The sequence below is a fragment of the Salinigranum salinum genome, assembly GCF_009176545.1.
In the GTDB taxonomy this organism is placed as follows: Archaea; Halobacteriota; Halobacteria; order Halobacteriales; family Haloferacaceae; genus Salinigranum; species Salinigranum salinum.
In genome coordinates, this window is record NZ_VTOJ01000002.1 from 792664 (window position 1) to 1254036 (window position 461373).

The following is a 461373-nucleotide window of genomic DNA, read 5'->3' on the forward strand; positions in this document are numbered from 1 at the left end:
GTCGAGACCGGAGGCTGCCGTCGTCGCGGCCGAAGCCGCGTTCCCGCTCGTGGGGGGTTTCCGTCGCCATGGCCTACTGGCCGAGCACCGTGTCCGTGAAGGACTGTGCCGCGTCGAGAGCCGCCTGAGGCTCCTTCTGACCGGCGATAGCCGCCTGAAGCTCCTGGCTGACCCGTTCTTTGAGCGCGCGAGCCTGTGGGAACAGTTCGACCTTGTTGAGCGACATCGCCCGGCCACGGATCGCCGAGTACGCCGCAGCGTCGGTCTGCGCTGCGTCCTCGTACACCTGCTGGACGTAGCTCTGATTCCCCTCGAACGTGTACTCGTACCACGCGTTCGTGTAACTGAGCCGGGCGTCGAGGTACAGCGTCGCGGCGAGTTTCTTCTCCGGCGGGGCGTTCACGTTGATGCCGACGCCGTTCGGGCTCGCGATGCCGGCGCGGGTCGGGTTCGGTGCGTCGCTCCACCCCTCGGGCGAGACGGTCGGCACGTACTGGGTATCCCGCTCGAACTGGTCGAGCGCCCGCGGGACCAGGTCGCCGAAGACGGGAACCATCGCGAACTGCCCGGAGAGGAAGCCGTCGGCCAGGTCGCCCTGGCCGAAATTGACGACCGACTCGGGCACCCACCCGTTGTCGAGATACTCGATCATCTTCTCCAGCGCGAACAGCGCCGCATCGGAGTTGAACCGCACCGTCCCGTCGTCCTCGACGATCGATCCCCCGGCCTGGTAGAACATCTTCTTCCAGTCGCGGTAGGTGTACACGCGGGAAGCACCGCGGTACGCCCAGCCGTAGACGTCGGTGCCCTCGAACGCCTCCATCACCGTCTCGATGTCGTCCCACGTGTAGCTCCCGTCCGCGATGGCGGAGATGACGGAGTCGTCGATCCCCTGTTCACGCATGAGGTCGGGTCGGGCGTGGACCAGGCTCCCTTCAAGCGTGTTCGGGCCCACGTAGGTCTCGTCGTTGAAACCGAACGACTGCCGCATCAACGGCTGGTAGGGCTCCCACATCGAGTCGTCCGGCCACATGCCGCTCAGCGGCTCGAGGTAGTCGTCGGCCACGAAGGTCGTGAGCGTGTCGCTGAGGACGATCCCGAACCCGACGGGTTCGGGCGACCCCGACGAGAGGAACGCCGCCTCCCGCGGGATGGCCTGATCGACCGGGATCGCGAGCGGATCGACCTCGATCCCGTACCGGTCCTCGAACAACGCGTACGTGGCGAGCGTCGCCGGGTCGAACTCCAGCGAGCCGAAGTTGAGGATCTGGATTGAGTCGACCTCGGAGGCGATACTGTCCTCCCACCCGGGGACCGGTTCGTACGGGGAATCGGCGATCGCGCCGGAGTTCAGCCAGGGCTCGACACCCTCCGTGGGGTTGTCGGGGATCTGCTGGCGCGCCTCGATCGGCCACTCGTCGAGCGTCGTCATCCGACGGTCCGGGTTGTCCCCCCAGCCGAGTCCCGAGAGCGCCGACTGGAAGTCGCTCATGCCGCTGCCGCCGTCACCGCTGCCGCCGTCGCCGCTGCCGCCATCGCCGTTGCCGCTGCCGCCACCGCCGTCGCCGCTGCCACCATCGCCGTTGCCGCCACCACCGTTGCCGCCACCGCCGTCGCTGTCCGTTCCCGAACAGCCGGCCAGCGCAGCGGCACCGCCGACGCCGAGGTACTTGAGAAGCTCGCGTCTATCGATCCGCGTTGCCATGTCTTCGAATGACATGGGCCACGATTTGGGTTTCTATTATGTAAAAGTACTGTTGTTCTCTGTCTTCAATCATGTAAAACTACCGCTGATCCGATCGAGCCCCGGCTGCAGAACCCGTGTCTCGTTCGGGCTGCTACCCCGTGCCCCACCACGCACACGGCGGGAGGAGGGCGAGCCTTCCGGTCGCGGGTGAGGTCCGTCGCCACGAGTCACGACTCGGCGTGGATGACTCCGCGGACACGGTGCAACCCTTAAGTCCCGATCGGCAGATCAGTCGGTATGGAGATCACGGAAGTCGAAAGCTACACGCTTCGGGTCCCGATCGGACGATCCGTCGGCGACTCCCGACTGTCGATCACCGACGTCTACTGGGTCGTCGTCGAACTCACGACCGGGACGGGCCTCACGGGGACGGGGTGGATGGGATCGCTCGGGTTCGGACCGGACCTGCTCTCGGGCTTCGTCGACTCGCAGTTCCGCGACCACCTCGTAGGTCGGGACCCGTTCGAGACGACCGCGATCCACCGGGACCTCCGCCGACAGACGATCTACTACGGGGAGACGGGAATGGCGGCCTGGCCGCGCGGCGCGATCGACGTGGCGCTCTGGGATCTCAAGGCCAAGGCCGCCGAGGAGCCCCTCTACCGGTTCCTCGGCGGGGCGGACCGGCGGGTCCCGGCGTACGTCTCGCTGATGGACGCGACCGAGGACGACGCCGAGGTGGTGGCGAGCCGACACGGCCAGTACGCGGAGGAGGGGTTCACGGCGTTCAAGACGAAAGTGGGGAACCGCCCCACCACCGAGGAGCGCCGCCGGATCGCGGCGATCCGCGAGCGGATCGGGGGGGACGCAGACCTGTTCGTCGACGCGAACCAGGCGTGGACCGTGACCGAGGCGATCCGACACGTCGACGCACTGACCGACTACGATCTCGGCTGGGTGGAAGAGCCGATCTCGGAGTGGGACCTCCGGGGCCACGACCGTGTCGCGACGGCGATCGAACCGCCACTGGCGACCGGTGAGATGTTCTACCGGCCCGAACGGTTCGAGTTCCTCTTCGACATCGGTCGCGTCGGCGTGGTCCAGCCGGACCTGATCAGGCTCGGTGGCGTGTCGGCGCTGTGGGAGGCGGCGACGATGGCCAACCGACACGCCGTGCCACTGGCCCCCCACTTTTACTACGCGGTCAGCGCACACGTCGTGAGCGCGGCACCGACCGGCATGATCGCGGAGTACATCCCGGCGTACGATATCGCGACGGTTCTCGCCGACCCCCCGGCGATCGAGGACGGACACGTCGTCCTCCCGGACCGACCGGGCCACGGCTACGAGATCTCGAACACGGCGCGGGCCGAGTACGAAGTCGAGTTCCCCGAGTAGTCGGGAGTCGCGGTCCATTCGGGAGTCGTGGTCCACCGTGAAACAGGGCGGTCGGACGGTCGGGTGTTGGGCGGGCGGTCAGTCGCCCCGACTGCCCCACGCGTAGGGGGTCCAGCCGCCGTCGGCGGTGAGCACCTCGCCCGTCACGAAGTTGTCGCGCGCGGCGAGGAAGAGCACGCAGTTCGCCATCTCCTCGGTCGTGCCGTACCGGCCGAGCGGTGTGCGCTTTTCGATGTCCTCGTCGGTGTAGCCGGCGGACTCCTGGGACTGGTCTGTGATCGCGGTCTTGATGTAGCCGGGGGCGAGCGCGTTGACGTGGATGTCGTGTTCGGCCCACTCGACGGCCAGCGTCCGGGTCAGGTTGTCGACGCCGCCCTTGGCCGCGCAGTACGGCGACCGTCGACCCAGTCCCATCGAGCCCATCATGCTCGAGACGTTGACGATGGCGCCGCCGTCGCCCTGGTCGATGAGCTGTCGACCCGCGGCCTGCGAGCCGTAGAACACGCCCGAGAGATCGACGTCGATCACCTGCTGCCAGTCGGCGGGATCCATCTCCTCCGCCGGCCCGATGATCGTCACGCCCGCGTTGTTCACCATCACGTCGAGGCGGCCGAACTCCTCGACGGTGGCGTCCACCAGCGCCGCCACGGAGTCGGGGTCGCTCACGTCGGTCTCGACGGGCAGGGCTGTCCCCCCGGCCGCCTCGATGTCGGCGGCCGCCTCGGCGGCGCGGTCGTACGACCGCGAGTTGGTGACGACGTTCGCCCCCTCCGCCGCGAACGCCTCGGCGACTGCCTTCCCGATACCCTTGCTCGACCCCGTCACGATCGCTGTCTGACCGTCGAATCGTCCGCTCATGTCCGTCTCGTGCCTCTCTCCGGTGGGTAATAGACCCTCGCTTCTGTCCGGGTGCGGACAGTTCGGGACTGGTCCGCGCTCCGGTTTCGACGGTCGTGATTCGACGGCCGTGAGGCGCGGGCTTCGTCACCTGACCACGTCGGCCGAGACGGAGCCCACGCCGTCCACCTCGGCCCGGACGGTGTCACCGGGTTCGATCCGGTGGGCACCGGGCGTGCCCGTCGAGATGACGTCGCCGGGTTCGAGCGTCATCACGCGCGAGTGGAACGCGACCAGCTCGCGCGGCGAGAAGTGCATGTTCGCCACCGTGTTCGCTGCTTTGACCTCGTCGTCGACGACCGTCCGCACCGCCACGTCGTCCAGATCGACGCCGGGGTCGGGGACGACGATCTCGGAGCCCATCACCAGGAACGTGTCGAAGCTCTTCGAGCGCGTGAGAAAGCGGGGGTTGCGCCGGAGGACGTCTTCGGCGGTCATGTCGATCACCGGGACGAACCCGCCGATCACGGAGTCGACCGCGTCGACCGGGACGTCGCTACAGGTGCGGCCGATCACGACGGCGAGTTCGGCCTCGGCGGTCACGTGGTTCGTGATCTCGGTCGGGGGCAGGCGGATCGGCCCGCCAGGGCCGGTCAGCGCCGTCGCGGGCTTGAAGAAGCTCGCGGGCTCGTCCGGGTGGTCCTCGTCGAGGTCAGCGGCGTGGTCGGCGTAGTTCAGCCCGATGCCGAACAGTTTCCCGGGGCGATCGAGCGGTGGGGCGAACGAGAGGTGCGCCGGTGAGAGACGTCTGGCCGCAACCGCACCCGGATCGGGGAGGTCGGCCGGGTGACGAGAGAGCGCCGACTCGACACTGGTCAGCGACGGGTCGGCGGCCGTGAGCAGGATGAACCCCTCGTCGTTGCCGAGGAGCGGGTCGCCGGTTGCCGTGCGGGCGAGCCTGCGCTCGGTCGACGCGACGGTCATTCGCGATCGGTCCAGAAGTCGAACGATCGGCCGGGCGCGAACACGTCGATCCCGACGGCGACGTCGTCACCGGAGTTCTCGACGCGGTGGGCCTCCCAGGAGTCGAGCCACACGGAGTCGAACCGGCCGAGCGTCACCTCGTCGTCCTCGGTGTAGACGGTCAGTTCCCCCCCGACGACGAGACAGACCTGTTCGTTCTCGTGGTCGTGCGTGGGCGAGGAGTGGCCCGGCGGTTTCTCGAACCACTCGAAGCTGAACTGGTCGGAGCCGGCCATCGCGACGCGCCGCCAGCCGGCCTCCGGTTCGTACGTCTCGGCCTCGTCGAACGGGACTGGGTGCATCTTCGGACGGAACACCGTCGCAGGTGAGTATGAATCTTGGCATGGGGGTGCGTGTCGGAACGGGTCGGGCACGCACGGTCGCGTCGGTCGGCACCGAAACCGCGGAGACGAGTGTCGAGACACGCCCGAGAAGCGGTGTGAGACGTGTCGAACGCCGGGTGCCGACGGGCGGAGGGGCTGGAGCGGTCGCTACAGGTTCGAGTTACCGCCGCCGCCGTCGATGACGATGGCCTGCCCGTTGATGTAGCCCGACCGCGGCGAACAGAGGAACGCGACGGTGTCGCCGAGCTCCATCGGGTCACCGATGCGCCCGAGCGGGTTGGCCTTGCCGCGCTCTTCGAGCCCCTGTTCGTAGCTGTCGTAGTCGCCGCGCTCGACGCCCTGTTCGATGAGTTCCTCGATACGGGCGGTCTCGTGGGCACCGGGGAGGACGGCGTTCGTGCGGACGTCGGGGGCGAGCTCCGACGAGAGCGTCTTCTCCAGCCCGATGACGCTCATCCGGACCGAGTTCGAGAGCACCAGCGAGTCGATCGCCTCCTTGACGCTCCGGGAGGTGATGTTGACGATGGTTCCCCCGCCGTCTTCGAGGTGCGGGACGGCAGCCTGGACGAGTCGAACCACGCTCATCACCAGGAGGTCGTACGCCTGGTACCAGTCCTCGTCGTCCATCTCCACGAACGGGCCGCTCGGCGGGCCGCCGGCGCTGGTGACGAGGTGGTCGATGCCGCCGAACGCCTCGACCGTGCGGTCGACGAGGTGGTCGACGTCGCCGGAGTCGGTCAGGTCGCCCGCGACGCCGACGACGTCACCCGCCGCGACAGCCTCGACCTCCGCGACCGCCTCGGCGAGTCGATCCTCGTCCCGCCCGTTCAGGACGACGTTCGCGCCCTCGCGTGCGAGCGCTGTCGCCGACGCCTTGCCGAGGCCACTGCTCGAGGCCGTCACGAGTGCGGCGTTTCCGTCGAGTTTTAGATCCATAGTACGACTGGTGTCGTTCGGTGCGTGTAAAACCCTTCGTGCAGGGGCAAAGCGACGGGAGCGGCCACCTTCCCGTGCGGACTGGTGCACCACACCGCCGTGTCGGGAGTCGGCGGTCGCACCCGTTCTCCCCTAGTCGGCCCGCGAAACGGACCGTCGGAACACCTCACTCGATCGGCTCGAAGCGCACGTCCGCGTCTCCGAACACGAGCCGTCTCGCCTCGCCGACGGTGACGTGTTCGACCGTCTCGCGGGCGAGCGCCGGCGAGACGTGAAAGGTGGAGAGGTGGCCGGTGTCACGGACCCACGCGATGCGGACGGTGTCGGGGTCGTACGGGCCGATGGCGGAGACCGCTGCGACCAGCGCGTGGCGGTCGGTCGGGAGCACGACCGGCAGGTGGGACTTCGAGTGCGAGCCGCTGGTGAGCGCGTTCGCGTACATCTGCTCGAGGTCCAGTTCGTCCGCGACAGCCCGCGTCGTGAGGTCGGCGAGGCCGATGCCGTGGCCGTTGCCGTGCGTCGTCTCCGTGAGGCCGCGGACGACGATCCGCTCGATGTCGGGCGTCTCGGGGTCCGCGACGCCGTGGAGGTCGTAGCGGCCGATGACGTTGGTGTCCATGCCGGTGCCCGAGACGTCCTTGCCGATGCGGTCGACGACGAGGACGTCGAGGTCGTCGTACGGCAGGGTCGGCATGTGGTCGTACGCGCGTTCGAGGAGGCCGAATTCGCCGTCCGGCAGATCCGTCGCCGACACGCCTTCGACGGCGGCCGTCTCGTCGAGGAAGTTCTCGACGATCGCGATGCCGCCGAGGAACGGCGTCTCGGCGCGGACGACGTCAAGGGCGGCCTCGATCGTGGTCACGAAGCCGTCGACGGTCGCCCGCTCGTGGATGGCCGACGCGCCGACCTGCTTGCCGAGGCCGACCGTCGCCATCTTGCAGAGCCCGCTCTCGAACGGCCCGTCGAAGTTGGTGTGGGCCTTGACACGGTTGACGACGACCACCCCGTCGGCGTCGAGCGCCGCCCGCGAGAAGTACACCGGGCTCCCGAGCACCGACTCGCCGATCCGTTCGGCGTCCATGCGGGCGTCGACGGGACAGCCGATCGCCTCCTCGGTGAGGCCGAGGCTCGCGAGCGTCCTGCGCTGGCCCTCCGCCGTCGCCCCGCCGTGGCTCCCCATCGCGGGCACGACGACCGGGTCGAACCCGCGGTCGCGCACCTCGTCGACGACGGCGCGGGCGACGGGAACGACGTCCGTGATCCCGCGGCTGCCGAGCCCCACGGCGACGGTCGCGCCACTCGGGAGGTCCGACAGCGAGAGCGCGTCGACCGCCGTGCGTGTCGCCTCGGTGACGTCGTCGAGCGTCGGTGCCGGCGGGTCGTAGTGGACCTCGTGGAACGTCGGGAGCGTCACGTCCGGGAGGACCGTGTCGACGGTGGCCGCGTCGGGAAACTCCATATCGGTGGGGAGCAGGCGCGCCGGGCGTATAGTTCCACGTGTGTCCCGATCGACGTGGGAACGTATCGGCTCTCCGGGGCGAGCGTGGCGGCAGGAAGACCGTACGACGGCCGGACACGGCGGGGCCACGCACTCTCGTTCACGGCGGTGCGGCCACGGCGGAGCGACATCGTGCGCCCCCTCGAGGGTGCGGTCGGCGCGCGGGAGCGACCGACGCGAGCGACTCGCGCGAGGTGCCGCTCGCGCCTCCGTGCGCGAGCCACCGACCGAGGAGTCCGTCGAGCCGTCTGTCCGGCCCCATCGCTGAGACACCGGCCGTGGAGGAACGAGGGAGGCTCGCCACGCCCCGGGTACCGTGCGGTCTCCGTCCCGTCGCTCACGCTCTCACTCTCCGGAGACCGCGTGTCCCGTGTCGGTCACGTGGGCGGTCCGAGAGACGTGCCGGCACCCGCGGTTCGTCACGAACGACGACACTGCTCCGACGGACGTGTGCAACGTCGGCTACGAGGTGCGTCAGAGAGAGAGAGCGGAGCTCTCTCAGCTGAACAGCGTCCCGACCCACCCAAAGTGATTTACTCTCGTGCGGAGGCCACTCCGTATGGAGATCACGGAGATAGAGAGCGTCGCCGTCTCGATCCCGCTCGCCGAACCCGTCGCGTTCGCGACCCGCATCGTCGAGGAGCGCGACCACGCTATCGTCTACGTCCGGACCGACGAGGGAGACGAGGGGCTCGGATACACCCTGGGGTACGGTGGGGCAGGGCTCATCGCCGACGCCGTCACGGAGTTGCTGGAGCCGATGCTGGTGGGCGAGGATCCGCGCGACACCGAACGACTGTGGCGCGAGATGTTCGACAGCACCGTCCAGATCGGGCGCAAGGGGGTCGTCCTCCGGGCCATCTCGATCGTCGACATCGCGCTGTGGGACCTCAAGGCCACGGCCGCGGGAATGCCGCTCTACAAGCTCCTCGGGGGGAGCAAGGAGGAGATCCCCGCGTACGCCAGCGGCGGCTACTACCGCGACACCAAGGGACTCGAGGGACTCCGCGAGGAGATGGAGCGGTACGTCGACCGCGGGCACGACGTGGTGAAGATGAAGGTGGGACGCGAGTCGCTCGCGACGGAAGTCGACCGGGTCCGGACCGTCCGTGAGGCCATCGGCCCCCACAGGACGCTCCTCATGGACGCCAACGGGAAGTGGTCGAACAAGCAGGAGGCCGTCCGTGCCTGTCGTGCCTTCGGCGAGTACGACCCGTACTTCATCGAAGAGCCGGTGATGCCCGACAGCATCGACCTGATGAGCGAGGTGAACGCGGCGCTCTCGTATCCGGTGGCGGCGGGCGAACTCGAGTTCAACCGCTACGGCTTCCAGCATCTGCTCGACGCGGGGGCGGTCGAGATCGTCCAGCCGGACGCGACCGTGGTCGGCGGGATCACCGAGTGGATGCGGGTGGCGCATATGGCGGCGGCCCGCGACGTCCCCGTCGCGCCCCACTACAACTGGGACCTCCACGTCCACCTGCTCGGCGCGATCGAGAACGGGCTCTGGGCGGAGTACTTCTACCGCGACTCCGACGTGAAGGCGTTCGACGACGTCCTCGTCCACCCGATGGAGCCAACCGACGGGACTCTGGAGATTCCCGACCGACCCGGTCACGGCATCGAACTCGACCGCGACGCCCTCGACTCGTTCCGGATCGAGTGAGCTCCCGTCGGGGCAACGCGGGCCGATCCTCGCTACACCCGCCCGCAAAGGGTTTCACCGCCCGCAAACGTTTACCCCTCGTCGCGTGAAGTCGCGTCATGGCACTCACCGTCCAGCCGTCGGCGATCGTCGAGGCGTACGAACCCGACGAGGGGATCGAACTGCGGCCGCTCGTGAGCAGTGACGAGCTGATGGTCGTCCGGGTCGACATCGCGCCGGGCGCGACGCTCCGCGTCCACGACCACCCACACGAGCAGGCGGGCTACGTCGCCGAGGGATCGTTCACGTTCACCGGCGACGAGGAGCGCACGGTCGAACGGGGGGACGGCTACTACGTCCCGCCGGGCCACGAACACGGCGTGATCGGCGGCGACGAGCCGGCGGTGGCGATCGACGTGTTCACGCCGGCCCGCGAGGAGTACCGCGAACGGTTCGACCACCTCTGAGTCGACCGTCGCTGTCGGCGGAGACGGGCCGTGTAGGTCGGCGCGTCAGGGAGTGGAGCCGCCGCGTCGGCAGAGAGAGAGACCGCGGCGTCAGCGCCCTGCGTGCGGGTCGAGGAGTTCGACGGGGTGGCGGCTCTCGTCGTCGAACAGCGCGTCCAGCTGTTCGAGACAGGAGGTGCCGCTGGCGACCGTCTCGCGGTCGGGGTGGTCGGCGAACTCGTCGGCGAGGTCCGACCCGACGTCCATGCTGAGTTCGTAGTACTCGGTCTTGTAGCCGAACGAGCCGGCCATCCCGCAACACTCCACCTCGGAGCTGACGACGTCGAAGCCGCGGTCGCGGAGTACTGCCTCGGTGTGGTCGTCCAGCCCCAGCGTACGCTGCTGACAGTGGCTGTGGTACGCGAGCTTTCGACCGTCCCCGTCGGCGAGCGCGTCGGCGTCGGCCCCGTTCTCCAGCAGACCGTAGACGTACTCCAGCACCTCGTAGCTCGACGCCGAGAGCCGCTCGAACGACGCCTCGGGGAGCAGTTTCTCGTACTCGCGGCGGAACATCGCCAGGTCGGAGGGTTCGATCACGACGACGTCGTGCCCGGCGTCGACGTGCTCGGCGAGCGCGGCGTACACCGCGCTGGCGCGGGCGTCGGCCGTCGACACCATCCCCTGCGAGAGCGGCGCCCGGCCGCTCTCGGGGACTTCGGGGACCAGGACCTCGACGCCGAGCGCCTCCAGGGTTCGAACCGCCGCCTTCCCCCGGTCGACCATCGCGTAGTTCGTGTAGGGGTCGGCGTAGAGGACGGCCGTCCGCTCGGCGCTTGCGACCTGTGAGCCGCCGCGGGCGGCGAACCACTGCCGGAAGGTCTGACGCTCGAACGTCGGCAGGTCGCGCCGGCGGTCGATCCCGACGGTCCGCTCCATGAGCCGTCGAACAGGGCCGAGGCTCGCCAGCCGGTTCGACAGGGGCGCGGTCGCGCTCCCGAGCTTCGCGAGCGTCTCGAAGTTGCCGAAGACGCGCTTCTGGAGGCTGAGTCCCTCGCTCTCCGCGTCGGGCGTCAGCCCGTCGACGAGCCAGTCGAGTTCGGTGTCCTCGCCGCGGTTGATGCGGTCGCGGACCACGGTGTTGATCCACGGGATGTCGATCTTGACGGGACAGGCGTTGACACAGCTGGAACAGCCCGTGCAGAGGTCGTTGAACTCCGCGGCGACGTCGAGCCCCTCGATGCCGGCCTCCCAGCCGGTGGCGATCCCGCCCGAGTAGGTCTCGCCGCCGAAGGCGTGGCCGCCGACGTGCTGGAAGTTCGCGCAGGTGTTGGCACACGCCCCACACCGAATGCAGTAGAGCGTCTCCTTCAGTTCGGGGTCGTCGCGCATGTCGAACCGACCGTTGTCGACGAGGACGAGGTGGAAGTCGCGATCGCCGTCGGTCTCCGAGAGCGGCGTCTCCCGGTCGAAGTCGAGCGTCGGGGAGTCGACCGGCGGCGTGAAGACCGAGAGGTACTGCGGGAAGTCCTGGCCGGTCGCGGCGCGGGCGATGAGCTCGGTGAACGGTTCGAGCTGGTCGATCGAGGGGAGGAGCTTCTCGACGCCCGCGACCGCGATGTGGGTGTCGGGCGTGACCGCACACTTGCGGGCGTTGCCCTCGTTGGTGACGAGGACGATGCTCCCGCTCTCGGCGAGGACGAAGTTCGCGCCGGTCATACCAACGTCGGCCTCGACGATGCGCTCGAGGAGGTAGTCACGGGCGAAGGCCGTGAGCTGTTCGGCGGTTTCGAGCTCCTCGTCGAGGTCGAAGTGGGCGTTGAACAGTTCCGCGATCTCGCCGGTCGACTTGTGCAGCGACGGTCCCACGAGATGCGAGGGGGCCTCGTCGGCGACCTGCACCACGAACTCGCCGAGGTCGGTCTCGTACACGTCGTACCCCGCGCCCTCGAGGTGGTGGTTGAGCTCGAGCTCCTCCGTGGTCATCGACTTGCTCTTGACGAGCGTCTCCGCGTCGGCGTCGGCCATGAGGCCCTCGATGTGGCGGTTCGCGTCGGCGGCGTCGTCGGCGACGTAGACGGTCCCGCCGTTCGCCTCGACGCTCTCGCGCGCCTGTTCGATGAGCTCGGGCAGGTTCGCGATCGCCGCCTCCTTGGTGGCCCGGGCCTCGGTTCGGGCGTCCTCGTACGTCTCGTACCGCTCGATGGCCGCGTACCGCTCGCGGTTCATGTGCGTCGTGTTCTCGCGGACGGTGTCGCGCTCGGTCTCGAGGAGGTGGCGGATCTTCGCCGCCTTCTGCTTCGCGTCGCTCATCGGTCGGTCACGAGGACGACGTGGATCTCCGTCGGTCCGTGGACGCCGTAGACGAGCGCGCCCATGTCGCCGGTGGCGCTCGGTCCGGTGGCGAGGACGAGGCTGTCGTCGCCCACATCGAAGTCGTCGCCGACGCGGTCTAGCGCCGTCGCGACGTCCGGCACGACGACGCTCTCGGGGACGACGGCGACGTGGCGCTCGGGGTAGAGGCTCACCGGTTCGGTTCCTCGTGCGTCGGAAGGGAGCGCGAGCGTTCCGTAGGAGGCGATGGCGTGGCGGACGTCGGTGACGCCAGTGTGTGCGGCGAGTAGCTCTTTCGGCGTCGGGTCGACCGTCACGGGCGCGTCACCGTACGAGAGTCCCAGCGCCGAGAGATCGGTCCCGACGGCGGGTTCGACGACGGCGTCCGCCAGCGTCGTCGCGAACTCGTTGCCCGTCGTCCGTGTCAACTCTGTTCCCTGTCGCTGTAACGACGCTTCGAGCGCGTCCATCGATTCGGCGGCCATACACGTGGGTCACGACCGGAGCGAGTTAACGTTTGCCTCCGGAGACGGGCGGTTACGGCCGGATTCGCCCAGTTCGGTCTCGACGGCCGACCGACGCGCGTCGCCGGTCGCCAGGGCTCGTGCCCCGGCCCGTCGAGCGTCGGAGCCACAGCCCAAGGGTATTAGACGCTCCCACGAGGAGGGTACTGGTATGACAGACGGCGTCGAGTCGATCGCCGAGACGTACCACATTCAGTCACCGAACACCGTCTCGTACGGGATGGGCGCGACCGACGAACTCGCGTCGTTCGTCTCCGAGCGCTCAATCGACCGCGCGCTCGTCGTGACGGACGCGGACATCGTCGCCGCCGGTGCGACCGAGCCGGTCCTCGCGGCGCTCGAACGGGGCGGTGCCGACGTGACCGTCTTCGACGGCGTGAAGCCGGAGCCGAAGCTCTCGATGGCCGAAGACGCCGCAGCGGTCGCCGGAGACGGGGCGTTCGACCTGGTCGTCGGCGTCGGCGGGGGGAGCAGCATGGACACGGCGAAGCTCGCGTCGGTGCTCGCCGTACACGACGTCCCGATCCGAGAGATGGTCGGCATGGGGAACGTCCCGGGCGGCGGCCTGCCGCTGGCCCTGTTGCCGACGACGGCGGGGACCGGGAGCGAGGTCACGCACATCGGCGTCTTCGCCGACGAGGCCGACGGCGGGAACAAGGTCGTCGTCTACTCCGAGCACCTGTTCGCCGACCTCGCCATCGTCGACCCCGCGCTCACCGAGTCACTCCCGCCGGGGGTCGCCGCCGCGACCGGCATGGACGCGCTCACCCACGCGATCGAGGCGTACGTCACGGTGCTCCGCACGCCCTACACGGACGGCCTCGCCCGGCAGGCGATCGAACTCCTCGGCGAGAACCTCCGCGCGGCGGTCCACCAGGGGCCACACAACGATCGGGCGCGCTACAACACGAGTTTCGCGGCGACGGTGGCCGGCCAGGCGTTCGTCAACTCAGGTCTGGGGGCCGTCCACGCGCTCACCTACCCGCTGGCCGTCGAGTACGGGCTCGGCCACGGGCTGGCGAACGCGGTGTTGCTCCCGCACGTCATGGCGTACAACGTCCCCGCCGAACCGGAGCGGTTCGCGGAGATCGCGCGTCTCCTCGGGATGGAGCGTGCCCCCGGCGAGACGACGCTCGACGTGGCGTACAAGAGCGTCGACGCGGTGAAGGCGCTCAACGAGGACATCGGCATCCCGAACCGGATCCGCGAACTCGGGGAGATCGACACCGCCGAGTTCGACGCGTTCGCCGACGTCTGCTTCGAGTACTCCGAGCACAACATCGATCGGAACCCGCGGGCGATGAGCCACGACGACGTCGTCGGCCTGTTCGAGGACGCGTACTGAGAGCGTGCCGAGCGGATTCGACACGGCACGTCCGGTAGTCAGCTACGGCTCGGCGTGTCCGAGAGCGATCGCGGAGCGGCGCGTTCGATCCTCGGCACCGGACCGACGTCCCCCTCGGGAGCCGAGACGGCCCTGTTCGACAGGACTGAACGGAAGAGTGCCAGTGACGGAACGCCAGACGGATCGGACGAACGGAGAGTCCGTCAGGACGAACAAAGAGTTTATGTAAAGACCGTAACGTGTGAAACCATGGCAGGCCTGGGACGGAGAGCCAAGAACCCGGTGAAGACGACACAGACGACGCTCCGGGTCGTCGAAGCGCTCAAAGAACTCGACGGTGCGGGTGTGACGGAGCTCGCCGACCACCTCGACCTCCCGAAGAGCAGCGTCCACAACTACCTCAGTACCCTCGAACAGGAGGAGTACGTCACCAAGGACGGAAACACCTACCGTGTCGGACTGCGGTTTCTCGACCTCGGGTCGTACGCTCGCCACACCATGCCGGTGTACGAGGTGGCGAAACCCGAGGTCAGGAGTCTGGCCGAGGAGACGGGCGAACTGGCGAACCTCCTCGTCGAGGACCACGGCCGCGGCGTCTACATCCACCGCGAGGCCGGGGCCGACGCGGTGCGCGTCGACTGTTACACCGGTGTCAGGGTGTACCTGCACAGCACGGCGATGGGGAAGGCGATCCTCGCCCACCTCCCCGAGAGCCGGGTCCACGAGATCCTCGACCGTCACGGGCTCCCCGAGAAGACGGAGCAGACGATCACGGAGCGCGACGCGCTGTTCGAGGAGCTGTCGGAGATACGTAAACGGGGGGTCGCGTTCGACCGGGAGGAACGCCTCAGCGGGCTCCGCTGCGTCGCGGTGCCGATCCTGAGCAACAGCAGCCGCGTCGAGGGTGCCCTCAGCGTCTCGGGTCCCACGAGCCGGATGCAGGGCGAGCGGTTCGAGTCGGAACTGCCCGAGCGACTCCGGAGCGCCGCCAACGTCATCGAGCTCAACATCACGTACTCGTAACCGGGTCGCCGACAGTCGTGGAGAGGTCGGTCACCCGTCGGGAGACCGACGGAACCGTCGGCGACGACAGTAGCGAGAATCGACGACAGCGACGACCGGACTCGTCGACAGCGACGACCGGACTCGTCGACAGCTACGACCGGACTCGTCGACAGCTACGACCGGAGCTCCGAGACGTCGAACACCGGCTTGCAGGTCCCGCCGGCGAGGAACGTCTCGAACGCCTCGTCGACGTCGAGGAGCGAGAACCGGTCGTCGACGAACGTCGCCGTGTCGACGTCGCCGCGGCGGATCAGCCGCAGGGAGCGCTCGAAGTCGTCGTACATCGACGCGTACGAACACTGGAGGTCGATCTCGGCGCGGACGAGCGGCGAGTACTCCATCGTGGTCTCGCCGGTCTGCCCCACGAGCACGATTTGGCCGCCCTTGCGGACCTGGTCGACGGCGGTCGTCAGGCCCGACGGGTGGCCGGTCGTGTCGAAGACGACGTCGTAGCCGATCCCATCGGTGTGTTCGTCACGGCGTGCGGCGAGGCCGTCGGTCGCGACGTCGACCGTCTCGAAGCCCAGTTTCTCCGCGAGCGGCAGGCGGTAGTCGGCGTCCTGGCCGACGCCGGAGACGACGACCTCGCCACCCTGCGCGGCGGCGATCTGGGCCGTGAGCAGTCCGATCGGGCCGGGCCCCTCGACGAGGACACGGTCGCCGGCACTGACGCGGGAGTTCTCGATGACCGCGCGGGCCCCGATGCTCGTCGGTTCGACGATCGCGGCCTGCTTCTGGTCGACGTCGTCGGGGACGGGGTGGAGCGCCCGCTCGGGGACGGCGATGTACTCCTCCCACGCGCCGTCGTGGTCGACGCCGGTGATGACCGCGTCCCGGCAGACGTTCGATTCGCCGATTTCACACTGGTAACACTCCCCGCAGCCACGGATCGGTCGCTCGACCACGCGGTCACCGGCCTCGAACCGGGTCACGTTCGCGCCGACCTCGACGACCCGGCCCGCGTACTCGTGGCCGATGACCGTCGGGAGGCTCATCCGCTCGAACGCCGACTTGAACTTGTAGATGCCCGCGTCGCTGCCACAGAGGCCCGCGTAGTCGACCTCGACGAGCGCCTCGTCGGCCGCCGGTTCGGGTCGTGGGCGGTCGACGAGTTCGAGCGCACCTCGTGTGCGATCAACTTTTGCGATTCCACGCATGCCACCTCCTCGTCAACCGACGCATATAACCGCAGGGGGTTCGCGACGGCATCGGCGAGCACCGGCGAGCGATGGACCGGAGCGTCGGGAGTCACGCGAGCGTCAGCGAGCGTGAGCGTGACTACGTCGGAGGAGCGAGGACGAGCGAAGCGAGTCCGAACGGGCCCGACGGGAGTCGAACGGTCGGCGTAAGCGTGCGAGACTGTCGCACAGGACTCACCGTCGGTTCGACCGTGTGCCGTCCCGTCGCGTCGTCAGATACGTCGCCGCCACGGACGGCCAACGACTCGCTCCGAGACGGCAGTGCGACCCGCCGAGAGACGGTCCGAAGACGGTGTGTGAGCAAGTACCAGGACGTTACAGGCATACGGCTGTGACGTCGATCCCGTCCCCGAGGACGTCCGGGCGACCGGCAGTCGCGGGCGGCGGGAGGCCGTCCGTCGGACGCGGACGGACAGACGGACGGATCGAGAGCCCGAATCGGCCGATCGACCGCGACAGAGTGGCCGAGACAGGCGTGCGAGTCCGGTCGTGTGGTGCGAGTCCGTTCGCCGAGAGTGAACACCGGGATCGCTCCGGCCGGAACCGGCCCCCGTGGGACCGCCCCGGTCGTCGGCCGCGACAGGGCCAGTCAGTTCATCTCGGGGGACGGCAGGGTACGTCGGGTCACGTGACGTCGCAGGCCGCCGACCGACCGATCAGGGCCCGTCGTCGGCCTCACCGTCGGGCGACCGGGCCGCGTCGTACCGGGCCCGCAGCTGCTCGTGCGTCACGAGGAGGCTGGCCGTGTCCTTCCCGACGACGAGGAAGTCGAACCCCTGGTCGAGTCGCATCTCGATGTCGTCGGGGTCGACGGTGAGCGTCCCGACGGGCACGCCCGCCGCCCGTCCCGCGTCGACGACGCGCTCCATCGCCGCGGTCAGATCGTCGGCGTCCCACTCGGCGAAGACGCCGAGCGCTCCCGAGAGGTCGGCCGGGCCGACGAACAGCGCGTCGACGCCGTCGACGGCGGCGATCTCCTCGGCGTTCTCGAGCCCCGCCCGGTTCTCGATCTGGACGATCCGCAGGAGTCGGTCGTTCACCTCGGCGACGTAGCGCCGGAACTCCCGTCCGTACGCCGTGGCCCGTCCCGTCGCGATGCCCCTGACACCGTCGGGCGGATACCGGGTCGCCTCGACGAACGCGCGGGCGTCCGTGGCCGACTCGATCATCGGGACCATGATCCCCGGCGCGCCGATGTCGAGGACGCGCTTGATGCGCACGGGGTCGTTGGCGGGGACGCGGACGACCATCTCGGTTCTCCCCTCCGTGGCCTCGACCGCACGCACCATGTTCTCGACGGTCTCCAGCGAGATCGAGGTGTGTTCGGTGTCGAGGAGGAGGAAGTCGAACCCCCCGAGGGCGCTCACCTCGGCGACGACAGGGTGTCCGATCGAGAGCCACGTGCCGAGCGGATCGTCTCCACGCTCGAAGGCCGACTTCAGGCCGCGGTTCATCCGTTCGTCTCCCCGACTCGATCGTCGTGGATCCGTTCCGTCGCACTGGTGGCCGTCGCGTACATCGTTGTCCGTCGTGGGCGACGACCCCAGCGCCGATAAAGACACGCCCTCGTTCGGGTCGTCCGGGTGGTCCGGGCGGTCCCAGCGCGAACCGACGAGCCGTCGGAGACGCTCGCCAGAAGCGGTTGCCACGGCGCGAAGAGTCTTGAGGCTCTGCCGTGACGTCCCGGACGTGAACACGCGCTCGAAGCGGGTCTGGACCGTCGCCATTCTCCTGTTCGTCGCGACGGAGGCGGTCGGCTTCCAGCTGCGTGGTCCGCTCCTGCCGAGCATCCAGCGGACGTTCGCGACGTCGACCGAACTGCTCGGGCTCGTCGCCACCGCCGGCACCGCCGGATTCGTCCTCTCGGTGCTCGCGGTCGGGTTCGTCGCCGGCCGACTCGACATCCGGCTGGCACTGCTCGCGTCCGCCGCGCTCGTGGGTGTGAGCGTGCTCGCCGTCGGCCTCGCCCCTTCCTTCGCCGTGCTCCTCGGTGCGCTGTTCGTCCGTGGCGTCGCCACGGGGCCGTTCCGTGCGCTCGATCGGGCGGTCCTCGGACACCTCTACCCGGACTCACGGGCGCGCGTGTTCAACCGGTACGCCGTCGTCTGGGCGCTCGGGGCGGCGACGGGACCGCTCGTCGCCTCGGTCGCCGTCGACCTCGGCGACTGGCGGTACGCCTACCTCGGCCTCGGGGTGGCGTTCCTGCCCGCGGTCGTCCTGCTCGGGAGCCTCGACCTGCCGGCGTCGGTCGCCGCCGAACGTCCGCTCTCCGTGGCGAAGCTCCGTACCGTCGTCCGCCGGCCCGCCGTCGCGGGGATGACGGGCGGGCTCGTGCTCAGCGGCGGCGTCGAGGGGAGCCTCTTCACCTGGCTCCCGTACTTCGCGGCCACCCACGCCGGCCTCGCCGACGGCTCGCTGCTCCTGTTCGCGTATCTCCTCGCGTACGCACCCGCCCGTCTGGTGTACAGCCACCTCGTCGAACGGATCGAGCCGTCGACGCTCGTGCTCTGCGTCGCCGGCGCGGCAGCGCCGCTCGTCGTCGTCTTGACCCTCGTCGAGGGGCGACTGGCGCTGTTCGGGACCGCGTTCCTGCTCGGCGCGTGCGTCTCGGGGATCTTCCCGACGCTGTCGGCCGTCGGCGTGGACGCCGCACCCGCGTTCAGCGGCCCCGTGAACGCCATCGCGACGGCCGCCGGCTTCACCGGTATCGCGACCGCTCCCGTCGCCGTCGGTGTGATCGCGGCCCGGGCCGGCATCGCACGGGGGCTGTGGCTCCTACCACTGTTCCTCGTCGGCTTCGTGGTCGTCGTCGGGACGACCCGCCGCCGCATGGACACGGGACGGGAACGACCGCCGACGACGGGACAGTGACCGCCGGCGACGGGGCGTGATCGTTTCCAAGACACGGAGCAGATCGGAACTGCGGCGACGGTCGGGAGACGCGCCCTCTCTCAGTAGATCTGCCACCCGCCGTCCACGTAGAACAGCTCGCCGGTGACGTAGCCGGCGGCGTCGCTCGCGAGGAACAGCACGGCCCCGGCGACGTCGTCGGGGGTGCCGAGCCGGTCGAGCGGGATCGGCTTCGCCATGTCGCCGGCGTCGACCGCGGCTTCCTTCTCGGCGACGGAGGTGCCGAACTCCGTGGCGATCTGCCCGGGTGCGACGGCGTTCACCCGGATCCCGTGGTCGGCGAGTTCGAGCGCGGCTCCCCGGGTGATCATCTTGACCCCACCCTTTGTCGCGTCGTAGGAGATCTGGTCCCGCTGGGCGTGGCTCGAACTGATCGACGCGGTGTTGACGATGGTGCCCGCGACCCCGCGATCGATCATGTCCGCCGCGGCCGCCCGACAGCCGAAGAACGCCCCGCCGGCGTTGATCGCGTGGATGCGCTCGAACTCCTCGGGGGCGGTCTCGAAGAGCGACGCCTGATTGTACCACCCCGCGTTGTTCACCATCACGTCGACGCCGCCGAACTCGTGGGCGGCCTCGACGACTGCCGAGAGCGCGGCGGGGTCGGAGACGTCGGTCTCGACGTACTCCCCCCGCCCCGCAGTCGCGTCGACGGCCTCGTCGGTCGGCGTGTCGGCGTCGACGTCCTTCGGATCGCGCCGGACGTCCGCGTTGATCACCGTCGCGCCGGCCCCGCCGAACGCGAGGGCGACGGCTCGGCCGATACCGGAACTCCCGCCGGTGACGATCACGGTCTCTCCAGCGAAGTCGTACGTAACACTCCCCATGACTGGACTGCGCTACAGGGCCGCCCCACATCAATGTTGACCCCACGCGTGAGATCGACCGTGTCGGGAACCGGGTGGTGGACCGCGACTCGGGTGGTGAACGGAGTCGGACGGTGGCGGGCGGTCCTTGTACAAATTGATATAAATAATTGTATATTTAGATACGAGTCGAGATACCTCGCCACGACGGGGTCTCGTCGACCGTTCGGTATCTGGCTCTCCGAATAGCCGGTTTGAACCGATCTCAAGCGATATGAGAGATCGTCGAATCGGAGCGCCCGAATCGCGAGAAACGGTCGAGGGGGCGATTCAAAGTACCAATAAACGGGGTTTCAGGCTCCAATCGGACGGATAAGCCGACACATCGCTCGAGATATCGAAGGGCATCCGAGCGTCCCGTAGTATATAGTTACTTCTGTTGATTAAGTCGATCGAACGGCCGCTCGACCCGTCCAGTCGGCCGACGACCGAGGTGATCGCAGAGACCAGGGTCGGACTGGTCACGGGGCCGACCACGACCCGATCGGTGTCCGTGTTCGACAGGGTCGCGACCCCTTCGGTGCGCGTCCGTCGCACGTCGGAACGAGCCGGCCACGTCGCTACGCCTCGTCGGCCAGGACGCGACCGTGGACGTCGATCTCGCCGTTTCGGATGCGGGTGCTGCTGATCCGCTCGCCGTCCTCGGCGATGACGAACGGGGGGGTGTGGACCTCGAGCGGTCGACGGCCGTGCTCGACCCGGTGCTGGTTGAGTTCGTACGCGCGGCGCTGGGCCTTCGCCTCCGGAGAGACGACGAGCGCGTCGACGTCCTCGCGGGTGGCGGCGGGACCTTCCGTGTCGGTGAGTTCGATGATCTCGTGCGAGGCCGTGTACGCGTCGGCGATCCGGTCGAGTTCGGTCGCGAGCGCGTCGCGTCGCTCCGCGAAGGGGCCGAGGAGTTCGGCGTGCGCCGGATCGCTCCGCGTCTCCTCCGCGAGCGCCGTCGACGTCAGCCCGACGATCACGTGGCCGTCGCCGGGACCGTCGTGGCTGGCCGTCTGGAACGCCTCGTGCAGGAGCGCCCGGTGGCCGTTGTGGACGGGGGTGAATGTCCCGCCGAGGATCGCCGTGCGGTCGGTTCGTGTCACGTGTCGGCGTTCACCCCCGATCCACCTATATGTACAGGCAGCGGGCAGTCGATCGCGACGACGTTCCGAGTACGCGCGGAGACGACGATCCGTCGAACCGGAAAAAAGAATAAGTAGCAGTCAGTTGAAACGACGGGACGGAGCGCACGGAACGAATCGATCTCGGAACGACGGAGACACACCCAACAGCTCATGGCTGCCGCGGAGCCGCGACGAGGTGAAGACGAACGGGCGGAGGTCAAGAGATTGATCGGAACGCTCGGCGTGGGCTACATCCCACCACACCTCCGACCCGACGAGGACGGCACCGACGGCTCGGGGAGTCACGTCGAGGAGTAATCGTACGATGGCGTTCGTTCCCGAGGACATCACGCTGTGGATCCTGCTGGTCGTGCCGGGCCTCATCGCGGTCCAGCTCGCGATCTGGATCGGGGTCATCGAGAGCTCGCTCACCGATTCGATGATGCTCGTCGTCAGCCTCGTCTCGAGTATCGTCATCGACGCCGTGTTCTTCGGGCTGTATCAGGTCGTGTCCGGCCCGATCGAGGACGTGGATACCGCAGAGAGCGTGTTCTTCACCCCACAGTTTCGGCCGGATCTCGTCCTCGGGCTGTTGGCGCTGTCCGTCGTCTTCGGTCTGCTGTACTCCGGCGCGGTGATCTACGACGTGACCGGGAGACTGCGGCAGCTCGTCTGGGATCGCAGTACCAAGTATCGGTACCCGGGACAGCCGTGGGAGGAAGTGCTCAAACACGCGGACATCGTCCGCGTGGACACCGGCGACGACCGGATCGTCGTCGGCCGCGTGAGCGAGTACAGCCGACTCGACAAGCCCAAAGAGCTCGTCCTCCGGTTCCCACAGTGGTACGACCCGTCCCGCGGCGAGCTCGTCGACGCCGGCGACGACGCCGTGCTGCTGTTCGAGGACGAGATCCGCATGATAACCGTCCGCAGTCGGATCGAAGACCGAGAACAGTTCTGAGACGACGGTCCCGGACCCGAGCCCGCTCGGTGGCTCGTTGCCTGGTTCGGTCGAACGAACCGGCGTGAACCGCTCCGTCGACGACGGATGGAGGCGTGCCGACACCGGCTCGCAACGGGAACCCCGACACAGGCTCGCATCGGGAAGCCCGACACCGGTTCCTCGGGCGGCGGTCGGCCCTGCCGTCGTCGCGGGCAGCGATCGGCGAACCGGAGATCGGCCCGGCCTCGGCCACACTCCCGAGAGGGAGCGCGTTCTACGGTCGAGGGGAGGTCACGGCGCGTACGTCCCTTCGAGCAGGGCTTCCTCCAGGAGGCTCTCCTCCATCGCCTGCTGGAGTTCGTCCTTCGTCGCCCCGGGATCGAGTGACAGCACCGTATCGAGCGCGTACAGCAGGAACCGATACGTGTGCTCGCGGTCCGGCGGGTTCGGGCCACCGTACCCACGCTCCCCGTAGTCGTTCTGCCCCTCGACTACGTCCGCGGCGTTCCACGCCTCGGGTATCTCACGCGTCTCCGGCGGGATGTTCCAGACCACCCAGTGGTCCCAGACCGTCCCCGCGGGTTCGACGGCGTCGGGGTCGTCGACCACCAGCGCCAGCGACTCGGTCGCGTCGGGGACGCCACCGATGGTCAACGGTGGATTGACGTTCTCTTCCGTGTAGCCGTACCGTCGCGGGATCGTCTCATCGTCCGCGAACGCCGGACTCGTGAGTGTGAGCGTCATCCCTCCCGGATCAGTTCGACTCCGACACGTATGAATGTTTTCTCGCTGTCACGACGGGGCCGACGGACGGGAACGCTTTTTTGCACTCCTGTCGCATCGACGGGTCGACAGTGCCCGCGACACCAGCGTCACCGGAGTCGATCACACGGGCGGGCGAAAGCGGGATCCGCGCGGCGATCGTCGCCGTCTTCGTACTGGGGGTCCGTCGACGGGACCCAGGTGCGGCCGTCAACGCCGTGGTCTGCCTCTGTGGAACGTTCCTCCCGCGCGTCGTGGAGCGACACTACGACCGCTCTCTCCACCCGTGGCAGCGACTCTACGTGGAGACGGCGATGCTCACGCACGCCGTCGGTATGCTCGGTCCGTACGACGAGGTGTGGTGGTGGGATCACCTGACCCACCTCCACTCGGCGACGGTGTTCGGGAGCGTCTGCTACGTGTTCGCCCGCCGCCGCGGTCGCGACCCCCTGCCGGACGTGCTCGTCGGCGTCGTCGCCGGGGGTGTGCTCTGGGAGATCTTCGAGGGCGTCACGCACGGTCTCTCGCGTCGCGTCGGTCTCGAGCCGGTGCTGGTCTCGTACGGCCGGGTCGACACCCTTCTGGACCTCGGCTTCGACCTTCTCGGGGCGGCGCTCGTCTGTGCACTCGGAGACCGCCTCCTCGGGAACCTCACCGCCGAGGACTGACCACTCCGCAGCCGGCGACGACTCGCTGCGGCCGCCCTCGTCGCGCCCGCGCTGGTCGGAACTACGAGCACTTCGACCGGCGACGTCCCGATCACGCACGCGGTGATACTGTTGAGGACGGAAGACTGGTGGTCAGCACGGCCGTGGGTCCCCATCACGACGAGGTCGCAGCCGCGGTCCGCCGCGATCTCGACGAGTCGCTCGTGGGGCCTCCCCTCGGCGACCGTCCCGCCCGTCGCCGTGACGTCCAGCAGGAGGGGGGACGACGTTCGGGTGCGCCGGAGCACCTAAATCGTGCGCCCGTGACAGGGCCGATGACAGTGGCCATGTTCGGTTCGTCCCCGATCGGTCGTGTCTCGAACCGTCGTCGAACTGTGCGGTCCACGCCGGGACGCCGGCGATGAGCGAGGCCGCCAGCGAGCGCGACCAGCACCGGTCGGAGCGGATCGACTGGCACGCGCTCGCGGTCGACGAGCTGTACCACGAACTGTCGACCGGCGAGTCCGGGCTCTCGGGCGACGAGGCGACGCGTCGGCTCGACGAGTACGGCCCGAACGAGATCCGCGACGACTCGTCGGTCTCGCCGCTGGCTATCTTCGTCTCGCAGTTCCAGGACGTGCTGATCTACCTGCTCGTCCTCGCCGCCGGCCTCTCGCTGGCCGTGGGGCTGCTTCCCGGCGAGGAGCCCAACTACGTCGACGCGGGGCTGATCCTCCTCATCCTCCTCGGCAACGGCGTCTTCGGCTTCGTGCAGGACTACCGCGCGGAGCGGTCGATGGAGCGGTTGCGCGAGCTCTCGACTCCCGACGCGACGGTCGTGCGCGACGGCGAGAAGACGACCGTCGACGCCAGCGAGGTCGTCCCGGGCGACGTCGTCGTCCTCGAACAGGGCGACGCGATGCCGGCGGACGCCCGACTGATCGAGGCGACCAACCTCGAGACGATGGAGGCGCCGCTGACCGGCGAGAGCGCGTCGGTGACGAAGACGACCGACCCGCTCGATCCGGGGACACCCCTCGCCGAGCGGGCCAACATGGTGTACATGAACACGAGCGCTGTCCGGGGACGCGGCCGGGCCGTCGTCGTCGAGACGGGGATGAACACGCAGGTCGGAAACATCGCCGCAGGGATACAGGCTGCCGAGCGGGACGAGACGCCGTTCCAGCGGGAGGTCGACGAACTCGGCCGCCGGATCGGCTACGGGGTCGTGGGGCTGATCGTCATGGTCGTCGTCGTCCAGCTGCTGTTCACGCAGGCTGGTCCCATCTCGGTGCTGTTGACCGCGATCACGCTCGCGGTCGCGGCCGTCCCCGAGGGGCTGCCCGCCGTCGTGACGCTGACGCTCGCGCTCGGCTCACAGCGCATGGTCGAGCGAAACGCCCTGGTTCGGCGGCTGCCGGTCGTCGAGAGCCTCGGCTCGGTCGACGTCATCCTGACGGACAAGACGGGGACGCTCACCGAGAGCCAGATGACCGTCACCCGGCTGCTGTTCGGAGGGGAGACGTACGAGGTGACCGGTTCCGGGCTGGAGACGGAGGGTGAGTTCAGGCGGGGCGACGAGACGGTCGCTCCCGACGTGGTCGAGCCGCTCCTCCGGTGTGGCGTGATCTGTAACAACGCAGAGAGAGCACCGGCGTCCGAAGACCGGGAGTACTTCGGCGATCCCACGGAGATCGCACTCGTCGTCTCGGCCGCGAAGGCCGGGATCGACGCCACCGGCGAGCGCCTCGCGGAGATCCCGTTCTCGTCGGACCGGCAGCGGATGACGGTCGTCGCCGAGGAGGAAGGCGAGCCGACGGCCTACGTGAAGGGTGCGCCCGAGGTCGTCCTCGATCGCTGTGAGACGGTGCTCGTCGACGGCGAGACGGAGGAGCTGACCGACGAGCGCCGCGCGGAGATCCGCGAACGGACCGAGGCGTTCGCGGGCGACGCCCTCCGCGTGCTGGGGTTCGCCTCCCGACAGGGCGTCGACCCCGACGCGGACGAGGAGACGCTCGAGACGGGGCTGACGTTCCTCGGCCTGCAGGGGATGATCGACCCCCCGCGCCCGGAGGTGCCGGACGCCGTCGCCGACTGCCGGCGCGCGGGCATCCGCGTCGTGATGGCGACGGGCGACAACCTCGAGACGGCCAAGGCGATCGGCGCGGAGATCGGCTTCGACCCGGAGGGGGCGATGACGGGGAGCCAGGTGGCGGACCTCTCGGACGAAGAACTCCGAGACGTCGTCCGCGAGGTCGAGGTGTTCGCCCGGGTCACGCCCGAACACAAGGTCCGGGTCCTGCAGGCGCTGCAGGCGAACGGCCACACGGTCGCGATGACCGGCGACGGCGTCAACGACGCGCCCGGCGTGCGAAACGCCGACGTCGGCATCGCGATGGGCCAGCGCGGGACGGACGTCACCAAGGAGGCCTCGGACATGGTGTTGCGGGACGACAACTTCGCCACCATCCGCGACGCCGTCGCGGAGGGACGGGGCATCTTCGACAACATCCAGAAGTTCGTCAACCTCCTCCTGTCGGCGAACGCCGGCGAGGTGCTGACGGTGTTCGTGGGCGTGCTGATCGGGAGCGCGCTCTTTCCGGAGCTGTTCGCCGCGCAGTCCGAGGCGCTCATCCTCACACCCGTCATGCTCCTGTGGATCAACCTCGTCACCGATGGCCTGCCCGCGCTGGCGCTCGGCGTCGATCCGAAGGCCGACGACGTGCTCGACCGCGAGCCGCGCGACGCCGACGAGAGCGTCATCGACCGCCGAGTCGCGCTCTCCGTGCTCACCATCGGCGTGACGGTGACGGTCGCGGGCCTCGCGCTCTTCTTCGAGTCGCTCCGGGCCTTCGAGTCGCTGGTCCGTGCGCAGACGCTCCTCTTTACCTTCTTCGTCGTCGCGGAGATGGGAATCATCCAGGTCATCCGGCGGCGGTTCGGAGCGCGGTTGCTGTCGAACCCGTGGCTCGTCGCCGCCGTCGTCGCGTCGCTCGGGCTCCAGCTGGCCGTCCTCTACACGCCGCTGGCCGGCCTCTTCGACGTCTTCGGTCTCGGCGTCCCGGGGTGGGAACGGATCGGCCTCGCGGTCGTCGTGGTGCTCGCGATCAACGCCGTCGTCTCCCGCCTCTACGACCGCCTGTTCGAGGGATGAACCGCGGAGGGAGTAGCCTGGAGTCCGACGCCTCGGCCACTGATCTGCCCACCCGATCGGCCGACACCACCCGCGACGTCGACCGCTTCCCCGACGCCGACCACGGGAGATCGCCGGGGAACGTAGGGGGCTAGTCGTCGGTGCCGGCTCGGTCGAGTCCGTCGCGTCGTCTCTCCGGTCGTACCTCGTCAGCGTGCTCACCGTCGGGAGATCAGGTACACGGTTTGCACTCGGGGGCGCTCGAGAGAGTAGCATGCACACAGTCACGAAGGCGGGTCTGAGCCTGCTCGTCGACACGATTGCCGTCCTCGTGGTCACCATCGGCGTCACGGAGGCGCTCACCCCGTACGTCTGGCCGGCACTCCTGCTGGGCCTCCCCATCGGAGTCGCCCTCGGCGTCGTGGCCGTGGCGTTCACCTTCGTCGGACTCACGGCTCGAGCGGAACGGGCCGACACCGGATCGGTGTCGCGGGAGGCCGCGCGGCGGCTACGGACGATGCTCGCGGCGGCCACGCTCACGGCGGTGGCCGTCTCTCGTCGGCACCGTCGACAGCCCCCAGGCGGGACGACGCCGCAGTGAGAGCGACGGACGACGGCGGCGACCAGTGGGTGCGGCGGCGTTCGAGCGAGGCGCCGCACTGGATCGCGTCAGGTCAGCCATCGCAACGGGTCCGACGCGAACGCGACGATCACCGAACCGGACTGCCACTGTTCAGTGACCATACCCGTTCGAGCGGACGATCACCGGCCAAAAAATTCGACGATACGCCCAGGGATCCTTTGGAAACGGTCGAGCGTGCCTGTCGCTCACCGCTCGGGCGGCGTTCCTGACTATTCGACCGCGGAAGCCGCCTCCGACGGCGCGTGGAGTCGACCCGTCACGACCAGGTAGTCGCGGGCGAAGACGACCAGCGACGGGGTGACGACGGCGGCCGCGGCGATCTCGACGACGCCGACGGGGACGACCGGGAGGAGCGCCCACGTGATGAACGCCATCTGGAGGCCGGCGAGCGGACGTCGCACCCGGCTCGGGGGCAGGTCGTAGACGGGTCGGCCCCGTCTGCGACGCCAGCCGCGACCGGCCTTGAACAGGTAGCGGGCGACCGAGATGGAGAGATACCAGAGGGGCAGGCGACCCCAGACGACGCCGACGAGCGGGGCGACGAGGAAGCCGACCGTGTCGAACGCCATGTCGAGCTTCTCGCCGAGGACCGACCGCCGCCCGACCGACCGCGCGAGCGCGCCGTCGACCCAGTCGAGGGCGGCCCCGCCGCCGTAACACAGGACCGGGATCCACCGCCAGACGCTGCCGGTCGGCGGGACGACGAGGAGGAAGCCAGCGACGGCGGCGTACAGCCAGCCACGACCGAGCGTCACGCCGTTGGCGAGGCCGAGCGTCGGCGCGACCGGGGGTGGATCGGTGGCCGCAGGCGAGTGGTTCCAGGGGAGAGCGCGGGACAGGAACCACAGCAGGTAGCCGAAGGCGGGGGCCGACGCCAGCAGCCAGAGACCACCCGCCCGGAGCCCGAACGCCCGCGAGACGACGACGGCGGTTGCGAGGGCGGCGACGACGACGGCACCGGCCGTCAGCCACCACCGCCGCCGGAGGGTGCGGGGGACGGCGGTGGGTCGCCTCGAGCCCCTCGCATCGTCCGCACCGCTCGAATCCGTTCGCTCGACCGCCTCGGCCGCCGTCGTCCCGGTCGCGTTCGACGCGTCCGTCGCGTTCGACCCCTCCTCCGACGTCGACGACGTCGGGCGACGCTGTGGAGTCATCGTTCGAAGTCGGGGTCCGCGAGGGCGTCGAGCCGTCGGAGCTGTGCGTCTGAGAGCCGTACCCGTGCCGCCGCGAGATTCGCCACGACGTGATCGGGGTCGGTGCTCGACGGGATCGGGACGACCCCCCGCTGGACGTTCCACGCGAGGACGGCCTGCGCCGGCGTCACCCCGGCGGCGTCGGCGACCGCCGCCACGGTGTCGTCCGCCAGCAGGCCCGGTGCCGAGAGCGGCGAGTGGGCCACGACGCGGATGCCGCGGTCGTGACACCACGCGACGAGATCGGCCCGTGGTCGGTAGGGGTGTCGCTCGACCTGCACGACGGCGGGCGGGACGTCGGCGGCGTCGACCAGCCGCACGAGTCGGGGGAGCGTCACGTTACAGATCCCGAGCGTCCGCGTCAGGCCGCGGTCGTGGAGCCGTTCGAGCCGAGGCCACGTGTCCGAGAGCGCGTGTCCCGCACGGCGCGGTTCACCGTCGTCGTCGGTCGGGAAGGTGAGCCGCTCCTGTTCGGCGACGGGGAGCGACGCGAGGTCACGGAGCGGGCCCCGGTGTTCCCAGGCGTCGGGCCAGTGGAGCGCGTAACAGTCGAACGCGTCGATCCCGAGTTCGTCGAGCGACCCCTCACAGGCGGCCGCGAGGTGGCCCGGGCCGTGGTTCGTGTTCCACGGTTTCCCGACGATGAACAGCGACTCGCGGTCGGGGCTCCCCGGTGCGGCCAGCAGGTCGCCGATGCGCGACTCGTTGCCGTACAGTTCGGCCGAGTCGAAGAGGCGGTAGCCGGCGTCCAGCGCGGTCGCGACCGAGTCGATCCGGTCGACGTAGTCGCCGCCGCGGTAGCGCGAACAGCCGAACCCGACCGGGGGGAGCCGGAGCGCCGACCGGGCCGGGCCTCGCGTGACGGGCGGTCGTACGGGGGGGCCGTCGAGTCGGGGCGTGGGCACGCCGTGGTCGTCGACCGCAATCGGGCCGCCGGAGGTCGCGGCCGTCTCGATGGCCGCACAGACGGCGACGACGTGGGCCGAACGGCGGGCGTCGACGCGTGGACGGGAGCCGCGTTCGACGGCGCGGGCGAGCCGTTCCGGTCCTGCGAGGTGCGGGCGTTCGCGCCGGGGCTGCGGGTGCGGGGCGACCGTGGGGTCGCGGTCGCCGCCGCGGACGGTGACCGCGTCGCGGTCGGCGGCCAGCGCCCCCGTGTCGGCGAGGTAGAGGGTGCCGTCGTCGCCGTGGAGTTCCAGTCCGTAGAACTCGCGGCTCCGGTGGTCGACGTAGAAACTGGCGCGGAGCGAGACGGTCGGCCCCGCGGCGAACGCGAGTGTGGTCTCGACGTGCGCCGGTCGGTCCGGACCTCGCTGGTCCGGGGGCCAGACGTCGATCGCGTCCGCCCGACGCACCCGCTCGACGGGGCCGAACCACGCGATCAAGAGCGACAGGGGGTAGACGGCACCGTCGTACAGAGGGCCGACGGCGAGAAACGAGTCGGGTCGGTCGTGCCACTCTGTCACCCGGCCGACGTGGGCGGTCGCGTACGCCAGCCGGACGCGACCGAGTCGGCCGTCGGCCAGGAGCGTCCGGGCGTGGAGCTGTGCGTCACACGAGTGGTTGATCGGGGCACAGCCGAGGGCGAGGTCCCGGTCGGCCGCGAGGTCGACCAGGCCGGCGGCCGTGTCGGGGTCGAGCGCGAGCGGCTTCTCGGAGAAGACGTGGCGGTCGGCGGCGAGACAGCGCTCGGTCACCGGCGCGTGGGCCGCGTGGCTGGTGAGGTTCACGACGAGCGGGGCCCGTTCGTCGGCGAGGAGCGCGTCGAGGTCGGTGTAGACGGCGGCCGCGTGGTCGGCCGCGAGCGCGCGTGCCCGGTCGGCGTCGCGGTCGCAGACAGCCGTCAGCCGGAGCGACGACTCCGCCAATCCGGCGGCGTACTTCGCGGCGACGGCCCCCGCACCGACGAACGCACAGTTCACGGTTACGCCTGGGGAGTGAGCCACAAATACCCTGGCGGTCGGCGGGAACGAGAGTTCGGAGGAGTCGACACACGCGGAGTCCGTTCAGCACGACACGGTGAGCACGCCCCCGCACACCTCACACGCGAACATCGCCGTCGGGCCCATCTGTCCGAGGTACGATCGCCGTTCGTGGACGCAGTCGCCGTCGCCGCCGATCCGGTACTCCGGGTCGCTGTCGAGGCACATCACAGCACTCGGTACGCGAGCAGTGGAGGTAACGACACCACCTGCGATAGCAGGGCCAGTCGCCGGGAACGGTGCGCCAGGGGACGACCCGGACGAGCCGAACGGTTATGCGTCGTTCCGTCGTGGGGGGACGCGATGGATCGGACCGACACTGCACCGGCGTCGGCGCAGTTCCTCTCGCTGACGCTCTGGCACCCCGGATGCTGGGTGATCGACGTCTCCGAACGGGTTTCGGTCGGTCTCCTCGGCTACGGGATCTACCCCCGCGACGACGGGCGAGCGACGACCCGGCACACGCTCTACGGCGACGACCGGGCGACCGTCGAGGAGGGGCTCGCGCAGATCCGCGAGCATCCGGACGTGTACGGGGCGTCGCCGATGGTCGACGGCTACCGTCGACCCGGCGCGCCCACGCCCGGGAACGCGTCTCGGGAGCACCTGGTGGAACACGACGCGACGACCCAGATCAGCGACGCGTTCACCTCACGCGGGTTCACGTACGCCGCGCCGTGTGACACCTACGGCGGTCGCGAACGGTGGGAGCTGTTCGTCACCGCCGGCCGCGACGACGTGCAGCGACGACTCGACGAGATCAGGACGACGGAGGAGGCGGAGATCGACGTCGAGTCGATCACGCCCGCGGCGCGAGCGAACCCGACGGATCCGCTCCCGATCGACCGGCTGTCGCATCGACAGCGCGAGGTGTTCCAGTTGAGTCGCAGACGCGGCTACTACCGACGGCCGAAGGCCGCGACGGCGAGCGAACCCGCGGCCGAACTCGGGATCACCACGTCGACGTTCCACGAACACCTGCACAGGGCCGAGGAGAAACTGCTGGACCTCTCTGTGGACGCGTCGTGACCGGGGCAGTGAGAGGTCCGCTCCGTCCGGCCCGGGCCGAGCCTCACGGTTCGAGGATCACCTTCCCCCGGGCGTGGCCGGATTCGCTTCGTTCGTGCGCCGAGACGACGTCGTCCAGGGGGAACACAGAGTCGACCCGGACGTCGAGTCGTCCGTCGTCGAGGAGTCCCACGACCGAACGGAGCTGTTCGGGTCGCCACTGAACCACGGGATACGACCCGCTCACGCCGCGCTCCGTGAGCAGTTCGGATTCGGCGTCGGTGAGCGGACGGGGGAGGGTGACGACGTGTCCGTCCGGAGCGAGGACGTCGAGCGACCGCACGAACGTCTCCCCACCGACCGCGTCGACGACGAGGTCGACGGGATCGACGACCTCCTCGAACCGCTGTTCCCGGTAGTTCACGAACTCGTCGAGCCCGAGCGTGTCGAGGTACGCGCGGTTCGCACCGGACGCGGTCCCGACCGTCTCCGCACCGACCCAGTTCGCTAACTGGACCGCCACGTGGCCGACACCACCGGCAGCGGCGTGGATCAGGACCCGCTGGTTCGGTCGCAGTCGTCCCGCATCGAAGAGTGCCTGCCACGCGGTCAGTGCGACCATCGGGACGCCCGCCGCCTCGACGTGCGTCGTCGCCTCGGGTTTCGGGACCAGGTTCGCGGCCGGCACGGCGACGTACTCCGCGTATGTCCCGCGCTGGTCGGCGAGCATGGCGAAGACCTCGGCACCGACGTCGAACGCCCGTACGTCGCTTCCGACCACGTCGACGGTGCCCGAGAGGTCCCACCCCGGGATCCACGGGAGGGAGACGTCGGCGCCACTCCCCTCTCTGGTCATCCAGTCGTACGGGTTCACGCCCGCCCCGCGGACCCGGACGAGTACCTCGGTGGCCGACGGTGCCGGGGCGGAGAGCGACTCGACCCGCAGCGACTCGACTCCGCCGAACCGGTGTACCCTGACGGCCTCCATCGATGTCACGCTCGTTCCACGCCGATCCTCTTGAGTGGTCGTGGTCACACGAGAGGAGCCGAGTCCCGCCCCGACGCGTGTCGACCCACGACGCTGGCATACACTCAAGTCCGTCGCGCCCGTTCGTGTGAACATGGCACAAGCGAGTGCGACGCAGGAAGGTGGATTCTCACTGGCGCTCGATTCGCTGGGGTCGCTGCACTGGATCGGTATCGGGCTGGCAGCGATCACGGGCGTGATACACCTCTTCCTCGGGGTGCGGTTCATCTCTGGCGGGCTGGGTGTGCCGTTCCTCGTCGCCGGCGTCGGGTTCCTCGCCGGAATCGCGGTGATCGTCCTCGACTACCGCCGCCGGCAGTTCTACCTGCTCGGCATCCCCTTCACGCTCGGACAGGTCGTCCTGTGGTACGTGTTCAACGCCGACAGCATCAACGCCGGCGACGTCGGCGCGATCGGCGCGATCGACAAGATCGCACAGGTGCTGTTCGTGGCCGTCCTCGTCGTCCTCTACCGACGCGGCGGGTGAGCGGTCGGGGTGACGACCCTACGTCGACGGCCGTCCGACACGAGGAGAGTAGCGGCGTTCATTACCGTCGGCTCCCGAGAGTGGGCGTGGTAGGTCTCTCCACCGAGCCCGATCTGGAGCTCCTGACCGAATCGCCAGCCTGCGACCCGACCGCGTCGGTCCTGTTCGTCCACGGCGCGTACGTCGGGGCGTGGTGCTGGGCCGAACACGTCCTCCCCTTCTTCGCCGACCGTGGCTACACCGCCCACGCGGTGAGCCTCCGTGGACACGGCGAGAGCGGCGGCAGCCTCGCGCGTGCGCGAATCGACGACTACGTGGCGGACGTCCGCCGGACCGTCGATCGCCTCGATTCGACGCCGATACTCGTCGGTCACTCGATGGGCGGCGTGGTCGTCCAGCGCTACCTCAAGCGCTACGGCGCGCCGGCCGCGGCGCTGCTCGCGGCGATCCCGCCACAGGGGATGGCCGGGCTCACGCTGGAGTTCGCTCTGCGCTCCCCAACGACGTGGGTGCAGTTCGGCGTGCTCCAGACGCTCGGGCCGGAGCTGACGTCGCCGCGTGTGATGCGCCGCGCGCTGTTCTCGTCGGACCTTCCGGACGCGCGGGTCGGCGCCTACGCGCGGCGGATCCAGCCGGAGTCCCCGCGCGTGCTCGCGGAGCTCTCCGGTCCGGTGGTGCGGGGCCGGCTCCCGGACGACGTGCCGACGCTGGTGCTCGGTGCCGGGGACGACGCGGTCGTCCCAACGTGGGCGGTCGAGGCGACCGCCCGGGCGTTCGACACGGACGCCACCTTCGTCCCGCGCGTCGCTCACGCCGTGATGCTCGACACGGGATGGGAGCGCGTCACGGCCGTGCTCGCCGACTGGCTCGACGCGATAGCGACGTCCTAACCGGGAACGACCCACGTCCGTGCGCTCGTTTATTCACCCGTTCAGCGGCTTTAATTCCCGATTAGATAAGTCGGTACGGACGGTTCGTCAAGGTGGGAGAGATCACAGATCCCCTTGACTCTCCCGAGCTCGGGACTCGTGCGGTCGACAGAGTGGGTGTCACCCGGTCGGTGGCTGCCGTTCGGTGACGACCCCCGCTGCGCCTGCAGTCCCGCCAGGTCGCAGTGGATCCCCACACCCGGCGGAGCGTCCCGGCATCCCCTTTCGGTTCTCTGCTGCCCGTCTCGCTCGCCCCCCGGTTCTCCGTGTCCCCGGTCGCACGCGCGTTCTCGCGCGTGACGGCCGTACGCCGGGGGCAAAGGCGAGTCACGGTTCTCGTCGAAGGGTCACCCGCAGGACGAGCGGTCACGCGGACGATCCGGACTCGACAGTGACGTTGATGTCGGCGGCCGTCGCAGTGAGAGTCGATCGATGGACGACGCGACGCCCCTGCCGCCGGAGACCCGGACCGAACTGCTCGACCGGTCGGCGTCGTACGCCGAGTCAGTGCCGCTCGACGTCGACCACGCCCGCATCGACTGGGAGCTCTCCGAGCGGGCGAAGCGCCGGGCAGGTGTGTGTCTGTACGACCGTGACACGGATCGCGTCACGATTCGGCTGACGTGGGCGGCGTACCGCGCGTACGGCTGGGCGTCGTTCAGCGGCGTGGTCCGTCACGAGGTGATCCACGCGTGGGAGTACCAGCGGTTCGGCGAGTCGAACCACGGCGATCGGTTCCGGACGTTCGCGGACGAACTGGATGCACCGCTTCGGTGCCCCACGTTCGCCACGCCCCGACTCCGACTCGCGTGCACGTGCGAGGCCTGTTCGTGGACGCTCGGTCGTCACCGCGCGTCGGTGGTCGTGACCCGTCCCGGCCGTCGACGGTGCGGGGCGTGTGGCGCTCGGTACGTCGTCGAGCACGTCGAGACGGGAACGACGTGGACGACGCACCGGGGGTACGAACGAGCACGAGCGCGCATCGGCGATCGGTGGTGAACGCGCGTCCCGTGACGCCGCCGGACCGGCCGGCCCTACTCGGAGTCGTCGGTCAGTCCCAGGTCGGCGGCGGCCAGATCGGCGATGCGGTCGACGATGGCGGGATCGACGTGCGCGACGTCTCTCCCGTCGTGCTGGCCGTCGTTGTGGCGGGCGACCGTGTCGGCCACCTCCGAGAGGGGGACGCGGGTCGTCGTTTCGCACGCGGGGCACACAACCGGAACCGTCGACGCCGCTGTATCGTCGCTCATCGCAGTCAACAACGTCTCTCGGCGACGATGAAAACCTGATTGGTTTCGGGCGGCGAGACGACCGTGTAGGTTCTCCACCAGTGAACACCCGATCGACGGGATCGCCGGGTGAGTGTCGCAGGACGAATACGTCACGGTTCGATCACGTCGTCGTCAGACGAGCACCGGGGGGGCGTCATGGAGGCAATCGACGACGACCAGCTTCCCCCTACACTTAAGAAGGGCCGCGTGTAACTAAATTTGACATATGTTTAATCTAACGGGGTTCCAGCGGGACCTCCTGTACGCGATCTCGTCACAGACGAAACCGTCGGGACAGGAGATAAAGGAGATCCTCGAGCGGGACGTGGAGGAAGTCAGACACGGCCGCCTCTACCCGAACCTGGACACGCTCGTCGAACACGACTACGTGGAGAAAGGCCAGCTCGACCGGCGCACGAACTACTACGAGATCACGGAGGAGGGACGACAGCTGCTCCACGAGCGCCGCGAGTGGGAGAACGAGCGCGTCGAATTCCTCTCGTGAGCTGACGCGCACGGGAAGAGGGAGACCGCTCGACCGACCACCATCCCGTCTCTCAGCCACCCGGGTGAGGGTCGGTCGAGCGTCGTCGGCCAGCTGCGCGTCCGTCGACCGGTCGCTGGTCACACCGCCGCGCCGCTCGCGTCACGCCACCCGTCGGGCGGGAACGCTTCGAGCGTCGCGTAGTAGAAGAGGAGGCCGGTGAACGTGTGCGGCTGAGAGACGGCGGATTCGATCTGCTCCCCGCGGCGGATCCACGCTTCGCCGAGAACGTGGGTGTCGTGCGTCGCGTGTTCGTGTGCGACCCAGCGGACGCCCGTGCGGACCTTCGCGAGCAGGTCGGGACGGTCGTGCCAGGCGCGGGCCAGCGCGATCAGTGCCTTCGTCTCGTACATCCCGAACGATCGCCGGTCGGCCCCCGGCTCCGCGAACGAAGGGGCGACAGACGCCCAGACGTGGTCGAGGTGGCGGCGCATCCGCGGCGTGTCGACGTCGGCGAACGACGCGGGCCACACCAGCGTCGAGACGCCGCGCGTCCCTGGAAGGATCGGCAGGGCCTGCACGACGTCGGGCACGCGTGGATGCTCGAGCAGGCGGTGGAGGAGCGACCGCCCCCGGCTGTACGCACCCTCGGTCGGACACCAGAGATGGTGATCGATGGCCGCGGCGAGTTCGTCACGGCGGCGGCGGAACCGGATCAGGTCGGCCTCCTCGTCGAGGACCGTCGCCGCACGGACCGCGGAGTCGAGTGCCAGCCACACCGTGCTGGCTCCGACGATCGTGCGCGAGTGGACGACGTTGTCGTCCTCGTGAGCTGCCCTGTGCAGCCCAGTCGCCGGGTCCCGGAACCCCACGAGGAAGTCAGCGGCACGGCGAATGGCGGGATACACCTCGCGGAGGTAGTCGGTCCCCCCGGCGGATCGGTAGTGGTCCCAGAGCGTCCAGACGGCGAACGCCGTCTGATCGATCTCCCACGGGATCGGCCCGCCCTCGATGCCGTCGCCGTAGTAGTTCATCGACCAGTTGCCCGCGGGGACGACCGCGTGTCCCAGGAACCGTCTCCCGGAGCGCTCCTGCAGGGAGGCGTACCACCGGTTGCGTTTGCGGGCCCAGTCGCTCCGGCCGATCCGGTCGAGGACGTGGTTGCAGAACGCCCCGTCACGTGGCCAGTCCTGGGCGTAGGGGCTCTGCGTGGCGATCGACGCGACGATCGCTCCGGACGTGGGATCGTAGTTCGTCACGAGCGTCACCAGCGCGCGACGGGCCACCCGGAGGACGACCGGGTCGGCGGTCGCCGGCATCGGTGCCTCCTCCAAGAGCGAGTCGAACCAGTCGCGTTTCCGGGCGCAGACGACGCCCGGGTCCCACTCCCGCGCCTCGGTCAGGAGTCGGCGAGCCTCGCGCACGGTCGGTGCCGCAGCGCACAGAACGGTGGTCGTGGCGGTCGCGATTCCGTCGGCATCGACAGCGCCGCCGGCGCCGTCGACGGCACTGTCGTCACTGCCGCGCGCTCGCCCGGTCGCCACCGGTTCGAAGGCGAGTCGGCGGACGAGGACGGCCGTGGTCGACCCGCGGTGTGAGCGATTGCCGGGGAAGTGGCCGGCCGTGGCCGCGTCGTAGGCGTCGCGCGGTTCGGTGCCGGCCGTGGGGGCTTGGGCGTCGCAGCCGACGTGGACGTCGTCGCAGGGGCCGCCGAAGCCGAGCGCACACGCGACCCGCTCGGGTTCGGCCGTGGACTCGTCGACGCCGGACTTCGAGAACAGCACCGCCGACACGTCGGGATGGTACCGCGCCAGACTCGTCTCGCCCCAGCGTCGCGTGAGGTCCTGAACCGGGCTCCAGGGCCGCTTGGAGACGGTGAGGTCGAAGTTGGCGTAGGCGAGGAGCGACGCCTCGCGCACCCGCGAGTCGGCGCGCCGCCAGACGGTCACCTCGCGCACGAGCACGTCGGTGTCGGCCGCGACCACGTCGAGGACGGTCGCGTCGAGACCGTACCCCTCGTGGTGATACGACGTGACGACCGCGTCCGAACGGTCGTCGTCGTACCGCTGCGTCGCGTCCCAGTCACGGAACCACGTCGTCTCCGGGGTGTGCCCGTCTCCTGGCGTCTCACCATCCGCGTCTCTCGATCGATCTCCCTTCCCGTCCACGTCTTCGGACTCACAGGTCACGGAGAGACCGAGGAACGTCCCCTCGTTCGGTCGTGCTCCGTAGTGTGGCTCGTCCCGATCGGTCGTGTGGTGGGCGACGTGGTTGTAGTACGACGGTCGCGGCCACCGCAGCACCGTGACGGTCCCCTCGCGGTTGAACGCGACCGAGAGCCGCTGGTTGCCCGACTGGGCGTTGATGTCCGTTGGTCCGAAGAACTCCGGCGCCTGCGACAGCCGAAGCGGGGTGCCGAGCGAGTCGGCGAGACGGGAGAGCGACCGGCGAAGCATCAGTAGTGTACCAGTCGGATAGAGATGAACGTGTCCCCCCACGACGCCGCTTTCGTGGTGGTTTCGATACCAGATACGTCTCGAATAGATACTGACCACGTCCGACGTGACGACGAGTAGTTAAGAACCCGCCCCCCGTATTGTGTTGACTATAGACACATGGAACCATCCGATGTGCGGTACAAGAAGAGCGGGAAGATCAAGAACAAGGACTACGAGCGCGAACTCGACCGGCTACAGGAGGAGCTGGTCAAACTCCAGCGGTGGATCGAGGAGGAGGGCCTGAAGGTGTGCGTCGTCTTCGAGGGGCGCGACGCCGCGGGGAAGGGTGGCGTCATCAAGCGGATCATGCGTCGGCTCAACCCGCGCGTGGTCAGGGTCGAGGCGCTGGGCACACCCACGGAGCGCGAGAAGGGGCAGTGGTACTTCCAGCGCTACGTCGAGCGGCTCCCGACGGAGGGGGAGATGGTGCTGTTCGACCGGAGCTGGTACAACCGCGCCGGCGTCGAGCGGGTCATGGGGTTCTGTACCGACGAGCAGTACGAACGCTTCATGAGACAGTGTCCGGAGTTCGAGCGGATGCTCGTCAACTCGGGGATGATCCTCATCAAGTACTGGTTCTCGATCAGCGACGAGGAGCAGGAGCGACGCTTCCGCAAGCGGAACCAGGACAAGAAGAAGCGGTGGAAGCTCAGCCCGATGGACCTCGAGGCTCGCGCCCGGTGGGTCGAGTACTCGAAGGCGAAAGACGACATGTTCGAGCACACGGACACCGAGGAAGCGCCGTGGTACGTGGTCCACGCCGACGTGAAGAAACACGCGCGGCTCAACTGCATCACCCACCTGCTGAACCAGATCGACTACGAAGACGTCACGCTCGACCCCGTCGAGCTCCCGCCACGCGAGGAACGCGGCGACTACGAACGGCCGCCCATCGACTCACAGAAGTGGATCCCCGCCGTCTACGGATCGAACCCCGTCGACACGGGGTAAGCTCGACCGTCGGCCGGGACGGCTTCGACCGCGAAGGAACGGTGAGGTCGGTGCAACCCGTCGGTCGAGAGGGATCGATCTGCGGGAGGGGGACGTCTCGACCCGTGGTGTCGCAACGTCGCCCAAGTGACTGCCGGGGCGTGAGAGCAGCCGGGCGCTCGACGCGACACCACGCTGTCGACGCCGCGGCCACGGTCACGAGGCGTCACCCGTCGGGTCCCTCCAGTAGTCACTCGACGACCCATCCGGTGGATTCCCGGCGAACACCCGGGACTACTCTGAGGGGGTGTCGCCACTCGCGGCTGTGCGGTCGTCCGCGAGGACCGGGAGGTTCGGATCGACGTGTGGGTTGTGACCGAAGACGGCGTCGTGGAGGTCCTGCTCGTCGAGCTGTGTTCGCAAGGTCCGGGTGAGACGGTTGACTGCTGTCACGTCAAGGCCGTGGCGTTCGAGCAGGCGACGGTAGCGGTCGTCCTCTTTCAGCGGCGTGAACAGGTCGTACAGGGACGCCAGTTCGTCGCCCGTCAGCCCGTCGAGTCGCGCGGGGTCGTCGATGCCGAGTCGCCGGCGGCGAGCCGCGTCGACGACGTGTCCCACCACGACGAGCGCGACGTTCGGGACGCCGCGCTGCTGGCCGAAGGCGGTCAGGTCGAGGTCGACCATGGTGCCGAGCGCCCGGTCGCGCTCCCACCCGGTGACGTCGAGCGCCGAGCAGAGCGCGTGGGTGATGCGGAGTTTGTCGAGCCGGTGCATCCGTTCCCCGTGACCGGCCATCGCCGGGTGCTGTTCGTCGTGGAGACGGCGGACGCTGTCGCTCAGGTCGTCTTCCGGGCCGGATGCCCGGCCGATGAGCGTCGCGGCGGGCGTCACGACGTCCCACCGGCGGACGAGTTCGTCCTTGACGGCCTCCGTCCACGGGAGCGAGCCGTCGCCCGGACCGGCGGAGATCCGCCGCTCCGGGTCGTCTCCCGCCGGGTCGTCCCACGTCGGCACGTCGCCGGCCCGGTGGGCCGGCGTGTGGGCGACTCCGTCTGCGGGGCCGTCGTCGGACATTCGCCTGAGCGTCGGTGCTCCGTGGGTATCAATGTCGCGGCGTCTCGCGAGACGACCGGTGCGGATTACAAAAGAGTCAGCGTCGCAACTCGCTGTTCTTCCTCTACTACTACTCTTGTGACGTGAAGTACTTAAACGAACTCGCGACGTCTCCGCGGGGGCGTTCGGGGCACGCGTCCCCACACCGAGAGCCGACCACCTCACCACGCGCGCGTGAACTGCAGTTTGAACACCGCGCCGTGGGGGTCGTTCGACTCGACCCAGACGTCGCCGCCGTACGTCTTCATGACCTGGTCGACGAAGAAGAGGCTGAAGCCGTTGCCGTGGTGGACCTGGTCGATCTCCTCACGGCCGAAGATCATCTCCCGGCGGCTCTCGAAGACGCCGGGACCGTTGTCGGCGACACGCACGACGACCTGGTCGTCCCGGATGTCGAACGAGACCTCGACGACGGGGTCGGGAGTCGTGTTGTGTTCTACCGCGTTCTCGAGCACCTCCCACAGGACCCGGCGGACGGTGTCGTTGGCGACCACGTGGGGCGACCCGGCCGGTGGATCGTAGTCGAAGCGGGCGTCGGGGAACTCCCGGTCGGCACGGTCGACGACTGGACGGACCGCCTCGGCGAGCGGGAGCGTGCTGACCACCGCCCGCTCCTGGGTGTTCAACAGGTGTTCGAGGTCGCGGGCGGTGTCGGCGCTGTCGACGATGTCACTCAACCGATCGCGGATCTTCGCGACCGACTCGCCCGCCGTCGGATCGTCCACCAGGGCGTCGAGCTGTTCGACGTGGCCCAGGACGACGTTGATGTCGTTGCGGATGTTGTGTCTGAGAACGCGGTTGAGGATGCGGAGCGCGCGCGTGTGCCGGCGGCGTTCGGTGAGATCCGTGAAGACGCCCGCCAGCACCGCCTCTCCTCCGTCGATCTCGATCGGAACGGCCGATCCCATCCCGTAGAACACCCGGTTGTCGGCGGTCAGGAGTTCACACTCACCGACCCACTGCTCGTCGCACACCACCTGTTCGGCGACGTCCTCGAGGATCGAGTCGTCGACGAGGATCTCCGTCACGGCGGTCCCGACGAGCGACTCCCGACTCTCGTAGCGGAGGAACTCCGCGGCGGCGGCGTTGGCGTCGCGGATGACGAACTCGAAATCGATAACCAGTGCCGGGTTCTCGATCGAGTAGAACACCGCCTCGTAGATGTCGGAATCGAGATCTGCCATAAGGTGTTCGACTACCCGAGCGTTCGCTCACGGAACCGTTAATGTTGCGCAGTAGTTCTCACATCTGAGAGTATCCCGGGAGGCCGGATACGGAGGTGTGCCGCACGACGGTGGTCCCGGTCAGCACTGTCGCCGGTGACAGTCGGGCGAGGGCGACGCCGTGACGGGCGGCGACGTCACTTGAGGCCGCGTGCCTTGACGTCGACCTCGAGCAGGTGTCGCATCCCGTCGACGAACGAGTGGAGGTCGACGCTGTCGACGTCGTACTCCCGCGAGACGAGCTTGCGGTAGGTCTCGTTCCACGTGAGCAGGTGCTCGCGTTCGATCCCCGCGGCCTTGATCCGGCGGGCGAGTTCGTCGTTGGCGACGTCCGGGGAGCGGATCTCCTCCTCGGTGACGATCCCCCGTCCGAGCGCCTCGATGACGACCCGCGAAGTGTAGTCGCACTCGTCGAGTTCGCGTTCCCACGTCGTGACCCAGTTCCCGATGCGCGCGAGCCGCTGGGCGTCCCACGTCACATCGCGGAGTGTCGCCAGGTCGGCCCGGTCGAAGTCGGGCGAGAAGGCGAGGTCGATGTCGACGTAGATGTACAGCAGCATGTTGTGCGTGTCGTACATGTCGGCCCCGTGTGGACTCGCGAGCTGCGGGCCGTCGTTCACCAGGCGGTTGTAGTCCATCGTGTTGAGCGACTGCCGGAGGTCGAACTCGAACAGTTCGCGGAAGTCCTCCCGCCGGGGTGCGTGGTCGAGGTACGCCTCGGTGCGGTCCCACGACGCCTGCAGCAGCGACAGTGCCGCCGTGTCGACGTCGGGTGCGTCCGTCTCACACCGCGTGGACGAGAATGGGATCTTCCGCCCCTGCTCGAACGTCTCCTTGTCGCGGTGGCGCTCGGAGAGGTCGTCGAGGACCGTCATGAACAGCGAGAAACAGAACTTCGCCTTCCGGGCCGTCTCGGCGTACTCGTCGGCGACCGACGAGAGCCGGAAGCTGGGGAAGACGTAGTAGAGCCACTGCCAGAGGAGCTCGTCGCGGTCTTCGGTGACCGCGGCGTACTGGTCGAGCAGTGGGTCGAGTTCGGGTGGGAGTTCCGTGCGCGTCATGTCGCGGACGATCCGCGGGAGCTGGCGGGTGGTAGCTGTGGTGGCCATACGTCGGATTCCAACAAAGTCGGCGACAGCATAAAATTATTCATTCAATATTATTTTAAATTAATCTAAAAAATATAAGTAAAAAAGTTATAAAAGCGATTATGTATTTAATCGAGATGGCCAGAAGCCGGCGAGATGGCGTCGACCACCGGCTCCGAAGCGGGTGGGGAGGCCGATTCCGCGGCCCGAACGTCGATCGCGCGCGCCCCACTCCACGCCCGTCTCTCGTAACCGTTGGGCCACGGATGAACGATGATGATAATATTTACTCATCACGTAGTAAATTATATGTCCCCGGCGAGTGATGTCGTATCCATGATGAAACTCGCTGCCGCCAGCCCCCAGTCGACGGCCATCGACCCCCTCCCGGACGAGATCGACTCGGCCAGCGCGAAACTCGTCTACTTCTACCTCGACCGTGCCGGGGAAGCGACCGTCTCGGAGCTGTCGGGTGCACTCGGCATGAAGAAGCTCGGCCTCTACAGTGTCCTCGCCACCCTCGACGGGCGGGGGCTCGTCGAACACGAGGGCGAGACCTACCGCTCGACCTGATCGTTAGCGGAGCAACAGCGCCAGTCCGGCGACGTAGCCGACGGTGACGACCGCGAACGTGTACTCCGCCGCCTCGAACAGCGTCAGCGACGACGTGGACGAGACGACGAACGGCGCGACCAGCGCCGCCACCAGCAGGAGTGGGAAGTACGCCCCGTAGCTGATCGTTCGGAGCCGACACCGCCAGCGGGCGACGCGATTCGGTGCGTCCGAGGAGTTCGAGTTCTCGGACATCTCAGACGCCCCCGTACGGTGGAGACGACGAGCCGTCGACGCGCACGCTCGCGACGTTCGGCGGATGACGGCTACGGTTGTCCGGACGCTTCGTGGAGGGAGGGAGGCAGTCGGGGACCATCGCATTTCGACGGTACGCGCGGGGGAATCATAATTGTATCGGCTATCCGACAGTTACGCGCGGGGCAGGTGCTTACCCCGCAGTGGGTCACGGCGACCAGAACGCGTCGGGACCGTGGTCGTCCTGCCAGGCGAAGGCGAACAGCCGTCGCGCGGGCAACCGGTCGAGTCGGCGGCCGTCCGCGCTCTCGCCCGTCACCGGGTCCCAGACCGTTCCGTCGGCGACCGGCTGGAGGCGACCATCGGCTGTAGTCGCGTGTTCACTCCCCGTGGCGTCGACGTCGAACGTGTAGCCGGGGTGTTCGAAGCCGTGAATCCCTTCCGCGGACGCGAACACCACGACGTCGGCCGTGCCGACCCGGGCGGTGGCGACGCCGCCCGCCTCGTCGACCCGGGGAAGCGGGAAGCCGAGGACGTCGACCGCTCCGTCAGCGGCAGCGTGTTCGACGCCGAGGACGACCGTCTTGGGATCCAGATCGGTCCGGTCCCACGTCCGTCCGCCGGTACCCCGGTGCGCGCCGAGACCGAACCCCTCGGCCTCGAAGTACGCCTCGTACGGTTCGAGCGCGTAGTCGACGTCGGCGGGGTCGTCGGTGTCGCTGGCGGCCTCGCTCTTCGCCTCCACCGGCTGGAGGACGACCCCTTCGGGGTACTCGCGCCGGAACCGCTCCCAGGTCACCACGGGCGCGGCGAGCACGTCGAGCGACCGGCCCTCCAGGTCGCCAGCGATAGATCGCCCCAGCGACTGCTTCCACTCCGACCCCGTCTCGCGGTCGTACATCACGAGATCGTCGTCGGCGAGTTTGCCGCTGACCCCGAACGTCAGCGTCTCCCCGTCGACCCGACGGTCGTACACGATCGCGCTCCCGCAGAGCGGACACCACGTCACGGCGACGGGGACGCCACCGACGACGTCGTTGACGATCTCGTGGTAGTTGAGGATCCGGATCGGGTACGCCCGCGCGCGTCGAGTGCCGCCGCCGGTCCCCCCGTGCTGCTCGTCGGCGTCGTCGGCCACGTCTCCGGCGGCGGACGCGAGGACGATCACCTCCTCGTCGTCGTCGCCGAGGGAGTCGCGCCCGAACGTCGGGTCGTCGATGCTCGGGATCGCGTCCCGGGGGATGACCTGTCTGACGTTCACACGCGCGAGACGGGGGCGAGCGGCTAAAAGCTCACCCGCGCGTGCGACACGACGGACAGCCGGTACGGACTCGACTCGAATTCCGAGACGAACTCGACTCGATTCGACTCGAATTCGGCCTGGATCCGAAGCCACGCCGCAAGCCAACGGTATAAGACGCTGTGGCCGCTGGACCGAACCATGCAGGTCGGGTCCCGCCGGTGTGTCCTCAACCCCCAGAGCGGCACGGCCGACCACGCCGACTACGTCGGCCAGCACCTCCGGGCGCGCGGCTTCGCCGTCACTGAGACGGAGAGCAAAGCGCACGCCATCGAACTCGGACGGGAGGCGGGGCGCGACGGCGTCTCGACGCTCGCCGTCTGTGGCGGCGACGGCACGATCAACGACGTGCTCACGGGAGTGTACGAGGCCGACGCGCTCGGCGACGTGACGCTCGCGGTCGTCCCGACCGGGACGGCGAACCTCCTGGCGGGAACCGTCGGCATCCGCGACGTCGACCACGGCATCGAGGTGGCCGACACGGGCGCTATCCGGGAGGTCGACGTCGGCGTCGCCGACGACCAGCCGTTCGTCGTCTCGACCGTCGCGGGGCTCCCGGCGGACGCGAGCACAGCGGCCTCGGACGGCCTAAAAGAACGGTTCGGCACGCTCGCGTTCCTCGTCACCGGCGCGCGCGAGACGCTCGCGTTCGATCCGCTCGACATCCGCGTCGTGACGGACGACGAGGTCGTCTTCGACGGGCCGGCGCTCTCGGTGCTGGTCGGCAACGCCCGGAAGTTCGTCGAAGAGGGCGGCCAGGCCGCGATGGAGGACGGCCGTTTCGACGTGGCCATCGTCGAGGAGATGCCGCCGACGAACGCGGTCGCCGAGGCCGTTGCCCACCGCCTCCTCGCCAGGGGGACCGAGGGCGTGACGCATCTCCGGGCCAGCTCCGTAACCGTCGAGGGAGCCGAGCCGATCACGTTCAGCCTCGACGGCGAACTGAAGCGCCAGGAACGGCTCTCGCTGTCGGTACGTCCACGGACGCTCGGCCTCCGTGTCGGCGAGGGGTACGAGCCGTCGCCGGGGTGACCAGCGAGCCGAGACCACGCGGTTCGGTCCGTGGGGCCTGCCGGCAAAGGTGTCCGGGGGCGGTCGGGTTATCGCCCGGAGTGGGCAACCTCCAGCAGTGACCGCCACGAGGGGACCACGGCGACCGCGAGCGGGCCGACCGGCCGCGACGCGCGCGACCGGTGGACGCTCGTCGCCGGGGTGAGCCTCGTCTCGGTCGCCCTCAGCGCGTACGAGATCTCGCCGGCCAGCGCGACGCCGCTCGTCCGCGAGTCGCTGGGCGTCGGTGCCAGCACCGTCGGCGTCGTGGTCGCCTGGCGCGCGCCCGAACCCTGACGAGACGGGCGGGGACTCCGGTCACACCCCACGACCACCCCCGACAGTCTTTTGCTCGGTCCACCGCTAACCCGGTCGACAGATGTCCTCCAGGTTCGCGGTCGTGCTCACGCTCTTGCTCCTCGTCGGCTCGATCGCCGGAGCGATGCCGGCTGTCGCGGTGCCCGACGCGCGGCTCACCGTCTCGGGCGTCGCCGTCACGCCGGGGACCCCCGTGACGGGCGCGCCCGTCACCGTGACCGTGACCGTCTCGAACGGCGGCGGGAGCCCCGAAGCGCTCGCCGTCGACGAGATCCGACTCGTCGAGGACGGCGACGTGGTCGCCCGGAGCGTCGACCCCGGCTCGCTCTCCGCCGGCGGCACGCTCACTGTCCCGCTGACGGCCCGCTTCGCCGACCCGGGACAGCACGACCTCACCATCCAGGTCCGCGGCCGCGACGAGGACGACACCCGCGTCGAGGTTCGCCGGCCGCTCTCGCTCGTGGTCGAGTCGGCCCCGCCGCTGGTCGAACTCAACACCACGGACCTCGTCGTCGACAGCGAGACGGCGGTGCCGGTCGTGGTCTCGAACCCGACGACCGACACGATGCGGAACGTCGTCGTCTCGCTCTCGACGGCGAACGGCGAGGCGATCGTCGACCGGCGGACGGTCGCCTCGCTCGCGGCGGGGGCCGAGACGGGACTCGACTTCACGGTCCGGGCCGCAGCGGCGGGCGACGCGACGCTCACCGTCCGGGTCGACTACACCACGGGTAGCGGGACGCGCGCGACAGAGACGTTCGAACACCCGGTTCGCGTGGCCGAACTCGACGACGACATCGGCGTCCGCGTCGAGACCGCACCGACGAGCGAGGAACCACAGCAGCCCGCCGGCCAGCTCGGGGTCCTGCTCGGCGGCAACGCGGGCCAGACGACCCGCGACGGCGACGGCGACGACGAGGCCGCGCGCGTGGAAGTCACCGTGACGAACTTCGGGAACGCGCCGATCGAGGACGTGGTGGCGACGCCGCGCGTGGGCGAGACGACGCTCGCCCGCGTCGGCGTCCCCGGACCGCTCGGGCCCGGCGAGGAGGCGAGCGTGATCGTCCCCCTCGAACGGGCACCCGGCGGCGACCTCGTCGTCGACGTCACCTACACGGTCGGCTCGGGGGAGGGAACCGCGACCGGGCAGTTCGACTTCCGGCCGCAGACGGGTGCGGTCCGGGTCACCGGCGTCGACCTCGTGGCCGAAGACGGCGTCGTCCGGGTGACGGGCAACGCGGGGAACGTCGGCCGCGGGAGCGTCACTGGGGTCGTCCTCGCCGTGGGGTCGGCAGCCGGCGTCGAGCCGGCGTACCCGCAGCGCGACTACTTCGTCGGGACGGTCGAGGGGAGCGAGTTCGCCCCGTTCGAGCTGACGGCGCGGGTCGACGAGGCGAACGCGACGGCGATCCCCGTAGTCGTGACGTACGCGGTCGACGGCGACGTTCGGGAAGAACGGCTCGAACTCCCGCTCAGAGACGACCTCGGCTCGGAGGAGTCGTCCGACCGGCAGCTCCCGCTGTCGATCTGGCTGGGGGTCGTCGGGGTGGCGGCCGTAGCGGCCGGCGCGGTCGTGGTGGTCCGCCGACGATGAGCTCACAGCCGCCGAACGACGACCCGACGAGCGGCGACCCCTCGGTCGACCCCCCGCTCACCCTCCGCGGCGTCACCAAACGCTACCAGAGTGGGAGCGAGACGGTCGAGGCCCTGGTCGACGTCTCGCTCGAACTCGCCGCCGGGGAGTTCCTCGCCGTCGTCGGCCCCTCGGGGAGCGGGAAGTCGACGATGCTGAACGTCCTCGGGCTGCTCGACGCGCCCACGGAGGGCGTCGTCCGTCTGCACGGCCGGGACGTCACGACGCTCTCGGACCGGGAGCTCACGGACGCCCGCCGGACGGCCATCGGCTTCGTCTTCCAGGACTTCCACCTCGTGCCCACGCTGACGGCCGCGGAGAACGTCGAGCTCCCGACGCTGTTCGCCCGCGACCCCGAGGGGATGACCCGCGCCCGCGACCTGCTGGGGCGGGTGGGCCTCGGCGACCGTCTCGACCACCGGCCCACGGAGCTGTCGGGCGGCCAGCAACAGCGGGTCGCCATCGCCCGCGCGCTCGTCAACGAACCCGCAGTGGTGCTCGCCGACGAGCCGACGGGCAACCTCGACCGCGAGACGGGCCGCGCCGTCCTCGAGGAGCTCCGGCGGATCTGTGACGAGGGCGTGGCGGTCGTTGGCGTGACCCACGACCCGCTCGTGACGGAGTACGCCGACCGCGTCGTCGAGCTCGTCGACGGCCATCTCCGGTTCCTGGACGGTGACGAGCCGTCCGAGAGCGGCACGACCGCAGGGGTGTCGGGAGTCGTCGGCCACGGGGACGAACACGAGAGCGGGAGAGGTGACGACCCGTGAGCCGGCTCTCGGCGCTCGAACGACGCGTTCCAGCCGTCCTCCTCGCCCGGCGGAACCTCGCGCGGACGCGACTGCGGTCGGGGCTCGCCGCACTGGGGATCCTGATCGGCGTCTTCGCCGTCGCGACGCTGGGCGTGTTCGGGACCGTCCTCGAGCTGTCGGCGACGAACGAACTCGGCGGCATCGGCAACCAGGTGATCGTGAGCCCCAACGCCGACTCAGGGCTCGACACGCTCACCGCTCGCGACGTGCAGGCGGTCGAACGCGTCGCCGAGGGGCGCGGAACCGTCGTCCCGCTGAAGACCGACGGGAGCGTCGTCACGGGCGGCGGCGACAGCACGTTCGCCCAGCTGTACGGTCTCGACAGTCCGCGCGCGCTGTTCGAGGCGGAGTCGGGCACGCTCCCCGCGACCCACCGCCAGGGGGCGATCGTCGGCCGCGAAGTCGCCACGCGGCTCGGCCTACAGGTCGGCTCCGTCGTCGAGATCGAGTCGAACCGGTACCGCGTCGTCGCCGTGCTCGCCGAGTCGGACAGCATCTCACCGATCCGCCCGGACAACGCCGTCGTCCTCCCGGCCGACGCGTTCGTCCAGTCGCAGTTCAATCAGGTCGTGGTGCAAGCCGACTCGGGGCGAGACGCCCAGGCAGTCGCTGCTGGCGTCGAGGCGCGGCTGAACGCCCGCGAACGCCGCGTCTCCGTCTTCGAGCTCGGGAGCGTCCTCGACCGGATCAACGAGTTCTTCGCGCTCCTCAACGGCTTCCTGATCGGGCTGGCGGCGGTGTCGCTCGTCGTTGCTGGCGTGAGCATCTTCAACGTGATGCTGATGAGCGTGAACGAGCGCCGCGCGGAGATCGGCGTCCTCCGTGCCGTCGGCGTCCACCGCCGGGAGGTGCTCTCGATGCTCGTCGTCGAGGCGGGCCTCCTGGGGGTGATCGGCGGCGTGCTCGGCGTGGTGTCGAGCGCCGCGGTCGTGCTGGGGCTCTGGCTGTTCGTCGAACAGATCGCCCTCGACGTGATCGTCGTCCCGCGCAACGGCCTCACGCTCGTCGGCGCGTTCGTCTTCGGCGTCGTCGTCAGCCTCCTCTCGGGGGCGTACCCCGCGTGGAAGGCCGCCTCCGAGCGACCCGTCGAGGCACTGCGGTCGTGACCGACCGACGAACACTCAGACGGAGCCGTCGCCGTCGTCGGCCGCACCGTCGAGATCGGCTGCGTCGGCCGCGACGTCGACGCCCGTGAACTCGAACCGTGCCCCACCGTCGGTGCCGTCGGTCATCCGCACGTCCCAGCCGTGTGCGGCCGCGATCTCCGAGACGATCGACAGCCCGATTCCCGTCCCCTCGTCGTTCGTCGAGTAGCCCCACTCGAACACCTGTCCCGACGCGTCGGCGGGGATGCCGGCACCGTCGTCCTCGACGAAGAAGCCGTCGGCGAGTCGACCGAGACGGACCGTAACCCCGTGGTCATCGGTATCGGTGTCCGTACCGGGGTCGGCGTGGGGCTCGTGGTCGTCACCGTTGCCGGTCGCTTCCGCTCCCCTGGTGAAGTCGTCGACCTCCGGTCGACTGCTCGTGGACCCGTGTTCCACGCTGTCGTCGACCCCCGGTCGACTGCCAGTCGAGCCGTGCTCGACGCTGTCACCGGCCCGTGGCCGGCTGCTCGTGGAACCATGTTCCACGCTGTTCTGGAAGAGGTTCGCGAACAGCTGCCGCAGTCGGGGTTCGTCGGCGACGACGACGCCGTCGACCGCCGCGACGAGCGTCGCGTCGTCCGGGTCGACCGTCTCCCACGCGTCCCGTGCGACCGCCGCGAGCGCGACCGGGGACGGGTCGTCGATCGTCTCGCCCGCGCGGGCCAGCGTCAGCAGATCGTCGACGAGCCGCTCCATCCGAGCGAGGGCCCGTCGTGCGCGCTCGAGGTGGTCGGCGTCGCCGGTCCGTTCGGCGAGTTCCAGCGATCCCTCGATGATACTCAGCGGGTTCCGGAGGTCGTGAGAGACGACCGTGGCGAACCGCTCCAGCTGGTCGTTCGTCTCCTGGAGCCGTTCGATCCGGTTGCGGCGTTCGACCTCGGCGCTCACCCACCGGCTCATCAGGTCGACGAGCGTCACCTCCCACTCCGAGAACGGCTCCGTGCGGGGCTGTTCGTCGTAGAAACAGAACGTCCCGTAGACGTCGTCGTCGACGTAGACAGGTGCCCCGAGGTAGCAGGCGATGCCCCAGTCGGTGAAGCCGGCCCGCTCGGCGAGGTCCGGCGCGTCCCGGGCGATGTCTGCCAGGACCAGCGTCCGCTCGGTGGTGATCGCCCGCTCGCAGTTCGTCGCCGACAGCGGAACCGTCTCGCCCGGCCGGATCTCGTCGTTCGGCGTGCGGACCACCTCGAAGACGTACTCGTCGCCGTCGATCGACGAGAGCGTCCCGTACCCCGTGCCGAGCGTCTCACACCCCAGTTCGAGCAGTGCCTCGACCCGCGCCGTGAACGTCCGGTCGCGAGCCGCGACGATCTCGTACATCTCGCGTAACACGGTCTCCTGCTCGGCGAGCGTCTCGCGGCTGGCAGGTCGATCCCGGTCGTCGGTATCCACACGCCGATTCCGGCGGGGAGTGAGCTCCCGGCCGACGCCGACGACAGTGGCACCGATGTCCTCGTCGCCCGTGAGGTCCGCACCATCCGCGTCGGTCTCGCCTCCCGCGAGGCGGTCGAAGCGGAACTCGTAGCGGACGCCGTCGTCGGCCGGACCGAGTCGGGCGTCGACCCTCGCGTGTCCCTCCTCGCGGACGGTCGCGAGCGCCTCGGTCACGGTCGCGCGGTCCGCATCGGCGACCAGCTCGGCCAGCGGCCGCCCGACGAGCCCGTCGCTGGTGCCGACGGCGTCGGCGAACGCGCCGTTCCAGGCGACGACCGCGCCGCCGGCGTCGGCGGTGACGATGACGTCGCCGACCGCGTTCAGCGCCGACTGGAGCGACGGATGTGTCACGACCTGTCACGTCCGGAGATTGTTGGAGGGAACACTCTGTCGTCCGCACGGCATCTATTCTGATAAACGTGCGGATGATGTGTCGATCAGTTGCCAGTTCTACCGGCGGTCGGGCGACGGGATAATATTGTATTTATTGTACACTACTATTTAGCAGTTCGGTCGCTTCCTGCGCGGGGAGAACGAACGAACGAGACAATCCCGTTCGGACCGCCCGGTCGAGCATGGAACGTCGATTCGACTCCAGACGCCGGTTTCTCCGGGTCGCCGGGCTGGTCGCAGTGACCGGTGTCGCTGGCTGTGCAGGCGGCGACGGTAGCAATGGTGGAGACAGTGGTGACGGGAGTAGCGGCAGCGGTGACGGTGGCAGTGGAGAGAACGGTGGTGACAGCGGCGGCGGAAGTGCCGGTGGTGGTCAGGGGCTCGGTCCGGTGCCCGACGAGTACGCCACGGCGACGGCACAGGACGGCACCGAGCGGAGTCCCGACAACGTCGCGGAGAAGTCGGCGGTCATGTACCAGTCCGAACCGAAAGAGGGCCAGCAGTGTACCGACTGCGCGTTCTACATCCCCGACGAGAACGGCGACGGACTGGGCGCCTGCGCGGTCGTCGAGGGGAAGATCGAGCCGCAGGCGTGGTGTTCGAGCTTCGTCGAGTACGAGGGATGAGACGCCGGACGACGGGCGGACGCTCCCGTCGTCACTCGGTGTAGACGGCGATCGTCCGCGGGCCGAGGACGATCGTGCAGTCCTCGAACCGGAACGAGACCGACAGTTCGTCGCGCCGACCGATGGGACCGTTGAGGAGGTTCTCGAGTGCCTCCGGGTCGATCTGCGCCGACAGCGGTTCGAGGTCGAGCGGCTGTCGCCGGAGCGCCGTGGCCACCGCGTGGACGACCGCCATCGCGATCGGTTCGTCCTCGTCGAGGCGGCTGACGTGGACGGGCTCGTCGGTCGACCCCTCGTGCGCGAGCGGAGGTGGGTCGAGACGATCGCGATTCTGGCCGTGGTCGTGGTCGTGTGAGGTCATCTCTCGGTGTGCGGTGAACGACATCGCGGCACGAAGACGGCCGCGCCAACCTCGCCGGTGTGTCGGTCGATACGCGTGTCGTCACACCCGGAGAATATCAACGTATCCCCTGACCACGTCGGTCGCTCCCGGCCGATCGGCCGCGTGATCGCTCGACGGCGGTGATCGATTCCCGTCGGTCGCCTGCGATGTGAGGAGACGCTCCCGGCGTCCCGTCAGTGGTCAGGTAGCGTGGTGTCAGCGTCACGCGCGACGTGGATCCGATGGCGGTCCGCATCGACGGTGCAGCCGGCGAAGCCGAACGAGACGGAGAGCGTCCGGGTGTCACCGGTCTGTCGGTCGACGAGCGCGTCGAGGGCGTCCGGGTCGACACGGAGATACAGCGGTTCGAGGTCGAGCGGAGAGCAGTCGAGGTGGGTCGCGACGGCGGAGACGATCGCGTGACTGCATGGGCTCGTCGTGTCGCGACTGTACTGGCGAGGTTCACCGTCGACCGCGTGACGGTCAGAGTCGGCCATTGACGTGGACCGTCATCTGACCACCTCGTACAGCCGTTCCACCGGAAACGAGGACAGCCACTCATCACCCAGGTTCGGGTGTCGCCAGTCGCTGATCTCCCGCCGCCGCCAGTCGTACGTCAGGACGCCCGAGTCGGCCAGGCACGGGAGGTGCTCGTGGTGGAGTCGAACCATCACCTCGTCGACGGTCTGCCCGCTCGGCGTCGCCTCCCCGCCAGTGGACTCCCAGTCGACGATCGCCTGCGCGAGGCGTCGCGTCGTCAGCGGCGCCTCCTGCCCGTTGAGATGAGAGAGGACGAACCGTCTGTGGGGGTTCCGCAGGATGTCGAGGGCCGCCCATCGAACGTATTCGTCGTACATATGTGCTCACTCGAAGAGACGTCCGGAGTCCTGCTAACCGATTACCCTGATATAACAAGTAACTCTCGCGCGACGCAGAACCACTCCGTGCCCCCGGACTCGCGGATCCGCGGGCGTACCGTCGATACGGACGGTGTACCGAAGCCGTTCGTCCGGGAACCACCAGTGCCGTCCCCGCTAGTCGGACGCCCGCCCGTGAACGGAACGGGCGTCGGCGATGGCCGCGGCGAGGTCGTCGACGGGCGGTGCCGTGAGCCACCGGTCGCCGACGGTCGGATGCGACCAGTCCGTCACGACGCCGGCGGCGTCGTCGTACTGGAGCACCCCGGCGGCGGCCAGCCGGGGGAGGTGGGTGTGGTGGAGCTGGGAAGCAAGCGCGTCGACGACCGACGTCGGCATCGTTCGGTCCTCCTCGAGGGCAGTGGTTCCGGCGACGACGTCCGACGAGGTCGAGTCGTACGCGAACACCCCGAAGGCGAGGTCGGTGACGGTGACGGGTGGCGATTCGCCGTCGAGGAGCGCGAGCAGGATTCGACGGTACGGGTGGTCGATGACTCCTCGTGCGACAGTGCTGGTGTCGTCGCCGTTCATCGGTTCGATCCGTAGGTCCGGGGCCGGGAGAGTAACTGATCGGCTTGTTATGTCCGGTCGTTCATATACCGTCTCGCGCGATCGACGGGCGGTGGCCGCGTGGAGCGTCGCGGGGGGTCGGTGCGACGGACGACGGAACCTCTTTGGACGCGGGGAACGGGCATCCGTCAATGATAGACGAGACCATCGCGCGGATCCGCGAGATGCGGACCCACAGCGAGTCCACGGTGGCGGTGGACGCGACGCTGGCGCTGGAGGAACTCCTCGACCGTGACTACGTCGGCGTCGAGGAGTTCGAGCGCGACCTCGAGCGGAACGCGGGTGCGCTCCGTCGGTCGAACCTCTCACACGCCCTGCTCCACACGGCGATGCAGGAGACCATCCGCGGCGTCGTCGGGCAGAACGAGACGCTCGACGAGGCGAAGAGCCGGCTCCGGGACACCATCGACCGGGTCGTCGACACGATCGAGCGGTCGAAACACGAGGCGGCGGCCAACGCCGCCGATCGGTTCGAGGACGGCGAGACGATCATGACCCACGAGAACTCCACCACGGTGATGGAGTCGATCGAGTGGGCGCTCGACGACGGCAAGGAGTTCACCGTCTACGTCACGGAGACCAGACCGCGGTACATCGGCCGGTTGACCGTCCGCGAACTCGCCACGTGGGACGGCGTCGAACCCCACCTCATCACGGACGGCGCAGCGGGCCACTACATGCGCGAGGTCGACCGAGTGCTCCTCGGGATGAACTGTCTCGTCGACGAGACCTACTACAACCGCATCGGCACCTTCCCGCTCTGTGCGGTCGCCTCGGTGCTCGACTGCCCCGTGACCGTCGTCGCCGCGAGTCGGAAGATCGTCGACGAAGGGTTCGTCTTCGAGAACGACATGCGCTCGCCGACCGAAGTACTCTCCGAACCGGCCGAAGGGTTCGTCGTCGAGAACCCCGCGTACGACGCCACGCCGCTCGAACTCGTCGACACCATCGTCACCGAGTCGGGCTTCCTCTCGTTCTGAGCGGCCCAGATGAGGTCGAGAGAAGACGGACTATTTCAGACATCATTCTTTTGGAACTGACTATAACACCCGAATAACAAATTGATTGAGGTGTGTGAACGAACTCGGGTACAGAATGTCTCGCCGCCGGACAAAATGTACATATTTTTATATTTCTCTCTATCGTATTAGTGCTCGATGCAGATACGTGAAGTATTGAGTTCCGTGCTGCCGAGCGAGACCGATGTGATCCACTTGGCAGTCTCGGACGAGACGATCGGGTCAGTCGGGGTCGATCGGATAGCAGATGGTCGGACATCGGTCCACTGGGTCACCGAGATGACATGGGACCAGTTCTTCGACGCGGCGGATTCGGACGATCGAATCACGGACGAGGCGTCCGTGCGGGTGTACGATGTCGACTCGACTGCGGAACCACGCCCCCTACAGTTCGCACAGCTTCGAGAGGAGTGGGACGAGATCGACGTTGAGTTCGTTCTCGTTGGAGCCGAAAACTACGACATCACCTGGGAGATGGATCCATATGGACTCGGTCAGAACGAAGTCGCGATCGCGTATAGTAACTCGATTACCGATGAGTTCGAGCATGTCGTGCAGATAATCGAGCGGGAATCGTGGACCGAACTGTCCTCGATGCTCCGTTCGAAACAGTACTACTCGCATCCGCTGTCGATCTACCTCAATCCGGACTTTACTGACGAGTCGTTCGGCGGATTCATCCTCGACCTCCTCACACTCCCATGGGAGAAGTTCACAGAGGTCAGGAAGGGCATGAAGCGGAGTGACATTGCGACCCTGATGAAGACCGTCACGAACGCATCCATGTTGCCGGCCATTGAGACGTACGAGAGCGACGAGGAAGGTATCGAACACCTCCAGAACGACGCGCTCTCGATGCTGAAAGAAGCATACGAGACGGGGACTGTGGTGACGGGTCAGCACGGGACTAGGAGGGCTTTGGAGCGAGGGACAGCGAGGCTCGTGTTCTTGGCGAAGACCGGGAACTCGGTGGTACGACTCGCGGAGTTGGCTGACGAAGCGGGAGTCCCGATGATCCTAATAAACAACAAGAGGGAGATCGGGGGAGCCCTTGACCGAAGCAAAGGGTTGTCCGCGGCTACCATCACTGACCCGGGAATCGCGAGCGAAAAGATGGAGCTGGTCATCATTTCCCTGAGCAAAACGGCCGGCGTCATGGAGGAACGTCCACTATGAGACAGAGGACCGTAGAATCGACATCGAAGTGCAAGAAAAAAATCTCCGGTGGGAAGTCCAGACTCGGGGTCCGGGCAGAGATCAACGTGGATCACTGTGAGGCCTGGTACAATTCGGCGCTGAAACACGACGTGACGATCGAGAACCGCAGAGTGTTTCCGATGATGATTCGGCTCAATTTGAGCAGCGCGAACGGATGTTTCAAATACGAAGACGCAGACGATGCTACGCTGACTCACGAGTTCTCGCTGGACCGAGGTACCGAGCGCAGTCCGTACCGATTCTCGAAGGGCTACGGCTTGCAACCCAATAAACGGCAGAAGACGATGAACCTCGAGAACTTCGTGACGGAGGTGCAGTACAAAGAAGTCCTTCAAATGAACGAGTTCCGGTCAGGCCCACGTCTGCATTTAGAGGTCGACATCATTGACGATTGACGTACCCGCGCTGGTGATCCAACTGGCACCGTTCGTCTCGGCGATTATCGTCGAGGTATTCGTCAAGAGTATCCGAACCGCGTCGTTCTCGTTCGAGGACGCGACCGAGAATTTTAAATTCTACGTACAGAGCGGCGTTGGTGGTGCTGGGACGTACGACGAAGTCGACGAAACCACGAAGGCGTACATCGATCAAAGAGTCGACCGAACGCTTCGTAAGACAAACGCGCAGGCGGCAATAACCAGCCATTTCGATTTGACGATAATCGCAGTCATCCTCATCTACTTCGGTCGGGTCGCCCAGAGAGACGGGTTAACCCCCTGGAGCGCGGTGTTTGGGGTATTCGTGGTCTTACTGTTGTTCTGGATGAAGGATCGTTTCAACGCCAAGATCCAGTCGTGGGACGAAGAGGAGTACGAGGAGCGTGAGGTCGTCCAGGGCCTGAAACGGCGACTGGGGTGGGTGGAACGACACGAAGCAGACGGGAACAAAGAGCTATCTGACGGAGGTGAAGGGGACGAAGCACCGGACGGTGGGTTCAGAATCGAGTACGGGCAGGGCGGCGTGATTGTTGCCCACAGTATCGCGATTCTCTCGCTATTGGTGCTGAACGTGTTTCTGCTCTAAGACCCATGCGGTTCAGTCCCCGGTGTAGGACGACCGGCGAGGTTCAGTTCACCCCTCGTCGACGTCGTGAAACGTCACCTCCCGGCTCTCGGTGTCGAAGACGGCGACGGTGTTGTGTTCTGCGGGCACCGTCGGGAAGTGTGCACCGGGGTTGACCACGACGCAGCCGTCGACGTCGTGGTGGTCGCGCTCGTGGTGGTGGCCGTAACAGACGAGGTCGTACTCGCCCGAGGACGCGAGTTCCTCGACCCGGTCCGTCGACTCGCCGTGCAGGACCGCGATGCGCACGCCGTCGAGCGTGAGCTCTGCGAGTCGCCCGTGGAGTTCGCTGCTGTTTCCGAGCGCGCGGAAGCCGGCTTCGAGCCCGTCGAGTTCGCCGTCGTTGTTGCCGAGGACGCCGTGGACCTCGAACCCCTCGAAAAAGGGGAGCACCGGCGGCGCGATGAAGTCGCCGCAGTGGATCAGCGTGTCGACTCCCTCGCGCTCGAAGACGGCGACGGCACGCTCGATCGCCACGACGTTGTCGTGCGTGTCGGAGATGACGCCAACCTGCATACCGACGCTTTCGAGCCGCGCCGGTAAAGTCGTGCTCCCCGGACCGCTCACGTCGCGTCGTCAGCCCGACTGCTCGCTGCAGACGAGCACCGGTCGCTCGGTGCCGAGGATGACCGTCTGGGTGACGCTCCCGAAGATCACCTTGCCGGTCGGGCTTCGCTTGCGGGCCGCGAGGACGATCATGTCCGCGTCCAGGTCGTCGGCCGTCTCGAGGATGGCCTCGGCCGGGTCGCCGCTGGACTCCGCGAGCTCCACGTCGACCCCGCCCTCCTCGAGTCGCTCTCGCGCGCGCCGGACCGCCGACACCTGTGTCACGGACGCGCCGGAGGGGTTGTTCGTGAAGTCGTGCAGGATGGTGACGTGGACGTCGCTCGGGTCTCGCGGAAGCCCGAGAACCGCGTCGGCTTCGCCTCGGGCGCGCGCTTCGCTCGTGTCGACCGCCATCACGATCTGGTACATACCGGATAGACGGTGGCGGGGTACGTATGAGTGGGGGGTCGTCACCACCTCGTGGGAGGCGTCGAGATGTCGCCACGGAACGTCCGCCCGTCCCGTGTTTCACGACACGTTATACAACTCGATTCCGGAATACGAACCTGTTACGAGGGTGGTAACTAACCCCGTCGCGGCCGAGTGGGGAGTATGAGAGCGAAGACGGGCGACGTGCCCGACGGAGAACCGGGGACGCTCGCCGAACGGGAGCTCGCCACGGCGTGGTACGCCGCGGAAGTGCCGGGGATCGTGGCCGGTCTGGAGGCGTCGGCCGCCATCTCGGGGACGACGGCCGCGACCGCCCGACAGTTGATCGACGCGGGCGCCTGTAACCGGGCGCTCCGAGTGGTACTGGACGAGGCGTTCTGAGCCACGACCACCCCGTCGCGGCGGCGACGGAGCGGTTCTTTTCGCGGCGTTCGATGTAGTGGGATCGACCAGCCCCCACGACCGTTGGCGACGGCTGATCTCCCTCAGATGAGGCAGTACCGTAATTTTTTTGGTATTTCTATATTAGATCACATTAGTTAATTGATATCGATACTGAGTCTCACGTCGAGAATCACTATTTAAGTACTATTATATGTCTTTTTTATATAGTAGGGAGCCTTCCGGGAGGAATCCAGCCGTCAGTTATCGATATCAATATCTGTATTTTGTCGATCACAGATATATACTCGGTCAAATTAGCCGTAAAGCAGACACAATGACGGCTGGCAACGGAGGCGACTCCGACGTGCAGACGACTCGACGAACGCTCCTGAAACTATCCGGGCTCGGGCTCGCATCGCTCGCGGGATGTACGGGAGCAGTCCCCACCTCGCCCGACGCGATCCCGTTCGGGTACGGCGGCGTTCCGGCGACGCACTCGGTAACCACGGTCGACGGGGAGTTCCGTGCGAAGAAGACGAGCGGGTCACAGGCCCCGCGCGGCCGGCGCATCCCGGGCCGTATTCAGGTCGAAGAGTACGACAACGGTGGCGAGGGCGTCGCCTACCACGACACGACGAGCGGCAACGAGGGTGGCGTCTACCGCGACGACGACGTCGACATCCGCGAGACGACCGATCGCGACGGCGGATACGAGATCGGCTGGGTCAAGGACGGCGAGTGGCTCGAGTACACCGTCAACGCCAAAGCCGGCGTCTACGACGTGCACGTCCGCGTGGCGTCGTGGCGCGACGGGAACAAGGTCCGCGTGAAATTCGACGGGGAGACGCTCGGAGAGGTGACCCTCCCGAACACCACCGGCAAGGACGAGTGGGCAACCGTGAGCATCCGCGACGTCACCGTTCCGAAGGGGAAAGCCACGGTCCGTCTCGAGGCGATCGGTCGGGAGTTCTCGCTGAACTGGATCGAGTTCGAGTTCGACACGGCCGAAACGCCCACGCCTACCCCCACGCCAACGCCAACACCTACCCCGACTCCTACCCCCACGGCGACGCCCACGCCCACACCTACCCCGACTCCTACTCCCACGGCGACGCCTACGCCCACACCGACTCCTACCCCCACGCCAACGCCCACACCTACCCCCACGGCGACGCCCACGCCCACCCCCACGGCGACGCCCACGCCCACACCGACTCCTACCCCCACGCCAACGCCCACGCCCGAGGCACAGTCGCCCTACGGTGGCACCGCGTGGAACGCGACGCAGCGCGTCGAGGCCGAGAACTACGACGTCGGCGGCGAGGGCGTCGCCTACTACGACGCCGACGAGACGAACCACGGCGGCGCCTACCGCGATGACGGCGTCGACCTCCAGTCGACGGACGACGACGGCGGCGGCTACAACGTCGGCTGGACCCGTGACGGCGAGTGGCTCGAGTACACGGTCGACATCGACGCCGCAACGTACGACTTCAGGGCACGGCTCTCGTCGCCCTACGGCACGGGGAAACTCCACGTCTACCTCGACGAGACCAAACTCGGCAGTCTCACCGTTCCCGACACGGGTGACTGGCAGGCGTTTCAGACCGTAACGCTGACGGACGTCGCGGTGTCGTCCAGCGGCGAGCAGGTCCTCCGGCTCGAGGTCGAGCGCGGGAGCTTCAACGTCAACTGGGTCCAGTTCGTCAACGAGGAGGAGATCGTCCTCGACGAGTACGAGTACGGCGAACACACCTACGGCGAGCACGGCTTCGGCGAGTAACGAAGCCGAGACAGCCGATCTCTGTCTCCACGGTGGATCGCCCATCGACGGCCACACCGGGTCGCAGGTCGCTGGTTCGACTGTCGGCATCCACACACTGATTACCGTCCCGTGTCGTCTCCCGCCCATGCAGACAGTCGTTCTCGCGGCGGGGGAGGGGACACGAATGCGGCCGCTGACGGCCTCGCGCCCGAAGCCGATGCTCCCGGTCGGGGACCGTCCGCTAGTGGCGCACACGGTCGACGCGGCGGTCGACGCCGGTGCCTCGCGCCTCGTGATCGTCGTCGGCTACGAGGCCGACGCCGTCAGGGAGTTCTTCGGCGACAGCTACCGTGATGTGCCTGTCACGTTCGCCGTCCAGGCGGAACAGCGCGGGACGGCCGACGCGGTCCGCGTCGCGGCGACCGAACTCGACGACGGCCCGTTCGTCGTGCTCAACGGCGACGCGCTCTACGACCTCCCCTCGCTGCGTCGGCTGTACGAGTCGGGCCCCGCGGTCGGTTCGTACCGCGTCGACGACCCCGCCTCGTACGGCGTGCTCGTCACCGAGGACGAAGAGACCGAGGGCGCACGCGGCGAAGTCCGGGTGACGGGCGTCATCGAGAAGCCCGCCGAGCCACCGTCGAACCTCGTCAACACGGGCGCGTACCACTTCCCCGGGGAGGCACAGGCGTGGCTCGACGTCGGCGAGTCCGAACGCGGGGAACTCGAACTCACGGACGTGCTCGAACGGACCTGCGGCGCGTTCGACGTCGCGGGCGTCCCGTTCGACCGCTGGCTCGACGTGGGTCGCCCCTGGGAGCTCATCGAGGCGACCGAGTGGAAGCTGGGCGAGCTCTCGCCCCGCGTCGAGGGTGACGTGGCCGACGACGCGGTCCTCGAGGGACCCGTCGTCGTCGAAGCGGGCGCACGGGTTCGCTCCGGCGTCGTCGTCGAGGGACCCGCGCTGATACGAGACGGGGCGTCGGTCGGCCCGAACGCCTACGTCAGGGGCGCGACGGTCGTCGGCGAGGAGGCGAAAGTGGGTCACGCCGTCGAGGTGAAGAACGCGGTGTTGATGGAGGAGGCGACGGTCGGTCACCTGTCGTACGTCGGCGACTCCGTCCTCGGACGCGACGTCAACTTCGGCGCGGGCACGACGGTCGCGAACCTGCGACACGACGGGGCCGACGTGACGCTCACCGTGAAGGGCGAGCGCGTCTCGACCGGCCGGCGCAAGCTCGGCGTGATTGTCGGCGACGGCGCCAAGACGGGTATCAACGTGTCGCTGAACACCGGCGTCGTCCTCTCGGAGGGCGCACGGGTGGGGCCGGGCGAGGTCGTGACGCGCGACCGGTAGCCGGGTCGTCCGTCGCCGACGTGCCGGTCGAGGAGCGTCTCGAAGTCTGTCTCGTCGGGTCTTCTAACAGGTCGCATCCGTGATAATAGATGGGCTTCTGACGTTCCCACGATCCGGAGAGCCACCGACGTGAGGTTCGGCCGTCGACGGCGACGGGCGGTCAGGCGTCCGATCGGACGACGGCGAGGTAGTCGTCGAGCGACAGGGCGAACGACTCGTCGGTCGGGAGGTCGACCCAGAAGTACTCGAACGTCCGTCCCCGCTCCTCCCCGTGGCCCGTGACCACGTGGCTCCAGCAATCCCGGCGCTCGTCGATGTCCGCGTGGTAGAAGTGTCTGACGTATTTCTTGAGGGGACCGTTGCGGCGCGTCCAGACGTCGGATGCGATGCGGCGAGCGCCGTCGACGGCGAGGCCGCTCTCTTCGGTGACCTCCCGAGCGAGCGCGACGTCGAGCGGTTCGCTCGGTTCGACGGTTCCCTTCGGCACCTGGAGACCGTCGTGTTCGGAACTCCGAAACACGAGCAACTGTGTCGCGTCGTCACGAGTCAGATACGCACAGACCTTCGGGACGTAGCTCGCCTGGTCCGGAGGTGCCGTCGGGTGGGTTCGTGCGGTCACCTGTGAGCTACCCATACTCTCTGGATAGGGATAACATCGGATAGTTACTCCAGTGATAACACCAGAGTAGGCAATGGTTACGGGTGGACGACACGCGTCGGTGGCCACCAGCGACTCGTCCGAACGGGGCGGCGTGGCCGGTGAGTATCACTCGACGAGCGACTCGTATCCGGCGTGCGCCGACTCCTCGCGCGCGCGAAGATACTCTGCAGCGACGACGGTCGACAGACCCAGCGTGACGGCGAGGGCGACGCCACCCCATCCGACCAGCGCGAACGGCGGGAGCGACAGCCAGGCGACGGCGACGAGCACCCAGCTCGCCGCCGAGAGCCCGGCATAGTACCGGAGCCACGTCGACGAGCTCCGTGCGTCCGCGGAGAAGATCTCCTGATCGAGCGCTCCCTCGGTGAGCGAGACCAGCCGTTCGTCCTCGTCGTACGTGACGACGCCCGTCTCCTCGAGCTTCGGGAGGTGGGTCTGGTACAGCGAGATGTACACGCGCTGTCGCTCCTCGGACGTGATCTCCGACTCCGGGATGTCGCTCTCGGCGGCGGCGATCATCGTCGCGAGTCGCTTGAGGCTCAGCGGCTCGTCCGCCTCGGAGAGATAGTAGATGATGTGGCGGCGCCGGGAGTTGCTCAGTATCTGAAAGAGTTCGTCTTTGGATCGTGTCGTCATCGATGGGCAGTCCTCGGTCGCCCCGTGGTCGACGGCAGACGAGACGAGCAGGTGACATTAGTCACACCGTACACGATTTTAAATCTTTGTTATCCAGGCAGTTCGTCGTCGACCGTCCGACGCAACCGCCGTCTCTAGTGCGGACACGACGACTCAGACGCCGAGTGGCCCTCATTCGGACAACCCACGCCCCGGAGTTCGCACGCGACTCGCGAGCGACATGTTCTGTCCGAAACAGTAATATTCCCGAGTGGCTAACAAAAAGGGTCCAGTGAGAGTATTACAAAGGGACACATGAGTATGTTCGAGTTAACAGGCTTCCAACGGGACCTGTTGTACGTGATCGCCGGTGCGGATCGGCCATCGGGACAGCAGATCAAGGAATCGATCAGCGAGGACGTCGGAGAGGTGAATCACGGCCGCCTCTACCCGAACCTCGACACGCTCGTCGAGCGGGGCCTCGTCGTGAAGGGGCAACACGACCGCCGGACGAACTACTACCAGATATCCGAAGAGGGGAAAGCCGCGATCAGACAACGGCGGGAGTGGGAAGACCAGTTCGTCCCGTTCGTGGAGTGACGGCTGCGCCCCGCCAGCCACCGCGGGCGCGTCCGATCACCGGCGAAAGTGCAAATACCCGATATGTAGACGCCCATCCGATTGTATCAGCAGATAATTAACCGACTGTACCAAATATCAGGTCTGAGTTTCTGATTCAGAACGTGGTTTGATGGCCTCGAATCTCGCGTAAAACCGTATTCTCCAGTTATCGATATCATCGTATTTCTGTTCGGCTCTGATTTCTGATCTGTACAATCAAGCATTCTGACTACTGTAATTACCGGAACACTTATCTCGTTAATGGTCCATTATCGGAGTATGGCACGCGAACAGGCGCGGAAGCAGTCCAGTAGTACCAACCACGTGAGCCGGCGGAACTACCTCCGGCTGAGCGGTGCAGTCGCGGTCGGCGCAGCCGGCACTGCGGTCAGCGGCCGGGCCGGCGACACCGGCGGAACCCACTCGGGAGACGTCCTGTCGGTCGTCGGAACGACGCCCACGCCCTCCACGTACGAAGTGACGGTGAGCGACGAGATCGTCCCCGGCCGCAACACGGACGCACTGAGCGTCCTCGGGACGACCGGACAGAGCGCGGAGGACGCCATCGCCGAGGGTGTCCGGAGCTACCGCTTCACGGGCGAGATCACCGACCTCCGACTCGACGAGGGCGCGGCCGTCTTCGTGAACGGTCTGCGCGTCGAACCGGACGCGATCGGCCAGTAAGTACCGGGCCGCACTGTTATCACTACCACAGGTTCGTGGTAGTGGGACGCCGACCGCCGAGCGGCGTGGCTCCAGGCCCGTCTCGGACGCGAGCCACGCAGTACCACTGGAAGCCAGCAGCGACGCGGCCGGCCGGCTCGGGAGATGACTGTCGACGTCGACGGGTCACGCCTTCGCACGGACTGTCGCGCGTCGCACGAGGGGCCGATTTCCGTCGCTCAGCGTCGAAAGCGGGTGTTCCGGGAAGAAGCGCAATTCGTTGGCACGCGAACCAGCGCACGAGACCCGGAACAGGTGGAAGGACGGCACATGCAAATATAAGTGTTGTGTGACCAAAACGCCGTCTAGCCGGTGACTCGCGGACGGGGCGGAAGCCGCGAGACGGGGCTTCGGAGCGAGTCACTCCTCACGCGCCTCGTCGACGGCGGCTCGCGCCGTCTCGTGCAATCGAGCGGCGGCCTCGGCGGTTCGCGCCTCGGCCGTGATCCGGACGATCGGTTCGGTGCCGCTCGCGCGCACGAGGAACCAGCCGTCGTCGTCGTCGATGCGGACCCCGTCGAGGGTCAACACGTCGTCGAACGTCTCGCCGAGTCGGGCCGACACCCGATCCATGATCGCTCGTTTGTTCGGGACAGCGACGTTCTCCCGCCGCGTCTCGTAGGCGGGTACGTCGGCCGCGAGGTCGGAGAGCGGCCCCGACTCCGCGACGAGCGTCGCGAGCCGGAGGGCGGCGAAGTGGGCGTCCGGACAGAGCGTCTCCGTCGGCCAGATCCACGCCCCGCTGGGCTCGCCCCCGAAGACGTAGCCCGCTTCGGAGACCTGTTCTGCGACGTGGACGTCGCCGACGCGGGTGTACGTCACCGCACCGCCCGCCTCGCGTACGACGTCGCGAACGAGGAGGCTGGTGTCGACCGGAACCGCGACGCGACTCCCGTCCCCTTCGGTGACCGCCTGTCGCGAGAACAGCGCCAGGAGGACGTCCCCGGAGACGAACGTCCCCTCGTCCGTGACGGCCATCATCCGGTCCGAGTCGCCGTCGTGTGCGATCCCGAAGTCGGCGCCCAGCGCCGCGACAGTCCGACACAGCCCACCGAGCGAGTCGGCGTTCGGTTCGGACTTCCGGGTGGGGAACCGGCCGTCTTGCTGGCCGTTGAGGGTGGTTACCTCGGCGTCGAGCGCGACCAGCGCGTCGACGGTGGGGCGACCCGTCCCGTTGCCGAGATCGACGACGACCGAGAGCCCCTCGAACGAAGGAAACCCCTCGACGAGGTGGTCGACCTGCCGATCGCTCGCGCCGTCGTGCGTCGTCTCCGAGCCCAGGTCGGCGAACCCCTGCAGGTCGTACGCCTCGTCGTGAATCCGGCGTTCGACCCGGTCGATGGCGGCCGCGTCGAACGCCTGTCCGCTGCGACTCCACAGTTTGAGGCCGTTGTCGGGGGCAGGGTTGTGCGAGGCGGTGACGCCGACCGCCGCGTCCGCGTCGAGCCACCCGACGTGTCGCGCCAGGACGGGCGTCGAGACGACGCCGACTCTGACGACGTCCGCCCCACACTCGCGGAGCCCGGCGCTGGCGGCGTCAGCGAGCAGTGCGCCGCTATCGCGGACGTCGCGCCCGACGAGGACGCGCTCGGCGTCCGACCCGACGGCGCGACCGACCGCCAGGGCCAGCTCGGCCGTGATCTCGTCGCCGACGGTGCCGCGGACGCCGCTAGTTCCGAACATGTCTGTGTCGACCGAGACGAGGAGAGTACAAGAGTCCATGCAGTGGCGGCCAACGGACGAGGTCGGCCAGCTCACCGCGAGGCCGTCGCGTGGACGCCGGCCCCGCCACACGGCTCGCCGACCGCGATCCTCGGGTCGCGGATCGATTCGGTCTCGGGGTGCGTTATAGAATCATCAACGAGAATTGGAGTTCCGATGAAACGACACTCGGCTGTCTGTGAGGGATGTTCCGGACGCTCGAGCGAGTGATTTCACACCAAAATTCCTCCGATAGTGGCCGAATGTAGTGGCCATATCGCCGGTGTACGAACGTTCGTGACGGAGCGAGACGAGCGAACCGATCGGGACGGCCACCAGTATCAGATCTGTTTTTCAGTGCGCATCTTTATATCGTTGACAGTCACAGAATCGGGTAGATGGCACGCGACACGCACAGAACCCCCGACGATCCGGTCTCCGGACGGAGCCACGCTCACCGTGTTTCGAACGCGCACGGGAGCACGCGGTACCCGGGGAGCGTTCTCGACCAGGCAGGATGACGACGTACTACGTGGACCCGGCCGACGGCGACGACGCGAACTCGGGGACGAGCCTCAACGACGCGTTCGCGAGCTTCGCTCCCGTCGAGGCGGACGGTCGCGTGGCGCTCGAGCCGGGCGACACGGTCGAACTTCGCGACACGGCGGTGCTGTATCCGCCGTCGAAGCCGGTGTGGTACGAGACCGCAGGCACCCCGACCGATCGGATCACGATCCAGGCGCACGGGGACGAACGGCCCGTGGTCGACTGCTCGAACTACGACGATCACGGCATCGACCTGTGGGGGGTCCAGCACGTGACCTGGCGCGGGATCGAGGTTCGGAACGTCGGCAAGAACGGCGTCCTGTGCGCCGGCACCGACAGCCAGGCGGCGCGGGGCTGCGTGTTCGAGCAGATGGAGATCCACCACTACGGGACCGTCTCCGAGTGGAACGGAAACGGGCTGGTATTCTACGGCCGGTCGTACGACCACACGGTCCGCGACGTCGTCGCCCACCACGGCGGCGACAGCGGCGACTCGGACGGCTTCTACGTCGGCGGATCGAACAGCGCTGGGCGGAGCGGTGGCCACACCTTCGTCCGCTGTGAGGCGTATCGGAACGCCAACGACGGCTTCGACTGCTTCGACACCGATCCCGCACGGCCGTCGACGCTGATCGACTGTGTCGCCCACCACAACGGCGACGACGGGGCCGGCGCGACCGGCGACGGGAACGGATTCAAACTCGGCGGCGGCTGGGGGACGGGCGGCAACACCCTCGAAGGCTGTCTCGCGTACGAGAACGCCACGCGCGGGTTCGACTGCAACGGGGCGTCGGAACGCAACGAGTTCGTCCACTGCACCGCGTGGCACAACGGCACGTACGGCTTCCACTTCACCGGCGGCACGGGCCAGCGTCACGACGCCCGCAACTGCGCGTCGTTCGGGAACGGAACGCAGGACGTCGGCGCGCTCTGGAACGCCGACACGACCCACAACACCTGGGATTTCGGGATCGAGGAGCCGTCGTTCGTGTCGACCGACCCCGACTCGGCGGACTTCCTCAGACCGGCGGCGGACAGCCCGCTCGTCGGTGCTGGCGTGGGCGGAACCGACAGAGACGACGCGCCGGACATCGGGGCTATCCCGGCGACGGAACGGACGACCGGGTCGGCAGCGAGCGGCGACATCGCCGTCGGCGACGGCGGGAGTGTCGTCGAATCCGGCGACATGGACGACACCTGGACCGGGACCGCGCTGCGACTGATGCGTGGCGACAGACGCCGACTGGGTGGGTCGGCGCGGTCCGACGGCGATCCGCCCACCGTGACGGAGATCGACGTCGACGCCAACGCGTCGATGGCGGAGTACGGCGGCGACACGGGGTCGTTTACCGTGACGTCGAACGGTCTGATCACCGGCGACGGCTCCCTCGAATCGTCGAGCGCCGGCGCGGTCTGGCGGACCGACGTGGAGACGTCAGTCGACACGACGTACGAGACGCGCGTTCGGCAGGGAGCCGGGACGTACGCACAGGTGCTCTTCTTCGTCGACGACGCCTCGAGCGGGAAAGCAGACGTCTCGGGCTACGGCATCGAGGTCGACTTCGGGCCGAGCGAGGAGCTCTCGGTCGTGCGGTACGACGACGGGTCGGCGTGGACGCTGGCCAGCACGCCGTGTGAGCCCCGTCCAGGACAGTGGAACCGCATCAGCGTCGCCGTCGCCGACGACGGCGTGATCACCGCGACCGCCGTCGACGCGGACGGAACCGAGTTCGCGACCGTCTCGGCGACCGACACGACGTACACCACCGGGCGACTCGGCTTCGGGGCCGACAGCGCTGCCGTCGGCTTCGACGACCTCCGACGCCACCGACGCGACGCTTCGTGAGAGAACCGCCACGATCCGGGATTCGTGCACACGATCGTTCATTTTCTCACGGAATCGAGTTTTATTTACACACCGAACGTCGTGAACGTCCGTGATGGACGTATCAGAAATAAATAAAACTTATATCCGAGTAAATCTCCTCTCCAGATGCGATGAACTGGAAACACAAGCGAAACCGGTCGTCGGTCGAAGCGAAACAGCACGAGCCACGGACGGGGACCAGATGGTCCTTCGTCGCCGCGGCCGTCGCCATCGCGTAGATCGAGACCGGCGCTGTCGCGCCCGTCCCTCCTCGTTCTACGGTACTCACGTTTTTGTGTCCCACTGACGACTACGACGGCGAGTCGCACGGCCGCCGACCGCCGGCGTCGACGGAGAGCCGTCCCGCCGACGGACCACGGTCGCCGTGCGACGACGGTGCGACGCTAGAACTGATCGCGCTGCCAGTGGCCGACGAGTCGGCGGTCGGTCGCCCGGACGACCAGCTCCGCCGTGAGCGCGAGCTGTCGTGGTCTCTCGGCGATCGGGACGCGCCAGCGCGGGGCTCCCCCGGTCGTCACGGCGAACAGGTGCTCCCCGGTCGCCGCGAAGACGCCGTCGTCGGTCGCCACGGGTCCAGCGACGAACCTGCCCCGTCCCGGCGCGTCGGCCCCGTCGAACGCCCAGCGACGACGACCGTCGAGCGACCGTGCGGTCACTCGCGCCCGGATCCGCGTGTAGCAGGTGTCACCCCGGACGACGACGTCCCTGGGTGGGGGGCTGTCGGTCGTCCACTGGTCGGTCCCGTCCTCGACGGCGACTGATCGGAGGGCGTCGGTCGTCGTGAGGAGGACGCGACCGTCCGCGACGACGGGACGAACCCCTCGCCCTGGACCGAACGACCGGCCGCGTCGCACCCACCGTCGCCGTCCGTCGGGATCGAACGCCACGACCCGGGGCGGCTCGGTCGCGACCTGGACGACGACGTCCCTGGGTGAGACGCCGAGAGTGGCGTCGAGTTCCGACGCCCCGGTCGGGGAGTCTTTCCCCGCCTCTCCACCGTCTCCGGTCGCGCCGTCGGCTCCGGACGGCACCGGGATCGACGTCTGCCAGAGACGTCGGCCATCCGCGCGGAACGCCCGGAGCGTGCCGATCTCGTCGAGCACGACCACGCGCCCGGCTCCGCCGTCGACGGCCGCCGGCGGCGCGTCCAGCGCGGTCTGCCACCGTTGTGTGCCGTCCGGGCCGACCGCGACGAGCGCGTCGCGGGTGCCGAGGTAGACGCCCGTCTCGTCCGCACAGTCGCGGAGGATCGGCTCCGTGGTGACCGTCCCACGGGCGGCCCCCGTGGTGGGATCGTACGCCGCGACGACGCCGCCGTCGAGCCACCGCTCGCGGTCGAAGTCGAACCGCCGTGACGACCGCGAGAGCGCGATCACGCCGTCGGTGGGGGCGTAGACCGCGTCGATGCCGCCGAACCCGTCGATCGGGTCGTCGCTCCGCCAGCGGGGGTCGCCACCGCCAGGACGGTAGCCGCATCCGGACAGCGGGACCAGGCCGAGTGCGACGGCCGACAGCAGCCGCCGCCGCGAGACGCGCCGGGTCACGCGTCCGACGCTCCCTGTGTGCCGGTTTCGAGGTCGGCGGCGAGCGCCTGGAGTCGTTCGACACGGTCGGCGGTCGACGGGTGGGTCGACGGGAAGATGTCGCTCGAGAGCAGCTCGCGGTCGCCGCCGAACTGGTAGGTGTCGATGGGCGCGACGTACAGCGCCTCGAGACCGCCGTCCTGCTCGCGGAGGTCCGCGTCGGGGAGCGCGCTCATCGACTCGTCCAGCGTCCGGAGCGCACTCGCCAGCGCCAGCGGGTCCCCCGTGATGCTCGCCGCTCCCCGGTCGGCGGCGTACTCGCGGTACTGCGAGAGCAGCCGGAAGAGGAGGAAGCTGCCGGCCCAGAACAGTGCCGACACCGCGAGCGTGAGCACCGCGCTCACGACGAGCACCACGACGACCGCCACGACGCCTTTCGCCCCGTCGCCGTCGACGTCCTCGAAGCTCCCGAGCGCGTGGAACACGCCCCGGAGGAGAAAGAAGGCCGCGATGGCGACGGTGTACGTCAGCGTCGGCAGGAAGTACGCGAACGTCATCACGGTCACGTCGCGGTTCTTCACGTGGGCGAGTTCGTGCGCCAGAACCGCCTCGCGCTCGCGCTCGTCGAGCGTCTCGAGCAACCCCCGCGTGACGACGACGGTTGCCGCCGACGGCCGCCGACCCACGGTGAAGGCGTTCGGCACGGACGACTCGCTCACGGCCAGCGACGGCACCGGCGCGTCCACCTGGGCGGCCAGCCGCGAGAGCGTCGCGTGTACCGCGGGTTCCTCGTCCGCCGACACCCGCCGCGCGCCGACCGACCGGAGCGCCATCCGCTCGCCGAAGGCGTACTGGATCACGAAGCCACCGGCGACGACGGGGACGACGGCCCACAGCGGCACCACGAGGCGGCCGTTCCAGGGGCGGTCGGTCGCCCACGCGAGGAGGTCCAGGCCCACGGTGTTGACGAGAAAGACCAGGGTGTAGACGAACGCGACCGGCATGAGGGCGACGACGGCGAGCGCGAGGAGCACACGGAGCCGGAGCCCGTCGTCTCGTTCCCACTCCATCACGACCACCTCCGGCTCGGGAGACGTGAACGACTCTCGGAGGGAGGGTGAGCGGAGACCATCTCGATCGAGTGTTTCCGGCGGATCGGATAAATCGTTGGGGTGACTGGACCCGGCGACGAGTCGCTGCCGGAGACGCAACGCCGAACACCCCGGGGACCGAACGGGAGGTAATGAACCCGAGCGAACTCCGCGCGTCGATCCCGGCGCTCGACGAGGTCGTCTACCTGAACACGGGCGCGAGCGCCCCCCTCCCGCGCCCGGTCGCCGACGCCATCCAGTCGTTCGTCGCCCGTCACGGCTACGACGCCCCCGCAGGCGAGGGGATGTACCAGTGTGCGTTCGACGCCTACGACGAGGCGCGCGAGGCCGTGGCGGCGCTCGTGGGTGCGACGGAGTCGGAGATCGCGCTCACGCAGTCGACCACGGACGGGATCAACCGCATCGCCTGCGCCAGCGAGTGGGAACCCGGCGACGCGATCGTCACGACCGACGTCGAACACAGCGCGGGCGAGTTGCCCTGGCGTCGGCTCGCGGACCTCCGCGGCGTCGACGTGCGGCTCGTCGAGACCGACCACGGACGGCTCGACCCCGACGACGTGGCCGCGGTCGTCGACGACGACGTGCGGCTCGTCTCGCTGTCGGCGACCGAGTGGGCGTACGGCTGTCGGCTCCCCGTCGAGGCCGTCGCCGACGTCGCCCACGACGCCGGGGCACGACTCCTCGTCGACGCGGTGCAGGCCGTCGGTGCCCGCCCGGTCGACGTGGCCGAGTGGGGCGCGGACTTCGTCGCCGCCGCCGGCCACAAGTGGCTCCTCGGACCGTGGGGCGCGGGCTTTCTCTTCGTCCGGGAGGGTGCCGAGGAGTGGCTCACCCCCCGGCAGATCGGCTACCGGAGCGTCGCGGCGTACGACGACGACGGCTACGAGTACAAGTCCGGCGCACAGCGACTCGAGGTCGCGACGACCAACCCGGCACCGTACGCGGGACTGGTGACGGCGATCGAACACGCACGCGACGACGGGATCGCGGCCCGCACCGCCCGCATCGAGGAGCTCACCGGCTACCTCAAGTCACGGCTCGCCGATGGCCGGCTGTTGAGCCCGCGAGACTTCCACTCGGGGCTGGTGACCGTCGCCGTCGACGACCCCGAGGGGACCGTCGAGCGGCTCGACGAGCAGGGGGTGAAGGTGCGCGTGATCCCCAGCATCGACTGCGTCCGCGCCTCGATCCACGCGTTCAACACGCGCGACGACGTCGACCGGTTCGTCGAGGGAGCGGGGCTGGCCGACTGAGCAACGCAGTGCGCGGGCGAGCGCACGAGGACCGCCGCCGTCGAACGGTTTATGTACCGACCCCGAGAGGTTTCGCACGACCGATGACGGCTGCAGGTGATCGGTGGTGGTAGTCGACCAGTTCGTCGACCTCTTCGGGACGAACAGGGTCGTCCACGGGCTCGTCGGCGGACTCGTCATCGCCTCGCTCAACCTCCTGGGTGCGTCGCTCGTGCTGGTCTGGCGCAACCCCTCCGAACGGGCGATGGACACGATGCTCGGCTTCGCCGCCGGGGTGATGCTCGCGGCGAGTTTCACGAGCCTCATCATCCCCGGCATCGAGACCTACTCGAACGGGAACCCGATCCCCGTCCTCGTCGGCATGGCGCTCGGTACCGCCTTCCTCGACCGCTCCGACGCGCTCGTCCCGCACGCCCACTACCTGCTGTCCGGTCGCAAGCGGCGCGACGCCAACGCACCCGGCAGCGACCTCTCGGGTGCGATCCCCGACGAACGGGTCGCGGGGGTGGTGCTCTTCATCCTCGCAATCACCCTCCACAACATGCCCGAGGGTCTCGCCGTCGGCGTCGGCTTCGGCTCCGGCGACGTCGGCGGCGCGATCGCGCTGATGCTCGCCATCGGCATCCAGAACATCCCGGAGGGGCTCGCCGTCAGCGTGGCGGCGATCAACGCCGGCCTCGACCGGCGCGCATACGCCGCGTTCGCCGGGGTCCGCTCCGGCGTGGTCGAGATCCCCCTCGCCGTGCTTGGCGCCTACGCCGTGGGGGCCGTCTCGACGCTCCTCCCCTACGCGATGGGGTTCGCCGCCGGTGCGATGCTGTTCGTCATCATGGACGAGATCGTCCCCGAGACGCACACCGGTGGGCACGAACGGGTCGCCACGCTGGGCACCATCGCCGGTGCCATCGTGATGCTGTATCTCGACATCTCGTTGGGGTGATCCGCCCACCTGGCTGACCTGCCCGGCTCTCTGCGGTGCAGGAGAGACGGATGCGGCTCTCCGTCTCTCGGGAGTCGCGCGACCGACGACGATCACTCCACGGCCGCGATCGCCTCGATCTCCACCGCAGCCCCCTTCGGGACGTTTCCGACTTCGACGGCGCTCCGTGCCGGCGGCTCCTCGTCGAAGAACGAGCCGTACGTCTCGTTCATCTCGTCGAAGTCGTCGATGTCGTCGAGGAAGATCGTCACCTTGAGCACGTCGCCGAGGGTGAGCCCCTCGCTCTCGAGGATCGCCGCGACGTTCTCGAGACACTGCTCGGTCTGCGTGGCGACCGGCTCGTCGTCGAGCAGTTCGCCGTCGGGAGTGAGCGGGAGCTGCCCCGCGGTGAAGAGGACGTCCCCGTTCGTCGTCGCCTGGCTGTACGCACCGACCGCGGCGGGCGCGGCGTCGGTCTCGATGACTCGTTTCATGCGCGACGTACGTCTCGATCCGGATTCATAAATCGGTCGGGAACGCCGACCTCGACGCCGAACGCGGCGGTTTCGTGGCGTTGAGCTCCGTCGCTCAAATAGGCCTCGACTGAGACACGCGAAGGTCGATACGTCGGTCCTCGTGCGAGCCGTCGGTGTCGACGACTCGCGGTGGGTGGCCACGGATTCGAGTCCGGAGCCGACGCCACGGTCGGTCAGACGGCGTCCCGCCGCGGGAGATCGGCGTCCGTGAAGTACGCCGACTCGAACGCCGACAGGCGACCGTCGGACCGGAGCGCGTCGAGCGCCGCGGTCAGGTCCTCTCCGAGCGGGTCGTCGGCCGCCACGGCGACGCCGTACTCGTCGACGCCCAGCGAGAGCGCCGGGGTGTCGACCGTCTCCGGGCCGAGCCCGTCACCCTGGAGCACCCTGACCGACTCGCTCCGGGTGGCGACCAGGCCGTTCGTCACGTGGTCGGCGACGACGCCGGCGACGTCGCGACCGAGCGCCTCGTACAGCGCGGTCTCGTCCGTCCCGTCGGCGACCCGTTCGATCCGCAGGTCGCCGTCGAACGCCGTCCGGAGCATCGCGGCGGCGCGCGCCGCGCGGTCGGACACGACGCCGACGGTGCCACCGCGGAGCGCGTCCGGATCGGTCGTGGTCGCCGGGACGAGCACGGTGTGGAAGCCGCGGAGGTACGGGGCGGCGTAGCGTCGTCCCGGAGGTGGGTCGACGGGGACGACGAAGCCGTCCATCGCCGCGTCGAACGACCACGCCGACGGGGACGCACGGAGCGCCTCCGGGGTGCGAACGACGAACTCGACGCGGCGGCCGAGGCGGTCACCGAGCGCCCTGGCGACGTCGACGTCGAGTCCGGCGACGTCGGCGGTCTCCCACGTACAGCAGCGGCTCCGAACCGCGAACGGCCGGTTCGGGGGTGCGACGCCGACCGAGAGCGGGGCGGTGCCGAGTCGTCCGAGACAGCCCGTCGACGACGAGAGCGCCCCACCCGCGGCCGCGAGTACGGCGCGTCGCGTCGACCGAGGACCGGACGGAACCGATGGAAGCGACGGCACAGCTGTGCCAGGGACGCGAGCGTCGAGTGTCTGTCGGCCGACGTGGCAGTCGCGCTCGACCGGCGTCGCAGTCCGTCGTCCGTCCCAACAGTCCGTCACCCGCTGTGTCGGTCGTCCCCGGCGGCCGCGTCAGTCGTCTTCGACCGAGGCGTCCGGATCGTCGTCCGCGCGGTCGGGGTGCGTCTCGTCGGGCGGCGCGAGGTCGTGGGGCATGGTCGGGAGGGTGGGGATCGCCGCGAGCCACGGGAGCCAGGGACCGCCGAAGCCGACGCGCCGCGAGAGCGTCAGGGTCAGCCCGGCGAGCGCGACCAGTGCGAGCAGGGCGAACGGGCCGCCCGTCAACACGGCGACGGCCTGCAGCGCCTCGCCGCCGCCGACGAGGAGCACGCCGACGGCGACGCCTCCCTGCACCAGCCCCCAGAAGAGGATGCTCCCGCTGGTCGGCGCGAGTTCGCGCCGGGTCGCGAGGATGGCGACGACGAGCGTCGAGGTGTCCGCGGAGGTGACGATGAAGACGACGATGAGCCCGAGGAACAAGAAGACGAGCAGGCGGTCCAGCGGGAGCGCCGCCAGGACGGGGAAGCCGACGACGGCCTCCGAGCCGCCGTACTGCTGGACGACGGCGAGGACGTCCGCACGGCCCGTGTGCTGCAGCGAGAGGGTGGTGCCACCGAGCAGGACGAACCAGGCGACGGTCGCGGCGGAGGTGGCGACGCCGCCCGTAAAGACGACGGTCCGGATCCGCCGGCCCTTCGAGAGCGCCGCGAGGAAGAGGCCGGCGAAGGGCGCCCACGAGAACCACCACGACCAGTTCCAGACGGTCCACGCGGCCACCCACGGGCCGTCGAAAAAGAGGCTCATCGGGAGGAAGTTCAGGGTGTACGAGCCGAGCGCGGCCGAGCCGGCGTCGGCGACGAACGAGCGAGGTCCGACGCCGACGAGCAAGAGCGCGAACAGCGCGAACAGCCCGAGCGTCACTCCCGAGATCCGTCGGATCCCCCGCTGGACGCCGCTCTCGGCGGAGACGACGTAGATGAGCGTCAGCCCGGCGACGAAGACGACGGGGCCGACGTCGCCGTAGGCGACGCCCCACTGGAAGTCGATGCCGGCGAGGAACTGCTGGGCGACGAAGGCGATCGAGGTGGCGATCCCGCCGATGGTCGCGAAGATGGCCAGCACGTCGACGACCGTCGCCCACCGGCTCCGGAGTCCGTCGACGCCGAGGAACGGGGCCAGGATGGTCGACACGCGGAGGGGAGCGCCGAGCTGGTAGGTGAAGTAGGCGATGGGAACGCCGACGACGAGGTAGGCACACCACGCCGAGAAGCCCCAGTGGAACAGCGCGTACGTGAGCGCGGCCACGACCGCGGCGTCCGATCGGGGGGCGACGTCGAAGAACGGCGGCGGGGTCCCGTAGTGAAAGAGCGCCTCGGCCGGCCCCCAGAAGACGATGCCGGCGGCGATGCCCGCGGTGAAGAACATCGCGAAGTACGTCGGGTAGGTGTACGTCGGTTCGGCGTCCGGGCCACCGAGTCTGATCTCGCCCCACGGCCCGAGGAGCAAGAAGAGACAGTAGCAGACACAGAGGAACATCGCACCGAGAAACAGCCAGCCTAGCTCCTGAAGCAACAGGTTCTCGACGGTGCTCACGGCGCGTCCCGTCGTGGTGGGGAGTACGATCTGTGCGAGGAAGAACAGCACCAGCACGGCGACCGGCACGCCGAACGTCGCCGGGTCCTGCCGCCCGACGAACGACCGGAGCGCCGCGAGCGGCGAGAGGTGACGCACCCTGAGCAGATACGGGGCGTCCCTGCGCCGCCCCTCGTCGGCCTCGGCGTCGTTCGCGAGCGGGAGGAGCGCGAGATACGCCAGGCCGGAGCCGAAGAAGAGGAGTGCGGCGACCAGCAGGGCGCGCCCGGGAATCACGGAGCCGACGAACACCGGAAAGAAGAACACCGTGACGACGAGCACGCCCGAGAGCGTACACACCGGGACGAGCGTCTTGCGGACGGCGGCCTCGACCGCGTCGTACCCGTGCGTCGCCATACCACACGTATCGACGCCGACAGGGATATATTGTCGGTCGAGACCCCGCGACGGGGAGTCGACGTTCGCCGCGGAGCTTTTATAGCCGTCCGTCAGTAGATCCGACACCGTGGCGAACGATCCGTCGGAACCCTCCGAGACGCGGATGGACGCCGCCCTCCGCGAGCTGTTCTCCCACGGGGAGCGCGTCCCGCTGGTCTACTGGCGGCGGTTCTCCGGCGCGAAGGCGACGGTGCTGGCCACCGGCGCGGTGGGCATCCTCGCGTTCATCACCGGCCTGTCGCACCTCAGTCAGGGCGGTGCGTCTTTCGACGGCCCGCTCGCACCGGTCGTCCCGGCGGGCACCGCCGGTCTCGTCCAGCTCGCGGGCGTGCTCCTCGGGTTCGTCCTCGGCGGGGTCGCGGCCGGGATGCAGCGCCGCTACCGGCTCGCGTGGTGGGGAGCCGCCGTGGCACTCCCGCTGGCGCTGGTGCTCCCGCTGGTGACCGCCGAGGCGACCGACGTCCTGCTGTTCGGCAGCGCGGCGATCACGCTCCCGCTCGTCGTCTACAACCGCGGGGGGTTCGACCGGCGGGTCGAACTCTCGCCGTTTCAGGCCGCCGCACTGACCACGCTCGTCGCCGTCCAGCTGTACGGAACCGTCGGCGCGTACGTCCTTCGCGAGCAGTATACGGGCATCGAGACGTGGACGGATGCCGTCTACTACGTCGTGGTCACCGGGACCACCGTCGGCTACGGCGACGCGACACCCACGACGGCGGACGCGAAGCTGTTCACGCTCTCGGTGCTCCTCGTCGGGACGGCGGCGTTCGGCGCCGCGTTCGGATCGTTCATCGTCCCGGCGCTCGAAACCAGGCTCACGGCCGCATTCGGTACCATGACCGCATCTGAACTCACGCTGCTCGAGGACCACGTCGTCGTCCTCGGCTCCGGCGACCTCACCGAACCGCTCCTCGACGAACTCGACGCCGAAGACGTCGTGGTGGTCACGCTCGACACGGAGGCGGCCTCGGCGCTCCGCGACCGCGACGTCAGCGTGCTCACCGACGACCCCACCGACACGGAGGCACTGCTGGACGCGCGAGTGGACGTCGCACGTGGGGTCGTCGCGGCCACCGACGACGACGCACGGAACACCCTGGCGATCATCGCCGCCCGGCAGGCGAACCCCGACGTCCGGATCGTCGCGGCGGCGACCGACCAGCGACACGTCGACAAACTCGAGGGGGTGGGTGCCGACGCGGTGATCAGCCCGGCGGTCATCGGCGGGCAGTTGCTCGGCCGATCGGTCCTCGGCGAGGCCGACCCACTGCTGTCGGACCCGGACGCGGCCGACACCACGGACCCGGACACGGCCGACACCACGGACGACGACGCGGCCGACACCACGGACGACGACGCGGTCGACCCCGGTCCGTCGACGTAGCGGGGCGGTGTGCCGCGCCGAGATCCGTCGTTCGCTCCCAAAGCTATTTACTTTTGATAGGAAAACAGATACCGGGCGACAACAGATGTACGATACCATTCTCGTTCCGTTCGACGGGAGCAAAGAGGCGCGAAAGGGAGCACAGCACGGCATCGAACTCGCAGCGGCGCTCGGGTCGACCATCCACGCGCTGTACGTCATCGACCTCCCGGGCCACCCCCGGACGGTGTATCTCAGCGCCAGCGACGACGAGATGAAGGAGGAGTACCAAGAGTACGCGGAGGAAGTCACGGCGGAACTCTGTGAGATGGCGGAGAAAGCCGGTGTCGACTGCGTCACGGCGATCCGGACCGGCAAGCCCGCCGAGGACATCGTCGAGTACGCCGACGAGGAGGAGATGGACGCCATCGTGATCGGGAGCGCCTACCGCGGGAAGTTCCGGGCACTGCTGGGGAGCACCGCCGACAACGTCATCCGGACCTCCCGGGTGCCGGTGATCACGACCCGGACGCGGTTCGACGAGTAACCCGGGTCCGTCCCGACCCCTGGAGGCGTCGGTCCACGACACGGTCGTCGCGGCGGTGACGACCGGGTCGACCGCCAGCGTGGCGTCCCGGTTAGCCGCCTCGCTGGAGCCGTCTCGCTCGCAGATAGATGACGATGCTCGCGCTGAAGAAGCTCACGCCCGCGACGCCGAAGTTCCCACGGCTCATGGAGAACAGGGCGATCCCGATCAGTGCAACCGCGAGGGCCGCGAGCGCTGCTGGAATCAACTCGACCATGGACTCTCGGGTGATTCCGACGACGTGGGCAGGGTCCAATAGTGTGTCCCTCGCGTCGCGGATCGGCTTCGGTGTTCGGCCACCGCTCAGAACGAGTGCCCGATCTCCCAGTGGTACCGACAGCTGTGGCACGTCGCCCACTCGGGGACGTCCACGCTGTCTGGGTGTCGCCGCCCGTGTTCCATCCGGTCGCGACAGACGGGACACACCAGAGACAGCAGTTCCAGATCGCCGAACTCCTCGGGGCCGTACTCGGCGGTACAGCGCGGACAGTCGATGCGATCGTACGGGTCGGCCTGGCGGATCTCGCTGGCGCACTGACCACAACGGAGCTGAGCCGGCGGGCGTTTCGCCCAGCCGGTGTCGCCGTCGATCGTGGTCGTGTGTGTCTCGGGGATCGAGAGACGGAAGTTCTCGAAGTCGTCGTCCGCTCGCAGCGGGTCGACCAGCCGCTCGACCACCAGCTTGAGCGTCTCGAACACAACCTGAAAGTATCCCGCCACGTTGTGGTATCGTATCGCGAACGTAATAGTTCGATCGGCGACGGGGCCCGTGCGCGCACAGCGAGCGACCGACGGACGACGGGATCAAGGGGTCGATCGGACGGACGTCGACAGGTTTTCCCGGTCACCTCCGCAACGAAGAGGTATGAGTTCGGGCCCCGTGCGGCTGGCCGCGGTCGGTGTGGGCGTGCTGGCGAGCGTCCCCGGCGTGGTCACGGCGCAGCCGCTGGGCCCGTCGGCCATCGTCGACGCCCCACCGTCGGTCCGGGCCGTCGTCTCGTTCGTGCTCGTGTTGCTGTTCGGCGGTGCCCTGCTCGTCCGGTACGAGGGGTTCGTCGAGCGATCTATCGACTCCTCGAGGGAGCGGCTGCTGGTGTCGGTCGTGTACGGCGCGATCGCGTACGGTCTCGTCGGCTTCGCCTGTGTGTACGCGTACAGCCAGCTGGCTCGCCTCGGTGTCGGGGGGTCGGTGCTCACGACGGTCGCCGTGGTCGCCGCGGGCGTCGTTCTCCTGACCCTGGCTGGGCTCGGCTTCGTCGTGGTCGGGACCCTCCTCACCGAACTGCAGGGGCCCCGCCAGCCGTGGACCGGGCTGGTCGTCGGCGCGTCGATCAGTGCGGTCGCGTGGTTCGCCCTCCCGCTCGCCGCCGGCGTGGTCGCCTGGCTCGCTGTCACCGCCGTCGGAATCGGCGGCCCGACCCGGAAGTGGGTCCACGCGTCGCAGACGCGGCCCGTCGAGACCGACGCCTGAGTGGTCACGCGCGACACCAGCGGCGAGAGCTGCTCGTCCGAGACCGACGGCCACGACGACACCGAGCGTCGAGTAGTGGACGTCGGGCGAACGGAGGGTGGATACCGGGGGACCGGTGACCAACGCTCTTGTGGGTGGCCGACGTAGTTCTCGTATGACGTTCCTCGCGCTCCAGCTGGGTGGGTCGGGACTGCTCGAATCCATCTCGCAACTGGCCGTCATCGGCGGAACACTCGTGCTGGTGCTCGGTCTCGTCGCGTTCGGCGCGTTCGTCTACAAGAGCCTCAAAGGAGGGGTCGAGTGGCCCGACGACGTCGACGAGGATGCCGACGACGGCGAGGTCAGACGTGGGGACTCGGACGACGAGTGGGAGTTCTACTGACGCTGTGCGTCCCGGAGTCGGTAGACACCGACACGGGACGCGACGCACGACCGAGCGACACGGGACGGAGAACCGGACGCGAACGTGCGAGCGCCTCGTGTACGAGACGAACGGTCGCAGAACGAGAAGCGATGAGTGGAGTGTGGTCGACGAGACGAGACGACGGAAGACCGACGCGACGCATCAGTCGCCGCTCGGCGTGTCGTCGCCCTCCCGTAAGCTCGTCACCATCTCGTCGCCGGAGGTGATCACCTCCACTTCGCCCTCGGCGGTGAGTTCCTCGATACGCTGGGCGAACGTGTCGGATTCGAGGATCTCGTACTCGTTGTCGAGGCCGAGGTAGACCGTGTAACACATCAGGCACAGGATCACCGCGAACGGTAACCCGGTGGTGATCGACGCGGTCTGCAGCGCGCTCAGCCCGCCGCCGAACAGCAGGACGGCCGCGACGGCGCCCTCGGTGACCGCCCAGAAGACGCGCTGGGCCTTCGGGACGTCGTGCTTGCCACCCGAGGTGAGGTGGTCGATGACGAGCGACCCCGAGTCCGAGGAGGTGACGAAGAACGTCACCACGAGGAACGTCGCGAGGATGCCCGAGACGGCCCCGAGCGGGAACTGCGCGAGCATGGAGAACATCGCGATGGTCTGGCCCTGGTTCGCCACGGCGGAAGCGATGCCGCCGCCGCCGACGAGTTCGACCCAGAGCGCCGAGCCGCCGAAGGTCGACAGCCAGAGGAACGAGAACAGCGCCGGCAGGAACAGCACGCCGAGCACGAACTCGCGGACCGTCCGGCCCTTCGAGATGCGCGCGATGAACATCCCGACGAACGGCGACCACGCGATCCACCAGCCCCAGTAGAAGATGGTCCAGCTCCCCATCCAGCCCTTGACCGTGTAGCCGCCGAGGGCGGCGGTGCCCCCGACGGTGCCGGTGAAGAAGCTGAGCGTGAGCAGGTTGCCGAGGTACGCGGCGAGGCCGTCGGCCATCGTGCCGAAGATGAACACGGTCGGGCCGACGATGAGCATGAAGCCCAGCAGCGCGAACATCAGGTAGAGGTTGAGCGTGCTCAGCCGCTTGACCCCACCGTCGAGGCCTGCCGCGACGGACGCCGTGGCGATAGCCGTGATGCCCGCGATCAGGACGACCTGCGGGATCGTCCCGGTCGGGATGCTCACCAGCCCGAGGGTGTCCCCGATCACGAACGAGAGCCCGGTGTTCACCTGCGCGACGCCGAGCCCGAGCGACGTAGCGAGACCGAACAGCGTCGCGAACACGGTCACCAGGTCGATGACGTGTCCGGGCCAGCCGTAGATCCGTTCACCCAGGAGCGGCCAGAACACCGACCGGAACGTCAGCGGCAGGCCGCGATTGAACGAGAAGAACGCCAGTCCCAGCCCGACGAGACCGTAGATGGCCCACGGGTGGAAGCCCCAGTGGAAGAACGTCTGCGCCATCGCGGCTGTCGCGGCGCCCGCTCCGCCACCGGCAGCGTCGAACGCGGGTGGGACGACCATGAAGTCCGAGGCGTCGGAGCCGAAGTGCCACATCGGCTCGGCCACGCTGAAGAACATGAGGCCGATCCCCATCCCGGCGCTGAACAGCATCGCCATCCAGGAGAAGTCGTCGAACTCCTTCTCGGCTTTCACGCCACCGATTCGGATACTCCCGTACTTGCTGATGGCGAAGTAGACGATCGCGATGATGAAGACGTTCACCGCGAGGATGTAGAACCAGCCAAAGGTCGTGTTGATGAAGTTAAATATCGCGCTGTACGCCGCCGACGCCTGTTCGCCGAGGAGGATGGTGACCGCGACGAACAGTGCGATGATCACGAGGGCGATCGGGAAGACGACCGGGTGGACGTCGAACCCCCATTTGACGATGTTCGTGTCCCCGGGTTCCCGATCGGAGTCCGGGTGGAACAGCTCCACCTGGAGCCCGTCGGACATCTCCCCGGTGAGCTCTTCGTCGTTAGCCATGCGTTACCTCCCTGTACTGTTCGATCGCGAAACCCTTCGTGTCGGTCATGAGTTATCCGTTGTGTCGGTCGTTGCGAGGTGCGGTGATCGACCGTGTCCGTCACGGCCGTCGGTGCGTTCGAGTCCGTCCGTTCGCGAGCGGAACCCGGTTCCGTCGCCGGTCGGGACGGACTGCGATTCTGCTGATGTCAGCCACCGGACGTCGCTCCCGTAGGGTGCGCGTGAGCGTACACAGTCGTGCTGTCGCGTACCGTCGACTACGTTGAGGCTCACCGACGTCGGCAGAGCCTCGCGTGGCATGGTGCGCGCCCGCCGCTCGCGGGCGACCGTCTCCCGTCGTGAGCACTGCGAGCCCGTGTCATGACACTGAGCCACACGAACTTGTTTGTATTGAATTATAAAAAACTTCGCGGCTTTGATCTGTGGTAGTTATATAGTCGAGTGCGACCGTCGACGACGCGCGTTCGACACGCTCAGGTGTGTGAAACCGACACACAGACGTGAGTTCGGGTCGGCGAGCGAGGGGGCGACCCGTCGTCCGCGTCAGCTCACGCGTTGAGATGTCTGACCTCGTAGCCGTGGCCACGGACAGAGCGGATAATGGCGCGCGCCTGGCCGGCACCGCTCGTCTCGATAGTGAACACCAGATACGCCTCGCCGACGTCGAGTTCCGGCGACGACCGGTCGTGTCTGACATCCTGGATGTTGGCGCCGTGGTCGGCGACGACCCCCGACAGCTCCTGGAGTTTTCCGGGCTGGTCGTCGATCCGCACCCGGAGGCGGATGAGCTGTTCGCGGTCGGTGAGCGCGTGGACCAACACCGTCTGGAGCATCGTCATGTCGAGGTTTCCGCCGCAGAGCAGCGGCATCACCGTCTCGCCCTCAACGTCGAGCCCGTCGCTCAGAAGCGCGGCGACGCTCGCGGCGCCAGCTCCCTCGACCACCTGTTTGGCGCGTTCGAGCAGCAGCAACACCGCGCGGGCGATCTCGCCGTCGGTGACGGTGACGATCTCGTCGACGTGGCGCTGGATCAACGAGAGCGTCAGCTCCGAGATCCCACCGGTCGCGATGCCGTCGGCGATCGTGTCGACCGAGTCCAGCGTCTGCGGCACGCCCTTGTCGAGGCTCCGGGGCACGGTCGCCGCGCCCGACGCCTGGACGCCCACGATCCGCGTCTCGGGCGAGAGTTCGGCGAACGCGGTGGCGATGCCCGAGATGAGGCCACCGCCGCCGATGGGGACGATGACGGTGTCGACCGAGGGCAGATCCTCGTGCATCTCGATCCCGAGGGTACCCTGCCCCGCGACGATGGCGGGGTCGTCGTACGCGTGGACGAACTGCACCGTCTCGTCGTCCTCGACGAGCCCCTGCGCGTAACTCATCGCCTCGCGGAAGTCCTGACCGACGAGTTCGACCGTGGCGCCGTAGTCGCGGGTGGCGTCGACCTTGGTCTGTGGTGCGGTCTTCGGCATGACGATGGTGGAGCCGACGCCGAGCTTCGTCGCTGCCAGCGCCACGCCCTGCGCGTGGTTGCCCGCGCTGGCCGCGACGACCCGCTCGACGGTGAGCTCGTCGTCCGTCTTGAGCTGTTTGATCTTGTTGTACGCCCCGCGGGTCTTGAACGAGCCCGTCCACTGGAGGTGTTCCATCTTCAGGTGCACCTCGCCGCCCGTGAGTTCGTCGAGCGACGTGCTCCGCTCCACCGGCGTCCGTTTCACCACCGTCTCGTCGTCGAACCGGCCGCGTGCCCGTTCGATGTCCGCGAACGAGACGGCGTCCGAGAGGTCCTGTGGCATACCTGTACAGTCGACACCGGGGGGTCGTAAGTGTCCGTGTTCACGTCGTACGACTCGGGTGATCGTTCGTCCGCGCGTCGACGCCCCGGACTCGTGTCTGGGGGCACGGATCGATGTGGACGGAGCGAGCCAGGCGCGAGCGCGACGACGACGACGGGACGGACCGCGGCGTGTTCAGCGGACGATCTTGTCCCGTCCGGGATCGAACAGGGGTTCCTCGCGCACCGTCGCGTCGTACGTCTCGCCCTCACACAGGATCTGGACCGCCGTGCCGTGTTCGGCGTGTTCTGCGGGGAGATAGGTGTAGGCGATCGACTCGCCGATGCTGTAGCCGAAGTCGCCGGCCTGCACGTAGCCGACCGCGTCGCCGTTCTTCAGCACGGGCCGCCCGCTCAGCACGATGTCGGTCGAGTCGTCGAGCGTGAGCGGGACGATACGGTTGTCGACGCCCGCCGCCTTCGCCTCCGCGAGCGCCTCCTTCCCGATGAAGTCGGTGTCCATGTCGACCGCGAACGGCAGCCCGGCCTCGTACGGGTTGGCGTCGGTGTCGATGTCGGTCCCCCAGAGCCGGTACCCTTTCTCGAGACGCATCGACTCCAGTGCCCCGCCGCCCATCGGTCGCACGTCGAGGTCCTGTCCGGCCTCCCAGAGTGTCTCCCAGAGCGTCGCGCCGTACTCGACGGGTGCCCACAGCTCCCAGCCGAGTTCGCCCACGTACGACACCCGTAGCGCGAGGACGGGCACGTCGCCGACGTGGATCTGTTTGGCACGGAAATACGGGAAGCCGGCGTTCGAGACGTCGGCGTCCGTGACCCGCTGGAGGAGGAGCCGCGACTTCGGCCCCCACAGGCCGACGGTCGAGCGTCCGCCCTCCTCGACCGTGACCGAAACGGACGACGGTGCGTGTCGTTTCAGCCAGTTGCCGTGGATGCCCGGCGAGTTCCCCCCGCCGGTCGTCACCACGTACTCCTCTTCACCCACTCTGACGACCGTCACGTCCGCGAGGATGTTGCCGCCCTCGTTCAACAGCAGCGAGTACCGGACCTGCCCCACGTCGATGTCGATGTCGTTCGAACAGGTTCGCTGGAGGAACGCCCTGGCCCCCTCGCCCGAGACCACGATCGACGAGAACGAGGTCATGTCGAACATCGAGACGTGCTCGCGCGTGTGGAGGTGCTCGGCACCCTCGATCGGCGAGCGGTTGATCGCCTGCCAGCCGTCTTGGTCGGGGATCCGGTCGTCGTACCGCTCGACGAGGTCTTCGTTCGACTCGTACCACTGCGCCGACTCCCAGCCACCCGACTGGACGAAGTTCGCGCCGAGTTCCTCTTGATGGGAGTAGAAGGGACTCCGACGGAGGCCGCGGTGGTCGTCGGGCTGCCAGCGCGGCTCGACGATGCTGTACACCTGTCGGTACTGTGTCGCCCCGCGATCGACGAAGTACTCCTTGTTCCCGGCGTGCGGCTCGAACCGGTCGACGTGGATGCCACCCGTGTCGACCGGGCCCGACGGGAGCTTCGGGACGCCCGTCTCCATCCACTCCGCGAGGATCCTGCCGTAGCCGCCCGAGTGGGTCCACCAGATCGCCAGCGCGGTCCACAGGCCGTCGACCTGCGACGTCTCGCCCAGGACCGGCATCCCGTCGGGCGTGAACACGAAGATGCCGTTCTCGGTGACACGGAACGACTTCCCCTCGGTCGCCGGCAACAGCTCCTCGAACGCCTGCTTCGCCGATTTGTCGCGGTCCGGGTGGGTGGGTCGCTCCCAGTGCTCGGTCGTGAAGTCCCGCACCGACGCCTGTCGCTGCTCCGTGTTCGTGCCCATGGCGTCGGGATCCACGGAGAGCGTCTCGTGGTTGTACGAGCCCAGACCGATGGCGTCGCCGTGCGTCCGGAAGTACAGCGAGTGGTCCTGGTCGCGACCGACGGGGCGGTGCGGGGCCTTCCCCATGTACTCCGCGATGCGGTGGTCGCCCGGGATCTCGGCGTCGGAGAGGTCGGCGCGGGGGTTGGGGTCCGCGCCCGCCAGCTCTTCGAGGGGTTCGGTGACGGCGTACTGGTGTTCGACCGGCGCGATCGGGAGATCGAGTCCCGCCATCTTCCCCGTCTGGTAGCCCCAGTTGTTCGTCGCGATCACGCACCGTTCGCAGTCGATCGTGCCACGGTCGGTCTCGACCGCCGTGATCTCGCCCCCGTCGACCACGAGGTCCTCGACCGACGTGTGACCGTAAAAGCGCGCGGCCGACTGGTCGATGTACCACTGGAGCGCGGCGACGCCGTCGACGCGGCCGTCGGTCGGCGAGTAGTAGCCGCCGAGGATCTCGTCGGCGTTCACCAGCGGCAGTTTCTCCTGAACCTCCTCGGGCGTCAGCAGCTGGGGATCGGGCAGCCCGTAGGCGGTTGCGTTCTCGACGCGGCGCTGGAGGAAGTCCATCCGCTCGGGGGAGCGGGCCATCTCGATGCCGCCGACCTCGTCGTACACCCCGGCCTCCTTGAGGAGGCGGCTGGTGTAGTGGGCCGTCTTCGTCTGGAGCTTCGACGGCGACGTCTGGAACATGATGCCCGGCGCGTGGGTCGACGAGCCGCCGGTCACGGGGAGCGGCCCCTGGTCGACGACGACGACGTCCTCCGCGCCGAGCTCGGAGAGGTGGTACGCGACGCTACAGCCGACCGCACCGGCGCCGATGACGACCGTCTTCGCCCGCGACGGAAGCGTTCCGCTCATCTAAACCAGCGGCTCCTCCCGCACGGTGGCGGCGTAGTGGTCGCCCTCGAACAGCACCTCGACCGACGTGCCGGGCTCGGCGTACTCGGGTGGGAGGTACGTGTAGGCGACGCACGCACCGGCCTCGTAGCCGTACTCGGCGGCGTGGACGTAGCCAAGCGACTCGCCCGTCTCGGGGTCGAGCACGGGGCGGTCGTCGAGGATCGTCGCCTCGGGGTCGTCCAGCGTCAGGCAGGCGACCTTGTGGCGGGGACTCCCGCCATCCGCCGCGGCCGCCTCCGTCTCCGCCCCGGCGAGCGCCTCCTTCCCGATGAAGTCGGTGTCCATGTCGACCGCCCAGCCGAGGCCGGCCTCGTACGGGGTGTGCTCCGTGTGGAGGTCTTTCCCCCACAGCCGGAACCCCTTCTCGATGCGCAGGGCGTTCAGCGCACCGTTTCCGTACGGTCTGATGTCGTACTCCTGGCCGGCCTCCATGATGTGCTCCCACAGCCGCTCGCCGTACTCCGAGGGAGTGTAGAACTCCCAGCCGAGTTCGCCGGCGTACGAGACCCGCAGGGCGAGCACCGGGACGTTCTTCACGTAGAACTCCTGGGCGGTGAAGAACGGGAAGGCCTCGTCGGAGAGGTCGACGTCCGTCACCTTCGAGAGTACCTTTCGCGCGTCGGGCCCGGTACAGACCATCGCCGCGAGGCTGGAGGTGACGTCGTTCACCACGACGCCGTCGGGGGACTGCTCGCGCACCCACGCGACGTGGTTGTTCCCGACCTCGCGTCCCGTGGTGAGGAGGAGGTAGCGGTCCTCGTCAGTCCGGGTGACGGTGATGTCCGCACGGACGCCGCCGCCCTCGTTGCACATCAGGGTGTACTTCACGTCCCCGACGTCGAGGTCCACGTCGTTCGTACAGAGCCGCTGGACGAACGCCCCCGCCTCGGGGCCGACGACCTCCATCTTGTTGAAGGGGGTCATGTCGTGCAGCCCGACCGCGTTCCGGACGTGGAGCGCCTCGGCCCCCTCGATGGGCGACCAGTAGATGCCCTCCCAGCCGTCGCGGTCGGGGATCCGATCGCCGTACCGCTCGACGAGGTCCTCGTTGGATTCGAACCACTGCGGGGCCTCCCAGCCGGCCTCGGCCCACATCTCCCCGCCCAGCTCCAGGTGGGAGTGGTACATCGGCGTCCGTCGGATGTCGCGCTGTTTGTCCGTCCACACCCACTTCGGGTGCATGATGTTGTAGACGATGCGGTACTCCTCGCCGCCGATGTCGCGGGCGAAGTCCCAGCTGCCCTCGTGTTCGTCGAAGCGGTTGACGTCGCAGTGGGCGAGGTCGATCGGCCCGTCGTCGAGCCGCGGCACGCCGGTCTCCATCCACTCCGCGAGCGCCTTCGCCGCGCCGCCGGCGTGGGTGACCCAGATGGCCGCCGCCGTCCACAGCCCGTCGAGTTCCTGCACCGGCCCCATCACGGGCAGGCCGTTGGGCGACTCCGCGAACATCCCGTTGTACTTGAACTCCAGCTCTTTGCCCGCCGTCGCCGGAAGGAGTTCGTCGGAGGCCCGTCGAGGGGCCTTGTGTGGCCGGTCGGGATGGGTCGCGTTCTCCATGTGGTGGTCGGTGAACTCGTGGACCGACCCCTGCGACTCCTCCGTATTGCCGCCGAGTTCCTGCGGGTCCGGCACGATCGGCTCGTGGTTGTACGAGCCGATGCCGTACGAGTCCCCGTGCGTCCGGTAGTACATGGCGTTGTCCTGGTCGCGCAGGATCGGCCGATCCGGCCCGACGAGCAGCCGTTTCGCCTTCTCGCCGGAGACGTTCTCGTACCCCTCGAACAGCGGGTGGTCCGTGATGTCGACCGCGCTGTCGGCCAGCTCTTCCAGCGACTCGGTCATCGTGTACTGGTGTTCGACCGGCGTCACGGGCAGGTGGACGCCCAGTTTCTCGCCCAGCTGGCGAGCCCAGATGTTCGTCGCGACGACGACCTCGTCGCAGTCGATCGTCCCCCGCTCCGTGACGACCGACGTGACCGAGCCGTCCGCGACTTCGACGTCCTCGGTCCGCGTATGGGGAACGAACGTCGCTCCCTTGTTCATGGCCTCGCGGGCCAGCGCGTCGCAGGCGACGACGCCCGACACCTGGCCGTCGGTCGGCGAGTAGTAGCCGCCGAGGATCTGACTCTCGTCGACGAGCGGCAGCTTCTCCTGAACCTCCTCCGGGGTGAGCAGTTGCGGCTCCGAGATCCCCCACGCTTTCGCGTGTTCGACCCGGCGCTGGAGGAACGCCATCCGCTCCTCGCTGCGGGCGACCTCGATCCCGCCGGTCTCGTTGTACGCCTGCTGACCGTCCGCCCCCTCGAGGTCGGCGTACAGCCGCCGGGAGTAGTCGGCGAACTGCGAGAGCACCTTCGGTTCGGCGGTCTGGAACATGATGCCCGGCGCGTGGGTCGACGACCCACCCGTCGTCGGCATCGGCCCCTGATCGACCACGACGACGTCCTCGCGTCCCAGCTCTGTCAACTGATAGGCGACGTTACACCCGACGATGCCGGCACCGACGACGACCGTGCCGGCCTCGGCCGGGAGACTGCCCTGTGTACTCATGTGGCAGGTGCCAAGGAGTGCCCGGTTAAATTCGTTTCCCGCCACTACTGGCGGGGTTTAATACCCGCCATGAGCACGCGTCGTGGTACCAGAACCCACACACGGCGACGGTGTGGTCGTGGGACGCCCGCGAACGAGCGTCCCGGTCCCGTCGCTCACCGGCGCGCCCGGATCGCCTCGTTGATCGCCGGGATCACCTCGTGGAGGTCGCCGACGACGGCGTAGGCGGCCTTCTGCATGATCGCCGCCTCCGGATCGGTGTTGATCGCGAGGATGTTCTGTGCGCCCTTGCAGCCGACCATGTGCTGGACGGCGCCGCTGATCCCGCAGGCGATGTAGATGTCGGGGGCGATCTTCGACCCCGTGAGGCCGATCTGGTCGTCGTGGGGCCGCCAACCCTCGTTGACCGCTGCGCGGGAGGCGCCGACGGTCCCGCCGAGCAGCTCCGCGAGCTCCTCCAACTGGTCGTAGTTCTCCGGGCCCTGCACCCCGCGACCGCCGCCGACGACGACGCGGGCTTCCTCGAGTGGGACACCCTCCTCGTCGCTCTCCTCGATCCGGCTGATCCGGACCTGGACGTCGATATCGGTGAGGTCGGGCTCGAACGGTTCGACCGCCGCGTCCGCGTCCGGCGCCCCGGTCGGGTCGGCGTCGAACTCGTGGGGCGGCACGGTCATGAGCCGCGTCTCGGCGTCGAACGTCGCGTGCTCGGAGAGCGATCCGCCCCAGCGCTGCCGGGTGATCTCGTACGGGCCGTCGGCGTCGTCGGCCGAGACGGCGACGCAGTTGGCCGCCATCGGGACGTCGCGGAGCGCCGCCACGTGCGCCAGCACCTCGTGACCCCGGTCGCTGCCGGGTGCGAGAACCGCCTCGGGCGCGACGTGGTCGACGACCTGGCTCAGGCTCTCGCCCCACACCCGCGGCGCGTACGGCTCTATGTCGGCGTGGTCGACGTGGTGGACGACCTCGACGCCGTACGCCCCGAGGTCGTCGGCGACGCCCGCGCCCTCGGGGCCGAAGACGACCGCTTCGAGCGGCGATCCCAGCCGGGCGGCGAGGTCGCCGGCGAAGCCGAGCGTCTCCAGCGAGCTCTCGGCCGGCTCGCCCGCCTCGTGTTCGACGAGCACGAGCACCATCTCAGAGCACCCCCAGTTCGTCGAGCAGGTCGACGACGGCGTCGGCCGCCTCGGGGCCCTCGCCGAGGATCTCGGCCTCGCCCTCGTCCGCCTCGGGCGCTTCGAGTCGGTGCTTCTCGAACGACCCGGTCCCCGGCCTGTGCTCGGGGGCCAGCCGAGTGATCTCCTGTTTCTTCGCCTGCATCCGGCTCCGCATCGACGGGTAGCGCGGGGAGTTGAGCCCCTCTTTGACCGTGAGCACCGCCGGAAGCGGAAGCTCGTATATCTCCTGACCGCCGGTCACCTCCCGTGTGGCGATCACGGTGTCGCCGTCGACCTCGACCTCTTTGATGCCAGTGACCACGGGGAGATCGAGTTCGTGGGCGACGCGGATGCCGACCTGGTAATCCTCGGTGTCCGCCGACTCGTTGCCGAACAGGAGGAGGTCGAACCCCTCGCCCTCGGTTTCTACCTCCCTGACGGCGTCGGCGATGGCGCGGGCGATCTCTGTGGGCCGCCATTCGGAGCCGTCGGTCTCCAAGAGGACCGCGTCGTCGGCGCTTCGGGCCAGCGCCGTGTACAGCTGTTCGGTCGACTCCTCGGAGCCGAGCGTCAGCGCCGTCGCCTCGCCGCCGTGTGCCTCGACCTGCTGGACCGCTTCCTCGACCGCACACTCCTCGTGCGGACTGACCGTGAAGCCGAGGGCGGTCGTGTCGATCTCCGTGCTGTCCTCCGTCAGTGGTATCTTCGCACCGGTGTCCGGTACGCGCTTGACGCATGCGAGCGTTCTCATGTCGTATCGTGTCTCCGTTTGGTCTGGTTCGATCGTCGTCTCGTCTCGTCTCGATCGTCTCGTCCGCCCTGTCCTGGTCGGCGGGTGTTCTCGCGGTCGCCCTCCCGGGCTCGGCGGAGAGCCCGGCCTCGCCCCACTCGGGACGGCCGGTCGCCCCGGTTCAGCTCCGAATCCGCTCGTTCTCCGGGTCGAACAGTGGCCGGCTCCCGACGACCTCTACCGTGACCGGGTAGTGATCGCCGAAGTACTCGACCTGGAGTTTTTGGCCCTCCTCGGCGTACTCGGGCGGCAGGTAGCTCATCAGGAGGTGTTTCCCAACCGTGGGACCCGTACCGGCGCTGGTGACGTACGAGCGCCGTCCCTCGTCGTCGACGATGACCTCGCCATCAGGGGAGAGGATCGGTTCGTTGCCGAGCATGAACCGCCGCGTCCCGTCGGAGGAGGTGTGGTCGTCGACCGACAGCGTACAGAGCGTCGCGGCGTTGTCCTCCTCGATGGCCTGCGCGTACGCCTCCTTGCCGATGAAGTCGGCGTCCTTGACGCCGTGGAACGTCAGGCCGGCCTCGGCGGGGTTGTAGTCGAGTTCGAGTTCGTGGCCGTACAGACGGTAGCCCTTCTCGATCCGGCCGGTCGTCCCGTAGACGCCCATGCCGACCGGGCGGATGTCGTACGCCTCGCCCGCGTCGGCGACGACGTCCCAGAGCCGCTGGCCCTTCTCCATCGGTGCGTACAGCTCCCAGCCGAGTTCGCCCACGTACGAGATGCGCAGTGCCCACGCGTCCACCTCGCCGAGGGTGATCTCCTGTGCCGTATAGGGAGCAAAGGCCTCGTGGGAGAGGTCCTCCTCGGCGATCTCCTGGAGGACGTTCCGCGCGTCGGGACCCCAGACGCCGAGCCGACAGAGCGACGACGTCCGGTCGACGAGCTGGACGGAGCCGTCCTCGGGGAGGTGCTCTTTGAACCACTGCTTGTCGTTACCGCCCACGCCGCCGCCGGTGATGACCCGGTAGCTGTCCTCACCCGTGCGGACGATCGAGAGGTCCGACCGGAAGCCGGCGTTCGTGTCGAGGATCGGCGTGTACACCGACTTGCCGACGTCGACGTCCATCCGTCCGACGGCCATCTTCTCGGCGTACTCGGTCGCGCCGGGACCGATCAGGTCGAAGACGGTGAAGCCCATGTCGCCCACCATGGCGACCTTGTCGCGCATGTGGAGGTGCTCGCCCAGAATGATCGGCGACCACCAGCGCGAGTCCCACTCGTGCGGGCGTCGGAGGTGTTCGATCTCGTCGGCGTACTCCTCGAGGAGGTCGGCGTTGGACTCGAACCACTGCGCACGCTCCCAGCCGGCGGCCTCGAAGAACTCCGCGTCGAGTTCCTGCTGGCGGGTGTAGAAGCCCGTGGTCCGGAGGGGACGCGACGACTGCCACTGCTCCGCGGGGTGGATGATGCCGTAGATCTTCTGGTACCCCTCGTGGGCGCGGTTCTTGACGAACTCCTTCGAGGTGCCGTACTCGTAGAAGCGGTTGACGTTCGCGCCGTGGAGGTCTCGCTCGGGCCGCCCCTCGACCATCCACTCGGCGAGGTGCTGGCCGAACGCCGGGGCCTCCTTGATCCAGATAGCCGAACACGCCCACAGCCCGTCGACGTCCTGCATCGGTCCCACGAGCGGCATCCCGTCGGGGGTCACGGAGAGCAGGCCGTCGATCTCGTAGCGGATGCCGGCGTTCGGGTCGTCGAGCACCTCCGGCATCAGCTCGAGCGCGTCCGCCATCGACTGCTCGAAGGCGTCCTGCGTCAGCGGGGGTTGCGTCGGCGACAGCGGTGCCTCGTCGATCGACATGATCTCGTCGACGTCCCAGAGGATCGGGCGGTGCTGGTAGGAGCCGACCTCCATGTCGTTGCCGCTCGGTCGCTCGTACATCTGGGTGTCCATGTCGCGGACGACCGGGTGGTTGATCTCGCCCTCGAACTGCTCGAAGAAGTCGATCGGGCCGACGCTGATCAGCTGGTGGACCGCGGGCGTGAGCGGGATCTCCACCCCGGCCATCTCCGCGATCTTCGGGCTCCAGAGCCCGGCCGCGATGACCACCTCGTCCGCTCGAACCGTGCCGCGGTCGGTCTCGACGGCCCGGATGGACCCGCCCTCGACGTGGAGGTCCAGTACCTCGGTGTTGGGTGAGGTGACGAGATTCGCCTGGTCGGCGGTGCGCGCACGCATCACCTCCCCCGCTCGAAGCGGGTCACACGTCCCCGCGCCGGGGCTGTAGAAGCCGCCCTTGATGACGTCGGTGTCGATGTACGGGACGTGCTCCTCGACCTCCTCGGGGGTGAGCAGTTCGCCCGGCTCACCCCAGGCCTTCGCGCTCATGACGCGGCGGTCGAACTCGGCCATCTGCTCGTCCGTGCGGGCCACCTCGATGCCACCGCTGTTGGTGAACGTGTCCATCTCCTCGTACTGCTCGACGCTCTCCTGGGTGAGGTGGGTCATCTCCTTGGAATGCTCGACGGGCATGATGAAGTTCGACGCGTGGCCCGTCGACCCACCCGGGTCGGGGAGCGGTCCCTTGTCGATGAGGACGATGTCGTCACGGCCCAGCTCCGCGAGGTGATACGCGACGCTGTTGCCGACGATACCGGCACCGATGATGACGGTCCCGGCTTCACTCGGCAGTTTGTCATTATCGACCATGCACCAATTGCGACGGGAGAAGTACAAATAACCACCCCTGTCTCACCGAACCTGTTCTTCACCTGCGGACCGGTGTCGACACGCACGACGCCCTCGCGGGGCACGCCGAACCCGCTCGTCGGTGTTGGACTCTCGATTCGTCGACGAGAATCCGTCCGACTTCGGTCGCGAGGGAGTGCCCGGCTACGAGACAGTATCCGACTACGAGACAGTATCCGACTACGAGACGGTACCCCACTGCCGGACCGTCGCGACGACGCCGGTCACTCCCCGCCGGACGTCTGCTCGGCGGTCCGTACGGCGGCGACGTTCTCGGCGACGTCGTGGACGCGGACGACGTCGACGCCGCGCTCGGCGGCGAGCGCCGTCGCGGCCACGGTGGGTGCGAGGCGCTCGTCTGGGCCGCAGCCGGCCTCGGCGAACATCGACTTGTGCGAGTGACCGACCATGACGGGCGTGCCGAGCGCCTGGAACTCGTCGAGCCGATCGAGCAGCTCAAAGCTCTCGGCGGCTGTCTTCCCGAAGCCGAGTCCGGGGTCGACGATAAGGTCGGACCGGTCGATGCCCGCTCGCTCCGCCAGCAGCACCCGTTCCGTGAGCGCCTCCAGCACGTCGTCGACGACATCGTCGTACGCGTACCGTTCGCCGGGGTCGACGGGGGCCGAGAGGCTGTGCATCAACACCGCCGGGACGCCGTGGTCGGCGACGACGCGGCGCATCGCGGCGTCGGTCAGCCCGGTGACGTCGTTCACGATGTCGGCACCCGCCTCCAGGGCCGCCTCGGCGACCGCGGGCTTCCGCGTGTCGACCGAGACCATCGCGTCCACGTCACGGAGGCGTTCGATCACGGGTACGACGCGGTCGATCTCCTCGTCGATCGACACCGGCTCGGCACCCGGCCGGGTCGACTCCCCGCCGACGTCGACGATCGACGCTCCCGCGGCGACCATCTCGCCGGCGCGAGCGACGGCGGCGTCGACCGCGTTGTACTCGCCGCCGTCGTGGAAGGAGTCGGGCGTCACGTTCAGGATGCCCATGACCGCGGTCCCGGTCTCCCAGGGGTAGTCGGTGGGGTCGTCGGTGCCGATGCCGAGCGCGCCGTTGAGCTGGTGGGCGAGGTGTCGGCTCGCGCCCGACCGCCGCCGCAGGCGACGGACGAGCCCCCGGAACTGGTCGAGCGTCCCGCTCAGCACGCAGTCGACGTGTTCGTCGGCGGTCGCGATGCCCGAGACGGCACACTGTCCGCCCAGCGCGAGCATCGTCTCCTTCAGCGAGGCGGCCTCCTCGCGCCGGACGTGGAGCCGGATCGTGCGGTGGACCAGCCCGTCGATAGCCTCGTGTCGCGTCGTCTCGGGGACGTCCGCGCTGGTCATGAGCGACCGGGCACGTTCGGCCGTGGGCGTCCGGACGGCCGTGGGCGTCCGGGTCCAGCGGTCGCGCGCCTCCCCGATCGTGTACAGCGAGCCCGTGACGAGGACGCAGTCGGTCGGATCGGCGGCGCGGAGCGCCTCGCTCACCGCGGCGAGGACCGACTCGCACTGGTCCGTGGTCGCGTCGGTCTCACGCTCGAACACCGCCGCCAGGCTCTCGGCGGGCTGGGCCCGGTCGACGGCGGGCTCGGCGAGGAACGCCCGGTCGACCGTCGGAAGCGCCCGACACATCGCCAGGTGATCCTTGTCGCGCATTGCGCCGAACACCAGCTGCAGGTCGTCGTAGTCGAACCGATCGAGGAGCGTCGCGAGTTTGGCACAGGCGTCGGGGTTGTGTGCGCCGTCGAGGACGACGAGCGGTTCGCGCGACAGCACCTCGAACCGGCCGGGCCAGTGGACGTTCCGGATGCCGGCCGCGATGTCGTCCCCGGTGACCGCGGCGTCGGTCGCCGCTCCGATCTGCCGGGCGAGCGTGGCGGCGATGCCCGCGTTGAGCGCCTGGTGAGCCCCCAGGAGCGGCGTCGAGGTCTCGACCGTCCAGTCCGGGCCGACGAGCGAGACGGTCGACTCCGAGAACGAGGTCATCGCCAGTTCGCGAACCGCGACGTCCGGCTCCTCACCGGACGTGTCCCCGACGCCGGTCGCGTCCACGCCACTGCCGTCGTCGCCGTCGTCGTAGCCGACGGTCAGGACGTCCGTCGTCTCGCGGATCGTCTCGAGCGCCGACCCGGTCGCGCCGGTGACGAGCGGGGCGGTCCCTGGCGCGACGTGGGCCTTGTCGCGGGCGATCTCCTCGACGGTCGATCCCAGGATGTCGGTGTGTTCGAGGCTGACGTTGGTGACGGCCGCGGCGACGGGATCGACGACGCTCGTCGCGTCGTACCGCCCGCCGATGCCGACCTCGAGGACGGCGACGTCGACGTCTTCGCGGGCGAAGTGCCACAGCGCCATCACCGTGAACGCCTCGAAGAACGTGGGGGCGTCGCCGTCGACCGAGCGGTCGACGATGGTCGGCCAGATCTCCTCGACGAACCGAACGACCTCGTGCTTGGGGACCTTCTGCCCGCGCACGCGGACCCGCTCCCGCAGATCGTTCAGATCCGGGGACGTGTAGAGCCCGACCGCGAGCCCCGCCTCGCGTAGCACCCGTTCGAGCATCCTGGCCGTACTGCCCTTGCCGTTCGAGCCGGCGATCTGGACGGCGACCAGTTCCTCGTGCGGATCGCCCAACTCGGCCAGCAGGGAGGCGGTCGTCTCCGTGCCCAGTTTGGGCCGGAGCCGCCGGAGTCGCTCCAGTGCGTTCACCGCCTCGTGATACTCCATGTCGTGCCGTGTTCGGGTGATCGTAAATAAATCTCCTGTTCGGACGGGGCCGGGCGGTGCCGTGCCGCGAGGCACTCGATCGACCGTGCCACGGATCGCCTGGATCGGACGGCTCCTCGGATCGGTCCGAACGGGTTCCAGTCGGGCCGACCCCGGGCTACCCTTCTTCGCTCGGGACGTCACCGTCGACCTCGTCGGGCAAGGCGGACGCGTCGGAGTCGTCCACGGTGCCGGTCGGAGGCGCACCGACCATCACCCAGGTGTGGACCTCGTCGTCGGTCTCGTTCACCACGCGCCGCACTGGATCGGGACCGACGCGGACGACGCCGCCCCACGGGACGTCGTACCGCTCGCCCTCGACCGGATCCGGCCACCGGACAGCGAGGCGAACAGTTCTCCCGGTCGTGCGCGCGAGGGGTGACGCCCTCGCCCGGTCGGAGCGTGACGACGTTCACCCGCGTGTCCGCGACAGCCCGGCGCGTCGGTGTCCGTCAGGTGATCGACGTCGACCGTGTCGAACCGCTCGGGTCGACGTCCGCGGGCGTGACGACACTGAAGTCGCACATGGTCGTGGGGGGCGTGTGGACAACAGTTCAGGGTTCGCGGTGACTCCCGCTCGCCGCCGTGCCGGGGCGACGGGCCAACCACAACGTATCAAAAACGGATATTGTTGTGTCGAGGTGAGTCGGGAGGCCTCGAAGGTGAGTCGGGAGGCCTCGAGGTGGAGACGGCCGTCCGCGGGGACGAGTGGGTCACAGACGACCGACGAGACCGACCGAACGGTGAGAAGCCGGCGTCCGCGGTGCAACCACGTCGTATCCGGGATCGGATACGTGTACTAACATTGATGATGGCGTCAGGGGAACGTCTCCCCGAAATGTCAGACACGAGTGAGAGCGAGTCGTCGATACCCACGGACTACGAGATCGCACAGTCGGTCGAGAAAGAACACATCGCGGACGTCGTCGAACCGTTCGGGCTCGGCCGCGACGACCTGGAGCTGTTCGGCGAGCACAAGGCCAAGGTGAAGTTCGACGCGATCGAGCGCATCAAGCAGGAGAGCGACGAGAAGGGGAAACTCGTGCTCGTCACCGGGATGACGCCGACGCCGATGGGTGAGGGCAAGACCGTCACCACAGTCGGGCTCGGGCAGGCGTTCAACCAGCTGGGGAAGAAGGCGCTGATCGCCATCCGCGAGCCGTCGCTCGGGCCGGTGTTCGGCGTCAAGGGTGGCGCTGCGGGCGGCGGCTACTCGCAGGTGCTCCCGATGGAGGACATCAACCTCCACTTCACGGGCGATCTCCACGCGCTCACCTCGGCGCACAACCTGATCTCGACGATGCTGGACAACCACATCAAGCAGGGCAACGAGCTCGACATCGCGGTCAACTGGGTCGAGTGGCCCCGCGCGATCGACATGAACGACCGCGTGCTCCGGGAGACGGTGATCGGGCTCGGCGGCGACGTCACGGGTGTCCCGCGCGAGGACGGCTTCATCCTCACCGCGGCCTCGGAGATGATGGCCGTACTGTGTCTCGCCGACAGTATCGCCGACCTGAAAGAGCGCGTCGCTCGCATCATCGTCGGCTACGACGAGGACGGCGGCCCCGTGACGGTGGACGACATCGACGCGACGGGTGCGGTCGTCATCCTCCTGAAAGAGGCGCTCAAACCCAACGTGGTCCAGACCATCGAGGGGACGCCCGCGTTCGTCCACGGCGGTCCCTTCGCCAACATCGCTCACGGCACCAACTCGCTCATCGCCGACGAAGTCGCCTCGCGGCTCTCGGACTACCTCGTCACCGAGGCCGGCTTCGGTTCCGACCTCGGGGCCGAGAAGTTCATGAACATCGTCTGCCGGTTCGGCGAGATGTCGCCCGACGCGGTCACGCTCGTCTCCTCCGTCCGCGCGCTGAAGTACCACGGGCAGGACATGTGGCCGCCGGACCTCGACGCACTCAAGGCAGAGGACGTCGACGCCGTCCAAAGCGGGTTGGAGAACCTCGACAAACACGTCCGCAACCTCCAGCAGTTCGGCGTGCCGGTCGTCGTCGCCGTCAACCGCTTCCCGGGCGACACCGACGCCGAGGTCGAGGCCGTCGTCGACCACTGTGAAGAGGAACTGGGGATCCGGGCGGCCGAGTCGAACCTGTTCCAGCACGGCGGGGAAGGCGGCATCGACCTCGCGGAGAAACTGGTCGACGCCGCCGAATCGGAGTCGTCGTTCGAGCACCTGTACGACCTCGACGTCTCGATCAAGGAGAAGATCGAGACGATCGCGACCGAGATCTACGGTGCCGACGGCGTGAAGTACCACGGCGACGCCGAGGACGACATCGAACGCCTCACCAACCTTGGCTTCGACGACGTCCCGGTCTGTATGTCGAAGACGTTCCACTCGTTCAGCGACGACCCGAGCCTCAAGGGCGTCCCCGAGGGGTGGACGCTCGAGGTCAAGGAAGTGTACCCGTCGGCGGGTGCGGGCTTCCTCGTCGCGCTCACCGGTGACGTGCTCACGCTGCCGGGTCTCCCGAAGGAACCGGCCGCGGCCAACATGGACATCGACGACGACGGGACGATCTCCGGCCTGTTCTGAGTCGGCCACGGGCAGCTCCACCCGGGCCGTTCGGGGACGGACAGATCGACGGGTGCGAGCACGCGTCCGCCACGGGCGACGTGCGTGCTGTCGGCTGGGAGGATTCAACTGGTGGTGCCGGCGAGGAAGATTCAAATTGTCTCCCGTATAACACGTTGTCGTATGTCGGGTAACCCTCTCGCCCAGTTCAGTGGAACGCCGATGAGCCGTGACGACATCCGCCGGCTGTTGACGTCTCAGGGGTACGGCGTTCTCGCGCTCTGTCGTGACGGGGAACCGTACAGCATCCCGGTGTCGTTCGGCTACGACGACGAGCGCGTCTACTTCCCGTTCCTCGTCGACTCCGACGACGCCACCAAGACGAGGTTCATCGCGGACGGGGCGGTGGCCCGGCTCCTCGTCACGGACATCCGTGGCCGGTTCGACTGGCGAAGCGTCGCGATCACGGGACCGGTCCGGTCGGTCGACCCCGACGACGACGACGAGTGGACGCGGTTCGCCGACGCGCTCGAGGACAACGCGTGGTTCATGCGCTCGTTCGCCCGCGCCGACTCGGTCAGTTCGGTCCAGGGGTGGGAGCTAGAGATCGACGAACTCCGGGGACTGAAGCGGACCGAAGAGGTGTACGACTGACCGGGCCGCACCACGCGTCGTGGTGGGCGGTTTCTCCCGGGGAGTCGGTCCGATGACGGACCGGATCCCAGCTCTCGAACGGTGAGAGTCGGCGTCGCCTCTTAAACGACGGGTTGACGATACGGAACCGTATGTCAAAAGCCCACATCAGTACGGTCCGGCGGATGCTGGAGAGCGTCCTCGAGGAGGCGACCGACCCGGAGATCACGTTCAAACTGCGGACGGCACTCCAGCTCCTCGTCCTGATCGAAGAACAGCAGGCGGGGGCACGGAGCGCGCTGGCGAAGGCCGACCTCGACGCCGAGCTGCGCGAGAACCTCCGCGATCTGGGATATCTCGACTGACGATCCTCGACCAAGATGCCTCGACCGGTGGACGTCGAGACGAAACGGCGGCTCGCTGGAGCAGAGGGATGTGGACAGTCGTCGAGAGCGCCGCCGATCGGGACGACCAGCACGGACGACGAGCGACGGGGGTCCGGCGAATGATTGACGTACCCCGCCCGTGAAGCGCGACCGGACGATGCCCCCATTGGACGAGTTGACAATCCTCGTGCCGGTCGACATCTCGGAACCCGAACTGCCGACCCTGGGGATCATCGATCTCCTCGGGCCGATCGACGTCGTGCTCCTCGGCTACTTTCCGGTGCCGATTCAGGCCGATCCCGCGCTCATCAAGCACGAGTACGAGGCCGACGCCGAGGCGCGACTGGTCGAGATCGCCGAGGGTCGGCCCGAACTGACCGAGGTGCTCGTGTTCACCCACGACCGGAGCGCGACCGTCGACCGCGTCGCCCACGAGTACGGCTGTGACGCGGTGTTGACCGCGGGCGACACCGACCGGATCGACGAGATCCTCGTCCCGATCAGGGGCGACGTGAACCTCGAACGGATCGTCTCGGTCGTCGCCGGCCTCATGGAGGCGAGCGGCGCGACCGCGATGCTGTTTCACTCGGTCGGCGAGAGTGCCGATCGAAGTCAGGGCGAGTTCCTCCTCCGGGGAGCAGTCGATCGGTTCGTCGACTTCGGAATCGACCGCGGGCGCATCGACACGCAGCTCGCGACCGGGGGCGACCCGCGGGCGGGGATCGTCGACCGCGCGGGCGACTTCGACGTCGTCGTCTTCGGCGAGACGGAGCCGTCGCTCCGCGAGCGTGTCATGGGCGACGTCCTCTCGCGGATCGTCGAGGAGATCGACGTCCCCGCGCTGATCGTGAGGGACGTCGAATGAGCCGGTCCGGGACGGGTCGGCAGCGCCGCGAGGGGCACTCATGAGCGTCGACGGCGGTGAACTCGAACGGACCCTGGGGTTCCTCGAGGCGATGACCCTGGGCGGCGGGACGATGATCGGGGCGGGGATCTTCATCCTCCCGGGGATCGCGGCGCAGAACGCCGGCCCGGCGAGTTCGATCTCCTATGCCATCGCCGGCTTCGTCGCCCTGCTGGCGGCGCTGTCGCTCTCGGAGCTGGCGACGGGGATGCCGATCGCCGGGGGGAGCTACCACTACGTCAACCGGGCGCTCGGGAGCCTCTTCGGGAGCGTCGTCGGCTGGGGGATGTGGACCGGCCTCATGTTCGCGAGCGCCTTCTACATGATCGGCTTCGGGCAGTACATCGTCGAGCCGGTCCCCTTCCTCGACGGCCGGGTGTTCGTCGTCCTCCTAGGCCTCCTGGGGCTGGCGCTGCTCCTCGGGGTCAACTACTACGGGACCGAGGAGTCGAGTTCGCTCCAGAACGTCATGATCGGGGCCGAGACCGCCGTCATCCTCGTCTTCGTCGCCGTCGGCGTCTTCTTCATCGACCCGGCGAACCTCGAGCCGTTCGCCCCCACCGGCGCGACCGGGATCGTCGCCACGACGGGCATCGTCTTCATCTCGTTTCTCGGCTTCGAGATCATCGCGACGGTGGCAGGCGAGATCAAGAATCCGAGTCGGATCATCCCGCTGTCGATGATCCTCTCGGTCGTCCTGGTCACCCTGCTGTACGTGCTCGTCATGCTCGTCGCCACCGGGGTCGTGACGATCGACGTCCTGGCCGCCTCACCCATTCCGGTCGCCGACGTGATCAGGGTGTATCTGGGCCCGATCGGCGCGGTGTCGATCGTGTTCGCCGCGATTATTGCGGCCATCTCGAGCTCGAACTCGTCGGTGCTCGCCGCCTCGCGCGTCATCTACGCCATGGGTCGGGACGGCATCGTGAGCGAGTGGCTGAACGCGAGCCACCCGCGCTTCTTCACCCCACACAGGGCGATCGTGGTCACCGGTGGCCTCATCGCCATCCTCGTCTCGATCGGGCTCGGCGTCGACGCCATCATCTCGCTGCTGGCGGAGGCGGCGAGTTTCAGCTTCCTCGTCTCGTACTCGCTCGTCCACGTCTCGCTGGTCGTGTTCCGGCGCGCCGACCCCGACGAGTACGAGCCGTCGTTCAGACTGCCCACCCCGATCTACCCGGTAGTCCCGATACTCGGGGTCATCCTGTCCCTCGTCGTCGTCTCGCAGATGGCACCCATCATCGTGCTCGTCGGGACGGGTATCGTCGCCCTGGGCGTCGTCTGGTACGCCGTCTACGCCAGGGGACGCACCGTCGGCGAGGGGCTGCTCCGCGAAGCCCTTCGGAGAGAGCCGACCGACGTCTACCGGGTCGTGGTTCCCGTGTCGAACCCGGAAACCCAGCGGGGGCTCCTCCGCCTCGCGGCGGCCAGCGCACACGCCAACGCCGACGCGGGAACGCCCGAACTCGTCGCGGTCAACGTCGTCCACGTCGAACACCCCTCGCCGTTACAGAACGTCGAGTCCGAGCGGGTCGGCCACCAGCGCGACCTCCTCGCCAACGCGCAGGAGTTCGCCGCGGAGATGGACGTCCACCTGCGAACGCGGGCAGTCGTCGCCCCCGACACCGGACAGGCGATACTGGACGTCCTCGACGAGGAGGACGCCGACGAACTGCTCGTGGGCTGGGACGGCACGCTCGGTCGTGACGGCCACGTCTTCGGGGAGACGCTCGATACGGTCGTCGAGCGCGTCCCCTGTGACGTCTCGGTCGTCACCCTCGGGGACGAGACGATCGGGACGCCGCTGGCGCTGGTCGCCCCCGGGCCGAACGCGTCGGCGATCGTCCGGCGCGCGGTCGAGTTCGCGACCGTCGACGGCACGGTGCCGACCCTCCTGACGGTCCGGCCACCGCGAACCGACGAGGCGGAGGCGACCCGCCAGGGGCGGGCGTTCGTCGAGGAGGTCGCGGAGGCGGCCGAACTCAACCCCGACAAGTACGAGATCCGGGTCGTCGTCGACGACGACGCCGAGTCGGCGATCCTGGCGGTGATCGACGAGTACGACACCGTCTGCGTCGGGCTCTCCCAGCGATCCGAGCGCCTCGGCGTGCCGTACGGCGCGATCACGGAGGGCGTCGTCCGGGAGGCCCCGGGCACGGTCGCACTGATACGGGGGTCGTGACCGGCCGGTTCTGACCAGAAATTTACCCACATCCGAGCCAAAATTTTTGAGGGTCGAGCACGAAACGAGAGACAGTGGCAACCGAACACCAGTCCGCCCGAGAGACGTACCGATGCCCCGAATGTGACGGCGTCCTCGCGTTCGTCGACGGGTCGTGGGGCTGTGGCGACTGCGGCTACGCCCCGCGGCACGCGGCCGACTGACGGGGGAGCGCAGACGTATCGGCGCGATCGCGAGCCGCCACCAGGTCGATTCGGCCGTGCCGGCGGTTCGGCCGACCGGTTTCAGGGCAGGTCGACCGGCACGTCTGCCTGCAGACTGGCCGCCTTCACCGTGTTGTACAGCAACATCGTGATCGTCATCGGGCCGACGCCGCCGGGAACGGGCGTGATGACGCCGGCCTTCTCCTTCGCGGAGTCGAAGTCGACGTCGCCGACGAGTTCGTACCCCTTCTCGTTGTCCGCGTCGACGCGGTTCACGCCGACGTCGATCACGGTTGCGCCCTCCTTGATCATCGAGCCGTCGACGAGACCGGGGTAGCCCGTCGCGGCGATGACGATGTCCGCCTGGCGGGTCTTCTCGCCGAGGTCCTGGGTTCGAGAGTGACAGACGGTCGTCGTCGCGTTGCCGCCCGGTGCCTTCTGGATCAGCAGGTTCGCCATCGGCTTGCCGACGATGTCCGAACGTCCGACGACGACCGCGTCCGTCCCCTCGGTGTCGACGTCCGCGGCCTCCAAGAGCTTCTGGACGCCGTGGGGCGTGCAGGGCTTGAACCGGGCGTCGCCGGCGACGAGGCGGCCGACGTTCTCGGGATGGAAGCCGTCGACGTCCTTGATCGGGTCGATGCTCCGGAGCACGGCCCGGGTGTCGACGTGGTCGGGGACGGGCATCTGGACGAGGATGCCGTGGACGTCGTCGCGGCCGTTGAGCGTCTCGACCGTGTCGAACAGTTCGTCGGCGGACGCGTCGGGCTCCAGTTCGTGGTGGATGCTCTCGATGCCGAGCTCCTCGCAGGCCCGACCTTTCATCGAGACGTACGTCTCACTCGCGGCGTCGTCGCTCATCAACACCGTGGCGAGACCGGGCGTCGTGCCCGCCTCGTCGAGCGTCGCGATACAGCCTCGCAGGTCGTCTCTGATCCGGTCGCCGACCGCGTTCCCGTCGAGGACGTGCGTCACGGTCGATCACCGCCCGTCGCGTCGGAGTCTACTGGGTGTGTCACGTGTACGTTCATGATTGGCTCACCGATCCGCGCTCGCGCCGTCGATCCGATCGCCGACCGGGGCGCGGTCGCGGGGAGACAGTGTGGAATCTCCGGACGGACGGTTATGAATTGAGGGGATTGCCTGGCTCGGGTGTTTATCCGGGGCGCACACCACCGACGGCGACCCGCGACGCGAGCGTGTGGTCGGCGGGACGCGGGCGAGGGGCCGACGGGGGAGCGCGGGCGAGAGGCCGACGTCGCCCGCCGACGGACGCCGTCGAGGTGACGCGACCGGACGGAGCCGACAGCGACCGGAGGTTGGCGGGCGAAACCGCCCGACGACGACGGCGTCGACGGGGGTGGTAACGTCGGTCGACTGGCGTGCGCGGAGAGCGTCTCTTTATATAAGTGCGCACTACCTGAGGTCCACCATTATTAGTACACGGATGTTTGTTCGGAACCGATGTCAGAGAACGAAGGGCAACTCACGGAGCCAGAGCACCTGAACCATCCGAGCGTCGACCAGTCGGATCGAGTCCTCCCACGAAATCTGCGGCAGTCCGGCGATCCGGGCATCGAGATGCTCGTCTCGACCCGAGTCAGGAAATCGCCGTTCTTCCACAAGTCGTTCGTCGAGAACGGCGCGTGGCGCGCGACAGTGTACAACAGACTCTACCACCCCCGGGGCATGCTGAAGCCGGAAGAGGGAGGGATGATGAAGGAGTACGACGCGCTCGTCAATCACGTGACCCTGTGGGACGTAGCCGTCGAGCGACAGATCTGCGTGAAGGGGCCCGACGCGGAGGACCTCGTCAACTACGTCATCACGCGCGACGCGACGAAGATCGAGCCGATGCACGGCAAGTACGCCATCCTCTGTAACGAGAAGGGTGGCATCCTGAACGACCCCGTGCTCCTCCGGCCCGAAGAGGACGAGTTCTGGTTCTCTATCTCCGACTCCACGCTGATGCAGTGGCTCGAGGGTGTCAACGTCGGCATGGACTTCGACGTCGAGATCGACGAGATCGACGTCGCGCCGATGCAGGTGCAGGGTCCGAAGTCGACCGACGTGATGGTCGAAATCGTCGGCGAGGAAGTCCTGGACATCCCGTACTACGGGCTGATGGAGGCCGAGATCAACGGCGTCTCCTGTCTGGTGAGCCAGACCGGCTTCTCGGGCGAGAAGGGCTTCGAGATCTACGTCCGCGACGCGTCGAAGTACGCCGAACACGTCTGGGACCCGGTCTACGAGAGTGTGAAAGAGCACGGTGGGATGCAGGTCGCGCCCGCTCACCACCGCCGCATCGCCGCCGGCATCCTCTCGTGGGGCCAGGACATGGACCACGAGACGTCGCCGTTCCAGGTCAACCTCGGCTACCAGGTCCCCGACGAGAAGGAGGCCGACTACATCGGCAAGGAGGCCCTCGAGGCACAGAAAGAACAGATCGAGAACGGCGACTACCCGTTCGTCCACAAGCTCGTCGGACTGAAGTTCGCGGGCGAACCCGTGCGCGACTACGCCCCGGACTTCTGGCTCATCTCCGACCCCGACACGGGCGAGGAGTGCGGCTACGTCACGTCGCCGTGGTACAACCCCGAACTCGAGACCAACCTCGCGCTCGGCTTCGTCCCGGCCGACAAACTCCAGGCCGACACCGACGCGCTGCTCGACGACGAGATCTACGACACCGAAGTGGGAACTGAGTTCCAGATCCACCTGCCGGACGAGTACGCCGAGGAGCCGGGTGAGCCGGTGTACGCGAAGGTGTCGAAGGTGCCGTTCAAACCCTCGGTGAACCCCAGCGCACGCGAACAGGCCAAACTGCACGCCAAGGAAGACGCCGAGGAGTAGTCCCGTCGGCTGCTCCCGATTCGTGAACCGGCGCGACGACGACCGCGGTCGCCGCATTTATAAACACCACAGGTGACCGGACGGTACTGTCTTCACCACGGAACCGCTACTGCGAACAAGGACCGGCGGCTGGGCGACCACGACCGCGGGAACAGGAACATCATGTCACTCACGTCACGTTCGAAGGCGACGACGGAAGGGGTACAGCGACTGCTCGGGAAGCCGAAGTTCGAGCTGATGCCGTTCGACAGTTTCGGCGGGCAGATGACACACCTGCCAGAGGGGGCGACGGTGACGATCACCGCGTCGCCGACGCTGGGCATCGCCCCGACGATCGACTGGACGGAGAAAGCGGCCGCAGAGGGGTTCGAGGTCGTCCCTCACCTCGCCGCCCGCTACGTCGAGAGCGAGGAGCACCTCGAGGAGATCGCACAGCGGATCACGGCGGCGGGGGTGACGCGGATCTTCGTCCCCGGCGGCGAGCGCGAGGAGCCGGCCGGCCCGTACGAGTCGGCGTACGACCTGCTCGTGGCGCTCGACGACCTCGGCTACGAGTTCGAGGAGGTCGGCATCACCGGCTACCCCGAGGGCCACCACTTCGTCGACGACGAGACGATGGCCGAGGCGATGGCGAAGAAGGAGCCGTACGCCACCTACATCGTCACCCAGATCTGCTACGACCCCGAGACCGTGGTCGAGTGGGTCGACGAGATCCGCGACCGGGGCGTCGAGTTACCCGTCGAGGTTGGCATCCCGGGCGTCATGAAGTACCAGCGTCTGCTGGGCATCTCGCAGAAGGTCGGCGTCGGCGACTCGATCGGTTTCCTCCGGAAGACTACCGGCGTCGTCGACTTCGTCCGACAGCTCGTCGGCTCGCGCGGGAAGTACACGCCCGACAAGCTCATCGACGGGCTCGCCCCCTACACCGACGACCCCCACTACCGGATCCAGGGCGTCCACATCTACACGTTCAACCAAGTGCCCGACACCGAGGCGTGGCGCCAGGAACGGCTCGGGGAGTGACCGCGTCGCGCCGACCGACGCGGACGACGGATTCGCCGTCGCCTCGCCCGGTCGTCGGGTCCCGCCCCCGTCGAACCTGTTCGTGGACTCTCTTCAGCCCCGCACCCGTTCGTCGGCTCTCTTCGTCGGCTCGTTCGACTCGGTGTCCGCCGCGTCCGTGACGTGCCCGTGACGGGTGTTCGATCCCGTGTTCCGAGGTCTCGATCTTCGCTCTCGACGTTCGACGGCACGGCCTCACGACGAGGGCGCGGGCCGGAACCGGATCGGTGGACGGGACCGAGCGGTTTACGGTAGACGTCGACGGGCGCACGAACGGTAGACGACGTAGAGGTCGTCGCCGTGTGTCGCGACACCGATGCCGGTGCGGAACGTCCCGGCGCGTTCGAGGAGGGCCGCGTCGTCCGCGGCCACGAGCGCCTCGAGCAGATCCGTGGCGATCGCGTCGGCGACCGCGGGATCGACCGGCTCGCTCGGGTCGGCGGCCCACCCGTGCGACGCGACCGACTGACGGATCAGGAGGTCGTCACACCGGTCGCTCCCCGTGAGATGCGGGCCGGTCGCCGGCGGTCCCGTCTCGTTGGTCCCTCCCGAGGAGCGGTTACTGGCGGCGACCGCGACGGCCGCCGACTGCGCGGAGCGTGTGATATCCCCCACCCGTCGGGGCGGATCGAGCCCCTGCGCTGTCCGCCACTCGGTGACATCCGTCCAGAGTGCGTCCCTGACCTGTCGCTCGCGCGCGTCGATCTCTTCGGCCGGGAGCAGCTCACCCCGCGAGTGCTGGACGCCGCCCCACATGGCAGTGAAGACGACGAGGAAGATCGCACCGATCGTGAGCACGTCCAGATCTGTCCCGTGAGATGGCACTGTGTCACAGTACGGTCGTTGGAAAAATACCCTTGTCGGCGCTCCGACCGTGGGTCAGGGCGCGGACGGGACGAGAGACCGGCCGAAACGAACCGAACACCGTCGTCTCGACGGCCGCCTTACGGCGCCTTCCGCTCGCGGTACACCGGCCGCAGGTCGGTGACGCCCTTGTTGTAGCCCAGCCACACGCTCAGAACCGACGCCGCGAACACGAGGTAGACGGGGAAGACGACGACCAGCACGAAGCCGACCAGCAGCAGGGTGAGCTGGCCAGCCCAGTAGAGGAAGCCCACGCAGGCGAGGGCGACGACCGCCGCAGCCACGATCCCCGTTCGGAACGCGCTCCGAGCGCTCGCGCCAGGGGTTACTCTCAAACGAGTCACGTTGTCCAACACTACGCGTCGCAGTCAAATAAACCTGTCACTGTTCCACCGCAGAGACCGTTGGTATCGTCCGACACAGCGTCTAAAATGGACGAATGTGATTAATTCCACGGTGCGTTCGACACGGGGAAGCGGTCGAGCCGAAGGACGCGGACGGCGTGTAGCCGACGGCAGGTCGAGTGGCGCGCACGCGGAGCAAGACACTTGACCGTCGCACGACAAGCGTTCACTGATGGCGTCCAGCCCTGGCGGGCTCAGTCTCCTCGCGATCGGCACGATATTCGTCGTCGTCTTCGCGGCGATGTACGGCGGGGTGCAGTACGCCCGGGGTGAGCTGATCGACCACGAACCGGCCTCGGCACTGGAGACGGAGCTCCGCGACGACCTCTGGGAGGAGATCAACGACGAGCGGGCCACCCGCGGCCTCGATCCCGCCCAGCGTGACTCGGCCACGAGAGCGGGCGCACAGGAGACGGCCAGCCGGCTCACCACGATGGCGTACTTCGGCGAACCGACGGCGGCCGGCATCCGCCCGGACGCGGACGAGCTGCTCCCGAACCGGATGGGGTTCTGTTACCAGACGCCGGTGAAGCTCACCGTCGAGCCGACGGCCGGTGACGAGAACGGGGCGGACGCCGACCGGGGCGGCGTCGCCGGGGTGCCGACCCGCGCCGTCGCCGAGCAGGTGGTCGAACTACTCGCGAGCGACGCCAGTACCGACGTGTTCAGCCGCTCGAACGACCAGAAACACGGACTCGGTGTCGCCGTCAGCGGCGACGTCGTCTACGTCGTCTACCGGACCTGTGCACTGGGATACTGAGCCTGCGACGAGACGGCTGAACGTACAAGTGGCTCGCCGCGCAATCGCCACCGTGTCGACGAGACGGCTACGCGGCGACCCGGTCGCCGCGACGCTCCGAGCCGAGGTCCGCGAACGGGTCGCGACGCTCGGCGAGCGCGGGCGCGTCCCCACGCTCGCCACGGTGTTGATGAGCGACGACCCGACCGACGAGCGGTTCGTGGAGCTGAAGCACGACGCCTGTGACGAGGTGGGGATCGAGACGCGGGACTGCCGATTCGCCCCCGACGCCCCGGCACAGGAGCTGTACGAGACCGTCGAGCGGCTCTCCACCGCGGTGGCCGTCGACGCCGTCTTCGTCCAGGTGCCACTCCCCGAACGGGTGTCGGTGCCCGAGGTGCGACGGCGGATCGTTCCCGAGAAGGACGTCGACTGTTTTCACCCCGAGAACGTCGGTCGCCTCGTCGCCGGCGACCCCCGGTTCGTCCCGGCGACTCCCGCCGCCGTCCAGCACCTGCTGGCGGCGTACGGGATCTCGACCGCGGGGCAGGACGTCGTGATCGTCGGGCGCTCGGACGCCATCGGGAAGCCGCTGGCGAACCTCCTCGTCGGGAAGGGTCCCGGCGGCGACGCGACGACGACCGTCTGTCACTCCTACACGCGAAACCTCGCGGCGAAGACCCGCCGGGCCGACGTCGTCGTGACGGCGTGTGGCGTGCCGGAACTCGTCGACGGCTCGATGCTCTCGCCGGGGGTCGTCGTCGTCGACGTGAGCGCGAATCGGCGGTCGAAGAGCGGCGACGGTGGTGGGTCCGGCGGCGAACTCGTCGGCGACGTCGACTTCGAGAGCGCGACGGAGAAGGCGAGCGCGATCACGCCGGTGCCCGGGGGGATCGGCCCGGTCACGCTCGCGGCACTCGTGGGGAACGTGGTTCGGGCGGCCGAGGGACGAGCCGGGAACGACGAGTGACGGATCGCACGCGCCAGCGCTGGTGCCGGTGCCGGTGAATCGCGAGAACGTGCTACGACGTCGGCCCGTTCGAGCAGTCGCGGACGAACGTCTCGATCATCTGCATACCCACGTCGGTCAGGATGCTCTCGGGGTGGAACTGGACGCCCTCGTGGGGACGGTCGCGGTGACGCACGCCCATGACGACCTCGCGCTCGTCGTCCGTGCTGGCGGTTTCGGTCAGGCTCTCGGGGAGGTCGTCGCGTTCGACCGCCAGCGAGTGGTACCGTCCGGCGGAGAACGTGTCGGGGAGCGCGTCGAAGATGCCGCGGCCGTCGTGTCTGACGATCGAAGGCTTGCCGTGGACGACGTCGGGCGCGTGGCCGACGGGAGCGCCGTTGGCCGCACAGAGCGCCTGGTGGCCGAGACAGACGCCCAGCGTGGGGTAGGAGAGGTCGCGGAAGATCGGGATCGAGACGCCCGCGTCCTCGGGCGTCCCGGGGCCCGGGGAGACGACGATGCCGTCGGGATCCAACTCCCGGATGCCGTCGACGTCGATGGCGTCGTTGCGCCGGACGATGACGTCGCCGCCGTCGGGCGCACCGACGGCCGCGCCGACGTACTGGACGAGGTTGTACGCGAACGAGTCGTAGTTGTCGACGACCAGTATCCGCGGACCGGCCGTCGCGGTCGTCGCGGAGGAAGACGCCATCAGTCGGCCACCCCCGGGTCCTCGACGGCGAAGTCCGTTCGTTCACCGAGCGCCTCGTCCAGCGCCGTGACGAGCGCGCGCCCCTTGTCGAGCGTCTCGGCGTACTCGCGTTCGGGGACGGAGTCGTGGACGATGCCCGCACCCACTCTGAGGAAGTACTCGGCGCGGTGGCGCACGAGCGTCCGGATGACGATGTTGAGCGTGGCGCGGCCGTCGAAGCCGAAGACGCCGATCGACCCCGTGTAGGGGCCCCGCCGGGTGGCCTCCATCTCGTCGATGATCTCCATCGTCCGGGGTTTGGGCGCGCCCGTGATGGTGCCGCCGGGGAAGACCGCGGCGACGGCGTCGGCGAGGCCGAACTCGGGGCGAAGCTGGCCCTCGACGAGCGAGACGAGGTGCATCACCTCGGAGTAGCGGTCGACGCGGCGGTACTCCGAGACGTCGACCGTCCCGTACTGGCTCACCTTCCCGAGGTCGTTCCGCTCGAGGTCGACGAGCATGGCGTGTTCGGCACGTTCCTTCTCGTCGCTCAGGAGTTCGTCTTCGAGTTCGCGGTCCTCTTCGGGGGTGGCACCGCGCGGTCGGGTGCCCGCGATGGGTTCTGTGAGGAGGCGGTCGCTCCCCTCGTCGACATCGAGGAGGAGTTCGGGGGAGGCGCTCACCAGGTCGACGCCGGGGAACTCCACCAGCGCCGAGTACGGGGCGGGGTTCACCCGCCGGAGGGCGGCGAACGCCTCGACCGGGTGGACGGCCGCGGGCGCGCGCAAGCGCTGTGAGATGTTCGCCTGGAACGTGTCGCCGTCACGGATGTACTCCTTCACGCGACGGACCCGTTCGGCGAACTCTGCGGAGGAACAGTCGCTCTCGAAGGTGGCGTCGTCCGTCCGGACGGGTGGCGCGCCGACCGCGGGGTCCCCGGTCGTCGCGGCCGCAGCGAGCGCGAGTGCGCGTTCTCTCCCGCGTTCGTACGCCGCGGCGGGGTCGTCGCCGACGCGAGGACAGGCGGTCACGCGGAGCGTGGTGTCGCCGTCACGGGGTTCTTCCCACGCCGCCACGCGGTCGAAGACGCCCAGTTGCAGCCGCGGGAGGCCACGGTCGTCGACGGTGGTCTCGGGGAGGCGTTCGAGTTCCCGCGCCACGTCGTACGAGAGCCATCCGAACGCGCCACACGGGTAGGGGACGTCACAGTCGCCACGGACGAGCCGTTCCCCCTCGAGGAGCCCCGCGAGTTCCGCGAGCGACGGCGAGGGGTCGACGTCGTCGACCGGGTGGAGCGTCGGACCGACCTGGAGCCGACTGATCGGGTCGACCGCGAAGTAGCCCCAGCCGGACTGCCCGCCGGTCGTCTCCAGGTAGACGCCGTCGGAGCCGTGACGGCGTCCGTGTCCTGTCCCCGCCGCGTCGGTGGCGGGGTCGTGGCTGTCGTCGCCGCGGGCGCGCCGGTAGGCGAGGAACGGGTCGTCGACCGTGACCCGGACCTCGACCGGCACGCGCGCCGCGGGCTCGACACGGCGAGCGGTGTCGAGGAAGTTCGATTCGGTCGTGACGACGCGTGGTGAGTCCATCTGTGTGGCTCCTTCGGAGACCAGCGAGTCCGCTGTCTCGTTGTCCGGGTTTGTGTCGAGGACGATTAAAGCGTTTCGTGGACGATCGCCCGCGACATCGCGCGACTGCGACGGGGTTCCGTCGGCCACCGAATCGGCGGACGTATATAAATACAGCCATCATTACACACACAGGTTGATGCCGATGTTGAACCGATACGTCCACGATCACGGGCCATGACAGTCGGTAGCGCGCTCCGGGAGTTGGGACGGTTCCTCGAGGAGTTCGAGCAGCGGGCGGCGGTGACCACCGTCGACCTCGTCGACGCGGCCGACTCGAGTGGCGTGGACGGACTGACCGTCGAGGTCGAACTGACGGTCGCGACGTCGTCGGACGGGCCGGGCAGCAGGGCGGAGCTGCTGTCGCTCGTCTCGACGACCGTCGGCGACGACGGGCGGCTCCGCCTCGGGTTCGAGACGGCCGAACCGCTCGTCCCGACGACGGACCACGACGTCACGGTGGAGCCCGCGGGGGCGACGGTCGGCGACGAGACGATGGTCGTACGGCTCGCCGTCTCGGTCCCGACGAGCGACGACCCCACGAGCGAAGGGACCGGCGACCGGGGCGAGCGAACGTCCGGAAACGCGACGGAGGAGAGCGGCGCGGCTGCCGACGGCGAGAGCGGGTCGCCCAGCGCCGATCGTGGCCCCGACCCCCACTCCGACTCCGACTCGGGGTCCGACACCGACACTGACCCCGAGTCCAACTCCGAAGCCGAGCGCACGGTCCCGCCGTTCAGAGACCCCGACCTCCTCGCGTCGGTGTACGAGTCGTGCGAGACGTTCGCCGAGATGGCCGACCGCATCGACATGGACGTGACCGCGGAGACGGTCAGGCGGTACATGATCGACTACGACATCCACCAGCCGAACACCTACGCCACCGCTTCGACCCGCGCCGACGAGACGGCGACGTCGGACGCCGAGGGCGAGACGGCGACGCCGGAGACGGCAGAGGAAGTGCAACGGGAAGCGGAGACGGCGGGGTGGACGGAGCCAACAGAGCGAACGGGGTCGAGAGAGCAGTCGAAGGCGGCGGAGCGGGCGAAGTCGACGACGAGGGACGAGGCGGACGCGGACGAGTCGGAGACACCGGTCGTGCTCGCGGACGGGATCGGGCTCCCGAACGACGTCGCCGTCGAGACGCTCGTCGAGGCCGTCAAACGGTCGAACACAATCTACGACGTCGAGCGTCACGTCGGCGTCGACCGGGAGGAGGCAGTGACGTTGCTCCGCGAACTCGGCCTGCTCGACCTCGTCGTCGGCCGTCTCGCCACGGAGGCACAGCGAGACATCAGCCGCGAGGTGGTCGTCGACCGTCTCCGCGAGGCATCGGCCACGCGGTCGTAGCGAAGGGGACGCGATCGGCAGTGGCCCGGACGCGACGCGAGAGAGACCACGGACGACGTGTGCGACGCCTCTCGCGTCGATCGGAGCCGGAATCGGAATCGGAATCCGGATCGCGAGCGGCAGAGCGGCAGGTCAGCGGTGTGGCGGTCGCGTCGTGTCGCGTTCGGCGACCGTCGCGAGGAGGTCGGCGAGTGCCGTCGCCGCGAGATCGAGCAGCTCCTCGCCCCACTCTTTCGTGGCCGCCGTCGGATCGCCGACGGTGCCGTTGTCGGTGAACTCCGCGGAGTCGAACGCGAGGTTGACGCGCCCGGACCACTCGCCCCAGCCGTCGCTGCCGCCGTCGCGGGCCGCCTCCAGGCGCTCGGGATCGAGGAGGTCGGGGTGGGTCGCGAGGAGGAGCGACGTCTCCAGCGGGCCACCGTGGCCCATCTCCGAGGTGTGTTCGCCGACCGCGTCGAACCAGGTGAACGGGACGGCGTAGGCGTCGTCGTGCCGCGTGATCGTCCCCGAGACCTCGCGGAGCGCGTCGACGTTGCCGCCGTGACCGTTCACGAGCACGACCCGGTCGAAGCCGTGGTGGGCCAGGCTGTTCACCACGTCGCGGACGTACGCGCGGAAGGTCTCCTCCGATACCCAGAGCGTGCCGGTGAACTGTCGGTGTTCCTCGGCGACGCCGACGGGTACCGCAGGGGCGACGACGACCGGGCGGTCACACCGCTCGACGCCCGCCTCGCTCACGGCGCGGGCGGTGAGCGTGTCGGTCCCCAGCGGTCCGTGCGGGCCGTGCTGTTCGGTGCTCCCCACGGGAACCACGGCGAGGTCGGTGTCCGCGGCGTCGACGTCCGTCCAGGAGAGATCTGCCAGTCGCATACACGTCGTTCGAGACGGGACGAGTATAGGTGGTGGGGAACCGGTCACGGGTGTACAGGTGGTGGGGACCCGGTCCCGAGTGTGATCCCGGCTCGTGTCTCCCCTCGCCGGGCGTCGGTCGCCGTGTCGGCGGATCAGAGCCGGTTGCGACCAGTCACCGAACCCTTAAACTCGTGCCGCGCCGCGATAGGGTATGGACTCGCTCGCGAACGAACGGACCGGCGGATCGGCTGATCGACACGCCCCCCGTCGTCGACCGACATGACGCTGATCGCCGTCGTCGAGATCGAACACCAGGACCTCGCGCTGGGCCAGACGATCAGGAACGTCCCCGAGGCGTCCATCCAGGTCGTCCCGCACAGCGGCACCGACCCCGACACGGGGATGTTCTTCTTCATGGTCGAACACGAAGACGACGACTTCGACACGGTCGAAGCGCAGTTCGACCACGACCCGACCGTCGAGGAGTGGACGCGGATCGCGGACGACGAGCGGACCCGGATCTACCGGCTCCAGCACACCCCAGGAACGAAGCTGTTGACGCCGGAAGCCACCAAGGTCGGCGGGTTCACTCTCGAGGCCAAGAGCACGAGCCACGGCTGGCGGACCCGACTCCAGTTGCCCGATCGTGAGGCGATCTCGCGGCTGTGGGACTACTGCCGGGAGGAGGGGATCTCCTTCGAGCTGGTACAGATGTACCAGCAGGAGGGGATCTCTCTCGACGGCAAACCCCTGACCGAGCCACAGCGCACGACGCTGTTGGCGGCGTACGAGCGGGGCTACTTCGACGAACCGCGCGGAACCTCACACAAGGAGATCGCCGAACTCCTCGGTATCTCCCCGACGGCGGTCGGCGGGCGCATCAGGCGTGGGACCGCCCGACTCATCGAGATGGTACTCACGGACGACATCGAAGAGCAGTGAGCGACGGCCAGTCGGCGTCGGCGGGGCTCCGGCCGAGGTCGAGCCGGATCAGTCGTCGGCCCCGTGGTCGTCGACGAGGGCTGCGAGTCCCTCGCGGAGCGAGACGGTCGGCTCGTACCCGAGACGATCGCGCGCCCGAGAGACGTCCGCACAGCTCTCGTCGATGTCACCCGGCCGTGGCTCCGTGTGGACGATGTCGGAGTCCGACCCGGTCACGTCACGGATCAGTTCGGCCAGTTCGCGGATGGTGATCGACTCGCCGCGGCCGACGTTGTACGCCTCGCCGACCGCGTCGGTCGTCGCCGCGCGGAGGTTGGCCTGGACGACGTCGTCGACGTGGACGAAGTCGCGGGTCTGTGTCCCGTCGCCGTCGACCGTGATGTCGACGCCGCGGGTCGCCTGGTCGACGAAGACGGCGATGACGCCCGCGTAGGGGCCGCCGACGTTCCGCGGACCGAACACGTTGAAGTAGCGGAGCGGGACCGTCTCGACCCCGTAGAGGTCGTGGTACTGGACGGCGTACCGGTCGAGGGTCAGTTTCTGCAGGCCGTACGGGGAGGTCGGCCCCACGGGATCGGTCTCGGCGATCGGCACCCGCTCGGGATGGCCATAGATCGCGGCGCTGGAGGCCAGCACGACCCGCGCGCCCTCCCGGCGGGCGGCTTCGAGCACCGCGAGGCCGCCGGTCGCGTTGACGTCGTGCGAGCGGACGGGGTCCTCGACGGATGCGGTGACGCTGACGACGGCCGCCTCGTGGAAGACGACGTCGACGCCCTCCATCGCCGCTGCGAGGGTCTCGTCGTCGCGGACGTCGCCCTCGATCAGTTCGGCGTCGTCGGGGAGGTGGTCCCGCGACCCCGACGAGAGGTCGTCGAGGACCCGAACCGCGTTCGAGTCGACGAGCGTGTCGGCGATGTGACTCCCGATGAAGCCGGCACCGCCCGTCACGAGACAGTGCGAACCCGAGAGTGTCTCCATGGCTGCCCGGTGGCCACCGTCGCTGAAAAAGGTAGAGGACGACTGTCGGCGGAGACGGTGGCCGGAGCCTCAGCCGTCCGCGCCGGGGAGGTCGGAGACGTCGCCCGAACGGAGGATGTACTCGACCGCGATGCCCGTCAGCGTCGAGTCGGCGGCCTCCGCGTACGCCCGCGCGGGATCGAAGTACGCCTCGGCCACCTCGACGATCGACTCGAACGCCGCCCGTTCGGAGTCGGCGAGCAGGTACTCGGCCGTGACGGGAGTGAGCTGCCCGTCGGCGACGTCGTCGTGGTAGTCGTCGACGTCGTCGAGCCACACCTGTGCGCCGATGATCGCGAAGACGATCGACCGCTCGAACGCCGGTTCGATCTCGAAGCCCGCTCCGCGGTACATCTCGAGCATGCCGTGGTAGATGACGCCGACCCGGTCGTACTGGGTGGTGAGGTAGGGGAGGTCGAGTTCGTCGTCGGTGAACGGGTGGCCGTCGTCGGCCATCTGGCGATACTTGTACTCGCCCTCGATGGCGTCGCGGGCCGCTTCGGGCGAGCGGTCGGCCACGTCGCTCTCGGCGGCGTCCGTCTCGTCGGCTACCGGCGCGTCGTCGGCAGCCGCCGCCATCAGCCCGCGGAAGCGGTCGTCCTCCGCTTGGTGGGCTTCGCTCACCTCGACCGCGTGGTCGTACGCCGCCCGAACGGCGTCGGGATGGTCGTCGAAGCCGGCCTCGACCCGTGACTGGAGACGCGACTGCGCCACCCGTGCGACGCGGCGCGGGGCCAGTTCCGTCGACGTGGCGCGTGCGTCGGCGTCGACGTCGACGACGAAGTCCTCGAACTCGTCGTCGTTGATCGCGTCGCGCATGTCGCCGTCGAGGAGCGCCCAGACGACGAACGCCGTCATCTCGCGCGCCCGGCTCGCCTCGGCCGCCAGCTCGCGGTTCGCGCGCTGTCGGTGAGCCGTCTCGTCGCGCCGACCCCCGACCCCCGGGAACGTGCCGAGGACGCCGTCGCGCCCCGCGAGTTCGTCGGCGACCGGGTCGTAGCCACCCGTCGCCCGGGAGCGGTACCGGCGGAAGAGGTAGCCGAGCGTGAGTTCGGCCGGGAGCGTCAGCTTCGTCTCGTACGCGAAGCTGACGGCGTCGGCGGGGAGGTCGAACTCCCGTGCGAGTTCGGTCTCGACGGCCTCGTACAGCTCCGCGAGCACCTCGTCCATCACGTCGTCGACCTGTGACTTGAGCGCGAGCGCGCGGTAGTCGAACGTGCCCGTCTCGGCGTAGTAGCCCAGGACCGCGCGCTGGGCGTCCGGGAGCCACCGCCGGTCGGCGGCCCACCGTGCGAGACGCGAGACGACGCCGACGTCTGTCATCGCTCGCCCCCCGGTCGGACGCGACGGAACCCGGCTGGTGTCATACGAGCGGTTCCCCGCGGGACCGGCTTGAAAGTTGCCATGGCCACCGAGCCGTCACCGGATCGTCGGCCGTCCACGCGCCGCCACCACTCCGCGTCGATCTCGAGGCCGACGCCCGACACCGAGTGCGTTTTGACGCGTCACCGCGGACGTCCTCGTGTGAACACGCGTGACAGCGAGCGACAGGACGCGGCGTGAGCGGCTCGGGGTGGGGGTGGGACGCCTCGCGGCGCTGGGACGCGTCGTCGGGCGCGCCCTCCCCGTCGACACCAACCCGGTCCCACGGGCGTGGACACACCTCACGAAGATCGATCCGGAGGACGAGAAACGGCTGCCGCTGCTGTATCCGGCGTACCTCCGGCATACGGACGCAGTCGCCGTCGGCGGCTCGTCGGCGGTCACGCAGGCGAACACGGAGGCGACGTTCGCGCTGCTGTCGGTCGTCGACCGGCCGACCTTCCACGAGCCGAGCGACCCGGCGCACGTCACCGACCGGACGCGGGAAGTAGCCGCGTTCATCGCCGTGCCGCAGGTGCTCAACGGGAGCACGGACGCCATCGTGGGTGAGCTCGGCGCGGGCATCCAGCGCGTCCGCGACGAACTCGCCCCGGCGATGGTCGACTCGCGGCTCCCACGGTGGACGCCCGCCGTCGTCCGCGACGCGCTCGCCGACGCCGCGACCTCGTGGCTCCTCGAGACCGCCGTGTTCGAGGCGTACCTCGTCCAGAACCCCGACAGCGCCGCGGCGCGCGAGGCCGGCGTCACCGCCGAAGACGTACTCTCGCCCGCGGAGGCGGCGCGACGAGCGACCGTCGCCGACCGCTACCTGTCGAGTCCCGTGATCTACGTCGAGTACTCGGGGCGGTTCGGCGGACGAGACGCCGAACGGCTCCTCCGTGCGGTCCGACCGGCCGTCTCGCGCTCGCGGGTGTGGTACGGCGGGGGTCTGACGTCGCGGACGGACGTCGAGCGGGTGTTCGACGCCGGTGCGGACGCCGTCGTCGTCGGCGACGTCTTCCACGAGATCGCCCGCGAGGAGGCGTCGCTCTTCGCGCGTGCTCGGCCCGTCTTCAGCGGAACCGCGTCCAGAGAACGCGTCGACGAGTGGGTCGAAGCGGAGGTCCGGGTCGCGGAGACGGCCGCCGCGTCGTACCTCTCGACGATCCCCGACGTCGGCGATCCGACGGCGACGGCACGCCGCGTGCTCGTCGACACGCTGACCGTCTGGCTCCACCTCCGGTCGAGTACCGACGCGTCCGCCGAACGAGCGGCGACCGCCGCAGTCGACTGCGCGTGCACCGCCGGGGTGCGGTTCGCGAGGGGACACGACGAGGTGGGCGACGGCGCGGAGCGTCGCTGGGGACGGGCGGCGGTCGGAGCGGTCAGAGGGGAGCCGTGGGCGAACCCACTCGCCGCCCACCTGAGCCCTGCGACGCCCGCGGCTGCCGGGGAGGGACGGAGTGACCCCGGCGGCGACACCGCAGGCGTCGGGGACGACCGAGGCGGCCAACGAGAAGACGGCATCGGTCAGTGAGACGGGTACGTAGCCGCGACGACGACCCGGCGAGGCTCACCACGACCCGATCGGTACGGGGCCCATAACCAAGAGTCACCAGCCCCACGTACGGACGGAGTAAACGAGCACTATGAACACGCCCACCTGCAGCCGCTGTGGCTGCCCACTGACCCGCGAGCACACCGGGATGCTGTCGATGTCGGTGACGACACTCTGTGCAGACTGCGACCGGAGCGCCTGAAGCGAGGATCGAACACGGTTTTACGACCACGCACCGCCCGGGAGCCACGCCGCCGGTGCGACCGTCACGGCATCGGAGCTACGATCCGTACGACGAGCCGTCGACAGCGAGTCCTAAATCACTGATTAACCGCTAGACTGCACCGACCGAGCGGCGTCGTCACGCCGCGGGATTAGGCATCTATTATATAACAGCCGCCCGTGTAGAGAACAACCACTGGTCGATGACGAACACCGAGCCGAGCCCCGACGACGAGCAGCCGCGTGTCCTCCACGTCACCACCGACGAGGCGGTCAGAGAGCGCGTCGTACGACAGTTCGCCGCCGAACAGCCGTCACTGGACGTCGTTCCGGTCACGACGGACACAGCGGCGGACCACCTCGGCGACGTCGACTGCGTGCTCTCCGACCACGCGCTCCCCGAAACGGACGGGCTGGCGTTGCTCAGAGCGGTTCGCACCACACATCCGGAGCTCCCGTTCGTGCTCTACACGGCCGCCGGGAGCGAGACCGTGGCGAGCGAGGCGATTTCCGCGGGCGTGACGGACTACGTCCAGCAGTCGGACGACCGCGAGCACGTCGCGCTGCTCGCCCGGCGCGTGTGGAACCTGGCGACCAGGTACCGCACGACCCGGACGGTCGACGCCCAGGAGCGGCGCTTCCGAAAGCTCGTCGAACAGTCGTCGGACGTGGTCTCGATCGTCGACGCGAACGGCGTGTTCCAGTACGTCTCGCCCGCGTCCCGTCACGTCTTCGGCTACGATCCCGAGGAGCTCGTCGGCGAGGTCGGCTTCCAGTATCTGCATCCCGACGACGTCGAGTACGTGGCGGAGACGCTCGCCCGGGCGATCGCCGACCCGACCGCCCGGCCCGTCATCACCTTCCGATTCGACCATCCGGAGAAGGGATGGATCGTCCTCGAGAACACCGGCCGCAACCTCATCGCCGACCCCGACATCGCGGGGTTCGTCATCAACTCCCACGACGTGACGGGACGCGTCGAGCGCGCGACGCAACTCGAACGCCAGCGCGACCGACTCGCGGAGTTCGCCAGCGTCGTCTCACACGACCTGCGCAACCCGCTGACGGTCGCCAGCGGCAATCTCTCGCTGATCGAGGCGACGGAGGACGTCTCTCACGCCGTCGACGTGCGGCTCGCGCTCGAGCGGATGGAGGCGATCATCGACGACCTCCTGACGCTCGCCCGCGAGGGGGAGGACCTGACCGACCTCTCGGCCGTCCCGCTGGCGCAGGTCGCCGAAGCCGCCTGGCAGTCGGTCGACACGAAAGCGGCCCGGCTCGTGGTCGAGACCGACACGGTCGTCATGGCCGACGCCGGGCGGCTCCGCCAGCTCCTCGAGAACCTCTTCTCGAACGCCATCACCCATGCCGGGCCAACGGCGCTCGTCCACGTCGTCGACGTACTGGACGGATGTGGGTTCGCGGTCAGCGACGACGGGCCCGGAATCGACGACGGCCTCGACGGGATCTTCGACTACGGCGTCTCCTCGTCGCCGACCCGGACGGGGTTCGGCCTCGCCATCGTCCGCCGCGTCGCGGACGCCCACGGCTGGACGATCACCGTGACGCGCGGGGCAGACGGTGGCGCCCGGTTCGAGTTTCGCGACATCGAACGACCCGGAGACGCCAGCGAACCGACGTCGAACGACTCCGACCCCGGGGAGAACGCGGTCGTGGCCGACGACGCCGTGACCACCGACTGAGTACCGCAGCCGTGAGTCGCCGGCATCGCTCTCGCCGGATCGACCGGCCTCGTTAGAACTCGGTTCCCGTTTTGAAGACGAGTCCGGGGTCGATGCGACTGGCACGGGTAAGTGTAGATCGGTGGTGTCCGGGGCGTGACCGAGCGCCGCACTGACGATCGTCACCGCGGTGTGTGCCGATCGTCGCGGTGAGGAACCGGAACAACGACGAGATATTCGAGGGAATCGTCCGTGACGTGTCCAGGGTGACGAGCGACGGGGCGAGACACTGATACGAGACGGTGAGCCAGGTACACCGGCACGAGGAGACACGCCGATCCGTGTGCCCGTGCACGACCCGAGACGGCGACCGCGTGCCCCCGACACCGCCGAAGAGGTACTCTCGAAACGAGAGACTACTTCCGGCGAATCCGGCAGGTCTGAACGTACCGACCCGGGCGTCACGACGCCAGTGCGTCCGATGCGTTACACGAATAACGATGTAACGTCCTGCGTCTGCGAACCGGCCTCAGATGTCGGTGACGCGCCGGTAGTCGTCGTCGAGCGCCTGGGCGTCCTCGGGGAGGAGTGCGACGACGAGGTTGTCGGCGAACGACGCGAAGTAGTCGATGAGTGCGGCGATCCGGTTCGAGTCGATCGCCTCCAGCGAGTCGACGAGTAAGAACGGACACGTCTCGTACACCTCGTGGACCAGATAGCCCGCCAGCGCGAACACGAGCCCCGTTACCTCCCGTTCGCTCTCGGAGAGGTGGTCGACGGTGTCCTCGTACGCAGAGCCCTCGTCGGTCGTTCGGACGATGTGGAGGTCGAAGACGGTCTTTTCCACCCGACGCCGCCCCTCGCGGACCGTGGTCTCCGTGCGCTCGATCCAGATGCGGTCGATGTTCTCGTACTCGAGGAGCGAGAGCACCTCGTCCATGTGTTCGTTGAACTCCTCGACGGCCTCGCGCTCGATGCGGTCGATGCGGGTCCGCAGTTCGGCGAGTTCCTCCGTCACGGCTTCCCGGTCGTCTTCGATCTCGTCGCGTTCGGCGAGGCTGCGCTCGATCTCCTCGATCTCGGCTTCGACCTCGCGTTTCTCGTCCCGCAGCCGGTCGAGTTCGAACTCGCGGCGGTTCACCTCCTTGTGGTGGTCGAGCACCTCGCTGTACGTCTCGTCCTCCAGCGACTCGACCTCCGCTTCGAGGTCGGTGACGCGCTCTTGGAGTTCGTCCCGGCGTTCCTGGAGTCGTTCGACCTTCTCCTCGCGGCGTTCGATCTCGTCCGTGACGCTCTGCAGCCGCCGTTCGAGCTGGTCGTGCTCCCGGACGGCGGACTGGATCTCGTCGCGTCGGGACTGTTCCGCCGAGATGTCCTGTTTCAGCGACCGCCGCTCCGACATCTTCTCCTGTCGGAGGTCGCGGAGTCGGTCGAGCGTCGTCTCGATCTGTTCGCGCTCGACGTCCGTCCCGCAGGTCCAGCAGACCACCGAGGTGTCGGCGAGCAGGCCATCGGTGACGGAGCCGTCGTCGTCGCGGAGCGCGTGGGCGATCTCCTCGTTGGTCCCCTCCAGCATCTCCTCGTTGAACTGGATGACGCTCTGGAGCTGTTTGACCGTCGAGTCGAGCTGCTGGCGGCGCTCTCGGAGCCGGTCGAGCTCCGCCTCGATCGCCGTGACGTCGCTGGAGTCGGTCCCCTCTGCCGCCTCGAGCTCCGACTCGAGGTCGTCGCGGTCGGCCCGAAGGGAGTCGAGACTCTCGCGCTCGGTCTCGATGTCGTAGCGGACCGACTCGAGGTCGTCGCGTGTGTCCCCGAGCGCTTCGAGCTTCTCGTCGAGGGCGTTCTTCTCCTCGCGTGACCGCTGGACACTCGTGTCCGCCGTCTCGAGTTCCTCGCGCGCAGCCGCGAGTTCGGCCTCTGCCTCCTCGATCCGCGTCTCGAGTTTCGTCCGTCGCTCCTCCAGCTGGGGGAGCGAGTCGGCGAGCGTATCGAGCTGGTCGAGCTCGTCGTCCAGGTCGCGTTTCTCTCGCTCGAGCCGATCGATCTCGGCGTTGATCGCCGTGGTGTCGACCGGCCGCATGATGAGTTCGCGGAGGTCGTCGCCCCGGGCGACCGCCCGGCGCGCCTCGTTCGATTCCAGGAGGAACGCGAACAGGTCGGCGAGTTCGGGATCGTCGAGGAACGGGTCGCCACCGGTCTGTACCGTCGTCCCCGTCCGCGTGAGCGTCCGGCTGTACGTCTCGTTGTCGATGGTGAGGTCGACGCGGCCGGCGTCGGCGTCACCCTTCAGCGAGACGTGCTCGCTTCCGAGTGCGGCCATCAGGGCCTGGAGGAACGAGGTTCGATTCGTCGCGTTCCTGCCCGCGAGGACCGAGACGCCCGGCCGAAGCGTGACCTCGGATTCGGAGATCCCACCGACGTTCTCGACGCGGACGTCGATGGCGAGGTCTGTATCCGGCGTCTGTGCTGAGGTCATCGAATGATCATTGCCCGCGCCATACATAAGCGTTCATGACCATAACGAGAGTTATGTCGTCCTCCTGCACGGGTTCCGCCCGGACGTCGGTGAGCGCGACAGTTCGACGCCGGTGAGCGCGACGCTCACGCCGTGTCGGACTCGCAGTCGCAGCCACCGCGCTCGATGAGTTCGACCGCCTCGTACTGCGAGCCACAGTCGCTGCAGTACACCTGGACGTCGGTCAACACCTCGAAGTCGCCGACCGTGACGTCGCCTGCGTTCGACAGTCGGGTGAGCCCGCTCTCCGTCACGACGGAGATGCGGCCCTGGAGCCGACGAATGGTCTGTGTTTCCTTCTCGATCCGAGACACCTCCTCGGTCTCGAGTTCGGCACCGCGGTGTTCGCGGAGGTAGGTGTGGATCGCCTGGTGGGAGACGAAGTCGGATTCGACGCTGTCGAGGTCGACACCGCCGCGCTCGAGCTGGCGGCGGACCTCGGTCCGCATCCCGGGGCTGACGTCGTCGCCCCGGAGGAGTCGGTACGTGTTCTCCACCTCGCCGTCGAGCGGGCTCGCTCCCGCCTCGTCGAGGGCGGTCCGGAGGACGGCCCGGTTGAACCGATCGGCGAGACTCCGCAGGCTCTCGCGGTCGCCCGTCGCCCCCGTCCACCGGCGTTCCAACTCGTCGCCCAGTCCCTCGAGACCGTAGGCCTCGAGGACACGTTCGACCTTCCCGCGTGGCCCCGGTGCGGTCTCCGTGTCGTCTGCATCGCTCATACCCGTCATACAACCCCCCGATACTCTTGGGTGTACCGACTCGCCCAAGGTGGGCGCCGCGACCCATTCGAGATGTCCCGCACGACCCGTCCACGGACCGACGGATCGGTGGTGAGCTGCGGACATATGTCCTTAGATTTAAGAGGGCGCGCGACGCCGTGTCCGTATGGGTAAACTGGAGAACGTCGATCCGTCGATGCTCCGAGCGGCGCTCGCCGACGCGACCGACGCGAAGGCGACGAAGCGCCTCATGGTGGCGCTGGACTACCTCGATGGGGCTCCGGTGGACGAACTGAGCGATCGGTACGGGATCCCCCGGTCGACGGTCTACTACTGGCTCTCGCGCTTCGAGGAGCGCCCGCTCGAGGAGGCGATCACCGACGAAGACCGGCCCGGACGGCCGCGAGAACTGGACCGGTCGGTGCTCCGGGACGTCGTGGAGGCGGGACCGACACCGTACGGAATCGACCGCGAGGAGTGGACACCACCCACGCTCAGGGACGTCCTCGACCGCGAGTTCGACGTCTCGTACTCCGAGGGGCACGTCCGTCGACTCCTCGGAGAACTCTCCGAGTGAGTCGTCGGAGCGAGTACAAAAACAACTGTCTGCCACACCGTGGCCGTGGACCGGCACGGACGTCACCCGGGCCGATCGCGTCGAACCCGACTGCCGGACACCGTCTGCCGTCTCAGGGGTGGAGACACCGTGGACTCGACACCGGATTCGAGCGTCGCCGAGTCACGGCACACGATACGTTTTATCCCTGGAGAGTAGTGGCAAGAACATGACAGCAGGGACGTTCGGTCACCTCGGTCCCGAGACGCTCGCACTGTTCACGGATCGGTACGAGCTCTCGATGATGCAGGGGTACGTAAACCAGGGACACACGCCCGACGCGACGTTCAGCCTCTTCTTTCGGTCCCTCCCGGACGACCGAGGCTACCTCGTCGCGGCGGGGCTCGAACAGGTCGTCGCGGCCGTCGAGGAACTCTCGTTCGGTGACCGCGCGCTCGCGTACCTCGAGCGGACGGGCTTCGACGACGACTTCCTCGACTACCTGGCGGGGTTCGAGTTCGGCGGCGAGATCAGAGCCGTGCCCGAGGGGACGGTCGTCTTCCCGGACGAGCCCATCGTCGAGGTGACGGGGTCGCTCGTCGAGGCGCAACTCCTCGAGACGCTCGTGCTCAACCAGGTGGGGTTCCAGAGCCTGGTGGCGACGAAGGCCGCGCGCATGCGCGACGTCGTCGAGCGGTACGGCGACGAGCAGACGCTGGTCGACTTCGGTTCGCGCCGGGCCCACGGTGTCGACGCCGGGCTGAAGGCCGCCCGCGCGGCGTACGTCGGCGGCTTCGACGGCACCTCGAACGTCGCGGCGGGCGAGGCGTTCGGGATCCCCACGTACGGGACGATGGCGCACTCGTGGGTACAGAGCTTCCCGACCGAGCGCGAGGCGTTCGAGACGTTCCTCGCCGAGTACGGCGACGACAGCACGCTCCTCATAGACACGTACGACACGGTCGGCGGGGCCGAACTCGCGAAGGAGGTGGCGGCCGACATGGGCGTCGATCTCCGGGGAGTCAGACTCGACTCGGGCGACCTGGTCGCACTGTCGAAGGCGGTCGACGAGATCCTCCCCGACGTCGATCAGTTCATCTCCAGCGGGATGGACGAGTACGCCATCAGGGAGTTCCTCACGAGCGGCGGCGTCGGCGCGGGCTTCGGCCCGGGCACCGCACTCACCACCAGCGAGGACGCGCCGGCGCTCGACATCGTCTACAAGCTGGTCGCCGTCGAACGCGACGGGGAGATGCGACCGAGCATGAAGCTCTCGTCGGGGAAAGTAACGTACCCCGGTGGGAAGCGCGTCGGGCGCGTCGAACAGGGAGGGACTTTCGTCCGCGACGTGCTCGGTCGGCGCGACGAGGAGGTCGACGGCCGCGACATCCTCGAGACGGTCGTCGTGGACGGCGACGTCGTCTCCGACCGCCCGTCGCTCGACGCGATCCGGGCGGTCACCCGACGCAACGTGCGGGCGCTCCCCGACGGCGTCCGCGCGATCGATGATCCGGAGAGGTACGAGGTGTCGGTCAGCGACGCACTCGCGGCCGAGACCGACGCGCTCCGCGAACGGCTCGAGTCGCGGGCGATCTGACTCTGTCCCCCGGACGTCGTCCGACTGTCGCGCGGCCGTGGCGGACCCGACGAGCGATCCAGGTCCGTGCGTCTCCCGGTAGTAACAAATATGAATCTTCACGAGAAACCGAACGTATGGCGCGGTCCGAAGACGGGGTGTGGCGAACGCTCGCCCGCATCTACGTCTCCGTCTTCGCCTGTGGGCTCTTCGTCCCGACGACCGCGGCGGTGCCGGTGCTCTTCGGCGTCGACTCCCTCTTCGTGACGCTCGTCTTCGGAGGCGTCGGTGTCGGCGTCGCCGCCGGCGCGACGTTCTTCGCCGGCGCACGACTGGATACCGCGGTCGACTCCCTCTCGCTGTCGGACGATCTCGACGATTCTGATCCGCCGATACCCGCCGGATCGAGCGGAGAGTGAACGGTCGGGAGACGAGAGGCGACCGTCGGGACGGTCGAATGGAAGTACGTAAGTGACTCGTGGGTGAAGTGACGCGCATGTCGGGCGCCGTCGCGGAACTCGCGCAGGTGGTGTTCACGAGGCGGAACGCGCTGACTGTCGCCGTGATGGCCGCCCTCGCGGTCGTCGGCATGGCGCTCCCGGACGGGACGCTCAGCTACGCGGCGTACCTCGCGCTGTTCTCCGTGTGGATGATCGGCTTCGTGCTGACCGTCGTCGACCTCCTCCGCTTACGATCCCGGTAAGCTCATCGACGTCCCCGGATTCGATCCCGATCGTGACCGGACGCCGTCGAGTCCACAGACACGACCCGGACGCGGGTGAGAGCCGGACTCGACGCGCCGGGAGCGGAGAGCGGCCTGCGGAGGTTGCGAATGTACTCAGCTGACAAACGGCGGCTACCGGAGAAGGGTGTCGAGGGGGCGGCGTTTCCGTTACGGTCGCCGACGGCGACCGCGAGCTGGCTTTCGAGTGGGGGGAGTCCCCGGTGTCCCGTCGTCTCACAGGCGTCGTGGACGACGACCGGGGCACATCTGTTCCCGTTCGCGCCCGAGACGATCTCCGAAGAACGGTACGACGCGTGGCTCGCGGGCCGGCTCGCCCCACGATGTCATCGTATGTGCACATATAGTTGTATAAACGAGAACTTGAGTATCATAGAGATTATACTAAGATACGGATGAGCGCGTCGATTCGAGAGCCGAGGCGTGTCCCGCCGCTCGCGATCGCGAGCTCATCACGGCGGGTCACGGCTACCGACAGATTCGGCCGCTGGTAGCGGTCTCCGTGGTGATCTACCGCGACGCGACCGAATGGAGCGTATCGGCGAGCCCGTCGACCTCGACGATGCTGGTCGTACCCGTTCGTCGTGTCGTCTGTCCCTCTCGAGACGTGCCAGTACCCGCAGAACCGGCGCCGACGGTCGGTCTTCGTGGGATCCGAGAGCGCGGCGGCGGCGTACCCACGAGCGAGCGATCCCGGACGGATGCCGAAAACCGAATCGTCCGTGTCGGCACGTCGACGTTCGTTATATCAGAAAGTATAAAACGTAAAGAATACAATTATTTTGTAGAATCCGGAGGGTACCGACGTCGTCCCTCACACGCCCCGCTGCTCGACCACGGGAGAGGCGAGCGGTGTCGCCGGACGTGTCCCCTCACACCCAGCCGTCGCTACTGGAGGTGAACACGGTCGTGCCCGGACCGCGGCCGGGGTAGCTGAGGAGCAGGCCCTCGGCCGCTTCGGTGACGACCATCCCGAGCGTGCCGGCGGGATCGAACGCAACGTTCGTCGGATCCCGACCCGGGACGTCGATCCGCTCCTCGATGGTACCGTCGGGGCCGATCACTCGGATCTCGCCGGAGCCGAAGACGGCTACGTACAGTCGTCCATCAGCACCGAACGCCATCCCGTCCGGTCCCACGGGACCGCCGATCTCACACCAGATCTCGCGGTCGGTCCACTCGAAGTGTTCGCTATCCCAGGTTCCTTTCCAGAGCCTGTGACTGACCGTCTCCGCGACGATCAGTTCGTCCCCGTCCGCGTCGAACGCCAGTCCGTTGGGGAAGTACAGTCCCTCACCGATCGTGGTGAGCGTGCCGTCGGGGCGGAGACAACAGACGTAGCCGATCGGCTCGTAGCGAGAGCCACCGGGACACGTGAAGACGAGCGAACCCGACGGTCCGAACACCAGATCGTTCGGCGCACGGAGCGGTTCGCCAGCTCTCGTGCCCACGACCGTCTCCCAGTCGAGTGTCTCGGGATCGAACCGTCTGACCGCGTTCTGGTCACCGTCACAGACGAGGGCTCGTCCCTCCTCGTCGAAGACGATGGCGCTCGGACTCCCGTCCGTCGGATGCTGCCGGAGTCCAGCGGCGGTCCGGTGGACGAGTCGTCCACCGTCTACCTCCGTGCACCAGAGATCTCCCTCGGGGTCGAACGCAGGCCCCTCGCCGAACTCGAGCGTGTCAGTGAGTACGTCTGGCATGTCGTCGTGAACACCGACGTTCCATCCGTGGAGAACCGATTAGTACGTTTCGCAACCGGAGAGCGAACTCCAGCCGGCTCGTCGCGGCAGGTCTGCCCCGTCCACACTGTCCGGGGTCCGTCCAGCGACACGGACTGGGCTGCGCCGCACGGCGAGTCGAGAGAGCCCGTCGGTCACCCAAAGCATTATACATACTTCGAGTATCTACAGACCATGGCTGCCGAAAACCTAGCCCAGGTGCTCCAGTCGGCGGACAACGTCGCGAAGATGTTCCGGAACAACGACCTCTCGTGGCAACCGTACGTCTTCCGCGAGGAGTACACGAACTGGATCGAGGAACAGCGGGCGGTGCGCGAGAGCGTCGCCGTCGTCGACCAGTCGTACCACATGGAGATCCTCCAGATCGAGGGGCCGGACGCGGTCGACCTGCTGGATCACCTCAGTGTGAACAGCTTCGAGAAGATGCGGAACGAGGCACCACCGCAGGCGATCAACTACCTGACCTGTAACCCGGACGGCTACGTGATCGGGGACGTCATCGTCTTCTACACGGGAGAGGACACGTTCACGTCGGTCGGCTCTGAGTGGATCAACAACTGGATCCGCTACAACGGGGAAACCGGCGACTACGACGTGAGTATGGACGTCCCGTACAGCCCGTTCGGCGACGAGGAACCTCCCGAGTTCAGGTTCCAGGTGCAGGGGCCGGACGCGCTCTCCGTCATGGAGGAAGTCGTCGACGGTCCCCTCCCGGAGATCCCGTTCTTCAAGATGGACACCGTCGAGATCGACGGGGTCGAGACGTTCGCGCTCAGCCACGGGATGGCGGCGATGCCGGGGCTCGAGATCTTCGGCCCGCACGAACACCACGACGACGTCCTCGACAAGATCTTCGCGGCGGGCGAGGAGTACGGGATCCGTCAGCTGGGGACGAAAGCCTACAAGACCGGAAAGATCGGCTCCGGCTGGTTCGTCGCGGCCGTGCCGGCGATCTACGAACACGAGGAGTTGAGCGACTACCGCGAGTGGCTGGGTGCCGACAGCATGGAGGCGAACCTGTCGGTCGGCGGGAGCTACGCCTCCGACGACATCACCGACTACTACATGACCCCGATGGAGCAGGGGAAGGGCCACCTGATCGACTTCGACCACGAGTTCGTCGGCAGGGACGCGCTGGCGGAGATGGCCGACGAGCCACACCGCGAACGGGTGACGCTCGTGTGGGACGCCGAGGACGTCGTCGACGTCTACGCGTCGCTCTTCCGCGAGGGCGAGACGAACAAGTACATCAATCTCCCCGACGTGGCCACCCAGTGGTCGGTCTCGCACTACGACGCGGTGTACAAGGACGGCGAGGTGGTCGGACTGTCGAAGTATCCGGGCTACCTCTACTACACGCGGGAGATGCTCTCCCTCGCGACGATCGATCCCGAGTACAGCGAGCCGGGGACCGAGGTGACGTTCGTCTGGGGTGACGAGACGGAGAAGCGGCGCGTCGAGCGGCACGAACCGGTCGAGATCGGCGCGACGGTCGCGCCCGCACCGTACGTCCAGGGCGGTCGTGTGAACGACTAGCCGCCCGGGTCGTGATCGGTTCCTGACGACTTCTCGGTCGTGGTTCCACGCGCGAGTCCGATTGATTCTCTCCGCGTCGTCGAGACGAGTGAGAACTGGTTCCTCGTTGCCCTCGCAGCGGTGTTCCTGACGAGACGAGGAGCTGCTGACGTACCGACTGACCGTTCGCACGCAGCGACCGCCGACTGTTCCGTGCACCCGGTCTCCGTCTCTCGACCCTGATCCGACACGACTGCCCTCGACGCCCGACGCCGAGCTGTCGGAGCGTTCGGTATCACTGAACGCGAGACGGGGGCCACGCGTTCCCGTCCGTTTCGGCAGGCTGGTGACTTACAGCACTATGTCTGTAACGGACCGCTCGAACCTGCAGTTCCACGGGTGAATCTCGGTCGGCGGGCAGTTCGACTGGGCTGAACAGAGACGATCAGGATCGATTTGTGAGACGATTGTCACCGAACGACCGGTCGAATGGGACAATGTGAACACGTGTCACACAATACGTCCTTGTAGTGTGCGTTTCAGTGAACCAGTCTGACATGGCTCTCGCCACTCTCGACCGGCGAATTCCACCGTCTGACACGTCGAACACGCCTGATTCGGGATCGAAATGAAAGACGACTGATAAGTTCGGTCATACGAAACGGGGTGTGGATCGAGGTCGATACCGAGTTACAGCTCCCGGATATTGATCTCGATCTCGTTGGTGGCACCGAGGATGAGGTTCGTCAGGTTCTCGCTCTGGTTCTCTCCGGTCAGACGGTGGGCGGGCCCGCCGATGCTGATCGCGCCCAGGACCTCGTCGTCGCTGCCGACTATCGGCGACGCGATCGCGTGGACGCCCTTCGCGCTCTCCTGTCGGTTGAACGCGACGCCCGACTCCCGGACCGTGGCGAGTTCGGCCGCCAGCGTCTCGCGATCCGTGATCGTGTTCTCCGTCCGTCGTTCGAGCCCGTGTCGATCGACGATCTCGTCGACACGCGCCTCGGGGAGATGTGCGAGGATCGCCTTTCCCGCGGCGAGACAGTGCAGGGGTTTCCGCTGTCCCGGGTACTCACGGGTCTTGATCGACTGGCGGCCCGACGAGCCGTAGATGTAGACGGCCTCGCCGTGTTCCTCGACGAGACACCAGATCTGTTCGCCGGTGGTTTCGGCCAGATCGTCGACCTTCTCTTGGGCGACCTCGAACAGCGCGTGTTCCAGCCGAGCCGCCAGTCCGTAGTCGAGAAAGCGCAGTCCGAGCCGGTAGCCCTCGTCGGTACGGGTGACGAAGTCCTCCCGTTCGAGCGTCACCAGGTGGTTGTAGATCGTGCTCTTCGCCACGTCGAGGTCGGCCGCCAGTTCCGCCAGCGTGATCGTTCCCCGCGCACGGACGAGAGCGAGGATCGAGAACAGCGTCTGATCCGATTTCACCAGCGCGGGTGAATCTTTCGCGTGCATGGCGGGAACGTCGACATGGATCGTTATAATTCGTTCGGTGAGAGTGAACGACCGGGGAGTTCATAACGTACCCCGCCGTCGATCGGATCATGATCGACTACCAGCTGTGCGATCAGGTGGGACAGATCACCCTCGATCGATCGAGCGCACTCAACGCGTTCACCGCCGAGGGGTGGGACGAGCTGATCGACGCGCTCGAACGGGCCGAGAAAGAGGCCCGAGTCGCGGTGATCCGCGGTCGAGGGAACGTCTTCTGCGTCGGCGAGGACATCGAGTGGCTGGCGTCGCTGGATGATCCGGCCGCCATCGCCGAGTTCGCCGAGACCGTGTACGCGGGCTTCCGGGCGATCGAGACCGCGAGGGTGCCCGTCGTGGCCGCGGTCGACGGCCCGGCGTACGGCGTCGGGGTCGACCTCGTGGGCGCGGCTCACCTCGCCGTGGCAACGAGTGAGGCCCGTTTTGCCCTTCCTGAGACCCGGCTGGGTGCGTACCCGGGCTACGGCCTCGAACGCTACCCGTTCCAGTGTACGCGGAAACAGTTCATGGAACTCGCACTCACGGGCGAACCGATCGACGCGACGACGGCTCTCGAGTGGGGGCTGCTCAACCGTGTCGTCGACCCGGATGCGCTCGACGCTGCCGTCGACGACCTGGTCGGGAGCCTCCTGAAATCACCGCGGCGTCCGCTGGCGGTCGTAACCGGACTGAGCGGTCGAACGCTCCCGAACCCGGGCGAACACGAGCGGATGATGGGGCTGTTCACGTCGCTGTTCCTGGCCCCGGAGTTCCAGGAGGGTGTCGAGGCGTTCAGAGAGAAACGAGACCCCGAGTGGCAACGATAGCCCCCACGAGCCGACCGGAACGTATCAGCCGCGCCCTGAAGCCACACGGAGTGACGATGGACGGACGGTCGTGCGTGCGGTGCGGAGTGACTGCCGAGCAGGGTTCTGGCACACTGCGACGTCGGATCGACTCGACGTCGGCGGAAACCGGCGACGAACTCCCATACTATCCATCCGGAGACCGAGGGCTGGGTGACGATGCCGGACTGCGGCTGGTGTGGGCCACCGTGCCGGATCACTCCGGTCGCCGTCTCGTTCGCCGACGACGAGTTCAGCGGGGACGTCCCAGCGAACGAAGTCTTCTGGGCCGACCACTCCATCGTCACCCTCGCCGGGCACGGTCGTCGATAGACGTCTCTGCATCGCGTGTGAACGGTTCAACCGCTCTCGCCGTGATACTCGGCCGCAAAAGGCGTCCACCGGGCTCGCGGTCGTCTCGTGCGTCACCGCATCCCGCCGCGCTCGGCCCCGTCCCGGACGGTTGAACGTCGTGGTATCCGTACCGACAGCAGGCTTTTGTACCGATGGAGGTGTGTAGATCGTACAGTATGAACTTCGAGACACCACCACTCGTCGAGACGTTCAGCGACCAGCTCGACCGGTTCATCGAACTGGAGGTCGAACCGCTCGAAGCCGAACACGACCAGTTCCTCGGTGAAACCGGCGAACAGTCCCTGCTCGACGCGGACGGTCGCGTGTGTGAGGAGTACCTGTCGGTGATGGACGAGATCCAGCGAGCCTCCGTCGAGGCCGGATTCTACACGATGCACATGCCCGAGTCGGTCGGGGGCGGCGGGTTGAGTCTGCTGGAGTTCACCATGATGATGGAGCACCTCCACGACCGTCACCCGGACGGGTTCCACGAGGACATCGTCGACCTGCTGAGCGTGACGCCGGCGCTGCTTCCCTGTCACGACGACGAGTACCAGCGCGAACGGTTTTTCGATCCGGTGATGGACGCCGAGATGCACCTCTGTTTCGGGCTCACCGAACCCGATCACGGGAGCGACATCACCCACATGGAGACCACCGCCGAACGGGACGGGGACGAGTGGGTGATCGACGGGACGAAGTGTTTCATCACGAACTCGACGTTCGCCGACGCGATCATGGTCCACGCCCGGACGTCGGGCGAGGACGGCGACCCGCGCGGGATCTCGTCGTTCCTCGTCGAGCGCGACAATCCCGGCTGGCAACAGGGCAAGGTCCAGCGGGCGATGGGTGGCGACGTCGGCAGACACGCGTTCAACCACTTCACCGACTGTCGAGTGCCCGCGGAGCAGATGGTCGGTGAGGAGGGTCGAGGGTTCATGGACGCGGCGATGCGACTGGTCGGCTGGACGCGCCTCCACCTGACGGCCAAGTGCGTCGGTCGCGCCCAGTGGCTGTTCGAACAGTGCGTCGACTACGCGAAACAGCGAACCTCCTTCGGGGAGCCGATCGGGACACGGCAGTCGATCAAGAACATGCTTGCCGAACTCCGAACAGACATCGAACAGACCCGGTGGCTCTACCGGCACGCCGCCTGGCGGTACGATCAGGGTGAGAACCCACGGTGGGAGCAGAGCGCCGCGTGGCTTCGGGGTGGGGAGCTCTGGAATCGGGCCGCAGACGTCGCCATTCAGGTCCACGGTGGGGCGGGGTTCTTCCGGTCGCTCCCGTTCGAGGGCGAGTATCGTGCCGCCCGTGCGGCGCGTATCTACGACGGCACGGACGAGATTCAGCGCCGGACCATCGCCAACCAGTTCCTCGACCGCTAGAGCGCCGCATCGCGAACGTCATCGTCGACCCCGCCGGGCGAGTCTCTCGTGTGAGACTGATGTGAGGTCGGTCACACGCCGAGATCGACTGGCGCTCGTGGCGACACGACCGTTCGCTAGAGGAGGGATGGCGGCGAACGAGTGATGGGGGAACGGTTTTGTCGTTCCCTCCTCTCTGAGAGAGCGTTCATGAGCGAACACGTCCACTGCGAACGGACTGAACACGCACACGTCGTCACGATCGACCGCCCGGACAAGCTGAACGCCCTGAACACGGAGATCGAAGACGCCCTGTACGCGGAGTTCGAGCGACTCGCGGAGGAGGACGCGACGGTCGTCGTCATCCGGACCGAGGGCGACGCGTTCATCGCGGGTGCCGACCTGAAGGAGATCAGGGGTATGTCGACCCGCGAGTTCGTCGAGTACCAGAAGAACGCCCGGGAGACGCACGACTACATCGCGACACACCCGGCGGTCGTCATCGCCGCTGTCGACGGGCTCGCGTACGGTGGCGGCTTCGAGATCGCGCTCGCGGCCGACATGATCGTCGCGGGGACGGACGCGACGTTCGCGGTCCCGGAGGTGAAGCTCGGGCTCGTCCCCGGGGGTGGAGCGACCCAGCGTCTCCCCCGACTCGTCGGCAAGAACCGGGCGAAGGAGCTTCTGACCACCGGCAACCCGATCGACGCGGACGAGGCGCGGATGCTCGGCCTGGCCAATCGGGTCGTTCCGACCGAAGAGGTGGACGAGGCCGCGCGGGAGTTGGCGGCCGAGATCGACACGAACGCGCCGCTGGCGGTGAAGGAGGCGAAGCGGCTCGTCAACGAGGGAACCGAGGCGGCGCTCGACACCGGACTCTCGTACGAACAGGAGGTGACGTTCACGCTGTACCAGACGGCCGACGCGGCCGAGGGGATCGACGCGTTCGCGGAGAAGCGCGATCCGGAGTTCACTGGCGAGTGACCGACTGGGCCGGCGTATCCGAGTGCCGTTCCGACCACTCGATCAGTCGCGCGTTTCGACCAGCGTGATGTGCTGTTTACAGACGAAGACGGTCTCGTCGTCCTGGTTCTCGGCGACGTACTCGTAGACGACCTTTCCGTACTCGTCGTTGTACTCCGCTTTCTCCACCACCTCGCGGTGCACGGTGAGCGTGTCGCCGATGAGGGTCGGGGTCGGATACCGCAATCCCTCGTGGCCGTAGGTGAACGACCGCGGGTTCATGTCCGCGACGAGCGCCTCCGCGATGGCGAACACGAGCACACCGTGGGCGATCCGCCCGTCGAACGGCGTGTCCTTCACGACCTCCGTACTCATGTGGTACGGGTGGAAGTCGCCCGAGATGCCGGCGAAGTTGACGACGTCGGCCTCGGTGATCGTTCGCTGTCGTTCGACAGTGTAGGTCTCGCCGACGTCGATCTCCTCGAAGTACCGTTCGGTGTCTTTGGCGGGAGCTTCGGTCGCCATGCCCGTTCCGGGCGCCCGCAGTATTAAAAAAGTGTGGTGCGGCGGATCGGTGACGGCTCACAATCGACCACGAGGACGTCGGGGCCAGTGAGCGTCGGGAGTGGAAGCCCTGAGGAGACGGGGAGTTGCTGTGTGAAACCGTCGGGTGAGACGTGCGATCAGTGCGGTTCGCAACCGTCTAGCACAAGTACTATAACCAATGACTGTGTGCTTCGAGTAGTAGGATCATGCCAACAAATGAGCCTGCGTCCAACGGTGGGAAGCGAAGCGATCGAACAACGACTCGTCGGCCGTTGCTCAAGACCGTCGGGGCTGGACTGCTGGCGACGGGTCTCGCGGGATGTGCAGGCGGCGGTGGTGGTGGGAGCGGAGATGGCGGCAGTAGCGGCGATGGCGGCAGCGGCGACGGTGGCAGTGGTGGCGACGGCGGCAGCGGCGACGGTGGCAGTGGTGGCGACGGCGGCAGCGGTGGGGGAGGCGGCAATGCCGAGGTCTCGATGACGATCGCGAGCGCGTTCGCGGAGAGTCACGTCCTGATCAACGGCGCGGCCAAGCGCTTCAAGGAGATCGTCGAATCGGAGTCCGACGGGAACTTCACCGTCAACATCTCCCCTGGTGGGGCTTACGGTGCCGAGGACGAAATCAGCGAACTCACGGCGGAGGGAGGGGTCGAAGCCCACAGTCAGGGAACGTTCCCGTTCCTGCAGTACGCCCCGGAGTACTTCTTCTTCGCCAACCCGTTCGTCGTGCGGGGTCACGACCACATCCTGGCCCTCCACGAGAGCGACCTGATGGCGCCAGCCTACGACCAACTGATCGAGAACGGAAACCAGCGGGCGGTCGGGAAGATGGTGTACCGCGGCGCCCGGCACCTGTGCACGCGGGAGAGCACCGGCGCGGTGAACACGCCCGAACCGATCCAGGGACTGAACATGCGGGTGCCCGAGATCCCGCCGTGGACGAACATCTGGGCTGCGATCGGGGTGAGTCCAACGCCGATCGCCTGGACCGAAGTGTACAGCGCCCTCCAGACGGGGACCGCCGAGGCACTCGAGGCACCCCCGGGGGCGATCAACTCGGCGAAGCTCTACGAGGTGATCGACTACCTCAACATGACCTCGCACCAGATCACGACCGGGAACATCTACGTGAACGAGGACTTCTACCAGGGCCTCGACGAGAGCTACCAGGAACTCGTCCAGAGTGCCGGAGACACCGCGACCGAGCACGCCAGTCAGATGGCGCGTGAACAGGAGCAGGGTCACCTCGACACCTTCGCCTCCGACTACGACGTCACGATCAACGACCAGACCGAGCGTTCGACGTTCTCGGACGCGGCCCAGCCAGCGATCCAGAAACTGTTCGACAACGAGTGGGCGCACACCTGGGAAGAGGTGAAAAACGTTTAATATCCCCCTGTCGACTACCCGTCAATGGAGATCGACCAGTCGATCGAAATAACGGTCGAGAACGTGTTCGATCGCGTGATCCTGATAGCGGCGACTGGCCTCTTCGCGCTCACCGTTATCCTGACCACGTTGCAGGTAATCGTGAGACAGACACCGTTCCTGCCGTCCGAGTGGTTCATCTGGACGGTGCCGGCCGCACGGTTTCTGCTGATCATCATGACGTACGTCGGTGGTGCCGTCGTGACGCGGAACAACGAACACATCTCGATCAGCCTCATCCTGGACTGGCTCGGGCAGTTCGTCCCCCGGCTTCGGACATCGCTCATGGTCGTCTCCGACGCGATCGTCATCGCGTTCCTCGGGATGGCACTGTACGGGACGTACCTGAGTACGACCGGGAACTGGCGGACGTCGGTCGGCGGCATCTCCGGAATCACGTCAGGGTACATCTACCTCGGGATCGGGCTCGGACTGCTGGCGATGCTCGTCTACGAGGTCGACGACGCCGTCGAGGCGGTCCAGTCGTTGCTCACGGGCGACTGGCAGACGACCACCGACGAGACGGACGACGAGGGCGGGGTGGAAGATGTCTGAACTCCTCTTCGTCGGCGGACTGTTCCTCGGCGTTCTTCTTCTCCTCTACGCAATCGGCGTGCCGGTGGCCATCGCGATGGGGATGAGCTGTATCGTGATGTGGCTCTCCCCGTTCGGCTCAGGCATCAATTTCACGCTGATCAGCACCCGCCTCTTCTTCGGAGTGAACAGCTTCCCGCTGCTGGCGATCCCGTTCTACGTACTCCTCGGACGGTTGATGAACCGCGTCGGGATGACCGAACGGATCTTCGCTTTCGCCGGGGCGATCGTAGGCCACTACCGCGGTGGGATCGCCCACGTCAACATCGTCGCCAGCATGATCTTCTCGGGGATGTCAGGGCTGGCAACCGCGGACGCCGCTGGACTGGGCCGCATCGAGTACACCGCGATGCGCGAACACGGATACGACAAGCAGACCGCGCTCGGTGTGACCGGTTCCTCCGCGCTGATCGGGCCGCTCATTCCCCCGAGCGTCGCGATCATCATCTACGGCGTGCTCGCCGAGGAGTCGATCGGGCAGCTGTTCCTCGGTGGGCTCGTCCCGGGCGTCACCCTCGGGCTCACTCTGATGGTGTTCGTGGTAGTCCTCTCGCGGCTCCGCGGCTTCTCTCCCGATCAGGAGTTCGAGCTCGGTGCGGTCTGGACCACGTTCAAAGACGCGTTCTTCGCGCTACTGACGCCGATCCTGATCATCGGTGGCCTGCTGTCGGGACAGTTCACCGCCACCGAGGCCGGTGCGATCGCGGTCATCTACATCTGTTTCGTCGGCTTCTTCGTCTACCGAGAGCTGACGATCGGCGGTCTGATCGACGAGATGAAGTTCAGCATGATCGAGACGTGCGCGCTCACGTTCATCGTCGCTGTCGCCTCACTGTACGGGCTGGTCGCGCTCCAGCTGCAGCTGCCGCGGCTGCTCGTCGACGGCTTTGCGGGGGTTTCCTCGGACCCGACGATGATCCTGCTCGCCCTGACCGCCCTGTTTCTGGTCGTCGGGACCTTCATGGACACTATCGCCGCGATGACGGTGCTCGTGCCGATCATCATGCCGCTTCTGGGCATCGCCAACATCGATCCGATCCACTTCGGTGTCGTCATGCTGCTGGCGCTACTGCTGGGACTGCTGACGCCGCCGTTCGGGATCGTCCTCTTCGTGCTCGAGAAGGTGACTGACGCCTCGCTCGAAGAGGTGATGAAGGCGGTGCTACCGTACTACATCCCGATCCTGGTCGTGCTGCTCCTCGCGATCTTCTTCCCCGCGATCGTCACGTACGTCCCCTACAATGTAGTGGGATAGCGGGAACCGACCCCCTCGCTGAGTCCCTCCGTCGCCACGTGGTTCCCGTCCGGCAGGAGCGGTCGACACTTATAATTAAATATCGTCCCGGTGTAGCCGGAGACACATGGACCTCTTCACCTCCGACGTTCACTCGCGGGAGTGGGAGTCGCTCGCGCAGCTTCGATCGGCGTTCGAGTGGGACCTCCCCGACTCGCTCAACGCCGCGGATCGCCTCTGTGACCGGTGGGCGCGAACCGACGGCGAGCGAGCGGCCATCTACTACGAGGACGAGACGACCGACCGCGAGGGAGAGCTGACGTTCGCCGAACTCGCGGACGCGACAGACCGGCTCGCGGGGTATCTGCGCGCCGTGGGAGTCGAGCCCGGCGACTTCGTGGCGATCAACGTCGCCCGGAAGCCGGAGACGTTGGTCGGCCACCTCGCCGCCTGGAAGCTCGGTGCCGTCTCGGCACCGTTGAGTGTGCTCTTCGGACCGGAGGCGCTCGCGTATCGACTCGGCGACTGCGAGCCGCCGGTCGCGATCGTGGACGCCGCGAACGTCGAGAACGTCCGGACGGCCGCGGATCGCACGGCCACCGCGGGAACCCGACTCGTCGTGGGCGCCGAGTCGCTCGGGGGCGAGTCGCTCGGAGCCGACGAGCGCGAGTTCTGGTCGGCGGTCGACGCCGCCGAGCCCATCGACAGCCCCGTCGAGACGACGAGTGACGATCCGATGCTCCTGATGTACAGCAGCGGGACGACGGGGCCGCCGAAGGGGATCGTCCAGTGTCACCGGACAGTCGTCGCCCACCTCCCGGGGGCGATCACGAACTACTACAACCTCGACGTGGCGGGTGACGAGGTGTGGTGGACCCCCGCCGAGTGGGCGTGGGGCGCGTTCCTCTCCGTGATGATCGACGCGCTGTTCTTCGGTCGGCCGATCGTGGCCTCCGAGAGCGGTGCGCCGTTCGATCCAGTCCGCGCGTGCGAGGTGCTGGAACGGTTCGAGACCACCCACGCGTTCCTCCCACCGAGCGCGCTCCGGCTGATGCGTCAGTCTAATGTCGGGGACCGCGAGTGGGCGTTCGACACGTTCCGACTCCTGACGAGCGGGGGTGAGTCGCTCGACGGGGAGACGCGGCTCTGGGCGGAGTCGTTCTTCGACGTCACCGTCCACGAGGGGTACGGCTCCACCGAGATGTTCAACCACATCATCGGCGACTGCACGGCGCTCGAGCCGGCGACGCCGGGCTGGATGGGCTACGCGCTGCCCGGCCACCGGATCCAACTGCTCGACCCGGAGACGAGAGCGCCGGTCGACGTGGGCGAGACGGGAGAGATCGCGCTCTCCCGCGACGATCCGACGCTGTTCGAGGAGTACCTCGGCCGGCCGGAGGCGACGGCGGCCGCCTACCACGGGGAGTGGTATCTCACGGGCGACCTCGCCCGGCGGAACGAGGCGGGACAGTTCCAGCACGTCGGCCGGGTGGACGACCTCATCATCTGCTCGGGCTACCGGATCGGTCCGAGCGAGATCGAGAGCGCCCTCACGGGGCACGCAGCCGTCGCGGAGGTCGGCGTCGTCGGCGTCCCGGACGACGAACGGGGGGAGGTCCCCAAGGCATTCGTCGTCCTCGACCCGGAACACGACCCGAGCGATCGGCTCCGGACGGAACTGCAGGACTACGTCCGCGACCGTCTCGCCAGCTACGAGTATCCCCGCGAGATCGCGTTCGTCGCGGCCCTCCCGCGGACGACGACGGGCAAACTCAAGCGGGGCGACCTGACCAATCTCCCCTCGGTCGAGGACGACTGAGTGGAGTCCGCGCCGCAGGATAGAGACGCCGTCGGATAGAGTTATTATCGAGCCGTTAGATGGGTCGAGACGTCATGGCACGACCACTCGACGGCATCACAGTCGCGGACTTCACGCAGATGATGCAGGGCCCGTGGGCCAGCCAGAAGCTGGCGGACATGGGTGCCGACGTGATCAAGATCGAGCGTCTCGGCGGCGAGTGGGAGCGGTTCCTCGAAGCCGGCGGTGAACTGCTCGAGGGGACGAGCCCCTTCTTCCTCGCGATGAACCGCAACAAACGGAGCGTCACGCTCGATCTCAAGTCCGACAGGGGACGGGAGGTCGCGCTCGACATCGTCGAGGGGGCCGACGTGGTCATGGAGAACTTCCGCCCCGGCGTGATGGACCGGTTCGGCCTCGGCTACGACGACGTCACTGAAGTGAACCCCGACGTCGTCTACGTGTCGGGGTCGGGCTTCGGCGCGGACGGTCCCTACGTGGATCGTCCGGGCCAGGACCTGCTCCTCCAGGCGATGAGCGGGCTCGCCTCGTACACCGGCAAGAAGGACGACCCGCCGACACCCGCCGGTACCGCCGTCGTCGACGAACACTCCGCGACGCTCATCGCGCTGAACACCATGTTCGCGCTCTTCCACAGGGAGCGGACGGGCGAGGGACAGAAAGTCGAGGCGAACCTCCTCAACGCCGCGATCGACTTCCAGTGTCAGGAGATCACGGCGGCGCTGAACATGGACCGGGAGTTCGAGCGGAGCGAGGAAGGGATCGCGCAGGCGTGGCTGGGCGGCCCCTACGGGATCTACGAGACGGCCGACGGCTGGATCGCCATCGCGATGGCGCCGATGGAGCAGCTCGCCGACGCCGTCGACGAGCCGGAACTCGCCGCGTACGACACGCCCGAGGCCGCCTTCGAACACCGAGACGAGATCAAACGCCGGCTGGAAGCGCACACACGGGAACACGAGACGGCCGAGCTCCTCGACCGGCTGCTCGCGGCGGACATCTGGGTCGCGGAGGTGAACGACTTCCACGAGATGGCCGCCGATCCGCAGGTCGAGCACAACGAGATGATCGTCGAGATGGAACACCCGGAGGTGGGGACGTTCCGGACCCCTGGCCCGCCGGTGTCGCTCTCGGAGACGCCGGCGGAAGTCACCTCGCCACCGCCACTCGCCGGTGAACACACCGAGGAGGTGCTCGCCGAACTGGGGTACGACCGCGAGACGATCGACGAACTGGCCGAGTCCGGGGTGACTGGACGGCCGGCGTGAGCGGATCGGCAATCGTGAGCGATTCGGACGTCGACGGACGGTCTCCGGCGACGAGAACCGCCGCTCACTCACGGAGACCGTCCGGAAGATGACGTCGCTTCCCGCCCGCGCGAGGGGCTGGAGCGGAAGAGTCCTGTCCGTCCGAGCATGGACGCCGGCCTGGTGGTCTTTCGCCCGACCGTCGTCGACTCACGGGCGAACGACGACCGACCCCGACGGTTTTCGAGCGGCATCCCCCACGTCGTCGTGAACGGCGAGTTCGTGGTCCGTGACGGGGAGTCGACCGGGGCGATGCCCGGGGGGACGATCAGCGTCTGACGACCGACCGACAGACGGAACGGTGCCCCGGCCGACCTACTTGACCTTCCCGCGGGCCTGGACGTCCCACACCGACCGGATCTCGCCGTCGCGGTGGCCGAGAAGCGTGTCGTGGAGGTTGACCGTCGTGCAGACGTGCGGGGGGATGAACTCGACCCGGTCGCCGACAGCGAGATCGCTCGCCCCGTCGAGCGTCAGCCAGCCGTGTTCCTCGGAGGCCCGCTCGTAGGAGAGGTCGTCCCGGTGTTTCGCGATCGGCAGTCGGTCGGTGTCCATCGAGATGGACTTGCTCCCCGCGTCGACGACGGCACGGTCGGCAGCGGGCTTCGAGATGACCGTCGAGAGGACCGTCAGCGCACAGTCCGACCGGTCGAGTTCGTACGAACGGATGGACAGCTCTCCGGTGTCGTTGAAGATGTACATCCCGGGGTTGATCTCGGTGGCGACGGGGTGACGACCGCTGAACTTCGAGGTCGCGGTCCCGCCGACTTTCACCTCCGGCACGGCTACGCCGGCGTCCTCGATCTCGGCGACGGCGACCGCGAGTTCGTCCATCGCCGCCTCACAGCGTCGCTCGAGTTGCGCACGGGAGTCGACACCGGACTTCACGTGCGCCTCGAACGACATCACGCCCCCGAACGCCAGGTTGGGTGCGTCGCGGATGTGTCGGGCCAGTTCGATCGCGTGGTCGCCGGGTTCGACGCCGACGCGACCGTAGCCGATGTCGAGTTCGAGGATCGTCGTGACCACCGCGTCGTGGCGTGCGGCTGCGGACTGGAGCGGGTCGATGTTCCCCCGACAGTCCACGGTCGTCGCGAACGCCGACAGCCGCTCGGAGAGCCACACGAGGCGGTCGAGCTTCGACGGTTCGACGACCATGTACGACAGGTAGATGTCGTCGATGCCGCTCGTGGCCATCACTTCGGCTTCCCCGAGCGTCTGACAGACGATACCCCCGCCCCCGGACCGTCGGTGCTGCATGTGTGCGAGCTCCGGGATCTTGTGCGTCTTCACGTGTGAGCGGAGGGTGACGTCGTGTTCGCGGGCGAAGGTGACGTAGTCGTCGACGTTGCGGTCGACGGCGTCGAGGTCGACGAGCACCGCGGGCGTCTCGATACCGTCGACGGGGTCGAACAGGCTGGGTCCCGCGTCGCCGGGTGTCCGAACTGTCATACCACCACATTCCGGGGACCCCTAATAACTCTGGCCGGCCCACGACGGTCGTGTTAAGTTAGGAACGAGGCGGTCGATGTTCGAATGATCTATGCCCGAAACCGACCGCCTCAACGTGTGTACCGAGTGGATCGACTTGGAGTTTGTGGAGCGAGAGCGGACACCCCGACCTGCGATTCAAGTGGGTATTCAGCTCCACCTCGCCGGATTGTCGCTCTCGAATACCAAACAACATCTTGAGAGGTTGGGTGTCGGGCGGAGTCGAACCGCGATTCACGACTGGGTGCGGAAGGCCGATCTACAGCCCGACAGCGACGTCGAGCCGGATCAGATTGCGGTCGACGAGACGCTGATCCGCGTCAACGGCCAGCGTCACTGGCTGTTCGCCGCGGTCGATCCTGAGTCAAACCAATTCCTCCACGTTCGGCTGTTTCAGACACGAACGACGCAACTCACCGTGCTGTTTCTTCGCGAACTTCGAGAGAAACAGCAGCTGTCGAACGTCACGTTTCTCGTCGACGACGCCGCTCATCTCAAAGCTGCACTCGACCGACTCGGCCTCCGATTTCGCGTGTGCCGACGTGGAAATCGAAACGCTGTCGAACGTGTCTTTCGTGAAGTAAAACGACGAACCTCTTCGTTCTCAAATACGTTCTCGAACGCGCAGTTACCGACCGCGGAATCGTGGCTGCAAGCCTTCGCCGTCTGGTGGAACCGATGCTAAAGCTAACACGAGGCCACGACCGGGATTTCCGACAAGCTCACGACCGAGATTCCCGGCAAGCCCGCGACCGAGGTCCCTGGTCAGCACGCGGTCGATGGCGTGACCCTGTCGTCCCACGGAACGACACCGTACGTTAGCGAGCATACCGCAGAGGCCCTCACCGAACTGGGCTCTCCGAAACCACCTCCGCGAACGAGTCGAACACGTCGCCTCGCGCCCCGCGTCCCAGTCGGTCGTTCACCGTAATGGGTCGTCGGTGACACCTGGCTATGTGGTGACCGATACGGTGTTCCCGAGAGAGGAACGACGTATCGAACCGTGGTACCGAACGCAGTACAGAGCAGAAGACTCGAAACGAAGAGATTACTCGGCAACGGTAACCGGGAGATCGTGTTTCTGTCAACTATTTGTATCTATGCTGACCAGAATGTGACAGTCGTCACCCGTCGCAGTCCGGCCCGACGCCGTTCGTGAGACGGGAACGACACGATCGCGCTGCCGGATCGGTCGAGTGATCGATCCACGGTCGGGTCGGGAACGAGCGTGACCGAAGTGTTCGCCGATCGCGGTGCTCCTCGTTCGTGCACGTTCCCACTTCGACAGCGGATCACTGGCTCTGCGGTGGTCGTCCGGCGATCTCGCTCCTCCGGAGTCGAACCCCCCGGCACGTATCTCGACCGCTCGCGTTCGTGTGAACCCTGCATTACATCTATACCTCTGTAATCTTCAGGGTGCCAGCGTCGGTCCGAGGTCGGCACGGGGAGCTTCGATCCGATCACTCCGTCTAGTAAACGCTCCCTATGCGAGTTTCACGGGGTACCTACTCCTCGCAACGGACCATTTCTTCGGACGACTCCGTGAGACAGAGACCCTCGTACTCTCGGTACACGCAAACGCGGTGTCTACCCGTGTGAATCCCTCACACGGCTACAAAACAGTTCATTAACACGAATCAACGGGAGTCAAACGGTTCGGACGAGCCGGGTCGCGTGGGAGGAATCGGCCGTAACGGACGTATAACTCGGTCTCCGTCCACTGGGAGCGGGTGCGAGACCCGGCGTCAGGACCCGCGGAGGTGCTGTATCGCCGCGGCACCGCTGAAGAGCACGAGTACGGCACCGCCCAGCCAGAACGGGGAGAGACTGCTCAGTAGTGGGACGCCAGCGACGACAGCGATCAGAAGGACGAGACTCAGTCCCGAGAGACCGAGGTAGATCACGCTCTGGGGGACGCTGTGCTCCGAGACGACGTCGAGGTGGAGGCTGAACTCGGCGAGCTGGTCGGAGGGCGTGATGAGGCCCTGTTCTTTGTCGAACTCCACGACGCCGACGTCGTCCATCCGCGGGAGATGCGTCTGCTGGAGCGACGTGTAGACGCGCTTTCGTTCGGCGGTCGTCACTTCCTCGACAGTCGTATCGTTCTCGCGCGCAGCCACGCGGCGCGCGAGCGTGTCGAGGGACGTCGGTTCCTGGTGCTGTCGGAGGTAGTCGATGACGTACCTGCGTCGGCAGTTGCCGAGCAGGTCGTACAGTTCCTCGCGCTCGACGGTCGGTTCGTGGTCTGGCGCCTGAGGTTCCTGGGAAACGGTCGACTCCAGGACGCTACTCATGTGTACTCTCCGGCTGGATCGTCGGTTGATCGGATGCGTCTCCGTTCGTCCTGTGTCATATCCTGTCGAGACTCGCGTTCGTTCGTGCGTTCATTCTGGCGGTACCCCTCCGTGTCCGAGCCGACTCCGTCGCTGGTGAACGTGGTGGACGACCGACGACGAGGCGAACAGTGCGACCACGAACCCCAGCCAGACGAGTGGTTGCAGTTCGGTAAGTGGATACACGCCCGCCCACGCGGCGCCGAGGAAGCCGGCGCTGAGCGCGGCGACGCCGACGTAGTACGTCGACCACTGGATGTCCTGTTCGGGGACGAGTTCGACGTAGATGTCGACGTCCGCGGCTTCGTCGGTCAGCTCTACCACGCTGTTCTCGTCGTCGAAGTCGATCATCCCGGCGTCTTCGAGGGTCGGGAGGTGACTCTGTAACAGCGAGATGTAGACTCGCTTGCGATCGTCCGCGGCAACCTCGACGGCGGGAGTGTCGGTCTCCCAGGCGGCGATCTGTTCGGCGAGGTCGCCGACTGAGACGACCTCCTCACGCTGTTTCAGGTAGTGGAGCGCGTAGCGTCGTCGCTTGTTCCGGAGAACCCTGAAGATGGCTTCCTCGTCGAGCGGTTCGGGGCCCACTGACGCTCGGAGTGGTGATAGCCACGCGGTTCCCATCACGAACATGGTATTCGATTGATGCGTAATAAGTAAATGCGGGTTACGCCCATGAGAGTGACTCACAATGGGAACGGAGGTCAGTTCTGGCCGTCGTTAGGGATCGTTAAGGACGTGTTGTGTGGATCAGTGGCCCCCGCTGGGCTCTCCTAACGAACTGCGTTCCCCGTCTAACCGTCTTCGTCCCTCGGCTAACTTCCCTCCACGCCGCGCTAACTTGGCACCCAGGAGTCCTAATTTCCACAACAGGTCAATTCATACGGGGGTAGGGATGTAGTGGAATGATACGACGGTCGGTCGGGCTGAGACGACGACTAGGTCGGTCGGAACACGGGAAAACTACGAACCCGACGGCGAAACAACCAGAACCCAACTATGTCCAAAGAAGACGACAGAGGCCAGTTCGATTTCTCGCGGCGCAAGCTCCTCGGCTCCGTGGCGACACTCGGGGCCGCAGGCGCACTTGGCGGCGCGGGAACGATGGCCTTCTTCAGCGATAGCGAAGACTTCGCGAACAACACGCTCACCGCCGGTGAACTCGACCTCAAGGTCGACTGGGAGGAGCACTACTCCGACTGGTCGGAGGACGAAGACGACGGTCTGAACGGCAGCACTCTCGACATCCAGATGTCTGACCCGGGTAGCAGCGATTACACTCCGCTTCCGGATCCACAGAATCCGCTTATCTGGGTGGCCAATGGCGACCTCGGTCAGTTCATGGATAACACGTCGATCGAGGCGTACCCAGACGTGAACGACGACGGTGTCCAGGATCCGTTCGGTGAGACGACCGACGGCGTTGACGTGGGTGACATCTGTGTCGATGGCGCGGATACCCCAGAAGCGCTCGATTCTGATTTCCGGACCGAAGGGAGCCGCGGTGAGCCGCTCATCAACCTGATGGACGTGAAACCCGGTGACTTCGGTGAACTCACGCTGAGCTTCCACCTCTGTAACAACCCCGGGTACGTCTGGTTGACAGGCGCACCCGTGAGTGCAGCGGAGAACGGACATACCGAACCCGAAGCGAAAGACGATCAAGAGGAAGGTCCCGCGGACGAGGAAGCGACCGGTCAGGCCGTTCTCGACTCTGACGTCGAGCTACTCGACGAAATCCAAACCACGTGGTGGTACGACGACGGCGACAACGTCTTGGATCCGGGCGGCACCGTGGAAGGTCAGTCGGCGGACGTCATGATTGTCTTCGACCGCTCCGGGTCGATGACTAACCAGGCGAACAAGTTCCAGAACGCGAAGGACGGGGCGAAGGCACTCGTGGACGCGCTGGGTCCCAACGCAAACGTCGGTCTCGTCTCCTTCGCCAACACTGCCACTGTCGACGAGCCTCTGGGAACGGCTGGGTCCACCGTCAAGAGCACTATTGATGGTCTCAGTGCTAGTGGATCGACCAATATCAATGACGCTATTCAGGATGCGGCGTCTCAACTTAGCGGTGGGTCCGGAGATGAAAAGTACATGGTCCTGCTCAGCAACGGTGGGGCCAATGTGGGTGGCGATCCCCGTCCTGCGGCGAATAGCTTCAAGTCAAACCCTGACAGCACGCTCATCGGTATCGCCTACGGAACCGGTGCGAACGAGTCTCTGATCGAAGACCTTTCGAGCCCGCCGAAGAACAACAATGGTTCCGTTGATGCCGGAGACGCGAACGCCTTCTTCGGCAGCATCTCCACCATCCAGGACGTCTTCGACGACATCGGTGCCATCATCGCCGCACCGGGCGAGGAAGTCATCTTCCGTGGGTCGTTGCGGGATTCCCTGGACGCACTCTCCAGTGGGAACGGCATCCCACTCGACGGCGATCTGGAAACGTCGTTCGATGAGATCGATGGGGCGGAAGATGCCGACGCACGCGAGTGCTTCGTGGCGAGTAACGACTACTACATCGGCTTCGCGTGGTACCTGCCGGTCGACCACGCCAACGAGATCCAGGGTGACTCGGTGAGCTTCGACCTCGGCTTCTACACCGAGCAGTGCCGCCACAACGACGGTATCGCCAACATGCCAAACAGCTAATCTCCCTTCGACATATCCCTCTCTGACTCTCGACTCACGCGGGTGCACGACGCGCGGTCACTTGACCGCACTACGGCGGTTCGACTCCGCCGGTGGGTTCTCTCCCGGCCTGGGATCAACGCTCATGAAAGACGACACACTCGGCGTTTCACGACGGAAGCTCCTCGGTGCGATGGGCACCATCGGTGGAGCCGCTGCACTGGGTGGTGCGAGCACGATGGCCTTCTTCTCCGACGAGGAGGAGTTCTCGAACAACGAGCTGGTCGCTGGCGAACTCGACCTCAAGGTCGACTGGCAGGAGTACTACTCCGACTGGTCGCCCGACGAGTCAGCTGGACTGCGGTTCGATCCGGTAATGGATCTCGAAGACATCCCGGACAGCAACCCCGACGGGCTCACACCTGATCCTAGCGACCCGGCGTCCTGGATCGCGTTCCCGCCGGCACTCGACGACCTCCTGTACGTCTGGGCCGGCGACGCCGATCAGTTCATCGACAACACGGCCGTCGACGCGTATCCGGATTCGGACGGCGACGACCTCCGAGACGACATCAGGACCAGGAGGGAGATCGGGGAAGACAATCGGTTCCTCCCCGATTCGGAGATAGAACGTCTCTATCGGGAGCAGTTCGCAGACGTCCCCGACGACCTCCAGGGACGTCGCCCGCTCATCGATCTCACGGACGTCAAACCCGGGGACTTCGGCGAGGTCACGTTCAGCGTACACCTGTTCGATAATCCCGGATATCTCTGGCTCGAGGGTGGCATCCACTCGCTCGACGAGAACGGCACCACGGAGCCCGAGCGACGCGACGAGGACGAGGAAGAGGGAGTAGTCGAACTGCTCGACGAGATCAGGGTCGCCGTCTGGCACGACGACGGGAACGACGTGCTCAACGACGTGGAGGACGTCATCTTCCCGAAGCCGGCTGATGGGCCCGATGCGGACGAAAACCTCGAAATACCCCAGGAGCAGGCGCTCATCACTCAGGGGACGCTCCGTGATCTGCTCGAACTGCTCTCGGCCGACACCGGAATCCCGCTGGATGCGGACCCGACGACCAGCGGGCGTGACTGCTTCCCGAATTCGACGACGCGGTTCGTCGGCTTCGCGTGGTGGCTGCCGGTCGACCACGCCAACGAGATCCAGACGGATTCGGTGACGTTCGACCTCGGCTTCTACACCGAGCAGTGCCGCCACAACGACGGCAGTGGGATGATTCCAGAGGGTCGAAGCAGCGTCTCCGTGACCGCGAGCGATCCGACCACCGACAGCAGCTCACGCCATCAGGTAGAAGTCGAAGTCGGTGACGACCTCGACGGGCATACGTTGGGCGAACTCGTCGTGGACTATCCGAGCGATTTCGACATCAGCGGCGTCGCTCCCGCCGACGCATCGGATCTGAGCTACGACGTCGATTCGTCGTTTGGTGGTGCACTCCCACAGGTCGTTCCGACGGTGACTCAGGTGAACCGAAGCGACGACGACACCCGTATCTCGTTCACGCTCTCGAACTCGCTTCCACTCGCCGCACTCGAGCGGTTTTCGCTCGAGTACGGCGACGCACAGAACGCATCGTCGGCGAGAACATACTCCGTCGACGCCGAAATCAACGGTGTCGCTGTCGGATCTGCCGAGCTCTCGATAACGACATAGTGGAGCAGCTAACCTTCGACCGGCTCGAAGAAGAGTTATCTGCCGAGACAGTAATCTGGATCCCTCACGAAGGACGCTGTTCATGCCGGGAGTGTCCCCCGCGGGAGTCCCGTCACCCTCGCCCAGACACTGACTGCTCGCCCTCCGATGGCCCTTCGACCCCGTTCAATAACCGATTAATGACCTATCAGACCCGTATTAATTAGTCTCGCAGAATGTCTAATCGGAGCAATGAGTCAATTCATACCAACATTGGGTTCTAAGAAGGTGTAGAGCACCGACTGTCAGGCGGCGAATTCGACCCTGCAACGCGCTCCGCTCGGTCAGATTCGCCGACTGATCGACCCACGCAGGCGCTTCCAGTGCGATCGTCGTCCCGCGGCGATCCCGCCCCGAAACGACGGTTCGACTCCGTCGGTGGGTTCTCCCTGTAGTGGGGGTTGACGATGACAGACAAATTCGACATCTCCCGACGGAAGATGCTCGGTGCGATGGGTACCATCGGTGGTGCTGCGGCGCTCGGTGGCGCCAGCACGCTGGCGTTCTTCTCCGACTCCGAGGAGTTCGCGAACAGCCAGCTCACCGCCGGCGAGCTCGATCTCAAGGTCGACTGGTCTGAACACTACTCCGACTGGTCGGAAGACGAAACAGCAGGACTCTCCGACTGGAGCATGACCGACTCCAGTGTCGGTCCGGGGTTCCCCTCGGCGGCAGCGACCAAGTCGATTTACGTGAGCGACTCGTCTCAGTTCCTCGAGAACACGGCGATCGAAGCCTACCCGGACCCGGACAACGACGCGATCCAAGAGGGCGAGTTCCCGGACGGGAGTGGGGGCAGCACGACCGACATCTGCGAGTCGCCTTCGGACCTGCCTACCGCACTGAACAACGGCGACTGGCGGACTACGGGACCGGTTCCCGCCGGCAACGATGGTGCGAACCAACAGACCACGGAAGCGGGCGATCCGCTCGTCGAGATCAGCGACGTCAAACCGGGTGACTTCGGAGAGGTCACGTTCAGCCTCCACCTCTGCGGCAACCCCGGTTTCGTCTGGCTCACCGGCGACCTCGTCGAGGCCAGCGAGAACGGGAAGACTGAACCCGAGGAAGACGACGGAGACGAGGGACCAGGGGTCGAACTCCTCGACGAGATCCAGGCCGCCGTCTGGTACGACACCGGTGCGGACGGACAGTACGGGACTGGTGACATGGGAGAGGGGGACAACTACAAACAGGCCGGCGAATCGTTCACTCCGCTCACTGGATCGCTCCGACGGGTTCTCGCTATCCTCCGAAACGGCATGCTGCCGCTCGACTACACGCCCGGAAGTGGTGGAAGTGGTGGAACGGGCGGCAGCGGAGGAGGCGGCGCCACGATTGTCTCGGACGCGTCGGCCGCGCTGGGGGCTAGCCCCTACACGAACTCGGACTTAGGAATCGATCAACCGAGCAATATTTCTTGCTCCGCGCTCGGTGGCATGCTCGACGAGATCGGGTTCTCCGAACGGCCACTCGTCGGAACGAAGTTCGAACCCGGCTCAGGTGGTGACTTCGATCTCTCACCTGGAACCTACAACATCGCTCCGGGTTCAATCACTATCGAGAGCGTGAATGTCGCTGGTGGGACCATCTCCCTGACAACCGACTTCGCAGTCGAGACGGTGATGGTGAAAGGTGGAAAGCCAGCCGACGGTGAAAACGTCTGGGTGTTCGATGACGATGGCGTCCGACTCAGTAACGTCCAGTTCTCGATTCCGGACTCGATAAGCCACGTCGAGGTCTGTTACGAGCCCAGCACGTCCAATGGGGGCAATGGTGGCCTCCAGCAGAACGGCCGCGAGTGTTTCCCGAACTCGACCACGGTGTATCTCGGCTTCGAGTGGTGGTTGCCTGTCGACCACGCCAACGAGATCCAGACGGACTCGGTCAGCTTCGACCTCGGCTTCTACACCGAGCAGTGTCGCCACAACGACGGCCAGATGGGCAACAATGGTGCAGGTGGTGGCGGCGGACCGGACAACGGTACTGATGGCGGTCAGGCTATCAGCTTCATCGCCTGGTGTACTGACGGGGATGCGAGCGCCCTCAACCCCACCATCGACGAAGAACTCGCCTTCGACGACGACGGTGACCCGTCCTCCGTCAGGTGGTCGACCGACGCCGGCGTGGACAGAGTCGTCGTGTTTTACGCCAGTCGAGTGACGATTTACGAGTACGACTCCCCCGTGACGGGCGACGTGGCGACCACGGGCACCACGAGTGACGGATCTGGTGTGACTGTCACGGATCGCGATGCAAACCTCCCAGAAGACGCAAATAATCCCTGTGGAGACCTGAACGGTGTGAAAGTGGAGTTCTGACTCCCGCTCCGATTGGTCCGACCCACGCTGGTGCACCACGACGGTTCGATTCCGTCGGTGGGCCTTCCCGAAAGGGAATTCCATGACCCACGCAGGCGCCAACGTCCGGACGCGTCACCTGGCATTTTCCCAATGCATTCCCCTTCCCGACGCTCCGACGTCGCGCGGCGGTTCGACTCCGTCGGTGGGTCCTCTTCCCGCCGTGGAATGTCCACACATGAGCAAGCGGCGATTCGACGTTTCGTGACGAGAGCTCCTCGGTGCAATGGGTACGATTGGCGGTGCAGTCGCACTGGGTGGTGCCGGTACGACGACGTTCTTCAGCGACACTGAAGAGTTCGCGAACAACGAGCTCACCGCCCGCGAGCTGGACAGGAAGGTGGCGTACTCTGCGCAGTACTCCGACTGGTCACCAGACGAAGACGGGAGTGACACATCCGGTGACACTACCGACGATGTCGATGTGGTCATGTGGAGTGGTGCGCCGGAGACGACCGGGACGGCCAGTGACCTCCCGACGCTCGACGCGATTCAGACCGGGCCAGTCGACCGGAGCGCGTACGGTGCGAACCTCACGACCACCCACGACTACCGCGACGAGAAGGTCCTGGCGCTATCGCTCCAGACCGGGAGCGTGTCCGGTATCGACCTCGAGGCGGACATCGGCAACGTCACGGTGATGCTCACGAGTGGTGAGACGTTGAACCTAGATCTCGAACCGTGGAGACGCTCGGTTCGAGGCACGTTCTCACGCCCTAACCCACACCGGTGTCCGACGGCGGGGCGACTCCGCCGAGGAGTCCCCTGAAACACGGCGAGGGACGGGATGATGGAGAGCCCCGAACTTGCTGTCGATTCGCTGTGAGTCCGAGCCGACACATCACGGATCAGTTGATCACGCGACAAGCGGCAGAAACGAACGGTCACCCGAATCCGGCGACGACGCTCTGCCGTGACCGTCACACGGCTACGAGCGACAGGTGAGGACTGTTCGGGTAGATACGTGACTCATTCGAGCGGGAAACGCGACAGTCCGGGTCATCAAACTTTGTTCAGAGTGTCTCGACATCGAATGTATAGCAACAAACATTATGCTGGAGTGTGTACGGTGTCCCATGGGAGCTCAGCGCATAGAAGAGAATATGCTGCTCCACTGCTACCGGGAGCACGTCGCCGATCTCAGCGTGATCACGGAGAACGACGTGTACGTGGGGTTCAGTGGAGTGATGGGGGGTATGGTGCTCAGTCTCACGGGCTGGATCGCGTATCTGTGGGCCGAGTTCGGGAACGTGAGCTGGGAGATGCTCTGGTCGGTCCGCGAACTCGCGTTCGGGAGCGTGGGGTTGGGCGTGCCACTGATGCTCGTGGGCGTCATCGCGGGTCTCATGGGCGTGCGGGACCTCGGGCGGGTCGCGCACGCGGGGTCGATCATGTGTCTGGCCGGACTCGCGGTGTTCGGCTTCGCCTACCCGACGCAGTGGAACGTGGTCGGGGCGACCGACTACAGCGCGCTCGGGATGACGATCTACGGGCTGGGACTCGGGTTGGTCGTCTTCCGCCTCGGGGGGGCAGTGAGTTGTCGTCTATACGACTGAGAGACACACGAGGCGGGTGGGTTTCGCCTGACGAGATCGACCGCTTCGGAGGTGGGGACGAGTGACACTCGCCGAGGTTGTGTTCGTCGTCAGAGAGGTGATCGCAGTGCTCGGCCCGTGGGGGACGGTCGCTCTCCTGACGGCGATCGGGGTGCTGATCGGCACGTGGTACGTCGATCGATTCGAGTCCGACTTGCTCTCCGCCGTCGACGACTCCGATGAGACGGGGACTGCTGAGGGGAGAGAGACGATGGACACCGAGGAACGGGAGCCAGTCGACGGGGAACAGACGCGAGCCGTGGATGCCGAAGCGACGGCAGGCGAGACGGACGTTTCGGAACCCGAACCCGTCGACGTCGCGTTCGCCGAGCTGGCCGACGTCTTCGCCGTGGTCACCGACCCGGAGTTCTCACCGCCCGGGTTCGGCGAGGGGCCGACTGAGCTGGTGTTCGAGGGTCTGTCCCCCGCGGTCTCGGCAGTGTCCGAGTCGGTGGTGACTCCGGTCGAGATCCCGACGGAGCTCTCCTTCGACGAACGCACACCCGCCGTGTCGAAGAGTGTCGACCCCGTCGTGGCCCCGGTTCGGGCCCCAGTGGAACTGTCGTTCGGCAGTCTGGCTCACGCAGTCTCGGCGGCATCCGAGCCGGTGGTGACTCCGGTCGAGATCCCGACGGAGCTCTCCTTCGACGGACTGACTGACGCCGTCTCGGTGACATCCGAGCCGGTGGTGACTCCGGTCGAGATCCCGACGGAGCTCTCCTTCGACGAACGCACACCCGCCGTGTCGAAGAGTGTCGACTCCGTCGTGACCCCGGTTCGGACCCCAGTAGAACTGTCGTTCGGCAGTCTGGCCCACGCGGTCTCGGCAGTGTCCGAGCCGGTGGTGGCTCCGGTCCAGACTCCGACGGATCTCTCCTTCGACGGGCTGACCGACGCCGTCTCGACGGTGTCCGAGCCGGCAGTGACGCCGATCGAGATCCCGACGGAGCTCTCGTTCGACGGAGTCACGGCAGTCGTATCGAGGTGTGCCGATCCCGTCGTAACTCCAGTTCGAGTTCCAACAGAACCCGCGTTCGACGACCTGACGAGCGTCGTCTCGGCGGCATCCGAACCGGTGGTCGAACCCGTGGAACCGCCTGTCAGTGCCGCTGTCGACGACCCGTGGGACGTCAGGGCGGACGAGGGCGTCGGTCAGACCGAAATCGAACTGGCCGCCTCTCCGTCGCTGCTTTTCGGCGAGTCTGAGACGTCCCCGTCGATCGACGACCGGTGGGAGGTCGGGTCGGACGCCGACGCCAGTGCGGCCGAGAGACGAGGTCGCACCGCGGGAAACGTGACGGCTCCGGATGGGGCGGCTGAACAGCGAGAACGGGGACAGAACGAAGCCGCGACCGAGAGAGAGGGAACAACCGCGGACCGAGTCGACGAGGGAGCGTCGACGACCGCAGACGGGGGCGACGACAGTGAAAACGATTCGACCGCTCTGCTGGGAGAGGATTCGTCCGTGCCTCGTCGGAAGCTCCTCGGGGCCCTCGCGACGATCGGTGGTGCGGCCGCGTTCGGCGGTTCGGGGACGAGCGCGTTCTTCAGCGACCGCGAGGAGTTCGCGAACAACCAGCTGGTCGCGGGTGACCTCGACCTGAAGGTCGACTGGACCGAGCACTACTCCGACTGGTCCGACGACGAGACCGACGGTCTCACCGAGAGCCAGTTCAGTATGGAGCCGGGCGAGGGACTGGTCGGGTTCCCGTCGGCCGCGCCAGAAGGACAGCAGTCCGTCTTCGTCGACGAGGACGAGATACAGACGTTCCTCGACAACACGGCGATCGAGGCGTTCCCGGACGCCGACCCGACACTCGACCCGGAAACCGTCGACCAGGACGACTACGACGCGCTGCAGACACCGTTTGCGAACGACAGCGACATCTGTGACCTCGACGCGGACCTCGGTGACGCGCTGAGCCATCCGTACCGAACGCGGGGGACGTTCGGCGGTGGTGACAACCCGCAAACGACGGAGCCGGGCGATCCGCTCATCGACATCTCAGATCTCAAACCGGGCGACTTCGGCGAGGTCACGTTCAGTCTCCACCTCTGCGGAAACCCCGGCTACGTCTGGTTGACTGGCGCGCGTGGGGAGGCTTCGGAGAACGGAGTCACCGAACCCGAAAGTGAGTCGCCCGCGGAACAGGAGGGTGTCGTCGAGCTCTTCGATGCCGTGCAGGTCGCACTCTGGTACGACACCGGGGTTGACGGTGTGTTCGGTGCCGACGCGGACGACAAAGACGCTGGAGAGGGTGACAACTTCCACCAGACGAACGAAGCGCTCATCCCACTGATGGGATCGCTCGGTGACGTACTCACGCAACTCGAATCGGGGATGTACCCGCTCGACGCGGTTCCGATCTCGGCGGCCGACGGCGACGGCACGGGTGGAACGACTGGCGGCGTCACCGGTCCCGGTGACGCCGAGACGTACATCAGTACCGAGGACCCGTTCGATACGCAGGGGGCGGGAAACCTCACGTGTACTGATTACGGGAGGGTCCTCGGGATCGACGGGCTGGTCGGTACGGCGATCGAGGCACGGGTCGACACGGACGGTGATGGAGAGGAGGACCGCGACGTGTTGCAGGACGACACGGCGTTCAGTGCCTGCGGCGGGACCCTCACGGTGAACAGCGTCGACATCGACGGTGGAACCATCACGGTTTCGACGAACTTCCCGGTCCGCGTCTTCAGCGTCAAGGGCGGTAGGCAGGGAGAGAACATCTACGTGTGGCCCGAACCAGGCGTTGTCCTCGACGGGGTGACGTTCTCAACGCCCACCGGACAGGCCATCAGCAACATCGATGTCTGTTGCGGGACCGATGACGGCAACGGCGGTGCTGGCGGCCAGAACGGAGCGCGCGACTGCCTGCCGAACTCCACGACCGCGTACCTCGGCTTCGAGTGGTGGATCCCGATGGACGTCGGCAACGAGATCCAGACCGACTCGGTCAGCTTCGACCTCGGCTTCTACACCGAACAGTGCCGACACAACGACGGCTCGGGAATGGCCGACAGGGGTGGGTGATTCTCCCGAGTTCGCAGACCATCGTTCCCAGTGACGTTCCCCGACCCACGCTGGCGCACGACGGTTCGACTCCGTCGGTGGGCTTCAAAAAACGCGGAGGCAACAAGTATGCCGACAGATCAGACAGGCGGATCGCTACGGAAACGCCACGGAACGCCGGGCGACACGCGCGCCGGGTTTCCGGCCGACAGTACCCACTACCGACATCCGACAGACCCACCTGAAGACGAGCCAACAGGTGTGAACGTCGGTGGGAGGCGACACAGCGGGCGTCTCCACCGATGCGGAGCGCGCGCCGCGACCGGCCGGCCGCTGCCGCGGGGATCGAGTCGACTGACAGATCGTGAACAGGCCCGGCGGGACACGCCGGATTCGGATGTGGCATGAGCCGTGAACGAGGAACGTACAGGGGCGCGGGCATGATGTTCGATCTAACCGGGTTCCAGCGGGACCTCCTCTACGTCACCGCCGGTCTCGAACAGCCATCGGGCCAGACGATCAAGGAGGCGCTCAGCGAGGACCGCGGAGAGGTCAACCCAGGCCGTCTGTATCCGAACCTGGACACGCTCGTGGAGCGAAGTCTCGTCGAGAAGGGAGAACAGAACGGACGCAGCAACTACTACCAGATCACGGAGAAGGGACTCGAAACGATCCGGAGCCGACGCGAGTGGGAGGATAGACAGCTACCGGGTGGCGTATGAGCGCGCGAACCCCTGATCGCTCTGACACCGACATGACCGACCGAAACGAGATACCGCGGCGCAGGCTCCTCGGTGCGCTGGGCACCGTGGGCGGAGCCGCGGCGTTCGGTGGAGCGGGGACGGTAGCAGTGTTCAGCGACGAAGAACGGTTCGCGAACGACCGGCTCGCGGCGGGCGAAGTGGACCTGAAGGTCGGGTGGGACGAACACTACTCCGACTGGTCGGCAGACGAGTCGATCGAGGGGGTGCAGATGCAGTCGAACAGCCGCGGCTTCCCGGTGTCGTTCGCCGACGACGACGTGCAGGAGGCGTTCATGCGAACGACGCGGCAGGAGCGGTTCCCGGCGGGCGGGCTCGACGGATCGAACCCGTGTACGACACTCACCGACGTTCCGGCCGAGTTGAGCAGCCGTCGACCGGTGATCGAGCTCTCAGACGTCAAGCCAGGGGACTTCGGCGAGGTGACGTTCGATCTCTCGTTGTGCGACAATCCGGGGTATCTCTGGCTCGACGCCGACCTCCTCGAGAGCACGGAGAACGGGCAGACGGAGCCCGAGTCGAAGGATCCCGACGAACTGTCCGACGACGATCCGGCGACGAGTGGTCCCGAGACAGTCCTCGCGATCGAGAACGACCGGCTCACCGTGGTGCTCTTCGGTGGATCCGGTGTCTTCTGGACGTACACGTTCCCGGACGGCCGGATCGCCAACGCCCTGCTCCTCGAGTTCTTTACGCTCCAGGACGGGAGCGCGAGCGGTGCACCAGCGTCGAGCCGAGACGTGGCGTTCGAGGGGTCGTTCCCGACGCCCGGCGTCCCGGGGACGAACTACAGCGCGACGGCACCGTTCGAGGTGAACGGTGCGACCATCGAGGTCACGCGCACGGTCGAACTCGACCCCGTCGATCCGCTCCTGGCGGTCGACTACGAGTTCGAGGTGCTGAGCGGTGGCCCAGTCGACCTCGTGTTCACCCAGTTCGTGGACTACGACCTCGGGCAGGCGACGGGCGATACGGCGAGGTTCCGTCGGGACGCCGCCCGCGACTTCGACTACGTCGAGCAGGTCGACGAGCGACCGATCGAGCGGATCGGTGCAGCTCCGATCGAGGATCGTGATCTCTTCGCCGGGTTCGGGGCGAATCGCGTCTCGGACGCTCACGACGTCGGCGAGGGAGACGACCTCGATCCGACCGACGGTTCGAACACGCCCTTCGACCGGGTGACGACGGGACAGGCGCTCGCCGGTCAGGACGTGTTCGGTCCCGGCGACGCCCAGTTCGCGCTCGAATACTCGCTGGGACCGCTCGAAACGGGCGAGACGGTCGCGCTCGATGGCGCCTTCGCGTTGGCAGATTCACCACAGGTACTCCGGTCGCTCCTCGTGAAGCGTCGGCTCGAGTTCGCACCGGGCGACCTCGCCGACGCGGTTCAGACGACGCTCTGGTACGACACCGACGGCGACAACGTCCTCGACGAGGGGGAGGAGGTCTTCTTCGAGGGGTCGCTCGCGCAGTTGCTCGCGCTGGCGTCGACGGGCACTGGTCTTCCGCTCGACGGCGACCGGTCGACCCCGTTCGACGAGGGCGACGACGATCCGACCAGCGAGGGTCGGGACTGTTTCGCCCCCACACCGACCGTCCACGACGTCGGCTTCCTGTGGGAGCTGCCAGTGGACCACGCGAACGAGCTCCAGGGGGACGACGTCGCGTTCGATTTCGGCTTCTACGCCGAACAGTGCCGTCACAACGACGGGCGGGGGCACAAATGAAGGACGACGACATGAGACGGGGACGTCCACGTTCCGGTACGGCTCCGACGTACGCGATCCGTTTCGACCCACGCCGGTGCACGACGGGCGGTTCGACTCCGCCGGTGGGTCTTCCCGCAACGGGATCCCAGCCACCATGAAAGACCACGAACTCGACCTCTCTCGACGAAGGATCCTCGGGGCGATGGGGACCATCGGGGGTGCAGCCGCGCTCGGCGGGGCGAGCACGATGGCGTTCTTCTCCGACTCCGAGGAGTTCGCCAACAACTCGCTCACGGCGGGCGAGCTCGACCTCAAGCTCGCCTGGGAGGAGCAGTACTTTGGAGAACAGGCCGAAGATCAATTCCAGAACGAATCGGGAGGCGGTGCGACGGCGAACCTGCTGAGCCTCTCGGACGCGAGGCTCGAGAGGTATCCGGATCCCACACAGGGCGCGGGTACGTCCTTCGAGCAACTTGCCGTCAGCGATCCGTGTACCCAGCAGTCGCTGTATGCAGACACTCCCGACGACCTCGATCCGACACAGTCGGGGAGTTTTCGGACCGAGAACGACGACACGTACGAGGGCGGGGTGAAGCCGCTCATCTCGATCCAGGACGCCAAACCCGGCGACTTCGGATTCACGCGGTTCAAGCTCATCCTCTGTGACAACCCTGGTTACATCTGGTCGACAGGTGGGATCCAGTCGATCGAAGAAAACGGGCAGACAGAGCCCGAACGTAAGGATCCACAGTCCAGCGGTGCTCAAGCGTTAACAATCGCGGACGAGATTCGTATTCGCGTCTTTCAGGACCTGACTCCGGGTGGGACCGCAGTCAGTAACTTCTTTAGTGGACTCACCGGGGTTACGACCGGTCCCGAGCTAATCGACGCCGTCCTTGACTTCTTTCAGCTCAGGACGGCACCGACGCTGCAGGAATTCTCCGATGCGCTGTCGTCTGGTGCAGGCATTCCGCTCGATGGTGAGCCCCTTTCGGGGGCACAGCCCAGCGGAACAACGATCCAGAACAATACGATATTCCTCTACGACCTCCCGGGTGGACAGGCAACGGAGCGCGAGTGCTTCGATACGGCCGCCGGCGCAGCCAACCTCGGCATCGTGTGGGCCCTTCCGGTCAACCACGCCAACGAGATTCAAGGCGACAGTGTCTCGCTCGACATCGGCTACTACACCGAACAGTGCCGACACAATGATGGTTCGGGAATAGGTAACACATAGTGAGGACTGATTCGCAATGACCGACAAAGGTCGAATCACGAGACGGACGCTCCTTGCGGCCGGTGCGGGGAGCCTCGGGTTCGCGATGCTAGGGGGATCCGTGGTAGCACGGGCTCAGAAGGTTTCGTTCAACCGAAGCCAGCAGGTGCCAGCGGGAGCCGGCAACGGAAGTCAGAACGGAAACGGGAACGCGAATGAAAACGGAAACGAGAACACGAACGGAAACGGAAACGAGAACACGAACGACGGCGGATCGGAGGGAGCCAACTCGGATCTGCATCTCCAGGTCGACTGGAAGGAGTGGAACAACGGCGAAGTAGTCGAACAACAGGACACACCGACCGAGCGCGAGGACACCGCACCCGGCGTGTTGCGGCTCCCGAATCTCATGCCGGGGGACCGAGGGCGGCTCACGGTCGGGCTTTCCTCCGAAGCCGACCAGGGAACACCGCCGTCGATGGAAATCCTCTTTCGCATCCGAGAGGAGCCGGGAACGAGGCGAGAGAACGGCCGCAACGAGCCAGAACGAAAGGCCGGGGACACGACAGGCGACGTCGGTGAACTCCAGGAGCACATCGAACTCGACGTCTGGTACGACACGGGTATCAAGGTCGCCGGTAACCCGATCTACGGGTTTTGTGACGCGGAGAACAACGCCGGTGACTCCACGTTTCTCTCGGGGTCGCTCGCAGAGCTCTCCGTCGTCGGGGAACGAGCAGACGTCGGGAACGACACGTGGCGAACGCTCAACGCCAACCCGAGCAATCCCGTCGACTCGGGGGCGTGTCTGGGTCCAGACGAAGGGCTCTGTCTCACGATCGAGTGGTCGTTCACTGCGGACGGAGGTAACGTCAACCGCGTTCAGGGAGACTCCGTCAGCCCGATCATCGAATTCGGAGCGATACAGTGCACATAATTGGTCATTTAGCCGGCAGGTTACAAACGAGGGGGGCCTTTGTGTTCGGACCACCGAGGCAATAGCACTGAATAACTAACCACCATCACCATCAAAGGAGAGCAAACAGAGACGTGAAACGAGTAATCGGTCACTCGGAGCGGGCGGAACTCGAGCAGCAAGAGCCACGGGGAGGCATCCGGGGAACTGATGACGGACCGATCTGACGACACTGGACGGGGAGACGGCACGCCTGCACCAGACGGGGATCACAGAGCGAGTGGTGAGTCGCAAACCGGCGGTGATGAAGAACGACAGCCACTGGATGGAGGACTCGATCTGACTCGTCGGGGTCTCCTCTCTGGAGTCGCCGCGATCGGCGTCGTCGGGTCGCTCACGGGCGTTGGAACCCAGATGGCGTTGTCGGACCGTAACCGGTTCGAGGAGAACCGTCTGGAATCCGGGAGCCTCGAACTCGGTCTCGCGTGGGAAGAACGCTACAACGGTACCACACAAGAAGACGAGGGCGTCTGTGGCAGTGAGACGTGGGACGCATACCACGACGTCTCGGAAGCCATCGTCGAACTCGACGCTGTCGAGCCCGGTGATTCCGGAACGCTCGACGTCTGCCTCCGACTGTCTGCGAACGTGGATTCGACCTGGATGCGACTCCTCGTCCACTCGGTCGCCGAGAACGGCGTCAACTCGACCGAGGAACAGGCGGGCGATGTGACGCCCGACGTCGGCGAACTCCAGAAATATCTCGAGGTGACCGTCCAGACCGACAGTGATTGTGAGACCGCCCGCGAGACCAGTCCGCGCATCGAGGGCGACCTCGCGCAGATGGGAGCCGGTCCACTCGGGACTGGTATGCAGCTGGCGGAGGCGACACGCTGTGTCATCATCGAGTGGCAACTCCCGGAGGACGTCCCGGCGACGATCCTGACGGACTCGGTCGAATTCGCCATCGATTTCGCTGCCGTGCAGTCCCGTCCTGACGACTCACAGAGCCCCTGGGCAAACAGTAACTCATGACACCGAAATTCACTCGCAGTACCGTACTGAACACCCTCGGCGTCGTCCTGCTGATCGCACTGGTCGCACCGTTCGCGATGTACGCAGCGCCACAGACGATCGGGGCGACGGAGAGCTACGTCGTCATGTCCGGCAGTATGGAGCCGGCGATTCAGACGGGTGACGTCATCTTCGTCTACGATCGCGATCCGTCGACCATCGAGGAGGGCGACGTGATCACGTACAACCTCGACGGACAGCGGACCGAAGTGACGACGCACCGCGTGGTCGACATCGTCGAGAACGAGGAGGGCCAGCGGGTGTTCGTCACGAAAGGTGACGCGAACGAGGATCCCGACCCATACCGGGTGCCATCCGATGCAGTCATCGGCGTCATGCCGACGGACGGTATCCCCGCGCGGGTTCCGTTCCTCGGCCACGCACTGCTGTTCGCGCAGTCGAAACTCGGCATCGCGCTCCTCGTGTTCGTTCCTGCGGGACTCCTCGTGATCACGGAACTCTGGGACCTCTACAAGCACGCGACGAGTGGAGGCGATGACGGCACGGAGGAGACGGATGCAGAGCCCACAGACGACCAGCAGGAACAGATCGACGACAGCGTCCCGTCTGACTCATCCGCCACGGCGGGCGCGGGAGACGACGACTGATGAGACCGACCCTGACGAGCGAGGCCGACGACAACGACGACGACGGCATCCTCGGGTTCTCGCAGTCGCGCGTCTACGCCATCTACGTCGTCTGGCTCGTCATCCTCCTCGTCTCGGTGGTGGCCGGAAGTTACACCCTGGGGTTCCTAGTCGATACGGAGTCCATCGGGACTGCAGAGGACCCGAACTCGTTCCAGGCCGTCGACGAGTGGGCGGGATTCACGGTGTCTAACGACGATGGAGGGACCGCGAACGACGACGGTGGGACCGCGAACGACGACGGTGGGACCGCGAACACCCAGTCGGTGGACGTTCAGAGCGAGGGCGTCCTCGCGTGTGACGCGAACGCGTTCTGTGCCACACGCGACACGGTCGACCGATCCCGGTAGAACGTTTAAGAGAACCGAATACGATGAGCCACTCGATGCCACCTGAACTCGGATGGATGGACCGGTTCCGACAGCCCGAGTACACCGGCGAGAACCGGTGTACGCCGTGTACCGTCCTGAACGTCGTCATCGCGGCCGCCGTCAGCGGCCTTCTCGCAGTCGTCGCGCCCCCGCTCGGCGTCGTCGCGTTCGCGGCTGCGCTCGCTGTCATCTACCTCCGTGGCTATCTCGTCCCCTACACGCCCACGATCACGAAACGCTACTTCCCGGACCGGGTCCTGCGGTGGTTCGACAAGGAGTCGGGGACTCTGCAGAACACGACCGATCCGGACGAAGTCGAGGAGATCGACGTCGAGCGGACGCTGTACTCGCTCGGCGTCGTCACCGAGTGTGAACACGTCGACGACCTCTGTCTCGACGCGGAGTTCCAGCGGGCGTGGCGGGACGAGGTCGAGAACCTCCGCGACAAGGAGACGAAGACCGAGGACATCCACGACCTCCTCGACCTCGACCCGGGCGACGACCACGAGATCGAAGAGCGCGGTGGACAGTCTGCGATCGTGATGATCGACGGACGGATGGTCGGACAGTGGGAGTCACACGCGGCGCTCACCGCCGATCTCGCGGCTGACAGGGTACTCCGCGAGTGGACTGACGAGTGGGAACGGTTCCACGTCATCAACCGGAGCGAACTGCTCAACTCGCTCCGCATGTTCCTCGAAGAGTGTACCGAGTGCGGCGAGCCGATCTCGGTCGGTCAGGAGACCGTCGATTCGTGTTGCCGGTCGTTCGACGTCGTCGCCGTCGCCTGTGACGGGTGTGGCTCTCGGTTCTTCGAGATCGAACTGACGGAGGAGATGCGCCAGCAGCTCTGATTCAGCGTGTCGACCGCTTCAGGGGAGGCGACCACGCTCGTCGCCGATCACCCACACCTCGAACCGGCCCTGCGACGGTTGCTGGCCGCACGCGACGACGAGCCCTGGGCACGGACGGCGCTGCCCGTCGCCGACGAGGCGGTCGACGAACTCGTCGCACGGGACGTCCTCGAACGATGTGCCGAGGGGTACCGACTCGCCGACCCAGAGGGGGTTCGAACGGCGCTCCGCACCGAGTCGGGGACGACGACCCGGTCCACCTCCCGAGGTGTCGACGCCGCACGCGACGCACTCGAGGACCTTCGGCGGTTCCTCGGTCGACGGCGCACGATCGCGGTCGGCATCTCGCTCGCGCTCGTCGCCGTCGTCCGACTGCTCCCTCTGCCCGAGGTGTACCTCGGAGGTGACGTCGTCCTCTCCTCGAACGACCCGTACCTCTACCGGTATCTCGTGGAAGAGACGACTCGGGCGGCGTCCGGTCCGCTCGATCTGGATACCCTCCTCCGGTTCCCCGACGGAGTCACGAGTGGGGAGCCGCTCCTGGTGGCGACCCTCGCAGTCGTCGCCGAGTTCCTCGGAGGCGATCCCTGGACGACGGGGACGCTCCTCGCGTGGTATCCCGTCGTTTCGGCCGTTCTCACCGGTGTCGGCGTCTACCTGCTGGCGGCCCATCTGAGCGAGGACGTCCGTGTCGGACTGGTCGCAGTCGGGCTGTTCGCCGTCGTCCCCGGACACGCCTTCCGGACGGGCCTCGGATTCGCCGACCACCACGCCTTCGACTACCCGTGGCTCGTCCTGACGGCACTCGCGTTCGTGTACCTGGCGACCGAGGACGGCGTCGTGAGCGAGTTCGGAGACGAGAACGAGGGCGTGTGGCCGTGGCGTCGACGCACGACGGGACTCGTCGTGGCGCTCGCCGTCGGGGTGGCCGGACAGGTGCTCGCGTGGGAGGCCGGTCCACTCCTCCTCGCGCCACTCGCGCTCGCCATCGCCGTGTACGCCCCGTTCGCGGTCTCCCACGACCGCGTCGCCTCCTTCGGGCCGATCGTCGCCGGTGTCTCGCTCGGCGCGGGACTCGCGATGGGGGCACATCTCACGCTGGGGTGGCAGTCGTTCGTCGTCGCAGCCGTCCCGGGACTGCTCGCGGTCGGGGCCGTCGTGGTCGCCGCCGCGACGCTGGCAACCGACCGGTTGGGGCTCCCCGCGGTGACCATCGGCGTGGCCGAATTTCTCGGGGCTGGCGTTGCCGTGCTCGTCGTGACGACGGCGTTTCCCGATCTGGTCGCCGAACTCGACAGTGGCGTCGCCTTCCTCTTCCGGTCGTCGTCGATCGGTGAGATGCAGTCGCTCCTCGACCAGTGGGGGCCGCTGTTCGGCCCGCTCATCATGCTGGGGTTCACGCCGTTCCTCGCCATCCCGGCGATGGGCTGGGTCGTCTGGGACGCGGTCGCGCGACGGTCCGACTACGGCTGGTTGCTGATCGGCTGTTACGCGTGGACGTTCCTCGGCCTCTCGTTCGTCCAGCGGCGGTTCACGGGCGAACTCGCGCCCTTCATCTCGGTGTTCGCGGCCCTCGGGTTCGTCGTCCTGATCTCGTGGCTCGATCTCGCCTACGGACCGCGGTTCCTCCGAACGCGTGGGGCCGGGGAGACGACCGACGTCGGCAGCGCGGAGCGGGAGTTGGCCATCCCCAGCCGACGCCGGTTCGTCATGCTCGGTGGGTTCGCGGCCGTCTTCGCGGGGTTCCCGAGTGTCTTCAGCGGGGCGATCCACGGTCGGCTGACGATCGACCCCCGGAAACACGCTGCCGCGCGGTGGATGGGTGCGTACGCCGACGAGCGTGGGTGGGAGTATCCGCGGAGCTACGTCTTCTCCGAGTGGGGCGAGAACCGGATGTTCAACTACTTCACGAACGGGAACTCCCGGTCGTACTGGTACGCCCAGCGAAACTACGAGGACTTCCTGTTCTCGAGCGATCCACAGGGGTGGTACGAGGAACTCCGTGACAGGGCTGGGTTCGTCGTCACGACGGGCCCCGCGTCGCGGTTCGTCACGAGTCGCATCAAGGATCGACTCCACGACGGGTTCGGGAGTCGTGCGAACGAGGTCCCGGGACTGGCTCACTACCGGGCGGTGTACGCCGGGGACGAGGGTTTCGTCAAGGTGTTCACGCTCGTCCCTGGAGCGACGATCGTCGGAGCCGCTTCGAGCGACGAACCGATTCCCGTCCGGACCGACGTCTCCATCGACGGGGCGACGTTCACCTACGAACGACGCGCCGACCCGGCCGACGGCGAGTTCTCCGTGACCGTCGCTCAGCCCGGAACGTACCGGGTGGGCGACCGCGAGATGACCGTCCCCGAGCGTGCGGTCGTCGAGGGCGAGACCGTGTCGCTGTCGAACGAGTAGCCCGACTCGGTCTCAGTCGATCCTCTGGAGGCGCAATTCGTCACTACGGTCGGTTCACGCGCTCGCTACCTCCCCCTAACCGGGGGTGGGAGCATCATTACTCGTCCGCAACGACCGAGTAACCATGGGGATCGGGAACGAGGATGGAGGTGATGCCGACAGGCTGGCGGTATCGCTTCGCGAGCGCAGCGGGCGTTACCGTACTCACCACTGGCGCGGTCGCGGTGGCCAACCACCCGCAGGTCCAGCACCTGCTCGTCTCGCTCCCGATCGTGAGCCGGTTGCCGGCGACGACCCTGAGCAACGGCGACCTCTCGCTGGCGATCACCACGACGTTGTTCGTCGTGCTCGGAGCCTGCGTTCCGCTGTTCAAGCCACAGCCGCGACGGCGGCTCGACGTGCTCAGCGTCGCCGAGAAACGGGTGTTCCTCGCGGTCGTGGCGCTGGCGGCGATCGGCTACTTCGACTACACGTACCGACTCCCCCGGACGACGCTCCTCCTGCTCGGGGGATTCCTCGCGATTCTGATTCCGGTCTGGTTCGTCGCGATACGCGGGCGGCCGGAAGGCGGGGCGGGGCGAGTCGTCATCGTCGGCGACGATCCGGAGACGATCGAAGACGTCCTCGACACGCTCGACGTGCCCGTCATCGGCTACATCTCACCACCCCCGCCACGGACTCGTGACCGCGACCGTCTGCCGCCGATCGGCGCTCCCGACGGTGGGCGCGTGATCGGATCGTCGGGTCTCTCGAATCTCGAGTGTCTCGGTGGCCTCTCTCGGCTCGTCGAAGTGTTCGTCACCTACGACGTCGACACGGCGGTCCTGGCGTTCTCAGAGCCGGACCGGGCGGAGTTCTTCGGCACGCTCGACACCTGCTACGAGTACGGCGTGACCGCGAAGGTCCACCGCGAACACGCCGACACGGTACTGACGAGCGATACGGAGGCGGACGACCTCGTCGACGTCGATCTCGAACCGTGGGACTGGCAGGACTACGTGCTGAAGCGCGCGTTCGACGTCGTCTTCGCGTCGGTGGGGCTGGTCGTGCTCGCGCCCGTGATGGTGCTCGTCGCCGTGGCGGTCAAGCTGGACAGCGAGGGGCCGGTGCTGTACAGTCAGGAGCGGACGGCGACGTTCGGGGATACGTTCACCGTGTACAAGTTCCGGAGCATGGTGGCGAACGCCGAGGCCCAGACCGGCGCGACCGTCAGTGACGAGGACGCCGGTGGGGTCGACCCGCGTGTGACACGGGTCGGCCGGGTGATCCGTCAGACGCATCTGGACGAGTTGCCGCAGCTCTGGTCGATCCTCGTCGGGGACATGAGCGCCGTGGGCCCGCGACCGGAGCGTCCCGAACTCGATCTCGACATGCAGTCAGATGCGAACTCGTGGCGTAGGCGGTGGTTCGTCAACCCGGGATTGACTGGACTCGCTCAGATCAACAACGTGACCGGGGCGCAACCGAAGGAGAAACTGCGTCACGACGTGACGTACATTCGCAACCAGTCGTTCTGGTTCGACCTGAAGGTCCTCGTCAGGCAGTTGTGGATGGTTCTCGTCGACGCGGTGCGGTTCGTTCGCTGAACGCGAATTCGGACGGCTTCCAGACGACGTACGCTACTCATGTCATCCGACCCTCGAAGCATCACCGATGGTCCCCGAGGCTGGCTCACACTCGCCGCGACGTTCGTGTTCGTCTTTCTCTTCCGACTCGAACAGAACGTCGCGTACGTCTTCGGGCTGTCGTCGGCTCGAGAGCTCGTTGGGATCGACTTCCTGCCCGCCGAAGTCGTCGTCTACACGCTCGCCCCGTTCCTCCACGTGACTCCCGACCACCTCGTCGGGACGCTCGTCTGGTTCGTGCCGTTCGGCTACCTGCTCGAGTCGCGAACGTCGTGGGAGGGGTACGTTGGGTACGTCGTGTTCGTGGGCTACCTGACGACGACGTTCGTCCCACTCTTCTTGTTGCTCGTCGGCGTGCCGGTCGGACAGGGAATCGGTGCGAGTGGGATCACGAACGCGCTCATCGCGCGTGAGGCGACCGTCAGGGGTGTGTGGGTACTCCAGCGGCGGTCGTTCTCGTGGCGACAGCGGGGAGTTCTCGTGCTCGTCAGTGCCGTCTTCCTGTTCAAGCTGTTCGGACTCGTGACGGGTGAGCCACCGGGGACGAGTGTCGCTGGACACGCGGCCGGGCTCCTCGTGGGTGTCGTCGCGGGTGTCGGCGAGCAGTATCTCTCGGCGGGGAGCGAGTGAGAGATACCGACGCGCTCGTGAGCCAGAGTTTCATAACTACTGTGGCACCGCAAGAGAGGTCGAGAAGTCGATTTAGCGGTTCTCCACGTCTAGAGCTCTGTTCATAATCGGTCGAACGCTCCGCAAGGGAGCGGAGGAGACGACGCTAGAAGTCATAATGAACTGGGGTACTGCCTGCGTGCACACCGTATCGTCTGTCGCAGACAGCTCGGTGTTTCCACGCGGCGCTCGGTACGTCTCGTGATCGTCGACCAGATCCGACCTCGGTGCAGTGATCCACGAACAATCGCTCATATCTGTGTCTCTGTCTGACCCACACACGCCCTCTTGCGGGGACGAGAGCCGATTATGAATCACTCACGAGCAGTGGATACGAGGCGAGACCCCGTGTCGGCCCACCAAACTCGTTTTTTGTGATTATGATCGGGATGGACGCTCGCGGCAGTGCGTGGAGCGACACCGGAAGTAGTGGCCGCCCTCGCAGTAGCACTGGTCCGGGTACCAGATTCGTGGATGACCACTGAGCGAATGCAGCCGAAGTGGAGCTGCTGAGCCATACACAACATCGATGGAGAGATGACCCACGTTATCTCCTCTATCGACACTCGAGGGTTGCACTGACCGGAGACTGCGAAGCGACATTGGAGACGGGGGGAGTCGGGAATTCTTCGTCCCAGACAGGTGGTGAGGGAACTAGTAATGGATCGTTACCCCGGCACGGACACGGAGCGACCAACGACCCGTGCAGACTGGGAAATAGTAACCTTCTGGTACCCGACGTTGCTGAACAACGCCCCAATTGGTATTTGTGAAGGATTAATCGTCAGTTACGTTCGACCGTAGTTCTTTCAGTATACTCACACTATCGTGGCGTAGAACCCGACCCGTACGATCGCAGTCGAGAGTCTCACAGGAATACGGCATAGCCGATCGCGACCTACAATCCGGATCTCAGCGGACAGATGGCAGACCTGGCCTCCTCATCGTCTTCGGAGCCACTCGCCTTCCTCGGCCCGGACACGAGTCTCGAAACGAAGTTGCGAACGTCGGTCGGGATCCTCGGCGTGAAGAGTGTCTCTCCGGGGGATCTCTGCGTGTGTTACTCGAGGCCCTCGCGTCGCCCGAGCCGAACGGTGTGGCAAGTATCCCGCTCGACGGGAATCGAATCACTGCGTTCGGCCAAGTTACTGGCACCGGCACAGGTGGTCCCTCGAGAACGTTCGAACCGGCTGGTCTACCGAGCGTAACGTTCTTGTGAGCATATATCCGAATATATGGCATGGTGAAGACGATCCGAGTGTCGGAGGAGTACCATGCGTGGCTGAGCGCACACAAACGAGACGACGAGACGATGGAGGAAACGCTCCGTCGAATGACTCGGGGACCGAATCCCGAGGATGTCGCTGGCCTCCTCACGGAAGCCGAGGCCGAAGAGGCGAAGGAGGCAGTCAGAGGTCTCCGAAACCGGGACCGGGATCACAGCCGCTTCGATGCCGCTCGCGAGGCGTTCGCTGGCGAGGACGCCGACGAGTGATCATCGATTCGTCGTACCTGTTCGACCTGATGGCGAACGATCCCGATGCGTTCGCCAAGGGAACGGAACTCGTCGAACGGGGTGAGATGCAGTGGTTACCGACCCCTGTCGTGGCCGAGGCGTATTACGGCGTGGCGACGGCTCGAAGCGAGACCACCGAGCAGGAGGTTCGCAATCGGCTGCTCGGCTATCCGCGGGTGGACGTCGACGAAGAGGTTGCCCGGGTGGCAGGCATCCTCCTCGCTGGGGCGGACGACCGAGCGGACGGGGGTGCCGGTGTGGGTGCGAACGACGCGTACATCGCCGCGATGGCTGAGATCCTCGATGACGCCGTTCTCACGGACGATGTGGATGACTTTACTGCTCTCGGCGTGTCGGTCGAGACGTACTGAGCGAGGTCGGTCAGAGTTAGCTGTCAGTGGTCCCGTCTCGGTGAAAACTCGTGTGTTCACGGCTAGAGGGCTCTGTCGACGAGTGTTCCGATGCAATAAATACTCTTCTCAGAATAGTTCCGGTTACGCGTCCAGGTTGCTCAGGTACGAACCGCTCGTTTCGAACTCCCGATACGCAACGTGTGAGCGGCTCACTCGTCGCGGTCGTTGGCGTCGACGGGTTGGCTGTCTGTAGGCGGTTCAAGCGCAGCGATCACAAGTTGCCCCACCCGTGAGTCGGCGAGGTCGGCCCACGAGATGGTCACCTGCGTTCCGGCCAGCCCAGCGAGCGCGATAGCTGCGAGCACGACAGTCACGATAGCTCCGACTACACCGAGGACAGCCCCGACGAACAGTGTGAGTGAACTCCCGAGTGCGACGGCGGCGCCGAGCAGGCGAACGGGCGCGGCACGGAACTCCGCGAGCAGGCCTCGGCCGACGACGACCGAACTGGACGACTCAGCCGCGGCGTCGAGCCACCCAGCGAATCGATCGAGCAATGCGACGAACGGACCGACAGTGACGGTCTCGCGGAGGTCGATCACGATCACGTCGGGCTCCGGTTCGGCCGTGAGCCAGTGGTAGGCGAACGAGCTGGTGACGACGCGGCGGACCCAAGCGCCGAGTCGCGCCGCGCGCTCCCCACGCCCGAACGACGAGAGGCGATCGTCGAGACCGCCGAGAACGGCGACGACCCGCGAGTCGGCCACGGCAGTCGCGAGACTCGACTCCGACGCATCGGTCGGATCGTCGGCGTGGCTCATTCGACGCTCACCACCGTCGCCTCGACGGTCACGGTGCCGAAATCGAGGAAGACCGTCCGGCCATGACGCAACGGCGCGCCTTTGAATTGCAGGCCCGCGTTCGTCTCGCGCACCCGGAGGTCGGCCGTCAGCGTCACGTCCTCCTCGACTGGATGCTCGCGCCGGTAGACGTTGCCGTCCTGGCTCGTGACCACCATCGTCGACGGTTCGACAGCGATGTCCGTGAGTTCGACCACTGTCTCGCCGCGGACGCGTTCGGTCATCCCGGTGCGGAGCGCGTCGCCGAGGTCGGGATCGGTGTTCTCAATTTCCAGCCGGACAGTGCGGGTCGCCTCCGTTCCGCGTGGCTCAGTGGCGCCGACTCGGACGACCTCGCCATCGAACGCGGTGGCATCGGTTTCGAGGGGCAGGGTGACGCCCTCGCGGACGTGCGTGCCGGCGAACTGTGGCCCGTCGTTCGTACGGTAGGTCCGGTAGGTGACGCCGACGTAGGCTCGGACCTGACCGGGGGTGTCAGTCTTGTGTGCCATCACCGACTGCACCGTGGCGACTGTCCGGCCGTCGATCCGGTACTCATCACCCGTGCGCATCGCATCGACGGCGTCGGCTGGGAGCGTCGTTCGGAGGAGGACATCCGTCTCGCCGACCGGGAGGTCGGGGGTGGTGGCATCGACGGCGGTGATCGTTCCGCTGGTGGCGTACGCTGGTGTTGTTAAGGAGAGGTTGCGCCCGACGCGAAGGGGGTCGCCGTCGTAGGTGACCGTCTCGTCGTGTATCATGCCGTTGATCCGGACGCGAGTGTAGAGATGGCGCCCGTCGCCCGTTTTGAGGGAGTAGACGTCGGTGATCGTCATGTTCTCTACGTTATCGGGCTGGACGGCGTCACCCTCGGAGATGTGCGTCGCGACGTAGGCGGGTTGGACGCCGAGATCCAGGGTGGCGTAGCGGACGGCCGTATCAGAGGTGGGCGTGTCGGAGTCGCCACCGATAACGAACGTGACGCCGGCGACGAGGATTGCAAGGACGACGAGGACGACGAGGGCGTCGACGAGGTTGACGAGGCCGAAAAGACGACCCTGCTCGTCTATCACCACCATGGTTTCTTATTCGCTGACATCCTGATTAGCTTTTTCCACCTAGGACTAGCAGTGAGTAGCTTCTGAAACGTCGTAGCTACAGACCGGTCCCCTGTCGCTAGCGGGACGGAAAGTCAGGTCGGCCGCCAAGCTCGGACACTCAAGCTCTGAACACGTGCCGATAGACCCGTCCCAGAAGTCGTTCCGGGAGTAATCGGAGCGGGACTCTGACTAAGAGGTTGGCCAGCGCGACCGGCCATCCGTAGAACCCGGTATCAACGATGGCGCGCTGTAACCGGACCTCTCTCCAAGCGATGTCCAGCCCGCCCCGTCGCCCCATTAGGCCGTCCGCGCGGGCATTGACTAGCACCTTGGGTAGATTCGTCAGCGTCCCACCGTCGGCTAACAGCCGGCACCAGAGCTCGTAATCCTCGCCGTACTCCATCTGCCGGTAGTTCCCAACGCCTAGAACTGCCTGGCGCCGGAACGTTACAGTCGGGTGGTTCAGCGGACACCGGTAGTACGCCATCCGCCTGACTGCGACCGGGTCCGTCGGGACTCTCCGGACCGCTTTGACCTCGTCGGGCGTCGTCTCGAACTCGCCGACGTACCCGCCGACGGCGTCGACCTCCGGGTTCGCACCGAGGAACGCGACCTGCCGCGCCAGCCGGTCCGGGCAGGCGACATCGTCAGCGTCAATGACCGCGACGAGCTCCGACGTCGCCTCCCTGACCGCGACAGCCCGCGCGTGGCCGCGCCCCCGGTCGTCCACGCGGACATCCCTGACAGGGTACGGCGCCGTCTCCGCCGCGTCGGCGACGACTTCGACTAGGGCGGACGGGAGGCCGTGGTCGCGGACGACGACCAGTTCCTCCGGGGAGCGCTCCTGCCGGCAGACGCTGTCGAGACACGCGCGCAACGCCCCGGCGTCGTCGCCCGCGTACGTCGTCAGGACGACGGATACCGCCGGCTCCCGAGCGTCGCTCACTGTGGACACCGACCCCGACTCCGGCGTCCGAACGGCGGCGACTGGTCCGGTCTCCGAGCGGATGGAATCGGTCGCCAGTCAGATCCGTGGTCAACTGGCCCCGCCGACGCTCCCCGACCGACCGGGAATCGTCGTCCAATCATGCGACCGTGCGATACACCTCCCTCGTCTGTGCTGCGATCGCGGTCCAAGTGGGGATCGACTCCGCCAGGTCGCCGACGCGTTCGCTCATCCGGGCGGACAGGTCGGGGTCGGACAGTATCCGGTCCATCGCCCCCGCGAGGGCGTCTGCGTCGTTCGGCGGGACCAGGAACCCGTGTTCCCCGTCGGTCAGTACTTCCGCGAACCCCGAGATATCCGTCGCCAAGACCGGCTTCTCGTACTGGAGGGCAGTCAGGAGGGCGCCGCTTTGGTCGATGTCGTCGTATGGGAACGCCACCAGGTCCGCCCCGGCGAAGAGTTCCGGCACCTCCACGTCCGGAACGAACCGCAGGTCCCACCGGACGGCGGAGGCGATGCCGAGGGAGTCCGCGAGACCCTTCAGCGGTGCGACGTCCACCTTCGGGTTCCCCGCGATACGGAGGACTGTCCCCTCGCGCGTTTCGGGTGGAAGCGACGCGAACGCCTCCAGCAGGGTGTCGACGTTCTTGTAGGGCTTGATCGTCCCGAAGAACAGGACCTCGTCTACCCCGTCTTCCTCCTCCACCCCGCCGCCGCTGGCCGGCGCAGTGGGCTCCGGGTACTCGAGAATCCCGTGAGGGATCACCGACACGTCGCTCGCCAACACGCCCTGTCTCACGAGTTCGTCACGCGAGGTCCGGGTGTGGACGATCAGGCGGTCGAAGGCGTCGTAGACCGACCGGGCACCCAGGAGCTGGAGCCGGGACGTGCTGGCGCCGTGGAAGGGCGTCGTGTCGTGGACGGTGAACACGAGCGGCGCGACCCGGGCGAGCGCGCGAAGGTAGACCCGGTCGACGACCGGGAGCGGCAGCCACTGGAAGTGGACCACGTCGGGGTCGCGCGACCTGATCTCGCGGAGGACCCGCGCCATGTCGAGGACGTGTTCGACACCCTTGACGGCCGTCCGACCCGGGAGCGAGTCGTGGCCGGCGTAGAGCCCGTTCGTGTGCCCGTAGAAGTACTCGACCCGGTCGTAGGCGGTCTTGTCGTCCCACAGGAAGTAGTCCGCGTCGGTCGTGAGGAGCGTGAGGTCGCACCCGACGGCGGCCAACCCCGTACAGAGGTGGTGGTCGTAGGGGGGCGTGAACGCTGACGGGTCGAGCATGACGACCTCCATCGTGGTATCAATTGAGGAATACGTATTTCGGCTTTTCGGTGGGCCGAGTGTCGAGCCCCGGACAGATATTTGGTCGTCGCCCGCGACGTCAGCGTATGGGCGACCGACCAGACGTGGTACTCCTGACCGTCGACTGCTGGCGCCACGACGCCATCGAGCGAATGGATCGGTTCCGCTCCCTGACCTCCGAGTACGTCCGAAGCGAGGCCGTCTGTCAGTCGGCCGCGACCCCCGGCGTGTTCCCCTCGATTCTGGCCAGCCTGTACTACCCGCAGGCGTACACCGCGTCGGGCGCGCTCCGGTCCTCGGTGCGGACCCTGCCAGCCGTCCTCGCGGACCACGGCTACCGGACGGGTGCGATCGTCGCCGACAACCCATTTCTCGACCGGTTCGCCGGGGAGTTCGACTTCTTCTGGAACGGCGGCGCCGCCGAGACGAAGCTGGAACGACTGTTCAGGCTCGCCCGACAGCGCGACACCGTCCCCGTGACGGAAGTGGCGGACCGCGCCCACGAGTGGTTCGACGCCACTGACGGGCCGCGGTTTCTCCTCGCGCACCTGATGGACCCCCACGAGCCGTACCTGCCGGGGTTTCGCCGCGGCCTCGGCGAGGGAGTCGTCGACTCGTACCGGACCATCTGGAAGTTCGCACGGGACCGTCAGTCGCTCTCCCCGGCCGAACGTGAGACCGTCGAGAACCTCTACTGGCGCTGCGTCGACTATCTCGACGACCACGTTGAGGACCTCTTCTCGCTCGTCCCCGACGACGCGATAGTGATCCTCGTCGGCGACCACGGCGAGGAGTTCGCCCACGGCGCTTACCGACACGCCAGACTGTACGACGAGTGCGTCCGGGTGCCGCTCCTGACGAAGAACCTCTCCCGCGACCGGGTCAGGGACGGAGACGCGGCAGTGCGGCAGTTAGACCTCGCACCGACCGTCCTAGAGGAACTCGGTATCGCCATTCCCGAGAGGTGGGAGGGGAGACCGGCGAACGGCGACCCGCGGCCGAGTTTCATGCTGAACCACTCCCCCCATCTCGGGAAGAGCTACGTCGGGCGGCGGACCGAGACGGCGAAACTCGTGAAGACCTACGACCGCGTGGACGCGGAGCCCACGCGGACGGAGTTCTTCGACCTCCGCGCCGACCCGGCCGAGGAGGAGAACCGCTACGCAGCGCAGTCCCAGTCCGGGGACGAACGACTGGAGCGACTCGAACGGGACCTCGCGGAATTCCTGGACCGCCCTGAGATACGCGAAGGGATCCGGCGCGGCACCGAACCCGACGTTGACGACGCGACGCTGGCCGACGACGCCGTCGCGGAGCGACTCAAAGCGCTCGGGTACAGGTAGTTCCGTCGTCGACGGCCCGACGACCGCGTCCGTCCGGACGGTGCGGTCCCGACACAACCTGTGCTACTTATACCCGAGTGCGGCCAGCTTCTCATCGAGGTCCACTTGCGGGTCCGACTCGGACTCGTCCGCCGGTTCGTAGCTCGGCCGGCGCGTCCCCGTGTCGGACGCGGACGTCACGCACCACGGGACGGTCTTCAGGACGTCGACGTAGGTGTAACAGGGGTGCGACCACACTCCGTCCTCCCCAAAGGCCTGCCCGTGGTCCGAGGAGACGACGACGGTGTCGGCGTCGACGTTGTCCAGCAACACGGCCACGTCGTCGAGGACGTAGCGGAGGTTCTCGACGGACGCCTCCCAGAGTTCGTCCCTCCTGTATCCGCACTCGTCGTGCAGTTCGCCGAGCGTGTACCCCTCGCCCTCGACGCCGACTGGTGTGACTACGTTGCCGTCGATGTCTGCCTCCACGAACGGCAGGTGCGGTTGCATGTAGTGGACGATCGTCCGGTCGGCGTCGTACTCCCGCGTGAGGGAGATGGCGCGGTCCGTCACCGTCCGTGCGGGGATGGTCCCGAGGTCGGCGTCCCAGCCGTCGCGCCAGACCTCCTCCAGGTGGAGGAATCGGTCGGCGTCGAGGCGTCGCTCCGAGGAGGTGTTGGCCGTCACGTGGAGCGTCCTCGCCATCTCGTTGCGATACCGTCCGGTGAACGTGTGGTTCATCCACTCGTCGGAACAAGTCCCCGGGCTGATGTGTTCGCCAACCGTCCCGACGAACTCGTACTCGTCGCGGACCTCCTCCATCATATCGACGGTCGCACAGTCGAGGAGGATCAGCAGATCCCACTCGCGGTCGTAGACGTTCGTTGCCTCCGGGGCGTGGGAAACCCGATACCGGAACTCGTTCGAGACGTACCGGCCGGCCGAGCGGAGCGTCTTCGACAGGCCACGCACCCCGTGTTCGTCGATATCTTCCATGCAGGCGTTCAGGAATTCTCGTACTACGTTCATTGTCTCGTCGAGCCGTCCCCTGACCGGTGTCCGCGGTGTTCTCGGCCGACTACAGCCTCTCGGTTCGATACCTCGTCCGACGCGGGCGTCTCTCATAAATGTGGGCGTCGGGACCTCCAAGGTCGATGGTGTCTCCGACCGGAGACGCGGCCCGTTCATTCGGCGTCGGGGGAAAAGTTGTAGTGGGTCGGCTTGTCAGATTGTGTATGGACTGGGGGCAAATGTGGCGGGACTCACGAGTATATAATGTGTCCAGTGTGGTACGTGACCGTGGGATCATCTCCACCGAAGAAGGGTCGTTAGTGGAGGCGATTTTCGGTACACCCCCCCGTGAGGATCTCCGACATATATCGCTCACGAGTTCGGATTTAGTACGCTTGGTCCTCCCTGTGGCATCTCCGTTGGCCCACTTGTGGCGAAATTCCACGATCCGGCGACTCATCACGGCTCAACCGCCGGGAGAAATTTCACAGGTGTTTCAGAGCGCTAGCGCAGGTTCGGGCAATCAACTCCAGTCATCCGCTCGTCGACTTAATATCGTCCGTTCCCGATTGGGATTGCTCGCGCTCGCGGTGACCTACACATCGCTCTTGCTTGCTACGGTGTGGTACATGGACACGTCGCTCTACGACGGCTGGTCTCCGTACACGTTCACCGTACCCCACCACTTGTCGGTGTTGTTTGTGGTCGGGCTAGCAATCCTCCCGGTGTTCTGGTTGCCACGCGAGTACCGACGGCCGTCACAGGTGATCCTCTGGTGGCTCTACCCGGTTGCGTATATTCCTGTTGTTACGCTGCACGCGTTCCTTTTAGAGGAGCCACGTCTGGTATTCGCCCTTACTGTCGCGATTTCGTTTTTTATACTCAGATTGTCATATTATCTCCCACAGGTCCGTGTGCGTGAGACGGTCCCACATCCGATCTTCTATCGACTGTTAGTTCTAGTGACTGTGGCTCTGATGAGTCTGCTACTCGGTGTATTCAGCCAGTCGATCACGATAGCTAATTTGAGCGAAATATACGAAGTTCGGTCGTCGTTCCGTGAGACGCTCCAGTCGTTTGGGGCCGTGTTCTTCCGGGTAATCGCGTACGGTATCACGTGGTTGGAGAACGTGTTGGTCCCGATCCTGATCGCAAGTCCACTGGCTGGACTCATGCCCACGTGGGTGTTTGGGGTCGGGGTCGCCGCTACGCTAGTGGTCTACGCTGTCGGTGCGTTCAAGTCCGCAATATTCGCTGTCGGCATGGCGATCATTCTGTACGTGACGCTTCAGGACGATGGCAAGTATCTCCCCGCTTATGCCATGTTAGCCGGTCCAACGACCCTTGGCACTTTTCTCGTCCTCGACCGCCTCGGCGCACCTTCGCAGGTACTTGGCCTTGTACGAAGGATGTTCGTCTCGCCAGGGATGGTTACTGCGTTTCACGTCGACTTCTTTAGCACAAATCCGCACACTCTATGGGCCGGACGAACGTGGATCGGGCTCCCATATCCCTACAGCAAACCAGTCGCGAACCTCATCGGGAGCGTCTACTTTGGTATTCCAGATATGGTCGCGAACGGACCATTCTGGGCCTCCGGGTACGCTGGTGCCGGGATTCTGGGGATCGTACTCGTCGCTATAATATTCGCTGTGGCACTGTACGCGCTTGATTGTGCGTCGGCGGGCCTTCCCAAACGGTTCGTCGGGGCCGTCGTCGCCGGACAACTGACCGGAATTGCGTACTCAAGTACTCTCAACGTGTTGTTGCTCGGTGGGTTCGGTTTACTCGTAGTTCTGCTCTTGTTCATGCCTGTGCCGAATCGCGGGGTCGGGTGATTTATAGGATCATATATCAACGAGTCAGGAAGAGGCGAGTATTTACAAGCTGGAAAGTGATTTATGACATGTGTTCAATGACTCGATAAGTGAAGACGGGTAGAACTGCACCCAATCTACAGATTACAAATGGAAAAATGAATATCACGGACCGCCTGCGTCGCGCCGTCGAGAGTCCGAACCTGTTCGGCCGGGGCGTCAACCGGCTCTACCACCGCAGGTTCAACAGCCGGTCGTACAACACCGACGGAACGGATATCTTCGCCGAGGACTGGGACGTCCTCCTCGTCCTCGATGCGTGCCGGTACGACACTTTCGAGGCCCACCACGACCTGCCGGGCCGTCTGGAGTCCCGGGTGTCTCGGGGCGCCGCCACCGTCGAGTTCCTGCGCGGGAACTTCGTCGGCCGGACGCTCGCGGACACGGTGTACGTGACGGCAAACCCGCAGCTCTACCGGAACCGCGACCGTCTCCCGACGGACCTCCACGCGGTGGTCGACGTCTGGCGCGCCGACGGATGGGACGAGGACCACGGGACGGTCCTCCCGGAGACAGTCAACGAGTACGCGAGGCGGGCGGCCGAGCGGTACCCGAACAAGCGACTCGTCGTCCACTACATCCAGCCCCACTACCCGTTCATCGGGGCGGACACGTCCTTTGACGAGGGCCACCTGGACGTCGAGAATCCCGACGAGGAGCGGGTGTGGGACCGGCTGATGACCGGGACCCTCGACGTCGCCCCCGAGGAGGTTCGGCGGCTGTACGTCGACAACCTGTTGCGGGTTCTTCCACACGTCGAGGACCTGCTGACCGACCTGACCGGCCGGACGGTCGTGACAGCCGACCACGGGAACATGCTCGGCGAGCGGGCGTCGCCAGTCCCTGTCAGGGAGTGGGGCCACCCCCGCGGCATCTACACCGAACATCTGGTGAGGGTTCCGTGGCTCGTCTCCGACGAGGGGTCGCGGCGGACGGTCGTGGCTGAGGAGACGGCGGACATCCGCGAGACCGTCGAGGACGTCGACGAGGACATCGTCTCGGAACGGCTCGAGGATCTAGGCTACCGCTGAGTCACTCCAGTGACTCCAGCAGGAGGTAGTCTTGGTCGGTCAGCCCGAGGCGCCAGACGATAGCCCCAAAAACCGCCGTCGCGGCGACGCCGGTGACGACGACGCGGACGACGCCGGGAAGCGGCAGCGTTCGCCCGAGGAGCATCGCCGGGACAGCACCGCAGACCGCGACCAGGCCCCGCCAGTACCCCCGCGAGTACGGCTGCAGATTGAGGAGGTACCACGTCTGGACCAGTCGCAGGGCGTTCAGCACTACGAACGACACGCCCGTCGCGGCGGCCGCGCCGACGATGCCGTACGCCTGTATCAGCACGTAGTTGAGACCCACATTCGCCACACTCACGACTACCGAGTTAACCATCTGGAGCCGTTCGTACTCCGACATGGTGAGGAGGTACCCTGCCGGGCCGACGACGGCGGCGGTCACCTGACCGAGAGCCAGCACGAGTAGCGCCGACTTCGCTGCGGGGATGGCGGTTCCGAAGAGTCCGAGTATCTCGTCGAGGAAGACGAACAGGAACGCGAACCCGAACAGCGTCAGCGTGGCGACCCACTTCGTGACGGCCGTGTAGACGCGCCCGAGGCGGTCGTGACGGCCCGAATGGTACAGCTCCGACGCCAGCGCCGGGAAGATAGAGTACGTCGCCTGGAGGACCACCGCGAGGAGGACGGAGGTCTGGTAGGCGGCCTGGTACCAGCCCACCTCGGCCGGGGTGGTGAAGACGCCCAGCATGAGGATGTCGGTCCACGTGATCAGGTACAGCGTCACTGCGGCGACGGTGAGGGGCAGGGCGAACCCGAGGACCTCCCTGTACGGGAGGCTCGGCCGGACGTCGAGGGACAGCGCGCCCTGTCGCGCGAGGTAGTAGACAGCGAGGACGACGCCGACGACGATCGAGACCAGGTAGCCGGCGACGACCGTCTCGACATCCGCGAGGACGAACGCCCCGACGGCGACGAGGACGAACGCCACCACGGACTGTCCGACATCGCGGACGTAGACGTAGTACTTCGTCTCTTTGAATCCTCTTGTCGCCGTCGCCCCGACCATCATCGCCGAGAACAGCGGAACTCCGACGAGGAACAGCTTGGCGGTGGAGCCGAACCCGGACTGCAACACGCCGTCGAGTACGTGCCACTGACTGTGCAGGAGGGCAGCGACGACGGTCCCGAGGACGAAGGGGACACCGAGGCAGATGACGACCGTCCCACTCACCAGAGCTGGGCGGTCGTCAGCCACGTATATCGGGATGTACTTCTGGGCGGCCCGGTCGAGCCCCAGCTGCGAGACGACGGAGACGGCCTTCATCAGGACGGTCCCGAACGCGAAGAGGCCGAGGGCCTCGGCCCCGAGACCGCGCGCGACGACCACGTTGATTCCGTACCGGAGGCCCTTGCCGACCATTCCACCGACGAACGCTATCGAGACGAGGTTCGTAATGTTCTGTCTCATCGGCGTCGGACGATGGGCCGTGTCATCAATTCACTGTCCGAGGGGGACTCAGCCGTCGTGCGGACCGTCTGCGCGTCCGGTCGTCGCGGTCGTCTCTCGCCGGCGTCACGTCGCCGTCCCACGAACAACACGGTCGTCTCTCACGACGGTTCCACACCGTATGAAGATACCGCACGGGCCCGACTGCCGTGTGGCCCCTGAGCGTCGACGTACCCCGTGCGGCGGCCGTCGTGGGGATCAAAAATAGCCCAAGTTCCGCAGCCGGGCGGCCGTCGATGGGTCGACGGAGACGTTGGTTCCCCCCTCGACCGCGTCGTGCTTGAAGGTCGAGATGTCGCGACCGAATCGTCTCGTGGCCCACGACGGTGGGCGGGCGAGGGATCCACTGGCCCGCTGAGTGTTCGCCTCGCCGGGGAGATCGTATCGTGTACAGGTCCCGAGGGAGCTCCACACCACTTTCTGATCGCCGTCATAGGCACAGCGGATCGCTCGGTCGTAGTACTCGTAGTCCGCCTCCGGGTCCGGACCGGCACTCATCCCGGCCAGTTCCGCGAACGCCCGATCACGGGATAGGTCTTTGACCCGGTCATCTCGGATCCCTCGGATCAGGTCGGGGAGTGACAGGTGTGAGAGGTAGCGTCCAGTCTGTTCGGCTACCTCGGGGGGATTGATCAGATAGAGCGGGACGTGGAGAAGTCTCTCACTCAAACTACTCTTGTGGTTTGCGAGCCCCTCGTCGGCTTCGGTTCCGAGGTTGTCGCCGTGGTCGGCGGTTACGACGACAGTCGTCTCACCGTCCAGCTCGTCGAAAAACTCCGAGAGACGGCGGTCGAGGTACTCGACGGCCGCCCGGTAGAGTCCGTTGCGCCGGCCCCAGTATCGCTCGTCGTACTCCGCAGCGAACAAGTCCCAGACATCCCTCTTGGCTGACGACCAGCCGCGGGGGCATTCGTAGAGGTCGTCGTCCAAATATCGTGCGGGTCTGTGTGGGATATGTGCCTCCATCAAGTTCAGAAACACGAACGTCGGTTCGTCAGTCGAGGCGAGTTCCCGCCGGACGACTCCGAGCCCCGGCTTGGCTCCCTCGTCGAACAGCCACGCCAAACGGTCGTAGGTTGAGTCCAACAGTTCGAGCGCACCGTTGAACAGTGAGCGCACGGGTTTCTCGCTTTTTACACATGCCAGCGCGTATCTGCGAAACTCGTCGAGCGATCCATCGAAGGAGTAAGGGTCGAGAGCATCGGGGAACCGGATCCCCCGGCCCAGCGGAAAGAACTCATCGAAGTAGCGGTCGAAGTCGTGTGCGGGTCCGGCGTAAACATTGGAACTAACGCCGACCGTTCGGTACTCCGTGAGGTCGTCGAATACCGTTCGTTCACGCGGGAGCGACGCGAACGACCGAGAGTGGGTGTGGACGCCGTGCTCGTGTGCTAGTAGGCCCGACAGCATACTGGCGTGACTCGGCGTGCTCCAAGAACTCGCCGCCCGACACCCGTCAGAAGAGATGTCGGCTGCATCTTGGACTCGGACGGCGACGTCATCGAAAATATCCTCGCGGACCGAGTCTAGACAGACCACTGCGACATTCTGCATATTGCTCGGACGGTCGTCTAAAGTCTGCCGGGGACGGGTACCCGACAACGGGCCCGTCCAGCGATCACTGATTTGGTCGGGTTGGTTACCGCAGTTACGGCTCGGTGATCGGTCCCGACTCGAAGGCCATCGTGGCGACGTACTCGCGGACGTGCGAGGTCTCGCCGTCGGCGGACTTTTCCTCTTGGATCTTCAGTTCGCAGGACGATTCCAACTGGTTGCGGGCGCGGACGTCGGCCGCGTTCCGGCCGAAGAACGACTGTGTCCGGTGGACGGTGACCGGTGGACTGCCGTAGGTGTCCTGCAGGCCGGCGGTCGACCACGCGTCCGTCGATAGCGCGGACGCGATGCTCTCGCCAGTCCCACCGGCTCCGCCGGACCGGGGCTGGGTCACAATGTAGCCGACGGTCTCGTCGCCGTGGTCGTTCGTCCAGGTGTCGCCGGCAGTCGTGTTGGCCTCCTCCTCTTGGCAGATGACGTCGAAAGAGTCCTCGCCGGTCCGAGTTACCCGCGTCGATGTCGGTGTCGGATCGTTGTCGGACATGACCTGCGTGTAGGTGTGCGACTGCGCGTTCCAAGTCGGCGAGAACCCGACAGTCGTCCACCCGCCACCGTTGGCGGTGACCTTGCCGGCGACCAGTTCGAAACCCGCGTCCGTGGGGTGTGGCCCAGATTCGACGACGACGTAGTTCACGTCCTCTTTTTTATGTGCCCCGTCCTGATATTCCCACTCCTCCAACCGAACCTCAAAACTTTCACTCTGAGCGTTCCGCACGCGAGCGTGGACAGGGTCGGGGTCGTTGAATGTCCCCACCGACGTCACTACCACGGGGTCCGTGTACGAACCGCTCAAGCTGACTGTCTGCCAATTCTCGTTGACCGAAACCGTTCCTGCTTCGCCAATCATGTTTTCGTTCTGGTTGTTTCCGAGTGCCGCTTCGACGTCCAACAATCCGTTCCCCTGCTGATTCCCCGACAGCCCGAGGTCCTCGGCCGTCTCCTCCAGCCGCTTCCGAGCCTCCGTATTCGAATACCCGTTGGCCATCAACAGCCCGGCTGCCCCACTCACGTGCGGGCAGGCCATCGACGTCCCGGAGAAGTGCGCCGTTCCGCCACCGGCGACGGTCGACAGAATCGAGGAGCCCGGCGCGGCGATGTCGATCTCGGGCCCGGTGCTCGAGAAGTACGCGAGGTCGTCGCTCGAGTCGGTCGCACTCACGGCCATCACGTCGGGGTGACGCGCGGGGAACTTCACGCAGTCCGAACACGGACCGCTGTTGCCTGCTGCGGCGACACAGAGGACGCCATTGCTGGTCGCGTACTCGATGGCGTCGTCCATCGTGGAGGAGTTGCTACTGCCGCCAAGACTCATGCTGGCGACATCCCAGCCTTCGTTAGCGACGTGGATTATGCCGGCAGCGATGTCGGAGTACGACCCCCAGCCACTACTGTTCAGCACCTTGACCGCGTGGAGCGTCGCACCCGGGGCGACGCCGACGACAGCCTTGCTGTTGTCGACCGCCGCGGCGATCCCGGCGCAGTGGGTGCCGTGATTGTTGTCGTCGTCCCACGGCTCCGCACAGCCACTGCAGGTGGTGAAAGATTCACCGGCGCCGAGGTTCGCCTGGAGGTCGGGGTGGTCCGAGTCGATCCCCGAGTCGATGATCGCGATGTCGGCACCATCGCCGGTGTAGCCGTCGTCCTGCGTGGCGTCCGAGTCGGTCCGGTCGATCCCCCACGGGAGCGACTGTCCGATAGCCTCCATCTGGCCGTCCACCTCGATGTACCGGATGTTGGGGTTCTTCTCGAGCGCCTTGCGCGCCTGCTCGGGGAACCGCCCGGCGACGGCCTGGCCGACGTCGCCGAAGTCGAGCTCGCGGTGGACGTCGCTGGCGACCTGTTTGGCCTTCTCGAGTCCACGGTTGTTCTTCGTGCCGACGACGTGTCGGCCGGTCGGTTCCGCTCCCGCGACGCCGGTGCCGACGACGCCGACTGCCGCACCCGCGCCGATCGTCCGGAGGAGATCTCGTCGTTTTAGTGATACGTTATTCTTGTCTCTCATTAGCTGTTGTTCGTGTTTGATATCCTGCTGGTTCGCGTGCCATACTGGACCGGCCGCCGTGCCAGGTCGTCGTTACGGATGTCACCAATCTCTCCCTCGTTCCCGACATGTTCGATCTCAATTTCTGCAGCCGTGCCGACTCGTTGGAACATCTCGTATACCACTTTATATCTGGTTTAAGAGTCCATTAAGACTCCTTAGAGGCATCGTTATCAGACGGTCATAAAAACGTTCGCCGAATATTATCTATATTGATACCGAAATAGCATCCATTACAAATTTTTCTGATATGATTTTGTTAGGTCTTGCTGGCCAGGGACGGCAGCGGATTTCTGGCAAGAACTAACAACTAGATTATATTTGTTCGCCGCGACCGAGCCGTCTCGTCGAGTGCTGGAATCAGTTCCAGTGGACTCGCTGAGTTTATTTTCGCCTGTGATATCTCAAGTCCGACGGGAGTTATCGCTGGTGAATCGAGTGACACGGAGGACCCGGCGATCTTTTCCGCATTTAAGTGTCAGTCACCTATCTATCGAACGCTGAAATCGTGATTGGCCCGAACTGGTGAGCCCACTGGCGTGTCCGCGGACACGGAAGCCGAGGATTGAGCGGGGACCGTGATCTGCACACAATCGAGGGACGAGAGAGACAAGGGGTCGACTGTTCCCCCCACTGACGTCGGACGCGGTCTCGGGGGACGAGGGGTCACGAAGATCTCCGCGTCTCGCCGGTCGGAAGCGAGCGGTCGTCCCTGCTCCCCCGAGTGCGCCAGCCGCACCGAGCGTCGCCATCGAACTGAGGATCGACCGTCGAGAGAACGGGGCCGTATCGTTCGTATCACTCGAGATGGTAATAGCGAGCGAATACCCGAGTGAAGACACGAGACAACGAAGTCGTCACGAGTCCGAGCCACCTCCGGATGACCAGTCGCGAGAGCCGTCGGACGCGACACAAGAGCTAATAAACGCTCTGTCACAACCGGCAGTATGGATCGGGCCCTCGTCGTCGCGCTCGTCGTCGGCACCCTCCAGGGCGTCTTCGAGTGGCTCCCCATCTCCAGCGAGGGGAACATCACGCTGTACCTCGTCGTCGTCGAGGGGATGGATCCCACGGTCGCCGTCCAGCTCTCGCTGTTCCTCCACGCGGGCACGGGCGTGGCCGCCTGTGCGTACTATCGTAACGAACTGCGCGAACTCCTGAGCGCCGTCCCTCACTGGCGCCCGACTCGTTCGTTCACACCCGAGGGGGCGACGCTCTCGTTTCTCGTCGTCGGGACGCTCTCGTCCGTGGTCGTCGGACTCGCCGTCTACCGGCTGCTGACCGAGATCGTGACCGAGCTCGCCGGCGGGACGTTCGTCGCGCTCATCGGCGTGCTCCTCGTGGGCACGGGAGTGATCCAGCGCGTCGGCGACGACCTGGTCACCACGCGCGAGGAGCCGTCGCTGTTCGATGCGGTGCTCGTCGGCTCCTTACAGGGCGTGGCGATCCTCCCGGGCGTCTCGCGCTCGGGCGTCACCGCCGGGACGCTCCTCCTTCGAGGACACGAGGGTGTCGACGCGTTCCGGCTGTCGTTTCTCCTCTCGATTCCCGCGGCGTTCGGTGCCGGCGTCCTCGTCCTCCTGGACGTGGGCGTACCCAGCGTCTCGCCGCTCGCTGCTGGCGTCGCGCTCGTGACGAGCGCCGTCGTGGGCTACGCGACGATCGGCCTCTTGCTCGCGGTCGTCCGCCGCGTCGCGTTCTGGGCGGTCGCGATCGGACTCGGCGTGCTCGCGATCGTCGGCGGCATCGGTGTCGGCCTGTGACGGAGTGCAGCGTCGTCCGCACGGACCCCCAGGATGTCGCTCGCTGGAGGATGCCGGTTCGGGCGGGAGTTACCCCACCCGCTCCGCCTTGTCCGCCACCGATTCGGGCGGGTGTTGTGTGACGACCCGCTGGGCGGTTCGTTGTGACGAGACCAGGAGAGCCGACGAGCCGACGAAAAGAGCCGCGACGAGGGCGGTCCAGGCCACGTCCGGGACCGCCCGGAAGAGTGGGAGATCGAGCGCCGAGACGACGACGATGGCGACCGACACCCCCGACAGTCCCATGAACAGCTGTGGAATCCACTCCCTGTCCTCGGTCGCATCGAGGTCGAGCCGAAGGTTCTCCCCGTACTTCGTGAGTTCGATCGTGCTCTGCCGACGGTCGTACTCGATGAGCCCGAGGTCGGCTAGCTTCGGTGCGTGGAACTGGTACAACGACGTGTGGACGTTCTTCCGATCGTCGTATCTGATCGTGTCAGGATCGGTGCCTCGTTCCCACGCCGCTACCTGTCGTGAGACGTCCGCGAGGTCTACCGGACCGACTCCACCGTACTCTTGGAGATAGTGGAGGTGTAGCGTCGCCGGCGATTGTGGATCGCTTCGAGAAGTTCCTCTCGTGACGGTACAGTCGCCTCGTCGGCCGGGGTCGCGACCGTGTGTTCCTGTTCGTTTTCTTGACCCTTCTGTTCTGAAACGGGTCTCGATTGACCCGACCCCCCCTGTGCCCCTGCAGCGTTCTCCCTCCCTGCGGCGTGCTGTGTGACCATGTGCACCTCTGTCCCCGGTTGCAATTCGCAAGACAGTATTGCTCGCGAAGCGGTTGTTCCATTGTCATTAGTGTCTAATAAGTGTTTGGGAGAGTATATGTCGGTTCCAATGTTATATTGTTTTGACCGTATATCGCGAGAATATTTCGCTCGATAATGTTGTGTAGATTGATGAATGAGACCAATCGTATCGTTGTCACATCTGACTGGCGGAGACGTCTCGATTGTCTGCGTCGGTTCTGAGGGATGGTCGGACGTGTCACGCTCAGAGGTAACAGTATTCTGATTTGGTTCGAAAGCGGTATTTTGGAAAAGTTCTGTCCGGTGATAGCAGTATACTATCGTACGAAACACGGTAGTCGGTGGTCCACGACCGAAGTCGTGGGCTTCCACCTCGCACTCGTGTGAGTCCCGGTCGATCGTCTCCGCCCCGAACCGCATCACGGGCGGTCCTCCGTCGTCTCGACTCGTGTTCGACACTCCTTCGGCCGGAAGTGCCAGTGCAGTTTGATACGAAGTGAACGGGTAGGTGAGGTACGAGGGGCTCACGGTGTGCGGCACGAGTGGCGTGACTGGATGGGCCGGTCGCTCCCCCCCTTCGTCCGGGGATCGGGATAAACGCCCACAGGACGATGGGACGCCGTATATCCCGTTCGCAGTTCACCTGTACTTAAATAGAGTATGCCACCCGTATCACGTGCTCCAGTTCCCCGGGGAGACGGCCAGTTCGTGAAGAGCGGGCGTGAACAGCGATGAGACGGGGGACAGTGGTCGTGGTCGTCGTCGTCGCAGCCGTGTTGCTCCCGATGTGGTTCGTCGCCAGTCAGGGCGAACCGCCGAGCGAGGAGATCGCGATCGACCAGAGCGTCAACGAGATCCGCCCACTCGACGGCTTCGTCGACACGCCGAACAAGCTCTCGCCGAGTCAGGTGGGGGTCATCGTCTGGGTCGCGCTGCTCGTCCTGCTCGGTGTCCTTGCGTTCTTCCATCGGTTCATGAACAGGGCCGCGAGGCCGACTGAGAGGAGCGGGAACGGAGGAGTGACGCCCCGAAGTGGTCGAGAATCCGAGACCGCGCCGGATGGTGGGACAGTCGGTCGGTCGTGGCTGGTGACGGAGGATCGCTGGATCGTCGAGTACGCGCCCGCGAGCGACGCGATCGAGGGACTGCTCGCGATGGGGTTGCTCTCGGTGCTGACCATCGTCTTCGCGGCGCTGTTCACCGGGGAGTACTTCACGCTCGCACGAACGCAGTACTTCGGTATCTACGCGTTCGGCATGTTCATGTCCCTGACCGGACTGACGGTGTCGTACTACGCCTGGTTCATGCCCCACATCGAAGTCGCCGAACGGAGGGAGCACCGATGACGGCGAAAGACGACGACGCAGATCGAGAGTCCGTCTCGAGCGTCCCCGACGACTCCTGCGCCTGCGGGGACGCCAGCCAGCCGACCATCTACCGGCCGTTCTGGCGAGACAGTCGGGGCCGGATGGGTCGCCGCGGGTACGCCAGAGTGCTGGCGACCGTCGGTGGCCTGGCCGCGCTCGCGAGTCTCACCGCACCGGTGCTCGGACTGACGCGAGTCTTCGAGCGCTCCTACACCGGGCCCGTCTACTCCGACGGCGTCGCCCTCGTCGACAGCGAGGGCGACCGCATCGCGGAGACCCGTCTGTCGGAGGGCGAACAGCTGACGGTCTTTCCGGAGCCCCGGCCCGGAATCGACCGTGCGCCGACGCTGCTGGTCCGGTTCCCGGAGGAGGAGTACGGTGGGGAGACGCGCATGGAGTTCACCGTCTCCGGCTACGCGGCCTTCTCGAAGGTGTGCACGCACGCGGGCTGTATGGTCGCCGACCGCGACGATACGACGCTCGTCTGCCCCTGTCACTCCGGGCGGTTCGACCCGCTGTCGGGTGCGTCGGTCACCGGTGGGCCACCACCACGACCACTCCCGCAACTGCCGATCACGCTGTCGAGCGACGGGGAACTGATCGCCACTGGCGACTTCGAGGGGCACGTCGGCCCCGGAGGTGAGTGACGACGATGGACCGACTCGAGCGGCTCTACGGCTGGGTCGACGACCGACTGGACGTCGCCGGCGCCCAGTCGTTCTTCGGGAAGGCGTTCCCCGCCGAGGACTCCTTCCTGCTCGGCGAGGTGGCGCTGTTCTGTTTCCTGCTCTTGGTGTTCTCGGGCGTCTTCCTCGGCTTCTTCTTCGAGCCCAGCATTAGCGAGGTCGAGTACGAGGGCAGCGTCGCGGAGTATCAGGGCGAGGAACTGCCCGAGTCGTTCGTGAGCGTGTTGAACATCACCTACGACGTCCCCTTCGGGATGCTCATCCGCCGGATGCACCACTGGGCGGCCCACCTCATGATCGCCTCGATGGCCCTGCACATGTTGCGGGTGTTCTTCACCGGCGCCTACCGTAACCCCCGCGAGCCCAACTGGCTCGTCGGCACCGGGCTCGCGGGCGCGACGATGTTCGCCGCCTACACGGGCTACGCCCTCCCGTTCGACGAGTTCGCGAGCACGGCCGTCGGGATCGGCTACAACGTCACCCTCTCGATCCCACTCGTCGGCGAGACGCTCGCGCAGCTCGCTTTCGGTGGGTCGTTCCCGTCCAGTGCGACGATCCCGCGCTTTTACTTCCTGCACGTGCTGGTGTTACCGGCGGCCATCGCGGGGCTCATCGGCCTGCACATGCTGATCCTCGTCAGGCAGAAACACACGGAGGCCCAGCGGGACGCGGACGTGCCAGCCCCCGACCGAGACGACACGACCGCCGCCGACGGCGGCAGCGTCGCTCGGGACGACGACAGCGTGGTCGTCGGCCTGCCGGCCGTCCCGAATCAGGTGGCCGTCAGCGCCGTCGTCTTCTTCCTGACGCTGGCGACGCTATCGCTGCTGGCCGGCTTCCTCCCGGTGCACAACATCGCCGAGTACGGGCCCAACGACCCGGCGTCGACGCCGTCGCTCATCATGCCGGACTGGTTCCTGATGTGGGGGTACGGCTTCCTGAAGCTGACACCGTCGTGGCTCAGCTTCGACGTCTTCGGCGTCCACATCAGCGCCGAGTTCATCGGCGGGCTGGCGCTTCCGAGCCTCGTCTTCGGTCTCGTCGCGGTGTGGCCGTTCATCGACTACGAAGAGACGGCCGTGCACTTCACCGCCGATCCGCTGGAACGGCCGTTCCAGACCGGGGTCGGTGTCGCCGGCGTCGTGTTCATCATGCTCGCGTCGATCGCGGGGATGGACGTGATCGTCGCCGACATCGTGGGGCTGACCACGGCGCAACTCAAGCCCTACCTGATCGGGGCACTCCTCGTCGGGCCGCTGGTCGCCGGACTGATCGTCTACGCGGGTCTCGGCGGATTCGAAGACGACCCGCCGGACGACGACCCACCGGACGACACGACACCGAACGAGGAGACGCCAGCAGACACGGAGGGCGACGAATGAGCGCAGCGTCCGGTGGGAGGGTGACCCTCTCCACCCGGCAGTATCGCTGGCTGGATCGGACGACGAAACTCGCCGGTGTCGCCCTGATCGCCGCCGGCCTCGACGCCGGCGGCGGGACGCTGGCCGGCATCGCGCTGGCAGCGACCGGCGTTGCGTGCGGACTCACGACCGTTCTCATCGACAACCCATGAGCGAACGAGAAAACGAGAACTACCGCGATTCGACATCGGCATCGGCCACGGGAGACGTCTCGACCGCGCGACGGGACTTCCTGAAAGGCATCGGCGTCGCATCACTCCTCGGCGCGACGGGCACCGGCCTCGGCGCGACTGGCGACGAGCTCGACGAGTTCTTCCAGCTGGATGGCATCGAGGTCGTCGACGACCCCATCGGCGACTACCCCTACCGGGACTGGGAGGACCTCTACCGCGAGCAGTGGGACTGGGACTCGACGGCCCGCTCAACCCACAGCGTCAACTGTACCGGGAGCTGTTCGTGGGAAGTGTACGTCCGCAACGGGCAGGTCTGGCGCGAGGACCAGGCCGCGGACTACCCCGTCTTCGACGAGAGCCTGCCCAACCCAAACCCGCGGGGCTGTCAGAAAGGGGCCTGCTACTCGGACTACGTCAACGCCGACCATCGCGTGCTCCACCCGCTCCGGCGGACCGGCGAACGGGGGTCGGGCAAGTGGGAGCGCATCTCCTGGGACGAGGCGCTGACCGAGATCGCCGAGGAGGTGATCGAGACCGTCGCGGAGGAGGAGAACTACGACGGCATCAGTGGGTTCACACCGATCCCGGCGATGAGCCCCGTCTCCTTCGCGGGTGGGTCGCGACTCGTCAACCTCCTCGGAGGGGTCTCGCACAGTTTCTACGACTGGTACTCGGACCTGCCGCCGGGCCAGCCGATCACCTGGGGGACGCAGACGGACAACGCGGAGAGCGCCGACTGGTACAACGCCGACTACCTCATCGCGTGGGGTTCGAACGTCAACGTCACGCGCATTCCCGACGCGAAGTACTTCCTCGAGGCCGCCTACGACGGCACGAAACGCGTCGGCGTCTTCACGGACTACTCCCAGACGGCCATCCACTGCGACGAGTGGATCAGTCCCGAACCGGGTACCGACACCGCGCTCGCACTGGGGATGGCCCGGACGATCGTCGACGAGGGCCTGTACGACGAACCCCACCTGAAGGAACAGACCGACATGCCGCTGCTCGTTCGGGAGGACACCGGGAAGTTCCTCCGGGCCTCGGAGATCGGACTCGATGTCGACGCCGACCGCCCCGACCACGTGTTCGTGATGCAGGACGGGGCCGGCGAGCTACGCGCCGCACCGGGGTCGCTCGGCGCACGCGACGGGCAACACGACGCCACCGCCAGTATCGACCTCGACTTCGACCCGCAGCTCGCGGTCGAACGGACGGTCTCGACGTCGGACGGCCCGGTCGCGGTGCGATCGGTGTGGAACGAACTCCGCGACGAACTGTCGACCTACACGCCCGAGCACGTCCACGAGCTCACCGGCGTCGGCCGCCAGACGCACCAGGAGATCGCCCGCGAGTTCGCCGACGTCGACCGCGCGAAGATCATCCACGGGAAGGGCGTCAACGACTGGTACCACAACGACCTCGGCAACCGCGCGATCCAGCTGTTGGTGACGCTGACCGGCAACCTCGGCCGACAGGGGACGGGCCTCGACCACTACGTCGGCCAGGAGAAGATCTGGACGTTCCACGGGTGGCAGACGCTCTCGTTCCCGACCGGCAGCGTGCGAGGCGTGCCGACGACGCTGTGGACGTACTACCACTGCGACGTGCTGGACAACGCCGATCCGGAGACGACCCGGCGCGTCCGGGAGGCCATCGACAACGACTGGATGCCCGTCTACCCCGAAGAGCGGGCGGACGGGTCGCGGCCGGACCCCTCGATCCTGTTCGTCTGGCGGGGGAACTACTTCAACCAGGCGAAAGGGAACGTCGCGGTCGAGGAGCAGCTCTGGCCCAAACTCGACCTGGTGGTCGACATCAACTTCCGGATGGACTCCTCGGCGCTCTACTCGGACATCGTGTTACCGTCCGCGAGCCACTACGAGAAACACGACCTCTCGATGACGGACATGCACACGTACGTCCACCCCTTCACGCCCGCGGTGGAGCCGCTGGGCGAGTCGAAGACGGACTGGCAGATCTTCCGCGAACTCGCGGCGAAGATCCAGGAACTCGCCGAGGAACGTGGGATCGAGCCGGTGCCCGACCGAAAATTCGACCGCGACATCGACCTCCAGTCGGTGCACGACGACTACGTCCGCGACTGGGAGACCGGTGAGCCGGGGGGCCTCGCCGACGACAGGGCGGCTGCCGAGTACATCCTCGACCACTCCGAGGAGACGAACCCCGAGGGCACGAACGAGCGGATCACGTTCGACGACATCGACGACCAGCCCCGGCGCTTTCTCGCCACTGGTGACCACTGGACGTCCGACATCGAGGAGGGTGAGGCGTACGCCCCCTGGAAGGACTACGTGCAGGACAAACAGCCGTGGCCGACGTTCACCGGCCGGCAGCAGTACTACATCGACCACGACTGGTTCTTGGAACTCGACGAACAGCTCCCCACCCACAAACAGGCACCCACGCTGCAGGACAAGGCCGACTACCCGCTGCGGTACAACACGCCCCACGGCCGGTGGTCGATCCACTCGACGTGGCGCGACAGCGAGCGGATGCTCCGGCTCCAGCGTGGGGAGCCGGTCGTCTACCTGAACCCCGACGATATGGCCGAGCGGGGGATCGAGGACGGCGACACGGTCCGCGTCTACAACGACCTCGGCGAGGTCGAGGTGCAGGCGAAACGGTATCCGAGCAGCGAACCGGGGACGGCACGGATGTACTTCGCCTGGGAGCGCTTCCAGTACCCCGATCGAGGAAACTTCAACTCGCTCGTCCCGCTGTACATGAAACCCACACAGCTCGTTCAGTACCCCGAGGACACCGGCGAACACCTGCACTTCTTCCCCAACTACTGGGGACCGACCGGCGTCAACAGCGACGTCCGCGTCGAGGTCGAACGCGTGGGAGGCGGCGACAGCGACGACGACGGAGACGACGGAGACGACGGTGGCAGTGGTGGCGATGGAGGCGGCGACGGAGGTGAGGGGGCATGAGTTCGCACGCCGAGGACGGCGACGACACGGTCGACCTCGCGGAGGGTGTCGACCACCAGGTCGCGATGGTGATGGACCTCAACAAGTGCATCGGCTGTCAGACGTGTACGATCGCGTGCAAGACCAACTGGACGGACGGGGGCGGTCGCGAGTACATGTACTGGAACAACGTCGAGACCAAACCGGGCGCCGGCTACCCCCGCGACTGGGAGGAGATGGGTGGCGGGTGGACCGACGACGGGCAAGAGCGCACCCCCGGCGAACTCCCCGACGAAGACGACTACGGTCGGCCGTGGGAGTTCAACCACGAGCAGATCATGTACGAGGGGAGCGATTCCCCGCTCCGTCCGATGGACAACGCCGCCGACTGGAGCCCGAACTGGGACGAGGACGAGGGCGCCGGCGAGTACCCCAACTCCTACTACTTCTACCTCCCGCGCATCTGCAACCACTGCACGCACCCTTCGTGCGTCGAGGCCTGCCCCCGGTCGGCGCTGTACAAACGCTCCGAGGACGGGATCGTCCTCGTCGACCAGGACCGCTGTCGCGGCTACCGCTACTGCGTCGAGGGCTGTCCGTACAAGAAGGTGTACTACAACGCGATGAAGAAGGTGTCCGAGAAGTGTATCTTCTGCTACCCCCGGATCGAGGGCGAGGGGCCGGAGGGCGAGGTCCGCGGGACGGCCTGTGCGGAGGACTGCCCGCCACAGCTCCGGATGGTCGGCTACCTCGACGACGAGGAGGGACCGATCCACAAGCTGGTCAACGAGTACGAGGTGGCGATCCGGCTCCACCCCGAGTTCCGGACGGAGCCGAACGTCTACTACATCCCGCCGTTCGCCCCGCCGCAACACTCCGAGGAAGGCGAGTCGCTCGACGCCGAGCGCATCCCGCGAACCTACCTCGAGGAGCTGTTCGGCCCGAAGATCAACGACGCGCTGAACACCATCAGCCGGGAGCGCGACCGGGTCCGGCGCGGCGAGGAGAGCGAACTGATGGAGCTGTTGAACAGCGACCGGGAGGAGAAGTACCGACTGGAGGTGTTCGAATGAGCGACGCGGATCGCGCCGGGGAGCGCGACCGGGAGCGGGCGGGGAACGCGACCGATCGCCGGAGCAGGGACCCCGAACCGTCGGGTCGAAGAGCCAGCGGAGGCCGACGGCCGGCCGCGAGGCGGGAACTGCTCCTGGCGAGTACCTTCGCCGCCCTGTTGCTCGTGACGGCGACGGTCGGGCCAATGGTGGTGGACGCTCGTCCCGCCTTCGAGATCCCCGTCGAGGCAGGCACGGAGAACGAGAACCTCGAGAGCGCCACGGCGGACGCGTGGACCCGAGTGCCCGCGGCCACGGTGTCGATGTCCGCCTCGGGGGCGTCGGTCCCCGGCGGCGACGACTCTACCGTCGAGGAGGCGAAGGTACAGGCGGTGCAGACCGACCAGCGGCTGTACCTGCGACTCGCGTGGGACGACGCGACGGTCGACCGGTCGACGGGCTCCACGCTGGCGTTCGCCGACGCGGTCGCCGTCCAGTTGCCGGCGAACGCGAGCGCCCGCCCACCCATCACGATGGGCAGCACCGACAACCCGGTGAACGTCTGGTACTGGTCGGCTGACGGCACCACCGACGAACTGCTCGCCGGCGGCCCCGGGAGCACGACACGGTTCGACCAGGGGACGATCGTCACGGACGCGACACACCGAAACGGCCGCTGGTACGTGGTGCTCTCGCGGTCGCTCGATGCGACCAGCGAGCACAGGACGGCGATCCCGGACGACGCGGACATGGACGTCGCCGTCGCGGTGTGGAACGGCTCCAACATGGAGCGCTCGGGGAAGAAGTCCGTCAGCGAGTGGCACTACCTCGCGCTCGGTCCCGGCCCCCAGGGACCGCCGTACCAGACGATCCTCTGGCTCGTCGCGGGTCTCGCTATCGTCGGCTCCGTGCTCGTGACGATCGAGGGCGTCCGCCGGACGCGGGACGAAGGAGACGGACGAGGGGAGGAGAGTGACTGAGATGGTCACGGACGAGAGACGGCGGGCCGACCTGGCGGCGCTCGCCGACGAGATCACGACCGACGCCGGGGCTCGCGGCGGGGTGTACGCGCTCGCGGCGAAGGCGTTCGACCAGCCCAGCGAGCGGTTCTACCGGGAACTCGAGACGGGGCGCGTCGACGACCTGTTCGCGGCGCTGGTCGATCGCAGCGGGCTCGACGTTCAGCCGCCCGACGCGACGGTCGACGAGGACCGTGAGACGGTCGCGGCGCGGTTCAACGACCTCTTCGTCGTCGGCTACTCGGAGGTCGTCGACAAGACCGACGGCACCGTCGAGAGCTACGGGCCACCGGTGTCGCTGTACGAGTCCGACTACCGCTCCGAGGTCTCCTGGAACGACGTCAACCTCGACCTCGCTCGCGCCTACGAGTACTTCGGCGTACAGGTCGACCGGGAGACGCGGCGCAACCACGACCACGTCCGCCTCCAGCTGGAGTTCATGGGCTATCTCTGCCGACGCGAGGCGGCCGTCGATCAGAGCGTGGCCGCCGCACGGCTGGACTTTCACGACCGTCACCTCCGCGTCGTCACGGAGGGGATCGCCGGCGCCCTCGGTGACGAGCCGGGGACGGGGCTCTACGGCCGACTCGCGGCCTTCCTCGACCGGTTTACCGCGGCCGACGTCGACGACCTGGCGGCACGGCAGGAGGGTGAGTCACCGTGACTGCGGATCCGACGCCCGACCCCGACGTCCACGAGGCGGACGTGGAGGTGGGCCACGCGCCACGGGCGAACGCGATCGCCACGGCCGACGCGCTCGGACCCGCGGTGTCGGTTCTCGGGGCAGGTGCTCTCGCAGCCGTCGCGATCGAACGGGGCGTCACCATCCTCGCCAACGCTCCCTTCGACCCGATCGTGGTCTCGCCGGCGGCTCGCGACGCGACTGCCGCGTGCGTAGTCGTCACCGTCGTCGTCACCCTCCTCGCCGTGGCGGTGACCGACGGGCGAGCGACCGTCAGAGTCGGCCTCCTGTTCGCTGCCGTCTTCGGTCTACTCCCGCTCGTCGCCCCGGGAACAACGCTGGTTGCCGTCGTCGCGGTGGTCGGCGGAGGCGCGCTCGCTCTCGTGGGGACGCTCGGTGCTCCCGCGGAGTGGTCCTACCGTGGCGTCCGCCGGCGCCTCGTGGCCGTCGGAGTCGTCGCGGCGCTCGCGCTGGCGCTCGTCGGCGTGACCGGCCTCCTCGGGGGGGTCCGTACCCCCGGGGCAGTCGCCACACTCGCAGTCGTCGCGGCGGTCGGCACGCGGTCGGACGGATCGCGGCTGGCCGCGGGCGCTGGCCTCCTCGCCGTCGGTGCAGTGGGTGTCGCCAGCGTCGTGAGCCCGTTCGTCGTCGGCAGCACGCTGCTCGTCGCGCTCGCGGTCACGGGCGTCCCGTCGCTGCTGGTGATGCTCGCGGTCGCCGGCGCCGTCGCGGCCACCGTCGCCGGCCTCCACCGGGGCGAGTACGCACTCGCCACCGGGGCCGCCGTCCTCCTGGGAGCGGGCGTCCCCGTGACGTTCCCACGGGCGTTGACGTTCCTGCTCGGCGCAGTGCTGGTACTGCTCGTCCACGACGGTACGACGGGGAATCCGGGACGCACGAGGCGGGGGTCGGAGCGCTCGACGGGGGGTCCGGAATGAGGGACGAGGAGGAGGCGACGGACGGGCCGACCGATCCACGGGTCCACCCCGAACAGAGCCCGGGATTCGGCGAAGACCACGGCGGACTCGCGGACATCGAGGTGAGTCGTGACGTGACGATCGGTGAGGCGACCCCGCGCGAACTCCAGGCCACCGACGTCACGCCGGTCGCCGACGACGCCGTGGCCGAGAAGATCGGGGACCTCCGTGACGGGGACGTCGTCGAGCGTCGCCGCGCGGCACTCGCCCTCGCCGAGGAATCGACAGAGGTCGTCGACGCGCTCGTCGAGTTCGGCCTGTCGGACGATGACAGTGACGTCAGACAGTTCGCCGTCGAGGCACTGGGCGAACTCGGCGGGGAACGGGCGGGGAGCGCGGCGGTCGCCACGCTGGACGACCCCGACCCGTGGGTTCGCGCGGAAGCCGTCGTCGCCCTCGACCGGATCGACCGCCGAGCGTACGAGCCGCACGTCGAGCGCGCGGTCGACGACGACCACCACGCCGTCCGACGCAACGCCGCCGTCTCGCTGTTCAAACTCCGCGGGGAGGAGACACTCGAGATCCTGCTCGACCAGTCCCGCGCGGACAGCGAGCGGCTCCGGGAGTGGGCGGCCCACCTGCTGGCCGGCGTCGACGACGACCGTGCCACGGAGCGCCTGCGCGAACTCGCTGTCGACGACTCCGAACCACAGGTCGTCCGGAGCACCGCCGCCCGCTCGCTCGAAGCCGACCCCGGGAAGTTCCGCCGGCAGTTCACCGGTGGCACCGAGAACGACAGCACCGACCCCCCGGGCGAGAGCCGACTGAACCGCAGACCGAACCTCTGACATGTCACGAGACGCTCCCACGGACGCGACCGACGCATCGGCACGGCTGAGCGACCACGTCGAAGCCGCACTCCGGCGGGTCAGGGATCCCGACGCGGACCTGACCGTGTTCGAGGCGGGGCTCGTCGAGGACATCCACGTGACCGACGGCCGGGTGACGATTGATGCCGACCTGAGCGACTTCCCGCCCCGGGAAGCCGAGTCGGTGACGGCGACGATGATCCGTGCCGTCTCCGAGGTGCCGGGCGTCGAACGGGCGCACGTCGAACACGTGCAGTCGGCGCCCGCCATCGACGACCGAGCGATCGGCATCGAGTCCGCCGACCGTATCATCGCGGTCGCCAGCGCGAAGGGTGGGGTCGGAAAGTCCACCATCGCGACGTCGCTCGCCTGTGCGCTGGCCGCCGGCGGCGAGCGCGTGGGCATCTTCGACGCCGACATCCACGGGCCGAACGTCCCGGAACTCCTGTCGATCAGTGGTCCCGTCCACTCCGACGCGGACGGCAACCCCGTCCCGGTCGACGCCGACGGCATCGACGTGATGAGCGTCGGATTGATGTCCTCCAGTGCTCCCCTGGCGTGGCGCGGCGCGATGGCACACGACGCCCTCTCGGAGCTGTTCGGGGAGACCGCGTGGAACGACCCGGAGACGATCGTGCTCGACCTGCCACCGGGGACGGGGGACGTCACGCTCACGACGCTGCAGGAGACGCGGGTCGACGGTGTCGTCTTCGTCACGACGCCCTTCCACGCGGCCGTCTCGGATACGCACCGCTCGATTCAGCTGTTCGAGGAGAACGACGTGCCGGTGTTGGGTGTCGTCTCGAACATGGGCGAGTTCGTGTGCGGCGACTGCGGGTGCGTCCACGACCTCTTCGACGGCCCCGACCCGGTCGACGCGCTGGAGGTGCCCGTGCTCGCGGAGCTCCCCTTCGACGCGGCGATGCAGGACGCGCTGGCGCCGTCGCCGGATGCGCTGCCGGAGTGCGCGCGGACGCTCGGGCAGGCGGTCTCGGACCGCTTCGAGGAGGTCTGGTCGGTCGACGTGCCCGAAGGGGCGGTCGACATTCGAGGGCTGCCGTCGGACGCTCGCTACGACGAAGTCGAAGCGGGGTGGGCCGACACGGCGACCGGAGAACGGTTCTACCTCGTCAGCGACCGGGATCCGACGCCCGTCCGGAACTACCTCGTCGAGGCCAGCGACGTGACCGCGGACGAACTGGAGCCGTTCGAGGTCAAACGACCCAACCCCGAGACGTGGCTCCTGCGGACCGTCCGGCCCTGACTGTGGGGGGCGACGGCGCACCGCGGCGCCCGTCGTGAGGCACGTCGAAGGACTTTTTGACGTACCCGGGGACGGATACCACATGACCGACAGCGGCGTGCACGCGGAGATGAGGGTGGCCGGCCCGTCCGTCTGTCGCGTCGTGGACGCGTCGGACTCGGGGGAGGTGGTCTCCGTCTCCCGCGCGACGTCCAGAGTCACCGACGAGGTCACCGTCGAGTTCATCAGCGAGTCGGGGTCGGTTCCCGTCGACGCGGAGGAGGTGTTCTCCTACGACGGCAAGGCGATCTACCGGTTCGAGCGGCCGGCCGGGACGGAGCCGGCGTGCGCCTGCGAAGTGATCGAGTGGAGCGGGAATCCCGTCCGTCACACCGAGGTGGACGACGGGTCGGTCGTCGTCTCGTTCGTCGCGAACGACCTGGACGAACTCGGCAGGATCGTCACCGAACTGAAAGCGCAGTACGAGGAGGTTTCCCTGCAGTGTCTCACCCGCTCGGCGGCGGGCGACGACGAGAGCGACCTCGTCTTCGTCGACCGAGCCGTCCTCACGGCTCGACAGCGAGAGGTACTGGAGACCGCTCACGAGATGGGCTACTTCGACCATCCGAAGGGGGCGAACGCGACCGAGGTGGCCGCAGCACTCGACATCAACCGATCGACGTTCGCCGAACACCTCTCGGCAGCCCAGTCGAAACTGCTCGAAGCGATTCTCGAGACGTAACCCTCGAATGTCGCGTGGCAGTCACGTGACGGTGACCGCGAGCGACCCGGTCTCTTGATCAACGGCCACCGTATGCGGGGACGACGGTTATACCACGCTCTGTCGTTCGTGTAACCACGGTGGAGTGGATGCCACACGAATTCGTCTTCGACTGCCCCGCATGCGAGGTCCGGGTTATCGTCGACGCCGACATCCGAGCGGCGGTTCTCGAAGACGGATGCGTGGTGTGTCGGGGCGCAGTCGACACTGGCGCGTTCGTTCCCCGGTCCGAATCCGCGATCGGGGGCGACACGACCCAGCAGTGACCACGACGGCGACGTCGGAGTGTACAGTCGCCGTGAGATCACACCGAGAGATCCCACAAACGGTCGCCGTGGCTACCGCTCCAGACTGGCGAGATCGCGGAGAGGAACGGCCGCACCGGACAGTGACAGTGGGTCTACTCTTCCGTGCAGCGCTCGTCCGTCCGCGCCCGAGGACGCTTCGATGGATCGTCACCGGCTGTCCGCCACTCGGTCGAGACGCGAGCAGTGCGAGCAGTGTAGTGACTAGCGAGTGGCGTCCCCTGCCTCGACGCCCTGGCGCGTTACTCCAGCTGGTGGTAGTCCAGTTCGTAGCCGGCGTCGAGTGCCGCCTGCACGTCGTCGCTCGGCGCCGCGACGGGCGTGGTCTCGAGCCGCATCGCACCCACCGCGTCCCGCGTCATCCGGATGTTCCGCTGCCAGTCCTCGTCACGGTCCGGGTAGTCGGTGCGGGCGTGCGCCCCGCGGGACTCCGTCCGCATCGCGGCCCCCCGGAGGAGCGCCTCGGCGACGTCGAGTGCGAACGCGAGGTTCATCACGAACTCGAACGAACGACTCGTCGGCCCGTCGACCGCCAGATCGCTCGCCCGACGCCGGATCGCCGCCAGTTCGTCGAGTCCCACGGAGAGCGACTCCTCGTCACGGAGGATGCCGGCGTGCGCCCACAGCAGGTCGCGTAGTTCGTCCATCAGCGCCGCGGGATCGTAGCTGCCGTCGCTCCGGACGAGCCTGTCGAGATCGGCGAAATGAATCGCCGCCCGGTCGTGGAGCACGGTCCGCTCGCCGCGCTCGCTGTCGTGTCTACGGGCGAGCCGTCCGGCGATGGCCTCGCCGGCCACAGCCCCGAATGCGATCGTCTCGGCCAGCGAGTTCCCACCGAGACGGTTCGCGCCGTGGACCCCCGCCATCGTCTCGCCGATCGCGTACAGGCCGTCGATATCGGTCTCGCCCGTCTCGTCGACGACGACACCACCCATGCCGTAGTGGGCGGTCGGCGCTACCTCGACCGGATCGGTGGCCATGTCGACGCCCAGCTCCGCGAAGCGCTCGTACATCCGCGGGAGGCGGTCCTGGATGAACGACCGGTCGCGGTGGGAGATGTCGAGGTACACCCCACCGGCGTCGGTTCCGCGGCCCTCGTCGATCTCCCGGGCGATGGCACGGGCGACGACGTCCCGTGCGTCGAGTTCCATCTGTCCGGGCGAGTACCGCTCCATGAACCGCTCGCCGTCGCTGTTGAACAGCCGACCACCCTCGCCGCGGACGGCTTCGGTCACGAGTCGGCCGTCCCACTCGTCACCGTAGCGAGCGCCGACCATGCCGGTCGGGTGGAACTGGACGAACTCCACGTCCATCAACTGCGCGCCGGCCTGGTACGCCAGCGCGGGCCCATCACCGGTGTTCTCGTCGTCGCGCGAGGAGTGACGGTGGTAGAGACTGGTGTACCCCCCCGCCGCCAGGACCACGACGTCTGCCTCGAAGAGGAGGAACTCCCCCGTCTCCATGTCGTAGCCGGCCGCGCCGAGCACCCAGTCGTCGTCGGTCAACAGCCGCGTGACGAAGACGTTCTCGCGGTACGGAACCGATAGCTCCTGTGCGCGCCCGATGAGCGTCTGTAGCAGCGACTCCCCGGTGTGGTCGCCGGCGAACGCCGTCCGCCGGAACGACTGCGCGCCGAAGTAGCGCTGGTCGATCTCGTTCTCGTCGGTTCGACTGAACGGCATCCCCCAGCCGTCCAGCTCCCGAAGGAGGTCCGGCATCCGGCGGGTCACCGTCTCGACCTTCGCGGGGTCGTTGAGGAAGTGGCCCTCGTTGATCGTGTCCGCCGCGTGGACCGTCCAGTCGTCCACGGGGTCGTGGGTGCCGAGCGCACCGTTGATGCCGCCACGGGCCCACGTCGTGTGCGCATCGCCGTGGCTCCGCTTGCCGATCACCAGCAGCTCCTCGGGGGCGACCCCCCGTTCGACGAGTTCGATGGCCGTCCGCGCGCCCGCAGCCCCCGCGCCGATCACCAGCACGCCGAGGTCGACCGTCTCGTACGACAGCGATTCACGCCGCTCACGATCCGTGGTTCGCCGAGAACTCATTACTAGAACGGGAGGGCCGGACGTTTATAAACTCTCTGTCGTCGAGAGTGCCGAAACCAGGCGATTCAGAGCTTCCTGAGCCGGTTCACGAGTTGGCTCTCGAGCACTCGATCGCTCGGCACGCCAGCCGTATCGTCGCGAACCACACCGGTCCGATCGGGGACTGTCCCTCGAGACGGTCCTCGCGGTTCTGCCCCTGCGTCGACGCGAGACGATCCGGATCGACGACGAGACACACGCAGCACTGGCTCGGCTCGACCGAGACGACGAGACCGCCGACGAACTCGACTCGCGACTCCTCAGCGCCGACAGAAGAGTATCGAAGCTGGAGCCGGTCTGTGGCGCGAGAGCGACGCGGCGGACGCGGCTCGTGAAGGACGGCTGCGGATGAAACGGGACCCGGACCAGTAGCAGAAAGGACTCGACGAACGCCTTCTCGTCGACCATCCCGACGACACCACACGGTCCGCGATCCCCAGATCGACGCCGAGGAACGCGACCACCTCGTCTAAAGCTGCCGCGACGACCGTGACGACCTCGACGGGAACGGACGGTGATCCCGCAAAGAAGGCGTGTGATCGACTAGTATTTGCGTTGCTCGGCGGGAATGCCGAGATCGTCGTTGAACGCGTCGTCCAGCGCGTCCCGGGCGTCACGCCACTCGAAGAAGTCGTCACGATCGACCGGATACTCGTCGTAGAGTCGCTCGTACTTCCGGGCGTAGCGCCGCGTCCGGACGAAGTTGAGGAGCGTTCGACCCACCGCCCGCTTCGTGGTGTCGAGTCGCTCGAGACGACCGTCGCTGCCCAGCGCCAGCGCGTTCCCCACCACGCCGCTCGCGAGGCGGACGGCGCTCCGAACGCCGAGCGAGTTGCCCTCGGAGGAGACGACGTCCGCGATCGCGTCCTCGGGGAGGAGGGCGACCAACGCACGCACGTTCTCCATCCCGGCGTGCGAGGCCGCGATGTTGTAGGGGTCCTTGACCGCGGTGCGCGTCCCGAGGCCGTGGTCGACGTACAGGAAGTGGTTGTGCGCCCAGAGATCCGCTTCCGAGATGAAGCCGTCTTCGTCGTCGTGAACCGCCGCCGCGCCGTGTTTCCCGGCCGAGTAGCCGGTGACGGCGGCCCCTCTGATTCCCTTGCCCGTGATGGGGTGAGTCGTGCCGGCGTTACAGCCGACCGTGATGTACCCGGGCGCGACCATCGAGTCCAGTGGACGTCGAAGGCCGAGCGCGGCACCCAGTTTGTTGGCCGTGCCGTTGACGGTGTCGAACGCCGCACCGTCGAATTCGGGCCGCCCCTCGAGGTCCGCTTTCAGCCGGTCGACGAGTGTGACGGGGTCTTTGTTCATCTGAAAGCCCAGTCCGACGTTGATCTCGGTCGCCGTTCGCGGGAAGTACCAGATGTACCCCATCCGCTCCAGCGGCTTGCCCACGAGTGCGTTGTCGTACGGAACGGGCGCCTGCGTGGTGAGCACTTCCCGGTACGCGGACCCGAACTGCCGGTAGTTGGGTTTCTCGAAGCTGGTCTCGGGCTCCGCGTCCAGGCTGGCGAAGTCGACGTCGGCCATGACGCTCGACAGCGCGCCACCGGCGTCGATGACGAGGTCGGCGGTGTACGTGACAGGCTCCCCGTCTCTGACGGCTCGCACCCCCTCGACCTGCGCACCCTGGAGAACGCCGTTGACGACGGTGTCGAACTGCTGGTCGACCCCACAGGCTGCCGTCTGTTCGAGCAGCCGTTGCCCCAGCTCGTAGCGGTCGACGACGTTACTGTGACCCTCGTACGGCAGGACTTTCTTCACGTCGAGTGCCTCGTCCCACCACTCGATCTGGTCGATGTTCCCGTCGATGAGCACGTCCTCGTCCGCCGCGATCGCGCTCATGTCGATGGGACCGGGATACTTCTTCGGGTCGGTCGGGCTCTTCATCGCGTCGCCGCAGGCGATGTGCCCGGCGTCCGATGCGGACTTCCGTTCGAGCTGCACGACGTCAGCCCCCCGATCGGCGGCGGTCGCAGCCGCGAAACAGCCCGCTACGCCACCCCCGACGACGACGATCTCGTGAGCCTCGGAAACAGGCACGGTACTCGGACGAAGGACCCGACATACTTGACGTTCACTCCTCCGCGCAGGCGAGCGTGTGAGGAGACTCCCTATCGGTGAGCGACTCGCGCGTTCGACACAGCACGGTCGCTGGAACCCACCGAAACGTTGTCAGCACTCTCGTGCCGCAGAGAGAGTGAGTTCAGCACGACAGATCAGTTTGTTTCGTCCACTATCCGCTGAACCAACCGTTAGAAAGAGAGTACGAGTGTACCCACGCGATGAAGCGGCGACTATCAACTCTCTCCTCACGCACGATGCTGACAATAAAAAAATATGTGCCGAGAGTACGTATGTACTGAGTCGATGAGCCCTCCAGTATCCCGTCGCAAGGTGTTGGCTGTTAGTGCCATTGCTGGTATTAGCTGTCTCGCCGGCTGTCAAGGTCGAACGAGTTCTTCGACCCCGAGTACGTCGGATGAGAGCGAGACCGACGAGGGGAAAGAATCTCTCGGGCTTACATACTCAGAGAGCCGTACATCGTTCCCAAGCGAGGGAGAGGCCCACAGCGGATGGGTTCACATCGTTAGCGACGGCGAGTCTGCGGATGTAACCTTTGATGTGAGGCTCTGTAGTGAGTTAAGAGACATCGAACCGGAGCTAACCCGTTCCATCGCGAACGAATTCGTCTTGAGATTCAACGTCACGTCTGGTTTCAGTAGTGGAACGACCGGGGAATCGCAATGCAGTTCGGTAACTCACCTCGTCGGTGGAGCAGATGTACCGAGTGAGTGGGAGACGCTCACTGTCGCGGTAAACAACGTCGAAATCCAAACCGTTGAGCGGTCGGGAACGATGCCAGAACTCCGACCACTACCAGACCCAGTACGCCCCCGATAGACTCAAACGCCCTGCCAAGCCGTAAGTCCCTGTGCTGAGGGTAATACCGATGTTGGGGGATGTCTCGTGTGACCGACTCGCGCGTTCTACACAGCACGGTCTCCGGGACGTACTCCGTCCCAGCCAGCAACGGCGTGACCGAGACAGCGGCTCTATGCAGCAGCCAGAGGGAAGGGTTTGAGACAGTTCTCCCCGTAGGAGGTGGCATGGACACAGATCGACTGATGGAACTCGCTCCACACTACATCGCGATGTTTATCCTGGTATTCGTCGTCCTCACGATCGTTCAAGCGATCGTGGGCGAGGTCGGCTTCTGGGCCGAACTGGCGATTGTCGTCGCCGTCGTCTTCGCCTACCGCCCCGTCGTGGTGAGACTCGGGTTCGCTCCCAGCGGATGGAAGTAACGTGGGTAGTGTTCACCGTCCGGAAACACGTGTCCGTCCGTTTTGTCCCAAGACGTTCACACCCGTGTCGATGAGAGTAGCCCCGTGTAACGTACCCGGTCGAGCGGATGATCGTCGGGCGATCCGTTGCGGATTCCATGGTTCGACCGACCGTGGTGTCTCTCGGAGAGGGGTGTCTCCCAGGGACATCGGACTGACTGCTTCCCGGTGAGGCCGAAGGCCGAACGAACCCGACGGGGATCCGATCGTTACGGAGCCGACGAATCTCCCGTCTAGGACCAGCGAATCCAGCGACGGTATCGGAACTCCCCGCACATCACACGATCTCTGTTCGCCGACGCGGAACCCACGGAGCGAGAGCAGCTACTGCGAGGATGACGCGTTTCGGGAGCCACCCTGTCAGTCGCAGTCGACACACTCTCTGACGTCCACGCCGCCCTCGTACGACACCCACCGCAGTTCACCACCACAGGAGGAACACCAGTTGTCCAGCTTCTTCCGTTCCTCTCGGCCGAGACCACAGCCGCACTCCCCGAAGAAGTCCTGCATGGTCGGCAGTATCGATCTACAGGTAGATATAGCTCCGTCAGACAGTGAACTCCGCTGCGTTCCTTCGAGCAGTCCGGACGTGCTGGAGAGAAACGACGATCAGCGAAGTCGAGGGGACGAGAGCGAACAGCGGAGGACGTATTCGGACCACGTCTGGAGTGTTCGACTCCGTCCCTCGTCGGGAGTGCTGCGACGCACTCGATTCGGCCTCGGCGTCCGTCTCCCGAACGGTGGTCAAGGGTCGGATGGCGTGGTCACCGGACGACAGGGCCACGGCCTCGTCAGTTCGGGCGGTCTCTCGGGACCGACCGCCCGTCACTCCTCGAATACCAGCGTCTTCACCACGACGGGCACCGTGTCGTCATCGGTGATCGGTTCGCCAACGTCGACGTAGGTGCCCCGCTCGACGGACAGTTCGTCGAGAACGACCACGGGTCGCGAAGCGTCCTGTACCCGCCGGATCGACTGGGCGAGCGCTTTCCCGCAGTTCTGCGCGAGGAGGAGCAGGATCGGAGCCGCGTACGAGGCGTCGTCGTACGCGGCGACGATCGCCTCGGCGAGGGCTTCGATTCTGTCGTAGGTCAGTTCCCCGATATCCTCGAACGCGAGGAAGAACCACTCCTCGCTCGGCTCGTCCGACGGTCCCGGATCGGCGTCTTCCCCGTAGAGAGCGATTCCCTGCGCGACGTGATCACGGATCCGTGCGGCGAGCGCACCGTGCTCCCGGCGCGGCCCATCCGTCTCACCCGTCCGGCGTGTCGCCTCGTGGCCGGCCGGGAGAGACGGGACCGAGAGGACGGGAACGTTCCGGAGTGGGAGCAGCTGCGCGTCGAGACCGACCGTTCGCCCGCTGAGGCGCGTCGTCGTGGTCCCCGCTCCGACCACTGTCGCCCGGATGTCTTCCGACGTATCGACTCGCGGCCAGTCGCCGAGGCGGTCGTGGTCCCGGATCGCGGTGGCGAGGGCGACGCCGACATCGCCGTAGGCGCCACGGTCGACGGTGGCGTCGGCCGACTTCGAGACGAGCGAACCGACGCCGCCGGTGAACGCCACCGCGTCGAGGTCGACCCGCTCGTCGGGCAGTTCGCCGATCGCCAGTTCCCCGAGCGGGGCGGGGTACGGGGGACCCGCGAGGAGATCCGCGAGACAGTCGGCCATCGCTCCCACGAGGCGGTCGAGTTCGGCCGGCGAGAGGTCGTCGCCACCTGCGAGCGCCACGTCGAGAGAGTCGAGCAGCGGCCGGATCGTTTCGGCGACCGCCCGCACGGTTCCGTCGTCGAGCTCGACGAGTCGGCCACCGATCCGACAGCACCGCGTCTCCCGGACCCCATCGCGGTCGAAGATCGCGACGTTGGTCGTGCCGCCACCGACGTCGACGTTGGCGACTGTCGCGTTCTCGCGACTGGCGTACGCCGCCGCCCCGGATCCCCGACCGGCGAGGACCGCCTCCAGGTGCGCGCCCGCAGTCTCGACGACGAACTCGCCCAGCTCGAGGGCCAGTTCACTGACCAGCGCGGCGGCGTTGGACCGCCGTGCGGTCTCACCCGTAACGATCACCGCACCGGTGTCGATCGCCGCTCGGGAAACGCCGGCTCGTTCGAGTTCCCCGTCGACGATCGCTGCCACGGCGGCGGCGTCGATCGTCTCCGCGTCGAGCAGCGGCGTCTCGTAGATCTCGCCGCGGTAGAGGATCTCCCGGTCGGTGATCGCCAGTTTGCCGGCATCGGTCGGGCTGGTCGAGGCGACGTGGAGCCGGCTCACGATCACCTGCGTCGTCGTGGTCCCGACGTCGATCCCGACGCTCGTCAGCGGCTCCTCGCTCATACGCTCGGTACGAGGGCTGTGGAAGGTAAGCGTTCGGTACCCAGGGCCGGAACGACGGGAACTCGACTGCTGGCTCGACCGACATCGCCACCGCTCGTCGGAGCCACACAGTCGATCGGTCGACTGACGCCGCTGACCGCTCGACCGAGGCCGGCGACGCCATCGGGAGTTAGCCTTTCTGGAACTCCCGGTCGCCCTCGGTGAGGTCCAGTCCGCTGGCTTCCTGTTCGATCATCTCCGCCAGCATATCCGCGATCTTCGCGCCGGCCTCGACCGGCGGCAGACCGCCGGAGTGGATGTTCGAGATGACCGACTTCTTCGCCGTGGGCGCGCCGCGTTCGGGGCCGTACACCATGTACGCGCTGAGACTCTCGGCGGTCCGCAGGCCGGGCCGTTCGCCGATCAGGTTGACACAGCAGTCGGCGTCAAGTTCCTCGCCGATGGCGTCCATCACGTCGACGCGGCCGAACTCGACGAACACGGGCGTCCCCACCGACAGCCCGCGCGCGTCGAGTTCGTCCACGAGCGCCGGCAACAGGTCGGGGACGTTCGCTTCGATCGCGGTCGAACTCAGTCCGTCGCTGACGATCACCTGTATCTGGGGGTGTCGCTGGCCGTGTTCGCGGAGGAACTCGGCGGTCTCCTCGGAGAGTTCCGCGCCGAGGTCGGGACGAGCGAGGTACTGATCCTTGTCCTCGACGAGCGTCCGGATCTTCAGGAGACCGAGATCCTCGACGAGCGCGTCGTCGACGGTCGTCAGGACCGCGTCGCGGGCACGCCCGTGGTCTGCCTGGAAGGTGAGGACGGTCTCCGTTCGCGGGCGCGGGCCGGCCCTCCCGACCCCGAGCCGGGAGGGGCTGCGCGAGACGATGCGTTCGAGTTCGTTCGCGTCCGCGGGGTCGGTCCCGGGACCGTCACGCGTCATGGGGGTGTCGTCGTGTCGGGTCATGGTTCCGTGAAGATGGTCGGATCGCCCGCACGGTCGGTCAGCGTGCCGTCGTGCCAGATGTCCATCTCCTCGAGCCACGTTCGGAACTCGGGTGCGGGGCCGAGGTCGAAGATTTCCCACAGCGCTCCGGCGTCGTGGTAACTGTTGGACTGGTAGTTCAGCATGACGTCGTCGCCCATCGGGACCGTGATGAAGAAGTTTGCACCGGCGGCACTCAGGAGGACGGCGAGGTTCTCGATGTCGTTCTGATCGGCATCGATGTGGTTGGTGTAGCAGGCGTCGATGCCCATCGAGATGCCGTGGAGCTGTCCCATGAACACGTCCTCGAGTCCGGCCCGGATCACCTGGCGGCCGTCGTAGAGGTACTCGGGCCCGATGAAGCCGACGACGGTGTTGACCATGAACGGGTCGTACCGTTTCGCCAGCCCATAACAGCGCGCCTCCAGCGTGAGCTGGTCGACGCCCTCGTGTGCGTCGCCGGAGAGCTCTGCGCCCTGGCCGGTCTCGAAGTACATCACGTTCGGCCCGCTGGACGTACAGCGGCGCTGGGCGAGGTCGTGGGCCTCGTCGAGCAGTTCGACGTCGATGCCGAACTCGTCGTTGCCGACCTCGGTGCCCGCGAGACTCTGGAAGATCAGATCCGCAGGCGCTCCGTCACGGATCGCGTCCATCTGTGTCGTCACGTGTGCGAGACAGCAGTTCTGGGTCGGAATCTTCCACTCCTCGATGAACTCGTGTGTCGCCTCCAGAATCCGCGTCGTCGTGCCCACGCCGTCTTCGACGGGGTTGATGCCGATCACCGCGTCGCCGACGCCGTACGACAGCCCCTCCCGCGTCGAGTCGAGGATCCGCTCGACGTCGTCGGCTGGATCGTTCGGTTGCAGCCTGAACGACAGCGTCCCCTCGGTCCCGATCGTGTTGTTACAGCGCGCGGTCACCTCCATCTTCGAGGTCACCAGCACGAGATCCATGTTCGACATGATCTTCGTGACGGCGGCGATCATCTCGCTCGTGAGCCCGGGACGGATCGCGCGGATCTCCTGGTCGGTCGTCGACGAGTCGACGAGAAACTCGCGCAGATCGGCGACTGTCCACTCCCTGATGCGCTCGTAGACCGGTTCGCGGACCGCGTCCTGGATGACCCTCGTTACCTCGTCCTGCTCGTACGGAACCACCGGGTTCTCACGCAGTGTTTCGAGCGTCGTCTCGCTCAGCGCTCGCTTCGCGGCGACGCGCTCGGCGGCTGACTCCGCGGCGATGCCCGCGAGGTCGTCGCCCGTCTTCGGCTCGTTGGCCGTTGCCAGGAGGCTCCGGACCGAGTCGAACGTGTAGTCGCCGGCCGAGAAAGTGGTAGACGTTGCCATTCTATTTTATTGTTAACATATACCCCTATGTAATACTCACTGTTAGTTAATAAAATTTGATTTACTGTATTAAAGCTCGCTTTCAAAACGAAACGAGACGGTATCGATCTCAGAACGAACAGACGGGTTTCACGGGGAGAAGACAGGGAGTGTCCTCTTCTTGAAGGAGAGAGTAGCCGTGTGAAGCGGACCTCCAACTCACCCGTCCGAATCGCTCGCGTCCTCACTCCAGGGAGTGTCTCACCCGGTCGGCAGAGTCCCGCAACAGCGGGACGTCGTCGGTGAACACCTCGACGGCGACGGTGCCGTCGAAGTCCGGAAGCGCCTCCGCCACGGGTCCGTAGTCGATTTCGCCGGCACCGAGGGGGAGGTGCGTGTCTCCGCGTCGGCGCACGTCGTGGACGTGGAGGTGCGAGACCAGATCGGCGTACTGGTCGAGGAAGCGCTCGACCCCGTCGTCCCCGTCTTCCATGTACGCGTGGCCGACGTCGAAACAGACCGCCGTTCCAGTCTCGCGCGCGAGATCACCGAGGACGGAGAGCGGGAGCCCGCGGGCCTGATGACCGACGTTCTCGACGACGAGTTCGACCCCCGCGTCGTCGCCAGCGCTCGCGATCGCCGACAGTTGGTCTGCGAAGCCCGGCCGCTGGCTGGTGTCGTGGGGGTTCCGCATCGTCCCGTGGAGGACGGCTTTCCGTGCGTCGAGCGTTCCCGCCCAGTCGAGTAGCTCCGCGAGGTAGTCGACGATCGCGTCGTTGAGTTGTGGGACCGGTGTCACGACGACCTGGTCGAACGGCAGGTGGACGCACAGCTCCGCGTCGACGGACTCGAGCGCTGCGCGAAGGTCGGCGTCCGATTCGTCGGCAGGGACGTACGAGGATTCGCCGATCGACAGTTCGGCGAAGGTGAAGTCGTCGGCCGTCGCTTGCAGCCGTTCCACCGAGTCGCCTACCGTGACTCCGATGTCCATATCCACAGTTCCGTGGTCGGTCTGCATATAATGGCTGCCGTACGTGCTCTCCGCACCGACCGGACGTGGTCACACGCTGTCCTGGCTCACACGGACAACAGCCCGTTCTGGACCTCGGAACGTCGGTCACGTACGGCAGTCTGGGGGCAGGTGACCGGGACGCGCGGTGTATGCAGCAGCGCCTTCATCAGACCCTAACTCTGTCAGTGAGGCTATGACCGATACAGAGGCTGTATTCAGCAGAGTGAATCGCGCAGATTCGGGTCCACCTCCCAAACGGAGGACGTTTGATACTGACGACGGGATGATGTCGAACAGCGACTGGATTGCAGTACGTGCAATAGTATCACTCAGCATCGTCAAGAGACATCGACACGATCAATTAGTGAGGAAAAGCATGTCAACTATCAGCAACCACCTTAAGAACAGAGTTCCGGTTGGGAAGACACCCGTCCCCAGGTACGCCTCCTGGGATGAACACCGCGACGTGATGCACGCCGAGGCCGAGGCCCGTCGGACGGCGATGGAACAGCGACTGGGCCAGACTGCGCGGTAAAGGGATACGCGACGACCACGTCCCAGTCCCGGACGACTTTCTTCGAATACGACTCTCACTACGAGCTTCGCCTCTGGATTTGAACAGCGACGCGGGTCGATGAATAACATGGCAGAGCCGTAGCCGATGGCACACTGGCGTACCATTGAGCGGCACGTATTGGAACGCTGTGACATCGGAAGGGGTAATATCTCAGCAAGCGTGTCAGTAGCATGCACACACCGGTCGAAGAAATCGAATTTCTAGCTCGTTCAGATCACCGTGTGAACGCGCTCGGTGCACTGGCAGCGGGCCCCCAGAGTCGCGATGACCTCCGAACAGTAACCGGTGCCTCGAACGCCACGGTCGGACGTCTCCTCAACGAGTTCGACAGCCGAACCTGGATCAAGCGCGTCGGTCGACGATACGAACTGACGCTGCTCGGTGAGTTAATCGCCGAGGGATTCTTCGATCTCGTAGAGCGATTCGAAACAGAGCGAAGGATTCGTGACGTCTGGCAGTGGATCCCGTTCGACCAGATGGGGATCGACATCGAGTGCTTGTCGGACGCGACAGTCACGCAGGCGACCGAGAACAACCCGTTGGCGGTGATGTCCCGCGTCAGGGAGTTCGAACGGCGAACCACCGAGACGCAGTGTTTCGCGGACTATTTCCCCGAACCGTGTATCGACACCCGCAGCGCGGCGATAGCGGCGGGAACCCAGCGGTTCGAGGCGGTGTTCACTCCCTCAGCCGTCGCGACAGTGATGTCGTCGAAATGGGCGTCCCGGTTCACGGAGATGGTCGCGTCCGACCGAACGGAGATTTCCATCTTGTCCGGAGGGATTCCGTACGCTGCTGGCATCAACGACGGGGTTGCATATCTCGTCATCGAGGACGACGAGGACAACATCGTCGGTCTGGTAGAGACGGAGGACGAGCACTTCGTTGGGTGGGTCGAGGAGCGCTTCGAAGCGTATCGGCGAGACGCAACCGTGCTCACGACAGATGCCCTTTCGAGTCTCCGGAAAGAGGAGTACAATCCACGTACCGTGTAAACTCGCTCCGACTGGAGTGGTTATTGATCGCCGCGAGTCTAGCTGTCAGTGGTGGTGAGTCTTTCCTCTCTCGCGACTACAGCTCGAGGATCGCATCTCCGTTCCACCCGAACACCCCCGAGGCTGGTCGGTGACTACACTATATCGAGCGACACAATCGACTCAACCGAGACCACCCGCGCGTGACCGACTCGTGCCGTGTATTCAGCACCGTCGCCACGATCTGCCCCAACTCTGTCAGATAGTGCATGCGAGATACAGAGGCTGCGTTCAGCACGGTGGACGAGTTCCATTCCGAACTGGATATCCCGATCAGCCGTTAAGTACGTCTGCCAACCTTCTACATAGAAATGTGTCAGATCTAGATTGCGTTCGTCTGGACAAACGTACCACGTGGCAGGTCAATACGTTTATTGACAGCGCCTACTAACGTTTGTAGTCAATCCAGTCAGATCCGACGGAAAGTTCAGACAATGCCTGACAGACCCAGAATCTTGGTTCCGTTACGTGTTCTCGAGGGAGAATCAATTCCGGAGGGTGTTCCCGAACTCCTTACGAACGGCCATGTCGTCCTGCTTGGCTACCACGTCGTGCCAGACCAGACCGCGACCGGTCAGGCGCGAGCCCAGTTCGAAGACCAGGCCACCCGCCGTCTCAACGATTTGACGTCGATACTTGAACACGCGGGGGCGACAGTCGAATCCCAACTCGTGTTCACCCACGACGGGCAGACAACGATCGATCGGATAGCGGACGAGCGTGACTGTCTCGCGGTACTGATTCCAAACGCAACGAGACCGCTGGAGAATGTACTCGTCGCGATCCGCGGGATCGTCGGTATCGATCGGTTTGTCCGCTTAGTTTCGGGGCTGTTCGCGACGACCGACGTCAATGTAACACTGTATCACGTCGCTGAAGAGGACGAAACTGACGCGGACGTCGAGACACTGCTTGATGGGGCTGCGACTCGACTCTCGGATGAGGGAGTCTCCTCAGACGCGATCGATATTCAAATCTCGCGTGAGGGCACTCCGCAAGAGATGATCGTTGATGATTCTCAAAACTATGACACAATCGTCATGGGGGAATCCGATCCATCAGTGACGACCTTCTTGTTCGGGATGACTGCAGACCAGGTCGCCAAGCAGTTTCTGGGCCCGGTATTCGTGATCCAACACGGGGAACTGAACGATGCCGAGGAGACGGACAACAAGTAAGTACTCCAGCAAACCGCTCGTGAAATAGTGCGGGTAGACCGAATACCGGCGCGGTACCTTGTTCCTCCGTATCCACGATCCAATCAGTCCCGATTAGGAGAACCCTCTGTGCTGCATTCGCGCCCTGTATGCAGCAGCGTCGCGCGCAACTGTTCGGTTGCGGTGGGTGCTGGCACGACAGCGACAAAGGTGGGTTCGGCGACTAGCAGGTGGACGCCGGCGACGGTCTCGGGACACCGAACGCAGTGGATACATCCAACTCTTGCGGCCGGTGTACCCGCCGGGCGGTTCGCGCGAAGGGGGATCGGTCGGTCCCAAACTATACTGCGTTCGACAGAGGAGTACGCGCATGGGTGACTCCAAGCTAACCCACTACGAAGTCAGTGCTTCGCGTGTCAGTCCGCACCGGACCCGAGTGACGACCGAAGACGGGGAGTTCGTCGTCGGACACGACGTGAATCCGGTCGAGTATCTCCTCGGATCCGCCCTGGCCTGTCTCAGCTCGACCGGGACGATGGTCGCTCGCGACATGGATATCGACATCGTGTCACTCGAGGCGACCGTCGAGGGGGATGTGAACTACGCGAAGTATCTGGGCAAGGACTCCGAGGACCGTCCCGGTTTGCAGGGGCTAGACGTCTCTCTCTCGGTAGAGGCAGAGGGTGACGCTGACCTCGACGCCTGGCTCTCGGCCGTCAAAGAGCGGTGTCCGGTCACAGACAACATTGGACACGAGACTGGGATCAGCGTCACACTCGATTGAACGGATAGCCGACGAGGACCCCAATAACGGGTGACTCGTTCCACCGGCTGCGTCCGACCCGTGTCGGTGTCCGATAAAACGAGTTGGATCAATTTCTAGCAGCTGCCGGGTGAGCCGGAGTCGACGCCCAGGTGGAGACACCGGCACCCGTCGGCAGTTCCTGCGAAGAGACCTTCGTGAGCACTACTGACCACCCGAGTCGAAGGGGTGAAGACGGAAGTGGATCCGAGAGGACGCTTCGAGTGGCTTCCGAAGCCGACCCCGCGGCAGACCGAAACGGGCTTCACGACGAACTCGGAAGGGGCGGGGAGTGGGCGCCAGCACAGTCCGTATAGCTCACCCGAACCAGTGCGAATCAAACCAGAGGACCGCGCAAAACCCACACACTGCGCGGCAGTCTGCTGGCCCCTCCGGAGCGTGTGAGCGGCCGTGTTCGTCTGCTACCGCTGACCACCCGAAGTGCGCCCTCGATTCACCGTCGTTTATCCAATAACTTTAGTTCGCACGTGGGTCGATAACCGCACTCCTCGGCACCAGTCGTCGACGACCCAGCAGCTCGGACCGAGTCACCTTCGTGAGCACTAGGTGTACTGGATCGCGAGGCGGACACCCCCGGCCCACTGTGGTCGGGAACGAAGCCGACACACAGGACACGAACAGTGAGTCGAATACACAGACGATCAAGAGACAGCGATGGGAGACAGTCACCACTCCCACGCAGATCCCGGTGACGAGAGAGCGGAACGGATGGGAGGCCAACCACTCACTCGATTGTTGCAGCACCCTAGAAATCCACTAGAACGGCCAGAGCGGCACGATCAACCGTGAAGCGTTTCAAAGGCTACGGGTCGGGATCGCCCGAAGCAACGCCTGTGGAGACAGTGACCGTTCCAGACCACATCGGCTGTCAGCGACTGTCTGCAAGTCACGTCGTCGAAACAGAACGCCTCGGCTCGTGAGAGCAGGATGCCTCGCGTCACCGTGGGGTAACATTCACTATCGCGGCGGCGGTTGTCGGTGCTATGGACCTGGACGCCGTCCTCGAAGAGAGCTGCGCGCGCGACTGGCAGACGGTCGACCCGGACACGGTCGACCGCGTTCGGTTCGCCGTGATCGGGTTGGGCTGGTTCACGCGAGGGCGGGCACTCCCCGCACTGACCGACAGCGACCTGTGTGAGCCGACAGTGCTCGTCAGTAGTTCGACCGAGAAAGCCCAGCGCGTCGCCGCCGAAACGGCCGGGGCGGACCACGGCATCACCTACGACGAGTTCCACGACGGCGTGGCCACCGACGCCTACGATGCGGTGTACGTTTGCACGCCCAACGCGCTACATCTGGCGTACGTCGAGACGGCCGCGACCTACGGAAAGGACGTGCTCTGTGAGAAACCGATGGAGCGCGACAGTGACCGGGCCCGGCGACTGCGCGACGCCGCCGTCGAGGCGGGGATCGACCTGATGGTCGCCTACCGGATGCACACCGAACCCGCGGTCCGTCGGGCGCGCGAACTCGTCGAGGCGGGCTACATCGGCGACCCGATGTCGGTCACTGGCGACATGTCACAGCGGCTGTTGGATCGCGTGAACCCCGACCCCGACCAGTGGCGCCTCGACGAGGACCTCGCTGGTGGCGGCGCACTGTTCGACATCGGGATCTATCCACTGAACACCGCGCGCTTCCTGCTCGACGCTGACCCGGTGGCGGTTACCGGAAAGACAGCCAGCAGCCACGACGCGTTCGACGAGGTCGACGAGACCGTGTCGTTCTCGGTCGAGTTCCCCGACGAGGTGTACGCGAACTGCTACGCCAGTCACAACGCACGCCAGTCGTCGAGCATCACCGTCACGGGTACGGAGGGACAGGTCCGGGTCGAACCGGCGTTCTTTCAGGACCAGGCCCGGCAACTGCACGTCTCTCGGGGCGACGGTCGGGCCACGGTGACGCTGACACCGGTCGACCAGATGCGAGAGGAGTTCGACTACTTCGCCGACCGAGTCCGTGGGTCCGACTCGATCCATCCCGACGGGACACACGGACTGGTCGACATGAGAGTGATGGAGGCCATCTACGAGGCCGCCGAGATCGACCGCTGGATCTCGGTCGAGTCCTGAGCGGGAGACGACCGGGTCGGAGAGACAGTCGAGCTCGTGGAAACCGCAGCGACCCGGCTGTCGACGGATCCGGTTCGGTCGGACGAGCGGCCGTCGCGCACGGACTGACGCACGCTCTCCCCGACGGTGCCTGGCGTACCGACAGCGCTCAGGCGGTGAATCCCTCGTGGAACCCGACGAGCTTCTGGCGTGAGAAGTGCTCGATGGCGTACCTGACACCTTCTTTCCCCACACCGGAGTCTTCGAAGCCGCCGTAGGGCATGTGGTCGGTACGGAACCCGCTGACCGTGTTGATGTGGACGCCCCCGGCGTCGATCTCGTCCGCCGCACGTTTCGCTCGGTCGATGTCCTGTGTGAAGACCCCAGCCGCCAGCCCGTAGTTCGTGTCGTTCGCCTCCTCGATGGCCTCGTCGAAGTCCGCGACCGAGATGACCGGGACCAGCGGTCCGAACGTCTCGTCGCTCGCGGCCGGCATCTCGGGAGTGACGCCCGAGAGGACCGTCGGTTCGAAGACCCGCTCACCGAGGTCGCCGCCGTAGTTCCCCCCACACTCGACGGTCGCGCCGGCCTCGACGGTCGCCTCGAAACAGTCGACGACGTCCTCGAACTGGCTGTCGTCGACCATCGAGGCCACGTCGGTTCCGTCCTCGAAGGGGTCCCCGACGGTGAGCGACTCGCAGGCGTCGACCATCGCGTCGACGAGTTCGTCCTCGACGGCCTCGTCGACGATGACGCGCTCGACGCTGTTGCACACCTGGCCCGCGTTCGAACACGCGCCACCCACGACCTGCGCGGCGGCCTGTTCGACGTCGGTGTCGTTCCAGACGATCGTCGGGTCGTTGCCGCCGAGCTCCAGCGTGACCTCTTTCATGCCACTGTTGTTGGCGAGATACGTCCCGACGGGGGTCGAACCGGTGAACGAGATCGCCTCCACCGCGTCGTGGTCGAGGACGACGTCGCCGACGGTCGAACCCGACCCGGTGACGACGTTGACCAGGCCGTCCGGAACGTCGGCGTCTATCGCATCGGCCGCGTCGTCGAGACACTCGAACAGGGCGATGGCGGTCAGCGGCGTGTTCGTCGCCGGCTTCCCGACGACGGCGTTGCCGGCCGCGAGCGCTGGCCCGACCTTGTGGACCATCAGGTTCAGCGGGAAGTTGAACGGTGTGATGGCCGCGACGACGCCCAGCGGTTCGTGTTGGGTGAAACAGTGGTCCCGGGCGAACCCCTTCTGGGCGTCCATCGGGACGTACTCGCCGAACAGCCGTTTGGCCTGCTCCGCCGAGAGGTCGAGCGTCTGTACCGCACGGTCGACCTCGTCGCGGGCCTCGCTGATCGGTTTCCCCTGCTCGCTGGTGAGGACGCGGGCGATGTCGTCGGCACGCGCCTCGACGAGGTGGGCCGTCGCCGAGAGGAGTTCGGAGCGCTGGTACGCCGTCAGGTCCGAGGCCTCGAAGGCCGCCTCGGCCGCGTCGACCGCTTCCGTGACCTGTGCCTCGCTCGCCAGCGGGACCGAGCCGACGAGTTCGCCGTCGTACGGGTGAATAACGTGGGTTCGATCGTCGGCGTCGACCCACACGCCGTCGATGAACATGTCTTTGTCGAGACGGCTCGCTGCTTCGAGACTCATACACGACGCGTCAGCCATCTCGCCAATAAGTGTTTTGCAGCGTCCCTGCGACCCGTTCAGGATAGCAGGCGACCCACGCTCACTTGGTGGGAACGCGGGGGCTTCAACGACCTTCGGAGTCGGCGCGTGCACGCCCCGAATTCGGCGGAGGGACGAGGCGGGCGCATCGGTCGGAGCGACCGATTCGGACGGAGGGCATCCAAAATTATAACTTACTGGTTGTCCAGTCGGTAGATATGCAATTGATGGGAACAATCGTTCCCATGGTCACACCTATCGGTGACGATCGAGCCGTCGACACGGAGGCGCTCGAACGGTTCACGGAGTCACTCGCCGACGCCGGTGTCCATGGATTCTTTCCGGCCAGTTCGATTGGAGAGTTTCCGAGTCTGACCGACGAGGAGAACAGACGGGCGATAGAGACCGTCACACGAGCGGCTGGGGACGACGCCACCGTCCTCGCCGGCTGCTGTGACACGAGCGTCAGCGACACGGTCGCGAAGATCGACGTCGCTGCTGCGGCCGGCGCCGACGCGGCGGTCGTCGTCACACCGTACTACCTGGGGACGAGACAGGCAGGGCTGGAACGGTTCTTCAGGGCGGTCGCCGACGAGGCGAGCCTTCCGGTCCTCATGTACAATATCCCCTCGTTGACCAGCCACTCGATCGACATCGAGACCTCCCGCTCGCTCGCGAACCACGAGCGGATCATCGGCCTGAAAGACACGTCGGGGAGCCTCACGTACCACAGTCGACTCATCGAGGAGACTCCCGAGGAGTTCACCGTGTTCCAGGGCGCGACCGAACTGGCGACGGCGTCGCTCGACGTCGGTACCGACGGCCTCATCGCCGGCCCGGCGAACGTCTTCCCGGAGGCGATGGCACTGCTCTACGAAGAACACCGCGCGGGTCGACTCGCCGAGGCACGACGGCTCTTCCGAGAGATCGTCATGCCAGTCGTCACGGCGACGAGCGACGTGCCCACGGCAGCGGCGCTCAAGTTCCTGCTCTCGCTCGACGGACGCGACGTCGGTGGGACGCTGCCACCGCTTCCGGAACTGACTGCCCCGGAGCGCGACCGGTTGGCCGCCTGCTACGAACGGGTGGACGCACGAGCGCGGGTCGTCGGGCGGTAACTCTCCTCACGTTCTCGGCGTCGTTCGGTACCGAACGCGGGCGTTGGCTGTCGAAGTGACCCAGTGTGGAAACGAACGGTGTGAACGGGACGGGCGACAGCTCCCGACGAGTCAGGCGTTGTTGATCTCGCTGTCTATCTGTTCCTGCGCGTCGTTGAGTGCTTTCTCCGGCGTCTTGTCCTGAACGAGTGCCTTGTTCGCCTCGGTGTAGACGATCTCCGAGAACGTGGTGTACTTGGGCGTCGCGGGACGCGCGGTCGTCTGCTGGAGCGCCTCGGCGAAGGTTTCGAGCGTCGGTGCCTGCTCGAAGAACTCTTCGGTGTAGAGGTCCTCACGCACCGGCAGCCGATTGAACTCCAGCGCGAGCGTCTCCTGGACCGGCTTGGTCCCGACGAAGTTGGCGAACTCGGTCGCCGCGTCCTTGTTGTCGGAGAAGCTGTTGATGAAGACGCTCCAGCCGCCGAGACAGGAGTTCTTCGCGTCCGGGTTGCCCTCGGCTTTCGGCATCGTCGTCACGTCGAACTTGCCCGTGACGGCCGTGTCGTCGCGGTAGATTCCCACCGCGTAGGGCCACTGCCGCATGAACAGTGTCTTCCCCTGCTGGAACGTCTGGCGGTTCCCGTCGGTCCCGCTGGAGGGGATCGACCGCGGAGTGATCTCGTGTTCGTGGATGAGGTCGACGGCGTGGCTCAGCGCCTCGATACCGTTCTCGCTGTTGACCTTCAGCCGCGACTGGTCGTCCCGCCAGACGGTCCCTCCGTAACCCCAGAGCCAGTTGAGCCACATGATGGTGAGCCCCTCGTTGGCACCACCCTGCCAGATGTAGCCGTTCTGGATCTCGTCGTCCTGTTCCAGGATCTCCTGTGCCTGGGTGACGACCTCGCTGTAGGTTTCCGGTGGCTCGAAGCCGTACTCTTCGAGCTTGTCGCTCCGGTAGTAGAACGCGTTCGCGTCCGTGAACATGGGGATACCGTAGAGCTCGCCGTCGAGCGTGACGGCATCGACCGGCGTCTGGAGCATCGAGTCCGTCACACCCTGTGTGTCCTCGACCGGTGCAGCCCAGTCGTTACCGACGAACTCGCCGGGCCAGATGACGTCCATCATCCCGACGTCGAAGTCAGACGACTGTGAGACGAACTGGTTGATGTAGAACTCCCGCGTCGTCGAGGACTCGGCGGTCGTCGCCGTCGCGTCCAGCGTGATGCCGTCGTGGTCCTCGTCGAACATCGGCTTGATCGCGGAGGCGTCGGCGTCGAACGACGAGATGTGGACGAAACGGACGCTCGAATCGCCGCCGCCACCGCCACCGTCGCCACCGCTGCTGCCCCCACCGCCACCGTCGCCACCATTGCTGCCGCCGCCGTCACCGTCGCCACCATCACCGCCTCCTCCACCACCGCCGTCTCCGGTACAACCGGCAAGCAGTGCGACACTGCCACCTGCCAGTCCTTTCAGTATCTTACGCCGCCGTTGGTCAAGACTACCGTCTGACATACACAGTCATGTTCAGAACGGGATGTAATAATTGTTGCTGTTGATGATGATAAAAACCGAACGGAAGAAACGTGCCGCTCAGTCGCCCGCGGCGAGAGCCCGGACGTCGGCCCAGAGTTCGTCCTCCACCTCGACAGTCGTCGCGCTCCGGTCCCGCGCGACCGAGCGCTGGCCGGGGAGCCGGATCTCGTCGACGTGGGCGGCCGGGTCGCCGCTCGTGAGGCTCGTGAGGAACCGACTTGCTCGCTCGGCGAAGTCGGGGACGCCCAGCGCGTCGGGGTCGATAGCGAGGAACAGGTCGCCCTTCGTGCAGGGATCTTCCGTGTGGTACGTCCCGGTGACGTCCTCGCCCATCGACGCGCCGACGAGACCGCCGGCCACCACCTCGACCGCGATGGCGAGACCCGACCCCTTCGTCCCACCGAAGGGGAGTATCGTCCCCTCGAGTGCGGCCGCCGGATCCGTCGTCGGCTGGCCGTCGGCGTCGAGCGCGACACCCTCGGGGAGTTCCCCCCCCGTCTCCTTCTCGTGGAGGACGGTCCCCCGTGCGATCGCCGACGTCGACATGTCGAGATTGAACACCGGGTCGGTCGGGAGGCCGATGGCGATGGGGTTCGTCCCCAGCACCGGTTCGGCCCCGCCGTAAGGCGGCATCGCCGGCTCGGTGTTCGTCATCGCGATGCCGACGTATCCCTCGCGTTGCAACTGGTCGGTGTAGTAGCCCAGCATCCCGAGGTGGTTCGAGTCGTGAACACCGACCGCACCGACGCCGTAGTCGTCGGCCCGGTCCATCGCCTCGGCTGCCGCAGTGCTGGCGACGACCGGTCCGAGGCGCGAACCGCCGTCGAGGGCGACCGCACCACCGCGCTCGCTCTCGACCGAGATGGTCCCGTCGGGGTCGACGTTGCCGTGTTCGATGCCCCGAACGAACCGGGGGAGTCTGAGCAGGCCGTGGGACCGTTTCCCCCTCGCATCCGCACTCACCAGCACCTCGGCCGTCCGAACGGCGTCCGCCTCGGTGATACCGTGTGCGTGGAAGGCGTCGGTGGCGACCTCGACCGCACGTTGCCGATCGACCTCCATCTTACGTCGACGGACCGATACGGTGGATGGCGAACTGGCTCTCGCCCATCGCCTCGCTCATCGTCACCTTGCCGTTGATTACCTCCTCGATCTCGTCCCAGAGCTGGTCGCCGGCCCAGTCGAACGACTCGTCGCCGACGAGCGCCTCGCTGACGTCGACGTCGGTCTGTTCGGGGACCCGCTCGGCGCTGCCGGGGTTGCCCGTGATCTTGATCGTCGGCATGATCGCGTTCGAGAGCGTGTGGCCCTGACCGGTCGAGATGACCATGAAGTGCGCGCCGCCCGCGCCGATCCCGGTCACGGACTCGGCACCGTGGCCCGGCGTGTCCATGATGTACATCCCCGGGTCGCCGGGGATCTTCGCGCCGTAGTCGATGATGTCCTGAATCGGGCCGTCGCCGGATTTGACGAGCGCACCGAGCGACTTCTCCTCGATGGTGGTCAGCCCGCCGTCCATGTTGTCCGGCGTCGGCTGTGCCCCACGCACGTCGTATCCAGTCGCCTGCAGGCGTTTGTCCCAGTTGTCGACGCGTTCGAGGATCGCGTCGCGAACGTCGTCGTTGACCGCGCGCTCGGAGAGCTCTTTCTCGCCGCCGAAGAACTCCGGCGTCTCGGCGAAACAGCCACGGCCGCCGTAGTCGTCGATGAGCCGCCAGACCGCTCGTGCCGTCGCCTTGTGCTGACAGAGACCACTCGTCGTGTCCGACGTGGCACAGTTGATACCGAAGGTGAGGTTCGACATGTCCGCGGGCACCCGACGCTGGGCGCTGGCTTCCTGGACGATGTCGCGCGCGGAGTTGACCGTCCGCTTCAACGCGTTCATGACGCCCTTCTCGCCGTGGATGTTGACCGAGTCGCTCGGCCGACCGGTCTCGGCGATGTCGCCCGCGAGTTCGTCACCGTCGACGATCTCGCCCGCGTGGGCGACGACGACCGCCCCGTAGACGTTCGGATGCGTCCCGTAGCCCAACAGCGTCCGGTAGGTCTGGAACACGTCCGGCTTCGTCTGACAGCGTCCCAGTGGATGGGTGATCGGGACTGCGCCCTCGATGATATCGGCGGCGCGCTCAACCGTGTCGTTGGCGTAGGGCGCCGTCGAGATGATCGCCACGTGGTTTCGGATGCCGACACTCCCGTCGTCGCGTTCGTAGCCAAGGAATTCGCTCATTGTCTCACTCACTGGCCGCCGCTGTCTGACCCTCACTGGCGAGGTCACCGCGTCCGTAGTTCGATTCGACGTTCTGGACGTGGACCCACGTCCCGGCCGGGATGTCCTCGGTGGCGTTCCCGATGCTCTTGCCGTACTTCACGATCGTATCGCCCGCCGAGAGGTCCTCGATAGCGATCTTGTGTCCGAAGACGACGTCTTCTCGTACTTCGACTGTTCGTTCCTCGTCACCGACGGCGACCGTGACTGTCTCGCCTGCGTCGAGTTCACGGAGTGCCGTCGCGACGTTGTCCGTCGGTTCGACGACCTGTAGGTATCTGTCGGCCATACAGAACTCACGAACACACTCCCGATATTAATGTGTTCCGCCGGCGGGAGACCACGGCCGTCGGTCAGAGGAGGAGGCGGACGGCTCCGTACGTCAGCAGACTGAGCGTCAGCAGGTGGACGAGGACGAGTGCGACGGGGCGGAGGCCAGCCGACCGAAGGCGGCGGAACTCGATGTCGAATCCGAGTCCGACGAACGCGACGGTGAACAGCCAGTCGGTCGTGCGTTCGATCGAGGCCGTTGCCGCCGACGAGAGGAGCCCGAGATTGGCGACGACGAGGACGGCGAGGAAGCCGAGCAAGAACTTGGGAAACCGGGTCCAGACCTCCGTCGCCGAGACGCGATCGGTGCGTGCCGTCGCGTGCTGCAGGGCGTAGGCGATCGCGAGCACACCGATGAACGAGTTGCGGACGAGTTTCGTCAGCGTCGCCCACCGCCCGGCAGTCTCCGAGACGGCGAAGCCGACGGCAGCCGTCGGTCCGGTGCTGAACAGACTCAGCCCCGCCCAGACACCGAACTGCCGGCCCGAGAGTTCGAGCAGTGGAGCCACGGCGGGGAACGCGACCAGCGTGACGGCGTCGAACAGCAGGATCGTCGCGACGGCGTAGGTCACGGCCGCCTCCTCGACGTCGACACTCCCGGCCACCGCGAGGACGGCCGAGACGCCACAGACACTGGCGCCTGCCGCGAGAACCGCACGCGCCCCGCGGCCGATGTCGAAGACGAACCGCGCCAGCAGTTCCAGATACAGGACGCTGAAGACGACCGCGACGACGGCGAGCAGTACGAGCGTCCCCCCGGCGTCGAGGAGTTCGCCGAACGTCAACTGTGCGCCGAGCAGGACGATCGCCGTCTCCAGGAGGAGTTTGTGACGGTTCGCACCGGGAACCGCCACCGCCGGGAGGCCGACGGTGTTGGCGAGCGCCACCCCGAGTGCGATCGCGAGGATGAGTGGACTGACTGCCGGGACGGCGCCACCGACGACTCGCGCGACGACGGCGAGTCCGACGAGCACCGCGAGTCCCGGCACTACGCTTCGGAGCGAGCCGACCAGCCCCACCATCGTCACAGGAGGTGGACCACGACGATGAGGACACCGAGGACCGCGGCTTTCCAGCCGCGGTCGAGCGTCGTCCACTGTCGGCGGAGCTGTTCCGTCGGGGCACCGTCGCGTAGCCAGGTGAGTGGGCGCTTTTTCATTCGTGAACGACAGCACGTCCGCGGACCATCCGGATAAAACCACTGCTACCTATGACGCGCACGTCCGTAATTTTAATAAGACTGCTATCATGATGGTCGATGAGTACAGATGGCAGAATCAGTGGAACCAGCGGGCGACAGGACGATCGACGCCGGTGGGGTAGCCACCGGCCTCAAGGGTCGTCTCAGGCGGTACCGTGAACTGCGACTGACCGAAGAAGAACTCGCGTCGGTGCTGTTGACACCGGTGCTGGTGTTCTTGTTGACGATCTCGTTTTTTCCGATCGCGGATACGTTCGTCGCGAGCCTCCACACCGGCTACGTGCTGGAGATAAACCCGCGGGAGTTCGTCGGCCTCGAACACTACCGGTGGCTGTTCAACAGCGAGGCCTTCTGGAACGCACTCTCCGTGACCCTCATCTACACGTTCGTCAGCGTCCCCATCGAACTGGTCATCGGGCTGGGACTGGCGCTCCTGCTCGACCGGGAGTTCAAGGGGAAGTACTTCGCACAGGCCGCGATCGTCTTCCCCTGGGCGCTCCCGACGATCATCAACGCGAAGATCTGGGCGTGGCTCTACCACGGTGAGTTCGGCGTCATCAACGACATGCTCATCAGAGTCGGTATCCTCCAGGAGCCGTTCCCGTTCCTCTCGATACCCGACGTGGCACTGCCGGCGATGATCTTCGTGACGATCTGGAAGACGAGTTCGTTCATGGCGCTCATCCTCCTGGCGGGGCTCCAGTCCATTCCGGACCACCTCTACGAGGCGGCGGAGATGGACGGCGCGTCGAGGCTCTTGCAGTTCAAGGACATCACGCTGCCGCTGCTGAAGCCGACGATCCTGGTCGCGCTCATCTTCCGGACGCTCCCGGCGTTCCAGGCGTTCGGTCTCCCGTTCGGCCTCACCGGCGGCGGCCCGGCGGAGGCGACGACGACACTCGTCCTCTTCAGCCACAGGCTGACCTTCACGAACCTCTCGTTCGGTCGCGGGGCCGCCGCGGCGACGATCATCACCCTGCTGGCACTGGTGATCTCGCTGATCTACGTCGGCACGCTCTACGAGCCGGAGGTGAGCTGAGATGGCGACCCGTACCGAGGCCGACAACGGGTTCCGAGGCTTCCAGCAGGTCGGGATGCGTGTGGGCTTCTACGGGAGCGTCCTCCTGCTCGTGCTCATCTCCCTGTTCCCGGTGATCTGGATGCTGATCACGTCGCTGAAACAGCCCAACAACGTCATCGACTTCCCGGTGAGCTACATCCCGAAGGAACCGACGCTACAGAACTACGTCGTCGCGCTCCAGGAAGCACGGTTCCCGCGATTCCTGTTCAACAGCGCCGTCGTCGCGAGCGGGACGGCCATCCTCGACGTGTTCCTCGGCGCCCTCGCGGGCTACTCGCTGTCCCGGCTCAAGTTCCGGTTCAAACTGCCGGTCCTGATGCTCATCCTCGGGACCGCGACCCTGCCCTTCTTCTCGCGGCTCATCCCGCTGTTCAAGCTGGCACGGGAGTTCGGGATGCTCAACAGCTATCTGGGGCTCATCATCCCCTACGCCGCCTTCCAGCTCCCCCTCGCCGTCTGGATCTTCCAGGCGTACTTCAAGGAGCTCCCGGACTCGCTCGAGGAAGCGGCGCTCATGGACGGACTCTCCCGTATCGGCGTCCTCTTCCGGATCATCCTGCCGGTGTCGATGCCGGCGATGGCGACGACGTTCATCATCGTCTTCATCTTCGCGTGGAACGAGTTCCTCTTCGCGCTGACGTTCATGACCAACGACAGCATGAAGACCATCACCGTCGGGATCGCGCAGTTCGGCGGGCAGTTCCAGACGCCGTGGGGCACCATCGCCGCCGGTGTCATCATGTCCATCATCCCGCTGATGGCGTTCATGCTGTTCTTCCAGCGGAAGGTCGTCGAGGGACTGACGGCCGGCACTGGCAAGGCCTGATTCGGGCGACTCGCCCGTTCTTCGGGCGTCGTCTCTCACGTCTCGTGTTCTCGTTCTCGGGCGTCTTCGTCGCTCGTCTCGTGTTCTCGAATCCGCGTCACTGCCGCTGCACGTCCGGGTGACTCGTCCGATTCGGAAAAACAGACCACGGGTCGCGACGGAGCGACGGGGTCTACACGTCGTTGACGACGTTCTCGATGTCACCGCCCGTCAGCGCGGACCGGACGATCGCGGTCACCGTCTCACGGCGCTGGTCGTTGGCTTCCTCGCTGTACCACGCGACGTGGGGCGTCGTGATGACCTTCGGATGGTCACGCAGGGGATCGTCGGCCGCGGGCGGTTCTTCGGGGAAGACGTCGAGCCCGGCACCGGCGATCTCGCCGTCGTCGACCGCGGCGAGCAGTGCGTCCCCGTCGACGATCGGCCCCCGGGCGACGTTGACGAAGTAGGCGTCCTCGTTCATCCGGGAGAACGCGTCCGCGTCGAACAGTTCGCGCGTCTCCGGCGTGAGCGGTGAGTGGACGGTGACGACGTCGGACTGTTCGAGCAGGGCCGCGAACTCGACGAGTTCGGCGGGGTCGTCAGCGACGTCGTCCGCGGTGAGGAAGGGGTCGCTGGCGACGACGTCCGCGCCGAGGGCGGCCGCCCGTTCGCCGACGGCGCGGCCGATCGCGCCGTAGCCGACGACGCCGACCGTCCGCGTCGACAGCCGGTGAATGGGCGCGGCGACGTCGCGGTCCCAGCCGCCGTCGGCCACGTCGGCGTCGTAGCTCTTGAGCCCGCGTGCGAGCGCGAGATACAGCGTCAGCGCGTGGATCGACACCTCCTCCAGACAGTAGTCGGGCACGTTCGTGACGGGGATTCCGCGCTCGGTGGCCGCGTCGACGGCGATGTTGTCGACGCCGATGCCGTACCGTGCGACGACCCGGCACTCGTCCAGCGCCGCGATCGCGTCGGCGTCGAGGTCGTATCTGAGGTTGATGACGGCGTCGGCCTCGGACAGCCGGTCGTGGGCGTCGGCGGTCTCCTCGCCGACGTCGCTCGTGAGTTCGACGACCTCGGCCACGTCGGCGAGGCCGTCGCGTTCGATAGACAGGTCCGTGAAGTCGTGGTCGGTGACGACGACCGTGTACTCTGACATGGTGTGAAAGGCGAGTGGGGCGTTCAGACGACGAGGTCGTAGCCGTCGACGAGGTACTCCTCACAGAGGTCACGGTTCAGCTCGACGCCGAGACCGGGACCCTCGGGCACGTCGATGTAGCCGTCTTCGAGGATGGGGCCGGAGCCGTCGACGCGCTCGCACATGTCGTTCCACCACGGGACGTCCCGGGAGTGCCACTCCATGCAGAGGAAGTTCGGGATCGCCGCCGAGACGTGCGCGCCGGCGATGGTGCCGAGCGGGCTGGAGATGTTGTGCGAGGCGATGGGGATGCCGTAGAGGTCACAGACGGTGGCGATGTCGACGTACTCGCCGAGGCCACCGCACTTGTTGACGTCGGGCGCAGCGATGTCCATCATCCCCTCGCGGGCGGCGTCGTTGAACTGAGCGACGGTCACGAGGTTCTCGCCGGTGAGCACCGGGGTGTCGAGCGCCTCGGTGACGCGGCGCTGTGAGTCGGTCTTCTCCGGCGGAACCGGGTCTTCGAGCCACGCGAGGTCGAACCGTTCGAGTTTCTTGCCCAGTCGGATGGCCGTCTCCGTGGTGAAGTTCCAGTGGAGATCCATCCCGAGGTCGACGTCGTAACCGATCTCGTCGCGGACGGCCTCGACGAGGGCGACCTTGTGTTCGAGGGCCTCGTTGTCCATCCGGCGATTGGCCTCGTCGTACTCGGCGTGGGTCGGCACGTCGAGGTCGAACTTCAGCGCCTCGAACCCCTCGTCGACGACGTCGCGCGCGGCACGAGCGTACCCCTCGGGCGTGTAGACGTCCCTCGGGTCGTGGGCTCGGGCCTCGCCCAGCGACTCGCCGCCGTGGGTGTCACAGTAGATCTTGATCTCGTCGCGGTACTTCCCACCGAGCAGTTCGTAGACGGGGACGTCGAACAGTTTGCCCTTGATGTCGTAACAGGCGGTCTCGATGGCCGTGAACGCGGCCTGGCCGATACGGCCGGTGCCCGTGTAGCGCTGTTCGAGCAGTTCCCGCATCCGATGGGTGTCGAGAGGGTTCTCGCCCTCGAGGTCGACGTCCATCCGCCCGGCCATGTCGAGTGCGGCCTCCGCACGGAACGTCTCACCCAGGCCGTAGACGCCGGCGTCGGTCTCGACCTTGACGATACCCCAGGTGAAGTTGCCCGCGATGGCCATCGTCTCGATGTCGGTGATCTCCACGTCGCGCTCGGGAGGACGGTGCGTCTCGTCCATCCCCATGTCCCGCCAGGGCACGCCGCCGCCTTGTGGGATACGGTAGTCCGGTTGGTCGTCTCGCGTCATCGTCTGTGCCGTCAGCAAATATCGGGTTAAAGATTGTGGTGGACGGTCACTCGACGCGCGTGACGGCCAGGGGTCGACGGCGTTCCACCGGCTGGCGATCGCCCGTGACGACGAGTGACCGCGTCGCTCGGTGGTCCGTCGCCGACCGACCGACGGCGAGGTCGACCGTCCCGGGTTCGACGACCAGCCGTCCGGTCGCGTCGTGTGCGGCGAGCGTCTCGACGGACAGGTCGAAGTGGACCGTCGCGCGCTCGCCGGCCGCGAGGTCGAGACGCTGGAAGCCGACGAGTTCCCGGACCGGACGGACGACGCTGGTCGACGGGGCCCGCGCGTAGAGCTGGACGACCTCGGTGCCGGGACGGTCCGTGACGTTCGTCACCGTGACGCTCACGGACGTCTCGCCGGCCGTCGAAACACGACCGGGGTCGACGACGGGAGCGCTGTACGCGACGTCGGCGTAGCTCTCGCCGTGGCCGAAGGGGAACAGCGGGCTCCCGTCGGAGAAGACGTAGTCGCCGGTGGAAACCGCGTCCTGCCGGTACGCGATCGGGAGCTGGCCGACAGAGCGCGGAAGCGACACCGGGAGACGGCCGCCAGGGTCGGCCCCCAGGAGGACGTCGGCGATGGCGTCGCCACCGGACTGCCCCGGGAGCCACGCCTCGAGAAGGGCGTCGGCTCGTTCGCTCACCTCGGGAACCGCCAGCGGACGACCGTTGACGAGGACGACGACGAGCGGCGTCTCCGTCGCCGCGACCCGGCGGACGAGTTCGCGCTGGCGGCCCGGAAGTCGGAGGCTTGCCCGGTCGAGCGCCTCGCCGGCAGTGCCGGGCGAGTCGCGTTCGACGTCGATACCGGACTGTCCGCCCACGCAGGCGACGGCCACGTCGGCGGCCGCGGCGGCGGCGACAGCCGCACCGACGTCGCTGGGAGCGTCCGGACGGACCCCACAGCCGCGCTCGTGCGTGCAGTCCGCGACCCGGCCCCGGAGCCCGTCGACCGGCGTCACGACCTCGATGCCGCCGTGGGCGTTCTCGGCGCCCGCGTACGAGTAGTTTCCGAGCAGGGTGCGCGGCGTGTCGGCGTTCGGCCCGACGACGGCGACCGACGCCGTGCCCGACAGGGGGAGGACACCGTCGTTCGTGAGCAGGACCTGCGAGCGTCGTGCGGCACGGCGGGTGAGCGTGCGGACTTCGTCGGTTTGGAACGCCGTCGCAGCGGTGGGCTCGTCGGGGGCGGCATCGTCGAACACCCCTGCGTCGATCTTCTGCCGGAGGTGACGTCGAACCGCCCGGTCGACGACGGCCTCTGCGACCTGTCCCTCGCGAACGGCCGCGACGAGGCGGTCGCCGAAGCACTCGGTCTCGGGGAGTTCGACGTCGACGCCGGATTCGAGGGCCAGCACGCCAGCGGCCTGTCGGTCCGCAGTGACCCCGTAGTCGTCGGCGAGCATCTCGATCCCACGACCGTCGGAGACGACGGTCCCCTCGAACCCCCACTCCTCACGAAGGACACCGGTCAGGAGCGGTTCGGAGGCGTGGCAGGGAACGCCGTCGACCGTGTTGTACGCGGCCATGACGGACGGTGCGCCCGCGTCCACGCCGACGCGGAACGGGACGAGGTCGGCGTCGCGCATCTCGCGCAACGAGGCGGTCGGACGCGCACGGTTTCTCCCACCCGCCGGCCGTCCGTGCCCGACGAAGTGCTTGAGTGTGGCGTCGACACCGCCCGCCGCCAGTCCCTCGACGACGGCGCGAGTCAGACGCGCGGCCAGCGCGGGATCTTCACCGAACGTCTCCTCGGTACGCCCCCATCGCGGTTCGACCCCGAGGTCGGCCACCGGCGAGAGTGTCACCTGACAGCCGACCGCACGCAACTGGTTGGCCACTGCCCGGGCACTCTCACACACCAGGCCCGGGTCCCAACTGCTGGCCATCCCGATTGCCTGTGGCATCGTCGCACCCCGTCGACCCGCGTACCCACAGAGGCTCTCCTCGCGGACGAACGCGGGGATACCGTGGGCCGTCTCCGTGCGGAGGAACGCCTGGATGTCGGCGATCGCGCGCGAGAGAGGCTCGGGGTCGAGGCCGCTCTCGCGGCCGACGCGCGTCACCCGACCGACACCGTGGGGGATCGTCCGCGCCGCGTGCTCGGGTGAGAACGAGCCGTCCTCGAGCAGCGCACCGATTCGGACGGTCCCGAGCTGTGCGACTTTCGCGTCGAGAGACATCCGCGAGAGGAGCGCGTCGACGTCTGGAGCGGCTGTCATCGTGCACCGATACACGACTGTTCGCCGCGGTTACAAAAAGCCGCCGGAACGACGGGGTAGTTTTAATACCGAGAGCCACCCGCTCACGAACACGATGACGAGCGAACGCGTTACGGTCGCCGGTGTGGCCGAGTACGTGGTCGACGGGGACGCCGTCACCTTCGACTGTGAGATAACCGCACCCGAGACGGTTACCCCACGGACCGTCCCTGTGACGTTGACCTTCTACGACGCCCGGACGTTCCGGTTCGAGCTGCAGGCGAACCCCGAAGTCACGACGGACGACGAGTATCCGCCGCTCGACACCGAGGCCGTCGCGGTCGACCTCGACGTGGACGTGACCGAGGCCGATGGGACGCTCGAGATCGACACCGGCTCGCTGACCGTCACGGTGGGTCTCGACGAGTGGTCCTTCGTGGTGCGAGACGCCGACACGGGTGAGCGAGTGTTCGAGGAACAGCGCGCCGACCCCGACGTGTTCGGCCGTCAGCGAGTCGACGCGCTCGGGTTCACGCAGGAGGAGATCAACCACAACCCCCGGCGGGTCGCCGAGACGGGGACGTCGTTTCGGCTCTCGCCCGACGAGAAGATCTACGGTGCGGGCGAGCAGTTCGTGGAGTTCGACCGCCGAGGGCGGGAACTCGACCTCTGGCACGAGGAACCGCTGGGCACCGAGACCGAACGGGCCTACAAGAACATCCCCTTCCACCTCTCGACGAAGGGGTACGGCCTGCTGGTGGATACGACCGCGCGGGTCCACTACGACTTCGGAAAGTCCTCGACGGCATCGGGGACGATGTCGGTCGCCGACGACCAGTTCGCGTTCGTCTTCTTCTACGGGCCCGAGTTCCGGGACGTCATCCGGCGCTACACGGCCGTCACGGGCCGGCCGTCGCGCCCCCCGAAGTGGTCGTTCGGCACGTGGATGTCACGGCTGGGCTACGAGTCCCGCGACGAACTGGAGGACGTCGCCGACCGCCTCCGAGCGGAGGCGATCCCGAGTGACGTCCTCCATCTGGACCCGTTCTGGATGCGTGCGAACAAGTCGACGGACCTCGAGTGGGACACGGAGCAGTTCCCGAACCCCGAAGCGATGATCGACGAACTGCGTGCGGACGATTTCCGACTCTCACTGTGGGAACATCCGCACGTCCCGGTCGGGACCGACGCCTTCGCCGAGGGGACCCGCGAGGGCTACTTCGTCACGGACGGCACCGGCGACCCGTACGTGATGGACAACACCTGTCAGGGCGACTACCGGGGCGCGCTGGTGGACTTCACGAACCCCGACGCCGTCGACTGGTGGAAGGCGAAACATCACCGGCTCTTGGAGCAGGGCGTCTCCGTGTTCAAAACCGACTACGGCGAGTACGTCCCCGAAGACGCCGTCTTCGCCAACGGCCGGAGCGGGAAATCGATGCACAACCTCTACCCGTACCTCTACAACGAAGCCGTCTACGAGGCCGTCGGAGAGGTCAACGGTCCCGACGAAGCGGTCGTCTGGGGTCGGTCGGCCTGGACGGGGAGCCAGGCGTTTCCGATGCACTGGGGCGGAGACCCCCAGACCAGCTGGAACGGGATGAGCGCCGCACTCAGGGGGGGGCTGTCGGCTTCCCTGTCCGGTATCGCCTTCTGGAGCCACGACATCGGCGGATTTCGTGGGACGCCGAGCGACGCCCTCTACACCCGGTGGGCGCAGTTCGGACTCCTCTCCTCGAACGCCCGCTGTCACGGCACCACGCCCAGAGAGCCCTGGGAGTTCGGCGAGGACGCCCTCGAAATCTTCCGGGAGTACGCCCGCCTGCGCTACCGGCTGGTCCCGTACCTCTACACGTACGCGGAGGTCGCGGCCAGCACGGGGCTCCCGGTCGTGCGCCCGCTCGTGCTGGAGTATCAGGACGACCCGGTCGTCCATCGGATGGACACGCAGTACCTGCTGGGCGAGGACCTGCTCGTCGCACCCGTCTTCACCGACGAGGGCACGCGCTCCGTCTACCTCCCCGACGGGGAGTGGCGCGACTACTGGACGAACGAACGGTACGCTGGAGGCCGGACCGTCGACGTCGACGTCGGCCTCGCGGACCTCCCGCTGTTCGTGCGCGCCGGGAGTGTCGTCCCCCAGCGTGAACCCACCCAGTCCATCCAGCCCGGCACCCCGGACGAACTGACCTTCGAGGCGACGCTCGCCGAGGGGTCCGCCGAGGGCCGGTACTACGACGAGACCGGCGACGAACTGGTGACCGTCAGCGTGCGTTCGACGGACGATGCGGTGGCCATCGACCTCGAGGAGACGAGCGCCGAAGCGATCACCATCGACGTGTTCGGGGAGCATCCAGTGTCGGTCACCGTCGACGGTGAGTCGTACACAGCGGTCGCGAACGAACCGAGTTCGGGCGAGTGGACCCACACGGACGACGGTGTATCGGTCGTCGTCTGAGCCGGGTACACAAGGTTTTATAATACAAGCTGAGAGACGATTACGTCACAAACGTACGTGATACAATGGGACGCTTACAACTCAACAAACTGACAAAGGTGTTCGACGGTCCAGGGGGAGACATCGTCGCGGTCGACGAGCTCGACATCACGGTGGAGGACGGAGACTTCCTGGTGTTGGTCGGCCCCTCGGGCTGTGGGAAGTCGACGACACTTCGGTGCATCGCGGGCCTCGAACATACGACCTCCGGGCAGATCACCCTCGACGATCGGGACATCACCCACAAGAAGCCCAAGGAGCGCGACATGGCGATGGTGTTCCAGAACTACGCGCTCTACCCGCACATGACCGTTCGGCAGAACATCGGGTACGGGCTGAAGATCACCACGGATCTCTCGAAGGCGGAGCGAAACGATCGCATCGAGCAGACAGCCGAACTCCTCGAGATCTCGGACCTCCTGGACAAGGAGCCGGGGGACCTCTCCGGTGGGCAGCAACAGCGCGTCGCACTCGGGCGTGCGATCATCCGCGAGCCCGAAGTGTTCCTGATGGACGAACCGCTGTCGAACCTCGACGCGAAGTTGCGGACGACGATGCGGACCGAGATCCAACAGCTCCAGCAGGACATGGGCATCACGACGATCTACGTCACCCACGACCAGACCGAGGCGATGACGATGGGCGACCACATCGCTATCCTCAACGACGGAGAGCTCCAGCAACTCGGCGAGCCGCTGGAGTGTTATCACCGCCCGGTCAACCAGTTCGTCGCCGGCTTCATCGGCTCGCCGTCGATGAACTTCCTCTCGGTCAGACAGAACGGGACCGTCCTCGAACACGACGAGTTCAGCTATCAGCTCTCGCCCGAGACGCGTAGTTCGCTGTCGGACGCGAGCGAGGAACTGACCATCGGCATCCGTCCGGAGCATATCGAACTCGTCGATGGTGACGCGAAGAACGCGATCCGGACCACCATCGAGGTCATCGAACCGATGGGCGAGACCACCTACGCCTACTTCGAGATCGGCGACGAGACCTACACGGCGAGCATCGGCGGGGAAACCCGGATCACGGCCGGAGACGCCGTCCACGTGGCCTTCCCCGAGCGGAAGATCCACATATTCGATGGCAGGTCGGGCAGAGCTATCAAGAACAGCGAACTCGACGAGACCGCCGAACCGCCCGAAGCGTAACGTCGCCGTTTGCCTCTCGCAAACAACTAAGTGCCGTCGATATCATCACTAGCGTATGCCACACCAACCGGCGGACGGCGGCTCCGGACGGCGGGTCAATGCCGTCCAGACCTCGTGTGACATCGTCGCGAAACTGCGTGAACTGGACGGTGCGGGCGTCTCGGAACTGGCGGCGGAACTCGACCGCTCGAAGGCGACGATACACAGCCACCTCGCGACCCTCGTCGACAACGAGTTCGTCGTCAAGCGCGGCGACACCTACGCGCTCAGTCTCCGGTTCGTCGACATCGGCGAGTACGCCAAGGGCCGGGTCGACATCTACGAGGTCGCCAAAGACGAGGTCGAACGGCTCGCCGAGAAGACCGGCGAGGTCGCCCAGTTCATGGTGGAAGAACACGGTCGGGGAGTCTACCTCCACAAAGCTCGCGGGGAGAACGCCATCCAGACGGAGTCGTACACGGGGAATCGGAAGAACCTCCACTGCACCGGCCTCGGGAAGGCCATCCTCTCACAGCTCTCCGAGGAGCACGTCGACGACATCGTCGACACGCACGGACTGCCTGCACGGACCGAGAACACGATCACTACCCGAGACGCCCTGTTCGAGGACCTCGAGGCGATTCGCGAACGTGGAGTGGCGTTCGACGACGAGGAGATCCTTCAGGGGCTTCGCTGTGTCGCCGCCCCGATCAAACATCCGACCGACAAGATACAGGGAGCCATCAGTGTCTCGGGGCCGACGAGTCGGCTCAAGGGCGACCGCTTCTACGAAGAACTCCCCGAGATCGTCAAGGGAGCGGCCAACGTAATCGAGGTCAACGCGACGCAAGTGTAGCCGTTTGCGAGGAACAACCGATCGCAGCACGGTATTTCTCGCGTCGGATCGAACCGATGGCGCAATCGGGCCCCTGCTCGGCCGAATTCACCGTCTTTCACCCACTCCCGCTCCGGACACGTCGCGTTTGCGAGACCCAAACACTATCCAGAGCGACCACGCGGCCGGCAGAGACAGTGTTCGTGGACGAACGAAGGGATCGTAGGCGGGATTCCGTTGATTCGACCGACCTCTTCGGCTCCAGTTAGCCGTTATCGGTCTCGTTTCGGCGGAGAGCAGGTGTGTTCGACCGAGATCAGCGTTTGCCTCTTGCGAACGCCGGCTGGTGTACCGTGCACGCGATGATCGGGCGAAAGTCATTACACTCGTACAATTGTAATGATCCGTCGGTAGCCCAGTTCGACGTCTCGGTGCTATCGATGCCTGGCGTGTCGCCCGTTCGTTACAATTGTACAGATGTAACGTCGTCACTGCGCGAGCGTTGAACCGGCCGTCCTCGTCGAACCGTACGACCTCACGACGACGGCCGATCTCGAGACGACGCGGAGGAGAGCCAACCGGGACGGTGCCATGTGGCCGTCAGAACTATTTGCATATCGTGATACAGCTCGGAACTGTGCCGGCGACTCTCGGCGGAAGCGGTTCGGCGAACACGTGACGGGACTGAGTAGAACAGCCTTACAGAACGACCCTTACGGAGGTTCGAGCGACACTTGGCTCGAGTAGCCCGACCAGAGTGACGCGGGCAGTTCGTTCGAGATGACTCTCGTTCCTCGAGATCAAGGGATATAATCAATTAGATATATGTACGATCTGCTACCGAGTACAATCGGCGTCGATGGCTCGACCGGGATGGCGCCCTCCCCAGCACTCCTCTCGAAGAGGTCGGCCGCGTCGACGACCCACTCCCGAGCGGCCAGTGGTTGACTACGGAACCAGGAACACCGGTCCAACTCGCGTCGTGCACCACACGGAAGCCACGCGCCACGCGACCATCCACTGAGCGTGCTGGATACCGCGCGTGGACGTGCTCGTTCGGCTTCAGCACGAGCGTCTGCGCCCGACACGACAGATCGACGTAACTGTCGACGACACGGAACAGTTCAGGTTCGTGCCGTTTAATGTCTGAATGTATATGTTAATTCTGCTGCTGGAGGTGAACGCTCCCACCGTCGCGCCCTGCAACGACCTCACGTCCGTGAGCGCACTGGGGCTCCACTCGAACGAGATCAGATCGAGGAATGCAGGGGACGAACGACTCGTTGTTCGTAACGGATTCTCGACGAATTCGACGCCACGATCGCCGAGAAGTCGGACTGAGAATCGGTGTTTATTCGAGCATATACTTCTACAGACAACTGTAGGAGAGTACGGGAGATCGACGACGACAGGCTGTATCGAGTTACACTCACACGGCAAGATTAGCCCCAGTGCTGTTCACGATGTCACGTGCGTTACTTCGAGTACCGGACCCCGGATACGTACGAGAGTATGGACGCGTTCGCGGTTCTGGACCGTCGAGTGTGTTCGATGCACTCGTCGAAGAGGGGGGAGGTAACGGAAACGACTCGGAGAGAGTGACCAGAACGTGGCGAGGTGGAGATCGATGTGACAAGAGAACCGCCGGACGAGCATCACAAAGCTGACCGACGGGCCACTCACGTCGTCTGTCGCGACTGTGACGAGTGCGCTGAGTGGTTCGGGTGAGCTGCCCGCGTCGAAGTCGGCGGAGCGTGAGAGGCACCGGGTGGCTCCAGTCGTGATCCGACGGGGGGATCCGTCCGAGTCGGCGGCCTCCCGCTGTTCCGCGTAGCGCCACCAGACGTCCGTGTGGACCGTCGATCGAGTCCGACCTCGAACGCGACGACGAAACACAGTCCCGAGCCACCAGACCACCGACGACGAGGACAGATCATCAGCGAGTCACGGGATCGAGGAAGAGCCCCGGGCCGGGTCTGTTTTACCGCGAGCGGCTGTCGGGTATGAGTATGAGAGTCTACCCGTGTCCGCTCTGCGGTCGGTGGAAGAACCGTCAGGGGACGCCGTTCACCGAGGAGTCGCAAACGATGGACCACATCACGCGGACGAACGACGCGACGCACCGAGAGGAGCAAGGCGAAGCGTACTGGGGGAAGATCGATCCCACCGACGTCGACGAGCCGCCGGTCGACGGAGAGGGCGATGCGGGGCGATCGAAGCCGATGAGAGGGGTGTCAATCGACCCGGACCGTGAGCCGGTGCCCGTGATCGAGGCCATCGAGGAGAACGGCGCTCGGATTCGCGAGCTGGAGGCGCTCGCCGAGGAGAACGCGGCACTCCGGGCCCGTGTCGACGAGCTGGAACGGGTGGTGGAGGCGATGCGAGGGGACGTGGCCGGGCTGTACGCGGCGCTGGAGACCGACGTGAAGGGTCGCCACGTCGCCTGGTCGTCGACCGACGAACGCGGCTGGATTCCCGAGTCGGTCGACCCGAACGACCCCACGGGAGCGTTCGACGACGAGTGAGCCAGAGAGACGTCGACAGGGTACGCGTGCCGACCAGCACCGATCGATTCGATGCGAAAACAGTCGAAGTCTCCGATCCCTACGAGGGGACGCAGCCGGACCGGATCCTCGGGTTCCGATCCGAAACGACGACACGGCGTTCACACGGACGGCGGTCCACGAGGCGACTGGTGTCGACCGACGCGCCCGGACGGTTCTCTGGAGTCTCGAGAACCGTGGATGCGGTCGTCACCAGGGGCGGTACCAGGTTTCGAGGAGTGGGCGTGCGCCGAGACCGAGGAGAGCGATGACACGGGCGACGTTCGGACGGGAGCGCGTCGCGTGGGGTTCGGACTTCCCGTTCGTGAGTTCCGGCGGGGTCGAGTACGCCGACGCGCTGGCGTGTCTCGACCACTTCGACAGCCTCTCGACGAGCGATCACCGCTGGCTGACCGAACGGGCGTTCACGCGGTTCGTGGGCATCGACTAAACTGCGACTGCGGAACGTGGGCGGACAAGAGCGTGGCGGGCCGTCGGGGACGCCGGATCCGCGGCGTCCCCGTGGGGCGCGCGGTGTGGCCGTTGACGTCCCCCAGACCACAGAGAGCGCAGTCTGTGTCGCCTCCGTCGGGTGGCTCGTGCGGTGTCGCAGTTCCGGCTCGTGGTCCCACAGCCGACGTCGTGGACTGCCTCCCAGTGTCGCTGTGACAGTCGGTCGGAGGCTCTCCTCGGCGGAACCGTGTGTCGTCGCCTGCGCGGCGCTGACGTCGGAACGGGGCGGGGGACCGAGAACGTCAGTCCATGACGTTCCCTTCGCGGTACGAGACGAACGCGGTGACGTCCATCGTCGAGACGATGCCGACGACCCCGTCTTCCCCGGTGACCGGGAGGTGGTGGATGCCGTGGACGATCATCTTCGCGGCGGCGTCCCGAACCGAGGCGTGTTCGGGGATGGTGACGACCTCGTGCGTCATGTACCGCTCGACCGTCACCTCGTCGCCGAAGTCGCCGTCCGAGACGATCTTCGCGAGATCGGTGCTCGTCAGCATCCCGATGGGGTGGTGGTCCGCGTCGACGACGACGAGCGAACTGACGCCGGCCTCCAGAAGCGTGTCGGCAGCGTCCGAGATGGGCGTGTCGGGAGTGACGGTGAGGACGCCGGAGGTCATGAGCTGGGTGACAGGAGTGCCGTCTGTGACCATGCGACCACACTCGTCCGTATCCAGTTAATACTTGTCGGCGACCCGACTATCAGCGGAACGGCGGCGGTCACGTCCCGCACGGTCGAGCAGGATCGTCGCGCGTCGATCGGACGTCGCAGTCGTTAATGTCCCTCTCAGTATGTCACTGCGGACCGTCTTTCGGGGCGCGGGAGGCGTTCGTGAGACAGTGTACGAACACGCCGGCGAAGCGGCCGGGGAGCGACAGTCCAGCGGGTCGCAGTGGACCACGGTGTATCCGCTCGCGAGAGGAACGAGATCAGGCCGTGACGATCTGCGCCTCGAGGTCGCCGACGACGCTCATCACCGTATCGACGTCCTCGTCGGCGACGTCGAACGTCTCCAGCGCCTCCCGGAGGTGGGTGGCCACGAGCGCGAACTGGTCGTGCGTCACGTCCAGATGCTGGTGGGCAGCGTGCATGTCGGCTCCCGTGTAGTCGACGGGACCACCGGTGACGGAGCTGATGAACTGCGTCTGGTGTGCCCGCAACGCGTCCATGTCCGTCTCCTCGAACATCGGCGCCAGTCGGTCGTCCGCGAGGACGCGTTCGTAGAACTCGTCGACCACGGCCGTGATGGCCTCGTCCCCACCGAGGCGGTGGTACAGCGGCTGTTCCGGATCCATAATCACTCGTTAATCCTCTCCGTATTAGGTGTATTCACTAATGTAACTTCGGTAACTGAAAATATTATATACAGAGAAAGTCATTATATTCATAACGATGTTAAGTAGTGCTTTATCAGTGGCATTGGGCGGCCGCGTGAGACGACCGGCCGGAGATAGAGGCGTGACACGACCGCCCGGAGAGAGAACGGACACCGCGTGCGGCCATCCGGTCGCCGGACCACGGCAGCCCAGCAGGTGGTGAGTCGTGCACGGAATCGTCCTGAAAGGGCTGAAGGACTTCGTCGTCGACTCGTACGATCGCGACACGTGGCAGACGCTCCAGCGGGAGGCCGAACTGCCGCACCGGCTGTACGTCCCGGTGACGGAGTACCCCGACGAGGACGTCCTGACCCTCGTGGAGACCGCGTCTAGGCTCACCGATCTCCCGGTGCCCGATCTGCTCGAATCGTTCGGTCGGTTCATCGTACCGCCGCTGGTCGAAACCTACGGCATCCACGTCGACGCCGACTGGACCGGACTCGAACTCATCGCCAACGTCGAGACGTACATCCACCTCGCGCTCCGGGCGAAACAGATCTCGACGTACACGCCCCCCGAGCTTGAAGCGGAGTGGCGCGGAACGGACACGGTCAGCGTCGTCTACCGGTCGGATCGACAGCTCTGTCACCTCGCGCGGGGCATCATCAACGGTGTCGGCGACTACTTCGACGAACCGTACGTCATCGAGGAACCCCGCTGTATGCACGCGGGCGACGACCACTGTGAACTCGTCGTGAGCCGTGCGCCCGGTGTCTGAACGGGATGCAGTCCACCGATTCCCTCGACGGCAGAGCGACCTCACTCGCCTCGCCAGCCGGGTTTAACAATAGGTTCAACTCTTTAAATTCGATTTATTATAACATTATGTGCAGGCTAAAGGTTTATTATGGAAGATAATAAACTCACTGAACATGGTAGGTTACTCTGAACCCCTGTTACCAGGGTTCATACGCCGACGGTACGCCCTCCGGTTCGGAGCGGTCCTGGGGGTCGTCGCCGTCGCCGTCGGCGGGATGGGCCTGGGGCTGGGAGCAACGACAGCGTATCAGGTTCCGACGAATCTCGTCGTCGGAGCGGTCGGTGGCATCCTCGTCAGTGGCCTGCTCGGTGGCGTCCTAGTCCAGCGGACGATGGACGCCGTCGACTCCATCCGTACGAACGCCGACCAGCTCCGCGACGGGGACCTCGACGTCGACTTCGACCAGGAACGCGTCGACGGCGTCGGGCAGCTAGCGGGGTCGCTCGCCGCGCTCCGCGACGCCGTCGACGAACAGCGGACGCAGGCCCAGGCCGACCGACGCCGGTTCGAAGAGTACCAGCGTCAGCTCGAGGCGACCGCCACCGAGTACGCCGACGGGCTGGACACGGCGCGCACGGATCGGTCGGTTCGGCTGCCGACCGACGTCCAGAGCGACGCGATGGCGACGGTCGGCGTCGCGTGTAACGAGCTCCTGCAGACGCGACAGAGCCAGGTGGACGACCTGGAAGCGAGATGTGAGCGGTCGTCCCGGGAGGCGCAGGAGCTGAAAGCGCAGGCGAGGGAGTACGCGGACGTCTTCGAGGAGTGCGCGGAGGGCGACCTCGGCCAGCGGATGGACGAGGACGTCGACAGCCCGATCGCCGCCGAGTTCGCCGCCCGCTTCAACGAGATGATGTCGCAGTTCGAGTGGGCGACCGTCGAAGCCGAGAACTTCGCCGCGGAGGTCGCGACGCTGGGCAACGAGGTCACGGTGAGCACCGCCGAGGTGCGCGAGGGGAGCGAGCAGGTCGCCGGCAGTCTGAACACCATCTCGGACGTGACCGAACAGCAGTACGAGAACCTCGACGCGGTGGTGTCGGACATGACCGATCTCTCCGCGGCGATCGAGGAGATCGACGCCTCGTCGAGCGACGTCGCCGACATCGCCCAGCAGACGGTCGAGACCGGGCGAGCGGGTCGTGAGGCGGCCACCGAAGCGATCGACGGCATGAAGGAGATCGAACAGGAGTCCGTCGACACGGTCGAGGAGATCGAACGGCTCGAGTCCGCGGTTCAGCAGATCGACGAGCTCATCGAGTTCATCCGCGAGGTCGCCGAGCAGACGAACATGCTGGCACTGAACGCGAACATCGAGGCGTCCCGCGCCGGCGAATCCGGGCAGGGGTTCGCGGTGGTTGCCCGCGAGATCAAAGAGCTCGCCAAGGGGACGAAGGACGCGGCGGCGGACATCGAGACCCGACTCGAGGAGATCCAGACGCGAACGTCCGAGACGGTCGAGGAGGTTCGTGAGACGCGGGAGAAGATCGCACGCCACACCGGCTCGGTGGAGAACGCCGCGAACGCGCTCAACGACATCGCCGAGAACGCACGCGACACGAACGCCGGGGTCCAGGACGTCAGCTCGGTCATGAGCCAGCAGGCCGACGCCACCCAGGCCGTGCTCGCAGCCGTCGACGGAGCGACGGAGACCAGCGCCGAGACGGTCGAGGAGGCGACCGCGACGGCGCGGGGAGCCGAAGAACAGACCCGTGCGTTGAGCGCGGTCTCGGACCGTGCGGAGGCGCTGTCGACGCAGGCGACCCGACTGAAACAGACGCTCGATCAGTTCGAGACCGACGGGGCGGCCACCACCGGGACCGACGTGGGTTCGGCCGCTGCGGATGCGGTCGACGCGGAGTCGGACGACCCCGCGGAGCGAGATGACGGGTCGACGCCCGAGACGGAAGGGGAGAGCGAAGGGTCCGGCGTGGTCGAACACGCGGAGACCGTGGGCGTCGAGGCGACCAACGGCACGAGCCTGACGGACGCCGAGTCGGCCGACCACCGAGACCGTGAGCGGGACGCCGACGCCGAGTCGCGAGACAGCGAGGGGGGGCAGTCGTCAGTCGACGGCACTACGGAGCCATGACACACCCGACCTCGACGGCCCACGGCAGGCGGAGTGATCGCGGATGAGTGGGCAGCTGGCGGCGTTCGACGAGAGCGAGGCGGTCGATCCGGAGTCGGTGATCGAGTTCCTGGAGTTCCGTCTCGACGGCGCGCGGTACGCGCTCGAGATCGGACGAGTCGGGCCGGTCGTCCGGCACCCCGCGACGACGCGCGTTCCGGGCGCCCCGTCGGGGATCTACGGGGCATCGACGAACGAAGGGGACGTGGTCGTCGTCGTCGACACGTACGCGGTCGTCGGTCTCGACCGACCGTTCGCCGACCCGGACGAGGGGTATCTCGTACTCCTGAAAGAGGACGACACGCCCCAACCCATCGGGCTCCTCGTCGAGGCGATCGACGGGATCGCCCGCCGCCACGTCGACACGGTGTCGCCACCACGAACGGGTGGCACGTCGGTCGACGACCAGTGGTTCAGGGCCACGATCGAGAGAGACGGAGGCCGGGACGTCCCGGTGTTCGACAGCCAGCAGCTCGTCGCCGCGCTTCACGCGGCACGGGGAGCAGACATGAACACGATGCAACAGACAGACGCGGAAGACGTGCGAGCCGACCGAGACCGAACCGAGGACCGAAGCGAGGTGGACGGATGACCGTCGGAATCCTGCTCGTCGACGACTCGAACTACATGCGGAGCAGGCTGAAGAGCGCGCTCGACGACGACGAGTACGAGGTCGTCGACGAGGCGTCGAACGGGGCGTGGGCCGTCCAGAAGTACAAGGAGCAGACCGACGACATCGACGTCGTCCTGATGGACATCGTGATGCGGAAGGCGAACGGGGTGAAGGCGACTGCGGCGATCAAACACCTCGACAAGGACGCGCGTGTCATCATGTGTACGAGCGTCGGGCAACGGAAGAAGATGGAGCTGGCCGCCCGTGCCGGCGCGGACGGCTACATCACGAAACCGTTCGACGACGACGAGATCGTCAGAGCGATCCGAAGCATTCTCATGAGCGAGGCATGAGCCGTCCGGAGAGACGAGCGCGACCGACCGTGGCGGTCGTGAGTGAGCGGGGACAACCGCCGTGAACCGAGACGCCGAGTTCGTCCGTGAGACCAGGGCCTCGTTACAGCAGCTGACGAGCGGTCTCCTCGAACTCGAACGGGAGGGACTCACCCGCGACCGCCTGGACGAGCTGTTCCGCACGGCGCACACGCTGAAGGGCAACTGCGGGATGGCGGGGCTCGACGGGGCGAGTCGGCTCGCTCACGCGGTCGAGGAGCTCCTCTCCGAACTGCGCGACGGGAGTCTCGCGCCCACGCCGCCGCTGATCGACGCGTCGCTCGCCGCACTCGACGACATCAATGCGATGGTCGTGGAGTGGCACGAAGACGAGACCGTGACGACGGACCCGAGTCCGTCGGTGTCGACACTCCGCGACGCGATGCACCGACACCGCGACGATCCCGGGGTCGAAGACGAGAGACAGCCGCCGACCGACGACGGTCCGGCACGTCCCGAATCCGACGCCACGCCGACGGTCGACGTCGGATTCGACCTCACCGAAGACGAAGTCGACGCTGTTGGTGACGAACTCGATCTCACCGGGGACGAAGTCGGTCTCGCCGAAGACGAGTTCGAGACAGGTGACGACCCCTTCGATCTCACCGAGGACGAACTCGACGCAGGTGACGACGCCTTCGGTCTCACCGGGGCCGGAGTCGATCGGACGGACGACGAGTTCGATCCGGCGGTCGTCGACGCACTCGACTCCGCGAGCGGCTTCGACGACCTCGAAGCGCTCCTCGCCGAGCTCGACGAGCCAGACGTACGGGACGACGAGGACGAGGCGCGGTGGGGGGCGTTCGACAGTGTCGAGCCGGACGACTCGGAAGACGCGGGAGACGCCGACCGGACGAGGTCGGATGGACGTCTCGCGGGACGCAGCGCTCGACCGGAGGAGATCGACGCATCGTCCGAGCCGATGGCCGAGTTCGACACGATCAAGGGTGGCGTCGAGCAGGACGACATCTCGTCGCTCGACGGCGAGCTCGTCGACGTCGAGTTCGGCGAGTTCGACGACGACGACGAGCTGTCGATTCAGGACCTCCTGGACGGGGAGGTGGCCGGGACGGATGCGACGAGCGGAGCCGTCGATCGGATCGACGACGGGGCCGACGAGGAGCGGCCCGCGGACTCGTCTGACGTCCCGAGATCGTTCGACGTCGACGACGAGACCAGTCTCGACGACGTCGGTTCCGAGCTGACCGCTTCCGGCGTGACCGACGTCTCCGAGGGCCGGGAACCGTCGAACGACGCGACGAGCGCGGACACCGCCGGGCCGGACGACGTGACGAGTGCGGATACGGTCGAGCCGGAGAGTGCGGGAGGTGTAGATGCAGCCATCGCCGAACCGGACGAGGGAGCGAGCGCGGACACCGCCGACTCGGAGAGCGGGGCCGGTGCGGACACCACTGAACCGAAAAGCGCGGTCGGTGCGGACACCACCGAGCCGGGCGACGTGGGGAGTACGGACACTGCCGAGCCGGACGAGGTGGAGAGTACGGACCGCGAGGAAGAGAACCCGTTCGTCCAGGCCGACCTCGTCGACGAGGCCGAGACGGACGAGCCGGCGTCCGAACGGGTGACGAGCACGGACCGCGGCGACGACGAAGCCGTCGTCGGAGCCGACGAGCCGGTCCAGCCGACGGACCCGTTCGAGCCGTCCGACGACCCGGCGACCGGAGAGTCCGTCGAAGCGGCGTCGGACTCGACCGACGATCCAGCCGATGGACCCGATATCGACTTCGCTGGGGGTGACTCGTCACATCCGGACAGAGTCGACGCGAAGACAGACGACGAACCGGAGATCGACCTCTCGGACGTCCTCCGCGAGGAACCCGAGACCGATCCGGACGTCGGTGGCGACGCGCCCGCGGGGCTGCCGGACATCGACGAACTCGGCGCGTCCGTGACCGACGACGTGCCGGTCGCGCACGAACCGACGCCCGACGTGTCGTTCCAGCGAGACCGACACACCGTCGAGTTCGAGTCGCGGTTCGCCGAGCGGTTCGGCACCACCCCCGACGGCGAGTCGGAGCCGCTGGTGCAGACGGCGTCGTCGACCATCGAGGAGAGCTGCCTCGACACCAATCGGTACCAGTCGAGCAGCGCCGTGGAATCCCCTCCCGGCGAGGTGGGCGCGACACCGACGACTCAGGTGGGGTCGATCACGGTCGACGTGCAGAACGCGGACACGCTGTTGAACCTGGTGGACGAGCTGTCGCTGGCACAGCTCCGACTCAGAGAGGCGGACGAGAACGAACGCGACGACCACCTCTCGACGCTCGAGTCGGTGACCGCCGAACTCCGGCGGACGGTGATGGACCTCCGTCTTATGCCCCTCTCGACCGTCGACGTCGGGCTTCCTCGAATCGTCCGCGACGTCGCACGGGAGCAGGGCAAGCGGGTCGCGTTCGAGGTCTCCGACGAGGGCGTCAATCTCGACCGGGGCATCATCGAGAAACTCGGCGATCCGCTGGTCCACCTCGTCCGCAACGCGGTCGATCACGGCATCGAGTCGCCTCGAGAACGCAAGCGGAAGGACAAACCGCCAGAGGGGACGATCGAACTCCGGGCGTGGCGCGACCGCGATCGCGCGGTCATCGAGATCGAAGACGACGGCCGAGGGATCAGCACGGACCGACTCCGACAGCACGCGGTCGAGACCGGGCTGCGCTCTCGGATAGGGGTCGAGAAGCTGTCGCAGGACGAGGTGTACGACCTCGTCTTCGAACCGGGCTTTTCGACCGCGGCGGAGGTGACGGACGTCAGCGGCCGCGGCGTCGGCATGGACGCGGTCAAACGGACCATCAACTCGCTGGACGGGACGGTGAGCATCGAGAGCGAACCGGACGTGGGGACGACCATCCGGATCGGGCTCCCCGTCTCGGTCGCCGTCTCGAAGATGCTGTTCGTCGAGGTCGGCTCCGAACGGTACGCGATGCCGGCGAGCGTCGTCAACGACGTCGAGGGCGTCGACGAGGAGGCACTCACCGGCGACGGTCGGATCGCCGTCGAGTGGCCCGACGAGTCGGTCGACCGACCGGACTACGTGCCGCTCCGTTCCGTCCGCGAAGCGTTCGACGTCCGAGACGGCGGCGTCGACTCCACGAACCGCGTCGAAGACCAGCGGGTCGTCGTCCGGCTGGAGCCCGACACGCGCGAACTCGCCCTCCTCTGTGACGGGGTCGACGACGCCCGCGAGGTCGTGGTCAAACCCTACGAGGGCCTGCTCGGCGACGTCCCCGGGATCAGCGGGGCGACGATGAGCGAGGACGGATCGCTGGTGAATATCATCGAGGTGACATCGATATGAGTAAAGTGGATCATTCGGTAGACGGACAGTATCGGATCGACATCGAAAAGCTGGGCGTGTTGAACCACCTGGGCGTGGTCGGCGCCGGCGGGGTCGAAGCGCGACTCGGGAAGTTGGCCGGCAAGCCGACCGCCGTCGAGTCCGGCGGCGTGAAGAACGGCTACGTCGACGAGTCGACGGTCGACCTCGTCTTCCCCGCCGAGCGACGGCTGGGGGTGAGAATGCCGCTCGACGGCGTGCCACGCGGCTGCGTGCTCGTCCTGTTCACGCCGCCGGGGGCGTCTCGGGCCATCCGGCTGATGCTCGCGGACACCGACGAGGACGTCGACCAGGTGTCGAACGAGATGGCGGTGAGCACGCTCGTCGAACTCGGGGGGATCATCGCGAACGGCTTCCTCGACGCGCTGGCGGACACGTTCGACCAGCACATCGCCACCCAGCCGCCAGTCGTCCTGAACGACCAGCTCTCGACGGTCGTCGGGAAAGTGGTCGCCGGAGACGAGGGGCAGGGGCTGTATCTCGAGAGTGCGCTCAACATCGCGAGTCACGACATCGACGTCACGGTGTACCTGTTTCCGGAGAACGACATCTTCGCCCAGATCCTCGACCGGATCGACATGGGGATGCTCCTCGGCGAGGTCGACTGATGAAGCTGAGCGTGACCGCGCTGGGAACGTTCTACGAGATGGCTCGCGAGGGCGCCGGGCTGGCGGCGACGCGTCTGAACTCGATCTCCGACATCGACAGCCGCGTGAAGGTCACCCGCCTGCACTTCACGCGCCGCTCCGAGATCCGCAACGTGCTCGACAGTGGTGGGGAGAAGGTCGGAATCCGCGTCTCCTTGGACGGGGGGCTCGCCGGAACCTCGATCCTCCTGTTCGACCGCGACAGCGCCAAGTCCGTTGCGGGGATCCTCGTCGACGACGTGGACGAGAAGCTGACCAGCGACCTCGCGACCAGCGCCATCGTCGAGGCCTGTAACATCATGAACAGCGGGTTCGTCGACGGCTGGGCCGACGTCCTCGACGCCGAGATCACGGTCTCCGCGCCGGAGTACGTCGTCGGCGACGCCGCGGGCGCGTTCGTCGACGACGGCGAGTTCGCCGCCATGCACGACGAGCTGGCGCTGCTGTTCCGGAGCCAGATCGAGACGCAATCGGACGAGATCGGCTTCGAGCACTACCTCGTCCCCGAACACGAGTCGTTCGCCCGGCTGTTCGAGACGCAGTCGGACGAGAGCGGCATCGAGTACGAGAAGCTCGCCGGCTTCGACGAGATGGCCCAGCACGGGTCGACATGCGTCGCGGAGTACCTGACGAAGATGACGGGGATCGAGATGGGCGTCGACATCCGTCGCATCAACTTCGTCTCGCTCGACGCCATCCCCGAGACCGTCCCGAACGACCCGCTCGTCAGCGTGGCGTTCAGCTTCGACGGGACACTCGGCGGCTACCTCCTGTTCCTGTTCGATCCGGAGTCGGCGAACGAACTGGTCGACGCCACCGTCGGCAACGCCCGCGGTGGTGGGCTCGGCCCGTTCGAACAGGACGCGATCAAGGAGCTGAGCAACGTCATGACCAGCGGGCTCCTCGACGGCTGGGCGAACATGCTCGACGCGACCATCGACCACTCCACCCCCGCGTACTCGCACGACATGGGAGCGGCCGTCGTCGACCCGCTCATCATCGGCCTGAGCGAGGTGCAGGAGTTCGCGTTCGTCTTCGACACGCGCATTCGCGCCGTCAACACCGAGTTCGACGTGGACATCTACGCCATCCCCGACGAGAACGACCTCGAATCCGCACTCGACCAGCTCAACGCGGGCCGGGTCGGTCGGTCGCTGGACGCGGACGTCTACGAGCCCGAGTTCAGGGCCAGAGAGATCGACGCGGAGGTGGTCGAAGAGATCGCGGCCGGGGCACTGGAGGAGCTCGACGAGCCATGAAGACGTTCGACTTCGGTTCCGACACCGAAGAGCGGACCCGTGAACGCCGGCTCGTCGGCGTCTCGGGGTACGAGGTCCGGGACGACGGGGAGACGCTCGTCGCCTACGGTCTCGGCGCGTGTGTCGCCATCGCGCTCTCCGACACCGACGCGGGCGTCGGCGCCCTCGCACACACGCTCTTGCCCCGGCAGGACACGGGGCTCGACGCCTCCTCGGGCAAGTACGTCGACGCGGCCATCCCGGCGATGCTCCGCGAGATGGTCGAGGCGGGCGCGGGTTACTCGTCGATCGAGGCGCGGCTCGTCGGTGGCGCGGACATCTTCGAGCTCAAGCCGCTCGGCAGAGGGATCGGCCGGAAGAACGTCGTCGTCGCTCGCGAGGAACTGGCGCGGCTCGACGTGCCGGTCGTGGCCGAGGCGACCGGCGGGGAACACGGCCGAACCGTCGATTTCGACGTCGCGTCCGGTCGGCTCGAGATCACGACCGCGCACACGGACGAAGTTCGGGTGCTCTAGTCGCTCGCTCGGCGGGCGCGTCGCGACGCACGGAACCCCGACGGAGCACGGGGACGCCGGGCACGGCCGAAATCGGTCTCGCCTCGGCCGACGATACGTCTATTGCGAACCGTGAACATTCGTCACCTATGAGCACCCGTCCGGACACCACCCCGAACTACCAGCGGCTCCCGGACGACGAGTTCGCCGCCCGCGTCGACGAGCTGTGGCGCCGCTACGCCGACTGCGACCTGTGTGCGTACGACTGCGGCGTCGATCGCACGGCCGGCGAGACCGGAGCCTGTCGCGTCGACGACACCGCTTTCGTCTCCTCGTACTTCGACCACCACGGCGAGGAGGACGTCCTGCGCGGCCACGCGGGCAGCGGGACGATCTTCCTCGCGCACTGTAACATGACGTGCGTCTTCTGCCAGAACTTCGAGACCAGTCACGAGGCCCGCGGCGAGCCGGCCACGCCCGCGGAGATCGCCGAGATGGCGCTCGAACTCCAGTCGCGGGGGTGTCACAACGTCAACTTCGTCTCCCCGACGCACCACTCGCCGCACCTCGTCGAGGCGGTGCGGATCGCTCGCGACCGCGGCCTCGACGTCCCGGTCGTCTGGAACTGCGGGGGGTACGAACGCGTCGAGATCCTCGAACTCCTCGACGGCGTCGTCGACGTCTACATGCCGGACGTCAAGTGGAGCGACGACGCGGCGGCGACGAAGTATTCCAAGGCCCCGGGATACTGGTCGAACGTCAAAGGGTCGCTCCAGGAGATGCACCGCCAGGTCGGCGACCTCGCGCTCGACGACACGGGTCTCGCCACGGGTGGGCTGCTCGTCCGCCACCTCCTCATGCCCGGCCACGTCGACAGCGCGAAGGACGTCCTCTCGTTCGTCGCCGACGAGATCGGTCGGGAGACGTTCGTGAACGTGATGGCGCAGTACCGGCCGTACTACGAGGCCGCCTCGAACGAGCGCTACGCGGAGATCGATCGGCGGATCACGCGCGAGGAGTACCGGGCAGTCCTCGACCACGCCCGCGACGTGGGGCTCCGCCGCATCGAGTACGACCCCGCGATGGCGAGCGAACGGGAGAGTCGACTCCCGTGGCGGTGACGGTCGACCGCCGGAGACCCCACGGGTCGGTGTCGGTCGAGCCGTTCGTCCGTCGAGGTGCTGGAGGTCGTCCCCGACCCCGCGGTCGATCCGCGTTGGTCCGATCCGACGGTGGAGACGGCGACCGAAGCACCTATTTCCCACCGGGCTGACACTCGACCGCGTATGCCCCACACTGGTCCCCTCCGGGAGTTCCAACGCTCCCGACAGTCTCGACAGTCCCGCCCATCGATCACCCCGAGCAGGGACACGAGCCGATGACGTGGTACGCAGTCGACGCGATCGACGACGCCCTCGAGGCGACGCAATCGTTCCTCTGGCCGTTCGACCGCGGCCGGTGGGCACGGCTCGCCGTCGTCGCGTTCTTCCTCGGCGGCATCGGTGGGGCCAACCCGCTCCAGCTCGGCAGTAGCACGAGCGGGGGGACGGACGCGCCCGCCCCACCCGGTGACCCCGGTCCGTCCGGCCCGCCGGCGCCGTCCGAGGTGCTCTCGTCCATCGGCGGCGCGGAGCTGGCGATCGTCGCGGCGATCGTGGTCGTCGTCGCGGCGCTCGCTGTCGGCTTCCTCTTCGTCGGCTCGGTCATGGAGTTCGTCTTCGTCGACTCTCTCCGGCGGGAGGACGTCACGATCAGGCGCTACTGGCGCGAGCACTGGCGGCGAGGGCTGCGGCTGTTCGGCTTCCGGCTGGTGCTCGGCATCGCGACGCTCGCCGTCGTCGGCCTCCTGCTCGCCGTCGTCCTCGCGCCGGTCGTCCTCGGGGGGAACATCCTCGGGCTGGGGCTGTTGCTCCTCGTCGTCCCCCTCCTAGTCCTCCTGTCGGTCGTCGTCGGCCTCGTCAACGGCTTCACGACGATGTTCGTCGTGCCGGTCATGCTCGTGGAGAGTCGCGCCGTCGTCTCGGCTTGGCGTCGGTTCTGGTCGACCCTCACCGGCGAGTGGAAGCAGTACGCCGTCTACGCGGTGATCGGCTTCGTCCTGCAGCTCGCCGGCGGCATCGTCGCCGGGCTCGCCACGCTCGTCGGCGCGCTGGTCGTCGCCATCCCCCTCGGCATCGTCGGGCTCCTCGGCGCCGGCCTCCTCACGGTCGTCCCCGTCGCCGGCTGGGTAGTGATCGGGATCGCCGTCGTGGTGTTCGGTCTCGCGGTGGTGGTGCTCACGCTGTTCGTCTCCGTGCCGGTCCAGACGTACCTCCGGTACTACGCGCTGTTCGTCCTCGGGGACACGAACGACGCGTTCGACGTCATCGCCGACCGTCGCCGCGCGGTCCGGGAGTGACGTCGACCGTCTCCCGCGCCCGACGCCGCAGAGGTCACGACCGGTCGACCGGTTCGACGGCGGCCGCCACCCACAGCGCGCCGACCGTCGGCGGATGCAGTGCTCGGAGGTGGTCGAACCGATGCGGCTCGACGTCGACATCGCGGTCCTCCTCGGTGAAGTAGCGGAGCGAGTGGACGCGCTCGAGCGGCGTCCAGATGTCGTCGGGGGGCGGGGACGGCGTGGCGACGCGGACGAACCGCCCCCCGCTGGCGACGACCCGCTCCCACGGGACGCCGTACACCGGATTGTGACCGTGGAGCGGGAGCGCCGGTCGGGATTCGCCGACCGCCGGGGTCGTCACCTCGAACGGGTCGATCGGCGGCCCCCACGGGCCTCCGTGCAGGACGAGTTCCTCCCGTGGCCACTCGCTCGGGGAACGCGGCGGCTCCAGCCGGAGCGCCTCGAAGAACGCCCGGGCTGGCGCGACACTGTCAGCCGGAGCGGAGCGGAGGAACCCGAACGTGAGCAGTTCCTCGGGCGGCTCCCTTTCGGCGTCCGGCTCGTACGTGTACTCGAGGTAGAACGGCCCGAGATCGGTCGGCCAGTACAGCGCGGCGACGACGTTCGAGGAGCGAGCGAACCCCTCCCGCGCCGTGTGCTGACGGTCGACGTAGTCGCGGGCGGCCGCGACGTCGTCGAGGAACGCGGCGGGCGTGTTCGTGTGCGTCTGGACCATGGTGTCGCCGACGAGGACACCGCCCCGACAGTTCCGCGACGTGTGGGGTCGCGCACGGCCCTCGACGGCCGCGAGCACGTCGTCGGGGTCGACCCAGCCACTGTGGTCCCAGTGCGCCCCGAGCGACCGTTCGAGCGTCGTGAACGCGGGGTTCGAACGCCCGATCGTGGGCGACTCCGCCTCGGCGAGACAGACGACGACGCGCCGACCCGTGTTGACGCTCCGGAGCCGTCCCGCGTTCGCGGGCCAGCCACGGTCGCCGGTGACGCCTCCCGCGTGGTCGACGTCGACCCCGTACCGCTCGTGGGGTGGGGTGGCCCCCTGCCGTGCCCCCGGTGGAATCGTCACGTGTTGCCGGTACGGCTCGCGTGCCATGCACCGCCGTTGCCGGTGACGGTATATAACCTCTCGCGCCCGCGAATCGACCGCCGAAAACGGGGCACCGGCGAGGCCGATCCGGACGGCCGTCGACGGGAGCGACGACGGGGACAACTGTCTTGTCCGCCGGTCGCGTGGTCACCGGCGAGTCCACCGATGTCACAGTACACGCCCGTCGACTCGCCCGACGAGACGACGATCTTCCCGTACCACGACCTCACGCCACCGACGACGCGAGACGTCTACGCGGCCCGGCGGATCGTCTCGCGCGAACTCCCCCGGACGCCGCTGGTCCGGAGCGAACCCCTCTCGGCCGAGCTCGACGCCGACGTCTATCTCAAACGCGAGGACACGCTCCCGACGGGGGCGTTCAAAGTCCGCGGCGGCGTCACCCTCGTGTCGGGACTCGACGCCGAGTTCCGCGAGGCGGGGCTCGTCGCCGCCAGCACGGGTAACCACGGCCAGTCGATCGCTTACGCGGGGCGGGCGTTCGACGTCCCCGTGTCGATCGTCGTCCCGCGGGAGGCGAACCCGTCGAAGGTGACCGCGATGGAACGGCTGGGCGCGACCGTCGTCCACCACGGTGCGGACTTCGACGAGGCCCGCGAACACGCCGAACGGCTGGCCACGGAGGAGGGGTATCGGTACGTTCACTCGGCGAACGAACCCCCGCTCGTCGCCGGCGTCGGGACGGCCGGACTCGAGATCGTCGAAGACCTGCCCGAGATCGACTACCTCTTCTGTCCGGTCGGTGGCGGGTCGGGCGCGTCGGGCTACTGCCTCACGGTCGGCGCGCTCACGGACGCGACCGTCGTCGGCGCACAGTCGGCGGCGGCACCCGCGATGCACCGCGCGTGGGCCGAGGGAACGCTCGACCCCCACGACCGCATGGAGACGTTCGCCGAGGGCGTCGCGACGCGCGTCCCGTTCGCGCTGACGACCGAACTGCTCCGCGACCGGCTCGACGAGTTCCGCCTCGTGAGCGAGGACGCCATCAGGCGCGGGGTTCGCGACGTCTTCACCCGCGAGACGATCGTGATGGAGGGTGCCTGTGCGACCAGCCTCGCGGCGATGCGGCAGCGACCGGAGGAGCTGCGGGGGAAGACGGTGGTCTTCCCCGTGTCCGGCCGGAACATCGCGCCGGAGACGTTCGACTCGATCCTCGAACGTGCCGAGAACGAGGACGACAGCGACCGGTGAGGGTGTAGACGACGACCGATGACATTTCGCACACACGGGCACGAACGAGGAGACTTTTCAGCGACTGCACGGACGACGATGCATGGAGACGGTCACCGGCGACGAGTCCAGGCAGGAGGTCGACAGCCGTCGCTGGTGGACGCTGGCGGTCTTCGCGTTCATCGCGCTCGAAGGGGCCACGCTCCAGCTCCAGGGGGCGATCATCCCCGTGCTCCGCGAGCAGTTCGGCACGCCGGAGTGGCAGCTGGGACTGGTCGCACCCGCCGGAACGATCGGATTCCTCCTCTTCGTGGCCGTCGTCGGCGTGGTCGCCGGCCGACTCGACACGCGACGGCTCCTGCTGGTCGGCATCGTCGGGACCGGCCTCGGCGTCTTCGTCATGGGGCTCGTTCCCTCGTTCGGGTTCTTCCTGGCCGCGCTGGTCGTCCGGGGAGCGTTCGCCGGCATCGGCCGCGGGAGCGACCGCCCCCTGTTGAGCCACCTCTACCCCCACCGACGCGGTCGGCTGTTCGGCTACTACGACATGATGTGGGCCGTCGGGGCGACGCTCGGTCCGCTCGGTGTCGCCGCCGCGCTCCACCTCGGGGACTGGCGGCTCGCGTACTACGCGCTCGGCGTGTCGTTCGTCCCGGTCGCCGCGCTCGTCTGGTACCTTCCGAGCCCGTCCGTCGAGGGGGGTGACGACCCACTGACGCTTTCGGAGGTGCGCCGCGTCGGGCGGAGCCCGCCAGTGCAGGTGATGGCCGCCGGCATCCTCTTCGCCACCGGAATCGAGGGAGGGCTGTTCACCTGGCTGACGACGTACGTCGAGGGACGGGTCGCGCCGTCGCTGGTGCCGCTGTCGTTGAGCGTGCTGCTGGGTGCGTACGTCCCCGGCCGGTTCGTCGCCGGCTCGCTCTCCGAGCGGTTCGGCTACGTCCCGCTGGCGTTCGGTCTCGGGGCGCTCTGCACGGCTGCGGGCGCGTACACCTTCCTCTTCGCCTCGGGACGTTCGCTCCTGATCGGCGTGTTCGGGATCGGGCTCACGCTGTCGGGGCTGTACCCGACGCTGCTCGCGTACGCGACGGGGGCCGCACCGGAACACAGCGCACCGATCAACGCGCTCGCGCTGGTCCTCTCCTCGTGTGGCATCGCCGGCGTCCCCGCCGTGATGGGCTTCGTCATCGACGACGCCGGGGTCGCTCCGGCGATGCGACTCCTGTTCGTCCCGCTCTGTGGGCTGCTCCTCGTCACCGCCGTGGCCTGGGTTCGCGTGGGCCGGTCCGCTGACGCGTGACGGCGATGCCGAGGGGACCGCGACAGCCGTGTGTACCCGTTTTTGTCGGTCGGGGCGAAACGTCCGGTATGAACGCGAACGGGGCCACCTACTGCCCCACGTGTGGAGCCGAACTCGTCGCGCGCCGGATCGAGGGCCGCGACCGGCGCTACTGTCCCGCGTGCGAGCGGCCGTGGTACCGAAACCCCAAGCCCTGCGCCGGCACGCTCGTCGTCGACGGATCGTCCGTCCTCCTGGTCCAGCGGACGCAGCCGCCGGCGGTCGGCTCCTGGAGCGTACCCGCGGGGTATCTCGAACACGACGAACCACCCCACGAAGCGGCCGCGCGCGAACTCGAAGAGGAGACTGGGCTGGTGGTCGATCCCGCGGCGATCGACCTCTTCGACACCGCGTTCGTCGGCCACGACGACGGGACGCACGTGCTCGTGATCCTCTACGCCGTGGGCCGTGCAGCGACCGAGGGAACACCACAGGCCGGGTCGGACGCCGACGGCGCGTCGTTCTGGGCGTCCGACGCGCTCACCGCCGAGGCACCGCTCGAACCGGGCTACCGGGAGTTGCTCCAGCGCGTGATCGAACGATACGGAGACGCTGGCTGAGGCCGGAACGCGGGCTCGCGGCGCTCAGCCTGGTGTCGTTCTGTTGTTCGGTCGCCGTCGTCGAGCTGCGACACGAGAGTGCGCGAGCGTCTACCGACGGGAGAGACGTGAACGGATTCGTGGGAAGCCGTCGGTGAACGCACGAGCAGGTTCTCAGTGCTGAGATTTTTCGAGGCAGATTTAGATACCGGATAGTGGAAAATTCGCCTCATGGAGAAAGTACGAGAGGTCCACATCGTCCCCGTCTGGCGCGAGTACGACCGGGTCGTCGAACCGATCCGCGAGTACCGACCGGACCGGGTGTACCTCCTCGCACACGATGACCAGCCCGCCAACAGCGGCGAGTACTGTCACGACCTCCGCGACGAACTCTGTGAGCTCGTCCCGCGGGTCGACCTCGTCGAACTGGACCTGTTCGACATGTACGACGTGATGGGGGCAGTGACGACCCTCGCCGACACGCACGCGGGCGAACGTGTCCGGGTCAACGTGACCGGTGGTACGAAGCGGGCGGCCATCGGCGCGTCGATGGCGTGTATGGACCGCGGAACGAACGCCGAACCGTACGTCGTCGAGCCGGGAGAGCGACCTGCAGGCATCGACGATCCGCTCACGTCCGGCTACGACAGTGCGAGCCTGATGACGATGTACTCGATCCACTCGCCGTCGCGCGACCAGGTGATCGCGATGGCGGTCATCGACGCGTACAACACGAACACGCGGAAGACGAAACTCCGGACGGTCATCGACAAGGGTCGCCAGTGGGGGATCGCGGGTCTCGACCCGGAGGCCGACCGCGACAAGGGCGACTACGCGAAGCTCAGATCGCGTATCACCGAAGACCTCGAAGAACGTGGCTACATCGAGATCGTCGAACGGTCGACCCGGTGCAAGCACGTTCGACTCACCGGTTCGGGATATCAGACCCTCCGGTCGTTCAGGCATCGGGCCGAGAACGTCATCCAGACGCTGGAAGACCGGAGTGGGACTGACCTTACACTCGACAACCCGGTCGAAGAGAGTCGCCGACTCGAATAGACTCCGAGAGGCAGCGAACAGCTGCTCGTTGCGACGGTTGTCGACCTCTATCGGGCCGTCAGTCTCCGCACACCGTCCAGGTCCGTTCGTCTTCGTCTGTCTCCCCGATACACACACAGCACGGGTGAATGCCGAACGCGAACCCGACCATCACTCTCGAACGCGAACCCGACCATCACCCCCGAGCGACGAGGCCGGCGGCGAGAAGACACGTGAGGAGAACGACGACCAGGTCTCCGGCGGTGAACCCCGGGAGGGTAGTCGTGGACGAGCCCGGATTCGATCGATCGACGTCCTCGTGCACCGTGACGGAGATCGGGGTCACCGCGAGAGTTCGGCGGTCGTCCGACGAACCGGAGTCGTCGAAGTAGTACACCGCCGTCCCGCCGAGCTCGTGCTCGCCGGGTTCGGTGAACTGGATCCGGACGGTGATCTGCTCTCTCTGCCCGGGCTCAACTGTGATGAACGTCGTTTCACCAGCGCCGGTCACAGATGCCCCGTCGACGGACGCGATCGACGCGCCCGTGTCGGGGAGGTCGAGCGCCATCTTCACGTCCATCGGGGTGTCGCGGACGAAGTTGCTCGCACGAAGCGTCACGACCGCGGTCTCGCCCTCGGAGATGGTCGTCTTGGCCGACGTCAGCTCGAACCCGGCGCTCTGCTGGACAGTGACGACGGCGGTCTGTGTGGTCGCGACACCGTTCGCCGCGACGACGCGGGCACCGAGGGTGTGTCTGCCCGTGTCGTTGTAGGCGTGGACGGCCATCCTTCCCTCGCCGTCGTCGTACTCGCCGTCACCGTCGAAGTCCCACTCGACCGTCTCGACCGGCGTCGACGCCGACGCGTAGAACGTCGTGTCGAGGTCGTCTCGCGGGGTCTGCGGCTCCCACGAGAGGTTCACCGTCGCTGGCTGCTTGGCGACGAGCGTCTCGGTGACGCTGTGGGTGTTCCCCGTCACGTCGGTGACGGTCAGGGTGACGTCGTACTCTCCCTGCGCTGGGACCGACGTGCTGACGGTCTCGCCGTGAGCGACGGTTCCATCCGGAAGCGTCCAGGTGTAGTTCGTCAGTTCCCCGTCGGGGTCGACCGACTCGGCAGCGGAGAGCGTGACGGTCCGACCGGTAGGGACGGCCTCGCCGGCGTAATCGATGCTCGCCGTCGGTCGCTGGCTCACGCCGACCGTCTCCGTGCGCTCGCGCGTGACGTCGCCGTTGTCGGTCACGACGAGGCGGACGTCGTAGCGTCCTGCCTCCTCGAATTCGTGCGTGTAGGTAGCGTCGTCGCCGTCGGCGTAACTGTCGGTGCCGACGTACCAGTCGTAGTCGACGATCCGCCCGTCGGGATCCTCGCTCGCGCTGGCGTCGAACGTCACGTCGAGACCGTTTGATGAACTCCGCACGTCGAACCGTGGCACGGGTGGCGCGTTGGTGACGTTCACTTGCCTGGTCATCTCGGCCGTCTCGTCGCCGTTGTCGGTCACGACGAGACGGACCTGATAGACGCCGGCAGTGTCGAATTCGTGACTGAACGACACGTCGTCGCCATCAGCGTAGCTTCCGCTCCCGACGTACCAGTCGTAGTCGACGATCTCCCCGTCGGCGTCGTCACTCGCGCTGGCGTCGAACGTGACCGTCTCGTCGGGGCTCGGAGTCTCCGGACTGTACTCGAAGGTCGCGGACGGAGCCGCATTCTCGACCGTAATCGTCTTTGTGATACGGTCGGTCTCCTCACCGTTGTCTTCGACTTCGAGCGTAACCTGGTAAGTTCCGGCCGTCTCGAACGAGGTCTCGAAGTGCTCGCCGTCACCGTCCGAGTAACTTCCGCTCCCGACGTACCAGTCGTAGTCGACGATTCGACCATCTGTGTCGGCCGAATCGGCAGCGGTGAACCGAATTGTCTCGTCAGGCGTGGGGTTCGACGGCGTGTAGCTCAGTCGCGCCTCGGGAGCAGCGTTTTTGACGGGCACAGTCCGTTCGTAGTGGTCGACGCTCCCGTTGTCGTCCTCGACAGTGAGGCCGATGGTGTACGCTCCGGCCGTCTCGAACGCGTGTGTGAACGTCTCGCCATCACCATCGGGATAGCTTCCGCCACCCACATACCACTCGTAGTCGACGATCCGTCCGTCGGCGTCACTGCTCGCGCTGGCATCGAAGGTGACCGTGTCGTCGGGGTTCGGCGTCGACGGACTGTACTCGAAGGTGGCGGTCGGAGATTCGTTCGCCACCACGGGACTCGGCAGCGCCGCGGCGAGGACGAGCAGCGCGAAGACGACTGTCGCCACGCGTGTCCAGGCACGGGCGCGAACGAGACGATTCAGGAGCTCGGCAGCGTGTCCAGTTCGAGACACCGTCGACGGTTCTTTGGCGGACCTGGTGGGCATACACGTGATTCAACAGCGTCTCTCACCGAGGGTTCTCGCTCAGTACCACGCCGACGGTGCGTTCAGTCCGGACAGTAAGCCCGTGCGGTGACTGTCGTCACTCTCCTGAGGTGGGAGACGGTCGGACGGGTACGTGAGATGTCGCTAATGCTCGATCAACCCTCGTTCGAACTGCAGCACCCATGACGACCACAAACACGATGGCGACGCTGCTGACGGCCGTCGTCCTGGTCGGTGCGATTGTCGCACCGGTCGCAGCGACGACCGCACAGGCAGCCAGCCAGACGACCACGACCGCCGACAAGACTGCGCCGCTCACGGGAGCGGCTGGAACGGCAGACGCGAACGCGACGTCGACGCCAGCTCCGACGACGACGGAGACAGTGACCGAGTCGAGCACTGAAACGACGTCCGCTCAGACGGACACAGCAACCGAGACGTCGACGCCGGAGCCGGCGTCCGAGACGACGGCCACGACGTGTGACGTCAGCGCGGACGAGACCCTGCTCTCGCAGAACCGCCTGTACGCGCCCGAGACCACCATCGAGACGGACTCGCCGGGGCAGATCGCCGGCGGCTTCCAGGCGGCACCCCACGTCGACTGTCCCATCGTCGTGCGTATCACGATGTCCGTCCCCTCGGGGATGGAGGTCACCGGCTCGTCTGACGTGCTCTCCGGTGGCGCCGGCATGGTGTCGGGGAGCTTCGTCGTCGACGACGCGACCGGCATCGAGGACATCCGCGCGACCGTCTACGGGACGTCGACCGGCGACCACACCGTGACGGCGGACATCGAGTACTGGCCGCAGGGCCACGAGGAGCTCGCGCAGAGCCTCGACGGCCTGCGCTTCACCTTCCAGGTGGAGTCGCCCTCCGAGGACATGCCGACAGAGAGCGACTCCCCGAGCGAGGAGGGTGAGACGACCAGCGCGCTCGGTGACGTGCCCTTCAGCTGGGCCGTCACGGGTGGGCTGATGGCACTGCTGTTCGTCGCCATCAGCCTGCGGCGGCCGTAGGACGGATTCTTTTTCGGCTCGGTGTGACCCAGCTCGAGTTCTGCCAACGTTGCCCCCGATTCTCCACTTTGAGGACCGACGCTAAACGGTTACATACACGAGTGGCAGAGTTCCTCGACAGAACGAATCTGTGCCGGGAGAGGGAACGGAGAAACATCAATGAACCACGACGGAATCGCGGGACTGGTATCCGACTGCATCGACTCCGAGCGGATCGTCTCGACCCGGCCGAAGAACGGCGGGTTCGTCCGCGTGACGAACTTCCCCTGGAAAAGCCCACCGTGGTTTCCTGAGCACGACCACCACGACGAGGAATGGCTCGAGATTCCCTATGGAGCGTTTCACGAGGTGTCTCTCTGGGATCACAGGACGTCGGTTCGCACCGCCTACGGGGCGTCGCGAGGGGCACACCGAGCGTGTGAATTCACGTGCGAGGTGGCCGCCGAACACGACCTCCCGATCTGGGATACGATCAGGCGACACCGCCCTGATGTCGTCGTCGGTCCGCGACGGGACGACCCAGCAGACGCGAGTGGTGACGAAGTCGGAAACGCGGTCGAGATCGAGCCCGACGTATTTTGTACGCTTGAGGGCGACAACAGTCGCCTCGTCGTCGAGCGCAACTCGCCACGGAGTCCAGAGATGCGGTGGCTCACGTTGCACGTGCCGACCCAGGTCGCCGCGACCGGAGAGACTCGAGACGACGCGCTTGATGAACTCGACGCGCGCGTCGAGCGGTTCACCAGCCGTCCACACAACGACGGGGTCACCACGGCAGAAGATATTCTCGGAGGCGCTCCGCGTCTCGATCACACCCGAATCGGGGTCGAACAGGTTCGCGAGTCGGCGGACGCAGGGCGTTCGCTCCCCGAGATTGCGGCCAGCTTCGAGCAAGAGCTGTCGATTCCCGAGGTCGAACAGGCCCTGGACTGGGCCGATGAAAACCGGTCCTAAGTCGGCTCACTGGGGCTCAGGTATGAATTAACAGAGTCGAGACGGGAGTGTGGGCCGAAGAGGGGCGCACGAGTTCGACTGATTCTGGAGTATTATCTCGTTAGAGAACCAGAGGCGCCGATATATATACGAAGTTTTCCTGATTTCCGATAGATGACGTCGCCGGTCGAGAGTCCACTGCAACCGGACGATACCGGTCGTCGGAAACTGGTCCCCTGTGAGTTCTATCTTGATCCCGAAGAACACGAATATATCTCGTTCGACGGCGATTACGAGCGGTTGCTGGAACCCTTTCCGGAACGTGTCGGCGACGATCGTAAGGTGTGGCGGTGCCGCCGACTGACGACGCCGAGCGACGACGGTCCGGCATTGTGTCCGTTTCACCAGGATCCTGAGGAGCGTGACTGTGACGACGAGATGCTCTCGCAGTTGTTTCTGGTGTTGGTACGCGACGAACGTTCGGAGTCGGAGCTGGTCACCGAGTACGTCGACACGTATGTCGACGGCAGTTTGTTTGAGAACGCTGAGGACTTTCTTCAAATTGAACCACGGCGTGATGAGGCGTCAGTTGAGGCTCGGCACGGTGATGCCGTTGCGCGGCGACGGAAGATGTTCTGTGGGGCGCAGTTCGGGAGATTCAATCTTACATATGAAGTGTTTGACGCCCCAGACCGGTACCCAATTGACCTCCAGGGAGGGAGTGCGATCGAGATAGACTGGTCAAACGCAGTTGTCGGGTCAAAAATTCGAGCGAACGAGATTTGCGTAACCTCTCATTGCAAAGATACATCAAAGTTGGATCTCTCAGGAGTCAGCATTGGTGGAGCGATCCTGCTTGACGGGGCGGATGTTGACGGAAGAGTAGCAATTAAAGAGGCAGATGTGAACGGGAGGGTCGCACTCAGGGAGGCAGATGTGAGTGGATGGGTCGTGCTCGACAGTGCGGATATAGACGGGCCCGTCTCGCTCGAAAATGTGGATGTGAAAGAGTACATCTGGCTCAATTTTGCGGATATAGCCGGGTCGGTATCTCTTTCCAATTCGAATGTTTACGAAGATGTCCGGTTTGAAACTACATATGTTGGAGGTCCAATCAAATTCAACAATGCAGAAGTGTATGGGGATATTCGACTTGACAGTGCTGATGTGAATGGGGGAATCTCGTTTTGGAATACAGATGTGTATGGAAACCTTCGTCTTGACAGTGCGAATGTGGTCATGTCGATCATGTTGGACAATGCGGATGTGTATGGGACTATCCGGCTCAACGGTGCGGATGTGGGGGGAAGCATTTCGCTCTGTAGTGTGGATGTGAACGGAGACCTTTTGCTAAAAAGTGTGGATGTGACCGGAAAAATCTCATTCCACAAGACCGTTGTAACAGGGTTAGTCTCTCTCGCCAATGCAGACATCGATAAAGATCTCTCCATCGGAAGCACGTCGCGTTTTTATCGGGGTTTCTGTCTGCAAGAGACTGAAGTAGGAGATACCGTCCAGTTTTCACCAGACCTCGTTCGGAACTCAATCGACTGTACCGAACTGACCGCAGTGACTGTCAACTTCGCTCCAAATAGATTACTCGGCGCAATAGAATTTAGTGGCGTTCAGGCTGACACATTTGATTTTAACCCACCAGAAGCCCCTCACCCTGTGATTCGTGCAGTCAATTTTCGTGCCTGCGAGATTAACGAATTCTATCTCCCTGAGAATGAGCAATCTTTTGTCTACGATTTCAACGACGGATCGATAGTGCGCCTCGATACTGCCGATAAACTTCCCCCTGAACGACAGTCGATGTACGACCTCTTCCGCTTCGTCGAAACGGATTTCACCGACCTCGACTTCAGCCGGCACCGCGACGACTTGTTTCGGAACGACTGGAATCTTCATGGCGTTGGTGAAAATCGTGAAGTCGACATTCATATCTCCCACCATTTTGACGATATTACAGATTATGTCCGGAATATAGTCTTCGAGTGGATGAAAAGCGGGGAATTGGCTCACGTGAAGCGTGTTGAGTATTCGACAGTCACTGCTGAGCCGACTCAGAGGCACGACGGTGCCTCCGCTGAGAGAGGCGCAACCAGTGAAATTTGCGGATGTACAACCGATACACGAGTATCTGTTGGAGTGGGCCCGAAGATAGGACCACGGGCCAGAGACGGTCAGGTAGATTCGAGGTACGACACAAATCCGGTCAACAGTTCCAGCCCGGACCCGTGTATACTCCCTCAGTCTCCAAAGCGGGATATATATCTGTCAGCCCTGTCGATGGCCGTAGATGCATCTGGATCCGTTCAAGCAAGGATTAAATCACGGGTCGACGCTCTCGATTCTCGGATGCTTGCTGCACTCAATAAGACTGATGGCGAAGTAGGAAACCGTCGTCTATCGATTTCAGACGAACAGGCCGCTCTGAGGAACGAACTCATCGATGTCCTGCTACGCTGGTCGCCGTCCAGACACCCTCAAAGCGGAACGGGGCAGGTCCCACAGTCAGTAGCAGACGAATTTAAAACGGAATTTGGTACGCCGTCGGTCGAACTTGCCAATGCTCTCATCGACGAGCTTGAACAGAGAGGACCTGACTTTGCCACGCTCGTCAGAGAGGTCCGGATACCGCTCAAAGAACTCTGGACTCTTATCCGAGAGCCATCGGGAGAAAAGCAGGATACCGGCACATCTCCGGTACCTGGTCCCGATGGAATCGAGACAGCACTAACCGCTGACGCGCTCCACTACTACTGCCACTATCGGAACGCAAATGATGGTAAGGAGTGGTATCCACCCGAACAGTGGGCACGGGCGACACTCAGAGAGATTGAGACCGAGGCCGCACACCGGTGGGTCGAACAGTGGATGAATCCCGACTGGGATGTCGATGACCACGAGGAACATCCGGCAGCAGAGCTGATCAGAGAGTGGGAGAAAGACATCGATACCTCCCCTACACGCGACCGAGACACTGAAGCCGACCGGATCATTCGCGAGTCAAAGACACTGTCAGCGCTCAAGCGAGTGTTCGGAGTTCGTTCGCCCATCGTGTCACAGCCGTACGAGGACCGTCCGCGGACGATCTCTCTGAGTCAGCTCGAATCGACGTACGTGAAAGCGAAGACCGCTGCCGCGGAGATGGGCGAGAACGAAGCCGCGTCGGCCTTCTTCCGACGGGAACAGCGTTACATCCAACAGCAGAACCGCAGACACTTCCGAACCGAGGTCGCCATCACTTGGGGTTGGTACATCACTGAGATTTACGAGCATATTGAGGAGACACGGCACGATCTCCAGACCCATCTGTCGACGGTATCTGAACGGTCTATGACGACGTGGGAAGCGGTCCGTGCCAGAGGCCACCGGGTGAGTTCGGAACTCTACGAGTGGGTTCCGTTCGTTGTTTCGCGTGACGCCGACTCCGATTCGACTGGAGACGCGGACGAACCGGAGAACGACGCGATATTGGTCGAAGCTGATCCAGAGTCGAACGTCGATGAGACTGCCGAGGACAGCGAAGAGGGGAACCCAGACCAATCGACGGACGGTAGTGACAAAGAGACCAGCGCAACTAAACCAGAGTCGGCGAACGGCACAACCCCGAAACCGGAGCCGTCATCGTCGGATGACGACAGAGAGAAACCAAACCTCGGACAACTCGGCCGGTACGGGTTCGAGTGCGTCGAGAACGCGACGCTCCGAATCCTGACCGGCTACGGGGAGTCTCCCGCGCGCGTCCTCGGCTGGTGGGTCGGCATCATCTTCCTGTGGACCGTCTTCTACTACGCCGTCTCGCTCGTCAAAATGGGTCCCGACGACCCGGGCGACATGTGGAATCTCCTCGTCGACCAGGGACTCGGGTTCGTCCTCCTGAGCATCGGGTCCTTCACGACAGTCATTCCCCCGAACCCACTGCTGCCGGTCGAGACGACGACGCCCCAGCAGTACGCATTCCTCCTCAACGACCCTGCCCTCACACTGCTGTCCGAAGTCGAGGGGCTCTTCGGCGTGTTGTTCATCTCGCTGTTCGTACTGACGCTGACGCGCTCGATCCAGCGATAGGTGGTTCTTCGACTCGTCGCCAAGGTCGGCCAATGCGTCGTTGTCCACCTTCACGAGCCGATAGTAACCGACGCTCCTGACTATCCGAACACTCCCGACGGTCTCGGCAGTACGTGAAAACTGCCCAACACCGGTCCGTCCCAACTCACGGTCGGGAACACTCCCGCGCATCATGAGCCTCACACTCGACGTCAAACCGCTCACGGACCGCCTCACCGGCTACGGCATCGTCGCGATGGCACCCGAGGCGATGGCCCGACTCGGCGTCACCGCCGGTGACTTCGTCAGCTTCGACCACGGCGAGGAGCAGGCGACTGCAGCTGCACAGCCCGCGATGGGCGTCGACGAGACGGATTTCGTCGCCGCCGACCGCCTCCTCAGAGACTCGTTAGGAGTCTCGCTCGGCGACTCGGTGACGGTGACGGCGCTGAGCGTTGACGCCGCCCACGAGGTCGTGGTCAGCCTCGTCGACACGCCGGTCGAGGCGGTCGACGTCTCGAACCTCCGGACGCGGCTGAGCCACCGCATCGTCTGTCCCACGGCCACGCTCACGGTCCCGCTCGACGGACACGGCGGACGCGAGGTGACCGTCCGGTTCGAGTCGGTCACGCCGTCGCGGACCGTCGGGACGAGGGGGTATACGACCATCGTCGTCGAGGGTGCGCCGGACGCGAACGGGTCGACGCGGCCCAAGGCAGGCAAACGCCGCACTCGGTCGAGACAGCCCACATACGACGACGTCGGCGGGGTGGACGACGCGCTCCAGGCGGTGCGCGAGATCGTCGGACTCCCGCTCACCGCCCCCGCCGTCTTCGAGCGGTTCGGGATCGACGCCCCCGCGGGCGTCCTGCTCCACGGGCCGCCCGGCACGGGCAAGACGCTCATCGCGCGGGCGGTCGCCAGCGAAGCTGACGTCCACTTCGAGTCGATCGGCGCCGGCGAGGTGTTCAGCAAGTGGTTCGGCGAGAGCGAGTCGAACCTCCGCGAGGCGTTCACCCGGGCACGCCGGAAGGCACCGGCGGTCGTCTACATCGACGAGATCGACGCCATCGCCGCCGACCGCGGGGAGAACGACGGTCCCGAGACGCGCGTCGTGAACGAACTGCTCACGCAGATGGACGGTCTCGACGACCGCGAGGACGTGGTCGTGCTCGCGTCGACGAACCGGCTCGACGACCTCGACCCCGCAGTCCGCCGTCCCGGCCGGTTCGACCGTGAGGTCGAGGTCGGCCAGCCCGACGAGGCCGGACGACGGGAGATTCTCCGGATCCACACGCGGGACGTTCCCCTGGCCGAGGGAGTCGACGTCGCGGCGTACGCCGCCGAAACCCACGGATACACGGGTGCCGACCTGGAACGGCTGGTGCAGGAGGCCGTGCTGGCGGCCATCCGGCGCGTGCGCGGGCTCACCGACGAAGACGGGGTCACGACGCGGGAGCTCGTCGACACGAGAGTTCTCCGCGACGCGACGGTCCACGAGGAGGACCTGCGGGCAGCCCTCGAACGCGTCGACGCGTCCGGGCTCCGGTCGTACCGGGTCCAGGCGCCGGACGTGTCCTGGGACGACGTGGGGGGGCTCGACGACGCGATCAGACGCCTGCGGGAGGTCGTCGAGTGGCCGCGCGACCATCCGGAGCTGTTCGACGCCGTGCGTCTCGACCCGGCGACTGGAATCCTCCTCCACGGACCACCGGGGACGGGCAAGACGCTCCTCGCGAGAGCGCTCGCGACGGAGACGGACGCGTCGTTCCTCTCGGTCGAGGGCCCGGAGCTGCTGACGGGCGACGCCGGCGGTACGGAGGCCGCGATCCGCGACCTGTTCGAGACGGCCCGTGCACACGCACCGAGCGTGGTCTACCTCGACGAGGTGGACGCGCTGACGGCGGCTCGCGACGATCTCAGAACCGGGATGGGCCAGGCGAGCATCGTGGGTCAGTTGCTCGCCGAACTCGACGGCGTGCGGGAGAACGCCGACGTCACCGTCGTCGCCGCGACGAACCGTCCCGAGCGGATCGACACGGCGATCCTCCGCGCGGGTCGGTTCGACGAGGTACTCGAGGTCGGGCTACCGGATCTGGGCGCACGCCGCGAGGTACTGGATATCCACACCGCAGACAGGCCGCTCGATCCAGCCGTCGACGTCGAGGCGCTGGCGAGAGAGACGGACGGCTACTCGGCGGCGGCACTGGCGGCGCTCTGTCGACGAGCGAGTCGGATCGCGGTTCGGCGAGTCCTCTCCGGAGAGGGTTCGAGCGAGACCGTTCGGCTCACCCGTGCCGACTTCGAGGAGGCACTCCGGACGGTCGCCGAACAGCGGTCGGGACTCGACGGTGGTGTCGGTGACGGGGTGAGACAGCCGGGCGTGTCGGGCTTCGCGTGACCGGAGCTCACTCCGCTTCGTCGATCCGCGCCTCCGCGCCGGCCATGTCCTCGATGATCTGGATGACGCCCGAGTGGTCGTCCAGCCCGCGGCCGGTCTGCTCCATCGCCTTGTACATCTCGTGGACGGCCGCCGTCGCCGGCATCGGCGTGCCGAACTCCTCGCCCGCGCTCATGGCGATGCGGAGGTCCTTGTAGTGGTACGACGAGAAGAAGCCCGGCTCGAAGTTGCCGCGGATCACGCGCGGGGCGCGGGCGTCGAGCGACCAGCACGCCGCAGCCCCGCCGCTGATCGCGTCGAGCACCTTCTCGAGGTCGGCCCCACCCTGGTGGGCGAGCAAAAGCGCCTCGGCGACAGCCTGGTGCTGGGCACCGACGATGATCTGGTTCGCGGCCTTCGTGATCTGGCCGGCACCGCTGTCGCCACACCGGGTGATCGTCGTGCCCATCGCCCCGAACAGGCCGTGGACCGCGTCGAACGTCTCCTGGTCGCCGCCGACCATGATCGAGAGCGTCCCCTCGATCGCGCCTTCCTCGCCACCGCTGATGGGGGCGTCGAGCATCGTCGCGCCCGCGTCCGCGACCTTCCCGGCGAGCGTCTCCGTCGGGCCGGGGGCGATCGTCGACATGTCGACGTACACCTGCCCCTCCGAGAGGGCCTCAAGCACGCCGTCGTCGCCGAGGACGACCGACTCGACGGCGTCGGTGTCGGGCAACACCGTGATCACGACGTCGACCTGTTCCGTGACCTCGGCGGGCGACGACGCCGCGGTCGCTCCCTGCTCTACCAGGCCCTCGACGGGTTCGGGCGACCGGTTGTGCGCGACGACGTCGTACCCTGCGTCCATCACGTTCTCCGCCATCGGCTTGCCCATGATGCCGACTCCAACGAAGCCGACTGTGTTGATCTCCATCGTCTCTGGGCTTGCGGGGCGATGACAAGTAGCTTGTGACCAGGTGACAGCCGGCGCGGTATCAGGGCCCAGTCGAGAGACGAGAAGTGTCCACTCGACTGTGACTCGGAGCGAGGTCGACACCCCGGTCCGAGAGGTGTGACCACCACCGCGACGGTAGTCTCACCACTCGAGTACGTCGCTGAGGATCCGATCCGGAGAGTCACTCACGCCGAAGGAGTCGAGAACGACCCGGGCCGACTCCCGGTTGGCTTTTAATACCGCATCGGAATCGGGCGTGAAGTTCAGCACGCTGAGCGTTTCGTCCGGGGTCGGGAGCCGAACCGTCCGTGCAGTTTCCCGTGGTGTCCGGATCTCTCTCGTCTCCGCCACCCTCGGAGGAGAGATACTCGACCTGTTCCGGTGTGAGTGTCTCCGGAGGCATGACGATCGTGTGGCAACCGCCGCTGGCAGACCGGCCGATCCGCTGTCGACCAGGGTCTCGGAGCGACCGGTCGGGTGCAGTCCCTGTTCGCGAGCGGAGTATAGCGTCTGAACGCGACCACTCCCGGGAGTCCTGTCTGAACCCGAACCGCGAGACGTGGGTCCGGACGGGATGACCCGCAGATTCGTTCGTCACCAGCCGATGGAACGCCCGAGCCCGGTCATCCGTCCTCGAGTGTGAAGTGCATGAAGTCCTTCTCGCGACGCCACTGGCCACCCCACTCGAAGCCGGCGTCCGTGAGCGCGTCGATCAGCGCCTGCTCCAGATTCAAGAATCCCTCCTGGGCGTACGTGTCGAGCGTCGCTCGTCGCCGTTCGACGGACGCGAGGAGCTGGTCGAGCTCCGCCCGCTCCTGCCCGTCTGCCGTCGCGAGCTCGTCCCGTTTCTGCTGAACCCACGCGTCACCGAAGTCGCTCTGGAAGCGCTCGCTGGCGGTACGCATCGTCTGTGCGTCCTGCGGCTGTCCGAGATCGACGCCGGTCACCGCTCCGATGACGCGGATGTCGTGTGAGTTCCTGATGTGTGGGTTCGTCTCTGAATCGATGTCGACTGCCTGCCCCAGCGCGTGGTCGCTCAGGTCCCCAGTAGCGGTCAGCCGCGGGACGAATCCCCAGAACCGGTCGATCGCCGGTGGGTCGTCCTGGAGCGTCGACTCGGCGTCGGAGAGCGCGTCGGCCAGATCGTGGTGAACCGGTGACTCGTGGCCGAGGAACGTCGTCGGGACGATGACAGTGTCCAGGTACTGCGCCGGGTTCTGAATCCCGTGCTGCTGGTAATGCGGGCGGAGTTCGCGGTACGACTCGAACCCGTCGTGGAAGTGGTGGTGGATGGACGGGTGGGCCTCCCACTCCTCCCGTACTCGTTCCGGTTCTGCCTCCGCTCGGGCGGTCGCCGCGGTGATCGTCTCGACGATCTCCTCGTTGATCGCGGCGATCGAGTCGGCGACCGGGTTGATCCGGGAGCGAACCAGCCGTCGCTGGAGGTCGTTGCCCACGGTCCGAGCAGACCAGTCACCACCGAGTGGTCGACTGCCCGCACCACGTCCACCGTCGTCTGAGTCGGTCCCGCCGTCCTGAAGAAGCGACGTTTCCCCGTTTTCAAGACCCTCGGCCGCACGTAGCAGCATGCCGAACGTGGAGTTGCTGAGCCCGCTCGCCCCGCCGGCCGCACCGGCGATGAGCGGACCGAACGTCTTCAGCAGTTCGAGCGTCAGTTCGATGCCTTCGGTGGCGATCTCCGTGGAGGAGTCAGTGGCGTCGGACGCTCCCGCTCCGGTGACCTCGATACCCTGTGTGAGGAGCTTCGCCAGCTCGTCCAGCCCGGACATGTCACGGAAGGCGTTCGCCGCCGTGACCGCGTTCAGCACGGCCGAGAGCCCGGCAGGGTCGGGGACGGTCGGTGGGTTCTGGATACTGACCATCGGCGCGTCGAGCGACCCCGGGAGGTGCTCTTCGTCGGTCTTCCGGGTGCCGGTTTCGATCGCCTTGATGTCCGGTGGCGTGATCGGGATCGGCGAATCCTGCCAGTCCCAGAAGCGGGTCGGATCCAGTTTCTCGGCCGCGTTGGCCCGGCCGAGGATGGCCTCGCCGTGGACGCCCCCGCTCGGGAGCGGAACGAGGTCCTCCTCGACCCGTTCGGGGTGGAAGTTCTCGTTCCGCCAGTCCCGCCACCACTCTGCGAAGTCGGCGAGGGGTGCCGCGAGCGGGAACGCGACGTAGTTGCCGTGCGTAGCCAGTGGGGTTGGATCGACGAGCTCGCTCACGCGACGGCCGTCGTACGTGTGTTGACTCAACAACGTGGCGAGCGTCTGTGCGTCGAGACTGCGCCAGATCGCCTGATTGTAGTACAGCTGGTCCTCGTTGAGCAAGCGTGCGACCTCCGCGAGGTTCGGTGGTCCCGTGACCGACGCGACAGTGGTCGTTCCCCCGTCGGGGACGCCGTCGAACCGAAGGGGGAGGTCCCTGTCCTCGACTCTCACCACGAACGCGATCCGAAGCGGGTCGTCGGCACTGCTCTGGTCGACGTCGACCTCGATTCGTTCGACGTCCGAGAGCGCGAGCGACGGGGCGATCTCGTGAGTCTGGTCCGCGGCGCGAACGTCCGACACCTCGTACGTCTCGGCGTGCCGCCGGTAGATCCGGAACCCCGATGGATCGGGAGCGCCGCCGTCGCTGGACCAGCGCCACCCGACCAGGCGGGTCTCCGGGGGGACGCTCCAGACCCCATCGAAGGCCGTCCCCTCGATTCCGACCTCACTGTTTCGGCGAGCTTCCTGCTCTTGTTCCACGGTGTCCTGATACTCCAGTTCGTGCGCTTCGGCGACGAGCGTCGCAGAGGGATCGTCCTCCGTCCCGATCAGATGTTCGTCGCCCCGTTGCATCAGGTCGGTCTTGGCCATCGAGAGGTACGACTCGAGTTCGTGCTCGCGCGGCAGGGTGCGCTCGACGCGAACGTGGCCCCCGGACCTGCGGAGGAGCCGGCGAAGGTATGGATCATCGGCGGCGTCCAGGAGTGCCTCGCGGTGTCGGCGGATCAGCCGCGGATCGTCGAAGTTGGAGCGTTCGAACGGGACGAACAGGACCGGTTTCGTCCGATCCACGTGCACCCGCACGCGGTAGATCTGGACTACCTCGTAGTAGTGCATGTTCAACGAGTGCATGTGGTTGTAGTTGGTGACAGTGCGGGTCGTGACCGACTCGCTTTCGGCCTGGGAGACCTCCCGGACGATCGAAGCCCGCCGCGTCCGCGCCGAAGACGCGTGCTGTTGTGTCGAGTCGGCGATGGTCTGTGTCATCTCCGCGTCGACCGCTCGTCGTCCCGACGACACGCTCACCGTCGTCCCACCGCCGACCGTCCCGCCGACACCCGTGCTGACACCTCCCAGTCCGGCCAGACCAGCAACCCCGCCCTGCCCGGTACCCGTACTGCTGGTGGTCGATGAGGAACCGGACTGCATTTCCGTCAGTACACTGTGTTGTACCTCCTCGATCGCACGGTTTCGCGTGAGACGTGCGTCCAGCCGTTCGCGCTGATCGATCGCCTCGTCCACTGACGCTCTCGTGTCGCGTGACCAGTCGATGACCGCCACCTTCGTCGTCTCGCCGGGCGCGAGCGACAGGCTGTGCAAGAGCTGTCCTAGCGACAACCCCTCGGGATTCCAGGTCTGCGAGAACGTCAGAAGTGCCCCGAGAGCGGGCCGGTCGAACAGTGACCCGTCCTTCGTGCCGTCCAGGACGTCGATCGGCTCGATCTGCCACGGATCCGAGAGATCGACGGAGATCGGTTCTCCCGTCTCGTCTCGCTCGCGGTCGCTGTCCTCGCCGCGCTCCCCGAGCTCACGGGCGGGAGTCTCGGTCCAGGAGATCCGAGGGGACTCCCCACCCGGCACCTCGATGGGGGTGAGTACGTCCTCCGTGTCCGGCGGCTCGATGATCCGATCGAGGAAGAGCTTCGAGTAGAACACCTCCTCGGTCGCGTACTGCCGTGCGACCGGCACGAGTTCGTCCGGAACGCCGTCGGCGTCCCCGTCGCCACGGCCACCCGTGAGGTGATCGAGGATCGTCCGTGCGGCGAGGAACGGAGGCCACAGGGAGAAGTCCCGAACCGTCGTGAGAGACGTGGCCTCCCGGACCGTGTCGTCGAAGTCGTCCCCGACACCGGGGAGGACGGAGATGTCACTCGTGACGAGTTCGTCGAACGTCACGCGCTCGGACGAGACCGTCGCGTCCGCCGGCGCGAAGCCGTAGGCAGCCATCGCCGATCCGTCTCCTTCGGCCGCCTGGGTGAGCTCGCGTGCGAGATTGAACACGCTCGACGTCGCGAGGTCGTACACCGTCGTAACGTTCAACGCCGCGAGCGCTTCCTCGTCGTCGCGGTCGACACCGACCAGCGCACCGACCGGCGCTTCGAGGATTTCCCGGACGCTGCTGTCGCTGTACTCCGCCCTGACCAGTTTGCTGAAATGAACCTGCATGTCCCCCTCCGCACGGCGTCGACGCGCCGAAGTGTGACTAGTGACAACACCTTACATTGACATAAATGTTAGTCATTATACATTATTTCGATTATCTGTTTTAGACAATACTTTCGAGGGCGACGAGAACCGTGCCAGAGTCGGTGGTCGCCCACCGCGGATGGACTGTGGACGGGTCGTGTCTCCGTTCCCCGATCGAGAGACGGGGACACTTCGTCCCGTGCAGGCACCAGACAGTCGACGGACGACGCCGACGTCCGCGGGAACGACGCCGTGGAGTCGAGCAGACGCCGAGGGCCGAGCTTTATTCGCCCATTCGTAGTACGTGCACACATGACAGCGAGGATGAACGACGGAGGCGACGGGGACGCCAACACACGACCTCCCGACCGCGTGTTCGCGCTCCTCGGGAACGAGACGCGGATCGGGATCGTGCGCGCGCTGTGGGAGGCGTACGACCCGTACGCCGACGACGACGCGGTGCCGTTCTCGACCCTCTTCGAACGGGTCGGGGCCGACGACACGGGGAACTTCAACTACCACCTCGGCAGGCTGACCGAACACTTCGTACGGCGGACGGGCGACGGTTACGAACTCGCCCCGCCGGGGCTCGAGGTCGTCCGGGCGATCGTCGCGGGCACCGCCACCGAGACCCCGGCCCTCGCGTCGACGGCCGTCGACGCGACCTGCCGGCGGTGCGGGTCGCCGGTCGAGATCACGTACGAGGACGCGACGACGTGGGCACGCTGTACCGGCTGTGAGGGGTACTGGCCCAGTCGGGGTGGCGAGATCTTCGGGTTCAGCCTGCCGCCCCAGGGACTCCGAGAGCGCGACGCCGACGAGATCCTCCGCGCCACGATCGTCTACTCGATCCGCCGGTTCGAGACGATGAGCGACGGCGTCTGTCCGGCGTGTGGCGGCACCGTCGACGCCGCCCTCGCAGTGTGTGACAACCACGCTCCCGACGGGGTCTGCGACGCCTGTGGCTCGTCGTTCCTCGGCGTCCTGACGTTCGTCTGTGACTCCTGCAAGTTCGCCTGGCGGAGTCCGAGCTACGCGGCGGTCTCCAACCACCCCGCGCTCGTCGCCTTCTACTACGACCACGGGGTCGAACACGTGCCGGCGACGTGGGCGGCGATCAGTCGCGGCCTCGACTGGGAGGAAGAACGCCTCGCGACGGGGCCGGGACCACTCCGACTCACCGTCACACACGACGGGGATCGACGCCGGTTCGTGCTCGACGAGACGGGTACCGTCGTCGCCGTCGACGACTGACCGGGCGTCGTCGCGGCAGGACACGCCGGATCACCGCCACCACTGGAGAGTGCCTGTCGATCCGAACGGGACGGCAGAGTAGACAACGTTCTTACAGTAACTCGCTGCTGAGCACGGTTATGTCTCGAGGCGAGAAACAGAGACGCGACCATGAGGAGTCTGTCTCAGCCCGGCTCGTTCGAGACGGCGTCCGACCGACACCCCGTTTCCGCCGGCCCGGTGGGTGACCGTCGAGAACGGGGTCGAGAGCGAAAAAGAGGTGGGAGAGCGTCATGACGCTCGCCACGATCCCGCGGTACGACGACGCCCGGATCGCCGGCCAGGGCGGACGGGCGGTCGTCGTCGGCGCGGGCGTGGCAGGGCTCCTGGCTGCTCGTGTGCTGGCCGACGCGTTCGCTGCGGTCACGGTGATCGACCGCGACCGGCTCCCAGAGACGCCGATCGCACGCCGCGGCGTCCCCCAGGGTCGGCATCCGCACGCGATGCTGGAGTCGGGCCGCGCGACGATCGAGGACCTCCTGCCGGGGTACGGCGCGGACGTCGTCGCGGCCGGCGGCGTGGTGACCGACTACGCGAGCGACGTCCAGTTCTACGGCCAGGGAAGGTACCTCGCCGCTGGACCGGCCTCGCTGGAGACGGTCTCGGCGACCCGGCCGCTGTTCGAACACGTCCTCCGACGACACGTATCGGCGCTCGACGCCGTCGAGATCCGGTCGAACTGCCAGTGGACCGACTACCGCCTCGACGACACTGCGACGGCCGTCGAGGGCGTCACGGTCCGCGAAGACGGCGACCGGGAGGCGCTGCCGGCCGAACTGGTGGTCGACGCCAGCGGTCGGACGAGTCGGACGCCGGCGTGGCTGGCGAAACACGGCTATCCGACGCCGAGAGTCGACGAGGTGCGGATCGACATGGCGTACAGCACCACGTTCGTCGAGCGACCACCCGACGACCACCGGACGTATCTCGTCCCACCGTCCTCGCCCCGGTACCGTGGTGGCATGGCCGCACCCGTCGAGAGCGGCCGCTGGATCCTGAACCTGCAGGGCGTCCACGGCGAGACGCCCCCCACCGATGACGAGGCGTTCAGCGAGTACGCGGCGAGCCTCCCGGTGCCGGAGATACGACGGCTACTCGCGGACTACCCGTGGGCCACGGAGGAAATCGTAGCCTACCCGTTCCCGTCCAGCAGGCGGCACCACTACGAGGCCCTCGACCGGTTCCCCGATGGCCTGCTCGTCGTCGGCGACGCGCTCGCCAGTTTCAATCCGGTGTACGCACAGGGAATGTCCGTCACCGCACTCGAGGCGCTCGTCCTCCACCACGCGCTCGCCGCAGGACAGGAGGACCTCGCGAGTCGGTTCTTCGACCGCACGGCGGCGGTCGTCGACACCGCGTGGTCGCTGGCGACCGGTGCCGACTTCGGGTTCGCGGAGACCCGTGGCCCCAGACCGCGCGGGACGACCGTCGTCAACTGGTATCTGAGCCGCCTCCTCCGCCAGGCGCACACCGACGGCACGCTGACCGACGCTTTCGTCCGCGTCCTCATGATGGAACGCCCGCCCACGGCGCTGTTTCGTCCCGGCGTCGTCTGGCGCGTCCTGAAGCCGACCGGCGTCGTGCGGAGTCGGGAGGTGGCGACTCACTCGTAGCGCGCTGGACCGACACGTCGGGCACGGAGGGACGGTCACCACCGAACCGGCGACCAGCCCGACTCGAGACGCCTACACGAGCCGTTTCGACGTCGTGCTGTTCGAGCCAGGCTGGCTCGCAGGGGCGAGTTGACACGCCCACCAGTCTTTTTCACGTCGAACGACCAAGGTGTGTGTATGAATGACAAGATCGACGAGGGGGAGACCGACGGGGGGAGCGGTGTCGAGTCGGCGACGGACGCACGCGCGACCGACGACGAACGGGGGGATCCGACCGGCGCCACGGGAGACACCGACACGAACACGTCGGGGACGACAGCTTCCGAGACGACGGGGATCGGAACCGAAAACACGGACGCGTCAGCCGACGAACTGGCCACCGGGACGAACTGGTCGCGGTGGAACTGGTCCATCATCCTCCTGTTCGCGGTGTTGACGCTGGTCGGCGTCGCCCTCGCCGTCGGCGTGATCGACTCGGTCGTCGAGATCCCGGAAGATCCATCCGAATCGGACCTGGTCGTCGTCCCGTTGTACGTGTTCCTCTACGCGGGGTTCGGTGCACTCGGCTACGTGATCACGAAGCTGATGAACCAGATCAACCAGTACGACGAGTGGAGCGAGGTCGAACACCTGGTGGCGATGGGGTTGCGCATCCCGGCGGCGTGGATCCTCGCCGCCGGCATCTTCCTGTTCATCGGCGAGTTCGGCGGCGTCGGCGAGACCACGGGCAGCCGGTTCACGGCCGGCGTGGCCTTTCTCGTCGGCCTGTACGTGAACGTGGCGCTGAAGGCCCTCGGGAGTCTGGCCGACCGCATCCTGGGTCGCTCACCGCGGGCGCCCGAGGCGTCCAAGGCGGCGAAGACATCAGAGGCGTCTAAGACCTCCAGAACGGCGAAAGCGGCCAGGACAGTCAAGACGTCCCAGACGTCCGAGTGACCGTCCGGTCGGCGTCGTCTCGGCAGAAAACGGGCCGGAATCGGGTCGTCAGGCCTCGGCGGACGCCTCTGGCGACAGGGGTTCCTCGATCCGCTTGCCGCAGCTCTGACACTCTCTGACGAGTGTCTCGGTATCCGCCCGGAGCGACCGCGATCGGAACTCGTGACGGCAGAGGAGTCGGTCGAATACGTTCATCGTGTGTCAGTGTACAACTACGGCCGCTTGTTATTATAAATTGTGCTATTCTATCCCAATAAAACACTAATTCGAGATCTGACTACCCGAATTGTGTCCGTTTCCTCTATTTTTTCGGAGGGAGCAACCGCGACAGCCGTGGCTCGCCACTACGGAGCCTGCGCGACGACGGTACCGTCGCTCGTCGTCGGGGCGGTTACGCCGCAGTCGGCCAGAACAGTCGCCGTGGTGAGGTCGGTCTGTCGAGCCCGGTGGCTGGACCACGTGGACGGATCGACGGTCTCGGGGCCGACGACCTCGGCGGTCTCGGGGACGACGACCTCGGCGGTCTCGGGGACGACGACCTCGACGGTCTCAGGCGTGACGGCCGACGTTGCGGGCGTTCACGCTTCGGCCGCTTCTTCCTGTAACCGCCGCTCCGCCTCGTCGCGATCCTCGGGGTAGCCGATGTCCATACGCCACCCCTCGAGCTGGATCGCGTCGATCGTCCGTCCCGACTTGATCAACAGGTCGATCGCCTCGCTGATCTCGTACTCGCCGCGGTTCGAGGGCTGGACCAGCTTGCACGCGTGGAAGATCGCGGGCGAGAAGGTGTAGAAGCCGGTCATCACGAGGTTCGACGGCGGCTCCTCGGGTTTTTCCACCACGTCGACCACCTCGCCGTACTTGTTCGTGTCGCAGACACCGTATCGCGACGCCTCTTCCCACGGGACCTCCTCGACGAGGAACGCGGCGTCGGCCCGGTCCTCGCGCTGTCGGCGCACCACGTCCTGGAGGTTCGCCTGGAAGATGTTGTCGCCCAGGATCAACATGAAGTCGTCGTCGATATGTTCTTCGACCGTGAGGAGGGCGTGAGCGAGCCCCTTCTGCTCGCGCTGGTGGGCGTACGTGATCGGAATTCCCTCGTACTCGTCGCCGTAGTGCTGGATGATCTTCTCCTTGAGGTAGCCGACCACGACGACGAACTCGTCGGCTCCCAGGTCCACGAGCTGGTCCAGACAGTGGGTGAGGATCGGCTTCCCGTCTACCTCGACCAGCCCCTTCGGTTTGTCATCGGTCAGTGGTCGGAGCCGCGTTCCCTTCCCCGCCGCGAGTACGACAGCTTTCATTCGCACGTACGTCGATCCGCATCCGTTATCAACCTCCTGATTACAGTCAGACATGATCTACCCGGATCGGGTGGGCGACCCTGCCAGGACGTCTGATGGAACGATCGACCGACAGCGGTGACGTCTCGGCGTCGAACCGCTCGCGTGTCGTCCCGGTCGGATCGAGAGAAGAGAGCCGAGCAGTCGGGTTCTGTCACACAGATGATTATTACCGAACCGACGTGCGTAGCTCTTGTTCACCGACCACCCCGATCCGGCCGTGTCGTTCTGGGGAGTCCACGTCGGCATCGCGGGGATCACGACAGCCGTCGTCCTGTTCGTTCTCGCGCCCGACCACTGGTACCGCGGAGTCGTGGCCGGTGCGATCGGGTTCGGAGCGGTCGTCCTGAACGTCCACCACGCGATGGGCGTGGTTCCATCCCTCCAGACGTGGTGGAAAGCCACGCCCCACGACTCAGTCGTCGGGGACGTCCTCTGATTCCACCGCTGGATCGATCTGGGAGATTCCGGTGATCGGATCCTCTACTCGGTCGTGATGTGGCCGCGCTCGTAGCGGTCGTCACGACGACCGAACTCGCGATCCGGTGGCGCCGGCGTCGGTACCAGTGGATCGAACCGGAGTGACTGGACGGATCGCAGCCGACGCACGTCGACGTCGGACACCCGTGTCACTGAACAGTCGACGCCCACAGCCGTGTTCGTGCCCGAGCGGACGGGCGCGCCGGGCGCTGCCGAGCGGGCGTGCCGCGCTCACGCCGACGGTCCGATCGAGTGGACCGAGTCGGTGGTCCCGTGTCGCGGGTTTCGGTCCAGCTCACGACTGCCAGTACGACGGTGTCAGGAGCACCAACACCGGGATGATCTCGATCCGACCGATCCACATCAGGAACGTCATCGCGAGCTTCGTCGTCCGCGGGAACGGCTCGTAGCTCGCGAACGGGCCCGCGATCCCGAACGCCGGGCCGACGTTGAAGAACGTGGAGGCGGCGGCGCTCATCGCCTCGAACTCCGTGACCGTCAAACGGACCCGCGAGGCGTCGACGACGACGAAGATCGTGGCGACGCTGAAAAAGAGGAGGCTCACGAGCGTGTACGCGTAGATGTCGCGCACGGTCTCCTCCGTGACGACGTTCCCGCTCAGACGGACGGGACGGACCGCGCTCGGACTCGCCGTCGTGAACAGGTCGCGCCGGAACGCTTTCAACACCACCAGCCAGCGGAGCGTCTTGATCGAACACGTCGTGCTGCCGGCCATCCCGCCGATGAACATACAGACGAACAGCAGGTGTTTCGCGCCCGAGGACCAGAGGTTGAAGTCCGTGCTCGCGTAGCCGGTGGTCGTCACGATCGAGACGACCTGGAAGAGCGCGTGACGGGCGACCTGCTCGAGGCTCGTGTACGGAGCCCCGTCGACGATCAGCACGCCGCCGATACTGAGCGCGAAGAAGGCGAGGATGCCGACGTAGAACCGGAACTCGTCGCTGTTCCGCAGTCGTGCGACGTTCCCGTGGAGGACGGCGTACAGGAGGACGAAGCTCGTCGCGCCGACGGCCATGAACGGGACGACGGCCCACTGGACCGCGGGTGAGAACGCGGCGATGCTCTCCCCGCGCGGCGAGAACCCGCTCGTCGAGATCGTCGTGAACGCGTGAGCGACCGCGTCGTACAGCGTCATCTCCGGGGCGAGGCCCACGAGGTGGAGCCCGTACAGGACGGCCACCTGGAGGCCGGTCAGGCCGAGGTAGATCCGCCAGAGGAGGCTCGCCGTCTCCGAGATTCGCGGGGTGAGCTTGCCCGCATCGCCGGTCTGCGTCTCGGTCTCCATGAGCTGCGCGCCACCCACGGAGAGCTGCGAGAGGACCGCCGTGGCCAGCACGAGGATCCCGATCCCGCCGAGCCACTGGAGCAGCGCCCGCCACATGAACACCGCCCGCGAGTGGGCCGTGAAGTCGACGACGACGGTGGCTCCCGTCGTCGTGATCCCGCTCATCGCCTCGAACAGCGCGTTCGTCGGCTGGGCGAGCGTCCCGTTGCCGGCGATGACGAACGGGACGCTCCCGACGAGCGCCACGCTCAGCCAGGTCAACGACACCATCAGGAACGCCTCTCGCGCACGGAGGTCGTTGCGTTCGGTCAGCTGCTCGAGACCGAGACCGACGACCACGCTCCCCAGCATCGGCACGACGAACGGCACGACCGGCGTACCGTCGAGGAGCGCGACGGCCAGCGGGAGGGCGAGCGGTACCCACAGCCACTTGAGGACCGTCCCGACGAGCCGACAACTGACCCGCCAGTCGACCCGGATCCTCATACGGCGATCACGACTCCGAGCGCGGGAATCACCGTGGCGCTCCCGTCCCCTGCGCGGGCGGTCTCGTTCGCCACTCGTACCGGGGCGGAGCGCGTGCACGTCGCCCCGGTGGGTCGACGACGACCGGGCGGATGGGGATCAGTGGCGGCCCCGCGTGGTGCGGTCATCGTGCCAACCGAATTCCTGCTCTCGTAAAAAGGTCACCTGAGCGCCTCGCCGACGTGCCGGTGGCGACGGGGATGCATCGTATCGGGTATCTCGCTCGAGCGTGGACAAGCAGACATTGTTCCTTGAATTAAACAGGAAAAGAACGATCGAAAAACGCTCGACGAGAGCGGAGACGGTGTCGTTCGAGTCACTGTTTCTGTCGCGAAATTCGAGTATAAATTGAGCTTTCAGTAAACTCGCCGATCGAAGCGAGAGATAATCCGACGAATAGTGTGATTTCGGTCAACTGCTGTCGGTTGTGGGAGACGGGAGCACTCGTAGATAAGAGTACAAGAAAATACGTTCGATTACGACTGACTCGCCCGTTCGGGCCTCACCACTCGGCGACGGTGCCGTCGTCGTGTCGCCAGACGGGGTTGTGCCAGTCTACCGCTCCTGCTCGCTCCGCGACCACGTCCTCGTCGATCTCGATCCCCAGCCCCGGTCCCTCCGGCAGGTCGACGAACCCCTCCTCGTACGCGAACACCGCCGGGTCGGCGAGGTAGTCCAGCACGTCGCTCCCCTCGTTGTAGTGGATCCCCAGGCTCTGCTCCTGGATGAACGCGTTCGACGCGACCCCGTCGACCTGCAAGCAGGACGCGAGTGCAATGGGGCCCAGCGGACAGTGCGGTGCCAGCGCCACGTCGTACGCCTCGGCCATGGCCGCGATCTTCGTCACCTCCGTGATCCCTCCCGCGTGCGACAGATCCGGCTGGATCACATCGACCACCCCCTGCTCGAACAGCTCCTTGAACTCCCACCGCGAGTACATCCGCTCGCCCGTCGCGATCGGCGTCGACGTGTGCGCCGCGATCTCCGACAGCGCCTCGTTGTGCTCGGGCAACACCGGCTCCTCGACGAACATCGGCTCGTGCGGCTCGAGCTTCGCCGCCAGCCGCTTCGCCATCGACTTCGCCACGCGACCGTGGAAGTCCACCCCGACGTCGACCTCGGGACCCACCCGCTCGCGCACCTCGCGGAGGCGAGCCACCGCGTCGGCGACCGCCGCGGGGTTCTTGATCCGCCCGAACTCCGGCGTCGCGTTCATCTTCAGCGCCGAAAACCCCTGGGCGACCTTCTCGGCGGCCGCCTCGCCCACGTCCGCCGGTCGGTCGCCGCCGATCCACTGGTACACCCGGATCTTCTCCCGGACGGGCCCGCCGAGCAACTCGTAGACGGGCGCGCCGAACGACTTGCCCTTGAGGTCCCACAGCGCCTGGTCGATGCCGGCGATCGCCGACATGAGCACGGGGCCACCCCGGTAGAACCCACCCCGGTACATCGCCTGCCAGTGGTCCGCAATGGGGTCGGGGTCCTCGCCGACCAAGCAGGTGTCCAGCAGTTCCTCGACCGCCCCTCGCACGGTGTGTGCGCGGCCCTCGACGATCGGCTCACCCCAGCCCACCCGGCCGTCGCTCGTCTCGATCCGGAGGAACAGCCACCGTGGCGGCACCTCGTACAGCTCGTACTCCGTTATTCGTGGCATGTGTCTGTCGTCTCTGTAGTGTCGTGTGTGTCGTCTTCGGTGTCAGTGCGTGGATCGTACGTGTCGTCTTCGGTTCCGGTGTGTGTCGTTGCTGTCGTCCGATCGGGCGACCGCTGTCCCGTCAGCCCGGTCCCGGTCCCGGCAGGTCGTCGACCAGCGCGTCGAACGCCCGCTCGGCGTGCGACTGCATCGGCTCGACGAACAGGCCGAGGAAGCCGTGGATCTGGTCGGGATAGTGGTGGTGCTGGACGGACACGCCGGCCTCGCGGAGGCGCTCGGCGTACGCGACGGCCTCGTCTCTGAGTACGTCGAACCCACAGGTCAGGACCGACGCGGGGGGGACGTCGTCGACGCGACGCGACTGCAGCGGCGACGCGTACGGGTGTTTTCCGTCGAGGTCGGTCGCGAGGTAGTGGTCCCAGTACCAGCGCATGTCGTCGCGTGCGAGGCCGTACCCCGTGGCGTTCTCGCGGTACGAGGGCGTGTCGAACGCGTGGTCGGTCACCGGGTAGATCAGTAGCTGGTGTTCGAGCGTCGGTCCGTCGAGGTCTCCGAGCGCGAGCGTCACTGCGGCGGCGAGCGCGCCGCCGGCGCTGTCCCCGGCGATGGCGACGCGGTCGGGGTCGCCGCCGAGCGACGCCGCGTGTCGGACGGCCCACCGCGTCGCCGCCAGACAGTCGCGGAGGCCGGCCGGGAAGGGGTGTTCGGGGGCGAGGCGGTAGTCGACGCTCACGACGATCCGGCCGGACGCCGTCGCGAGGTAGCGGCAGGCACCGTCCATCTTCTCCAGCCCGCCGATCACGAACCCACCGCCATGGAGGTAGACGACGACGCCCCGATCGCCCGCCTCGTCGCCGCCTGCGGTGTCGGTGGCGTCGGTTACGTCGGTAGTGTCGCCATCGTCGGTGTCGGTGTCGCCACCGCCGTCGACCGCCGGTCGGTACACCCTGAGGTCGACGGGATCGGCCGGCCCCGGGACCGAGAGTTCGAAGACGGTGTCGACGGGCGGCCGGGTGGTCTCGGCGACGAACCGCGCCGCTTCTCGACGGGCGGCGTCGACCGAGAGGGTCGTCTTCCGGGGCCGCCGTTCGGCCTGCAGGGCGGCGAGGTGGGCGGCGGCGTCGGGGTGTAGCTCCGTCCGCCCAGCGAACCCCGACTCGTCGCTCATGGGCGCTTCAGTGCACCCTCCGCGTCGAAGAGGCTGTGGCTGTCCTTGGGCTCGCCGGGGTACTCACGCGCCGCGTCCTCGTTGAACGTCACGCCGAGTCCGGGTTCGTCCGGGACGGCGATCGCCCCGTTTTCGACCGCGAAGTCGTGTTCGACGATCTCGTCGCCCCACGGGACGTCACGGCTCATGTGTTCGAGGATCTCGAGGTTCTCGAAACCCGCACAGAGGTGCAGAGAGGCGGCCGTACTCACTCCGGCATTGGGGTTGTGTGGCGCGATGGTCATATACCGCGACTTCGCGATGGCCGCCGCGTGCTGAACCTCCTGGAGGCTCCCGTAGTTGGTGACGTCGGGCTGGACGATGTCGCACGCCTGTTTTCGAACCAGATCCTCCATCGTCTCGTTGTTGTAGATCCGCTCACCCGTCGCCACCGGCATGTTCACCCGCTTGGTGACGTCGGCCATCACCTCGCGGTCCTCGAGTTCGACCGGCTCCTCGAGGAACATGATGTCGTACTCCTCGAGGCCGTTCGCCACCTCGATCGCTCCCCGGCGGGTGAACCGTCCGTGGCAGTCGAGCGCGATGCCGACGTCGGGGCCGACGGCCTCCCGGACGGCCTCGAGCAGGGCCGCGACCTCCCCGAGCTGGTCGTCGGTGAGCGAGTACTCGTAGTGGGCGAACGGATCGCACTTGAGCGCGGGGTACCCCTGTTCCTCGACGGCCTTCTCCGCGTGGTGGGCGTAGTTCTCGGGCGTGCGCTCACCGATGTGCCAGCCGTTGGCGTAGACGGGGATCTCGTCGTGGACCTTCCCCCCGAGGAGCTTCCACACCGGTTCGTCGTAGTACTTCCCGGCGATGTCCCACAGCGCGATGTCTATCGCCGCCGCGACCGCGTTGATGAGTTTCCCGGCGCGCCACGCGAAGGGGTAGCGCCTGAGCTTGCGCGAGATCCCCTTCCGATTGAGCGGGTCCTCCCCGATGACGTAATGTTTGTGTGCGTCCGTGGTCGCCTCCAGCGCCGCGGTCAGTCCCTCACCGCTCAGTGCCTCGCCGACCCCGTGAATCCCCTCGTCCGTCTCGACCTTGACGAAGAACCAGTTCCGCCAGTCGGCGTCGACGACGAACGGCTTGACGTCTGTGACCTCCATGGCCGCCCCACGACAGCCGCTACCAAAGGTGCTTGGGAGGAGACGCCGATTGCCGGGTTCGGACGGCGGTTCGTCGCCGCCTGGCGGTCTGCGTGACGACCCCACGAGTAGCTCGGCCGGCCCCTGCACCCCACAGTCGAGTGCCTCGCAGTCAGTCCATCCGGCGAGGTCGACCGCGCGTCCGTCAGACCTGTCGGCACGAGTCACGGACCTGCGGTTTTTTGGTCTTGCCCGAGTAGACATCGATGTATGATCCACTCGAAAGGGCCACTCCTGTCCCTCGACGTCGGAGCGCGCGAGGCGACAGAGGTAGACGTAGACGAGGAGCTGTCCGAGTTCGTCGGCGGGCGGGGTCTCTGCACCAAGCTCGCCCACGACCGCATCCCCTTCGACGCCGACCCCTTCGGCGCGGAGAACCGCGTCTACTTCGGTACCGGCCCGCTCCAGCAGTCGCAGATGTCCTTCACCGGGCGGATGAGCTGTACGGGACTGTCGCCGCTCACCGGCGGGTTGCTCTCGGCCAACGCGGGCGGCTACCTCACGCGGAACTTCGTCGGCACGGGCTATCCGGCCGTCGAGGTCACCGGCGCGTCGGACGAACTGCTCGTCGTCCACGTCACCGACGAGGGTGTCGAGTTCGTCGAGGCACCGGAGCTCGAACAGGCGACCGTCCCGGAAGTGACGGAGTACGTCCAGCGCGAGCGTGACCTCGACGCGGAGAACATCGTCTGTATCGGCCCCGCGGGCGAGAACCTCGTCCGCTACGCGTGCGTGATGACGTACGAGAGTCGGGCGTTCGGCCGCGGCGGACTCGGCGCGGTGCTCGGCTCGAAGAACGTGAAGGCGATCACCTTCGAGGGCGACTCCACACCCGAGATCGACCTCCCGGAGGAGATCCAGATGGAGGTCCACCAGGCGGCGGCGACCTCCGACGACATCTTCCGGCGACAGGGAACCACCAGCGGGACGGAGTTCATCAACGACAACTTCTCGCTCCCGACGCGGTACTTCGAGAAGTACCACTTCGAGCACGCCGACAAGATCGGCGGCGACGCCGTCGAGGAGAAGAAGTACAAGAAAGGGTCGTGCTCGATGTGCGCGTTCGCCTGCAAACTGCCCACGAGAGACGAGGCCTCGGGACTGGAGACCGAGGGCCCCGAGTTCGAGACGGTGTTCTCGTTCGGGAGCAACCTCGAAATCGGTGACATCGTCTCGGTCATGCAGTCGAACGAGCTGTGTGACATCTACGGGATGGACACCATCAGCGCCGGCAACGCCGTCGCCGCCTACCTCAAGTCCGAGGACGAGTTCGGCAACAGCGACCTGGTCCACGAGACCGTCGAGAAGATCGCCTACCGCGAGGACGTCGGCGACCTCCTCGCGGAGGGCGTCTCGCGCGCGGCGGACGAACTCGGCGTGCGGAACTACACGGTGAAGGACATGGAGTTCGCGGCCCACGACGGGCGGGTCCTCTGGGGCCAGGGGCTGAGCTACGCGGTCGCCAACCGCGGCGGCGACCACATGTACTCGACGACGCTCCGCAACGAGTACGACGGCGAGGTCGACCCCGAGACGCTCGAGGGCAAACCCGAACTCGTGATGCGCAACGAGAACCACGCGGCGTTCCGCGACTCGGGCGTCATCTGCGCGTTCGCCGCGGGGACCGGCCACGTCTCCGAGGAGACGCTCGAAGAACTGTTCCAGGCCGACTACGAGGAGATGCAGGCACTCGGCGCGAAGGTCGTCGAACTCGAGCGACACTTCAACAACAAGCGCGGGATGGACCGCGAGGACGACACGCTTCCGTACGACCTCCCCGGGATCGAGGAGGCGCTCGACGAGTACTACGACCTCCGCGGCTGGGGGCGCGACGGCATCGTCGCCGACGACGTGGTCGGCGAGTACGCCGCAGCCGACGACTGACGACTACCGAGCGCCGCCGACGACCGACGGGGCCACGCGCAGGACTGCCCCGTCCTCGAGCGGCGTGTCGGGGCCGTCGAGCTGTCTGACGTTCGTCTTGTCGACCGTGACGTTCACCCGCCGGCCGATCCACTCGCCGCTCTCGTCCGTCCCGATGTGTGGTTCGAGCCCCTCGTACGACGCGAGGAGCGCGTCGAACGCGTCGGCGACCGTCGCCCCCTCGTCGAGCGTCACGGAGACGGACTTCTGTCCGACGGCGTCGCGGGCCGGGCCGAAGAACACGCAGTTTACCTCCATCGACTGAACCCAGCGGGCCGACGGTCTTGTAGCTGTCCCCCCGGGACTCGGAGGCGTGTGTCCGGTCGCGAGGCGGACGCACGCGATTTATACGCGTCGCCGCTCCACTCGGCGGTATGCAGGTCGACGTCAGATGTTACGGCGAAGTGGCGGACGCGATGGGGACGACCGAGTTCACCCAGCAGCTCGCCGAGGGCGCGACCGTCGGGGACCTGCTCGAGTCGATCCGGGCGGACCACCCGACGTTCGATCCCGACGCGCTCTCGGGCAGGCTCGTCGCGATGCGCGACCGTCGTCACCTCGACGAGACGGAAGCCCTCGCGGACGGCGACACGGTCGCGCTGTCGCAGTCACCCATGCGCGAGTGACCGGCGGCCCGACCCTCCCTGCGGTCGGCCGACTTCGTTCGAACTCGGCTCCGACCGATCGCACGCTCCCTCGCTCGACCGCATCCATCCCCGTCCGGCCCTCTCCGACCTCGGCCGATCCCCCAGAGACAGTTCCCGGGACCCGAACGGTTATACTCCCGTCCCGGCGTGTGAGTGACATGCTCGCCGCAGCCCAGCCAGCGTCGCCAGTGAGGATCCGACTGTGACTCCGTCGCTGTCACCCGTCTCGCCCGCGTGGATCGCCGAGGCGGGTGCGTCGCTCGGCTTCGACCTCACAGAGGCGGACGCCGAGCGGTTCGCCCGGAGCGTGAACGCCGAACTCGACGGCTACGCCGTGGTGGACGACCTGGCACCTGCAGGTGCCGCCGAATCCGTCGACGTGGCCGACGTCCACCACCCTTCGGCGACCGAGGACCCACACAACGCCTACATCACGCGGTTCACGCTCGTCGACGACGGGGCGGACGGACCCCTGTCGGGACTGGACGTCGCCGTGAAGGACAACCTCGCCGTGGCGGGCGTCCCGATGACGTGCGGGTCGCGCGTCTTCGAGGGGGTCGTCCCCCGGCGGAACGCCGTCGTCGTCGACCGGCTGCTCGCGGCGGGCGCACGGATCGTCGGGAAGGCGAACATGGACGAACTCGCCTACGGGCCGACGAGCGAGACGAGCGGTTTCGGCCCGGTGACCAACCCGGCCGACCCCACTCGCGTCGCCGGCGGCTCGTCCAGCGGGAGCGGCGCGGCCGTCGCCGAGGGGTCGGCCGACCTCGCGCTCGGGAGCGACACCGGGGGGAGCGTTCGGATTCCGGCGTCGTTCTGTGGCGTCGTCGGGTTCAAACCCACGTGGGGGGTCGTCCCCCGCGACGGCTTCGTCGACCTCGCCCCGTCGCTCGACCACGTCGGGACGCTCGCGCGGGACGTCGAGACCGCCGCGCTCGGCATCGACGTCGTCGGCGGGTACGACCCGCGCGATCCGGCCTCGGCGCGCGCGTCGCAGACGGGCGTCGGCACGTGCGCGGCGGCGCTCGCGGCGGCACCCGACGCCGCCGACCTCTCGCTCGGCGTCCCCGACGAACTGCTCGCCGATCACGTCTCCGACGAGGTCCGCGAACGGTTCGAGGCGGCGGTGTCGACCCTGGAGGCCGCCGGGGCGACCGTCGAGCGCGTCGCCGTGCCGACCGTCGCCGACGCCGTCTACGTCTGGAACGCCATCACCAACGTCGAACTCGCCGCCGCGCTCCGTCGCCGCTCGCTCCCCCTCGACCGCCCCGGGCCGCACGACCTCGCGCGACTCGACGCCACGGCGGCGAGCCAGTCGGCCAGGGGCGTCGGCTTCGGCGACGTCGCCCGCGAGCGCGCGCTGGTCGGCGCGGTGCTCCTCGACCGCTACGGTGGCCGACACTACACTCGCGCACGGAACGCCTGTGCGCGGATCGCCGACGAGTTCGCCGCCGCGCTCAACGGCCACGACGCGCTGGTCGCGCCGACGATGCCCGTCGTCGCCCCCGAACTCGGCGCGCAGAAACCCCACAGCTACGGCGACGACGACGGGCTGGACGTCCCGCTGGCGTTCAACACCCGACCGGCCGATCTCGCGGGCGTCCCGGCGGTGACGGTCCCGGACGGCGGCGACGGCCTCCCCGTCGGCGTCCAGTTCGTCGCGGGGCGCTGCGAGGACCGGACGGTGCTCCAGGTCGCCCGCACGTTCGAGCGGGTCAGTGACACGTAGCGGGCTGTGGGCGCGGCGCTCCACGGACCGCGATCGGATCTGACCGGAAGCCCCCACACTCATTAGCGCTCCTGTCCGACTACGACCGTTCACCATGGTCGACATCGAACTCGAACTCCCGGACGCGGAACGACTCGCGGCGCTGTCGGACGCGACGCCCGCGGACCTCCCGGGCGTCGCCCTCCTCGAGCACGTCCGGGACCACCCTCGCGTGGACGACGTGCCCGCGGCGACGCGCGAGGCACTCGACGCGATTCCCGCGCTCGACGCGCTCCCCGCCGGTGCCGAGGTGGGAATCACCGCAGGGAGCCGGGGAATCCACGACATGCCGACGGTGCTCCGGACGATGGTCGACGCGCTCAGGGAGCGCGAACTGGAGCCGTTCGTCTTCCCCGCGATGGGGAGTCACGGCGGCGCGACCGCGGAGGGGCAGCGCGAGACGCTCGCGGCGCTTGGCGTCACGGCGGAGACGATGGGCTGTGAGATCCGGTCGTCGATGGCGGCCGAACGCGTCGCCGACGACGAGGAGGGGCGGCCGATCTACGCCGCCGAGGACGCGCTCGCCGCGGACGCGGTCCTCCTGGCCAACCGGGTCAAGGCCCACACCGACTTCCGGGGCCGGTACGAGAGCGGCCTCGTCAAGATGGCCGTCATCGGCCTCGGGAAACAGCGCGGCGCGGAGGCGACGCACAACGCCGGCCTCGTTGGGGGCCTCGACGAGGTGATCCCCGAGCGTGCGGCCGCCCTGTTCGAGGCGACGCCGGTGATCGGCGGCGTCGCCGTCGTCGAGAACGCGGACGACCGGGCGGCCCACGTCGAGGGGGTCCCCGTCGACGAGATCTTCGACCGCGAACCCGCGTTGCTGGAGCGGTCGAAGGAGCTGTTACCGACGCTCCCCGTCTCGGAGTTGGACCTGCTCGTCGTCGACGAACTCGGCAAGGAGATCTCGGGGACGGGGATGGACACCAACGTGCTCGGGCGGGTGCTGTACCACAACCAGCCCGAGCCCGACGTGCCCTCGTTCACCCGGATCTACGTTCGCGGTGTCACCGAGGCCTCGCACGGGAACGGGATCGGGATCGGCCTCGCGGACGTGGTCCACGCGGACCTCGTGGCCGACCTCGACCTGACGGAGACGTACGTGAACGTCGTCACGAGCGGCGAACCCTCCCGGGCACGGATCCCACTCATCGCCGAGCGTGACGAGGTGGCGCTCCGGGTCGCGGCGTCGACGACGGGCGTGCGGGATCCGGCCGATCTCCGGATCGTCCGGATTCCGAACACGCTCGAACTCGGTCGGTTCGTCGCCTCAGAACCGGTCGTCGAGGAACTAGCGGACAGAGACGACGTGCGCGTGCTCGAACGCCGGCCGTTCGAGTTGGTCGACGGCGAACTCCCGACCGACCCGTACGAGACCGCTGCCGAGGCCGCCAGGGCGTCGGAGTCTGAGTCGGAGTCTGAGTCGGAGACCGCGACCGACGACTGACCGCCCGCCTTCACTCGGGTTCGTCCATCACCGCGACGACCGGGACGTCCGCCTCGAGCAGGACCGACTGGGTGACGCTCCCGAACAGCGCCTTCCCGACGGGCGTCCGCTTCCGGCCGCCGATGACGAGGTACCGGGCGTCGGTCCGGTCGACCTCGTTGTTGAGTTCGGTGACGACCTCACCGACGAGCCCGTGCGTCTCGATGCGACCGGCCCGGTCGGTCGTCGCCTCGACGACCCGCTTGGCCGTCGCCCGGGCGTCCCGCTGGGCGTCCTCGATCGTGTACTGCTCCCGGCGCTTCGACTGGTTCCGTTTTTCGAACTCCTCCTCGGGGAGGACGTGGACGACCAGGAGGTCCTCGTCGTACGCCTCGGCCAGATCCTCACCGACGGTCACGACACGGTCCGGCTTCGAATCGCCGTCGACTGCTGCAACGATGGTCATGACGAGCAGGTCACCTCAGAGCCGTATAAACCTTGTCGAGCGGTCGCTCGTCGGCTCCGCGGCGAGTCGGTTCGACGGCTCGGCCGCTCGTCGACTCGGCGTGCAGAACCACCTCGGCGAGGCGAAGAGCTAACTCCCCCTCGGTCGACGTCACCGCATGTCAGAGACGGGGGCGGAGACTGAGACGACGGTCTACCACGACGAGGACGCGGATCTCTCGGTACTGAACGGACGGACGATCGGCATCGTGGGATACGGCAACCAGGGCCGCGCGCAGGCGTTGAACCTCCGTGAGTCGGGCGTGTCGGACGTGGTCGTCGGGAACCGGGCGGACGAGTCGCGGGAGCAGGCGCGCGAGGACGGGTTCAAGGCGAGCGACATCCCCACCGCGGTCGCCCGGGCCGACGTCGTCTTCCTCCTGATCCCCGACGAGGTGGCACCGGACGTGTACGAGGAGGCCGTCGCCCCGAACCTCGCTCCGGGCGACCTCGTGAACTTCGCCTCCGGCTTCAACGTGACGTACGGCTACATCGACCCCGCGGACGACGTCGACGTCGTCCTGCTCGCCCCGCGGATGATCGGGACGGTGGTGCGCGACCTCTACGAGGCGGGCCGCGGCGCGCCCGCGCTCCTCGCGGTCCACCAGGACGCCACCGGGGAGGCCCACGACGTGGCACTCGCGCTGGCGAAGGGCATCGGTTCGACCCGGTCGGGCGTGGTCGAGTCGACGTTCGAGGCCGAGACCACGACCGACCTGATGAGCGAGCAGGCGCTCTTTCCCCTGTTCGTCCACGCGATCATGGCGAAGTACCGCGCCGAGGTCGACGCCGGCATCCCGCCCGAGGTGGTCCTGCTGGAGTCGTACCTCTCGCGGGAGATGGCGTACATCTTCGAGCAGGCGGCGACGCGCGGGATGATCGAACAGCTCGAACTGCACTCGCGGACGAGCCAGTACGGCCAGCTCGACGGGCTGGCGTCGTTCGACCCCGCGTCGATGGACGAGTTCATGCAGGAGCGGCTCTCGGCGATCCGGTCGGGGGCGTTCGCCGAGGAGTGGCGCGAGCAGCAGGAGCGCGGCACACCACGGCTCGAGGACCTGTTCGAGCGGTACCGCGAGTCCGAGCTGATCCGCCACGAACAGGAGACCATGGAGACGCTCGGGCTCGACGAGTGATCACGTGAGTGCTGCAGCACGGACGCGTGGCTGGAGATCGCCACGCGACCACACGGACGACGGAAACAGCTATCGGCCGACGCCGGGAACCCACGTGACGTGACACCGACGATCACGAAAGTCGAGACGGTCGAGTTCTCGTTCCCGGTCGAGGACGTCGGACTGCCACCCGAGGGATTCAGCCTGATCTACGCCCCCGGCGAGACGCTCCATCGCAAACTGTTCGGCGTCAAGATCCACACCGACGTCGGCATCACCGGCGAGTACGTCGGCGGCAACTCGCCGGCGGCCGCACAGATCAACATGTTCGGCCAGTATCTCGTCGGGCGCAACCCCCTCCGTCGAGAACGGATCTGGAGCGGGCTCAAGCGGGCCCTCCGGAAGTACGACCGCATGGGGATGGGACCGATCGACATCGCCCTCTGGGACTTCGCCGGGAAGTACCACGACGCGCCCATCCACGAACTCCTCGGGACGTACCGGACGCGCCTCCCGGCGTACGCCTCCACGTACGGGGGCGACGTGAGCGGCGGGCTGGACTCGCCGGAGGCGTACGCCGACTTCGCCGAGGACTGCCTCGACCGGGGGTATCCGGGGTTCAAGATCCACGTCTGGGACATGGAGTCGTGGGGCGACCTCGACCGCGACGTCGCGACGGTCCACGCCGTCGGCGAGCGAGTCGGCGACGAGATGGATCTGATGCTCGACCCCGCCTGCCAGTACGAGACGTTCGCGGACGCGCTCAGGGTGGGGCGAGCCTGTGACGAGGAGGGGTTCTTCTGGTACGAGGACCCCTACCGCGACGGCGGCATCTCCCAGCACGGCCACCGGAAGCTCTCGGAGCGGCTCGACACGCCGATCCTGCAAACCGAACACGTCCGTGGCCTCGAACCCCACACCGACTTCATCGCCTCGGGGGCGACCGACTTCGTCCGCGCCGACCCGGAGTACGACGCGGGCATCACCGGCGCGATGAAGATCGCCCGCGTCGCCGAGGGGTTCGGCCTCGACGTGGAGTACCACGCGCCCGGCCCGGCCCAGCGCCACTGCATGGCGGCTACCCGGAACGCGAACTACTACGAGATGGCGCTCGTCCACCCCATCGTCGAGAACCCGGTGCCGCCGGTGTACCGCGGTGGGTACGCGGACCGGCTGGACTCGATCGACGGCGACGGCACCGTGGCGGTACCTGACGGACCCGGTCTCGGCGTCGACTACGACTGGGAGTACATCGACGACCACCGGACGGGGAGCGTCCACGTGTACGAGTGAGTTCGATTCGGAGCGTCGCGTGTGAGTGAGCCGACGGCCGAGGATCGGTCTACCGGCAGACACCGGTGTCGTCGCCGCGACTACCGACACCGGAGCCGGTCAGGCCGACGGCGTCGCGGTCGGCTCCGGGAGGCTCTCGGTGAGGGTGAGCGCGACCAGCACCGCGGCGGCGAACGCGAGGCTGCTGGCGACGAGAAAGGCCGTCCCGTACCCCACCACGCTCGCGAGACCGCCGACGGCGACCGGGCCGACGATCCCACCGAGCCCGCGGGCGGTCGAGCGGAAGCCGATGAGCTCGGATTCGCGGTCGACGGGGGCGACGTCGCCGATGAACGAGACGGCACCGACGCGCAGCAGCGAGAAGGCGACCGCGAGGACGAACATCCCGACGGCCGCGACGACGATCTGTCCGGTGCGTGCGCCGACTGAGCCGGCCAGCGCGAGGAGGGCGGCAGAGCCACCGCTCCCGGCCATCCCGACGCTGATGAGCGGCTTGCGGCCGAGCCGGTCGGCGAGCCCGCCCGAGAGGTACATGAACACGATCTGTCCGGCCGGGTTGATCGCGAGGAGCGCACCCATCGTCGCCTCCGTCAGCCCGAGCGTCTCGACGAGGTAGACGGGGAGGAGGCTCCCGACGCCGAGGACGGTGACGTTCCGGAACAGCACGGCCAGATACAGCCACCGGAGGCCGTTCGTCCGGAAGTGGGCCCGGCTCTCCCGCGAGGGGAACAGCCGACGGCGCACCTCGCGACCGACCTCGCCGACGGAGAGCGATCGAGCCGGAGCCGGCGTCGGGTCGTCGACGAGGAGCACCGCGAGGAAGACGGCGGCCGTGACGAGCGTGACGACGAGGTAGAGGCTCCACGGCGCGAGGAGGCCGAGGAGGAAGCCCGCCGACAGCTGGCCGATCGTGGAGCCGGCGCCCTGGGCGCTGCTGAACAGCCCGACCGACCGGCCGCGCTGGTCGTCGCCGCCGAGCGTGTTGACGATCGTCAGCAGGATGGGGAGGTACGCCGCGGCGAACAGCGCGTAGACGGTCCGGACCGCCAGCGGGCCGACGACGCCGCGGACGACGAGGAGGGGGAGCGTCGCGAGCGTCGCGAGCCCCGACGCGACCAGGAGTACGGCGCGGCGGCGGCCGGTGACGTCGGCGAGGGCACCCCAGATGGGCGAGCAGACGGTCCACCCGAAGAAGAAGGCGGTGACGACGAGGCCGACGCTGAGCGGCGACCCACCCGCCCGCCCGATGTAGACGGCCATGGCGATGGCCATCAGCATCGGACTCCCCTTGCTCGCGACGGCCGCGATCACGAGCGCGGCCTGCTGGCGTCGGCTGGAGTCGGTGAGCGTGACCGACGACACTCCCGTCTACCCGTCCCCCGCGACGAGGTCGCTGGCGTGTTCGAGCGTCTCGGTCAGCCCCCGAGAGAGGTGGAGCGCGTCCACGTCGGCGGCGACGTAGTCGACGCCCCAGTCGAGCCGCGCGACGCGCGAGTCGGCGTCGGTCGCGAGCGTGCCGACGGCGACGCCGGCGTCGTGCGCGACCGAGATCACGTGGTCGACCGCCTTGAGGAACGCCTCGTTCTCCCACTCGCCGAAGCAGTCCATCGACATCGAGAGGTCGACCGGACCGACGAACACGCCGTCGATGCCGTCGACGGCGGCGATCTCGGCCGCGTTGTCGACGGCGGCCGCCGACTCCAGCTGGACGTGGCGCGCGAGCGACTCGTCGACCGTCTCGACGTGGTCGGCGAGCGTGTGGCCGTACCCCGACGCCCGGCCGACGCCGAGCCCGCGGCTCCCCGCGGGCGGGTAACGCGAGGCGTCGACGATGGCCTCGGCTTCGTCGACGGTCTCGACCATCGGGACGAGGATCGCGTCCGGATCGCGGTCGAGCGTCCGTTTCAGCGTCGTCGGCTCGCCGTCGGCGACGCGTACGAGCGACTCCGACTCGCCGGGGGCGGCGTCGATCGCCCGGAGCATCCCCTCCATCGTCTCGTACGACATCGACGAGTGTTCGGCGTCGATCGCCACGAAGTCGTAGCCGATGCTCGCCGACAGCTCTGCCACAGCCGGCGACGGGATGGCAGTCCACGTCCCCACGAGCGGCGTCGACGCCGAGGCCGCCCGTTTGAAGCGTCCGGTCACGCGAACATCGTCCCTCCGTCGCCGTCGAGCAGGTGCTCTTGGGCGACGTCCTCGTCGAGGTCGATCCCCAGGCCCGGCTCCTCCGGCACCTCGATGTAGCCGTCCTGGATGAGCGGTTCCGACCGGGAGTGGAGGTCGTCCCACCACGGCACCTCCAGCGCGTGGAACTCCAGCGTGTCGAAGTTCGGGACGCACGCGCCGAGGTGGACGCACGCCATCGTCCCGATGGGGCCGCAGACGTTGTGTGGCGAGAAGGCGATGTAGTTCTCCTCGGCGCGGTTGGCGATGGCCTTCGACTCGGCCAGTCCACCGCAGGTCGACGGGTCCGGCGTGATCACGTCGACGCCGAAGTCGTACAGCAGCTGTTTGAACTCGTGGACGCGGAAGCGGTTCTCGCCGGTCGCCAGCGGCGTCGTCGTCGCGCGGTTCACCTCGCGCTGGGCGTCCATGTTCTCCGGCGGAACGACGTCCTCAAGCCACATCAGGTCGTACGGCTCGAGCTTCGACGCGAGACGTTTGGCGCTGTCGACGGTGTAGTCCCAGTGACAGTCGAACGCGAGGTCGATGTCGTAGCCAATCTCGTCACGGATGGCCTCGACCGCCTCGACCTTCGTCCGGATGGCGGCGTTGCTGACGCGGCCGTTGTACGGATCGGGGTGGTTGTCGAACGGTTGATCGAGGTCGAACTTGAGGGCGGTGAAACCCATGTCGGCCACCCGCGCCGCCTCGGCGGCGTATGCGTCCGGCTGGTAGGTGTCGTCGTCGTGGGGGCTGTGGTAGCCGTGTTCGAGCTCGAACGCCGCGCCGGCGTGACAGTCGCAGTAGATGCGCACCGCGTCGCGGTACTTCCCGCCGAGCAGCTGGTAGACCGGCACGTCGAGGAGTTTGCCCGCGACGTCCCAGAGGGCGATCTCGATGCCCGACGCCGCCGTGACGACCTTGCCGGTGGTGCCGCCGTGGCCGGAGGTCTCCTGGACCATTCGCCGGAACAGCCGCTCGACGTCGAGGGGGTTCTCGCCGACGAGGAAGCTCTTCATATACTCCATGACGGTCGTGACACCCCCACCGCGGTAGGATTCGCCGATCCCGGTCACGCCCGCGTCGGTGTGGACGCGCACGAAGTTCCAGTTGAAGTTGCCCTCGACGACGCACGTTTCGATGTCCGTGATCGCCACGTCGCGGGCGTCCGCCCGGTTCGTCGCGTGGTTCGAGTAGTCGCGCATCTCAGCCCCACGCTCCGGTGGCCGTCGCGTTCGCTGTCTGCTGCATCGTACCCTCACCGAGACGGCACTGGTTCTTAGCTATTGTGCCGGGTTCACCAGACCGTCCACGCGGAGCGATCCGATCACGGTCGGCGAGCCATCGCGGCCGCCGCCGACCGTCTCAGCCGGCACACGACGCGCCGGCCGCCGCCGCCCGGTCGCGGAGCGTCGCCCGGTCGCGTTCGAGCGGCGTGGGGTCGCCGTCGACCCGCCCCTCCTCGAGCCGGGTCGTCACCGCCGCGGCGACCTGACACTCCGCGGCGTGGAGGTCCGACTCGACCGACGCGGCGCGCTCGCGCTGGCTGGCCGAGAGCTCCCGCTCCCGCGCGGAGTCGAGCAGCCCGGTCACCGTCTCCGACAGCACGACCGACTGTGCCGTGTGCGTCCGCAGTCGGTTCACGCTGTCGCGATCCCACCGCAGTTCGACGGCCTCCTCGTCGAGCGCGCTGACGAGGAACGCGGCCTTGTCGAGCGTCGCGTCGGTGCTGTCGTAGCCGGGGACGACCGCGGCACGGCCGTCGTAGCCGACGAGGACCGCGCGTTCGGGCGCGCTGTACACCTCGGCGGGGTACGCCGCCGCCCCGACGCCGGCGATTCCGACGAGGAAGACAACTACGAGGAAGACGCTCATGAACGACCGCGGCGCGCCCCGGACGGGCGTCGTCCTGAAGAACGGGTGCCGGCGGGTCCGCTTCATCGTGACGGTGGCCGCCCGCTCGACGAGGTCCGCGAGCGCGTGGGTCTTCTTCGAGGCACCGGTGACGACGAGCCGGCCCTCCGTCCCGATGCGGACGAACGAGTTGTGGAAGCCGGTGTGGTTCACCGTGAGGCCCGGTCCCTCCCGGAAGCGGTCTCGTCGGCAGTCGTCGTACTCGTCCGCGGTGTCGACCGCGGTCTGGATGTCGGCGAGCACGCGCTCGGAGTCGTCGACCGACTCCGTCGAGACGAAGATCGACTTGCGCTCGAAGCTCAGCCCGCGGCCGTTGCGCCGGTACTCCGCGAGCTGTCGAACCCACCGCTTGCCGCGGGCGGTGACGACCGGCACCGTCGGGATGACGACGGCCGCGCCGACGGCGAACAGGTAGCCGCGGGTCGACTCCGGCGCGACGCCGTAGCTGATCGCGGTCCAGACGCTCGCGACGACGAGCGTCGCCGTCGCGCCGATCACGAACGCTCGCAGCTTGTTCATCGCTATCGCTTCCCGAGGAACGTCTTCTTCAGGTGGCCGATGATCCCGACCTTCCGCCGCTCGCTCTCCGCCTCGAACACCGGCTCGAGCTTCCGTTCGAGATCCTCGCGGTCCTCGAAACGGTCCACGTCGGTCTGTGCGAACAGCTCCGCGACCATGATCGAGTTGCCCTTCTTATCCACCTGGATGTTCGACAGGGCGTGTTCGCGTTCGACTCGCCGGACCGAGACGGGGTACGACCACCCCGACTCCTCGATGAGTTCGTGGACTGCCGCCGGACCGTGAGTCATACTCCGAGTTCGCGCGTCCTCGAATATAAACCTTACACGGTCGAGACGTCGTGCGCCCGCAGACGGGCGCCGGCCAGTCACGTCGTCTCCCGGCCCAGCACCCGTCACCCCCCGGCCACGTCGCTGCCCGCCAGTCACGTCGTCGCCCGACCGCGGACGACCGTCTCCCGCGCGAGCGTCCCGCCGCTCACGCGACGCGGTTGCGGAGGTCGTCGAGATCGCCGGCCGCGACGGCGGGCCAGTTCTCCGCGACGATAGCCGCGGCGCGCCGGTAGTACGCCGGCGTGTGTCCCGACGCGTGCGGGGTGATGAAGACGTTCTCCAGATCCCACAGCGGATGGCCGGGCGGGAGGGGCTCGGGATCGGTCACGTCGAGCGCCGCCCCACCGATGGCGTTGTCCTGGAGCGCCGCGACGAGCGCGTCCGTCTCGACGAGTGGACCGCGGCCGACGTTCACGACCACCGTGTGCGGCTCCATCGTCGTCAGCGCCGCCTCGTCGACGATGCCGCGGGTCTCCGGCGTGAGCGGGCACGCCAGCACCACGTAGTCGCTCTGCGCGAACGCGTCGGCGAGCGCCTCGTCGTCAGAGAACCCCACCACCTCGTCGGTCGGCCCACCCTTCGACGGGGTGTAGCGGACACCGATGGTGTCGACCGCGAACGGGTCGAGCCGATCGACGATCGCCGTCCCGATCGCGCCGAGCCCGACGACGGTGACAGTGCTGCCGAACAGCTCGGTCGCCTGGCCGCGGCGCCACTCGTGTCGCTCCTGCTGGCGCCAGAAGCGCCGGAACTCCCGGGCGAACTGGAGCACGACGCCGATCACGTGTTCGGCCATGTTCGGCCCGTGGACGCCCGAGGCGTTCGTCACGGCCACGCCCGCCGACCGCAACGCGTCGAGCGGCAGGTGCTCGTAGCCGGCCGACGCACACGCGAACAGCCGCAGCTCCGGTGCGTTCGCGACGAGCGATTCGTCGATCTCGTGACCGGCGACGACCCGCGCCGACTGCACGAGGTCGCGTTCCTCGCTGGGCGTCGCCCCCCGAGCGACCCTCACCTCGGAGGGGAGCTGGTCGCGGAGCGCGTCGGCGTATTCGACCGTGGAGATGCCGTGAGCACCCTTGCGGAGCACGACGACGTCCGGTGCGTCGTCGGTCACTGTCGTCGACCTCCTCGTCGAGTCATACGGGGTCAATGCCGACGTGGGAATAAGCCGTGTGTCAGCCGGCAACGTTTACCCGTTCCCACTCGTCGCGAACACGACGCGTTCCCGCCCGCCGCGAACGCTACCCGTTCTCGGTCGCCGCGAGGAGCGACTGCACGCACGAGTCGCCGAGGCGGATCCCCGACGGACGGTGGACGTACGAGAGGAGGATCTCGACCCGCCCCGTCCGGGTGTCCGTCGCGACGCGCGTCCCGTTCGCGTCGAACGTCCGGACGGTCGCCGTGTACGCGCCCCACCGCACCGTCGCGTCGCTGTCGGCGGCGAGCGCGGCCCCGACCGACGCGGCGGCCCGCGGCGACGCCCACCGGTCGAGCGCCAGATCGAACTGCGTCCCGTCGGGCGACGCGTACCGCACGAGGTGCCGAACCAGCGGCTCCGTGGGGAGCCCCAGCGCGGCGCGATCCTCGAACGTCGTGACGTTCTCCGCCGAACGGATCTCCCAGCCGTCCAGCCCGCTCGAACTCGCGCCGGGCACTACGCCGGGGCGGAGCTGGACCGGATGGTCCCCGGCGGGTGGTCGCGGGCAGTCGAGCGCCGCGTAGTCGACCGGGGTTAGCGTCGGGGTGGGTGGCGGTGTCGGTGTCGGGGGTCGCGTCGTCTCGAGCGATCCGACCGGTGCGGGCGAAGCGGTCGCGTCGGCAGGCGATGCCGTGCCGCCGGCTCCGAGCGTGCGGAGCGCGGGGACCGCGCCGACGACCGCGGCGGCGGCGACGCAGACCACGAGGAGCAGGACGAGTGCGATCCGGGTGTGCGGTCGGAGGTGCCCCACTCCGGTCGCACCCTCCAGGCGGTCGCGGACCGCGGAGAGCGGTCGTGTCCGGTGGGGGAGTCCGTCCGGCGTCGCCCCCACCGACGCGAACGCCCCCGCGCCGTCGCCGAGGTGACGCTCGAGCACCGTGCTCGCCCGTGCGCGGTCGACGGCGTAGCGGACGGTCTGGAGGAGTTCGTCGGCGTCGACGACCCGGTCGTCGGAGGGGTGTGTCTCCCCGGCTCGCTCGACGCGCTGTGAGGTGACGATGCGCGTGGGGACAGGTGTGGCGTCGCCTGCGTCGGCGTCCGCGTCACTCCCGTCGACGACTCCGCCGTTGTCCGTCGGAGCGGTGACCGCCTCGGGATCGCCGTGTGTCACGACGAGCCGGCGTCGTCCGCGGCCCTCGCCGTCGGTCGTGAGCGTCGTCCCGTCGCGCTCGACCGTTCGGCCGCGCGCCCGCCAGAGGTCGGCGACGAACGCCGCGAACGCCTCCGGGGAGAGCCGGGCGAGGGCCGCTGCGAACCGCCGCCGGTCGGCGCCGGCGGCCGGGTCGTCGTCACGGTCGCCGGACGCTCGGGACATCGATCCTCAGAACCGGTCGCGGAGGTCGGCGACGACGGCCTCGGTGCCGGCGTCGCCGCCGAGGTCGGGCGTCCGCGGTGCCGTCCCGTCCGCGAGTTGGGCGGCCACCGCGTCCCAGAGGTCGGTCGCGGCCGTCGCCTCCCCGAGGTGGTCGTACAGCATCGAGACCGACAGCACCGTCGCCAGCGGGTTGGCGACCCCCTGGCCCGTGATGTCCGGTGCGCTCCCGTGGACGGGCTCGAACATCGACGGCGAGTGCCCCTCGACGTTGATGTTCGCGGAGGGAGCCAGTCCCATGCTCCCGCTGACGATGGCGCCGATGTCGGTGAGGATGTCGCCGAAGAGGTTCGAGGCGACGATCACGTCGAACTCGTCGGGACGCCGAACCAGATCCATCGAGGCGGCGTCGACGAGCAGCCGTTCGACCTCGACGTCGGGGTACTCCTCTGCGACCTCCTCGACGATCTGGTCCCAGAACACCATCCCGTACGCCTGCGCGTTCGACTTGGTGACGTTCGTCAGGTAGCCCTCGCGCTCTGTCGCCGCCTCGAACGCGGCGCGGACGATCGCCTCGGTTCCCTGCCGGGTGTAGACGGCGGTCTGGATCGCCACCTCGTGATCGTAGCCGCGGTGTTCGTGCCCGCCGATGTCGGCGTACTCGCCCTCCGTGTTCTCGCGGAAGACGACGAAGTCGATGTCGCCGCCGCCGTAGCCGCGGAGGGGGCTCTCGACGCCCTCGAACAGCACCGAGGGCCGCTTGCACACCTGCTGGTCGAACGACTTCCTGATCGGGAGCATCATCCCCCTGAGCGTCACGTGGTCGGGGATCTCCGGGTGGCCGACGGCGCCGAGGAGGATCGCGTCGAACGGTTCGAGCGTCTCGATCGCGTCGTCGGGCATCATCGCCCCCTCGGTGAGGTAGCGTTCGCTCCCCCAGTCGTATCTCGTGGTCTCGACCGAGAAGCCGTGTCTGTCGGCCGCGTCTTCGAGGAGCGGAAGCGTCGCGTCCACGACCTCCACGCCGATACCGTCGCCTGGAAGGAGTGCGATCTCGTAAGGCACACCACACCATCACGAAGCGTGGTAAAAAGCGTTCCCCCCCCACCGGCTGGCACGTGGCCGTCGACGGCCCGTCGGGCGATCGTGGGCGATCAGACCTGCTGTTCGATCGTCTGCGGCGCCTCCTCGGCGCGGTTGTGGCCGTGGACGACCGCCTCCTCCGTGTCACGGTCGAACAGGTGGAGATCGGCCTCGTCGAACGTGATCCGGACGGTATCGCCGATCTCGGGCTCGATCTCGACGGGCGTGCGAACCCGGCACTCCTGGCCGGCCAGATCCAAGTAGAGGAAGTTGTCCGAACCGATGACCTCGACGACGTCGACCGTCGCCTCGAACGACTTCTCGGCCGGTGCGTCCTCGTCCACCCGGAGGTTCTCCGGGCGAATCGCGAGGATGTACTCGCCCGTCCCCGCGTCGATGGTGTCGACGAGTTCCGTCGACACCGCGTACTCGAAGCCGTCGCCGACGAGCGTCCCGGTCCCGTCACCCGCGACGTCGAGCGAGACGTCGAAGAAGTTCATCGACGGCGAGCCGATGAAGTCCGCCACGAACGCGTTCGCTGGGCGGTAGTAGACGTCCTTCGGCGTCCCGACCTGCTGGAGCCGCCCGTTGTCGAGGATGACGATCCGGTCGGCCATCGTCATCGCCTCCTCCTGGTCGTGCGTGACGTAGATGGTCGTGATCCCGAGCTCGGTGTGGATGCGCGCCAGCTCCGTCCGCATGTGCTTGCGGAGCTGTGCGTCGAGGTTCGACAGCGGCTCGTCGAAGAGGAACACGGAGGGCTCGCGGACGATGGCACGACCGGTCGCGACGCGCTGTTGCTGGCCGCCCGAGAGGCTGCCGGGCTTCTTGTCGAGCAGGTCCTCGATCCCCATCATCTCGGCGGCCTCGACGACGCGCCGGTCGATCTCTTCCTCCTGGAGGTCGGTGCTCAGGTTCAGCCCGTACGCCATGTTCTGCCGGACGGTCTTGTGCGGGTAGAGCGCGTACGACTGGAACACCATCGCGATGTCCCGGTCGCGCGGCGAGAGCTCGTTCACCCGTGTCCCGTCGAGTTTGATCTCCCCGTCGGTGATCGTCTCCAGCCCGGCCAGCATCCGGAGCGTCGTCGACTTCCCACAGCCGGAGGGGCCGACGAACACCACGAACTCACCGTCCGGGATGTCTAACGACAGCTCCTCGACCGCGACGATCGGTCCCGAGCTGTCCTCGAACACCTTTGTCACGTCGTTGAATTCTACACGTGCCATGCTAATATCGCTCAACCGCTGGTTTGCTTCTCTATTATTTAATAGTGTCTCATTGGCCAGGCGTTCGCGTCACCCTCCGGCCGACCGATCGGAGTGGTACTGGGTCGTCAGGACAGGCACACGCGAAGACGGCGGCAACGACCGCCGGAGCCGGAGTCTGTGTCTCGACGGACCGAACCAGAGCGAACTGAACCAGACCGAGCAGAGAGCGGCCGTCGTCCGGCGAGGTCCAGCGAGAGAATCCGAGAGCGAGCCGAAACGGGGAGTTGCGCTTACACCCCGCCGAGCCCCTCGCCGACGTAGCGCTGGGAGAGGCCGTAGAAGACGACCGGCGGCGCGACGAGGAGGACGACGGCGGCCATCAGGATGTTCCACTCGCGGAGCACGTCGCTCCCGAGGATGAAGTGGATCGCCACGGTCGCGGTGCGGACGTCCTCGTCGCTGGTGAGGACGAACACCCAGAGGAAGTTGTTCCACGCGGTGAGGAACGCGAACAGCGCGGCCGCGCCGACGGCGGGGGCCGACAGCGGGAGCACGATGCGGAGGAACGCCCCGATCTCCGTGTGGCCGTCGATGAGCGCGGCCTCCTCGATGTTCTCGGGGATGCCCTGCCGGAAGAAGCCCTGGAGCAGCCAGATCGTCTGCGGCAGGACGAAGATCGACAGCGCGATGATGATCCCGGTGAGCGTGTTGATCAGCCCCAGGACGAAGAACACCTCGTACACCGGGATCGTGATGACGATCCACGGGAACATGATCGTGAAGACGGCGGTGTAGAACAGCAGCTTCCGTCCGGGGAAGTCCAGTCGGGCGAACGCGTACGCGCCGGGGATCGAGAAGAGCAGCGAGATGACCGTCGCGGAGATCGAGACGACGATGCTGTTGCGGAAGAACGTCACGAAGTCGAACTGTTCCCAGATCCGGCCGTACGCCTGGAGCGTGATGTTCTCCAGTGCCGGGATGATGCCGACGCTCGGGTCGATCGCCGCGAAGTTCGTCAGGAACGACGTCCGGGCGACCCAGTAGTACGGCACCAGCGCGAACAGCGCGAAGACGGCGAGCGCGGCGTACAGCAGGACTCGGGAACGGCGGGTTTCGTTGATCATCAGACGTACAGCTCCTCCTCGTCCTGGATCACGGTGACGTAGAAGATGGCGGTCGTCATCGAGATGAGGATCATCGCCATGCCCAGCGTGTACGCCCGCGCGAAGTTGAGGTTGACGTACGCCGTCTCGTACGTGAGGATGCTCATCAGCATCGTCCGCGTGCCGGGGCCACCCCCCGTGAGCTCGAACGGCTGGGCGAACTCGGCGACGTTCCACGCCGTCCGGAGCGCGAGGATGATGATGGTCGGCGTGACGAGGTGCGGGAGCGTGACGTCACGGAACCGTCGGAGCCGTCCCGCCCCGGCCAGCGCGGCGGCCTCGTACTGTTCGCGGGGGATGCCGACGATGGCGGCGGCGTAGATGATGCCCGCGTAGCCGTAGTCGTGCCACGACTGGGCGACGATGAGCGACACGTAGGGCCAGACCCCGTCGGCGAGGAACGCGGGCGCGTCCATCCCGAGGAAGTCCGAGACGATCACCGGCATGAGCCCGAAGTCGCTGTTGAGGAACCACATCCAGATGACACCGCCCGCGAGCGGTGCCGAGAAGTACGGCGACATGATGATCGCGCTCGTCCAGTCGCGCCAGCCGGCCCGGAGTTCGCTCAACAGGAGCGCCGCGAAGAGCCCGATGACGAGCTGGAGGAACGTCGTGCCGAAGACGAACAGCAGAGTCCAGCCGAAGGCGAAGTGAAAGAGGTCGTTCGTCAGGAGCCACACGTAGTTGTCGAGACCGACGAACGAGCCGCCGGCACCGAGCCGTGTGTTCGTGAACGTGAGCCAGATGCCCCTGACGATGGGGAAGTAGAACAGCAGCGTGAACATCACGAACGTGGGGAGGATGAACAGGTAGCCGATCCAGTGCTCGCGGAGGCGGTCGACGATAGTCGTCTCCTCCATCCCGTACTTCTGTCTGATGTGTTGTGCGGTTTGCTGTGACACGGTTGCTTCGGTGTCTACGGGGGTAATTAAAAAACGTTTGGGAACCCGTTCGGATTCGGGGAGAACGCCGAGCGCCGAGCGACGCTGGGGCCGTCCGTCCGAGCCCGAAGAAAGCCGGGTGTGGGGCCGTCCGGTTACCGTCCGAGCCGCTCTTCGATGCGCTGGCGGACGAGACCGGGCGTCTCCTCCATCGTGTGCTGACCGGCGATGGCCTGGCTGATCGTCTCGTTGATGTCGGTCCACCGGATCGGGTCCGTCTCCCTGACGTCCCACGCCGCGCCGGTGGTCGAGTACTGCGTGCCGTACGTGTCGGCGTTCCGGTACGCCTGCTCGGTGCTCTGCGCCAGGTCGTACTCGTCGAGGATCGCCTGCAGCTTGGGCTGGAGACCCGGCAGCGACTCGTAATGCTCGCCCCACGCCGGCAGGACGAACTCGTTGTCGCTCAGCAGGAACATGTTGAGCGCCCACGCCGCGTTCTGCTGGGCGTCGCTGGCCTCGAAGACGGTCTGCTGCTGTTCGAGCGACCACATGTGGCCGCCGTGCTCGCCCTCGACGCCCTCGAGGTCGCTGATGCCGAAGTTGCTCCCGAACTCGGGGTCGACCTTCGGGTGCGGCAGGAGCATGAAGTCGCCCTCGCCGTCCTGCCAGCCGAACTGGACGTCCTCCTTGACGGCGCGCCAGCGGTTGGCGGTCGGGGTGGCGTAGTTGAACGACGCCACGCGGTCGGTCAGCATGAGCGACGGGATCTCCTCGTCACCGCGCGAGGCGGACTCGGAGCTGCTGAACTCCGTAGCCATCTTGACGCACGTCTTGATCATCCCGTCGGTCTTGCCGCGGTCCTCGTGGTCCTCGTTGGCCACGACGATGGTGTTGTCGCCGCCCTCGCCGCGCATCCACGGGTCCGTGCCGTCGGTGTACGCCGTCCGCGCGTATCCCCAGTACGACTCGAGGTCGCCGGGGACGCCGGTCTCCTCGTAGGCGATGGTGTCCATCTGCTCGTCGATCGCCCGGACCGCTTCGAGGAAGCCACTCCACGTCGCCAGGTCCTCGAACGGGTCGCTGACGCCGACCTGGCTGAAGATGCTCGGCCGGATGCCGAGGTTGCTGTTCGTCATCCGCATCGCACCGCCGGACCACCACTCGCCGCGGTACTGCGCGGATTCGACGTTCGCGGCGGTGAAGTCGTCCGGCAGGTTCGACGTGCTCTCGATGAACGGCGCGTGGTCGGGGACCTGTCCGTCGAGGTAGAACTGGAGGCCGCCACCGCCGGATTCGGCGAACGTCGGCGGGTTCCCCGACGACACCGTCGAGGCGAGCTTCGACCGGATGTCGCCGTAGGAGGCAGTCTGCAGCTCGACCGTCACGTTGCCCTGCTTCTCCTCGAAGACGCCCATCATCTCCTGGAAGTGGTTGCTGATCGAGGAGTTCTCGGCCGCCTGCGCGTTCAGGTAGTCGACCGTGACGCTCTCGGAGCCACCGGAGTCGGAGCTGTCCGAGTCCATGTCGCCCGAGTCGCCGTCGCCGGAGCCACCGTCGCCGGAGCCCGAGCCGCCATCACCGCCGTCGCCGCCGTCGCCGCCGTCGCCGCTGTCGCCGCCCGTACAGCCGGCGAGCGCACCGAGCGCACCCACGCTCGCCGCGGCTGCCGTCGACTGCATGAACCGGCGCCGGGAGGGCGTCTCGGCTGTCTCGTCTTCTCCGTCGGCTCTGCTGCTCTGCCTGTCCATGTCACGACGTGACATTATGATACAACCTGAGGGCAGGATCATAATAAATGTTCCTCACTGTCCGCGTCGGAACCGTCTGACGGGCGTCACCCGCCCGTTCGGGCCAGTGGGTGGAGCCGTTCGAGGCCACCCGAGAGCCAAGGCGGGTTCGAGCCTCGGCGGGCGTGAAGCCGAGACCCCCCGGCGAGGGCGGACCGGCGACCCTCGGTCCCGCACACTTATATCGGGCGCTCCCCGAGCCACGGGCGATGAACGACGCACGCGAGGAGTTGCTGGCCGACGTCCGTCGCGTCTGCGACCTCGTGGGGACGATGGTCGGACCGTTCGGGACGAACAAGCTCGTCGTCGAACCCGGCGGTCGCGTGACGACCACGTCGTCGACCAGCCTCTTTCTCGACCGACTGGCGCTGGACGACCCGGCGACGCTGCTCTTGCGGCAGGCGGCGAACGACTTCCGCGACACCCACGGCGACGGGGCGACGACGCTCGTCCTCCTGACGGGGGCGCTGCTCGACGCCAGCGAGGAGCTCGTCGAACGAGGTCTCCACCCGACGGCCGTCGCTCGTGGCTACCGGACGGCGCTCGACGTCGCACGGGAGCGTCTCGATGCACGCGCGCGACCCCTCTCGCTCGTCGGCGGGGAGGCGGTCGCCCGGACGGCCCTGACGGGGACGCGCAACCCCGCGGCCAGAGCCCGGATCAGCGCCGACGTGACCGAGGCGGTGGCCGCAGTGTCGGCGGCGGCCGGGCCGGGTGTCGGCCCGGAGAACGTCTCGGTCCTCGGACGTATCGGCGGATCGGGGGAGACGGAACTCGTCCACGGGGTCGTGATCGAGACACCGCCGGTCTCCGAGGCGATGCCCCGCCGCCTCCCCGACGCGGGCGTCGCCCTCCTCTCGTCGACGGTCGACGTCCCGAAGCTCGGCGGGCTGACCGACGAGGGATCCACGACGCGCTCGCTCGACGTGGACAGCTTCGAGGATCGAGCCGCCATCGGCGAGTACGAACGCGAGGAGTTCCGTCGACGGCTCTCGGCGGCGGTCGACGCCGGCTGTCGGTTCGTCGCCACCGAGGGCGGCGTCAACGACCGCGTCGAGGCGCTGCTCGCCGATGCGGGGATCACGGCGATCCAGCGCGTCGACGACGACGTGATGCGACGGCTGGTCCGGGCCACGGGCGGGCAGGTCGTCCCGTCGCTCGCCGACGTCACGAGCGAGACGCTCGGGCGGGGAGACGTTCGCGTCGAACGGCTCGCCGGCCGCGAGTTCGTCTACGTCGAGGCCGACCGATCGCCGACGTACACGTTCGTCTGCCGGGCACCGGATCCGCGCTCGGTCTCCGCGTTCGAGGGGAGCGTCGAGAGCGCAGTCGCCGCCGTCTTCCGCGCGACCGCCGACGACCGCGTCCTCCCCGGCGGTGGCGCGACCGAGATCGATCTCGAACGCGCGGTGAGAGACGCCGCCACTCGGACCGGCGGGGCCGAACAGCTGGCCATCGAGGCGTTCGGGCGGGCGCTCGCCGACCTCCCGCGCCGGCTCGCGGTCAGTGCCGGTCTCGACGGCTGGTCCGGGGTGATCCAGCTCCGCGTTGCACACCACGAGGGGCGCTCGTCGATGGGTGTCGACGCCCTCCACGGGGAGATCCGGGACGTCCTCGACGACGACCCGATCGTCGAACCGCTCGGGCTGAAGCGCGACGTGCTCGACGCCGCGACCGACCTCGCGGTGCAACTGCTGCGGATCGACGAGCGACTCCCCGCGAACGACCTCACCGACGACGACCGCGTCGCTGGCGGTCCGGCGGTGGGGGGCTGAGCGAGACGACCCGACAGCGAGGACGCGGAGACGAATCCCAGGGTCGACCCTTCGTCGCGGCGCGAACGAGACGGACGGGGCGGACGGTGCCAGCGAAGGGCGACTCACTCGTGTTCGGTCTGGGGGTCGAGCCGTCCGAGGTCGACACCCGGCGTGGCCACGCCGTCGATCGCGAGGAGCTGTTCCGTCGTCGCGACCGCACTGTCGATCGCCTGTGAGAACACGCGACGTGGCTCGACGACGCCGTGTTCCCACGCGTCCACCGGCTCGCCGGTCGCGACGTCGAGCCCGATCGGGGCGGGCCCTTCGCCGGCCGTCGCGTGGGCGTGACGGAGCGTCGCCTGCGTATCGATCGGGTCGAAGCCGGCGTTCCGCGCGAGCGTGACGGCGAGCGACTCACAGACGTCGGCGAACGCCTCGATCGCCAGCTGTTCCTTCCCGGCGACCGTTCGCGCGTACGCGCGAAGATCACGAGCGACGGCGACGGGAGCCGCCCCCGCCCCCGGGAGGAGCTGTCCGTCCATCGCGGCGATCGCGGTGGTCTCGACCGCGTCCTCGACGAGCGCCGTGTGCGTCGAGCGGCTCTGTTCGGTCGGCGCACCGACGACGAGGGTGAACACCGCCCCGTCACACTCGTCGAAGAACGTCCACTTGTCGTCGGCCACGCGGTGTTCGTACGCCCGACCCGCCCGGCCCAGCTTCGAGCGGTCGAGGTCGGCGACGTGGCCGACGACGCTGGCGCCGGTCGCCCGCGCGACCCGGTGGACGTCCGACTTGGGGTACTGCGCCCGGTCGACGACGGCGACGCCGTACGACTCGATGGCCCGCGACACCTGGTCGTCGAGTTCCTCCCTGACGACGAGGACGTCGACGCCGAGCGCCGCGACCTCCGCCGCGACCGAGTCGATCGCCGCCTCCCGGGCGTCGGCGTACGCCGCGAGCCCGGCGGCTCCCTCGACCGTGACGCCCGCGCTGCCGTCACCGCCGAAACTCGTCGCCGTCTCCTCGACGTCGATCGCGTGCTCGACGCAGGCGACGCGGACGTCGGTCCGGACGCCGTCGATCGACGGCGACCAGTCGAACGAGAGGCGGCTCCGCTCGCTGGTCTCGTGGGCACCGGGGCGCCGACGGACGACGTGGCCGCGGTACAGTTCGCAGCCCTCGCCCACCCGGGCCCGGACGGTCACGTCGTCGGTGTCGAGCCAGCCGTCGTCACTGGCCGCCGCGAGTCCCGAGACGGCGGCCGCCACCGCGTCGACGTAGTCGCGCCGACGGCGCTCGTCGAGATCCGTCGTCATCGTCGTCGCGGCGACCTGCGAGAGCAGCGCCCGGTCGGTCGGCTCAACGGGACGGGCGAGGTCGTCGAGGACGCTCCCCGCCCGGTTGGCCGCCATCGCGTAGCCGACGCTGATCGTCCCGACGTGGACGCCCTCGTCGGTCAGGTCGACTCCCGCCTCGATGAGTCGCGCGCCGAGGAGCGCGGCGGCGGTCGTCCCGTCGTACAGACCCCGCCGGACGGAGTCGAGACCGTCGACGAACAGCGCCGCGACGGGGTGGACGAAGCCGTTGCCTCGTTCGATGGCGCCGAGGATGGTGCCGGCGTCTTTCGTCACGACGGTCTCGGGCCGTCCCTTCCCGTCGTCGGTCAGAATCACCGAGTCGGACCCGCGTGGGCCGTACGTCGACGCCACGAGCGACTCGACCGCCCGGGTCGCGTCGACGACGTACTGCCGGGCCGCCTCGTCGCGGGCCAGCCAATCCGTCGTCCGTGGCTCGTCGTGTTCCATGGTGTGCCGCAACGGAGCACGTCATATAAATCCATCTGACCCGTCGTGGCCGCGAGGACGCACGCCCGGTGGGAGACGCCGGGCGTGTTCGCGGCGACGAACCTCGAAGGCCGAACGGTGAACCGGAGGGGATGGTGTGTCCTCGCCCGAGAGAACTCCTCGAAGGGACGGACGATCGCCGTCGTCCTCACCCGTGCTCGTACCGGCGCTGGCGGTCGTCGGGTCGGTGAGGCCGTCGTCACCGCCAGGTGTGTGCGACGATACCGAACGAATGCGTCTCGTCGATCGATACAGTGAAGTACGCAAGCGGTGTCCGGATTCCGGAAGATCGGCGAGAGTCGACCGAAGAGCCACGGATTCGTCTGATTCGAACGGCGTCGTCGGAGAATCCCGGACCAGGGCGATTCCGTCGGTTCACGCGGACGGGAGCAGCCGTTCACCATGGATGAAACGATGGCGCCCGGACGGGACGGAGGTCGACGAGACCGCCGCACCGCGGCGAAGACGGCGAACGAGTGGAGGGAGAGACCGCTCGGCTGCCGGCGGGAACCCACCGGCCGAATCGGCGGTCCTCGGCGTCCCGGCGTGCATCACGGTGCCGAGGGCTCGACCCTCATCTGGAACGCGGAGAAATTACAGCGATACTGATGTAACGAGTAGTCGAACCCGGAGCGGAACCGTGGTCGACGACGCCCGGTGTGTTCGATCGGATAGCGTGCGACGATGTCGGATCGTGTGGGGTGACCACCGGACAGCGCGGCGGTCGGAGCCCGACGGATCCGTTCCAGCGGACGGCGGCATCGCGGCTCACGCCTCGACGCGATGGTTTATTCTCCCTCCGGGCGAGGTCCGACGCATGGGACAGGTCACGACACGGACCACCACCCGACGCGTGGTCGTCGCCGTCGCCGAGCACAGCCGTCGAGTCGGTGGCGATGAGTAGCGTCACGATCGAGCGGGTGGAGACGGTGCCGCTGGAGGCCTCGCTCGACGAGCCGTTCGGCTACGCGCAGGAGTGGGTGACGACGCGGACGGCGCTCCTCGTCCGGATCGAAGCCAGCGACGGGACCGTCGGGTGGGGCGAGTGCTGGGGCCCCATCGCGGGCACCCGGGAGACCGTCGAGCGACTGTTCGCGCCGCACCTCGAAGGGCAGTCGCCGGACGCAGTCGAGCGGCTCTCCGAGGACCTGCACGACCGGGGACGAGCCGCCTACCAGTCGATCGTCCCGCTCCCGGCGCTCTCCGGAGTGGACCTGGCGCTGTGGGACCTCGCGGGCAAGCTCGCCGGTGTTCCAGTCTCGCGGCTCCTCGGCGGGGCGCGGCGGGACGCGGTCCGGGCGTACGCGACGGGCCACTACTTCAGACACGACGCCGACCTCGACGAACAGTACGCCGACATCGCCGCGGAGGCCGAAGCGAACGCCGGCGCGCTCGGGGCGGTCAAAGCGAAGATCGGCCTGCAACTCCTCGGCTACGGGCCCGAGGAGGACGTGGAACTCGTCCGGCGCATCCGCCAGGCGGTCGGCGACGACGTGACGCTCATGGTCGACGCCAACTACGCGTATGACGCGGGGACGGCCCGGACCGTCGGCCGCGGACTCGAAGAGCTCGACGTCTACTGGTTCGAGGAACCGGTACCCCCCGAAGACGTCGCCGGCTACGCGGCGCTGCGCGACGCGCTCGACGTCCGGATCGCCGGCGGCGAGTGCCACACCCCGTGGGAGTTCCGCCACCTGTTCGAGCGCGGGGGCCTCGACGTCGCCCAGCCCGACGTCTGCAACGTCGGCGGGCTGACGGCGGCACGTCGCGTCGCGGCCATGGCCCGCGAGTTCGGCGTTCCCGTGGTGCCACACGTCTGGGGGACGCCCGTCGCGATCGCGGCGAGCCTCCACCTCGTGGCCACGCTCCCCGGGCGGCCGTGGCTCGAGTTCGATCGATCGGCCAACCCCCTCCGGGAGGAACTCGCCGGGACGCCCGTCACGCCCGACGCCGACGGGCGGCTCGCCGTCCCGGACGGCCCCGGACTGGGCGTCGAGATCGATCCGGCGGCGCTCGACCGGTACCGGATCGACTAGGGATCGAGACTCACCGTGCCGTGGCCGAGGCGCGCCCCCGCGCGACCTCGCACGCGACGCGGATCGCGTCGACCATGCTCGTCTCGCTCGCGACCCCCTCGCCCGCGATGTCGAAGGCGGTGCCGTGGTCGACGCTCGTCCGGACGATCGGGAGGCCGATGGTCATGTTGACGCCGCTGACGCCGCCGGTCGCGTCGAAGCCGAGGAGCTTGAGCGGGATATGGCCCTGGTCGTGGTACATCGAGACGACGCAGTCGAAGTCGCCGCGTGCGGCACTGACGTACACCGTGTCCGGCGACTGGGGACCGACGGCGTCGATCCCCCGCTCGCGGGCGCGCTCGACCGCCGGCGCGATCTCCGCGTCGTCTTCGTCGCCGAGCAGCCCGCCGTCCCCAGCGTGGGGGTTCAGCCCCGCGACGGCGATTCGCGGCTCGTCGACGCCGAGTTCACCGAGCGCCTCGTGCGTGACCGCGATCGTGTCGAGCACGCGCTCGGTCGTCACGAGGTCGCACGCCTCGCGGAGGGGGACGTGCGTGCTCACGTGCGTCACGCGCAGGTCGTCCTCGATGAGCATCATCGAGTAGTTCTCGACGCCCGTGCGCTCGGCGAGCAGCCCCGTGTGCCCGGCGTGTTCCGCGCCGGCCATCCGCGTCGCCTGCTTGTTGATCGGCGCGGTCGTGATGGCGTCGACGGCGCCCGCGATCGCGAGGTCGATCGCACGCTCGATGTAGTCGAGGCTGGCCGCGCCGTAGTCGGCGCGGAGCTCGCCGTAGGCGACCTCGTCGACGTTGTCGCAGTCGAGCACCGCGAGGGTCGCCGGGTCGTCGTCGACGGTCGCGAGTTCGGCCTCGTCGACGACGACTACTTCGACGGAGACGTCACAGACATCGACCGCACGCCGCACCACGTCGGCGTCGCCCACGACGACGACGCGGGCGAAGTCGCTCGCCTCGGGGTACCCCTTCACCGCGACTTCCGCGCCGATCCCCGCCGGGTCGCCCATCGTGACGGCGACGAGCGGCTTAGCTGAACTCATCACGTCCCCCGAGACGGGCGGCGCACTTACGTATTGCCCCGGGGCCGCCGAACGCCCCGGCCTTCGTGACGACCGGGGTGCCGTCGGCGACCCCGCCGGCGACGCGACCCAGCGGGATCCCCTCCTCGACCGCCTCGCCCGAGAGGTCGACGCCGACCGCGCCGAGCGTGGCGAACACGTCCGCGGCGACGGCCCCGCCGGTGACGAACAGCGATTCGGGCGGATCGTCGGCCCAGAGCCGCTCGACGGTCCCCCCGAGCGCCTCGGCGACGCGGGCACGGACCGTCGCGCCGTCGAGCCCGCGGTCGCGCCCTGCCGCCAGCGCCCGGTCGGGCGCGTCGGCGTCGGGGGCGGACGCGAGCACGGCGAGCCCCTCGTGGTCGAGCCGCGTGGCACACGCCGCGGCGGCGGCCGTGCTCGCCTCGGCGGGGGCGTCGACGGCGGCCGCCAGGTCGAGCGGGACGAGCGCCGGCTCGGGGAGATCCGCGAGCTGTTCGCGCGTCACCGGACTCGTGCTCCCGACGACACAGAGCACGCTCCGGTCGCGGTGCGGCACGGGCCGGGGACCGCCCCCACGCGAGGGTGGCGTCTCGACGTAGCGGGCGAGGCCGGCGCTCCCGACGTACACCACCGCGGCGTCGACGCGCGCGGCGGCCGCCGCGAGCGTCTCGAGGTGCCGTTCGTGGCTGGCGTCCGCGGCGACGACCACGGGCCCGTCGGCCGCCCAGTCGGCGAGCGCCGCCTCGACCGTCTCGGGACCGGCGGCGACTCGGTCGATCGGGAGGCGGACGACCGGGTGCGCCGACGCCGCAAAGCGCGTCGGCAGGTGGGGCGTCTCGACGGGTGCGTCCGGGTCCGAGCCGGCGTCCGTGTCGGTCACGAGCACGCCGTCGACGAGGTGGTACCCCTCGACCGTCGTCCGCCCGTTCCGGGGCGAGGCGGGGGCGACCAGCGCGAGGTCGGCACCGGTGGCGGCGAGCGCCGCGTCCACCTCGGGGACGAGGTTCCCCCGGAGCGTCGAGTCGACCTTCTTGTAGACGAAGTCGTGATCGTGTGCCGAGATCGCGCGGTCGACGGCGGCGGCGGCCGTCTCGGGCGACGCGTACCGCGAGTCGGTGTCGACGACGAGGACGTCGCTCCCCGTCGCCGCGTCGTCGGCGGCCGACTCGACCGTGACGACGAGCGTCCGGAGCCCGCGCGCGGCGAACTCGTGACCGGTGTCCGACGCGCCCGTGAGGTCGTCGGCGACGACGAGTCCCGGTGAGGTCATGCGGGCCGTTCGACGACGGGGCGCAAAAAGCCTCGCACCGGCGGAGACGGCACAGCGGACGCTCGGGATCGTGGACCCGGACGGACGACCCCCCGCGAGGCCGTGCCGTCGACGGGTGGTCCGCGGTCGACGCGCTGCTCGGTGCGCGTGTCCAGCGGGAACGACCGGTGGTCGACGACCGTTCCGCTGCGTTGAGAAAAGTTAACAAGTGTGTACTGTTCACACACCTGTATGGGACGCACCTTTCGTGGGTACCGTCGGCCAGACGGCCGTGTCGGCGTCCGGAACCACGTCGCGGTGATTCCGACGTCCGTCGCCGGGTCCGCCGTCGCGTCGCGGATCGCGGCGGACGCGGGCCCGCGGGCACGGGCGACACCGCACCAGATGGGGACGACACAGCCCGACGCGGCGCGCCGCCAGACCGAGCGCGTACTCGTCGGCGTCGGGCGGAACCCGAACGTAGGAGCGGCGCTAGTCGTCGAACTCGGCACCGAGGACATCGACGCCGACGCGGTCGCCGACCGTATCGCCGCCGTCGAGACCCCCGTCGAGACGCTCTGCATCCGCGAGGCGGGCGGGACGACGCGCGCGCTCGCCGAGGGTGCCACGCGCCTCTCGCGGCTCGTCACCGAGGCCGAACGGGCCCGCCGGGAGGAGGCCGAGGTCTCCGAACTGGTGTTCGGCGTCGAGTGCGGCGGGAGCGACGCGACCAGCGGCATCGCGGCGAACCCCGCCGTCGGCAACGCCTGCGACCGCCTCGTCGCCGCTGGCGGAACCGCCTGCTTCAGCGAGACCCCCGAGTTCATCGGGGCCGAACACCTCCTCGCCGACCGCTGCGTCGACGACGCGGTGCGCGAACGCCTCTTAGAGCGCGTCGAACATCGCGAGAACATGGCCAAACTCATGGGCGTCGACCTCCGGGGCGCACAGCCGACGCCCGGCAACCAGGAGGGCGGGCTGACGACGATCGAGGAGAAGAGCCTGGGGGCGATCTCGAAGGGCGGAACAACCCCCGTCCGGGGGATCGTCGACTACGGCGAACAGTTGCCAGTCGGTGGCGGGCTCGTCCTGATGGACACGCCCGGCTACGACGTCGAGAGCGTCGTCGGCAAGGTGGCGGGCGGCGCGCAAGTGATCGCGTTCACCACGGGGAGAGGCAGTACCACCGGCAACCCCATCGCCCCCGTCATCAAGGTCACCGGCAACCCCAAGACCTGGCGGAAGATGTCGAACAACATGGACGTCGACGCCTCGACGGTGTTCGACGGCGAGTCGCTCGACACCGTGGGTGAACGCGTCTACGAGAAACTGATCGCAGTGGCCGGCGGCGAGCTCACCGAGGCCGAACACCGCCGCCTCGAGGAGTTCGCCATCAACGAGATCCAGCCCGAAGAGCTACAGGTGGAGGCCGGCGGATGACGGGCGGCAGGTCGCTCCCGCCTCGATCGACTGGGACAGCGCCGGGTGGGGCGGGTGGACGTCTGTACGCCGGCGGCCACGGACGGCGACGGGGACGGGGACGAGCCGACCGAGTGACGAGACGAGCCGAGCGAACGACGAGACGAGCCGAGCGAACGACGAGACGAACCGACCGAGCGACGAGACGAACCGACCGAGCGACGAGACGAACCGACCGAGCGACGAGACGAACCGACCGAGCGACGAGACGAGCCGAGCGAACGACGAGACCGGCCGAGCGGACGCGAGGTGACGGGCGGTGAGTGCACCGACCGTGACCCAGCGGACGTTTCGGGGGATCGAACGCGACGACGGCTCGGTCGGCGTCCGCGACCACGTGCTCGTGTTGCCCTCGGTGATCTGTTCGCACGCCGTCGCCGACCGCATCGCCGAGCGGGTCGAGGGTGCGGTGAGCGCGCCGCACGACCACGGCTGTGCGCAGCTCGGTGCAGACAACGAACAGACGCGGCGGACGCTGCTCTCGTTGGCGGAGAGCCCGAACGTGGCGGGGACGGTCGTCGTCGGTCTCGGCTGCGAGGCGGTCCAGAGTGCCGACGTGAAAGCCACGCTCGAGGCGCGAGGCGTCACGGTGCGCGAACTGTCGATCCAGGACGCCGGCGGCACCGACGAGTGCGTCGAGCGCGGCGTCGAGGCGGCCCGGGAACTCGTCGAGGCGGAGCGCGCGGACCGACGGCCCGCGGATCTGGGCGAGGTGACGCTCGGCGTCGTGTCGAGCGACCTCGACGCCTCGACCGTCGAACGGGGTGACCCGCTCGTCGGTGGGCTGGCGCGTGCGGTGGTCGCCGCCGGTGGCCGCGTCGTCGCCGCCGGGAGCGAGCGACTCGTCGCGCACGCGGAGACGGCCCGGGAGGCGTGTATCGAGGACGCACGCGAGGCGTTCGACGCGCTCGCCGACAGACACGCTGGGCACCCGGCCCGGGCGACGCGCGTGGCGCGCTTCGCCCGTGACCTCTCGTTCGCGGAGGCGACCGGCGCGTGGGGCGACCTGCCGATCAGGGACGTCCTCCGATACGGCGAGCGAGCCACGCACGCGGAGGGGCTGGTCGTGGTCGACGCCCCCTCGCGGTTCGCCGAGGCGACGACCGCACTCGCGGCCGCGGGTGCGAACCTCGTCGTGCACGTGACGGGCGACGGCGTCCTCGCCGGACACCCGCTCGTTCCCGTGATCAAGGTGACCGGCGACCCGGGGACGGCCGCCGCGCTGCCGGAGGACATCGACGTGAACGCGACGGCTGCGAGCGCGGACGACCTCCTGGAGACCGTCCTCGACGTCGCGGACGGTGCGGAGAGCTGCGCGGAGCGACACGGGCTGACCCAGTTCGCGATCACGCGGATCGGACCGTCGATGTGAGGGCCTGGGTGTGAGTGAGAGTGGAGCCGTCGGTGCGGGTCGGGCACGGATCGTCGACGGTGCCGACGAGCGTCGACGAGCGTCGACGGAGGTCGGGCGACCGTCCTCACTCGAACGCGCTCGGGAAGAACCCCCCGTCGACGGTGAGGATCGAGCCGGTGACGTACGAGGCGGCGTCGCTCGCGAGGTAGACGGCCGCTCCCGCGACGTCCTCCGGCCGGCCGATCCGCTTCGCCGGTGCCCGCGCAGTGATCCGTTCGTACCGCGGTGACCCCTCGACGTACGCGTCGGCGGTCTGTGCGGTCGCGATGAAGCCCGGACGGATGGCGTTGATCCGCACTTCTGGGCCCAGATCCTTCGCCGCCGCCCGCGTGTAGCTGTCGATGCCACCCTTCGCGGTCGCGTACGCGACGAGGTCCGGGATCCCCATCTGCGAGGAGAGCGAGGCGATGTTGATCACGCTCTCGACGCCCGTCTCGCGGACGAACGTCTGGACGGTCCGGTGGACGCCCGTCAGCTGGACGTCGAGAACCCCGTCCCACTCGTCGTCGGTCACGTCGACCACGGAAGAGCGGGCGATGGCGCTCGGCGAGTTGACGAGCGCGTCGACGTCGCCGAAGCGGTCGACGGCGGCGTCGGCCAGGCGTTCGAGCGACGCGCGGTCGGTCACGTCGCACGTCCGCTCGAGCGCCTCGGCACCGCGCTCGCGGACCTCTCCTGCGACGTGTTCGACCCGCTCGGCGGTTCGGCTCGTCGGAACGACGTTCGCACCCTCCTCGGCACAGGCGAGGGCGATCCCGCGACCGATCCCGCTCGTCCCACCCACGACGACGACGGTCTTGTCGGCGACCGTGACGGGGTCGTAGCTGAACGGTGCGTACGCGTCGAACTCCTCGGACATGGCCGTCGGTGTGTGACCCGGTGTGAAATACGTTCGCATCGACCGGCGTCCCGGACGGACCCGGAGGCGGCCGACGGAAGAGCGGAGAGCCGACGCCGAGAGAGGCAGTCGCCGCAGTGTGGATGGCCGCGTGGGGTCCGGCGACCGTAGGTGGTGTGGCCGCGTGGTCGATCGGCAGAAGGTGGTGGTGTGGCCACGAGGTGCCGCCTCGTGGAGCTCTGAGAGGATTCGGCCCGGCGGACCGCGGCCCGCGCTGGTTCTGCGAGAGTCGAAGGCGCGTCAGTCGGGTCGTTACGAGTACGTCAGGTTGATCTCCGTGACGTTCGCGACGCTCTGGACGCGTTCCGGGATCTCCGACTCGAACCGCTCGCCCTTCATCCGACTCGTCGGCCCGGCGACGCTGACGGCACCGATGGCGACGCCGTCGGTGTCGGTGATGGGCGCGGCGACACAGCGGAGGCCGGAGAGCCGTTCCCCGTTGTCCTGGGCGTAGCCGCGCTCTCTGATCCGTTCGAGCTCCGCGTCGAGCTCCTCCCGGGTGGTGATCGTGTCGGCCGTCCGCGCCGGGAGCCCCCAGCGGTCGACGATCTCGTCGACGCGCTCCTCGGGGAGGTACGCGAGGATGGCCTTCCCGAGCGAGGTGCAGTGGAGGCCGACCCGCATCCCGGCGTGGGTGTCGAGACTGACAGCCTGTGCACCCTTCGCGCGGTAGAGGTAGACGCCCTGGCCGTGTTCCTCGACGAGCAGGTTCGCCAGTTCGCCCGTCTCCTCGGCCAGCGCGTCGATCTCGGGTTTGGCGACCTCGTAGATCCGCATCCGGTCGCGCGTGTGCTCCCCGAAGTCGAGAAAGCGCAGGCCGAGACAGTACGTGTCGTTTTCCTGCACGACGTACTCGTGTTCGCGTAGCGTTCGCAGGTGGCTGTACACCGTACTCTTGGGCAGGCCCAGCTCCTTCGCCAGCTCCGTCACGCCGGCACTTCCCCGCTCTTTCAGCACCTCGAGTATTCGCAGCGACGTCCCCAGCGCCCCGATCGTGTTCCCCGTGTTTGTTGCCATGCCGCCATTACATTGTAGATAATGATACAAAACGTTTGTTCATCATCGGCGCACACGAACCGCAACCGAGTCATCGAACTGATGTATCGACCCCGACCGGATCGGTCGTCCGGTGACGGCGGATTCAGGGGTCCCAGAAGCCGAAGACGGGTTTGAGCGTCTCCCCCGCGAGGAACGCCTCGAAGGCCGCCGTGGGGTCGTCGACCGAGAAGGAGGTGTCGATGAGCACCCCGGGGTCGATGCTGTCGTTGGCCATGAGTTCGAGCGCCTGTCTGAAGTTGCGGTGGGCGGAGCCGTAGGAGGTGTTGAGGTCGACCTCGCCGCGGACGAGCGGCGTCATGAACAGCTCGCTGTCGTCGGCTGGGAGGCCGACGACGACGATCTGTCCGCCGCGGCGGATCTGCTCGGCGGCCATCTCGACCCCCGAGTGGTGTCCCGTCGTGTCGAACACCACGTCGAAGCCGACGCCGTCGGTGAACGCGTCGGTGACCTCGTCGAGGTCGTCGCGCTGGGCGTTGACGGTTTCGAGACCGAGCTCCGCACCGAGCGGCAGCCGGTAGTCGGCGTCGCGGTCGAGCCCCGAGAGGACGACGTTCGCCCCGAGCGAGTGGGCGATCACCGCCGACAGCATCCCGATGGGACCGGGCCCCTCGACGAGGACGCGGTCGCCCGGCTGGACGACCGACTGGTCGAGGACCGCCCTGGCGGCGATACTCGTCGGCTCCGTGACGGCCGCGTGTTCGAGCGGCACTTCCTCGGGGATCGTGACGAGATACCGTTCGTCCACGGTGACGTACTCCGTGTACGCGCCGTCGGTGTGCATCCCGGTGATCTCGAAGTTCTGGCAGACGTTCGACTGCCCGTTCAGGCACTGGAAACAGTGACCGCACTCGTGGATCGGCCGCTCGACGACGGTGTCGTCGACCGCGACGTTCGAGACGTGTTCGCCGACCTCGACGACCCGCCCGGCGTACTCGTGACCCATCACCCGCGGGATCGGGATCCACTCGTACCCCTGGTCGAACTTGTACGCGTGTGCGTCGCTGCCGCAGAGACCGGCGCTGTGGACGCGCACGAGCGCTTCGTCGGGACCGGGTGTCGGTCGGTCGCGTTCTCGTACCTCGATACCTCCGCGTTCGGGGGCGGTCTGATAGATGGCTTTCACGGTGGGGCTCCGTCGGGGTGTGACGTGGTGTCAGTCGGCTATTCAACCTTTCGCCACGGGGTGTGAGAGCCGTGACGTCGAGTCGCCCGTGCTTGTCGGGAGCCGAAACGTTTTGACGGTTCGGAGAGAGGCGTCGAACATGTATCGCGCCCGTTTCCGCGACCCTGCAGGCAGTGTCCGAACCGGCCAGTGGACCGACGGTAGCGTCGAGTTCGGTGGCGAGACGTACGACGTCGACGACGTCGATCTGCTCCCGCCCTGTGAGCCGAGCAAGATCGTCTGCGTGGGGCTGAACTACGCGAACCACGCCGCCGAGTCGGGGATGGAGATCCCCGACCGCCCGCTGCTCTTCTTGAAGCCGCCGAACGCGCTCGCCGCCCACGGGAGTACCGTGACGCTCCCGGCGGGGAAAGAGCGCGTCGACTACGAGGCCGAACTGGGCGTCGTCATCGGCGAGCAGTGCCGACACGTCTCCGAGGACGAGGCGATGGACGTCGTCGCGGGCTTCACCTGCGTGAACGACGTCTCGAACCGCGACGATCAGGAGATCGAACAGAACTGGATCCGCGGGAAGGCGTTCGACAACAGCGCCCCGCTCGGCCCCGTCGTCGCCACCCCCGACGAGGTCGCCGAGGACGCCCGGATCAGCCTCCGCGTCAACGGCGAGACCAAACAGGACTCCTCACGCGCGGACTTCATCTTCTCGGTGCCCGAGCTCGTCGCGGAGATCACGACGTACATGACGCTCGAGGCGGGCGACGTCATCTCGACGGGCACGCCCGAGGGCGTCGGCCCGCTCGCCGACGGCGACACGGTCGAGGTCGACGTCGAGGGGATCCCGACGCTCGAACACTCGGTCAGGTCCGACTGAGCCGGACGACGCGAGGCTGCCGGCATCGACTCTCCCGAGTCGGTCCGCATCGACTCCGCGACTCGCTCCGGCAATAGGAGGAAACGGAACCGACGGCGAGCGTCAGCCCGCCTGCGAACGCCGCGAAGATCGCGTCCCGGGCGCGGTCGTCCGTATCGACAGGACCACCCCGACCACGGGGAGTCCGGCGGGACGAACGGGGCGGCGGTCGCCGCGCGGTGGATCCGTCCGTCCGGGCTCACCGGCTCAGTAGTCCGTTCAGTAGTTGGTGTAGACGGTCTTCGTCTGGGTGAAGAACTCCAGCCCCGCGTCGCCCTGCTCGCGGTAGGTGTTGCTCGAGGAGTTCTTCACGCCGCCGAACGGGACGTGGAGTTCGACGCCGGTCGTCTTCTCGTTCACCTTCACGACGCCGGCCTCGACCTCGTCGACGAACCGGTTCGCCTCCGAGAGGTCGTCGGTGACGATGCTGGCCGAGAGGCCGTAGTCGACGCCGTTGGCGACCTCGACGGCCTCGGCGAAGTTCTCGACGCGGATCACCGCGACCGCCGGCCCGAACACTTCTTCCTGGGCGATCCGCATCGAGGGGTCGACGTCCGAGAAGACGGCGGGCGAGACGAAGTAGCCGTCCGCGCCGTCGACGTCCACGCGCTCGCCCCCGGTCGCCAGCGTCGCGCCCTCGTCGACCGCGATGTCGACGTAGTCGAGGGTGCCCTCGAGCTCGTCCGCGCTCGCCTGTGGCCCCATGTCGGGGTCCTCGAGACCGGGTCCGATCTCGATCGCCTCGGCGTGGGCGACGAGTTCGTCGACGAACTCGTCGTACACCTCGTCGTGGACGATCGCGCGGGACGTCGCCGTGCAGGCCTGGCCGGTGACGCCGAACGCGCCCGCCGCGACGATGTCGACCGCCTCGTCGACGTCGGCGTTCGACGTGACGACCGCCGGGTTCTTCCCACCCATCTCCGTCTGGACGCGCTTGCCGCCGTCCGTGGCGTCGTCGTAGACGTGGTGACCGACCGCGGAGCTCCCGGTGAAGGAGACGGCGTCCACGTCGTCGTGGCCGGAGATCGTCGAGCCGACCTCGCTGCCGGGGCCGGCGACGAGGTTCACGACGCCGTCGGGGATCCCCGCGTCGTCGAGTGCCTCGACGATGGCCTTCCCGACCGAGGGGGCGAGCGTCGCCGGCTTGAGCACGACCGTGTTGCCCGTCGCGAGCGCGGGAGCGAGCTTCCACGCCGGGATGGCGATGGGGTAGTTCCACGGCGTGATGAGCCCGGCCACGCCGAGCGGTTCCTTGCGCGTCGAGACCTGCCGGTTCGTGCCGCTCGGTGCCTTCACCTCACCGCCGTGGTCGCGGGCCTTCTGCCCGTAGTAGTAGAAGATGTCGATGGCCCGCTGCACCTCCCCGCCCGACTCGCTCAGCGTCTTCCCCTCCTCGCGGGTGAGCAGCTCGGTCAGCTCCTCCTTGCGGGCCTCGAGCCGCTGGGCCGTGCGGGTGAGGATCGCGCCGCGCTCTGGCCCGGGCGTCGCCGCCCACCCGCCGGCCGCCGCGGCGGCGGCCTCGATCGCCGTCTCGGTGTCCGCGACGCCGGACTTCGCGTACTCCGCGACGACCTCGTCCGTGTGCGCCGGGTTCCGTACCTCGAACGTCTCGCCGGTCGCCGCACCGGTCCACTCGCCGTCGACGTAGTTGGTGGCTGGCGTTGCCATGTGTACGATATGACGCTCGTCCCTCATTAGCCCTCTCGCACCTGCGGTCCCTTGCCGATAGTTCGGTCGTGCCACGGGAGCCGACGGAGGCGACGCTGAAACGTCGGCGCGGGAGCCGGTCTCGTCCTCCGATCACTCCTCGAACAGGTCCGCTAACCCGGAGATCGTCGCGTCCGGGGTCGGGCCGTCGGTCGACCGGACCGCGTGCGCCGTCACGAGGATGGCGTCGATGCCGGCCCGGGACGCACCCGCGACGTCGGCCGCCGGGGTGTCGCCGATCATCGCCACCGAAGCCGTCTCCAGCGACGCCAGTGCGTAGTCGAACAGCCGTCGCTCCGGCTTGCCGATCACCGTCGCCGTGCGGTTCGTCGCGGTCTCGATCGCGCTGGCGATCGCCCCGACGCCCGGGATCGGCCCGTCCGGTTGCGGGACGACAGCGTCCGCGTTCACCGCCACGAGCGGGACGTCGTGTCGGTGGACGAGCCGTGTCGCCCGCGTGAGATCCGCGTAGTCCGTGGTGTCGTCGTGGCCCACGACGACGGCGTCGACCGCGTCGTCGGCCACGACGACGCCGCCGCGTTCGAGTTCCGCCCGGAGCGAACCCGTTCCGACGACGGAGACCGTCTCCAGACCCCGATCCCGGAGGTACTCACCCGTCGCCCAGGCCGCACTCACGATCTCCCGTCGACTCGCGTCGATCCCCATGCCGGCGAGCTTCGTCCGGATCTCGTCGCGCGTCCGCGAGGAGTTGTTCGTCACGAAGCGGACGGGGATCGCCCGCTCTCGGAGTCGCTCGATCGCGTCGACGGCTCCGGGTATCGGTTCGTCGCCGACGTAGACGACGCCGTCGAGATCGACGAGGAACGCGTCGTAGTCGTCTACGAGCATCGGTGCTCCGTGAGTTCGGCTGCGACGTGCTCGATCCGCCGGCTCGTCGGGTCGTCTCCAGCACGCCGCGGTCGTCTCCGCCGGTGAACCGGGCCGGCACTGTTTCGTCTGGCACGCCCGTGCACGCGAACGAGGTCCCGCCGAGGCCAGTTGACTCTTCTGCTCCGCGCGGCGCGAGGCGTCACGCCGCGTCCGAACGCTCGAACAGTTCCAGCTTGTCGCACGCCAGCACCGTCTCGTCGTCCTGGTTCCTCACGTCGAAGTGTTTCGTCACCACCCCGTACGCGTCCGACTTGACCGACTTGTCGGTCACCTCGACCTCGACGTGGATCGTGTCGCCGAGCATCGTCGGGTTCACGAAGCGCATCGACTCGAAGCCGTACATGAAGGCGTGCTCGTTCTCGGTGCTCTCGAGGGCGGCGGCGATGCTCAGCACCAACAGCCCGTGAGCGATCCGACTGCCGAACTCCGAGGCCCCCGCGAACTCCGCGTCGACGTGGTAGGGGTGGAAGTCCCCGGAGACGCCCGCGTAGTTGACCACGTCGGCTTCGGTGACGGTTCGTCCGTCGGTCTGCCACTGTTCTCCCACGTCGACCTCCTCGTAGTACCGGTCGTCACTCATGGAATGCGTTCCGGGGCGACCTAGTATAAAACTGTCTCGTCGATCGACCGGTCGGATCAGTCCTCGTCGGTCGACCGGTCGGCTCCCGTGACGGCCCTGATCTCGTCCGCGGAGTAGCCCATCTCTTCGAGCACGTCCTCGGTGTGTTCGCCGACCGACGGCGGTGGATACCGGACCGTCTCCTCGCTCTCGGACATCTCGACCGGGAAGCCGGCCGTCTTGAACGTCCCGACCTCGGGGTGGTCGATCTCGAGGATCATGTCGTTGTGCTGGACCTGGGGGTTGTCCTCGAGATCCGAGAGCTCCGCCACCTCGACCGCCTGGACGTCCGCCTCGGAGAGCATGTCGACGAGGCGGTCCGCCGACTCCTCCACGGTGTGCGATTCGATGAGGCGGTGGACCCGGTCGCGGTCCTCGAAGATCGCCTCGATGTCGTCGTCGTACGCACACAGTTCCTCGCTGCCGAACGTCTCGCCGACGGCGGTCAACGAGGACATGCCGATGGCGATGTGACTCGACTCGGTCTCGTAGATGCCGTAGGGCGGCCAGAACATCGGGTGGCCGAGGTTCCGCTCGCTGGGCGTCAGGTCCTCGCCCGCGTTGAGGACGTAGGTCAGTTCGTTACACTGGAAGTCGATCGCCGAGTTGAGCAGGTTGGCCTCGATCTTCTGGCCCTCGCCGGTCAGTTCCCGGTGGTACAGCGCGTACATCGTGTACAGGGCGATGAGCGTCGCGGAGTGCGCGTCGACGACGACCGAGCCGGTGCCCATCGGTGGGTCCCCGGCTCTCCCGGTGTTGGCGGCGAGGCCCGTCATCGCCTGGTAGAGGAGGTCCTGTCCGGGTCGGTCCGCGTACGGGCCGCTGGAGCCGTACGCCGACCCCGAGACGTAGATGATGGACGGATCTACCTCCCGGATCGTCTCGTAGTCCAGCCCCAGACGCCTCATGACGTCGGGTCTGAAGTTCTCCATCACGACGTCGGCCTCCCTGACGATGTCGAGCGCCGCCTCGTACCCCTCGTCGGATTTGAGGTCGAGGGCGACGCTGCGCTTGTTCCGATCCTTCGCCAGGAAGCCGTACGACCACTCACCGTACATCTCACCGTTGAACCGGACCCCCCGTTCGAGTTCCCCGTGGGGCGGTTCGATCTTGATCACGTCCGCACCCATGTCACCGAGCTTTTGTGACGCCCACCCACCCTGCATCATCTGCGTGAAATCAGCGACGACGACGTCCGATAACACCTGCTTCATGCCCCCACATCAGATCCCGCGGTGTAATACTTTGTGTTCGGCGGGGTCACGGCACACGTCCCACGCGCGGTATAACCTCGACGGAGCGTTCCGTGCGGCGTGGCCGGTCCCCACGATCGAGGACAGCGGGGACGACCCAGTTCGGTGTGGCGAGCGAAGTCGGCGAGGTGAACCCGGTCGGTGTGCCGAGCCAAATCGGCGAGGTGACCCCGGTCGACTCCTGCCGGTCCCCTCGGTGGCGCGGCGGTGGGGGGAGCGATACTGTGAAGTGGGGGATGGGACGACAGGTGGGTATGCCCTCGTACGATCTCGGAGACAGGGTGGCGATCGTGACCGGCGGGAGTTCCGGCATCGGACGCGGCATCGCGCTCCGGTTGGCCGAAGCAGGAGCGACGACCGTGATCGCGGACGTCCGGCGGGAGCCCCACCGGGGTGGGCACTTCCAGACCGACGTGACGACGCCGACGGACGAACTCGTCTCGACGGAGTTCGGCGCGCGTTCGAGCTACGTCGAGACCGACACCAGCGATCCGGACGCCGTCGACCGGCTGGTCGAGCACACCGTGGACGAGTACGGCGGGATAGACGTCCTGGTCAACAACGCGGGGATCCTGATCCCGGGGACGAGCCAGGAGGTGGCACGGTCGGAGTACGAGCGGATGATCGCGGTCAATCTGAACGGCTACTTCTACACGACCAGCGCAGCGGTACCCCACCTGCGCGACGCCGACCACGGGCGGATCGTCAACGTCAGCTCCGTCAACGCCTACTACGGTGGCGGCGGTGCCGGATACGCCGCCTCGAAGGCCGGGATCGTCAACATGACCCGGGACTTCGCCGTCGAGGTCGCCGACGACGGCGTCACGGCCAACACGGTCCTCCCGGGCGTGATAAAGACACAGCTCCAGGACGTCGGCGGCGAGGCGGCGATCGAACGACGCCGGGAGGAGACGCCCCTCCCGCGTCTCGGCGAACCGCGGGACGTGGGCGAGGCCGTCGCGTTCTTCGCCAGCGACGCGGCGGCGTGGATCACGGGGGCGGAGCTCGTCGTCGACGGCGGCTACGTCGCCGGGGGTCACTGAGCGACATCGAGCGCGCACCCGCCTGACGACTCCGTCTCGCTCACCAGAGACGTGCCCGTTACTGCCCAGAACGGAGCGCCCGCCACCCCTCAGAGGTCGATCCGATCGCCGATCTCCGCGATCTCGACGTCGCGGGGGTACTCCATACCCCGTGCGTGATCGAACAGCGCGCGAGGGTCCGCCCGGAGGCCCTTCCACATGTCCCAGTGGGTCGGCACCAGCCGCTCCATCCGGAGCGCCGTCGCGACGGAGACCGCCTCGTTCCCGTCGCAGTACCAGTCCCGGTAGCGGGGCTCGCCCGTCTCCTTGTCCGCGATCAGCCCGTTCGAGCCGAACGCGACGACGCCGAGGTCGATCTCGTAGCGGCGGCCGATGTCGGTCAGGGTGTCCTCGTCGTAGCGGGTGTCCCCGCCGTGGAAGAACGTCCCCGCCTCGTGCTCGACGACGTACGACACCGGGTGTGCCGACAGCGGATCGTGGGCCGCCTCGACCGAGATCTCCAGCGACCCGATCCTCAACTGGTCGCCCGCCTCGACCGCCTCGAACTGGTCGCGCCGGCAGTCCCAGCGATCCGGCCACGCCTCCTCGACGGTCCGTTCGAGACTCGCCGCCGACCCGTACATCGTCGCTCCCGTCCCGGCGAGAATGGGCCCCTGGCTCGGCCCGTCCACGTGGTCGGAGTGTTCGTGCGTCACGAGGATGGCGTCCGCGGCCGTGACGTCGGTCGGCTCCATCGGCACGGGGATCATCCGAACGGTGCGGGGTGGCGTGCCGAGTCCGAAGTACGGATCGACGAAGATCGTCGTGCCGTCGCTGGCCTTCAGCACGAACCCGTTACAGCCGAGATACCAGAGCGAGACCCCGTCGACGGACGCGTCGGCGACGGCGTTCGGAAGCCAGTCACCCCAGTCCGATCGCGGGGACGTCATCGCCCTTCCACGGGGCGCGCAGGGCGGTCGCCAGGCCGGTCACGCGCCTCCCCGTGGACAGCCAGGTCGGGATCGGGTTCGCCAGCGAGTGCGGACGTGTCGGCGGGACCGTCGGACACGGGCGGGCCGTCACAGTCGGACGCGCCGGGAGCGTCGTCTTGACTCATCGGCCGTCTATCCCGCTCGTGGACCCAAATAAGTTCGGAGGGATCGAGCGGTTCCCTCCGGTTCCGATCGCACGAACCGCCCCCGCGACGGGATCGGTCGTGTGACACGGCGAACCCGTCGGCCAGCGAGCGACACCGGTTCGTGCGCCGGCGGCGACGGCGGTCGTGTGAGCGCCACCGCGGTCGGTCGCAGCCGGCTCGTCACGGGTGGCGGGCCCGGCGGTTTCCGACACGTATTTGCCCGTGACTGCGGAGGCGTAGACGATGCCATACGCGAGCGGGTCGGAACTGTCGGACGCGTACGCCCGGGCACGGGACCGGGGGTACGGCTTCGTCGCCAGCAACGTCACGGAGCCGAACATCCTGACGGGACTGGTCGAGGGGGCGGAGCGGGCGGCCTCGGACCTCGTCCTCCAGGTGAAACGCGACTCGGCGGCGTTCGCCGGGCGAGGCGAGCCCGCGACGGGGCTGGAGATCCTCGGAACCACGGCGCGGGCGCTCGGGCGGGACGCCGACGTGGGCGTCTTCCTCAACGTCGACCACGTGCCCGCCGACGACCGGGCGTTCCTCGAGGCGTGCGTCGAGTCGGGGATCCCCTCGTCGCTCATGGTCGACGCCTCGCACGAACCGTTCGAGGAGAACGTCGCACGAACACGTGAAGCGGTCGAACTGGTCGAAGCCCACGACGAGGAGATGCTCGTCGAGGCCGAACTCGGGATGATCAAGGGAGTCGAGGGCGGGGTCGAGACCACCGAAGCGTACTACACGGACCCCGAAGAGGCGGTCGAGTTCGTCGACCGCACCGGCTGTGACCTGCTCGCGATCTCGATCGGGACCGAACACGGCGTCTCGAAGGGGCGCGACCTCGAACTCCGCCCGGATATCGCCCGCGACGTGGGCGACGCGCTCGCCGACCACGGCCTCGACACGCCGCTGGTCGTCCACGGCTCGTCGGGACTGTCGGATACGCAGGTACAGGAGTTGCTCTCGACCGGCGTCTGCAAGCTGAACAAGAACACCCGCTACCAGTACGAGTTCGCCCGGACCGCCTGCGACTTCTACCACGACCACGAGTCGGCCATCCGCCCGCCCGCGGGCGTCGACGACGACCGGCAGGGGTTCTTCGCCGACAGCGACTGGTCGCCGGACAAGACGACGTTCACGCCGTTCCGAGTCTGTGAGGAGGTCCGCGAGCGGATCGCCGAGGTGATGGTCGGAGTCGCCGAACTGGCCGGGAGCGCCGGACAGAGCCAGTTCCAGTGAGATGGGAGACGACGCCAACACCGCGGACGACGCAAGCGACGAACCGCTACTCCTCGGCGTCGACGCCGGCCTGACGAACGTCAAGGCGGCCGTCTTCGATGCCGACGGGCGCGAGCTGACCGTCGCCTCGCGGGCGTCGCCGAACGTCGACGCCGGCCCCGAGCGGGTCGAGCGCGACATGGACGAGTTCTGGGCGGTCACGTGCGACGTCGTGCGGGAGGCCGTCGCGAGCGACGGGGTCGGGGGCGACCGGATCGCCGGCGTGGGCGTCGCCGGGCACGGCCACGGGCTGTACGCCCTCGACAGCGAGGGTGAGCCCGTCAGACCCGGGATCACGTCGCTCGACAGCCGGGCCACGAGCGTCGTCGACGCGTGGGACGAGGCGGGGCTGACGGCGGCGGTGGCCGAACGGATCGGCTACGAGCCGTTCGTCGCCGACCCGCTGAGTCTCCTCGGCTGGCTCCAGCGGGAGGAACCCGACGCGTACGACGCCATCGATCGGCTCCTCTTCTGCAAGGACTACCTCAAATACCGCCTCACCGACGTCGTCTGCACCGACGAGACGGAGGCGAGCGTCTTCTTCGACCCCGACCGCGAGGCGTACTCGGCGGAGGCCTTCGAGCTGCTCGGACTCGACGACTGTCTCGAGGCGCTCCCCGCGATCGTCCCGAGCTGGGAGGCGTGCGGCGAGGTGACGCCCGCGGCGGCCGCCGAGACCGGTCTCGACGCGGGAACGCCCGTCGCCTCCGGCCTCCACGACGTGGGCGCGGTCGCCCTCGGCGCGGGCGCACACCGGCCCGGACAGGGGACGCTCATCGTCGGCACCTGGGGACAGAGCATCTCCCTCACGGCCGATCCGGGCGGGCACGAGGCGGCCGGCATCGCCCGACGGTTCCTCCGCGACGGCTGGCTCCGGTACCGGGGCACGCGGTCGGCCGCGGCGGCGGTCGACTGGTTCGTCGACGAGTGCTGTCCGGACTGGCGCGAGGATGCCGAGGCGCGAGGCGTCGACCCGTACCGGGACGTGAACGAGCGGGTCGCCGACGTCCCCGCCGGCGCGAACGGGCTGTTGTTCCTCCCGTACCTCCGCGGCTCGACCGACCATCCCAACGCACGGGGTGGGTTCGTGGGGCTCACCGAGGACCACACCCGGCCGGCGATGGTGCGGGCCATCTACGAGGGGGTCGCCCTCTCGCTGAGCACCCACCTGCAGGAACTGGCGGGCGACCGCGGTCTCTCGGACGTCCGGCTCGGCGGCGGCGGGGCGAAGAGCACCGTCTGGAGCCAGCTGTTCGCGGACGTCCTCGGCGAGGACGTCGTCGTCCCCGCGGGCGCGGAGATGGGCGCGCGGGGGGTCGCCATCTGCGCCGGTCTCGCGGTGGGGCTGTACGACGACCACGCCGACGCAGTCGACCGGACGGTCAGCACCGAACGCCGCCACCGGCCCGACCCCGCGCGAGTGGCGTCGTACCGGACGATCCGGGAGGCGTTCGAGACGACGGTCGAACAGCACGTCACGATTTGGGAAACGTTGAAACAGATCGGCCGTGAGGGGAAGACGAATGGAGATCACTGAGGTGCTGCTCTGTGGCGATCCGCAGCAGCCGAGCGAGTACATGTACGAGAGCGCGGAGTTCCTCGAAGCCCACGGCGTGAGGTTCGAGCGGATGGACTGGCGGGGGGACCTCTCCCCGGAGCGGTTCCGCGAGGTGACGATGGAGATGGAGTCGCGCGGGCCCGCCGCGTACGACACGTCGGCGATCGAAGACCGGCTCGACGACGTCGACGCGCTCGTCGTCCACAAGGCACCGGTGTCGGCGTCCGTGATCGAGGCGTCGGCGTCGCTCTCCGTCGTCGGGGCCGCCCGCGGCGGGACGGAGAACGTCGATCTCGCGGCCGCCGAGGAGGCGGGTGTGGCGGTGCTCCACGCGCCGGGACGAAACAAGAACGCGGTTTCGGACTACGCGGTGAGCCTCCTGCTCTCGAAGGTCCGCGAGATCCCGCGACACGACGCGCGGATGCACGACGGCGAGTGGGTGCAGGAGTTCGACCCGTCGCGCCTGCCACGCGACGTCGAGGAACTGACGATCGGGATCGTCGGCTTCGGGAACATCGGCCAGGAGGTCGCCCAGCGACTCGGTGGCTTCCGCGCGGACCTCCTCGCGTACGACCCGTACCAGGACGAAGAGACGTTCACCGAACACGGCGTCGAGCGGGCCGACCTCGACGACCTGCTCACCCGGGCGGACGCCGTGACGCTCCACGCGCGGCTGACCGAGGAGACGGCGGGCCTCCTCGACGCGGCGTCGTTCGCGCTGATGAAGGAGTCGGCGATCCTCGTCAACTCCGCGCGCGGCGGCCTCGTCGACGAGGCGGCGCTCGTCGATGCCCTCCGCGAGGGTGAGATCGCCGGTGCCGCCCTCGACGTGTTCGAGACCGAACCGATCGGGAGCGACCACCCGTTCGTCGAGATGGACCAGGTGATCCTCTCGCCACACACGGCCGGGTCGACGCGCGACGCCGTGACCAACGGCCCGCGCATCGTCGCCGAGGGACTCGAGGCCCTCATCGACGACGACGAACCGGCGCACAGGATCGTCTGAGACAGCCTGTCGTCACCGGATACCAGTCGCGACTGACGGCGGGTCTTCCGGGCTGCCGGCCGCGGATCGGGTCAGATCGGTGTACGCCGAGGGGTGCGAGATCGACTGAGACCGGACGTATGCGGGGTCGGAGAGACACTTGAACGTCCACGCTCTGGTGGCTGTGTAGGTAAACAATTGGATACTACCGACGAGGGGCGCCATACGTCTGATTCGACCCGAGTGGAAGTGGAATCAGGACCGTTGTGGCCATTTGGAGGCGGACGACGTAATACTCGTCGAGAGACGGTTCGTGTCTCGTCGAACGCACTGAGAATCCAGAATCGACGTTCAAGACGTCTGTTACCCGGCTATTCCGCATCGAGTCGGATCCGAGTCCAGTTCCGAAAACCGTCGGCGAGAGTACAAATAGATAGATCGATTCGACGATGCTGGCGTCGGGCCACCAGGTGGATGCTGGCCGGCGAGCCCTGGCCCGGGTGGACGCCCCGACCGTAGACCGAACGCCGCGACAGAACCGGTGTGTCGACGGGGCCGTTCGTTCCGCCGACAGAGTGGTTACGCCGTCGCGAACACTCTGGCACACCGTAATCGAGTCGAGAGACTTACAACACGGCACTGCCTGGGATGACGCAATGAAGGCGCGTCTCCTCGCGTTGCTCGTCGTGCTCTCCATGGTCGCAGGTGCGCAGCCGGTCGTCGCCGAACAGGTCATCGGCCAGCCGGAGATCAGTCTCTCCGTCCAGGACAACCGCATTTCGCCCGGCGAACGGTCCACACTCCGGATCGCGGTCTCGAACGACGGCTCGCTCCGGAAGGGCGGTCCCGCGGCTCTCGAAGAGCGGGTCAAGTCCGCCCGCGGCGTCACCGTCGACGTCCTCGAGGAGCAGATCGACGCGCCGATCGCGGTCAAATCGGGGAGCGTGACGCTCGGCACGCTCCCCGACGGCGCGGTCGGGACGGCGGCGTTCCAGCTCGAGACGGGCGAGTCGCTCGCACCGGGCACCTACCGGATCCCGGTCGAGGTGACGTACTCCGTGACCCGGAGCGCTGACTTCGAGGAGACGGCGTCGCCGCCGGGGTACACGGACGTCTCCTACGCCGACTCCTTCCGCCGGACGACGACGACCGTCACGCTCGTCGTCGACCGGGAGGCGCGCTTCGAGATCGTCGCCGACGACGCCAACGCCGTCATCGCGGGCGACACCGGCACCCTCCAGTTCGACCTGCAGAACGTCGGATCGGAGACCGCGCGGAAGGCGACGGTGTCGCTAACGGCACGGACGGGCGACCTCTACTTCGGAGAGCCGACACAGCCGCGCAAGAACCGCTCCGTCTTCGTCGAGGAGCTCGCGCCGGGCGAGTCGGAGCCGATCAGCGTCCAGATCGGCGCGACGACCGGCATCTCTCCCGGAAGCTACCCGATCGCGGTCGACGTGACCTACGAGACGCCCGACGGCGTCGCCGAGACGTCGGACACCCTGTCGACGGGCGTCCGCGTCGAGCCCGAGCGCACGTTCGACGTGCGTGACATCTCGACCAGTTCGTTCCGCGTCGACGAGGACGAGGCGACGGTCCGGGCGACCGTCGTCAACACGGGTGACGCGCCCGCACGGAACGTGGTCGTCCGCACACAGGGACCGGGACCGCTCCAGGCGACCGCCCCCGAGGCGGCCGTCGGTGACCTCGGTCCCGGCGAGTCGGCGGAGATGCGGTTCACCTTCGCCGTCCCCGCGGACGCCGAGCCGGGGTCGATCTCCCTGTCGTTCGCGGTGGAGTACGAGAACGCCGACGGCGACCTCCGTCGGCTCGACGAACCGATCCGCCGGGCGGTGTCGCTCGACCCCGAGCGCGACGCCTTCGAGGTGGTCGACGTCGAGACGTCGGTCTCCGCTGGCGGTGAAGGGACGCTCGCGGTGACGGTGCGCTACGATGGCGACCGACCCGTGTCGAACGCGAACGCGAAAGTGTTCGTGAACGATCCGCTCTCCTCCGCGGACGACGGCGCGTTCCTCGGCTCGTTCGAGCCGGGCGAGACGCGCACAGCCGAGTTCTCCGTCACCGCCGCGGGATCGGCGATGGCGAAGGCGTACCCCGCGTCGATCGAGATCCGGTACGACGACGCCAGCGGGAACTCGAAGCTCGCCGACGGCCTGCAGTTCGGCGTCCCCGTCGGCGAGTCCGCCGGTGGACTGCCGCTCGGCTACGTCGGTGCCGGTGTCGGCGTGCTCGTGCTCGCGGGTGGGGTCTTCGTCTGGCAGCGCCAGCGAGGGTGAGGAGATGGACGCGCTCCGGACCGTCTTCGCCCGCGTCGGCGACTGGATCCAGCGACATCCGCTGGTGACGATCGCGGTCGTCGTCGGCCTCGTCGTCGTCGCCGGCGCGGGTGCGTCGCAGATCACGAGCGTCACGGGTAACGAGGCGTTCGTCGAGTCGAACCCGGCGCTCGAGCGCTTCCAGGACACGTTCGACCGCGGGACGATGGCCGTGCTCGTCCGCGGCTCGGTGACGGATCCCGAGACGATGCGTGCTATCGACACGTTCGATCGGCGGCTGGAGACGACCGACGAGGTGGTGACGGTGCTCACCCCCGCCGACCGCGTGCGCGCCAGATACGGCCGGATCCCCGACTCGCGGGCGGCCATCGAACGGGTCGTCGGGCCCGGGGAGTCGACGGTCGTCACCGTCGTGCTCGAGTCGGGACTCACCCAGGAGGAACAGCGACCGGTGTTCGAGGACGCGGTCGAGGCACGGTCCTGGGCGGCGTTCCCGGCCGGGACGGAGGTGGTGATCACCGGTCAGCCGGCGTTCTCCGCACAGCTCTCCGTGCTGATCCAGCAGAGCACCCAGCAGCTGCTGGGGCTGGCCGTTGGGCTGATGATCATCGCGCTCTTCTTCCTCTTCCGTGGCGTTCGGCTCCGGCTGCTCCCCATCGTCGCCGTCTTCGTCGGCGTGATCTACACGTTCGGCGCGATGGGGTATCTGGGCATCCCCAACTCGACGCTCACGTCGGCCGTGTTCCCCATCCTCATCGGATTGGGGATCGACTACTCTGTGCAGTTCCACCAGCGCTACGAGGAGGAACTCGAACGCGCACCCCCGTCGGAGGCACTCCCGGCGGCGCTTGCGGGCATCGGTCCCGCCGTCCTCGTGGCGATGCTCGCCGCCGCGCTCGGCTTCGGTGCCACCTGGGTCGCCACGCTGGGCGTCCCCGCCTTCGAGTGGTTCGCCCAGACCTCCATCCTCGGTGTCGTGCTCTCGTTCCTGACGGGCGTCTTCCTCCTGACGCCGGTGGTGACACTGTGGGTGCGGTGGCGGTACGACCCCGACGACGTCGACCCCGCGAGCGTCGACCGCGACGGCGAGGAGCTGAGCGACGTCGCGCGCTTCCTCGGCAGGGGTGCACGCTTCTTCGCCTCCCATCCCGCGCTCATCCTCGCGATCGCCGGCCTCCTCATGGTCGGTGGCTTCTACGCCGGGGAGAGCCTCGACACGCTCGCCGACTTCGAGGAGTTCATCCCGCAGGACCTGCCGGCGTACGTCAACCTCCAGCAGTTCCGCGCGGTCTCCGGGGGCGGTGACGCCGCACGGTACGACATCGTCGTCTCGGGGTCGGAGCTCCGCGAGCCCGAGACGTTGCGCTGGATGGAGCGGTTCGGCGAGGTCGCGGTCGGAACCGGGCAGATCGTCGCCGTCGAATCGCCCGCGACCCTCGTCAAATCGTACAACGGCGGCGAACTTCCCGCAACCGAGGCAGGCGTCGAGCGCACCCTCGACCGCGTCCCGCCCGAGCGCCGCCAGCAGTTCTACACCGACGGCTACGCCCACATCGTCGTCGTGACGGAGGCGGACGTCACGTCGGAGGAGACGCTCTCGCTCATCCGGACGATCGACGCGGCGCTCGAGCTCAGCCGCCCGCCGCCGGGGATCGACGCCCAGTTGACGGGGACCGACGTCGTCTCCACGCCGTCGATCATCGAACAGATCGAGTCACGCGACACGATCACTGGCTACGGCGTCTTCGCCGTGTTCGTCCTCCTCTTCGCCTACTACCGTGACCCGGTGAAGGCGATCGCGCCGCTGATCCCGATGCTGTTCGTCGTCGGCTGGCAGAACATCTACATGGCCGCGTTCGACATCCGCGTCTCCCCCCTCGGAGCGTCGCTCGGGGCGCTCTCGGTCGGCATCGGCGCGGAGTACACCGTCATCGTGATGGAGCGGTACTTCGAGGAGAAGCGTCGCGGAGCCGACCCACTGGACGCCATCGAGACCGCCGGCGCTCGCGTCGGCAAGGCGATCACCATCTCCGGGATGACCACGGTGTTCGGCTTCTCGGCGCTGACGCTGTCGCCGTTCCCCATCATCTCCGACTTCGGCTACCTCACCGTCGGCGTCATCTTCCTGACCCTCGTCGCCGCGATCACGACCCTGCCGCCCGTGCTCGTCGTGCTCGACCAGGCGCGGATGGACGTTCGCGCGTGGCTCGACCGCGAACGCGTACCTTCGGAGGTCGAGACCGACCGGAGCGCCGAGGGCGACTGAACCGGACGCCGACTACTCTCCCTCGTCGTCCTCGCGCGACGACAGGTGGAGCCGCTTGATGAGCCGTCGGGAGACGATTTCCTCGACCATCTCCACGAGCGCGTCCTCGTCGTCGGTGTGGTCGGCGAACAGCCCGAGCGGGACGTGGCCACCGGCCATCTGTCTGTGACCGCCCGCACTCCCCACGTCGGAGAAGGCGTCCTCGAGGACGCGACCGACGTGGACCCGCGAGTCCGTCGACCGGGCGCTGATCTCGACCGCGTCGTCGATGAGCCCGAAGACGACGCAGGTCTCGACGCCCTCGACACTGGAGAGGTAGTCCGCCGCCTGGGGGATGGCGTCGCGCTCGGACGTCCACCCCGTGTGGGAGATGAGCGCCGATCCGCGGACGAGTCGGTTGTCGATCGCCTGGCTGATCGCGTCGATCGTGGTCTCGCTGACGGCCGGATGCGTCAGATCGCGGAGGAGATCGACGTCGACGAGCGTGTGGAGCGTCTCCGCGGCGGCGTACTCGGCGCTCGTTACCCCCCGGAGGAACGTCAGCGTCTCGCGCCGGATGGCGAACATGAGCGCCGTCGCGAGCGGAGCCGGTGTCTCGAACGACAGGTCCTCGAGGTACTCGGTCATGATCGTCGCCGTCGCGCCGAAGTCCGCCCGGTGGTCGACGTAGTCGGCCTCGATCCCCTCCGTCTCGTGGTGGTCGATGACGATGTCGATCGGCGTCGAGCGGGGGACCTCGTTGTTCTGACCGGGCAACGAGTGGTCGACGAACGCGACGAGGTCGGCCGACGTGAGTTCCTCGGCGGCGAACGGCTTGAGGTCGAGATCGAGCAGGTTCACGAACGCCCGGTTCTGCTGGTGAGAGATCGTGCCGCTGTACAGCACCTCGACGTCCGTCACGTCCGCGTCGAAGGCGATCGCCTCCAGCGCCATGGCGCTGGAGAGGGTGTCGGGGTCCGGATTGTTGTGACAGACGACCGCCAGCGAGTCGTGTCCGGCGAGGAACTCCGAGAGGGCACGTCCACTCGTCATGCGTACGCGTACGCCGACCAGTCTCAAGGAACTATGGACTGCCCGACGGGGAGCTGAGTCGAGCGCCCGCGACGACACGACGGTCGAACGGGGCGCGTCGACCGCGGGGCGGCAGTGGCCCGAAGGACGGGAGACGCTTCCGGTGTCAGGGAACCCTCGGCAGTACTGACGGACGCTCGGACGTCAGCGACGAGGGTGGCGTCGGTGCCGACGCGGTCGAGCGGAACGACGCGACTGCTCCGTGCGCGCGGCGAGTCCCGGAGCTGGCGTGACGCGTTACTCGTCGAGGTGTTCGATTCCCTGCTTGGAGACGTTCGCCTTCGTGATGACGTCGGGCATCCAGTCGGGGGCGTCGTCGGGTGCCTCCTCCTTCCAGGCCCACCCCTCGTAGATGTGGACCTTGTCGGTGCCACGCTCGCGCAGGCGCAGGACGGCCTTGTCGTCGACGTCCGCCTCGCTCGATGCGGCGGGGAGCCGTCGAGCGGCCTTCAGTGCGGCCTGCCGGGGGGTTCGACCGCTGAACACGCTCTCTTCGGTGCCGTCGTCTTCACGGAGCACGAAATTCCGTTTGCCGTCTTCACGGACCATACAGCGTACACATCGGCAAGGATAATAAAACCACCAGACGGAACAGACCTCCCCGGCGCAGTCGTGCGGTTATTTCCATACGGTGTGGTGACAGCTTCTCCCCACGTGAGACCGGTCGTCGAGCCGCAGAATCGCACGACTGCGGTGCTACGCGAGGACGAATTCGAGACGCTCCTCGTCGCTGCCCTTGGTCTCCCGTCCGACGACGTCGACGGAGCCGACCTCACCGGTCGATGCGACGTGCGTCCCCGCACACGCCGTCCGATCGTACGGGTCGTCGCCGTCTCCGCCGATCTCGACGATGCGGACCTCGGTGATCGAGTCGGGCAGCAGGTGGAGTCGAGTCCGCCGTGAGTCGAGCGTTTCCTCGGCGACTTCGCGGTCGAGGACGTACCACTCGACCGGCCGGTCAGCTGCGACCAGGTCGTTCAGGCGGCGCTCGACGGTCGCGATGTCGTCCGCCGTGAACCGGGGGTACGCGCAGTCGAGGTGGGCGTGATCGGCGTACAGCTGGTTGCCCGTCGTCTCGGCGTCGAACTCCTCGAGGAGGACCGCCGAGAGGAGATGCTGTGCGGTGTGATAACGCATGTGTGCCCGGCGACGGTCCCAGTCGAGTTCACCCCGGACCGACGTCCCCACAGCGGGCGGGTCGCCGTCGACGACGTGGTAGACGGTGTCGTGCTTTGCGACCTCCGTTACCGTCCACGTCTCCCCGGTGTCGGCCACGAGCCGACCCGTGTCGCACGGCTGCCCGCCACCGGTCGGGTAGAAACAGGTCCGGTCGAGGACGACCCGGTCGTCGAGCACACGCTCGACACGGGCGTCGAACGTCCGTCGACTCGAGTCGTCGAGGTAGAGCGCCTCGGTCATATCCCGATCGACGGAGCGCGACGACTTACCCGCGTCGCCTCACGGGACTGCCTCGACGTCCGCCGTGGCGAGACCGTCGTAACGCCTAAGAGCCGAAAAACCGTTTTGGCGTACAATGAACTATCAGATACGATCCGGACCCAGGAGGTGTTGTCGTGGGCGTTGAAATCAGAGAGTCGCCCGTCTCCGAACAGGCGTACGCCGAGATGGAGGCGTTCGTCTACGACTATCTCGACGCGAGCGTCGAGAACGAGGACGACGGCGGGCGAATGCGGTGGTACCCGTGGCACAGCGCGGAGTACCGCTACAACCACATCCTCAACGTCGTCGACCTCGCCGAACACATCGCCGACCGCGAGGGGGCGAACGTCGACGTGGTCAAGATCGCGGCGCTGTTCCACGACATCGCCAAACTCGAGGCCGACCAGGACGTCCACGCGGAGGAGGGTGCCCGCGTCGCCCGCGAGTATCTCTCGACGCACGGCGACTTCGCGCAGTCGTTCGTCGAGCAGGTCTGTCAGGTGATCGCCGAACACTCCTACCAGGGGCCGCTCGCCGACGTCTCGCTCGAGACTCGCTGTCTCATCGAGGCGGACATCATCGACAAGGTCGGTGCCAACGGGACGGCGCTGATGCTCCTCCGGATGGGGTACGAGGCACGCACCCACATGGACGCCGCAGAGATGGTCCAGCGCGTCCTCGAACGCGGCAAGGACGCCTCCCACCGGGTCGACTCCGACACGGCCGAGAGCCTCGTCCACCAGCGCCTCACGCGCGTGAAGTGGTTCCAGGAGTGGCTCGAGGAGGAGGTACCGAACATGGACCACGAGGGGTTCGGCGGCCAGCCGTAGCTCGTCGCGGTCCGTCCGTCGAAGACGTCAGACCGTATCGAGCACACCCAGGACGCGCTCCTCGCGTTCCCGCGAGGGGCCCACCTCGCTCCCGTCTCGGTCGCTCTCGCGGTGTTCGGCCGCCGTGTCGAGCATTGCCGTCGCCAGCGGCGTCGACTCCCACCCCAGCGCCGCGAGTTTCGCGGTCGACATGACGTGGGGGTACGAGCGGTACAGCGGGAACTCCGTCGGGACGAGGTCGCCGGCGGCGAGCGCCCGCTCGCCCGCCGTGACCACCTCCACATCGGTCCCCATCGCGTCGGCCGCGAGGTCGACGTACTCCGCGAGCGTGGTGAGTCGGCGGTCGCCGACGTTGTACGCCTCACCTGCCTCTCCCGACTCGGCGACGAGCCGCATCGCCCGGGCCACGTCCGGCGCGTAGACGCGGTGCCAGACGTTCGTCCCGTCGCCCGGGATCAGCACCCGGTCGTGATCGCGCACCCGGGCGAGCCAGTAGTCCGTCCGCTCCGTGTAGTCGTGCGGGCCGTAGACGACACACGGCCGGACCGACATCGCACGGACACCCCTGTCGGCAGCCGCAAACACGACCCGGTCGCCTTCGGCCTTGCGCGCGCCGTACGTGTCGTCGGAGTCGTCGGTCGCCTGTGCCGGGGTACACGGTTTCAGGCCCGTCTCACCCTCGCGCTTCGGGATCACCTCGTCGCCGTACGCCGCGCCGCTGGAGACGTAGACGTACGCCTCCGCGTCGGCGAACACGTCGACTGCGGTCTCGACGTCTTCGGGGTGGTACGCGACCACGTCGAACACTGCGTCGTAGTCGGTCGTCATCGCCGCGGCCTGCAGGTCGGTCTTCACCGTGCGATCTCCCTGCACGTGGTCGACGTCGTCGTGGTCGGCGAACGGGTTCTCGTGGGTTCCCCGGTTGAACAGTGTCACCGTGTAGCCGTGATCGAGCAGGTAGTCGACGAGATGCCGACCGACGAAGCGCGTCCCGCCGACGACGAGTGCCGAGTCCATACGCGCCGCTCGGGCCCCGGCGGGTAAAACGTGTCACTCTCGACTGCGTAGACGTGGCGAACAGGTGGCGCGTCACACTGCGACGCACGGGACGGACGCACCACGCAGCCGCGGGCGTCCCGTGGTCCGTCACCGGAGCACGCTCGCGGATGGCCGCGGCATCGGATATAAACCTTCGTACCGGAACCACGAAGCCGACGGACGACGCGAGCGTCCGATCCCGAACACGGACGAGCGGAACAGGGATCGACACGGTGCCCAATCAGGCGGGATCGACACGGTGCCCAATCAGGCGGGATCGACACGGTGCCCAATCAGGCGGGATCGACACGGTGCCCAATCAGGCGGGATCGACACGGTGCCCAATCAGGCGGGACCGACACGGAGGTCGACGGGGCAGGTCAGTCGTCGCCGGTCGTCGCGACGCCCTCGGCGTCGGTGTTGATCGCCGACGTGCCCGCCTCGGCCGGGAGGTCGTTCCGAACGTCGTCGCGCGAGCGCTCGGCGATGACCTCGGCGTACGCGTCGGGCATCACCTTCACGAACTGCTCTCGTACCCGGACCCACTCCTCGAGCATCCACGCGGCACGGTCGGAGTCGGTGTACTCGGCGTGGTTCTCGACGAGCCGGCGGAGCATCGCCTCGTCGGACTCCTCGAGCGTCCGCGACAGCGTCACCATCCCGGTGTTGGCCCTGTCGGCGAACTCGTCGTCGGGGTCGTAGACGTACGCGACGCCACCCGACATCCCGGCGGCGAAGTTCTTGCCCGTCTCGCCGAGGACGGCGACGGCGCCGCCCGTCATGTACTCACAGCCGTGGTCGCCGACGCCCTCGACGACGGCCTTCACGCCGGAGTTGCGGACGGCGAAACGCTCACCCGCGACGCCGTTGATGTACGCCTCGCCCTGGGTCGCGCCGTAGAGGGCGACGTTGCCGATGAGGACGTTCTCGTCGGCCTCGTAGGCGGCCTTGTCGGGCGTCTTGACGATGATCTTCCCGCCCGAGAGCCCCTTGCCGACGTAGTCGTTCGCGGCACCCTCGATGCGCATCGTCACGCCGTTGGCGAGGAACGCGCCGAACGACTGGCCGGCGATACCGTCGAAGTCGACGGTGATCGTGTCGTCGGGCAGCCCGGCCCCGCCGTGGGCCTGCGAGATCCGGTTCGAGAGCATCGCGCCGACCGCGCGGTCGACGTTCGCGATCTCCGACTCGATGCGGACGTCGGTGCCCTTCACTAGCGCCGGTCGTGACTCCTCGATGAGATCGTGGTCCAGTTGCGTGGCGAGGTCGGCGTGTCGCTGTTCTCTGGTCTTGTGCCGCGGACCGGGCGCGGGCTCGGCGATGATCGCCGAGAGGTCGAGATGTTTGGCCTTGGGGTGGTCGGTCTCGCGCTGTTTCAGAAGCGACGGTCGCCCGACCATCTCCTCGACGGTCCGGAAGCCGAGGTCGGCCATGATCTCCCGGAGTTCCTGCGCCATGAACGTCATGTAGTTGATGACGTGCTGTGGCTTGCCGGGGAACCGTTCTCTGAGTTTCTCGTTCTGTGTCGCCACGCCGACGGGGCAGGTGTTCTCGTGGCACTGCCGCGCCATCACGCAGCCGCTCGTGACGAGCGAGGCAGTCCCGAAGACGTACTCCTCGGCACCGAGGAGCGCGGCGACGGCGATGTCGCGGCCGGTCATCAGGCCGCCGTCCGTCGTGACTTTGATCCGCGAGCGGAGGTTCGTCGCCCGGAGCATCTGGTTCGCCTCGGCCAGGCCGAGCTCCCACGGAAGGCCGGCGTTCTTGATCGACGTCTTGGGCGAGGCACCCGTCCCGCCGGAGTGACCCGAGATGTGAACCACGTCGGCGTTCGCCTTGGCGACGCCCGCCGCGATCGTCCCGATGCCTGCCTCGGAGACGAGCTTGACGTTGATGTCCGCGTCGGGGTTCGCGACCTTGAGGTCGTAGATGAGCTGCTTGAGGTCCTCGATGGAGTAGATGTCGTGCAGCGGCGGCGGCGAGATGAGCCCCACGCCAGGCGTCGAGAAGCGGACGTGGGCGATCATCTCGTTCACCTTCTTGCCGGGGAGGTGGCCACCCTCGCCGGGCTTCGACCCCTGGGCCATCTTGATCTGGATCTCCTCGGCGTTGGTGAGGTACTCCGAGGTGACACCGAACCGACCGGACGCGACCTGTTTGACGTTACACTCCTTCTCCGTCCCGAACCGTTCCGGCGGTTCGCCGCCCTCGCCCGTGTTGGACTTGCCGCCGATCCGGTTCATCCCGATGGAGTTGTTCTCGTGCGCCTCCGGCGAGAGCGACCCGAGTGACATCGCCGCCGTCGAGAAGCGTTCGACGATCTCCTCGACGGGCTCGACCTCCTCGAGGGAGACGGGGTCGCGGTCGGAGTCGAACTGGAGGAGCCCCCGGAGCGTCTGCAGCTCCTTCGTCTGGTCGTTCACCAGTTCGGCGAACTCGCCGTACTTGTCGTAACTCCCCGACCGAACCGCCTGCTGGAGCGTGCCGACCGTCTTGGGGTTCCAGCGGTGGTGGATCCCGTTGGAGCGGTTCTCGTACTCGCCCTGTCGTTCGAGATCGGGGTCGGCGCCGTAGGCGACGGCGTGTCGCGTCCGGAGGTCCTCTTCGATCTGCGGGAGACCGATGCCCTCCGTGCGGATCTCGGTCCCCGCGAAGTACTCCTCCACGAAGCCCGAGTCGAGGCCGACGGCCTCGAAGATCTGCGCGCCTTGGTAGGACTCCACGGTGGAGATGCCCATCTTCGCCATCGTCTTCAGGAGGCCGTCCTCCAGCGCCTTCTTGTACGCCGCGATGGCCTCGGTCTCGTCCGCCCCGTCGGGGCCGGCGACGACGTCACAGATCGTCTGGTACGCGAGGTAGGGGTTGACCGCGTCGGCACCGTAGCCGACCAGCGTCGCGAGGTGGTGGACCTCCCGGGAGTCGCCCGTCTCGAGGACGAGTCCCGCGTGGTTGCGGAGGCCGTTTCGTACCAGTGCGTGGTGGACCGCGCCCGTCACGAGCAGGCTCGGGACCGCGATCCGGTCGGGCCCGAGGTTTCGGTCCGAGAGGACCACGATGGTCGCCCCGTCCTGTATCGCGGCCTTCGCGTCGGCGCGGACGCGCTCGACGGCGGCCTCGAGCGAGGTGTCCGTCTCGAACGTGACGTCGACGACGGCCGTCGAGATGTCGCCGTCGAGGTCCCTGATCGCGGCCGTCTGACTGTCCGTGAGCACGGGCGAGTCGAGGACGAGCTGCTGGGCGTGTTCGGGACTCTCGTCGAGGAGGTTGCGCTGGCGGCCGAGTCTGGACTCGAGGGAGGTGACGAGCTCCTCGCGGATGTAGTCCAGCGGCGGGTTCGTCACCTGTGCGAACAGCTGCTTGAAGTAGGTGAACAGCGGTCGGTTGAACTCCGACAGCACGGACAACGGGGTGTCGTCGCCCATGGAGCCGACGGGGTCCTTGCCCGACTGCGCCATCGGTTCGATGAGGTGCGTGAGCTGGTCGTGGGTGTAGCCGAACGCCGCCTGCTGGGCGCGGAGCTGCTCCGCTCGCTCTCTGGGGAGGAGGTCGTCGCCGTCGGCGATCGCCGACAGCTCGATCTGGTGTTCGCGGAGCCACTCGCCGTACTTCTCGTCGGTGAGCTGGTCGAACACCTCCTCGTCGGGGATGACGCGACCCTCCTCGGGATCGGCCATGAACAGCTGTCCCGGCTTGAGGCGGCCGCGCGTCTTGATCTCGGCGGGGTCGGTGTCGAGCGCGCCGACCTCGGAGGCCATGACGAGCGTGTTGTCCGCCGTGACGTCGTAGCGACACGGTCGGAGCCCGTTGCGATCCAGCACCGCGGCGACCCGGTCGCCGTCTGTGGCCGCCACCAGGGCGGGACCGTCCCACGGCTCGAGTAGCGAGGCGTGGAAGTCGTACCAGTCTTTCCGATCTTCGGCCATCGACTCGTCGCCCTCGAACGCCTCGGGGATGAGCATCCGGAGGACGTGCGGGAGTTCGCGGCCGGTGTTGAGGAGCAGTTCGATGGCGTTGTCGACCGAGGCGGTGTCGGACTGGTTCGGGTCGTTGATGATCGGCTTCAGCGTCTCGAGGTCGGCCCCGAAGTCGGGGTGGGCGAGGTCCGTCTCCCGCGCCCGCATCCAGTTGATGTTCCCCTGGATCGTGTTGAACTCGCCGTTGTGGATGATCCCCCGGTAGGGGTGGGCGAGGTGCCACGCACCCAGGGTGTTCGTCGAGAAGCGCGCGTGGACGAGCGCCAGCGTCGACTGCATCCGCTCGTCCGTGAGGTCCGGGTAGTACGCCGGGAGCTGTTCGCTCTTCAGGAGCCCCTTGTAGACGAGGGTCTTGCGGTCGAGCGAACAGACGTAAAAGCGCTCCGAGCCGGGGAGATCGGTCTCCCCGATCTCGTTTTCCATCGCGCGGCGGCCGACGTACAGCGCGCGGTCGAACGCCTCTGTCGACAGCCCGTCGGGCGCGACGAACACCTGTCGCACGTCGGGCTCGGATTCGAGCGCGGTCTTGCCGAGCGACGTGTTGTCCGTCGGGACGTCACGCCAGGCGAGCACGTCGACATCGTGATCGGCGAGCGTCGACTCGACGATCTCCTCGAGCGCGCGCCGGTCGTCGCCGTTCCCCGGCATGAAGATCGACCCGACCGCGTACGTCTCGGGGAGGTCGGTGTCGACGACTGCCGCAAAGAACTCGTCGGGGCGCTGGATCAGGATGCCGGCCCCGTCGCCCGTGTTCTCCTCTGCACCCGTGGTCCCGCGGTGTTCGAGGTTCTCCAGGAGTTCGAGCCCGTCCGCGATGACGTCGTGTGAGACACCGCCGTCGAGGTCGATTACCGCCCCGACGCCGCAGTTCGAGCGCTCGTCGGCCGGGTCCGCGAGCCCCGCCGATACGGCGTGGGTGTCTCTCTGTGACTTGGTCATACGTCCCCCTCGGACTTCGGGCTTATCAGGTTACTCATAAAGGCATAAGGGTGTGTTAATCACATATAAGGGAGTATAATGTGTCCGTACGCGCGATCGACCCGGATCGACGCGTGCCGAACGGGACGAACGACCGTGTAGAACCCGGGGACGTGACCGTCCCGGCACGAGAATCGGCACCCGCACCGACGGCGTCGACGCCGGGTCGGAGACGAGACCGGTGGCGGTCCGACGAGGGGGCCACCCGATCAGTACGACTTCGCGAAGTACGCCGTCTCGACGGCGTCCTCGCCGCAGACCGCGCACGCCTCGCCCTCGTGGACGAGTTCGCCGGGTTCGTCGTCGGCGTGGAACGGCACCATCACGATCTCGGCGGCGATCTGTTCTTTGATCTCGGCCTCACACGCCTCGTCGCCACACCACGGTGCCTTGACGTAGCCCCCGTGGCGACCGAGCGTACCGAGGATCTCGTCTCGCGACGTGGCCGTCCGGACGCTCCCGTCGAGGGTCTCCTCGGCGGCGGCGTACAGTTTGGCGTGGACCTCGTCGAGGTGGGTTCGGACGGTCGCGGCGACGTCGTCGCGGGAGACCTCGTGTTTCTCGCTGTCGGGGCGGTGCGCGAGGGTGAGCACGCCGTCGTCGACCTCGTTCGGGCCGATCTCGATCCGGAGGGGAACCCCCTTCAGCTCCCACTCGTTGAACTTGAAGCCGGGGTTGCGCTCGTCGCGGTCGTCGAGTTCCACCCTGACGCCGTCGGCCTCGAGGTCCGACACAACCCCCTCGGCGTAGTCGAGCACCGCCGCTTTGGTGTCGCTCTGCCAGATGGGGACGACGACGACCTGTTCGGGCGCGATGGCCGGCGGGAGGACGAGCCCCTGGTCGTCGGAGTGCGTCATGATGAGCGCGCCGAGCGCCCGCCACGACAGGCCCCACGAGGTGGTGTGAGCCACCTGCTCCGTCTCGTCCTCGTCGGTGTAGCTGATGTCGAACGCCTCGGCGAAGGAGGTGCCGAGGTGGTGGCTCGTCGCGCCCTGCACCGTCTTCCCGTCGGGCATCAGCGCCTCGACCGTAGTGGTCGTGTGTGCGCCGGGGAACTTGTCGTGTTCGGGCTTCTTCCCCCGGAGCACGGGGATGGCGAGGACCTCCTCGTAGGTGTCCTCGTACTGGTCGAGCCGGGTGATGGTCTCGGTCCAGGCGTCGTCGTGGCTGGCGTGGGCGGTGTGGCCCTCCTGCCAGAGGAACTCCTTCGTCCGGAAGAACGGTTTGGTCTCCGTGGCCTCCCACCGCACCACCGACGCCCACTGGTTCACTCTGAGTGGGAGGTCGCGGTGGCTCCGGACCCACTGGCTCATGTACGGGGCGATGATCGACTCCGAAGTGGGTCGGACGGCGAGTCGTTCCTCGAGTTCCTCGTGACCCCCGTGGGTGACCCACGCGACCTCCGGATCGAACCCCTCGACGATGTCCTTCTCGCGTTCGAGGTACGATTCGGGGATGAACAGCGGGAAGTACGCGTTCTGGACGCCCGTCGCCTTGAACTTCGCGTCGAGTGCTCCCTGGAGCCGTTCCCAGAGCGCGTACCCCCGGGGGCGGGTGATGATGAAGCCGCTCATCCCTTCGGGAGCGTAGTTCGCCAAGCCCGCCTTCTGGACGACCTCGGCGTACCACTCGCCGGTTCTGTGCGACTTCGACTCGGTGATCCCGAGTTCCTGATCGTCGGTCATTGCCGTGGCGTTGCGTCAGCGCCGTCTTAAAGACCCCGAAGCGACCGATCCCCGACACGGCCCGACGCCGATGGAGGACGCTCGGGGTGGTCGTCATCGTCCCGGAGACGGAACGAGAAACGGTTACGTGGTCGCGGTCGGCGATGGGCCCGTCGTCACTCGACGGATGCGGCGGCCGCGACGGTCGACGGCCACACCGTCGTTCGTCTCCAGCACACATACGACCGCGGTGACACGATCGGTCGTGCGGAACCCCACCATGCAGGGGATAGCTACTTGTTAATCATGATCGTATCTCCGGTGGGGATGTCAGTATCGACAAGCAGCTCCGAGCGGTTCACCCGCTCGGGCCAGACGACCGGGACACGACTCGAACTCTGGGTACGACCGAGCGCCGTCGAGGGGGACGGCGTGGGTCACCTCGTCGAACAGGTGCGTGCGCTCGAACGCGAGGGGCACGTCGACGACGTGGCGGTCCGGATGTGGGACGAGGCGCTCGACCTCTCGTCGGACCTCCGCACCCACCGCGAACGCGAGGCACGGGCACGCGTGCAGGCGTTCAAGCGCTGGGCGTGGCAGAACGGGACCGAGATACGAGGGTTCGGCGAGCGTCGTCACGCGGCGCGCGGCCGCATGGGGCCCGAGTACGTCACGCAGCGCGTCCCGCGGGCGTTGCTCGCGGAGTACGAGGACGACGTGCTGGTGAACGTCACGCCGTGTGACAGTCGCGAACGGTGTATCTCACAGCGTCTCGACGCGATCGAGGCGGCGGCGGAAGCCGCGCAGTACTCGACGCCGCGCTCGCGCATCATCCGCTGACGCGTCGACTACTCCGGTCGCGTCGACACCGCGAAGGGGTCGGTGTCGCGCCACGACCACCCCGGGAGTCTCGTCTGAAAGCCCGCCGCGAGCGCCGCGTCCAGGTCGTCGACGCCGGCCACCCCGTCGCTGTGCGTGAACACGTCCGCGACGTGGAACGTCGCCTGGGCGAGGAGCGCGAGCGGCTGCCCGCCGGCGACGGTCGCCGCCAGCTCTCTGCCGAGGACCTCGTCGACGACGAAGCCGGGGTAATCCCCCTCAACGTCGAGGTCGCGGAGGAGCGCGACGTAGCCGGCGACGTTGACACCACGCTCGCCGTCGGCGAACACCGCGTCGACCGCCGTCCGGTACTGCGCCTCGTCGACGGGGTCGACCGTGACGTCGAACGCCGACCCCAGCCGTACCCGGGTGTCGTTGATGACCGTGACGATCCGGGATGCGCGCGCTCGCGTCCACTCGTACTCGCGTTCGACCCGTTCGGGAGTGAGTCGCATGCGGGGTCGAGGCGGGCATCACACTTCGCGTTTGCGAAGGCTTTTATAACTCCGAGATGATAGACCCGACTAAGCGGGTTCTCACTGCCTCTTCCCGCACCGCAGTCACGACACTGCAGTACTGACATAGTCGAAGTCGATAATGCACTCTCTCGGGTCTCACCTCGCGGGCACGCTCCGGATCGAGCGACCGCCAGCACGGACGAGACCGACGACCGCGGTGCGGGCGAGCGCGGGCGAACCCGAACTCGATACGTCCACAGGATGGGCGGATCGCTCTCAGTTATGAGTTCCGTAGACAAACAACTCGAGAATCTACAAGCAGAGATCGAGGCCGAACTACCGTCGGACATCTCCGTCTCGGACGTGAAGTACGAGGGTCCGGAGTTGGTCGTGTACACCAGACATCCGAAACAGTTCGCCCGTAACGGCGACCTGATCCGGAAGCTGGCCTCCAAACTCAGGAAACGGATCACCGTCCGGCCCGACCCCGACGTCCTCACCCCCCCGCGGGACGCCGAGGCGCAGGTGCTCGACGTCATCCCCGAGGAGGCCGGCGTCACCTCGCTGGACTTCCACGAGGACACCGGCGAGATCGTCATCGAGGCCGAGAAACCCGGTATGGTGATCGGTCGACACGGGTCGACGCTGCGAAAGATCACCCAGGAGGTCGGATGGACGCCCGAGGTCGTCCGGACGCCGCCGATCGAATCCGCCACGGTGTCGAACGTCCGCAACTTCCTCAAGCAGGAGCGCGAGGAGCGCCGCTCGATCCTCGAACGCGTGGGCCGACAGATCCACCGCAAGGAGCTCTCGAACGACGAGTGGGTGCGCATCACCACGCTGGGCTGTTGCCGCGAGGTCGGCCGCGCCTCGTTCATCCTCTCGACGCCCGAGACCCGCGTGTTGATCGACTGTGGCGACAAGCCCGGTGCCGAGGGCGAGGTACCCTACCTCCAGGTGCCCGAGGCGCTCGGCGCGGGGGCGAACACCCTCGACGCCGTCGTCCTCACCCACGCCCACCTCGACCACTCCGCGCTCATCCCCCTCCTGTTCAAGTACGGCTACGACGGCCCGATTTACTGCACGGAACCGACGCGCGACCTGATGGGTCTGCTCACCCTCGACTACCTCGACGTCGCCTCGAAGGAGGGCCGCACCCCGCCGTACGAGTCCGAGATGGTCCGCGAGGCGATCAAACACTGCATCCCGCTCGAATACGGCGACGTGACCGATATTGCACCTGATGTGAAGCTCACGTTCCACAACGCGGGGCACATCCTCGGCTCGGCGGTCACCCACTTCCACATCGGCGACGGACTCTACAACGTCGCCTTCTCCGGCGACATCCACTACAAGGACACCCGGCTGTTCAACGGCGCTGTCAACGACTTCCCGCGGGTGGAAACCCTGGTGTTGGAGTCGACGTACGGGGGACGGAACGACTACCAGACCGACCAGGAGGACTCCGAGCGCAAGCTCCTCGACATCATCAACGAGACGCACGAGCAGGGTGGGAAAGTGGTGATCCCCGCGTTCGCGGTGGGGCGCTCCCAGGAGATCATGCTCGTGTTGGAGGAGGCGATGCGCAACGACAAGATCCCGAGCATGCCCGTCCACCTCGACGGGATGATCTGGGAGGCCACGGCGATCCACACCACCTACCCGGAGTATCTCCGCGACGACCTCCGAGACAGAATCTTCCACGAGGACGCCAACCCGTTCCTAGCGGAGGAGTTCAACCACATCGACGGCGGCGAGGACGAACGCCAGGAGGTCAAAGACGGCGGTCCCGCCATCATCCTGTCGACCTCCGGGATGATCACGGGTGGGCCGATCATGTCGTGGCTTCGTCACATCGGACCCGACCCGAACTCGAACCTCGTCTTCGTCGGCTACCAGGCGCAGGGGACCCTGGGGAGAAGAATCCAGAACGGCTGGGACGAGATCCCGATCAACGACCGCAACGACATGGGGCGGTCGTCGACGCTGACGCTGAAGATGGGCGTCGAGACGGTCGACGGCTTCTCCGGACACGCCGACCGTCAGGGGCTGGAGAACTTCGTGAAGACGATGAACCCCCGGCCCGAGAAGGTCCTGTGTGTGCACGGCGACGAACGCTCCGTTCAGGACCTCTCGTCGGCGCTGTACCACAACTACAACATGCGGACGTTCGCGCCGAAGAACCTCGAGACGTTCCGGTTCAAGTGACGGGAGCGTACCCGTCGAAGGGAGCCCACCGCTCGGCGGGCACGCGTCCGGACGGGCGTCTCCCGCTGTTCTCGACTTCGGTCGCCGTCGACCGATGCGTCCGGAAGAGATCCCACGGTCACGACGGATTTCCACACGGTCGCGACAGAGCCCTCTACCATCACGACAGGTACAACAGCAGAACGAGTACGAACACAGCGGCCAGTGCGAGGAGCGGAGCGACGACGTCGAACGGGACGACGAGAGCCACGATCGCGGTCACGACGACGAACTCCAGCACCACCAGGAGACTCACCACGTCGCGTGGGTCGGCCATCGTGCTGGAACCGTCCTGCGAGCCTATCCAGTCCCCGAGATGATGAAACCGGCGGTCGAACGGCGTTGCACGCCGACGGGACGCCGCGTCACACCAGATTCAAACCGCCCGTCCTCGGACGTACGCCCGTATGCGTCTCGCGCTCATCGCCCACGACGAGCTGAAACCGGAACTCATCGACTTCGCACGGACACACGAGGAACAGCTCGCCGAGTACGACCTCGTCGCCACCGGGACGACGGGCGAACGCCTCCGCGAGGAGACGGACCTCGACGTCGAACGGAAGCAGTCGGGGACGCTGGGCGGCGATCTCCAGATCGGTGCGGAGATCGCCGAGGGCTCCTGCCAGGGAATCGTCTTCTTCCACGACCCCCTGACCGCCCAGCCGCACGAGCCCGACGTCTCCGCACTGATGCGCATCTGCGACGTCCACGACGTCCCCCTGGCGACGAACCGCTCGACCGCCGACGCCGTCGTCGAGTCGATGACCGACGGCTGAGCGGCCCGGTCGAGGGAGCCGGGGGCTCGGTCCGGCTCGTTGCGCGGGGGCGACGCCGTCCGGGTCCCCACCGGGCTACGTCGCACTTCGGAGGCGAACCTCGATCCCGTCCGGATCGGCGACGGTGAGCGGTCCGTCGGCGTAGTCGGGGGCGTACCCCCGTTCGACGAGCGCGTCGCGGAGGTCGTCGATCGCCGACTCCGGCACGACGAACTCGAACCACTCGACGCCACGGTGTTCACCGACCGGGTTCGTTCGCCCGTTCCAGGTGTTGAGGCCGACGTGGTGGTGGTAGTCGCCGGCGGCGACGAACAGCGCCCCGCGGTACGACTCGGTTCGGACGTTCAGCCCCAGGGAGTCGACGTAGAACGCCCGCGCCGCGGCGAGATCCGTCACTTCGAGGTGGACGTGACCGATGTCGGTTTCGGGTGGGAGATCGTCACCCGCCGCGGTCTCGCGAACCCCGTCGAGGTCCAGCGCGAGTGTGTCCATCTCTACACCTCCGTCGTCGGTCGCCGTCCAGTCGTCGCGCGGGCGGTCCCGGTATATCTCGACGCCGTTCTCCTCCGGGTCGCGGAGGTAGATCGCCTCGCTCACGAGGTGGTCCGAGGCACCGGTGAGCGACGCACTCGCGGCGTCGACGCGGACGAGCGCGTCGCCCAGTGCCTCCCGTGTGGGCACGCGGACCGCGAGGTGGAACAGCCCGGCCGCGTCGCTCGGCCGGGCGGGGGCGTCGGGCTCTTCGGCGAGGACGACCAGCGGGTCGTCGCCAGCGGTGAGGGTCGCACGGTCGCCGTCGCGAGAGACGTCGAGACCGACGACGTCGCGGTAGAACGGGACGACGCGGTCGAGGGAGTTCACGCGGAGGGCGACTCGGCCGACGTGGGCGGCGGCGGGCATCGTGAACGCAGCGGTGTCCGTGGGCATGGATTCGAGATACGACCGGGGCGGTCAAAACGTGTCTCCCCGATGGTCGGGGTGGCGCACGGCCGGGGTCCGGACTCGACGGTTCCGGTGTCGCGCCGGCCGGACTCGTGTGGCGACTGGACGGAGAAGCGGGGCGGGCGTTAGCGCCTCCGACTCAAGCCGTCCGGCTGCCCGCGCCCGGTTCGTCCCTCGGCGGACCGTGGCCGATCACCCGCGAGCAGTCACGTCTGCCGCCGCTTTTCCCGGCGGCCGCGCCCGAACAGCCGGTCTCTCAGCGGTCGGTCGGAGGGTCGTTCCGCCAGCACCACGGAGGCGTCGACCTCGTTGACGACGTCGAGGTGCAGCGACTCCGTGACGAGACGCGAGAGAAGCCCGCGTTCGGTCGCGCCGATGAGCACGAGCGTGTGCTCCGCGGCCGCGCGCTCGATCGCCGCCTCGACGTCACCGGAGTCGTCGACGAGTCGCGTCGCGTCACCGAGGTCCCGCTCGGCCGCCCACTCGGCGAGGAACGCGTCGCCGGCCTCCCGCTCACCGGGATCGACGACGTGGAGCAACGACACCTCGGCGTTGGCGGTCGACTGGAGCGTCCGTGCGACGTCGGCACTGAGGTCGGAGTCCGGTCCGCCGGCCGTGGGCAACAGCACGCGAGAGGTGTCCAGCCGCCCGTTCTTGACGACGAGGAAGTCACAGGGAAGGCGGTTGGTCAGCTCGTCGAGGGGACGTTCCGCACGGGCGGCGTTCCACAGCCTGTCGTCGCCCCACCCCATCACGACGAGGTCGGGGCGCGTGCGGCGCGCGCGGTCGAACACCTCCTCGAAGGAGCGCGAGGAGACGATCGTCGAGGTCTCGAACTCGACGTCGTACCCCTCGACACGCCGTTCGACGTCCGCCATGAGACGGGCCGACGCCCGAGTGATCTGGTCGTGGCCGTGTCGGCCGTCGGACTCCACCGCTAGCCGGGAGGGGGTCTGGACGACGTGGGCGGCGTGAACCGTGCTCTTCTCGTGGACGCTCGCGAGGGCGCAGGCGAACTCGACGATCGGAGCCTCGGTCCGCGGGTTCGCGACCGGAACCAGGATCCGGTAAGAGTCGGGATCGCGGACGAAATCCCCGAGGGTGTCGACGACCGGTACGTACGACCGGCCCGCGAGACCGCCGAGTACCCACTCCCTCGTCGAGAGCCGACGAACGTGCTCGAACCGTTCGATCTCGAGACGGCGCTCGCTGGTCTGGTAGTAGTTGACGACGGTGACCAACACGACACCGCCGACCGTGTTACCGAGCAGGACGGGAAGGACGAACTCCGACAGCGCCGTGACCATTCCCGGGCCGCCGACGAGCATCAGGTAGACCGACTCGGTGAACGAGACGACGACGTGAAAGAGGTTTCCCAGCGGGATCGCCAGGAAAGCCAGGTAGACGATGAGAACCCGCGAGACGGTGTCGCGGGCCGCGAAGTTCATCCAGACGACGCCGGCGACGATCAGGCCGGCGAACGCGCCCTTGAAGAAGAGGGCCGTGGCCGACGTCTCGATGCCCTTCTCGGCCAGTTCGACGGCGACCGTCGCCGCCTCGGGACTGAACACCCCTCCGTAGGCGAGCACGACGGCACCGATGGCCCCGCCGGTGAAGTTGCCCGCGAGGACGACCAGCCAGTGACGAAAGAGCGTGGGAACGCTGGCCAGCCGTTCGAGCGTCAACGCCACCGGCGGGAGCGTGTTCTCGGTGTACAGCTGGTAGCCGCCGATGATGATGTAGATGAACCCGAGGGGGTACAACAGGACGGCGGCGATGGGACTGTCGGTCGCAGCGGACATCGAGGCGTACAGCAGATAGGTGATCGTGATCGCGAATCCACCGGCGACGGCGGCGAAGAAGAGTTCGCGAAGGCCGGACGTGATCTCGTGATCCGCGTCCGCGACGATCCGCTGGAACACCTGATCGGGCGAGAAGAGGTCCGGGACGACCTCGCCGGTGATGGGAATATCGTCGTTGGAGGGATGTTCGTGATCCCGGTCCGACACGGTCCGCTCGGAGTCGGTCATGGTGTCTTCCGCCGCAACCACGGACTAAGTGGTTTACGTCTCGGCCGACCCGACGGGGTCCAGCGACTCCGTCGAAGCGGATCGGTCGTCGTCGCCACGGACTGCAGATGCGGATACCTCGTCGCCGTGCCGTCACACGAGCGGTCACGTCGTCTCTGCTGTTCCAGCCGGTCTCCGAGGGTCCCGTTCGAGCGAGTGAGCGGGTTCTCTCGAACGCTACTAGAACAGCCGACAGCACCGGACGGGGAGCGTCCACGGACAGCGGTGACGCGCCTGATGGGTTCCGGGTGTCGACGAAGCCGTCACTACTCGTCTCCGGGTGGTGACGCGTGACTTCCGGCGCTCGGTGCGACGACGGCACTCACAGGCTCACTCCCGCTCCGTGGGGCACGTTCTTTTAATCTCGTGGCCGTGTGCCTACGAGTGTGATCCCGCCCGACTCGCGCGACCGCCTCGTCCTGATCGCCATCGGACTCCTCGTCCTGCTCGCACCCGCGCTGATCCTCGTCATCACGCTCAGTACGCTCGTCCTCTTCGGTGACCTCGCGCTCGGCCGACTGACCCCCGTCGAGTTCCTCGAACTGTACCTCATCGACCTCGTCCTCTTTTCGGTGCTCGCGTACGGGGTCTATCGGTTGACTCTGTGGCTAGTGGAACGGCAGGTTCCCGTCACTCTCGACTCCCTCGAGCCCAGTGAGGACGCAGATCTCTCCGACGACGACCCCACGTCTCCCGAGGACCGGTGACGTCTCGGTTCGTCTCGTGTCGTTCCCGTGGATCGGTGGCCGGTGGGGTGACTGGTCGCGACCCCGTTCGGGGCCGGACAGTGGGTGTTCGTCGCTCCATCGCGGTCGGAACGGTCCGAGTCGACGGTACCGTTCGCTGTCAATCTCCTACATCTGGGGTTCAGTGACGACGTACTGGATAAATTATCACTAAAGAAAATATACTATTATATATGAAAATATGATAAAGATATATAAGAATAGAAGAATATTTTCAAACGGTATGGATGACGAAATCCAAACAGATGGTGGAGAACAAGGTCATCAACGTTCAGTGAATCATTCAATAGATGGCTCCGAAGGAATCTATAAGCAGTTATTCACAGATAAAATACTCAGAAATAAATTGGTAGTGATTGTCTCAATTTATGTCATAACGGGATTGAGTATCGGACTGGCCGGATTCACGACGATAGATGCGTTCTCAGGAGGCAGCGGAAATCTTGGTAGTCAAATCATCGGAGGCATTTTTGTCATGATTGCAACAGTTTTCACCGCACTGATTGGAGTTCCAATTGCAATCATGCTTGCACTACGTGTGTCAGATAGCCTGCAACGTTCAAACATAGAAACGTATGCTACAACAGGGGTTGGAGTATTCTTAGGTCACTTGGTTATGTTCTCGATAGCATTTGTAATACTTGCGAGTAAAATAGGGAATGCTTCTGTTGATGTAGATCTGATCAGTTTCTTTATCCCAATGTTACTCGCCGCGGCAGGAGTAGCATTCGCCGGAGTTTCCGCTAGTTACCTAACCCGACACCACGGACTGTAGAAAGAATCAATTCGAACGATTCAAACTCAGGCTATCCCAGTGAGGATGCAGTCTCTCTGTCTCAACTGACGGGAAAAATAGTTCGCATATGTGTCCACTATCTATTCGCAATATCTTGTGGATCGGATACTCAAATTCGAGAGAAATGTAGATAATATAATATTAAAAACCCGGCTTATTCGACAGTCTCGGCTGGGTCCACGACTGTACCTTCTACCTCATCTACCCCTACCCGTTCACACAGGTCGTACAGCGGGCAGGCTTCGGGCCCGTCGAGACACGCCGGTTTCCGCGCCGAACAGTAGTCGCGGCCGAACTGGATCATCGCCGTGTGGCCGAAGCCGCACTTCTCTGCGGGGACGTCCCGCTCCAGATGCTCGCGGACGGTCTCGTGGTCGGCGTCGGCGGGCGCGAGCCCCATCCGGCGGGCGATGCGGTGGACGTGGGTGTCGACGGGGAAGACGCCGCCGCGCCCGCCGGCGAAGAGGAGCACGCAGTCGGCGGTCTTCGGACCGACGCCCTTCACGGAGAGGAGCGTCCGACGGACCTCGGTGGGGTCGCCCTCGCGGACGAAGCGGTCGAACGCGTGGGTAGAGCCGAACTCGTCCAGCGCCCACTCGGCGGTGCGGACGAGCACCGCGGACTTCTGGTTGTACAGCCCGGCCGAGGAGATGGTCTCGGCGAGTTCGTTCTCGACGGCGGCGGCGAGGTTCTCGGCGAGGTCGTCGGCGGGGCCGTACCGGCTCATGAGGCTGTCGTGAGCCGGTTGACTCGCCTTGTCCGACGTGTTCTGGCTCAGGATCGTTCGGACCAGACACTCGAAGCCGTCCTGGCCGCCGTACGCTTTCCGCCAGTACAGCTCGCCGAGGTCGTCGACCACCGCCTCCGCGCGCGTCTCTGCTTCCCGGTCGGGGTCGAACGCGGCGAACGCACCCCCGCCCGCGTCGCCGCCGCTGATGTTCTCGGCGGGTTCGTCTCGTCGGTCGGTCATCCACTTCGAGGGGTAGGACCGGACGGTAAGAAGCGTGACGGCCCACGGGAGGACGCGTCCGGAGCGGAGACGGCTTCCCCGTCGATCCGGCCGTCAACGATTACCTCACCGAGCCCGAGACAACACGTATGCGCGCGCCACACTCGCCACCGGGCGATCCCGTCGTCGGCAACGCGATCCGGTTCGCCCGCGCTCCGCTCGACTACCTCGACACGATCCGCGACGCCTACGCCGACGGGATCCTCCACCTCTCCGGGATGATGGGACCGGGTATCTACGTCGTCCTCGACCCCACGCTCGTCCACCGGGTGCTCGTCGACGACCACGACCGTTACCGGAAGCCGCAGATCCGGCCCGAACTGGTCGACCCGCTCGTCGGCGAGGGGCTCCTGACGAGCGAGGGCGACCACTGGCGACGGCAGCGGACGACGCTCCAGCCCGCCTTCTTCACCTCACGGCTGCGCGGGTTCGACGAGACGATCGTCGACTTCACGCGGGCGACCACGGCGACGTGGACGGACGGACAGGAGTTCGACCTCTACCGCGAACTCGGCGTGCTCACGGTCCGCATCATCGCACGGCTCCTCCTCGGCGTCGACCTCTCGCGGGCCGACGCCGCCGACGTCGGCGAGGCGATGCTGGCCGTCGGGGAGGGGCTGGCTGTCTCACCCGGCGGGGTCGTCCGCCCGCCGTGGCTCGAACTCCCGCCGCCCCGCGAGTACCAGCAAGCGATCCGCGAACTCGAGGACGTGACCGCGCGCGTCTTCGCCATGCACGAGCCCGGCGGCGACGACGTGCTCTCGCTCCTCCAGCGGGCGATCACCGACGAGCCGGACGCGTTCCCCGAGGACGAACTCCGCGACCAGGTGATGACGATGCTGCTGGCGGGCCACGAGACGACGGCGCTCACGCTGACCTACGCGTTCTTCCTCCTCTCGCAGTACCCCGAGACGCGGACGCGACTGAAGTCGGAGGTCGACGAGGTGGTGGACGGCGTCCCCGGCTGGGGCGACCTCGCGGCGCTCGACTACACCGAGCGAGTGATCCACGAGACGCTCCGCGTGCTCCCGCCAGTGTGGGCGCAGTTCCGGCAGCCGCTGGCGGACGCCCGCCTCGGCGACTATCGCATCCCCGAAGGCGCTCCGCTGATGCTCCCGCAGTGGGCCATCCACCGGAGCTCCCGCCACTGGGACGCACCTCTGACGTTCGATCCCGATCGGTGGGACGGGCGACGACCCGCAGAGGTGCCGGCGTACTTCCCGTTCGGTGCCGGACCGCGCGCGTGCATCGGTCGGCAGCTCGCCATCGTGGAGTCGAAGCTCATCCTGGCGACGGTGCTCGCCGAGTGGGACGTCGAGGTGCTCGACGACGAGGTTCCGCGGCGGGCGGCCATCACGATGCAGCCCACTGGGCCGGTGTCGGCGGTCGTCCGGCGACGGTGAAGACGGCCAGAACGAGGACGAAGGCAACGAGAACGAGGACGAAGGCGGCGGGCGAGAGCGACGAGAGCAGGAGGCAGCTGCCGGCGGGAACGGTGACGGGAGTTCACGCGCCGCCCGTGGGAGCCGAAGTAGCCGGTGTCCGGAGTCACGCACCAGGGTCGACCGTGAGCGTGAGAACGAGGTCGGCCCCCTCGCGGAGCGCGTCGACCATCGCGCGGTCGAAGCCGGCGGCGGCGTGGTCGGCGTCGATCATGACGGTCCGGTCGTCGACGTAGTCGCTCGTGCGCGCGACGGCGGAGCGGTCGCTCTCGAAGGAGAGGGCGGGGTGACCGCGACCCTCGACGGTCTGGACGTGGTCGCCGACCGCGACTCGTGCAGTGATTCGCGCTCCGTGATCGCGGCAGGCGTCGACGAACGCCGGGTCGAACGCACTGGGAGCGCGGTCGGCCTCGACCGCGAGGATGCAGTCCCCGGCGGGCGTGAGCCAGTCGTCGGTCGTCACCTCGAACGTGCTCGCGTGTTCGGCCCGGACGTTGTCGTGGCCGCGGGCCCGGATGACCTCTCTCATGGGGTCACGTCGACGGAGTGGGGACAAGTCGTCACCGATCCGGACCGGTCGCGCGAACCGACCACTCCCCGGTTCGTCGGCCGCCAGTCGGACGCCGATCCCGACGACTGACCGGACTGATCCGAAGTGACTGTGAGTATGTACCCCTGAGATGAATAATTATGTACGTTCGTCGACCGAGTGGAGGATTAGCCGGAGGAGATAGGTATCGAACACGAGAATAATCCCACAGGTCCCCTGCCCCGAAATTTATACAATCCCACGAAAACCCTGAGAACCCTCCACACGGCGTTCTCGAGGGGTGTGGTACCGAATTTCATTCGTTCATTCACCGAAGTTTTTAAATACACATAGGCTGTAGTTGGATGTACCTGAACGCCACCGGCGTTCCGGCGGCACAGCACGCAGAATGATCGGGAGTTCTCTTAGACGGCCGGTCGCACTCACTCGCGCAGCCGCCGCGCTCGGCAGGGTGATGGTACAGAGGTTCGATCACGCATGGTAACAAAACAAGAAGTCCTCGAAGAATTCGACGTCAACGAGCTCGACGGATCCAACAACGTCGCGCTCTCCGACGAACAGCTCGAAACAGGTTCGAAAGGTCAGCTCATCAAGCTCGCGGGTCAGCTGCGAGACCGACGAAACGAGCTCAACCAGATGGCCTCCGAACGCGCTTCCAAGCGCGACGACCTGAACGCCAAGACGCGCGAACAGGTCGACGAGGCCCAGAACCACCGCGAGAAACGCGACGAGCTCAACGAGAAGGTCCAGGAACACAAACAGAGCCGCAACGAGCTCAACGCGAAGGCGAACGAGCTGTTCGACCAGGTCGAACAGATGAAGAGCGACCTCGAGCTCGACGACGGCAAGGACATCGAGGAGCTCGAAGAGGAGATCGAGCAGCTCGAGTTCCGCCAGCAGACCGAGGTGCTCTCGACCGAAGACGAGCGCGAGCTCATCGAGAAGATCGAGAACAAGCGAAAGGAGCTCAAGCAGCGAAAGGAGAAGGTCGAGGATTCGGGCGAGCTCGAAGAGCTCATCGCCGAGGCCGAGGAGGTCCGCTCGGAGGCCTCCCAGCACCACCAGAAGGTCACGGAGCTCGCCGACGAGGCCCAGGAGCACCACAACCAGATGATCGAGGCCTACCGCGCGGCCGACGAGATCCGTGACAAGGCCGACGAGATGCACGAGCTATTCGTCGAGGCGCAGGAAGCCGCCGACCGCCACCACGAGGACTTCGTCCGCGTCCAGAAGCGCCTGCGCGAACTGGACAAGGAAGAGGAAGAAGAGCGCAAGGACGAGCGCGCCGAGAAGCGCGAGAAGGCGAAGGAAGAGGCCGAGGAGATCTACCAGCAGTTCAAGGAGGGCGAGACGCTGGACACCGAGGACCTCATGAAGCTGCAGAAGGCCGGCCTGCTCTAACGTCGGTTCTCTCTCACGGTCTTTTTATTCGGCGCGCCCGGAGTGCCCACTGACATGAGCGATCGTACACGGACAGTCGTCACTGTCGCCGCCGTGCTCGTCGCGGCAGCCGTCGCAGGCGTCGTCGGCTGGTTACTCTTCGTCCGCGTCCCCGGCGACGTCGCCGACCTGCTGGGCGTCCTGCTCGTGATCGGTCTCGTCGTCGGCGCGGTCAGAGTCGCCGGACGGGCCGTCGGGAACCGGTTCCCCGGCTACGACGTCGCCGAGGTCGCCGTCGAGGGGCCGATCACCCGCGACGGGGGACCCGGTCCCCTCCCGACGAGCCCCCGCGGGACGCCCGCGGACGACATCGTCGACCAGATCGAGGCCGCCGACGAGGACGGCGCGGTCGACGCGCTCCTCGTGAAGCTGAACACGCCCGGCGGCGCGGTCGTCCCGAGCGACGACATCCGGCGGGCGGCGATGGCGTTCGACGGTCCCACGCTCGCGTACGCGACGGACACCTGCGCCAGCGGCGGCTACTGGATCGCGAGCGGCTGCGACGAGCTCTGGGCGCGCGAGGCCTCCATCGTCGGGAGCATCGGTGTCATCGGTTCGCGGGTGAACGTCTCCGACCTCGCCGACCGCCTCGGGGTGTCGTACGAACGGTTCGCCGCCGGGAAGTACAAGGACGCCGGCGTCGCGCTGAAGGAGATGGACGACGACGAACGCGCGTACCTCCAGGGGATCATCGACGACTTCTACGACCACTTCGTCGAGCGGGTCGCCGACGGGCGCGACCTCGCCGAAGACGAGATCCGCGACACCGAGGCCCGCGTCTTCGTCGGGACGGACGCGCACGAACGCGGCCTCGTCGACGGCCTCGGCGCGCGCGACGACGTCGAAGCGCGGATGGCCGACCTGCTGGACCGCGACGAGGTCTCGGTCGAGGAGTTCACGCCCCAGCAGTCGCTCGCGGCGCGCCTGCGCGGCGGTGCCGAGTCGGTCGCCTACGCGCTCGGCGCGGGCGTCGCCGGCCGGGTCGTCGGCGACGAGGAGCCGCTGACGCTGCGGTTCTGAGCCACGCCGGCTCACTCCCCGGCGTCTTCCCCGTCACGACGCCGGATATCGTTCTCGTCACCGCTCCCGACGACCGCCTCGGCCTCCACCTCAACCAGGAGATCTGGATCGATCAGCCGCGACACCTCGACCATCGTCGTCGCCGGCCGCACGTCGCCGAACACCTCGGCGTGTGCCCTCCCGACGGCGGCCCAGTCGTCGATGTCGACGACGTACATGCGGGTGCGGACGACGTCGCCGTGGTTCCCGACACGCAGATCCGGTCGCCGACGCGGACCGCTCGGGAGTAGCCGACGCGCGGTTCCCACTCGGTGCCGCTGGAGACGGTTCGTCGGTTCATACGGAGGACGCGTGGCCGACCGACCTGACGCTGTCGGCACGACTCGTCGGACGGTCCGACCTGCCGTGATCTCGCGGACGGATCGACCGCTGTCACCGTCTCGGGGCCGCGGGGACGGGAAATCGAGATCGAACCCACCGGGACTGTTTTACGCGCCCCACGCGTCACCTCGCGTGTGACGACGCTCGTCCTCTGCGTCGACCGGGCCGACGACATCGGCCGGAAGACGGGGCTCACGATGCCGGTGGTCGGCTGGGAGGCCGTGCAGTCGCTCGTCACGGAGGTCGGCCTCGCCGACCCGGAGGACTCCAGCGTCAACTGCCTGCTCGAGACGCTCCGCGTCGCCCGCGACCTGCGGGACGAGGACGACGACGCCGTCGTGGCGGTCGTCGCGGGCGGGGGCGACTCGATCGTCGGTGCCGACCGCTCGATCGCCGCACAGCTCGACCGCCTCATCGAGGAACACGAGCCCGACTCGGCCGTGATCGTCATCGACAGCGTCCAGGACGAGCGGCTCGTCCCCGTCGTCGAGTCGCGCCTCCACGTCGACGCCGTCGACCGCGTCGTCGTCCGGCAGGCGCACGACCTCGAGTCGACGTACTACCTCCTGAAACAGTTCCTCGCCGACGAGGAACTCCGGACGACCCTGCTGGTACCGACGGGGATCGGCCTCCTCCTCCTGCCGATCCTGTTGAGTCAGTTCTCGCCCACCATCGCGCTGGCGGGGCTGGCGTCGCTCCTGGGGGCGGTGCTCCTCTACAAGGGACTGGCGATCGACGAACTGCTGGCAGACCTCCCCGACCAGGTCCGCGCGGCGATGTACTCCGGCCAGGTGTCGGTCGTGACGTACGTCGTGGCGGCGGGGCTCTCCCTGGTAGGGGTGTTCCTCGGCGCGCTCGCCGTCTCCAACTCCCCGGTCGGCGAGACGGCACTGCTGCCGGCGATGCAGTTCACGTACTCCGCGGTGCCGTGGCTCGCGCTCGCGGCGCTCACGGCCTCGACCGGCCGCCTCCTCGACGAGCTGATCAGCGCCGGGGGAGTCCGGGCCCCGTACCTGAACCTCCCGTTCGGCGTGGTCGCGCTCGGGCTGGTCCTCCGCGGCTTCTCGGGCTACTTCCTCGAACGCGAGGGCGTGCTCCCGAACCTCGTCTTCTTCGACCGGCTCGTCCTCACCGCGACCCAGCGACTGGCGCTGTTCATCGTCGTCGGCATCGTCGTCTCGCTCGTCGGCGTCCGCGTCGCCGTCACCGTGACCGACGAGCGGCTGGACGACGCGGTCGAGACCGGCGGACAGGAAGACGCCTGACCGGATCGGTCACGGAGCCGGTCGCGGTCCACGAGAGCGGAACGCGGAGAACAGGGAGCGGAGTGGACGGCGTCTCGCGGTGCGGGGAGAAGAACGTCCGTCGACGGTCGCGCGGGTTCGCTCCGCCGTACAGGAGTGTGACGTTACCGCGTCGTGGTGCGGTACTCGCCATGTTTGATGCCGATGCCGAGACAGATGGCGCCGAAGACGACCATGGCGGGCGTCACCATCATCAGCACGATCGACTGCGGCATCACGTTCATCCCGATGAGTGCGGCCGTCCCGACGGCGACGATGACGGCGAAGACCAGTACGGTCCTGGTGAGATCGAACTCCATGTGCGGAGTCGGGACGGAGCGAACTAATCCGTTACGACCCGGGACGTTCCGCTGTCGGCCCGTCGATCCGTCAGTACGTCGCGGGAGCCGGTCGGTCCCCGACGGCCGTCGCCCGAGAGCGCGGTCGGGAGTGACGGGTGGCGTCGACTCGGCCGTGGCGAGGGAGTTCAGGAACACTGATTAATGCGAGGCAACTGCGAACGGTATGGACGAGCGTTTCGACGTGGTGGTCGCCGGCGCCGGCCCGGCGGGGGCACAGTGTGCACGCGACCTGGCCACGAGGGAGTACGACGTGCTCGTTCTCGAGACCGAGGCCGAAGACGAGTTCCCGCGACAGAGCAACAAGTCGACCGGCGGGACGTTCCCGTCGATGCTGACGTCGTTCAACGTCCCCGACGACGTCGTCATGCAGTTCACCGACAGTATCGTCCTGGAGTCGCCGAGCGACTCGTACGCTCGCCGTCAGACCGGGGCGGTCCTCGAGTTCGCCGACTTCAAGCGGTTCCTCGTCAGGGACGGTCGGGAGAAGGGTGCCGACTACCGGTTCGACGCCCGCGTCTCGGCCCCCATCATCGAGGACGGCGAGATCGTCGGCGTCCAGTACGACGGCTCCGAGAAGGTGTACGCCGACGTCTTCGTCGACGCGACCGGGCCGGCAGCGCCGCTGGCGCGGGCGCTGGACGTGGTCGACTTGCAGCGCGAGAAACAGGCCATCGGTGTCGAGTACGAGTACGAGGGTGTCGACCTCGACCACCCCGACTACACGGACCTCCACGACGCGATGATGTTGCGTCTCGACCACGACCTGGCACCGGGCGGCTACTCGTGGATCTTCCACACCGGCGGGGACACTGCGAAGGTCGGCCTCTGTTACATCCAGAACGAGAGCCACCGGGAGTTCGCCAAGGACGGGATGACGATCGACGGCTACCTCGAGTACTGGACCGACACCGACCCCCGGTTCGCGGACGCACGGAAGCTCGAGGGCGAACAGCACCGCGGCTCCGCGCACATCCAGATGCCGACCGGCATGAGCACGGACAACTTCCTGGCGATCGGCGACACGGTGCCGACGATCGACCCGCTCTGGGGCGAGGGGATCCACAAGGGGATGAAGTCGGCGCGCGCGGCGGCGACCACGATCGACAGCTGTCTCACACCCCGCGACCGGGACACGTCGGCGGAGGCGATGGCGGCGTACGACCACCTCTGGCACACGGAGGTGGCACCGGAGATGCGCACCCGGCTGTTGATGACCGAACTCCTGTATCTCGCCCCCAACGAGCGCTACGACAGGCTGATGCGAGATCTGAACCGGGCCGACGCGGAGACGCTGAACGAGGCCAACAACGGCAGCGTCCGGGCGCTGGTGAAACTGCTTCACCTCACCGACGCCTCGCTCGTCAAACGACTCCTCAGCGAGCGGTACCTGAACTGAGCCCCGCGCCGAGCGCCCGGGCCGCCGCCGATCCGTCCACGAACCCGTTCGCACCCAGTACGGGACCGGCGACAGAGCTATCATGGTTCGTGCGAGCAGTACCCATGGAGGTCGCGCATGATCCGACTCACCGCGGAGAACACGAACGCCGTCGCCCACCGCATCGCCGGCGACTCGCTCGTCTACGACTGCCCGGACTGCGAGTTCGGCGAGGTGTTGGTCACGGAACTCATCGAGAGCGACGACGCCCGGTGTCTCGACTGCGGCGCGCGCTTTTGCCTGCAGATCGAGCGGGCCGAGTGAGCCGACTCGGCCGAGCGAGCCGACTCGGCCGAGCGAATCGCCCCGGTCGAACGAGCCGTGTCCGACCCGACCACGGCGTCACCGGCCGTCCTGTTAGTCGAGAGAAACGATGATATCCTCGCCCGACGTACAGTACGTGATCCAGTAGTGCGTCTCCTACCCCTCTCCCTCGCCGTCGTCGTCCTCCTCGCGGGCTGTACCGGCACGCTCGCCGAGGTCCACTCCTCGCCGGCGACCATCCCCGAGACGGCGTACACACCCGTTGGCTACATCCACGGGAACACGACGGAGGTTCCGCTCACGTATCCGCTGGGAATCGGGCCGATCACGCGCGACGTGACCGTCTACGTCTGGGTCTCCGGCTACTCGCGCACGGTCGAGAACGCCGGGGGTGGGAACGACACGGCCGGGCTCCTCGTGGTGAGCTCGCCCAACCGGAAGATCGAGGGACAGTCGGTCAACCCGTTCGCGCAGCTGTCGAACCGCGGCGTCGTCTCGGAGCTGTTCGAGGTGGTCGCCGAGGCGGACAACACCACCGGCGGCGTCGTCGACGGGATGAGCGCCAACGTGACCGAGGTCGCCCGTCTCGAGGAGACGGGCGTGCAGAACCGGACCGTTCTCGGACAGACGGTGGAGGTCGTCACCTACACCGCGACCGTTCGGGTCGAAGCCGCGACGACCGCGGGGCCGTCCGAACCCGAGCCGAGCGCCGACGCCGAGACGACCAGAACGCTCCTCGTCCACCTGATGGCCGTCGAACACGGCGAGGACGTCGTCTTCGCGATGGGCGTCCACGGCGACGACATGGACGAGGACGAGACCATCACCTCACTGATGGAAGCCATCGAACACGAGGTCGACGCGGGCGAGTGACGGGGCGGCGGCTCGTCGACACCGGGAGGCTCAGTAGAACTCGCGGACGAGATCCATCGCGTCGTCGGGCGCGCCGTCGCCGATGTCGGCCATGTTCGACGTGAGCCCGTGTTTCTCCTCGTAGGGGACCGAGTTCTCCTCCTGGTAGAGGATGCCCATGTACTCCTTCGAGGAGTCGAGGATCTTCTCCTTCGCCTGATCCCTGTCGGCGGGATCGTGGTCCGTCTCCGCGAGGTCGACCAGGTTGTCGCGGAAGTAGTCGTAGGTGTCGACGTCGTTGAACGTCACGCACGGGGAGAAGACGTTGACGAAGCCGAAGCCGTCGTGTTCGATCGCCTGCCGGACGAGTTCGGCGTGGCGCTTGGCGTCGGTCGAGAACGACTGCGCGATGAACGTGCCGCCGGCGGCGAGCGAGAGGGCGAGCGGATTCACCGGGGGCTGCTGTGGGCCTTCGGGGGTCGTCGACGTCTCGAAGTCCTCGCGGGAGGTGGGGGAGGCCTGCCCCTTCGTGAGGCCGTAGATGCGGTTGTCCATCACGATGTACGACATGTCGACGTTCCGGCGGACGGCGTGGACGAAGTGTCCCGCCCCGATAGAGTAGCCGTCGCCGTCGCCGCCGGCGACCATCACCTCGAGGTCGGGGTTGGCGAGTTTGACGCCCGTTCCGACGGGGAGGGCGCGGCCGTGGACGCCGTGGATGGCGTACGAGTGCATGTACGTGCCGATCTTCCCGGAGCAGCCGATGCCCGCGACGATGAACGTCTCGTCGGGGTGGTTCCCCGTCTCTGCCAGCGCTTTCATCATACCGTTCATCGTGCCGAAGTCACCACATCCGGGGCACCAGGTCGGCTGCTTGTCGGATTTGAAGTCTGTGAATCTGACGTCGGAGCTCATGCTGTCACCTCTGTCGAGAGGGCCGTCTTGATCTGTTCGGCGAGTTCGTCCGCCTTGAATCGGACGCCGTCGTACTTGTTGACGCGGTCGACGCGTGTCAGCGTGTCGTGTTCGACCAGGTCGGCGAACTGTCCGGTGGCGTTACATTCGACCACGACCACGTTGTCGGCCGCCGCGACCTCACCGGACAGATCCGGCCGCGGGAAGAGGTACGGCACCGAGAGGAAGCGCACGTCGATCCCCTCCTCGTCGAGGAGGGCGATCGCCTCCTCCATCGCCCCCTCGTTCGATCCCCACGAGAGCACGAGGTTCTTCGAGTCGGGGTCGCCGAACTCGCGCGGGCTCCAGTCCTCGGTCTCTCGCGCCGTCTGGACCTTCCGGTTGCGCTTGTCGACCTGTTCGACGCGCATCCCCGTGTCCTCGGTCCGTCGCCCGAGTTCGTCGTGTTCGAGACCGGTCGACATGTGTGCGCCCCCACGAGTTCCGGGCGCCGCCCGTGGACTCACGCCGTCGTCGGTGAGCGCGTGAGCCTTGAACTGTCCCTTCTCGTTCTGCCACTCCTCGATCGTGTCGTCGTCGACGAGTTTGCCGCGGTCGATCTCGACAGCGTCCATGTCGAACGCCTCGGGGGGGAACGTCTGTTCCGTGACCGCGAGCGCCAGGTCCGAGAGGAGGTAGACGGGCGTGTTGTACTTCTCCGCGAGGTTGAACGCCTCGACGGTCTTCCAGAAACACTCCGAGAGCGACGTCGGCGCGAGGACGAACCGGGGGATCTCGCCGTGACCGCCGTAGAGCGCCATGTTCAGGTCGCCCTGTTCCTGCTTGGTCGGCATCCCCGTCGACGGACCGGAGCGCATCACGTCGCAGATGACGAGCGGCGTCTCGCTCGTGGCGACCAGTCCGAACGTCTCGGCCATCAGGTCGATGCCCGGCCCGGAGGTGGCCGTCATCGAGCGCGCGCCGGCCCGTGCCGCGCCGAGCGCCATGTTGATCGCCGAGAGTTCGTCCTCGGCCTGGACGACGTGGCCGCCGTACCGTTCGATCCGTCCCGTGAGGTACTCCATCACGTCCGTCGCGGGGGTGATCGGGTAGCCCGCGTAAAAGCGGCAGCCGGCGGCGATCGCGCCCATCCCGATCGCCTCGTCGCCGTTGAGGAGGACGTAGTCCGCGTCGGTGGTCTCGAGGTCGTAGTCGAAGTCGTAGTCGTACTCGTCTTCGACGTACGACTGTCCCTTCCGCGCCGCCTGCTTGTTGTTGTCGACGATCGCCTGCCCCTTCCCACCGAAGCGTTTCTGGAGGGCGGAGTCGAGGTTCTCGATGGGGAAGTCGGCGACCGCACACGCCGCGCCCAGCGCCACGACGTTGCGCATGATGGCACCGCCTGCCTCCTCGGCGAGCGCCTTGAGGGGGACGTCCAGCCCGATCATCCCCTCCGGAATCTCGACGTCCTGCATCGTGGTGCGGTCACCGTCGTAGATGATGACGGAGCCGTCGTGGAGTTCGTCGAGGTTCTCGTCGATGGTTCGTGGCGTGAGCGCGATGAGCGCGTCCAGCCGATCGACGACGCTCTGCACCGGCTCGACGGCCGTCCTGACCTTGTACGCCGTGTACCCGCCGCGGATACGTGAGGCGAAGTCCTTCGAGGTGAAGACGTGCCGACCAGCCCGCGAGAGCGCCTGGGCGAATATCTTCCCCGTGGAGTCGATGCCATCGCCAGCCTCGCCACCGATGGCCCAGTTGAAGTCCGCAGCCATTGCTGAATTTTGATACCCAACGCCCCATCAAAAGCCTTCTGAAAGGGGGATTGAAGACCGTGAAGGATCGTATCTCGGAGCGAGTTCGACCCGTGCGAGGGAGAAAGAGAGAACACTCGCACAGTGATCCGATCGGCGCGGTGCGAACGGGGCACTTTTTGTCCGGGGCCGTTCCACACCGAGTATGAACACGACAGTCGCCGCGACATCCGTCCACGAAGTCGGGCCGGACACCGTCGCCATCGGGTTCGAGACGCCGGCGGAGTTCTCCGCGATGCCCGGTCAGTTCGTGAAGCTCTCCGGGACGGTCGACGGAGAGGAGTACAGCCGGTTCTACACGCTCTCCTCGCCGGACGTCGAGGGGAGTCTCGAGGTCACGGTCGGCGTCAGCGAGGAGAGCGGCCCGTTCTCCCGGCACCTCGCCACGCTCGAGCCCGGCGACGAACTGACGATGCAGGGTCCCTTCGGCTCGAACCACTACGAGGGGGAGTCGCGCGTCGTGGTGATCGCGGGCGGCCCCGGCGTCGGGCCCGCCGTCGGCATCGGCGAACGCGCGCTCGCCGACGGCAACGACGTCGCCGTCGTCTATCTCGACGACGCGCCCGCGCACGTGACGCGGCTTGAAGAACTCGCCGCGATGGGGGCGACGGTCGTCATGGACGACGCCGACGCCGACCTCGCCGTCCACCTCCGGGACGTGCTCGGCGGCGACGCCGAGGACGAACAGGTGTTCGTCTACGGCTTCGCCGACTTCGTCGACCGGGCCACGGACGCGCTGGCCGCGCTCGACTACGTGGGCGAGACGAAGGTCGAGAACTTCGGCTGAGCGGCACCGGGTCGACTGTTCCGACTGCTTCTGCGTCTGCCAGACGCGCGTGCCCGTCCTCGTTCCGACTGCACCCGTGTGAAGAGTGTCGACTGTGACTGCCTGAAGACCGCCCACACCCCGAAGGGCCGACGTTCCTCACCGATCGACAGCGAACAGTATCAGTCCCTGTCGTGCTTCTCTCGCTCCTCGTCGTGCCCCTCTCGTTCGTCCTCCTCCGCGTCGTCTTCGTCTTCCATGGCGACCTCTAGCAGTTCGTCGTACCCGGTGAGTCTCCGCGACACGGCAGCCGTCGTTGGGAGTTGATCGCCCAGTTCCCCGAGGTGGTCAAGCGTGCCCGCCAGCAGATCCGGGTCGACACCCATCTGCTCCCCGAACTGCCGCAGTGCCCGCTCGAAGAGCTGGCCACACTCCCGTGCTGCAGGGGCGTAGAGTTTCACACACTCGTGGTCGCCGCACGAAACCTCGACGATGGCGGTGTCGGTGAGCCAGTTCCCGTAGTAGAGACCACCGGTGCCCCTCAGTCCGTGGTGCACTGCCCGAATCTGGTAACAGCCCGGAGGGACCTCGACCTCGAGATGCCCACACCGTGCTCGAAGGCCCAGGTAGCGCCGGTCACACCACTTGAGGATCTCGCCGTTACAGTGGGCGATGCTGACGTAGTACGTCTCGTCCGTGATCCTGCACGGCTCACCCAGTCTGGTGATCCAGATGTCTAATTTTCCAGTTGACATGATCCCACCCCGATACCCCCTCGCGGGGGACGGGAATAAATGTTACTGAATTTTAATTAAATAAATGATAATTTTTGGGAACGACACTCACCCCGGAACGACTCCGTCCGAACAGGACTGTCGCCACAGTCGGAACCGAAGCGCGGTCGCGTCCCGCACCGACCCGCCTCCGACGTCGATCGGCGCGCTGTTCGCACCGTGGATACACGACGTCGAGCGCGACGAGGATCCCGATGGTCACGCCTCCCAGACGGTGAGGACGGCCACGGCGAGCGACCCGGCGAACCACCCCACGAGCCCCACGAGGCCGCCGAGAGTGCTGCCGGCGTCGCGACCGCTCACCGCGCCGACGACGAGATCGAGCACGAGTCCGCGGAACGCGCTCGCGGGCGACAACGCGATCACGACGGGGAGGACGTCGGGCGAGAGCCCACCCGCGAGCCCCCCGACGACCCCCGCGTCGACGCCGACGAGGAAGGCGACGGCGAGCGCGACGACGACCGCCAGCGCCCCCCGGACGCTCCGCGTCGCCGCCGAGACAGCGACGGCGATCGCCAGCGTGGTGAGGCCGAAGCCGACCGTGAGGAGGGTGAAGCGGACGAACAGCCACAGCGAGTCGGCGGCGTCGTTGGCCGCGACGACATCCGTCCGGCCCGGGGCGAGCGTCGCGCCCACGATCCCGGCGACGACGAGCGTCGCGAAGAGGACGGTGGCGACGAACAGTGCCCGACCGAGGTACGCGCCGAGGACGTACTCGGCGCGCGAGAGCGGGTAGGTGCGGATCGCCTCCAGTTCGCCGGAGACGCGGTCGTCGAGCGCCGCCCGGTAGCCCGCGGCGAACGCGAACAGGGGGACGAGTACCTCGACCGTGAACAGCAGGTCGAGCGCCAGCGGCACGAAGCCGCCGGCCCCGCTGCCGGCGACGACGACGCCGACCACGCTCGCGAAGACGACGAGACCGAGCACGAGAACCGACCAGGTGCGGGCGACCGTCCGGAGGTCGCGCGCCGCGACGACGAGGACACGGTGCCGACCCGCTCGGTCGACGAGGCTCACCGGGAGTCACCCCCGGATCCGCCGTCGAGGTCGTCGGGAGCGACGCCCGACTGGAGGCCGGTCCGGACGGTCGGACGATCCCCGTCCTCGTCGTCCGACACGGCGGAGAGGAAGACGTCGACGAGGCCGTCCGCGTCGGCGTCGGCGATCAGTTCGCGAGGGACACCGTCGACGACGAACCGACCCCGGTCGAGGAGGACGACCCGGTCGGCGGTCCGTTCGACGGCGACGAGGTCGTGCGAGGCGAGCAGGACCGCCCGGCCGTCGTCGGCGACGTCGCGGATGGTCTCGAAGATGTGCGCGGAGATGGCGGGGTCCAGCCCGCTCGCAGGCTCGTCGAGGACGAGTACGGCGGGGTCGCCGAGCAGCGCCTGCGCGAGGCCGAGCAGTCGTGTCATCCCGCCCGAGAGCGCCTCGACGTTCCGGTTCCGGACGCCGGCCAGCCCCACCTGATCGAGGACCTCGTCGACGTCGGTCCCGCCGTCGGGGCCGAGCAGGTCGGCGTAGAACGCGAGCGTGTCGGCGACCGTGAAACCGGGGCGGAACGACGGCCGCTGGGGGAGGTAGCCGATCGGACGCACTCCCCTCCGGTCGACGTCGACCCGGCCGCCGTCCGGGCGCAGGAGTCCGGCGACGATCCGGAGGAGCGTCGACTTGCCGGAGCCGTTGGGGCCGACGACGCTCAGGAGCGAGCCGGGCTCGACCGCGAGCGAAACCCCGTCGAGGACGGTCACGTCGCCGAACCCGTGGGCGAGTTCGTCGACGGTCACCGCCGGGTCCACGGTCGCGGCGGGCGCGGCGTCGTCATCCCGGGCGTCGTCTCGCGCGGACTCGCCGTCGTGTGGATCGCCCGTCGCCCCGTCGGTGCGGTTCGTCTCGGTCACGGCGCCACCTCCCGCGTCGCGTTCGCCAGACGCGCCGGATTGGCGGGGGACGCACGCGGCGACTGATCGACGACGCCCGCCGAGCGCAGGCCGGAGACATCGGTACCGACCGCGCGGAGCGCGACGACCGACGGGGCCTGCGACACCGTCCACGCGGCCGGTTCGTCGCGCAGCGCGCCGTCGACCGGGCCCGTCGGCCGGTAGGGTCGATCGAGCGTCCCGTCCCCGTCGGCGTCGGGGATCGGGAGCGGCCCCCAGTAGTTGCCCTCGTCGCCGCGGGACCACGTCCGGAGGGGGCCGCGCCCCGTCTCGACCTGTCTGTCGTTGTCCACGACGTCGTTCCGCACGACCCAGTTCGTCGGGAACAGCGTCGTGGCGCGGACGCCGACCCCGTTGTTCGCGACCACGTTCCCCTCGTAGACGGAGCGGTGACCGGAGACGGAGAGCCCGTGGTCGTTGTCGACGAGGACGTTGTGGGCGTAGTAGCTGTCGCCGCCGACGGGGACGAAGCCGTACTCCGAGTCGCGCACGTCGTTGCCGACGACGACGTTCTCGACGGGACGGGTCATGATGATGATGCCAGCGCGCGTGTCGCGGATCGTGTTGTTCGCGACCAGCCCCCGGGAGGTGTACATGAAGTGGACGCCGTATCGCTCGTCGGACATGGAGTTGTCACGGACGACGAAGCCGTCGGCACGGTGGGTGTAGACGGCGTCGCGCCCGCCGACGAACGTCGACCCCTCGACCAGCGCGCGTGACTGCATGAGGACGACGCCCATGAACCCGTCCCAGGGGTCGTCGCTCCCCTCGATCCGGCTGTCGACGACGGCCGCGCGGTCGGAGAAGCGGACGACGACGCCGCTGGCGGGCGTCTCGATCGTGACGTCGTGGACGAGCGAACCGTTCGCCCGGTGCATCACGACCCCCGCGTCACCCCGACCGTAGGCGAACTGGACGACGCGCGACCAGTCCTCGCGCGTGAGGTTCTCGCCGTGTGGCCGGCGCTGGGTGCCGTTCGGGCCGACGCCGGTGATTCGGAGCGACGACACCGCGGTGTGCGGCTGGCGCAGCAGTAGCACGCTGTCGGTGCCGTTCCCTCGTAACACGGTGTCGTTCCCCGATCCGGCGATCGTGACCGGCGTCGTCACCGAGAGGTTCGTCACGTCGTACGTCCCCGGCGGCAGCCGGACGGTCGTGTTCGGTGGGGCTCGGTCGAGCGCGGCCGCGAGCGTCGGCGCGTCCGCGCCCACGACGACGGAGACGGGCCGGTCGAGGAGCGCGCGACCGTCGGCCGCGACGTCGTCGGCCCACGCCTGCTGAGCGGCGATTCGCCGATCGAACCGGTCCCGCCGCCGGTCGAGCGGGTTCTCGGCCGTGCGCTGGAGCGTCTCCCAGTCGACGACGCGACCGCCGTGTGCGTCGGCGAACGCCTCGGCGTCGGCCCGTGCGGAGAAGGAGACTGCGAGCGGTTGGCTCGGTGCCCGCGCGCTGCTGTCGACCACGAACGAGGCGTCCTCGGCCCGGGTCCAGCCGACCGCACGACCGCGTTCCGCGGTCAGATGCCCCTCGGGCGTCAGCACCGGAGAGACGGTCGAGAAGTCCGAAACGAAGACGGCGAGCGGGTCGCCGAACCCCGCGCGCGTCTCCGGCGCGGCGAGTTCGCCCGCGGCGGTCTCGACGCCGTAGTAGCCGACGACGAACCGGTACTGCGAGAAGTACACCTCGGCACGGGGGACGAGAAAACCCTCCGTCTCGGCGCGGTTGACGTCGACGTACGTCATGCCGGTCGACAGCGTCCGGTCGAACGGCACCGGTCGGAGCTGGTCGTCCGGCGTCGGACCGAGCGCGAACGCGCCGCTGGAGACGACCAGCAGACCCACGAGGACGGCCGTCGCCGCACGCACCGCACCGGGAGTGACGAAGGTCATGGATTAGATTGGATTTGATGAGGGTGGGAGAGCGTCGACAGTGTTCGTCAGCGGCCGAGGCTCGCGACGGTTGCCGGGCTCACGTCGCCGTGTGTCATCAGCTCGCCGCCGTGTTCGTCGCGGAACGACTCGGCGTCCGCGCGGTCGGAGAACGCGATCAGGTCCCGTCCCATCGCCCCCTTCACGTCGCTGCCGACGACGTACGTGACCTCCGTGGCGGCGACGAACGCGTCGGCCTCGGAGTGGGTCGAGATGAGGGTGTCGCCGCCCTCGGTGAACGTCCGGTAGTCGACCGTGGAGTAGTCGGTCACGTAGAAGGCGGCCGCCTCCCACCCCTCGTCGCGCCGGTCGAAGTGGAACCCGTACGCCTCCCAGGTGCTGTCGAACCGGGCGGGGTTCGAGTGCCCCGCCGGGCGTTCGCCGGGGTAGAAGATCTCGGCGGAGGGGCCAGGGTGGTTCGGGATGACCATCCCACAGACGTCGCAGCTGTGGTCCCCCGTGAGCGTGATGGGGTCGGGCATCTCGCCACCCCCCGAACCACCGCTACAGCCGGCGAGGGCGGCGACACCGAGAGATACCGCCCCGGCCAGCACCGTCCGTCGGGGGACCGTCAACCGTGCGTGTTCGCACATGGCGACACGTTTGTCTCGTGTTCATTTATCAATATTCGAGGTTCCCACGGGCCGAGAACGGCTCCGCCACGAGACTTTTGTCCGACCGTCACCCACGAAGACCGTGTCCCTGCCGCCGTCCGCCTCCCGCCGCACGGTCCTCGCGGCCCTCGGCACCGCGTCGATCGGCGGACTCGCCGGCTGTAGCGGCGACCCTTTCGCCCCCGACCGCCCCGAGGACGTGCCGCCCCCCACCCTTGGGAGCGACGACGACCCACCGGTCGGTGTCTGGGCCGGGCCCGGCGGCGATCTGCGGAACACCCGGTTCGCCGCCGTTACTCCCATCAGAGAGCCGACCATCCGCTGGGAGAGTCCGTTCGCCGGGTTCGTCGGCGGCGTCACCAGGGACCGACTCAGTCTCACACGGCCGGGACCGGCCGGTGAGCGTGCCACGCTCGCGACGTACGCCCTCGCAGACGGCACGCTGGAGTGGGAGACGGCGGTCGACCACCCGATCGCGGCCCCGTGGTCGGACGGCTCGACGCTGTACGCCTCGGGCACGGGGCGCGTCAGGCGGGTCGGCCCGGACGGCCAGCTCGGGTGGACGCACGACCTCTACACGACGCTCACCGAGCGCGTGCACGGGTCGTTTCTGCCCGCGAGGCGTGACCGCTTTCGGGTGTCGTCGCCGGTGGTCGCCGACGGCGTCGCCCACGTCACGAGCAGCTACGGACTCCACGGGCTGGACGCCGACTCGGGCGCGGAACTGTGGCGGCTCTGGGTCGAAGACGCATCCCGGATCGCGCGCCGGCCGACCGTCGCCCCGGAGAGCGTCTACTTCGTGGGGCCGGGCGACGACGGTGCCAGCGTGGGGAACGTCTTCGAGGACGAACCGATCCGCCTCGCCGAGGGGCTCGACGAGTTCTGTCCGCCGGTCGCGGTCGGCGTGGACCACGCGTTCGGGGGGCCGGCCGCTCGACGACAGGGTGGGACGCCGGGGACGCTCCTGGCGACGCCTCGCATCACGCCCGAGGGAGGGTTCACCGACGCCGACCAGTGGTGGTTCGTCGGTCACCACACGAGCGCACCGCGGGGGCGGCGGGTGACACGGCCGGCCGTCGGACCGGACCGGGTGTACGTCGGCGACACCGTCGACGTCCCGGACGGCCTCCGGGCGGCGATCTACGCCGTCGAACCGGTGACTGGAACCACCGCGTGGACGCACCGGGTCGCGGTCGAGAACGCCACCCCACAGTTCGAACCGGAGCTCCAGCCAGTGGTCTCGGCGGTGGCCGCCACCGCGGACGTCGTCTACGCCGGCGTCGGTCCCACGGTCGACGCCTCGCCGACCGACCCGCACCTCGTCGGCGACGAGGCGGGCGTTCTCGCGCTCGACGCCGAGACCGGTGAGCGGCTGTGGTTCGAGCGAATTGGGTTCCTCCCCGACGACCTGGCCGTCGTGGACGCACACGTCGTCGCGTGGGACCGCGACCGGAACCTCGCGGTGCTGGGCGAGGCGTAACCCCGGTCCGCTCCGGCAGTCACGGCTCGAACACCGAGGAGACGAGCCTCGACTCGGCCTTGCGCAGGTGTTCGGCCGCGGTGCTGGGCGCGCAGTCGATCGCCCCGGCGACGTCCTCGTGCGTCGCCTCCCGCGGGATCTCGTAGTAGCCCAGGTCGACCGCGGCCGCGAGCGCCTCGCGCTGGCGCTCCGTGAGGTGCGTCTCGACGGTCGCTGCCACCGTCCGGAGTCCGCCGACCGCCTCGATGGAGACGTCGACCGGGTCGGGGAGGCTCTCGACCGCCGCCTGAACCTCGGCGTCGGGGCCGAACAGCGAGACCGAAACCGTCCCGTCCGCGTGGTAGCGGATGGGCGGCACGACGATCAGCCCGCCCCGGGTGATGGGTCCGAACAGGTCGCCGAGCGCCTCCGTCGTGGCGTCCCGGACGTAGGCGTAGAACGCGTCGTCGCCGGCACGGACCACCTCGTGGTCGACGACCTCCGGGATCGTCGCGACGCGCGCCTCGAAGGCGTCGGCGTCGCCGACGGCGTAGTGGAGGATACCCAGCGCGTCGCCCGTGAAGTTCCACTGGAGCGCGGTCGCCCGCTCGACGAACGGGGCGTTGGTCCACACGTCGTACATCGGGTGGATTTCGGCCTCTCGGCCGCCCGCGGCGAGCCGGACCCGGACGTGCTTCATGCGCGAGAGCAGACGGTCGTCTGACATAAAGCCCCCGCGTGCGTCCGGCACCAGCGCTTCGCACGCCTGGCCCCTATCCGCTCGTATGAGTGCGACAGTGTTCGTCGCGGGCGCGACCGGCGTCCTCGGGCATCGACTCGTCGACCGACTCACGGACCAGGGGTACGACGTCGTCGGCCTCGCCAGGGACGACGCGGGCGAACGCCTCGTCGAGCGGCTGGGCGGGACTGCACGCCGGGGAGACGTGCTCGACCCGGCGACGCTCGACCGGACGATCGACGACGACGTGGCGGTACTGATCCACGCCGCAACCGCCATCCCCGACTCGCAGAAGCCGAGCGACGAGGAGTGGGCCCGAAACGACCGGGTCAGACGCGAGGGGATGCGGAACCTCCTCGACGCCGCCGGGGAACTCCGTCAGGTGGTGTTCCCGAGCGTCGTCTGGGTCGCCCGCCAGCCCGACGGCTCGCGGTTCGACGAGACGGCCGACCGTCACCCCGACAGAGCCACGCAGTCGGCCGCCGACGTGGAGGACCTGCTCGACGCCCGCGCCAGCGACGAGGGGTTCGACGCCGCGGTCCTGCGGTGTGGGTTCTTCTACGCGCCGGACGCACGGGACACGCGCGAGTGGGGCGAACAGCTACTCGACGGCGACCTCCCGGTCGTCGGGGGTGGGCTCCTCGGTCGGCGGGACGCCGAACTCTCGTTCGTCCACGCCGACGACGCGGCGAACGCCTTCGTCGCCGCGGTCGAACGCGAGGCGAGCGGGGTCTTCCACGTCGTCGACGACGAGCCCGCGACCGCGGCAGCGTTCTTCGGGACGTTCGCGGACCTGCTCGATGCGCCGGAACCGAGCCGAATCCCGGGGTGGCTCGCCCGGTTCTTCGTCGGGGAGATCACCGCGAAGGGACTCACCCGCCCGACGCCGACGACGAACGAGAGGGCGCGGCGCGACCTCGGGTGGGAACCGGAGTACCCGACGTACCGCGGGGGCCTGCGGCAGGTCGTCGAGACGTGGGACGCGGACGGGACGCTGGCCGAGTTGCGCGGGGAGTCGAGGGGCGCGACGGCGAGCAGGGCTCGGGGAGCGTCGGCACGGTCGGGCTGACCGTCGTCGTGCCCGTGGCCGGACGCAGTCCGTCGGACAGATTCGGCGCTCGCCGAACGACCCACCGGGCCCGGATCATCAGCGCCTGAGGTCGGCTCCCGCGCGGGACCCGAATCCTTAATCATCGTCCCTCGGTAACTCGACGCATGTACGACGAGGAGGACCTCGACGCGATCCGCGAGTCGCGCGCGGCGTGGGAGGAGGAGACGCGCGACCCCGTCCTCGATCGGTTCGGCGAGCGCAAGGACCGGTTCGCGACCGTCTCGAACCACGCTGTCGACGACCTCTACACCCCCGTCGACGTCGCCGGAATGGACTACGACGAGGATCTCGGCTTCCCCGGCGAGTTCCCCTTCACCAGAGGCCCCTACGCGACGATGTACCGCGGGCGGACGTGGACGATGCGGCAGTTCGCGGGGTTCGGCACCGCCAGCGAGACCAACGAGCGCTTCCACTACCTCATCGAACACGGGCAGACGGGCCTGTCGACGGCGTTCGACATGCCCTCGCTGATGGGCAAAGACTCCGACGACCCGCTCTCCGACGGGGAGGTGGGCAAGGAGGGCGTCGCCGTCGACACGCTGCGCGACGTGGAGATCCTCTTCGAAGGGATCGACATCGCCGAGGTCACCACGTCGTTCACGATCAACCCCTCCGCGCCGGTGATCTTCGCGATGTACGTCGCGCTCGCGGACCAGCGTGGCGTCCCCCGCGAGGAGCTGGACGGCACCCTCCAGAACGACATGCTGAAGGAGTTCATCGCGCAGAAGGAGTGGGTGATCCCCCCCGAGCCCTCGCTCAAACTGGTGACCGACACGGTCGAGTTCGCCGCCCGAGAGACGCCGAAGATGAGCCCCATCTCCATCTCGGGCTACCACATCCGCGAGGCGGGGTCGACAGCGGTCCAGGAACTCGCGTTCACGCTCGCGGACGGCTTCGCCTACGTCGAGGACGCACTGGATCGGGGACTCGCGGTCGACGAGTTCGCGCCGCAGCTGTCGTTCTTCTTCAACTCACACAACTCGATCTTCGAGGAGGTCGCGAAGTTCCGCGCGGGCCGGCGCATCTACGCCCGGATCATGGACGAGTGGTACGACGCTTCTGACCAGGCATCGAAGCGGATGAAGTTCCACACTCAGACGGCGGGACAGTCGCTCACGGCACAGCAGCCGCTGAACAACGTCGTCCGGGTGACCATCCAGGCGCTCGCGGGCGTCATGGGCGGGACGCAGTCGCTCCACACCAACTCCTACGACGAGGCGCTCGCCCTCCCGAGCGAGGAGGCCGTGCGCGTCGCGCTCCGAACCCAGCAGATCATCGCCGAGGAGTCCGGGGCGGCGGACGTGATCGATCCCCTGGGCGGGTCGTTCTTCGTCGAGTCGCTCACGAACGAGGTCGAGGCGGAGACGATGGCGTACATCGAGGAGATCCGCGAGATGGGCGACGGGTCGGTCCGCGACGGCGTGCTCGAGGGGATCGAACAGGGCTACTTCCACCGGGAGATCGGGAACGCCTCCTACGAGTACCAGGAACGCGTCGAACGCGAGGAAGAGGTCGTCGTCGGCGTCAACCGCTACGAGATGGACGAGGACACCCGCCCCGACCTGCTGCACGTCTCCGAGGAGGTCCAGGAACGCCAGCTGTCGCGGCTCGAGGCGGTGAAAGAAGAACGCGACGACGACGCCGTCGAGACGGCGCTCGACACCCTTCGGGAGGTGGTCGCAGCCGACGAGAACGTGATGCCGGCGCTCGTCGACGCGGTGAAGGCGTACGTGACGATGGGCGAGATCATGCAGGTGTTCGAGGCCGAGTACGGACAGTACCGCGAGACGATCAGCCTCGGCTGACGGGGCGACGGCGCCGGTCAGGTCGTCTCGGGTGGTGTCGACGACGACCTCGACCCGATGACGATGCGACGGTGGCCGCCTCGTCGGTCGATTTCGGCCGTGTGAGACACTATCTCATCACCCGTCTGCAGACCCACATCCCAATAGTTTATCATGGATGATTCGGAACCATTCTAGCGAGTTATGTCAGACGGAGACGCGGAACTCGAGGCACGGTTGGCAGCGCAGGAGGAGTTCGAACCGCCGGCGGGGTTCGTCGAGCAGGCGAACGTGTCGGACCCTGACATCTACGGACAGTTCGAGGAGAACTGGCCCAACTGCTGGCGGGCCGCGGCGGAACTGCTGGACTGGTACGAGGAGTACGAGCAGGTGCTGGACGACTCGAACCCGCCCTTCTACAAGTGGTTCACCGACGGAAAGCTGAACGTCTCGGACAACTGTCTCGACCGGCACCTCGACGAGCGTGGCGACGAGGCCGCCATCGAGTGGGTCGGCGAGCCGGTTGACGAGGACAACGTCACGTACACGTACGAGGAACTGCACCGCGAGGTCAACGAGTTCGCGGCCGCCCTCCTCGACATGGGCGTCGGTGAGGACGACGTCGTCACGATGTACATGCCGATGATCCCCCAGCTCCCGATCGCCATGCTGGCGTGTGCACGCATCGGCGCGCCGCACTCGGTGGTGTTCGCGGGGTTCTCGGCGGACGCCCTCGCCACGCGGATGAACTCCGCGGACTCGGAGTATCTCGTCACGTGTGACGGCTACTACCGCCGCGGCGACCCCCTCGACCACCTCGCGAAGGCCAACGAGGGGCTCGACGGGGTGGAACACGACGTCGAAGGGGTCGTCGTCGCCGAGCGCCTGATGGACGGCGACGGCTTCGGCCACGACCTCGCCGACAACCAGCACGCCTACGCGGACCTCGTCGCCGACCAGGCGGGTGCCGAGGTCGACCCCGTCGAGCGCGACGCCGAGGACATGCTGTTCCTCATGTACACCTCGGGGACGACGGGCAAGCCCAAGGGCGTCAAACATACGACCGCGGGCTACCTCGCGTGGGCCGCGTGGACCTCGCAGGCGGTGCTGGACATCAAGCCCGAGGACACGTACTTCTGCTCGGCCGACATCGGCTGGATCACGGGCCACTCGTACATCGTCTACGGACCGCTCGCGCTGGGGACCACGACGATGATGTACGAGGGGACGCCCGACTACCCCGAGCGCGACCGGCTCTGGGAGATCGTCGAGGAGTACGAGGCGACGCAGCTGTACACCGCACCCACCGCCATCAGGGCGTTCATGAAGTGGGGCGCGGAGTTCCCCGAGCGACACGACCTCTCGAGCCTCCGCCTGCTGGGAACCGTCGGCGAACCGATCAACCCGCGGGCGTGGAAGTGGTACTACCAGCACATCGGCGACGAGGAGTGCCCCGTCGTCGACACGTGGTGGCAGACCGAGACCGGAGGCATGATGATCACCGGCCTGCCGGGTGTCAAGAAGATGAAGCCCGGGAGCGCAGGGCCCCCGTTACCGGGACTCGACGTGCGCATCGTCGACACGAAGGGCGAGGAGGTCAAGGCCGGCCGTGCGGGGTACCTCACGGTCCAGAAGCCGTGGCCCGGCATGCTCCGGACGCTGTACAAGAACGACGAGCGCTTCATCCAGGAGTACTGGGCGGAGTACTCCGACACCGACTCCAGCGATCCCGACGACTGGATCTACTTCCCCGAGGACGGCGCGAAGATCGACGACGAGGGGTACATCACCGTGCTGGGGAGGGTGGACGACGTGCTCAACGTCTCCGGCCACCGGCTGGGGACGATGGAGATCGAGTCGGCCATCGTCGGCGTCGACGGCGTCGCCGAGGCCGCCGTCGTCGGCGGCGACCACGAGATCAAGGGCGAAGCGGTGTACGCCTACGTCATCCTCGAGGACGGCTACGAGGGTGACGAGGAGATGCGCGGGCGCATCGTCGAGGGCGTCGAGGACGCCATCGGCCCCATCGCGCGGCCCGAACAGGTGATCTTCACGCCCGAGCTGCCCAAAACCAGGTCTGGAAAGATCATGCGCCGCCTGCTCGAACAGATCGCCAACGAGGAGGAACTCGGCGACACGACGACGCTCCGCAACCCCGAGATCGTCGAGGACATCCAGCAGCAGGTTCAGAGCGACTGAGCGGTTCGCGCGCCACGCCGCCCGGTCACGACGCTCCCCCGGTGTGTTCGACGCGAGCAGATCGGGGAGCGGCACGGTGACGCATCGCGGGCGACGGCCGGGTCCAGCGCCGACCGGAGCGACGCCACTCGTGGACGTCTCTCGACCCGAGGGAGGCGTTTCACTCGGCGTCGAGCCACCCCTGCAGACACGCCTCGTCGCAGAGGTAGCGCTTGCCGGCGGGGAGGTAGTTCGACTCCTCCGAGAGCGTCACGAGGAGGTGGCGTTCGTGCAGATCGAGCACGGCGTCACAGTGCGGACAGCGTGCGGTCTGTTCGGCATCCATCGTCCACAGGTGGTGCTGTGAGACGCGGCCGACGACCATGCCGGGTTCGGCCTGTGGTGTCAGTCCGGTGTAATCCGAGAGGGCCATACGTCGGCTTCGCGGTCCCCGGATATGACACTTTCCTGGGTAGTTTTGGGTTGTCCTCGTGTGTCACGCGACGGTCGTGAGTGGTAAGTACCGATACTGAGTGAAACGGAGTCTACACCGCTCGACACGTACCCGGACGTACCGCCGGGACCGAGAGCGGAGCGTTCGTTCCTGCAGAACTTCTTTATAAACCGTAGGTGTCGTGTGAGTAGTTCCATCAAATTTAGCCCCCCCCGGTGTCTCCTTCGCGGTATCGATGGGTTCGCCTCCCGATGTTCGGCCGCCGAACGCCGATGCGGTCGTCCGATACGACGTCGCCCCCGACGAGCCGCTCAGCGACGCCGTATTGCGGGCCGCCGGGGAGGTCATCGACGACCTCACGGCCGTCAGACCGCTGGTGGCGGTCGTCGACGTCGAGGCGCTCAACTACCTGTTCGAGAGCAGGCGGGACGCCGACAGCGACGTCCGCATCGTCGCCTTCGCCGCCTGGGAACTGTGGTTCGTGGTGACCGCCTCGACGGTCGAGATCTACGATCTCGACGACTCGATGGACGTCTGAGCCGTCCGGCGTGGTATCGGCTCCCGGGCGTCGCCCGCAACCTATTTCATGAACGTCTATAAACGACTCGCCATGGAGAAACCACTCCTCGTAACCGACTTCCTGGATCGCGCACGACGACACTACGGCGATCAGGAGGCGGTGTTGGCGACGACCGGCGAACGGTACACGTACGACGAACTGGGCGACAGGGTCGACGGGTTCGCCGCGGCGCTCCAGGCGCGAGGAGTCGAGAAGGGCGACCGGGTGGCCGTCCTCGACCCGAACACGCACTACCATCTGGAGTCGGCGTACGCCGCGTTCGAGTGTGGGGCCATCCACACGCCGCTGAACTACCGGCTCGTCCCGAACGACTTCGAGTACATCCTCAACGACGCCGGAGTGAAGGCGATCTACGCCGACTACGACTACGCCGACAAGATCGAGCAGATCCGCGACGACGTTCCCACGGAACTGTTCGTCACGAACGACGCCGAGGCGGTCGACGGCGACTGGGAGTCGTTCGACGCGCTCGTCACAGAGGGGGGGGAGCACGAACGCCCCGAGATGTACGAGGACGAAGTGGTCACCATCAACTACACCTCGGGGACGACCGGCGATCCGAAGGGCGTCTGCCGGACCCACAGGTGTGAGACGCTCCACGCGTATCTCGCCAGCATCCACAAGGAGATCACAGACGCCGACGTCTACTACTGGTCGCTCCCGATGTTCCACGTCAACGGCTGGGGACACATCTACGCCGTGACGGGCTTGGGTGCCCGACACGTCTGTACCCGCGGCGTCGACGTGGAGCACATCTTCGAGTCGATCCGCGAGGAGGGTGTCTCGTACCTCTGTGCCGCGCCGACGGTCCTGAACCGACTGATCGACTACTACGAGAAACACGACCCCCCAGCCACGGGCGCGAATCCGGTACGCGTCGCGACGGCGGGGGCCGCCCCGCCGGAGGCGACCATCCGCGGTATCGAAGACGACCTCGGCTGGCATCTGATGCACACCTACGGTGCGACCGAGACGGGGCCGCTCATCACGACCTCGAACGCGAGGCGACTGTACGACCCCGACGACGACAGCCGGTTCGCCGTGAAGAAGAGACAGGGGATCGGCTACCTCGGGACGGAGGTGCGCGTCGTCGACGAGGACGGCAACGACGTCCCCCGGGACGGGACGAGTATCGGCGAGATCGTCGTCCGGGGCAACCAGGTGATGGAGGGCTACTGGGAGAAGCCCGAGGAGACCGAGAAGGCGTTCACCGACCGCGTCGAGGGCTACTACCACATGGGCGACCTCGCCGCGATGGACGAACACGGGATGGTCATCATCCAGGACCGCAAGAAGGACATCATCATCTCCGGCGGGGAGAACATCTCGTCGATCGAACTGGAAGACACGCTCTTCGACCACCCCGCCGTGGACGACGTGGCCGTCATCCCCGCCCCCTCCGACGAGTGGGGCGAGGTGCCGAAGGCGTTCGTCGTGCCGGCGAGCGGCGACCCGAACGACCCCGGCACCTCCGAGGCGGAGCTCGTCCAGTTCTGCCGCGACCGCATCGCGACGTACAAGGTGCCGAAGGAGATCGAGTTCGTGAAGCAGCTGCCGAAGACAGCGACCGGGAAGGTCCAGAAGTACGAACTCCGCGAACAGGAGTGGGAGGACGAAGACCGGATGGTCGGCGAAGGGTAGTTCCACGACCGCAGTCACGGCTCGAGGGACGATCCAACCGCCGGCAGGTGCGGGCACTGTCCGACGTCCGGTCACGTCGGTGGCTACGTGGTCGTCCCCGTCACGACGGTGTTCGCATCGCCCGCGACACCGGCCGCGTCAGTCACCACGACGGTCGACGATCCCGATCGCCTTGTCGATGAACCGCTTGGCGGCCGACTGCTTCGAGTCCCAGTCCTCGTCCGCTTCGTCCCCTCCCGGCTTCCGGTCCTCCCCGTCCCCGTCCTCGTCCGCCTCCACGGCCGCGAGCCGTTCGGCCACCTCCTCGTCGGTCGCACCGACGACCTCCCGGTCGTCACCCCGGCTCTCGCCTGCCGGCTGACGGCCGGTCTGGACCGTCCGGCGGCCCGCGTTCCGGCCGGTCCCCGCGCCGCGGTCGTCCGTCCCTGACTCCCGTCTCCGACCGTCGGTCGACGCGGCGTGCCCGTTCGCCTCGGCGGGGGCGGTCGTGGTGTCGGATACCGTCTCGTTCGAAGCGTCGACCCCGGCCGTCGCCGGTCGATCGATCGCCCCGGTTTCGTCGACAGCGTCGGATCCGTTCGCGTCCGCCGCGTCGGAGTCGTCCGTGTCCGCCGCGTCGGAGTCGTCCGTGTCCACCGCGTCGGAGTCGTCCGCGTCGGCGACGAAACTGAACCCGTCGGCCTCCTCGTCCGTGGTCGAGAGCGCGCCGTCCGTGTCGGGACCGTCGGTGGCACCGTTGGAGGCGACGCCGTCCGGAGCGGTGGATGCGGCGGCCGCCCGCTTCGCGTCCGCGGCCTGGGTGGCACGGAGCTGCTTGATACGGTCGTGGATACGCGAGCCGAGCGCCCCGTACGCCTTCGCCGCAGCGCTGTCGGAGGCCGCGACGACGACCGGACGACCGATGTCCTGTGCGCTGGCGACGGCGGGATCTTCCGGCACGTGCCCGAGGAGGTCGACCGCGAGGAACTCGGCGATCCGCTCGACGCCGGGCGACCGCCCGCTCCCCGACTTCACGAAGACGACGCCGGCGACGGTGCCGTCCACGTGCCGAACGAGGTTCCGTGTCTTCTTGGTGTCCCGGACGGACGCCACGCGTGGCGAGGAGACGAGGATCGTCTCGTCCGCCAGCGACAGTGGCAGCACCGTCTCCGATCCCAGCCCGGCCCCCGTGTCGAGGACGACGACGTCGTATCGTGCCCGCGCGTGAGCGACGACCGCCGGCGCCCGGTCGATATCGGCCCTGGAGAACCCCTCGAGCGTCGTGCCGCTGGGCACTACGTCGAACCCGCCGGGTGCCTCGTACGTCGCGGACGCGACGCTCGCGGTCCCCGCGAGCACGTCGTGGAGCGTCGGATCCTCACCGTCCTCCAGCCGCACGTCGAGGTCGAGGAAGTCGCCGACGTTCGCCATCGCGATGTCCAGTTCGACGAGGAGGACGGAGTGACCCATCTCGGCCAGCACCGCACTGAGGTTGATGCTGGTCGTGGTCTTGCCGACACCTCCTTTCGCCCCGGCGATCGCGAAGACGGAACCATCCGCCATACGTACAGGTCATTCTCACCGATATTTTAATCTTCGTGACTGAATGTCGAATCTGATAGCTAACGAGTCCGACAGCGGCGCTGCCGACCGGTCAGAGGTAAGCAGCGTCCCAGCGGGTTGCCTTGCTCCGGTTCCCGCACTCGCCGCACTCGAGTCGTTCCATCGTGTCCATCACGACGCCGACGTTGCCACAGGAACACGCCCACCCGTAGCGTTCCTCGCGGTCAGCGTCCAGATACACCGCGTGGAAGACGCCGTTGGCGCCCCGGACGGTCTCGTCGTGTGCGACGTACACCGTCCGGTCGCCGACGGTTCGTTCTTCGAGGTCCGCGTCGTACGCGCCCGGATCGGGAAACATCACGTAGACGCGCTCGTCGAACTCACGGTCGCCGATGGTGATCGTCCGCTCGCCGGCCGCGGTGAAGCCGTGGTCGTCGTAGAAGTCGGTCCCCATCTCGTTGGCGACGAGGACGGAGCCTTCGAGCCGCTCGACGCCCCGTTCGAGGAGTTTCGCCTCGAGCGCCTGGAGCAGGTCGGTCCCGATCCCGCGGCCGCGGTGGGCAGGGTCGACGTGGAGCCAGTCGATCTCACCGATCACCTCGCGGCGCGAGACGACGTAGCTCTGGACGAACCCCACGAGTTCGCCGTCGTCCGCGGCGACGACGAAGTAGGTGTCCGGGTCGTCGAGGTCGCTGGCGAGGTCGTCCGCGTCGTACCACCGCTCGACGACCGACTCGATGAGGTCGTGGTCGAGCGCGTGGCCGTACGACTCCGCGAGCGATGCACGTGCTACCCGACGGATCTCAGCAACGTCGTCGGCAGTCGCCTGACGGATGTCCATGAGTACTACTCAGTTCGGTACGCCTTAACAGTGTTACCCCACCGCGTGCATTGATTGTGTTCGGGGTCGACCGTGCCGGTATGGCTCGAACGGCGGCGCTCTGTTTCGACATGTACGGCACGCTCTGCGACACGTCGACCGTCACGCGGCGACTGGGTGAGGTGCTCGGCGTCTCGGGGATACTCGCGAACGCGGTCGACGAGCTCTGGCGGCGAAAACAGCTCCAGTACTCGTACCAGGCCGCGCAGATGGAGGCGTACGAGCCGTTCTGGAAACTCACGACGCGGGCGCTCGACTACGCGCTCGCCCAGTACGGGCTCGACCCCACAGCCACGGAACGCGAGCGGATCGTCGAGGCGTACGACCACCTCTCCCCGTTCCCCGACGCCGCGGCGGTCCTCGAACGACTCGGCGACGCCGGCTACACCGTGGCGGTGCTCTCGAACGGGAACCCGGCGATGCTCGAACGCCTCGCGGCGAACGCCGGGCTCGCGCCCCACCTCGACGAGATCGTCAGTGCCGACGACGTGGGGACGTTCAAACCCTCGCCTGCGGTGTACGAGAACGCGGCCCGTCGGCTCGGTGCCGAGATCGAAGCGTGCCGGCTCGTCTCGGCGAACGCGTGGGACGTCGCGGGAGCCGGCAACGCCGGGATGGGGGTTGCGTGGATCAATCGCCGGCGGGATCCGCCGGAGGCCATCGGTCCAACTCCAGAAGTCGAAGTCACGTCGCTCGCCCGGCTCCCGGACGCACTCGACGACGTCGATGGCTGACCGTCGTCAGAGACCTCCGTTCGCCCCGTTCGCGTACGACGAGCGTCCGAACCGGGGGAACACCTTAAACACCCTAGTATGATATCAGTAACTCACCACAAAGTGGTTCCACAACAATTATTAACAAAACCTTCCGGGTATACTCTATGGCACGGGATAACACCTCGCCGAATCGTCGAGACGTGTTGAAGGCTGCTGGTGCTGCCGGAGCGGTCGGGCTGGCTGGACTGGCCGGTTGCACTGGCGGAGACGGCGGAGACGGCGGAGACGGTGGAGATGGGGGGAGTGGTGACGACGGCGGCTCCGGTGGCGGTGGCGGCGACGGCGGCTCCGGATCCGGTGGCGGTGGCGGCGAAGACTACCCCGCGCTCGGGAACTTCCCGGTCGAGGGGGATACGGTGACGTTTGGGTTCAACGTCCCGCAGTCCGGACCGTACGCCTCCGAAGGGCAGGACGAACTCCGCGCGTACAAGCTCGCAGTCAAGCACCTCAACGAAGGCGGCGGCTGGGTCGACTCGCAGTTCGACGACCTCTCGGGGGACGGGGTCAACGGGAAGACCGTCGACTTCGTCACGGGCGACACGGCGACCGACGCCGACACCGCCCGACAGTCCGCGTCGCGGATGATCCAGCGCGACAACGCCATCATGATCACGGGCGGCTCCTCGTCGGCGACGGCCATCGCGATGCAGGGGCTCTGCCAGCAGGAGAAGGTCCTGTTCATGGCGTGTCTGACCCACTCGAACGACACCACGGGGAAGGACTGCGTGCGCTACGGCTTCCGCGAGATGTTCAACGCCTACATGACCGGGCAGGCGCTCGCACCGGTCGTGCAGGAGGCGTATGGGTCGGACCTGAGCTTCTACCAGCTGTACGCCGACTACAACTGGGGGCAGACTCAGCAGGACTCGATGAACCAGTTCATGACCGACGTAGCCGGCTGGGAGCAGGTCGAGTCCGTCGCCACCCCGCTGGGGACGAAAGACTACTCGTCGTACCTCTCGGAGGCGGCGAACTCCGGCGCGGACGTCCTCATCCTGAACCACTACGGGCTGGACGGCGCGAACTCCGTCTCGCAGGCGATCGACGCGGGCATCGACGAGAACATGGAGATCCTCGTCCCGCTGTACAACCGCCCGATGGCGCAGGCGGCCGGCGGCGCGATCGAGGGAATCTACGGCACCGTCGCGTGGGACTCCCAGATCGACAACGACCCGTCGCAGCAGTTCGTTACGGCGTTCCAGGACGAGTACGACCGGCTCCCGTCGGGACCGGCACAGCTCGCGTACGCGCAGGCGCTCCAGTACGCCGCGGCCGTCGAGCGGGCGGGTACGTTCTACCCGCCGGAGGTCATCCGGCAGCTCGAGGACTACGAGTACAACAACATCGGCATGGGCGAGGAGCTGATGCGTGGGTGCGACCACCAGGCACAACGGGACGTCCCGGTCGTGCAGGGGCTCGCTGGAGCGGAACAGTCCGAGGGGCGGTACTTCGAGATCGTCAACATCACCAGCCGCGACGACCTGGGCTACGCGTGTGACGCCGGCCCGGCCGCCGAGTGTGAACTCGGCCCCTACGAGTAGGCCGACAGCCCACCCGGCACTTTGATAATCTTTAAACGAACACCTACTTCCAGACAGGTATGAGAAACAGTATCATTCAGACGGCAGCCACGCGGCGTGGCACCGAGCGGAATCGACGGGGGGGAGAGCCGTGAGCCTGCTGGCTGACGTGCTCACGATCCTCCTGAACGGCCTGCAACAGGGCGCCATCTTCGTGCTCCTCGCGGTCGGTCTCTCGATCATCCTCGGCACACTCAAGTTCGTCAACTTCGCTCACGGCGCGCTGTATCTCGTCGGGACGTACGCGGGGCTGTTCATCGCGCTCGACGTGAGCCTCACCAGCGGCAAGCTCCAAGAGTGGGGGTACGCGGACGTCGGGCTCGGCTTCGGTTTCCTCGCGGCCCTCGTCTTCGTCCCGCTGTTCGTCTTCGTCGTCGGGCTGTTGATGGAGCGGTTCGTGGCGCGTCCGTTCTACGACCGCCCCGACACCGACCAGATCCTCGTGACGTTCGGCCTCGCGATCATCGTCCAGGAGCTGTTCCGTGCCCTGTTCGGCAGCAACTCGCTGCCGTTCGAGCAGCCGGCGTGGGCGTCGGGACCCATCGCGCTCCCGGTCGTCGGCAACTTCCCACAGTGGCGGCTGTGGGTCATCGCCATCACCGCCGTCCTCGTGGTCATGGTCTACCTGCTCGTCGAGTACACCGACTTCGGGCTGGTCGTCCGCGCAGGGACGCGTGACGCCGAGATGGTCCGGCTGCTCGGGATCAAGATCTCCCGGCCGTACATCGTCGTCTTCGGGATCGGCGCGTCGCTCGCCGGCGTCGCCGGCGTGGTCGGCGGCCCGCTGAACGTCGTCAACCCCACGGTCGGGACCGACATCCTCGTCCCGGCCTTTCTCACCGTCGTCATCGGCGGCGTCGGCTCGATCGCCGGCGCGGTGCTCGGCGGGGTGCTGTTCGGGCTCACCACGGCGACGCTCATCGCCTTCGCGCCCGCGTGGTCGCAGGTCGGACTGTACGCCATCGCCGCGATCGTGCTCCTGACGCGACCGCAGGGCCTGCTCGGGAGCGAGGAGGTGGGCGCATGAGCGACGAGGCAGCCGGCGCGGGAGCCGAGGCCGAGACGACCTCCGGCGGACTCTCCGACCTGATCGGCATCTGGGCACCACGGGGGAACGAGGTGACCGTCGTCGGCGCGACCGCCGTCGTCATCGCGCTGTTCCCGTGGCTGTTCGCCGACGCGCCGGTGCTCAGTGGGTTGGTACAAGGGTACCGCGACCTGGCGACGCTGATGCTCATCTGGGGCATCTTCGCCATCGGGTTCGACCTGCTCTTGGGGTACACGGGGCTGCTCTCGTTCGGCCACGCCGCCTTCTGGGGCGGGGCGGCCTACGCGGCCGGCGTCTTCTCCGCGAACGTCTCGGGCGACCCGATCCTGATGGTCGTCGCCGGCACCGGCTTCGCCATCCTCCTGGCGTGGCTGCTCGGCTTCCTCTCCCTGCGACGGGGTGGTATCTACTTCTCCATCCTGACGCTGGCGTTCGCACAGATGATATTCTACCTCTCCTCGTCGCCCCTCGCGTTCATCACGGGCGGCGAGAACGGCTTCACCGGGGTCGAGATCGCAGAACTGTTCGGCATCATCGCGCTCGAGTCCGAACTCCCGTCAGTCCTCGGCACCGTCGTCGGCGACTGGCTGTACGCCTTCGTCGGCATCTTCACCGTCCTCGCGGTCGCCGCGGCGTACCGCATCCTCAACTCCCCGTACGGGATGGTGTTCCGGGCGATCCGCGAGAACGAACAGCGCGCGGAGTTCGTCGGGCTCAACGTCTGGCGCTACAAGCTGATGTCGTTCATCCTCTCGGGGGCGTTCGCGGGGGTCGCCGGGAGCCTGTTCACCATCCACGGCTCGTACGTCCCGCTGCAGTCGCTGTACTGGACCGAGTCGGGCGAGATCGTCATCATGGCCGTCCTCGGCGGGACGGGGTCGCTGTTCGGACCGATGCTCGGTGCCGGGCTCTACCTCTACGTCGAGAACATCGTCAGCGGGTTCGGCACCGTCGGCGAGTTCTGGCACCTCATCCTCGGGATCCTGTTCGTGCTCGTCATCTGGCTGTTCCCCCGCGGTATCTGGGGACTCCTCCGCGACGCGCGCGACGCCGTGATGGAGACCGTCGGGGGTGGCCGCTGATGGCGCTGCTGGAGACCGAAGCCCTCGTCAAGGAGTTCGGGGGGCTCGTCGCGACCGACGACGTGGACCTCACCGTCGAGGAGGGCGAGCGCGTCTCGATCATCGGCCCGAACGGGGCGGGCAAGTCGACGCTCATCAACCTCATCACGCGCCGGCTCAACCCGACGTCGGGCGACATCCGGTTCAAGGGCGAGTCGATCACCCGGATGGACCCCCACGAGGTAGTCCAGCGTGGCGTCTCGAAGTCGTTCCAGACGGCGTCGATCTTCCCCGACCTGACGGTGCGGGAGAACGCCGAGATCGCCGCACTCGCGGCGGAACACGGCTCGTTCTCCTTCAACTTCCTCAGACACCGCGAGTCGCTCACGGACGTCCACCAGCTCACCGAGGAGACGCTCGACGCGGTCGGCCTGCTCAGACAGGCGGACGTCCCCGCGTCCGACCTCCCGTACGGCGACAAACGTCGGCTCGAGATCGGAATCGCACTCGCCGCCGAACCCGACCTCCTCCTGATGGACGAGCCCACGGCCGGGATGTCCCCCGAGGAGACGAAGTCGACGGTCGACCTCATCGAGGAGGTCAAGCGCGAACTCGGCCTCACGTTCGTACTGGTCGAACACGACATGGAGATCGTCTTCAGCATCTCCGACCGCATCGTCGTCCTCAACCGTGGCCGCGTCATCGCGGAGGGCACTCCCGACGAGATCAGGGGCAACGAGGAGGTTCAAGAGGCGTATCTCGGGGGTGTCGAGCTGTGAGTTTGCTCGAACTCGAGAACGTCGACTCGTACTACGGTGAGAGCCACATCCTCCGCGACGTCTCGATGTCCGTCGAGGAGGGGGAGGTGTGTTCCCTGCTCGGCCGAAACGGTGCCGGCAAGACGACGACGCTCCGCTCCATCTCGGCGGCCCACCCGCCCGACGTCAGAGACGGCACGATCCGCTTCAAGGGCGAGGACGTCACGGACCTCTCGACGGAGGACGTCTCCGCGCGGGGGATCTCGCTCGTCCCCGAGGAGCGGCGGGTGTTCCCGAACCTCACCGTGGCGGAGAACATCCGGCTGCCGGAGGTGGCGCGCAACAGATCGAACACCTGGGGGCGTTCGGTCAACCTCTCGGCCAAGGGGATGTCGACGGAACAGGTGTACGAGGAGTTCCCCCGGCTAGACGAGCGCCGCGACCAGAAGGCCGGTACGCTGTCGGGCGGTGAACAGCAGATGCTCGCCATCGCTCGCGCGCTGAGACAGAGCACGGACCTGTTGATGCTCGACGAGCCCTACGAGGGGCTCGCCCCGAAGATCATCGAGAACGTCGAGGCCGCCGTGGAACGGATCGCCGACCAGGGGACGACGATCCTGCTCGTCGAACAGAACGCCGCGGCCGCCATCAACATCTCCGACCGGGCGTACGTCATCGACCAGGGACAGATCGTCTTCGACGGCACCGCCGAGGAGCTCCGCGACGACGAGGAGACCCGCGAGCGGTACCTGGGTGTCTGATACATGATGCCCGACGCCGACGCCCAGGCCGTCGCCGAGGACGCGCTCGACGACCTGCTCGCCACGGGCGTCGTCGACGAGGCCGACGACGGCACGCTGTCGACCACGACCGAGTTCGAGGCCACCCGCGGGGTGTACTACGACAGCTACGTCGACGTCGACGACGAGGAGTTCCACCGCTCCGTCGCCGACGTCTTCGGTGTCTCGGTCGACGAGGCCGCAGCGTACCTCGCGGAGAACGACGTCTCCCGCGAGGAGTTCGTCGACTTCCTCGCGCTGCGGTCGTTCCTCGACGACCCCCCGGCACAGGGGACACTCGCGCTCATGGCGCGCCTCCTCGGCGAGATCGGGCCGGAGACGCCCGTGCCCGAACCGATCGAGGTCGTCACGGACGAGACGTACGAGACCTTCCTGACCGAACACCCCGACGCCGTGCTCACCGTCTGGCGGCACTACTGCCAGCCGTGTGCGGAGATGAAAGACGACCTCGACGAGCTCCTGGCCGAACTCCCCGACGACGTCGCCGTCGCGGGCCTCGACGGGGAGGAAGCGCCGCGGTTCCGGCTCGCCCACGGGGTCGACGCCGCACCGGCCCTCGTCCTGTTCCGCGACGGCGAGCGGCGCGAGGTCGAGACCGGCCGGACGACGCCCGAGGCGTTCGCGACGCTGATCGCACGGGTGTACGGCGACGACGTGGAGGGCAGCCCGGCGACCGACGGCGCGTCGGGCGGCTGACGGCGACGGGGTCGACGTCTCCGGTCCGCCGCGTCGACGTGACGACGAGGGACACGAGCGAGCAGGAGTTCGACGGTGTCAGCGAGCCCGCGAGCCGACGAGTCGTGAGTCTCCGAGGATCGATTCTGCGAGTCGGTGAGAAGCCGTGGATCCGCGAGCCCGTCCGTCGGCACGCCCACGAACCGAACCAGCGGGTCGGTCGCTTACTGGTCGGTCGCTTACTGGTCGTCGGGGACGCCCGTGACCAGCACGGGACGACCGGCGTTGAGGATGACCGTCTGGGTGACGCTCCCGAACAGCGCCTTCCCCGCGGGCGAACGCTTCCGGCCGCCGATGACGATGAGGTCGGCGTCGGCCTCGTCGGCGGCGTCGATGATGGCCTCGGCGGGGTCGCCGCTGGACTCCGTGACCTCGCACTCGACGCCTGCCTCTTCGAGCACCTCGGTCGCCGCCCGGACCGGGGCGAGCTGGGTTGCCGAGGCGCCGCTCGGGTTGTCGGTGAAGCTGTGGATGAGCGTGACGCGTTTCTCGGACGCGTCGCCCGGCATCCCCACCAGTTCCTCCGCACACAGTCTGGCGTGTGCCTCGTCCTCGTCGACGCCGATGATGGCGTGGTACATACCCTCTGGTCCGAGTGGGTCGGCTTAGTCCTTTGGGGATTCGGTCGACCGGGATGCCGCGTCCGCCGTCGATTCGCCCGCGTCCGTGGCGTCGCTCTCTCCGCTGTCGCCCTCACTGGCGTGGTCGCCACGACCACCCGTGCTGTCGCCCTCACCCGCGCTGTCACCACGGCGAGCGGCGTCGGAGTCGACACCGGGAGGGCCCTCGAAGTCGGCCCGACCGACGGCGTCGGGGTCGTCGACCAGCGCCGAGACGAGCACGACGAAGAGCAGGGGCACACCGAGGACGACTGCGACCGTGACCGCACCGTAGAGGCCGAACCCGACCGCGGTCGGCGGGAGTTCGACGAGGAAGAACAGCGCCGGCGGCGACGGATCGTCGACTGCCGTCGTGAAGAGCACGCCCAGGAGCCCGGAGACCGCGACCAGGGCGAGGTAGAGCCCGACGACGAACCGTTTTCCGCCCAGTCGACGGCCGGGTTCGTCGGCCGCTGCTGCGGTGTCGTTCACGGCCGACGGTCGGGACGGCACCCGATTAGCCCTTTCGACCCGCGCCGATTTCGAGCCGCGCCGGGTCACACCCGTGCGGGTGTCGACCCGCGCCGAAACCAGGCCGGATCGACCCCGACCACGACGGAGCGGGCGGCTCCAGCACGGGTGACAAGACTTATCAGCGCCGTTCGACCGTGTACTCCCATGGGAGACGACCAGACCCCCGAGTGGCTGACGCCGAGTCGGCGTCGGTTCCTCGCCGGCGTCGGTGCGACCGGGGTCGCCAGCGTCGCGGGCTGTACCGGCGGTGACGGCAGTGGTGGCAGTGACGGCGGTGACGATGACGGCGACGGCGGCTCGAGCGGTGGCGGCTCTGGCGACGGGTCGGCGTCGGGTGACGACGGGGAATCGGCCGAGACGGTCGTCCGGATCGGCATCGCCAACGGCGGCTGGGACCTCGTCCCCGCGCGCGACACCGACTTCGACTCGAACAAGGTGTACACGCTCGTCTACGACAACGTCGTCAACCTCAACGCCGACGCCGAGGTGGTGCCGGACCTCGCCAGGGAGTGGTCGCGCGAGAGCGACACCCAGTACGTCTTCTCGCTCGAAGAGGGCGTCACGTTCCACAACGGCGACTCCTTCTCCGCCGAGGACGTGAAGTACACCTACGACTGGATCCAGGCGAACGAGAACCCGCGGAAGAACTACGTCTCTTCGGTAGAGGACGTCGTCGTCGAGGACGATTACACCGTCCGATTCGACCTCTCGGAGCCGTTCGCGCCGTTCCTCTACAAGATCCACGCCGTGATGTGGCCCCTCTCGCAGACGGCGATGGAGGAGTACGGCGACGACTACAACCAGCATCCCGTGGGGACGGGCCCGTTCCGGCTGACCGAGTGGGACTCCGGCAACGAGGCAGTTCTGGAGGCGTACGACGACTACTGGAAGGACGACCAGCCGAAGATCGACCGCATCGAATTTCGGATACTGCCGGAGGACTCCTCGAAGGTCGCCCAGCTGGAGACGGGCGACGTCGACCTCGTCGACCGGCTGCCGCCGCAGTTCACGGAGCGGGTCGAATCATCCGGGAACGCCCGCGTCATCACCACGACGGGCGTGAGTTCGGGCCGGATCGACTTCAACACGGACGTCGAACCGCTGGGCGACCGCCGGGTGCGCCGCGCGCTCGCGTGGGCGATCGACAAGGAACGCATCGTCCAGACCGTCCTCCAGGGGTTCGGTACCCCCGGGAAAGCGATCCTCCCGGACTCGTACCCGCAGTACAACGACGCCATCTCCGACTTCGACCACCCGACCGGCGACCCCGAACGGGCCCGAACGCTGCTCGACGAGGCGGGCTACGGCGACGGCCTCTCGCTCGAGATCACGACCTCGACCCAGTCGCGGCACAGACGCGCCGCGACGCTCGTCCAGTCGATGTGGGGCGACGTCGGCGTCGACGCGTCGATCGAGTCGCTCGAGGGCAACGCCTTCTGGTCGCAGGAGACCAGCGGCGACTACGAGGTCGCGGTGTCGAACTTCACCTGGTTCGGCGACCCCGACACCCTCCTCTACCTGTACCACTCCGAGGGGTTGAACGTGTGGAACATCGCGGACTCCGACCTGGACACCCTGCTGGAGGACCAGCGCCGGGCGGTCGACCCCGAGGCGCGCGCCGAGCTGATGAACGAGATCCAGCGGCTCACGTACGAGGAGGCGTACTCGATCTACACCTACTACCCCCAGCGCGTTCAGGGCATCTCGAACCGCATCACGGGGTTCGAACAGTATCCCAACGGCTCGTTCCGATCGCTCGACGCCGCGGACGTCGAGTAGTCGAGTGAGCGGCGGGGTCGGCCGTCGATCGCTCGCGTCGGGTCGACACGAACCGGCGCGTTCGGGACGTTCACCGACGTTCCATCGCGACGTAGAGGCCGACGATCGCACAGAAGTACAGCACCATCCCGCCGACGACGAGCCACGTCAGTCGGTTCGAGGGGTCGAAGTTCTCCCAGTAGCGGACGACGCCGACGAGTACCAGCGTGAACCCGAGCAGTTGGCTCTGGACGAGGATGCGAGCCGCGCTCCAGCGCGGATCGAGCACCACGACGCCGTTCACGACGCCGAAGAGCGCGAACCACCCCGCCAGGATACGGGCGGTCAGCGGCGAGACCGTCCACGGCCACGCGCCGATCATGACGTCGGGGAGAACGAACAGCGCGACGGCAGCCACCGTGAGGATCGCGCCGAGACCGCCGCCGAGTATCCGGACGACCCGTGGGAGGTGGACCGTCTCGTCGGTCGCCTCGCCCGGGTCGGTCCGCCGGTTGTACGCCCAGATCCCGGGCACGAGTACCGGCGTGATCGCGTAGAGCACGACCCAGAGGACGAACGTGTGGTGGCCGTGGTTGAAGTTCGCCCAGTGGAGCACGGTCGCGACGGCCATGAACCACGTGAACGTCGCGATACCGAGGAACACTGGCGCGATCGTGTGCCACTCGTCGGTCGTGGAAACCCGGTAGAAGAAGTACACACCCGCCCCGTACCCCGCGCCCATGACGACCGGCGTCATCTCGGGACGGATCGTCCAGGCGAAGAACTCGGTCGTCCGGTGAGGGACGACGTACAGAACGAGGAACGCCGCAGCCAGAAACGGGACGATCAGACGGGCGACCCATCGGGTGAGGGGGAGGACGCGGTCGTCACGGACCCTGGACCCGTCTTCGTCGGTGCTCGCGTACGACATTCGTGCTCACCACTGACAGAGGTTCGCACAGTGTTCGACCCACGGTATCATACGTCTTCCCCCGGCCGGCGACCGCCCGGCGTGCGAGAGCAGCCGCCACCGGTCCGCACGGGTCCGTCTCGTCTCTCCCTCGCACCCCGTGCCGTGAGGCGGATCGGTGCGTCAGTCCGGTGGCCCGGACCCCGTCCGCGTCGCGTCGCTGTAGAGCAGACAGGCGACTTCCCTATGGTCGTCGCCGTCGACATCCTCGTCGTCCGCGTCCGCGTCTTCGTCGTCGGTGTCGACCGCGACCAGTTCGGGATCGCAGCCGCGACACTCGTCGAACGCTTTCGGACAGCGCGAGGCGAAGTTACAGCCCGCTGGCGGGTGTTTCGGGTCGGGGAGTTCGCCGTCGAGGACGATCCGGCCGGACTCGTGTCGGGGGTCCGGCGAGGGGACGGCGCTGAGGAGCGCCTCGGTGTAGGGGTGGAGCGGATCCGCGAACAGTCGCTCCGTCGAGCCGACCTCGACGATCCGCCCGAGGTACATGACGGCGACCCGGTCGGAGACGGATCTGACGACCGAGAGGTCGTGGCTCACGAACAGCACGGTGAGCCCCCGCTCGCGCTTGATCCGGTCGAGGAGGCGGAGGATCTGCCCCTGGACGCTCACGTCGAGCGCGCTCGTGGGTTCGTCGGCGACGAGGACGTCCGGATCGACCGCGAGCGCACGAGCGATGCCGACGCGCTGTTGCTGCCCGCCCGAGAGCTGGTGAGGGTACTGGCGTCGGGTCGCGAGGGCGAGACCGACCTCGTCGAGGAGTTCGTCGATCCGCCCGTCGACGGCCTCGGCGTCGTCGAGCCCGGCGTGTTTCTCCACGGCGTATCGGAGGATCCGTCCGACCGTCTGCCGGGGGTTGAGCGATGAGGCAGGGTCCTGGAAGACGATCTGGACCCGGCTGCGGAGTTCGGCGTCGGGGACGTCGCGCAGGTCGCGTCCCTCGAAAGTGATCGTGCCGTCGGTGGGGTCTGTGAGCGCGACGAGCAGCCGCCCGAGCGTGGTCTTGCCCGACCCGGACTCGCCGACGAGTCCGAGCGTCTCGCCCGCGTGCAGCGTGACGTCGACGCCGTCGACGGCCTGCACTGGTGGGTCGCCACCGGGGAGGAGGCGGTCGACGAGGCCCGACGCGGCGCTGAACTCCTTGCGGACGCCGTCGGTCTCGAGGGCGACGTCGCCAGCTGACGTGTCGGCGCGTCGCTCCCGCCGGTTCGACGGCGTCGGGTCGAGCACGCCGATCGCCTCGGCACGGACGCAGGCGGCCGCGTGGTCTTCGTCCGCGTCGTGGCCGTCGACCGCCCGCAGGGGCGGGTCACCGTCGAGACAGTCGTCGGTCGCGTGCGGACAGCGTGGCGCGAAGTGACAGCCCGGCGGTCGCTCCGACGGCCCGGGAACGGTCCCCGCGAGGAGTTCGGGTTCGACGTCTTCGAGCCGGGGCGTCGCGCGGAGCAACCCAGCCGTGTAGGGGTGTCGGGGCTCGACGAACACGTCGGCGACGGCACCGGTCTCGACGAACCGTCCGGCGTACATGACGGCGACTCTGTCACAGGTCTCGGCGACGACGCCGAGGTCGTGAGTGATGTGGACGACGCTCATCCCGCGCTCGGCGGCGAGTTCCTCGAGCAGGTCGAGCAGCCCCGCCTCGATGGTGACGTCGAGCGCGGTCGTCGGCTCGTCGGCGATCAACACCGTCGGGTCGCAGGAGACCGCGATGGCGACGAGGACGCGCTGTTGCTGCCCGCCCGAGAGCTGGTGGGGGTACGCCTCGACGACCGCCTCGGGGTCGGGGATGTGCACCGCGTCGAGGAGGTCGATCGCCTGCTCGCGCGCCGCCCGCTTCGAGACGTCCTGGTGGGTGCGGATCGTCTCGACGATCTGCGTTCCGACCGTGAGTACGGGCGTCAGCGCCGTCGTCGGGTCCTGGAACACCATGGCGATCTCGTCGCCGCGGATGCGCCGGAGCTCGCGCTCGGACAGCGCCGTCAGCTCTCTCCCCCGGAACCGGACCGAGCCGGCGGCGATTCGACCGTTCTCGTCCAGGAGGCCGACGACCGAGCGGGCCGTGACGCTCTTACCCGACCCCGATTCGCCGACGATGCCGAGCGTCTCGCCCGGGTACAGTGCGAAACTCACGTCCTCGACGGCGCGGACGACGCCGTCGTCAGTCGCGAACTCGGTCGTCAACCCCTCGACCGCGAGGAGCGGGTCGCCACGGTCGGCGTCCGGGTCGTTCGTGGTGGCCGCCGGGGAGTGCGTTCGGTCCACGCTCAGAACCTCCGCTCGGAGACGTCGCGCGGGTCGAGCGCGTCGCGGAGCCCGTCGCCGACGAGGTTGAACCCCAGGACCGAGACGAGGATGGCCAGTCCCGGGAACAGCGACAGCCAGGGGGCCGAGACGAGGTAGCCGCTGCCCGCCGCCACCATCTGCCCCCAGGTCGGCGTCGGCGGCTGGACGCCCAGCCCGAGGAACGAGAGCGACGCCTCGGCGATGATGGCGAACGCCATCAGGAGCGACGCCTGCACCAGGAGCGGAGAGACGCTGTTCGGGAGCACCTCGCGGAAGACGATGTGGGTGCGCGAGTAGCCCATCGCGCGGGCGGCGTCGACGTACGCCTCCTCGGACACCGAGAGCGCCGAACTCCGGGCGATGCGGGCGAACTGGGGGACGTACACCACGCCGAGGGCGACGATCACGTTGGCGAGGCTGAAGCCGAGCGCGGCGACGAGGCCGATGGCGAGGACGAGCGCCGGGAACCCGAGGAGCACGTCGACGAGACGCATGAGCACCGTCTCGACGGTGCCGCCGACGTAGCCCGCGACGATCCCCAGGGGAGCGCCGACGACGGCCGCGACGACGACGGCGGTCACCGCGACCTGGATCGACACCTTCGCGCCGTAGACGGTCCGCGCGAGGACGTCCCGGCCGAGGCTGTCGGTGCCGAACGGGTGCGCCGGCGAAGGGGGTGCGAGCACGGCGAATCGCGGGTCGAACGGGCTGTACCACAGGGTGGTGACGATTGCGTTGTCGAGGAACGCGTCGTCGACGAAGGAGACGACGCCCACGACCGAGACGAACGCGACGACGACGAGACCGGCCACCGCGAGGCGGTGCCGGCGGAACGAGCGCCAGACGCGAACCCGACGCGAGCGTGCGGTGCTCATCCGGACTCCCCCCGTGTCCCCACCCGCGGGTCGAGATACGCGTACGCGAGGTCGACGACGAGGTTCACCAGCACGAACAGCGTCGCGACGACGAGGACGGTCCCCTGCACGGTGGGGTAGTCCTGCTGGCGGACGGCGAGCCAGATCAGCCGACCCATCCCCGGCCACGCGAACACCTGCTCGACGACCACGGTCGCCGAGAGGAGGTAGCCGAACTGGAGGCCCGCGACGGTGACGACGGGGAGGAGCGCCCCCTTCAGCGCGTGGCGGACGAACACCGTCCGCGCGGGGAGCCCCTTCGACTTCGCCATTCGGACGTGTTCGCGCGAGAGCGCGTCGAGCATCGACGACCGGGTCTGCCTGGCGAGCAGCGCCGCGAACGCCGTTCCGACCGTGATCGCGGGCATGGCGACGTGTCTGAGCGCCGCGACCGGGTTCTCGAGGGGTGAGACGTAGTTGCCCGGCGGGAGCACGCCCAGAGAGCGAGCGAACACCAGGATCAGGACGAGCCCGAGCCAGAAGTTCGGGACGGAGATGCCCGCGAGCGCGGCCGTGGTGACGGCGTAGTCCGAGAGCGTCCCCTTCTTCGCGGCGCCGACGACGCCCGCCGGCACCGCGATGGCGACCGCGACGACCATCGACGAGACGGCGAGAAAGAGCGTCGCCGGGAGGCGGCTGGCGACGAGCGACGCGACGCTCCGGCTCTGCGTGAGCGAGCGCCCGAGGTCGCCCTGGAGCACGCCGAAGAGCCACTTGCCGTACTGGACGTACAGCGGCTGGTCCAGCCCGTACTGGCGGCGGAGCCGTTCGACGTTCTCCTCGGTCGCCTCGATGCCCAGGAGGTTCACGATCGGGTCGCCCGGCGCCGAGTGGATGATGACGAACACGACCACGCTCACCCCGAACAGTACGGGGACCGTCTGGAGGATCCTGACACCGACGTATCTGAGTCGGTTCATCGTACGCGGAAGCGGGAACCGATCATCTATCCCGGCTACCGTCGGCCTCCAGCGCCGTGCCGGTGATGGCGGCCGCCGTGCCGTCGAGTGTGCTGCTCATGTCTCGCCGATGTGTCCGGCCGGTATTTGTACCTTTGTGCGCCTCGATCCAGCGATCGACGACACAAGACGTTTGCCGCTCCCGGCGACAGCCACGAACGATGACACCCGCCAGCGACTGGCGACAGGCCGACGAGCCCCGCCGGTCCGACCGTGGGTCGACGGCGACAGCCGTGGGACGTGGCGTGTGGCCGGGCGGCACGGGAGGGGCGTAGCCGTGGCGAGTGCCGCGAAGCCGATGCAGCCGGATCGGGAGTGGCTGTGGCTCGCCGGGCTGTTCGGGATCGTGATCGGTGCCGTCGGACTCGGCCTCGCAGTCGCCGGTGGTCCGGTGCTCGACGACCTCGTCGAGTTCCACGTCGTCGACGACGAGTCCATCACGGGCCTCGAGGTCAGCGTCGACCGACTGAGCGACGACGGCACCAGATCGGTCCAGCGAACGCGTGTCGACGGGGGGACCGACGTGGTCGTGTTCGAGACGACGAGGGTCGGGAGCTACGCGGTGGAGCTGACGCGGGGCGAAGCCACGTGCAGCCGGACGGTGACGATCAGGAACCGGGACGGGGAGCTCGAGCCGGCCGTCCGGCGGCCCGCCGACGGGGGTGCGTGTCCCGTCTCGTTCTCCGTCCAGTAGGCTGTACGCGCTCGGGGAGGGAACTCGGGCGGGTTCGCCGTGCTGGTTCACGCGGAAACGCGTCGTCCGGGTCGTACCGACGTTTCAGTACGGTCAGTCGCTCGTGGTTGTTACCGGAGGCCGCCCCGATCCGGTCGTCTCCCGGGGAGGAACGGAACCGAGAGGCGCAGTCCGGACCGAGGCGTAACAGCGGCGTTCGTCGGGTGCCGTCGCCGTGAACTCCCGGTGAACCGGAGAAAGTCGCCCGCGACCGCGAACGGGTCGACGAGTACGCCAGCGAGCACCGTCGGTCCGACCTCGTGGAGGGCGAACGCGAACGCCGTCACCACCCCGACGCTGCCGCCGCCTCCCCGGACGATCCAGAAACGGTCCGGGCTTCTTCGTTCTCGCTCGCGCGGACGCCGGCGACGAACGCGAGGCCCAACCGGGAGCCGACCGGGAGCCGATCCGAGACAGGCACTCGAGGGCGATCCGGGGAGTCGATGGAAGACTCAGTTATGAGATCCACTGGTGTAGCGCGGCCTATATCGGCCAAAAGACTATATCAACTGGTTTCGTCGAACAGCCCATGTCATCCCCCGCAGATACTCGGTTCTCGACAGGAATTACGGGGTTAGACGAGGTTCTCGGCGGCGGACTCATTCCACATCGGAGTTACATGCTGAGCGGCGACCCGGGGACCGGGAAGACGATACTCGGGCTACACTTTCTCACCGTCGAGGACGAGAAGTCGCTCTACGTCAACCTCGAAGAGCCGGCCAAAGAGATCGCCCACAACGCGGCAGCAGTGGGCATCGACACCGACGACGTCACGTTTCTCGATCTCAGTCCCGGCACGGACGTGTTCGTCGACGAACAGGAGTACGACCTCTTCCTGCCCGACGAGGTCGAGGGACCGTCGCTGCGGTCGGCGATCGTCGACGCGGTCGAGGAGGTCGAACCCACCCGGATGTTCATCGACCCGCTGTCGGAGCTCCAGCACCTCTCGCCCGACAGCTACCAGCTCCGCCAGCAGGTGTCGTCGCTCCTCCGCTACCTCCGCGAGCAGGGAGTGACGCTCCTCTTCACGTCGCAGGCGACCGTCGACGTGCCCGACGACGACCTCCAGTACCTCAGCGACGGGACGTTCGAGCTGACGAACACGGACGCCGGACGTCGTCTTCGCGTCTCGAAGTTCCGTGGGTCGCACACGCAGAGCGGGAACCACACGATCCGGATCACGGACGAGGGGATGCGCGTCTACCCGATGCTCGTGCCGGACGGACACGAGGTCGAGTTTACCCACGAGTCGGTGTCTGCCGGGATTCCCGAGGTGAACCAGTTACTTGGGGGCGGCCTCGGCCGCGGAACGGTTACCATCTTCAACGGACCGAGTGGTGTGGGGAAGACGACGCTCGGCGCGCAGTTCATGAAAGAGGCCGCGGGCCGCGGCGAGCGCTCGGTCATCTACATGTTCGAGGAGAGCACCCGCACCTTCACCACCCGGTGTACGGCCGTCGACATCCCGGTCGACCGGATGGTCGAGCGGGGAACGCTCGCCATCGAGGAGGTCCAGCCGCTCACACAGTCGCCGGCGGAGTTCGCGGCGATGGTGCGCGAGGAGGTCGAAGAACGGGACGCGCGGGTCGTCCTCCTCGACGGCATCGACGGCTACCAGCTGTCGCTCCGCAGCGACTCGGACGACCAGCTGGCGCGCGAACTCGGCGCGCTCTGTCGGTACCTGCGGTCGCGCGGGGTCACGACGCTCCTCGTCGACTCCTCGGAGCAGATCACGGGCGAGGTCCGGGCCACGAGAGGCGGGGTCAGCTACATCGCCGACAACATCGTCTTCCTGCGCTACCTCGAGATACAGGGCGAACTCCGGAAGGCCATCGGCGTGCTGAAGAAGCGCACGTCGGACTACGAGCGGAGCCTCCGCGAGTTCCGGATCACCGAGTACGGAATCTCGGTCGGCGACCCGCTCCGGTCGCTCCGGGGGATCCTCAGTGGGACGCCCGAAGTCGTCGACTCCGACCCTGGAAGCGAGGAGTTCGGCGGGCACTGAGAACGGTGCGACACGTGATACGACGATCGGGGACCGAAACAGGACCCACGGGCCACGGCCCAGCCACGACACAGCCATGACCGACGAGTCTTCGGACGCCGGGACGCCCGACGGCAGCGAGCCCGGAGCGGTGTCCCAGTCGGCGAGGCAGGCCGGTGGACCGTCCATCGTTCCCCCCGGAGGGCTGGCAGCGGACGGATCGGAGCCACACGTCCTGTTGCTCTTGCGGGACGACCGGAACCGACGGCTCCTCTCGGAGTTGCTCGCCCCGGAGACGACGGTCACCGCGACGACTGACGCCGCCTGGCTCGACGAGGACGTCGACCTCTGCATCGTCGACAGGCAACTGCTCGCCCGCCACCGCGACGCCCTCGTCACGCGGCGGGCGACGGCCGAACCGCTGTTCTTTCCGATCGTCCTGATCGACCGGGACGATACACCCACGCCCCCGGAGACGTGGGCGGTCGTCGACGAAGTGGTGTCGGTGCCGGCTTCGCGAGTCGCGCTCCGTGCACGGCTCCGGAACCTCCTGGTTCGCCGTCGACAGAGTCGCCGTCTCGCCGACCGCGAGGCCGAACTCGAGATGGTGCTCGCCGAACTCCGGGTCCGCGACCGCGCGATCACCGAGGCACCGATCGGGATCAGCATCGCCGGCCCCACGGACGTGGACAACCCGCTGGTGTACGTCAACGACGCGTTCTGCGGGCTGACGGGCTACGACCGCTCGGAGATCGTCGGGCGGAACTGCCGGTTCCTCCAAGGGAGGGGGACCGACGAGCAGGCCGTCCGCGAACTGCGGCGCGCCATCGACGCCGCGGAGCCGGTGAGCGTGGACCTCGTGAACTACACGCGCGACGGTGAGCGCTTCTGGAACGAGGTCGACGTCGCCCCCGTCCGCGACGACGACGGCGAGGTGACGCACTTCATCGGGTTCCAGACGGACGTCACGGAGCGGAAGCTCCACGAACAGCGGGTGAGTGTCCTGAACCGGGTCCTGCGACACAACCTCCGCAACGAACTGAACATCATCGACGGCTACATCGAGGCGCTCGCGACCGACGAGGCGCGCGACCGCGACGATGCGGTCGAGCGGATCGAGGCGTCCGTCGGCCGACTCGTCCAGCTCGGCGAGGAGGTCAGACACGTCGACCGCATCTTCAGCGACCTGTCGTCGAACGATACGGTCCAGTCCGTGTCGAGCCTCCTCGAAGAGATCAGATCCGGGATCACCGCACAGTGTCCGGACGTGACGGTGCACGTCGACGGCCCCGACGATCCCGTCTACGTGAGCACGGGAGCGCTGTCGATCGGCTGCGTCGACTACCTCGCCATGCTGCTCGGCGGCGACCCGGGCGACGGTCGGCGGGTCTCGGTCGTCGCGACGCACGACACGGCCGCCGAACTCGTGCGAATCGAACTCGCCGACGACGGCACGGGGCTGACCGAGGCGGAGTGGGCCGTGGTCGAGACAGGGTACGAGACGCCACTCGAGCACACGGACCGGCTCGGTCTCTGGGTGCTGCGGTGGGTGACGACGATGGCCGGCGGGGAACTGGTCCGGCCGGAGGGGCCGGACGGAGGACTGCAGGTGCAGTGTCCGGTCCGCGACCCGCCGGCAGACGGAGGAGGCGACCCCGAGACGGGACGTGGCGACGCGACGACGACATGACCGACGAGGTCGACGTGACCGACGAGGTCGACGCGACCGACGACGAGTCGGCCTGAGTCCGGGCACGGCCGCGTGCCCGCCGGCGGAGACGAGGCTACCGACGTCGGGGCTGGGTCTAACAGGAGAACCGGTCGGGGTCGAACCGGGAGGCGGAGGGGTACTCCGCGGCGCGGCCGTCCCAGACGCCGGCTCGGTCGACGGCACGGTCGGCGCTGTCACCCGCTGCGCGCGCCGTCGCAGCCTCCACCCAGTAGCCACAGGCCTCGACGAGCGCGAGACTCCGGCGGTACTGCCGTACGGCGCGGTCGTGGACGGCGGTACACCGTCCCGAGGTGGCCTCGCGGGCGTTGTCGAACTCGCTCGCGGCCTCGTCGAATCCGTCGCGGGCGGCCGCGAACCGCGTGGCGGCGTCGCCCCAGCGGTCGGCCGCGTAGCGCTCGTCCGCGGTCGACCGCGTCGACTGGGCACGCTCGAACGCGTCGAGGCCCCGGTTGAACGCCTCCACGGCAGGTCTGAACTCCCGGGCCCCGCCGCCGGTGAACTGAGAGAGACAGCCGGAGAGACTGACGCCGGCGACGACCGTTCCGCGCGCGAGCAGCGTTCGTCTACGCATGAGGACTGTCACGAGTGCCGACGTGATGAATCTTCGTCCGCGGCTCCCCCGGCCGGTGACGTCGGACGGAGCGAGCCGGACCGACGTCGCGACGGGAGCGACGATATAATATCCGCCGCGTGTCCCGCAGTGTCCGAACCACGTCGTTTTTTAACACCTCGTTCGACAGCAGGAATATGGAGGGGAAGACAGTCCTGGTCACGGGCGGCGCCGGGTTCATCGGCTCGAACCTCGCGAACACCCTGGCCGAGGACAACGAGGTCGTCGCGGTCGACGACGAGTATCTGGGAACACCCGAGAACCTGAACGACGACGTGGCGTTCGTCGACAAGAGCGTCCTCGACGACGACCTGCCGACCGAGGGGGTCGACGTCGTGTTCCACCTCGCGGCGCTGTCATCGTACGCGATGCACGAGGAAGACCCCTGCAAGGGCGTTCGTGTGAACATCGAGGGGTTCGTCAACACGGTGGTACAGGCGCGCGACGACGGCTGCGACACCGTCGTCTACGCGTCGACCTCCTCGATCTACGGCGACCGGACCGAGCCGTCGCCCGAGGAGATGGACGTCGAGACCCGGACGGGGTACGAGGCGTCGAAGCTCGGCCGGGAACGGTACGGCGAGTACTTCTCACACCACTACGACATGACGATGGCCGGGATGCGCTTCTTCTCCGTCTACCAGGGATACGGCGGCAACGAGGAGCACAAGGGCGAGTACGCGAACATCCTCGCACAGTTCGCCGACGACATCGCCAACGGTCGCTCGCCGAAGGTCTACGGCGACGGGAGCCAGACCCGCGACTTCACCCACGTCGACGACATCGTCCGTGGTCTCGTGGCCGCCGCGGAGCACGAACTCGACGGCATCTACAACCTCGGCACCGGCGAGAGCTACGACTTCAACACCGTCGTCGAGCTGCTGAACGAGGAGCTGGGGACCGACGTCGAGCCGACGCACGTCGAGAACCCCATCCCCGACTACGTCTACGTCCACGACACCATGGCCGACATCTCGAAGATGAAGGCGGCGACGGGCTGGGAGCCACAGATCGAGTTCAGAGAGGGCGTCGAACAGCTCTGCGCACAGTACAAGTAAGCGCCTCACTCTCGTCCCCCCCGAGAGGCGCGTGGGGACAGCACCGAAGTCGTGTCACCACACCGACACCGTTAACTGGGAGGCGTCGCAAGACTCGGGTGCCGGTACTCGACCCAACATCCCCCCTTCCCCCCCCACCGAGTCCCGGCATTTTCTGGCTCCCCACGTCGGGCGGATCGGCGATCTCCCGCCCCGACGCTCGAGCAGTCCGCTCGCGAACAGCCGTAACCACGGGTCCGACGTCACCACAGCCGAACGACCCGATCGGCGCCCGCTTCGAGCGCGTCGAGCGCCGCCCGTTCCCGTCTCGACACCGCGTCGTCGCTCCCGAGTTCGTCGCCCGCGAACGCGTTCACGACGGCGACCGTCGCGTGCGCGCAGTACGCGAGGAGTCGGTCGGGGTCGCCGGATTCGTGCTGGAACGCGATGGTCGCGTCGTTCACGAAGACGGCGCGGGGCGAGGCGGGCGCCCGGTCGAAGAGCCGGGCCGCTCCCGTCGCGTTCTCGCGGGCGAGCGCGACCGCGTCCGCGTCGGTCTCCCCCTGGGTCCGTGGCGCGTGTGCGTCGAGGACGCCCTGCCAGAGCCCGCTCTCCCACCAGCGAACCGTCGTGCGATCTCCGCGCGTGGTCGTCGCCGGCTCAGCGCGGTCGAAGCGGTCCGTGAATCGGTCCAGTCGTCCACCGAGGAGACGGCCGTCGCGTTCGACCTCGGGCCCGAAGTCGAACACGACGACGCCCGCGGCCCCGTGAGCATCGAGCCACCGCTCCAGGGCGCGGGCGGTCAGCGTCGTCTTGCCAACGTTCGACGGTCCGACGACGAGCGTCGTCCCGGGTCGGGGGAGCGGGGACAGTTCGTCGTCCTCGGCTTCGGCCTCGCGGCCCGGATCGTCCACCACGGTCTCACCCACTCGCCGGCGTGTGACGGCCCGGACGGGTGCGGACGAACTGGACGACGAGCGCGACCGTCGCCACCGCGAGCACGACGGCGAAGCCGACGACGAAGAGGGTCATCGGATCGCGGAGGCCCGCGGCGACCCGTCGCCGAACGAACGAGCCGGCCGTCGTCGCCGTCACGGCGACGAGAGCGACTCCCGCGAGGTTCGCGAGGCGCGGGTTCGGTTCGGGGACCGCGTCGGAGTTGAGGAGCACGAGCACGACGACGAGCGCGAACGGGGTGCCGACGAGGCCGAACGCGAGCACGAGCACGAGGAGCGGGAAGAACGCGCCGCCGACGAACGGTCCCGCCGCCGAGAGGAGCGCGAACCCGACGAGCAGCCAGCGGTAGCGGTCGTCGGAGACGTCGGTCTCCCAGCCGAGTTTGTCGGCCACGAGGAAGGGCGGGACGACGGTGTTGCCGCCCAGCGTCGACACCGCCGCGCCCCAGAGACCGACGAGGAAGAGCCACTTCGCCGCGGGGCCGACGAGCGGGCCGAGCGTCTGGGCGGCCGACACCGCGGTGAGGTCGCCCGCCTCGATGCCGGGCGCGTGGAGCACGCTCGCGGCGACGAGGAAGATGGCGAGGCTGTACAGCCCGAACGCGCCGAGCATCGAACTGGCGACGTCGAACGTGGCGAGCCCGTAGTCGTCGCGGGTCCACTCGCGCGCGCGCATCGTGTACGAGTGCATCGTCACGAGCGTGATGTGGACCGCCCCGCCGAGGACACCGGCAGCGACGAGCGCGCCGTCGACACCGGCAGGAACCCGGGGAACGAGTCCCGAGACGGCGGCGACGGGATCGAGCGGGACGACGAACAGCGAGGCGACGAACGCGACGACGACGCCCGAGACGAGGAGCTTCGCGACGAGTTCGAGGAAGCGATACCCCCGGCCGGCCAGCCCGACCGCGAGGACGACCGCCCACGCGACGCCCCAGGCGCGCGCGTCGACGCCCGTCACGGTCTGAGAGACGTCCGCGAGCCCCTTCATGATCACCAGCTGGGCGAGTCCCGCCGCGAGCACCACGTCCGCGACGAGGAGCCACGCCCACCGCTCTCCGAGGTGATCCTCGACGACGTCGACGATGCCGCGTTCCGTGAGGAGGCCGAGCCGCATCGCGAGGTACTGTGCGACCGCGCCGAAGACGGCGGAGGCGACCACGACCCAGAGGAGCGCGTAGCCGAACGAGGCCCCGGCGGTGATGACCGACGCCATCGTCGCCGGCCCCGCGGCGATCGCGCCCGCGACCCAGGCCGGCCCCATCTCGCCGACGTACGACCGGAGACCACCCGTGCGTGCATCTGGCATACCGTCGCGTTGCTCGTCACCGCACAAAGGTTTTACCTAGTCGTACTACCGAGTGATACCCGTCACGGTGCGCAGTCGGTCGGTCGGGTCGTCCACGGGGTCGGACGGCGCGTCGCCGGCGCGAGGGGGCCGGCTGATGGGACGGTCGACCCCCCAGCCGAGCGAGACGACCCGCCGACGCGACAGTCACGCGCGCTCAGACGGCGAGTTCGTAGAACAACGAGGCTCCGAGGACGAGCGTGCTCGCGCCACCGAGCCCGAGGGCGGCGGCCGTGTTGGGTGGGTACGCCGCGGCGGTGAACACCGCGAGGTGGAGGCTGACGACGAAACCGAGTGTCGTGTTCCGTTTCACGCTTCGCACGAGGCGACCGGACCGATTAAGCGTGGGGTGAACCGCACCGTGCCGCGGGCGCGGCTCGGTCGGCAAGGCCGTCCACGGGGTCGGTCGGCGCGTCGTCGAACCGCCGCACCGTGGTCGAGAGGCGTCGGACTCGGACGTCGTGTCGGCGACCCAGAGGGCAAAACGGCCACGAGCGTGGAGCTACCTGCCACGCCGACGAACGCTCAGAGGGTGTCGGGGATCGACGACGCGGAGCGCCTGTAGTACGGATCGGACGCGAGGGGTCCGGAAGGACGAGAGGCCGCCAGTCGGCTGGAGACGGGGACGCGAGAACGATTTTCACGAACCGGGAACCGCCTTTCGGGTTAATACTTCGGACATCCGTTCACTCAGGTAGAGGAGAACAACGATGTCCACTCGCACTCGGACGCTCGATGCTGAACTGTTCGGCCGTGAAACACACTTCGAGTACTCGGAGTACTGGCTCGGCTACGCGATCATCGCCATGCGCGTGACGATGGGGTGGGTGCTCCTGCAGGGTGGGTTGACCAAACTCGTCACCTACCTCGACGCGAACCCCGAGAACAACTGGACTGCCGCGGGCTATCTGGCCAACGCCATTCCCGAGGGTAACCCGTTCATGGGTGTCTGGGCCGGCATGGCCGGCTCACCGCTCGTCGACGCCCTCGTGATGTGGGGGCTGACGCTGACGGGGCTCGGGCTGATCCTCGGTGCGCTCGTGCGCTGGAACGCGTTCTGGGGCGCCGTGATGATGCTGTTCTTCTGGGCGGCGGCCCTCGAAGGCGGCCTCATGGCGGGGCTCCCGCTGGCACACGGCTGGGTGGTCGACGACCACCTCGTCTACGCGTTCCTCCTGTTCGGCCTCGGCGCGATCGGCGCGGGTCGGATCCTCGGCCTCGACGAGTACATCGAGAGACTGGACGTCGTCCAGCAGAACTCCTGGCTACGCTGGCTGCTCGGCTGAGCGACCGGACATCGGCCACGTCGTGGCTGGGAGTCGTGCCACGTGACGGATGGCTGTTTTTTGCGATAGCGTTCGATGGTACTCGTACGCCGCGTCGAAGAGACCGACTTCGCGGTCGACCGCCCGACCGGTGTTGTGAGCGACGCGCGCCGTGTGATCGACGAGACTGGCGACCACGTCACACCGACACCGCCCACTCCTCCTCGCGCCAGGCGGCGTCCCAGAACCGGTACTCGTACCGTCCGGAGGTGACGAAGCGCTCGCGGTAGCGGGCTTTCGTCTCCTCGTCCGCGGTCGCCGCGACGTCGTCCATCAGACCGAGACACCACTCTGTGAGTTCCGAGAAGTCGTCGCCGGCGTACATGTCGATCCACGCGGCGTAGCCGTCGTGGTCGGGGCGGCCGCGTTCGTCGAGCCGTTTCGCCGTCTCGTTGAACCCCCACATACAGGGCAGGAGCGCGGCGACGAGGTCGCCGAACGGGTCGAGGGCCGCCGTCCGGACGAGGAAGTCTGTGTACGCTCGCGTCGTGGGCGAGGGATCGGTCGCTTCCAGGTCGGCCTCGCTGATCCCGAACGCCGCCGCGTACGACCGGTGGAGAGCCATCTCGGTGTCGACCGTCGAGTGGAGGAGGTCTGCGAACGTGTTCATGCGAGCGAGGTCCGGGGCCTTCGCCGCACCGAGAGCGAACAGCCGGCTGTACTCGACCAGGTAGACGTAGTCCTGGCGGACCCAGTAGCGGAAGGGTGACTCGTCAAGCGTCCCCGCGCCCAGCCGTGAGACCATCGGGTGGTCGACGATGGCGTCCCAGAGCGTCTCCGCGGTCGGTTCGAGCGTCTCGGTGAACGACATGGACGCGGATGCCCGGGCGACCGCAAAAGTGTTATGACGAGATTGTATAACTCGATGATATGCGAGAGAGACGCAGCAGCCAGTCGCGCGGCGGCGAAGCGTGGGGGCGGGAATGAGCCGACGCGCAGTCCCCGACGCCCGGGCCGTAGCGCTCACCATCGCCGGGAGCGACTCCGGGGGTGGGGCGGGCATCCAGGCCGACCTGAAGACGATGGAAGCCCACGGCGTCTTCGGGACGAGCGCGATCACGGCCGCGACAGCCCAGCACACCCGGGGCGTCGAGTCGACGCACGTGCTGCCGGTCGACGAGGTGGAGGCACAGATCGCGGCCGTCCGCGACGACTTCGACGTCGGTGCGGTCAAGACCGGGATGCTGGCGACGGCAGCCATCGTCGAACGCGTGGCCGACCACGCCCGCGACTGGGCGGTCCCGTTCGTCGTCGACCCGGTGATGGTCGCCACGTCGGGCGACCGACTGCTCGCGCCCGAGGCGGAGACGGCGTACGAGGACCTCCTCGCGGCGTCGACGCTCGTGACGCCCAACGCGGACGAGGCCGCGGTCCTGACCGGGATCGAGATCACCGACGAGGAGACGATGCGGGCCGCGGGCGACTCCCTCCGCGAGCTGGGTGCCGACGCGGCGCTCGTGAAGGGTGGCCACGTCGACGGCGACAGCGTGGTCGACCTGCTCGCCACCGCCGAGGGGACACGCCGCTTCGAGAGCGAGCGCGTCGACACCGCGGCGACCCACGGCTCCGGCTGCACGCTGTCGAGCGCCATCGCCGCGCACCTCGCGCGGGGTGCGTCGCTCGAAACCGCGGTCGAAGCCGGCGTCGGATTCGTGCGCCGGGCAGTCCGCTACCCGCTCGACGTCGGACGGGGACCGGGTGCAGTCCACCACCTCGTCGACCTCCGCGACCGTGCGGCACGCGACGAGACGGGGGAGGACGTCGAGTTCGTCGTCGAACAGCTGACCGACGCGGGGGTCGAGACGCGTGCGATCGTCCCCGAGGTAGGGATGAACGTCGTCGGGGCGACGCCGTACGCCGAGGAGACGGGCGACGTCGCGGCGGTCGAGGGGCGCATCACCCGGACCCTGTCGGGCGTGCGCCCCAATCGCGGAGTCAGGTTCGGCGCGTCGAGCCACGTCGCTCGCTTCCTGCTCTCGACGCGGGAGTTCCACGACTACCGGTTCGCCGCGAACTGCCGGTTCGACGAGGTGGTCGAGGAGGTGCTCACGACTCACGACTGGCAGGTCGCGTCGTTCGAGAGAGCAGAAGAGCCGACGGCCGAGGAAGAGGCCTCGACGATGGGGTGGGGGGCGCGGCAGGCGTTCGCGGACCTGGGCGAGGACGAAGCGCCACCGACCGTCGTGGTCGACCACGGCGACGTCGGCAAGGAGCCGATGGCACGGGTGCTCGCCGAGGACGCCGAGACGCTCATGAAGCGGCTGGTCGGGCTCGCGGTGTGGGTGTCTGCGCGCCGATGAGCCGGTCGGGGGGCTGCCGGACTACCCGCCGTCGTCGGGTCGTTCGCCAGGTTCCGGATCCGACGTCCCATCGGTCTCCGAACTCGACGCCCTCTCCCCGTCCGTGGCGCGAGTCGCGTGGTGCGGCCCCAGCGGGCCGTGCGTCGGACACGAACCGACGATGGGCGTCGCGTTGAGACAGCACGCCCGTCGCCCACTGGCGACCAGACCAGTTCGGAGTTCGGCCCCGCAGCGTCGGCACCGGAGCGTCTCGTCTCCCATACATCGAGTCGTCGGCGCGATGTGGTAACGCTCACGGTCCAGTGGGGACGTCGTCGCGCTCGTGAGCCGTGGAGCGGTCGTCTCGCGCTCGTGAGCCCGGTGTGACCCGCACGACGGGTGTGAGGAACGCGTCGGCAGCAGTGCTCAGTCCGCGGCGGCCGCCGACTGGCGCTTCGCGGCCGTCCGTGGCGGGAGGCGGGCGTACAGGAGCGCCGCGACAGCGGCCAGCCCCGCCAGGACGAAGAACGCCTCGTCGAACAGGCCGCTGTCGGCGAACGCGCCGACGAGCGTCGACCCACCGGCACCCACGAGGAAGAACCCGGTCCGGAGGACGCCCCAGGCGCTACCCTGCACGTCCGGCGGGAGGACGTCGATGACGTAGGCGTTCGAGACGGGTGCCATCGCGAGACGGGTCCCAACGAAGGCGACGACGACCGCGACCGAGACGACGCCATCGACGAACGGGATCGCGGCGGCCGACGCGACGGCGACGAGCGCGGTGACCGTGAGCACCCACCGCTCGCCGATCCGGTCGGCAGCCGTCCCGCCGAGGAGCTGTGAGACCGCGCCCGCGACGAACAGAAGCGCGAACAGCCCCGTCGCCGTCGCCTGGTCGAACCCCTTGACCTCGACGAGATACGTCGGGAGAAACGCCGTCAACCCCTGGAACGCGAACAGGAGGAGCGTCGCCGCGGCGACGGCGCGGGCGATCGCTGGCACGCGGACCGCAGCCAGGACGCCACCGACGAGCGACCGGGCGCGTCGTGGGTCGTCGGCCCGGCGGTCGGGGACGGTCGCCCACGCGAAGCCGGCGAGGACGACGAACGGCACCACGAGGACGCCGAGGAGCAGTCGCCAGCCGACCCGGCCGACGAGCGATCCCGCGACGAACGGGAGGACCGCCGAGCCGACGCTACCTGCGGCGAGCGTCGCGCCGATGGCCGCCCCGTCGTTGCGGGGGAACGACCGCGAGATCGACGTCCCCCGAGCGGGGCCATACAGCCCCGTCGTCAGCCCGAACAGTCCACAGCCGACGAGGAAGACGAGGTACGTCGGGGCGACCGCGACGGCGACGACCGCCGCACCCGTGAGCGCGAGACTCCCCGCGAGCAGCAGTCGCTCGCCCACGCAGTCGATGAGCACGCCGCCGGGTGCCTGCATCACCGCGTACGCCGCCCAGACGACGGAGACCGCCAGCCCCGCGCCCGCGTTGCCGACGGCGAACGTCGTCTTCACTTGGGGGAGGACCGCCGGCAGGAGAAACCGCGCCCCGACGACGAACAGCCAGCCGAGGGCGACGGCCACGAGCAGCCCCGCCCGTCCGTCGGCGAGGAGCCGTGAGACCACGGCCCGGAGTCTCGTGTCCATACACCACCCTTCTGAGGACGGGGGTTTGTGCCTCGTGGTTCCGGCCGACGTCGGGGCGGGTGTCGTCGCCGGGCGGCGCTCGATCACGCGGAGGTGAGCCCGCCCAGTGCCGGGGAACGTTTATGCGAGGCGACCCCCAGCCCAACGTATGCCCCTGTTCCGGTCGAGCGAGCTCCTCGGCATCGCCCGGGAGACGATGGAGTTCGTCCTCGACGCGTGCGAGGAGAGTCACCCCGACGAGTACATGGGCTTTCTCCGCGCGGAGGACGCCCGCCAGCTCGGGCTCGACGAACGCGGACAGGTGATCACGGACGTCCTCGTGATCCCGGGGACGGAGTCGAACCCGGTGAGTGCGACGGTCAAGTCGACGATGAAGCCGAACGATCTCAAATCCGTGGGCTCGGTCCACTCACACCCCAGCGGTGCGCTCCGCCCGAGCGACGCGGACCTCGACACGTTCGGACAGGGCGAGGTCCACATCATCGTCGGCGCGCCGTACGGCTGGGGCAACTGGAAGGCGTTCGACGGTCGGGGCGAACAGACCCACCTCGACGTGCTCGACGTCGACCTCCCCGACGAGCGCTTCTTCGACTTCACGCAGGCGGAGATCGACGCCGAACTCGAGGACGACAGCGGCGGCGGCTTCCTCTCGTGGCTCCGGTAGCCTGGACCGGGTATCACCCCATCTCGACGGGGAGCGGAGGCGGGTGTTCACCGATAACCAGCGGACCGCACTCACCACTCACACCACCGATAGCTAAGCATGTCGTCGACGTAGCGATGCTCGTGAGTCACAGGTCGCGACACCACACCGGCGGAGACGCACGGATCGGACGGACGCGCTCGGGACGGGGGCGGGAGCGCCACTGATGGCTCGCGTCGCAGTGATCTACGGCACGACGGAGGGGCAGACGGCGGCCATCGCCGAACGGATCGCCGGGGTGCTGGCCGACGCCGGCCACGACCCGGCGCTCCTCCACGGGGCCCACCTCCCTCCCGGGTTCGAGATCGAGGCGTACGACGGCGTCGTCGTCGGCGCGTCCGTCCACGTGGGGAGACACCAGCGGTACGTCACGCGCTTCGCCCGCGAGCACGCGGCGGCGCTGAACGGGATGCCCGCTGCCTTCTTCTCCGTGAGCCTCACCGCCGCGGCAGGGACCGACGAGGCCCGCGAGACGGCCCGCGGCCTCCTCGAGGAGTTCCTCACCGAAACCGAGTGGGAGCCCGACGCGACCGCCGTCTTTCCGGGCGCGCTCAGGTACAGCGAGTACGGGCTACTCACGCGGTACGCGATGCGGCGGATCGCGAAACAGTACGGTGAGGACACCGACACCTCGCGAGACTACGAGTACACCGACTGGGACGCGGTCGACCGGTTCGCGACCGAGTTCGCCGGACTGCTGGAGTAGCACGAACTACGGGCCCCGCGACGTCACACGACCCTTGAAGCTCGCGCGTCCCCTGGCGTCGGTATGACCACCTGGGACGAGCGCTTCCGAGCGGGTGAGTATCCGACCGAGCCGGAGCCGTCGCCAGTGCTCCGTGCGATGGTCGAGACGTTCCCCGACGGCCGGGCGCTGGACATCGCCACCGGCACCGGTCGCAACGCGGTGTTCCTCGCCGAGTGTGGGTACGACGTGGACGCCATCGACCAGTCCGAAGAGGGGCTCCGCATCACGCGCGAACGCGCCGCCGAGCGGGGCGTCGGCGACCGTCTCTCGCTCACGCAGGCCGACGCCAGGGAGTTCGGCTACCCCGTCGCGGCGTACGACGTCGTGACGATCAGCTTCTTCCGGACGCTGGACCGGCTGAACGACGTCAAGGACGCGCTGACGCCCGGTGGCGTGCTGTTCTATCAACACCACCTCCGCTCGCCGGAGGCGACCGTCGGACCGAGCGACGCCCGGTACCGGTTCCGGGCGAACGAACTCCTCCACGCCTGTCTCGACCTCACGGTGCTGTACTTCGAGGCGTCCACAGAGCACGTCGGAGAGGGTGCAGGTGCCGGCGTCGACGACGGCGAAGACGACGACGAACGCGTCTCGTCGACGGCGACGGTCGTCGCGCGGAACAGCCACGGCGGGTCACAGTCGTATCCTGAGAGTCACTGGACCCGACTGGGAGAGTCGCGGCGGTAGTCGACCGTTCACGGAGTTCCCGTCTGTCGACCGTCATCGGTCGTGATGGTGGACCGTACCTGACGGCTATTTCCGTCCGGCCAACGCGGAGTGCCGGTCGCCCCGCACGCAGGGCGATGCCGGGGGACGCCACCGGGCCTACAATGTTCACCGGACCGGGAGGTTTCACCGGAAACGTAGTGTCCAATATATAGATTCGGTGGATCCACCGTCGTGGCACCCACGCCCGGAAGAGCGTGGTCGTGGTCAGTTCGTCGGCTCGGTCGCGGCCGGTAGCGGGCGAACCACGTCGGCCGGCGGGTCGTCGAAGCGGTCGGGGTGGACGACCGCAGCGAGGTGTTCGAGCGTGTCGACGAGACGCGGCCCGGGACGGTTGAGGTGGTGGTGGCCGTCCATCGCGTAGGCGCGCCCGCCGCGAACGGCACGGAGCTCTTCGAACCCCGGTCGCGCCGTGAGATCGGCGAGCGTCTCGAACGTCCGATCGAGCGTGAAGCCACAGGGTGCGGCCACGAGAACCGCGGGGTCGGCGTCACGGAGTGTCGACCACCGGACCGGTCCCGACCGCTCGCCGGGGTTCGCGAGGACGAACTCGCCGCCGGCGAGCGCGACGAGTTCGGGCACCCAGTGGCCACCCACCATCACGGGATCGAGCCAGTCGAGGACAGTCACTGTCGGCGCGTCCGCCCCGTCGACGCTGGCGGCGACGGCATCGACGCGCCGGCGTAACGACGAGACGAGCGCAGCGGCCTCGTCGGTACGGTCGAGCACCCCTCCGATCCGCTCGACGTCGTCGAAGACGTCCGTCAGGCTGTGCGGGTGGGTCGCGACGATCTCGGCGTCGAGTCCCAGCTCGGCGATCGTCTCGCGGACGACCGCCTCGTCGACGGCACAGACGTCGCAGAGCCCCTGTGTGACGATCACGTCGGGGTCCAGGTCGCGGAGGCGCTCGCGGTCGAGTTCGTAGACGCCGTCGGCACCCACTGCCTGCACCTGGTCGTCGATCGACGCACTCGACCCCGTCGTGTCGACGCGGGAGCGGACGACGGTCGGCGTGTCACGGACCCGTGGGGGGTAGTCACACTCGTGAGTGACCCCGACGGGGTCGACGCCCAGCGCACAGACGATCTCTGTCGCCGACGGCAGGAGCGAGACGACACGCATACCACCTCTTGTGACCGCGCGAGCAAGAGTGTAGGGTGCGAGCGACGCGTCGAACATCAGGCGTCGGACGTCGGGAGCCCAGCGACCCGCGTCACTGAACGACGAACGGATGGCCGGGCCGAGGCTCGGCGACAGCGGCGGTGGTAGAAGATGAGCCCTGCGTACTGAGGACGAGTCGAAAGCGCCAGTCACACCGCCGTGTCGGGTGGGCGAGGACGGCGGGACTGGGTGCTCAGATTACATCCGGGAGAACGAGCGGGACGAAGAGTCAGGACCGGTATGATGCACTCCTCAGAGTGTTCCCTCGGCGGTCCAGTAGTGGACGGTTCCACTCCCGTCTTTGAACAGGATCGCGGAGTCGCCCGTCCCACCGACGTTGGTGTCAATAGCGACCTCTTGCGCATGGAGATCGTTCGGCGATGCACTCGAATACTGTTTGACGCCCCTGAGCGAATTGTTCTGGAGGTCGACGTACCGATCAATCTCTACTGCGTCGACTTGGAGGGCGAAGCCAGGCCAGAGAGTGTGCGGGGCGAACTTCAGTGTACCTCCGGAAGTCAACTCTTGAATCTCGACACCGTTGTTTCGCTGTGCGAGTCGCGTGATCGTGGAGTTCCTCGTGCTATCGTCCTTGATGTTCTGTCCATCTTTGATGAACATCTTCCCTCCGAGGATCAGTGGCCCAAAGAAGCCGTCGTAGTTCGGCCCGAGCCGGATCGCAGTGGTGTTGCTGCTACTGCCGCCGGGGTCTTCGAACTTACATGCGGCGATAACAGTAGCCTCATAACGGGGTTTCTGGTCGGTGTCATCCCAGCCCAACTGGAGGAGCGTCACGTCCGAACCCTTAGCGAAGAACGAACAGTGGTCAATGTAGCTATAATCGAACGTCCCACGTGCACGCACACCGACGTTGCGAACTTCGAACTTGGCGTTCTCGAGGGTGGTTCCGTGGTACGAGTCAGTCCCGGGACCCCCGGTGATGCTCGCGGGGCGGAAGTCGACGCAGATGTCGCAGAACAGTCGCGTGTCCGCGATATGGGTCGATTCGGCCCACCCGGCGTAGTTCTCGACGGCGACACCGACGGCGGTGTTGTTCGAATTCTCGAAGTCGACGTTCCGCGGAGAGACGTACGTCTTGTACGCGTCTCTGATTCTCAGCCACCCCTTCGGGTCACCTGTCGAGAGCCAGCGTCCGCCCGTAATGTTCGACTGAATGTCGAAGTTACCGTTCTGACGGGACCAGTCAGTATCAAGAGTTAGTGCCCAACCGGATCCTGGATACTGGACCTCGACGTTGCCCTTGCACTCGATCGCGATTCCGTTCCAGAGAGTGGGATCGACAGAGACGTCTTTGTCCCAGATCCAGGCCGTGCCGTCAGACTTCGGAGTGATGACCACGCGGCCCTGCCCTGCCGTGGTGTTTCGGAGCCAGTCCAGTGCGTTCTCAACCTTGGACGCGAGGCCGTTACCCTCGAAGTTGGCAGCATACACGTCGTTGTTGACCATCGGAGCGTTCAGCGAGTTGAACGATCCGTCGACTTGGCTCCAAGAGTTCCCGTCGGCAAGGAACGTCGCCCCAGTGTCTGTCGCGAAGAATTTCGCGCCGTCTTTCGCGGTGTAGTTGGTCAGATTCGCCTGGACGTCACGAACCTCAATATCATTATCGAGGGCTCGAAAGTTCTCGTTCAGAGGCTCGTGCCAGTTCTCTCTACCTTTGGCGGGCGTGTGGTAATTATGGTTTTCGGTCATAGTCGCTCAGAGCGGGCTAGCATGGACGAATCATAGACTCTGATTTCCGGCCTCATCTTCGACCGCTGGTGCGTGCCCAATTGAGACTGACGGAGGGAGTAAATAAAATCAACTTCCAGGGTCTCATATCTGAGATTATATCGGAGGCAATGGACGATTGTAGATTTTGCAACCATTAGATCACGACCGTCATCCAGTACGATCAGGCGCGAAACGCGAGTAGACGAGACGATCCTGAATCGACAGAAATGTATCGATAACACGGGTCGTAGGTGAAGTTGATCTCGGTACGGCCGAGCTCCTCGGTCATTTGCGGCATTGCCCCCAGTACATCAATCGTCAGTAGATACGAGGTGGTGAGGCTGTTTCAGACACGGATAACGTAACTGACGCTGCTGTTTCTTCGCGAACTCTGTAAGAAACAGCACTTGTCGGACGTCACGTTTCTCGTTGAGAGTCATCACCACCTCAAGAACACACTCGACCGACTCGACCTCCGATTTCGCACGTGTCGCCGTGGACATCGAAACGCTATCGAACGCGTCTCTGATGAGGTGAAACGACGGGCGCCGCTTCGTTCTCGACTGCGGAGTTACCGACCGTGGAATCGTGAGTACCGGTCTTCGCTGTCTGGTAGAATTGATCATAGAGCGGACACGAGGAAAGATAGTGTCCTATTGTCGTCACGTACGGCGATTTCGCCATCAGCTTTAATTCGGTTCGAGTGGACCTCTCATCTGTGACCGCATATAATCTAAAAAATTTTATGAAAGCCGTCCGGGACCCGAAAATGGTTGTCGGATTGTTAAATGAGTGGGGTGAGAAAACGAATCAATGGTACAGCTCACGGTTTACTCCCAATCAGGGACGGTACGTAATGGATGCGGACTGGGACAACTTAATCATCCTCGATGCTTGCCGGTATGATCTTTTTGAGACCCATAACTTCATTGAAGGAGAGTATCAGCGCGTGAGATCACGGGGAGGGACATCGGAAGAGTTCTTCCAGGAAAATTTCGCGGGCCGAAAGTACGGAGATACTGTCTACGTTAGTGCCAATCCCTTTGTAGAGGGATATACTGATTCATTTCATCACGTATTCCACTTGTATGCAGATGATCACTGGGACGACTCAATCGAAACTGTCCGCCCCGAAGTTGTAGCCGCAACAGCCCGAGAGAGTAAGTCGAAGTATCCGAACAAGCGTCATATTATCCATTTCATGCAACCTCACCTCCCTCCGCTCGGTGATATCCGGAACGAGTTTGGAATCCTTCCAGGTGTGACCAACTCCGATGACAGTCAACGTTCCGCTGCTACAAATGGCACGGAACACCTGGGATACTTGGCCAGTCTCCGATTCGGTCAAAATGGAATCACTCCGTCGCTCATTCGACGTGCTCACGAGGAGAATTTGGAGATCGTTCTGGATGTCGTGGACGACCTCCTCGACGATTTGTCAGGGAAGTCGGTTATTACTGCCGACCATGGCGACCTGTACGGCGAACGGTTGCGGCCAATACCGACCCGAGGCTATCTCCATCGTTGGTACCTCCGACATGAAAAGTTGATCACCGTCCCATGGTTAGAAATTGACGCCAAAACGCGGCCAAAGATAAGTGACGACGATGTCGGTCACTCTGGTATCGATTCAGGAGTCGTGACCGACCGGTTAGAGTCACTCGGGTACATGTGAACACCCTCGACTTACCGCAGTTAACGTTACTTGCCTTCCCTCAATTGTTGAGGACGGGAGAATACTGTCTCCGTGCCGGGAGTGAGCTATCTTCCCCCTACTCGCTCGTAACTGTCTTCACATCACAGTCGCTCCGAATTCGTTGCTCTGCTGTTCTCGCACGGCCCGTCCAGATGACCGAATGAGTGATTCCTTCCAAATGTTACGATAGGTCGATAGTTATCAGGGTGATTCGATCGCGTCTGACCAGACACGATGCAGGATCGTGCTTCAGTTTAGCTCTACGGATTCCGGCTCAATTCGCTAAATATATTGGTTGAGACAGTTGAATTCGAGGCAGAGTCGTCCGGATGTTACTGTGGTCGAACTGTCACGATAACACCGGAAACACCAAAAGTATATGTGTGAAATGGAACAATATAACTACAAGTCACTGAAAGCAGAGTGTAATTTAAAATGAAATATATCTCTTCGGTGAAAAAGACGCTTTCGACTCCATCGGCATCGCTTCAGCTTGTCATCCCTGTTGTCATCGCCATTGTCGTCTTCGAGTTACTCCTCTTAACTGGTCAGGTGACGCTTGCGCTCTTGGGGCACGCATGGCTCCTATTCCACTGCCTCACACTCTTGCTGTACACGACTGACCCACCGCTCTCCCTTCGGTCGATTACTCTCGTCCCGGTGTTTCGGTTGACGACACTGGGGAGGCCCGAATTGTTCGAAGGGTCGCTGAACTGGCTTGTCGTATCATATTTCCTTCTCTTCGTCACGATGCTCGTGTTCGTTCGTTCCCCCCAGTATCGTCCAAACCTATGGCGCCGCGTGTCGGCGAAAACCATCGCCAGACTGTTGGGGTTGGCAGTGTCTGCATACGTGCTGTCTGGCATTCTGTTTAGCATCGACCCACCGACATCAGTGCGCACAACGATGGGAGCGGAGCAGGTGTTCGTGCTGTTCGCTCTCTTCGTGCTCTTCGTCCCACTCGTCGAGGAGCTGTTATTCAGAGGACTAATCCAAGGTCAGCTCGAGACGGAGTATGGCGCTGGCGTCAGCGTGATCGTCTCGGGAGTGCTGTATGCGGCGATGCACTCACTGAGAGGAAGATTACTCGTCATGCTCCTGTATCTCGGGTTCGGGCTCGTCTTCGCCGTCGGCTATCGGCTTGGGGGCGGTTTGATTCCGGCCGTCGTCCTCCATAGCCTTGCGAATTTTCTTTACTACTTTGGTGACTCCCTTCAGTTCCCATTGTTCGGTTGACTCGTTCGTTGGACGGTTACAACAGGTCCAGCCGGAGCAGGATTAGGATACCGAAGACACCGAGTAACGGGAAGAGGATGGGAAATGATCGCACAAACAGCGACTTCGCGTCGTCACGCACTGTCATGGCGTGGTGGAACATAACCAGACTGCATATTAGTGTAACAGCGAGAATCAACTCAGCGAACGGCGACGCAGCTACGCCACCGGTCGGTGCAAGTGAGAGTACGATTGCTTCACTACTCATGTTATCACTTGTAACCCAGCGCGCTCAGCCGTTGTTCGATCTCCTCGTTCGGGGCTTCTTCGGCAGCGTCCTCCGACGGGGACGTTGCCGACTGTTCACGAATGTGTGACAACAGGGCCTCACCAATAGCATCAGAGCTCGCGGAGTCGACGGTCACCGTCTCGGTGTTGGTGTCGTACTGCCCGTACGCGGTTTCGTCCTTGGTTCTCGCGGCGAACCTTCGGATATGTGCGGACTCGTTCTCTCCGCGTGCCTGTTGGAACACCGTCCGGTCACCATCTGTGTGCGAGAGGTCAAAGAGGGACTCCCCGACGCCGCATGGCGGCTCACCGAGTACCTGTGAGATGGTTGCGACTATGTCAGTGGTGCTCACCGCGGTTTCGATGGTTGCGGGTTCAATGTCCGGGTGAACTACTATGAGAGGAACGTGAACGAGTTCCTCATGGAGCTGTCGTGGATGTTCGTAGTAGTCGTGTTCGCCGAACGCGTCCCCGTGGTCCGCTGTGATGATCACCAGCGAGTCATCGAGTAAATCCCGACGACGCAAGGATTCGAAGAAGTCGGCGAGACGATCGTCAATGTATCGGATCTCAGCGTCGTAGTAATCAACCAACAGTTTATGTTCGGCGTCAGTGATCGACTCTGGATCTTTTATCGCCCGCTTGTATAGTGACCCCGCGGTTCGGTCGGAAATGTATTCATCGGTGTACCGCTCCCGGTACTCTGCCGGGGGTTCGTATGGCCCGTGGGTGTCCATATAGTGGTTCCAGAGGAAGAACCGATCGACGTCTTCCAACGAGTCAAGCCACTTGAACGCTCGTTCGTTTATTATTTCCGCGCGCGCGTAATGCCGATTCCGCAGTTTGTCGAGCACGCGCTGAGCGAGCGCGATTATCTTGTGCTGTCCCAGATGGAGATCATCGTCAAACACGTCAAACCCTTCGTCGAACCCGTAGGCACGGGATACGAACGGATTCGAGTGGAATCCACCGCAGGTGAGGCCGGCGCGTTGCGCGACTGACGAGATCGGCTCGGCGGCGAGCTGATAGTTTGTCCCAGCTGCTCGGTTCGGATGCTCACCGGTGAGCAGCGATGCCACCGCCTCACGGGTGTGTGAACTCGCGCTGAATGCGTTCGCACACATCAGATTGTCTGCTGCGAGCTCGTCAAGTGTTGGCGAAGTGTCACGATCGTATCCGTAACAGGATAGGTGATCTGCTCGCAAAGCGTCGAGCGAAAGTAGAATTACGTTCTGAACGTCATCGATCATCGGTAACAAAAGTGCTGTGCAGCGATAAAAGCAGTTTGGATTTCCACTCGTAGCAATAATAATATACCTCTTGTTCTGATAATCGAGAATCATACGTGACGGACGCGGAGCCTGTACAGGACTCGTCGACAGTGTGTAGAGGACCGCTCCTCATCTCGGAATCGGCCTATCGCCGCCGAGATGTTTCATTTATTTGAATAGAATGTCGATATTATTTCAGATAGTCTTCTCAAACGAAAGAGTGATAATCGTATCAGTTAATGTCTATGCGTTATACGAGGAATCCTGTATCAGTGCCATCGAACATCATTGCCATCGAACTCCCGCGATGCGGAGACAGAGCATCCCGATATATCTTGTCTGTTAAATAAGACCAATCCTCATTCCACAACATGCATATCGTTATCGCTCACGGCGCGGACCTGAGTAAACCGAGCGGAGGCACAGAAAGGGTGTCCGCGTTCGCGAGCGGGCTGGCCGATGCCGGGCACGATGTGACGGTCGTGGTGCCACGTCCGTCAGGGTCGCTGCCCTCGCGACTGAACGGAGTTCGAACGAGTACGGTACCAGTCAATCACTCCGGTATCGCGAGCCAGCCAATCCGGGGAGCAGCAGTATCGCGTCGCGCCAAGCGAATCGCCGAAGAACGTGGTGCATACCTCCAGATCGAACACTCTACGCTTGCCGGGTTGAGCACGCTTGTCGGCTGCCGTGATTTCGTTCTGGACATGCACGACTTGGCTCACCCATCGCCGTTGTACGGCAATCTCCCGGCAGGGATGATATTTCAGTCGATTGTTAAACGGATGGAAAAACTGGGCATCGATGAGGCCCAAGAGATTATCGTGGTTTCCGACCAGATGCAACAGTTAGTGACTGATATCTGGAACGTACCAGCCGACCGATTCACAACCATCCCAAATGGACACTTCCCCGGTCTCACAGCCGAATTCACCGACGTGGATACAGTTGAGGGTCGGGTTGTCTTCTTCGGGACGCTTCACCCGAAGATATCGGTACCGATCATGAAGGAGATCAGTCAGCTCCCCGAACTCTCGGAGTTCGTCATCATCGGTGATGGCCCGATGCGTGGGAAGTTGGAGCGAATCGACAGCGACAAGATCAGGCTGACCGGATATCTGTCTGACGCCGAGGCATTTCGGACGGTGGCGAGCGCCGAAGTGGCGATCAATCCACAGCATGTTTCCCCACTCCAGCGGGCGTCGTCCCCTGTCAAGCTCTACAATTACGCCGCCCTCGGCGTCGCGATGGTACTGACCGAAGGACCCGATGTCGTGAGGGAACTGGGAGAGCGCGGTGCGGCAACTGTAGTCCGCGAGGGAGAGGATTTCACGACGGCCGTACGGGAAATCCTGACTGACCCGTCGCTCCGTATGTCGATGCAGGCAGCGGCGCTAGATGTGGCTACGGAGTTTACCTGGGACGAACGTGTCCGCAGTCTAGCTGAACTGTACGGCTAACAATAGATTTGTAATCAACAATGGATGAATTTTCGACAACAAATAAAGTGACCCCCGAGTCCCGTCTGTCCGGGAAGACGAATCGCTGGCAAATAACAACCGAGCAGGTGTTATTGTCTATCGGTGCATTGCAGATCGCTGTCCTGCTGCTCGCTGTTGTTGGGAGATACGGCGTCGGGCTCGGACCCCTCAGAGCAGTCGTCGCCGTCACGTTGCTCTCGGTCGGTCCGGGCCTCCTCGTGCTTTTGATCATCGGGGTGCGTGAGAAGACAGCCCTGACTGTATTGCTCTACTCGGTCGGGGGCAGCGCCATCGCTTTGATGGCCACCGGAGTTTTCATAAGCCTGTTGTATCCCGTCATCGGGATTCAACGTCCGATGTCTGAGCCAGGGGTGCTCACGTCCGTCGCTGGATTGAATTTGCTCCTCGGACTCCTCGCGCTGTCCCGAGCTGAGCGCGACGCGGTCTTAATTCGGACGCAGGAGGTTCAGCTACGGCCAGTGCATCTGGGGTTTGTGCTGCTACTCCTTGTCGGCGTACTTTCGATTGGGTTGCTCAACACGCTCGGGACGAACATTCCAGTTCTGGTGTTCCTCTTCGTGCTCTCACTGGTTCCCCTGTATCTGGTGACGCGAGCGGCGGATGGTTCCATCGTATATCCGCTTGCGATATGGGTGGGAGCGCTATCACTTCTGTATTTTAACAGCCTCTGGGCACCATCGTACCCTCTTGAGATGTGGATGCATGGGATGGTGCTCGAGCAAGGCCGGTGGGCGCCCGTCGTTGGAGGGAATTCGGCCGCACTCCCGGCCATCAGAGGTGTGGGGCAAGAGGGCGTGTTGACCGACGCTGTTCTCTACCCTATCTATGCGCTGACTGCCGGTATCAGGATGATAACTCAACTGGAGGTCGTCAACCCGCTTTTCGTCTCGCTGATTCCTCTGGGGCTGTACGAGACGTTCCGGCGGTACGCCTCGCAGCGTGACTCAATGATCGCGGCATTCCTGTTCATGTTCACTTTCCGATTCTACTCCCAACACTATCCGAACGCGCCGCGTGACGTGATGGCGACCCTATTTCTTGTCCTTTTGGCACTACTGATCGCGGACTCGCGGATCAACGAGCGATCCATTGGTATCTTGGCACCGCTGTTCATCGTCGGTGTCGTCGTGTCTCATTATGGCGCGTCGTACCTTTTTCTCGTCGCATTCATCCTGTCCGCAGTCGTTCTGATACTGCTTGGTGTCCTGCGGGGAAAGATGGAAACGGATAAGACGGAACTGTTGAATCTCTCTCCGATCGGCCCAGGGAGTGTCGTGACGTACACCATGGTCCTGTTCGCCGGCGTATTCGTTACGACCTGGTACCTGTTCACTGCGGGCGGGGTGAAGTTCGAGATTCTCGCGGACGCGATCGAACGCGTGATGAGCCCCGTCGTGGTGAGTGGACTTGCATCTGAGAGAGTGCTCTCCGAAAAGCCCTTCAGTGTTGAACTGACGCGGTCTCTCATCGTTCTCGTGTTCGCGCTTATCGGAGGGGGGATCCTGAGCGAGTTGATTCGAAAGTTACTATCGCTCCCATCGTCGGTTAACGACGAACACCTTGCGATTTCTTTGAGTTTCGTTATCATTTTCGGTCTGTCGTTCCTGTCACTGGGGACTGGATTCGGACAAGGCCGGATTCTGATGATTACGCTTGCGTTCACGAGCTTGTTTGCCGTCATCGCGCTGTCCAATGTGCACTATCTGCTCTCTCTGTTTTCTACGCGATTTCGGCAGCTAACCCCGAAGCTGCCCGAGATCTCTTTGCAGCACGCATTTGGGGTGTTCCTCTGCGTCTACCTCTTGGTTAACACTGGTGTAGTCGCCGAGACGGTGACACAAGGGGACGATTACGGGTCAACCATCATCGTCAACAATGAGCGCCTCGCCCAGAGCAGCAGTCCCGAGCTCCGCATTCGAAGTGAAGGCTGTATCGACTGTGATGTCCAGTCACAAGTGTGGGTCTTGAAGCATGGCGCGGCTGGCGAAGGCGTTCTCGACGGAGGATTCGGGAAGAGTTACTACTGGTACGGTCACTCTCTGGTCACGCAGATCGACGGATTCGTCGACGGCTACTTGTTGTCTGACCGCTCAACATTGTACAAGGGTGATCTTCCAGCGGAGTGGTCTGCGGTTGACGAGGGCACGTACGTCAGGCTGACTCACGACAACCACAACGGAGGAATTGTTCTATTAGGGGACGAAGAGGTTTCGTTCGACGCCGCACAGAGGTCGCTCGGGAGTTCGGACAAGGTGTACTCCGCAGGCGAGTCAACGGTGTACCAGTATCACGAGCCGGTCACGAACTCAACTGATGAGACTGCCTGACGGCCTGCTGTCGACGGGTTTTGAGTGGGTAGCAGGGTCTCTCGAGATCCATTGACACGTACTCGAGCGGGGGCTGGCCGCGAATAAAGCCAGGCTGTCAGAGCGGCCCCTCGGAGACGACGTTACCGTCGTTGTCGACACTGATCCGATACTTCTCCGACCCGTCTGGGGTCGTGACGACGAGCCCCGAACTCGGATCGTTGATCTCGATGTCGTCCGCTGTCGCCGTGAGACTACCAGTTGTCTGGTGAATAGTCCTCTGATCGGCGTCCGGTTCAAATCTCACCCCGTTTTCGAACCGAAGGTCACGAATCACGACGGCGTCATCCAGCTGGCTGATCTGGAATACGCTCCCAGTACCAGACGGAGACCGCTGGACGAACTCGTTCGTTGGGTGATTCATGAACCCTCCGACGAACAGTGGCCCATAGAAGCCATCGTACGCGCCGGAAACCGCGAGTGAAGTAGTGTTCGACCCGTGCTCCTCCGTCTTGACCGCGTTGAACGTTGATCCGCGCATATTTCCCGATTCGAGTGAGATGCCGGTTGCTCCATCGCCGTGGAGAAAGATTTGTGGGTTGTCGATCGAGCAGTACTGCCAACTCCCTCGGCATCGGATCCCGATGTTCGTCGGATGAAGATTTACGTTGGTGATCGTGGTCCCATGAAACGACCCTGTTCCGTCGCCGCCGGTAGAACTAGCTGGCTCGGAGTCGATACAGATCCCGCAGCGGTAAAGTCCCTCGATGCGGTTCATCTCGGACCACCGCCTGTGATTCTCCATCGACACGCCGAAGGTCCGATGGGATCCGCTGTCGAAATCGACAAAACTCGGAGCAATGTGCGCGTTCACTGCGTCCTTGAGTCGACACCAGCCGTCCGGGTCACCAGTCGACCGCCAGACGCCGCCGGTGACGCGACATCGAACCCGACCGCGTTCGTACTTCCCCTGCCGGTCGACTGTCAGTGGAACGCCGTTACCAGTGTACTCGATCTCTACGTTGGCGTGTACGTCGATGTCAAGCCCGCCGTACTCAAACGGATCAAGCGTCAGATCCTCCGTCCACTGCCATGGCGACCCATCGGGGTGTGGAGAGATTCCAACTCGTCCCCGTCCCCTCGGGAGCGAATCAAGCGCGTTTCGGACTCGCGAGGCAAGGTCGTCCCCTGGAAAGTCGATAGCGTAGGCAGTTCCCCCACGACGAAGGGTACCCAAGTGGCTCCACTCCGTTCCGTCGCCCACGAATAGTTTTCGCGAGTCCGTCGCCAAGAACTTGGACCCGGACGTCGGGGAGTAGTCCTGCAGACGTTCTTCACTGTCTCTGATCTCCACGTCTTGATCGAGCCGGTCGAAGTTGTCGTTCAGGGGGATGTGCCAGTCGGACGTGCCTCGCTTGGGAGTGTGATACTCGTGATTCGGTGTCGTGTTTCGGTTATTGTGTGACGTCATATTGATTGACTGCGGGGTCGTTGTCGGAGACCGGATTGACACAGAGACAACTGGTGGGACCGTCCGTCGGATACAGTTGGAGCTAACTACTCGTCATAATTAAAATTGTCACTTCGAGACCTTTTATATAATTAAATACAATTATGTTCGGACTATTACACTCCTGGCGAGTAAAAACGGAGCATAATCCGTGCACGAGACTCGTTTCGTTCCCTGCCGTCCGATTCCCGAACTATCGAACTGTTCGACTGGTCTCGAGGAGATTAGTGAGTCTTTCTGCGATGTACGCTGCCGGCGATTCGTACTGCTCGGGATGATGGTACTGAGGGAGGAAGCAGTACTGCTTGAGGAATCTCTCTTGATCCTCTGCGGTCCGTTGATCTGCACGATCGTGTATCGACACGTGGTCTTCGTCTATCTGGAGGACGAACGGGTCGACAAAGGGACCGAATTGGTTCCGCTCCCATGGAAGACGGAGCGCACCACACACCCGCCCTCGTATCGCAGAGGGGAGGATTGTCGTGGAGAAAGAAGTGACGGCCATATCTCTCAGATCGATGTCGTCGATCATGGAATCCCGCTCCGAGATGTCAAATTCGGTGCGATACCGGTCGATCTTCTTTGCTGAATCTTTCGGGTGGGGACGGACCGTCACCGACACGTCGTTCTCGTCCCTCACGGACGCGAGAATCCGAATCACCTGGTTCAAGAGCGTATCGTCCCACATGCCGGCTTCGTACTCCCAGGTCGAAAGAAAGAGGACGGAGTCAACGTCCGGAGAGTACGGTTGAAGATCAAAGTGGCCGTACTCAGGATATCCGGTTTCGAGGACGTCTGTGCTCCCGAAGCAGGGACTCTCGTCACGGACCGAGCGAACGATGTCGGTAAAGAACTCGCCGATGGTGTATATTTCGTCGAGGTACGGGTTACCGAGGATGAACGCGCCGTACGGATACAACACTTCGCGCTTGATCCGTTCGGTCGTCCACGACATAGGGTGGCTGTTCGGACGGAGGCAATTCACGGGTTCCGGACCATTTCGTTCGCCCCTAATGTTGCGGATACCATGTTGGAGCGCGACTGTGGTGACATTTTGTTTATAAAATATCTTCAACAAGTGTTTCACGAATGGTATGCGGTCATGCGCGCACACGAACAGGTCCGGGTCGGCGTCGGCTGCGTATTGGCGGAGGTTGTATGGAATGTGTGGAGAGACGACGTCGTAGAGGATTTGCTGGATGATCTCGTACCGAAGCGGACCAGGGTGCGTCTGATGGTCGAGCCGTGACACCCATTCGTGTCTGATATAGTTTATCGCGTGCCGTGCGTTCGAGATATCGCTGGTAGCCTCGGGGAGCGTCTCGCCGAATAGGTCGTTGAGAAACAAGTACTCGGTCTCGTATCGGTCTGACAAACGTTGTTCTATCAATTTCAGGTTCTGATACGTCGTCGCGTCGTGGGCAGCGAAGATTATTTTTTGAGAAGTCATAAGGAATGTTATATCGAGGAGTAACGTCTAAACAGTCGAACACTACGCTCGCGATGGACGACGAGAGCGTATGTGTCGTGTATAGCGTACCTATCCCGACGAATTTTAAAATACGTTGCGTCTCGTAACGACCGGACGCCGCAACTTCGATTCCCGTACTATTAACATACCCCTACCACCTACCTGAGTACGCCTTATGACCAGTTCAGGAGTTGTGACTACTCCTCTCGTGTCTATTATTATCCCGACATACTATCGCAATGACCTACTGAAACAGACGATCGAGAGCGCCGAAGCACAGACGCACGACGCCGTCGAGATTATCGTCGTCGACGATTCCGGAGAGGGTCACGCTGAGGAGGCCGTCACCGGCTACGACGACGTGAATTACATCGCGCTCGACCGCAATCAAGGCCCACAGCGCGCCCGGACGGCAGGCATCGAACGCGCTCGAGGCGAGTATGTCCAGCTCCTCGACGACGACGACAGGCTTCACGAGGACAAGTTCGAGAAGCAGATCCCACTGCTGCAAGGAAACGACGATGTCGGCGTCGCGTACTCGGGGTTCAAGTGGGAGGGTGGGCCGACTGTCCTGCCGAAACAGCACATTAGAGGAAATGTGTTGAAACATGCGCTGATGTTCGACACAGCTCCTTGTATCACTTCAACGATGCTCATCGAACGGGACACGCTCACTGAAATCCTTCCACTGGCAAACCGGTCGGGAGCTGACGATACGGGGATCAAGATCGAGCTCGCGCAGTTGACCGAGTTCGATTACGTCGACGAGGCCTTAGTCTGCCGAACGGAGACGCAGGAGTCCCGGCACACGTCCGCCGGCAAGTTGAACGGACAGTGGGAGATTCTGAGTGACTACCGGGACCTTTACGACCGGTATCCGGATACCGTGTACCGGAAGGCGCTCGCGGAGACGTATCTGGTTGAGGGAATGCACCTCCTAGACGAGCACGTCTGGTCTCCCAGGGCCATCTCGGCGACGGCCAAAGCCTGTTATTACATTCCTAATTTCTCCCTGCCCATCGTGGGCGCATTTCTCGCGTCACTCTTCGGACGGCCGGGGCGTGACGTCGCGCTCCGCGTCTTCCGGAGTCGAAATCAAACCGGACAGCGCGGAAAACGGATATAGTACGGATGCATCAGAGGAGTCGCTCCAGACAGTATGTACGTGTGCTGTGCTGTCGAAAATTATTGACTGTGATTCGCGGTCGAGATAGATGACCGTCAAGGGGAGGATGTCAAGATTAGAGCACTGCATTGTGAATAGGAAGGCTTTGAACCCCGATCTGGTCGAATCAACCGTGCTTCGATGTAGAAGTCGGTGCCAGACGTGCCTGGTTCGGCACTTGAACAGGCTGAATCACGCTTCGATTGGTGACCGATTTCCCCCAGTTTCACGTTCATATCGCAGTTGAGACGTTCGAGCAGATAGTCGTCTCACGGGCTGCGATCTCCCGGTGATGCGGGCCGACCGCGGTACCGTTCTAATACGTCGGGGGAAACAAACAGCAATGCGCTGAACTTCGGCTAACCCGGCGAGAATCTCTAACGCCTCGCAGTCCACTGTCGCCTAGGCGTAGTGCTGTTCGTCATCGATTTTGAGTTCCCTCTCCCCGACGGCGACCTCCTTACGAGCCCGGCAGTCGGGCTCGATGAAGTGCGTGATGCAGAAATGCTGCGAGGACACGCCGACGCGTTTGCGTGTCCTCACAAAACGGTGTATTGCACTCTTTTTCGAGGATGCTCTGCACACCCACCAGACCCCCCCGACCGTCTCCGTCACACTAAGTGTAACACTTGTGTCTGGAATATGTATTATTCACATTCATTTTACGCAGCGTGGCGGACCCGTCTCCCGGTGACTACGTCCCCGAGCGAGGTCGGTTTTTTGTGGGCGAGAGGGACGATGCCACCGGCGAGGGCCGGAGACGAAAACCAGTACCGAGGGAGGTGGGCAATCCCAATTGGCACGGGGGACAGTGCACGGGAGCCGTCGCAATCCGGGGGTGAACTCTCGAACGGACACGCCAGCCACGTTCGGATATAGGAGAGTATCCGAGTACGGGTCCGGACCGCCCTTCGAGACGCGGATGTCTCCGGTCAAACGCGAACGGGGGCACGGGACGTACACGTAGTCCCCCGATCCGCCTTGGTAGAGTGGCCATCCGAATCACCGATTCCGGTTCGGTGGAATCACCGATTCCGGTTCAGTGGCATCTACGTACTGTCGGCGGGGACGATCTCTATCGCGACGACCGCCGGGTCACCCGTCTCGCGGCCGAAGTCGATGTCGAGCTCGGTGCTCGACTCGACGGTGAACGTCTTCACCGTGCCAGTGTCGTGGCCGACGTCGGCGTGGATGTCGTAGTTGTCGAGCACTGTTGTCCCCTCAATCGAGACGTCGAACACTCGCTGGCCGTCCGACGTGTACTCCGTCTCGGCGAAGTACAGCCGCACCTCGTACGTCTCTCCGCCCACGACGTCGGGGATGTCCCATTTCATCTCTGCACCCGAGCTGGGATCGGAGCGCCCGGTGGTGAACACCTCGGTCGGCGTCGTTGATGGGACTACGCTCGTTGTGGCGATCGTATCGGATGTCGAGAACGTCTGACTGTCGGCGTTCCCCGCGTTCGTTTCGCTGGCGGGGTCCGAGGAGGTGTCGGCGATCCAGTCGCCGCCGCCGTCCGAGTCGGAGATCTGGCTGCCACCGGCGTTCACCCGGTAGATCGCGTCGGACGTCGCCGTCGAGTCGTCGACGGTGAGCGTGAAGCTCTCGGTGGTCGTGGTGGTGCCGTCATCGGCGACGACATCCACGGTGTAGGTGCCGGCGTCGCCCGATTGCGGCGCGATATCGATCGTACCGGTGCCGTCGCCGTTGTCGGTCAACGAGACGAAGCTGGGCGCCTGTCCGAGCGACAACGACAGGCTGTCCCCGTCGGCGTCCGAAGCAGTCACGTCGACCGTGGTCGAGCTGCCCTCGGTCACCGTCTGGTCTGCGATCGGATCGATCGACGGGGCAGTGTTACCCGTCGAGTCACCGACGGTGATCGTCTGGGTGGTGGTGTCGGTCGCCCCAGCGTCGTCGGTGACGGTCAGCGTGACCGTCTTATCCCCACTCGACGAATAACTGAACGACGCCTGCGCGGTGGTCGCGTCGGTCGTGCCGTCACCGTCGAAGTCCCACGCGTAACTACTGATCGAGCCGTCCGAATCAGACGACCCCGACGCGTCGAACGTAATCGTCTCGTCGACCGTCGGGTCCGACGGTGAGTAGGTGAACGAGGCACTCGGAGCCGTATTGCTCGTCGCCCCGTCGAGACGGACGATCTCGATGGCGGCGACCTTGGGATTGTTCGCGATGTGGGCGAAGTCGAGATCGAGCGTCGAGTCGGGCGTGACGCTGAACGTCTTCACCGTGCCGGTGTCGTGGCCGACGTCGGCGTGGATGTCGTAGCCGTCGAGCACGAGGTTGTTCTCGGCGGTAGCGTCGAACTCGCGTTCACCGTCGGCGGTGAAGTACAGTTCAGCGAGATACAGCCGAACCTCGTAGGTACTCCCGGATTCGACCGGGAACTCCCACTGCATCTCCTCGCCGGAGGGGGGATCGTAGCGTTCGGTCTGGAACACCTCGGTCGGCGTGCTCGACGAGACCGAACTCGTAGTGGAGATCGTGTCGGACGTCGAGTACGTCGTGCTATCCGACGCTCCGGGATTGCTGTACGACGAGGGACTCGAGGAGGTGTCGGCCGCCCAGTCCGGTCCACCGTCGGACGAGGCGATGCTCGTCCCGCCGGCGTTCACCCGATAGACGACCTCGGCACTGCCGTCTCCGACGGTGAGGGTGAAGCTCTCGGTGGTCGTGGTGGTGCCGTCATCGGCGACTACATCCACGGTGTAGGTGCCGGCGTCGCCCGATTGCGGCGCGATATCGATCGTACCGGTGCCGTCGCCGTTGTCGGTCAACGAGACGAAGCTGGGCGCCTGTCCGAGCGACAACGACAGGCTGTCCCCGTCGGCGTCCGAAGCGGTCACGTCGACCGTGGTCGAGCTGCCCTCGGTCACCGTCTGGTCTGCGATCGGATCGATCGACGGCGCGGTGTTATCCGTCGAGTCGTCGACGGTGAGGTTGAAGCTCTCGGTGGTCGTGGTGGTGCCGTCATCGGCGACTACATCCACGGTGTAGGTGCCGGCGTCGCCCGTTCCTGGGTCGATACTAACGGTGCCGGTGCCGTCGCCGGTTTCCGTCAGCGAGACGAAGCTGGGCGCCTGTCCGAGCGACAGCGACAGGCTGTCCCCGTCGGCGTCCGAAGCGGTCACGTCGACCGTGGTCGAGCTACCCTCGGTCACCGTCTGGTCTGCGATCGGATCGATCGACGGCGCGGTGTTACCCGTCGAGTCACCGACGGTGATCGTCTGGGTGGTGGTATCGGTCGCCCCAGCGTCGTCGGTGACGGTCAGCGTGACCGTCTTGTCACCGCTCGACGAGTAACTGAACGATGCCTCCGCGGTGGTCGCGTCGGTCGTCCCGTCACCGTCGAAGTCCCACGCGTAACTGCTGATCGAGCCGTCCGAATCAGACGACCCCGACGCGTCGAACGTGATGGTCTCGTCGACCGTCGGATCCGACGGTGAGTAGGTGAACGAGGCGCTCGGAGCCGCATTGCTCGTCGCCCCGTCGAGACGGACGACCTCGATGGCAGCGACCTTGGGATTGTTCGCGACGTGGGCGAAGTCGAGATCGAGCGTCGAGTCGGGCGTGACGCTGAACGTCTTCACCGTGCCGGTGTCGTGGCCGACGTCGGCGTGGATGTCGTAGCTGTCGAGCACGAGGTCGTTCTCGGCGGTAGCGTCGAACTCGCGTTCACCGTCGGCGGTGAAGTACAATTCGGCGAGATACAGCCGAACCTCGTAGGTACTCCCAGACTCGACCGGGAACTCCCACTGCATCTCCTCGCCGGAGGGGGGATCGTATCGCTCGGTCTGGAACACCTCGGTCGGCGTGCTCGACGAAACCGAACTCGTAGTGGAGATCGTGTCGGACGTCGAGTACGTCGTGCTATCCGACGCTCCGGGATTGCTGTACGACGAGGGACTCGAGGAGGTGTCGGCCGCCCAGTCCGGTCCACCATCAGACGAGGCGATGCTCGTCCCGCCGGCGTTCACCCGATAGACGACCTCCGCACTGCCGTCTCCGACGGAGAGGGTGAAGCTCTCGGTGGTCGTGGTGGTGCCGTCATCGGCGACGACATCCACGGTGTAGGTGCCGGCATCACCCGACTGCGGCGCGATATCGATCGTACCGGTGCCGTCACCGTTGTCCGTCAGCGAGACGAAGCTGGGCGCCTGTCCAAGCGATAGCGACAGGCTGTCCCCGTCGGCGTCCGAAGCAGTCACGTCGACCGTGGTCGAGCTGCCCTCGGTCACCGTCTGGTCTGCGATCGGATCGATCGACGGCGCGGTGTTATCCGTCCCGTCGAGACGGACGACCTCGATGGCAGCGACCTTGGGATTGTTCGCGATGTGGGCGAAGTCGAGATCGAGCGTCGAGTCGGGCGTGACGGTGAACGTCTTCACCGTGCCGGTGTCGTGGCCGACGTCGGCGTGGATGTCGTAGCCGTCGAGCACGAGGTTGTTCTCGGCGGTAGCGTCGAACTCGCGTTCACCGTCGGCGGTGAAGTACAGTTCAGCGAGATACAGCCGAACCTCGTAGGTACTCCCAGACTCAACCGGGAACTCCCACTGCATCTCCTCGCCGGAGGGGGGATCGTATCGCTCGGTCTGGAACACCTCGGTCGGCGTGCTCGACGAGACCGAACTCGTAGTAGAGATCGTGTCGGACGTCGAGTACGTCGTGCTATCCGACGCTCCGGGATTGCTGTACGACGAGGGACTCGAGGAGGTGTCGGCCGCCCAGTCCGGTCCACCATCAGACGAGGCGATGCTCGTCCCGCCGGCGTTCACCCGATAGACGACCTCGGCATTGCTGTCCGCGAGTGGTGCGAACACGCCGACCTGCGTGCTACTCGCGGAGACGTAGTTGGTCGTCTCGTCGACCTGGTTCGTACCGCTCACCAGTGACCACGAGCCGTCGTACCGCCACATATCGAGCGTCGACTCGTCGATGTCGCTGACGTCGGCGTCTGCGTAGTACGTCTGGATGTCGACCGACGGGTCTGGGCCGGTGCTCACTACCTCGACGTACTTCCCGATGTTCTGTTGTCCGCTCGGGTCCGCGGGCGGTGACGCGACCGTGTCGAGAGCGATGTTCGCTCCCGTGAGGTCGACTGTCGTGTCACCGACAGTGATGTTCTCTGCCACGTTCGTGGATCCAGCCGACACGAGACTGTACTGTGCGTCGGTGTTCGACGCCGTCTGCAGGTCCGAGACTGTGTTGTCGTCGGCATCGGTCAACCGCACACCGATCCGGTTGTCGGAGGCGTTACCGCCTTGGACGGTGCTGCTCTGCGTGTTCTCGAGCAGGATGCCCCGGTCGTTCTGTGTCGCCGTCGTGTCTATGACCGCGTGGTCCTGGTTCCCGTCCGTTCCGGCGAGGTGGACACCGATCAGATTGTTCGTGGCCGTACTGTCTTGGACCGTTCCGTCGGTGACTCGCTCAAGGTAGATCCCCGTGTTCCAGTCGGTTGCGACGACGTTCTCAACCGTGACGTTCGTGATCGTGCTCGGGGTCAGACCGGTTTGCCCGACGTACACGGCCTTGTGATCCGACCCGCTGACGGTGGTGTCCCCGTCGATCGTGTGCCCCGCCCCGTCCAGTATCACGTCGCTCGACGTGATCTGGATACACGGCGTGGCGCTACTGTCCGTGATGTCCGCCGAGAGGGTGTACCTGCCCGGCGAGTCGATCACTTGGCACGTGTCGATCGTCGTCGTGGTGTACCCCGTCGAGTCGCTCACGACGATCGTCCGCGACGTCGAGTCGATCGAGCCGTCGTCGTCGGTGACGGTCAGCGTGACCGTCTTCTCTCCCGCCGTCGCGTAGCTGGTCGACGCCTGTGCGGTGGTCGCGTCGGTCGTGCCGTCACCGTCGAAGTCCCACGCGTAACTGCTGATCGAGCCGTCCGAATCAGACGACCCCGACGCGTCGAACGTAATCGTCTCGCCGGGGTCCGGACTCGTCGGCGAGGAACTGAACGAGGCCGCCGGCGCATCGTTGAGGCCGTCCGCGTCGTACTCGAGGACGACCACGTTCGAGACGCGACCCGTGTCACCGTCGCCGTCCTCGACCACCGCCACCAGATAGTTGAGATCGACCGTGTCGCTCGATCGCGTCAGCGTCACGTCCATCGTCGTCGTCCCGTCGGAGCCGATCGTGCCTGTGGTCTCTTCCACCGCGGTGGCGCTGTTCGCCTCGAACGCTTCGAGGTCGTAGCCGCCGTCGGGGACGCCATCGGTGAACAGTCCGGCCTCGACACGGAGGAGCCGGACTGTCTTGCCGGGCGGACCCGTGACGGTCATCGTCTGACTGGCGTCGCCGACCGTCGCGGCCGTGTGATCGGGTGAGAGGGTGGTCTGCTGGAGGTCGACACCCGACACGCCGAGTTCCGGCGTATTGGCGAGTGCGGTCTTGGCCACGGCCTGCGAGCCGCCGTCGCTACCGTCGCTGTACGGCTTCGTCACCTGTGTGGTCCCGTCCTCGTACTCGACGGTTATCGTCGAACCGACCAGTTCGAGCCCGGAGACACTTCCGGACTCCTCCGGTCCCGGTGCGGACACGCCTTTGATGCTGCTCGGGTCGACGTCCGATCCGAATTTGAACGTCTCGCCGGGGTCGAAGTCGGTGAACTCGACCCGAAGCGTGTCGTATCCGTCGTCAGGATCCCCGTCGTGGGGCCTCTGGAAGCTGTAGTCAGACTGACCAGTCCCACCTTCCGAGCCGACGACGAAGTCCCTGAATGCCTGGTCACCGGCCGTTCCGTTTGGATCGAACACCATGTCGGGGAAGTGGCTCGAACTCAGATTGAACGTCACCGCCGCGATCTTCTCGTCGCCGGTGTTCGTGATCTGGAACGAGTTCTGCCCGTAGGTGCTCGAGTTGATCCCGCTGTTGGGTTTGATCGCGATGTCCGCGCTCTGCGTGCTGGCGGGCTGTGTCGCCTCTATCTGCGTCCACGTCCCGTTGAACGACGACGCGGGGCCGCGCGACGTGCCGATGACGCCGACGGCGACTCCTCGGTCCGGCTGGCCCGTCCACTCGCTCGGGAGCGACGTGCTCCCGACGAGCTGCCGCGTACCGCCGTCGATGGCGTAGTAGCCCGTGACCGTCCCGGCCAGCGGATCGACTTCGAGGTAGAGGTCGATCTTGCTTCCGGTTTCGGTGACTTCCGGAACCGTCGGCTCCGCGACGGTGCTGAAGCTGTCGTCCTGTTCTTTGCCGAGCCGGATCCCGCCGTCCCCACCCTTGGCGGTGGCGGTCAGTTCGATGTAGTTCGCTTGGTCGCCGGTTCCGATGTAGACGCCCTGTGACTGGTTGTCCGCGACCGTCGCTCCGGTGAACCCGGACGTGATGGTCGTGTGGGCCGTGAACGGTTCGTTCTCGGGATAGACGCCGAACTGGAACGCGTACTCCTGGCTGTTCAGCGTCTCGTACGCCGACCCTTCGGTGACGTTGTCGACCGACAGGACTTCCGCCGCCCCGCCCGGCGTCAGCTTCGAGAAGTTGTACAGGGTCCGGTAGTCGTCTTGGCCGTTGGTCATGAGCCCCGTGAAGCCCAGGTCGAGGATGGTGCCGTCCACCTCGCCGGACTGGAACTGGTAGCTGACGGGCAGGGACTGCCCGTTGTCGGCGTCGACCGCGAACGGATCGACGATGTCCGACTGCCCGTCGTCGTCGTCGTCGTAGTCGTTGAGGTCCGACAGTCCGTCGCCGTCGTTGTCGGGCGGAACCGACGCCGACGAACAGGGGTCGGCACCGTTGTCGATCTCGTCGGCGTTGGAGTAGCCGTCGCCGTCCCCGTCGAGGTTATACCGGTCCGCGCCCGTGCAGGCGTTGTTCTCGTTCGGTTCGAACACTGTGATGTCGTCGCTGCCGTACGTGGCCGCCCACACGGTGCCGCCGAACTGTTCGGTGTCGTTCTGCGCCGTGACGTCCAGCGGCGTGCTCCCGAAGCTGGAGGCCAGCGATGTCGTCGAGTCGACGCCGGTCCCCGTCTCGTTCAGCTGGACTCGCCAGATGTCGCCCGCGAAGCTCGCGGTCAGCAGGTCCCCCTGTAGCGCGTTTTCGAAGCTGCTCGCGGTGTACTCGTCGATCCCGTTCGTGGAGGAACTGAACCCGGTGAGGGTGTCCGGATTGTTCCCCGGAGCCCGGTAGTCGCATTCGACCGGGTTGGCCGAGGGCACGGCAGCCGAGTAGTTGGTCGCGTCGGGGTTACCCCGGACCGGATTCGGGTGACCGCCGTAGTACCCCTCGCCCGAGATGTAATGCAGGTAGTCCTTCTCGGAGAAGCTGTCGTCCTCGTTGATCTCGTTGGTACACTCACCGTTGGGACCTTCGTTGATCGGCGGGCCGCCCCAGCCGCTGTTGCCGCCGTTGTCGACGGTGTACAGCTGGTCGTCCTCGGTCAGGACGAGGTCGTACGCGTTCCGGAACCCGGGCGCGTAGATCTGGATCGGCCCGTTCTCGGTGAGGATCGCCATGTTCTCCCCCTCCAGCCCGCCGAACGGCCCGTTGTCGACTCTGTCCGGGTTGTCCGGGTCCAGCGTCGGGATGTCGTAGAGGTAGTCCGCGTCGGTGTCGGCCGCGTCCTTCCGGGACATGGCGTTGATCTGGTCGAGATCGACCGACACGACCGCGGCGGAGTAGGCGTACTCCGTGAGGAACGCGAAGTTGTTCGACCGCGCGCCCTTGTTCGTGTTCCCGCCGATCGAGATGTAGAGCGTGTTGTTCGCCTCGTCCAGCTGCATCCCGTTGGCGTGGTGGTTCTCCTCCGAACGCGGGAGCCCGCGGGCCAGCTGCGTGTGGTTCCACGAACTACCGTCCCACTCGAGCCTGGAGAGCACGCCCGAGTTCGTGTCGAGCGGGAGATCCTCCCCGCCCGACCCGCCCCCGATCCGGGGGTCGCTCGACGCCACGTATATCGTTGGGTTCTCGGCGGTGCCCGTCACCAGCATCCCCGTCACCAGGCGCTCGTTGACGTTCGTGTTGAGGCTCCCGTCGTCGTCGTGGTTCGGCAGGTTCTTGATCTCGTTGATCGTCTCCGTGGAGGTGACCTCGTAACTGTCCGCGCTGTTCCGCTGGATCTCGTACGCGTAGATGGTCCCCGCCTGTGTCGCCACGTACAGACGCCCGTCGGGACCGAACTGCAGTGACGTCGGGTTGTTGATGTCGACACCCTCCAGTCCCGTCGAATTGAAACTCGGGAGGGGATCGTCCGTCGACGTCTGGGGACGGATCTCGTTGCCCGTGATCGCGTTAGTGCCCTCCCCGCCGTCGGCCGAGATCTGGCTCCCGGGGTCGGCCGAGCCGGACGGTCCGGCCGTCGTCAGCGTGTTCCGCAGGATCTCGTTGCCGGTACTGTCCGCGCTGAGCTTGATCTTGTACTGTCGGTCCCCGTCCGTCCGGGTGTCGAACGCGACGCCCGGCAGCTGTGGGTTCGTCTTGGTGTTGGCGTTCCCGGAGTTGCCCGTCGATCCGTCACCGGAGTTACCCGGCGGTCCGCTCCCGGGGTCGTCCGGCGGGCCGTTCCCGGGCGTTTCGGGCGCGTTCTCCGTCGCCTGATCCGCCCGTCCGTTGTTCCCGATCCGGTTTTCGGCGATCCTGTTGCCGTTGCTGTTCCTCCGGAGCAACACCCCGAACCGGTGGTTCTCCAGCAAGTCGTTCTTCTGGATCGCGTTGTCGCTCGCGTTGCTCAGCCGAACGCCCTCGAGGTTGTTCGATGCGTGGTTGTCGACGAGCTGGTTCCCGCTCGACTCTTGAACCTCGAGCGCCTGAGCGTTCCCGGTCAGCGTGTTCCCCCGGAGGGTGACGTCGGTCGTCCGCTCGCCGAAGAGGGTGATCCCGTTGCCGTTCCCGGTGACGTAGTTGTTCTGCGCCCGCGACTGCTCGGTGTTGACGAACCTGATACCGGTGGTCCACCCGGAGACGATGGCGTTCTTGATCGTCACGTCGGTGATGGTCTCCGCGTCCAGCCCTTGCTGCCCGACGAGGATCCCGACCTGCGACGACCCGGCCGCCCCCGTCGCGTCGGCGATCCGGTAGCGTGCCCCGTTCAGCTCAACGTTACTCGACGTGATGTGGATGCATGGTCCCTCCTCGGTACTGAAGAGGTTCCTGGTCAGGAGGTACTTCCCGGGTTCGTCGATGACCTGGCACGAGGTGATCCTCGTCACCTCGCCCGTGTTCGGGCCGTCCTCTCCCTTATTCACGTTCTCCCCGGAGGTGGGGTCTCTCGGGTCGTCCTCGTCGTTTCCGTTCGGACTGTTCCCGGGATTGGCCGGTGAACCGCTCTGCTGTTCGTGAGCCTCTCCGGACGGTGAGACGTTCGGTATCTCGTAGCTGTCGGCGGTGCTCGTCGGTGGGTCCGTCCCCCCCGAAGCCAGTTCGGGAGACACGTCCGTCGGCTGGACCGCACCCGCGAACCCGCTGGTGCAGACAAGGAGCACGAATACGACCGCAGCCCCCCTCGTGATGTCATCTCGAATTGATCCCATTGTCGGATATTCGTTCGTTTCAACAAATAAAAATTACCGCATTAATATAGTTACGTGAATTTCAATAAATCTTATATGTTCGTGAGCGTCAGCGCGACGGCAGCGATAGCGGTCAACCGAAGAAACACGGGGTACGATCGGTTCTGGTGGACAGGAGGGGCAACTCAAAGGAGGTGCGCTGAAGCCCAGAACGACGGTGTGATAGACGAGATCCCGACGATACATCCTCGTCACCGCAGCACAGGCCCCGTACGTAACCCGTCTCCTGAAAAGAGCTAACTCACACAACCTTTTTGAATCCGGAGTCGCGGAGCGAGGCTATTCAACATCACTGACTGATAATATACTGTTGGATCCCACAAAGACAGGACAGTAAACCGCGCTACAGTTCGTAGTAATAAAGTTAACTGGTCTTGGAGAGAGATTCCAGAGATGATTATAATATGACCTATTACGAGCCGATCTTATCCGGGTCGTGCGACAACCATCACCCTCCACTGAAGGAAGCGGAGGAGAGGACGCTCCGGCCTATCCCTGGAGAAGGGCAGCCGCGTCGCCGTCGAACGGCGGTCGACCGAGCGCCGCGCTGTCCCCACCGCTGATCGTTCCACCGTCGGTCTCTGATCCGCTGCTAGGATCGAACCAAGTCAGTTGGTACTCCCCGGTCGCGATATCGAGACTGACCTCGTCCCCGTCCGGGAGGTAAACAGCGTAGGTCTGATCCGCATCTTTGAGCATGTAGCCGTCTCCGCCCGAGACGTCCCCGTGGGCGACCTCCATCTGCCAGTACGGGATCTGATCGAAGAAGTCGAGCAGATACCCGCTCCACTCCAGCGCGGGGGCGAGGTCGCGGAAGTCGTCGATATCTTGGTCAAGCGAGTGGCCGCCACCGTCCTGCATGACGTACCACTCGAAGCCACCGCCGCCGCTCATGAACGTCGGCCACATCTGGCTCACACGGCCGTGCGGGAGGCCCTGGTTCCAGTCGTCGTGGTCGTTCTCGACTCCGTACGGTTCGTCGAGGCTTACGACCCAGGGGACGCCGGCGTTCGCCGACTGGCGCCGCCACTTCTGGACCACGTTCGCCAGCGTGTCACCCTTCCAGTCCCAGGCGCCCTGGAAACTGGTCATGTCGATGTCGTCGTTGCCGAGGAGCGGATCGTACACACTCTCGTCGCCGTCACGCGTGTGTACCGCCACGGGGTGGTCGTACGGGTCGACATCGTGAAGGTACGCCGAAAACCGTTCGTGTTGCGTCGTCGTGAAGTCGTTCTCCTCGCCGATGTTCCACTGCAGGCCAGGGTGGTGGCCGAATCGGGCGATGAGCTCGCGGAAGAACAGTTTCCGCTCGACGCCGAGATCACCGTTGTCGAAGTAGTTCTCGTTCGCCGACTCCGTCTCTGCCAGCACGAGGTGGAGGAACACGCCCTTGGACTGGGCGTGTGTGAACACTGTCTCCCACTGCCGGAGTTTGTCGGCATCGTATCTGGTTTTGGCGTCTATGTCGACGAACGGCCAGGTGTCGTTGCCGTCACCTCCAACGTTCATCGGGAGGAAGTAGAGACAGTTCGACCCCGTCGACGCGACGTAATTTATCGCACCGACGATACCCTTACCGTCGCCGCTGTTCCAGTCGGGGTCGCCCGATTCCCAGTCGTCACGGTGTGCGCCGTAGTCGTGCGTCGCGTTGGGCTGGTTCGTGAACCCGGTGTAGCCCATGAAGTTCTCCGGGATGTCCGGACCGCACTTGAGCCACCGCGTCCCGTCGGGGAACTGCAGGTAGTGATCTCCCCGGTTTGTGAGCGTCCCGCGCGACCGGAAGTCACGACCGGACTTGTCGGTCGCCGCGATCGTGAACGTCCCGCCGACCCCGTCGAACGCCGTCGCGGACCCGGCCGTCGGATCGAGGCTAACGGCGACGTTGGTCCCTGTTCTGAACGAGGCGCGGTAACTCCACGTACCACTCTCGTCAGGGGCAAATCGTGTCTTCCAGACGTTGCCCGTCTCGCCACCATTCCCGTCCGTCGCGTAGAACCCCGGAACCACGTATTCCTGGCCGCTGGGGCCGGTGAACGTGACGTTGAGTCGGTACTGGAGGAACGGGTTCGGGTCCGCCCGTTCGCCCGTCGATGGTCCCTCGAACGCGAGCGTGACACGGTGCCACTCCTTCAGCTCGCCGGACACCCTTGCGCCGTCGGGCGTCGGAGTCGGAGTCGGAGTCGGAGTCGGCGTCGGCGTCGAAGTCGGCGTGTCGGTCTGGGCGAAGCCAACCCAGTTGATATTGAACCCATACTTCGCTCCGTTGGTGAGCGCCTCGAGTCGAAGGACGCGCCCGCCGCTGAGGTCGAGGCCGGCCAGCGTGACGGTCTGCCAGTTCTGCCAGTCGCCGGTGTTTGGCACGTCGAACGTCCCGATAACCTCCCCATCGAGGATCGCCCGAAGCTTCGTCCCGTCGTGGATCGACGCGACGCGGGCGCGGACGTCGTAGGTCCCCGCGGCGAGGTCGACGGTGTACTCGAGCCACTCGCCGTCTTCGACCCACCCGACGTTGTAGCCGTCGTCGTCGGTCGTCGGTTGGATGTCCACACCCTCGTCTCGGTACGTAAGGCCGGAGTTCTCTCCGTCCGTGTCGTGGTACGCGATGCCCTCCCCGCCCTCGTCGTACGCTTCGGCCTCGATTCGTGACACGTCGTGGTCGGCGTACGCCGACTGACGCGGGTCCGGCGTGGGTGTCGGTTCGGGCGTCGGCGTGGGTGTCGGCGTAGGCGTCGGCGTAGGCGTCGGCGTGGGCGTCGGCGTCGGCGTGGGTGTCGTGGTGTCGCCACCCGTCCCCGACGGCGTGAAGCTCGCGTCGTCCGTTACGAGCAGTTTGTCGAGGGCGGTTCCGTCCTCGCGGTACGCGATCGTCAGCCTGTGAGTGCCAGCCGAAAGCGTGGACGACAGCGGGAGCTTGCTCCAGCGCCACTCGTCGCCCAGCTCGACGTGCCACTCGGTATCGGGACTGCCGTCGAGCCCCACGTAGAACGTGTTACCGTTCGACCTCCCTTTGGTTCGACCCCAGAGGACGTAGTCGCCATCGGCCGCGAGGTCGAACGTGTACTCGGCGCGACCATCTGCCGGTGCCCCACCGTAGTTGTCCCGACCCTGGTCGGGCGTGACGATGTACTCGCCACCGGCGGCCGCGGCGTCGGTCCGAACCTCGAACGGTTCGAAGTTCGCACCGTCACGAGCCGACTCGGCCTCGAGCCAGACGTGTCCGGAGGGCGTCGGTGCGGGCGTGGGCTCGGGAGTCGGGGTCGGCGTCTCGCAGTCGTTCTTTACGCTCTCGGCCTCGCCCAGTCCGGAGGGCTGGTACGATTCGTCCTGGGTGAGGACGAACTTGTCCATCTCGAACCCGTCCTCGCGCATCGCAAACTGGACTGTATGCATGCCCGCGGTGTCGACTTCGATGTACGCACGGACGTCGGGGTCGCCACAGTGGTTCGAGGCGGTTCGGAGGCGGCTCCGCCAGTGCCACTCGCCGTGCGGCGTACACCACTGGATTCGCGCCCCGGACCGTTCCCAGGTGCCGTCGACGCCGACGTGGACACCATTGTCCTCGCTTCCGGTTCGGAGCCCACGGACCCAGACGTAGTACCGACCGGGCTCGTCAAGTTCGACAGGATAGTCGACGATCGCCATCGGGTCACCGTCAGTCGGGTAGTCGTCGAAATTCACCCCGTTTATGAGTTCGTCTTCGTGCGTGACGCGCGTGTCTGGGAGGATTTCGATGTACTCGTCGTTGCTCGCCGTCGATGCGTGACTGCCGTCGGGGTCGGGCGAGACGCTCGGCTCGGAACCCTCCGAGACGCGGTACCACTGACGTTCGTCCGTGGCGTGCTGTGCGGTGAAGTGCTCGGCCTCCGCGACGATACGGCCAGACGCGTTCGGCACGAAGGTCGTCGTCGTGTCGCACGGCTCCGGCGTCGGCGTGGGAGTCGGTGTGGGCTCTTGGTACGTGCTGTCGTGGATGAGGAGTCGGTACGAGCCTGCCCCATCGTCGAGATCGATCACTTGAACGAACATCGTCCCAGCCGCGTCAGGCGTGATCGTCAGTTCGTCCGGCGCCGACCCCTCGACGAGGAGATCGGCGAACGTGCCATCCGTCTCGTAGACAGCGACGGCCGCCGTGCCCGAGCCGCTGACGCGCTCGAAGGCGACGGTGAGTTGCTCGTCGGCGTCGACCTTCGCCGCGAACCAGTCGTGTTCGTCCGCGGTGAGGGTGCCTTCGACGCCGCCGTTGACGTCGATTGACGTGGCACTCTGCCGGTCGTCGTTCGGTTCCGTTTCCATCGTCGTGACGGAAATCGACTCCGTCGAGCGGATGATTTCTGTCCCGTCGGAGGTGTACGCGTACGCTGGCTGAACGAGACCGTTTACGTCGTTGGACCCGAAGCCGATCCCGGTGCCGAGGAGCGCTCCCGCGAGCGCCGTGACGCGGAGATACGACCGCCGTCCCATCCGCACTCGGCCGTCGTCTTCGGGCTGTTCGTCGTCGGGTTCTCGTGGCTGATCCGTCATACTGTCGCGAGTCACAGTGGCACCTCGGAGAGTGGTAAAAAAACGTTGCTCTTCAAAAAATCATCTATGATTCTCATAATTTCAGTTGAATATATAAATATAGCAGATTATCTTGGTTAGAATAGTAATATGCGGGATCGGATCCCGATTGAAAGGCGTGTACGGGGCCAGAATCGTCTACACAGATATAATTGTGAACGAACATTTCCGGCCCTCATCCGGTATTTGATCTGATTCTCAGACGATTCCCGTCGTCTCGCGGTGCGTCATCGCTGGCGGGCCACACGGATCTCGACCGGGGAGGAATCGACCAGTCGTTGGCGGGGGGGTCTCCACCTCGAGAGGTGACTCCATGCATCATCGTGCACGCGAGCGGACGCGTCCACGCGACACACTGTTTTACAGCCGTGGTGTTGATGAGTCCACCGACCCTCAACGCTGCGAACGGTCCGACCATCGGTCTCCGTTCGTCTACCCCAGTCAGAGGGGGTCGACCGGCAGAGTGTTCTCGGTGGATGTCACTACTGAGTGTTGTAGGTGATTTTATTAGCGTAGGATTCATATTCTTAACTAAATTAACGTAGCGATTTAATATCGGTACGCGACTAAATTGCTAAAACATGTCAAGACTCAAGATGCTAAGCGAGGCTGCGGACATTTACCGGTACAATGGGCCCGCCTCGCTACTGTTGAGCGCTCTGCGATTCGGGAACCGTCGGTTACTGAGTCCGTGGCACCTCACGGGAGCGGACATTTATGAGGAGTGCAGTCAGCGGTTCACCGTCCAGTCTCAGATCGAGAAGACACTCTCGTATGAGGGCAAGTTCCGCGAGGAGTTACCACAGCCGCTGGCGCGGATCGAGGGGACTCTGACAACGCCGGAACGCGTCATCGGGGAGTACGAGGACGCGCACGTCATGGGGCCCGCGATGCTCGTCCGTATCGGTCGAAGTTACATCGTCCCGGTAGAGGTTGGGTCGGCGAGACTCGAATCTCCCACGCTGTCACGAAACGTTTCGGTCATCGATGTCGCAAAGAGCTACCTCCGTCCCGATGCCCCTGACCGTCGGGTCGAGAGAGGCTACCTCCTGACGGGGAAGCGTGGACTCCCGTTCGCCCACTGGTTCTACGAGACGCTCCCGAAGCTCCGCTGGTACGAACGGTACTGCGCGCTGATTGGTGAGAGACCGCCGCTACTGTTACCCGCTGGGCTTACCGATTGGCAACGCGAGTCGCTCAGGCTGATGGGCTACACGAAAGAATCGTGGATCGAGTGCGGACGCGAAACGGTTGAAGTCGAGTGCCTCGCGATTCCGCCTCATCCCTACCGGAACCGAGGGTCAGACTTCACGGGCTCGCCGCGCAACCTCCAGTGGATTCGGGACCGAATGCTCTCGAACCTCACTGATAAAAGCGGTTCGTATCCGAGTCGGATATATGTCTCCCGAGATGACGCGCCTCGTCGACAGGTGCGAAACGAGGACGAGGTGATGAACGTTCTCTCGGAGTTCGGGTTCGTGAAGTTCGTACTGAGCGAACTTGCGTTTGAAGAGCAGGTCAGGCTGTTTTCAGGTGCGGACGTTGTCGTCGGTCCACACGGCGCAGGATTGACGAACATGCTCTACGCTACAGACCTCGATGTCGTGGAGCTGATCACGATAGAGGGCGCGGCCGAGCACTTCTTCGTCCTCTCCAACGAGCTCGGACACAACTACGAGTTCGCCCGCTGCGACCCCGTGAGCGATCCGAACACTCCTCCACGGCACACCGACATGACGGCCGATACGGTCCGTCTCAGAGAGATCATGACGGATCTGGGGTTGGAGGGAACCGCCGCGAACGAGAGTTGGAGCAGAAGTAGAACCGATCGTAGTGCGCCAGTCACCCACGACGACCTGTAAGTACCGGTAGCTGAGTCGAGAACGGACCACGCTCTTGTGTAGTTTAGCGGAACGTATCGACCGCGAGACAGTCGAAAGGACCGTGGATCGGTACTCAACACGACGACGGCACCAGGTCCACATTTTTAAGTACCCCATCGAACGAACGGTGTCTCTATCCAGTTACGGCGCTCATCCGGACGCTTCCTGAGATTCTAACCTCGCCAGTCGTGACTACTACGTGACCTGATGGGAACTACCGATTGTAGCTGTCCGAGTTGATGCGGGCGTTGTGGGCGTGATCGAGCGAGGAGTAGATGCGATGCTGCTTTCGCGACCGGCCGTAGTGGACGGTGGTCCTGATCAGACAAGTGATAAGTGCTCTATTGAAAACGACAGACAGCGTCGGGATTGGTCCGTAACGGTTTGAGAGAACGAGGTCAAGGAGTCGATTATGGCTGTCCCACTCCTCGACCTCGTTGAGAAGGCACTGCGTGTAGCAAAACAAGCCTTGGGGAATCACGCGGGGAAGCCCGAGTCCGGCGGGCTTCCCCGCGAGGCTCACATCGTCGCTCACTGGATTCGCAAGGAAGAGGAACACACGTTCACGGAACTCGTTGATCGGCTCGGGCTTATGCCAGCGGTGTGCGACCGCCTCGGCATTCATCCCGAGGCGTTGCCCGATCCAACAACGTCCTACCACTCTCTGGATCGATACGCGATGTACGTCTGGCGGGCGTTGCTGCGCGCCTCCGCGCAGCAACTCCGCCAGTCCGGCCACGCCGTGCTCGACAGCACGTTCTTCGAACGCAAGCAAGCCTCGCAGTATTACCTCCAGCGACGGAACCGTAGGGTCACAACGATCAAAGCGACGACGCTGACTGATACAGAGTCTTTGGCGGTGCTGGACGTGCATTGCTGTATCGAGCGTGAACACGACACAAAGGCTGGCCCACGGGTCGTCCGCCGGAACGCGGACGACCTGCGGGACGTGGTCGCCGACAACGGTTTCCAGGACTGGCACACCGAATACGAGTTGTCCGCGTACGAACTCGATTATCACGTTCATCACCGTGGATCGAAACCGATGGCTATGGCACACAACGCACTCAACCGGACGAAAGGTTACACGCAGCGGTGGATGGCAGAGACGTCCTACTCAACGACGAAGCGAACGCAAGCCTCCGCCTTGCGTTCGCGGTTCTGGTATCGACAGTTCCGTGAGATCGTCCTGATGTTTGCTCTTCACAACATCAAAAAGACCATTGAGAAACTATGATCCTGTCGCCGTACCGCATTTTCAATAGAGCAGTGATAAGAAATATTTGATTGTTCGCTGACCCCCATATAATCTCGAATATGATACCACGGCAGTGGTTTTTATTTATTACCTCAGTTAGTCTCAACTGGGCACGCACCAGCGGTTGAAAGCGAGACTCGAAACCGGAGTCCGTCAAATCGCCTGTGCTTGACCGATTTGAGCGCTATGACCAAAAATCATAATTACACGACGCCTGCCAAAGGAGCGCAGGATTGGCATAAACCTCTGAACGAGAACTTCAGGAATCTCGATGTCGACATTGAGATTCGAGATGTACAGGCGAATTTGACGAACTACGCCCCAAAAGACAGTGCGAAGTTCTTCGCGACCGATACCGAGCACGTGTTCGTCAGTGACGGTGACTCATGGACGCGGCTCCAGTCGTCCGGTCTCGACCCGAAGTTCTCGTCAGTCCGTGCGAGGGATATTAATGGCGAAGCCTACGCGAAAGAGTTCGCCGGTGATGGACTGGCGTCGAAGGTAGAGAACGCACTTGCTTGGCTACAAACCAATATGAGTGGCCACGGTACCGTCCGCGTCACGCCAAAAGACGACGGTACACCGTGGATATGGGACAAAGACCTAGTTGTTGAACCGATCACAGAGAACGGATTTAGACTTACTATTGACTACGGGGTGCCGATAGAGTATCCCGGAAATGGTGTTGCGCTAACGCTCGATACGGACTGGAGCGCAAAGCAGAGTCTGCTGGAATATAAATGCCGGATCGAAGGTGGAGCGTGGGAGGCAACAGGTGACCCAACAGGATGTATTCGACTTGAAGACACGTACAATACCACTGTCGAAGGATGTTGGTTTGAAGGGTGGAAAAACGGGGACCGTGAGGCCTTCGCAGTCCAACTTCGCAATGTCGATGGGTGGTCGGAGTCAAACCGTATTCGAGACTGCAAGGGACTTGGGCAAGATATATTTGTAGACTGCGAGCCGGCTCCATATAACGGCGGCAGTGGTACGACTTCGTTCCACGGGACCGAAATCCAAGGCAATCGCGTCGAGGTCAATAATATTGGCGTTCGCGCACGTGGTGGATTCGACTATTGTTCGATAGCTTATAATTCTTTCTTTTCGAAAGGAGATGAAGGCGACGCTTGGCACATTCAACTCGGAGGCGCTGATGACTCACTTGAACCGCATATTGATGGTACGACGATTGAACGAAACAAGTTTGAGGACCCTGGTGGACCCATCGCAAATGATAGCGATGACGCTGCTTTCCGCCTTGCGCCAAACTATTTCGAATTTAAACAGCCGACACTTATGAATAATAAAATATTCTTGTCAGATACAAATACTGGCAGTGGGCGTGGCGTCCTAAATGACGCAGGCGCAGCCCGCTTGCTACAAATGCGAATCAGTGAAAACGGTATCATCTTCGAAAATTTAGTATCGGATGTGAAACAAAAAATCTTCTACGATGGATTGGAGGAGGGTTTCGGTGCAACGTTTCTCAGAACAGGCGCGACGAGCGAAGGGAGTTCTTCGGAGCCTTCGATCAAGATCGGTGGTAATGGAGCTGGCTTCTATGTGAACGAGACGGGTAAGATAGTCGCAGTTGACGAAGGGGGCGATACGACGATAATCACATAAAAACAAATATTTTGAATCCTACAGCAGCCCGAAAACAGATTAATCTCGATAGCCTAATTGCCTGAGCTGATCTTCTACGCCTGCATCAATTCCTACAGGATCAGACTGTTCTTCCAGTCTTGTAACAAAAATTTCCGGTGTGGTTAATACATCTTCTGCAATCTGACGAAGGTGAGATGGGGGGTCACTTACTCTTCGTTCTCGCGGATGCACCGATAGATCATAAAGCCCTGCAGGCGTGATTTTCGAGGCGGGCCGGTCCGCATTTAGCAACCCATCCGAATGAGCCACAAGTTTTCGCTCCGCCTCACGAACTATGACGGTGTGCCCCTGGTTACTCAGAGAATCCGCTAACATCGTCTGTGTTCTGTTATATTCATTTTCACTGAAATGAGATGAGCGGTCGGTAGCAAGGGGGGCATCGATTCCATCCCATCCTCCGATATCGGACAGGACCTCATGCAGCCACCCCAACGACATTGGTGCCTCAATTCGGCCACCACCTCCGTTAGGTATGCGAACAAGTAGCGGGACCTTTAGCAGTTCGTCCCAGACGTAGTGTGTGGGGTGTTCATAGACGCCTCGGTCGCATAGCGCCTCACCGTGGTCGGCAGTGATTACAATGGCCGTTTCATCCCACATGTCGGCATTGACCAACCAGTCTTTCACCCGGGCGAGTTGGTTATCAACGAACCGCAATGTACTATCGTAGCGAGCGTCACTTGGCGGGTCGTATATATCACTAACCTGGTTAGCGTGTGAGCGAAATTGTGCAAGGGTGCTGGAACGATACATTCCGCCGCTGTTTACTACAGATGGTCGCTGCGGTCCGTGGAGGTCCATCAAATGAGCCCACGAAAAAAACGGCTCTTCAAGCGAATCAAGTGTATGGAGAAGTTCGTTAATGACCGTATCACCGCGTACTGTTGGCCACCCCGTAATCGATTGGTAGCCGCGGAACGCTATGAACGGGAGGAGATAACGTTTCGGGACACTGTTGTGTGATTGCATCTTAACGCGAAGATTCATCAAACGTTCTCCAACTCCGATTGCAGGGAGCAATCGGGTGAGTACTGATCCGTTGTTCCCGGTAGATTTACGCTCCGTCCGTAGATTGGTGAACCGTCCAAACCCACGATCGGTGTGAACATGAGAACCGATTCGTGGATTTGAGAGCACCGCAGCTGTTGAGTAACCTGCCCGTTGAGCAGCTGTGGCAACTGTCTCTGTATCGTCAGGTAATCCTTTTTGTGCGATGTTCCCTTGCGGGACGCACTGAGCTGAAAGTCGGCCAGCGAGAATCCCCGGGAAGGACTCAGTGGTGACGGGCCCAGTCGCATATGCGTTGTTGAATATGTAGCTATCTGAGGCAATATCGTCCAAGAATGGTGTTGTATTTCGGTGGTAATCATAAAGACCACATCGGTCCTGTCGGAGACAGTCGACCGTGAGAAGTATAATATTCATATTTTATTATTCCGATTAGTCAACACTACTTTAATCTTGTGAATACATCCAGTGTTACAATATTTCTGGATTGATAGCAAAGCATCAGATTCAGGAGTAAAATAACGTAGATACCAAACGGTCTTATGTAGAATCTTTCCAGTAATTTTGAGAATAATCCGAGTTGTCTGCTGCGACTGCCACGCAGATCGAAAACATCAACAAAATAAGGATCATCTGCCGTTGGTAGTGTGATATCGAAGTGGCGCAGACAGTGACTGGCGATTACAGCCTTTTGCCGCGACGGTGACTTCCACGGATCATTTGAAAAGCACGATTCCCAAAGTCGCGCCCTGGTCTGCCAAACATCCGTGTTCGGTTAAGACATTGAATCGAGAGACTGCGCTCTGTTGACGAAGTTATCGATGTAGACCGCGTGGGGAGAGTTCGTGCTGAAGGAACTCTCCCCGGACCCCATACGACGGCGACTCACTTCCCTGTTTCCAGCTGAGCTTGTCGAAGATATGGCGCGCGAGCGCGATGTCGTCCAACGCAATCGGAAGGTCGACATCACGGTGCTCGTCTGGACGCTCATCTTGGGCTTCGCCGTCGACGGCGAAGCCCGCACTATCGCCGGGTTTCAGCGTGCCTACTCCGCAGCAACCAACCAGACGCTCTCCCGATCCAGTTTCTACGATCGGTTCACACCAGCACTTGCTGCGTTGCTGAGCGACCTCCTCGAGCACACTCTCGAGGAGGTCGCGGTCCCTCACACCATCGCTCCACGGTTTGAGTTGTTCCGCGAGGTGCTGATCGCCGATGCAACCGTCTTCAGGTTGCATCGGCTCCTCAGCGAGTTTCCAGCGACTCACTCGGACCAATCCGGTGCGAAGCTTCACCTCGTGCAAAACACGACAACACATACGATCGAACGATTCAAGCTCACCGATGAATACACCCACGAGAGCAGCCAGCTCCGCACCGGGAGCTGGCTGCGAGGCCGGTTGTTGCTGTTCGACCTCGGGTTCTACAGTTTTCGCCGCTTCGCGTTGATCGAAGAGAACAGCGGCTTCTTTCTGACACGGCTAAAATCGAACGCGGACCTGCTAATCGTGGGGAAGCGACGGAAATGGCGCGGGCGCGCCATTTCCTTGCTAGGACGTCGCCTCCAAGAGGTTCTGGGCGATCTCACACGGGAGATCATCGATGTGACCGTGGAGATCTCGTTCAAGCGGCGGGCATATGCTGGGAAACAATCAACCGATACAATGGAGTTTCGCGTCGTCGGTGTCCGCAACGAGGACACCGACGACTACCATCAGTACGTCACAAATCTACCCGACGCCTTCACTCCGAGGCAGATCGCGGCGCTGTATGGGTTGCGGTGGGAAGTGGAGTTGCTGTTCCGGGAACTGAAGTCTCTGTATGGACTGGAGAAGTTCCAGACGAGTGATCCAGCGATTGTCCACCTGTTAGTGGTGGCGGCTCTGCTGACACTGACGGTCAGCAGAGCCTTACTCGGCGTGTTTCAAGAGTTGTTCCCAAAGACCGTCTTCCCCCGCGAGCGCTGGGCGAAGACCTTCCGGTCTCTCGCCCAGCTCATCCTCGAAGACCTCGCCCAGTCGTTCGGCCATCCACCGCCGAATCTGTCGGAGTTGATGTTTCATGGTGCTCGCCAACCAGAGAAGTCACGCCTCTTACTCAGCGAACGAGTGGCTGAAGCCTTCATGAGGCGATACAGTGCTTAACCGAACACCGATGGAGCTGTGACATGGACGTCAAGAACAGCGAGCGACTCTACATCGGTTAACGTTGTCACTTTCAGCGTCTGTACAGTGCTTCCCAACCGCTGACGGAAGTACGACGACGCACGACGGCGGTCGAAGAACGTGCTGTCGAGAGCGGCGTGTCCAGATTGCGGGTGTTGCTGCGCTGAAACGCGCAGCAACGCCCGCCACACCCACATTTTCAGCCGGTCGAACGACTTGTAGATCGTGCTGTAGTCGGGAAGGTCATCTCGATCGAGTCCGAGTACAGCACGTATTTCGGCCATGTACTCCAGCCGATTCAGCGTCTCACGGAAGCTATGGCCCTCTTCGAGCCGAAAGCAGTGCAGGATGACATGGACTCCAGCGGGCGAACCCGCCGCTGGCGGGCTCGCCCGCGTGCTTTCCTAAAGCTTGTTTGGATAGGTGACGACACTGCTCAACGAAGTCGAGGAGATCGACTTCCATAGGCAAGAATCGATTTCCTCGACTTCACCCTTCTAACGCGGTGATATCGACTGATTAGACCGCTATTCAACAGAGCACATTATTCGGAAACGGAAGGGCACTCTCTAACTGATTCCGAACTTCGTGCACTTGGTGCACGTAGCTCTAAGCGAATAATCTGTTAT

The 461373-nt window shown here is 66.6% G+C and carries 380 protein-coding genes and 3 pseudogenes (1 of these 383 only partly in view); 204 read left to right on the forward strand and 179 right to left on the reverse strand.

Going from position 1 to position 461373, the window contains the following annotated elements; translation table 11 throughout:
• On the reverse strand, positions 1–70 hold the beginning of the coding sequence (locus FZP69_RS15480; RefSeq protein ID WP_204960037.1) for a carbohydrate ABC transporter permease. The gene continues 884 nt to the left of window position 1, outside the view; only the first 70 of its 954 coding nucleotides appear in the window; its start codon is at positions 68–70; the stop codon falls past the left edge of the window.
• 3 nt (positions 71–73) lie between these two features.
• Complete coding sequence (locus FZP69_RS15485; protein WP_192918604.1) at positions 74–1720, reverse strand: ABC transporter substrate-binding protein; 1647 nt, start codon at positions 1718–1720, stop codon at positions 74–76.
• 264 nt (positions 1721–1984) lie between these two features.
• On the opposite strand from FZP69_RS15485, the gene FZP69_RS15495 reads away from it, so the two are divergent.
• Positions 1985–3085, forward strand: coding sequence for a mandelate racemase/muconate lactonizing enzyme family protein (locus tag FZP69_RS15495; protein ID WP_152042291.1), 1101 nt, complete (start codon positions 1985–1987; stop codon positions 3083–3085).
• A gap of 78 nt (positions 3086–3163) precedes the next feature.
• Here the strand turns inward: FZP69_RS15495 and FZP69_RS15500 are convergent, their stop codons facing one another.
• The 5 genes from FZP69_RS15500 to FZP69_RS15520 form a co-directional block, all read right to left on the reverse strand.
• Positions 3164–3943 (reverse strand): SDR family NAD(P)-dependent oxidoreductase, encoded by a 780-nt coding sequence (locus FZP69_RS15500; protein WP_152042292.1) that lies wholly within the window; start codon positions 3941–3943, stop codon positions 3164–3166.
• A gap of 126 nt (positions 3944–4069) precedes the next feature.
• Positions 4070–4906: a fumarylacetoacetate hydrolase family protein gene (locus FZP69_RS15505; RefSeq protein WP_152042293.1), complete on the reverse strand. Its 837-nt coding sequence runs from the start codon at positions 4904–4906 to the stop codon at positions 4070–4072.
• A complete protein-coding gene (locus FZP69_RS15510) occupies positions 4903–5247 on the reverse strand; it encodes a cupin domain-containing protein (protein WP_152042294.1) in 345 nt (114 codons plus the stop codon). The genes FZP69_RS15505 and FZP69_RS15510 overlap by 4 nt, the downstream gene beginning before the upstream one ends.
• Before the next feature lie 189 nt (positions 5248–5436).
• Entirely contained in the window at positions 5437–6225 is a 789-nt protein-coding gene (locus FZP69_RS15515) for an SDR family oxidoreductase (RefSeq protein WP_152042295.1), read from the reverse strand.
• Positions 6226–6391: 166 nt separating this feature from the next.
• Positions 6392–7684 (reverse strand): DUF362 domain-containing protein, encoded by a 1293-nt coding sequence (locus FZP69_RS15520; protein WP_152042296.1) that lies wholly within the window; start codon positions 7682–7684, stop codon positions 6392–6394.
• Between the two features lie 598 nt (positions 7685–8282).
• Between FZP69_RS15520 and FZP69_RS15525 the strand changes: the two genes are divergently transcribed.
• Both FZP69_RS15525 and FZP69_RS15530 read left to right on the forward strand, forming a co-directional pair.
• On the forward strand, positions 8283–9389 hold the full coding sequence (locus FZP69_RS15525) for a mandelate racemase/muconate lactonizing enzyme family protein (RefSeq protein ID WP_152042297.1): 1107 nt from the start codon (positions 8283–8285) through the stop codon (positions 9387–9389).
• A gap of 98 nt (positions 9390–9487) precedes the next feature.
• Positions 9488–9835 (forward strand): cupin domain-containing protein, encoded by a 348-nt coding sequence (locus FZP69_RS15530; RefSeq protein WP_152042298.1) that lies wholly within the window; start codon positions 9488–9490, stop codon positions 9833–9835.
• 90 nt (positions 9836–9925) lie between these two features.
• Here FZP69_RS15530 and FZP69_RS15535 read toward each other — a convergent pair whose 3' ends face one another.
• Both FZP69_RS15535 and FZP69_RS15540 read right to left on the reverse strand, forming a co-directional pair.
• Entirely contained in the window at positions 9926–12124 is a 2199-nt protein-coding gene (locus FZP69_RS15535; RefSeq protein WP_152042299.1) for an LUD domain-containing protein, read from the reverse strand.
• The gene (locus FZP69_RS15540; protein WP_152042300.1) at positions 12121–12630 is read right to left on the reverse strand and encodes an LUD domain-containing protein; all 510 of its coding nucleotides are present in this window, start codon (positions 12628–12630) and stop codon (positions 12121–12123) included. The genes FZP69_RS15535 and FZP69_RS15540 overlap by 4 nt, the downstream gene beginning before the upstream one ends.
• Before the next feature lie 190 nt (positions 12631–12820).
• Between FZP69_RS15540 and FZP69_RS15545 the strand changes: the two genes are divergently transcribed.
• Both FZP69_RS15545 and FZP69_RS15550 read left to right on the forward strand, forming a co-directional pair.
• The gene (locus tag FZP69_RS15545) at positions 12821–14014 is read left to right on the forward strand and encodes an iron-containing alcohol dehydrogenase (protein WP_152042301.1); all 1194 of its coding nucleotides are present in this window, start codon (positions 12821–12823) and stop codon (positions 14012–14014) included.
• A 258-nt stretch (positions 14015–14272) separates the two neighbouring features.
• The gene (locus FZP69_RS15550; protein WP_152043407.1) at positions 14273–15037 is read left to right on the forward strand and encodes an IclR family transcriptional regulator; all 765 of its coding nucleotides are present in this window, start codon (positions 14273–14275) and stop codon (positions 15035–15037) included.
• A 155-nt stretch (positions 15038–15192) separates the two neighbouring features.
• Here FZP69_RS15550 and FZP69_RS15555 read toward each other — a convergent pair whose 3' ends face one another.
• Together FZP69_RS15555 and FZP69_RS15560 are read right to left on the reverse strand one after the other, a co-directional pair.
• Positions 15193–16236 carry a zinc-dependent alcohol dehydrogenase gene (locus FZP69_RS15555; RefSeq protein WP_152042302.1) on the reverse strand — a complete coding sequence of 348 codons (1044 nt, stop codon included), beginning with the start codon at positions 16234–16236 and terminating at the stop codon, positions 15193–15195.
• Between the two features lie 698 nt (positions 16237–16934).
• The gene (locus FZP69_RS15560) at positions 16935–17732 is read right to left on the reverse strand and encodes an HpcH/HpaI aldolase family protein (RefSeq protein ID WP_152042303.1); all 798 of its coding nucleotides are present in this window, start codon (positions 17730–17732) and stop codon (positions 16935–16937) included.
• Positions 17733–17967: 235 nt separating this feature from the next.
• Here FZP69_RS15560 and FZP69_RS15565 point away from each other — a divergent pair, with 235 nt between their 5' ends.
• Complete coding sequence (locus tag FZP69_RS15565) at positions 17968–19149, forward strand: MFS transporter (RefSeq protein ID WP_192918605.1); 1182 nt, start codon at positions 17968–17970, stop codon at positions 19147–19149.
• Between the two features lie 80 nt (positions 19150–19229).
• On the opposite strand, the gene FZP69_RS15570 is transcribed toward FZP69_RS15565, so the two are convergent.
• Both FZP69_RS15570 and FZP69_RS15575 read right to left on the reverse strand, forming a co-directional pair.
• On the reverse strand, positions 19230–20015 hold the full coding sequence (locus FZP69_RS15570; RefSeq protein WP_152042305.1) for an SDR family NAD(P)-dependent oxidoreductase: 786 nt from the start codon (positions 20013–20015) through the stop codon (positions 19230–19232).
• A 599-nt stretch (positions 20016–20614) separates the two neighbouring features.
• Positions 20615–21142, reverse strand: a complete 528-nt coding sequence (locus tag FZP69_RS15575) for a phosphopantetheine adenylyltransferase (RefSeq protein WP_152042306.1) — start codon at positions 21140–21142, stop codon at positions 20615–20617.
• 192 nt (positions 21143–21334) lie between these two features.
• Between FZP69_RS15575 and FZP69_RS22665 the strand changes: the two genes are divergently transcribed.
• Together FZP69_RS22665 and FZP69_RS15580 are read left to right on the forward strand one after the other, a co-directional pair.
• Positions 21335–21481, forward strand: coding sequence for a hypothetical protein (locus FZP69_RS22665; RefSeq protein ID WP_192918606.1), 147 nt, complete (start codon positions 21335–21337; stop codon positions 21479–21481).
• Positions 21482–21488: 7 nt separating this feature from the next.
• Complete coding sequence (locus FZP69_RS15580) at positions 21489–22124, forward strand: DUF6338 family protein (RefSeq protein WP_152042307.1); 636 nt, start codon at positions 21489–21491, stop codon at positions 22122–22124.
• Positions 22125–22397: 273 nt separating this feature from the next.
• Here the strand turns inward: FZP69_RS15580 and FZP69_RS15585 are convergent, their stop codons facing one another.
• Positions 22398–22850, reverse strand: coding sequence for a YbhB/YbcL family Raf kinase inhibitor-like protein (locus FZP69_RS15585; protein ID WP_152042308.1), 453 nt, complete (start codon positions 22848–22850; stop codon positions 22398–22400).
• Between the two features lie 110 nt (positions 22851–22960).
• Here FZP69_RS15585 and FZP69_RS15590 point away from each other — a divergent pair, with 110 nt between their 5' ends.
• On the forward strand, positions 22961–23536 hold the full coding sequence (locus FZP69_RS15590) for a hypothetical protein (RefSeq protein WP_204960041.1): 576 nt from the start codon (positions 22961–22963) through the stop codon (positions 23534–23536).
• Positions 23537–23604: 68 nt separating this feature from the next.
• Here the strand turns inward: FZP69_RS15590 and FZP69_RS15595 are convergent.
• Positions 23605–23823 (reverse strand): annotated as a pseudogene (locus FZP69_RS15595) (universal stress protein); the annotation flags it as partial.
• Between the two features lie 113 nt (positions 23824–23936).
• Here FZP69_RS15595 and FZP69_RS15600 point away from each other — a divergent pair.
• Together FZP69_RS15600 and FZP69_RS15605 are read left to right on the forward strand one after the other, a co-directional pair.
• Positions 23937–26669 carry a cation-translocating P-type ATPase gene (locus FZP69_RS15600; RefSeq protein WP_152042309.1) on the forward strand — a complete coding sequence of 911 codons (2733 nt, stop codon included), beginning with the start codon at positions 23937–23939 and terminating at the stop codon, positions 26667–26669.
• A gap of 253 nt (positions 26670–26922) precedes the next feature.
• On the forward strand, positions 26923–27249 hold the full coding sequence (locus FZP69_RS15605) for a hypothetical protein (RefSeq protein WP_152042310.1): 327 nt from the start codon (positions 26923–26925) through the stop codon (positions 27247–27249).
• 251 nt (positions 27250–27500) lie between these two features.
• On the opposite strand, the gene FZP69_RS15610 is transcribed toward FZP69_RS15605, so the two are convergent.
• The 3 genes from FZP69_RS15610 to FZP69_RS22670 form a co-directional block, all read right to left on the reverse strand.
• The gene (locus FZP69_RS15610; RefSeq protein WP_240137654.1) at positions 27501–28445 is read right to left on the reverse strand and encodes a CDP-alcohol phosphatidyltransferase family protein; all 945 of its coding nucleotides are present in this window, start codon (positions 28443–28445) and stop codon (positions 27501–27503) included.
• Positions 28442–30406 (reverse strand): aldo/keto reductase, encoded by a 1965-nt coding sequence (locus tag FZP69_RS15615; RefSeq protein ID WP_152042311.1) that lies wholly within the window; start codon positions 30404–30406, stop codon positions 28442–28444. The genes FZP69_RS15610 and FZP69_RS15615 overlap by 4 nt, the downstream gene beginning before the upstream one ends.
• An 84-nt stretch (positions 30407–30490) precedes the next feature.
• Positions 30491–30634 (reverse strand): hypothetical protein, encoded by a 144-nt coding sequence (locus FZP69_RS22670; RefSeq protein WP_192918607.1) that lies wholly within the window; start codon positions 30632–30634, stop codon positions 30491–30493.
• 135 nt (positions 30635–30769) lie between these two features.
• Between FZP69_RS22670 and FZP69_RS15620 the strand changes: the two genes are divergently transcribed.
• Positions 30770–31495, forward strand: coding sequence for a helix-turn-helix domain-containing protein (locus FZP69_RS15620; RefSeq protein ID WP_152042312.1), 726 nt, complete (start codon positions 30770–30772; stop codon positions 31493–31495).
• Between the two features lie 43 nt (positions 31496–31538).
• Here FZP69_RS15620 and FZP69_RS15625 read toward each other — a convergent pair whose 3' ends face one another.
• Positions 31539–32462, reverse strand: coding sequence for an NADP-dependent oxidoreductase (locus FZP69_RS15625; RefSeq protein ID WP_152043410.1), 924 nt, complete (start codon positions 32460–32462; stop codon positions 31539–31541).
• Between the two features lie 133 nt (positions 32463–32595).
• On the opposite strand from FZP69_RS15625, the gene FZP69_RS15630 reads away from it, so the two are divergent.
• The 3 genes from FZP69_RS15630 to FZP69_RS15640 all read left to right on the forward strand — a co-directional run bounded on the left by FZP69_RS15630 (position 32596) and on the right by FZP69_RS15640 (position 34916).
• Positions 32596–32988 carry a DUF7475 family protein gene (locus tag FZP69_RS15630; RefSeq protein ID WP_152042313.1) on the forward strand — a complete coding sequence of 131 codons (393 nt, stop codon included), beginning with the start codon at positions 32596–32598 and terminating at the stop codon, positions 32986–32988.
• An 86-nt stretch (positions 32989–33074) separates the two neighbouring features.
• On the forward strand, positions 33075–33878 hold the full coding sequence (locus FZP69_RS15635; RefSeq protein WP_192918608.1) for an alpha/beta hydrolase: 804 nt from the start codon (positions 33075–33077) through the stop codon (positions 33876–33878).
• A gap of 471 nt (positions 33879–34349) precedes the next feature.
• Complete coding sequence (locus tag FZP69_RS15640; RefSeq protein ID WP_204960042.1) at positions 34350–34916, forward strand: SprT-like domain-containing protein; 567 nt, start codon at positions 34350–34352, stop codon at positions 34914–34916.
• 35 nt (positions 34917–34951) lie between these two features.
• On the opposite strand, the gene FZP69_RS15645 is transcribed toward FZP69_RS15640, so the two are convergent.
• Entirely contained in the window at positions 34952–35167 is a 216-nt protein-coding gene (locus tag FZP69_RS15645; RefSeq protein WP_152042315.1) for a hypothetical protein, read from the reverse strand.
• Positions 35168–35414: 247 nt separating this feature from the next.
• Between FZP69_RS15645 and FZP69_RS15650 the strand changes: the two genes are divergently transcribed.
• Positions 35415–35693, forward strand: a complete 279-nt coding sequence (locus FZP69_RS15650; RefSeq protein WP_152042316.1) for a PadR family transcriptional regulator — start codon at positions 35415–35417, stop codon at positions 35691–35693.
• 119 nt (positions 35694–35812) lie between these two features.
• Here FZP69_RS15650 and FZP69_RS15655 read toward each other — a convergent pair whose 3' ends face one another.
• Positions 35813–38128, reverse strand: coding sequence for a hypothetical protein (locus tag FZP69_RS15655; protein ID WP_152042317.1), 2316 nt, complete (start codon positions 38126–38128; stop codon positions 35813–35815).
• A 159-nt stretch (positions 38129–38287) separates the two neighbouring features.
• Here FZP69_RS15655 and ppk2 point away from each other — a divergent pair, with 159 nt between their 5' ends.
• A complete protein-coding gene (ppk2, locus tag FZP69_RS15660) occupies positions 38288–39121 on the forward strand; it encodes a polyphosphate kinase 2 (protein ID WP_152042318.1) in 834 nt (277 codons plus the stop codon).
• 273 nt (positions 39122–39394) lie between these two features.
• Here ppk2 and FZP69_RS15665 read toward each other — a convergent pair whose 3' ends face one another.
• From FZP69_RS15665 to FZP69_RS15675, 3 genes are all read right to left on the reverse strand, one after another.
• Entirely contained in the window at positions 39395–40174 is a 780-nt protein-coding gene (locus tag FZP69_RS15665) for a DNA-directed RNA polymerase subunit epsilon (RefSeq protein ID WP_152042319.1), read from the reverse strand.
• Between the two features lie 200 nt (positions 40175–40374).
• Positions 40375–41397, reverse strand: a complete 1023-nt coding sequence (locus FZP69_RS15670; RefSeq protein ID WP_152042320.1) for an ATP-binding protein — start codon at positions 41395–41397, stop codon at positions 40375–40377.
• Between the two features lie 176 nt (positions 41398–41573).
• A complete protein-coding gene (locus FZP69_RS15675; RefSeq protein ID WP_152042321.1) occupies positions 41574–42545 on the reverse strand; it encodes a hypothetical protein in 972 nt (323 codons plus the stop codon).
• A gap of 315 nt (positions 42546–42860) precedes the next feature.
• On the opposite strand from FZP69_RS15675, the gene FZP69_RS15680 reads away from it, so the two are divergent.
• Entirely contained in the window at positions 42861–43097 is a 237-nt protein-coding gene (locus FZP69_RS15680) for a helix-turn-helix domain-containing protein (protein WP_152042322.1), read from the forward strand.
• Positions 43098–43100: 3 nt separating this feature from the next.
• Here the strand turns inward: FZP69_RS15680 and FZP69_RS15685 are convergent, their stop codons facing one another.
• Positions 43101–43331 carry a hypothetical protein gene (locus tag FZP69_RS15685; protein ID WP_152042323.1) on the reverse strand — a complete coding sequence of 77 codons (231 nt, stop codon included), beginning with the start codon at positions 43329–43331 and terminating at the stop codon, positions 43101–43103.
• A gap of 208 nt (positions 43332–43539) precedes the next feature.
• Positions 43540–44592 carry a DUF3179 domain-containing protein gene (locus tag FZP69_RS15690; RefSeq protein WP_152042324.1) on the reverse strand — a complete coding sequence of 351 codons (1053 nt, stop codon included), beginning with the start codon at positions 44590–44592 and terminating at the stop codon, positions 43540–43542.
• 180 nt (positions 44593–44772) lie between these two features.
• Between FZP69_RS15690 and FZP69_RS15695 the strand changes: the two genes are divergently transcribed.
• The 5 genes from FZP69_RS15695 (at position 44773) to FZP69_RS15715 (ending at position 49550) form a co-directional block, all read left to right on the forward strand.
• Entirely contained in the window at positions 44773–45663 is an 891-nt protein-coding gene (locus FZP69_RS15695) for a diacylglycerol/lipid kinase family protein (protein ID WP_152042325.1), read from the forward strand.
• A 30-nt stretch (positions 45664–45693) separates the two neighbouring features.
• The gene (locus tag FZP69_RS15700) at positions 45694–45978 is read left to right on the forward strand and encodes a hypothetical protein (RefSeq protein ID WP_152042326.1); all 285 of its coding nucleotides are present in this window, start codon (positions 45694–45696) and stop codon (positions 45976–45978) included.
• An 82-nt stretch (positions 45979–46060) separates the two neighbouring features.
• The gene (locus FZP69_RS15705) at positions 46061–47593 is read left to right on the forward strand and encodes a CARDB domain-containing protein (protein WP_152042327.1); all 1533 of its coding nucleotides are present in this window, start codon (positions 46061–46063) and stop codon (positions 47591–47593) included.
• Entirely contained in the window at positions 47590–48402 is an 813-nt protein-coding gene (locus tag FZP69_RS15710) for an ABC transporter ATP-binding protein (RefSeq protein ID WP_152042328.1), read from the forward strand. Before FZP69_RS15705 ends, FZP69_RS15710 begins: the two co-directional genes overlap by 4 nt.
• A complete protein-coding gene (locus FZP69_RS15715) occupies positions 48399–49550 on the forward strand; it encodes an ABC transporter permease (RefSeq protein WP_152042329.1) in 1152 nt (383 codons plus the stop codon). The genes FZP69_RS15710 and FZP69_RS15715 overlap by 4 nt, the downstream gene beginning before the upstream one ends.
• A 15-nt stretch (positions 49551–49565) precedes the next feature.
• Here the strand turns inward: FZP69_RS15715 and FZP69_RS15720 are convergent, their stop codons facing one another.
• Entirely contained in the window at positions 49566–51377 is a 1812-nt protein-coding gene (locus FZP69_RS15720) for a PAS domain-containing sensor histidine kinase (protein WP_152042330.1), read from the reverse strand.
• A 224-nt stretch (positions 51378–51601) separates the two neighbouring features.
• Between FZP69_RS15720 and FZP69_RS15725 the strand changes: the two genes are divergently transcribed.
• A complete protein-coding gene (locus FZP69_RS15725; RefSeq protein WP_152042331.1) occupies positions 51602–52045 on the forward strand; it encodes a high-potential iron-sulfur protein in 444 nt (147 codons plus the stop codon).
• Positions 52046–52076: 31 nt separating this feature from the next.
• Here the strand turns inward: FZP69_RS15725 and FZP69_RS15730 are convergent, their stop codons facing one another.
• The 4 genes from FZP69_RS15730 to FZP69_RS15745 all read right to left on the reverse strand — a co-directional run bounded on the left by FZP69_RS15730 (position 52077) and on the right by FZP69_RS15745 (position 53875).
• Positions 52077–52406 (reverse strand): HalOD1 output domain-containing protein, encoded by a 330-nt coding sequence (locus FZP69_RS15730; protein WP_152042332.1) that lies wholly within the window; start codon positions 52404–52406, stop codon positions 52077–52079.
• Positions 52407–52621: 215 nt separating this feature from the next.
• Positions 52622–52924: a HalOD1 output domain-containing protein gene (locus FZP69_RS15735; RefSeq protein ID WP_152042333.1), complete on the reverse strand. Its 303-nt coding sequence runs from the start codon at positions 52922–52924 to the stop codon at positions 52622–52624.
• A 12-nt stretch (positions 52925–52936) separates the two neighbouring features.
• Positions 52937–53284 (reverse strand): DUF7344 domain-containing protein, encoded by a 348-nt coding sequence (locus FZP69_RS15740; protein WP_152042334.1) that lies wholly within the window; start codon positions 53282–53284, stop codon positions 52937–52939.
• A 177-nt stretch (positions 53285–53461) separates the two neighbouring features.
• Positions 53462–53875: a DUF7344 domain-containing protein gene (locus FZP69_RS15745; protein WP_152042335.1), complete on the reverse strand. Its 414-nt coding sequence runs from the start codon at positions 53873–53875 to the stop codon at positions 53462–53464.
• A gap of 170 nt (positions 53876–54045) precedes the next feature.
• On the opposite strand from FZP69_RS15745, the gene FZP69_RS15750 reads away from it, so the two are divergent.
• The 4 genes from FZP69_RS15750 to FZP69_RS15765 all read left to right on the forward strand — a co-directional run bounded on the left by FZP69_RS15750 (position 54046) and on the right by FZP69_RS15765 (position 57174).
• Positions 54046–54894 carry a translation initiation factor eIF-2B gene (locus FZP69_RS15750; RefSeq protein ID WP_152042336.1) on the forward strand — a complete coding sequence of 283 codons (849 nt, stop codon included), beginning with the start codon at positions 54046–54048 and terminating at the stop codon, positions 54892–54894.
• A 177-nt stretch (positions 54895–55071) separates the two neighbouring features.
• Positions 55072–56109 carry a L7Ae/L30e/S12e/Gadd45 family ribosomal protein gene (locus tag FZP69_RS15755; protein ID WP_152042337.1) on the forward strand — a complete coding sequence of 346 codons (1038 nt, stop codon included), beginning with the start codon at positions 55072–55074 and terminating at the stop codon, positions 56107–56109.
• Positions 56106–56546, forward strand: coding sequence for a hypothetical protein (locus FZP69_RS15760; protein WP_152042338.1), 441 nt, complete (start codon positions 56106–56108; stop codon positions 56544–56546). Before FZP69_RS15755 ends, FZP69_RS15760 begins: the two co-directional genes overlap by 4 nt.
• Positions 56536–57174, forward strand: coding sequence for a hypothetical protein (locus FZP69_RS15765; protein WP_152042339.1), 639 nt, complete (start codon positions 56536–56538; stop codon positions 57172–57174). The genes FZP69_RS15760 and FZP69_RS15765 overlap by 11 nt, the downstream gene beginning before the upstream one ends.
• Before the next feature lie 48 nt (positions 57175–57222).
• On the opposite strand, the gene FZP69_RS15770 is transcribed toward FZP69_RS15765, so the two are convergent.
• Positions 57223–57729, reverse strand: a complete 507-nt coding sequence (locus tag FZP69_RS15770) for a metallophosphoesterase (protein WP_152042340.1) — start codon at positions 57727–57729, stop codon at positions 57223–57225.
• 60 nt (positions 57730–57789) lie between these two features.
• Positions 57790–58188 carry a universal stress protein gene (locus FZP69_RS15775; RefSeq protein ID WP_152042341.1) on the reverse strand — a complete coding sequence of 133 codons (399 nt, stop codon included), beginning with the start codon at positions 58186–58188 and terminating at the stop codon, positions 57790–57792.
• 183 nt (positions 58189–58371) lie between these two features.
• On the opposite strand from FZP69_RS15775, the gene FZP69_RS15780 reads away from it, so the two are divergent.
• The 3 genes from FZP69_RS15780 (at position 58372) to glmU (ending at position 61715) form a co-directional block, all read left to right on the forward strand.
• Positions 58372–58590 carry a harpin-binding protein gene (locus tag FZP69_RS15780; RefSeq protein WP_240137656.1) on the forward strand — a complete coding sequence of 73 codons (219 nt, stop codon included), beginning with the start codon at positions 58372–58374 and terminating at the stop codon, positions 58588–58590.
• A 337-nt stretch (positions 58591–58927) separates the two neighbouring features.
• Positions 58928–60376 (forward strand): carbohydrate-binding protein, encoded by a 1449-nt coding sequence (locus tag FZP69_RS15785; protein WP_152042342.1) that lies wholly within the window; start codon positions 58928–58930, stop codon positions 60374–60376.
• Between the two features lie 127 nt (positions 60377–60503).
• On the forward strand, positions 60504–61715 hold the full coding sequence (gene glmU / locus FZP69_RS15790) for a bifunctional sugar-1-phosphate nucleotidylyltransferase/acetyltransferase (protein WP_152042343.1): 1212 nt from the start codon (positions 60504–60506) through the stop codon (positions 61713–61715).
• 160 nt (positions 61716–61875) lie between these two features.
• Here the strand turns inward: glmU and FZP69_RS15795 are convergent, their stop codons facing one another.
• On the reverse strand, positions 61876–62349 hold the full coding sequence (locus FZP69_RS15795; RefSeq protein WP_152042344.1) for an NUDIX hydrolase: 474 nt from the start codon (positions 62347–62349) through the stop codon (positions 61876–61878).
• A gap of 132 nt (positions 62350–62481) precedes the next feature.
• Complete coding sequence (locus FZP69_RS15800) at positions 62482–63012, reverse strand: DUF7344 domain-containing protein (protein ID WP_152042345.1); 531 nt, start codon at positions 63010–63012, stop codon at positions 62482–62484.
• A gap of 300 nt (positions 63013–63312) precedes the next feature.
• On the opposite strand from FZP69_RS15800, the gene FZP69_RS15805 reads away from it, so the two are divergent.
• Both FZP69_RS15805 and FZP69_RS15810 read left to right on the forward strand, forming a co-directional pair.
• Positions 63313–63591, forward strand: a complete 279-nt coding sequence (locus FZP69_RS15805; RefSeq protein WP_152042346.1) for a PadR family transcriptional regulator — start codon at positions 63313–63315, stop codon at positions 63589–63591.
• A gap of 300 nt (positions 63592–63891) precedes the next feature.
• Entirely contained in the window at positions 63892–64296 is a 405-nt protein-coding gene (locus tag FZP69_RS15810; protein WP_152042347.1) for a hypothetical protein, read from the forward strand.
• Between the two features lie 399 nt (positions 64297–64695).
• Here FZP69_RS15810 and glmM read toward each other — a convergent pair whose 3' ends face one another.
• Positions 64696–66018 carry a phosphoglucosamine mutase gene (glmM, locus tag FZP69_RS15815; RefSeq protein ID WP_152042348.1) on the reverse strand — a complete coding sequence of 441 codons (1323 nt, stop codon included), beginning with the start codon at positions 66016–66018 and terminating at the stop codon, positions 64696–64698.
• 535 nt (positions 66019–66553) lie between these two features.
• On the opposite strand from glmM, the gene FZP69_RS15820 reads away from it, so the two are divergent.
• The gene (locus FZP69_RS15820) at positions 66554–68428 is read left to right on the forward strand and encodes a right-handed parallel beta-helix repeat-containing protein (RefSeq protein ID WP_152042349.1); all 1875 of its coding nucleotides are present in this window, start codon (positions 66554–66556) and stop codon (positions 68426–68428) included.
• Positions 68429–68853: 425 nt separating this feature from the next.
• On the opposite strand, the gene FZP69_RS15825 is transcribed toward FZP69_RS15820, so the two are convergent.
• Positions 68854–70014 (reverse strand): hypothetical protein, encoded by a 1161-nt coding sequence (locus FZP69_RS15825; protein WP_152042350.1) that lies wholly within the window; start codon positions 70012–70014, stop codon positions 68854–68856.
• A complete protein-coding gene (locus FZP69_RS15830; protein WP_152042351.1) occupies positions 70011–71063 on the reverse strand; it encodes a M48 family metalloprotease in 1053 nt (350 codons plus the stop codon). Before FZP69_RS15830 ends, FZP69_RS15825 begins: the two co-directional genes overlap by 4 nt.
• A 173-nt stretch (positions 71064–71236) precedes the next feature.
• Here FZP69_RS15830 and FZP69_RS15835 point away from each other — a divergent pair, with 173 nt between their 5' ends.
• Together FZP69_RS15835 and FZP69_RS15840 are read left to right on the forward strand one after the other, a co-directional pair.
• The gene (locus tag FZP69_RS15835) at positions 71237–72358 is read left to right on the forward strand and encodes an aminotransferase class V-fold PLP-dependent enzyme (protein ID WP_152042352.1); all 1122 of its coding nucleotides are present in this window, start codon (positions 71237–71239) and stop codon (positions 72356–72358) included.
• A 106-nt stretch (positions 72359–72464) separates the two neighbouring features.
• Entirely contained in the window at positions 72465–73298 is an 834-nt protein-coding gene (locus FZP69_RS15840; RefSeq protein WP_192918609.1) for a ZIP family metal transporter, read from the forward strand.
• A gap of 92 nt (positions 73299–73390) precedes the next feature.
• Here FZP69_RS15840 and FZP69_RS15845 read toward each other — a convergent pair whose 3' ends face one another.
• From FZP69_RS15845 to FZP69_RS15855, 3 genes are all read right to left on the reverse strand, one after another.
• On the reverse strand, positions 73391–73771 hold the full coding sequence (locus FZP69_RS15845) for a Rid family detoxifying hydrolase (RefSeq protein ID WP_152042354.1): 381 nt from the start codon (positions 73769–73771) through the stop codon (positions 73391–73393).
• A 215-nt stretch (positions 73772–73986) separates the two neighbouring features.
• On the reverse strand, positions 73987–74847 hold the full coding sequence (locus FZP69_RS15850) for a substrate-binding periplasmic protein (RefSeq protein ID WP_192918610.1): 861 nt from the start codon (positions 74845–74847) through the stop codon (positions 73987–73989).
• A 129-nt stretch (positions 74848–74976) separates the two neighbouring features.
• Positions 74977–76893 (reverse strand): BCCT family transporter, encoded by a 1917-nt coding sequence (locus tag FZP69_RS15855; RefSeq protein WP_152042356.1) that lies wholly within the window; start codon positions 76891–76893, stop codon positions 74977–74979.
• Positions 76894–77002: 109 nt separating this feature from the next.
• Here FZP69_RS15855 and FZP69_RS15860 point away from each other — a divergent pair, with 109 nt between their 5' ends.
• Together FZP69_RS15860 and FZP69_RS15865 are read left to right on the forward strand one after the other, a co-directional pair.
• Complete coding sequence (locus FZP69_RS15860) at positions 77003–78319, forward strand: NAD-binding protein (protein ID WP_152042357.1); 1317 nt, start codon at positions 77003–77005, stop codon at positions 78317–78319.
• Positions 78320–78404: 85 nt separating this feature from the next.
• A complete protein-coding gene (locus FZP69_RS15865; protein ID WP_152042358.1) occupies positions 78405–78845 on the forward strand; it encodes a universal stress protein in 441 nt (146 codons plus the stop codon).
• Between the two features lie 91 nt (positions 78846–78936).
• Here the strand turns inward: FZP69_RS15865 and FZP69_RS22675 are convergent, their stop codons facing one another.
• Both FZP69_RS22675 and FZP69_RS15870 read right to left on the reverse strand, forming a co-directional pair.
• Positions 78937–79101, reverse strand: a complete 165-nt coding sequence (locus FZP69_RS22675) for a hypothetical protein (protein ID WP_192918611.1) — start codon at positions 79099–79101, stop codon at positions 78937–78939.
• Positions 79102–79187: 86 nt separating this feature from the next.
• Positions 79188–79604, reverse strand: coding sequence for a hypothetical protein (locus FZP69_RS15870; protein WP_204960044.1), 417 nt, complete (start codon positions 79602–79604; stop codon positions 79188–79190).
• Positions 79605–79749: 145 nt separating this feature from the next.
• On the opposite strand from FZP69_RS15870, the gene FZP69_RS15875 reads away from it, so the two are divergent.
• Positions 79750–80355, forward strand: a complete 606-nt coding sequence (locus FZP69_RS15875) for a hypothetical protein (RefSeq protein WP_204960046.1) — start codon at positions 79750–79752, stop codon at positions 80353–80355.
• A 154-nt stretch (positions 80356–80509) separates the two neighbouring features.
• Positions 80510–80737: a hypothetical protein gene (locus FZP69_RS15880; protein WP_152042359.1), complete on the forward strand. Its 228-nt coding sequence runs from the start codon at positions 80510–80512 to the stop codon at positions 80735–80737.
• A 183-nt stretch (positions 80738–80920) separates the two neighbouring features.
• Here the strand turns inward: FZP69_RS15880 and FZP69_RS15885 are convergent, their stop codons facing one another.
• The 9 genes from FZP69_RS15885 to FZP69_RS23280 all read right to left on the reverse strand — a co-directional run bounded on the left by FZP69_RS15885 (position 80921) and on the right by FZP69_RS23280 (position 97471).
• Positions 80921–82717, reverse strand: a complete 1797-nt coding sequence (locus FZP69_RS15885; protein WP_152042360.1) for a BCCT family transporter — start codon at positions 82715–82717, stop codon at positions 80921–80923.
• 548 nt (positions 82718–83265) lie between these two features.
• Positions 83266–84513 carry a threonine ammonia-lyase gene (ilvA, locus tag FZP69_RS15890; protein WP_152042361.1) on the reverse strand — a complete coding sequence of 416 codons (1248 nt, stop codon included), beginning with the start codon at positions 84511–84513 and terminating at the stop codon, positions 83266–83268.
• A 174-nt stretch (positions 84514–84687) separates the two neighbouring features.
• Complete coding sequence (locus tag FZP69_RS15895; RefSeq protein ID WP_152042362.1) at positions 84688–87237, reverse strand: GcvT family protein; 2550 nt, start codon at positions 87235–87237, stop codon at positions 84688–84690.
• Positions 87238–89829, reverse strand: coding sequence for a GcvT family protein (locus FZP69_RS15900; protein ID WP_152042363.1), 2592 nt, complete (start codon positions 89827–89829; stop codon positions 87238–87240).
• 155 nt (positions 89830–89984) lie between these two features.
• Positions 89985–90965, reverse strand: a complete 981-nt coding sequence (locus tag FZP69_RS15905) for an electron transfer flavoprotein subunit alpha/FixB family protein (protein WP_152042364.1) — start codon at positions 90963–90965, stop codon at positions 89985–89987.
• A 1-nt stretch (position 90966) separates the two neighbouring features.
• Complete coding sequence (locus FZP69_RS15910) at positions 90967–91737, reverse strand: electron transfer flavoprotein subunit beta/FixA family protein (protein WP_152042365.1); 771 nt, start codon at positions 91735–91737, stop codon at positions 90967–90969.
• Between the two features lie 160 nt (positions 91738–91897).
• On the reverse strand, positions 91898–94429 hold the full coding sequence (locus FZP69_RS15915; RefSeq protein WP_152042366.1) for a GcvT family protein: 2532 nt from the start codon (positions 94427–94429) through the stop codon (positions 91898–91900).
• 263 nt (positions 94430–94692) lie between these two features.
• Complete coding sequence (gene folP, locus FZP69_RS15920; protein WP_152042367.1) at positions 94693–97182, reverse strand: dihydropteroate synthase; 2490 nt, start codon at positions 97180–97182, stop codon at positions 94693–94695.
• A gap of 157 nt (positions 97183–97339) precedes the next feature.
• Positions 97340–97471 (reverse strand): hypothetical protein, encoded by a 132-nt coding sequence (locus tag FZP69_RS23280; protein ID WP_275689370.1) that lies wholly within the window; start codon positions 97469–97471, stop codon positions 97340–97342.
• Between the two features lie 588 nt (positions 97472–98059).
• Here FZP69_RS23280 and FZP69_RS15925 point away from each other — a divergent pair.
• The 6 genes from FZP69_RS15925 (at position 98060) to FZP69_RS23285 (ending at position 104065) form a co-directional block, all read left to right on the forward strand.
• A complete protein-coding gene (locus FZP69_RS15925; protein WP_152042368.1) occupies positions 98060–99778 on the forward strand; it encodes a formate--tetrahydrofolate ligase in 1719 nt (572 codons plus the stop codon).
• A gap of 162 nt (positions 99779–99940) precedes the next feature.
• Positions 99941–100411 (forward strand): pyridoxamine 5'-phosphate oxidase family protein, encoded by a 471-nt coding sequence (locus FZP69_RS15930; protein ID WP_152042369.1) that lies wholly within the window; start codon positions 99941–99943, stop codon positions 100409–100411.
• 131 nt (positions 100412–100542) lie between these two features.
• Positions 100543–100755: a hypothetical protein gene (locus FZP69_RS15935; RefSeq protein WP_152042370.1), complete on the forward strand. Its 213-nt coding sequence runs from the start codon at positions 100543–100545 to the stop codon at positions 100753–100755.
• A gap of 178 nt (positions 100756–100933) precedes the next feature.
• Complete coding sequence (locus FZP69_RS15940; RefSeq protein WP_152042371.1) at positions 100934–101641, forward strand: universal stress protein; 708 nt, start codon at positions 100934–100936, stop codon at positions 101639–101641.
• 40 nt (positions 101642–101681) lie between these two features.
• On the forward strand, positions 101682–103862 hold the full coding sequence (locus tag FZP69_RS15945; RefSeq protein ID WP_152042372.1) for an amino acid permease: 2181 nt from the start codon (positions 101682–101684) through the stop codon (positions 103860–103862).
• 74 nt (positions 103863–103936) lie between these two features.
• On the forward strand, positions 103937–104065 hold the full coding sequence (locus tag FZP69_RS23285; RefSeq protein ID WP_275689371.1) for a hypothetical protein: 129 nt from the start codon (positions 103937–103939) through the stop codon (positions 104063–104065).
• Positions 104066–104146: 81 nt separating this feature from the next.
• On the opposite strand, the gene FZP69_RS15950 is transcribed toward FZP69_RS23285, so the two are convergent.
• Positions 104147–105040, reverse strand: coding sequence for a bifunctional methylenetetrahydrofolate dehydrogenase/methenyltetrahydrofolate cyclohydrolase (locus FZP69_RS15950; RefSeq protein WP_152042373.1), 894 nt, complete (start codon positions 105038–105040; stop codon positions 104147–104149).
• A gap of 489 nt (positions 105041–105529) precedes the next feature.
• On the opposite strand from FZP69_RS15950, the gene FZP69_RS15955 reads away from it, so the two are divergent.
• Positions 105530–106918: an aminomethyl transferase family protein gene (locus tag FZP69_RS15955; RefSeq protein WP_152042374.1), complete on the forward strand. Its 1389-nt coding sequence runs from the start codon at positions 105530–105532 to the stop codon at positions 106916–106918.
• A gap of 162 nt (positions 106919–107080) precedes the next feature.
• Entirely contained in the window at positions 107081–107941 is an 861-nt protein-coding gene (locus FZP69_RS15960) for a methylenetetrahydrofolate reductase (RefSeq protein ID WP_152042375.1), read from the forward strand.
• A gap of 285 nt (positions 107942–108226) precedes the next feature.
• Here the strand turns inward: FZP69_RS15960 and FZP69_RS15965 are convergent, their stop codons facing one another.
• Both FZP69_RS15965 and FZP69_RS15970 read right to left on the reverse strand, forming a co-directional pair.
• Positions 108227–108805, reverse strand: a complete 579-nt coding sequence (locus FZP69_RS15965; RefSeq protein WP_152042376.1) for a hypothetical protein — start codon at positions 108803–108805, stop codon at positions 108227–108229.
• Between the two features lie 119 nt (positions 108806–108924).
• A complete protein-coding gene (locus tag FZP69_RS15970) occupies positions 108925–109188 on the reverse strand; it encodes a hypothetical protein (RefSeq protein WP_152042377.1) in 264 nt (87 codons plus the stop codon).
• A 232-nt stretch (positions 109189–109420) separates the two neighbouring features.
• Here FZP69_RS15970 and FZP69_RS15975 point away from each other — a divergent pair, with 232 nt between their 5' ends.
• Positions 109421–110008 carry a hypothetical protein gene (locus tag FZP69_RS15975; RefSeq protein WP_152042378.1) on the forward strand — a complete coding sequence of 196 codons (588 nt, stop codon included), beginning with the start codon at positions 109421–109423 and terminating at the stop codon, positions 110006–110008.
• Between the two features lie 52 nt (positions 110009–110060).
• Positions 110061–110957 carry a bifunctional 5,10-methylenetetrahydrofolate dehydrogenase/5,10-methenyltetrahydrofolate cyclohydrolase gene (locus tag FZP69_RS15980; protein WP_152042379.1) on the forward strand — a complete coding sequence of 299 codons (897 nt, stop codon included), beginning with the start codon at positions 110061–110063 and terminating at the stop codon, positions 110955–110957.
• A gap of 52 nt (positions 110958–111009) precedes the next feature.
• Here FZP69_RS15980 and FZP69_RS15985 read toward each other — a convergent pair whose 3' ends face one another.
• Entirely contained in the window at positions 111010–111648 is a 639-nt protein-coding gene (locus tag FZP69_RS15985; RefSeq protein WP_152042380.1) for an anthranilate synthase component II, read from the reverse strand.
• Positions 111648–113213: an aminodeoxychorismate synthase, component I gene (pabB, locus tag FZP69_RS15990; RefSeq protein ID WP_152042381.1), complete on the reverse strand. Its 1566-nt coding sequence runs from the start codon at positions 113211–113213 to the stop codon at positions 111648–111650. Before pabB ends, FZP69_RS15985 begins: the two co-directional genes overlap by 1 nt.
• Positions 113214–113429: 216 nt before the next feature.
• Here pabB and FZP69_RS22680 point away from each other — a divergent pair, with 216 nt between their 5' ends.
• Complete coding sequence (locus FZP69_RS22680; RefSeq protein ID WP_192918612.1) at positions 113430–114602, forward strand: hypothetical protein; 1173 nt, start codon at positions 113430–113432, stop codon at positions 114600–114602.
• Positions 114603–114734: 132 nt separating this feature from the next.
• On the opposite strand, the gene FZP69_RS16005 is transcribed toward FZP69_RS22680, so the two are convergent.
• Positions 114735–115472 carry a creatininase family protein gene (locus FZP69_RS16005; RefSeq protein ID WP_152042384.1) on the reverse strand — a complete coding sequence of 246 codons (738 nt, stop codon included), beginning with the start codon at positions 115470–115472 and terminating at the stop codon, positions 114735–114737.
• Between the two features lie 261 nt (positions 115473–115733).
• On the opposite strand from FZP69_RS16005, the gene FZP69_RS16010 reads away from it, so the two are divergent.
• Complete coding sequence (locus FZP69_RS16010) at positions 115734–116396, forward strand: helix-turn-helix domain-containing protein (protein ID WP_152042385.1); 663 nt, start codon at positions 115734–115736, stop codon at positions 116394–116396.
• 48 nt (positions 116397–116444) lie between these two features.
• Here FZP69_RS16010 and FZP69_RS16015 read toward each other — a convergent pair whose 3' ends face one another.
• Both FZP69_RS16015 and FZP69_RS16020 read right to left on the reverse strand, forming a co-directional pair.
• Complete coding sequence (locus FZP69_RS16015; protein WP_152042386.1) at positions 116445–117374, reverse strand: NAD-dependent epimerase/dehydratase family protein; 930 nt, start codon at positions 117372–117374, stop codon at positions 116445–116447.
• A gap of 69 nt (positions 117375–117443) precedes the next feature.
• A complete protein-coding gene (locus FZP69_RS16020) occupies positions 117444–118736 on the reverse strand; it encodes a hypothetical protein (protein ID WP_152042387.1) in 1293 nt (430 codons plus the stop codon).
• A 211-nt stretch (positions 118737–118947) separates the two neighbouring features.
• Between FZP69_RS16020 and FZP69_RS16025 the strand changes: the two genes are divergently transcribed.
• Both FZP69_RS16025 and FZP69_RS16030 read left to right on the forward strand, forming a co-directional pair.
• The gene (locus FZP69_RS16025) at positions 118948–120312 is read left to right on the forward strand and encodes a geranylgeranylglyceryl/heptaprenylglyceryl phosphate synthase (RefSeq protein WP_152042388.1); all 1365 of its coding nucleotides are present in this window, start codon (positions 118948–118950) and stop codon (positions 120310–120312) included.
• Positions 120313–120758: 446 nt separating this feature from the next.
• Positions 120759–122258 (forward strand): hybrid sensor histidine kinase/response regulator, encoded by a 1500-nt coding sequence (locus FZP69_RS16030; RefSeq protein ID WP_152042389.1) that lies wholly within the window; start codon positions 120759–120761, stop codon positions 122256–122258.
• Positions 122259–122766: 508 nt separating this feature from the next.
• Here FZP69_RS16030 and FZP69_RS16035 read toward each other — a convergent pair.
• Positions 122767–124713 carry an archaea-specific SMC-related protein gene (locus tag FZP69_RS16035; RefSeq protein ID WP_152042390.1) on the reverse strand — a complete coding sequence of 649 codons (1947 nt, stop codon included), beginning with the start codon at positions 124711–124713 and terminating at the stop codon, positions 122767–122769.
• 125 nt (positions 124714–124838) lie between these two features.
• A complete protein-coding gene (gene rdfA, locus FZP69_RS16040) occupies positions 124839–125471 on the reverse strand; it encodes a rod-determining factor RdfA (RefSeq protein ID WP_152042391.1) in 633 nt (210 codons plus the stop codon).
• Between the two features lie 166 nt (positions 125472–125637).
• Between rdfA and FZP69_RS16045 the strand changes: the two genes are divergently transcribed.
• From FZP69_RS16045 to FZP69_RS16060, 4 genes are all read left to right on the forward strand, one after another.
• Positions 125638–126048 (forward strand): helix-turn-helix domain-containing protein, encoded by a 411-nt coding sequence (locus FZP69_RS16045; RefSeq protein WP_152042392.1) that lies wholly within the window; start codon positions 125638–125640, stop codon positions 126046–126048.
• Between the two features lie 208 nt (positions 126049–126256).
• Complete coding sequence (locus FZP69_RS16050) at positions 126257–127624, forward strand: nicotinate phosphoribosyltransferase (RefSeq protein ID WP_152042393.1); 1368 nt, start codon at positions 126257–126259, stop codon at positions 127622–127624.
• Positions 127625–127740: 116 nt separating this feature from the next.
• On the forward strand, positions 127741–128022 hold the full coding sequence (locus FZP69_RS16055) for a hypothetical protein (protein WP_152042394.1): 282 nt from the start codon (positions 127741–127743) through the stop codon (positions 128020–128022).
• A 77-nt stretch (positions 128023–128099) separates the two neighbouring features.
• Positions 128100–128306, forward strand: a complete 207-nt coding sequence (locus tag FZP69_RS16060; RefSeq protein WP_152042395.1) for a hypothetical protein — start codon at positions 128100–128102, stop codon at positions 128304–128306.
• A 911-nt stretch (positions 128307–129217) separates the two neighbouring features.
• On the opposite strand, the gene FZP69_RS16070 is transcribed toward FZP69_RS16060, so the two are convergent.
• The gene (locus FZP69_RS16070; RefSeq protein WP_152042397.1) at positions 129218–130048 is read right to left on the reverse strand and encodes an SMP-30/gluconolactonase/LRE family protein; all 831 of its coding nucleotides are present in this window, start codon (positions 130046–130048) and stop codon (positions 129218–129220) included.
• A gap of 213 nt (positions 130049–130261) precedes the next feature.
• Between FZP69_RS16070 and FZP69_RS16075 the strand changes: the two genes are divergently transcribed.
• Positions 130262–131623, forward strand: coding sequence for an aminomethyltransferase family protein (locus FZP69_RS16075; protein WP_152042398.1), 1362 nt, complete (start codon positions 130262–130264; stop codon positions 131621–131623).
• A 669-nt stretch (positions 131624–132292) separates the two neighbouring features.
• Here the strand turns inward: FZP69_RS16075 and FZP69_RS16080 are convergent.
• The gene (locus tag FZP69_RS16080; protein WP_152042399.1) at positions 132293–133060 is read right to left on the reverse strand and encodes an IclR family transcriptional regulator; all 768 of its coding nucleotides are present in this window, start codon (positions 133058–133060) and stop codon (positions 132293–132295) included.
• Positions 133061–133149: 89 nt separating this feature from the next.
• Between FZP69_RS16080 and FZP69_RS16085 the strand changes: the two genes are divergently transcribed.
• The 3 genes from FZP69_RS16085 (at position 133150) to FZP69_RS16095 (ending at position 136625) form a co-directional block, all read left to right on the forward strand.
• Positions 133150–133902 (forward strand): enoyl-CoA hydratase/isomerase family protein, encoded by a 753-nt coding sequence (locus FZP69_RS16085; protein WP_152042400.1) that lies wholly within the window; start codon positions 133150–133152, stop codon positions 133900–133902.
• 548 nt (positions 133903–134450) lie between these two features.
• Complete coding sequence (locus FZP69_RS16090) at positions 134451–135662, forward strand: acyl-CoA dehydrogenase family protein (protein ID WP_152042401.1); 1212 nt, start codon at positions 134451–134453, stop codon at positions 135660–135662.
• Positions 135663–135851: 189 nt separating this feature from the next.
• Positions 135852–136625 (forward strand): enoyl-CoA hydratase/isomerase family protein, encoded by a 774-nt coding sequence (locus tag FZP69_RS16095; RefSeq protein ID WP_192918613.1) that lies wholly within the window; start codon positions 135852–135854, stop codon positions 136623–136625.
• 42 nt (positions 136626–136667) lie between these two features.
• On the opposite strand, the gene FZP69_RS16100 is transcribed toward FZP69_RS16095, so the two are convergent.
• Positions 136668–137129 (reverse strand): MaoC family dehydratase, encoded by a 462-nt coding sequence (locus tag FZP69_RS16100; protein ID WP_152042403.1) that lies wholly within the window; start codon positions 137127–137129, stop codon positions 136668–136670.
• Positions 137130–137422: 293 nt separating this feature from the next.
• Here FZP69_RS16100 and FZP69_RS16110 point away from each other — a divergent pair, with 293 nt between their 5' ends.
• The 6 genes from FZP69_RS16110 (at position 137423) to FZP69_RS22685 (ending at position 143810) form a co-directional block, all read left to right on the forward strand.
• Positions 137423–138538, forward strand: a complete 1116-nt coding sequence (locus tag FZP69_RS16110) for a TRAP transporter substrate-binding protein (RefSeq protein WP_204960048.1) — start codon at positions 137423–137425, stop codon at positions 138536–138538.
• A gap of 24 nt (positions 138539–138562) precedes the next feature.
• Positions 138563–139132 (forward strand): TRAP transporter small permease, encoded by a 570-nt coding sequence (locus tag FZP69_RS16115; RefSeq protein WP_152042405.1) that lies wholly within the window; start codon positions 138563–138565, stop codon positions 139130–139132.
• Complete coding sequence (locus FZP69_RS16120; protein WP_152042406.1) at positions 139125–140426, forward strand: TRAP transporter large permease; 1302 nt, start codon at positions 139125–139127, stop codon at positions 140424–140426. Before FZP69_RS16115 ends, FZP69_RS16120 begins: the two co-directional genes overlap by 8 nt.
• 106 nt (positions 140427–140532) lie before the next feature.
• The gene (locus FZP69_RS16125; protein ID WP_152042407.1) at positions 140533–142224 is read left to right on the forward strand and encodes an acyl-CoA synthetase; all 1692 of its coding nucleotides are present in this window, start codon (positions 140533–140535) and stop codon (positions 142222–142224) included.
• A 74-nt stretch (positions 142225–142298) separates the two neighbouring features.
• The gene (locus tag FZP69_RS16130; RefSeq protein WP_152042408.1) at positions 142299–143492 is read left to right on the forward strand and encodes a CaiB/BaiF CoA transferase family protein; all 1194 of its coding nucleotides are present in this window, start codon (positions 142299–142301) and stop codon (positions 143490–143492) included.
• A gap of 162 nt (positions 143493–143654) precedes the next feature.
• Positions 143655–143810 (forward strand): hypothetical protein, encoded by a 156-nt coding sequence (locus tag FZP69_RS22685; protein WP_192918614.1) that lies wholly within the window; start codon positions 143655–143657, stop codon positions 143808–143810.
• A gap of 36 nt (positions 143811–143846) precedes the next feature.
• Here FZP69_RS22685 and FZP69_RS16135 read toward each other — a convergent pair whose 3' ends face one another.
• A complete protein-coding gene (locus FZP69_RS16135; RefSeq protein ID WP_152042409.1) occupies positions 143847–144983 on the reverse strand; it encodes an alanine racemase in 1137 nt (378 codons plus the stop codon).
• A 91-nt stretch (positions 144984–145074) separates the two neighbouring features.
• Between FZP69_RS16135 and FZP69_RS16140 the strand changes: the two genes are divergently transcribed.
• On the forward strand, positions 145075–145707 hold the full coding sequence (locus FZP69_RS16140) for an IS6 family transposase (RefSeq protein ID WP_152042410.1): 633 nt from the start codon (positions 145075–145077) through the stop codon (positions 145705–145707).
• A 1060-nt stretch (positions 145708–146767) separates the two neighbouring features.
• On the opposite strand, the gene FZP69_RS16145 is transcribed toward FZP69_RS16140, so the two are convergent.
• Complete coding sequence (locus FZP69_RS16145; RefSeq protein ID WP_152042411.1) at positions 146768–147316, reverse strand: DUF7344 domain-containing protein; 549 nt, start codon at positions 147314–147316, stop codon at positions 146768–146770.
• A 90-nt stretch (positions 147317–147406) separates the two neighbouring features.
• Positions 147407–147979 carry a DUF7344 domain-containing protein gene (locus FZP69_RS16150; RefSeq protein WP_192918615.1) on the reverse strand — a complete coding sequence of 191 codons (573 nt, stop codon included), beginning with the start codon at positions 147977–147979 and terminating at the stop codon, positions 147407–147409.
• A gap of 375 nt (positions 147980–148354) precedes the next feature.
• Here FZP69_RS16150 and FZP69_RS16155 point away from each other — a divergent pair, with 375 nt between their 5' ends.
• From FZP69_RS16155 to FZP69_RS16245, 19 genes are all read left to right on the forward strand, one after another.
• The gene (locus FZP69_RS16155; RefSeq protein WP_152042413.1) at positions 148355–150013 is read left to right on the forward strand and encodes a vWA domain-containing protein; all 1659 of its coding nucleotides are present in this window, start codon (positions 148355–148357) and stop codon (positions 150011–150013) included.
• Positions 150014–150137: 124 nt separating this feature from the next.
• Entirely contained in the window at positions 150138–151670 is a 1533-nt protein-coding gene (locus FZP69_RS16160; protein WP_152042414.1) for a SipW-dependent-type signal peptide-containing protein, read from the forward strand.
• A gap of 446 nt (positions 151671–152116) precedes the next feature.
• Complete coding sequence (locus FZP69_RS16165; protein ID WP_152042415.1) at positions 152117–154030, forward strand: SipW-dependent-type signal peptide-containing protein; 1914 nt, start codon at positions 152117–152119, stop codon at positions 154028–154030.
• Positions 154031–154295: 265 nt separating this feature from the next.
• On the forward strand, positions 154296–154838 hold the full coding sequence (locus FZP69_RS16170) for a SipW-dependent-type signal peptide-containing protein (protein WP_152042416.1): 543 nt from the start codon (positions 154296–154298) through the stop codon (positions 154836–154838).
• 307 nt (positions 154839–155145) lie between these two features.
• Positions 155146–155625 (forward strand): DUF7139 domain-containing protein, encoded by a 480-nt coding sequence (locus tag FZP69_RS16175; RefSeq protein ID WP_152042417.1) that lies wholly within the window; start codon positions 155146–155148, stop codon positions 155623–155625.
• A gap of 61 nt (positions 155626–155686) precedes the next feature.
• Complete coding sequence (locus tag FZP69_RS16180; protein WP_152042418.1) at positions 155687–158701, forward strand: SipW-dependent-type signal peptide-containing protein; 3015 nt, start codon at positions 155687–155689, stop codon at positions 158699–158701.
• Between the two features lie 422 nt (positions 158702–159123).
• On the forward strand, positions 159124–159402 hold the full coding sequence (locus FZP69_RS16185) for a PadR family transcriptional regulator (protein ID WP_152043415.1): 279 nt from the start codon (positions 159124–159126) through the stop codon (positions 159400–159402).
• Complete coding sequence (locus FZP69_RS16190; RefSeq protein ID WP_152042419.1) at positions 159399–161168, forward strand: hypothetical protein; 1770 nt, start codon at positions 159399–159401, stop codon at positions 161166–161168. Before FZP69_RS16185 ends, FZP69_RS16190 begins: the two co-directional genes overlap by 4 nt.
• A gap of 136 nt (positions 161169–161304) precedes the next feature.
• Positions 161305–162387: a SipW-dependent-type signal peptide-containing protein gene (locus FZP69_RS16195; RefSeq protein ID WP_240137658.1), complete on the forward strand. Its 1083-nt coding sequence runs from the start codon at positions 161305–161307 to the stop codon at positions 162385–162387.
• A gap of 16 nt (positions 162388–162403) precedes the next feature.
• Positions 162404–163303 carry a hypothetical protein gene (locus FZP69_RS16200; protein ID WP_152042420.1) on the forward strand — a complete coding sequence of 300 codons (900 nt, stop codon included), beginning with the start codon at positions 162404–162406 and terminating at the stop codon, positions 163301–163303.
• Between the two features lie 393 nt (positions 163304–163696).
• Positions 163697–164317 carry a hypothetical protein gene (locus FZP69_RS16205; protein ID WP_152042421.1) on the forward strand — a complete coding sequence of 207 codons (621 nt, stop codon included), beginning with the start codon at positions 163697–163699 and terminating at the stop codon, positions 164315–164317.
• Complete coding sequence (locus FZP69_RS16210; RefSeq protein WP_152042422.1) at positions 164314–164964, forward strand: signal peptidase I; 651 nt, start codon at positions 164314–164316, stop codon at positions 164962–164964. The genes FZP69_RS16205 and FZP69_RS16210 overlap by 4 nt, the downstream gene beginning before the upstream one ends.
• Entirely contained in the window at positions 164964–165353 is a 390-nt protein-coding gene (locus FZP69_RS16215; RefSeq protein WP_152042423.1) for a hypothetical protein, read from the forward strand. The genes FZP69_RS16210 and FZP69_RS16215 overlap by 1 nt, the downstream gene beginning before the upstream one ends.
• Before the next feature lie 35 nt (positions 165354–165388).
• Complete coding sequence (locus tag FZP69_RS16220; protein WP_152042424.1) at positions 165389–166228, forward strand: hypothetical protein; 840 nt, start codon at positions 165389–165391, stop codon at positions 166226–166228.
• Positions 166229–166234: 6 nt separating this feature from the next.
• Positions 166235–168637 (forward strand): STT3 domain-containing protein, encoded by a 2403-nt coding sequence (locus FZP69_RS16225; protein WP_152042425.1) that lies wholly within the window; start codon positions 166235–166237, stop codon positions 168635–168637.
• A gap of 152 nt (positions 168638–168789) precedes the next feature.
• The gene (locus FZP69_RS16230; protein WP_152042426.1) at positions 168790–170223 is read left to right on the forward strand and encodes a sugar transferase; all 1434 of its coding nucleotides are present in this window, start codon (positions 168790–168792) and stop codon (positions 170221–170223) included.
• Positions 170224–170262: 39 nt separating this feature from the next.
• Positions 170263–170892 carry a rhomboid family intramembrane serine protease gene (locus FZP69_RS16235; RefSeq protein ID WP_152042427.1) on the forward strand — a complete coding sequence of 210 codons (630 nt, stop codon included), beginning with the start codon at positions 170263–170265 and terminating at the stop codon, positions 170890–170892.
• Positions 170893–172171: 1279 nt separating this feature from the next.
• Positions 172172–172426, forward strand: a complete 255-nt coding sequence (locus tag FZP69_RS16240) for a hypothetical protein (protein ID WP_152042428.1) — start codon at positions 172172–172174, stop codon at positions 172424–172426.
• Positions 172423–172818: a PIN domain-containing protein gene (locus tag FZP69_RS16245; RefSeq protein WP_152042429.1), complete on the forward strand. Its 396-nt coding sequence runs from the start codon at positions 172423–172425 to the stop codon at positions 172816–172818. Before FZP69_RS16240 ends, FZP69_RS16245 begins: the two co-directional genes overlap by 4 nt.
• Positions 172819–173009: 191 nt before the next feature.
• On the opposite strand, the gene FZP69_RS16250 is transcribed toward FZP69_RS16245, so the two are convergent.
• From FZP69_RS16250 to FZP69_RS16265, 4 genes are all read right to left on the reverse strand, one after another.
• Positions 173010–173621, reverse strand: coding sequence for a hypothetical protein (locus tag FZP69_RS16250; RefSeq protein WP_152042430.1), 612 nt, complete (start codon positions 173619–173621; stop codon positions 173010–173012).
• Positions 173618–174718: a DUF4330 family protein gene (locus FZP69_RS16255; protein WP_152042431.1), complete on the reverse strand. Its 1101-nt coding sequence runs from the start codon at positions 174716–174718 to the stop codon at positions 173618–173620. The genes FZP69_RS16250 and FZP69_RS16255 overlap by 4 nt, the downstream gene beginning before the upstream one ends.
• Before the next feature lie 139 nt (positions 174719–174857).
• Positions 174858–175685 (reverse strand): glycosyltransferase, encoded by an 828-nt coding sequence (locus FZP69_RS16260; protein WP_152042432.1) that lies wholly within the window; start codon positions 175683–175685, stop codon positions 174858–174860.
• Between the two features lie 139 nt (positions 175686–175824).
• Complete coding sequence (locus FZP69_RS16265) at positions 175825–176970, reverse strand: glycosyltransferase (protein WP_192918617.1); 1146 nt, start codon at positions 176968–176970, stop codon at positions 175825–175827.
• 107 nt (positions 176971–177077) lie between these two features.
• Between FZP69_RS16265 and FZP69_RS16270 the strand changes: the two genes are divergently transcribed.
• Complete coding sequence (locus FZP69_RS16270; RefSeq protein ID WP_152042434.1) at positions 177078–178334, forward strand: sulfatase-like hydrolase/transferase; 1257 nt, start codon at positions 177078–177080, stop codon at positions 178332–178334.
• 63 nt (positions 178335–178397) lie between these two features.
• Here the strand turns inward: FZP69_RS16270 and FZP69_RS16275 are convergent, their stop codons facing one another.
• Positions 178398–179342, reverse strand: a complete 945-nt coding sequence (locus FZP69_RS16275; RefSeq protein WP_152042435.1) for a hypothetical protein — start codon at positions 179340–179342, stop codon at positions 178398–178400.
• 611 nt (positions 179343–179953) lie between these two features.
• Between FZP69_RS16275 and FZP69_RS16280 the strand changes: the two genes are divergently transcribed.
• Both FZP69_RS16280 and FZP69_RS16285 read left to right on the forward strand, forming a co-directional pair.
• Positions 179954–181162, forward strand: coding sequence for a hypothetical protein (locus FZP69_RS16280; protein WP_152042436.1), 1209 nt, complete (start codon positions 179954–179956; stop codon positions 181160–181162).
• 137 nt (positions 181163–181299) lie between these two features.
• The gene (locus FZP69_RS16285) at positions 181300–182232 is read left to right on the forward strand and encodes a hypothetical protein (protein ID WP_152042437.1); all 933 of its coding nucleotides are present in this window, start codon (positions 181300–181302) and stop codon (positions 182230–182232) included.
• 1 nt (position 182233) lies between these two features.
• Here FZP69_RS16285 and FZP69_RS16290 read toward each other — a convergent pair whose 3' ends face one another.
• The 3 genes from FZP69_RS16290 to FZP69_RS16300 form a co-directional block, all read right to left on the reverse strand.
• Positions 182234–183685, reverse strand: a complete 1452-nt coding sequence (locus FZP69_RS16290; protein WP_152042438.1) for a flippase — start codon at positions 183683–183685, stop codon at positions 182234–182236.
• A gap of 237 nt (positions 183686–183922) precedes the next feature.
• A complete protein-coding gene (locus FZP69_RS16295) occupies positions 183923–185278 on the reverse strand; it encodes a sulfatase-like hydrolase/transferase (protein WP_152042439.1) in 1356 nt (451 codons plus the stop codon).
• Between the two features lie 94 nt (positions 185279–185372).
• The gene (locus FZP69_RS16300; RefSeq protein WP_152042440.1) at positions 185373–187340 is read right to left on the reverse strand and encodes a S8 family peptidase; all 1968 of its coding nucleotides are present in this window, start codon (positions 187338–187340) and stop codon (positions 185373–185375) included.
• Positions 187341–188326: 986 nt separating this feature from the next.
• Here FZP69_RS16300 and FZP69_RS16305 point away from each other — a divergent pair.
• Positions 188327–189142, forward strand: coding sequence for an undecaprenyl-diphosphate phosphatase (locus FZP69_RS16305; RefSeq protein ID WP_152042441.1), 816 nt, complete (start codon positions 188327–188329; stop codon positions 189140–189142).
• Positions 189143–189211: 69 nt separating this feature from the next.
• Here FZP69_RS16305 and FZP69_RS23520 read toward each other — a convergent pair whose 3' ends face one another.
• Positions 189212–189940 (reverse strand): DUF7344 domain-containing protein, encoded by a 729-nt coding sequence (locus FZP69_RS23520; protein ID WP_449329025.1) that lies wholly within the window; start codon positions 189938–189940, stop codon positions 189212–189214.
• Positions 189941–190661: 721 nt separating this feature from the next.
• On the opposite strand from FZP69_RS23520, the gene FZP69_RS16315 reads away from it, so the two are divergent.
• The 13 genes from FZP69_RS16315 (at position 190662) to FZP69_RS23525 (ending at position 203342) form a co-directional block, all read left to right on the forward strand.
• Positions 190662–191276 carry a hypothetical protein gene (locus tag FZP69_RS16315; RefSeq protein WP_152042443.1) on the forward strand — a complete coding sequence of 205 codons (615 nt, stop codon included), beginning with the start codon at positions 190662–190664 and terminating at the stop codon, positions 191274–191276.
• Positions 191273–191944, forward strand: coding sequence for a QcrA and Rieske domain-containing protein (locus FZP69_RS16320; protein ID WP_152042444.1), 672 nt, complete (start codon positions 191273–191275; stop codon positions 191942–191944). The genes FZP69_RS16315 and FZP69_RS16320 overlap by 4 nt, the downstream gene beginning before the upstream one ends.
• A gap of 5 nt (positions 191945–191949) precedes the next feature.
• Positions 191950–193365 carry a cytochrome b gene (locus FZP69_RS16325; protein WP_152042445.1) on the forward strand — a complete coding sequence of 472 codons (1416 nt, stop codon included), beginning with the start codon at positions 191950–191952 and terminating at the stop codon, positions 193363–193365.
• Positions 193362–193556, forward strand: coding sequence for a hypothetical protein (locus FZP69_RS16330; RefSeq protein WP_152042446.1), 195 nt, complete (start codon positions 193362–193364; stop codon positions 193554–193556). Before FZP69_RS16325 ends, FZP69_RS16330 begins: the two co-directional genes overlap by 4 nt.
• A complete protein-coding gene (locus FZP69_RS16335; protein WP_152042447.1) occupies positions 193553–196534 on the forward strand; it encodes a nitrate reductase subunit alpha in 2982 nt (993 codons plus the stop codon). The genes FZP69_RS16330 and FZP69_RS16335 overlap by 4 nt, the downstream gene beginning before the upstream one ends.
• Positions 196531–197586, forward strand: a complete 1056-nt coding sequence (narH, locus tag FZP69_RS16340; RefSeq protein WP_152042448.1) for a nitrate reductase subunit beta — start codon at positions 196531–196533, stop codon at positions 197584–197586. The genes FZP69_RS16335 and narH overlap by 4 nt, the downstream gene beginning before the upstream one ends.
• Positions 197583–198545 (forward strand): ethylbenzene dehydrogenase-related protein, encoded by a 963-nt coding sequence (locus FZP69_RS16345; protein WP_152042449.1) that lies wholly within the window; start codon positions 197583–197585, stop codon positions 198543–198545. Before narH ends, FZP69_RS16345 begins: the two co-directional genes overlap by 4 nt.
• Before the next feature lies 1 nt (position 198546).
• Positions 198547–199248, forward strand: a complete 702-nt coding sequence (locus tag FZP69_RS16350) for a molecular chaperone TorD family protein (RefSeq protein WP_152042450.1) — start codon at positions 198547–198549, stop codon at positions 199246–199248.
• Positions 199245–200204, forward strand: coding sequence for a phosphate ABC transporter permease (locus FZP69_RS16355; RefSeq protein ID WP_152042451.1), 960 nt, complete (start codon positions 199245–199247; stop codon positions 200202–200204). Before FZP69_RS16350 ends, FZP69_RS16355 begins: the two co-directional genes overlap by 4 nt.
• Complete coding sequence (locus tag FZP69_RS16360; RefSeq protein ID WP_152042452.1) at positions 200201–201031, forward strand: HEAT repeat domain-containing protein; 831 nt, start codon at positions 200201–200203, stop codon at positions 201029–201031. The genes FZP69_RS16355 and FZP69_RS16360 overlap by 4 nt, the downstream gene beginning before the upstream one ends.
• 1 nt (position 201032) lies before the next feature.
• Complete coding sequence (locus tag FZP69_RS16365) at positions 201033–202316, forward strand: P-loop NTPase (RefSeq protein WP_152042453.1); 1284 nt, start codon at positions 201033–201035, stop codon at positions 202314–202316.
• Positions 202317–202398: 82 nt separating this feature from the next.
• Positions 202399–203037, forward strand: coding sequence for a helix-turn-helix domain-containing protein (locus FZP69_RS16370; RefSeq protein WP_152042454.1), 639 nt, complete (start codon positions 202399–202401; stop codon positions 203035–203037).
• A 128-nt stretch (positions 203038–203165) separates the two neighbouring features.
• Positions 203166–203342, forward strand: coding sequence for a DUF7560 family zinc ribbon protein (locus FZP69_RS23525; protein ID WP_449329026.1), 177 nt, complete (start codon positions 203166–203168; stop codon positions 203340–203342).
• 281 nt (positions 203343–203623) lie between these two features.
• On the opposite strand, the gene FZP69_RS16375 is transcribed toward FZP69_RS23525, so the two are convergent.
• Positions 203624–205426, reverse strand: a complete 1803-nt coding sequence (locus FZP69_RS16375) for an L-aspartate oxidase (protein WP_152042455.1) — start codon at positions 205424–205426, stop codon at positions 203624–203626.
• A 582-nt stretch (positions 205427–206008) separates the two neighbouring features.
• The gene (locus FZP69_RS16385; protein ID WP_152042456.1) at positions 206009–207583 is read right to left on the reverse strand and encodes an FAD-binding protein; all 1575 of its coding nucleotides are present in this window, start codon (positions 207581–207583) and stop codon (positions 206009–206011) included.
• 992 nt (positions 207584–208575) lie between these two features.
• Between FZP69_RS16385 and FZP69_RS16390 the strand changes: the two genes are divergently transcribed.
• Positions 208576–208773: a hypothetical protein gene (locus FZP69_RS16390; protein ID WP_152042457.1), complete on the forward strand. Its 198-nt coding sequence runs from the start codon at positions 208576–208578 to the stop codon at positions 208771–208773.
• A gap of 399 nt (positions 208774–209172) precedes the next feature.
• Here FZP69_RS16390 and FZP69_RS22690 read toward each other — a convergent pair whose 3' ends face one another.
• The 5 genes from FZP69_RS22690 to FZP69_RS16410 form a co-directional block, all read right to left on the reverse strand.
• A complete protein-coding gene (locus FZP69_RS22690; protein WP_192918618.1) occupies positions 209173–209322 on the reverse strand; it encodes a hypothetical protein in 150 nt (49 codons plus the stop codon).
• A gap of 315 nt (positions 209323–209637) precedes the next feature.
• The gene (locus FZP69_RS16395) at positions 209638–211146 is read right to left on the reverse strand and encodes an ethanolamine ammonia-lyase reactivating factor EutA (RefSeq protein WP_152042458.1); all 1509 of its coding nucleotides are present in this window, start codon (positions 211144–211146) and stop codon (positions 209638–209640) included.
• Positions 211147–211315: 169 nt separating this feature from the next.
• A complete protein-coding gene (gene eutC / locus FZP69_RS16400) occupies positions 211316–212071 on the reverse strand; it encodes an ethanolamine ammonia-lyase subunit EutC (protein WP_152042459.1) in 756 nt (251 codons plus the stop codon).
• Between the two features lie 20 nt (positions 212072–212091).
• Positions 212092–213459: an ethanolamine ammonia-lyase subunit EutB gene (locus FZP69_RS16405; RefSeq protein WP_152042460.1), complete on the reverse strand. Its 1368-nt coding sequence runs from the start codon at positions 213457–213459 to the stop codon at positions 212092–212094.
• Positions 213460–213682: 223 nt separating this feature from the next.
• Positions 213683–214429, reverse strand: a complete 747-nt coding sequence (locus tag FZP69_RS16410) for a sugar phosphate isomerase/epimerase family protein (protein WP_152042461.1) — start codon at positions 214427–214429, stop codon at positions 213683–213685.
• A gap of 214 nt (positions 214430–214643) precedes the next feature.
• Here FZP69_RS16410 and FZP69_RS16415 point away from each other — a divergent pair, with 214 nt between their 5' ends.
• The 5 genes from FZP69_RS16415 to gfo6 all read left to right on the forward strand — a co-directional run bounded on the left by FZP69_RS16415 (position 214644) and on the right by gfo6 (position 220113).
• Positions 214644–214985: a hypothetical protein gene (locus FZP69_RS16415; protein ID WP_152042462.1), complete on the forward strand. Its 342-nt coding sequence runs from the start codon at positions 214644–214646 to the stop codon at positions 214983–214985.
• Between the two features lie 212 nt (positions 214986–215197).
• Positions 215198–216022 carry a helix-turn-helix transcriptional regulator gene (locus tag FZP69_RS16420; protein WP_152042463.1) on the forward strand — a complete coding sequence of 275 codons (825 nt, stop codon included), beginning with the start codon at positions 215198–215200 and terminating at the stop codon, positions 216020–216022.
• Positions 216023–216495: 473 nt separating this feature from the next.
• The gene (locus FZP69_RS16425; protein ID WP_152042464.1) at positions 216496–217239 is read left to right on the forward strand and encodes a universal stress protein; all 744 of its coding nucleotides are present in this window, start codon (positions 216496–216498) and stop codon (positions 217237–217239) included.
• A 349-nt stretch (positions 217240–217588) separates the two neighbouring features.
• Positions 217589–218002 (forward strand): OsmC family protein, encoded by a 414-nt coding sequence (locus tag FZP69_RS16430; protein ID WP_152042465.1) that lies wholly within the window; start codon positions 217589–217591, stop codon positions 218000–218002.
• Positions 218003–219024: 1022 nt separating this feature from the next.
• Positions 219025–220113: a D-xylose 1-dehydrogenase Gfo6 gene (gfo6, locus tag FZP69_RS16435; protein WP_152042466.1), complete on the forward strand. Its 1089-nt coding sequence runs from the start codon at positions 219025–219027 to the stop codon at positions 220111–220113.
• 148 nt (positions 220114–220261) lie between these two features.
• On the opposite strand, the gene FZP69_RS16440 is transcribed toward gfo6, so the two are convergent.
• Positions 220262–221743: an aldehyde dehydrogenase family protein gene (locus FZP69_RS16440; RefSeq protein WP_192918619.1), complete on the reverse strand. Its 1482-nt coding sequence runs from the start codon at positions 221741–221743 to the stop codon at positions 220262–220264.
• Between the two features lie 245 nt (positions 221744–221988).
• Between FZP69_RS16440 and FZP69_RS16445 the strand changes: the two genes are divergently transcribed.
• Entirely contained in the window at positions 221989–222879 is an 891-nt protein-coding gene (locus FZP69_RS16445) for a dihydrodipicolinate synthase family protein (protein ID WP_275689384.1), read from the forward strand.
• Positions 222880–222990: 111 nt separating this feature from the next.
• Here FZP69_RS16445 and FZP69_RS16450 read toward each other — a convergent pair whose 3' ends face one another.
• From FZP69_RS16450 to FZP69_RS23290, 6 genes are all read right to left on the reverse strand, one after another.
• A complete protein-coding gene (locus tag FZP69_RS16450) occupies positions 222991–224373 on the reverse strand; it encodes an ABC transporter substrate-binding protein (protein ID WP_192918621.1) in 1383 nt (460 codons plus the stop codon).
• Positions 224374–224451: 78 nt separating this feature from the next.
• Positions 224452–225456, reverse strand: a complete 1005-nt coding sequence (locus FZP69_RS16460; RefSeq protein WP_152042470.1) for an Ldh family oxidoreductase — start codon at positions 225454–225456, stop codon at positions 224452–224454.
• Position 225457: 1 nt separating this feature from the next.
• Entirely contained in the window at positions 225458–226624 is a 1167-nt protein-coding gene (locus FZP69_RS16465) for a UxaA family hydrolase (RefSeq protein ID WP_152042471.1), read from the reverse strand.
• 4 nt (positions 226625–226628) lie between these two features.
• Positions 226629–226952 (reverse strand): UxaA family hydrolase, encoded by a 324-nt coding sequence (locus tag FZP69_RS16470; protein WP_152042472.1) that lies wholly within the window; start codon positions 226950–226952, stop codon positions 226629–226631.
• Between the two features lie 64 nt (positions 226953–227016).
• Positions 227017–228015: a YeiH family protein gene (locus FZP69_RS16475; RefSeq protein WP_152043417.1), complete on the reverse strand. Its 999-nt coding sequence runs from the start codon at positions 228013–228015 to the stop codon at positions 227017–227019.
• Positions 228016–228017: 2 nt separating this feature from the next.
• Positions 228018–228152 (reverse strand): hypothetical protein, encoded by a 135-nt coding sequence (locus FZP69_RS23290; RefSeq protein WP_275689372.1) that lies wholly within the window; start codon positions 228150–228152, stop codon positions 228018–228020.
• 109 nt (positions 228153–228261) lie between these two features.
• On the opposite strand from FZP69_RS23290, the gene FZP69_RS16480 reads away from it, so the two are divergent.
• Both FZP69_RS16480 and FZP69_RS16485 read left to right on the forward strand, forming a co-directional pair.
• On the forward strand, positions 228262–229233 hold the full coding sequence (locus tag FZP69_RS16480; protein ID WP_152042473.1) for a carbohydrate ABC transporter permease: 972 nt from the start codon (positions 228262–228264) through the stop codon (positions 229231–229233).
• A 1-nt stretch (position 229234) separates the two neighbouring features.
• A complete protein-coding gene (locus tag FZP69_RS16485; protein WP_152042474.1) occupies positions 229235–230101 on the forward strand; it encodes a carbohydrate ABC transporter permease in 867 nt (288 codons plus the stop codon).
• 172 nt (positions 230102–230273) lie between these two features.
• Here FZP69_RS16485 and FZP69_RS16490 read toward each other — a convergent pair whose 3' ends face one another.
• The 3 genes from FZP69_RS16490 to FZP69_RS16500 are packed head-to-tail and all read right to left on the reverse strand — an operon-like array spanning position 230274 to position 234797.
• Complete coding sequence (locus tag FZP69_RS16490) at positions 230274–231242, reverse strand: C-terminal binding protein (RefSeq protein ID WP_152042475.1); 969 nt, start codon at positions 231240–231242, stop codon at positions 230274–230276.
• A 23-nt stretch (positions 231243–231265) separates the two neighbouring features.
• Positions 231266–232531: a mandelate racemase/muconate lactonizing enzyme family protein gene (locus FZP69_RS16495; RefSeq protein WP_152042476.1), complete on the reverse strand. Its 1266-nt coding sequence runs from the start codon at positions 232529–232531 to the stop codon at positions 231266–231268.
• A 46-nt stretch (positions 232532–232577) separates the two neighbouring features.
• The gene (locus tag FZP69_RS16500) at positions 232578–234797 is read right to left on the reverse strand and encodes a glycoside hydrolase family 3 N-terminal domain-containing protein (protein ID WP_152042477.1); all 2220 of its coding nucleotides are present in this window, start codon (positions 234795–234797) and stop codon (positions 232578–232580) included.
• A gap of 94 nt (positions 234798–234891) precedes the next feature.
• On the opposite strand from FZP69_RS16500, the gene yicI reads away from it, so the two are divergent.
• The 5 genes from yicI to FZP69_RS16525 all read left to right on the forward strand — a co-directional run bounded on the left by yicI (position 234892) and on the right by FZP69_RS16525 (position 242235).
• Entirely contained in the window at positions 234892–237234 is a 2343-nt protein-coding gene (gene yicI, locus FZP69_RS16505; protein ID WP_152042478.1) for an alpha-xylosidase, read from the forward strand.
• A 65-nt stretch (positions 237235–237299) separates the two neighbouring features.
• Complete coding sequence (locus FZP69_RS16510; RefSeq protein ID WP_152042479.1) at positions 237300–238427, forward strand: ABC transporter ATP-binding protein; 1128 nt, start codon at positions 237300–237302, stop codon at positions 238425–238427.
• Positions 238428–238482: 55 nt separating this feature from the next.
• Positions 238483–239262, forward strand: coding sequence for an IclR family transcriptional regulator (locus FZP69_RS16515; RefSeq protein WP_152042480.1), 780 nt, complete (start codon positions 238483–238485; stop codon positions 239260–239262).
• A gap of 1988 nt (positions 239263–241250) precedes the next feature.
• Positions 241251–241766, forward strand: coding sequence for a hypothetical protein (locus FZP69_RS16520; RefSeq protein ID WP_152042481.1), 516 nt, complete (start codon positions 241251–241253; stop codon positions 241764–241766).
• A 286-nt stretch (positions 241767–242052) separates the two neighbouring features.
• On the forward strand, positions 242053–242235 hold the full coding sequence (locus FZP69_RS16525) for a hypothetical protein (protein ID WP_152042482.1): 183 nt from the start codon (positions 242053–242055) through the stop codon (positions 242233–242235).
• Between the two features lie 304 nt (positions 242236–242539).
• Here the strand turns inward: FZP69_RS16525 and FZP69_RS16530 are convergent, their stop codons facing one another.
• Together FZP69_RS16530 and FZP69_RS16535 are read right to left on the reverse strand one after the other, a co-directional pair.
• On the reverse strand, positions 242540–242947 hold the full coding sequence (locus FZP69_RS16530; RefSeq protein ID WP_152042483.1) for a CBS domain-containing protein: 408 nt from the start codon (positions 242945–242947) through the stop codon (positions 242540–242542).
• Positions 242948–243224: 277 nt separating this feature from the next.
• A complete protein-coding gene (locus FZP69_RS16535; RefSeq protein WP_152042484.1) occupies positions 243225–243590 on the reverse strand; it encodes a group I truncated hemoglobin in 366 nt (121 codons plus the stop codon).
• A 247-nt stretch (positions 243591–243837) separates the two neighbouring features.
• Between FZP69_RS16535 and FZP69_RS16540 the strand changes: the two genes are divergently transcribed.
• From FZP69_RS16540 to FZP69_RS16585, 10 genes are all read left to right on the forward strand, one after another.
• Positions 243838–244389 carry a heme NO-binding domain-containing protein gene (locus tag FZP69_RS16540; protein ID WP_152042485.1) on the forward strand — a complete coding sequence of 184 codons (552 nt, stop codon included), beginning with the start codon at positions 243838–243840 and terminating at the stop codon, positions 244387–244389.
• Between the two features lie 154 nt (positions 244390–244543).
• Entirely contained in the window at positions 244544–246520 is a 1977-nt protein-coding gene (locus tag FZP69_RS16545) for a methyl-accepting chemotaxis protein (RefSeq protein WP_152042486.1), read from the forward strand.
• A 43-nt stretch (positions 246521–246563) separates the two neighbouring features.
• Positions 246564–247151, forward strand: a complete 588-nt coding sequence (locus FZP69_RS16550; protein ID WP_152042487.1) for a chemotaxis protein CheW — start codon at positions 246564–246566, stop codon at positions 247149–247151.
• Positions 247148–247525 carry a response regulator gene (locus tag FZP69_RS16555; RefSeq protein WP_152042488.1) on the forward strand — a complete coding sequence of 126 codons (378 nt, stop codon included), beginning with the start codon at positions 247148–247150 and terminating at the stop codon, positions 247523–247525. The genes FZP69_RS16550 and FZP69_RS16555 overlap by 4 nt, the downstream gene beginning before the upstream one ends.
• Positions 247526–247586: 61 nt before the next feature.
• On the forward strand, positions 247587–250880 hold the full coding sequence (locus FZP69_RS16560; protein WP_152042489.1) for an ATP-binding protein: 3294 nt from the start codon (positions 247587–247589) through the stop codon (positions 250878–250880).
• Positions 250877–251527, forward strand: a complete 651-nt coding sequence (locus FZP69_RS16565) for a chemotaxis protein CheC (protein ID WP_152042490.1) — start codon at positions 250877–250879, stop codon at positions 251525–251527. Before FZP69_RS16560 ends, FZP69_RS16565 begins: the two co-directional genes overlap by 4 nt.
• Complete coding sequence (locus tag FZP69_RS16570; protein ID WP_152042491.1) at positions 251527–252825, forward strand: chemotaxis protein CheC; 1299 nt, start codon at positions 251527–251529, stop codon at positions 252823–252825. Before FZP69_RS16565 ends, FZP69_RS16570 begins: the two co-directional genes overlap by 1 nt.
• A complete protein-coding gene (locus FZP69_RS16575; RefSeq protein WP_152042492.1) occupies positions 252822–253340 on the forward strand; it encodes a chemotaxis protein CheD in 519 nt (172 codons plus the stop codon). Before FZP69_RS16570 ends, FZP69_RS16575 begins: the two co-directional genes overlap by 4 nt.
• 128 nt (positions 253341–253468) lie before the next feature.
• A complete protein-coding gene (locus FZP69_RS16580) occupies positions 253469–254440 on the forward strand; it encodes a radical SAM protein (RefSeq protein ID WP_152042493.1) in 972 nt (323 codons plus the stop codon).
• Between the two features lie 257 nt (positions 254441–254697).
• Positions 254698–255717, forward strand: a complete 1020-nt coding sequence (locus tag FZP69_RS16585; RefSeq protein ID WP_152042494.1) for a DUF7544 domain-containing protein — start codon at positions 254698–254700, stop codon at positions 255715–255717.
• Positions 255718–255751: 34 nt separating this feature from the next.
• Here the strand turns inward: FZP69_RS16585 and FZP69_RS16590 are convergent, their stop codons facing one another.
• Positions 255752–256810 (reverse strand): hypothetical protein, encoded by a 1059-nt coding sequence (locus FZP69_RS16590; RefSeq protein ID WP_152042495.1) that lies wholly within the window; start codon positions 256808–256810, stop codon positions 255752–255754.
• 159 nt (positions 256811–256969) lie between these two features.
• Between FZP69_RS16590 and FZP69_RS16595 the strand changes: the two genes are divergently transcribed.
• The 4 genes from FZP69_RS16595 to FZP69_RS16610 all read left to right on the forward strand — a co-directional run bounded on the left by FZP69_RS16595 (position 256970) and on the right by FZP69_RS16610 (position 260926).
• Positions 256970–258013: a threonine ammonia-lyase gene (locus FZP69_RS16595; protein ID WP_152042496.1), complete on the forward strand. Its 1044-nt coding sequence runs from the start codon at positions 256970–256972 to the stop codon at positions 258011–258013.
• Positions 258014–258095: 82 nt separating this feature from the next.
• Positions 258096–259289 carry an MFS transporter gene (locus tag FZP69_RS16600; protein ID WP_152042497.1) on the forward strand — a complete coding sequence of 398 codons (1194 nt, stop codon included), beginning with the start codon at positions 258096–258098 and terminating at the stop codon, positions 259287–259289.
• Between the two features lie 68 nt (positions 259290–259357).
• Entirely contained in the window at positions 259358–259888 is a 531-nt protein-coding gene (locus FZP69_RS16605; RefSeq protein WP_192918622.1) for an NUDIX domain-containing protein, read from the forward strand.
• A 210-nt stretch (positions 259889–260098) separates the two neighbouring features.
• Positions 260099–260926, forward strand: coding sequence for an HFX_2341 family transcriptional regulator domain-containing protein (locus FZP69_RS16610; protein ID WP_152042499.1), 828 nt, complete (start codon positions 260099–260101; stop codon positions 260924–260926).
• A 175-nt stretch (positions 260927–261101) separates the two neighbouring features.
• Here the strand turns inward: FZP69_RS16610 and FZP69_RS16615 are convergent, their stop codons facing one another.
• The gene (locus FZP69_RS16615) at positions 261102–263207 is read right to left on the reverse strand and encodes a PKD domain-containing protein (protein WP_192918623.1); all 2106 of its coding nucleotides are present in this window, start codon (positions 263205–263207) and stop codon (positions 261102–261104) included.
• A gap of 281 nt (positions 263208–263488) precedes the next feature.
• Between FZP69_RS16615 and FZP69_RS16620 the strand changes: the two genes are divergently transcribed.
• The 4 genes from FZP69_RS16620 to FZP69_RS16635 all read left to right on the forward strand — a co-directional run bounded on the left by FZP69_RS16620 (position 263489) and on the right by FZP69_RS16635 (position 271712).
• Complete coding sequence (locus tag FZP69_RS16620) at positions 263489–264322, forward strand: hypothetical protein (protein WP_152042501.1); 834 nt, start codon at positions 263489–263491, stop codon at positions 264320–264322.
• A 642-nt stretch (positions 264323–264964) separates the two neighbouring features.
• Positions 264965–265276, forward strand: a complete 312-nt coding sequence (locus tag FZP69_RS23435) for a DUF433 domain-containing protein (protein ID WP_394350170.1) — start codon at positions 264965–264967, stop codon at positions 265274–265276.
• Between the two features lie 153 nt (positions 265277–265429).
• A complete protein-coding gene (locus FZP69_RS16630) occupies positions 265430–269332 on the forward strand; it encodes a hypothetical protein (protein ID WP_152042503.1) in 3903 nt (1300 codons plus the stop codon).
• Between the two features lie 172 nt (positions 269333–269504).
• Positions 269505–271712, forward strand: coding sequence for an AAA family ATPase (locus FZP69_RS16635; protein ID WP_152042504.1), 2208 nt, complete (start codon positions 269505–269507; stop codon positions 271710–271712).
• Positions 271713–271719: 7 nt separating this feature from the next.
• Here the strand turns inward: FZP69_RS16635 and FZP69_RS16640 are convergent, their stop codons facing one another.
• Positions 271720–272625 (reverse strand): NAD(P)-dependent oxidoreductase, encoded by a 906-nt coding sequence (locus tag FZP69_RS16640; RefSeq protein ID WP_152042505.1) that lies wholly within the window; start codon positions 272623–272625, stop codon positions 271720–271722.
• 644 nt (positions 272626–273269) lie between these two features.
• Entirely contained in the window at positions 273270–277082 is a 3813-nt protein-coding gene (locus FZP69_RS16645; protein WP_152042506.1) for a M15 family metallopeptidase, read from the reverse strand.
• 333 nt (positions 277083–277415) lie between these two features.
• Between FZP69_RS16645 and FZP69_RS16650 the strand changes: the two genes are divergently transcribed.
• The 3 genes from FZP69_RS16650 (at position 277416) to FZP69_RS16660 (ending at position 280945) form a co-directional block, all read left to right on the forward strand.
• Entirely contained in the window at positions 277416–278357 is a 942-nt protein-coding gene (locus FZP69_RS16650; RefSeq protein ID WP_152042507.1) for a winged helix-turn-helix domain-containing protein, read from the forward strand.
• Between the two features lie 272 nt (positions 278358–278629).
• Positions 278630–280009, forward strand: a complete 1380-nt coding sequence (locus FZP69_RS16655; protein ID WP_152042508.1) for an FAD-dependent monooxygenase — start codon at positions 278630–278632, stop codon at positions 280007–280009.
• A gap of 177 nt (positions 280010–280186) precedes the next feature.
• The gene (locus FZP69_RS16660; RefSeq protein ID WP_152042509.1) at positions 280187–280945 is read left to right on the forward strand and encodes a hypothetical protein; all 759 of its coding nucleotides are present in this window, start codon (positions 280187–280189) and stop codon (positions 280943–280945) included.
• A 578-nt stretch (positions 280946–281523) separates the two neighbouring features.
• Here the strand turns inward: FZP69_RS16660 and aglF are convergent.
• Positions 281524–282249, reverse strand: a complete 726-nt coding sequence (gene aglF / locus FZP69_RS16665; RefSeq protein ID WP_152042510.1) for a UTP--glucose-1-phosphate uridylyltransferase AglF — start codon at positions 282247–282249, stop codon at positions 281524–281526.
• Between the two features lie 232 nt (positions 282250–282481).
• Here aglF and FZP69_RS16670 point away from each other — a divergent pair, with 232 nt between their 5' ends.
• A complete protein-coding gene (locus tag FZP69_RS16670; protein WP_152042511.1) occupies positions 282482–282727 on the forward strand; it encodes a hypothetical protein in 246 nt (81 codons plus the stop codon).
• Between the two features lie 336 nt (positions 282728–283063).
• On the opposite strand, the gene FZP69_RS16675 is transcribed toward FZP69_RS16670, so the two are convergent.
• The 4 genes from FZP69_RS16675 to FZP69_RS16690 form a co-directional block, all read right to left on the reverse strand.
• Positions 283064–284560: a TrkH family potassium uptake protein gene (locus FZP69_RS16675; protein WP_152042512.1), complete on the reverse strand. Its 1497-nt coding sequence runs from the start codon at positions 284558–284560 to the stop codon at positions 283064–283066.
• Positions 284561–285101: 541 nt separating this feature from the next.
• Entirely contained in the window at positions 285102–286253 is a 1152-nt protein-coding gene (dgoD, locus tag FZP69_RS16680) for a galactonate dehydratase (protein ID WP_152042513.1), read from the reverse strand.
• 121 nt (positions 286254–286374) lie between these two features.
• Complete coding sequence (locus tag FZP69_RS16685; protein ID WP_152042514.1) at positions 286375–287421, reverse strand: alpha/beta hydrolase; 1047 nt, start codon at positions 287419–287421, stop codon at positions 286375–286377.
• Positions 287418–288569 carry a mandelate racemase/muconate lactonizing enzyme family protein gene (locus tag FZP69_RS16690; protein WP_152042515.1) on the reverse strand — a complete coding sequence of 384 codons (1152 nt, stop codon included), beginning with the start codon at positions 288567–288569 and terminating at the stop codon, positions 287418–287420. The genes FZP69_RS16685 and FZP69_RS16690 overlap by 4 nt, the downstream gene beginning before the upstream one ends.
• A gap of 249 nt (positions 288570–288818) precedes the next feature.
• On the opposite strand from FZP69_RS16690, the gene FZP69_RS16695 reads away from it, so the two are divergent.
• Positions 288819–290492 carry an aldehyde ferredoxin oxidoreductase family protein gene (locus FZP69_RS16695; protein WP_152042516.1) on the forward strand — a complete coding sequence of 558 codons (1674 nt, stop codon included), beginning with the start codon at positions 288819–288821 and terminating at the stop codon, positions 290490–290492.
• 3 nt (positions 290493–290495) lie between these two features.
• On the opposite strand, the gene FZP69_RS16700 is transcribed toward FZP69_RS16695, so the two are convergent.
• Positions 290496–290789 (reverse strand): ubiquitin-like small modifier protein 1, encoded by a 294-nt coding sequence (locus FZP69_RS16700; protein ID WP_152042517.1) that lies wholly within the window; start codon positions 290787–290789, stop codon positions 290496–290498.
• A gap of 116 nt (positions 290790–290905) precedes the next feature.
• Here FZP69_RS16700 and FZP69_RS16705 point away from each other — a divergent pair, with 116 nt between their 5' ends.
• The 3 genes from FZP69_RS16705 (at position 290906) to FZP69_RS16715 (ending at position 294393) form a co-directional block, all read left to right on the forward strand.
• Complete coding sequence (locus tag FZP69_RS16705) at positions 290906–291157, forward strand: MoaD/ThiS family protein (protein ID WP_152042518.1); 252 nt, start codon at positions 290906–290908, stop codon at positions 291155–291157.
• Between the two features lie 223 nt (positions 291158–291380).
• Complete coding sequence (locus FZP69_RS16710; protein WP_240137663.1) at positions 291381–292907, forward strand: amidase; 1527 nt, start codon at positions 291381–291383, stop codon at positions 292905–292907.
• Positions 292908–293010: 103 nt separating this feature from the next.
• On the forward strand, positions 293011–294393 hold the full coding sequence (locus FZP69_RS16715; protein ID WP_394350171.1) for a DUF362 domain-containing protein: 1383 nt from the start codon (positions 293011–293013) through the stop codon (positions 294391–294393).
• Positions 294394–294403: 10 nt separating this feature from the next.
• Here the strand turns inward: FZP69_RS16715 and FZP69_RS16720 are convergent, their stop codons facing one another.
• Positions 294404–294838, reverse strand: a complete 435-nt coding sequence (locus FZP69_RS16720; protein WP_152042519.1) for a universal stress protein — start codon at positions 294836–294838, stop codon at positions 294404–294406.
• Positions 294839–294995: 157 nt separating this feature from the next.
• Here FZP69_RS16720 and ilvC point away from each other — a divergent pair, with 157 nt between their 5' ends.
• Together ilvC and FZP69_RS16730 are read left to right on the forward strand one after the other, a co-directional pair.
• Entirely contained in the window at positions 294996–296012 is a 1017-nt protein-coding gene (ilvC, locus tag FZP69_RS16725; RefSeq protein ID WP_152042520.1) for a ketol-acid reductoisomerase, read from the forward strand.
• Positions 296013–296111: 99 nt separating this feature from the next.
• Complete coding sequence (locus FZP69_RS16730; protein ID WP_152042521.1) at positions 296112–297284, forward strand: enolase C-terminal domain-like protein; 1173 nt, start codon at positions 296112–296114, stop codon at positions 297282–297284.
• 99 nt (positions 297285–297383) lie between these two features.
• Here FZP69_RS16730 and FZP69_RS16735 read toward each other — a convergent pair whose 3' ends face one another.
• The 12 genes from FZP69_RS16735 to FZP69_RS16790 all read right to left on the reverse strand — a co-directional run bounded on the left by FZP69_RS16735 (position 297384) and on the right by FZP69_RS16790 (position 310829).
• Positions 297384–298646: an MFS transporter gene (locus FZP69_RS16735; protein ID WP_152042522.1), complete on the reverse strand. Its 1263-nt coding sequence runs from the start codon at positions 298644–298646 to the stop codon at positions 297384–297386.
• A 6-nt stretch (positions 298647–298652) separates the two neighbouring features.
• Positions 298653–299432 (reverse strand): HpcH/HpaI aldolase family protein, encoded by a 780-nt coding sequence (locus FZP69_RS16740; RefSeq protein WP_152042523.1) that lies wholly within the window; start codon positions 299430–299432, stop codon positions 298653–298655.
• Entirely contained in the window at positions 299429–300655 is a 1227-nt protein-coding gene (locus FZP69_RS16745; RefSeq protein ID WP_152042524.1) for a mandelate racemase/muconate lactonizing enzyme family protein, read from the reverse strand. The genes FZP69_RS16740 and FZP69_RS16745 overlap by 4 nt, the downstream gene beginning before the upstream one ends.
• A gap of 160 nt (positions 300656–300815) precedes the next feature.
• Positions 300816–301883, reverse strand: a complete 1068-nt coding sequence (locus FZP69_RS16750) for a hypothetical protein (protein WP_152042525.1) — start codon at positions 301881–301883, stop codon at positions 300816–300818.
• 2 nt (positions 301884–301885) lie between these two features.
• On the reverse strand, positions 301886–302173 hold the full coding sequence (locus tag FZP69_RS16755; RefSeq protein WP_152042526.1) for a hypothetical protein: 288 nt from the start codon (positions 302171–302173) through the stop codon (positions 301886–301888).
• A 187-nt stretch (positions 302174–302360) separates the two neighbouring features.
• Positions 302361–303332: a D-2-hydroxyacid dehydrogenase gene (locus FZP69_RS16760; RefSeq protein ID WP_152042527.1), complete on the reverse strand. Its 972-nt coding sequence runs from the start codon at positions 303330–303332 to the stop codon at positions 302361–302363.
• Positions 303333–303459: 127 nt separating this feature from the next.
• The gene (locus tag FZP69_RS16765) at positions 303460–304731 is read right to left on the reverse strand and encodes a hypothetical protein (RefSeq protein WP_152042528.1); all 1272 of its coding nucleotides are present in this window, start codon (positions 304729–304731) and stop codon (positions 303460–303462) included.
• A 6-nt stretch (positions 304732–304737) separates the two neighbouring features.
• Entirely contained in the window at positions 304738–305793 is a 1056-nt protein-coding gene (locus FZP69_RS16770; protein ID WP_152042529.1) for a 3-isopropylmalate dehydrogenase, read from the reverse strand.
• Positions 305794–305882: 89 nt separating this feature from the next.
• On the reverse strand, positions 305883–307040 hold the full coding sequence (locus tag FZP69_RS16775; RefSeq protein ID WP_152042530.1) for an ABC transporter ATP-binding protein: 1158 nt from the start codon (positions 307038–307040) through the stop codon (positions 305883–305885).
• Between the two features lie 272 nt (positions 307041–307312).
• Positions 307313–308146, reverse strand: a complete 834-nt coding sequence (locus FZP69_RS16780; protein WP_152042531.1) for a carbohydrate ABC transporter permease — start codon at positions 308144–308146, stop codon at positions 307313–307315.
• Positions 308146–309087, reverse strand: coding sequence for a carbohydrate ABC transporter permease (locus tag FZP69_RS16785; protein ID WP_240137667.1), 942 nt, complete (start codon positions 309085–309087; stop codon positions 308146–308148). Before FZP69_RS16785 ends, FZP69_RS16780 begins: the two co-directional genes overlap by 1 nt.
• A gap of 134 nt (positions 309088–309221) precedes the next feature.
• Positions 309222–310829 (reverse strand): ABC transporter substrate-binding protein, encoded by a 1608-nt coding sequence (locus FZP69_RS16790; protein WP_240137669.1) that lies wholly within the window; start codon positions 310827–310829, stop codon positions 309222–309224.
• A 233-nt stretch (positions 310830–311062) separates the two neighbouring features.
• Here FZP69_RS16790 and FZP69_RS16795 point away from each other — a divergent pair, with 233 nt between their 5' ends.
• Positions 311063–312628, forward strand: a complete 1566-nt coding sequence (locus FZP69_RS16795) for a TCP-1/cpn60 chaperonin family protein (RefSeq protein ID WP_152042532.1) — start codon at positions 311063–311065, stop codon at positions 312626–312628.
• 104 nt (positions 312629–312732) lie between these two features.
• On the opposite strand, the gene FZP69_RS16800 is transcribed toward FZP69_RS16795, so the two are convergent.
• Positions 312733–314415, reverse strand: coding sequence for a TCP-1/cpn60 chaperonin family protein (locus FZP69_RS16800; protein ID WP_152042533.1), 1683 nt, complete (start codon positions 314413–314415; stop codon positions 312733–312735).
• A gap of 935 nt (positions 314416–315350) precedes the next feature.
• Here FZP69_RS16800 and FZP69_RS16805 point away from each other — a divergent pair.
• Positions 315351–316490: a mandelate racemase/muconate lactonizing enzyme family protein gene (locus tag FZP69_RS16805; RefSeq protein ID WP_152042534.1), complete on the forward strand. Its 1140-nt coding sequence runs from the start codon at positions 315351–315353 to the stop codon at positions 316488–316490.
• 10 nt (positions 316491–316500) lie between these two features.
• Here FZP69_RS16805 and pdxA read toward each other — a convergent pair whose 3' ends face one another.
• Positions 316501–317526 carry a 4-hydroxythreonine-4-phosphate dehydrogenase PdxA gene (pdxA, locus tag FZP69_RS16810; RefSeq protein ID WP_394350163.1) on the reverse strand — a complete coding sequence of 342 codons (1026 nt, stop codon included), beginning with the start codon at positions 317524–317526 and terminating at the stop codon, positions 316501–316503.
• Positions 317513–318796, reverse strand: coding sequence for a four-carbon acid sugar kinase family protein (locus tag FZP69_RS16815; RefSeq protein ID WP_152042535.1), 1284 nt, complete (start codon positions 318794–318796; stop codon positions 317513–317515). Before FZP69_RS16815 ends, pdxA begins: the two co-directional genes overlap by 14 nt.
• A gap of 231 nt (positions 318797–319027) precedes the next feature.
• On the opposite strand from FZP69_RS16815, the gene FZP69_RS16820 reads away from it, so the two are divergent.
• Together FZP69_RS16820 and FZP69_RS16825 are read left to right on the forward strand one after the other, a co-directional pair.
• Positions 319028–320215: a UxaA family hydrolase gene (locus FZP69_RS16820; RefSeq protein ID WP_152042536.1), complete on the forward strand. Its 1188-nt coding sequence runs from the start codon at positions 319028–319030 to the stop codon at positions 320213–320215.
• 298 nt (positions 320216–320513) lie between these two features.
• Complete coding sequence (locus FZP69_RS16825) at positions 320514–321626, forward strand: UxaA family hydrolase (RefSeq protein WP_152042537.1); 1113 nt, start codon at positions 320514–320516, stop codon at positions 321624–321626.
• Between the two features lie 106 nt (positions 321627–321732).
• Here the strand turns inward: FZP69_RS16825 and FZP69_RS16830 are convergent, their stop codons facing one another.
• From FZP69_RS16830 to FZP69_RS16840, 3 genes are all read right to left on the reverse strand, one after another.
• Positions 321733–322527, reverse strand: a complete 795-nt coding sequence (locus FZP69_RS16830; RefSeq protein WP_152042538.1) for an SDR family NAD(P)-dependent oxidoreductase — start codon at positions 322525–322527, stop codon at positions 321733–321735.
• A gap of 291 nt (positions 322528–322818) precedes the next feature.
• Positions 322819–323583, reverse strand: a complete 765-nt coding sequence (locus tag FZP69_RS16835) for an IclR family transcriptional regulator (RefSeq protein ID WP_152042539.1) — start codon at positions 323581–323583, stop codon at positions 322819–322821.
• Positions 323584–323707: 124 nt separating this feature from the next.
• Positions 323708–324748, reverse strand: a complete 1041-nt coding sequence (locus FZP69_RS16840) for a zinc-dependent alcohol dehydrogenase (protein WP_152042540.1) — start codon at positions 324746–324748, stop codon at positions 323708–323710.
• 139 nt (positions 324749–324887) lie between these two features.
• On the opposite strand from FZP69_RS16840, the gene FZP69_RS16845 reads away from it, so the two are divergent.
• Positions 324888–325619 (forward strand): fumarylacetoacetate hydrolase family protein, encoded by a 732-nt coding sequence (locus FZP69_RS16845; protein WP_152042541.1) that lies wholly within the window; start codon positions 324888–324890, stop codon positions 325617–325619.
• 258 nt (positions 325620–325877) lie between these two features.
• Here FZP69_RS16845 and xacF read toward each other — a convergent pair whose 3' ends face one another.
• From xacF to FZP69_RS16865, 4 genes are all read right to left on the reverse strand, one after another.
• Positions 325878–327326: a 2,5-dioxovalerate dehydrogenase gene (xacF, locus tag FZP69_RS16850; RefSeq protein WP_152042542.1), complete on the reverse strand. Its 1449-nt coding sequence runs from the start codon at positions 327324–327326 to the stop codon at positions 325878–325880.
• 132 nt (positions 327327–327458) lie between these two features.
• Entirely contained in the window at positions 327459–328214 is a 756-nt protein-coding gene (locus FZP69_RS16855; protein ID WP_152042543.1) for an HAD-IIA family hydrolase, read from the reverse strand.
• Positions 328215–328395: 181 nt separating this feature from the next.
• Entirely contained in the window at positions 328396–328836 is a 441-nt protein-coding gene (locus FZP69_RS16860) for a MaoC/PaaZ C-terminal domain-containing protein (RefSeq protein ID WP_152042544.1), read from the reverse strand.
• A 56-nt stretch (positions 328837–328892) separates the two neighbouring features.
• Positions 328893–330089: a CaiB/BaiF CoA transferase family protein gene (locus FZP69_RS16865; RefSeq protein ID WP_152042545.1), complete on the reverse strand. Its 1197-nt coding sequence runs from the start codon at positions 330087–330089 to the stop codon at positions 328893–328895.
• Positions 330090–330382: 293 nt separating this feature from the next.
• Here FZP69_RS16865 and FZP69_RS16870 point away from each other — a divergent pair, with 293 nt between their 5' ends.
• Positions 330383–331171, forward strand: a complete 789-nt coding sequence (locus FZP69_RS16870) for an SDR family NAD(P)-dependent oxidoreductase (protein ID WP_192918624.1) — start codon at positions 330383–330385, stop codon at positions 331169–331171.
• An 89-nt stretch (positions 331172–331260) separates the two neighbouring features.
• Here the strand turns inward: FZP69_RS16870 and FZP69_RS16875 are convergent, their stop codons facing one another.
• On the reverse strand, positions 331261–332100 hold the full coding sequence (locus FZP69_RS16875; protein ID WP_152042547.1) for an MBL fold metallo-hydrolase: 840 nt from the start codon (positions 332098–332100) through the stop codon (positions 331261–331263).
• Complete coding sequence (locus FZP69_RS22695) at positions 332097–332267, reverse strand: hypothetical protein (RefSeq protein WP_192918625.1); 171 nt, start codon at positions 332265–332267, stop codon at positions 332097–332099. Before FZP69_RS22695 ends, FZP69_RS16875 begins: the two co-directional genes overlap by 4 nt.
• Positions 332268–332531: 264 nt before the next feature.
• On the opposite strand from FZP69_RS22695, the gene fba reads away from it, so the two are divergent.
• From fba to FZP69_RS16900, 5 genes are all read left to right on the forward strand, one after another.
• Complete coding sequence (gene fba / locus FZP69_RS16880; protein WP_152042548.1) at positions 332532–333530, forward strand: class II fructose-bisphosphate aldolase; 999 nt, start codon at positions 332532–332534, stop codon at positions 333528–333530.
• Position 333531: 1 nt separating this feature from the next.
• Complete coding sequence (locus FZP69_RS16885) at positions 333532–335106, forward strand: FGGY-family carbohydrate kinase (protein ID WP_152042549.1); 1575 nt, start codon at positions 333532–333534, stop codon at positions 335104–335106.
• Positions 335093–336133, forward strand: coding sequence for an NAD(P)-dependent oxidoreductase (locus FZP69_RS16890; protein WP_152042550.1), 1041 nt, complete (start codon positions 335093–335095; stop codon positions 336131–336133). Before FZP69_RS16885 ends, FZP69_RS16890 begins: the two co-directional genes overlap by 14 nt.
• 635 nt (positions 336134–336768) lie before the next feature.
• Entirely contained in the window at positions 336769–338409 is a 1641-nt protein-coding gene (locus FZP69_RS16895; RefSeq protein WP_152042551.1) for a COG1361 S-layer family protein, read from the forward strand.
• A gap of 4 nt (positions 338410–338413) precedes the next feature.
• Complete coding sequence (locus FZP69_RS16900; RefSeq protein ID WP_152042552.1) at positions 338414–340675, forward strand: efflux RND transporter permease subunit; 2262 nt, start codon at positions 338414–338416, stop codon at positions 340673–340675.
• 12 nt (positions 340676–340687) lie between these two features.
• Here FZP69_RS16900 and FZP69_RS16905 read toward each other — a convergent pair whose 3' ends face one another.
• The 3 genes from FZP69_RS16905 to FZP69_RS16915 form a co-directional block, all read right to left on the reverse strand.
• The gene (locus FZP69_RS16905) at positions 340688–341707 is read right to left on the reverse strand and encodes a DHH family phosphoesterase (RefSeq protein ID WP_152042553.1); all 1020 of its coding nucleotides are present in this window, start codon (positions 341705–341707) and stop codon (positions 340688–340690) included.
• 276 nt (positions 341708–341983) lie between these two features.
• On the reverse strand, positions 341984–342295 hold the full coding sequence (locus FZP69_RS16910) for a non-histone chromosomal MC1 family protein (RefSeq protein WP_152042554.1): 312 nt from the start codon (positions 342293–342295) through the stop codon (positions 341984–341986).
• 147 nt (positions 342296–342442) lie between these two features.
• Positions 342443–343165, reverse strand: a complete 723-nt coding sequence (locus tag FZP69_RS16915; RefSeq protein WP_152042555.1) for an alanyl-tRNA editing protein — start codon at positions 343163–343165, stop codon at positions 342443–342445.
• 155 nt (positions 343166–343320) lie between these two features.
• Between FZP69_RS16915 and FZP69_RS16920 the strand changes: the two genes are divergently transcribed.
• Entirely contained in the window at positions 343321–344016 is a 696-nt protein-coding gene (locus FZP69_RS16920; protein ID WP_152042556.1) for an HD domain-containing protein, read from the forward strand.
• 27 nt (positions 344017–344043) lie between these two features.
• On the opposite strand, the gene FZP69_RS16925 is transcribed toward FZP69_RS16920, so the two are convergent.
• The 3 genes from FZP69_RS16925 to proS form a co-directional block, all read right to left on the reverse strand.
• On the reverse strand, positions 344044–345033 hold the full coding sequence (locus FZP69_RS16925) for an NAD-dependent epimerase/dehydratase family protein (protein WP_152042557.1): 990 nt from the start codon (positions 345031–345033) through the stop codon (positions 344044–344046).
• Positions 345034–345434: 401 nt separating this feature from the next.
• Positions 345435–349967 (reverse strand): glutamate synthase large subunit, encoded by a 4533-nt coding sequence (gltB, locus tag FZP69_RS16930; protein WP_152042558.1) that lies wholly within the window; start codon positions 349965–349967, stop codon positions 345435–345437.
• A 248-nt stretch (positions 349968–350215) separates the two neighbouring features.
• Complete coding sequence (proS, locus tag FZP69_RS16935; RefSeq protein ID WP_152042559.1) at positions 350216–351691, reverse strand: proline--tRNA ligase; 1476 nt, start codon at positions 351689–351691, stop codon at positions 350216–350218.
• A gap of 306 nt (positions 351692–351997) precedes the next feature.
• On the opposite strand from proS, the gene FZP69_RS16940 reads away from it, so the two are divergent.
• Positions 351998–352510 (forward strand): HTH domain-containing protein, encoded by a 513-nt coding sequence (locus FZP69_RS16940; protein WP_152042560.1) that lies wholly within the window; start codon positions 351998–352000, stop codon positions 352508–352510.
• Positions 352511–352518: 8 nt separating this feature from the next.
• Here the strand turns inward: FZP69_RS16940 and FZP69_RS16945 are convergent, their stop codons facing one another.
• A complete protein-coding gene (locus FZP69_RS16945) occupies positions 352519–353004 on the reverse strand; it encodes a hypothetical protein (protein ID WP_152042561.1) in 486 nt (161 codons plus the stop codon).
• A gap of 285 nt (positions 353005–353289) precedes the next feature.
• Here FZP69_RS16945 and FZP69_RS16950 point away from each other — a divergent pair, with 285 nt between their 5' ends.
• A complete protein-coding gene (locus FZP69_RS16950; protein WP_152042562.1) occupies positions 353290–355215 on the forward strand; it encodes a beta-CASP ribonuclease aCPSF1 in 1926 nt (641 codons plus the stop codon).
• 160 nt (positions 355216–355375) lie between these two features.
• Here FZP69_RS16950 and FZP69_RS22700 read toward each other — a convergent pair whose 3' ends face one another.
• On the reverse strand, positions 355376–355531 hold the full coding sequence (locus FZP69_RS22700; protein WP_192918626.1) for a hypothetical protein: 156 nt from the start codon (positions 355529–355531) through the stop codon (positions 355376–355378).
• Between the two features lie 130 nt (positions 355532–355661).
• Here FZP69_RS22700 and FZP69_RS16955 point away from each other — a divergent pair, with 130 nt between their 5' ends.
• Positions 355662–356030, forward strand: a complete 369-nt coding sequence (locus FZP69_RS16955; protein ID WP_152042563.1) for a methylglyoxal synthase — start codon at positions 355662–355664, stop codon at positions 356028–356030.
• 75 nt (positions 356031–356105) lie between these two features.
• On the opposite strand, the gene FZP69_RS16960 is transcribed toward FZP69_RS16955, so the two are convergent.
• Together FZP69_RS16960 and FZP69_RS16965 are read right to left on the reverse strand one after the other, a co-directional pair.
• On the reverse strand, positions 356106–356957 hold the full coding sequence (locus FZP69_RS16960; protein ID WP_152042564.1) for a VOC family protein: 852 nt from the start codon (positions 356955–356957) through the stop codon (positions 356106–356108).
• A gap of 221 nt (positions 356958–357178) precedes the next feature.
• Positions 357179–359002, reverse strand: coding sequence for a formate/nitrite transporter family protein (locus FZP69_RS16965; RefSeq protein WP_152042565.1), 1824 nt, complete (start codon positions 359000–359002; stop codon positions 357179–357181).
• 425 nt (positions 359003–359427) lie between these two features.
• On the opposite strand from FZP69_RS16965, the gene FZP69_RS16970 reads away from it, so the two are divergent.
• Complete coding sequence (locus tag FZP69_RS16970; protein ID WP_152042566.1) at positions 359428–359748, forward strand: hypothetical protein; 321 nt, start codon at positions 359428–359430, stop codon at positions 359746–359748.
• A gap of 262 nt (positions 359749–360010) precedes the next feature.
• The gene (locus FZP69_RS16975) at positions 360011–360562 is read left to right on the forward strand and encodes a hypothetical protein (protein WP_152042567.1); all 552 of its coding nucleotides are present in this window, start codon (positions 360011–360013) and stop codon (positions 360560–360562) included.
• Between the two features lie 175 nt (positions 360563–360737).
• Here the strand turns inward: FZP69_RS16975 and FZP69_RS16980 are convergent, their stop codons facing one another.
• Complete coding sequence (locus FZP69_RS16980; RefSeq protein ID WP_152042568.1) at positions 360738–361553, reverse strand: endonuclease III domain-containing protein; 816 nt, start codon at positions 361551–361553, stop codon at positions 360738–360740.
• A 128-nt stretch (positions 361554–361681) separates the two neighbouring features.
• Between FZP69_RS16980 and FZP69_RS16985 the strand changes: the two genes are divergently transcribed.
• Positions 361682–362995 carry a cytochrome P450 gene (locus FZP69_RS16985; RefSeq protein WP_152042569.1) on the forward strand — a complete coding sequence of 438 codons (1314 nt, stop codon included), beginning with the start codon at positions 361682–361684 and terminating at the stop codon, positions 362993–362995.
• A 145-nt stretch (positions 362996–363140) separates the two neighbouring features.
• On the opposite strand, the gene FZP69_RS16990 is transcribed toward FZP69_RS16985, so the two are convergent.
• Positions 363141–363563 (reverse strand): DUF371 domain-containing protein, encoded by a 423-nt coding sequence (locus tag FZP69_RS16990; protein ID WP_152042570.1) that lies wholly within the window; start codon positions 363561–363563, stop codon positions 363141–363143.
• Between the two features lie 498 nt (positions 363564–364061).
• Between FZP69_RS16990 and FZP69_RS16995 the strand changes: the two genes are divergently transcribed.
• Both FZP69_RS16995 and sppA read left to right on the forward strand, forming a co-directional pair.
• Positions 364062–364985, forward strand: coding sequence for a coiled-coil protein (locus tag FZP69_RS16995; protein WP_152042571.1), 924 nt, complete (start codon positions 364062–364064; stop codon positions 364983–364985).
• A 54-nt stretch (positions 364986–365039) separates the two neighbouring features.
• On the forward strand, positions 365040–366044 hold the full coding sequence (sppA, locus tag FZP69_RS17000; protein ID WP_152042572.1) for a signal peptide peptidase SppA: 1005 nt from the start codon (positions 365040–365042) through the stop codon (positions 366042–366044).
• Positions 366045–366055: 11 nt separating this feature from the next.
• Here the strand turns inward: sppA and FZP69_RS23440 are convergent.
• Positions 366056–366384 (reverse strand): annotated as a pseudogene (locus tag FZP69_RS23440) (Rid family hydrolase).
• Between the two features lie 175 nt (positions 366385–366559).
• Between FZP69_RS23440 and FZP69_RS17010 the strand changes: the two are divergent.
• Entirely contained in the window at positions 366560–367690 is a 1131-nt protein-coding gene (locus FZP69_RS17010; RefSeq protein WP_152042573.1) for a DUF373 family protein, read from the forward strand.
• A gap of 143 nt (positions 367691–367833) precedes the next feature.
• Here FZP69_RS17010 and FZP69_RS17015 read toward each other — a convergent pair whose 3' ends face one another.
• Positions 367834–368028, reverse strand: coding sequence for a DUF7333 family protein (locus FZP69_RS17015; RefSeq protein WP_152042574.1), 195 nt, complete (start codon positions 368026–368028; stop codon positions 367834–367836).
• A gap of 205 nt (positions 368029–368233) precedes the next feature.
• On the opposite strand from FZP69_RS17015, the gene FZP69_RS17020 reads away from it, so the two are divergent.
• The 3 genes from FZP69_RS17020 (at position 368234) to FZP69_RS17030 (ending at position 370642) form a co-directional block, all read left to right on the forward strand.
• Positions 368234–369466, forward strand: a complete 1233-nt coding sequence (locus tag FZP69_RS17020; RefSeq protein ID WP_152042575.1) for a digeranylgeranylglycerophospholipid reductase — start codon at positions 368234–368236, stop codon at positions 369464–369466.
• A 117-nt stretch (positions 369467–369583) separates the two neighbouring features.
• On the forward strand, positions 369584–369769 hold the full coding sequence (locus FZP69_RS17025) for a hypothetical protein (protein WP_152042576.1): 186 nt from the start codon (positions 369584–369586) through the stop codon (positions 369767–369769).
• Between the two features lie 147 nt (positions 369770–369916).
• Complete coding sequence (locus FZP69_RS17030; protein WP_152042577.1) at positions 369917–370642, forward strand: DUF6517 family protein; 726 nt, start codon at positions 369917–369919, stop codon at positions 370640–370642.
• Between the two features lie 30 nt (positions 370643–370672).
• Here FZP69_RS17030 and FZP69_RS17035 read toward each other — a convergent pair whose 3' ends face one another.
• Both FZP69_RS17035 and FZP69_RS17040 read right to left on the reverse strand, forming a co-directional pair.
• On the reverse strand, positions 370673–371536 hold the full coding sequence (locus tag FZP69_RS17035) for a 2-oxoacid:ferredoxin oxidoreductase subunit beta (RefSeq protein WP_152042578.1): 864 nt from the start codon (positions 371534–371536) through the stop codon (positions 370673–370675).
• Positions 371533–373290 (reverse strand): 2-oxoacid:acceptor oxidoreductase subunit alpha, encoded by a 1758-nt coding sequence (locus tag FZP69_RS17040; RefSeq protein WP_152042579.1) that lies wholly within the window; start codon positions 373288–373290, stop codon positions 371533–371535. The genes FZP69_RS17035 and FZP69_RS17040 overlap by 4 nt, the downstream gene beginning before the upstream one ends.
• 184 nt (positions 373291–373474) lie before the next feature.
• On the opposite strand from FZP69_RS17040, the gene FZP69_RS17045 reads away from it, so the two are divergent.
• Positions 373475–374116: an FAD-dependent oxidoreductase gene (locus tag FZP69_RS17045; RefSeq protein WP_152042580.1), complete on the forward strand. Its 642-nt coding sequence runs from the start codon at positions 373475–373477 to the stop codon at positions 374114–374116.
• A gap of 161 nt (positions 374117–374277) precedes the next feature.
• On the opposite strand, the gene FZP69_RS17050 is transcribed toward FZP69_RS17045, so the two are convergent.
• The 5 genes from FZP69_RS17050 to FZP69_RS17070 all read right to left on the reverse strand — a co-directional run bounded on the left by FZP69_RS17050 (position 374278) and on the right by FZP69_RS17070 (position 379350).
• The gene (locus FZP69_RS17050) at positions 374278–374850 is read right to left on the reverse strand and encodes a hypothetical protein (RefSeq protein ID WP_152042581.1); all 573 of its coding nucleotides are present in this window, start codon (positions 374848–374850) and stop codon (positions 374278–374280) included.
• Positions 374851–375087: 237 nt separating this feature from the next.
• The gene (locus FZP69_RS17055; protein ID WP_152042582.1) at positions 375088–375906 is read right to left on the reverse strand and encodes an ABC transporter permease; all 819 of its coding nucleotides are present in this window, start codon (positions 375904–375906) and stop codon (positions 375088–375090) included.
• A complete protein-coding gene (locus FZP69_RS17060) occupies positions 375903–376790 on the reverse strand; it encodes an ABC transporter ATP-binding protein (protein WP_152042583.1) in 888 nt (295 codons plus the stop codon). Before FZP69_RS17060 ends, FZP69_RS17055 begins: the two co-directional genes overlap by 4 nt.
• Complete coding sequence (locus FZP69_RS17065; RefSeq protein ID WP_152042584.1) at positions 376787–378718, reverse strand: NosD domain-containing protein; 1932 nt, start codon at positions 378716–378718, stop codon at positions 376787–376789. Before FZP69_RS17065 ends, FZP69_RS17060 begins: the two co-directional genes overlap by 4 nt.
• A gap of 47 nt (positions 378719–378765) precedes the next feature.
• Positions 378766–379350 carry a nitrous oxide reductase accessory protein NosL gene (locus FZP69_RS17070; protein WP_152042585.1) on the reverse strand — a complete coding sequence of 195 codons (585 nt, stop codon included), beginning with the start codon at positions 379348–379350 and terminating at the stop codon, positions 378766–378768.
• A gap of 103 nt (positions 379351–379453) precedes the next feature.
• Here FZP69_RS17070 and FZP69_RS17075 point away from each other — a divergent pair, with 103 nt between their 5' ends.
• Positions 379454–380851: an outer membrane protein assembly factor BamB family protein gene (locus tag FZP69_RS17075; protein WP_192918627.1), complete on the forward strand. Its 1398-nt coding sequence runs from the start codon at positions 379454–379456 to the stop codon at positions 380849–380851.
• Positions 380852–380870: 19 nt separating this feature from the next.
• Here the strand turns inward: FZP69_RS17075 and FZP69_RS17080 are convergent, their stop codons facing one another.
• Positions 380871–381530, reverse strand: a complete 660-nt coding sequence (locus FZP69_RS17080; protein ID WP_152042587.1) for a helix-turn-helix domain-containing protein — start codon at positions 381528–381530, stop codon at positions 380871–380873.
• Positions 381531–381615: 85 nt separating this feature from the next.
• Between FZP69_RS17080 and FZP69_RS17085 the strand changes: the two genes are divergently transcribed.
• The 3 genes from FZP69_RS17085 to acs all read left to right on the forward strand — a co-directional run bounded on the left by FZP69_RS17085 (position 381616) and on the right by acs (position 386663).
• The gene (locus FZP69_RS17085) at positions 381616–382638 is read left to right on the forward strand and encodes an NAD-dependent epimerase/dehydratase family protein (RefSeq protein WP_152042588.1); all 1023 of its coding nucleotides are present in this window, start codon (positions 381616–381618) and stop codon (positions 382636–382638) included.
• Between the two features lie 146 nt (positions 382639–382784).
• The gene (locus tag FZP69_RS17090) at positions 382785–384485 is read left to right on the forward strand and encodes an acyl-CoA mutase large subunit family protein (protein WP_152042589.1); all 1701 of its coding nucleotides are present in this window, start codon (positions 382785–382787) and stop codon (positions 384483–384485) included.
• Positions 384486–384668: 183 nt separating this feature from the next.
• Positions 384669–386663 (forward strand): acetate--CoA ligase, encoded by a 1995-nt coding sequence (gene acs, locus FZP69_RS17095; RefSeq protein WP_152042590.1) that lies wholly within the window; start codon positions 384669–384671, stop codon positions 386661–386663.
• A 160-nt stretch (positions 386664–386823) separates the two neighbouring features.
• Here acs and FZP69_RS17100 read toward each other — a convergent pair whose 3' ends face one another.
• Positions 386824–387075, reverse strand: coding sequence for a DUF7576 family protein (locus FZP69_RS17100; RefSeq protein WP_152042591.1), 252 nt, complete (start codon positions 387073–387075; stop codon positions 386824–386826).
• Positions 387076–387331: 256 nt separating this feature from the next.
• Here FZP69_RS17100 and FZP69_RS17105 point away from each other — a divergent pair, with 256 nt between their 5' ends.
• The gene (locus tag FZP69_RS17105) at positions 387332–387634 is read left to right on the forward strand and encodes a HalOD1 output domain-containing protein (RefSeq protein WP_152042592.1); all 303 of its coding nucleotides are present in this window, start codon (positions 387332–387334) and stop codon (positions 387632–387634) included.
• A 72-nt stretch (positions 387635–387706) separates the two neighbouring features.
• Entirely contained in the window at positions 387707–389317 is a 1611-nt protein-coding gene (locus FZP69_RS17110; RefSeq protein ID WP_152042593.1) for a long-chain-fatty-acid--CoA ligase, read from the forward strand.
• Positions 389318–389455: 138 nt separating this feature from the next.
• Here FZP69_RS17110 and FZP69_RS17115 read toward each other — a convergent pair whose 3' ends face one another.
• Positions 389456–390859, reverse strand: coding sequence for a P-loop NTPase (locus FZP69_RS17115; RefSeq protein ID WP_152042594.1), 1404 nt, complete (start codon positions 390857–390859; stop codon positions 389456–389458).
• Between the two features lie 91 nt (positions 390860–390950).
• Positions 390951–391700: a GNAT family N-acetyltransferase gene (locus FZP69_RS17120; protein ID WP_152042595.1), complete on the reverse strand. Its 750-nt coding sequence runs from the start codon at positions 391698–391700 to the stop codon at positions 390951–390953.
• Positions 391701–391780: 80 nt separating this feature from the next.
• Here FZP69_RS17120 and FZP69_RS17125 point away from each other — a divergent pair, with 80 nt between their 5' ends.
• From FZP69_RS17125 to FZP69_RS17155, 7 genes are all read left to right on the forward strand, one after another.
• Positions 391781–392473, forward strand: coding sequence for a haloacid dehalogenase type II (locus tag FZP69_RS17125; protein ID WP_152042596.1), 693 nt, complete (start codon positions 391781–391783; stop codon positions 392471–392473).
• Positions 392474–392619: 146 nt separating this feature from the next.
• Positions 392620–394056 (forward strand): substrate-binding protein, encoded by a 1437-nt coding sequence (locus tag FZP69_RS17130; RefSeq protein ID WP_152042597.1) that lies wholly within the window; start codon positions 392620–392622, stop codon positions 394054–394056.
• A 130-nt stretch (positions 394057–394186) separates the two neighbouring features.
• Positions 394187–395122, forward strand: a complete 936-nt coding sequence (locus FZP69_RS17135; protein WP_152042598.1) for a branched-chain amino acid ABC transporter permease — start codon at positions 394187–394189, stop codon at positions 395120–395122.
• Positions 395119–396225 (forward strand): branched-chain amino acid ABC transporter permease, encoded by a 1107-nt coding sequence (locus FZP69_RS17140; protein WP_152042599.1) that lies wholly within the window; start codon positions 395119–395121, stop codon positions 396223–396225. The genes FZP69_RS17135 and FZP69_RS17140 overlap by 4 nt, the downstream gene beginning before the upstream one ends.
• Entirely contained in the window at positions 396225–396983 is a 759-nt protein-coding gene (locus FZP69_RS17145; protein ID WP_152042600.1) for an ABC transporter ATP-binding protein, read from the forward strand. The genes FZP69_RS17140 and FZP69_RS17145 overlap by 1 nt, the downstream gene beginning before the upstream one ends.
• Positions 396980–397723: an ABC transporter ATP-binding protein gene (locus tag FZP69_RS17150; protein ID WP_152042601.1), complete on the forward strand. Its 744-nt coding sequence runs from the start codon at positions 396980–396982 to the stop codon at positions 397721–397723. The genes FZP69_RS17145 and FZP69_RS17150 overlap by 4 nt, the downstream gene beginning before the upstream one ends.
• Positions 397724–397726: 3 nt before the next feature.
• A complete protein-coding gene (locus tag FZP69_RS17155) occupies positions 397727–398458 on the forward strand; it encodes a thioredoxin family protein (protein WP_240137674.1) in 732 nt (243 codons plus the stop codon).
• A gap of 218 nt (positions 398459–398676) precedes the next feature.
• Here FZP69_RS17155 and FZP69_RS17160 read toward each other — a convergent pair whose 3' ends face one another.
• Together FZP69_RS17160 and FZP69_RS23070 are read right to left on the reverse strand one after the other, a co-directional pair.
• The gene (locus tag FZP69_RS17160; protein ID WP_152042602.1) at positions 398677–399078 is read right to left on the reverse strand and encodes a universal stress protein; all 402 of its coding nucleotides are present in this window, start codon (positions 399076–399078) and stop codon (positions 398677–398679) included.
• 24 nt (positions 399079–399102) lie between these two features.
• Positions 399103–399588: a DUF7520 family protein gene (locus tag FZP69_RS23070; RefSeq protein WP_240137676.1), complete on the reverse strand. Its 486-nt coding sequence runs from the start codon at positions 399586–399588 to the stop codon at positions 399103–399105.
• A 186-nt stretch (positions 399589–399774) separates the two neighbouring features.
• Between FZP69_RS23070 and FZP69_RS17170 the strand changes: the two genes are divergently transcribed.
• Positions 399775–401409 carry an ABC transporter substrate-binding protein gene (locus FZP69_RS17170; protein ID WP_152042603.1) on the forward strand — a complete coding sequence of 545 codons (1635 nt, stop codon included), beginning with the start codon at positions 399775–399777 and terminating at the stop codon, positions 401407–401409.
• Positions 401410–401479: 70 nt separating this feature from the next.
• Here FZP69_RS17170 and FZP69_RS17175 read toward each other — a convergent pair whose 3' ends face one another.
• From FZP69_RS17175 to FZP69_RS17190, 4 genes are all read right to left on the reverse strand, one after another.
• Positions 401480–402319: a hypothetical protein gene (locus FZP69_RS17175; RefSeq protein ID WP_152042604.1), complete on the reverse strand. Its 840-nt coding sequence runs from the start codon at positions 402317–402319 to the stop codon at positions 401480–401482.
• Between the two features lie 162 nt (positions 402320–402481).
• A complete protein-coding gene (locus tag FZP69_RS17180; RefSeq protein WP_152042605.1) occupies positions 402482–404620 on the reverse strand; it encodes a dipeptide ABC transporter ATP-binding protein in 2139 nt (712 codons plus the stop codon).
• A gap of 2 nt (positions 404621–404622) precedes the next feature.
• Positions 404623–405516, reverse strand: a complete 894-nt coding sequence (locus FZP69_RS17185) for an ABC transporter permease (protein ID WP_152042606.1) — start codon at positions 405514–405516, stop codon at positions 404623–404625.
• On the reverse strand, positions 405513–406475 hold the full coding sequence (locus tag FZP69_RS17190) for an ABC transporter permease (protein WP_152042607.1): 963 nt from the start codon (positions 406473–406475) through the stop codon (positions 405513–405515). The genes FZP69_RS17185 and FZP69_RS17190 overlap by 4 nt, the downstream gene beginning before the upstream one ends.
• A 337-nt stretch (positions 406476–406812) precedes the next feature.
• Between FZP69_RS17190 and FZP69_RS17195 the strand changes: the two genes are divergently transcribed.
• The 3 genes from FZP69_RS17195 to FZP69_RS17210 all read left to right on the forward strand — a co-directional run bounded on the left by FZP69_RS17195 (position 406813) and on the right by FZP69_RS17210 (position 410921).
• Positions 406813–407208, forward strand: a complete 396-nt coding sequence (locus tag FZP69_RS17195) for a hypothetical protein (RefSeq protein ID WP_152042608.1) — start codon at positions 406813–406815, stop codon at positions 407206–407208.
• A gap of 568 nt (positions 407209–407776) precedes the next feature.
• Complete coding sequence (locus tag FZP69_RS17205; protein ID WP_152042609.1) at positions 407777–409252, forward strand: ATPase domain-containing protein; 1476 nt, start codon at positions 407777–407779, stop codon at positions 409250–409252.
• Positions 409253–409328: 76 nt separating this feature from the next.
• On the forward strand, positions 409329–410921 hold the full coding sequence (locus tag FZP69_RS17210; protein WP_152042610.1) for a PAS domain-containing protein: 1593 nt from the start codon (positions 409329–409331) through the stop codon (positions 410919–410921).
• A 115-nt stretch (positions 410922–411036) separates the two neighbouring features.
• Here the strand turns inward: FZP69_RS17210 and FZP69_RS17215 are convergent, their stop codons facing one another.
• On the reverse strand, positions 411037–411534 hold the full coding sequence (locus FZP69_RS17215; RefSeq protein WP_152042611.1) for a hypothetical protein: 498 nt from the start codon (positions 411532–411534) through the stop codon (positions 411037–411039).
• A 176-nt stretch (positions 411535–411710) separates the two neighbouring features.
• Here FZP69_RS17215 and FZP69_RS17220 point away from each other — a divergent pair, with 176 nt between their 5' ends.
• Positions 411711–412631 carry an NAD-dependent epimerase/dehydratase family protein gene (locus tag FZP69_RS17220; protein ID WP_152042612.1) on the forward strand — a complete coding sequence of 307 codons (921 nt, stop codon included), beginning with the start codon at positions 411711–411713 and terminating at the stop codon, positions 412629–412631.
• Between the two features lie 242 nt (positions 412632–412873).
• Here FZP69_RS17220 and FZP69_RS17225 read toward each other — a convergent pair whose 3' ends face one another.
• The 3 genes from FZP69_RS17225 to FZP69_RS22705 form a co-directional block, all read right to left on the reverse strand.
• Positions 412874–413524 carry a hypothetical protein gene (locus tag FZP69_RS17225; RefSeq protein ID WP_240137678.1) on the reverse strand — a complete coding sequence of 217 codons (651 nt, stop codon included), beginning with the start codon at positions 413522–413524 and terminating at the stop codon, positions 412874–412876.
• Positions 413525–413531: 7 nt separating this feature from the next.
• The gene (locus FZP69_RS17230; protein WP_240137680.1) at positions 413532–414875 is read right to left on the reverse strand and encodes an NRAMP family divalent metal transporter; all 1344 of its coding nucleotides are present in this window, start codon (positions 414873–414875) and stop codon (positions 413532–413534) included.
• Between the two features lie 196 nt (positions 414876–415071).
• Positions 415072–415227 (reverse strand): hypothetical protein, encoded by a 156-nt coding sequence (locus tag FZP69_RS22705; protein WP_192918628.1) that lies wholly within the window; start codon positions 415225–415227, stop codon positions 415072–415074.
• A 397-nt stretch (positions 415228–415624) separates the two neighbouring features.
• On the opposite strand from FZP69_RS22705, the gene FZP69_RS17235 reads away from it, so the two are divergent.
• A complete protein-coding gene (locus tag FZP69_RS17235; RefSeq protein ID WP_152042613.1) occupies positions 415625–416200 on the forward strand; it encodes a DoxX family membrane protein in 576 nt (191 codons plus the stop codon).
• Between the two features lie 178 nt (positions 416201–416378).
• Here the strand turns inward: FZP69_RS17235 and tenA are convergent, their stop codons facing one another.
• A complete protein-coding gene (tenA, locus tag FZP69_RS17240) occupies positions 416379–417050 on the reverse strand; it encodes a thiaminase II (protein ID WP_152042614.1) in 672 nt (223 codons plus the stop codon).
• Positions 417051–417162: 112 nt separating this feature from the next.
• On the opposite strand from tenA, the gene thiD reads away from it, so the two are divergent.
• Positions 417163–418539 (forward strand): bifunctional hydroxymethylpyrimidine kinase/phosphomethylpyrimidine kinase, encoded by a 1377-nt coding sequence (gene thiD, locus FZP69_RS17245; protein WP_152042615.1) that lies wholly within the window; start codon positions 417163–417165, stop codon positions 418537–418539.
• Positions 418540–418560: 21 nt separating this feature from the next.
• Here the strand turns inward: thiD and FZP69_RS23075 are convergent, their stop codons facing one another.
• Complete coding sequence (locus FZP69_RS23075) at positions 418561–418800, reverse strand: hypothetical protein (protein WP_152042616.1); 240 nt, start codon at positions 418798–418800, stop codon at positions 418561–418563.
• Positions 418801–418944: 144 nt separating this feature from the next.
• Positions 418945–420168 (reverse strand): MFS transporter, encoded by a 1224-nt coding sequence (locus tag FZP69_RS17255; RefSeq protein ID WP_152042617.1) that lies wholly within the window; start codon positions 420166–420168, stop codon positions 418945–418947.
• A 148-nt stretch (positions 420169–420316) separates the two neighbouring features.
• On the opposite strand from FZP69_RS17255, the gene FZP69_RS17260 reads away from it, so the two are divergent.
• The 3 genes from FZP69_RS17260 to FZP69_RS17270 all read left to right on the forward strand — a co-directional run bounded on the left by FZP69_RS17260 (position 420317) and on the right by FZP69_RS17270 (position 422306).
• A complete protein-coding gene (locus FZP69_RS17260; protein WP_152042618.1) occupies positions 420317–420832 on the forward strand; it encodes a Mov34/MPN/PAD-1 family protein in 516 nt (171 codons plus the stop codon).
• Positions 420833–421037: 205 nt separating this feature from the next.
• Positions 421038–421577, forward strand: a complete 540-nt coding sequence (locus FZP69_RS17265) for a flavodoxin domain-containing protein (protein WP_152042619.1) — start codon at positions 421038–421040, stop codon at positions 421575–421577.
• A 63-nt stretch (positions 421578–421640) separates the two neighbouring features.
• The gene (locus FZP69_RS17270; protein WP_152042620.1) at positions 421641–422306 is read left to right on the forward strand and encodes a class I SAM-dependent methyltransferase; all 666 of its coding nucleotides are present in this window, start codon (positions 421641–421643) and stop codon (positions 422304–422306) included.
• Between the two features lie 246 nt (positions 422307–422552).
• Here FZP69_RS17270 and FZP69_RS17275 read toward each other — a convergent pair whose 3' ends face one another.
• Both FZP69_RS17275 and FZP69_RS17280 read right to left on the reverse strand, forming a co-directional pair.
• Positions 422553–423467 carry a cobalamin-binding protein gene (locus tag FZP69_RS17275; RefSeq protein ID WP_152042621.1) on the reverse strand — a complete coding sequence of 305 codons (915 nt, stop codon included), beginning with the start codon at positions 423465–423467 and terminating at the stop codon, positions 422553–422555.
• 291 nt (positions 423468–423758) lie between these two features.
• Positions 423759–425216 carry a hypothetical protein gene (locus tag FZP69_RS17280; RefSeq protein ID WP_152042622.1) on the reverse strand — a complete coding sequence of 486 codons (1458 nt, stop codon included), beginning with the start codon at positions 425214–425216 and terminating at the stop codon, positions 423759–423761.
• 739 nt (positions 425217–425955) lie between these two features.
• Here FZP69_RS17280 and FZP69_RS17285 point away from each other — a divergent pair.
• Positions 425956–426912, forward strand: coding sequence for a hypothetical protein (locus FZP69_RS17285; RefSeq protein ID WP_152042623.1), 957 nt, complete (start codon positions 425956–425958; stop codon positions 426910–426912).
• Positions 426913–427386: 474 nt separating this feature from the next.
• Positions 427387–428169, forward strand: coding sequence for a CPBP family intramembrane glutamic endopeptidase (locus FZP69_RS17290; protein WP_192918629.1), 783 nt, complete (start codon positions 427387–427389; stop codon positions 428167–428169).
• Between the two features lie 251 nt (positions 428170–428420).
• On the opposite strand, the gene FZP69_RS17295 is transcribed toward FZP69_RS17290, so the two are convergent.
• The gene (locus FZP69_RS17295) at positions 428421–429686 is read right to left on the reverse strand and encodes a sulfatase (protein ID WP_152042625.1); all 1266 of its coding nucleotides are present in this window, start codon (positions 429684–429686) and stop codon (positions 428421–428423) included.
• Positions 429687–430078: 392 nt separating this feature from the next.
• Between FZP69_RS17295 and FZP69_RS17300 the strand changes: the two genes are divergently transcribed.
• Both FZP69_RS17300 and FZP69_RS17305 read left to right on the forward strand, forming a co-directional pair.
• Positions 430079–431167, forward strand: coding sequence for a glycosyltransferase family 4 protein (locus FZP69_RS17300; RefSeq protein WP_152042626.1), 1089 nt, complete (start codon positions 430079–430081; stop codon positions 431165–431167).
• A 20-nt stretch (positions 431168–431187) separates the two neighbouring features.
• Entirely contained in the window at positions 431188–433536 is a 2349-nt protein-coding gene (locus FZP69_RS17305; protein ID WP_152042627.1) for a DUF2206 domain-containing protein, read from the forward strand.
• 97 nt (positions 433537–433633) lie between these two features.
• Here FZP69_RS17305 and FZP69_RS17310 read toward each other — a convergent pair whose 3' ends face one another.
• Together FZP69_RS17310 and FZP69_RS17315 are read right to left on the reverse strand one after the other, a co-directional pair.
• Positions 433634–434779: a hypothetical protein gene (locus tag FZP69_RS17310; RefSeq protein ID WP_192918630.1), complete on the reverse strand. Its 1146-nt coding sequence runs from the start codon at positions 434777–434779 to the stop codon at positions 433634–433636.
• A gap of 439 nt (positions 434780–435218) precedes the next feature.
• On the reverse strand, positions 435219–436475 hold the full coding sequence (locus FZP69_RS17315; RefSeq protein ID WP_152042629.1) for a hypothetical protein: 1257 nt from the start codon (positions 436473–436475) through the stop codon (positions 435219–435221).
• A 196-nt stretch (positions 436476–436671) separates the two neighbouring features.
• Between FZP69_RS17315 and FZP69_RS17320 the strand changes: the two genes are divergently transcribed.
• On the forward strand, positions 436672–437622 hold the full coding sequence (locus FZP69_RS17320) for a glycosyltransferase family 2 protein (protein ID WP_152042630.1): 951 nt from the start codon (positions 436672–436674) through the stop codon (positions 437620–437622).
• Positions 437623–438063: 441 nt separating this feature from the next.
• On the opposite strand, the gene FZP69_RS17325 is transcribed toward FZP69_RS17320, so the two are convergent.
• From FZP69_RS17325 to FZP69_RS17365, 3 genes are all read right to left on the reverse strand, one after another.
• Positions 438064–438276 carry a hypothetical protein gene (locus FZP69_RS17325; protein WP_152042631.1) on the reverse strand — a complete coding sequence of 71 codons (213 nt, stop codon included), beginning with the start codon at positions 438274–438276 and terminating at the stop codon, positions 438064–438066.
• A gap of 434 nt (positions 438277–438710) precedes the next feature.
• Positions 438711–448160, reverse strand: a complete 9450-nt coding sequence (locus tag FZP69_RS23080; RefSeq protein ID WP_240137682.1) for a malectin domain-containing carbohydrate-binding protein — start codon at positions 448158–448160, stop codon at positions 438711–438713.
• A gap of 528 nt (positions 448161–448688) precedes the next feature.
• Positions 448689–452735, reverse strand: a complete 4047-nt coding sequence (locus FZP69_RS17365) for a carbohydrate-binding protein (RefSeq protein WP_152042632.1) — start codon at positions 452733–452735, stop codon at positions 448689–448691.
• Positions 452736–453340: 605 nt separating this feature from the next.
• Here FZP69_RS17365 and FZP69_RS17370 point away from each other — a divergent pair.
• The 3 genes from FZP69_RS17370 (at position 453341) to FZP69_RS17380 (ending at position 457529) form a co-directional block, all read left to right on the forward strand.
• Positions 453341–454621 (forward strand): glycosyltransferase family 61 protein, encoded by a 1281-nt coding sequence (locus tag FZP69_RS17370; RefSeq protein ID WP_152042633.1) that lies wholly within the window; start codon positions 453341–453343, stop codon positions 454619–454621.
• A gap of 433 nt (positions 454622–455054) precedes the next feature.
• Positions 455055–455879 (forward strand): transposase, encoded by an 825-nt coding sequence (locus tag FZP69_RS17375; RefSeq protein WP_152042634.1) that lies wholly within the window; start codon positions 455055–455057, stop codon positions 455877–455879.
• 207 nt (positions 455880–456086) lie between these two features.
• Positions 456087–457529: a hypothetical protein gene (locus FZP69_RS17380; RefSeq protein WP_152042635.1), complete on the forward strand. Its 1443-nt coding sequence runs from the start codon at positions 456087–456089 to the stop codon at positions 457527–457529.
• 39 nt (positions 457530–457568) lie between these two features.
• On the opposite strand, the gene FZP69_RS17385 is transcribed toward FZP69_RS17380, so the two are convergent.
• Positions 457569–458996, reverse strand: coding sequence for a sulfatase-like hydrolase/transferase (locus tag FZP69_RS17385; protein ID WP_152042636.1), 1428 nt, complete (start codon positions 458994–458996; stop codon positions 457569–457571).
• 428 nt (positions 458997–459424) lie between these two features.
• Here FZP69_RS17385 and FZP69_RS17390 point away from each other — a divergent pair, with 428 nt between their 5' ends.
• Complete coding sequence (locus FZP69_RS17390) at positions 459425–460723, forward strand: IS4 family transposase (protein WP_152042637.1); 1299 nt, start codon at positions 459425–459427, stop codon at positions 460721–460723.
• A 14-nt stretch (positions 460724–460737) separates the two neighbouring features.
• Here the strand turns inward: FZP69_RS17390 and FZP69_RS17395 are convergent.
• A pseudogene (locus tag FZP69_RS17395) lies at positions 460738–461209 on the reverse strand (transposase); the annotation flags it as partial.
• Positions 461210–461373: the final 164 nt, after the last annotated feature.

Bases quoted from the DNA above. Each gene is read 5' to 3' on its own strand.
- FZP69_RS15975 (WP_152042378.1), top strand. From the start codon at position 109,421: ATGGCGTCCAGCCCTGGCGGGCTCAGTCTCCTCGCGATCGGCACGATA.
- FZP69_RS17190 (WP_152042607.1), bottom strand. From the start codon at position 406,475: ATGAACCGACTCAGATACGTCGGTGTCAGGATCCTCCAGACGGTCCCC.
- FZP69_RS17125 (WP_152042596.1), top strand. From the start codon at position 391,781: ATGGCTCGAACGGCGGCGCTCTGTTTCGACATGTACGGCACGCTCTGC.
- FZP69_RS17270 (WP_152042620.1), top strand. From the start codon at position 421,641: ATGACCACCTGGGACGAGCGCTTCCGAGCGGGTGAGTATCCGACCGAG.
- FZP69_RS15760 (WP_152042338.1), top strand. From the start codon at position 56,106: ATGAGACAGAGGACCGTAGAATCGACATCGAAGTGCAAGAAAAAAATC.
- FZP69_RS16230 (WP_152042426.1), top strand. From the start codon at position 168,790: ATGCCGACAGGCTGGCGGTATCGCTTCGCGAGCGCAGCGGGCGTTACC.
- ppk2 (WP_152042318.1), top strand. From the start codon at position 38,288: ATGGAACCATCCGATGTGCGGTACAAGAAGAGCGGGAAGATCAAGAAC.
- FZP69_RS15665 (WP_152042319.1), bottom strand. From the start codon at position 40,174: ATGTCCGACGACGGCCCCGCAGACGGAGTCGCCCACACGCCGGCCCAC.
- FZP69_RS15910 (WP_152042365.1), bottom strand. From the start codon at position 91,737: ATGAGAACGCTCGCATGCGTCAAGCGCGTACCGGACACCGGTGCGAAG.
- FZP69_RS16865 (WP_152042545.1), bottom strand. From the start codon at position 330,089: ATGAAGCAGGTGTTATCGGACGTCGTCGTCGCTGATTTCACGCAGATG.
- FZP69_RS16575 (WP_152042492.1), top strand. From the start codon at position 252,822: ATGAAGACGTTCGACTTCGGTTCCGACACCGAAGAGCGGACCCGTGAA.
- FZP69_RS17215 (WP_152042611.1), bottom strand. From the start codon at position 411,534: ATGCGTAGACGAACGCTGCTCGCGCGCGGAACGGTCGTCGCCGGCGTC.
- FZP69_RS16910 (WP_152042554.1), bottom strand. From the start codon at position 342,295: ATGGTCCGTGAAGACGGCAAACGGAATTTCGTGCTCCGTGAAGACGAC.
- FZP69_RS15820 (WP_152042349.1), top strand. From the start codon at position 66,554: ATGACGACGTACTACGTGGACCCGGCCGACGGCGACGACGCGAACTCG.
- FZP69_RS16420 (WP_152042463.1), top strand. From the start codon at position 215,198: ATGCACACACCGGTCGAAGAAATCGAATTTCTAGCTCGTTCAGATCAC.
- FZP69_RS16925 (WP_152042557.1), bottom strand. From the start codon at position 345,033: ATGGACTCGGCACTCGTCGTCGGCGGGACGCGCTTCGTCGGTCGGCAT.
- FZP69_RS17235 (WP_152042613.1), top strand. From the start codon at position 415,625: ATGTCCACTCGCACTCGGACGCTCGATGCTGAACTGTTCGGCCGTGAA.
- FZP69_RS15570 (WP_152042305.1), bottom strand. From the start codon at position 20,015: ATGGGGAGTGTTACGTACGACTTCGCTGGAGAGACCGTGATCGTCACC.
- FZP69_RS15745 (WP_152042335.1), bottom strand. From the start codon at position 53,875: ATGAACGGCGACGACACCAGCACTGTCGCACGAGGAGTCATCGACCAC.
- FZP69_RS15600 (WP_152042309.1), top strand. From the start codon at position 23,937: ATGAGCGAGGCCGCCAGCGAGCGCGACCAGCACCGGTCGGAGCGGATC.
- FZP69_RS15800 (WP_152042345.1), bottom strand. From the start codon at position 63,012: ATGACGACACGATCCAAAGACGAACTCTTTCAGATACTGAGCAACTCC.
- FZP69_RS16220 (WP_152042424.1), top strand. From the start codon at position 165,389: ATGCCACCTGAACTCGGATGGATGGACCGGTTCCGACAGCCCGAGTAC.
- FZP69_RS16775 (WP_152042530.1), bottom strand. From the start codon at position 307,040: ATGGCACGTGTAGAATTCAACGACGTGACAAAGGTGTTCGAGGACAGC.
- ilvA (WP_152042361.1), bottom strand. From the start codon at position 84,513: ATGCCACAGGACCTCTCGGACGCCGTCTCGTTCGCGGACATCGAACGG.
- FZP69_RS16765 (WP_152042528.1), bottom strand. From the start codon at position 304,731: ATGTCCCGAGCGTCCGGCGACCGTGACGACGACCCGGCCGCCGGCGCC.
- FZP69_RS16745 (WP_152042524.1), bottom strand. From the start codon at position 300,655: ATGCGCGACTACTCGAACCACGCGACGAACCGGGCGGACGCCCGCGAC.
- FZP69_RS16795 (WP_152042532.1), top strand. From the start codon at position 311,063: ATGAACGACGCACGCGAGGAGTTGCTGGCCGACGTCCGTCGCGTCTGC.
- FZP69_RS17065 (WP_152042584.1), bottom strand. From the start codon at position 378,718: ATGACCTTCGTCACTCCCGGTGCGGTGCGTGCGGCGACGGCCGTCCTC.
- xacF (WP_152042542.1), bottom strand. From the start codon at position 327,326: ATGGCAACGCCAGCCACCAACTACGTCGACGGCGAGTGGACCGGTGCG.
- FZP69_RS15735 (WP_152042333.1), bottom strand. From the start codon at position 52,924: ATGGCCGACTCTGACCGTCACGCGGTCGACGGTGAACCTCGCCAGTAC.
- FZP69_RS15755 (WP_152042337.1), top strand. From the start codon at position 55,072: ATGCAGATACGTGAAGTATTGAGTTCCGTGCTGCCGAGCGAGACCGAT.
- glmU (WP_152042343.1), top strand. From the start codon at position 60,504: ATGCAGACAGTCGTTCTCGCGGCGGGGGAGGGGACACGAATGCGGCCG.
- FZP69_RS16610 (WP_152042499.1), top strand. From the start codon at position 260,099: ATGGAGAAAGTACGAGAGGTCCACATCGTCCCCGTCTGGCGCGAGTAC.
- FZP69_RS16805 (WP_152042534.1), top strand. From the start codon at position 315,351: ATGAGTAGCGTCACGATCGAGCGGGTGGAGACGGTGCCGCTGGAGGCC.
- FZP69_RS15655 (WP_152042317.1), bottom strand. From the start codon at position 38,128: ATGCTTCGCCGGTCGCTCTCCCGTCTCGCCGACTCGCTCGGCACCCCG.
- FZP69_RS16430 (WP_152042465.1), top strand. From the start codon at position 217,589: ATGGGTGACTCCAAGCTAACCCACTACGAAGTCAGTGCTTCGCGTGTC.
- FZP69_RS16495 (WP_152042476.1), bottom strand. From the start codon at position 232,531: ATGACGCGAGACGACCAACCGGACTACCGTATCCCACAAGGCGGCGGC.
- FZP69_RS15895 (WP_152042362.1), bottom strand. From the start codon at position 87,237: ATGAGCGGAACGCTTCCGTCGCGGGCGAAGACGGTCGTCATCGGCGCC.
- FZP69_RS15675 (WP_152042321.1), bottom strand. From the start codon at position 42,545: ATGGCCACCACAGCTACCACCCGCCAGCTCCCGCGGATCGTCCGCGAC.
- FZP69_RS17110 (WP_152042593.1), top strand. From the start codon at position 387,707: ATGGAGAAACCACTCCTCGTAACCGACTTCCTGGATCGCGCACGACGA.
- eutC (WP_152042459.1), bottom strand. From the start codon at position 212,071: ATGACGCGTGACGGTCCCGGGACCGACCCCGCGGACGCGAACGAACTC.
- FZP69_RS17070 (WP_152042585.1), bottom strand. From the start codon at position 379,350: ATGTGCGAACACGCACGGTTGACGGTCCCCCGACGGACGGTGCTGGCC.
- FZP69_RS16175 (WP_152042417.1), top strand. From the start codon at position 155,146: ATGGGAGCTCAGCGCATAGAAGAGAATATGCTGCTCCACTGCTACCGG.
- FZP69_RS16590 (WP_152042495.1), bottom strand. From the start codon at position 256,810: ATGGCACGCGAGCCGTACCGGCAACACGTGACGATTCCACCGGGGGCA.
- FZP69_RS16890 (WP_152042550.1), top strand. From the start codon at position 335,093: ATGGAGATCACTGAGGTGCTGCTCTGTGGCGATCCGCAGCAGCCGAGC.
- FZP69_RS16565 (WP_152042490.1), top strand. From the start codon at position 250,877: ATGAGTAAAGTGGATCATTCGGTAGACGGACAGTATCGGATCGACATC.
- FZP69_RS16235 (WP_152042427.1), top strand. From the start codon at position 170,263: ATGTCATCCGACCCTCGAAGCATCACCGATGGTCCCCGAGGCTGGCTC.
- FZP69_RS16870 (WP_192918624.1), top strand. From the start codon at position 330,383: ATGCCCTCGTACGATCTCGGAGACAGGGTGGCGATCGTGACCGGCGGG.
- FZP69_RS16860 (WP_152042544.1), bottom strand. From the start codon at position 328,836: ATGAGTGACGACCGGTACTACGAGGAGGTCGACGTGGGAGAACAGTGG.
- FZP69_RS22670 (WP_192918607.1), bottom strand. From the start codon at position 30,634: ATGTGCCTCGACAGCGACCCGGAGTACCGGATCGGCGGCGACGGCGAC.
- FZP69_RS15560 (WP_152042303.1), bottom strand. From the start codon at position 17,732: ATGAACCGCGGCCTGAAGTCGGCCTTCGAGCGTGGAGACGATCCGCTC.
- FZP69_RS16790 (WP_240137669.1), bottom strand. From the start codon at position 310,829: ATGTCACGTCGTGACATGGACAGGCAGAGCAGCAGAGCCGACGGAGAA.
- FZP69_RS15985 (WP_152042380.1), bottom strand. From the start codon at position 111,648: ATGGCGTCTTCCTCCGCGACGACCGCGACGGCCGGTCCGCGGATACTG.
- FZP69_RS16995 (WP_152042571.1), top strand. From the start codon at position 364,062: ATGGTAACAAAACAAGAAGTCCTCGAAGAATTCGACGTCAACGAGCTC.
- FZP69_RS16320 (WP_152042444.1), top strand. From the start codon at position 191,273: ATGACGGCGAAAGACGACGACGCAGATCGAGAGTCCGTCTCGAGCGTC.
- FZP69_RS15640 (WP_204960042.1), top strand. From the start codon at position 34,350: ATGGACGACGCGACGCCCCTGCCGCCGGAGACCCGGACCGAACTGCTC.
- FZP69_RS16100 (WP_152042403.1), bottom strand. From the start codon at position 137,129: ATGGCGACCGAAGCTCCCGCCAAAGACACCGAACGGTACTTCGAGGAG.
- FZP69_RS15960 (WP_152042375.1), top strand. From the start codon at position 107,081: ATGTCACTCACGTCACGTTCGAAGGCGACGACGGAAGGGGTACAGCGA.
- FZP69_RS16285 (WP_152042437.1), top strand. From the start codon at position 181,300: ATGAATATCACGGACCGCCTGCGTCGCGCCGTCGAGAGTCCGAACCTG.
- FZP69_RS17380 (WP_152042635.1), top strand. From the start codon at position 456,087: ATGACCAAAAATCATAATTACACGACGCCTGCCAAAGGAGCGCAGGAT.
- FZP69_RS16720 (WP_152042519.1), bottom strand. From the start codon at position 294,838: ATGACCATCGTTGCAGCAGTCGACGGCGATTCGAAGCCGGACCGTGTC.
- FZP69_RS16580 (WP_152042493.1), top strand. From the start codon at position 253,469: ATGAGCACCCGTCCGGACACCACCCCGAACTACCAGCGGCTCCCGGAC.
- FZP69_RS16800 (WP_152042533.1), bottom strand. From the start codon at position 314,415: ATGGAACACGACGAGCCACGGACGACGGATTGGCTGGCCCGCGACGAG.
- FZP69_RS15500 (WP_152042292.1), bottom strand. From the start codon at position 3,943: ATGAGCGGACGATTCGACGGTCAGACAGCGATCGTGACGGGGTCGAGC.
- FZP69_RS17130 (WP_152042597.1), top strand. From the start codon at position 392,620: ATGGCACGGGATAACACCTCGCCGAATCGTCGAGACGTGTTGAAGGCT.
- FZP69_RS16915 (WP_152042555.1), bottom strand. From the start codon at position 343,165: ATGACCGAGGCGCTCTACCTCGACGACTCGAGTCGACGGACGTTCGAC.
- FZP69_RS16275 (WP_152042435.1), bottom strand. From the start codon at position 179,342: ATGAACGTAGTACGAGAATTCCTGAACGCCTGCATGGAAGATATCGAC.
- FZP69_RS16375 (WP_152042455.1), bottom strand. From the start codon at position 205,426: ATGAGTTCTCGGCGAACCACGGATCGTGAGCGGCGTGAATCGCTGTCG.
- FZP69_RS16395 (WP_152042458.1), bottom strand. From the start codon at position 211,146: ATGAGCGAGGAGCCGCTGACGAGCGTCGGGATCGACGTCGGGACCACG.
- FZP69_RS16945 (WP_152042561.1), bottom strand. From the start codon at position 353,004: ATGCGACTCACTCCCGAACGGGTCGAACGCGAGTACGAGTGGACGCGA.
- FZP69_RS16155 (WP_152042413.1), top strand. From the start codon at position 148,355: ATGTCCAAAGAAGACGACAGAGGCCAGTTCGATTTCTCGCGGCGCAAG.
- FZP69_RS15650 (WP_152042316.1), top strand. From the start codon at position 35,415: ATGTTTAATCTAACGGGGTTCCAGCGGGACCTCCTGTACGCGATCTCG.
- FZP69_RS16585 (WP_152042494.1), top strand. From the start codon at position 254,698: ATGACGTGGTACGCAGTCGACGCGATCGACGACGCCCTCGAGGCGACG.
- FZP69_RS16265 (WP_192918617.1), bottom strand. From the start codon at position 176,970: ATGCTCGACCCGTCAGCGTTCACGCCCCCCTACGACCACCACCTCTGT.
- FZP69_RS15805 (WP_152042346.1), top strand. From the start codon at position 63,313: ATGTTCGAGTTAACAGGCTTCCAACGGGACCTGTTGTACGTGATCGCC.
- FZP69_RS16605 (WP_192918622.1), top strand. From the start codon at position 259,358: ATGAACGCGAACGGGGCCACCTACTGCCCCACGTGTGGAGCCGAACTC.
- FZP69_RS16410 (WP_152042461.1), bottom strand. From the start codon at position 214,429: ATGGACATCGGAGTCACGGTAGGCGACTCGGTGGAACGGCTGCAAGCG.
- FZP69_RS16060 (WP_152042395.1), top strand. From the start codon at position 128,100: ATGTCGGGCGCCGTCGCGGAACTCGCGCAGGTGGTGTTCACGAGGCGG.
- proS (WP_152042559.1), bottom strand. From the start codon at position 351,691: ATGACCGACGATCAGGAACTCGGGATCACCGAGTCGAAGTCGCACAGA.
- FZP69_RS15710 (WP_152042328.1), top strand. From the start codon at position 47,590: ATGAGCTCACAGCCGCCGAACGACGACCCGACGAGCGGCGACCCCTCG.
- FZP69_RS16140 (WP_152042410.1), top strand. From the start codon at position 145,075: ATGCCCGAAACCGACCGCCTCAACGTGTGTACCGAGTGGATCGACTTG.
- FZP69_RS16845 (WP_152042541.1), top strand. From the start codon at position 324,888: ATGTATCGCGCCCGTTTCCGCGACCCTGCAGGCAGTGTCCGAACCGGC.
- ilvC (WP_152042520.1), top strand. From the start codon at position 294,996: ATGTCAGAGACGGGGGCGGAGACTGAGACGACGGTCTACCACGACGAG.
- FZP69_RS16530 (WP_152042483.1), bottom strand. From the start codon at position 242,947: ATGGTCACAGACGGCACTCCTGTCACCCAGCTCATGACCTCCGGCGTC.
- FZP69_RS15835 (WP_152042352.1), top strand. From the start codon at position 71,237: ATGAACCCGAGCGAACTCCGCGCGTCGATCCCGGCGCTCGACGAGGTC.
- FZP69_RS16695 (WP_152042516.1), top strand. From the start codon at position 288,819: ATGATCCACTCGAAAGGGCCACTCCTGTCCCTCGACGTCGGAGCGCGC.
- FZP69_RS16780 (WP_152042531.1), bottom strand. From the start codon at position 308,146: ATGATCAACGAAACCCGCCGTTCCCGAGTCCTGCTGTACGCCGCGCTC.
- FZP69_RS17090 (WP_152042589.1), top strand. From the start codon at position 382,785: ATGTACGACGAGGAGGACCTCGACGCGATCCGCGAGTCGCGCGCGGCG.
- FZP69_RS15585 (WP_152042308.1), bottom strand. From the start codon at position 22,850: ATGACGCTCACACTCACGAGTCCGGCGTTCGCGGACGATGAGACGATC.
- FZP69_RS15685 (WP_152042323.1), bottom strand. From the start codon at position 43,331: ATGTCCGAGAACTCGAACTCCTCGGACGCACCGAATCGCGTCGCCCGC.
- FZP69_RS16965 (WP_152042565.1), bottom strand. From the start codon at position 359,002: ATGACCGACTCCGAGCGGACCGTGTCGGACCGGGATCACGAACATCCC.
- FZP69_RS16885 (WP_152042549.1), top strand. From the start codon at position 333,532: ATGGGAGACGACGCCAACACCGCGGACGACGCAAGCGACGAACCGCTA.
- FZP69_RS15795 (WP_152042344.1), bottom strand. From the start codon at position 62,349: ATGGGTAGCTCACAGGTGACCGCACGAACCCACCCGACGGCACCTCCG.
- FZP69_RS16675 (WP_152042512.1), bottom strand. From the start codon at position 284,560: ATGAGGATCCGGGTCGACTGGCGGGTCAGTTGTCGGCTCGTCGGGACG.
- FZP69_RS16535 (WP_152042484.1), bottom strand. From the start codon at position 243,590: ATGGATCCGGAACAGCCGCTGTACCACCGCCTCGGTGGGGACGAGGCC.
- FZP69_RS17020 (WP_152042575.1), top strand. From the start codon at position 368,234: ATGGACGAGCGTTTCGACGTGGTGGTCGCCGGCGCCGGCCCGGCGGGG.
- FZP69_RS16905 (WP_152042553.1), bottom strand. From the start codon at position 341,707: ATGACGAGTGGACGTGCCCTCTCGGAGTTCCTCGCCGGACACGACTCG.
- thiD (WP_152042615.1), top strand. From the start codon at position 417,163: ATGAGCCGACGCGCAGTCCCCGACGCCCGGGCCGTAGCGCTCACCATC.
- FZP69_RS15915 (WP_152042366.1), bottom strand. From the start codon at position 94,429: ATGGTCGATAATGACAAACTGCCGAGTGAAGCCGGGACCGTCATCATC.
- FZP69_RS17280 (WP_152042622.1), bottom strand. From the start codon at position 425,216: ATGACCGAAAACCATAATTACCACACGCCCGCCAAAGGTAGAGAGAAC.
- FZP69_RS22680 (WP_192918612.1), top strand. From the start codon at position 113,430: ATGACAGTCGGTAGCGCGCTCCGGGAGTTGGGACGGTTCCTCGAGGAG.
- FZP69_RS16120 (WP_152042406.1), top strand. From the start codon at position 139,125: ATGTCTGAACTCCTCTTCGTCGGCGGACTGTTCCTCGGCGTTCTTCTT.
- FZP69_RS16415 (WP_152042462.1), top strand. From the start codon at position 214,644: ATGACCGATACAGAGGCTGTATTCAGCAGAGTGAATCGCGCAGATTCG.
- FZP69_RS16830 (WP_152042538.1), bottom strand. From the start codon at position 322,527: ATGTCCGAGGAGTTCGACGCGTACGCACCGTTCAGCTACGACCCCGTC.
- FZP69_RS16295 (WP_152042439.1), bottom strand. From the start codon at position 185,278: ATGCAGAATGTCGCAGTGGTCTGTCTAGACTCGGTCCGCGAGGATATT.
- FZP69_RS17300 (WP_152042626.1), top strand. From the start codon at position 430,079: ATGCATATCGTTATCGCTCACGGCGCGGACCTGAGTAAACCGAGCGGA.
- FZP69_RS16200 (WP_152042420.1), top strand. From the start codon at position 162,404: ATGACCGACAAAGGTCGAATCACGAGACGGACGCTCCTTGCGGCCGGT.
- FZP69_RS15810 (WP_152042347.1), top strand. From the start codon at position 63,892: ATGGCACGCGAACAGGCGCGGAAGCAGTCCAGTAGTACCAACCACGTG.
- FZP69_RS16550 (WP_152042487.1), top strand. From the start codon at position 246,564: ATGAGTGGGCAGCTGGCGGCGTTCGACGAGAGCGAGGCGGTCGATCCG.
- FZP69_RS15555 (WP_152042302.1), bottom strand. From the start codon at position 16,236: ATGCGTGGAATCGCAAAAGTTGATCGCACACGAGGTGCGCTCGAACTC.
- FZP69_RS16390 (WP_152042457.1), top strand. From the start codon at position 208,576: ATGGACACAGATCGACTGATGGAACTCGCTCCACACTACATCGCGATG.
- FZP69_RS15510 (WP_152042294.1), bottom strand. From the start codon at position 5,247: ATGCACCCAGTCCCGTTCGACGAGGCCGAGACGTACGAACCGGAGGCC.
- FZP69_RS17015 (WP_152042574.1), bottom strand. From the start codon at position 368,028: ATGGAGTTCGATCTCACCAGGACCGTACTGGTCTTCGCCGTCATCGTC.
- FZP69_RS17295 (WP_152042625.1), bottom strand. From the start codon at position 429,686: ATGATCGATGACGTTCAGAACGTAATTCTACTTTCGCTCGACGCTTTG.
- FZP69_RS16345 (WP_152042449.1), top strand. From the start codon at position 197,583: ATGAGCGACGCGGATCGCGCCGGGGAGCGCGACCGGGAGCGGGCGGGG.
- FZP69_RS16010 (WP_152042385.1), top strand. From the start codon at position 115,734: ATGACGCTGATCGCCGTCGTCGAGATCGAACACCAGGACCTCGCGCTG.
- FZP69_RS16700 (WP_152042517.1), bottom strand. From the start codon at position 290,789: ATGGAGGTAAACTGCGTGTTCTTCGGCCCGGCCCGCGACGCCGTCGGA.
- FZP69_RS16080 (WP_152042399.1), bottom strand. From the start codon at position 133,060: ATGCACGCGAAAGATTCACCCGCGCTGGTGAAATCGGATCAGACGCTG.
- FZP69_RS15610 (WP_240137654.1), bottom strand. From the start codon at position 28,445: ATGACTCCACAGCGTCGCCCGACGTCGTCGACGTCGGAGGAGGGGTCG.
- FZP69_RS22700 (WP_192918626.1), bottom strand. From the start codon at position 355,531: ATGGCCGACCCACGCGACGTGGTGAGTCTCCTGGTGGTGCTGGAGTTC.
- FZP69_RS16635 (WP_152042504.1), top strand. From the start codon at position 269,505: ATGAGCCTCACACTCGACGTCAAACCGCTCACGGACCGCCTCACCGGC.
- FZP69_RS16090 (WP_152042401.1), top strand. From the start codon at position 134,451: ATGAACTTCGAGACACCACCACTCGTCGAGACGTTCAGCGACCAGCTC.
- FZP69_RS16445 (WP_275689384.1), top strand. From the start codon at position 221,989: ATGGGAACAATCGTTCCCATGGTCACACCTATCGGTGACGATCGAGCC.
- FZP69_RS15855 (WP_152042356.1), bottom strand. From the start codon at position 76,893: ATGGCGACGCACGGGTACGACGCGGTCGAGGCCGCCGTCCGCAAGACG.
- narH (WP_152042448.1), top strand. From the start codon at position 196,531: ATGAGTTCGCACGCCGAGGACGGCGACGACACGGTCGACCTCGCGGAG.
- FZP69_RS16525 (WP_152042482.1), top strand. From the start codon at position 242,053: ATGACACGGGCGACGTTCGGACGGGAGCGCGTCGCGTGGGGTTCGGAC.
- FZP69_RS15925 (WP_152042368.1), top strand. From the start codon at position 98,060: ATGTCAGACACGAGTGAGAGCGAGTCGTCGATACCCACGGACTACGAG.
- FZP69_RS17375 (WP_152042634.1), top strand. From the start codon at position 455,055: ATGGCTGTCCCACTCCTCGACCTCGTTGAGAAGGCACTGCGTGTAGCA.
- yicI (WP_152042478.1), top strand. From the start codon at position 234,892: ATGACGAGCGAACGCGTTACGGTCGCCGGTGTGGCCGAGTACGTGGTC.
- FZP69_RS15505 (WP_152042293.1), bottom strand. From the start codon at position 4,906: ATGACCGTCGCGTCGACCGAGCGCAGGCTCGCCCGCACGGCAACCGGC.
- FZP69_RS16195 (WP_240137658.1), top strand. From the start codon at position 161,305: ATGAAAGACCACGAACTCGACCTCTCTCGACGAAGGATCCTCGGGGCG.
- FZP69_RS17260 (WP_152042618.1), top strand. From the start codon at position 420,317: ATGCCCCTGTTCCGGTCGAGCGAGCTCCTCGGCATCGCCCGGGAGACG.
- FZP69_RS16480 (WP_152042473.1), top strand. From the start codon at position 228,262: ATGGCAGAATCAGTGGAACCAGCGGGCGACAGGACGATCGACGCCGGT.
- pdxA (WP_394350163.1), bottom strand. From the start codon at position 317,526: ATGAGTTCAGCTAAGCCGCTCGTCGCCGTCACGATGGGCGACCCGGCG.
- FZP69_RS17045 (WP_152042580.1), top strand. From the start codon at position 373,475: ATGAACACGACAGTCGCCGCGACATCCGTCCACGAAGTCGGGCCGGAC.
- aglF (WP_152042510.1), bottom strand. From the start codon at position 282,249: ATGAAAGCTGTCGTACTCGCGGCGGGGAAGGGAACGCGGCTCCGACCA.
- FZP69_RS15485 (WP_192918604.1), bottom strand. From the start codon at position 1,720: ATGTCATTCGAAGACATGGCAACGCGGATCGATAGACGCGAGCTTCTC.
- FZP69_RS15680 (WP_152042322.1), top strand. From the start codon at position 42,861: ATGATGAAACTCGCTGCCGCCAGCCCCCAGTCGACGGCCATCGACCCC.
- FZP69_RS17160 (WP_152042602.1), bottom strand. From the start codon at position 399,078: ATGTACCACGCCATCATCGGCGTCGACGAGGACGAGGCACACGCCAGA.
- FZP69_RS16330 (WP_152042446.1), top strand. From the start codon at position 193,362: ATGAGCGCAGCGTCCGGTGGGAGGGTGACCCTCTCCACCCGGCAGTAT.
- FZP69_RS17385 (WP_152042636.1), bottom strand. From the start codon at position 458,996: ATGAATATTATACTTCTCACGGTCGACTGTCTCCGACAGGACCGATGT.
- FZP69_RS22665 (WP_192918606.1), top strand. From the start codon at position 21,335: ATGGCTGCCGCGGAGCCGCGACGAGGTGAAGACGAACGGGCGGAGGTC.
- FZP69_RS16165 (WP_152042415.1), top strand. From the start codon at position 152,117: ATGACAGACAAATTCGACATCTCCCGACGGAAGATGCTCGGTGCGATG.
- FZP69_RS15540 (WP_152042300.1), bottom strand. From the start codon at position 12,630: ATGGCCGCCGAATCGATGGACGCGCTCGAAGCGTCGTTACAGCGACAG.
- FZP69_RS15780 (WP_240137656.1), top strand. From the start codon at position 58,372: ATGAGAGCGAAGACGGGCGACGTGCCCGACGGAGAACCGGGGACGCTC.
- FZP69_RS16145 (WP_152042411.1), bottom strand. From the start codon at position 147,316: ATGAGTAGCGTCCTGGAGTCGACCGTTTCCCAGGAACCTCAGGCGCCA.
- FZP69_RS16660 (WP_152042509.1), top strand. From the start codon at position 280,187: ATGAATGACAAGATCGACGAGGGGGAGACCGACGGGGGGAGCGGTGTC.
- FZP69_RS23075 (WP_152042616.1), bottom strand. From the start codon at position 418,800: ATGGGAGACGAGACGCTCCGGTGCCGACGCTGCGGGGCCGAACTCCGA.
- FZP69_RS17275 (WP_152042621.1), bottom strand. From the start codon at position 423,467: ATGCGTGTCGTCTCGCTCCTGCCGTCGGCGACAGAGATCGTCTGTGCG.
- FZP69_RS15705 (WP_152042327.1), top strand. From the start codon at position 46,061: ATGTCCTCCAGGTTCGCGGTCGTGCTCACGCTCTTGCTCCTCGTCGGC.
- FZP69_RS15750 (WP_152042336.1), top strand. From the start codon at position 54,046: ATGATAGACGAGACCATCGCGCGGATCCGCGAGATGCGGACCCACAGC.
- FZP69_RS16640 (WP_152042505.1), bottom strand. From the start codon at position 272,625: ATGGAGATCAACACAGTCGGCTTCGTTGGAGTCGGCATCATGGGCAAG.
- FZP69_RS16460 (WP_152042470.1), bottom strand. From the start codon at position 225,456: ATGGAGGTCGATCGGCAACGTGCGGTCGAGGTCGCCACCGACGCCTTC.
- FZP69_RS15740 (WP_152042334.1), bottom strand. From the start codon at position 53,284: ATGTACGACGAATACGTTCGATGGGCGGCCCTCGACATCCTGCGGAAC.
- FZP69_RS16015 (WP_152042386.1), bottom strand. From the start codon at position 117,374: ATGGAGACACTCTCGGGTTCGCACTGTCTCGTGACGGGCGGTGCCGGC.
- FZP69_RS15620 (WP_152042312.1), top strand. From the start codon at position 30,770: ATGGATCGGACCGACACTGCACCGGCGTCGGCGCAGTTCCTCTCGCTG.
- FZP69_RS16750 (WP_152042525.1), bottom strand. From the start codon at position 301,883: ATGAACAAGCTGCGAGCGTTCGTGATCGGCGCGACGGCGACGCTCGTC.
- FZP69_RS15605 (WP_152042310.1), top strand. From the start codon at position 26,923: ATGCACACAGTCACGAAGGCGGGTCTGAGCCTGCTCGTCGACACGATT.
- FZP69_RS17170 (WP_152042603.1), top strand. From the start codon at position 399,775: ATGGGAGACGACCAGACCCCCGAGTGGCTGACGCCGAGTCGGCGTCGG.
- FZP69_RS17195 (WP_152042608.1), top strand. From the start codon at position 406,813: ATGCAGCCGGATCGGGAGTGGCTGTGGCTCGCCGGGCTGTTCGGGATC.
- FZP69_RS16030 (WP_152042389.1), top strand. From the start codon at position 120,759: ATGACGAACACCGAGCCGAGCCCCGACGACGAGCAGCCGCGTGTCCTC.
- FZP69_RS23290 (WP_275689372.1), bottom strand. From the start codon at position 228,152: ATGAAAAAGCGCCCACTCACCTGGCTACGCGACGGTGCCCCGACGGAA.
- FZP69_RS16500 (WP_152042477.1), bottom strand. From the start codon at position 234,797: ATGACAGCCGCTCCAGACGTCGACGCGCTCCTCTCGCGGATGTCTCTC.
- FZP69_RS16630 (WP_152042503.1), top strand. From the start codon at position 265,430: ATGACGTCGCCGGTCGAGAGTCCACTGCAACCGGACGATACCGGTCGT.
- FZP69_RS16545 (WP_152042486.1), top strand. From the start codon at position 244,544: ATGGTAGGTTACTCTGAACCCCTGTTACCAGGGTTCATACGCCGACGG.
- FZP69_RS15645 (WP_152042315.1), bottom strand. From the start codon at position 35,167: ATGAGCGACGATACAGCGGCGTCGACGGTTCCGGTTGTGTGCCCCGCG.
- FZP69_RS16470 (WP_152042472.1), bottom strand. From the start codon at position 226,952: ATGGCCGACAGATACCTACAGGTCGTCGAACCGACGGACAACGTCGCG.
- FZP69_RS23525 (WP_449329026.1), top strand. From the start codon at position 203,166: ATGCCACACGAATTCGTCTTCGACTGCCCCGCATGCGAGGTCCGGGTT.
- fba (WP_152042548.1), top strand. From the start codon at position 332,532: ATGCCATACGCGAGCGGGTCGGAACTGTCGGACGCGTACGCCCGGGCA.
- FZP69_RS15900 (WP_152042363.1), bottom strand. From the start codon at position 89,829: ATGAGTACACAGGGCAGTCTCCCGGCCGAGGCCGGCACGGTCGTCGTC.
- FZP69_RS22690 (WP_192918618.1), bottom strand. From the start codon at position 209,322: ATGCAGGACTTCTTCGGGGAGTGCGGCTGTGGTCTCGGCCGAGAGGAA.
- FZP69_RS15630 (WP_152042313.1), top strand. From the start codon at position 32,596: ATGGCACAAGCGAGTGCGACGCAGGAAGGTGGATTCTCACTGGCGCTC.
- FZP69_RS16160 (WP_152042414.1), top strand. From the start codon at position 150,138: ATGAAAGACGACACACTCGGCGTTTCACGACGGAAGCTCCTCGGTGCG.
- FZP69_RS16305 (WP_152042441.1), top strand. From the start codon at position 188,327: ATGGATCGGGCCCTCGTCGTCGCGCTCGTCGTCGGCACCCTCCAGGGC.
- FZP69_RS17370 (WP_152042633.1), top strand. From the start codon at position 453,341: ATGTCAAGACTCAAGATGCTAAGCGAGGCTGCGGACATTTACCGGTAC.
- FZP69_RS15580 (WP_152042307.1), top strand. From the start codon at position 21,489: ATGGCGTTCGTTCCCGAGGACATCACGCTGTGGATCCTGCTGGTCGTG.
- FZP69_RS17115 (WP_152042594.1), bottom strand. From the start codon at position 390,859: ATGGCGGATGGTTCCGTCTTCGCGATCGCCGGGGCGAAAGGAGGTGTC.
- FZP69_RS15830 (WP_152042351.1), bottom strand. From the start codon at position 71,063: ATGGAGTGGGAACGAGACGACGGGCTCCGGCTCCGTGTGCTCCTCGCG.
- FZP69_RS16985 (WP_152042569.1), top strand. From the start codon at position 361,682: ATGCGCGCGCCACACTCGCCACCGGGCGATCCCGTCGTCGGCAACGCG.
- gltB (WP_152042558.1), bottom strand. From the start codon at position 349,967: ATGACCAAGTCACAGAGAGACACCCACGCCGTATCGGCGGGGCTCGCG.
- FZP69_RS15845 (WP_152042354.1), bottom strand. From the start codon at position 73,771: ATGAAACGAGTCATCGAGACCGACGCCGCGCCCGCCGCGGTCGGTGCG.
- FZP69_RS16250 (WP_152042430.1), bottom strand. From the start codon at position 173,621: ATGAGCCACGCCGACGATCCGACCGATGCGTCGGAGTCGAGTCTCGCG.
- FZP69_RS16645 (WP_152042506.1), bottom strand. From the start codon at position 277,082: ATGCAGGTTCATTTCAGCAAACTGGTCAGGGCGGAGTACAGCGACAGC.
- FZP69_RS17230 (WP_240137680.1), bottom strand. From the start codon at position 414,875: ATGCCAGATGCACGCACGGGTGGTCTCCGGTCGTACGTCGGCGAGATG.
- FZP69_RS16325 (WP_152042445.1), top strand. From the start codon at position 191,950: ATGGACCGACTCGAGCGGCTCTACGGCTGGGTCGACGACCGACTGGAC.
- FZP69_RS15935 (WP_152042370.1), top strand. From the start codon at position 100,543: ATGTCAAAAGCCCACATCAGTACGGTCCGGCGGATGCTGGAGAGCGTC.
- FZP69_RS16070 (WP_152042397.1), bottom strand. From the start codon at position 130,048: ATGCCAGACGTACTCACTGACACGCTCGAGTTCGGCGAGGGGCCTGCG.
- FZP69_RS16515 (WP_152042480.1), top strand. From the start codon at position 238,483: ATGCCACACCAACCGGCGGACGGCGGCTCCGGACGGCGGGTCAATGCC.
- FZP69_RS17320 (WP_152042630.1), top strand. From the start codon at position 436,672: ATGACCAGTTCAGGAGTTGTGACTACTCCTCTCGTGTCTATTATTATC.
- FZP69_RS15515 (WP_152042295.1), bottom strand. From the start codon at position 6,225: ATGGATCTAAAACTCGACGGAAACGCCGCACTCGTGACGGCCTCGAGC.
- FZP69_RS16210 (WP_152042422.1), top strand. From the start codon at position 164,314: ATGACACCGAAATTCACTCGCAGTACCGTACTGAACACCCTCGGCGTC.
- FZP69_RS15880 (WP_152042359.1), top strand. From the start codon at position 80,510: ATGACGTTCCTCGCGCTCCAGCTGGGTGGGTCGGGACTGCTCGAATCC.
- FZP69_RS15775 (WP_152042341.1), bottom strand. From the start codon at position 58,188: ATGTACCAGATCGTGATGGCGGTCGACACGAGCGAAGCGCGCGCCCGA.
- FZP69_RS17140 (WP_152042599.1), top strand. From the start codon at position 395,119: ATGAGCGACGAGGCAGCCGGCGCGGGAGCCGAGGCCGAGACGACCTCC.
- acs (WP_152042590.1), top strand. From the start codon at position 384,669: ATGTCAGACGGAGACGCGGAACTCGAGGCACGGTTGGCAGCGCAGGAG.
- FZP69_RS16405 (WP_152042460.1), bottom strand. From the start codon at position 213,459: ATGGCAACGTCTACCACTTTCTCGGCCGGCGACTACACGTTCGACTCG.
- FZP69_RS16085 (WP_152042400.1), top strand. From the start codon at position 133,150: ATGATCGACTACCAGCTGTGCGATCAGGTGGGACAGATCACCCTCGAT.
- FZP69_RS16650 (WP_152042507.1), top strand. From the start codon at position 277,416: ATGACAGCGAGGATGAACGACGGAGGCGACGGGGACGCCAACACACGA.
- FZP69_RS16270 (WP_152042434.1), top strand. From the start codon at position 177,078: ATGGGCGACCGACCAGACGTGGTACTCCTGACCGTCGACTGCTGGCGC.
- FZP69_RS17085 (WP_152042588.1), top strand. From the start codon at position 381,616: ATGAGTGCGACAGTGTTCGTCGCGGGCGCGACCGGCGTCCTCGGGCAT.
- FZP69_RS17035 (WP_152042578.1), bottom strand. From the start codon at position 371,536: ATGAGCTCCGACGTCAGATTCACAGACTTCAAATCCGACAAGCAGCCG.
- FZP69_RS16900 (WP_152042552.1), top strand. From the start codon at position 338,414: ATGGACGCGCTCCGGACCGTCTTCGCCCGCGTCGGCGACTGGATCCAG.
- FZP69_RS17205 (WP_152042609.1), top strand. From the start codon at position 407,777: ATGTCATCCCCCGCAGATACTCGGTTCTCGACAGGAATTACGGGGTTA.
- FZP69_RS16950 (WP_152042562.1), top strand. From the start codon at position 353,290: ATGAGTTCCGTAGACAAACAACTCGAGAATCTACAAGCAGAGATCGAG.
- FZP69_RS16440 (WP_192918619.1), bottom strand. From the start codon at position 221,743: ATGAGTCTCGAAGCAGCGAGCCGTCTCGACAAAGACATGTTCATCGAC.
- FZP69_RS16815 (WP_152042535.1), bottom strand. From the start codon at position 318,796: ATGACCTCACCGGGACTCGTCGTCGCCGACGACCTCACGGGCGCGTCG.
- FZP69_RS15730 (WP_152042332.1), bottom strand. From the start codon at position 52,406: ATGACCTCACACGACCACGACCACGGCCAGAATCGCGATCGTCTCGAC.
- FZP69_RS15945 (WP_152042372.1), top strand. From the start codon at position 101,682: ATGAGCGTCGACGGCGGTGAACTCGAACGGACCCTGGGGTTCCTCGAG.
- FZP69_RS16005 (WP_152042384.1), bottom strand. From the start codon at position 115,472: ATGCGACTGGCAGATCTCTCCTGGACGGACGTCGACGCCGCGGACACC.
- FZP69_RS16600 (WP_152042497.1), top strand. From the start codon at position 258,096: ATGGAGACGGTCACCGGCGACGAGTCCAGGCAGGAGGTCGACAGCCGT.
- FZP69_RS17040 (WP_152042579.1), bottom strand. From the start codon at position 373,290: ATGGCTGCGGACTTCAACTGGGCCATCGGTGGCGAGGCTGGCGATGGC.
- FZP69_RS16135 (WP_152042409.1), bottom strand. From the start codon at position 144,983: ATGACAGTTCGGACACCCGGCGACGCGGGACCCAGCCTGTTCGACCCC.
- FZP69_RS17080 (WP_152042587.1), bottom strand. From the start codon at position 381,530: ATGAAGCACGTCCGGGTCCGGCTCGCCGCGGGCGGCCGAGAGGCCGAA.
- FZP69_RS16620 (WP_152042501.1), top strand. From the start codon at position 263,489: ATGACGACCACAAACACGATGGCGACGCTGCTGACGGCCGTCGTCCTG.
- FZP69_RS16595 (WP_152042496.1), top strand. From the start codon at position 256,970: ATGTCACAGTACACGCCCGTCGACTCGCCCGACGAGACGACGATCTTC.
- FZP69_RS15695 (WP_152042325.1), top strand. From the start codon at position 44,773: ATGCAGGTCGGGTCCCGCCGGTGTGTCCTCAACCCCCAGAGCGGCACG.
- FZP69_RS16940 (WP_152042560.1), top strand. From the start codon at position 351,998: ATGTCAGTATCGACAAGCAGCTCCGAGCGGTTCACCCGCTCGGGCCAG.
- FZP69_RS16190 (WP_152042419.1), top strand. From the start codon at position 159,399: ATGAGCGCGCGAACCCCTGATCGCTCTGACACCGACATGACCGACCGA.
- FZP69_RS16170 (WP_152042416.1), top strand. From the start codon at position 154,296: ATGGGTACGATTGGCGGTGCAGTCGCACTGGGTGGTGCCGGTACGACG.
- FZP69_RS16465 (WP_152042471.1), bottom strand. From the start codon at position 226,624: ATGAGCGAATTCCTTGGCTACGAACGCGACGACGGGAGTGTCGGCATC.
- FZP69_RS17145 (WP_152042600.1), top strand. From the start codon at position 396,225: ATGGCGCTGCTGGAGACCGAAGCCCTCGTCAAGGAGTTCGGGGGGCTC.
- FZP69_RS16475 (WP_152043417.1), bottom strand. From the start codon at position 228,015: ATGGTGGGGCTGGTCGGCTCGCTCCGAAGCGTAGTGCCGGGACTCGCG.
- FZP69_RS15535 (WP_152042299.1), bottom strand. From the start codon at position 12,124: ATGAGCGACGCGAAGCAGAAGGCGGCGAAGATCCGCCACCTCCTCGAG.
- FZP69_RS16425 (WP_152042464.1), top strand. From the start codon at position 216,496: ATGCCTGACAGACCCAGAATCTTGGTTCCGTTACGTGTTCTCGAGGGA.
- FZP69_RS15770 (WP_152042340.1), bottom strand. From the start codon at position 57,729: ATGCAGGTTGGCGTCATCTCCGACACGCACGACAACGTCGTGGCGATC.
- FZP69_RS16055 (WP_152042394.1), top strand. From the start codon at position 127,741: ATGGCGCGGTCCGAAGACGGGGTGTGGCGAACGCTCGCCCGCATCTAC.
- FZP69_RS15545 (WP_152042301.1), top strand. From the start codon at position 12,821: ATGACAGACGGCGTCGAGTCGATCGCCGAGACGTACCACATTCAGTCA.
- FZP69_RS15785 (WP_152042342.1), top strand. From the start codon at position 58,928: ATGACGGCTGGCAACGGAGGCGACTCCGACGTGCAGACGACTCGACGA.
- FZP69_RS17050 (WP_152042581.1), bottom strand. From the start codon at position 374,850: ATGTCAACTGGAAAATTAGACATCTGGATCACCAGACTGGGTGAGCCG.
- FZP69_RS16130 (WP_152042408.1), top strand. From the start codon at position 142,299: ATGGCACGACCACTCGACGGCATCACAGTCGCGGACTTCACGCAGATG.
- FZP69_RS16280 (WP_152042436.1), top strand. From the start codon at position 179,954: ATGGACACGTCGCTCTACGACGGCTGGTCTCCGTACACGTTCACCGTA.
- FZP69_RS16150 (WP_192918615.1), bottom strand. From the start codon at position 147,979: ATGGGAACCGCGTGGCTATCACCACTCCGAGCGTCAGTGGGCCCCGAA.
- FZP69_RS16300 (WP_152042440.1), bottom strand. From the start codon at position 187,340: ATGAGAGACAAGAATAACGTATCACTAAAACGACGAGATCTCCTCCGG.
- FZP69_RS16205 (WP_152042421.1), top strand. From the start codon at position 163,697: ATGGCGTTGTCGGACCGTAACCGGTTCGAGGAGAACCGTCTGGAATCC.
- FZP69_RS16855 (WP_152042543.1), bottom strand. From the start codon at position 328,214: ATGCTCGTAGACGACTACGACGCGTTCCTCGTCGATCTCGACGGCGTC.
- FZP69_RS15625 (WP_152043410.1), bottom strand. From the start codon at position 32,462: ATGGAGGCCGTCAGGGTACACCGGTTCGGCGGAGTCGAGTCGCTGCGG.
- FZP69_RS15670 (WP_152042320.1), bottom strand. From the start codon at position 41,397: ATGGCAGATCTCGATTCCGACATCTACGAGGCGGTGTTCTACTCGATC.
- FZP69_RS16240 (WP_152042428.1), top strand. From the start codon at position 172,172: ATGGTGAAGACGATCCGAGTGTCGGAGGAGTACCATGCGTGGCTGAGC.
- FZP69_RS16895 (WP_152042551.1), top strand. From the start codon at position 336,769: ATGAAGGCGCGTCTCCTCGCGTTGCTCGTCGTGCTCTCCATGGTCGCA.
- FZP69_RS16360 (WP_152042452.1), top strand. From the start codon at position 200,201: ATGAGGGACGAGGAGGAGGCGACGGACGGGCCGACCGATCCACGGGTC.
- FZP69_RS15930 (WP_152042369.1), top strand. From the start codon at position 99,941: ATGTCGGGTAACCCTCTCGCCCAGTTCAGTGGAACGCCGATGAGCCGT.
- FZP69_RS16655 (WP_152042508.1), top strand. From the start codon at position 278,630: ATGACGCTCGCCACGATCCCGCGGTACGACGACGCCCGGATCGCCGGC.
- FZP69_RS15520 (WP_152042296.1), bottom strand. From the start codon at position 7,684: ATGGAGTTTCCCGACGCGGCCACCGTCGACACGGTCCTCCCGGACGTG.
- FZP69_RS16315 (WP_152042443.1), top strand. From the start codon at position 190,662: ATGAGACGGGGGACAGTGGTCGTGGTCGTCGTCGTCGCAGCCGTGTTG.
- FZP69_RS17210 (WP_152042610.1), top strand. From the start codon at position 409,329: ATGACCGACGAGTCTTCGGACGCCGGGACGCCCGACGGCAGCGAGCCC.
- FZP69_RS16485 (WP_152042474.1), top strand. From the start codon at position 229,235: ATGGCGACCCGTACCGAGGCCGACAACGGGTTCCGAGGCTTCCAGCAG.
- FZP69_RS16125 (WP_152042407.1), top strand. From the start codon at position 140,533: ATGGACCTCTTCACCTCCGACGTTCACTCGCGGGAGTGGGAGTCGCTC.
- FZP69_RS16980 (WP_152042568.1), bottom strand. From the start codon at position 361,553: ATGACCGACCGACGAGACGAACCCGCCGAGAACATCAGCGGCGGCGAC.
- folP (WP_152042367.1), bottom strand. From the start codon at position 97,182: ATGGAGTATCACGAGGCGGTGAACGCACTGGAGCGACTCCGGCGGCTC.
- FZP69_RS17105 (WP_152042592.1), top strand. From the start codon at position 387,332: ATGGGTTCGCCTCCCGATGTTCGGCCGCCGAACGCCGATGCGGTCGTC.
- FZP69_RS15865 (WP_152042358.1), top strand. From the start codon at position 78,405: ATGTACGATACCATTCTCGTTCCGTTCGACGGGAGCAAAGAGGCGCGA.
- FZP69_RS16185 (WP_152043415.1), top strand. From the start codon at position 159,124: ATGTTCGATCTAACCGGGTTCCAGCGGGACCTCCTCTACGTCACCGCC.
- FZP69_RS16960 (WP_152042564.1), bottom strand. From the start codon at position 356,957: ATGCCCACGGACACCGCTGCGTTCACGATGCCCGCCGCCGCCCACGTC.
- FZP69_RS16215 (WP_152042423.1), top strand. From the start codon at position 164,964: ATGAGACCGACCCTGACGAGCGAGGCCGACGACAACGACGACGACGGC.
- FZP69_RS16365 (WP_152042453.1), top strand. From the start codon at position 201,033: ATGTCACGAGACGCTCCCACGGACGCGACCGACGCATCGGCACGGCTG.
- FZP69_RS16370 (WP_152042454.1), top strand. From the start codon at position 202,399: ATGACCGACAGCGGCGTGCACGCGGAGATGAGGGTGGCCGGCCCGTCC.
- FZP69_RS15725 (WP_152042331.1), top strand. From the start codon at position 51,602: ATGGAACGTCGATTCGACTCCAGACGCCGGTTTCTCCGGGTCGCCGGG.
- FZP69_RS16335 (WP_152042447.1), top strand. From the start codon at position 193,553: ATGAGCGAACGAGAAAACGAGAACTACCGCGATTCGACATCGGCATCG.
- FZP69_RS16835 (WP_152042539.1), bottom strand. From the start codon at position 323,583: ATGGCAACAAACACGGGGAACACGATCGGGGCGCTGGGGACGTCGCTG.
- FZP69_RS16875 (WP_152042547.1), bottom strand. From the start codon at position 332,100: ATGACGTCCCCGCGATCGGACTGGGGTGACTGGCTTCCGAACGCCGTC.
- FZP69_RS15885 (WP_152042360.1), bottom strand. From the start codon at position 82,717: ATGGCTAACGACGAAGAGCTCACCGGGGAGATGTCCGACGGGCTCCAG.
- FZP69_RS16955 (WP_152042563.1), top strand. From the start codon at position 355,662: ATGCGTCTCGCGCTCATCGCCCACGACGAGCTGAAACCGGAACTCATC.
- dgoD (WP_152042513.1), bottom strand. From the start codon at position 286,253: ATGCCACGAATAACGGAGTACGAGCTGTACGAGGTGCCGCCACGGTGG.
- FZP69_RS16555 (WP_152042488.1), top strand. From the start codon at position 247,148: ATGACCGTCGGAATCCTGCTCGTCGACGACTCGAACTACATGCGGAGC.
- FZP69_RS23080 (WP_240137682.1), bottom strand. From the start codon at position 448,160: ATGGGATCAATTCGAGATGACATCACGAGGGGGGCTGCGGTCGTATTC.
- FZP69_RS16115 (WP_152042405.1), top strand. From the start codon at position 138,563: ATGGAGATCGACCAGTCGATCGAAATAACGGTCGAGAACGTGTTCGAT.
- FZP69_RS16035 (WP_152042390.1), bottom strand. From the start codon at position 124,713: ATGACCTCAGCACAGACGCCGGATACAGACCTCGCCATCGACGTCCGC.
- FZP69_RS22675 (WP_192918611.1), bottom strand. From the start codon at position 79,101: ATGGTCGAGTTGATTCCAGCAGCGCTCGCGGCCCTCGCGGTTGCACTG.
- FZP69_RS16290 (WP_152042438.1), bottom strand. From the start codon at position 183,685: ATGAGACAGAACATTACGAACCTCGTCTCGATAGCGTTCGTCGGTGGA.
- FZP69_RS16520 (WP_152042481.1), top strand. From the start codon at position 241,251: ATGAGAGTCTACCCGTGTCCGCTCTGCGGTCGGTGGAAGAACCGTCAG.
- FZP69_RS17025 (WP_152042576.1), top strand. From the start codon at position 369,584: ATGATCCGACTCACCGCGGAGAACACGAACGCCGTCGCCCACCGCATC.
- FZP69_RS16045 (WP_152042392.1), top strand. From the start codon at position 125,638: ATGGGTAAACTGGAGAACGTCGATCCGTCGATGCTCCGAGCGGCGCTC.
- glmM (WP_152042348.1), bottom strand. From the start codon at position 66,018: ATGTTCGGAACTAGCGGCGTCCGCGGCACCGTCGGCGACGAGATCACG.
- FZP69_RS17255 (WP_152042617.1), bottom strand. From the start codon at position 420,168: ATGGACACGAGACTCCGGGCCGTGGTCTCACGGCTCCTCGCCGACGGA.
- gfo6 (WP_152042466.1), top strand. From the start codon at position 219,025: ATGGACCTGGACGCCGTCCTCGAAGAGAGCTGCGCGCGCGACTGGCAG.
- FZP69_RS17265 (WP_152042619.1), top strand. From the start codon at position 421,038: ATGGCTCGCGTCGCAGTGATCTACGGCACGACGGAGGGGCAGACGGCG.
- FZP69_RS17120 (WP_152042595.1), bottom strand. From the start codon at position 391,700: ATGGACATCCGTCAGGCGACTGCCGACGACGTTGCTGAGATCCGTCGG.
- FZP69_RS15525 (WP_152042297.1), top strand. From the start codon at position 8,283: ATGGAGATCACGGAGATAGAGAGCGTCGCCGTCTCGATCCCGCTCGCC.
- FZP69_RS17220 (WP_152042612.1), top strand. From the start codon at position 411,711: ATGGAGGGGAAGACAGTCCTGGTCACGGGCGGCGCCGGGTTCATCGGC.
- FZP69_RS16705 (WP_152042518.1), top strand. From the start codon at position 290,906: ATGCAGGTCGACGTCAGATGTTACGGCGAAGTGGCGGACGCGATGGGG.
- FZP69_RS17305 (WP_152042627.1), top strand. From the start codon at position 431,188: ATGGATGAATTTTCGACAACAAATAAAGTGACCCCCGAGTCCCGTCTG.
- FZP69_RS16490 (WP_152042475.1), bottom strand. From the start codon at position 231,242: ATGTCAGAGTACACGGTCGTCGTCACCGACCACGACTTCACGGACCTG.
- FZP69_RS23435 (WP_394350170.1), top strand. From the start codon at position 264,965: ATGCGGTGGCTCACGTTGCACGTGCCGACCCAGGTCGCCGCGACCGGA.
- FZP69_RS16755 (WP_152042526.1), bottom strand. From the start codon at position 302,173: ATGACTCACGGTCCGGCGGCAGTCCACGAACTCATCGAGGAGTCGGGG.
- FZP69_RS15875 (WP_204960046.1), top strand. From the start codon at position 79,750: ATGAGTTCGGGCCCCGTGCGGCTGGCCGCGGTCGGTGTGGGCGTGCTG.
- pabB (WP_152042381.1), bottom strand. From the start codon at position 113,213: ATGGACTCACCACGCGTCGTCACGACCGAATCGAACTTCCTCGACACC.
- FZP69_RS15905 (WP_152042364.1), bottom strand. From the start codon at position 90,965: ATGGTGCTCGTGCTCGTCGAACACGAGGCGGGCGAGCCGGCCGAGAGC.
- FZP69_RS17155 (WP_240137674.1), top strand. From the start codon at position 397,727: ATGATGCCCGACGCCGACGCCCAGGCCGTCGCCGAGGACGCGCTCGAC.
- tenA (WP_152042614.1), bottom strand. From the start codon at position 417,050: ATGTCGTTCACCGAGACGCTCGAACCGACCGCGGAGACGCTCTGGGAC.
- FZP69_RS15495 (WP_152042291.1), top strand. From the start codon at position 1,985: ATGGAGATCACGGAAGTCGAAAGCTACACGCTTCGGGTCCCGATCGGA.
- FZP69_RS17100 (WP_152042591.1), bottom strand. From the start codon at position 387,075: ATGGCCCTCTCGGATTACACCGGACTGACACCACAGGCCGAACCCGGC.
- FZP69_RS15530 (WP_152042298.1), top strand. From the start codon at position 9,488: ATGGCACTCACCGTCCAGCCGTCGGCGATCGTCGAGGCGTACGAACCC.
- FZP69_RS16075 (WP_152042398.1), top strand. From the start codon at position 130,262: ATGGCTGCCGAAAACCTAGCCCAGGTGCTCCAGTCGGCGGACAACGTC.
- FZP69_RS17175 (WP_152042604.1), bottom strand. From the start codon at position 402,319: ATGTCGTACGCGAGCACCGACGAAGACGGGTCCAGGGTCCGTGACGAC.
- FZP69_RS22695 (WP_192918625.1), bottom strand. From the start codon at position 332,267: ATGAGTCAAGACGACGCTCCCGGCGCGTCCGACTGTGACGGCCCGCCC.
- FZP69_RS17185 (WP_152042606.1), bottom strand. From the start codon at position 405,516: ATGAGCACCGCACGCTCGCGTCGGGTTCGCGTCTGGCGCTCGTTCCGC.
- FZP69_RS16990 (WP_152042570.1), bottom strand. From the start codon at position 363,563: ATGAGAGAGGTCATCCGGGCCCGCGGCCACGACAACGTCCGGGCCGAA.
- FZP69_RS16685 (WP_152042514.1), bottom strand. From the start codon at position 287,421: ATGAGCGACGAGTCGGGGTTCGCTGGGCGGACGGAGCTACACCCCGAC.
- FZP69_RS15955 (WP_152042374.1), top strand. From the start codon at position 105,530: ATGTCAGAGAACGAAGGGCAACTCACGGAGCCAGAGCACCTGAACCAT.
- FZP69_RS16820 (WP_152042536.1), top strand. From the start codon at position 319,028: ATGGGACGCACCTTTCGTGGGTACCGTCGGCCAGACGGCCGTGTCGGC.
- FZP69_RS16510 (WP_152042479.1), top strand. From the start codon at position 237,300: ATGGGACGCTTACAACTCAACAAACTGACAAAGGTGTTCGACGGTCCA.
- FZP69_RS17315 (WP_152042629.1), bottom strand. From the start codon at position 436,475: ATGACTTCTCAAAAAATAATCTTCGCTGCCCACGACGCGACGACGTAT.
- FZP69_RS16690 (WP_152042515.1), bottom strand. From the start codon at position 288,569: ATGGAGGTCACAGACGTCAAGCCGTTCGTCGTCGACGCCGACTGGCGG.
- FZP69_RS16095 (WP_192918613.1), top strand. From the start codon at position 135,852: ATGAGCGAACACGTCCACTGCGAACGGACTGAACACGCACACGTCGTC.
- rdfA (WP_152042391.1), bottom strand. From the start codon at position 125,471: ATGAGCGATGCAGACGACACGGAGACCGCACCGGGGCCACGCGGGAAG.
- FZP69_RS16020 (WP_152042387.1), bottom strand. From the start codon at position 118,736: ATGACAGACGTCGGCGTCGTCTCGCGTCTCGCACGGTGGGCCGCCGAC.
- FZP69_RS16255 (WP_152042431.1), bottom strand. From the start codon at position 174,718: ATGGTGGTGATAGACGAGCAGGGTCGTCTTTTCGGCCTCGTCAACCTC.
- FZP69_RS16350 (WP_152042450.1), top strand. From the start codon at position 198,547: ATGGTCACGGACGAGAGACGGCGGGCCGACCTGGCGGCGCTCGCCGAC.
- FZP69_RS16450 (WP_192918621.1), bottom strand. From the start codon at position 224,373: ATGTCAGACGGTAGTCTTGACCAACGGCGGCGTAAGATACTGAAAGGA.
- FZP69_RS16570 (WP_152042491.1), top strand. From the start codon at position 251,527: ATGAAGCTGAGCGTGACCGCGCTGGGAACGTTCTACGAGATGGCTCGC.
- FZP69_RS16050 (WP_152042393.1), top strand. From the start codon at position 126,257: ATGACAGCAGGGACGTTCGGTCACCTCGGTCCCGAGACGCTCGCACTG.
- sppA (WP_152042572.1), top strand. From the start codon at position 365,040: ATGAGCGATCGTACACGGACAGTCGTCACTGTCGCCGCCGTGCTCGTC.
- FZP69_RS15940 (WP_152042371.1), top strand. From the start codon at position 100,934: ATGCCCCCATTGGACGAGTTGACAATCCTCGTGCCGGTCGACATCTCG.
- FZP69_RS16975 (WP_152042567.1), top strand. From the start codon at position 360,011: ATGGATGACGAAATCCAAACAGATGGTGGAGAACAAGGTCATCAACGT.